The 461,373-nt window shown below is 69.2% G+C and carries 401 protein-coding genes, 6 tRNA genes and 1 pseudogene (2 of these 408 cut by a window edge); 257 read left to right on the top strand and 151 right to left on the bottom strand.

Features of this window, described 5'->3' with window-relative positions:
• The 10 genes from AB7I40_RS05170 to AB7I40_RS05125 all read left to right on the top strand — a co-directional run.
• On the top strand, positions 1-304 hold the 3' portion of the coding sequence (locus AB7I40_RS05170; protein ID WP_428343978.1) for an ABC transporter permease. Its footprint begins 629 nt before the window's first position; the window shows 304 of its 933 coding nt (coding positions 630-933); the start codon falls outside the window, past its left edge; it ends in the stop codon at positions 302-304.
• A gap of 2 nt (positions 305-306) precedes the next feature.
• Complete coding sequence (locus tag AB7I40_RS05165) at positions 307-1,347, top strand: ABC transporter ATP-binding protein (RefSeq protein WP_428343977.1); 1,041 nt, start codon at positions 307-309, stop codon at positions 1,345-1,347.
• Positions 1,338-2,165, top strand: a complete 828-nt coding sequence (locus AB7I40_RS05160; protein ID WP_428343976.1) for an ATP-binding cassette domain-containing protein — start codon at positions 1,338-1,340, stop codon at positions 2,163-2,165. The genes AB7I40_RS05165 and AB7I40_RS05160 overlap by 10 nt, the downstream gene beginning before the upstream one ends.
• A gap of 141 nt (positions 2,166-2,306) precedes the next feature.
• Entirely contained in the window at positions 2,307-3,086 is a 780-nt protein-coding gene (locus AB7I40_RS05155; RefSeq protein ID WP_428343975.1) for a hypothetical protein, read from the top strand.
• Positions 3,083-4,021 (top strand): MBL fold metallo-hydrolase, encoded by a 939-nt coding sequence (locus tag AB7I40_RS05150; RefSeq protein ID WP_428343974.1) that lies wholly within the window; start codon positions 3,083-3,085, stop codon positions 4,019-4,021. The genes AB7I40_RS05155 and AB7I40_RS05150 overlap by 4 nt, the downstream gene beginning before the upstream one ends.
• A 2-nt stretch (positions 4,022-4,023) precedes the next feature.
• Positions 4,024-5,919, top strand: a complete 1,896-nt coding sequence (locus tag AB7I40_RS05145) for a flavin-containing monooxygenase (protein ID WP_428343973.1) — start codon at positions 4,024-4,026, stop codon at positions 5,917-5,919.
• Between the two features lie 43 nt (positions 5,920-5,962).
• Complete coding sequence (locus tag AB7I40_RS05140; protein ID WP_428343972.1) at positions 5,963-6,358, top strand: carboxymuconolactone decarboxylase family protein; 396 nt, start codon at positions 5,963-5,965, stop codon at positions 6,356-6,358.
• A gap of 65 nt (positions 6,359-6,423) precedes the next feature.
• Positions 6,424-6,858 carry an SRPBCC family protein gene (locus AB7I40_RS05135; protein WP_428343971.1) on the top strand — a complete coding sequence of 145 codons (435 nt, stop codon included), beginning with the start codon at positions 6,424-6,426 and terminating at the stop codon, positions 6,856-6,858.
• The gene (locus tag AB7I40_RS05130) at positions 6,858-7,424 is read left to right on the top strand and encodes a nuclear transport factor 2 family protein (RefSeq protein WP_428343970.1); all 567 of its coding nucleotides are present in this window, start codon (positions 6,858-6,860) and stop codon (positions 7,422-7,424) included. The genes AB7I40_RS05135 and AB7I40_RS05130 overlap by 1 nt, the downstream gene beginning before the upstream one ends.
• A gap of 130 nt (positions 7,425-7,554) precedes the next feature.
• A complete protein-coding gene (locus tag AB7I40_RS05125; RefSeq protein ID WP_428343969.1) occupies positions 7,555-8,283 on the top strand; it encodes a GntR family transcriptional regulator in 729 nt (242 codons plus the stop codon).
• A gap of 18 nt (positions 8,284-8,301) precedes the next feature.
• On the opposite strand, the gene AB7I40_RS05120 is transcribed toward AB7I40_RS05125, so the two are convergent.
• Together AB7I40_RS05120 and AB7I40_RS05115 are read right to left on the bottom strand one after the other, a co-directional pair.
• The gene (locus AB7I40_RS05120) at positions 8,302-8,820 is read right to left on the bottom strand and encodes a carboxymuconolactone decarboxylase family protein (protein ID WP_428343968.1); all 519 of its coding nucleotides are present in this window, start codon (positions 8,818-8,820) and stop codon (positions 8,302-8,304) included.
• Positions 8,821-8,894: 74 nt separating this feature from the next.
• Positions 8,895-9,416 (bottom strand): gamma carbonic anhydrase family protein, encoded by a 522-nt coding sequence (locus AB7I40_RS05115; protein WP_428343967.1) that lies wholly within the window; start codon positions 9,414-9,416, stop codon positions 8,895-8,897.
• Between the two features lie 129 nt (positions 9,417-9,545).
• Between AB7I40_RS05115 and AB7I40_RS05110 the strand changes: the two genes are divergently transcribed.
• From AB7I40_RS05110 to AB7I40_RS05100, 3 genes are all read left to right on the top strand, one after another.
• Complete coding sequence (locus AB7I40_RS05110) at positions 9,546-11,879, top strand: CoA transferase (protein WP_428343966.1); 2,334 nt, start codon at positions 9,546-9,548, stop codon at positions 11,877-11,879.
• 7 nt (positions 11,880-11,886) lie between these two features.
• Positions 11,887-12,798: an SDR family oxidoreductase gene (locus AB7I40_RS05105; RefSeq protein ID WP_428343965.1), complete on the top strand. Its 912-nt coding sequence runs from the start codon at positions 11,887-11,889 to the stop codon at positions 12,796-12,798.
• Positions 12,799-12,895: 97 nt separating this feature from the next.
• Complete coding sequence (locus tag AB7I40_RS05100) at positions 12,896-14,119, top strand: acyl-CoA dehydrogenase family protein (RefSeq protein ID WP_428343964.1); 1,224 nt, start codon at positions 12,896-12,898, stop codon at positions 14,117-14,119.
• Here AB7I40_RS05100 and AB7I40_RS05095 read toward each other — a convergent pair.
• From AB7I40_RS05095 to AB7I40_RS05085, 3 genes are all read right to left on the bottom strand, one after another.
• Entirely contained in the window at positions 14,104-15,051 is a 948-nt protein-coding gene (locus AB7I40_RS05095; RefSeq protein ID WP_428343963.1) for an alpha/beta hydrolase, read from the bottom strand. The genes AB7I40_RS05100 and AB7I40_RS05095 overlap by 16 nt on opposite strands.
• Before the next feature lie 67 nt (positions 15,052-15,118).
• Entirely contained in the window at positions 15,119-17,140 is a 2,022-nt protein-coding gene (locus tag AB7I40_RS05090) for an FAD-dependent oxidoreductase (RefSeq protein WP_428343962.1), read from the bottom strand.
• A 110-nt stretch (positions 17,141-17,250) separates the two neighbouring features.
• Positions 17,251-18,750 (bottom strand): ABC transporter substrate-binding protein, encoded by a 1,500-nt coding sequence (locus AB7I40_RS05085; RefSeq protein WP_428347927.1) that lies wholly within the window; start codon positions 18,748-18,750, stop codon positions 17,251-17,253.
• Positions 18,751-18,955: 205 nt separating this feature from the next.
• Here AB7I40_RS05085 and AB7I40_RS05080 point away from each other — a divergent pair, with 205 nt between their 5' ends.
• The 5 genes from AB7I40_RS05080 (at position 18,956) to AB7I40_RS05060 (ending at position 25,106) form a co-directional block, all read left to right on the top strand.
• Positions 18,956-19,774: a flavin reductase family protein gene (locus tag AB7I40_RS05080; RefSeq protein WP_428343960.1), complete on the top strand. Its 819-nt coding sequence runs from the start codon at positions 18,956-18,958 to the stop codon at positions 19,772-19,774.
• A 17-nt stretch (positions 19,775-19,791) separates the two neighbouring features.
• Positions 19,792-20,727 carry a fumarylacetoacetate hydrolase family protein gene (locus AB7I40_RS05075; protein WP_428343959.1) on the top strand — a complete coding sequence of 312 codons (936 nt, stop codon included), beginning with the start codon at positions 19,792-19,794 and terminating at the stop codon, positions 20,725-20,727.
• A 123-nt stretch (positions 20,728-20,850) separates the two neighbouring features.
• Positions 20,851-21,507, top strand: a complete 657-nt coding sequence (locus AB7I40_RS05070) for a hypothetical protein (protein ID WP_428343958.1) — start codon at positions 20,851-20,853, stop codon at positions 21,505-21,507.
• 27 nt (positions 21,508-21,534) lie between these two features.
• Positions 21,535-22,860, top strand: a complete 1,326-nt coding sequence (locus tag AB7I40_RS05065) for an FAD-binding oxidoreductase (RefSeq protein ID WP_428343957.1) — start codon at positions 21,535-21,537, stop codon at positions 22,858-22,860.
• A 101-nt stretch (positions 22,861-22,961) separates the two neighbouring features.
• The gene (locus AB7I40_RS05060) at positions 22,962-25,106 is read left to right on the top strand and encodes a septum formation family protein (RefSeq protein ID WP_428343956.1); all 2,145 of its coding nucleotides are present in this window, start codon (positions 22,962-22,964) and stop codon (positions 25,104-25,106) included.
• A 63-nt stretch (positions 25,107-25,169) separates the two neighbouring features.
• Here the strand turns inward: AB7I40_RS05060 and AB7I40_RS05055 are convergent, their stop codons facing one another.
• Positions 25,170-25,307 (bottom strand): hypothetical protein, encoded by a 138-nt coding sequence (locus AB7I40_RS05055; RefSeq protein WP_428343955.1) that lies wholly within the window; start codon positions 25,305-25,307, stop codon positions 25,170-25,172.
• A 253-nt stretch (positions 25,308-25,560) separates the two neighbouring features.
• Here AB7I40_RS05055 and AB7I40_RS05050 point away from each other — a divergent pair, with 253 nt between their 5' ends.
• A complete protein-coding gene (locus AB7I40_RS05050) occupies positions 25,561-27,096 on the top strand; it encodes a Re/Si-specific NAD(P)(+) transhydrogenase subunit alpha (RefSeq protein WP_428343954.1) in 1,536 nt (511 codons plus the stop codon).
• Between the two features lie 28 nt (positions 27,097-27,124).
• On the top strand, positions 27,125-28,543 hold the full coding sequence (pntB, locus tag AB7I40_RS05045; protein ID WP_428343953.1) for a Re/Si-specific NAD(P)(+) transhydrogenase subunit beta: 1,419 nt from the start codon (positions 27,125-27,127) through the stop codon (positions 28,541-28,543).
• A 35-nt stretch (positions 28,544-28,578) separates the two neighbouring features.
• Here the strand turns inward: pntB and AB7I40_RS05040 are convergent, their stop codons facing one another.
• The 5 genes from AB7I40_RS05040 to AB7I40_RS05020 are packed head-to-tail and all read right to left on the bottom strand — an operon-like array spanning position 28,579 to position 33,181.
• Positions 28,579-28,977, bottom strand: a complete 399-nt coding sequence (locus AB7I40_RS05040) for a hypothetical protein (RefSeq protein ID WP_428343952.1) — start codon at positions 28,975-28,977, stop codon at positions 28,579-28,581.
• A gap of 26 nt (positions 28,978-29,003) precedes the next feature.
• The gene (locus AB7I40_RS05035) at positions 29,004-29,510 is read right to left on the bottom strand and encodes a hypothetical protein (protein WP_428343951.1); all 507 of its coding nucleotides are present in this window, start codon (positions 29,508-29,510) and stop codon (positions 29,004-29,006) included.
• Between the two features lie 7 nt (positions 29,511-29,517).
• On the bottom strand, positions 29,518-30,807 hold the full coding sequence (locus AB7I40_RS05030; RefSeq protein ID WP_428343950.1) for an ABC transporter permease: 1,290 nt from the start codon (positions 30,805-30,807) through the stop codon (positions 29,518-29,520).
• Positions 30,804-31,583: an ABC transporter ATP-binding protein gene (locus tag AB7I40_RS05025; protein ID WP_428343949.1), complete on the bottom strand. Its 780-nt coding sequence runs from the start codon at positions 31,581-31,583 to the stop codon at positions 30,804-30,806. The genes AB7I40_RS05030 and AB7I40_RS05025 overlap by 4 nt, the downstream gene beginning before the upstream one ends.
• Positions 31,580-33,181, bottom strand: a complete 1,602-nt coding sequence (locus tag AB7I40_RS05020; protein WP_428343948.1) for an efflux RND transporter periplasmic adaptor subunit — start codon at positions 33,179-33,181, stop codon at positions 31,580-31,582. The genes AB7I40_RS05025 and AB7I40_RS05020 overlap by 4 nt, the downstream gene beginning before the upstream one ends.
• A 182-nt stretch (positions 33,182-33,363) precedes the next feature.
• Here AB7I40_RS05020 and AB7I40_RS05015 point away from each other — a divergent pair, with 182 nt between their 5' ends.
• The 6 genes from AB7I40_RS05015 (at position 33,364) to AB7I40_RS04990 (ending at position 43,058) form a co-directional block, all read left to right on the top strand.
• Positions 33,364-34,083 (top strand): response regulator transcription factor, encoded by a 720-nt coding sequence (locus tag AB7I40_RS05015; protein WP_428343947.1) that lies wholly within the window; start codon positions 33,364-33,366, stop codon positions 34,081-34,083.
• The gene (locus AB7I40_RS05010) at positions 34,083-35,495 is read left to right on the top strand and encodes a sensor histidine kinase (protein WP_428343946.1); all 1,413 of its coding nucleotides are present in this window, start codon (positions 34,083-34,085) and stop codon (positions 35,493-35,495) included. The genes AB7I40_RS05015 and AB7I40_RS05010 overlap by 1 nt, the downstream gene beginning before the upstream one ends.
• A gap of 65 nt (positions 35,496-35,560) precedes the next feature.
• Positions 35,561-36,484 carry an ATP-binding cassette domain-containing protein gene (locus tag AB7I40_RS05005; protein WP_428343945.1) on the top strand — a complete coding sequence of 308 codons (924 nt, stop codon included), beginning with the start codon at positions 35,561-35,563 and terminating at the stop codon, positions 36,482-36,484.
• Positions 36,481-37,161, top strand: coding sequence for an ABC transporter ATP-binding protein (locus AB7I40_RS05000; protein WP_428343944.1), 681 nt, complete (start codon positions 36,481-36,483; stop codon positions 37,159-37,161). Before AB7I40_RS05005 ends, AB7I40_RS05000 begins: the two co-directional genes overlap by 4 nt.
• 12 nt (positions 37,162-37,173) lie before the next feature.
• Positions 37,174-40,380: an FtsX-like permease family protein gene (locus tag AB7I40_RS04995; protein WP_428343943.1), complete on the top strand. Its 3,207-nt coding sequence runs from the start codon at positions 37,174-37,176 to the stop codon at positions 40,378-40,380.
• Complete coding sequence (locus AB7I40_RS04990; protein WP_428343942.1) at positions 40,380-43,058, top strand: ABC transporter permease; 2,679 nt, start codon at positions 40,380-40,382, stop codon at positions 43,056-43,058. Before AB7I40_RS04995 ends, AB7I40_RS04990 begins: the two co-directional genes overlap by 1 nt.
• Positions 43,059-43,099: 41 nt before the next feature.
• Here AB7I40_RS04990 and AB7I40_RS04985 read toward each other — a convergent pair whose 3' ends face one another.
• The 5 genes from AB7I40_RS04985 to AB7I40_RS04965 are packed head-to-tail and all read right to left on the bottom strand — an operon-like array spanning position 43,100 to position 48,930.
• Complete coding sequence (locus AB7I40_RS04985) at positions 43,100-44,011, bottom strand: alpha/beta fold hydrolase (RefSeq protein WP_428343941.1); 912 nt, start codon at positions 44,009-44,011, stop codon at positions 43,100-43,102.
• Between the two features lie 10 nt (positions 44,012-44,021).
• A complete protein-coding gene (locus tag AB7I40_RS04980; protein WP_428343940.1) occupies positions 44,022-45,206 on the bottom strand; it encodes an aromatic ring-hydroxylating oxygenase subunit alpha in 1,185 nt (394 codons plus the stop codon).
• Positions 45,178-47,106, bottom strand: a complete 1,929-nt coding sequence (locus AB7I40_RS04975) for a dipeptide ABC transporter ATP-binding protein (RefSeq protein WP_428343939.1) — start codon at positions 47,104-47,106, stop codon at positions 45,178-45,180. The genes AB7I40_RS04980 and AB7I40_RS04975 overlap by 29 nt, the downstream gene beginning before the upstream one ends.
• Entirely contained in the window at positions 47,103-47,972 is an 870-nt protein-coding gene (locus tag AB7I40_RS04970; protein WP_428343938.1) for an ABC transporter permease, read from the bottom strand. The genes AB7I40_RS04975 and AB7I40_RS04970 overlap by 4 nt, the downstream gene beginning before the upstream one ends.
• 4 nt (positions 47,973-47,976) lie before the next feature.
• A complete protein-coding gene (locus AB7I40_RS04965) occupies positions 47,977-48,930 on the bottom strand; it encodes an ABC transporter permease (protein ID WP_428347926.1) in 954 nt (317 codons plus the stop codon).
• Between the two features lie 273 nt (positions 48,931-49,203).
• Between AB7I40_RS04965 and AB7I40_RS04960 the strand changes: the two genes are divergently transcribed.
• On the top strand, positions 49,204-50,517 hold the full coding sequence (locus AB7I40_RS04960) for an NAD(P)/FAD-dependent oxidoreductase (RefSeq protein WP_428343936.1): 1,314 nt from the start codon (positions 49,204-49,206) through the stop codon (positions 50,515-50,517).
• Here the strand turns inward: AB7I40_RS04960 and AB7I40_RS04955 are convergent.
• The 5 genes from AB7I40_RS04955 to AB7I40_RS04935 are packed head-to-tail and all read right to left on the bottom strand — an operon-like array spanning position 50,473 to position 57,249.
• Positions 50,473-51,753, bottom strand: a complete 1,281-nt coding sequence (locus AB7I40_RS04955) for a PucR family transcriptional regulator (RefSeq protein WP_428343935.1) — start codon at positions 51,751-51,753, stop codon at positions 50,473-50,475. The genes AB7I40_RS04960 and AB7I40_RS04955 overlap by 45 nt on opposite strands.
• 52 nt (positions 51,754-51,805) lie before the next feature.
• Positions 51,806-53,098: an NAD(P)/FAD-dependent oxidoreductase gene (locus AB7I40_RS04950; protein WP_428343934.1), complete on the bottom strand. Its 1,293-nt coding sequence runs from the start codon at positions 53,096-53,098 to the stop codon at positions 51,806-51,808.
• Positions 53,099-53,124: 26 nt separating this feature from the next.
• Positions 53,125-55,074: a S9 family peptidase gene (locus tag AB7I40_RS04945; RefSeq protein WP_428343933.1), complete on the bottom strand. Its 1,950-nt coding sequence runs from the start codon at positions 55,072-55,074 to the stop codon at positions 53,125-53,127.
• A complete protein-coding gene (locus AB7I40_RS04940) occupies positions 55,071-56,000 on the bottom strand; it encodes an alpha/beta fold hydrolase (protein ID WP_428343932.1) in 930 nt (309 codons plus the stop codon). The genes AB7I40_RS04945 and AB7I40_RS04940 overlap by 4 nt, the downstream gene beginning before the upstream one ends.
• Entirely contained in the window at positions 55,993-57,249 is a 1,257-nt protein-coding gene (locus AB7I40_RS04935) for a M24 family metallopeptidase (RefSeq protein WP_428343931.1), read from the bottom strand. Before AB7I40_RS04935 ends, AB7I40_RS04940 begins: the two co-directional genes overlap by 8 nt.
• A 181-nt stretch (positions 57,250-57,430) precedes the next feature.
• On the opposite strand from AB7I40_RS04935, the gene AB7I40_RS04930 reads away from it, so the two are divergent.
• The 3 genes from AB7I40_RS04930 (at position 57,431) to AB7I40_RS04920 (ending at position 61,157) form a co-directional block, all read left to right on the top strand.
• Positions 57,431-59,113: an ABC transporter substrate-binding protein gene (locus AB7I40_RS04930; RefSeq protein ID WP_428347925.1), complete on the top strand. Its 1,683-nt coding sequence runs from the start codon at positions 57,431-57,433 to the stop codon at positions 59,111-59,113.
• 14 nt (positions 59,114-59,127) lie between these two features.
• Positions 59,128-60,114, top strand: a complete 987-nt coding sequence (locus AB7I40_RS04925) for a PDR/VanB family oxidoreductase (RefSeq protein ID WP_428343929.1) — start codon at positions 59,128-59,130, stop codon at positions 60,112-60,114.
• A 164-nt stretch (positions 60,115-60,278) separates the two neighbouring features.
• The gene (locus tag AB7I40_RS04920) at positions 60,279-61,157 is read left to right on the top strand and encodes an aldo/keto reductase (protein WP_428343928.1); all 879 of its coding nucleotides are present in this window, start codon (positions 60,279-60,281) and stop codon (positions 61,155-61,157) included.
• Positions 61,158-61,182: 25 nt separating this feature from the next.
• Here the strand turns inward: AB7I40_RS04920 and AB7I40_RS04915 are convergent, their stop codons facing one another.
• Positions 61,183-61,557 (bottom strand): cupin domain-containing protein, encoded by a 375-nt coding sequence (locus tag AB7I40_RS04915; protein WP_428343927.1) that lies wholly within the window; start codon positions 61,555-61,557, stop codon positions 61,183-61,185.
• Positions 61,554-63,863 (bottom strand): prealbumin-like fold domain-containing protein, encoded by a 2,310-nt coding sequence (locus tag AB7I40_RS04910; RefSeq protein WP_428343926.1) that lies wholly within the window; start codon positions 63,861-63,863, stop codon positions 61,554-61,556. Before AB7I40_RS04910 ends, AB7I40_RS04915 begins: the two co-directional genes overlap by 4 nt.
• Before the next feature lie 78 nt (positions 63,864-63,941).
• On the opposite strand from AB7I40_RS04910, the gene AB7I40_RS04905 reads away from it, so the two are divergent.
• Entirely contained in the window at positions 63,942-65,438 is a 1,497-nt protein-coding gene (locus AB7I40_RS04905; protein WP_428343925.1) for a cryptochrome/photolyase family protein, read from the top strand.
• Here AB7I40_RS04905 and AB7I40_RS04900 read toward each other — a convergent pair whose 3' ends face one another.
• From AB7I40_RS04900 to AB7I40_RS04890, 3 genes are read right to left on the bottom strand one after another with little or no spacing between them, the layout of a single operon-like run.
• Positions 65,439-66,209, bottom strand: a complete 771-nt coding sequence (locus AB7I40_RS04900) for an enoyl-CoA hydratase-related protein (protein WP_428343924.1) — start codon at positions 66,207-66,209, stop codon at positions 65,439-65,441.
• On the bottom strand, positions 66,209-66,937 hold the full coding sequence (locus tag AB7I40_RS04895) for an SDR family oxidoreductase (protein ID WP_428343923.1): 729 nt from the start codon (positions 66,935-66,937) through the stop codon (positions 66,209-66,211). Before AB7I40_RS04895 ends, AB7I40_RS04900 begins: the two co-directional genes overlap by 1 nt.
• A 5-nt stretch (positions 66,938-66,942) precedes the next feature.
• Positions 66,943-67,869 carry an enoyl-CoA hydratase-related protein gene (locus tag AB7I40_RS04890; protein WP_428343922.1) on the bottom strand — a complete coding sequence of 309 codons (927 nt, stop codon included), beginning with the start codon at positions 67,867-67,869 and terminating at the stop codon, positions 66,943-66,945.
• A 226-nt stretch (positions 67,870-68,095) separates the two neighbouring features.
• Between AB7I40_RS04890 and AB7I40_RS04885 the strand changes: the two genes are divergently transcribed.
• The 6 genes from AB7I40_RS04885 (at position 68,096) to AB7I40_RS04860 (ending at position 76,778) form a co-directional block, all read left to right on the top strand.
• Positions 68,096-68,860, top strand: a complete 765-nt coding sequence (locus tag AB7I40_RS04885) for a 2-keto-4-pentenoate hydratase (RefSeq protein ID WP_428343921.1) — start codon at positions 68,096-68,098, stop codon at positions 68,858-68,860.
• 136 nt (positions 68,861-68,996) lie between these two features.
• The gene (locus AB7I40_RS04880) at positions 68,997-69,638 is read left to right on the top strand and encodes a TetR/AcrR family transcriptional regulator (protein WP_428343920.1); all 642 of its coding nucleotides are present in this window, start codon (positions 68,997-68,999) and stop codon (positions 69,636-69,638) included.
• An 86-nt stretch (positions 69,639-69,724) separates the two neighbouring features.
• Complete coding sequence (locus AB7I40_RS04875; protein WP_428343919.1) at positions 69,725-70,393, top strand: TetR/AcrR family transcriptional regulator; 669 nt, start codon at positions 69,725-69,727, stop codon at positions 70,391-70,393.
• A gap of 113 nt (positions 70,394-70,506) precedes the next feature.
• Positions 70,507-74,025, top strand: coding sequence for an indolepyruvate ferredoxin oxidoreductase family protein (locus AB7I40_RS04870; RefSeq protein WP_428343918.1), 3,519 nt, complete (start codon positions 70,507-70,509; stop codon positions 74,023-74,025).
• Entirely contained in the window at positions 74,022-74,780 is a 759-nt protein-coding gene (locus tag AB7I40_RS04865) for an SDR family NAD(P)-dependent oxidoreductase (RefSeq protein WP_428343917.1), read from the top strand. Before AB7I40_RS04870 ends, AB7I40_RS04865 begins: the two co-directional genes overlap by 4 nt.
• Before the next feature lie 129 nt (positions 74,781-74,909).
• Positions 74,910-76,778 carry a GAF domain-containing protein gene (locus tag AB7I40_RS04860; protein ID WP_428343916.1) on the top strand — a complete coding sequence of 623 codons (1,869 nt, stop codon included), beginning with the start codon at positions 74,910-74,912 and terminating at the stop codon, positions 76,776-76,778.
• 42 nt (positions 76,779-76,820) lie between these two features.
• Here AB7I40_RS04860 and AB7I40_RS04855 read toward each other — a convergent pair whose 3' ends face one another.
• The 4 genes from AB7I40_RS04855 to AB7I40_RS04840 all read right to left on the bottom strand — a co-directional run bounded on the left by AB7I40_RS04855 (position 76,821) and on the right by AB7I40_RS04840 (position 81,445).
• Entirely contained in the window at positions 76,821-78,080 is a 1,260-nt protein-coding gene (locus AB7I40_RS04855; protein ID WP_428343915.1) for an acyl-CoA dehydrogenase family protein, read from the bottom strand.
• The gene (locus AB7I40_RS04850) at positions 78,080-79,246 is read right to left on the bottom strand and encodes a thiolase family protein (protein WP_428343914.1); all 1,167 of its coding nucleotides are present in this window, start codon (positions 79,244-79,246) and stop codon (positions 78,080-78,082) included. Before AB7I40_RS04850 ends, AB7I40_RS04855 begins: the two co-directional genes overlap by 1 nt.
• Positions 79,247-79,304: 58 nt before the next feature.
• Positions 79,305-80,357: a phosphotransferase family protein gene (locus AB7I40_RS04845; protein WP_428343913.1), complete on the bottom strand. Its 1,053-nt coding sequence runs from the start codon at positions 80,355-80,357 to the stop codon at positions 79,305-79,307.
• Between the two features lie 269 nt (positions 80,358-80,626).
• Positions 80,627-81,445, bottom strand: coding sequence for an SDR family oxidoreductase (locus tag AB7I40_RS04840; protein ID WP_428343912.1), 819 nt, complete (start codon positions 81,443-81,445; stop codon positions 80,627-80,629).
• 203 nt (positions 81,446-81,648) lie between these two features.
• Here AB7I40_RS04840 and AB7I40_RS04835 point away from each other — a divergent pair, with 203 nt between their 5' ends.
• From AB7I40_RS04835 to AB7I40_RS04765, 15 genes are all read left to right on the top strand, one after another.
• On the top strand, positions 81,649-83,121 hold the full coding sequence (locus tag AB7I40_RS04835) for an aldehyde dehydrogenase family protein (protein ID WP_428343911.1): 1,473 nt from the start codon (positions 81,649-81,651) through the stop codon (positions 83,119-83,121).
• A 79-nt stretch (positions 83,122-83,200) separates the two neighbouring features.
• Positions 83,201-85,216 carry an ABC transporter permease gene (locus tag AB7I40_RS04830; RefSeq protein WP_428343910.1) on the top strand — a complete coding sequence of 672 codons (2,016 nt, stop codon included), beginning with the start codon at positions 83,201-83,203 and terminating at the stop codon, positions 85,214-85,216.
• Positions 85,200-86,018 carry an ABC transporter ATP-binding protein gene (locus tag AB7I40_RS04825; RefSeq protein ID WP_428343909.1) on the top strand — a complete coding sequence of 273 codons (819 nt, stop codon included), beginning with the start codon at positions 85,200-85,202 and terminating at the stop codon, positions 86,016-86,018. Before AB7I40_RS04830 ends, AB7I40_RS04825 begins: the two co-directional genes overlap by 17 nt.
• Positions 86,015-86,722 carry an ABC transporter ATP-binding protein gene (locus AB7I40_RS04820; RefSeq protein WP_428343908.1) on the top strand — a complete coding sequence of 236 codons (708 nt, stop codon included), beginning with the start codon at positions 86,015-86,017 and terminating at the stop codon, positions 86,720-86,722. Before AB7I40_RS04825 ends, AB7I40_RS04820 begins: the two co-directional genes overlap by 4 nt.
• Positions 86,723-86,774: 52 nt before the next feature.
• On the top strand, positions 86,775-87,716 hold the full coding sequence (locus tag AB7I40_RS04815; RefSeq protein ID WP_428343907.1) for a zinc-dependent alcohol dehydrogenase: 942 nt from the start codon (positions 86,775-86,777) through the stop codon (positions 87,714-87,716).
• A 283-nt stretch (positions 87,717-87,999) separates the two neighbouring features.
• Positions 88,000-89,247 carry an ABC transporter substrate-binding protein gene (locus tag AB7I40_RS04810; RefSeq protein WP_428343906.1) on the top strand — a complete coding sequence of 416 codons (1,248 nt, stop codon included), beginning with the start codon at positions 88,000-88,002 and terminating at the stop codon, positions 89,245-89,247.
• An 82-nt stretch (positions 89,248-89,329) separates the two neighbouring features.
• The gene (locus tag AB7I40_RS04805; RefSeq protein WP_428343905.1) at positions 89,330-89,728 is read left to right on the top strand and encodes an SRPBCC family protein; all 399 of its coding nucleotides are present in this window, start codon (positions 89,330-89,332) and stop codon (positions 89,726-89,728) included.
• A 9-nt stretch (positions 89,729-89,737) separates the two neighbouring features.
• The gene (locus tag AB7I40_RS04800; RefSeq protein WP_428343904.1) at positions 89,738-90,571 is read left to right on the top strand and encodes an SDR family NAD(P)-dependent oxidoreductase; all 834 of its coding nucleotides are present in this window, start codon (positions 89,738-89,740) and stop codon (positions 90,569-90,571) included.
• An 85-nt stretch (positions 90,572-90,656) separates the two neighbouring features.
• The gene (locus tag AB7I40_RS04795; protein WP_428343903.1) at positions 90,657-91,775 is read left to right on the top strand and encodes an enolase C-terminal domain-like protein; all 1,119 of its coding nucleotides are present in this window, start codon (positions 90,657-90,659) and stop codon (positions 91,773-91,775) included.
• 32 nt (positions 91,776-91,807) lie between these two features.
• Complete coding sequence (locus AB7I40_RS04790; protein WP_428343902.1) at positions 91,808-93,277, top strand: aldehyde dehydrogenase family protein; 1,470 nt, start codon at positions 91,808-91,810, stop codon at positions 93,275-93,277.
• Positions 93,278-93,350: 73 nt separating this feature from the next.
• The gene (locus tag AB7I40_RS04785; protein ID WP_428343901.1) at positions 93,351-94,463 is read left to right on the top strand and encodes an enolase C-terminal domain-like protein; all 1,113 of its coding nucleotides are present in this window, start codon (positions 93,351-93,353) and stop codon (positions 94,461-94,463) included.
• Positions 94,464-94,597: 134 nt separating this feature from the next.
• The gene (locus AB7I40_RS04780) at positions 94,598-95,716 is read left to right on the top strand and encodes a Zn-dependent alcohol dehydrogenase (RefSeq protein WP_428343900.1); all 1,119 of its coding nucleotides are present in this window, start codon (positions 94,598-94,600) and stop codon (positions 95,714-95,716) included.
• 38 nt (positions 95,717-95,754) lie between these two features.
• The gene (locus AB7I40_RS04775) at positions 95,755-96,381 is read left to right on the top strand and encodes a TetR/AcrR family transcriptional regulator (protein ID WP_428343899.1); all 627 of its coding nucleotides are present in this window, start codon (positions 95,755-95,757) and stop codon (positions 96,379-96,381) included.
• Between the two features lie 71 nt (positions 96,382-96,452).
• Positions 96,453-97,220: an SDR family NAD(P)-dependent oxidoreductase gene (locus tag AB7I40_RS04770; protein WP_428343898.1), complete on the top strand. Its 768-nt coding sequence runs from the start codon at positions 96,453-96,455 to the stop codon at positions 97,218-97,220.
• Between the two features lie 19 nt (positions 97,221-97,239).
• Positions 97,240-98,394, top strand: a complete 1,155-nt coding sequence (locus AB7I40_RS04765; RefSeq protein WP_428343897.1) for an acyl-CoA dehydrogenase family protein — start codon at positions 97,240-97,242, stop codon at positions 98,392-98,394.
• Between the two features lie 3 nt (positions 98,395-98,397).
• Here the strand turns inward: AB7I40_RS04765 and AB7I40_RS04760 are convergent, their stop codons facing one another.
• Complete coding sequence (locus AB7I40_RS04760) at positions 98,398-99,201, bottom strand: enoyl-CoA hydratase/isomerase family protein (protein ID WP_428343896.1); 804 nt, start codon at positions 99,199-99,201, stop codon at positions 98,398-98,400.
• A gap of 50 nt (positions 99,202-99,251) precedes the next feature.
• On the opposite strand from AB7I40_RS04760, the gene AB7I40_RS04755 reads away from it, so the two are divergent.
• On the top strand, positions 99,252-100,019 hold the full coding sequence (locus AB7I40_RS04755) for an enoyl-CoA hydratase/isomerase family protein (RefSeq protein WP_428347924.1): 768 nt from the start codon (positions 99,252-99,254) through the stop codon (positions 100,017-100,019).
• A gap of 38 nt (positions 100,020-100,057) precedes the next feature.
• On the opposite strand, the gene AB7I40_RS04750 is transcribed toward AB7I40_RS04755, so the two are convergent.
• Both AB7I40_RS04750 and AB7I40_RS04745 read right to left on the bottom strand, forming a co-directional pair.
• Positions 100,058-101,053 (bottom strand): aldo/keto reductase, encoded by a 996-nt coding sequence (locus AB7I40_RS04750; protein WP_428343894.1) that lies wholly within the window; start codon positions 101,051-101,053, stop codon positions 100,058-100,060.
• A gap of 89 nt (positions 101,054-101,142) precedes the next feature.
• Positions 101,143-101,427: a MerR family transcriptional regulator gene (locus AB7I40_RS04745; RefSeq protein WP_428343893.1), complete on the bottom strand. Its 285-nt coding sequence runs from the start codon at positions 101,425-101,427 to the stop codon at positions 101,143-101,145.
• A gap of 126 nt (positions 101,428-101,553) precedes the next feature.
• Between AB7I40_RS04745 and AB7I40_RS04740 the strand changes: the two genes are divergently transcribed.
• Positions 101,554-101,982, top strand: a complete 429-nt coding sequence (locus AB7I40_RS04740) for an Hsp20/alpha crystallin family protein (RefSeq protein WP_428344292.1) — start codon at positions 101,554-101,556, stop codon at positions 101,980-101,982.
• An 89-nt stretch (positions 101,983-102,071) separates the two neighbouring features.
• Here AB7I40_RS04740 and AB7I40_RS04735 read toward each other — a convergent pair whose 3' ends face one another.
• Positions 102,072-102,266, bottom strand: coding sequence for a hypothetical protein (locus tag AB7I40_RS04735; protein WP_428343892.1), 195 nt, complete (start codon positions 102,264-102,266; stop codon positions 102,072-102,074).
• A 127-nt stretch (positions 102,267-102,393) separates the two neighbouring features.
• On the opposite strand from AB7I40_RS04735, the gene AB7I40_RS04730 reads away from it, so the two are divergent.
• A complete protein-coding gene (locus AB7I40_RS04730; protein WP_428343891.1) occupies positions 102,394-102,762 on the top strand; it encodes a DUF4267 domain-containing protein in 369 nt (122 codons plus the stop codon).
• Positions 102,763-102,802: 40 nt separating this feature from the next.
• Here the strand turns inward: AB7I40_RS04730 and AB7I40_RS04725 are convergent, their stop codons facing one another.
• On the bottom strand, positions 102,803-105,103 hold the full coding sequence (locus tag AB7I40_RS04725; protein ID WP_428343890.1) for a catalase: 2,301 nt from the start codon (positions 105,101-105,103) through the stop codon (positions 102,803-102,805).
• 319 nt (positions 105,104-105,422) lie between these two features.
• Positions 105,423-107,501: an amylo-alpha-1,6-glucosidase gene (locus AB7I40_RS04720; protein ID WP_428343889.1), complete on the bottom strand. Its 2,079-nt coding sequence runs from the start codon at positions 107,499-107,501 to the stop codon at positions 105,423-105,425.
• 179 nt (positions 107,502-107,680) lie between these two features.
• On the opposite strand from AB7I40_RS04720, the gene AB7I40_RS04715 reads away from it, so the two are divergent.
• Genes AB7I40_RS04715 through AB7I40_RS04700 form a run of 4 tightly spaced genes read left to right on the top strand, consistent with a single transcriptional unit; the run spans position 107,681 to position 112,039 of the window.
• Positions 107,681-108,709, top strand: a complete 1,029-nt coding sequence (locus AB7I40_RS04715; RefSeq protein WP_428343888.1) for a LacI family DNA-binding transcriptional regulator — start codon at positions 107,681-107,683, stop codon at positions 108,707-108,709.
• Positions 108,710-108,759: 50 nt separating this feature from the next.
• The gene (locus AB7I40_RS04710) at positions 108,760-110,016 is read left to right on the top strand and encodes a sugar ABC transporter substrate-binding protein (protein ID WP_428343887.1); all 1,257 of its coding nucleotides are present in this window, start codon (positions 108,760-108,762) and stop codon (positions 110,014-110,016) included.
• Positions 110,013-111,158, top strand: a complete 1,146-nt coding sequence (locus AB7I40_RS04705) for a carbohydrate ABC transporter permease (RefSeq protein ID WP_428343886.1) — start codon at positions 110,013-110,015, stop codon at positions 111,156-111,158. Before AB7I40_RS04710 ends, AB7I40_RS04705 begins: the two co-directional genes overlap by 4 nt.
• Positions 111,155-112,039, top strand: coding sequence for a carbohydrate ABC transporter permease (locus tag AB7I40_RS04700; RefSeq protein WP_428343885.1), 885 nt, complete (start codon positions 111,155-111,157; stop codon positions 112,037-112,039). The genes AB7I40_RS04705 and AB7I40_RS04700 overlap by 4 nt, the downstream gene beginning before the upstream one ends.
• Before the next feature lie 7 nt (positions 112,040-112,046).
• On the opposite strand, the gene AB7I40_RS04695 is transcribed toward AB7I40_RS04700, so the two are convergent.
• The 3 genes from AB7I40_RS04695 to AB7I40_RS04685 all read right to left on the bottom strand — a co-directional run bounded on the left by AB7I40_RS04695 (position 112,047) and on the right by AB7I40_RS04685 (position 114,790).
• Complete coding sequence (locus AB7I40_RS04695; RefSeq protein ID WP_428343884.1) at positions 112,047-112,223, bottom strand: hypothetical protein; 177 nt, start codon at positions 112,221-112,223, stop codon at positions 112,047-112,049.
• Positions 112,224-112,310: 87 nt separating this feature from the next.
• Complete coding sequence (locus AB7I40_RS04690) at positions 112,311-112,865, bottom strand: DUF4143 domain-containing protein (RefSeq protein WP_428343883.1); 555 nt, start codon at positions 112,863-112,865, stop codon at positions 112,311-112,313.
• Between the two features lie 86 nt (positions 112,866-112,951).
• Positions 112,952-114,790, bottom strand: a complete 1,839-nt coding sequence (locus AB7I40_RS04685; protein ID WP_428343882.1) for a phosphoenolpyruvate carboxykinase (GTP) — start codon at positions 114,788-114,790, stop codon at positions 112,952-112,954.
• A 159-nt stretch (positions 114,791-114,949) separates the two neighbouring features.
• Here AB7I40_RS04685 and AB7I40_RS04680 point away from each other — a divergent pair, with 159 nt between their 5' ends.
• Positions 114,950-115,285 (top strand): ArsR/SmtB family transcription factor, encoded by a 336-nt coding sequence (locus tag AB7I40_RS04680; protein ID WP_428343881.1) that lies wholly within the window; start codon positions 114,950-114,952, stop codon positions 115,283-115,285.
• Positions 115,282-116,970: a SulP family inorganic anion transporter gene (locus tag AB7I40_RS04675; protein WP_428343880.1), complete on the top strand. Its 1,689-nt coding sequence runs from the start codon at positions 115,282-115,284 to the stop codon at positions 116,968-116,970. Before AB7I40_RS04680 ends, AB7I40_RS04675 begins: the two co-directional genes overlap by 4 nt.
• A gap of 4 nt (positions 116,971-116,974) precedes the next feature.
• Here AB7I40_RS04675 and AB7I40_RS04670 read toward each other — a convergent pair whose 3' ends face one another.
• Positions 116,975-117,808, bottom strand: coding sequence for a DNA/RNA non-specific endonuclease (locus AB7I40_RS04670; RefSeq protein ID WP_428343879.1), 834 nt, complete (start codon positions 117,806-117,808; stop codon positions 116,975-116,977).
• Between the two features lie 151 nt (positions 117,809-117,959).
• Between AB7I40_RS04670 and AB7I40_RS04665 the strand changes: the two genes are divergently transcribed.
• The 3 genes from AB7I40_RS04665 to AB7I40_RS04655 are packed head-to-tail and all read left to right on the top strand — an operon-like array spanning position 117,960 to position 119,270.
• Positions 117,960-118,271 carry an ArsR/SmtB family transcription factor gene (locus AB7I40_RS04665; RefSeq protein WP_428343878.1) on the top strand — a complete coding sequence of 104 codons (312 nt, stop codon included), beginning with the start codon at positions 117,960-117,962 and terminating at the stop codon, positions 118,269-118,271.
• A complete protein-coding gene (locus tag AB7I40_RS04660) occupies positions 118,268-118,765 on the top strand; it encodes an SRPBCC family protein (RefSeq protein ID WP_428343877.1) in 498 nt (165 codons plus the stop codon). The genes AB7I40_RS04665 and AB7I40_RS04660 overlap by 4 nt, the downstream gene beginning before the upstream one ends.
• A gap of 40 nt (positions 118,766-118,805) precedes the next feature.
• Positions 118,806-119,270 carry a GNAT family N-acetyltransferase gene (locus AB7I40_RS04655; RefSeq protein WP_428343876.1) on the top strand — a complete coding sequence of 155 codons (465 nt, stop codon included), beginning with the start codon at positions 118,806-118,808 and terminating at the stop codon, positions 119,268-119,270.
• Between the two features lie 9 nt (positions 119,271-119,279).
• On the opposite strand, the gene AB7I40_RS04650 is transcribed toward AB7I40_RS04655, so the two are convergent.
• Positions 119,280-120,668 carry a glutamate decarboxylase gene (locus tag AB7I40_RS04650; protein WP_428343875.1) on the bottom strand — a complete coding sequence of 463 codons (1,389 nt, stop codon included), beginning with the start codon at positions 120,666-120,668 and terminating at the stop codon, positions 119,280-119,282.
• A gap of 41 nt (positions 120,669-120,709) precedes the next feature.
• Between AB7I40_RS04650 and AB7I40_RS04645 the strand changes: the two genes are divergently transcribed.
• Complete coding sequence (locus AB7I40_RS04645; protein ID WP_428343874.1) at positions 120,710-121,045, top strand: hypothetical protein; 336 nt, start codon at positions 120,710-120,712, stop codon at positions 121,043-121,045.
• 7 nt (positions 121,046-121,052) lie between these two features.
• On the opposite strand, the gene AB7I40_RS04640 is transcribed toward AB7I40_RS04645, so the two are convergent.
• The 3 genes from AB7I40_RS04640 to AB7I40_RS04630 all read right to left on the bottom strand — a co-directional run bounded on the left by AB7I40_RS04640 (position 121,053) and on the right by AB7I40_RS04630 (position 124,046).
• Positions 121,053-122,546 carry a hypothetical protein gene (locus tag AB7I40_RS04640; protein WP_428343873.1) on the bottom strand — a complete coding sequence of 498 codons (1,494 nt, stop codon included), beginning with the start codon at positions 122,544-122,546 and terminating at the stop codon, positions 121,053-121,055.
• A gap of 64 nt (positions 122,547-122,610) precedes the next feature.
• A complete protein-coding gene (locus tag AB7I40_RS04635) occupies positions 122,611-122,910 on the bottom strand; it encodes a hypothetical protein (protein WP_428343872.1) in 300 nt (99 codons plus the stop codon).
• Positions 122,911-122,942: 32 nt separating this feature from the next.
• Positions 122,943-124,046 (bottom strand): DNA glycosylase AlkZ-like family protein, encoded by a 1,104-nt coding sequence (locus tag AB7I40_RS04630; protein WP_428344291.1) that lies wholly within the window; start codon positions 124,044-124,046, stop codon positions 122,943-122,945.
• A 76-nt stretch (positions 124,047-124,122) separates the two neighbouring features.
• Between AB7I40_RS04630 and AB7I40_RS04625 the strand changes: the two genes are divergently transcribed.
• From AB7I40_RS04625 to AB7I40_RS04605, 5 genes are read left to right on the top strand one after another with little or no spacing between them, the layout of a single operon-like run.
• Positions 124,123-125,805 carry an alpha/beta hydrolase gene (locus AB7I40_RS04625; RefSeq protein WP_428343871.1) on the top strand — a complete coding sequence of 561 codons (1,683 nt, stop codon included), beginning with the start codon at positions 124,123-124,125 and terminating at the stop codon, positions 125,803-125,805.
• Between the two features lie 59 nt (positions 125,806-125,864).
• The gene (locus AB7I40_RS04620; RefSeq protein WP_428343870.1) at positions 125,865-127,085 is read left to right on the top strand and encodes a hypothetical protein; all 1,221 of its coding nucleotides are present in this window, start codon (positions 125,865-125,867) and stop codon (positions 127,083-127,085) included.
• 50 nt (positions 127,086-127,135) lie between these two features.
• Positions 127,136-127,762: a DUF4203 domain-containing protein gene (locus AB7I40_RS04615; RefSeq protein WP_428343869.1), complete on the top strand. Its 627-nt coding sequence runs from the start codon at positions 127,136-127,138 to the stop codon at positions 127,760-127,762.
• Between the two features lie 14 nt (positions 127,763-127,776).
• Positions 127,777-129,276, top strand: coding sequence for a leucyl aminopeptidase (locus AB7I40_RS04610; RefSeq protein WP_428343868.1), 1,500 nt, complete (start codon positions 127,777-127,779; stop codon positions 129,274-129,276).
• Positions 129,273-131,024 (top strand): SLC13 family permease, encoded by a 1,752-nt coding sequence (locus AB7I40_RS04605; RefSeq protein WP_428343867.1) that lies wholly within the window; start codon positions 129,273-129,275, stop codon positions 131,022-131,024. The genes AB7I40_RS04610 and AB7I40_RS04605 overlap by 4 nt, the downstream gene beginning before the upstream one ends.
• Before the next feature lie 27 nt (positions 131,025-131,051).
• On the opposite strand, the gene AB7I40_RS04600 is transcribed toward AB7I40_RS04605, so the two are convergent.
• The 3 genes from AB7I40_RS04600 to AB7I40_RS04590 form a co-directional block, all read right to left on the bottom strand.
• A complete protein-coding gene (locus tag AB7I40_RS04600; protein ID WP_428343866.1) occupies positions 131,052-131,549 on the bottom strand; it encodes a hypothetical protein in 498 nt (165 codons plus the stop codon).
• Positions 131,550-131,619: 70 nt separating this feature from the next.
• A complete protein-coding gene (locus AB7I40_RS04595) occupies positions 131,620-131,889 on the bottom strand; it encodes an SHOCT domain-containing protein (RefSeq protein ID WP_428343865.1) in 270 nt (89 codons plus the stop codon).
• A 165-nt stretch (positions 131,890-132,054) separates the two neighbouring features.
• A complete protein-coding gene (locus tag AB7I40_RS04590) occupies positions 132,055-137,607 on the bottom strand; it encodes a carboxyl transferase domain-containing protein (RefSeq protein ID WP_428343864.1) in 5,553 nt (1,850 codons plus the stop codon).
• Between the two features lie 148 nt (positions 137,608-137,755).
• Here AB7I40_RS04590 and AB7I40_RS04585 point away from each other — a divergent pair, with 148 nt between their 5' ends.
• From AB7I40_RS04585 to AB7I40_RS04530, 12 genes are all read left to right on the top strand, one after another.
• Positions 137,756-139,009, top strand: coding sequence for a hydroxyacid-oxoacid transhydrogenase (locus AB7I40_RS04585; protein WP_428343863.1), 1,254 nt, complete (start codon positions 137,756-137,758; stop codon positions 139,007-139,009).
• A 78-nt stretch (positions 139,010-139,087) separates the two neighbouring features.
• A complete protein-coding gene (locus tag AB7I40_RS04580) occupies positions 139,088-140,131 on the top strand; it encodes a 2Fe-2S iron-sulfur cluster-binding protein (protein WP_428343862.1) in 1,044 nt (347 codons plus the stop codon).
• A gap of 44 nt (positions 140,132-140,175) precedes the next feature.
• Positions 140,176-141,516 (top strand): MFS transporter, encoded by a 1,341-nt coding sequence (locus AB7I40_RS04575; RefSeq protein WP_428343861.1) that lies wholly within the window; start codon positions 140,176-140,178, stop codon positions 141,514-141,516.
• A gap of 107 nt (positions 141,517-141,623) precedes the next feature.
• The gene (locus AB7I40_RS04570) at positions 141,624-142,292 is read left to right on the top strand and encodes a response regulator transcription factor (protein WP_428343860.1); all 669 of its coding nucleotides are present in this window, start codon (positions 141,624-141,626) and stop codon (positions 142,290-142,292) included.
• Positions 142,273-143,391, top strand: coding sequence for a sensor histidine kinase (locus AB7I40_RS04565; RefSeq protein ID WP_428343859.1), 1,119 nt, complete (start codon positions 142,273-142,275; stop codon positions 143,389-143,391). Before AB7I40_RS04570 ends, AB7I40_RS04565 begins: the two co-directional genes overlap by 20 nt.
• Before the next feature lie 141 nt (positions 143,392-143,532).
• Positions 143,533-150,279, top strand: a complete 6,747-nt coding sequence (locus AB7I40_RS04560; RefSeq protein ID WP_428343858.1) for an SdrD B-like domain-containing protein — start codon at positions 143,533-143,535, stop codon at positions 150,277-150,279.
• A 31-nt stretch (positions 150,280-150,310) separates the two neighbouring features.
• Entirely contained in the window at positions 150,311-151,687 is a 1,377-nt protein-coding gene (locus AB7I40_RS04555) for a multicopper oxidase domain-containing protein (protein ID WP_428343857.1), read from the top strand.
• A gap of 5 nt (positions 151,688-151,692) precedes the next feature.
• The gene (locus AB7I40_RS04550) at positions 151,693-153,024 is read left to right on the top strand and encodes a multicopper oxidase domain-containing protein (protein WP_428343856.1); all 1,332 of its coding nucleotides are present in this window, start codon (positions 151,693-151,695) and stop codon (positions 153,022-153,024) included.
• A gap of 16 nt (positions 153,025-153,040) precedes the next feature.
• Entirely contained in the window at positions 153,041-156,040 is a 3,000-nt protein-coding gene (locus tag AB7I40_RS04545; RefSeq protein ID WP_428343855.1) for a multicopper oxidase domain-containing protein, read from the top strand.
• Between the two features lie 28 nt (positions 156,041-156,068).
• A complete protein-coding gene (locus tag AB7I40_RS04540) occupies positions 156,069-156,569 on the top strand; it encodes a hypothetical protein (RefSeq protein ID WP_428343854.1) in 501 nt (166 codons plus the stop codon).
• A gap of 4 nt (positions 156,570-156,573) precedes the next feature.
• Positions 156,574-158,442 (top strand): copper resistance CopC/CopD family protein, encoded by a 1,869-nt coding sequence (locus AB7I40_RS04535; RefSeq protein WP_428343853.1) that lies wholly within the window; start codon positions 156,574-156,576, stop codon positions 158,440-158,442.
• On the top strand, positions 158,439-161,114 hold the full coding sequence (locus AB7I40_RS04530) for a S8 family serine peptidase (RefSeq protein WP_428343852.1): 2,676 nt from the start codon (positions 158,439-158,441) through the stop codon (positions 161,112-161,114). The genes AB7I40_RS04535 and AB7I40_RS04530 overlap by 4 nt, the downstream gene beginning before the upstream one ends.
• A 3-nt stretch (positions 161,115-161,117) precedes the next feature.
• On the opposite strand, the gene AB7I40_RS04525 is transcribed toward AB7I40_RS04530, so the two are convergent.
• The 7 genes from AB7I40_RS04525 to AB7I40_RS04495 form a co-directional block, all read right to left on the bottom strand.
• Positions 161,118-163,646 (bottom strand): PKD domain-containing protein, encoded by a 2,529-nt coding sequence (locus AB7I40_RS04525; RefSeq protein WP_428343851.1) that lies wholly within the window; start codon positions 163,644-163,646, stop codon positions 161,118-161,120.
• Between the two features lie 128 nt (positions 163,647-163,774).
• Entirely contained in the window at positions 163,775-165,283 is a 1,509-nt protein-coding gene (locus AB7I40_RS04520; RefSeq protein WP_428343850.1) for a M1 family metallopeptidase, read from the bottom strand.
• Positions 165,284-165,366: 83 nt separating this feature from the next.
• Positions 165,367-166,512, bottom strand: coding sequence for a fumarylacetoacetase (gene fahA / locus AB7I40_RS04515; protein WP_428343849.1), 1,146 nt, complete (start codon positions 166,510-166,512; stop codon positions 165,367-165,369).
• A complete protein-coding gene (locus AB7I40_RS04510) occupies positions 166,509-167,357 on the bottom strand; it encodes a hypothetical protein (RefSeq protein WP_428343848.1) in 849 nt (282 codons plus the stop codon). The genes fahA and AB7I40_RS04510 overlap by 4 nt, the downstream gene beginning before the upstream one ends.
• Positions 167,358-167,371: 14 nt before the next feature.
• Positions 167,372-168,154, bottom strand: a complete 783-nt coding sequence (locus AB7I40_RS04505; protein ID WP_428343847.1) for a hypothetical protein — start codon at positions 168,152-168,154, stop codon at positions 167,372-167,374.
• A 4-nt stretch (positions 168,155-168,158) separates the two neighbouring features.
• Positions 168,159-168,875 carry a hypothetical protein gene (locus AB7I40_RS04500; protein WP_428343846.1) on the bottom strand — a complete coding sequence of 239 codons (717 nt, stop codon included), beginning with the start codon at positions 168,873-168,875 and terminating at the stop codon, positions 168,159-168,161.
• 585 nt (positions 168,876-169,460) lie between these two features.
• Complete coding sequence (locus AB7I40_RS04495; protein ID WP_428343845.1) at positions 169,461-170,627, bottom strand: acyl-CoA dehydrogenase family protein; 1,167 nt, start codon at positions 170,625-170,627, stop codon at positions 169,461-169,463.
• Positions 170,628-170,686: 59 nt separating this feature from the next.
• On the opposite strand from AB7I40_RS04495, the gene AB7I40_RS04490 reads away from it, so the two are divergent.
• Positions 170,687-171,889, top strand: a complete 1,203-nt coding sequence (locus AB7I40_RS04490) for an NAD(P)/FAD-dependent oxidoreductase (RefSeq protein ID WP_428343844.1) — start codon at positions 170,687-170,689, stop codon at positions 171,887-171,889.
• Between the two features lie 77 nt (positions 171,890-171,966).
• Here AB7I40_RS04490 and AB7I40_RS04485 read toward each other — a convergent pair whose 3' ends face one another.
• A complete protein-coding gene (locus AB7I40_RS04485) occupies positions 171,967-173,982 on the bottom strand; it encodes an acetate--CoA ligase family protein (RefSeq protein ID WP_428343843.1) in 2,016 nt (671 codons plus the stop codon).
• A 29-nt stretch (positions 173,983-174,011) separates the two neighbouring features.
• Complete coding sequence (locus AB7I40_RS04480; protein WP_428343842.1) at positions 174,012-175,655, bottom strand: phytoene desaturase family protein; 1,644 nt, start codon at positions 175,653-175,655, stop codon at positions 174,012-174,014.
• A gap of 101 nt (positions 175,656-175,756) precedes the next feature.
• Between AB7I40_RS04480 and AB7I40_RS04475 the strand changes: the two genes are divergently transcribed.
• The 3 genes from AB7I40_RS04475 to AB7I40_RS04465 are packed head-to-tail and all read left to right on the top strand — an operon-like array spanning position 175,757 to position 177,447.
• Positions 175,757-176,368, top strand: a complete 612-nt coding sequence (locus AB7I40_RS04475; RefSeq protein ID WP_428343841.1) for a TetR/AcrR family transcriptional regulator — start codon at positions 175,757-175,759, stop codon at positions 176,366-176,368.
• A gap of 57 nt (positions 176,369-176,425) precedes the next feature.
• On the top strand, positions 176,426-176,635 hold the full coding sequence (locus tag AB7I40_RS04470) for an RNA polymerase subunit sigma-70 (protein WP_428343840.1): 210 nt from the start codon (positions 176,426-176,428) through the stop codon (positions 176,633-176,635).
• A 29-nt stretch (positions 176,636-176,664) separates the two neighbouring features.
• Entirely contained in the window at positions 176,665-177,447 is a 783-nt protein-coding gene (locus tag AB7I40_RS04465) for a Clp protease N-terminal domain-containing protein (protein ID WP_428343839.1), read from the top strand.
• A 158-nt stretch (positions 177,448-177,605) separates the two neighbouring features.
• Here the strand turns inward: AB7I40_RS04465 and AB7I40_RS04460 are convergent, their stop codons facing one another.
• On the bottom strand, positions 177,606-178,697 hold the full coding sequence (locus tag AB7I40_RS04460; RefSeq protein WP_428343838.1) for an ABC transporter ATP-binding protein: 1,092 nt from the start codon (positions 178,695-178,697) through the stop codon (positions 177,606-177,608).
• Positions 178,694-180,127, bottom strand: a complete 1,434-nt coding sequence (locus tag AB7I40_RS04455; protein ID WP_428343837.1) for an aspartate aminotransferase family protein — start codon at positions 180,125-180,127, stop codon at positions 178,694-178,696. The genes AB7I40_RS04460 and AB7I40_RS04455 overlap by 4 nt, the downstream gene beginning before the upstream one ends.
• Positions 180,128-180,225: 98 nt before the next feature.
• Here AB7I40_RS04455 and AB7I40_RS04450 point away from each other — a divergent pair, with 98 nt between their 5' ends.
• The 6 genes from AB7I40_RS04450 to AB7I40_RS04425 all read left to right on the top strand — a co-directional run bounded on the left by AB7I40_RS04450 (position 180,226) and on the right by AB7I40_RS04425 (position 186,078).
• Positions 180,226-181,449 carry a polyamine ABC transporter substrate-binding protein gene (locus AB7I40_RS04450; protein WP_428343836.1) on the top strand — a complete coding sequence of 408 codons (1,224 nt, stop codon included), beginning with the start codon at positions 180,226-180,228 and terminating at the stop codon, positions 181,447-181,449.
• On the top strand, positions 181,442-182,374 hold the full coding sequence (locus AB7I40_RS04445) for an ABC transporter permease (RefSeq protein ID WP_428343835.1): 933 nt from the start codon (positions 181,442-181,444) through the stop codon (positions 182,372-182,374). Before AB7I40_RS04450 ends, AB7I40_RS04445 begins: the two co-directional genes overlap by 8 nt.
• Before the next feature lie 43 nt (positions 182,375-182,417).
• Positions 182,418-183,293, top strand: a complete 876-nt coding sequence (locus AB7I40_RS04440; RefSeq protein ID WP_428343834.1) for an ABC transporter permease — start codon at positions 182,418-182,420, stop codon at positions 183,291-183,293.
• Between the two features lie 36 nt (positions 183,294-183,329).
• Positions 183,330-184,475, top strand: coding sequence for an aromatic ring-hydroxylating oxygenase subunit alpha (locus tag AB7I40_RS04435; protein WP_428343833.1), 1,146 nt, complete (start codon positions 183,330-183,332; stop codon positions 184,473-184,475).
• A gap of 62 nt (positions 184,476-184,537) precedes the next feature.
• Positions 184,538-185,764, top strand: coding sequence for a homogentisate 1,2-dioxygenase (locus tag AB7I40_RS04430; protein ID WP_428343832.1), 1,227 nt, complete (start codon positions 184,538-184,540; stop codon positions 185,762-185,764).
• Positions 185,761-186,078, top strand: coding sequence for a YidH family protein (locus AB7I40_RS04425; protein WP_428343831.1), 318 nt, complete (start codon positions 185,761-185,763; stop codon positions 186,076-186,078). Before AB7I40_RS04430 ends, AB7I40_RS04425 begins: the two co-directional genes overlap by 4 nt.
• A 10-nt stretch (positions 186,079-186,088) precedes the next feature.
• On the opposite strand, the gene nemA is transcribed toward AB7I40_RS04425, so the two are convergent.
• Positions 186,089-187,207: an N-ethylmaleimide reductase gene (nemA, locus tag AB7I40_RS04420; RefSeq protein ID WP_428343830.1), complete on the bottom strand. Its 1,119-nt coding sequence runs from the start codon at positions 187,205-187,207 to the stop codon at positions 186,089-186,091.
• Between the two features lie 56 nt (positions 187,208-187,263).
• Here nemA and AB7I40_RS04415 point away from each other — a divergent pair, with 56 nt between their 5' ends.
• From AB7I40_RS04415 to AB7I40_RS04395, 5 genes are all read left to right on the top strand, one after another.
• Complete coding sequence (locus tag AB7I40_RS04415) at positions 187,264-189,633, top strand: FdhF/YdeP family oxidoreductase (RefSeq protein ID WP_428343829.1); 2,370 nt, start codon at positions 187,264-187,266, stop codon at positions 189,631-189,633.
• Positions 189,634-189,643: 10 nt separating this feature from the next.
• Positions 189,644-189,898, top strand: coding sequence for a DUF1272 domain-containing protein (locus tag AB7I40_RS04410; protein ID WP_428343828.1), 255 nt, complete (start codon positions 189,644-189,646; stop codon positions 189,896-189,898).
• Positions 189,899-190,834 carry a pirin family protein gene (locus AB7I40_RS04405; RefSeq protein ID WP_428343827.1) on the top strand — a complete coding sequence of 312 codons (936 nt, stop codon included), beginning with the start codon at positions 189,899-189,901 and terminating at the stop codon, positions 190,832-190,834.
• Between the two features lie 145 nt (positions 190,835-190,979).
• Complete coding sequence (locus AB7I40_RS04400; RefSeq protein ID WP_428343826.1) at positions 190,980-191,690, top strand: flavodoxin family protein; 711 nt, start codon at positions 190,980-190,982, stop codon at positions 191,688-191,690.
• A gap of 78 nt (positions 191,691-191,768) precedes the next feature.
• A complete protein-coding gene (locus AB7I40_RS04395) occupies positions 191,769-192,335 on the top strand; it encodes a DNA-3-methyladenine glycosylase I (RefSeq protein WP_428343825.1) in 567 nt (188 codons plus the stop codon).
• A gap of 51 nt (positions 192,336-192,386) precedes the next feature.
• On the opposite strand, the gene eda is transcribed toward AB7I40_RS04395, so the two are convergent.
• Genes eda through zwf form a run of 3 tightly spaced genes read right to left on the bottom strand, consistent with a single transcriptional unit; the run spans position 192,387 to position 196,361 of the window.
• Positions 192,387-193,016, bottom strand: coding sequence for a bifunctional 4-hydroxy-2-oxoglutarate aldolase/2-dehydro-3-deoxy-phosphogluconate aldolase (eda, locus tag AB7I40_RS04390; RefSeq protein ID WP_428343824.1), 630 nt, complete (start codon positions 193,014-193,016; stop codon positions 192,387-192,389).
• Positions 193,000-194,868: a phosphogluconate dehydratase gene (gene edd / locus AB7I40_RS04385; protein ID WP_428343823.1), complete on the bottom strand. Its 1,869-nt coding sequence runs from the start codon at positions 194,866-194,868 to the stop codon at positions 193,000-193,002. Before edd ends, eda begins: the two co-directional genes overlap by 17 nt.
• Positions 194,865-196,361 carry a glucose-6-phosphate dehydrogenase gene (gene zwf / locus AB7I40_RS04380; protein WP_428343822.1) on the bottom strand — a complete coding sequence of 499 codons (1,497 nt, stop codon included), beginning with the start codon at positions 196,359-196,361 and terminating at the stop codon, positions 194,865-194,867. Before zwf ends, edd begins: the two co-directional genes overlap by 4 nt.
• Positions 196,362-196,474: 113 nt before the next feature.
• Here zwf and AB7I40_RS04375 point away from each other — a divergent pair, with 113 nt between their 5' ends.
• The 10 genes from AB7I40_RS04375 (at position 196,475) to AB7I40_RS04330 (ending at position 203,287) form a co-directional block, all read left to right on the top strand.
• Positions 196,475-197,668 carry an ROK family protein gene (locus AB7I40_RS04375; RefSeq protein ID WP_428343821.1) on the top strand — a complete coding sequence of 398 codons (1,194 nt, stop codon included), beginning with the start codon at positions 196,475-196,477 and terminating at the stop codon, positions 197,666-197,668.
• An 84-nt stretch (positions 197,669-197,752) separates the two neighbouring features.
• Entirely contained in the window at positions 197,753-198,757 is a 1,005-nt protein-coding gene (locus tag AB7I40_RS04370) for a beta-ketoacyl-ACP synthase III (protein ID WP_428343820.1), read from the top strand.
• Positions 198,758-198,766: 9 nt separating this feature from the next.
• Positions 198,767-199,234, top strand: coding sequence for a ribonuclease HI (rnhA, locus tag AB7I40_RS04365; RefSeq protein WP_428343819.1), 468 nt, complete (start codon positions 198,767-198,769; stop codon positions 199,232-199,234).
• A 9-nt stretch (positions 199,235-199,243) separates the two neighbouring features.
• A complete protein-coding gene (locus tag AB7I40_RS04360) occupies positions 199,244-200,659 on the top strand; it encodes an amidase (RefSeq protein ID WP_428343818.1) in 1,416 nt (471 codons plus the stop codon).
• A gap of 121 nt (positions 200,660-200,780) precedes the next feature.
• Positions 200,781-200,853: transfer RNA gene (locus AB7I40_RS04355), tRNA-Thr, on the top strand.
• 51 nt (positions 200,854-200,904) lie between these two features.
• Positions 200,905-200,978, top strand: a tRNA-Met gene (locus AB7I40_RS04350).
• 50 nt (positions 200,979-201,028) lie between these two features.
• Positions 201,029-201,199: a 50S ribosomal protein L33 gene (gene rpmG, locus AB7I40_RS04345; RefSeq protein ID WP_428343817.1), complete on the top strand. Its 171-nt coding sequence runs from the start codon at positions 201,029-201,031 to the stop codon at positions 201,197-201,199.
• Positions 201,200-201,445: 246 nt separating this feature from the next.
• Entirely contained in the window at positions 201,446-201,850 is a 405-nt protein-coding gene (locus AB7I40_RS04340) for an FAS1-like dehydratase domain-containing protein (RefSeq protein ID WP_428343816.1), read from the top strand.
• Positions 201,847-202,251, top strand: coding sequence for a MaoC/PaaZ C-terminal domain-containing protein (locus AB7I40_RS04335; RefSeq protein WP_428343815.1), 405 nt, complete (start codon positions 201,847-201,849; stop codon positions 202,249-202,251). Before AB7I40_RS04340 ends, AB7I40_RS04335 begins: the two co-directional genes overlap by 4 nt.
• Entirely contained in the window at positions 202,244-203,287 is a 1,044-nt protein-coding gene (locus AB7I40_RS04330; protein WP_428343814.1) for a UDP-N-acetylmuramate dehydrogenase, read from the top strand. The genes AB7I40_RS04335 and AB7I40_RS04330 overlap by 8 nt, the downstream gene beginning before the upstream one ends.
• Positions 203,288-203,293: 6 nt before the next feature.
• Here AB7I40_RS04330 and AB7I40_RS04325 read toward each other — a convergent pair whose 3' ends face one another.
• Together AB7I40_RS04325 and AB7I40_RS04320 are read right to left on the bottom strand one after the other, a co-directional pair.
• Entirely contained in the window at positions 203,294-204,313 is a 1,020-nt protein-coding gene (locus AB7I40_RS04325; RefSeq protein WP_428343813.1) for an adenosine deaminase, read from the bottom strand.
• Positions 204,314-205,540: a pyridoxal phosphate-dependent aminotransferase gene (locus AB7I40_RS04320; RefSeq protein WP_428343812.1), complete on the bottom strand. Its 1,227-nt coding sequence runs from the start codon at positions 205,538-205,540 to the stop codon at positions 204,314-204,316.
• A gap of 126 nt (positions 205,541-205,666) precedes the next feature.
• Here AB7I40_RS04320 and AB7I40_RS04315 point away from each other — a divergent pair.
• The 5 genes from AB7I40_RS04315 (at position 205,667) to rplA (ending at position 208,244) form a co-directional block, all read left to right on the top strand.
• Positions 205,667-205,739: transfer RNA gene (locus tag AB7I40_RS04315), tRNA-Trp, on the top strand.
• 48 nt (positions 205,740-205,787) lie between these two features.
• Positions 205,788-206,009: a preprotein translocase subunit SecE gene (secE, locus tag AB7I40_RS04310; protein ID WP_428343811.1), complete on the top strand. Its 222-nt coding sequence runs from the start codon at positions 205,788-205,790 to the stop codon at positions 206,007-206,009.
• An 81-nt stretch (positions 206,010-206,090) separates the two neighbouring features.
• On the top strand, positions 206,091-206,927 hold the full coding sequence (gene nusG / locus AB7I40_RS04305) for a transcription termination/antitermination protein NusG (protein WP_428343810.1): 837 nt from the start codon (positions 206,091-206,093) through the stop codon (positions 206,925-206,927).
• Between the two features lie 95 nt (positions 206,928-207,022).
• On the top strand, positions 207,023-207,451 hold the full coding sequence (gene rplK / locus AB7I40_RS04300) for a 50S ribosomal protein L11 (RefSeq protein ID WP_428343809.1): 429 nt from the start codon (positions 207,023-207,025) through the stop codon (positions 207,449-207,451).
• Between the two features lie 73 nt (positions 207,452-207,524).
• Positions 207,525-208,244 (top strand): 50S ribosomal protein L1, encoded by a 720-nt coding sequence (gene rplA, locus AB7I40_RS04295; protein WP_428343808.1) that lies wholly within the window; start codon positions 207,525-207,527, stop codon positions 208,242-208,244.
• An 89-nt stretch (positions 208,245-208,333) separates the two neighbouring features.
• On the opposite strand, the gene AB7I40_RS04290 is transcribed toward rplA, so the two are convergent.
• Positions 208,334-209,332 (bottom strand): DnaB-like helicase C-terminal domain-containing protein, encoded by a 999-nt coding sequence (locus AB7I40_RS04290; RefSeq protein WP_428343807.1) that lies wholly within the window; start codon positions 209,330-209,332, stop codon positions 208,334-208,336.
• A gap of 307 nt (positions 209,333-209,639) precedes the next feature.
• Between AB7I40_RS04290 and rplJ the strand changes: the two genes are divergently transcribed.
• The 5 genes from rplJ (at position 209,640) to AB7I40_RS04265 (ending at position 219,478) form a co-directional block, all read left to right on the top strand.
• The gene (gene rplJ, locus AB7I40_RS04285) at positions 209,640-210,305 is read left to right on the top strand and encodes a 50S ribosomal protein L10 (protein WP_428343806.1); all 666 of its coding nucleotides are present in this window, start codon (positions 209,640-209,642) and stop codon (positions 210,303-210,305) included.
• Between the two features lie 83 nt (positions 210,306-210,388).
• Positions 210,389-210,778 (top strand): 50S ribosomal protein L7/L12, encoded by a 390-nt coding sequence (gene rplL / locus AB7I40_RS04280; protein WP_428343805.1) that lies wholly within the window; start codon positions 210,389-210,391, stop codon positions 210,776-210,778.
• 289 nt (positions 210,779-211,067) lie between these two features.
• Positions 211,068-214,568: a DNA-directed RNA polymerase subunit beta gene (gene rpoB, locus AB7I40_RS04275; RefSeq protein WP_428343804.1), complete on the top strand. Its 3,501-nt coding sequence runs from the start codon at positions 211,068-211,070 to the stop codon at positions 214,566-214,568.
• 94 nt (positions 214,569-214,662) lie between these two features.
• Positions 214,663-218,538: a DNA-directed RNA polymerase subunit beta' gene (locus tag AB7I40_RS04270; RefSeq protein WP_428343803.1), complete on the top strand. Its 3,876-nt coding sequence runs from the start codon at positions 214,663-214,665 to the stop codon at positions 218,536-218,538.
• 112 nt (positions 218,539-218,650) lie between these two features.
• Positions 218,651-219,478 carry a lysophospholipid acyltransferase family protein gene (locus tag AB7I40_RS04265; protein ID WP_428343802.1) on the top strand — a complete coding sequence of 276 codons (828 nt, stop codon included), beginning with the start codon at positions 218,651-218,653 and terminating at the stop codon, positions 219,476-219,478.
• Here AB7I40_RS04265 and AB7I40_RS04260 read toward each other — a convergent pair.
• A complete protein-coding gene (locus AB7I40_RS04260; RefSeq protein WP_428343801.1) occupies positions 219,392-220,471 on the bottom strand; it encodes an acyltransferase family protein in 1,080 nt (359 codons plus the stop codon). The genes AB7I40_RS04265 and AB7I40_RS04260 overlap by 87 nt on opposite strands.
• 75 nt (positions 220,472-220,546) lie before the next feature.
• On the opposite strand from AB7I40_RS04260, the gene AB7I40_RS04255 reads away from it, so the two are divergent.
• The 5 genes from AB7I40_RS04255 to AB7I40_RS04235 all read left to right on the top strand — a co-directional run bounded on the left by AB7I40_RS04255 (position 220,547) and on the right by AB7I40_RS04235 (position 227,085).
• A complete protein-coding gene (locus AB7I40_RS04255; protein ID WP_428343800.1) occupies positions 220,547-221,422 on the top strand; it encodes an NUDIX hydrolase in 876 nt (291 codons plus the stop codon).
• Between the two features lie 10 nt (positions 221,423-221,432).
• Positions 221,433-224,300 (top strand): FAD-binding and (Fe-S)-binding domain-containing protein, encoded by a 2,868-nt coding sequence (locus AB7I40_RS04250; RefSeq protein WP_428343799.1) that lies wholly within the window; start codon positions 221,433-221,435, stop codon positions 224,298-224,300.
• Between the two features lie 79 nt (positions 224,301-224,379).
• Positions 224,380-225,606, top strand: a complete 1,227-nt coding sequence (locus AB7I40_RS04245; protein ID WP_428343798.1) for a class I SAM-dependent methyltransferase — start codon at positions 224,380-224,382, stop codon at positions 225,604-225,606.
• Positions 225,603-226,568 carry a hypothetical protein gene (locus AB7I40_RS04240; RefSeq protein ID WP_428343797.1) on the top strand — a complete coding sequence of 322 codons (966 nt, stop codon included), beginning with the start codon at positions 225,603-225,605 and terminating at the stop codon, positions 226,566-226,568. Before AB7I40_RS04245 ends, AB7I40_RS04240 begins: the two co-directional genes overlap by 4 nt.
• 7 nt (positions 226,569-226,575) lie before the next feature.
• Positions 226,576-227,085, top strand: coding sequence for an O-acetyl-ADP-ribose deacetylase (locus AB7I40_RS04235; protein ID WP_428344290.1), 510 nt, complete (start codon positions 226,576-226,578; stop codon positions 227,083-227,085).
• Between the two features lie 104 nt (positions 227,086-227,189).
• Here AB7I40_RS04235 and serC read toward each other — a convergent pair whose 3' ends face one another.
• On the bottom strand, positions 227,190-228,305 hold the full coding sequence (gene serC, locus AB7I40_RS04230) for a phosphoserine transaminase (protein ID WP_428343796.1): 1,116 nt from the start codon (positions 228,303-228,305) through the stop codon (positions 227,190-227,192).
• Between the two features lie 132 nt (positions 228,306-228,437).
• Between serC and AB7I40_RS04225 the strand changes: the two genes are divergently transcribed.
• Together AB7I40_RS04225 and AB7I40_RS04220 are read left to right on the top strand one after the other, a co-directional pair.
• A complete protein-coding gene (locus tag AB7I40_RS04225; protein WP_428343795.1) occupies positions 228,438-228,815 on the top strand; it encodes a VOC family protein in 378 nt (125 codons plus the stop codon).
• A 4-nt stretch (positions 228,816-228,819) separates the two neighbouring features.
• Positions 228,820-229,305 (top strand): GNAT family N-acetyltransferase, encoded by a 486-nt coding sequence (locus tag AB7I40_RS04220; protein ID WP_428343794.1) that lies wholly within the window; start codon positions 228,820-228,822, stop codon positions 229,303-229,305.
• Here the strand turns inward: AB7I40_RS04220 and AB7I40_RS04215 are convergent.
• Positions 229,272-230,279: a TerC family protein gene (locus tag AB7I40_RS04215; RefSeq protein ID WP_428343793.1), complete on the bottom strand. Its 1,008-nt coding sequence runs from the start codon at positions 230,277-230,279 to the stop codon at positions 229,272-229,274. The two genes, AB7I40_RS04220 and AB7I40_RS04215, sit on opposite strands and share 34 nt — an antisense overlap.
• A gap of 182 nt (positions 230,280-230,461) precedes the next feature.
• On the opposite strand from AB7I40_RS04215, the gene AB7I40_RS04210 reads away from it, so the two are divergent.
• Together AB7I40_RS04210 and AB7I40_RS04205 are read left to right on the top strand one after the other, a co-directional pair.
• A complete protein-coding gene (locus tag AB7I40_RS04210; RefSeq protein ID WP_428343792.1) occupies positions 230,462-231,034 on the top strand; it encodes a class I SAM-dependent methyltransferase in 573 nt (190 codons plus the stop codon).
• Between the two features lie 58 nt (positions 231,035-231,092).
• On the top strand, positions 231,093-231,659 hold the full coding sequence (locus AB7I40_RS04205) for a hypothetical protein (protein WP_428343791.1): 567 nt from the start codon (positions 231,093-231,095) through the stop codon (positions 231,657-231,659).
• Here the strand turns inward: AB7I40_RS04205 and AB7I40_RS04200 are convergent, their stop codons facing one another.
• A complete protein-coding gene (locus AB7I40_RS04200; RefSeq protein WP_428343790.1) occupies positions 231,660-232,775 on the bottom strand; it encodes a citrate synthase 2 in 1,116 nt (371 codons plus the stop codon).
• A 104-nt stretch (positions 232,776-232,879) separates the two neighbouring features.
• On the opposite strand from AB7I40_RS04200, the gene pdxH reads away from it, so the two are divergent.
• From pdxH to AB7I40_RS04160, 8 genes are all read left to right on the top strand, one after another.
• The gene (gene pdxH, locus AB7I40_RS04195) at positions 232,880-233,533 is read left to right on the top strand and encodes a pyridoxamine 5'-phosphate oxidase (protein ID WP_428343789.1); all 654 of its coding nucleotides are present in this window, start codon (positions 232,880-232,882) and stop codon (positions 233,531-233,533) included.
• A 30-nt stretch (positions 233,534-233,563) separates the two neighbouring features.
• Complete coding sequence (locus tag AB7I40_RS04190) at positions 233,564-234,001, top strand: NUDIX hydrolase (RefSeq protein ID WP_428343788.1); 438 nt, start codon at positions 233,564-233,566, stop codon at positions 233,999-234,001.
• Positions 233,998-234,966 (top strand): cation diffusion facilitator family transporter, encoded by a 969-nt coding sequence (locus tag AB7I40_RS04185; protein ID WP_428343787.1) that lies wholly within the window; start codon positions 233,998-234,000, stop codon positions 234,964-234,966. Before AB7I40_RS04190 ends, AB7I40_RS04185 begins: the two co-directional genes overlap by 4 nt.
• Before the next feature lie 29 nt (positions 234,967-234,995).
• Positions 234,996-235,583 (top strand): TetR/AcrR family transcriptional regulator, encoded by a 588-nt coding sequence (locus AB7I40_RS04180; RefSeq protein ID WP_428343786.1) that lies wholly within the window; start codon positions 234,996-234,998, stop codon positions 235,581-235,583.
• On the top strand, positions 235,577-237,310 hold the full coding sequence (locus AB7I40_RS04175) for an ABC transporter ATP-binding protein (RefSeq protein WP_428343785.1): 1,734 nt from the start codon (positions 235,577-235,579) through the stop codon (positions 237,308-237,310). The genes AB7I40_RS04180 and AB7I40_RS04175 overlap by 7 nt, the downstream gene beginning before the upstream one ends.
• Complete coding sequence (locus AB7I40_RS04170) at positions 237,307-239,292, top strand: ABC transporter ATP-binding protein (RefSeq protein WP_428343784.1); 1,986 nt, start codon at positions 237,307-237,309, stop codon at positions 239,290-239,292. Before AB7I40_RS04175 ends, AB7I40_RS04170 begins: the two co-directional genes overlap by 4 nt.
• A 464-nt stretch (positions 239,293-239,756) precedes the next feature.
• Entirely contained in the window at positions 239,757-241,373 is a 1,617-nt protein-coding gene (locus AB7I40_RS04165) for an MDR family MFS transporter (protein ID WP_428343783.1), read from the top strand.
• Complete coding sequence (locus AB7I40_RS04160) at positions 241,370-241,819, top strand: MarR family winged helix-turn-helix transcriptional regulator (RefSeq protein ID WP_428343782.1); 450 nt, start codon at positions 241,370-241,372, stop codon at positions 241,817-241,819. The genes AB7I40_RS04165 and AB7I40_RS04160 overlap by 4 nt, the downstream gene beginning before the upstream one ends.
• 3 nt (positions 241,820-241,822) lie before the next feature.
• On the opposite strand, the gene AB7I40_RS04155 is transcribed toward AB7I40_RS04160, so the two are convergent.
• From AB7I40_RS04155 to AB7I40_RS04145, 3 genes are read right to left on the bottom strand one after another with little or no spacing between them, the layout of a single operon-like run.
• Complete coding sequence (locus tag AB7I40_RS04155; RefSeq protein ID WP_428343781.1) at positions 241,823-243,394, bottom strand: glycoside hydrolase family 13 protein; 1,572 nt, start codon at positions 243,392-243,394, stop codon at positions 241,823-241,825.
• 24 nt (positions 243,395-243,418) lie between these two features.
• A complete protein-coding gene (locus AB7I40_RS04150; RefSeq protein ID WP_428343780.1) occupies positions 243,419-244,192 on the bottom strand; it encodes a hypothetical protein in 774 nt (257 codons plus the stop codon).
• Positions 244,189-245,538 carry a cryptochrome/photolyase family protein gene (locus AB7I40_RS04145; RefSeq protein ID WP_428343779.1) on the bottom strand — a complete coding sequence of 450 codons (1,350 nt, stop codon included), beginning with the start codon at positions 245,536-245,538 and terminating at the stop codon, positions 244,189-244,191. The genes AB7I40_RS04150 and AB7I40_RS04145 overlap by 4 nt, the downstream gene beginning before the upstream one ends.
• A gap of 47 nt (positions 245,539-245,585) precedes the next feature.
• Here AB7I40_RS04145 and AB7I40_RS04140 point away from each other — a divergent pair, with 47 nt between their 5' ends.
• On the top strand, positions 245,586-246,272 hold the full coding sequence (locus AB7I40_RS04140; protein WP_428343778.1) for a metal-dependent transcriptional regulator: 687 nt from the start codon (positions 245,586-245,588) through the stop codon (positions 246,270-246,272).
• Positions 246,273-246,323: 51 nt separating this feature from the next.
• Positions 246,324-246,752, top strand: coding sequence for a hypothetical protein (locus AB7I40_RS04135; protein ID WP_428343777.1), 429 nt, complete (start codon positions 246,324-246,326; stop codon positions 246,750-246,752).
• Here the strand turns inward: AB7I40_RS04135 and AB7I40_RS04130 are convergent.
• Positions 246,749-247,591: a Sir2 family NAD-dependent protein deacetylase gene (locus AB7I40_RS04130; RefSeq protein ID WP_428343776.1), complete on the bottom strand. Its 843-nt coding sequence runs from the start codon at positions 247,589-247,591 to the stop codon at positions 246,749-246,751. The two genes, AB7I40_RS04135 and AB7I40_RS04130, sit on opposite strands and share 4 nt — an antisense overlap.
• Complete coding sequence (locus AB7I40_RS04125) at positions 247,591-247,857, bottom strand: DUF2277 domain-containing protein (protein ID WP_428343775.1); 267 nt, start codon at positions 247,855-247,857, stop codon at positions 247,591-247,593. Before AB7I40_RS04125 ends, AB7I40_RS04130 begins: the two co-directional genes overlap by 1 nt.
• Before the next feature lie 40 nt (positions 247,858-247,897).
• Here AB7I40_RS04125 and AB7I40_RS04120 point away from each other — a divergent pair, with 40 nt between their 5' ends.
• Entirely contained in the window at positions 247,898-249,070 is a 1,173-nt protein-coding gene (locus AB7I40_RS04120; RefSeq protein WP_428343774.1) for a saccharopine dehydrogenase family protein, read from the top strand.
• 4 nt (positions 249,071-249,074) lie between these two features.
• Here the strand turns inward: AB7I40_RS04120 and efeB are convergent, their stop codons facing one another.
• The 5 genes from efeB to AB7I40_RS04095 all read right to left on the bottom strand — a co-directional run bounded on the left by efeB (position 249,075) and on the right by AB7I40_RS04095 (position 253,365).
• Positions 249,075-250,346: an iron uptake transporter deferrochelatase/peroxidase subunit gene (efeB, locus tag AB7I40_RS04115; RefSeq protein WP_428343773.1), complete on the bottom strand. Its 1,272-nt coding sequence runs from the start codon at positions 250,344-250,346 to the stop codon at positions 249,075-249,077.
• Positions 250,343-251,506, bottom strand: a complete 1,164-nt coding sequence (gene efeO / locus AB7I40_RS04110) for an iron uptake system protein EfeO (protein ID WP_428343772.1) — start codon at positions 251,504-251,506, stop codon at positions 250,343-250,345. Before efeO ends, efeB begins: the two co-directional genes overlap by 4 nt.
• Positions 251,507-251,535: 29 nt before the next feature.
• Complete coding sequence (efeU, locus tag AB7I40_RS04105) at positions 251,536-252,396, bottom strand: iron uptake transporter permease EfeU (protein ID WP_428343771.1); 861 nt, start codon at positions 252,394-252,396, stop codon at positions 251,536-251,538.
• 130 nt (positions 252,397-252,526) lie between these two features.
• Positions 252,527-252,733 (bottom strand): hypothetical protein, encoded by a 207-nt coding sequence (locus tag AB7I40_RS04100; protein ID WP_428347923.1) that lies wholly within the window; start codon positions 252,731-252,733, stop codon positions 252,527-252,529.
• Positions 252,734-252,807: 74 nt separating this feature from the next.
• A complete protein-coding gene (locus AB7I40_RS04095; protein ID WP_428343770.1) occupies positions 252,808-253,365 on the bottom strand; it encodes a DUF4188 domain-containing protein in 558 nt (185 codons plus the stop codon).
• An 82-nt stretch (positions 253,366-253,447) separates the two neighbouring features.
• Between AB7I40_RS04095 and AB7I40_RS04090 the strand changes: the two genes are divergently transcribed.
• Entirely contained in the window at positions 253,448-254,131 is a 684-nt protein-coding gene (locus tag AB7I40_RS04090; RefSeq protein WP_428343769.1) for a MerR family transcriptional regulator, read from the top strand.
• Between the two features lie 17 nt (positions 254,132-254,148).
• Here AB7I40_RS04090 and AB7I40_RS04085 read toward each other — a convergent pair whose 3' ends face one another.
• Entirely contained in the window at positions 254,149-255,207 is a 1,059-nt protein-coding gene (locus AB7I40_RS04085; protein ID WP_428343768.1) for a helix-turn-helix transcriptional regulator, read from the bottom strand.
• A 105-nt stretch (positions 255,208-255,312) separates the two neighbouring features.
• Here AB7I40_RS04085 and AB7I40_RS04080 point away from each other — a divergent pair, with 105 nt between their 5' ends.
• Positions 255,313-255,618 carry a hypothetical protein gene (locus AB7I40_RS04080; RefSeq protein ID WP_428343767.1) on the top strand — a complete coding sequence of 102 codons (306 nt, stop codon included), beginning with the start codon at positions 255,313-255,315 and terminating at the stop codon, positions 255,616-255,618.
• A gap of 22 nt (positions 255,619-255,640) precedes the next feature.
• On the opposite strand, the gene AB7I40_RS04075 is transcribed toward AB7I40_RS04080, so the two are convergent.
• The 4 genes from AB7I40_RS04075 to AB7I40_RS04060 form a co-directional block, all read right to left on the bottom strand.
• Positions 255,641-256,990 (bottom strand): wax ester/triacylglycerol synthase family O-acyltransferase, encoded by a 1,350-nt coding sequence (locus tag AB7I40_RS04075; RefSeq protein WP_428343766.1) that lies wholly within the window; start codon positions 256,988-256,990, stop codon positions 255,641-255,643.
• On the bottom strand, positions 256,987-258,402 hold the full coding sequence (locus AB7I40_RS04070; RefSeq protein WP_428343765.1) for a wax ester/triacylglycerol synthase family O-acyltransferase: 1,416 nt from the start codon (positions 258,400-258,402) through the stop codon (positions 256,987-256,989). Before AB7I40_RS04070 ends, AB7I40_RS04075 begins: the two co-directional genes overlap by 4 nt.
• A gap of 178 nt (positions 258,403-258,580) precedes the next feature.
• Positions 258,581-259,813 carry an IS481 family transposase gene (locus AB7I40_RS04065; protein WP_428343764.1) on the bottom strand — a complete coding sequence of 411 codons (1,233 nt, stop codon included), beginning with the start codon at positions 259,811-259,813 and terminating at the stop codon, positions 258,581-258,583.
• Positions 259,814-259,925: 112 nt separating this feature from the next.
• Positions 259,926-260,000, bottom strand: a tRNA-Arg gene (locus tag AB7I40_RS04060).
• A gap of 426 nt (positions 260,001-260,426) precedes the next feature.
• Here AB7I40_RS04060 and AB7I40_RS04055 point away from each other — a divergent pair.
• The 16 genes from AB7I40_RS04055 to AB7I40_RS03980 all read left to right on the top strand — a co-directional run bounded on the left by AB7I40_RS04055 (position 260,427) and on the right by AB7I40_RS03980 (position 268,913).
• On the top strand, positions 260,427-260,648 hold the full coding sequence (locus AB7I40_RS04055; RefSeq protein WP_428343763.1) for a helix-turn-helix domain-containing protein: 222 nt from the start codon (positions 260,427-260,429) through the stop codon (positions 260,646-260,648).
• A gap of 116 nt (positions 260,649-260,764) precedes the next feature.
• A complete protein-coding gene (locus AB7I40_RS04050; RefSeq protein ID WP_428347922.1) occupies positions 260,765-260,944 on the top strand; it encodes a hypothetical protein in 180 nt (59 codons plus the stop codon).
• Positions 260,945-261,039: 95 nt separating this feature from the next.
• The gene (locus AB7I40_RS04045) at positions 261,040-261,252 is read left to right on the top strand and encodes a hypothetical protein (protein ID WP_428343761.1); all 213 of its coding nucleotides are present in this window, start codon (positions 261,040-261,042) and stop codon (positions 261,250-261,252) included.
• Complete coding sequence (locus AB7I40_RS04040) at positions 261,252-261,716, top strand: hypothetical protein (protein ID WP_428343760.1); 465 nt, start codon at positions 261,252-261,254, stop codon at positions 261,714-261,716. Before AB7I40_RS04045 ends, AB7I40_RS04040 begins: the two co-directional genes overlap by 1 nt.
• A gap of 71 nt (positions 261,717-261,787) precedes the next feature.
• A complete protein-coding gene (locus tag AB7I40_RS04035) occupies positions 261,788-262,201 on the top strand; it encodes a hypothetical protein (RefSeq protein ID WP_428343759.1) in 414 nt (137 codons plus the stop codon).
• A gap of 1 nt (position 262,202) precedes the next feature.
• The gene (locus AB7I40_RS04030; RefSeq protein ID WP_428343758.1) at positions 262,203-262,841 is read left to right on the top strand and encodes a hypothetical protein; all 639 of its coding nucleotides are present in this window, start codon (positions 262,203-262,205) and stop codon (positions 262,839-262,841) included.
• Positions 262,842-262,935: 94 nt separating this feature from the next.
• Complete coding sequence (locus tag AB7I40_RS04025) at positions 262,936-263,394, top strand: AAA family ATPase (protein WP_428343757.1); 459 nt, start codon at positions 262,936-262,938, stop codon at positions 263,392-263,394.
• Entirely contained in the window at positions 263,367-264,050 is a 684-nt protein-coding gene (locus tag AB7I40_RS04020) for a hypothetical protein (protein ID WP_428343756.1), read from the top strand. The genes AB7I40_RS04025 and AB7I40_RS04020 overlap by 28 nt, the downstream gene beginning before the upstream one ends.
• A gap of 500 nt (positions 264,051-264,550) precedes the next feature.
• Positions 264,551-265,099: a hypothetical protein gene (locus AB7I40_RS04015; protein ID WP_428343755.1), complete on the top strand. Its 549-nt coding sequence runs from the start codon at positions 264,551-264,553 to the stop codon at positions 265,097-265,099.
• Between the two features lie 187 nt (positions 265,100-265,286).
• A complete protein-coding gene (locus AB7I40_RS04010) occupies positions 265,287-265,583 on the top strand; it encodes a hypothetical protein (protein WP_428343754.1) in 297 nt (98 codons plus the stop codon).
• The gene (locus tag AB7I40_RS04005; RefSeq protein WP_428343753.1) at positions 265,580-266,248 is read left to right on the top strand and encodes a recombinase family protein; all 669 of its coding nucleotides are present in this window, start codon (positions 265,580-265,582) and stop codon (positions 266,246-266,248) included. Before AB7I40_RS04010 ends, AB7I40_RS04005 begins: the two co-directional genes overlap by 4 nt.
• Positions 266,245-266,568 carry a hypothetical protein gene (locus AB7I40_RS04000; RefSeq protein WP_428343752.1) on the top strand — a complete coding sequence of 108 codons (324 nt, stop codon included), beginning with the start codon at positions 266,245-266,247 and terminating at the stop codon, positions 266,566-266,568. Before AB7I40_RS04005 ends, AB7I40_RS04000 begins: the two co-directional genes overlap by 4 nt.
• Complete coding sequence (locus AB7I40_RS03995; RefSeq protein WP_428343751.1) at positions 266,565-267,863, top strand: tyrosine-type recombinase/integrase; 1,299 nt, start codon at positions 266,565-266,567, stop codon at positions 267,861-267,863. Before AB7I40_RS04000 ends, AB7I40_RS03995 begins: the two co-directional genes overlap by 4 nt.
• 118 nt (positions 267,864-267,981) lie before the next feature.
• Positions 267,982-268,383, top strand: coding sequence for a hypothetical protein (locus AB7I40_RS03990; protein ID WP_428343750.1), 402 nt, complete (start codon positions 267,982-267,984; stop codon positions 268,381-268,383).
• 204 nt (positions 268,384-268,587) lie between these two features.
• Positions 268,588-268,773 carry a YegP family protein gene (locus AB7I40_RS03985; protein WP_428343749.1) on the top strand — a complete coding sequence of 62 codons (186 nt, stop codon included), beginning with the start codon at positions 268,588-268,590 and terminating at the stop codon, positions 268,771-268,773.
• Between the two features lie 2 nt (positions 268,774-268,775).
• Complete coding sequence (locus AB7I40_RS03980) at positions 268,776-268,913, top strand: hypothetical protein (RefSeq protein ID WP_428343748.1); 138 nt, start codon at positions 268,776-268,778, stop codon at positions 268,911-268,913.
• Between the two features lie 183 nt (positions 268,914-269,096).
• On the opposite strand, the gene AB7I40_RS03975 is transcribed toward AB7I40_RS03980, so the two are convergent.
• The 3 genes from AB7I40_RS03975 to AB7I40_RS03965 form a co-directional block, all read right to left on the bottom strand.
• Entirely contained in the window at positions 269,097-270,263 is a 1,167-nt protein-coding gene (locus AB7I40_RS03975; RefSeq protein WP_428343747.1) for an HNH endonuclease family protein, read from the bottom strand.
• Positions 270,263-271,465, bottom strand: coding sequence for an adenine-specific methyltransferase EcoRI family protein (locus AB7I40_RS03970; RefSeq protein ID WP_428343746.1), 1,203 nt, complete (start codon positions 271,463-271,465; stop codon positions 270,263-270,265). Before AB7I40_RS03970 ends, AB7I40_RS03975 begins: the two co-directional genes overlap by 1 nt.
• Positions 271,466-271,828: 363 nt before the next feature.
• Positions 271,829-271,901: transfer RNA gene (locus tag AB7I40_RS03965), tRNA-Arg, on the bottom strand.
• Between the two features lie 230 nt (positions 271,902-272,131).
• Here AB7I40_RS03965 and AB7I40_RS03960 point away from each other — a divergent pair.
• Together AB7I40_RS03960 and AB7I40_RS03955 are read left to right on the top strand one after the other, a co-directional pair.
• On the top strand, positions 272,132-273,289 hold the full coding sequence (locus AB7I40_RS03960; RefSeq protein WP_428343745.1) for an LCP family protein: 1,158 nt from the start codon (positions 272,132-272,134) through the stop codon (positions 273,287-273,289).
• Positions 273,286-273,480 (top strand): hypothetical protein, encoded by a 195-nt coding sequence (locus AB7I40_RS03955; RefSeq protein ID WP_428343744.1) that lies wholly within the window; start codon positions 273,286-273,288, stop codon positions 273,478-273,480. Before AB7I40_RS03960 ends, AB7I40_RS03955 begins: the two co-directional genes overlap by 4 nt.
• A 147-nt stretch (positions 273,481-273,627) precedes the next feature.
• On the opposite strand, the gene AB7I40_RS03950 is transcribed toward AB7I40_RS03955, so the two are convergent.
• Together AB7I40_RS03950 and AB7I40_RS03945 are read right to left on the bottom strand one after the other, a co-directional pair.
• On the bottom strand, positions 273,628-273,990 hold the full coding sequence (locus AB7I40_RS03950; RefSeq protein WP_428343743.1) for an MscL family protein: 363 nt from the start codon (positions 273,988-273,990) through the stop codon (positions 273,628-273,630).
• A gap of 59 nt (positions 273,991-274,049) precedes the next feature.
• Positions 274,050-274,715: an SAF domain-containing protein gene (locus AB7I40_RS03945; protein WP_428343742.1), complete on the bottom strand. Its 666-nt coding sequence runs from the start codon at positions 274,713-274,715 to the stop codon at positions 274,050-274,052.
• 39 nt (positions 274,716-274,754) lie between these two features.
• Between AB7I40_RS03945 and AB7I40_RS03940 the strand changes: the two genes are divergently transcribed.
• Complete coding sequence (locus AB7I40_RS03940; protein WP_428344300.1) at positions 274,755-274,973, top strand: hypothetical protein; 219 nt, start codon at positions 274,755-274,757, stop codon at positions 274,971-274,973.
• Between the two features lie 62 nt (positions 274,974-275,035).
• On the opposite strand, the pseudogene AB7I40_RS03935 reads toward AB7I40_RS03940, so the two are convergent.
• Positions 275,036-275,128 (bottom strand): annotated as a pseudogene (locus tag AB7I40_RS03935) (FmdB family zinc ribbon protein); the annotation flags it as partial.
• A gap of 52 nt (positions 275,129-275,180) precedes the next feature.
• On the opposite strand from AB7I40_RS03935, the gene AB7I40_RS03930 reads away from it, so the two are divergent.
• The gene (locus tag AB7I40_RS03930; RefSeq protein WP_428343741.1) at positions 275,181-277,784 is read left to right on the top strand and encodes a penicillin acylase family protein; all 2,604 of its coding nucleotides are present in this window, start codon (positions 275,181-275,183) and stop codon (positions 277,782-277,784) included.
• Here the strand turns inward: AB7I40_RS03930 and AB7I40_RS03925 are convergent.
• Positions 277,774-278,358, bottom strand: coding sequence for a 5-formyltetrahydrofolate cyclo-ligase (locus AB7I40_RS03925; protein WP_428343740.1), 585 nt, complete (start codon positions 278,356-278,358; stop codon positions 277,774-277,776). The genes AB7I40_RS03930 and AB7I40_RS03925 overlap by 11 nt on opposite strands.
• A gap of 23 nt (positions 278,359-278,381) precedes the next feature.
• Between AB7I40_RS03925 and AB7I40_RS03920 the strand changes: the two genes are divergently transcribed.
• The 11 genes from AB7I40_RS03920 to AB7I40_RS03870 all read left to right on the top strand — a co-directional run bounded on the left by AB7I40_RS03920 (position 278,382) and on the right by AB7I40_RS03870 (position 289,229).
• A complete protein-coding gene (locus tag AB7I40_RS03920) occupies positions 278,382-279,764 on the top strand; it encodes a UTP--glucose-1-phosphate uridylyltransferase (RefSeq protein ID WP_428343739.1) in 1,383 nt (460 codons plus the stop codon).
• The gene (gene glp / locus AB7I40_RS03915) at positions 279,757-280,992 is read left to right on the top strand and encodes a molybdotransferase-like divisome protein Glp (protein ID WP_428343738.1); all 1,236 of its coding nucleotides are present in this window, start codon (positions 279,757-279,759) and stop codon (positions 280,990-280,992) included. The genes AB7I40_RS03920 and glp overlap by 8 nt, the downstream gene beginning before the upstream one ends.
• The gene (gene moaC / locus AB7I40_RS03910) at positions 280,992-281,459 is read left to right on the top strand and encodes a cyclic pyranopterin monophosphate synthase MoaC (RefSeq protein WP_428343737.1); all 468 of its coding nucleotides are present in this window, start codon (positions 280,992-280,994) and stop codon (positions 281,457-281,459) included. The genes glp and moaC overlap by 1 nt, the downstream gene beginning before the upstream one ends.
• 2 nt (positions 281,460-281,461) lie before the next feature.
• Positions 281,462-281,932, top strand: coding sequence for a MogA/MoaB family molybdenum cofactor biosynthesis protein (locus tag AB7I40_RS03905; RefSeq protein WP_428344289.1), 471 nt, complete (start codon positions 281,462-281,464; stop codon positions 281,930-281,932).
• 32 nt (positions 281,933-281,964) lie between these two features.
• Complete coding sequence (locus tag AB7I40_RS03900) at positions 281,965-282,543, top strand: GNAT family N-acetyltransferase (RefSeq protein WP_428343736.1); 579 nt, start codon at positions 281,965-281,967, stop codon at positions 282,541-282,543.
• Between the two features lie 130 nt (positions 282,544-282,673).
• Positions 282,674-283,537 (top strand): divisome protein SepX/GlpR, encoded by an 864-nt coding sequence (gene sepX, locus AB7I40_RS03895; RefSeq protein WP_428343735.1) that lies wholly within the window; start codon positions 282,674-282,676, stop codon positions 283,535-283,537.
• A 58-nt stretch (positions 283,538-283,595) separates the two neighbouring features.
• Positions 283,596-283,671, top strand: a tRNA-Ala gene (locus tag AB7I40_RS03890).
• Positions 283,672-284,009: 338 nt separating this feature from the next.
• Positions 284,010-284,981, top strand: a complete 972-nt coding sequence (locus tag AB7I40_RS03885; protein WP_428343734.1) for an SDR family NAD(P)-dependent oxidoreductase — start codon at positions 284,010-284,012, stop codon at positions 284,979-284,981.
• Positions 284,968-286,587 carry a class I adenylate-forming enzyme family protein gene (locus AB7I40_RS03880; RefSeq protein ID WP_428343733.1) on the top strand — a complete coding sequence of 540 codons (1,620 nt, stop codon included), beginning with the start codon at positions 284,968-284,970 and terminating at the stop codon, positions 286,585-286,587. Before AB7I40_RS03885 ends, AB7I40_RS03880 begins: the two co-directional genes overlap by 14 nt.
• A gap of 180 nt (positions 286,588-286,767) precedes the next feature.
• A complete protein-coding gene (locus AB7I40_RS03875) occupies positions 286,768-287,952 on the top strand; it encodes an acyl-CoA dehydrogenase family protein (RefSeq protein ID WP_428343732.1) in 1,185 nt (394 codons plus the stop codon).
• Positions 287,953-287,981: 29 nt separating this feature from the next.
• Positions 287,982-289,229, top strand: coding sequence for a M24 family metallopeptidase (locus AB7I40_RS03870; protein ID WP_428343731.1), 1,248 nt, complete (start codon positions 287,982-287,984; stop codon positions 289,227-289,229).
• Positions 289,230-289,254: 25 nt separating this feature from the next.
• Here the strand turns inward: AB7I40_RS03870 and AB7I40_RS03865 are convergent, their stop codons facing one another.
• Both AB7I40_RS03865 and AB7I40_RS03860 read right to left on the bottom strand, forming a co-directional pair.
• The gene (locus tag AB7I40_RS03865) at positions 289,255-290,496 is read right to left on the bottom strand and encodes an alpha-hydroxy acid oxidase (RefSeq protein WP_428343730.1); all 1,242 of its coding nucleotides are present in this window, start codon (positions 290,494-290,496) and stop codon (positions 289,255-289,257) included.
• A 108-nt stretch (positions 290,497-290,604) separates the two neighbouring features.
• Positions 290,605-291,468, bottom strand: a complete 864-nt coding sequence (locus tag AB7I40_RS03860) for a mycofactocin-coupled SDR family oxidoreductase (RefSeq protein WP_428343729.1) — start codon at positions 291,466-291,468, stop codon at positions 290,605-290,607.
• A 314-nt stretch (positions 291,469-291,782) separates the two neighbouring features.
• Here AB7I40_RS03860 and AB7I40_RS03855 point away from each other — a divergent pair, with 314 nt between their 5' ends.
• From AB7I40_RS03855 to AB7I40_RS03845, 3 genes are read left to right on the top strand one after another with little or no spacing between them, the layout of a single operon-like run.
• Positions 291,783-292,148, top strand: a complete 366-nt coding sequence (locus AB7I40_RS03855) for a putative quinol monooxygenase (RefSeq protein ID WP_428343728.1) — start codon at positions 291,783-291,785, stop codon at positions 292,146-292,148.
• Positions 292,149-292,152: 4 nt separating this feature from the next.
• Complete coding sequence (locus tag AB7I40_RS03850) at positions 292,153-293,340, top strand: acyl-CoA dehydrogenase family protein (protein WP_428343727.1); 1,188 nt, start codon at positions 292,153-292,155, stop codon at positions 293,338-293,340.
• Positions 293,337-294,365: a phosphotransferase family protein gene (locus tag AB7I40_RS03845; protein ID WP_428343726.1), complete on the top strand. Its 1,029-nt coding sequence runs from the start codon at positions 293,337-293,339 to the stop codon at positions 294,363-294,365. Before AB7I40_RS03850 ends, AB7I40_RS03845 begins: the two co-directional genes overlap by 4 nt.
• A 15-nt stretch (positions 294,366-294,380) precedes the next feature.
• On the opposite strand, the gene AB7I40_RS03840 is transcribed toward AB7I40_RS03845, so the two are convergent.
• From AB7I40_RS03840 to AB7I40_RS03830, 3 genes are all read right to left on the bottom strand, one after another.
• On the bottom strand, positions 294,381-295,313 hold the full coding sequence (locus AB7I40_RS03840) for a 3-keto-5-aminohexanoate cleavage protein (protein WP_428343725.1): 933 nt from the start codon (positions 295,311-295,313) through the stop codon (positions 294,381-294,383).
• Between the two features lie 110 nt (positions 295,314-295,423).
• Positions 295,424-296,776 (bottom strand): FAD-binding oxidoreductase, encoded by a 1,353-nt coding sequence (locus tag AB7I40_RS03835; RefSeq protein WP_428343724.1) that lies wholly within the window; start codon positions 296,774-296,776, stop codon positions 295,424-295,426.
• An 84-nt stretch (positions 296,777-296,860) separates the two neighbouring features.
• Entirely contained in the window at positions 296,861-298,642 is a 1,782-nt protein-coding gene (locus AB7I40_RS03830) for a helix-turn-helix domain-containing protein (protein WP_428343723.1), read from the bottom strand.
• A 150-nt stretch (positions 298,643-298,792) separates the two neighbouring features.
• On the opposite strand from AB7I40_RS03830, the gene AB7I40_RS03825 reads away from it, so the two are divergent.
• From AB7I40_RS03825 to AB7I40_RS03705, 25 genes are all read left to right on the top strand, one after another.
• On the top strand, positions 298,793-299,932 hold the full coding sequence (locus AB7I40_RS03825) for a sugar ABC transporter substrate-binding protein (RefSeq protein ID WP_428347921.1): 1,140 nt from the start codon (positions 298,793-298,795) through the stop codon (positions 299,930-299,932).
• An 80-nt stretch (positions 299,933-300,012) separates the two neighbouring features.
• Positions 300,013-301,533: a sugar ABC transporter ATP-binding protein gene (locus AB7I40_RS03820; protein ID WP_428343721.1), complete on the top strand. Its 1,521-nt coding sequence runs from the start codon at positions 300,013-300,015 to the stop codon at positions 301,531-301,533.
• A gap of 14 nt (positions 301,534-301,547) precedes the next feature.
• The gene (locus AB7I40_RS03815) at positions 301,548-302,612 is read left to right on the top strand and encodes an ABC transporter permease (protein WP_428343720.1); all 1,065 of its coding nucleotides are present in this window, start codon (positions 301,548-301,550) and stop codon (positions 302,610-302,612) included.
• 171 nt (positions 302,613-302,783) lie between these two features.
• The gene (locus AB7I40_RS03810; RefSeq protein WP_428343719.1) at positions 302,784-304,001 is read left to right on the top strand and encodes an acyl-CoA dehydrogenase family protein; all 1,218 of its coding nucleotides are present in this window, start codon (positions 302,784-302,786) and stop codon (positions 303,999-304,001) included.
• A 73-nt stretch (positions 304,002-304,074) separates the two neighbouring features.
• The gene (locus AB7I40_RS03805) at positions 304,075-305,322 is read left to right on the top strand and encodes a M24 family metallopeptidase (protein ID WP_428347920.1); all 1,248 of its coding nucleotides are present in this window, start codon (positions 304,075-304,077) and stop codon (positions 305,320-305,322) included.
• Positions 305,323-305,371: 49 nt separating this feature from the next.
• Positions 305,372-306,286 (top strand): NADP-dependent oxidoreductase, encoded by a 915-nt coding sequence (locus tag AB7I40_RS03800; RefSeq protein WP_428343717.1) that lies wholly within the window; start codon positions 305,372-305,374, stop codon positions 306,284-306,286.
• A 250-nt stretch (positions 306,287-306,536) separates the two neighbouring features.
• Positions 306,537-307,535, top strand: coding sequence for a cyclase family protein (locus AB7I40_RS03795; RefSeq protein ID WP_428343716.1), 999 nt, complete (start codon positions 306,537-306,539; stop codon positions 307,533-307,535).
• Positions 307,535-308,521 carry an MBL fold metallo-hydrolase gene (locus AB7I40_RS03790; RefSeq protein ID WP_428343715.1) on the top strand — a complete coding sequence of 329 codons (987 nt, stop codon included), beginning with the start codon at positions 307,535-307,537 and terminating at the stop codon, positions 308,519-308,521. The genes AB7I40_RS03795 and AB7I40_RS03790 overlap by 1 nt, the downstream gene beginning before the upstream one ends.
• Positions 308,518-309,681, top strand: coding sequence for a CaiB/BaiF CoA transferase family protein (locus AB7I40_RS03785; protein WP_428343714.1), 1,164 nt, complete (start codon positions 308,518-308,520; stop codon positions 309,679-309,681). The genes AB7I40_RS03790 and AB7I40_RS03785 overlap by 4 nt, the downstream gene beginning before the upstream one ends.
• A 5-nt stretch (positions 309,682-309,686) precedes the next feature.
• Positions 309,687-309,971: a muconolactone Delta-isomerase gene (locus AB7I40_RS03780; RefSeq protein ID WP_428343713.1), complete on the top strand. Its 285-nt coding sequence runs from the start codon at positions 309,687-309,689 to the stop codon at positions 309,969-309,971.
• 12 nt (positions 309,972-309,983) lie between these two features.
• On the top strand, positions 309,984-310,814 hold the full coding sequence (locus tag AB7I40_RS03775; protein WP_428343712.1) for an HpcH/HpaI aldolase/citrate lyase family protein: 831 nt from the start codon (positions 309,984-309,986) through the stop codon (positions 310,812-310,814).
• Between the two features lie 70 nt (positions 310,815-310,884).
• A complete protein-coding gene (locus AB7I40_RS03770) occupies positions 310,885-311,544 on the top strand; it encodes a TetR/AcrR family transcriptional regulator (RefSeq protein ID WP_428343711.1) in 660 nt (219 codons plus the stop codon).
• 214 nt (positions 311,545-311,758) lie between these two features.
• The gene (locus AB7I40_RS03765; RefSeq protein ID WP_428343710.1) at positions 311,759-312,784 is read left to right on the top strand and encodes a Gfo/Idh/MocA family protein; all 1,026 of its coding nucleotides are present in this window, start codon (positions 311,759-311,761) and stop codon (positions 312,782-312,784) included.
• Positions 312,785-312,878: 94 nt separating this feature from the next.
• Positions 312,879-314,495, top strand: coding sequence for a thiamine pyrophosphate-binding protein (locus AB7I40_RS03760; protein WP_428343709.1), 1,617 nt, complete (start codon positions 312,879-312,881; stop codon positions 314,493-314,495).
• Between the two features lie 34 nt (positions 314,496-314,529).
• Positions 314,530-316,113, top strand: coding sequence for an acyl--CoA ligase family protein (locus AB7I40_RS03755; RefSeq protein ID WP_428343708.1), 1,584 nt, complete (start codon positions 314,530-314,532; stop codon positions 316,111-316,113).
• The gene (locus AB7I40_RS03750; protein WP_428343707.1) at positions 316,110-316,844 is read left to right on the top strand and encodes an SDR family NAD(P)-dependent oxidoreductase; all 735 of its coding nucleotides are present in this window, start codon (positions 316,110-316,112) and stop codon (positions 316,842-316,844) included. The genes AB7I40_RS03755 and AB7I40_RS03750 overlap by 4 nt, the downstream gene beginning before the upstream one ends.
• A gap of 285 nt (positions 316,845-317,129) precedes the next feature.
• A complete protein-coding gene (locus AB7I40_RS03745; protein ID WP_428343706.1) occupies positions 317,130-318,176 on the top strand; it encodes an amidohydrolase family protein in 1,047 nt (348 codons plus the stop codon).
• Positions 318,173-318,547 carry a NifU family protein gene (locus AB7I40_RS03740; protein WP_428343705.1) on the top strand — a complete coding sequence of 125 codons (375 nt, stop codon included), beginning with the start codon at positions 318,173-318,175 and terminating at the stop codon, positions 318,545-318,547. Before AB7I40_RS03745 ends, AB7I40_RS03740 begins: the two co-directional genes overlap by 4 nt.
• A 98-nt stretch (positions 318,548-318,645) precedes the next feature.
• Complete coding sequence (locus AB7I40_RS03735; RefSeq protein WP_428343704.1) at positions 318,646-319,428, top strand: enoyl-CoA hydratase/isomerase family protein; 783 nt, start codon at positions 318,646-318,648, stop codon at positions 319,426-319,428.
• Positions 319,429-319,459: 31 nt separating this feature from the next.
• Positions 319,460-320,419: an SDR family NAD(P)-dependent oxidoreductase gene (locus AB7I40_RS03730; protein WP_428343703.1), complete on the top strand. Its 960-nt coding sequence runs from the start codon at positions 319,460-319,462 to the stop codon at positions 320,417-320,419.
• A gap of 10 nt (positions 320,420-320,429) precedes the next feature.
• Entirely contained in the window at positions 320,430-321,287 is an 858-nt protein-coding gene (locus tag AB7I40_RS03725) for a mycofactocin-coupled SDR family oxidoreductase (RefSeq protein ID WP_428343702.1), read from the top strand.
• Between the two features lie 88 nt (positions 321,288-321,375).
• A complete protein-coding gene (locus AB7I40_RS03720) occupies positions 321,376-321,930 on the top strand; it encodes a gamma carbonic anhydrase family protein (RefSeq protein WP_428343701.1) in 555 nt (184 codons plus the stop codon).
• A gap of 274 nt (positions 321,931-322,204) precedes the next feature.
• Positions 322,205-322,798 (top strand): TetR/AcrR family transcriptional regulator, encoded by a 594-nt coding sequence (locus tag AB7I40_RS03715; RefSeq protein ID WP_428343700.1) that lies wholly within the window; start codon positions 322,205-322,207, stop codon positions 322,796-322,798.
• Positions 322,795-323,973, top strand: coding sequence for a GDSL-type esterase/lipase family protein (locus tag AB7I40_RS03710; protein WP_428343699.1), 1,179 nt, complete (start codon positions 322,795-322,797; stop codon positions 323,971-323,973). Before AB7I40_RS03715 ends, AB7I40_RS03710 begins: the two co-directional genes overlap by 4 nt.
• A 271-nt stretch (positions 323,974-324,244) precedes the next feature.
• Positions 324,245-325,111, top strand: a complete 867-nt coding sequence (locus AB7I40_RS03705) for a hypothetical protein (RefSeq protein WP_428343698.1) — start codon at positions 324,245-324,247, stop codon at positions 325,109-325,111.
• Between the two features lie 66 nt (positions 325,112-325,177).
• On the opposite strand, the gene AB7I40_RS03700 is transcribed toward AB7I40_RS03705, so the two are convergent.
• The 7 genes from AB7I40_RS03700 to AB7I40_RS03670 form a co-directional block, all read right to left on the bottom strand.
• Positions 325,178-326,026, bottom strand: a complete 849-nt coding sequence (locus AB7I40_RS03700; RefSeq protein WP_428347919.1) for a vWA domain-containing protein — start codon at positions 326,024-326,026, stop codon at positions 325,178-325,180.
• 129 nt (positions 326,027-326,155) lie between these two features.
• Positions 326,156-327,121, bottom strand: coding sequence for an AAA family ATPase (locus AB7I40_RS03695; protein WP_428343696.1), 966 nt, complete (start codon positions 327,119-327,121; stop codon positions 326,156-326,158).
• A 5-nt stretch (positions 327,122-327,126) separates the two neighbouring features.
• The gene (locus tag AB7I40_RS03690) at positions 327,127-328,287 is read right to left on the bottom strand and encodes an acyl-CoA dehydrogenase family protein (protein ID WP_428343695.1); all 1,161 of its coding nucleotides are present in this window, start codon (positions 328,285-328,287) and stop codon (positions 327,127-327,129) included.
• A 31-nt stretch (positions 328,288-328,318) separates the two neighbouring features.
• Entirely contained in the window at positions 328,319-329,605 is a 1,287-nt protein-coding gene (locus tag AB7I40_RS03685; RefSeq protein WP_428343694.1) for a CaiB/BaiF CoA transferase family protein, read from the bottom strand.
• Positions 329,602-330,465, bottom strand: coding sequence for a FadR/GntR family transcriptional regulator (locus AB7I40_RS03680; protein ID WP_428347918.1), 864 nt, complete (start codon positions 330,463-330,465; stop codon positions 329,602-329,604). The genes AB7I40_RS03685 and AB7I40_RS03680 overlap by 4 nt, the downstream gene beginning before the upstream one ends.
• 164 nt (positions 330,466-330,629) lie before the next feature.
• A complete protein-coding gene (locus AB7I40_RS03675) occupies positions 330,630-331,490 on the bottom strand; it encodes a mycofactocin-coupled SDR family oxidoreductase (protein WP_428343692.1) in 861 nt (286 codons plus the stop codon).
• The gene (locus AB7I40_RS03670; protein WP_428343691.1) at positions 331,487-332,041 is read right to left on the bottom strand and encodes a MaoC family dehydratase; all 555 of its coding nucleotides are present in this window, start codon (positions 332,039-332,041) and stop codon (positions 331,487-331,489) included. Before AB7I40_RS03670 ends, AB7I40_RS03675 begins: the two co-directional genes overlap by 4 nt.
• Positions 332,042-332,393: 352 nt before the next feature.
• On the opposite strand from AB7I40_RS03670, the gene AB7I40_RS03665 reads away from it, so the two are divergent.
• From AB7I40_RS03665 to AB7I40_RS03610, 12 genes are all read left to right on the top strand, one after another.
• Positions 332,394-333,533 (top strand): sugar ABC transporter substrate-binding protein, encoded by a 1,140-nt coding sequence (locus AB7I40_RS03665; RefSeq protein WP_428343690.1) that lies wholly within the window; start codon positions 332,394-332,396, stop codon positions 333,531-333,533.
• Positions 333,530-335,032, top strand: a complete 1,503-nt coding sequence (locus AB7I40_RS03660) for a sugar ABC transporter ATP-binding protein (protein ID WP_428343689.1) — start codon at positions 333,530-333,532, stop codon at positions 335,030-335,032. Before AB7I40_RS03665 ends, AB7I40_RS03660 begins: the two co-directional genes overlap by 4 nt.
• Before the next feature lie 44 nt (positions 335,033-335,076).
• Positions 335,077-336,186, top strand: coding sequence for an ABC transporter permease (locus AB7I40_RS03655; RefSeq protein WP_428343688.1), 1,110 nt, complete (start codon positions 335,077-335,079; stop codon positions 336,184-336,186).
• Between the two features lie 28 nt (positions 336,187-336,214).
• Positions 336,215-336,694, top strand: a complete 480-nt coding sequence (locus tag AB7I40_RS03650; protein WP_428347917.1) for a gluconate 2-dehydrogenase subunit 3 family protein — start codon at positions 336,215-336,217, stop codon at positions 336,692-336,694.
• A complete protein-coding gene (locus tag AB7I40_RS03645; protein ID WP_428343686.1) occupies positions 336,687-338,282 on the top strand; it encodes a GMC family oxidoreductase in 1,596 nt (531 codons plus the stop codon). The genes AB7I40_RS03650 and AB7I40_RS03645 overlap by 8 nt, the downstream gene beginning before the upstream one ends.
• A gap of 56 nt (positions 338,283-338,338) precedes the next feature.
• Positions 338,339-339,196, top strand: coding sequence for a polysaccharide deacetylase family protein (locus AB7I40_RS03640; RefSeq protein ID WP_428343685.1), 858 nt, complete (start codon positions 338,339-338,341; stop codon positions 339,194-339,196).
• Between the two features lie 45 nt (positions 339,197-339,241).
• Positions 339,242-340,072 (top strand): mycofactocin-coupled SDR family oxidoreductase, encoded by an 831-nt coding sequence (locus AB7I40_RS03635; protein ID WP_428343684.1) that lies wholly within the window; start codon positions 339,242-339,244, stop codon positions 340,070-340,072.
• Positions 340,069-342,030 (top strand): FAD-dependent oxidoreductase, encoded by a 1,962-nt coding sequence (locus AB7I40_RS03630; RefSeq protein WP_428343683.1) that lies wholly within the window; start codon positions 340,069-340,071, stop codon positions 342,028-342,030. Before AB7I40_RS03635 ends, AB7I40_RS03630 begins: the two co-directional genes overlap by 4 nt.
• Positions 342,020-343,033, top strand: a complete 1,014-nt coding sequence (locus tag AB7I40_RS03625; protein ID WP_428343682.1) for a phosphoglycerate dehydrogenase — start codon at positions 342,020-342,022, stop codon at positions 343,031-343,033. The genes AB7I40_RS03630 and AB7I40_RS03625 overlap by 11 nt, the downstream gene beginning before the upstream one ends.
• Positions 343,030-344,223 (top strand): MFS transporter, encoded by a 1,194-nt coding sequence (locus AB7I40_RS03620; protein ID WP_428343681.1) that lies wholly within the window; start codon positions 343,030-343,032, stop codon positions 344,221-344,223. Before AB7I40_RS03625 ends, AB7I40_RS03620 begins: the two co-directional genes overlap by 4 nt.
• A complete protein-coding gene (locus AB7I40_RS03615; protein WP_428343680.1) occupies positions 344,216-345,037 on the top strand; it encodes an HpcH/HpaI aldolase/citrate lyase family protein in 822 nt (273 codons plus the stop codon). The genes AB7I40_RS03620 and AB7I40_RS03615 overlap by 8 nt, the downstream gene beginning before the upstream one ends.
• A 79-nt stretch (positions 345,038-345,116) precedes the next feature.
• Positions 345,117-345,914, top strand: coding sequence for an IclR family transcriptional regulator (locus tag AB7I40_RS03610; RefSeq protein WP_428343679.1), 798 nt, complete (start codon positions 345,117-345,119; stop codon positions 345,912-345,914).
• A 39-nt stretch (positions 345,915-345,953) separates the two neighbouring features.
• Here the strand turns inward: AB7I40_RS03610 and AB7I40_RS03605 are convergent, their stop codons facing one another.
• Positions 345,954-346,574, bottom strand: a complete 621-nt coding sequence (locus AB7I40_RS03605) for a TetR/AcrR family transcriptional regulator (protein WP_428343678.1) — start codon at positions 346,572-346,574, stop codon at positions 345,954-345,956.
• Positions 346,575-346,638: 64 nt separating this feature from the next.
• Between AB7I40_RS03605 and AB7I40_RS03600 the strand changes: the two genes are divergently transcribed.
• The 11 genes from AB7I40_RS03600 (at position 346,639) to AB7I40_RS03550 (ending at position 363,110) form a co-directional block, all read left to right on the top strand.
• Complete coding sequence (locus AB7I40_RS03600) at positions 346,639-348,021, top strand: serine hydrolase domain-containing protein (RefSeq protein ID WP_428343677.1); 1,383 nt, start codon at positions 346,639-346,641, stop codon at positions 348,019-348,021.
• A 107-nt stretch (positions 348,022-348,128) separates the two neighbouring features.
• Positions 348,129-349,517: a serine hydrolase domain-containing protein gene (locus AB7I40_RS03595; protein WP_428343676.1), complete on the top strand. Its 1,389-nt coding sequence runs from the start codon at positions 348,129-348,131 to the stop codon at positions 349,515-349,517.
• A 32-nt stretch (positions 349,518-349,549) separates the two neighbouring features.
• Positions 349,550-351,145 (top strand): ABC transporter substrate-binding protein, encoded by a 1,596-nt coding sequence (locus AB7I40_RS03590; protein ID WP_428343675.1) that lies wholly within the window; start codon positions 349,550-349,552, stop codon positions 351,143-351,145.
• Between the two features lie 10 nt (positions 351,146-351,155).
• Positions 351,156-352,166, top strand: coding sequence for an ABC transporter permease (locus AB7I40_RS03585; RefSeq protein ID WP_428343674.1), 1,011 nt, complete (start codon positions 351,156-351,158; stop codon positions 352,164-352,166).
• A 1-nt stretch (position 352,167) separates the two neighbouring features.
• A complete protein-coding gene (locus AB7I40_RS03580; RefSeq protein WP_428343673.1) occupies positions 352,168-354,108 on the top strand; it encodes a dipeptide/oligopeptide/nickel ABC transporter permease/ATP-binding protein in 1,941 nt (646 codons plus the stop codon).
• Complete coding sequence (locus AB7I40_RS03575; protein ID WP_428343672.1) at positions 354,105-354,884, top strand: ABC transporter ATP-binding protein; 780 nt, start codon at positions 354,105-354,107, stop codon at positions 354,882-354,884. The genes AB7I40_RS03580 and AB7I40_RS03575 overlap by 4 nt, the downstream gene beginning before the upstream one ends.
• The gene (locus AB7I40_RS03570) at positions 354,881-358,192 is read left to right on the top strand and encodes a serine hydrolase (protein ID WP_428343671.1); all 3,312 of its coding nucleotides are present in this window, start codon (positions 354,881-354,883) and stop codon (positions 358,190-358,192) included. The genes AB7I40_RS03575 and AB7I40_RS03570 overlap by 4 nt, the downstream gene beginning before the upstream one ends.
• The gene (locus AB7I40_RS03565; protein WP_428343670.1) at positions 358,189-359,334 is read left to right on the top strand and encodes a M20 family metallopeptidase; all 1,146 of its coding nucleotides are present in this window, start codon (positions 358,189-358,191) and stop codon (positions 359,332-359,334) included. Before AB7I40_RS03570 ends, AB7I40_RS03565 begins: the two co-directional genes overlap by 4 nt.
• 23 nt (positions 359,335-359,357) lie before the next feature.
• Positions 359,358-360,260 (top strand): GNAT family N-acetyltransferase, encoded by a 903-nt coding sequence (locus AB7I40_RS03560; protein WP_428344288.1) that lies wholly within the window; start codon positions 359,358-359,360, stop codon positions 360,258-360,260.
• Complete coding sequence (menC, locus tag AB7I40_RS03555) at positions 360,257-361,363, top strand: o-succinylbenzoate synthase (RefSeq protein ID WP_428343669.1); 1,107 nt, start codon at positions 360,257-360,259, stop codon at positions 361,361-361,363. The genes AB7I40_RS03560 and menC overlap by 4 nt, the downstream gene beginning before the upstream one ends.
• An 85-nt stretch (positions 361,364-361,448) precedes the next feature.
• Positions 361,449-363,110: a PucR family transcriptional regulator gene (locus AB7I40_RS03550; protein ID WP_428343668.1), complete on the top strand. Its 1,662-nt coding sequence runs from the start codon at positions 361,449-361,451 to the stop codon at positions 363,108-363,110.
• A 28-nt stretch (positions 363,111-363,138) separates the two neighbouring features.
• Here AB7I40_RS03550 and AB7I40_RS03545 read toward each other — a convergent pair whose 3' ends face one another.
• The 4 genes from AB7I40_RS03545 to AB7I40_RS03530 all read right to left on the bottom strand — a co-directional run bounded on the left by AB7I40_RS03545 (position 363,139) and on the right by AB7I40_RS03530 (position 367,239).
• The gene (locus AB7I40_RS03545) at positions 363,139-364,503 is read right to left on the bottom strand and encodes a hypothetical protein (RefSeq protein WP_428343667.1); all 1,365 of its coding nucleotides are present in this window, start codon (positions 364,501-364,503) and stop codon (positions 363,139-363,141) included.
• Positions 364,500-364,883 carry a hypothetical protein gene (locus tag AB7I40_RS03540; RefSeq protein ID WP_428343666.1) on the bottom strand — a complete coding sequence of 128 codons (384 nt, stop codon included), beginning with the start codon at positions 364,881-364,883 and terminating at the stop codon, positions 364,500-364,502. Before AB7I40_RS03540 ends, AB7I40_RS03545 begins: the two co-directional genes overlap by 4 nt.
• Before the next feature lie 32 nt (positions 364,884-364,915).
• Positions 364,916-366,355 (bottom strand): PepSY-associated TM helix domain-containing protein, encoded by a 1,440-nt coding sequence (locus AB7I40_RS03535; RefSeq protein WP_428343665.1) that lies wholly within the window; start codon positions 366,353-366,355, stop codon positions 364,916-364,918.
• A 119-nt stretch (positions 366,356-366,474) separates the two neighbouring features.
• Entirely contained in the window at positions 366,475-367,239 is a 765-nt protein-coding gene (locus AB7I40_RS03530; RefSeq protein ID WP_428343664.1) for a hypothetical protein, read from the bottom strand.
• A 121-nt stretch (positions 367,240-367,360) separates the two neighbouring features.
• On the opposite strand from AB7I40_RS03530, the gene AB7I40_RS03525 reads away from it, so the two are divergent.
• Positions 367,361-367,879 (top strand): DUF2231 domain-containing protein, encoded by a 519-nt coding sequence (locus tag AB7I40_RS03525; protein WP_428343663.1) that lies wholly within the window; start codon positions 367,361-367,363, stop codon positions 367,877-367,879.
• A gap of 61 nt (positions 367,880-367,940) precedes the next feature.
• Positions 367,941-369,650 carry a metallophosphoesterase family protein gene (locus tag AB7I40_RS03520; RefSeq protein WP_428343662.1) on the top strand — a complete coding sequence of 570 codons (1,710 nt, stop codon included), beginning with the start codon at positions 367,941-367,943 and terminating at the stop codon, positions 369,648-369,650.
• Here the strand turns inward: AB7I40_RS03520 and AB7I40_RS03515 are convergent.
• The 4 genes from AB7I40_RS03515 to AB7I40_RS03500 are packed head-to-tail and all read right to left on the bottom strand — an operon-like array spanning position 369,575 to position 373,610.
• Entirely contained in the window at positions 369,575-370,447 is an 873-nt protein-coding gene (locus tag AB7I40_RS03515; RefSeq protein WP_428343661.1) for an ABC transporter ATP-binding protein, read from the bottom strand. The genes AB7I40_RS03520 and AB7I40_RS03515 overlap by 76 nt on opposite strands.
• On the bottom strand, positions 370,444-371,475 hold the full coding sequence (locus AB7I40_RS03510; protein WP_428343660.1) for a FecCD family ABC transporter permease: 1,032 nt from the start codon (positions 371,473-371,475) through the stop codon (positions 370,444-370,446). The genes AB7I40_RS03515 and AB7I40_RS03510 overlap by 4 nt, the downstream gene beginning before the upstream one ends.
• Positions 371,472-372,533, bottom strand: a complete 1,062-nt coding sequence (locus AB7I40_RS03505) for a FecCD family ABC transporter permease (RefSeq protein WP_428343659.1) — start codon at positions 372,531-372,533, stop codon at positions 371,472-371,474. Before AB7I40_RS03505 ends, AB7I40_RS03510 begins: the two co-directional genes overlap by 4 nt.
• 27 nt (positions 372,534-372,560) lie before the next feature.
• Positions 372,561-373,610 (bottom strand): iron-siderophore ABC transporter substrate-binding protein, encoded by a 1,050-nt coding sequence (locus tag AB7I40_RS03500; RefSeq protein WP_428343658.1) that lies wholly within the window; start codon positions 373,608-373,610, stop codon positions 372,561-372,563.
• A gap of 210 nt (positions 373,611-373,820) precedes the next feature.
• On the opposite strand from AB7I40_RS03500, the gene AB7I40_RS03495 reads away from it, so the two are divergent.
• Positions 373,821-374,081 (top strand): GlsB/YeaQ/YmgE family stress response membrane protein, encoded by a 261-nt coding sequence (locus AB7I40_RS03495; protein WP_428347916.1) that lies wholly within the window; start codon positions 373,821-373,823, stop codon positions 374,079-374,081.
• Positions 374,082-374,099: 18 nt separating this feature from the next.
• On the opposite strand, the gene AB7I40_RS03490 is transcribed toward AB7I40_RS03495, so the two are convergent.
• A complete protein-coding gene (locus tag AB7I40_RS03490) occupies positions 374,100-375,725 on the bottom strand; it encodes a dolichyl-phosphate-mannose--protein mannosyltransferase (RefSeq protein WP_428344287.1) in 1,626 nt (541 codons plus the stop codon).
• A gap of 47 nt (positions 375,726-375,772) precedes the next feature.
• Between AB7I40_RS03490 and rsmI the strand changes: the two genes are divergently transcribed.
• From rsmI to AB7I40_RS03460, 6 genes are all read left to right on the top strand, one after another.
• A complete protein-coding gene (gene rsmI / locus AB7I40_RS03485; protein WP_428343656.1) occupies positions 375,773-376,636 on the top strand; it encodes a 16S rRNA (cytidine(1402)-2'-O)-methyltransferase in 864 nt (287 codons plus the stop codon).
• Positions 376,623-377,450: a TatD family hydrolase gene (locus tag AB7I40_RS03480; RefSeq protein ID WP_428343655.1), complete on the top strand. Its 828-nt coding sequence runs from the start codon at positions 376,623-376,625 to the stop codon at positions 377,448-377,450. The genes rsmI and AB7I40_RS03480 overlap by 14 nt, the downstream gene beginning before the upstream one ends.
• Before the next feature lie 178 nt (positions 377,451-377,628).
• Positions 377,629-378,759, top strand: a complete 1,131-nt coding sequence (locus AB7I40_RS03475; protein WP_428343654.1) for a transglycosylase family protein — start codon at positions 377,629-377,631, stop codon at positions 378,757-378,759.
• A gap of 91 nt (positions 378,760-378,850) precedes the next feature.
• Positions 378,851-379,720 (top strand): 16S rRNA (adenine(1518)-N(6)/adenine(1519)-N(6))-dimethyltransferase RsmA, encoded by an 870-nt coding sequence (gene rsmA, locus AB7I40_RS03470; protein ID WP_428343653.1) that lies wholly within the window; start codon positions 378,851-378,853, stop codon positions 379,718-379,720.
• Positions 379,717-380,634, top strand: a complete 918-nt coding sequence (locus AB7I40_RS03465) for a 4-(cytidine 5'-diphospho)-2-C-methyl-D-erythritol kinase (protein ID WP_428343652.1) — start codon at positions 379,717-379,719, stop codon at positions 380,632-380,634. The genes rsmA and AB7I40_RS03465 overlap by 4 nt, the downstream gene beginning before the upstream one ends.
• Entirely contained in the window at positions 380,634-382,421 is a 1,788-nt protein-coding gene (locus tag AB7I40_RS03460; protein WP_428343651.1) for an ABC-F family ATP-binding cassette domain-containing protein, read from the top strand. Before AB7I40_RS03465 ends, AB7I40_RS03460 begins: the two co-directional genes overlap by 1 nt.
• Here AB7I40_RS03460 and AB7I40_RS03455 read toward each other — a convergent pair whose 3' ends face one another.
• From AB7I40_RS03455 to AB7I40_RS03445, 3 genes are all read right to left on the bottom strand, one after another.
• Positions 382,422-383,798 (bottom strand): pyridoxal phosphate-dependent decarboxylase family protein, encoded by a 1,377-nt coding sequence (locus AB7I40_RS03455; RefSeq protein WP_428343650.1) that lies wholly within the window; start codon positions 383,796-383,798, stop codon positions 382,422-382,424.
• 33 nt (positions 383,799-383,831) lie between these two features.
• Positions 383,832-384,593 carry a hypothetical protein gene (locus AB7I40_RS03450; protein ID WP_428343649.1) on the bottom strand — a complete coding sequence of 254 codons (762 nt, stop codon included), beginning with the start codon at positions 384,591-384,593 and terminating at the stop codon, positions 383,832-383,834.
• Positions 384,594-384,692: 99 nt separating this feature from the next.
• Positions 384,693-385,430, bottom strand: a complete 738-nt coding sequence (locus AB7I40_RS03445) for a hypothetical protein (protein WP_428343648.1) — start codon at positions 385,428-385,430, stop codon at positions 384,693-384,695.
• Positions 385,431-385,493: 63 nt separating this feature from the next.
• On the opposite strand from AB7I40_RS03445, the gene AB7I40_RS03440 reads away from it, so the two are divergent.
• Together AB7I40_RS03440 and AB7I40_RS03435 are read left to right on the top strand one after the other, a co-directional pair.
• The gene (locus tag AB7I40_RS03440) at positions 385,494-386,987 is read left to right on the top strand and encodes a serine/threonine-protein kinase (RefSeq protein ID WP_428343647.1); all 1,494 of its coding nucleotides are present in this window, start codon (positions 385,494-385,496) and stop codon (positions 386,985-386,987) included.
• Between the two features lie 30 nt (positions 386,988-387,017).
• A complete protein-coding gene (locus tag AB7I40_RS03435; protein ID WP_428343646.1) occupies positions 387,018-387,515 on the top strand; it encodes a hotdog fold domain-containing protein in 498 nt (165 codons plus the stop codon).
• Here the strand turns inward: AB7I40_RS03435 and AB7I40_RS03430 are convergent.
• Positions 387,495-387,980 carry a MarR family winged helix-turn-helix transcriptional regulator gene (locus tag AB7I40_RS03430; protein WP_428343645.1) on the bottom strand — a complete coding sequence of 162 codons (486 nt, stop codon included), beginning with the start codon at positions 387,978-387,980 and terminating at the stop codon, positions 387,495-387,497. The two genes, AB7I40_RS03435 and AB7I40_RS03430, sit on opposite strands and share 21 nt — an antisense overlap.
• 85 nt (positions 387,981-388,065) lie before the next feature.
• Here AB7I40_RS03430 and AB7I40_RS03425 point away from each other — a divergent pair, with 85 nt between their 5' ends.
• The 3 genes from AB7I40_RS03425 (at position 388,066) to AB7I40_RS03415 (ending at position 403,398) form a co-directional block, all read left to right on the top strand.
• Entirely contained in the window at positions 388,066-388,824 is a 759-nt protein-coding gene (locus AB7I40_RS03425) for a methyltransferase domain-containing protein (RefSeq protein WP_428343644.1), read from the top strand.
• Positions 388,821-389,204, top strand: a complete 384-nt coding sequence (locus AB7I40_RS03420; RefSeq protein ID WP_428343643.1) for a VOC family protein — start codon at positions 388,821-388,823, stop codon at positions 389,202-389,204. The genes AB7I40_RS03425 and AB7I40_RS03420 overlap by 4 nt, the downstream gene beginning before the upstream one ends.
• 253 nt (positions 389,205-389,457) lie before the next feature.
• The gene (locus tag AB7I40_RS03415; RefSeq protein ID WP_428343642.1) at positions 389,458-403,398 is read left to right on the top strand and encodes an Ig-like domain-containing protein; all 13,941 of its coding nucleotides are present in this window, start codon (positions 389,458-389,460) and stop codon (positions 403,396-403,398) included.
• A gap of 59 nt (positions 403,399-403,457) precedes the next feature.
• Here the strand turns inward: AB7I40_RS03415 and AB7I40_RS03410 are convergent, their stop codons facing one another.
• From AB7I40_RS03410 to AB7I40_RS03395, 4 genes are all read right to left on the bottom strand, one after another.
• A complete protein-coding gene (locus AB7I40_RS03410; RefSeq protein WP_428343641.1) occupies positions 403,458-404,297 on the bottom strand; it encodes an amino acid ABC transporter permease in 840 nt (279 codons plus the stop codon).
• Entirely contained in the window at positions 404,294-404,983 is a 690-nt protein-coding gene (locus AB7I40_RS03405; protein WP_428343640.1) for an amino acid ABC transporter permease, read from the bottom strand. The genes AB7I40_RS03410 and AB7I40_RS03405 overlap by 4 nt, the downstream gene beginning before the upstream one ends.
• A gap of 89 nt (positions 404,984-405,072) precedes the next feature.
• Entirely contained in the window at positions 405,073-405,960 is an 888-nt protein-coding gene (locus AB7I40_RS03400; protein ID WP_428343639.1) for a glutamate ABC transporter substrate-binding protein, read from the bottom strand.
• A gap of 76 nt (positions 405,961-406,036) precedes the next feature.
• Entirely contained in the window at positions 406,037-406,813 is a 777-nt protein-coding gene (locus AB7I40_RS03395; RefSeq protein ID WP_428343638.1) for an amino acid ABC transporter ATP-binding protein, read from the bottom strand.
• Between the two features lie 57 nt (positions 406,814-406,870).
• Between AB7I40_RS03395 and miaB the strand changes: the two genes are divergently transcribed.
• Together miaB and AB7I40_RS03385 are read left to right on the top strand one after the other, a co-directional pair.
• The gene (gene miaB, locus AB7I40_RS03390; protein WP_428343637.1) at positions 406,871-408,337 is read left to right on the top strand and encodes a tRNA (N6-isopentenyl adenosine(37)-C2)-methylthiotransferase MiaB; all 1,467 of its coding nucleotides are present in this window, start codon (positions 406,871-406,873) and stop codon (positions 408,335-408,337) included.
• Positions 408,338-408,448: 111 nt separating this feature from the next.
• Entirely contained in the window at positions 408,449-409,387 is a 939-nt protein-coding gene (locus AB7I40_RS03385; protein ID WP_428343636.1) for a type IV toxin-antitoxin system AbiEi family antitoxin domain-containing protein, read from the top strand.
• Positions 409,388-409,420: 33 nt separating this feature from the next.
• On the opposite strand, the gene AB7I40_RS03380 is transcribed toward AB7I40_RS03385, so the two are convergent.
• Genes AB7I40_RS03380 through AB7I40_RS03360 form a run of 5 tightly spaced genes read right to left on the bottom strand, consistent with a single transcriptional unit; the run spans position 409,421 to position 411,855 of the window.
• Positions 409,421-409,669: a hypothetical protein gene (locus tag AB7I40_RS03380; protein WP_428343635.1), complete on the bottom strand. Its 249-nt coding sequence runs from the start codon at positions 409,667-409,669 to the stop codon at positions 409,421-409,423.
• A gap of 10 nt (positions 409,670-409,679) precedes the next feature.
• Positions 409,680-410,141 (bottom strand): NUDIX domain-containing protein, encoded by a 462-nt coding sequence (locus tag AB7I40_RS03375; protein ID WP_428343634.1) that lies wholly within the window; start codon positions 410,139-410,141, stop codon positions 409,680-409,682.
• A gap of 9 nt (positions 410,142-410,150) precedes the next feature.
• Positions 410,151-410,816 (bottom strand): class I SAM-dependent methyltransferase, encoded by a 666-nt coding sequence (locus AB7I40_RS03370; protein WP_428343633.1) that lies wholly within the window; start codon positions 410,814-410,816, stop codon positions 410,151-410,153.
• Between the two features lie 3 nt (positions 410,817-410,819).
• On the bottom strand, positions 410,820-411,644 hold the full coding sequence (locus tag AB7I40_RS03365; protein WP_428347915.1) for a TylF/MycF/NovP-related O-methyltransferase: 825 nt from the start codon (positions 411,642-411,644) through the stop codon (positions 410,820-410,822).
• Between the two features lie 7 nt (positions 411,645-411,651).
• Complete coding sequence (locus tag AB7I40_RS03360) at positions 411,652-411,855, bottom strand: antitoxin (RefSeq protein WP_428343631.1); 204 nt, start codon at positions 411,853-411,855, stop codon at positions 411,652-411,654.
• Between the two features lie 69 nt (positions 411,856-411,924).
• On the opposite strand from AB7I40_RS03360, the gene miaA reads away from it, so the two are divergent.
• The 5 genes from miaA to AB7I40_RS03335 are packed head-to-tail and all read left to right on the top strand — an operon-like array spanning position 411,925 to position 415,628.
• Positions 411,925-412,833 carry a tRNA (adenosine(37)-N6)-dimethylallyltransferase MiaA gene (gene miaA, locus AB7I40_RS03355; protein ID WP_428343630.1) on the top strand — a complete coding sequence of 303 codons (909 nt, stop codon included), beginning with the start codon at positions 411,925-411,927 and terminating at the stop codon, positions 412,831-412,833.
• Positions 412,830-413,351: a dihydrofolate reductase family protein gene (locus tag AB7I40_RS03350; protein WP_428343629.1), complete on the top strand. Its 522-nt coding sequence runs from the start codon at positions 412,830-412,832 to the stop codon at positions 413,349-413,351. Before miaA ends, AB7I40_RS03350 begins: the two co-directional genes overlap by 4 nt.
• 25 nt (positions 413,352-413,376) lie before the next feature.
• Complete coding sequence (locus AB7I40_RS03345; protein ID WP_428343628.1) at positions 413,377-414,006, top strand: pyridoxamine 5'-phosphate oxidase family protein; 630 nt, start codon at positions 413,377-413,379, stop codon at positions 414,004-414,006.
• Positions 414,007-414,022: 16 nt separating this feature from the next.
• Positions 414,023-414,829 (top strand): diaminopimelate epimerase, encoded by an 807-nt coding sequence (gene dapF, locus AB7I40_RS03340; protein ID WP_428343627.1) that lies wholly within the window; start codon positions 414,023-414,025, stop codon positions 414,827-414,829.
• Positions 414,830-414,851: 22 nt separating this feature from the next.
• Positions 414,852-415,628, top strand: coding sequence for an SDR family NAD(P)-dependent oxidoreductase (locus AB7I40_RS03335; RefSeq protein ID WP_428343626.1), 777 nt, complete (start codon positions 414,852-414,854; stop codon positions 415,626-415,628).
• 17 nt (positions 415,629-415,645) lie between these two features.
• Here the strand turns inward: AB7I40_RS03335 and AB7I40_RS03330 are convergent, their stop codons facing one another.
• Together AB7I40_RS03330 and AB7I40_RS03325 are read right to left on the bottom strand one after the other, a co-directional pair.
• On the bottom strand, positions 415,646-416,272 hold the full coding sequence (locus AB7I40_RS03330; protein WP_428343625.1) for a nucleoside/nucleotide kinase family protein: 627 nt from the start codon (positions 416,270-416,272) through the stop codon (positions 415,646-415,648).
• 3 nt (positions 416,273-416,275) lie between these two features.
• Positions 416,276-418,834, bottom strand: a complete 2,559-nt coding sequence (locus AB7I40_RS03325; protein ID WP_428343624.1) for a GcvT family protein — start codon at positions 418,832-418,834, stop codon at positions 416,276-416,278.
• Positions 418,835-418,928: 94 nt separating this feature from the next.
• Between AB7I40_RS03325 and hflX the strand changes: the two genes are divergently transcribed.
• Positions 418,929-420,404: a GTPase HflX gene (gene hflX, locus AB7I40_RS03320; RefSeq protein ID WP_428343623.1), complete on the top strand. Its 1,476-nt coding sequence runs from the start codon at positions 418,929-418,931 to the stop codon at positions 420,402-420,404.
• A gap of 44 nt (positions 420,405-420,448) precedes the next feature.
• Here the strand turns inward: hflX and AB7I40_RS03315 are convergent, their stop codons facing one another.
• From AB7I40_RS03315 to AB7I40_RS03280, 8 genes are all read right to left on the bottom strand, one after another.
• Entirely contained in the window at positions 420,449-421,099 is a 651-nt protein-coding gene (locus AB7I40_RS03315) for a hypothetical protein (RefSeq protein ID WP_428343622.1), read from the bottom strand.
• Between the two features lie 208 nt (positions 421,100-421,307).
• On the bottom strand, positions 421,308-422,075 hold the full coding sequence (locus AB7I40_RS03310; protein WP_428343621.1) for a hypothetical protein: 768 nt from the start codon (positions 422,073-422,075) through the stop codon (positions 421,308-421,310).
• A gap of 121 nt (positions 422,076-422,196) precedes the next feature.
• The gene (locus AB7I40_RS03305) at positions 422,197-423,129 is read right to left on the bottom strand and encodes a hypothetical protein (protein WP_428343620.1); all 933 of its coding nucleotides are present in this window, start codon (positions 423,127-423,129) and stop codon (positions 422,197-422,199) included.
• A 155-nt stretch (positions 423,130-423,284) separates the two neighbouring features.
• On the bottom strand, positions 423,285-424,091 hold the full coding sequence (locus AB7I40_RS03300; protein WP_428343619.1) for an ABC transporter permease: 807 nt from the start codon (positions 424,089-424,091) through the stop codon (positions 423,285-423,287).
• On the bottom strand, positions 424,088-424,939 hold the full coding sequence (locus tag AB7I40_RS03295) for an ABC transporter permease (RefSeq protein WP_428343618.1): 852 nt from the start codon (positions 424,937-424,939) through the stop codon (positions 424,088-424,090). Before AB7I40_RS03295 ends, AB7I40_RS03300 begins: the two co-directional genes overlap by 4 nt.
• Positions 424,940-426,154 (bottom strand): ABC transporter substrate-binding protein, encoded by a 1,215-nt coding sequence (locus AB7I40_RS03290; protein ID WP_428343617.1) that lies wholly within the window; start codon positions 426,152-426,154, stop codon positions 424,940-424,942.
• Positions 426,151-427,200 (bottom strand): ABC transporter ATP-binding protein, encoded by a 1,050-nt coding sequence (locus tag AB7I40_RS03285; RefSeq protein WP_428343616.1) that lies wholly within the window; start codon positions 427,198-427,200, stop codon positions 426,151-426,153. Before AB7I40_RS03285 ends, AB7I40_RS03290 begins: the two co-directional genes overlap by 4 nt.
• 138 nt (positions 427,201-427,338) lie before the next feature.
• Positions 427,339-428,844: an APC family permease gene (locus tag AB7I40_RS03280; protein WP_428343615.1), complete on the bottom strand. Its 1,506-nt coding sequence runs from the start codon at positions 428,842-428,844 to the stop codon at positions 427,339-427,341.
• A 201-nt stretch (positions 428,845-429,045) separates the two neighbouring features.
• Here AB7I40_RS03280 and AB7I40_RS03275 point away from each other — a divergent pair, with 201 nt between their 5' ends.
• Genes AB7I40_RS03275 through AB7I40_RS03260 form a run of 4 tightly spaced genes read left to right on the top strand, consistent with a single transcriptional unit; the run spans position 429,046 to position 433,106 of the window.
• A complete protein-coding gene (locus AB7I40_RS03275; protein WP_428343614.1) occupies positions 429,046-430,530 on the top strand; it encodes an aldehyde dehydrogenase in 1,485 nt (494 codons plus the stop codon).
• On the top strand, positions 430,523-431,476 hold the full coding sequence (locus AB7I40_RS03270; RefSeq protein WP_428343613.1) for a catechol 1,2-dioxygenase: 954 nt from the start codon (positions 430,523-430,525) through the stop codon (positions 431,474-431,476). Before AB7I40_RS03275 ends, AB7I40_RS03270 begins: the two co-directional genes overlap by 8 nt.
• A 32-nt stretch (positions 431,477-431,508) precedes the next feature.
• Positions 431,509-432,369: a fumarylacetoacetate hydrolase family protein gene (locus AB7I40_RS03265; protein ID WP_428343612.1), complete on the top strand. Its 861-nt coding sequence runs from the start codon at positions 431,509-431,511 to the stop codon at positions 432,367-432,369.
• Positions 432,366-433,106: a gamma-glutamyl-gamma-aminobutyrate hydrolase family protein gene (locus AB7I40_RS03260; RefSeq protein ID WP_428343611.1), complete on the top strand. Its 741-nt coding sequence runs from the start codon at positions 432,366-432,368 to the stop codon at positions 433,104-433,106. The genes AB7I40_RS03265 and AB7I40_RS03260 overlap by 4 nt, the downstream gene beginning before the upstream one ends.
• On the opposite strand, the gene AB7I40_RS03255 is transcribed toward AB7I40_RS03260, so the two are convergent.
• Together AB7I40_RS03255 and AB7I40_RS03250 are read right to left on the bottom strand one after the other, a co-directional pair.
• Positions 433,043-433,573 carry a MarR family winged helix-turn-helix transcriptional regulator gene (locus tag AB7I40_RS03255; protein WP_428343610.1) on the bottom strand — a complete coding sequence of 177 codons (531 nt, stop codon included), beginning with the start codon at positions 433,571-433,573 and terminating at the stop codon, positions 433,043-433,045. The two genes, AB7I40_RS03260 and AB7I40_RS03255, sit on opposite strands and share 64 nt — an antisense overlap.
• A 24-nt stretch (positions 433,574-433,597) precedes the next feature.
• Positions 433,598-434,392: an acetoacetate decarboxylase family protein gene (locus tag AB7I40_RS03250; protein WP_428343609.1), complete on the bottom strand. Its 795-nt coding sequence runs from the start codon at positions 434,390-434,392 to the stop codon at positions 433,598-433,600.
• A gap of 136 nt (positions 434,393-434,528) precedes the next feature.
• Between AB7I40_RS03250 and AB7I40_RS03245 the strand changes: the two genes are divergently transcribed.
• The 3 genes from AB7I40_RS03245 to AB7I40_RS03235 are packed head-to-tail and all read left to right on the top strand — an operon-like array spanning position 434,529 to position 437,435.
• Positions 434,529-435,881 (top strand): glutamine synthetase family protein, encoded by a 1,353-nt coding sequence (locus AB7I40_RS03245; RefSeq protein ID WP_428343608.1) that lies wholly within the window; start codon positions 434,529-434,531, stop codon positions 435,879-435,881.
• A gap of 28 nt (positions 435,882-435,909) precedes the next feature.
• Positions 435,910-437,175 carry a cytochrome P450 gene (locus AB7I40_RS03240; protein ID WP_428343607.1) on the top strand — a complete coding sequence of 422 codons (1,266 nt, stop codon included), beginning with the start codon at positions 435,910-435,912 and terminating at the stop codon, positions 437,173-437,175.
• Between the two features lie 29 nt (positions 437,176-437,204).
• Positions 437,205-437,435: a hypothetical protein gene (locus AB7I40_RS03235; RefSeq protein ID WP_428343606.1), complete on the top strand. Its 231-nt coding sequence runs from the start codon at positions 437,205-437,207 to the stop codon at positions 437,433-437,435.
• A gap of 19 nt (positions 437,436-437,454) precedes the next feature.
• Here AB7I40_RS03235 and AB7I40_RS03230 read toward each other — a convergent pair whose 3' ends face one another.
• Positions 437,455-438,480, bottom strand: a complete 1,026-nt coding sequence (locus AB7I40_RS03230; protein WP_428343605.1) for an aromatic ring-hydroxylating dioxygenase subunit alpha — start codon at positions 438,478-438,480, stop codon at positions 437,455-437,457.
• Positions 438,477-439,445 carry a PDR/VanB family oxidoreductase gene (locus AB7I40_RS03225; RefSeq protein WP_428343604.1) on the bottom strand — a complete coding sequence of 323 codons (969 nt, stop codon included), beginning with the start codon at positions 439,443-439,445 and terminating at the stop codon, positions 438,477-438,479. The genes AB7I40_RS03230 and AB7I40_RS03225 overlap by 4 nt, the downstream gene beginning before the upstream one ends.
• 94 nt (positions 439,446-439,539) lie before the next feature.
• Here AB7I40_RS03225 and AB7I40_RS03220 point away from each other — a divergent pair, with 94 nt between their 5' ends.
• A complete protein-coding gene (locus AB7I40_RS03220) occupies positions 439,540-440,259 on the top strand; it encodes a type 1 glutamine amidotransferase (RefSeq protein ID WP_428343603.1) in 720 nt (239 codons plus the stop codon).
• A 4-nt stretch (positions 440,260-440,263) separates the two neighbouring features.
• On the opposite strand, the gene AB7I40_RS03215 is transcribed toward AB7I40_RS03220, so the two are convergent.
• From AB7I40_RS03215 to AB7I40_RS03195, 5 genes are read right to left on the bottom strand one after another with little or no spacing between them, the layout of a single operon-like run.
• Complete coding sequence (locus tag AB7I40_RS03215; RefSeq protein WP_428343602.1) at positions 440,264-440,458, bottom strand: ferredoxin; 195 nt, start codon at positions 440,456-440,458, stop codon at positions 440,264-440,266.
• A complete protein-coding gene (locus AB7I40_RS03210; RefSeq protein WP_428343601.1) occupies positions 440,455-441,714 on the bottom strand; it encodes an NADH-ubiquinone oxidoreductase-F iron-sulfur binding region domain-containing protein in 1,260 nt (419 codons plus the stop codon). Before AB7I40_RS03210 ends, AB7I40_RS03215 begins: the two co-directional genes overlap by 4 nt.
• Positions 441,711-442,283, bottom strand: a complete 573-nt coding sequence (locus AB7I40_RS03205) for a ferric reductase-like transmembrane domain-containing protein (RefSeq protein ID WP_428343600.1) — start codon at positions 442,281-442,283, stop codon at positions 441,711-441,713. The genes AB7I40_RS03210 and AB7I40_RS03205 overlap by 4 nt, the downstream gene beginning before the upstream one ends.
• A gap of 5 nt (positions 442,284-442,288) precedes the next feature.
• A complete protein-coding gene (locus AB7I40_RS03200; RefSeq protein WP_428343599.1) occupies positions 442,289-443,257 on the bottom strand; it encodes an FAD:protein FMN transferase in 969 nt (322 codons plus the stop codon).
• Positions 443,258-443,270: 13 nt separating this feature from the next.
• Positions 443,271-443,735: a hypothetical protein gene (locus AB7I40_RS03195; RefSeq protein ID WP_428343598.1), complete on the bottom strand. Its 465-nt coding sequence runs from the start codon at positions 443,733-443,735 to the stop codon at positions 443,271-443,273.
• A 138-nt stretch (positions 443,736-443,873) separates the two neighbouring features.
• Here AB7I40_RS03195 and AB7I40_RS03190 point away from each other — a divergent pair, with 138 nt between their 5' ends.
• Positions 443,874-444,341: a hypothetical protein gene (locus AB7I40_RS03190; RefSeq protein WP_428343597.1), complete on the top strand. Its 468-nt coding sequence runs from the start codon at positions 443,874-443,876 to the stop codon at positions 444,339-444,341.
• A 7-nt stretch (positions 444,342-444,348) separates the two neighbouring features.
• Here the strand turns inward: AB7I40_RS03190 and AB7I40_RS03185 are convergent, their stop codons facing one another.
• Together AB7I40_RS03185 and AB7I40_RS03180 are read right to left on the bottom strand one after the other, a co-directional pair.
• Positions 444,349-445,629, bottom strand: coding sequence for a sensor histidine kinase (locus AB7I40_RS03185; protein ID WP_428343596.1), 1,281 nt, complete (start codon positions 445,627-445,629; stop codon positions 444,349-444,351).
• On the bottom strand, positions 445,629-446,318 hold the full coding sequence (locus tag AB7I40_RS03180; protein ID WP_428343595.1) for a response regulator transcription factor: 690 nt from the start codon (positions 446,316-446,318) through the stop codon (positions 445,629-445,631). Before AB7I40_RS03180 ends, AB7I40_RS03185 begins: the two co-directional genes overlap by 1 nt.
• Positions 446,319-446,368: 50 nt before the next feature.
• Between AB7I40_RS03180 and AB7I40_RS03175 the strand changes: the two genes are divergently transcribed.
• The 5 genes from AB7I40_RS03175 to AB7I40_RS03155 all read left to right on the top strand — a co-directional run bounded on the left by AB7I40_RS03175 (position 446,369) and on the right by AB7I40_RS03155 (position 451,591).
• A complete protein-coding gene (locus tag AB7I40_RS03175) occupies positions 446,369-447,007 on the top strand; it encodes a hypothetical protein (RefSeq protein WP_428343594.1) in 639 nt (212 codons plus the stop codon).
• Positions 447,008-447,153: 146 nt separating this feature from the next.
• Positions 447,154-448,998, top strand: a complete 1,845-nt coding sequence (locus tag AB7I40_RS03170) for an ATP-dependent DNA helicase (protein ID WP_428344286.1) — start codon at positions 447,154-447,156, stop codon at positions 448,996-448,998.
• Positions 448,999-449,046: 48 nt separating this feature from the next.
• Complete coding sequence (locus AB7I40_RS03165) at positions 449,047-450,861, top strand: DUF2207 domain-containing protein (protein ID WP_428343593.1); 1,815 nt, start codon at positions 449,047-449,049, stop codon at positions 450,859-450,861.
• Positions 450,858-451,040, top strand: a complete 183-nt coding sequence (locus tag AB7I40_RS03160) for a hypothetical protein (protein ID WP_428343592.1) — start codon at positions 450,858-450,860, stop codon at positions 451,038-451,040. The genes AB7I40_RS03165 and AB7I40_RS03160 overlap by 4 nt, the downstream gene beginning before the upstream one ends.
• Positions 451,037-451,591: a LemA family protein gene (locus AB7I40_RS03155; protein WP_428343591.1), complete on the top strand. Its 555-nt coding sequence runs from the start codon at positions 451,037-451,039 to the stop codon at positions 451,589-451,591. The genes AB7I40_RS03160 and AB7I40_RS03155 overlap by 4 nt, the downstream gene beginning before the upstream one ends.
• A 7-nt stretch (positions 451,592-451,598) precedes the next feature.
• Here AB7I40_RS03155 and AB7I40_RS03150 read toward each other — a convergent pair whose 3' ends face one another.
• From AB7I40_RS03150 to AB7I40_RS03135, 4 genes are all read right to left on the bottom strand, one after another.
• Positions 451,599-454,736 (bottom strand): hypothetical protein, encoded by a 3,138-nt coding sequence (locus AB7I40_RS03150; protein ID WP_428343590.1) that lies wholly within the window; start codon positions 454,734-454,736, stop codon positions 451,599-451,601.
• Between the two features lie 108 nt (positions 454,737-454,844).
• Positions 454,845-456,782, bottom strand: a complete 1,938-nt coding sequence (locus tag AB7I40_RS03145; protein ID WP_428347914.1) for a hypothetical protein — start codon at positions 456,780-456,782, stop codon at positions 454,845-454,847.
• 164 nt (positions 456,783-456,946) lie between these two features.
• The gene (locus AB7I40_RS03140) at positions 456,947-460,312 is read right to left on the bottom strand and encodes a PKD domain-containing protein (protein WP_428343588.1); all 3,366 of its coding nucleotides are present in this window, start codon (positions 460,310-460,312) and stop codon (positions 456,947-456,949) included.
• A gap of 157 nt (positions 460,313-460,469) precedes the next feature.
• Positions 460,470-461,373, bottom strand: the end of a protein-coding gene (locus AB7I40_RS03135) for a hypothetical protein (protein WP_428343587.1). 1,037 nt of this gene lie beyond the right edge of the window; only the last 904 of its 1,941 coding nucleotides appear in the window; the start codon falls outside the window, past its right edge; its stop codon occupies positions 460,470-460,472.

The raw sequence follows: 461,373 nt of genomic DNA, 5'->3' as shown, positions 1-461,373 counted from the left end.
TTGCAGCACTGCGCGACTCTTGTTCGGCCACGTCATTCCGAATGCGAGCGGACCTTTGCTCGTGCTGACGTCGCAGACTGCGGGCATCGTCGTCACGGTGCAGGCAGGGCTCGCACTGCTGGGGCTGGGACCTGAGCCTCCCAAGCCGAGTTGGGGCGGGATGTTGAGTGACGCGTTCAGCCAATTCTCCGACGAGATCTTCCCGATGGTTCCTCCCGCGTTCATGATCGTGGTGCTCATCCTGTGCTTCTTCACACTGGGTGACACCATCCGCGACGCCTTCGGCCGATCGAAGAAGCACTAGAGATGACAGTGATGAGGAAGCCGGTCAACCAGTCGGCGTCTGTGAAGGGCGACACGTTGCTGGACGTGCAGAACCTCTCGATCGAGGTGCAGGGCCCGGGTGGCTGGACCAAGCTCACCGAGGACGTGTCACTCAGCGTGCGAGCGGGCGAGACGGTCGGTCTGGTGGGTGAGTCGGGCTCGGGAAAGACCATCACCGGGCTTGCTGTGCTCGGCGTACTCCCGCCCACGGTGAAGGCGACGTCGGGGCGCATCATGTTCGGGGGGGAGGACCTGCTGGCTCTTCCTGAGAAGGAACTGCGGCGAGTCCGTGGTGGCCAGATCGGCATGGTCTTCCAGGAGCCGCGACGCAGCCTGGACCCGTCGTTCACGGTGGGAGAGCAAGTCGCCGAGACGATCAGGGCCCATGAGAATGTCTCGCGACGGGTGGCCCGCACCAAGGCGATCGAGATGCTCGAACGGGTGCACATCCCGCACCCCGAGGTGCGCGCCCGGCAGTACCCCCACCAGTTCAGCGGCGGGATGTGCCAACGCGTCATGCTGGCCATCGCCTTGGCCTGTGGGCCGAAGGTGCTGATCGCCGACGAACCCACCACGGCCCTCGATGTGACCGTCCAGGCAGCGATGCTGCGCCTGATCAAGGACCTCCAGAACGAGCTGGATCTCGGCGTCCTGCTGATCACGCACGACATGGGTGTCGTGGCCGAGGTCTGCGATTCCGTGGTTGTCATGTACGCCGGGCAGACCGTCGAGGTGGCCCCGGTCAACGAGATCTTCCATGCACCGTCACACCCCTACACGGCGGCGATCCGCGACGCGACTCCCGATGTCCGTGACAAGAACGACCTGATGCGAGCCATCCCGGGGCAGGTGCCTGCCCCCGACCAGTGGCCCACCGGGTGCAGGTTCGCCCCGCGGTGCGCGCACGCGCAGGACGAGTGCCGCGACGCTGCGGGCCTGCAGATGAGGCAGCTGGGCCTCGCCCAGGTGCGTTGTGTTCGGGCCGGGGACCTGAACCTGGGAGTAGAGGGGTCATGCGAGTAGTCGAGCTCGAGAACATCCGCAAGACGTTCGGCAAGAAGCCGACTGGTCTGCGCAGGCGGAGGGCATCGGAGGTGGTGAACGCCCTATGCGACGTGAGCCTGCACGTCGACCGGGGCGAGACGCTTGCGCTCGTCGGTGAGTCCGGCTCCGGGAAGTCCACGCTCGGGCGCATCGCTCTGCGCCTGATCGAGCCGGATTCCGGCACGATCAACGTCCTCGGACGGTCGGTCAGCGACCTGTCGCGTTCCGACCTGCGCGCCGCGCGCAGGGACATGCAGATGATCTTCCAGGATCCCTTCAGCTCCCTGGACCCGCGGATGGTGATCGGTGACCTCGTGGCGGAGCCGATGGTCGTCCACCGCATCGAGCCGAAGGCCGACGCCCGCCGGCGCCGGGTGGCGGAGCTGATCGAACGGGTGGGACTGTCGGTGCGCCATCTCGACCGCTACCCCTATGAGTTCTCCGGGGGGCAGCTCCAGCGGGTGGCCATCGCGCGGGCCCTGGCCACTGACCCGAAGTTCATCGTCTGCGACGAGCCGGTGGCGGCACTCGACGTCTCGGTGCGGGCCCAGGTGCTCAACCTGCTCATCGAGCTCCAGCGGGAGCGTGGACTGGCCTACCTCTTCATCTCCCACGACCTCTCGCTGGTGCGCGTCCTGGCCGATCGGGTTGCGGTGATCCAGCGCGGCGTGATCGTCGAGCACGGCGACACCAACGACGTGTACGACCGGCCTGCGCACGACTACACCAAGACGCTCCTCTCAGCCGTGCCCGGGCGCGACCCTCGCCGACGGAAGCTCCTCACCAGCACGGCCTGACTGCAAGGGCCTGGAGGGCGGCTCGCGGAGCGCCGGTAGGGCCGGAGCAAGACAGCAACACGAAGGACAGATGGACAGTCGAGAAGTGCAATCACATAAACGGAATAATATTCCACTACATGGAATCACGAGGAACTAGACATGTCTTCAGGACTCGAGGGCGCGGCCTTCGCCGCGGACTACATGTACTGGGTCGGCATCGACACGGACCCAGCGGCCACTGACGACGAGCTCGCCGAGTTCAACGAGTTCTATGCCAGCGTGCACTTCCCGGAGGTGTTGCAAGCCAACCCTGGATTCGTCAGCGCGACCCGCTATCGGCTCGAGGCACCCGATCCGCGCGGGGACTTCGGCCCCCAGTGGCTCGCTGTCTACGCCATTCGCGACCTGGCCGGCGCCGAACGGTACGCCGTACGGGAGAAGGACCCAGCGGCGCAACGGCCCGCCTACACGCCCGGCCCGGCCTTGTGGAAGTCCATGTCCCCGCGGTGGAGGGTGATGTGGAGGCAGCTGATCGCTGTCGGGCAGCGTGCGGCCGCGCCGGAGAGCATCTTCCTGGTGGGGATGGATACACCGGCCGGCGCGAGCATGCGCGACGTCGAGGAGTTCAACGCCTACTACAGCGACACGCATCTTCCTGAGGTCCTGCTCAACGGCAACTACGAGGCCGGCACCCGCCTGGAGCGGTACGAAGCGTTCCTGCACCGACAGCCCGACGGCTGTCCGGAGTTCTGCGCCGTCTACGAAGGTGAGGGTTCCGCCCCAGCGGGCCCGCCGCCGGGCGCGCCCACCCCGGGCCCCGATTCCTGGGAGCGCCGCGAAACCGCGTGGCGACTGCGCTATCGACGCGTCACCGACCAGGTCGTGAGGCCTGAAGCCAGTGCATCCGCACGACCGACCACCCAGGGGGAGAAGTCATGACGAACCAGCCGACAGCGTCGGGGTTGCCGAGCCCGCTCGACCAGCCGACCGACCTGAACGACTACAGCCTGAGCGGTGCGTTCCCGGTCGGTGGGCTCACCGTCCACCACATCAGCGACGGCCTTGCCTTTGGCCCAAGGCGATCCTGGTTCACGGGGATCGATCCAGAGGACTGGATGCCCACACTCGGCCTCACCGACCCAGACACCCCCTTCCCCCTGAACTTCGGAGTCTTCGTGATCGAGGGGAGCGAGGGGATCACCCTGGTCGACAGCGGCTTCGGTCCGGCGGCTGAAGGCATTCCGGGCATCCGGGGTGGCAACGAGCTGATGGCCCGTCTGTCCGAGATCGGAGTGCAACCTTCTGACGTCGTCCACATCGTCCAGTCGCACTGTCACGGGGACCACTGCGGCCAGCTCCTCACCCAGACTGCTTCAGGGGCGCGGCTGACCTTCCCGGAGGCGGTGGTCCACATCCACCAGGCCGAGGTCGAACACTGGACCGGCCCGGCCACGGACGGCCACCCGATGGCTCCGAAGATCAGAGAGACTCTCGAGGTGGTCGGGGCCGCAGGCAAGCTGTCGACCTTCACCGCAATCTCCTCGATCACTCCCGGGGTCGTCGCCCTTCCGATGCCCGGTCACACCCCCGGTCACACCTGCGTGCTGGTCAGCGACGGCGGCGAGTCCTGCATCCTCGTGGGCGACCTGGCCCATCACCCGGTCCACTTCGAGAACCATGGGTGGGTCCACGAGCTCGAGCACGACCTCGACCAGAGCCTCGTCTCCCGAGCCGCGCTGTGCGAGATGGCGATCGGGCTCGATGCCATCGTGACTGCGCCGCATATGCCGGTCCTGACCTTGGGCAAGCTGCATCGCGACGAGTCCGGCCACGTGCGGTGGGCGGCCGTCCCATCGACCCGAACGGACGGTTGAGCATGGCAATTCCAGACGAGCTGCACGATCCGGCCTTCCTCGGATTCAGACCCGAGGAGATCGTTGCGAAGTACCGTGCCGAGCGAGACAAGCGGGTGCGCACCGAGGGCGAGCGGCAGTACGTGTCGGTCGACACCTCGGGTTCGTTGAGCGGCTACCTCACCGACGATCCGTACAGCGAGGTCCAGGATCGCGCACCCCTCGACGAGGAGTCCGAGTGCGTTGTCATCGGCGCCGGTTGGGCGGGGATGACCAGTGCGGTACGCCTGCTCGAGAGTGGTGTCGAGTCACTGCGCATCATCGATGCCGGCGGCGGATTCGGGGGCACGTGGTACTGGAACCGCTACCCGGGCTGCGCCTGCGACGTCCCCTCTTACCTCTACCTGCCCCTGCTGGAGGAGATGGGCTACATGCCCGAGGAGCGGTTCAGCAGCGCCACGGAGATCTACGCCTACGCCAACCTGATCGCGGAGCGCTACGAGCTGGCGGACCGGACCGTGTTTCATACCTGGGTCTCCGACCTACGGTGGGACGAGGGCGACAGCCGCTGGCAGGTCACCACCAACCGCGGAGACACGATCCGGGCGCGCTTCGTCGTCCTGGGCACCGGCCCTGCATCCCGTCCGCGGCTGCCTGGCATCCCGGGGATCGAGGACTTCGAGGGCGTCTCCTTCCACAGCAGCCGCTGGGACTACGGCTACACGGGAGGCGGTCCGGACGGCGGACTCGACGGGCTGGCGGACAAGCGGGTGGCGATCATCGGCACGGGCGCGACGGGGGTCCAGATCGTCCCCCACCTGGCCAGGTCGGCGAAGCAGGTCTACGTCGTGCAGCGCACGCCGTCGCCCATCCTGTGGCGCGACAACCGCAAGACCGATCCGGACTGGTTCGCCGAGGTGAGCCGCGAGCCCGGGTGGCAGGCCCGGTTGTGGGGTTCGTTCAACGCCGCCATCGATGGCGGCAACCCTGACCCGGGAGTTCTTGACGAGCGGGGGATGGCGATCATCGCGTTCCAGCTCAAGCACCTCAAGGACAAGGTGGACCTCGATCCGTCGCAGCTGACACCGGAGGAGTGGGGGCGGCTCTACGAGCTCGCCGACCATGCCGCGATGGAGGCCGTCAGGAGCCGCGTCGACCTCGCCGTCCGCGATGAGACCAAGGCCGAGGCGCTGAAGCCCTGGTACCGGCTGTTCTGCAAGCGGCCGACGCCCTCCGACGACTACCTCCAGGCCTTCGATCAGGACAACGTCGCCCTGCTCGACGTCAGTGGCTCCAAGGGTCTCGATCGGATCACCCGGACCGGGATCGTCGCCAATGGCGTGGAGTACGACGTCGACTGCATCGTCTATGCGAGTGGGTTCGAGATCACCAGCTCGTATGAGAAGCGCATCGGGATCCCCGTGACTGGCCAGGACGGCCAGTCCATCTACGACCACTGGTCGGACGGTATGCGGTCGATGTACCAGCTGATGTACGCCGGCTTCCCGAACCTGTTCACCGTGGGTGGCCTGTTCGGACTGACGCTCAGTCTCAACTACTGCACCTCCATCGAGGACCAGGCTCGGATGATCGTGCGCGTCGTGGGTGAGCTGGATGCCCGAAGTGCTGCGTCTGCCCAACCGACGCGCGAGGCCGAGGACGCCTGGCGCCACCTGCAGGTGACTCTCCCGCCCGCCGGACCCTATGCCTCCCTCTTCGGCGGATCCGCGGAGTCCTGCACCCCGGGCTACTACAACCAGGAGGGCATCGAGGTCAGTGCCCGACGGGACTACCGCCTCGATTCCTTCCCACTCGGGGCGAACGGGTACGCCGCGCTCGTGCACACGTGGCAGGAGGCCGATGAGCTGGAGGGCCTCGAGCTGCGCACCAGCGGTACGCCGACGGCAGGCACACCATGACCGCGGGCGGCAAGAACGCGGGCGGCTCGCCGAGGTGCAAGGCATGAGCTCCGCAGAGGACGTCGCGCGCTCGATCCTCGGCGATGCCCAGGTCGAGGAGACGAAGGCGTCGGTCACGGAGTTCAACGCCGACTGGGAGGACTACCTGAGTCGCACCGCCGGGTCCATCTGGTCGCGTGAGGGCCTCGACCGGCGCACCAAGAGCGCTGTCACACTGGCCCTGCTCACGGCTCTCGGCCGCGAGGAGGAGCTGGCGGTGCACGTGCGGGTCGGGCTTCGAAACGGGCTGACCCCGCACGAGATCTCCGAGATCCTCATCCACACCTCGCTGTATGCCGGGGTTCCCTTCGTCCGGGCGGCCTTCGCGATCGCTGGGGGAGTGGTCGGGCAGGAGCCGGCGGCTCCGCCCGAGGAGAGCAGCTCACCGCCCGCTGGCTGATCCGGAGGCCAGCACGGAGCACCATGACCGATTCACCGAAACCCGATCCACACAAGGAGAACACCGTGGGCACCATCGCAGTCGCCAAGTCCATCTCGCTTCCCGTCGACGCCGCCACCGCGTGGGCCTTCGTGAGCGACTACCCCCGCTTCGACGTCTGGCAGTCGCACATCCGATCGATCGAGATGCTCCCCAACGGTGACCGCAAGGTCTTCTTCTCCGACGGGGACGTCAAGGTTGACCGCATCGTCAGCAGCGACGACGAGACGATGACCCTGACCTACGAGATGGTCCCTGACCAGGAACCCGCCCCGGGTGCGCCGGTTCTGCAGATCATCGCGAAGTTCGTGGTGCAAGCCAGCGACTCGGGCTGTGAGGTGGAGTACGGGATCGTCGGCGGCGTGCCCGATGGTGCGGAGGAGATGGCGACGAGGGGAGTGACCTCCAATATCGAGGGCGCGCTCGCCGGCCTGCGCGACCACCTCGCGGCGGCCGAGTGATGCTGCCTCGCACTGACGAGACCTTCCCCCCGAGATACTGGGCCAGTCGCGGGGGACTGATCGACGTGAAACCGCTCGGGTCCGTCGCCGGCGACCCGGCGCACGTGCTCGACCGACTCCTCATCCACGAGGCCTTCGACCGCTGGGCGATCGGCCACGATGAGTGCAGGGTGGACGTCGTCCTGTCGGTTCTCACCGACGACGTTGTCCTTGAGTACGGGATCGGCAGCGCGGAGCCGGACTTCGCGATCCGAGGAAGGGACGAGGTCGAGAACCGTCTCGGCCGGAACTTCCCCAACATGACGGGTCAACGCCGGCACTGCGTCACGAACGTGCTGATCGAGTCGCTGACACCGGCGACGGCGACGGCCATCGCCTACGGCATCGTCACCCGCGCTGCTGACGGCTACGACCTCCATGCCACCGTGCTCTACCGTGGCGAGCTGCGCAAGGAGGCGGACGGGTTCTGGCGCTTCAGCCGCTATTTCGTGGGTTGCGACGACCTCAGGCAGGATGCCGGTCCCCGCCTGGAGGACCAGGCGGACCCGCAGGAGGGAAATGGCTGAAATCAGATTCCATTGCGGGTGGCGAAGGCGGTGTCTGGGCCGCGCCCAGTGGTAATCTCTAGGCCCGCCGGGGTGGCGTTCTCCCCGCTTGATAGGTCTGGTTCGGGCTCTGCGAGGAAGGTCGAGTGTGGTGGATCGTTCCTCCTCGCTGGTGCGCACGATCGATGCGGTGTCGGTGGTTGATCAGGTCACTGTCGAGATTCGCCGTTCGATCATGTCCGGAGGGCTGGCGCCCGGGCAGGAGTTCTCCTTGCGCGGCCTGGCCGAGCAACTGGGGGTCAGTCTGATCCCCGTGCGAGAGTCGCTTCGTCGCCTCGAGACCGAGGGACTTGTGATCACACGCCGGGCCAGGAGCGCGATCGTCGCCCCTCTGGAGCTGAGCGAGCTGCACGACATCTATCGGCTGCGTCGGCAGATCGAGCCGGAGATCGTAGCCCGTTCGTGCCTTCTCATGGGGGCCTCCGCCCTGGAGGACCTGAAGGCGCTCCAACGTGAGCATGCCTCTGCCGTGGACCGAGATGTGCGCCATGAGGCTCACTACGCCTTGCACCTCGCGATGCTGGCGCCTGCCGCGACGGCGTGGGACCTCCGGGTGATCGAGATGCTGTGGAACTCCGCGGAGCGATACGTGCGGTTCGCTTTCCGGACCCTGGAGAAGAACCCGGCCGAGCCCAAACGCAGGGGCAGGGCACACGCAGACCTGGTGAGTGCCTTCGGCAAGCGGGATCCCGTGGTCATGGCGGAAGCCATGCGTGAGCACCTCGACAACACCGAGAACTTCGCCGTGATGGCCATCGGCCGTCGCACGGCTCTCGACTCGACCAGCAACAGGCTCGTCGAGGAGCCTGAGGTTCGCTGAGCGTGCTGGACATCCCAGCTAGGGGAGTCCCTGGCGTCCGTCCTCGAGTTGCACACCCACGCAGTTCAACATGGTGGAGACCATCCAGTAGCGGCCCACGAGCACGATGAAGTCCATGAGCTGCTCTTCCGACCACGAAGCAGACAGTGCCGACCACGTCCCGTCCGAGATGAAGGCGTCATCGTGCATCTCGTCGACCGCCCGCAGCAGGGCGGCGTCGGCCTCGGACCAGCCCTGTGCGTACGGACCCTCCACGACTCGAAGCACCTCGTCCTCGGACAGGACACCGTCCTCGAGGTTGAATGCGCGATGCTGGGCGAACTCGTAGTCGCAGTGCCGCAGTACGCCGATCCGGAGGATCGCGAGCTCTCGCTCACGGCGTGACAGCGTGGACTCGGGGCCCATGAGATGTCGGCCCACGACGTGATGAGCGTCCATCAGTCGGGGATAGCGCAACCACATCCTGGCGATGTTCACCGGACTGGACTCAAGGGGTCGCGGTGGGCCCGGTGGGGTGTGGCTGAGGTAGACCTCCATGCTCACAGGTTCGATGCGGGGATGGGAGAGTCTCACGTCGGTCCTCACGGTGGGTGGTTCGGATCTGCGGGCGGTTACTCGATCAGGGTGCAACCGTCAGCGAAACGGCGGGCGAGAGTCCGGTAGACCCCCGGGTTGTCCTGCACCCACTGTCGGTTGCCCTCGGAGAGGGGACCTTGCACCCGTGCCGGGCGCCCCAGGGCAAGCACGTCCTGGGGGATGACCGTATTCGGTGAGACCAGGGAACCGGCTGCGATGAGTGAGCCGTCGCCGATCACGGCATCGTCGAGGATGATGGCGCCGTTCGCGACGAGCACGTGGTTGCCCACGGTCGCCCCGTGGATGATGCAGCCGTGGCCGATGGTCGTGTCGGCACCGATCAGCACATCGGACCGACCGCAGTGCACGACCGAGCCGTCCTGCACGTTGGAGCCGGCTCCCACCGTGATCCCGGTCGTGTCGGCGCGCAGAACGACGTTGAACCAGATCGAGGCGTGCTCCTCCACCACGACGTTGCCGATCAGGACAGCAGAGGGTGCCACCCAGGCGGTTTCGGCGACCTTGGGTGACTGGCCTTCGAAGGAGTACAGCGGCATCGTTATATTTTATCCATTTCGTGAGTCGTGCTTACGGGAGACGTTCCAGTCGCGGGCATGTCATGAAATCGAATTCCGTTGTACGGTATGACGCCGATCACCTATTCGTCCAGCCGCAGAGGAGCGTTCGTGACGCCAACGCATGGCAATGCCCTGGGCTCGGTGCGCGTCGTCGAGCTGGGAACGGGCGTCGCCGCCGCCGTCGCCGGCATGATCTTCGGCGACTACGGGGCAGACGTCGTCCTCGTCGAGCCGCCGGGTGGCGACGGGCTCCGCGCGAATCCTGGGACGGCTGTGTGGCACCGGAACAAGGGCAGTGCGGTCGTCGACCTCGATGGCCTCGACGGCGAGCGCAGCTTGGGGGAGTTGCTGTCGTCAGCAGACGTGTGCATCTGCGGTGGCGGGCAGGTCGGTCGCCGCGACGATCTCGTGGCTGCGGCCCGGGCAGCCAACCCACGCCTCATCGTGCTGCACCTAGACCCTTACAGCCCACACACGCCCTGGTTCGGCCGCGAGGAGTCGAGCGAACTGGTGTCGGCGGTGACCGGCCTTGCGCTGCGCCAGTCCTCCGTCGAGGACGTTCCGGTCGACCCGGTCTACCCCCACGTGCTGTACGTGCAAGGGGTGTGGGGGGCCACCTGTGCCATTGCCGCGCTCATCGAGCGCGAGACCTCGGGAGTCGGTCAGGTCGTGACCGTCGACTCTCTTCAGGCCGCTCTGATCTCCGGTTCGGTGACCTCCGTGGTCAACCCCGCCGAAGCCACCCGACCGGTTGTGCCCGCCGGGCCTGGCGGGCCCTCGCCCTGCTACTCGCGCTATGTCTGCGCGGACGGGCGCTGGCTGTTCCTGGGTGCGCTGTCCGCGAAGTTCCAGCACCGGGCGCTGGAGCTGCTCGACCTCGAGGACCTGCTGCAAGACCTGCGCATCGGTGGCGACCTGGACCGACTGCTGGCGCCCGACAACAATCGCTGGGTCCGTGCGGCCCTCGCAGAACGATTTCGGACGAGGCCGCGCGACGAATGGCTGGACCTGCTCGACGCCGCCGACTGTCCTGCTGGTCCTCTCCTCGCCCGCGAGGAATGGCTCGACCACCCACAGATCCGGGCGATCGGCATGCGGGTGGAGATCGAGGATCCAGAGCGCGGCAGCGTCGTGATGCCTGGTGTCCCGCTCGTCCTGTCCGCAACTCCGGGGGCCGTGCACTCACCGTCGCCACGACTCGGTGAGCTGCGTCAGGACTGGGTGGGATGGTCGCCTCGCCCCGAGCACGAACGAGTTGACGCCGCTGACCCTGCAGTCGGCAGAGGGCCCCTGTGCGGCGTACGCGTTCTCAACCTCGGCACGGTCCTCGCCGGCCCTTTCGCAGGGCAGCTGCTGAGCGATCTGGGCGCGGACGTCGTGAAGGTCGAGCCGGTGGGGGGCGATCCGTTCCGGGTGCGTGGCTTCGCGTTCAATCGTGGCGCGCGCAGCCTGGCCGTCGATCTGCGCAGCGATCGCGGTCGCGACCTCTTCTACGACCTGGTGGCGACGGCCGACGTCGTGCTGGACAACTATCGACCAGGCGTGCTCGCCCGGCTGCGCATCGACTACCCCGAGCTGGTGAAGGCCAACCACAGGATCGTCACGATGTCCCTGACCGGGTTCGGCGAGGGGGGACCGCTCTCGGCGCGGCCGGGATTCGACCCAGTGCTCCAGGCGATGAGCGGGATGATGTCCGCTCAGGGGGGTGATGGGGAACCGGTCTTCCTGACCACGGCCGTGAATGATGTCGCAGCTGCGTGCTTCGCCGCGCTCGGCGCGTGCTTGGGCATCTTCCACCGCACTTGCACCGGCGAAGGGCAAGCGATCTCCGGCTCCCTGGCCGCCTTCTCCGCGTTCATGCAGTCTGGAGAGCTCGTCCGGTTCTCCGGGCGCGTTCCGGCTCGACGCGGTGGCACCGACTTCCAGGGTCCCAGTGCGCTCGATCGCTACTACCGGGCCAGCAATGGTTGGGTCCGGCTGCAGGCAAGTCCCGATCAGGTGCCCGAGTTGGCCCGGGCAGGGTGGTTGCCCGCGCCCGGGACAGGCGCTCTCGCGGATGAAGAGCTGCACGCGGCATTGATGCGGAGCTTCGCGGACCGGGACGCCAACGAGGCGGTGGCTCAGCTGGCCGAGTTGTCGATCCCGGCAGCGATCGCGATCAGACCCGTCGACCTGTTGGCCAACCCGTCGGTGCGTGGTTCCGAGACCTTCCACGAGTATCCGCTTGCGGGGGGCGGTTCCTGCTTCGCGCCAGGCCGGTCCTCGCGGTTCAGCCGTACTCAGCAAGCCGGCGTCCTGGTCTCGCCCGGCCTCGGTGAGCACTCTCGAGAGCTCCTGCGCGATCTGGGCCGCTCCGGGCAGGACGTGAAGCGCCTCCTCGACGATCGGATCGTGGTCGAGCAAGGCCCGCTACAGCTGCCCATTCTCGAGTCCTACCGCTAGGAGCGCTATGAACGACATCTGCACAGGTCGAGTGGCCATCGTCACCGGCGGTGGCCGCGGCTTGGGCCGAGCCCATGCCCTGGAGCTTGCCAGGCAGGGAGCGAAGGTCGTGGTCAACGACCTCGGCTCGGAGCTGGACGGGACCGGGGTCTCGAGTGGCCCAGCCCGCGAAGTCGTCGAGACGATCCGGGCGTCGGGGGGCGAGGCCGTCGTCAACGGCGATGACATCTCGGACTGGGACGGCGCCGGTCGTGTGGTCAACACAGCGATCGAGACCTTCGGCGGGCTCGACATCCTGGTCAACAATGCGGGCATCGTCCGAGACCGGATGCTGTTCAACATGAGCATCGACGAGTGGGACGCAGTGATCCGGGTGCACATGCGCGGCACCTTCGCACCGACCCGCTGGGCGGCGGAGTATTGGCGCACGAGGGCCAAGGAGGGCAAGTCGAACGACGCGCGGGTCATCAACACCAGTGCGCCGGCGGGTCTGTTCGGGGGGGTCGGGCAGAGCAACTACGGATCCGCCAAGGCAGCGATCGCCGCGTTCACGCTCATTGCCGCGAAAGAGCTCGCCCGGTACGGCGTGACCGCGAACGCGATCTCTCCCGGCGCGCAGACCCGCATGACCGGCCCGGGCCTCCCGCCGGCTGCCGTGGGTGCTGGCGGCTTCGACGACATGGCGGCTGAGAACGTGTCTCCGCTCGTTGCCTGGCTGGCCAGTTCCGAGTCTGCGGGTGTCACCGGTCGGGTATTCAACGTGAGCGGCGGGATGATCAACGTCGCCGAAGGGTGGCGGCCGGGGCCCCGCGTCGACAAGGGTGCCCGCTGGGATGCTGCCGAGCTGGGGGGAGTCCTCACCGAGCTCGTGGCGCGCGCGGCTCCGCCCGTCGACATCGCCGAGGTGCTTGCTCACTGACCTGCTCCGGCAGCGTGATGGGCGGCTCGGCAACCCTTGCCGAGCGCTCAAGATTGGAATAGTATTCCAACTGACGGAATACTATGGAGGTCGTTCGGTGTCTACTGCAACAGATCTGTCTCTTACCTCGCTGCCGACAGCCGACGGCTTCCAGGGCTTGCTGGCCACGGTTCGCGACCTCAGGCCCCGCCTCCTCGAGGAGCAGGATGCGACCGAACGTCGCGGGACCTTCGCTCCTGAGATGCACGCCATGCTGGCCAGCACCGGGTTGTACAAAGCGCAGCAGCCGCGCCGATACGGCGGCCACGAGCTCGACATCCCCTCGTTCCTCACCCTTGTCCGAGAGTTGGCGCGTGGTTGTCCGGGGACAGCCTGGTGCTTCTGCCTGTCGGCTGGCCACCACATCCAGATGGCTGGCATGTTCGATGCCTCGGTGCAGGACGAGGTCTATGGCAGTGTGAGCGACTTCCTCGCCCCAGGGCGGCCGGTGCCGATGGGTACGGCCGAATGGGTCGAGGGTGGTTGGCGAGTGAACGGGCTGTGGGACTACTGCTCCGGCTCGCCCTACTCGACCCATGCCCTGGTCGCCGTACGCATCGTGGGTGGGCCTCACCAGCAGCCGATCGGCCTGGTCGTTGTGCCCCGTGACCAGTGGAGCATGTTGGACGACTGGGCGGGCTCCGTGATCGGCATGGCCGGTAGCGGCTCGAACAGCATCAAGATGGTGGACGCCCTCGTGCCCGAGGGCTACCTCATCCCGGGCGGCATGATGGGGGTCGCAGGCGGCGCGGACGCCCCTGGCTACCGGCTGCACGGCAATCCGATGTACTGCGGACAGTCGGCCGGCTACGCCCAGCTCGAGATCGCATCGATCCTGGTGGGCACCGCGCGCGCTGCCACCGACGAGTACGAGCGGCTGCTCCGGGTCAAGAAGACGCCGGGCCCCAACCCGCAGCCTCGCTACACCGCGGGCGAGCACCAGCGCGCGTTCGCGTCGGCGACTGCCCTCGCAGACGCGGCACAGGACGTCCTGGACAACGCGGCGCAGCGGTACTCCGGCTTCTGTGTAGACGCGGTGAACTCCCCGCAAGGGTTCTCTCCGGCCGCCGCAGGTCGCACGGCCATGGCTGCCAACCAAGCCGTCGATCTGGCCTGGCAGGCGGTGGACCTGTGTTTCAAGATGTCGGGCAGCAGCGAGGGCGCTCGTAACGGGGCGCGTATGCAGCGCTACTACCGCGACTTCTCGATGGCTCGGACCAACATCGTGCCCAAGTTCGACATGGAGGCCGAGCGGTTCGCCGAGGCCTACTTCGCGGGCTGACCGAGCCGACCGGCCAGCCATTCCAGGGCGTCTCGCCGCGCGCGAACCGCGACCGAGGCTTCGCAGCCGGGCAGGTCGAAGGCATGCGGGGCGCCGGCGTAGACGTGCAGGTCGGTGCTGACGCCGGCCCGCACGAGTCGTTGGGCGAACTCGACGTCCTCGTCGTGAAAGCCGTCCAGGGAGCCGACCGCAACATAGGTCGCAGGAAGTCCACTGAGGTCGGTCGCTCGGCTCGGTGCGGCGTACGGAGAGACCCAGGCGGTCCCGTACGCATCGCCGAGATAGGCCTGCCACCCGAAGGCGTTCGACTCCGGCCCCCACACCGGCACGTCGTCCCACTGACTGGACTCGGTGACCTGGCGATCGTCCAGCATCGGTGCCTGCAGCATCAGGAAGGCGGGTCGCGCCCCCGCGCGGTCGCGAAGCCGCAGGGCCGTCCCCGCCGCGAGCCCGCCGCCTGCACTGACCCCGAGCAGGCCGACCCTGGTCGGGTCGATGCCCAGCTCGGAGGCATGGGCGAACAGCCACTCGATGCCCGCGTAGCAGTCCTCGAGGGGCCCGGGGTAGGCCGTCTCCGGCGCGAGCCGATACTCGACCGAGACACCGACGCACTCCAGACGCTGACACCAGTCGTCGAACCGGAGGTCGTCGCTGCGGGCGCTGCCGTTGACGAATCCTCCCCCGTGGATCGAGTAGATGCACGCAAGCGGCTCCGGTCCGACCCGGGGCCGGCTGATGCGAAGGGTCACTGGCGGGTCGCCCGGGACCGTGGCGGTCGTCCGGACAACCCGGTCGGACAAGGCCGGAAGGGGAGCCGCTGCCCGAGCCGCGCGGATGCCGGGGAGGCTCTCTCGGCTGAGCGCCGGCGATGCCGGCAGAGTGGCCAAGAAGGCGCCCACCTCCGGGTCCAGCGTCTGTGGACTCCTACCCATGACGATCCCTTCCGTCGGCTTCGTGCGGTGGTTCCCTGAGTGATTCCTGGCGCTTGCGCACGTAGAGCTAGTGGAGCTGGAGGTCCTCGCCGAAGTAGGGGTGAAGCAGGTCCCGGTTCTTCATCACCTCCACCTCGTCGGAGTGGATGGGTGCCGCCGCTTCCGGCTGCCTGGGGTCGCGAAGCCACGCCCACAACAGGCGAGCGTCGAACGCCCCGTTGGTGGCCGACCGCCCGAATTCGTTGGTGAAGTAGCTGTGCGCGCGTGGGTCCATCCAGGCCTTGGTGGCCGCCACCCGGTCCAGCTCGTCGTTGTAGCGCCAGTAGGCCTCCTCGGTCACTTCGACGCTCTTCTTGTCGCGAGTGATCAGGGCCTCGGTGCACTCCAGGGCGAACCTGGTGATGAGCTCCTGCAGGTGGATCGCGGAGAAGCCGACATTCGCGTTGGTGTTGGGCCCGTAGAGCATGAAGAAGTTGGGGAAGCCGGGGATCATGCCCCCGAGGTAGGCGCGTCCCCCGTCCTTGGCCCACAGGTCCTGTGGCGTCATGCCGTTGTGACCACGCACCTCCATGGGCATCAGGAACTCGTTGGCCCGGAATCCTGTGGCCAAGGCGATGGCATCGACGGGGTACTCGGTGCCGTCCTGACTGATGACCCCGTGCTCGCTGACCTGGCTGATGCCCTCCGGCACCAGCGTCACGTTGTCGCGGAGCAGCGCATCGTAGATGTTGTCGTCAGCGTCGACGAGGACCGGTCGGTGCGACAGCGCCGGCTGCTTGGGAAGCATCATGTCGAACAGGTCCGGACGGTCTGCGAACTTGTTGCGCAGGTAGTCGACGCGCAGGTCGCGCACCTCCTTGTTGGCCGCACTGACCGAGTAGGGGTCCTCGAAGGTGGGGTCGATCTCCATCGGGTGCGCCGTCAGGCTGGGACGCTGGGCCCACGCAGTGGCGAATCGGGCGAAGTTCACCAAGTAGGGGAAGTTGCGATCCAGCCAGGTGACCTGCTCGGGATAGGGCGAGAGGTAGCCGGGCACCTCGAAGATCCAGTTGGGGGTGCGTTGGAACAGGTAGAGGTGGTCGACCTGCTTGGACAGCTCGGCGACCAACTGGTAGCCCGTGCACCCGCTGCCGGCGACGGCGATGCGCTTGCCCTTCATGTCGCCGGCCTCTCCGGCGGGCCAGCGTGCGGTGTGGAAGGCCGGTCCCTCGAAGCGCTCGATCCCCGCGATCGCGGGAACGTTGGGTCGCGAGAGAAGCCCCACCGCGGTGATGACGACCTGGGCGCGCCAGGACCTCGCCCCGTCCGGACCATTCGCGGAGATCTGCCACGTCGAGTCGTCCTCGTCCCAGATCACCGAGGTCACTTCGGTGTTGTGGACCATGTGCTCGCGCAGCTCGAAGTTGTCAGCCACCCAGTTGACGTACTTCTCGTTCTCCTCCTGCGGACAGAACGGGCTGGGATAGGGGAAGTTGGCTCCGAAGATGTGGGTATAGCCGCGACTGGGCGTGTCGACGCGGCAGCCTGGGTAGCGGTTCTCGAACCAGGTCCCGCCGACTTGCGGGTTCTTGTCGATCACGATGAACGGGATCCCGGCATGGCGCAGCTGGACGGCGGCGTTCAGTCCAGCCATGCCGGCGCCGATCACCACCACGAGGAAGCTCCCGAGACGTTCGGGGCTGGGCTCGGCGGACCATTCCAGTCCTCGTGCATACGGATCGACGGCGAGCTGTTCCTGCCACATCTCGAACTCCGCCTCGGGCACCTCCGTCCCGGCCGACAGGCTCAGGCTGTGGCGCAGCCGCTCCACCGGACCGATGGACAGGTCAGGAGCCCCTGCGTCGCGGTGGGCTTTGAGGAAGGTGGCGGCCTTCTCGCGGATCGTCGCGATCGCGTCGGGATCGGCGACGGTCTTCGTCATTCCGGCCAGTGGCGCGCGCACCTCGTCGACGGGGATGTCGGAGGCGAGCATCTCATCCCCGGTCAACTGGTAGAGCAGACCACGCAGCACCATTGCGTCGGCATACCCGACCGCGTCCTCGATGGTCTCGTCGCTCGCCTCGAGAAGCTCGTGCCGGTCCGCCGTCATGGAAACTCCTGCGCTTTCAGGGGCTGTACGCCCGGTTTTCGTGTGTCCATCAGTGAGTCGGAAACCCAAAGCCGGGACCGCCTGGTGAGGCGATCCCGGCTCTGGAGGTGCTACTTGGTGAGCCCGAGCCTGCGGGTCTCGAACGGCGGTGCGTAACCCAGGTAGCGGACGTTCTCGAGTCCGGTGACCTGCGAGCTGCCGATGAGCCCGAGACCGACGTTGCACAAGGGGATGTTGACCGGCTGCTCGGTCAGCACCTTGTTCAGCTCCTTGAAGGCGGCATCGCGCTCTGCCCCGGGCGGAGTCGTGTTGGCCTTGTCGTAGGCGGCCTTCGCATAGTCCGGGACGCCTCCGCTGATCGGGTCCGTCTCGATGTTCTGGCGGACGATGGAGCTTGCGTCACCCACGGCGAACGCGAAGGTGCTGACGTCGTACTTGCCGGTCAGCCAGGCGCCGATCACGGCGGGGTAGGTCGCCTGCTGTTCGATCTTGACCGTGACTCCGGCATCCGCCAGCTGCTGCTGGGGCACCTCGGCGATCGTCACCATGGTGGCGAACGAGAGGAAGGTCAGGTCGAGGTCGCTCTCGCCCGCATCCGCCAGGAGCGACGTGGTCTTGTCAGTCTGCGCGGCGAGCGAAGCTTCGTCGTCCAGGGACTTGTCGAAAGCCGGATCGACCGGGGCGACGAGCTGACGCGTCGGCGTGCTCATGTCCGGGAAGGCCGTGCTGCAGAACTGGGTGCGGTCGATGCCGACGCTGATCGCCTCACGGACTGCCGGGTCGGACATCGGTGAGCCGGGGGTTCCGTTGACTCGCAGGCCGAAGGTCTGCACCTGTGGCTCGTAGAAGGACTGGAACTTGCCGGAGTCGGTGAGCTGCTTCGCGTCGTCGAACTGGCCGGTGTTGATGTAGGTGACGTCGAGCTGTCCGGCCTTGACTGCGTTGAATCGCGAGTTCTGGTCGGGGATGCCGCTCAGCTCGATCGTCTTGGCGAGACCCGAGGTCTCGTCCCAGTGATCGGCGACCCGGTTGAAGACGACCTTCGACTGGGTGGCGTCGCCGAGGGTGTACGGGCCCGAGCCGGCGGGATCCGTTGCCAGATTGTCCATGTGGGCCGGGTCAACCACGGATGACAGGCGGGGGTCGTTGGCGAGGTCGGACACGAAGGAGAACGCCGGACCGGCGAAGGAGAACTTGACGGTGGTGTCGTCGACCGCTGTCACGCTGGTGAGGTTCGCCAGCAGCGGCGCGACAAGGGAGGCCTTGTCGGTCTTGGCCCGCTCCATGCTGGCCTTGACAGCGTCCGCGTTGACGGGCGCGCCGTCTGTGTTGAAGACGGCGTCGTCACGAAGGGTCATGGTCAGCTCGGTGCCGTCGGCGTTGTACTCCCACTTGGTGGCGAGCATGGCCTCGGGCTGGAAGTTCTCGTCGAGCTGCACGAGCTGGTCGTAGAGCTCGGGCAGCGTGTAGTTGCCTTGGTTGCCCGGATTCTGAATCGGGTCGAAGGTCATCGGGACGCTGTCGATGCCCACGCGCAGCGTGGCGTCCCGGTCGATCTCCCCGCTGGCTGTCGAGGCGCCCCCGTCGCCCGAATCCGAGCTGCAACCCACAAGTGACAGGGTCAGCGCACACGCAACCGCGACGGCTGCCAGTGCCTTTCGGCGCACTGAGCTCCGAGACTCAAAGGTACGGTTCACAAGGTCCTCCAGTTGTACGTCTCGACAGGGAAGTGGTGACGGCCCGGCAGTTGCCTACGGACGACCCCAAACGCTGTATTGCAAATTGATTCCGCTGTACGGAATTGCCTGAAACGGTATGGGTGTGACGTGGGTCATGTCAACAGTAGTGGCGGGGATCAGGAAGTCGGGGCGGGAGCGGCCACCCAGACCCGTCGTGTCGCCATTGGTAGGAGAGCTCCTCGGCCAGGGCGGTGACGGAGCCGCGAGCAATAATGTGATCACATATGACGGGAGGTCCGCGTTCGCCCCCCGATTCCTGCTGCTGGCGGCGAGTTTCAGGGTCTGGAGGTCCGCCTGGACGGCTCCCTTGACGTATGACGAGGGACACACTAGTTTTACGGAATCAGTTTCCGACAGGTGGAATGACATGACTATTGCCCCAGAGCGGCGAGTTGCTTTTGAGTCTGACCGCGACCCCGTTGCAAGCCAAGACTTCCGGCGTGTGCTGGGCCATCTCCCGACCGGGGTCGTGGTCGTATCCAGCCGGACTGCCAGCGGAGTGGTCGGCATGGCGGTCAACTCGATCACCTCGGTGTCGCTCAACCCCCGCCTCGTCTCGATCTGCGCAGCGACCTCGTCCAGCACCTGGCCGCAGATCCGCCGCGCGGGCCGCTACTGCATCAGCATCCTGGCGGACCATCACGAGAGCGCCAGCCGCCAGTTCTCGAAGCCCGGCGACCGGTTCGCGGGCCTCACCTGGCACGAACGCAAGGGCGGTCCCGCCCTCGACGACGCGGTGGCATGGCTCGATTGCGAGCTGTACGCCGAGTACGCCGCCGGCGACCACACCATCGCCGTCGGTTCCGTGATCGATCTGGGCGCGGTGGACGACCGCCGCGCCCTGGTTCTGTTTCGTGGCACGTACGGGCAGTTCGTGCCCAACGGCCAGTCCTGAGAGAGGAAACACACAAAGTGAAGCTGCTGTTCTTCGATGACTTCCGGCTCGGCGCACTCCGCGGAGAGGAGGTCGTCGACCTCACGCCAGCCGTCGAGGAGTTCGCCGACCGCTCACCCCAAGACTTGATGAGGGCCGTGATCGAGGGCTGGGACGCCCTGAGCGACCGCCTCCAAGCGGCCCTGGAGGCGGGGACCGGAGTGCCGCTGAGCTCGGTGCGCGTGCGACCGCCGGTGCCGCAACCTCTGAACATCGACTGCATGGCCCGCAACTACATGGAGAACGGGACACTCCCTGAGCCGCCTCCCATCAACGGGTTCCCCAAGACCCCGAACTCGATCATCGGACACGGGGACACGATGGTTCTGCAGGACATCCCCGCGAGTGTCTTCGAGGGCGAGGCCGAGTTGGCGATCGTCATCGGAAAGCGGGCGCAGAACGTGCCGGCCTCCGAGGCCTACGACTACATCTTCGGATACATGAACCTCATCGACGGCTCGGCGCGAGGGATCGGGCCGCGGCAGAACGCGTTCTATCAGATGAAGTCGCGCGAGACCTTCTGCCCGATCGGCCCCTACCTGGTCACCGCCGATGAGGTCGAGGACCCCCAGAACCTCTCGGTGAAGCTGTGGACCAACGGCGAGCTGATGCAGGACTTCAACACCAACGACATGGCCTATGACATCGCCAAGAGCATCGAGTTCGTCACCTCGTTGCACACCCTCGAGCCGGGAGATGTGATTGCCACCGGCACCAACCACCGCGGGCTCCACCCCTTCATGGATGGCGATCTCGTCGAGCTTGAGGTGGAAGGCCTGGGCCGCCTGGGGATCGATATCCGCGACGACCTCAAGCGCACCTGGAAGCGCGAGACTCGCCACGACCGTGCGGAAGCCGGCCTGGAAGGTGTCTCACCGCAACTGACTGGCAAGTACGCCCCCGGCGAAGCCTGAGCTGTGCGCGTACTTCGAGTTCTGGAAGGCCGGAGCGGGGTTGAGTTCGGAGACGGCTTCCTGCCACATCGAGACGCCCGCGACAAGGGCCCGAGCGACGTCATACCGTCGACGGCCTTCTGGATGACGCGGGCGGCTCGGGCCGAGATCCCGAGCCCGAGCACGCTGGGTGCACACATGGTCCTGGTGCTGTCGGGTGAGGTGCGAGTCTCGGCTGCCGGTCACGATGCCGCGGTCCTCGGACCCGGCGACGTGATCTGTGCCGAGGTGAGCTCCCCAGGGGCTCTGGACCTGGCATGGGACGGACACGCGTGGCTGTGCTTCGTGCTCACCCCGGGGTGGTCTCCCGAGCCGGGGGACAACGAGGCACGACCAGACCCGGTACGACGCACCGGGCGTCCGTTGCTCACCTGGATCTACGACGATGGCGGCTCCTCCCGATCCGAACCGTTCACGTGGCCAGCAGCTCTGGCGCCGGTGCCACCGACCGAGGCCTGGCCGAAGTCGCGTGGCTCCTTCGTCACCCGGCGCGACTATGGCGAAGACGGCTACTCCTCAGGCGTCTGGCACAACGGACCCCGCTCGCAACTGGGCTTCACGCTCAACGGCAGAGCGGAGAACGAGACGGGGGACGGAACTGTGACGCGTCCCGTCGCCGGCGACATGGCCTACATCGACGACGTCACAGGCCGCGGCCACGTGACGCGGGGGCTGGGCGATCGGTGGATGTTGTTCGTGACGGTCGCGCCCGAACACCTGCGGTTCACCCCTGAGAGCTGACCGATGGAACCTGAAGGAAGTGGGCCGATGACACCGCAGTGCGAGACGTTCCGGCGCGGCGACTCTGGCTACGAGAGCGCCCGCCGAGCCACGTGCCGCAATCTGCACCTCCCGGATCGTTACCCGGACCTGATCGTGAGAGCCACCAGCGAGGCAGACGTGGTCGAGGCTGTGCGCATGGCCAAGGCCAACGACTGGAAGATCGGCATCCGCTCCGGGGGGCACAGCTGGACGTGCAACCACGTGCGTGACGGCGGTCTGTTGCTGGACCTGTCCCAGCTGGACACGGTCACCCTCGACACTGAATCCATGACCGCTGTCGTTGGGCCGGGGGTCCGCAGCAACGAGCTCGACGGACTCCTTGCCCAGCACGACGTCTTCTTCCCGGTGGGGCACTGCGAAGGCGTCGGACTGGGGGGATATCTCCTGCAGGGCGGCTTCGGCTGGAACTCACGCGCAGTCGGGATGGCCTGCGAGAGCGTGCTGGCCATCGACTACGTGGACGGAGATGGGGTCGTGCGACACGCAAGCCCCGGCGAGAACGCGGACGTCTACTGGGCAGCACGCGGCGCCGGTCCCGGCTTTCCCGGCATCGTCACTCGCTTCCACCTCCGGCTCCACCGCCGTCCACCTGTGATCGGCGGACGCCTGGCCATCTATCCACTCGAGAGCCTCGAGGAGATCCTGCACTGGGCTCACACGGTCGGGCCCGACGTCGCGACCTCGGTGGAACTGATGTTCGTGGTGTCGCGCCGACTTCCGTTCACTGGCGCCCCAGGCATCGTGGTCATCTCAGCAGCGTTCGCCGACACCCTGGAGCAGGTGGAGGTTGATCTGTCCTTCCTGGAGACGAGGCCTCCCGGAGCGGGCGATGTCCCGCCCTTCCGGGTGATGTCGCTGGCGGCCCTGACTCAGGAGACCATGGCCTTCCTGCCCGAGGAGCACTTCCACGTCGTGGACAACGTGTGGACGCATGCGTCGGCTGAACAGCTTCTGCCGGTCCTGCAAGGCATCGTCGACAAGCTTCCACCGGCTCCGGCTCACCTCATCTGGATGAACTGGTGGCCCAAGTTGGCCCGCGCCGACATGGCCTACTCACTGGAGGACCAGACCTATGTCGCGCAGTACGGCCTGTGGAGTGACCCGAGCGATGAGGCGGCTGTCACGAGCTGGGTGATGGATGGGATGGCCGAGCTGGCGCCGTACTCCACCGGCATCCAGCTCGCCGACGAGAATCTCGCCCGGCGCGATGCTCCCTTCATGGCGGCGGCGAACCGAGAACGCCTTGAGCGCATCCGCACCGAGGTCGACCCGGGGCTGAGGTTCCACTCCTACGGCCACGCTGACGCGTAGCGGGACTTCGAGCCTGCCCGACGCCTGGGCGAACATCCGCGCCGGTGATAACGTCGCGGCTAACTCGGTGGATCTCATCGCGGAATGCCGGGGGGACGACAGTGAACCGTCAAGCAGGCACACGACGCCCGTCTCGGGTGTCCATCGCGCTGCTCGTGTCCGTCGCGCTGGTGGCCGCAGTGCTGTCGTTGCTGGGTGCCGAGTCGGCATACGCGGGGGCGAACTACCAGCAGCCCAAGGTCGGGCAGTGTCGCCAGCTCACCGGGGCGCAGTCGCGCGCGGCCACCAATTCAACCAGGCCGATCAGGTGCTCGGCTTCGCACACCGCCCAGACGGTGGGCGTGGGAATGCTGTCGGCCAGGACGGCGAGGTCGTCGAAGTCGAAGATCAGGCTGGTCCAGCAGCGCACGTGTCAGCGGCTCTTCAACGGCTACGTCGGGCGCAGTACGGCGGCCCGCGCCATGTCAGCTTTCACGCTGCGGGTCTTCTCACCGACACCGGCCCAGAAGCGACATGGCGCACGATGGTTCCGCTGCGACGCAGTGCTGCCGCGCTCGGGCTCCCTGACGCCGATCCGCACGACCCGACGCCCGCTTCTGTCCAGTCCCACCCCGACGAACCAGGCGCTGTGCCAGACCTCGGCGGGTGCGGCCACCACGTGCGATGCCAAGCACACCTACAAGGCCACCAGGGCCTGGTCGATCCGGGCCACGGCGTACCCCGGAGCGGTGGCCGTTCGGCAGGCCGCGCGGAGCGGTTGCGACTCCAGGGTCAGCACGACCCGTTTCCGCTACGACGCCCCGACGGCTGCCGAGTGGCAGGTGGGCAGGCGCTACGTCGTCTGCTTCTCGGTGCACCCCGTGCCACCGACCCCGACCCCCGATCCGCTTCCCCCCACCACCACCCTCGTGGTTCCGCCGGGGAACGTGCCGGTCGGTACGGTGGTCGACCTCACCGGCCTGGCCACCGACGACCAGGCGGTCGCGGCTGTCACGCTGACGGTGCGCAACGCCAGCGGTCTCTACCTCCAAGATGACCTGGTCACCTTCGCGGCCACCGCGAACACGTTGCCCGCTCCGGTGGTCACCGCGGGTGGGCTGGGGACTGCCTCGATGAGTTGGCGGATGAGGCTCGGCGGCAGCCTTCCGGTGGGCACCTATGCCGTTGCGGTGACGGTGCGTGACTCCGAGGACCTGTCCGTGACGGTCAGTGACACCCTCGTCATGGTGGCTGCCCCCGACACCACCAGGCCGACCGTCTCGTTGAGCAGCCCACCCGCCAACCTCACGACGACGGCGAGCCTGGTGATCAGTGGCGCGGCTGCCGACAACGTTCAGGTCAGCCAGGTCGTTGTCCAGGTGCGCAACTCCGGTGGGCAGTACCTCCAGGACAACCTGGCCACCTTCGGGGCGTCCAATCCTGACGGACTCCCGGTGAACCCCACCGGTCTGGGCACCTCGAGTGTCAGCTTCGGCCTCGACGCCGGGACCCGAGCCGTTGGCAGCTACACCGTGCAGGTGACGGCGACCGATGGCGCAGGCAACGTGAGCACCGTGCTGACGAGAGCGGTGACGGTGTCCGCCGTCACCGGTGCCTCGGAGGTCTACTTCGCGATGAACGAAGCACCGAACGCGGTCACCATGACAGACACTGGCTCGAGCAATCTCAACCTCGCTGGTGTGATCGACCAGGATGGCCTCGACACCGGGGTCGAGGTCGACGGCGCGACCGGCTACGCGTGGCTCTTCACCTCCCCCGAGGCCCCGCCGGCCAAACCTGAGCGAGTGATCCAGGTCCCGGACAATGCCGCGCTGGATGCGGGCAGCGACACGTTCACCGTCGAACTCCGCTACCGCACGTCGAACAGCTTCGGCAACGTGATCCAGAAGGGACAGTCAGGCTCGGTCGGTGGCCAGTGGAAGATCCAGCAGCCCGGCGGCTACCCGTCCTGCCTGTTCAAGCGTCGGACCGACAACGTGGACTACCAGATCTCCACGCAGTCGACCGTCGACTTCAGTGTCGGCAGTTGGCACACACTGAAGTGTGTGCGGTCAGGCAACAACGTGACCATGTTCGTCGACGGTGTCTACAACTCCCAGAAGAACGCGGCAGCGGGGGTCACCATCGGGACCATCGCCAACAACGTGCCGCTGACGATCGGTGGCAAGATCAACTGCGACCAGATCACCACGACCTGCGACTACTTCACCGGCAACATCGACTACGTGCGACTGACCCACGGCTGAAATGGCAACTGCCGGACCAGCAGGTGCGGGTCCGGCAGCATCTTCTTCAAGAGTGCTGAGTGCTCAGGAGTCCCAGCCGCGTTGGGCGGCACGGTACTCCCGGCGCAGGCTGGGACTGGCCGACTCCAACTCCTTGTCGAACTTCCGCTGCGAACGGTGCTTCTCCAACCGACGGAGCAACGACTCCACCTTGCGCGACACTGGCTTTCTCCACTTCGACGTAACTTGACGAGGCCCCTTTGCCTCTTACCCAAGAGTAGGAGGTCGGCGACTGGAACCCCAATCCAGGAGGCCTCGCGGCGGGTGATCTCACGCACACCTTGCGGGGGTCAAATGTCACGGGAGATTGCGCAGGGGCGATGATCCGTGGTGTGTTGCCGATCACAGACTGATCGGTAACCTGCGAAGCGCCGGGATCATCAGGCAACCGCCGCCACGAGAATCGGAGTCAGCGTTGATCATCGGGATCCTGAAGGAAGCCCGTCCGGGCGAGACCCGGGTGGCTGCGACGCCTGCGACCGTGACCCAGTTGGTGGGTCTGGGCTATGAGGTGGTGATCGATGCTGGTGCGGGTGCGGCGTCGAGCTTCACTGATGAGGCGTTTGTGGCGGTCGGCGCGACGGTCGGTACGGCGACGGATGCGGAGGTCGTGTTCGGGGTGAATGCTCCCTCGAGCGCCCAGTTGGATGCGCTGCGGCCCGGTGCGACCCTGGTGAGCCTGTTGTCGCCTGGGCTCGATCCGGAGCTGGTGGCGGATCTGGCACGGCGTCCGATCACGGCGTTGGCGATGGATGCGGTGCCGCGGATCTCGCGGGCGCAGTCGTTGGATGTGCTCTCCAGCATGGCGAACATCGCGGGCTATCGCGCGGTGGTGGAGGCTGCCCATGTCTTCGGACGGTTCTTCACCGGTCAGGTGACCGCGGCCGGCAAGGTGCCGCCGGCCAAGGTCCTGGTGTGTGGCGCCGGTGTCGCTGGGCTGGCCGCGATCGGGTCGGCCGGCAGCATGGGCGCGATCGTGCGCGCGACCGATCCGCGCCCGGAGGTGGCCGACCAGGTCCGGTCGCTGGGTGGGGAGTACCTCTCGGTCGAGGCGGCCGATGTCGAGGTCTCGGCGACGGGGTATGCGAAGGAGATGTCTCAGGACTACAACGCCCGGGCGGCGGCGTTGTACGCCGAGCAGGCACCTGACGTCGACATCATCATCACCACCGCGCTGATCCCGGGGCGCCCGGCGCCCACGTTGATCACCGCGGAGATGGTGGCCTCGATGAAGGCCGGCAGCGTGATCGTGGACATGGCGGCCGCCAACGGTGGCAACGTCGAGGGAACGGTGAAGGATGAGGCGGTGGTGACCGAGAACGGGGTCACCATCATCGGCTACACCGATCTCGCAGGTCGGTTGCCCGCGCAGGCCTCGCAGCTCTACGGCACCAACCTGGTCAACTTGATGAAGCTGATGACGCCGGGCAAGGACGGCGAGCTGGTCCTGGACTTCGACGATGTCGTCCAGCGCACCATCGCGGTGGTCCGCGACGGCGAGCTGACCTGGCCACCGCCCCCGGTGGAGGTCTCGGCAGCACCGCCTGCGGCCGCCGCGCCCGTCGCGCCGGCCGCCCCGGTCAAGGCGCCGCTCTCGACGGGTCGTCGGGTCGGCACCGCTGGGGTGGCCGGGGCGCTGCTGTTCCTCCTGGCCGCGTTCTCGCCGGCCGCGTTGTTGGGTCACCTGACGGTGTTCGTGCTGGCCATCGTGATCGGCTACTACGTGATCGGGCACGTGCATCACGCGTTGCACACCCCGTTGATGTCGGTGACCAATGCGATCTCGGGGATCATCGTGGTCGGCGCGCTGCTGCAGATCGGGCACACCGAGTCGGACGGGGGCACGACCATCACGGTGCTGGCCTTCGTCGCGATCCTGCTGGCGAGCATCAATGTCTTCGGCGGGTTCGCGGTGACCCGCCGCATGCTCGCGATGTTCTCCCGATCCTGACGACCGGTCCTGAAGAGAGTGTGAAGAGATGACTGTCGAGACCGCTGCGCAGGCCGCCTACATCGTGGCTGCGCTGCTGTTCATCCTGGCCTTGGCCGGGTTGTCGAAGCACGAGACGGCCCGGTTGGGCAACGCGTTCGGGATGGCGGGCATGGGGCTGGCCCTGGTCGCGACCATCGCGTTGGCGATCGAACGAGACCTGTCCAACACGGGACTGGTGCTGTTGGTGGTCGCGATGCTGGTCGGTGCCGCGATCGGGCTGCAACGCGCCCGGGTCGTGGAGATGACCGGGATGCCCGAGCTGATCGCGCTGCTGCACTCCTTCGTGGGTCTGGCTGCGGTCCTGGTGGGCTGGAACGGCTACCTGCTGGTCGAGGGTGACCCGGGCGGCCTCGAGGCCAGTGTCCTGGACTCCCTCGACACCCTCGGGATCCACCACGCCGAGGTCATGATCGGGGTCTTCATCGGCGCGGTCACCTTCACCGGCTCGATCGTGGCGTTCCTCAAGCTGTCCGCGCGGATCAAGTCCAGCCCCCTGGTGCTACCCGGCAAGAACCTGCTCAACCTCGGCGCCCTCGCGTTGTTCGCGGTGCTGACCGTGTGGTTCGTCATCGATCCCCAGCTGTGGCTGCTGATCGCGGTCACCGTCATCGCGCTGCTGCTCGGGGTGCACCTGGTCGCCTCGATCGGCGGCGGCGACATGCCGGTGGTCGTCAGCATGCTGAACAGCTATTCCGGGTGGGCGGCGGCCGCGTCGGGGTTCCTGCTCGAGAACGACCTGCTCATCATCACCGGCGCCCTCGTGGGATCGTCCGGTGCCTACCTGTCCTACATCATGTGCAAGGCGATGAACCGCTCCTTCATCTCCGTCATCGCCGGCGGGTTCGGGATCGAGGCCGGGCCCGGTGATGACAAGGACTACGGCGAGCACCACGAGATCACCGCCGAAGGCGCAGCCGAGCTCCTCGCCGCCGCCGACAGCGTGATCATCACCCCCGGCTACGGGATGGCGGTGGCCCAGGCCCAGCACGGTGTCGCCGAGCTGACCCGCAAGCTCCGCGAACGCGGCACCACGGTCCGCTTCGGGATCCACCCCGTCGCCGGACGCCTCCCGGGACACATGAACGTGCTCCTCGCCGAGGCCAAGGTGCCCTACGACATCGTGCTCGAGCTCGACGAGATCAACGACGACTTCGCCGACACCGCGGTCGTCCTGGTCATCGGCGCCAACGACACCGTCAACCCCGCCGCCACCGAAGACCCCACCAGCCCCATCGCAGGCATGCCCGTCCTGACCGTCTGGGAGGCCCACGACGTCATCGTCTTCAAACGCTCCATGGCCTCGGGGTACGCCGGCGTCCAGAACCCACTCTTCTACCGCGACAACACCGCCATGCTCTTCGGCGACGCCAAAGACCGCGTCGAAGACATCCTCCGCGCCCTCTGAGCGCGGCTGCCCTTGGTGGCGTCCCGGCAGAACCTCTAGTTCTGGCCGGGGGGCTGCGGCATCTCGAGGCCGCACGCCTCGAGGGCTTCCTGCACCTCAGGGTCCTGGAGCGCTCCGAGATTGCCCCCGGCAGCGTCAGAGGGCAGGTCCGTGGGCACGTCGCTGGGCAGATCGCTGGGCAGATCGCTGGGCAGATCACTGGGCAGATCACTGGGCCGGCCGGTAGGCAGGACGTCGTCCAGCCCGGCAGCGTCGAGACACGCCTGGATCTTCTCGATCTCAGCGGTGTCGAATCCACCGGGACCGCCGGTGGGGGAGCTGGCGTTCTCGGTCGGGGACTCGGTGCTGCCATCGGGCTCGTCGCCACCGCACCCGGCGAGGGCCAGCAAGGCGGCCAGTCCGAGTGCAGCGATCGCGTTGCGTGTCGTGTTCACTGACGGTTGATCCTTTCGGTTGACGGTCATCGCAGGGTGACCTCGTCGGCCACCAGTCGACCGCTGTCGAGGTTTCCGGAGACATCCACGCGATCGCCTTCTCGCACGCGGGTGATGTCGGTCCGGCTTTCGCGTATGGCTCTCGTGTCCTGGCTGACGTCGACACGGTGCCGCTCGCCGCCCAGGTCCTCCACGGTCCAGACGGTGCCGCGAACCTTCACGACCGTGCCGATGACGGAGTCGGTCTCGGCCGCGTCGGACGGACCGTCGGTGGTGGGGGCTGAGCCACCCAACGCGGGAAGGCCCCCCTCAGGCAGCCCGGCCGGGAGTTGGGCACCGGGAAGACCGGCGGGACCGGTAGCCGAGGCAGTCTCGGAGCCGGTGCCGAACTGCTTCTGCACCACGGCTCCCCCGAGGAAGCACAGGGCGCCGGCCAGGATGACGACCAGGACGGTCCGCAGTCGCGATCGGCGTACGGGGGTGGCCAGCCATTCTTCGTCCAGCATCGAGTTGTTGACGGCGGTGTTCGTCATGGGTTCCTCACTCATAGCGCAGGGCTTCGATGGGGCGTAGTGCCGCCGCCCGGTTGGCCGGGTAGAGGCCGAAGAAGAGGCCGATCAGGATGGCGACACCGAAGGCAAGGACCACGGAGTACGGCGCGACCACTGGTTGTACGCCGACGATCGTGAAGCGCGAGCCGATCAGGCCGGCGGCCACGCCCACCACCCCGCCGAAGAGGGAAAGCAGCACAGCCTCGGCCAGGAACTGGCCGATGATGTCGGATCTGCTGGCGCCGACCGCCTTGCGGATGCCGATCTCGCGGGTCCGCTCGGTCACCGTGACAAGCATGATGTTCATGACCCCGATCCCGCCGACCAACAGCGAGATCGCGGCCACGGCACCGAGCAGGACGGTGAACGTCTCGTTGGAGGACGTGGCGGCCTCGAGGATCGACGACGCGCTGGTGACGCTGTAGTCGCGATTCGCGGAGCTCACGTCGTGGCGGGCGTCGAGCAGCGCCTGGACCTCGTTCTGCGCAGCGCTCACGTCCTCGGCGGAGGTGGCCTTGACGGAGATCGAGCTCAACGCTCCATAGCCCGACAGGGTGTCCTGGACCGAGGTCGCCGGTGCAATGACCCGGTCGTCGGAGTCCTGGGGCCCGGTGCTGCCCTTCTCGGCGAGCACGCCGACGACTTCGAACTGGAAGCCGTTGAAGGACACCATCTTCCCGACGATGCTGCTCACGTCGGAGCCGGCGAGCTCTTCGGCGACGGTCTGGCCGAGCAGCGCAACGCGACGATGGGCGGTGTAGTCCTCGTCGGTGAACGCGGAGCCGTACCGGACCTCGGTGTTGTCGATGGCCAGATAGGCGGGGGTCGTGCCCGTGAAGGTGTTGACGTCGTGAGCGGCACCCTCGAAGGTCGCGGTGACCGAGGTGGCGTTGACCACTGGCGCCAAGCCGAGCACGTGGTCGGCCTCGTCGCTGGTAGCCAGGGCCTCCGCGTCGGCCATGGTCAGCTCGGCGGCCCGGCTCGAGGTGGCGTTCTGGCTGGTGGTGGTGTCCGCACCTGCGAACGGCCCTCCCGGAAAGCCCCCACCGCCGCCGCCCGGGAAACCTCCGGAGCCGCTGGCGCTCGCGGTGATGGTCAGGGTGTTGCTGCCCAGGGCACCGATCGAATCCTGGACGGCTCTGCTCGAGCCGGTGCCCACCGCGACCAGGATGATGACGGCGGCGACCCCGATCAGCACGCCGAGCGTGGTCAGCGCAGACCGGGTCTTGTTGGCGGTGACGCCCTGCCAGGCGAAACGGCCGGTCTCAGTGAGGTTCATCGCACGTCGGCCTCCGCCCGGTGCTGGGCGTCGGTCTGGGCCGCCTGCCACCGCGGAGGTGGTTGGTCGACGTCGACCTGACGGGTGTCGGACACGATCCGGCCATCGGACATCCGAATGATGCGCTTGGCGTGGTGGGCCACCTCGTCCTCGTGCGTGATGACCACGAGGGTGCGGCCACTCATGGCGAGGTCGTCGAACAGGGCCAGCACGTACGCCGTGCTGTGGCTGTCGAGAGCGCCGGTGGGTTCGTCGGCCAGGAGGAGCACCGGGTCGGTCACGATGGCGCGGGCGACGGCGACCCTCTGCTGCTGTCCACCTGACAGTTCGGAAGGCACGTGCGTGGCGCGCTCGGCAAGGTCGACCCGGGCGAGGGCCGCGGAAGCACGTCGGGCCCGTTCCGCGGCTCGGACGCCGGCGTAGGCCAACGGGAGCTCGACGTTGCGTTGCGCAGTGGTCCTTGCGATGAGGTTGAAGCTCTGGAAGACGAAGCCGATCTTCCGGTTGCGGACCAGCGACAGCTGCCGCTCCTCGAGGCGTCGTACGTCGATGCCGTCGAGCAGGTAGCGGCCCGAGGTGGCGACGTCGAGGCAGCCGATGATGTTCATCAACGTCGACTTGCCCGACCCGGACGCGCCCATGATCGCGACGTAGTCACCGTGCTCGACGCGCAGGTCGACCCCGTCCAGGGCACGAACCTCGGCCTCGCCGTGCCCGTAGACCTTGTGTACGGCGGTCAGGTCGAGGACCGGACGTCGAGGGACGAGGTGGTTCATCCCAGCCCCCCGAGTCCGCCGCCGCCGGGGAACGTGAAGTCGGCCGGGGCCTCGGACTGCGCCGGGAGGACCACCTCGTCGCCGTCGGCGAGACCGCTCAGGATCTCGGTGTACGTGTCACCCTCCAAGCCCGTGACGACCACAGCGGTGCTGCTCTCGCCGTCGCTGCTCAGCACAGTCGCGGTGGTGCGGTCGCCGACCGTGGTCAAGGCGCTCGCCGACACTCGTACGACGCCCTGCTTGGTGCCGGTGGTGATGACGACCTGGGTGCTCTGACCGAGCTTGACGCCCGAGGCGTCGTCGAGGGTGACCGTCACGCCGTACTCCACGACGTTGTTGGTCACGGTCTCGATCGTGTCCACCGCCGACACCGAGCCGGCGACCTCCTTGCCCGATGCCGACAGAGTAACGACCGCAGCCTGCCCGAGGTGGACGTCGGCGATGTCAGCCTCGGCCACATCGGCCGTCACCTGCAGCGCGTCCGTGCCGGTCAGGGTGACGAACCCGGTCGTCGTCGTGGTGGCCGCCGCGGTGCTCGTCCCGGTCGTCGAGGAGCTGGCGGAGCTCGACGTGCTCGAGGACGGTTCACCGACAGTGCCGTTGACGTGAGCGACCGTGCCGGCCACGGGTGCCCGCAGCACGGTCTGGTCGAGCGTGGTCTGCGCCTGGGCGACGGAGACCTGAGCGCTGTCGATCTGTGCCTGGGCTGCGTCGATGGCGCTGGCGCGAGGTGCCTGTCGGTTCACTGCGACGCCAGCCTTGGTGGCAGCCAGGCTCGCCTGAGCGGCAGCGACCTGGTCGTGGGCCGAGGCGACCTGCTGCCGGGCCTGAAGCAGTGCCGAGTCGCGGCTGGTGCGTGCGGTGATCAGTGCCGAGCGTGCCGTGTCCACGGCTGCCTGGGCGGAGACGACCGCCTGGCGGTTCTCCGGAGTCGGCGCGGCCTGATAGGCAGCCCGGGCGGCGCGCAGCGTGGTGAGCGCTTCGGCGAGGCCGTCCTCGGCGCGCGAGACGGCCGCGTTCTGCTGGCGCCGGGTCAGGTCCAGGGTCTGCTGAGCCGCACGAAGGCTGGTCCGGGCGCTGTCGACCGAGACCTCAGCCTGGTCGACCGTGCTGCCGTCACGGGCCTGTTCCTGGGCGGTCTGCCCCTGCGTGGCGCTCTCGTAGGCAGCCTGGGCAGAGGCGAGCTGGGTGCGAGCCTGCTCGAGGGACTGTCGAGCGGCCGTCGGGTCGACCCGGGCAAGGACCTGCCCCTTGCGCACCTTGCCACCTGGCTTGACCAGGATCGCGGTGACGATGCCGCCGGTGCCCTGGAAGTCCACGTTGACGGTGGTGCCCGCGGCGATGTTCCCGTTCGCCGACACGGTGGCCGTCACCTCGCCGGTGTCCACCGTCGAGGTCTGGGTGGCGGTCGTCGGGTCACTCCCGTTGCCGCGGAGGGTCCACGCGATGAGCGCGATCACGAGCAGGACGGCGGCGGCGATGACGAGATTGACGATCAGACCGGCGCGGCCGGCGAAGCGGCGCCGCCTCGGCGGCGCCGGCTCATCGTCCTCGGACCTCGAGCCGGGAAGGACGCTGGTTGAGTCCAGGTTGGTCATGCGGGGAATCTTGGCCCGGCAATCTCCGAACCCCCTGCGACGAGGCTGGGAGTTCGCTGGGAACCGGGTTGCCGCGGTCGGAGGTTCACAGGAAACTGCCAGCGAGTTCCCAGCCTGGTGCCAGCGGCGTGCGCCATCCTCGAATGCGGTTGGTCGCGCGGTGCGAGTGAGTGGGGGAGTGCATGGCAGTCATCACCCCGAACTCGGTGGTGCCGGGGACCAGGCTCCTGGTGGTCGAGGACGAGCCGGCAATCCAGGACATGTTGGCGATGAGCCTGGCCTTCGTGGGGTACGACGTCGTCCGCGCCGGCACCGGCTCCCAGGCGGTGGCACATGCAGATGCGGGCAGGATCGACCTGGCCCTCGTGGACGTCATGCTGCCCGACACCGACGGGTTCGCCCTGCTGCGGCGGCTGCGCCAGACGCACCCGGACATGGCCGCGGTGTTCGTGACCGCTCGTGACGCACTGGAGGATCGGCTCACTGGGCTCACCCTCGGCGGCGACGACTACATCACCAAGCCCTTCTCCCTCGAAGAGGTCGTCGCCCGGGTCGGTGTGGTGCTCCGTCGTACCCAGCCCGCGGCGGAGTCCGAGCCGAACCGGCTCACCCACGCCGACCTCGTCCTCGACGAGGACCGCCACCAGGTCCACCGAGGCGACCGGTTGATCGCCCTGTCGCCGACCGAGTTCTCGTTGCTGCGGTTCCTGATGCGCAACGCCGGGCGAGTGATGAGTCGGGCGCAGATCCTGGACCACGTCTGGCACTACGACTTCAACGGGAACTCCGGGGTCGTGGAGTCCTACATCAGCTATCTGCGCCGCAAGGTCGACGTCGTCGACCCCCCACTCATCCACACCATTCGCGGCGTGGGCTACGTGCTGCGCGCCCCAGGTGCCTGATGGGTCAGCCGATGCGCGGACTGTCGATCCGCGCCCGGCTCGTGCTCGGCATGGTGCTGCTGGTCTCGATGGGACTGGCGGTGACCAACGTCTCGGGCATCGTGTTGATCAGGTCCTACCTGATCGAGCGGGTCGATAGCCAAGTCGGTGCGATCGCACCGAACCTCGACCGGAACCCGCCGCCCGACGCACCGAAGGACCTGTGCGCCAACCCTCGCGATCCACAAGGTCTGCGCAGTGACTTCCTCCTGCTGGTCCTGGACGCTGACGGAGCCGTGGCCTGCTCGCTGGGTCCGGATCTCGCAGGGACCGCCCCATCGTTCGACGGGGTCGACCTGGCCGGGAACGATGAGGTCGTCACCGTGCGCTCGCTCGACGGCGACACCCGGTGGCGGGTGCGGGCCACCGTCGACGACGCCACCCAGCAGACCGTCGTCCTGGCAGTGTCGCTCGCCGACGCGGACGCCACCGTCGCCCGGCTGACCCGGCTTTCCCTGCTCATCAGCAGCCTCGTCCTGATGCTCACCGCTGTCGCTGCCTGGGTCATCGCCCGCATCGGGCTACGGCCGCTGGAACGCATCGAGGAGACCGCGGAGCGCATCGCCGCCGGCGACCTCACCGAACGCGTGCCGACCTACCGCCAGCGCACCGAGGTCGGGAGGCTCGCCCACGCACTCAACGGGATGCTGGGCCAGATCGAGCGGGCATTCTCGGCCAGCACCGAGTCCGAGACCCGACTTCGACGCTTCGTCTCGGACGCGAGCCACGAGCTGCGCACGCCGGTCGCCGCGATTCGCGGGCATGCCGAGATGTGGCGCACCGGGATCAGCGACGACCTCGACACCATCATGGGACGCATCGAGTCAGAGTCCCTGCGCATGGGTGATCTCGTCGACGACCTGCTGTTGCTCGCGCGCTTGGACCAGTCCCGCCCCCTCGAGCAGGAACCGGTCGACGTCCTCACGCTGGCCACAGATGCCGTCATCGACACCCAGGCCCTGCAGCCGGACCGCCTGGTCACCCTGAAGGCCGACCCCGGCGACACTGCGCCGGTCGTGATCGGCGACCAGTCGCGGTTGCGCCAGATCCTGGCCAACCTCCTCACCAACGCGCTCGCACACACTCCGGTCACCTCGCCGATCGAGGTCACCGTTCGGTCGCGTGGCCAGCACGTCGAGGTCTCGGTCCGCGACAGCGGCCCCGGGATGCCGCCCGACGTCATGGCCAAGGTGTTCGACAGGTTCTATCGGGTTGATCCTGGGCGAACTCGCGCCCACGGCGGCACCGGGCTCGGTCTGGCCATCGTCAAGGCCCTCACCGAGGCACACGACGGCACCGTGCGCTGCACCAGCACCGTCCAAGCAGGCACGACCTTCACGATCACGCTGCCCCTGGCCCCGAGTATCTCCTGAGGAACCCCCCGAGCGACGGTTAGCATCACCGGTGGGCGCACGAGCGATGCGGGGGAGGGATGCGGGTGGACCGACCAGGGCTGACACTGCCGACGGCCGCCCCGCGGGAGCCGGAGTTCGGGCACGACGCTCTGGTCGTGTGCGACAACGTGGTGCGGATCTTCCAGACCGAGAGCGTCGAGGTCCAGGCCCTGCAGGGTCTCGACCTCCTGGTGCACGAGGGCGAGATGGTCGCGATCGTCGGCGCCTCGGGGTCGGGCAAGTCGACCCTGCTGCACGTGCTCGCCGGTGTCGATGCCCCGACAGCGGGTCGGGCGCGGGTGGCCGGCCACGACCTCGCAGACATGGGACGCGCTGAGCGGGTGCACTACCGGCGCACCATCGTGGGGTTCGTCCGTCAACAGTCCTCCCAGAACCTGGTGCCCTACCTGACGGCAAGCCAGGTGGTGGACCTGCCCATGACGATCGCCGGGCTTGCCCGCAAGGTACGTCGTGCCCGCACGCAGGAGCTGCTCGAGACACTCGGGGTGAGCGACTGCGCCGATCGCCGACCCGACCAGATGTCGGGCGGCGAGCAGCAGCGGGTCGCGATCGCGGTCGCCCTGGCCAACCAGCCTCGTCTCCTGCTGGCCGACGAGCCGACCGGCGAGCTCGACAGCGACACGGCGGTGGAGGTGTTCGCCGCACTTCGCACGGCGAACCGCGAACTCGGTGCGACCGTCGTGATCGTGACCCACGACGCAGCGGTGAGTGGGCAGGTCGCGCGCACCGTGGCGATCCGGGACGGGCGCACCAGCAGCGAGGTGGTGCGCAGCGGCGGATCGGTCGGCACGCCGGGTGGGGCTGAGGAGTACGCCGTGATGGATCGGGCCGGCCGCGTGCAGGTCCCTCGGGAGTTCCGCGAGGCGCTCGCCCTCACCCGGCGGGTCCGCCTGACACTCGCGGAGAACCGCGTCGAGATCCGCTCGGACCGCGGCGAGGGAGCGTGAGCGTCGAGCCGATGATCGAGGTGCGTGGGTTGACCCGCACCTATGGTTCCGGACCCGCCACGGTCCATGCGCTGCGCGGGGTCTCCTTCGACGTCGCACCGGGCGAGATGGTGGCGGTGGTGGGACGGTCGGGGTCGGGCAAGACCACGCTGCTCAACCTGGTGGGCGGGCTCGACCGACCGGACGAGGGAACCGTGCGGGTCGGTGGCCTCGAGGTCACCGACCTGGATGAGCAGGGCCTGAGCAGGCTCCGGCGCGAGACGGTCTCCTTCGTCTTCCAGACCTTCGGGCTGATCCCGGCGTTGACGGCCGCCGAGAACGTCGGGATTCCGCTCCGCCTGCGTCGTACGCCGGTCGCCGAACGCGACCGGCGGGTCTCCCTGTTGCTCGACCTGGTGGGTCTGGGCGACCACGCGCTGCAGCGCCCGACCGAGCTGTCCGGTGGGCAGCAGCAACGGGTCGGGATCGCCCGCGCCCTGGCCGGCTCGCCGCGGCTGCTCCTCGCCGACGAACCGACCGGGCAGCTCGACGCGGAGACGGGACTCGCCGTGATGGCCCTGCTGCGCGCGGTCGTCGAGTCGGAGGGCATCACGGCGGTGGTGGCGACCCATGACGCAGTCTTGATGTCGCTCGCCGACCGGGTGCTGAGGATCGCCGACGGCCGGGTCGAGGGCTGACATGGTGCCCGTGTGCTGACTCTGGTCCTTCGGCGCGCGTTCGTGCAGCGCGGGCTGCTCGCGGCCGTCGTGCTGCTCCTCACCGCAGCCGCGAGCCTTGTCGGGGTCTGCTCGTTGCTGCTGGGGGTCACCCACGACCGCGCCTTCCACGAGGAGGCCCAACGGTTGCAGCCGCGGGACGTGGATGTGACGGCGTACCTCCTCGACCTCCGTGCCGGCGACCTCGAGCAGGGGCGCGACCAGGCGCAGGGGGTGGTGCGCACGGTCCTCGCCCCGACGCACCCTGACGTCACCACCATCACCACGGCGCCGATGCGTCGCATCGACGGGCTCGACGGCACCGACCGTCTGGGCTACCTGGTGAGCGACGACGCTCTTGCCGAGCACGCCGTCCTCACCTCGGGGCGCTGGCCGGCAGAGACCGGCGTGGGGCCGGTGTCGGCTGCGGTACCGCAGAGGACCGCCCGTCTCCTGGGCCTGGACCTCGGCGACCGTGTCACCCTGGGGTCAGAGGTCGGTCCTGGGGGAGTCGGCAACTCGATCACCGTCGTGGTCGTCGGCACCTTCCGTCCACGCTCCACGACGGGCTGGGAGACCGACCCGTTGTCCGGTGCCGGTTTCGACCCGACGTACAGCAACGGCACGGTGGCGGCGCCGGCTTTCGGTCCGTTCGCGGTCGCTGACGCCTCGTTCCTGGCGACCGGGTCGTCGGCCTCCGCGCTTCGGGTCACCGCCCACCCCGACCTCTCGCTCGTGGACGAACCCGCCCTGCGTGCCGCGGTGGACTCGCTCGAGGATGCCTCCGCGCTGCTGTCCTCACGGGTCAGCGGGCTGGCGGGGAGCACCCGGGTCGGTTCAGACCTCCCGCAGACCCTCGACCGGGTCCGTACCCAGCAGAGTGCGACCCGGGCGACGGTGCTCGTGGTCCTGCTGCTGGCCACCGGCCTTTCTGTTGCTGCGGCGCTGCTGGCCGGCCGGCTGGTCGCCTCGGTGAGGGAGGACGAGCGAGAGCTGCTGATCTCCCTCGGGCTCAGCCGCAGGCAGCAGGTGGTCACGGCGCTGCTGGAGGCAGTGCTGCTCGCGACGGTGGCGGGCCTGCTGGCCGTGCCCCTTGCAGCCGTGACCCACTCCCGCCTCACGCACCTGCCGGGGATGAGGGCGGCACAGCTCACCCAGTCACCCTCGTTCACGTGGGGGCTGGTGCTCGCGGCGCTGGCGGGTGCTCTGCTGCTCACGGTCGTCCTGGTCGTCACGGCCCAGACCGCGCTCACTGCCGCGGACCCGACCGCCCGGCGCTGGACGCTCGTGCGCTCCGGCCTCGACCTGCTGCTGGTGGCCGTGGCCGTGGTCGGCTGGTGGCAACTGCGCTCTCCGCCGTCCACCGGGGTGGTCCGCATCGACGCGATGCTGACCGTCGCACCGGTGCTCTGCCTCGCGGCAGCCACGGTCGTGGCGGTGCGCCTGGTGCCGTCCCTGCTCGGGACTGCTGCCAGCGCGACGGTCCGCTCGCCGGCACTGATAATCCCGCTGGCCGTCCAGCAGGCAGCACGACGGCCGCGCGCCGGGACCGCGATGGTGCTGCTCGCAGCCGCGGTCGCGACCGCCGTCTTCGGGCTGGCCCTTCAGGAGACCTGGGCGCAGTCCCAGGACGACCAGGCGGCGCTGCGGGTGGGCACCGACCTCTCCCTGACCCTCTCCGCTCCCCCCGGAGCGCAGGAGGCCGCCGCGATCGCCTCCGTGGCCGCAGCCGAGCCCGCAGACCGATCGCCCGCACCCGTGTTCTCGGTGGCCGTAGACCGCCCGCTCGCGCTAGGGCGCTTCGTCGGCGACGCCGACACCCGTCCGGTGCTCGTAGCAGTCGACACCGGGCACGCGGGGGCCCTGCTTCGAGGACGCCTCGAGGCGGGCACCACCTGGGCCGCGGTGGGTGCCGAGCTGGCTCCGGACGAGCCCGTGCACGGTCTGCGGCTTCCTGATGACGGCACCGGGATCGAGCTGCGAGGGACGGCGCCGGCCGGGGCAGTGCTCACGGTGACGCCGACCGCGGTGGTGCAGGACACGGTCGGGTTCCGACGCTCGGTGCTCGCCGGCCCGTTGCCATTGGACGGGCGCTCGCACCCCGTGGAGTGGCTGGAGCCGATCGGAGCAGGGCAGCGACTGCTCGGTCTTCGCCTCGACGTGGCCGGCACCCCGCCCGGCGATCCCAACGCGGACCCGGGCATCCAGCCGCCTGCCCGAGTGGGGGTGACGCTACGGCTCCCGGGTCGGGAGGTGTCGGATCGGGGCTCGTGGCAGGCGCACCCGCTGGAGAGCCAGAGCCCGGTGAGCCGTACGACGGTCTCGGTGGACGACACAGAGGACGGCATCGAACTGCGGACCACCGCCCGCATCGACCTCACCTACCTCCTCTACTCAGGTGCCTCGTGGCTGACGACCGAGTTCGCGACGCCATCGGAGGTCCCCGTCGCCGTGTCGCAGGAACTCGCGGACGCCATCGGCGCGAAGGTCGGCGGCACCCTCGCTGCGGTCGTCGAGGGCTCAGCCCTCCGGCTCGTGGTCACAGCGATCGTGCCGACGGTGCCGTCGGCCCCCGGTCAGGTGGCCGTGCTGGCCGACGCCGACACCGTCTCGCGCGCTCTCATCGGCGGCGGCTCGCTCGACCCGGTCGTCGACGGTTGGTGGGTGGGTCACCCCACTGCGGAGCTGACCGACGAGCTGCGCGCCCTGGACCTGGGCAACGTGACGACCAGGGACCACGTCAGCGACCAGCTCTCCCAGGGACCGTTGCGAGCCACGGTGCCGGCCGCCCTGCTGACGCTCGTGCTCGCCGCAGCCACGATGCTGCTCGCCGGCGTGGTCCTCGTGCTCAGCGCCGAACGGCAGGCTCGCTCAGCCGAGGTGGCGCGGCTGCGGGCACTCGGGTTCACCCGACGGGACGCCCGGCGACTGCTCCTGGCCGAGTACGGCGCGTTCCTGGTACCGCTGGTCCTGGTGGGGACGGTGGTGGGTGCGGTCGCAGCGGTTCTGCTGGGACCCCACCTGATTCGATCCGACCTGGGTGCCACCCCCATCCCTGGCGCGCTCGTCGCCTGGCCCCGGGTGGCCCTGGGACTTCTCCTCGGGGGACTGCTGCTCGGGTCGGTTGTCGTGACGAGTGTCATGACGGCCCACCTGGTCCGTCGCTCGGACCCGGCCGACCTGCGAGCCGGTGACCTGTGATGCCCAGATCCCGACTGCACACCGCGACGATCAGGGGGCGGGCGGCCAGCGCGCCTGGCCTCCTGGTCCTGATGGGACTGGTCGTGGCCCTGACGACTGCCTTGACGTCGGCCGTCGCGCCGCTCACCGACCGCACGGCGGACCGTGCCATCGCCGAGAACGTGCGTGCCGCCGGCCTCCACGGGGCCGTTGTCGCGACGCTGCCCGAGGGGTACGACGACCCGCGCGGCAAGACCCGCGATCCGCGCTCGGTTCCCGAGACGCGCCTGGCCGCGGACCAGGCGCAACAGACGCTGCCGGCGCCGCTGGCCGCCGTACTCCGCCCTGGGGTGGCGACGATCACGACGCCTGCACTTCAGCTGCTCGACGAAGGCCCCGGACGGTATCTGCGCCTGGCCTACATCGACACGCCCGGCGGGGCGCCCTCGGTGACTTACACGGCGGGTGGTCCACCTCGGGCGAGCACGGCGGCGTCCGGTGCCGGGCTGTGGCCGGTCCAGGTCGCCCTGTCGCAGGCCGCGGCGCGGGCACTCGGGGTCGGGCCGGGCGATCGCCTCTCGGCCGAGGACGAGCAGCATCGCCCGGTCGAGGTGCGGGTCAGCGGCGTGTACGCCGCGACCGAGCCCGGTGACCTCGCGTGGCAGGTGGAGCCTGAGCTCCTGAATCCGACTCGGGGCCTGTCTCAAGGGGTCCCGCACACGTCGGCGGCGGCCCTGGTCTCGCCGAGGTCGCTCCCGGACCTGCGACTCGCCGTCGCCGCTGACGCCCTGGACCACCGCGTCCTCTTCGTCCCAGAGCCCACGCGGGTGACGTGGAGCGACACGGCTGAGCTGGTGCGGGCGGTGGCGTCGCTGGAGGCGTCCGCGGGCCTGGCCGACGGTGAGATCTCCTGGGACAGCCTGCTCGGACGAGTGCTGCAGGACGCCCGCTCCCAGGTGGTGGCGGCCCGCGGCCAGGCACAGGTGCTCCTCGTGGGGCTGCTCGCCTGCGCGCTCCTGGTGCTCGTGCAGGCCGCGCAGTTGTTGGTGCGCCGCCGGATCGACTCGATCACGATGTCGCGAGAGCGCGGTGCCTCACTGTTCGGTGTCGGGCGCGAGCTCCTGGTCGAGGCAGTGGTCGTCGCGGTGGTCGGAGCGGCCCTCGGCCTGGCAACGACCTGGCTGCTCGTCGGGGCTCCTGGCTGGTCCACCGGCTGGGCCTGGGCCGTGCCGGTGGTCGTGGTCGCCGCACTGGCGGCTCCCGTGATGGGTGGCGCTGTCGCCGGCAGCGCAGCCGATGCCCGACGGGTGCCGGCCAACCGCTCTGCACGGCGTACGGCGGCCCGGGGACGGCGTCTGCTCAGGCTGGCCCTGGAGGTTTGCGTCGTGTCGGTAGCCGCGCTGTCGTTCGTGGCGCTTCGACAACGTGGCGTCACCGGCGCGGGTGACCAGGGCGCTGACCTGATGGTGACCGGGGTCAGCGTCTGGTGGGCGGTGGTAGGCGCCGTGCTGGTGCTTCGCCTGTTCCCGCCGGCCGTGCGGTTGGCGCTCCGAGTGACCCGCCGCACGACGGGGAGCGTTCGGTTCCTGGTCGCCGCCAGGCTCACCGCTACCGGCTCCAGGGCGCTTGCGCTGGTCGTGGTCTCGGTCGCGCTCGCGCAGCTCACCCTCGGTGTGGCTCTGGCAGCCACCGAAGAGCGAGGGCAGGAGGCCGGAGCACTCCTGGCGGTGGGAGGCGAGGCACGGCTCACCACGGCTCCGGACCCGGCGCTCGACGCAATCGCTCGCCAGATCGCCGGTCGGCCGGGGGTGGAGGTCGCAGCCGCGGGCCGCGTCGCCGAGGGTGTGCGAGCCTCCGCGAGACGGAGCGCGGACACCGTTCGCCTGGTCGTCGTCGACGCGACCGCCTACCGTGACCTGCTGGCCGCAAGTGCCCTTCCCGACACGCCACAGCTCGCGCTCCTGGACTCGGGAGGCGGTCCTCGGGTGCCAGCCCTGCTGCTGGGGGGTGACGCCGACCTGCGTGGCGACCTCTCCATCCGCTGGGAGGACAGCAGCGTGCCGCTGGAGGTCGTCGGGAGGGCGCCCCAGGTGAACGCATCCGTGGACCCCGTGATCGTGGTGGACGCCCAGGCCTTCGCCGACACGGGTGCCCTCGCTGTTCCGGACACCGTCTGGGCCGTCGGCCCGGGGGCCGCCTCGGCGATCCAGGAGGTCGCGCCGTCGTCGGGGTCGGTCGTGCTGTACAGCGACGTGCTCGCGGAGCGTCGGGATGCGCCGCTCGCCTCCGGACTCGTCCGGTTGGCTGCCGCATCGGCCGCGCTGTTGCTCCTGCTTGCGATCGTGGCAGTGGTGCTCGCGGCCGCCGTCGAGGCTCCCGGGCGGGCGGCCTCGCTGGGGCGACTGCGCGCGCTCGGGCTGCGCGACCGCGACCTGCGCCGGGTCCTGGTCGGCGAGCTTCTCGCCCCCGTGCTGGTCGCCTCGCTGACCGGCCTTGCTCTGGGGGTCGGATGCGCTGGTGCCATCTTCGGATCACTGTCCCTTCAGCAGATCACGGGTCAGGTGGACCCTCCCGGCCTGGTCGTCCCGTGGTGGACCGCCCTCGCCGGACTGATCCTCGTCGTCGTCGTCCTGACGGTGGCCGCCGTCGAATGGCGCCGCCTGCGCCGACGGGCCCTGGCTCAGCTGCTGCGCAGTTGAACGCTCCTCAGGTCCGGGGGCCGGTCCGAGGCGGGCGGGTCTCAGTGGCTGATGCTCGCTGGCCCGTCGTCGGGTGCTGCCAGCCAGCGGAGCACGTCGGTCTCGTAGTCGCGCAGCCAGTGGCCGGCGTCGGCGAGCTTGACCAGCTGCCCATGCCCTAGGGCTAGCGCCCAGGCGTCTCCATGGGCCGACGGAACCAGGACGTCATCGAGGCCATGGAGCAACAGCGTGCGGGCGGTCACCTCAGCCAGGTCCACGCCCCAGGGGTGGTGGAACAGGGCGAGGTCGTCGTCGACCCACCCGTCCGTGCCGGCACCCATCGACTCGGCGTACGTCGCCGCGTCCTCCACCTGCACCTCCCGGCGACCGAGGATCTCGACGTCGGAGCGGGGGAGGTGTCGCAGCCACGGCTCCATCGGGTCGATCTGGGTGATCAGAGGGGAGATGAAGTGCCTCAGGTCGGACTCGCCCGCGCGGGCACAGGCGATCTCGTGTCGTGTCTCAGGCAGCATCCCCGACGCCGGATCGAACCCGGGGAGCTCGTCGGGGCCGAGCCCGTTGAGTACAGCCAGCTTGTGCACCCGGGGACCCATGGCGGCTGCCGCGGCGAGGGCGAACGGCGCCCCCGCGGCCGTGCCCGAGAGGGAGAGCTCGGTGATGGCCAGTGCGTCGGCGATCCTCGACGTCCACTCCGCGGCGTCGCTGACGCGACGGTCCCGACGGGCGCCGGATCGGCCGTATCCGGGCCGATCGAACGTGATGACCCGGACTCCGGCCTCCTGCGGGGCGTCCCACCCGCCAGGGACGGCGAGGCTGCTCGAGGGCATGCCGTGGTGGTGGATCACGGGAAGGCCGTCCAGCGGACCCCAGTCACGCACGAACAGGGACCCTCCACCCGACAACGCGACCTCGTGGACGCGGGGCGCGGGCGTCGCCACCGGCTCGGCGGTCACCGGATGCCCGTCACAGACCGGCTGCCGCCATCATCGTGGCGTACGAGTGGTAGAACCCCGCGACGGACTGCTCATCGAGGCTGAGCGGCCCTGGTTCGAAGTCCGGCGAGGCGACGCCGCGTTGCACCGATTGGCAGAGCGCCCAGTCCTGCCGGTTGGTCTGGTCCCAGACCCGCTTCAGGTTCTCGACGTCGTAGTCGACCCCGGCCTCGGCCCCCGGCGCGACCAGCCACTGCACGCGCACCTCGGTGCGGTCGAACGACTTCGGCACGTCCATGAACACGATGCCGTAGTCGGGAGAGAACACTGACGCGAAGCCAGGCTTGAGATGCGCCGCTGCGGTGTACGGCGCCAGCCCGGAGCCGAAACGTCCCAGCAGCTGGCGCGATGCTGGCTGCCCGGTCATCGTCAAGGACACCGCGCCGGACCTGAGGGGGAAGGTGGCGCACTGCATCCGGCGGTCACCGGAGAACGTGAGCGAGAAGGAGTCGTCGTCGGCGACGAACGCCTTCATGTCGAAGGTCTTGATGAACTCCGGATGGTTGGCGTTGCAGTGATAGCACTCCTGCGAGTTCTCCCACACCAGCTTCCAGTTCGCTGCCACCTCGTAGACCTCCGTGTGGGCCACGCGGGCCGACGCGATGTCGAACGGCGCCATGAGCTCGTCGGGGGCCTCGAGCAGCGCACCAAGGTCGTCGACCTCGCCGGGGCTGTGGTTGACGAAGACCAGGCCGTTCCAGACGCCGGTGTGCACGCGCTTGAGGGGGTACTGCTCGCGGTCGAACCCCGCGGGCATCCGCGGTGCGCCTCGCAGTGTCCCGTCGGGTGCGTAGGCCCACTGGTGGTAGGGGCAGACGAAGTTGCGGACGTTGCCGCAGGGGGTGTCGACGATCAGCGTGCCGCGATGCCGGCAGACGTTGACCAGCCCGTGGAGCTCGCCTGCTCGGTCGCGGGAGACGATCACGCTCTGCCCGCCGACGTCGACGGTCAGAAAGTCTCCGGCGTTCGCCAGCTGCGAGACGTGCCCGGCGTACACCCACTGACGCTGGAAGACCGCGCGCATCTCCTCGGCGAACAACGCCGGGTCGGTGTAGAGGTCGCCGGGGAGGGCGAGTCCACGCTCCAGGTGGGCCAGCACCCGTTCGCTGACCCGCTCGGCGTTGAGGCTAGACGCTGCGATCGGCGTGACGCTCATCGGACTTCCTTTCAGGGGGAGGGACGGGCGCAGGGTCGACTGCGCCGTGGGTGTCGCTGCACGGCACCGGTGTCGGATGGCTGCTCCGATGGCCGGGAATGGCGGCGATCAACTGCCGCGTGTAGGAGTGCTGGGGGTCGTCGAGTACGTCGTCGGTGCAGCCGTGCTCGACCACGACTCCCCGGTCGAGCACGAGGACGCGCTCGGTCATCTGCCGTACGACGGCGAGGTCGTGGGTGATGAAGAGCATCGCCATGCCCAGCTCCTCGCGCAGGGAGCGCAGCAGTTCCAGCACCTGCGCCTGCACCGACACGTCGAGGGCGGCGACCGGCTCGTCGCAGATGAGCAACCGAGGGGCGAGGCAGACGGCTCGTGCGATGGAGACCCGCTGTCGTTCTCCCCCGGACAACCCCGCGGGAAGCCTCCCCGCGTAGTCCTCGGGCAGGTTCACCCGACGCAGGGCCTCAGCGACCTGGGCCTTGATGTCTCCGGTGCCGCCGCGCGCCTGCACCGCCTCGCTCAGGGCCCGACCGATGGTCAACGACGGGTTCAGTGAGGCATAGGGGTTCTGGAAGACCGGCTGGACCAGTCGGCGTACCTTGCGGGAGTCCTTGCGCGACAACGTGGCGAAGTCGCTGATGTCGGTGCCGGCAAGGGTGATGCGGCCGCCCGACGGGGTCGAGAGCCCCAGGATCGAGCGGGCGATGGTGGTCTTGCCGGATCCGGACTCGCCGACGAGACCGACAGCTTCACCCTGCCCGATGTAGAGGTCGACTCCCCGCAGGGCCTGGTGCGACTCGCGACGTCCCACGAGCGAAGCCGAGTGGTAGGTCTTGGTCAGGCCCTGGATCTCGAGCAGTCCATCGGCCACCGGTGCGCCGGGCAGCGACGGTCGGGTGTCGATCACCGGTTCCTCGACCAGCCGCACCAGCTCTGCTCCGATGTCGTGCACGCGCCGACAACGGCTGAGGTGGCCGTCCGCGACGAGAGCCAGCGCAGGGACGCCGCTCGTGCAGCCGTCCTGCGCCCAGTCGCAGCGGGCCGCGAACGCGCACTGGTCCTGGACGCTGTCGGGATCGGGCACCGAGCCGGGAAGCACATGGAGGTCTCGAGTCCACCGGTCGACCGACGGCTCAGCAGCCATCAACCGCGAGGTGTAGGGGTGCAGGGGCGTGGCCCGCACCACCGTGGCCGGGGCGTGCTCCATGACCTCGCCGGCGTACAGCACCATCACCTGGTCGCACACGTCGAAGGCGACGCGCAGGTCGTGGGTGATCAGGACGAGCCCCATCCGTCGGCTGGCCCTCAGTGAGCTCAGCAGCCGCAACACCTCGTCCTGCGTGCTCACGTCGAGCGCGGTGGTGGGCTCGTCGGCGATGAGCAGGTCGGGGTCGCCGGCCAGGGCGGCCGCGATCGCCACCCGTTGGAGCATGCCGCCGGAGAGCTGGAAGGGGCGCTTGCCCGCCACGAGCGGATCGAGCCCGACCTCGGTCAGCCGTCGAGCCACCTCGGTCTTGAGCTCCGCACGGGATCGACGACGGTCCTCGCGAAGGGTCTCCGCGATGGTCGCACCGACCGTCTGCACCGGATTGAGCATCGTGAAGGGGTCCTGCAGCAGGAGGCTGAGTCGGCGACCCCGAAGCCTGCGCATCGCGCGCTCGTCCAGGGCGTCGATGCGCTGCCCGTCGAACGTCACCTCACCCGTGCTCGACACGTTGTGGGGCAGCAGGGCGAGCACGGCCTTGACGAGCATCGACTTGCCGCTGCCCGACTCACCCACGACGCCGAGGGTCTCGCCGGCGCGCACGGTGAGGTCGACCTCCTTGACCAAGGTACGACGGCCCGAGCTGCCGTCGGCGAACACGCTGAGTCGCGCGACTTCGAGCAGCGGCGCGCTCACTGCTCGCCTCGCGAGGAGTAGCGATCGAACAGCCAGTCGCCCACGATCGTCGCGCTGGCCGTGACGGCGATGAGCAGAACGGCGGGGGCCATCGACATCGCCGGGTTGACCAGCAGCAGGGACTGGCCGTCGGCGACCATGGTGCCCCAGTCAGCGCTGCCGGGGGCGACACCCAGCCCGAGGAACGCCAGGGCCGAGAAGCCCACCAGGGCGCTGGCGAAGTCGAGGAGGAAGCTGGACACCACGGTCGGCATGATGTTGGGGAGCACATGCCGGCGCAGGATCCGCGGTCCGGACAGCCCCAGGGTGCGGGCCGCGTCGACGTACGGCTGCCGCACCTCGACCATCGTCACGCTGCGGATGATGCGCACGTCGCCAGGGAACGTCAGGAACGCCAGCACCAGGATCATCACCACGTAGCTCGGGCTGACCAGCCCCACCACCACGATCGCGATGAGGAGGGCGGGCAGGCTGTAGAGGAGATCGGCCGTCCGGGCGATGGTCGCGTCGATCCAGCCCCCGCGGTAGCCGGCCCACATGCCGAGCACCACCCCGGTCAGCGTGGTGAGGATCGCGACGATGAGTGGTCCCACCACCGCTGCCCGAGCTCCGGCCACGAGCATCGAGGTGACGTCACGACCGAGCTGGTCGGTGCCCAACGAGTGACCCGAACCAGGCGGCTGGGAGCTGAGGAGGGCGTTCTGTGCAGCAGGGTCGTGCGGTGCGAACAGGTCGCCGGTGATCGCGATGACCACCACGGCCGACAGGATCGTGGTCGAGACCAGCAGCAGGATCGGTGGGACGCGGCCGAACCTACCGGTGCGCACCGGAGCCAGCGTGGCCGAGTCGCCGAGCTGCACACTCATCTGCTCACCCCTGTGCCGGATACATGGTGCGAGGGTCGATCCACATCGTCAGGAGATCGACCGCCAGGGTGACCAGGACGACGAACACCGCGAAGACGAGGGTGATGCCCTGGACGACGGGGATGTCGGTGGTCTCGACCGCGCTGACCATCAACTTGCCCAGGCCCTCGATGGAGAACACCTGCTCGACGAGGATCGTGCCGCCGATCAGGTAGATCAGGAGCAGCCCTGTCACCGTCACCACGGGGACGGCGACGTTGCGCAGCGCGTAGTGGACCAGGACCCGTCGGCGACCGAGTCCGCGGGCGCGGGCGAAGGTGACGAAGTCCTGCCGCATGATGTCGAGCGTGACGGCCCGGGTCTGGCGCGCGACGATGGCGACCATCGTGGCGGCGAGAGCGACCGCAGGCAGGAACAGGTGTCGCAGTCGGTCGAGTCCGCCGTCCCCCGCGCCGAAGGCGGGGAACCACCCGAGATAGACGCCGAAGACGTACAGCAGGAAGATCCCCGTCGCGAACACGGGCGCGCTGAGTCCGATGACCGAGGTGGTGGTGAAGAAACGGTCCAGGAAGGATCCGCGCCTGATGCCGGAGATCAGCCCGAGCGGGACACCGACCAGCACCACGATGACGATGGTGAGCACGGTCAGCTCCAGCGTGACCGGGAGGCGTTCGGCGATCGCACTGGTCACCGAGGTGTCGGACTTGATCGAGCGACCGAAGTCGAAACGGGCGGCGTCGTGCAGCCACATCCCGTAGCGCACGAGCAGCGGGTCGTCGAGGTGAAACTCGTCGCGGACCTGCTGCACCTGCTCCGGCGAGGCCGGGCGACCACCGAGCACGGTCGCCACGAACGATCCCTTCGACAGGGACTGCAGGCTGAAGACGATGAAGCTGACGACCAGGAGCAGGAAGATCGCGAACACCAGTCGCTTCGCCACGAACGCCGTCGCCCGCACGCTCGCCACCTTCTCTCCGGTCGCTCTTTGGGCCAGTGAGGCCTGTTCCATCCTAGGAACAGCGGCCCCCGGTGGGGCCGGACGAAAGTCCAGAACGCCGCGTCCTGGCTGCTACATCTGTTCAACCCCTCCCACATCGGTGACGGGTGATGAAACGAATGACGGAAACAGGTGCCCGGGATCCCCTTCCTTGTCGATGGTGGCTCCAGCGGCGGTGCGGCAGCGTGGTCGCGGTCAGGATTCTCCGGACCACCGCAACGGGAGAGAGACCGTATGTCACGCCACTCCACCGACGCCGTCGTCATCGGCGCCGGCGTGATCGGGTCCTCGATCGCGCTCGAGTTGGCGCGCAACGGCCGCGAGGTGATCGTCCTCGACAGAGCCGGCGGCATCGGCCACGGATCGACCGGCGCTTCGAGTGGCATCGTGCGGTTCCACTACTCCTCCCATGCGGGAGTGGCATTGGCGTGGGAGTCCGTGCACGCCTGGAGCGACTGGGCAGGACACCTCGGACACCTCGACCCGGCCGGGCTCGCGAGCTTCGTGCGCACCGGCATCCTGGTCCTGGACCCGGCTCGAGGCGCGCCCGACGCGATCTCGACGCTGTTCGACCTCGTGGGGGTGCCGTGGGAGTTCTGGGACTCCGAGACCATCTCGCGCCGGCTCCCGCACCTGGACGTCGGGCGCTTCGGGCCCCCGGCGCCGATCGACTCCGAGGCCTTCTTCGCCGACCCCCACGGCCGCGTCAGCGGCACCTTCACCCCGGATGCGGGTCACGTGGGCGATCCTCAGCTTGCCGCGCACAACCTCGCCGCCGCCGCGGAGCGCCTCGGGGCCAGGTTCCTGCTGCGACGGGAGGTGCTGAGCGTCGAGGCGAGAGGGGTGCGGCGCTGGCAGCTGACCACGACCGACGGCGAGACGTTCGCGGCTGACGTGGTGGTGAACGCCGGCGGGCCGTGGTCCTCGGCACTGAACCGGTTGGCTGGCCTCGACGGCGACTTCGCAGTCAGCGCTCGACCACTGCGACAAGAGGTCCACGAGGTGAGCGCACCGTCGGGGTTCGATGGACCCGACGGCCGGGCCGGGGTGTCGATCGCCGACCTGGATCTCGGGATCTACGTACGCAGCACCGGGACCGGCCGCGTCCTGATCGGCGGCATGGAGCCCGAGTGCGATCCGCTGGAGTGGCTCGCCGATCCAGATACCGCCTCACCCCACGCCACCCCTTCGGTGTTCGAGGCGCAGGTGATGAGGGCGGCTCGCAGGTTCCCCGGCCTGGTGGTGCCCAATCGGCCCAGCGGCCTCGCCGGCGTGTACGACGCCACCGGAGACTGGACCCCGATCTATGACCGCACCCGGGCCGACGGCTTCTACGTCGCGATGGGCACCAGCGGCAACCAGTTCAAGAACGCGCCGGTGGTCGGCCTGCTCATGAGCCATCTCGTTGACAGGATCGAGGCCGGTCAGGACCACGACCGCGACCCGGTTCGGCTCACGCTTCCACGCACCGGATCGGTCGTGGACCTCTCTGCCTATTCCCGGCTACGCACCATCGACGCCGGTGCCCCTGCCACCGTGATGGGGTGAGTCACCAGCCGTGTTGGCGGGGTCGATGGCCCCGGTGAGACGGCCGACCTTGACGCCGAGGTGCAGCGCAAGCCGGTCCTGGCCGTCGGCCAGTGACATGCCGGTGAGCTGCTCGATGCGGGCGAGTCGGTAGTAGAGGGTGGCGCGGTGGATGTGGAGCCGCTTCGCGCTCTCCTGAACGTTGCCGGCCGAGTCCAGGTAGGTGTCCAGGGTCTCGACGAGCCACTGGTCGGCCTCGGCCTCGAGTAGGGCGCGCAGGCCCGGAGGGATGGCGACATCGGTGAGGTCGGTCAACGGCAGCTGTTGCAGCAGGCGGTAGATGCCGAGGTCCTCCCACGCCGAGACCGGTGCGAACTCCGGCACGAAACCGCAGACCTCGACCACCCCGCCGGCTCGCTGGAAGCTTTCCCGGGCGCCCTGGATCGTCGCCATCGCGGGACCGATGCCCACCGTGGCCGCGGTTGCCCCTGGGAGGTTCTGTCGCAGCTCAGCGCAGATGTCCTGCCCGACTTCACGCACGTGGGCCAGGGGATCCTCGTAGCGCCGGAAGGCGACCAGGACGTAGCCCTTCCCGCCGCTACGGGTGGCCACGAGGGTGCGTGCGTGGTCGAGGCGCCTGAAGCTGCGTCGCAGCACCGCTTCGAAGGAGAGTTCACCGGCCTCGGTGTCGAGGTGGTCCTCAGCGAAGGGAGCATCCACCACCACCACGCGGCAGCCGAGCTGCTCGGTCAGCCCGACGGCGTCCAGGTCGGCCTGCGACACGCGCTCCTCGCCCTGCTGGTCTCCGTTGAACAGGTCGAGGAGAAGCCGTCGTTCACGCTCTCGGTTGAGGTCGTCGAGGAGTCGGGCGCGGAACAGTATCTCCCCAGCCGCCTCTGCGGCCGCGACGCTGACGGCGATGTCGTCCTTGGTGAGGGTCTGGTCGTCGTCGATCAGCCAGAGATACCCCAGCAGGATGCCCTGGCAGCGAACCGGCACACAGAGCCGACCCATCACCTTGAGGTCGGCCCGACCCGGGATCCGCACCGGCTTCGTGGAGGTCTTGATGCCGAGGCCGAAGACGTAGTCGGCGATCTCAGCGCCGGCCCGCAGCGTCATGATCGACTGGATGCGGTGCTCGTCGACCTTCTCGTCGTGGGCCGTGTGCGCCAGCAGCCGGATCGACGGGTCGTCGATCGCGACCGCTCGATGCAGCCGCTCGGCAAGGGCCTCGATCACCGCCTGCAGTTCGCGCACTGTCACAACTCCCGGTTTCGCTGTGGGGCCGTGCCACCGAGCGTAGACGTCGTCACGCCGACGAGAACGGCTGGCCCATGGCTTCGGCGATGAACCCTCCAGCACCACGTACGAATTCCTGACCGACCGCCTCGGCGTCGGGGAAGTCGGTGGGTGCGAACCGGTCGAGGCGGTAGCCGGTGGCGTCGCACAGCGGCGTCTCGGACCCGGTGATCAGGTCGGCGAGCAGCCGACCGAGTCCAGGTCCGTGCGAGACACCGCTCTCGTTGTCGCCACCGACCGCCCACAAGCCCACGCACCCGGGCACCTCGCCGGCGAAGAACTGCCGGTCGACGGTGTAGACGGGCATGCCTTGGATGACCGCCGTGGTCCTTGCTCCGGACAGCGCCGGGAACGTGCCCGCCACGCGTTCGATGTCGGCAGTCATCGCCGCGACGAGATCATCACGGCGACGACGAGCAGGCTGATAGGCCTCCCAGTCGCCACCGAGTCGGTGCGCGGGTGCGCACCCGCGGGTGCTGCCCCAGGTGAAACCCCCCTCGGACTCCCGGATCCAGAGCGGGAAGTCCTTGGCTTGGATGGTGGGCATGGTGGGCGCGAGGCCGACGTCCTCGGTCACGAAGCGCGTCGCGACGAACGGCAGCAGCGGGAGCCTCCAACCGACCTGCTCGAGCAGGGGGTTGAGCCAGGCGCCCACCGCGAGCACGACGACGTCGCTCTGCAGGGACACCGGGCTCTCGTCCGCGGCGAGGCGCAGCTCCACTCCCTCGATCCGCCCGTCGGCGGTGCGGAGGGCGGCCACCTCCGTGTGCGGCCGGATCTCGATCCCCGCCTCGACCGCGAGCCGGGCCAGGTGCGCGAGCAGCAGTCCGGTCTCGAGCTGAATGCCACCAGGCATGAAGATGCCTCCGACGACACGGGCGGCGTCGACGGCACCTGAGGTGAGCTCCGACACCTCGCCGGCGTTGATCACCCGGGTGACCTCGGAGCGGACCGGGTTCGCCATGACCGCGCCCACGGTGGCATCCATGGAGTCCTGGTGGTTGAACAGCACGATGTTGCCGTTGCCGCGGAAGCGGAGCTCGACACCCGAGGCGGCGAGCGCGCGATAGAGGTCGAGGGAGTGCTCGGCGAGGGCCAGGCCGGCCGGCCCGAGATGTGGCAGCACGGTCGCCCACGGGGCGACGAACCCGGCCCCGGCCGGCGTGGTGCCGTCACCGACAGCACCGGCCTCGATCACGACGATCGGGCGCTCCGGCATCGCCTCACGCAGGTGCAGGGCCGTGGACAGGCCGATGACCCCGGCGCCGACCACGATGATCGGTCCTGTTTCGGTGGATCTCACATGCTCTCCTTCGGTGTTCGTCGAGCTCAGAGATAGGTCTCGAACCACTGGATCATCCGGGCCAGCTGGTCGGTGAGGGCGTCGGGAGCGCGCACGCCATGGCCTTCGAGGGGATAGATGGCCAGCCGGGTCGGAACTCCTGTCGTGAGCAGGGCCCGATGCAGCTGAAGTGCTTGCGACGCGGGCGTGGCCAAGTCATGTTGGCCGGCCGTGAGCAGCATCGGGGTCCTGATCCGCCGGAAATGGGTCAGTGGGCTGCGAGTGGCGTACTGCGAGGCCGGGTCGAAAGGATCACCGTCGACGAAGGCCTCGTCGAACTCGGCCAGGTTGCCGGTCAGGTGTTGGGAGCGCCAGTCAGTGACGGGGGAGCGCGCCACCGACGCGGAGAACACCTCCGAGCAGCAAGGCACCCAGGCCGCCAGGTATCCCCCGTAGCTGTTGCCCGTGATGCCGACGCGACCAGGTGTGGTGACGCCGTCAGCCAGCATCGCCTGGACCCCGGAGACGACATCATCGACGTCGGCACCGCCCATGTCGCCGATGACACCTTCGACGAACGCTTTCCCTCGGCCGACGCTGCCGCGCGGGTTGGGGCGGAGTACGGCGAACCCGCGTGCCGCCAGGAGCATCGCGTAGGGGTCCTTGCCGATCCAGCCATCGTGCCAGGCGGCGACCGGGCCACCGTGGATGTTGACGATGAGCGGGTGCGGACCGGGGCTCTCAGGGACAGTGAGCAGCCCCTCGATGGCGAGGCCGTCGCTCGAGGTCCACGTGCACGGTCTGGTCGAACCCGTGCGCGCCAGCACGTGGTCGGTGCCTGGCCCGGCGGACGACAGCACGGTGCGCGGACCGTGAGGCGTGACCAGGCTCAACACGGGAGGCTGGTCATGACGTTCGAGCGCGACGACGAGGTCCCCCTCGACCGACAGCCCACCCAGCTCCGGCTGGTGCAGACCGTTGGTGTCCTCGCCGGCCAACAGCTCGTCGTACGAGCCTGTCTCGACGTCGACGACGCCGAACACGGTCGTCAGGCCGCGCAGACCCACGTAGAGGATCCGGCGCTCGTCCAACCAGGCCTGGTCGCTGACGTCGACGCCTCCGAGGGCCAGCTCGAGGACCCCCGCGGGACTCGAGACGAACAGGGCACCGGCGAGCAGGCCACGGTCGCTGGCCGGACCTGCGATCACCGACCACCGGGCGCCGGACGGGTCGCCTCGCGGCTTCGCCAACTGGGCATCGGGGCGGTGCACCGCGACCGCCTCGCCGGTCTCGGTGCCGAGGGTGTGCAGGCCGGCGGCGTACCAGGCTCCTTCGCCGGCTGCGCGGCTGGCCAGCACGACCAGGCGGTCGGTGCCGAGCCAGCAGTGCTCCCACACGTTGAGGTCCGGGCAGATGCCGGTCACCGAGCCTGAGCCTGGTGCCCACAGGTGCAGGATCCGCCGGCCCCGCTCCGGGCTGGGTGAGACGAGTGGTCGCCAGGGCGCCGCCGCGGTCGGGGCCGCGACCACTCCCGAGCCGTAGACATCGGAGACCTCGGCACCGAACTGGGCCACCAGCACACCGAGGCGGGTTCCGTCAGGCGACCACGACACCGCTTCGACCGAGCCATCGACCCCCGGCAAGCGATGCACGACGTCCGGTGCGGCCGTGTCGCCGCCGATGTCGACGATCAGCGCCGTCGTGATCACCGACTCGACGGCGAGCAGGGCCAGCTGCTCGCCGTCGGGCGACCAGGCGGGCGAGTACGACGCCGCCAGCCCGAGCTCCAGAACCCGGCAGGTGCTGGAGACGAGGTCGACGACGGCGACATGCTGGGTGGTGCCGACCTCGTCGGAGACTCGCACGCTGACCGTGCACGCCACGATCGAGCGGTGCGGATGCGGGGCCACCTCGCCGAGGTCGACCACGCCCGGTTGGCGGGCGGCGGCGAACTCCGCCCGCACCCATTCCTCGATGTCTGCGAAGTCCTCGGTCATCGCCTGCCCGGCCCCGTCGAGCGCTCGTCGAGGACGAACGGTCGGTCGTCGCCGGCGGTCAGCCAGCGCAGCACCGCGGGCTCGACGTCGCGCATCCAGTGCCCGGCACCGGGCACCTTGACCACGACGCCGTGGCCGATGGCCGTGCGCATGGCGTCGCCGTGAGCAGCCGGCACCAGTACGTCGGCTGCGCCGTAGAGCAGCAGGGTCTCGGCGGTGGTGTCGGCGAGATCGACGCCCCACGCGCGGTGGAAGAAGGCCAGGTCGTCCTCGAGCCAGCCTTCCCAGCCGCCGCCCAGGGCGCGCTCGGTGTTGGCCTCCTCCTCGGGCACGACCTCGGGTCGGCCGAGGATCTCCTGGTCGGAGGGCGGGAGCTGTTCCATCCACTCGGCGAGCGGATCGTCACGGCCCATCAGCTCCTCGATGAACGGACGCAACGAGCTCTCGCCTGTCCTCGCCCGGCGCATCTCGTCCACGGTCTCCGCCGGCATCCCGGGCTCCCAGTCGAAGCCGGGCAGGCCGGCCGGGCCGAGACCGACCGAGACGCACGAACGAGTGATCCGGTCGCCGAGCGTGGCCGCCGCCGCGGCGACGTGCGGACCGCCGCCCGACGTACCCATCACCGCGAAGCGGTCGATGCCCAGCGCATCGGCGATCGCCGCGCTCCAGGCGCCGGCATCTCCCACCAGCCGCCCCGGGCGGTTGGGGGAGTCGCCGTATCCGGGACGGTCGAACGTCACGAGTCGCACGCCCGGCGGGACCCCACCCCAGCCGCCGGGGATCTCCAGGCTGCTGCTGGGTGTGCCGTGGTGATAGATCACCGCGGGGGCATCGGGCGGCCCGAAGTCGCGCACGAAGAGGGTGTCGCCCGTGCTCACCTCGACCACCAGCTCGGTGTGGCGGGGCAGGGTGGATATGTCAGTCATCGATCACCATCAGTGTGTGAGGCACCCGGGACAAGGTGCGCGGACCGTCTGCTTCCCAGACGACGAGGTCGACGAGAGCCAGCATGTTCCAGCTCTCGAAGTTGGTGACGGAGTTCTCCTGGATGACGCCGGTGACCGTCTCGTCCTCAGGGAACCAGAGGAACTCGTTGACCCAGTCGGCCGGAGGTGTGGTGATGCCCATCTCGTAGCCGGCTGCCGAGCCCTCGACCCCGGTGCCCGCGTAGTAGTCCTTCAGCGCGGCGAACAGGGTCTGCCAGGGGGTGCCGGCCCGTCCCACCCGACGCGCCACGTCGAAGGCCCCGGCGGCGATGGCGGTCAGCTCGTGCAGCTCGGGTGGCGGTTCCCCGATGAAGTAGGGCCGGGTCGCCCGGGCGTGGTAGCCGCCGTACGACGTCGATGCGTCGGCGTGGAAGATGCGACCGCGCTGGATGGGCTGACGAGAGCTGATGCGGTGGAGGTTGGGCATCGTCGAACCGACGGCGACGGTCTCGTGCAGAGCGGCCGGCTCGCCACCGGCAGCGACCGCGGCCGAGCTGTAGACGGCCCAGGCCTCGAGCTCCGTCATCCCCGGGCGAACCTGGTCCCGCAGAGCCAGCAGCCCGGCGTCGCAGGCGGACTGGGCTCGCTCCAGCATGCCGATCTCGGCGGCGGACTTGATCAGGCGGGCGTGCCGGGCCGCCAGCGTGACGTCGATGATGCGGTGTCCGGCGTCGGTCAACGCCCCTTCGATCGCCCGCGACACCGCGGGGCTGGGCAGACAGCTCCACAGCTCCAGGCCGATCGTCAGGGGACGGCTGGAGATGGAGCCGATCTGGTCGAGCAGGAAGGCGACGTAGGCCGACAGGTCCTCCTCGTGTTCCATGTCGCTGGCCAGGCACCTGACATCGGTGATGACGGAGGTGGCATGCACCAGGTCGAGGTGGTAGCCCGCCTCGATCATGAACAGGGTCTCGGATCCGGAGTCGATCACGGTGCACTGCGCGGGCGGCAGCTTGGTGGAGGTGTGCTGGCGGTACCAGCGCGAGCGGAAGCCATGCAGCCAGGCCATGGTGTCCGGTGCGGTCACGATGGTGATGTCCGCACCGGCCGCTGCCATCGCCGCACGGAAGCGGCGTTGGCGCTCGTCGTACTCGGCGGGCTCGAACCAGCGTTCGACGTAGGGGGGACCGAACAGGTCCTCGGACCGCTCGTCGATGAACCGTTGAAGATCCGCCGCTGACCTCGCCATCGCTCACCTCCTGTGTGTGGTGCCGGGCATCGGATCCCGTCGCTGATCATCCTGCGCGCCGTACGGGCGGATCGACACGGGCGATCGTCGCAACCGGTCCGCGGCGGCACTGAACATCTGGCGAGTATCCAACGTTCGCCTGCCACGGTCGGCTCGTCAGATGTTCAGAGGAAGGCTCCGGGTGTTGCGACGATCGCCGCTGACCCTGGCCGCCCGGGGCGCGGCAGGATACGTGGATCAGCTTGATCGACTGGGCGAAGGGACCGCCATGCAACGCTCGCTGCGCCTCAGGAGTGCTCTCCTGCTGTCAGGGGTCCTCGTCGGGCTCGCTGCCTGCTCGTCGGCAGGCAAGACCGACGACGGCGGGTCCAAGCAGGCCACCGACGCGACCATCCCGACCCTGACCTACGGGCTCGAGGCGATCCCGCCGACGCTCGACGTCGCCAACAACTACAGCTCCGCCGACATGGCCGTCATGGGACTGGTGACGCAGCCGTTGGAGATCGCGAACCTCGACGGCACCTTCACGCCGGTGCTCGCCGAGAAGGTGAGCGAGCCCGACCGCACGACGCTCGTGTACGACCTCCGCAAGGACGCCACCTTCTCCGACGGCTCGCCCCTGACCGCCGACGACGTGGTCTGGACCGTCGAGCACCTCCGCGGCGCGACGACCCAGACCGTCAGCGAGCTGACGAACTTCGACACAGTCCGGGCGACCGGCGAGCACCAGGTCACCATCACCCTGAAGCGACCCAACAACGCGATGCGCGGCTCGTTCGCCATCATCTCGTTCGTCCAGGAGGCCACCAGTGCAGAGGCTGCCGGCGACGACCTGGGCACGCCGCAGGCTCCCCCGATCGGCACCGGCCCCTACGTCGTCGACTCCTTCGACGCCAGTGGCGTCACCCTCAAGCGCAATGACGAGTACGTCGGTGAGAAGCCTGCGCCCGACGAGGTGAGGTTCACCGCCATCACCGACGACACCGCGGCGCAGCTCGCGATGCGGTCGGGGGAGCTCGACCTCTACCCGCTGATCGACGTGAAGACGACCAAGACCTGGGGCTCCGTGCCCGGCGCAGAGACCTACTCCACCCAGACGCTGTACGTCGACTACGTCACGATGAACATGTCGGTCAAACCGTTCGACGACATCCATGTCCGCAGGGCGGTCGCCTACGCGACGGACGTCACCGGGCTCATCCAGGCCAACTACGGCGGAGAGGCCGATGAGCCGGTCGCCATCACGCCCGTGCAGATCATCGACAGGCTGGCGCCGGACGCTGCGGCCGTCTCCGACCTCACCGCGCCCTTCGACCAGGTGGCCTACGACATGGACAAGGCCGAAGCGGAGCTGGCCCAGTCAGCCTACCCCGACGGCTTCACCGCGGAGTACGAGTACTACTCGCCTCAGGGCAAGATCGTGGGCCTCAGCCTCGCCGAGAACCTGAAGCAGATCGGCATCACCCTCGAGCTGAAGTCACGCCGGATCAATGACTTCATCGGTGACCTGTTCGTCAACAAGGTCCCGGACATCGGGTTCTTCAGCATCGCGGCGGTCGTGCCGGACCCGGCCTCCTGGTACGTCTACCTCGTCGGCAAGGACAACCCCTACAACGCCGCGCGCTACTCGACCGCGCAGACAGAGGCCGCGCTCGCCGTCATCAACGAGAGTGACGACGATGCCGCTCGCTGGGAGGCGATGAAGACGATCACCACGGCCTTCGCCGACGACATCCCCTACGTCGGACTGGCCCAGTCGAACTTCGTCGTGGCAGCCGCCGACGGCGTAACCTTCACCGAAGACCCTGACTTCATGGAGATGTCGACTGGTGACTGGGTCAACAACATCAAGTCGACGAAGTGACACAGGAGTGAGGCTTGACCCACACCGAGCGCACCCTCGACGCCACGGCGGTGCCCCACGAGCTGGAGACTCGGGTGCGGGTCTCGAGCAAGACCGAAGCTGCTGAGGGCGTCCTCGCGCTGAGGCTCGTCGCCGCGGAGGCAGGCACCCTGCCCGGCTGGGAGCCTGGTGCTCACGTCGACCTGGTGATCGAAGGGGTGGCGACCCGGCAGTACTCCTTGTGCGGTGATCCCGCCGACCGCACTGCCTACCGGCTCGGCGTACTGCTCGACCCGGCAGGACGGGGGAGTTCGCGCTACGTCCACGAGAGCCTGCGCGTGGGGGACGTGGTCACCCTCCGGGGGCCTCGCAACAACTTCGCGCTGGCTGGGGCGCCCGGCTATCTGTTCATCGCGGGGGGCATCGGCATCACGCCCATCCTGCCGATGATCCGCGCGGCCGACGCCGCCGGCGCGTCGTGGCGCCTGGTCTACGGCGGTCGGCATCGCGCGTCCATGGCGTTCGTCGAGGAGCTGGTCGGCTACGGCGACCGCGTCCAGGTCGCACCCCAGGACGAGGTCGGCCTGCTCGACCTCGCCGGGCTGCTCGGCGCACCGGCCGACGACACGCTCGTGTACTGCTGTGGACCCGAACCGCTGCTGGCCGCCGTCGAGGCGGCCTGTACGGCGTGGCCGGCTCGCTCGCTGCACGTGGAGCGCTTCAACCCCAAGCCGCAGGGCGAGCCGGTGAGTCACGACTCGTTCGAGGTCGTGCTGCACAGGTCGGGGAGGTCGCTCATGGTCGGCCCGGACACCTCGATCCTCGCCGCCGTCCGCGAAGCCGGGGTCTCGGTGCTCTCCTCGTGTGAGGAGGGGACCTGCGGGACCTGCGAGACGGCCCTGCTCGAGGGCGAGGCAGACCACCGCGACTCACTCCTCGACGACGACGAGCGCGCCGAGAACACCTGCATGATGATCTGCGTGTCCCGTGCCCTCAGCGCCCGGCTCGTGCTCGATCTCTAGCAGCCCGCGGCCGCCCGACCATAGACCCGACATGTCTCGATAGTCCCGAACGTTTCGGTCCGCGACACGCCGCCGCGAGGTGCCGAACGTTCGGGACTATCGCAGCAAGAGCGCGGGGAGCGAGGTCGCCGGGGTGATCATGACCCTCGTCGTACGTTGGACCCATGGAGACCTTCACCCTGAACAACGGCGTCACGATCCCTGCGCTGGGGCTGGGCGTGTTCCAGACCCCTCCCGACGAGACCCGGGCAGCGGTCACTGCGGCCCTGGAAGCGGGCTACCGCCACATCGACACCGCTGCGGCGTACGGCAACGAGCGTGAGGTCGGCGAGGCGGTGCACGCCTCTGAGGTCGACCGTGCGGACGTCTTCCTGGAGACCAAGGTCTGGATCAGCGACTACGGGTACGACGAGACGCTGCACGCCTTCGACAAGAGCGCCCGCAAACTCGGCGTGGAGCAGATCGACCTGCTCATCCTGCACCAGGCACTGCCGTCGGAGTTCCAAAGGACACTCGACGCCTACCGGGCTCTCGAGACCCTGCTGGCGGACGGGAGGGTACGGGCGATCGGCGTCAGCAACTTCATGGTCGAGCACCTGACCACGCTGCTGGACACGACGAGCGTGGTGCCGGCGGTCAACCAGATCGAAGTCCACCCCTACTTCGCGCAGGCCGAGGTGCAGGCGTTCGGCGTCGACCACGACATCCTCACGCAGGCCTGGGCACCGATCGGCGGCATCACCTTCTACCGTGACAGCGGCCACCGCAGCACGCTGGAGGATCCGGTGATCGCCGAGATCGCGAGCAGGCACGACAAGACCCCGGCCCAGGTCATGCTGCGCTGGCACCTGCAGCAGGGCAGGCAGGTGATCCCCAAGTCGACCAGAGCCAGCCGGATCCAGGAGAACATCGACGTCTTCGACTTCGACCTGACCCCCGCCGAGCTCGGCTCGATCGACAGTCTCGACACGGGGCGACGCGGTGGACCGGACCCCAGCACCGTCACGCTTGAGACCTGGGGGCGGCCGATCCCGGAGGCCTGAGCCCGAGGCCGCCTGTGGATGCCAGTCAGCCGGCCGTCGGGGGGACCGGCTCGGGCCCGGTCGCGGACGACGCGACTCCGTCCGGGTTGTGATCGTAGATCGCCAGCATCCGGGCGTGGCCGGGGGCGAAGTAGCGGCCCTGCGAATGCGCCAGCACCCGAACCATGTCACCGGGTCGGGCGACGACCGTCTCACCGTCGCACTCCACGTGCAGTTCGCCCTCGAGCACCACATTGAATTCGTCGTGGGGATGGCGGTCGGTCCACTGGGCCCCGGTGAGCTCCCACTCCATGATGACGGGACGGGTCCAGGCCTCGGACGAGTCGCCGAAGATCGTCCGGCTCGTCATGCCGTCGCCTACCGGCTCCCGGGCACCTGCGCGATGCAACTCGACGCTCATCTCGTCCTCTCCCGCTCCCTCGGTCCGCGACGGAGCACGAGCAGGACACCGACGCAGCACAGCACCAGTCCCGCGATGAGCGCCGTCACGAGCCCGGAGGAGGCGCCGGTGTCGGGCAGGTCGTCGGTGTTGCCGGTGCTCGGACCGTCCGGCTGGTCGGTGGAGGGGCCCGTCGTGGCAGGGGCCGCCTCATAGGTGTTGGTGACCGTGACGCGCACGTCGTCGCCGGAGGTGAGGACGACGTCGGCTGATGGCCCTGAGGTGACCACGGGAGGCCCGGTCTGGCGATCCACCGTCACCGAGACCTGGGCAGGAGTGGTGTCCGGAGCCCCGTCGGAGCTCTCGCGCACCCGGCAGGTCACGTCGTCGAGGAAGGTGAGTGGCGCGAGGGCACCGGCGTCCGCGCCTCGGTTCACGCTCAACACCTGCCGGGTCCCGTCGTCACAGGTCAGTTCGACGTGCACGGGCCCCGTACGGACGGCGTCGGGGTCGTCGACGACCTTGGTGAGGACCAGGCGTGAGGAGGGGACGAAGACGTTCTCGAATGTGCAGTCGATCTGCGGCTGCTGGGGGTTGACCCGAACGATCGCGGCGATCCGGCGCAACAGGGTCGTGCGGACGGCTGGACCACAGTCGATGCTCACCGCCCGCCAGGATCCAGCCGTGGTGTCGGGCGGAAGCAGCTCACGGATCACATAGCGGTCGCCGGGGTCGGTGACGGGCAAACCGTCCAGTGCGTCACCGGTCGCCACCACCGTGACATCGGGGTCCACCGTCGTTGCCGCTTGGCGGAACTGGGCACCCTCGGGCAGCCGGGGGCTGGGCAGTCGGGTCACCACGTAACCGAAGGTGCCGACGCCACCGCGGGTCACCTTGCGGATGGTGATGGAGCCCGCGGGGGTGTAGCGGTTGGTGAACAGGCAGTCCACGCTCTCGTCGGCCGCGATCGCCCGGGAGGCGGTGACCTCCTGCCCCGTCCGGACGAACGGCTGCTCGACGCCGTCGCAGGTCACCTCATCGATGTCCCACGATCCCGCGACCGTGTCGGCCGGGAGGGTCTCGGTGGCCGTGAAGGTGCCGGGCGGTGCCCCGTCGGTCGTGGCCACCTCGACCGCGTCCCCGTCGGTCTGGGTGGTGACCTCAGTGTCGACGTCGTTGCCCGGAGTGTCGATCCGGAACGGGAAGGTCCCGGTCCCACCGAGGGTCACCTTGCTCAGGGCGAGGGGGGCCGTGGTCTGACGGCGATTGAGGTAGGTGCAGGTCACCACGTCGCCGGCGGCCAGGTCCACGCTCACCCGGGCGCCGGTGACGGTGACGGTTGATGCCCCGGGGTGCTGGCAGGTGGGTTCGCCGCCCACCAGGTCCCACCCGTCGGTCGGCAGTTCCTGGAAGTCCCACGGAGGCACCCCGGGCGTGGTCTCCCCGCGGATGAAGCTCACCGACCCAGGGGCCGCGTTGTTCGCCGTGAGGCTGAACGCGCCACCCGGGTTGTAGGACACGTTCCCGGTGAAGTCGAAGGACTCAGGGCCACTGCTGTCGGCGGTGATCGCCTTGCGCACGACGATGGTGCCCGCTTCGGGGGGCGGCTGGACGCTGTAGTAGTAGCAGAAGACGTGTCGTGCGGCAGACGGGAAGCCGATCCACTCCACGTTGTCGCCATTGAGGTTGTCGACCGCACATCTCAGCGCCCCGAAGCCGTACTGCTCCTCCAGACCGTTGAGCGGCTGGGACGGCGTACCGCCCTGCACCCACAGGCTGCTGCCGCGCTGTGCTCGCTCCGCCTGGGCCTCGGTGAGCGGCACGGTGACGGCGCCTTCGACCTGACCGCCTACCGGGGCGCCGCTCGGACCGAGCAGCGGCGTCGATGAGCGGGTCGTGATCGTGGTGCCGTAGGCGCCCGTGATGGTGCTGAGGTTCTGGGTGCTCGGCGACTTGCCGGTGATGCCGGTGCCGAGCGTGAGCCTCCAGTCCACCATGGGCCGGCAGCCCAGCTGGGAGGCCACCTGACTCTCGACGTCGTAGGACACCGCCTCGGTCGAGCTGTAGACGGTGTCGCCACCGAGGTCTCGCAGGCTCTCCTGGATGTTGTTCCGGGCCCGATTGGCCATGATGTCGGTGTACTCGTCGCACACCCGAGCCACATAGGTGACCGTGTAGGGCTGGTCTGCGCGAACCGAGGCCGACAGGCCCGCAGCCGCCGGCCTCTCGCCAGGCTCGGCGGTAGCCGGGAACAGGGTGACGAGGAGCAGCAGACCGGCCAAGGTCCCCACCACGACGGCGGAGAGAGTGCGGGCCGATGAGAGCACAGGGACGATCCTGACATATCGATGCATCGGCGTCTGCAGGCTTCGCAGCCTCTGCGTGCCACCCGTACGATCGCCAGGATGACCGGCTCGGGAGGCGACGTGCGGCTGGTGCTTCCGCACCAGCTCTTCGAAGCACACCTCGAGGTCGCGCCGGGCACCGTGTTCGTGATGATCGAGCACGACCTGCTCTTTCGGCAGTACCCGTTCCACGCCCAGAAGCTGGTCCTGCACCGCGCCTCGATGACCCGCTTCCGAGACCGCCTGGAGGAGGCCGGTCACCAGGTCCGCTATCTCGCCACCTGTCGCGACAGTGCCAGCCGGGAGCAGCTCGCCGAGGTCGTGCGCGAGCTGCGGCCGCGGCGGGTCACCGTGTACGACGTCGTGGACGACTGGCTCTCACGAGACCTCACGGCCGCCCTGGGCGATGGTGGCTACGAGCTCGGTCCCGGTGACGTCCTGGAGTCCCCGGGCTTCCTGACGAGCCGGGCGGCGATCGCCGAGTTCTTCGACACGGTCGCCGGCGGGACCGACGGTAGCCGGGCCAGGATGCAGCACTTCTACACCTGGCAGCGGCGTCGGCTCGACGTACTCGTCGAGGACGGGCAACCCGTCGGCGGCACGTGGTCCTTCGACGAGGCCAACCGCAAGAAGCTGCCCCGTGGTCACGTCGTGCCACCCGTGCCCCCGCTCGATCGTCATCCGGCCGTCGAGGAGGCGATCGCGTGGGTCGGCACCGAGTTCCCCGACGCCCCCGGCCGGGCCGACACCTTCAGCTGGCCCACCAGCCACGACGAGGCCGAGGCGGCGTACGAGGCGTTCCTCAGCGACCGCTTCGCCGAGTTCGGACCCTACGAGGACGCGATCTCGGCCCAGCACCCGTTCCTGTTCCACTCGCTGCTGACTCCCAGCCTGAACTGCGGGCTGATCACCGCGCACCACGTCCTCGAGCGCGCACTGGCCGCAGGGCAGGCAGTGCCGTTGGAGTCGCTCGAGGGGTTCGTCCGGCAAGTGATCGGTTGGCGTGAGTACATGCGCGCGACGTACGTCCGGTGGGGCCGCCGGATGCGTTCGGGCAACCACTTGGGCCACACCCGCCCGTTGGCCGAGGGCTGGTGGACGGCACAGACCGGGCTGGGACCGGTGGACCACGTCATCGGTCAGGTCCTGGAGAACGGCTACGCGCACCACATCGAGCGGTTGATGGTGTTGGGCAACGCGATGACCCTGCTGCGCACGGACCCCGACGAGGCCTACGAGTGGTTCATGGGCATGTTCATCGACGCCTACGACTGGGTGATGGTCCCCAACGTCTACGCGATGAGTCAGTTCGCCGCGGGAGCCGCCATCACGACCAAGCCGTACGTGTCGGGCAGCAACTACCTGCGCCGGATGTCCGACCTGCCGGCCGCGGACTGGAAGGAGGACTGGGACGCCCTCTACTGGACGTTCGTGCGCGATCACCACGACGTCTTCGCCGGCAACCCGCGCAGCCGGATGATCGCCACGCTGTACGACGGCCTCGAGCCGAGCACCAAGGCTGCTCACACCCGCCGGGCAGGTCCCTGGCTCAGTTGATCAAGGTTTGGTCCCACCCCACGTGGGCTCGCGACGCTCGAAGAAGGCCGTGATGCCTTCCTGTCGATCGGGCGAGGTGCTCGCGGCTTCCGAGGCAGCCTCGGTGAGGGGCCAGAGAGCCGCTTCCTGCTGCTCGCGCGCCCGGAGCACGGCGGTGATGGTCTCGCGCACAGCGACCGGGCTGTTCGCCGCCACCGATCGTGCGAGCTGCAATGCTGTTCCAAGCGCCTGCCCTGGGGCTGCCAGTCGGTTGACCAGGCCAACGGAGTGCGCGCGCTCCGCGCCGATCGGTTCACCGGTGAGCAGCAGCTCCATCGCGATGGTTGGCGGCAGGCGATCCGGCGCGCGGAAGAGGGCTCCACAATTGGCGACCAGACCACGCTTGACCTCGGGCAGCCCGAATCGCGCGTCACTGGCAGCCACCACCAGGTCGCAGGCCAGAACGATCTCGAATCCTCCTCCTAGGGCGAACCCTTCCACCGCCGCGATCAGGGGCTTGCGCCGCGCTCGCCGGATCACGCCGTACTCGCTGCCGTCCGCGGAGCGCGGGCTGGCCTCGAGGCTGAGATCGGTGCCGGCGCAGAACCCGGGTGGTTCGCCGGTGACTACTCCGACGCGCAGGGCTGGGTCCTGGTCGAGCCGAGCCAGGGCAAGGCACAGCTGGTCCGCGAGGTCCTGATCGATCGCGTTGCGTTTCGCCCCGCGCCTGATCGTGAGCACGAGGACGCTTCCTTCGACCGACTGCTCCAGACTCCCGACGCCGCCGGACATCAGAGCAGCGCTCCTGCATCCACCGACAGCTCCGCGCCCGTAACGGATCGCGCCTCGTCGCTCGCCAGCCAACTCACGGCAGCAGTGACGGCCGCCGACTCGACCCAGGGCACCGGGAGCACATGACGACGCGCGTGGAGGTCTCGGGCGTCCTCGAGCCGAGGGTCGGGGAGGTCGAGCCGAAGCCTTCGCCGGAGGGCAGGGAAAGCGAGCATGGGCGAGAGCCCCCGGGTGGGGAGCACGGCGTTGACGCGGATCCCGTCGACACCGAACTCCGGCGCGACCGACTTCGCCAGTCCCGCGACGCCGTGCTTGCTGGCGGAGTAGTGGGCGAGCTCCGCCATCCCGCGGCTGCTCGCGATCGAGCCGATCAGCACGATCACGCCGCACGCTCGTTCCCGCATCGCGGGCAACACCGCCCGTGGGGTGTTCCAGGTGCCTGTCAGGTTGACCGCCACCATCCGGTTCCAGTCCTGCTCGGAGATCTCCAGGAAGGGGGCTCGCTGACTGATGGCTGCGTTGGCCACGACGACGTTCACGAGACCCACCTTGGTCTCGGCATCCACGACCGCCTCGCGCAGCGCGCCATCAACGATGTCGACGTGCCGGACGACGGCTCGCCGGCCCAGCTCTGCGATCGCGGCTGCCACGGTGACGAGCGGGTCGGAGCCGTCCGATGCCAGAAGGTCCACTGCATCGGGGCTCTCGAGGAACGACGACGGCATCATCGCGCTCAGCTGTTCGGTGGTAGCGACGCCGGTGGGGAGTACGTCGCTCGGGCAGCGTCGAACACCTCGGGGACCTCCGAGAGCCTGTCGGTGAACTCGGGTGGGCGCCGGGCCAGGAATGCCGCCACGCCCTCGCTCGCGTCGGCGCTGACACCGCGCAGGTTCAGGGCCTGGGTCTCCAGTTGGTGCGCGGCCATCGGGTGGGTGGCCGTCTGCATCTGCCAGAGCAACCGACGGGTCACCGACGTCGAGACCGGCGCGGCATCCTGGCTGATCCTCCGGGCGAGTGCCATGGCCACGTCGAGGACCTCGTCGGCCGGATGCACGCTGAGCACCAGGCCGGCCTCGAGCACCTCCGATGATGTCAGGGTGCGACCGGTGAGCATCCACTCCATCGCGCGCTGCATGGGCACGACGCGGGGCAGGAACCACGATGAGCAGGACTCCGGGACGAAGCCTCGGCGGACGAAGGGAAAGGCCACCTTGGCCTCGGCGGCCATGATCCTGAGATCACACGGCAGCGTCATGGTGATGCCGACGCCGACCGCGTGGCCGTTGATGGCGGCGATGACGGGCTTGGTCGAATCGAAGATGCGCAGGACCACACGGCCTCCACCATCGCGCCGGACGGGCAGAGCCTGCCCCGCAACCTCGAACTGGGTGCCGGCCGGCGCGGTCGTGCTGGCCCGCCATTCCTCGAACGGTTCGAGCCCCGAGGGCGACGGTGTCAGATCCATCCCTGCGCAGAACGCTTTGCCCGCCCCGGTCAGGACGACGACGCGTACCTCGTCATCGGCGTCAGTGCGCTTGAAGCACTCGATCAGGGCCTGCTCCATGGCATCGGTGAACGCGTTGAGTGCCTCGGGGCGGTCGAGGGTGAGGAGCGCGACGTTCCCCAACTTCTCGTACCGGACCGGATTGCCGTCGCTCACCGTTCATCCACCGTCCTCGCTGTAGAGCTCAATGAATTGACACACATGTCAACAATGGCATTGTTCGACCCATGGCGCCAGAGGGAGGCACTTTCATTAGGATCCGCAACGTGCTCCAGACCCACATCATGGACCCCCTGGTCGCGACCCGGTCGAACCGCGGGGCATCGACGTGACGGCCTCCGGGTCTGACTCGCCACCCGCCGAGACGGGGCGGCCGGCAAGCGTGCTCGCCGCTGTCGTGGACCAACTGGTCTCGGCGTACGACGCGGGCTCACCAGGACTGGACACACTCGAAGGGCTCGGGTCGCTCGACCCCTATCTCGTCCAGGCTGCCTTCGTCGATCGACTGTGCGCTCGCGAGCAGACCACGATCGCCGGCTACAAGCTCAGCTTCACGGTGCAAGACCCGCCAGCCGAGGGCCCGGCCAGCTCGCCGGCCTACGGTCGGCTCATCGGCGCCCAGATCCACGACTCCGGAACTCGCCTGGGGCTTGCCGGAGAGCCGCTGGTCGAGACGGAGCTCCTGCTTCGGCCGAGGACGACCGTCACCGCGGGTACTCCGTTGCGAGACCTGATCGCCGCGCTCGAGGTCCGGCCCGCGCTCGAGGTCCCCGTCTCCAGGTTCCGCGCGTGGCTGCCGCCGTCGGGACCGCCGCGCCTGACGCGCGCCGAGTTCATCGCCGACAACTGCCTGGCCCGGGCGCTCGTGGTGGGTGGCTTCTGGGTCTCCGCCGAGAGTCTGGACCTCGGCGAGGTCGAAACCTGCCTGACGGGCCCGGGCAACCTCGTTGCTCGCGCGACCTCGGCCGTGGTCATGGGGAGTCCGCTGGTGGCCTTCTCCTGGCTGCTGGAGACCGTGGGCAGCGTTGCCGCGGGAGAGGTGGTTGCCACCGGCACGATCACGACTCCGGTTCGCGCCGAGTCGGGGACCTATCGAGCCGACTTCGGTGCATCGCTGGGATCGGTGTTTGTCGGCTTCTCCGAATGACGACCCTCGGGCCCGGCTCTCCGGGCAGGGCTGTGAATAGACTGCGCGAGAGTTGGTCCATCAGCAGCCCGGCACGTGCCGGGGCAGTCGGATGGAGCCACCGGACGGGACGTGTGCCCGAGGGGAGTGAGAGGCGATGCCGGGACCGACCGAGGTGCAACAGGCGCGACGCGACCAGGGGCCGGTCACCGACCGCGGAGCCCTTCGCAAGGAAGGTCTTCTCGTCGCGGCCCGCCGTGTGTTCGAGACCAAGGGCTTCGTCGACACCCGCGTCAGCGACATCGTCAAGGAGGCGAAGGTGTCCCACGGCACCTTCTACACCTACTTCGACACCAAGGAGGCGGTCTTCACGGCCGTGGCGCACCGCGTCATCGAGGAGATGCTCGCCTCGATGGCCATCACGATTCCCAGTGCTGACTTCCATCTACGTGTGCGTGACTCGGTGCGCCGATTCGTCCTCGCCTACCGCCCGCACGCGACGATGATCGGGCTGATGGAACAGGTCGGCCTCTTCTCGCCCGAGCTCCGCCAGCTGCGACTCGACGTTCGTGAGACGTTCGTACGGCGCACCGAGCGCGGACTCACCCGGATGAAGGATCAGGGTCTGACCGACCCTGACCTCGATGTCGAGTACACGGCCGAGTCGCTCGGAGCGATGCTCGAGTACGTCTGCTACGTGTGGTTCTCCCTGAAGCGTGAGTTCGAGGAAGAGCGTCTGATCGACGCCTTGACGGCGATCTGGGAACGGGCCCTCGGACAGGGTGCCGCCAACTCCTAACGGGCCGGCCCTTGACTGCGGACACCTGAGTGGCGCACAGTCGGTCACTGACAAGGTGTCAACCGACGAGGAGCCGCGCGACTTCGATGACGACCGGGCAAAGCGGTAGTAGGGCTTCCAAGCGGCAGGGCATCCGCTCTGAGTACAAGGCGCTGACCCGCCAACGCCTGACTGACGCCGCCCTGCGCGAGTTCGAGGATCGGGGTTACAGCCAGTGCACCGTGGATGACGTGGCGCGGCGGGCGGGGACCAGCCGGGCCACCTTCTACGTGCACTTCTCCGGCAAGGCGGAGCTTGCCGAGGGGATGTGGGACGTCATCCGGCACAAGCTGATGCGGCTCTATCGGGATCTGGCCCGGGCGCCGGTGCGGGACCGATCCATGATCGAGGCCTGGCTTGAGCGAACCTTCGCCTTCTACGCCGAGAATCGGCAGCGTCTGATCGCGATCCACGAGGCCATCGCGCTCGAGCCGCTGCTGGCCGAGGTGTACTTCGAGCGAACCGAAGAGGTCGCTGACTTCATCGCCCCGCTCATCGAGGACGCCCGCGGGGTGACTGCGGAAACTGCTCGGTTCCGTGCGGCGCTGCTGACGATCCAGCACGAGCGCTTCTGCTACTTCTGGATCCTGCGGGGGATGCCTTTCGACCATGCACAGGCCGTCTGCGGGCTCGCGGAGATCTGGTGCGACCAGATCGGGGTGCAAGAACGCGAGGTTCCGGTGAACGCCTCCCCGCCACGGGCAGGCACCTCTTGACATGGGTTGTGCTCGTGGTCACACTTGACAGTAGTATCAAGTTGGGGTGGTGCAACCGGGTGACCCGTGGGATCTCAGCCACCTGGACCGGCACCACTCTGTGAGAGGAACACATGTCCATCGCGGATACGCCGCCCATCAGTAGCCCACCCGGCTCGTTCGACCTGTCAAGCCGCTTCACCCAGGTGACCGGTGAGGTCTACCTGACCGCGACGCAGGCCCTCGTCCGAGTCCTTCTGGATCAGCGGCGTCGCGACCAGGCCGCCGGCCTTGACACCGGCGGATTGGTCTCCGGCTACCCGGGGTCACCCCTAGGTGGGCTGGACATCGAGATGAACCGCCAGCTCAAGCGCCTGACCGAGCATCGCGTCGTGCACCAGCCGGGACTCAACGAGGAACTGGCGGCTACGGCGCTCTGGGGGGCGCAGACCGTCAACGAACTCGAGGGCGCCACGGTCGACGGCGTGTTCGGCATGTGGTTCGGCAAGGCACCAGGCGTTGATCGGGCCGCAGACGCCCTGCGCACGAACAACATCAAGGGTGCAGCTCGGCACGGCGGCGTACTCGTCGTGGCCGGAGATGACCCCGACGCATCCTCCACGAACTTCCCGACCGACAGCAACGGCATGTTCATTGACTGGGGCATGCCCCTGCTGTTCCCGGGTGACGTCCAGGACATCCTGGACCTCGCCGCTCACGGCTACGAGCTGTCCCGCGTCAGTGGACTGTGGGTCGGCTTCAAGATGGTGCCCGCCACCGCTGAGTCCTCCGGCTCGGCCGACGTGACACCGTCCCGACTGACCTTCGTCCATCCCGAGGCCGACTTCACCCCGACGCTTCGTGTGAACACCCCGGGCCCACCCATGCGCGAAGCCGAGCGCGACCTGGTGCAGGAGCGGCGTCGGCTGGCCGAGCAGTACATCCTCCTCAACAAGCTGAACCCCATCACCGTCGAGCCCCCGACCCCGCGCATCGGGCTGGTCGCGCCCGGTGCGGCGTACTACGACCTGCGCAAGGCGTTGTCGATCCTGGGCATGGACGACGACGTCCTGCGTCAGAACGGCGTGCGTCTCAAGCGCATGGGCGCTCTGTGGCCGGTCGCTCGGGAGGAGTGGGTGGAATTCGCTGACGGGCTGACCCACATCGTCGTTGTCGAGGAGAAGCGACCCCTGATCGAGCGACTGATCAAGGAAGCACTGTACGGACGCCCCGGCGCCCCCGTGGTGCTCGGCAAGTCCAACGCTGAGGGTGAGCCGCTGCTGCCGGAGAGCGGGGCCCTGTCTCCGGACCTGATCGCCAGCGTCATGGGACCTGCGCTCGCGGCGATCCTCGGGGACGTCGTCCGGGTGCCGGCTCCCAAGCGGGCGCTGACCCTGCTGCCTCTGCTGACAGCACGCAAGCCGTTCTTCTGCTCCGGATGCCCGCACAACAGCTCGCTCCTGGTTCCCGAGGGGGCGACGGTTGCCGCCGGTATCGGCTGCCACATCATGGAGTTGGTCGTCCCGCGCGAGGAGTACGGGATCATGGCCGGCTACACGCAGATGGGTGGCGAGGGTGCCCAGTGGATCGGCATGTCGCCCTTCACCACGACCTCCCACATCTTCCAGAACGTCGGGGACGGCACCTTCCACCACTCGGCGAGCCTCGCCCTTCGCGCCGCCGTCGCGTCGGGTGTGAACGTGACCTACAAGCTGCTGTACAACAGCGCGGTGGGGATGACCGGCGGCCAACACGTCGAGGGTGGCATGAGCGTCGCCAGCCTCACCCGACTGATGGCGGCCGAAGGCGTCGCCCGCACGATCGTGACCACCGACGACACCAAGAAGTATCGACGGATCGCCCTGCAACGTGGCGTCGAGGTCTGGCACCGCGACCGGCTCATCGACGCGCAGGAGACGCTAGCCCGAACGCCAGGGGTGACGGTGCTGATCCACGATCAGTACTGCGCCGCTGAGAAGCGACGGCTTCGCAAGCGCAAGAAGATGGTCGAGCCGACCCAGCGCATCATGGTCAACGACCGAGTCTGTGAAGGGTGCGGGGACTGCAACTCCAAGTCGCAGTGCCTGAGCGTCCAGCCCGTCGAGACCGAGTTCGGCCGCAAGACCCAGATTCACCAGTCCTCCTGCAATCTGGACTACAGCTGCGTGAAAGGTGACTGCCCCTCGTTCCTGTCGGTGGAGACGAAGAACGCCACCCGGGAGAGGAAGGCCGTGCGAGCGGCTCCGGCATCGCCGAGGCCGACAACCGTCGCCAGCAGTGACTCCTTCAACGTCGCCATGACGGGAATCGGCGGGACCGGTGTGGTGACCATGAGTCAGGTGCTCGCCACCGCGGCCGTCATCGACGGCAAGCTTGTCCGGAACGCAGACCTCACGGGCTCCAGCCAGAAGGCGGGCCCGGTCGTGTCCCAACTGCAGGTGTACTCCTCGCCCGGGCAGGAGCCGGCTGGCGGCATCGCCGAGGGCGACGCCGACCTGCTGTTGTCGTTCGACCTGCTCGCCGGCTTCACCACCAAGGTGGTGGGATTGCTCTCGCCGACGCGTTCTGTCGTCGTCGGTTCGCTGAGCCCGACGCCGACGGCTGACCAGGCCGTCGACCCGTCCATCGCCTATCCGGACCTGACCGCGATCAGGGGACAGCTCGACTCGGCATCCCTCGCCGAGCACAACGTGTACGTCGACCCCAACGCCGTCGCCGAGGCGGTGTTCGGCAACCACCTGATGACCAACACCGTGCTGGTGGGTGCGGCCTTCCAGAGTGGGGCCCTTCCGCTCTCCGCCAACGCGATCGAGGAGGCGATCAGGCTCAATGGAGCCGCGGTGGACGCCAATCTCGAAGCGTTCCGATGGGGGCGCGCGGCCGTCGCACACCCGGACACGGTGGCCGCTTTGGTCTCACGCACGCCCCAAGGTGCCGACCTCGACGCCGAACTGCAGACGCTTGTCGACGCCATCACCCTCGAGCCGGGGCTGCGCCGGACGTTGGAGATCCGTGCTGCCGAACTAGTGAAGTTCCAGAACCGTTCCGTCGCCCGTGAGTACCTGGCGAGGATCCACGGCGTGGCCTCGGCGGAATCCCGGGTGGCCGGTGCGCCGGGCGAGGTGACCGAGGAGGCGGTCCGTCAACTGTTCCACCTCACGGCGTACAAGGATGAGTATGAAGTGGCCAGGCTCCACCTCCTGCAATCCGCGAAGTCCGCGGTCGAGCGCGAGTTCGGCACGGGCGCGAAGGTGTCCTGGTACCTGCACCCACCGTTCCTGCGAGCACTCGGAATGCAACGCAAGCTGAAGCTCGGGCCCTGGTTCCGGCCGGTGTTCGCGCTCCTCGGGGCGATGAAGTTCGTGAGGGGGACCGCGTTCGACGTCTTCGGCTATGCGGGCGTCCGCAAGGTCGAACGCGATCTTGTGACGCACTACGCCGCCTTTCTCCACGAGATCTCCGAGGGGCTCGACGCGGAGAACCTGCGAGTATCCCGGGACGCTCTGGCGCTTGCTGACGACATCCGCGGCTACGAGCACGTCAAGCTGGCCAACGTCGAGCGCTACGCGGACGCGGTCACGTCGGCGGCCACCCGACTCGGTGTCCGGCACCAGCTCACTCCGAGACTCCTCGCCCACCGCGCCGGGTCGTGACTGACGCTCGGCCGTTGGAGGGGCAGGTCGCCCTGGTCACCGGTGCTTCCTCTGGTCTGGGGCGACACTTCGCCGTGGTGCTGGCCCGAGCCGGAGCGAAGGTCGCGGTGTGCGCGCGCCGGGTCGAACGACTCGAGACACTCGTAGCGGAGATCCACGCGTCCGGTGGAGAGGCCCTCGCGGTCGCACTCGACGTGTCGGACCCCGAGCAGGTCACAGCGGGCGTTGAGCGGTGCGTGAGGACCGTGGGGCTCCCGAGCATCCTGGTGAACAACGCCGGCATCCCCGACGCGCGACGGGCGCACCGGATGCCCCTGGACCTCGTCAACGCCGTCCTGGACACCAACGTGCGCGGACCCTGGCTCATGTCCACGGAGGTGGCGCGCAAGCTGATCGAAGCCGGGGTCCCCGGTCGGATCATCAACATTTCCTCGATGTCGGCGTACCACTACGCGGGGGAGGGCGCGGCGCTCTACGCGGTGAGCAAGGCGGCGGTCAGTCGCATGACCGAGGTCCTCGCCGTCGAATGGGCCGAGTACCAGGTCAACGTCAATGCGATCGCGCCCGGAGCGTTCGAGTCGGAGATGATGGACGGAATGCTGGAGCGGGTCGGGGACTTCCGCGACACCCTGCCCCGCAAGCGGTTGGGTACGCCGTTACAGCTCGACAGCACGTTGTTGTTCCTTGCCTCACCGGACTCGGAGGCAGTCACGGGGACCGTGATCCGGGTCGACGACGGACAGACGCACCGCTAGCCCGACGGTGGCCCGATGCCAGGTCACAGTTGGGTGTGGAATCCCCGGCAATGAACTTGACATGTATGTCATATTCGGGTGTGATGTGCGTTACACGCCTCGGGACCCTTCGAGCATTGGGCTGAGTTTATGTCGATCGCACAGCTGGACACCGGCCTGGACGCCGTGCACCTCTCCACGAACTACGTGAGGGTCGTGCAGGCGTTCGAAGAGGTGGCGCTCCTCGCGGCCAACGCGGCTGCTCCGCTGGACGATGTCCTCGGCCTGGTCGGGAGGTCGATGTGCGACCTGATCGGCGTCAGCCGGTGCTCGGTCTACCTGCGCCGCAAGGACGGGTTGTTCCAAGGCCAGGCAGGGCACAGCACCCACCACGACATCGATGCGCGGGTCAAGAAGCTCGTGGCCGGGGGAGTGGGGGACCGGTTCACCGAGGAGATCGTCAAGACGGCCGCGCCGGTGATCGTGCGCGACGCCACCGAGGACCCCCGGACCCTGCGGGCGACCATGCTGCGCTGGGGCGTGTGCGACATGTTGGGCGTGCCCCTCGTCCTGAAGGGTGACGTCATCGGGATCATCTACCTCGACAACGAGGTGGAGCCGCACGACTACGGGGACGAGGACGTCGCCCTCGCGCAGGCGTTCGCCGGACTCTCCGCCCTGGTGGTTCATCAGGCCTGGACCTACCGCCGCCTCCAACAGCGAGCCGATCTCATCGAGAGCCAGCGCCGGTTGCTCGACGAGTCGTCGTTGGTGCACCAGCAGGTGATGCAGGCGATGGTCAACGGAGCCGAGATCGACGAGATCCTGGGCATCATCGTGCAGCTCCTGGGCAAGCCCGCCGTCTTCTACGGACCCGATGTCTCGGCCGTCGCCTTCGTCGCCCCAGCGGATCTCAGGCACCAGGGTTCGCCCGGCCTGACCGAGGACCTGGCGAACCTGCCCTGGGTCAGGCAGGCGCTCGACGGCCTGACCGGTGACCAGCCCAGTGTGATGCTGCGGGCCACTCCTGAGACCAAGTGCCGACGGCTGTTCACGGCGATGATCGTCGACGGTGAGTGCGCGGGGTACCTCGAGCTGTGCGAGATGGCGACGCCCTTCCAACCCCAGGACCGCAAGGCCCTCGAGCAGGTCTCGATGGTGATGGCGCTCAAGCTGGCCTCGTCACGGCGAAGCGAGGAGGTGGAGCGCCAGGAGCGGGAGTCGTTCTTCGCAGACCTGATCTATCGCAGGCGAGATGTGTCGCTGTTGCTGAAGAGGGCGGACCGGTTCAAGTTCGACTTCGCCCGGCCGCATGTTCTGCTGCGTCTGCAATACGCGCGCAACCTGGATGACGCCACGCCCAGCAGCGCGCTCCAGCACACCGAGGCGTTGAGCTTCGTCACCAGTGCCCTCGCCCCGCAGGCGGCCTGTGTCGCGTCGATCAGCGTTCCTGGCGCGAGCCTGCTCCTACTCGAGCTGTCGGCCCGTGAAGGCGCGTCGGAAACGAGCTTGCGGGGGGTGTTGGACGAAGAGTTCGACGAGTTGGCCTCACGGTTCGGGGTCCGCTACCTGGTGGCCTCGGAGACTTGCCGGTCGATCGAGCGGATCGCTGCCGAGGCTGAGAGCGTGAAGCAGACCTCGATGGTGCTGCTGGACGCCGACGCGTCCGCGCGCAGCGTCCTGTCGAGCGAGCTGGACTTCGTGCGACTCGTGACGATGTCGGGTGGGTTTGCCGATGCGGTCAAGCAGGTCAGCTCATGGCTGAGTCCCCTGCAGCGGCACGACGAGGCGAACGGCGGGCAGTTGGTCGAGACCCTGCGCCAGTTCGTGCTCCACGATGCGCAGATCCGTGGAGCGGCCGCAGCGTTGACCGTGCACGAGAACACCGTTCGGTATCGCCTCGGCAAGATCAAGGAGATGTCGATGTTCGCGCCCGAGGCACTTGACGGTGCGCTGCGCGCTTCCCTGGCCTTCCAGATTCTCGACTTCGCCGAGGACACCCGGTTCGGTCGCTGTTGAGCGCGCCCGAGCCCTTCGGCCCGGCAGCGCGGCACCGGTCGGTCACGGCCGGGACGACAGTGACCCGAATGCCGCGGGGTCGAACAGCGGCGTCGCCCTGGTCTCGCGCCGTGCTACCGCGCGCAGGTGCACCTCATCGGGACCGTCGAAGATGCGCATCGCCCGATGCCATCCCCACATCGCCGCGAGCGGTACGTCGTCGCTGACTCCTGCACCGCCGTACACCTGGATCGCCCGATCAATGACCCGCGAGGCAACCCGTGGAACCACGACCTTGGCCATGGAGACCATCGACGAGGCGGCCTTGTTGCCGTGATCGTCGATGGTCTTCGCGGTCGCGAGGCACAGCAGGCGAGCCTGCTCGATGGCGATGCGGGACTCGGCGATGTCGGCCTGGACCAGCTCCCGCTCGAGCAGGGGGCCGCCGAAGGCGACTCGCTGACCAGCGCGGTCGATGAGCATGGCTAGCGCCCGCTCGGCCGCGCCGAGGGCCCGCATGCAGTGGTGGATCCGCCCGGGCCCCAGACGAGCCTGTGCCATCGCGAACCCGTCGCCCTCGGCGCCGAGCCGGTTCGAGACGGGAACCCGTACCCCGTTGAGCGTGACCTCGCCGTGGCCGTGCTGGTCGTGACGCCCGAACACGGGCACATCTCGCTCCACGGTGACCCCGGGGGTGCTGACCGGCACCAGCAGCATCGACTGCTGCCGGTGGGCCGCAGCATCCGGGTCTGTCTTGCCCATCACGATCATCACCTGGCACCGAGGATCCAGGATCCCGCTGGCCCACCACTTCCGGCCGTCCACGACGTACTCGTCGCCCTCGCGACGGATCGAGGTGGTGATGTTCGTGGCGTCGCTGCTGGCCACGTCAGGCTCGGTCATCGCGAAGCACGATCGGATCGTGCCAGCGAGCAGGGGACTCAGCCACTGATCATTTTGCGCCTCGGTGCCGAAGAGGTGCAGCAGCTCCATGTTGCCCGTGTCCGGCGCCTGACCGTTGATCGCCTCGGGGGCCAGTTCCAGGGACCAGCCGGACAGTTCTGCGATCGCGGCGTAGTCCAACTGGGAAATGCCCGACTCGGACGGAAGGAACAGGTTCCACAGTCCTCTGGCGCGAGCCTCGCCCTTCAAGGTCTCGACCACGTCGGGCACCCGGTGGTCCTCGGGGCCGCGGGCATGGCGCTGTCGGTGGTAGTCAGCCTCTGCAGGCAGGACCTCGTCGCGCATGAACTCCACCATGGCGGCGTACAGCTCCTGCCCGCGCGCCGACGGCCGGAGGTCGCTGCCAGTCGAGCGCGACATCAGCCCAGCACCTCGATGATGGTGGCGTTGGCCATGCCGCCGCCTTCACACATGGTCTGGAGACCCAGACTGCCGTTGGTGTCCTCGAGGTGGTGCACCATGGTGGTGAGCAGTCGGATTCCCGATGCTCCGAGTGGGTGCCCGAGGGCAATGGCGCCTCCGCGGGGGTTCACTCGCGCCTCGTCCACGTCGAACTCACGCGCCCAGGTCAGGGGCACGGGCGCGAAGGCCTCGTTGACCTCGAAGGCATCGATCTTCTCGATCGAGAGCCCAGCGCGGCGCAGTGCCATCTGGGTCGCCGGGATCACGCCGGTGAGCATCAGGAACGGATCGCTGCCCGTCACGGCGAAGGATCTGAACCTGGCGCGCGGCCGTAGGCCCAGCGCCACGGCGCGCTCAGCACTCATGATCAGGGCTGCGGAGGCCCCGTCGGTGAGTGGTGAGGAGTTGCCGGGCGTGATGGCCCACTCGATCTCGGGGAAGCGCTCGGCCAGGTCCTCGGACCTGAAGGCGGCGCGCAGCGCGGAGAGTCCCTCGGGGGTCGTGTTGCCGCGAATGGTCTCGTCGTGCCGATGCGGTCCCACGGGCACGATCTCGCGGTCGAACCAGCCTGCTGCGGCCGCAGTCGCGGCCCTTTGGTGGGATCGTGCCGAGTACTCGTCCAGGTCCTCACGGCTCCACTTCCACCGGGCCGCTATCAGTTCGGCGGACACACCCTGGTTGACCAGGCCCTCGGGGTAGCGCGGCACGAGAGGCTGGAGCGGATCGCCTCCGGAGTTGGCCGCACCCATCTGCACCCGGCTCATGCTCTCGACGCCGCAGGCGATGACGACCTCGTAGGCGCCGGCCATCACTCCTTGGGCGGCGAAATGCACGGCCTGCTGGCTGGAACCGCACTGCCGGTCCACTGTCGTGCCCGGCACCGTCTCGGGTAGCCCGGCGGCCAGGGCCGCGGTGCGAGCGATGTTCAGGGCTTGGTCGCCGACCTGGCTCACGCAGCCGGCGATCACGTCGTCCACCTCGTGGCCATCCAGGCTGTTGCGCTCGAGCAGTGCTCCGAGCACGGTGGCCAGGAGCTCGCCGGGGTGAGTGTCCGCGAGGGCGCCACCCCCCTTCCCGCGCCCCGAGCCGGTCCGTACGACGTCCACGATCACTGCTTCATGCATGGGTCTTCCTCCACTTGGTTGACGCTCGACGACGAGCCCCTCGAGTTCGATGCCCGGGTCACGGGGTCGCGTGAGCAACGCCTGGGCTCGGTGGGACGCACTCGCCGAGCAGCTGGTCGACCATGAGATCGATGCCTTCGAATCCTGCGCCAAGGGTCTGTCCGGACGCGTGCCGCACGTGGATCTGCTCGAGGATCACGGCCAGCTTGAACTTCGAGAAGGCGAGGTACCAGTCGAGGCTGTCCACGTCCCGCTGATCCAGGCTGCGGCGCTCGGCGTAGGCCTGCACGACCTCGTCCACCGAGAGGAAGCCGGGGAAGGCGGTGAGGCCGCCGGTGATTGGGTTGAACGGCCGACCCACCTCGTCCCAGAACATCACCAAGGTGGCCAGGTCTGCCAGCGGGTCACCAAGGGTGGCCATCTCCCAGTCGAGGACCGCAGCCACGACACCTCGATCCGAGCTGTTCACGATCACGTTGTCGATGCGGAAGTCGCCGTGCACGATGGACACCGTCTCGCTGACTGGCATCGCCGCACTCAGGGCCGCCACGACGTCGTGCACCCGATCTGTGTGCCGCGTCGACACCGCGTGGTACTGCTTCTGCCAGCGGGCCAGTTGGCGCTCCAGGTAGCCCTGTGGCTTGCCGAGCCTGCTCAGGCCGACGGCTTCCACGTCCACCTCGTGGAGATCGGCCAACGTATCGACTAGAGACTCCGACAAAGCGAGCGCGGTCTCGGGGGTCAACTCAGCCACCATCTCCCGTGATCTGAGGACGACGCCGGCCACTTCCTGCATCAGGTAGAAGGGCGCCCCGATCACCGAAGGGTCCTCGCAGTTCGCGATCATGACTGGGACCGGGACCGAGGAGTCCTGTAAGGCGGCCATCACCCGGTACTCGCGTCCAACGTCGTGGGCACCGCGATGGTAGGCGCCCAGCGGGGGGCGGCGCAGGATCCAGCGATGGTGATCATCGGTCACGCTGAAGGTGAGGTTCGACCGTCCGCCACCGATCAGTTCGAGCCTGAGGTCGCCGTCCACGCTGACCTCCTGGCTGACCAGCCAAGCGCTCAGTGCCGCGAGATCCACTGCACCCTCGATGTCGCTACTCACTCGTGCCTCCGTTGGGCGCCTGTTGCTCGCGGGGTCGTGGACACGGCACGGTGGGATGCGCGGGCGAGACCTGCGAACAGGGAGATCGAGGTCCTGCAAGAGACTCCCCACCGTGCCGGGCCCTCAGCGTCGGATTCCTTGACATCAACGTCAAGTTCTGGGTGAGGTCCTCAGCGGAGCGGTGCACAGCGTGTGCCAATCGCCCACTTGACGGGGGGACGCGGCACCACCTATGGCGCGGTCGGGCGCCACGACGCTGCGCGTCCGCCTCAGTCTGACGGGGTGGCGGCGCTGAGGACGGCCTGGTTGAAGGCCGACGAGCCGGACAGTGACATCCCGCCGTCCACGACGATCTGGGCTCCGTTGACGAATGCCGCCAAGGGGGACATCAGGATCGCGGCGATGGTCCCGATCTCCTCCAGGCGGGCGAAGCGCCCCAGAGGCACCATGCCGGCCCAGACGTCGGCATCCGCGGTCTCGGCGAGGCGTCTCATGCCCTCGGTCCCGCTGACCGGGCCCGGGATGATCGAGTTCGACCTGATGCCCAGAGGTCCCCACTCGAGGGCGAGGGTGCGCATCAACTGGTCCACCCCGGCCTTCGCCGCCGAGACGTGCGCCTGGTGGACGAAGGGCATCTGGGACTGGCCGCCCGACACGAACAGCAGGTTGCCCGCGGTCGTCCGCAACTGCTCGAACGACGCCTTGGCGACGTGGAAGCTACCCAGCAGGTCGATGTCCATGACGGCCCGGAACCCGTTGCTGCTGATGCGCTCGGCGGGGGCCAGGAAGTTCCCGGCGGCGCCACACACGACCGCATCCATCGGGCCCAGGTGACGCGCTGCCACTTCGAGTGCCGAGTCGACTGCGACCGCGTCCCGGACGTCAGCGACCGCGTACACAGCCTCGACGCCGAGCGCCTCGAGGGCGGCCGTGGCCAGCTTGAGCTTGGCCTCGGTACGTCCGCACAGTGCCACGTTGGCGCCGAGCTCGGCGCATGCTTGGGCGATCGCCAGGTTGACGCCGCTGCCGCCTCCGCTCACGAACACGTTGCGACCGCGCAGAAGATCCTTCGACAAGAGGTCGCGCATGAGTCGGCTCCGTCCAGATGGCCGCCGGGGACGGCGATGCCTGCGCCAATACTTGACATGTTTGTCAATTCACGTCAAGCCCTGGGGGGTTCGAGGGGGCTGTGGAGATGTACAAAGCCTCGACGGGGGGACGGTCGTCTGTTCGGCGACGGGAGGGTTAGGTGGTAGCAGCAACACCCATCGCGTCGAATCTAGGAGTAGTTGTGACCATCACGAAGTCTTCGACAGCCGAGATGCAGGAGATCGCCGACCGGCCCATCGGTTACGGCGGGTCGTGGTACGACGGCGAGGCCGCCGCGATCCCGGTGCTGAACCCGAGCACCGAGGAGGTCCTGGCCAACGTTCCCAGTGCCTCCGTCGCACAGGTCGAGGCTGCCCTGCAGTCCGCCAAGGACGCTCAGTACGCGTGGGCCCGCTGCGGCCCCTCGACCCGAGCGGCGCTGCTCCACGACATGGCCGCAGTGCTGCGTGCGAACGCCGAGCAGTTGAGTCTTGTGGTGATGGCCGAGTCGGGCAAGACGTTGGCGATGTCCCAGGCCGACGTCGAGGTCGCCGCCATCATGCTCGACCTCAACGCGGAATGGGCTCTGCGGATCGAGGGCGAGATCCTGCCGAGTGACAACCCGGACGAGTCGATACTCATCCAGCGCGAGCCGCTCGGGGTCGTGGTGGCGATCTGTCCCTGGAACTGGGCCTTGACCATCGCTGCTCGGAAGATCGCCCCAGCGCTCGTCGCCGGGAACACCGTGGTGGTGAAGCCCAGCGAGGTCCCTCCCCTCTCGACGATCCTGGCCATCAAGCTCATCCAGGAGCAGACCGACGTTCCTCCTGGAGTCCTCAACATCGTCACCGGGGGCGGAGAGGTCGGCAAAGCCCTGGTCGCCAGTCTGAACTCCGACATGGTGTCCTTCACCGGGCATCGTGACACCGGTAAGCGAATCATGGCCAGCGCCTCCGACACCCTCACCCGGGTCGCGCTCGAGCTCGGCAGCAAGGCGCCCGCGATCGTCCTCAAGGACGCCGACCTGGACAAGGCCATTCCCAACCTCGTGCAGTCGCGATTCTGGTGCGCGGGAGAGTTCTGCAACGCGACCGAGCGAATCCTGGTCGAGCGGCCCATCCTGAACGACTTCATCGAGCGCTACACCGAAGCCGTGCGAAACCTGAAGGTGGGCAACCCTGCCGACAACCCGGACTTCGGTCCCCTGGCCAACGGTGCGCACTTCGACAAGGTGGACGGCGCCGTTCAGAAGGCCGTGAGTCAGGGGGCCACGATCGCCACCGGTGGCGGGCGTCCCGCGGGTGCGCAGTTCGAGAAGGGCTACTGGTACGAGCCCACCGTGATCACCGGAGTGACGGCTGACATGTCCATCGCGGTCGACGAGACCTTCGGCCCCGTAGTCCCGGTGCTGGCATTCGACTCGTTCGAGGAAGCCATCGAGATCGCGAACAGCTCGCGCTACGGCCTCGCTGCCTACCTGTGGACCAGCTCGTATGCCAACGCCATGATCGGCACCCGCGACCTTCAGGTCGGCGAGGTGTTCGTGAACCGCGGCAGCGGTGAAGCGCTCCATGCCCACCACGGTGGACACAAGGAGTCCGGCTATGGCGGCGAGGACGGCAAGCACGGGTTGCTGAAGTACACGCAGCTCAAGGTCGTCTACCACAACTGGTAGTCCGCCGGTTCCGCCGTCATCCCCGGAGACATTCCATCCACCCGATCAGACCACCCGGTCGGAACGTTGAGAGGCAGCAATGAGTGTCGTCGTCACTCTGATCATCCTTGGCCTGGCGCTCGGTGCGGTGTTCGCGGTGTTCGCCAATTGCCTCGTCGCGGTCTACCGAGCCACCGGCATCATCAACTTCGCGCAGGGCGCTATGGCGATGTGGGGTGCCTATGTCATGTCGCAGCTGAACAAGGACGGCGTCCTGGTCCTGCCGATCGGACGGATCACGCTCAGTGAGGAGCCGCTGGGGTTGTGGCCGTCAGCGATCATCGGGCTGGTGTGCGGGGTCGTCCTGACGCTGCTGTGTCACTTCCTGGTCTTCCGGCCACTCCGCAAGGCGCCGGCCCTCTCGCAGGTCGTTGCCTCGGTCGGGCTGCTGTTGTTCCTCCAGTCCCTGGTCTCCATCAGGTTCGGGAACTTCAACGTGAGAATGGCGCCGCTGGTGCCCAACGAGAGCTTCACCCTGGGCTCCGTCCAGGTCTCGAGGGTGTCCCTGGTGTCGGTGATCGTGGCGTTCGTCGTCTGCTTGCTGCTGTGGTCCTACTTCCGCTTCACCCGGTGGGGAATCGCCACGAGGGCGGGCTCTGAAGGTGAGTTCGGGCTGCGGTTGATGGGCTACTCGCCTGATCGTCTCTCAGCCATCGTGTGGGGCTTCACCGGCTTCTTCAGCACCGCGATCGTGATGGTGGCCGGTTCGCTCGTGGGTCTGGACACCACCATCTACACGTTCGCGGTCATCTCGGCCCTGGCTGTCGCGCTCGTCGGGCTTCTCAAGTCGTTCTGGGGCGCCTTCGTCGCCGGCGTGGCTCTCGGGGGCTTCCAGGCCTGGATGACCTACGAGTCGGCCCAGCCATGGTGGCCTTCGTGGGCCAAGGTCGGCCTCACCGACGCGGTTCCGTTCCTGGTCATCATCCTGGTGCTGGTGCTGTTCGGCCACGGGATCCCCGCCAGGGGGCGGATCGCCGAGCCCCGGCTCCCCGCGGTCACCATCCCGCGGATCCGGCCCGTGCTGGCCACGCTCTGCACCCTGGTGACGGTGCTCGCGCTAGTCATGACGTCGGGCAACTACCGCTATGCGATCTTCAGCTCGATCATCCTCACCATCCTGTTTCTCTCCTTCACGGTGCTCACCGGCTACCTCGGACAGATCTCGCTGGCTCAGATGGCCTTCGCCGGAACCGCCGGCTTCGCGCTGTCCAAGATTCAGGAGAACGTCGGGATCCCCTTCCCCGTCTCCGTGGTGATGGCCACCGCGATAGCGACGGTGATGGGAGTGGTCATCGGAGCGCCAGCACTTCGGATCCGCGGTGCCCAGCTGGCGGTCATCACCCTGGCCGCCGCGATCGTTGTCCAGAAGTTCATCTTCCAGAACAACGTGTTCACGCCGCTCACCGGAAACCCGCTCGACGAGCCGACGCTGTTCGGCATCAATCTGGCGGTTCGCGAGGGGACGAACGTGGCCCGGCTCCAGTTCGGGCTGTTCTGCCTCGCCGTGCTCATCGTCGTGATGATCGTCCTGGCGCTTCTCCTTGGGGGACGGACCGGTCAGGCGTTCCTGGCGGTTCGTGCCAACGAGCGGGCCGCCGCCTCGATAGGCATCGACGTCTCGCGCACCAAGCTGCTCGGTTTCGCGATCTCGTCCGCGGTGGCAGGTCTCGCAGGTTGCCTCATCTCCTACAGCCAGGGCCAGGTCGTCGCAGCGGCGTTCCTGGTCATCGTGGGACTCTCGATGCTCGCCACGGTTTACCTCGGGGGGATCGGGAGTTTCGCCGGTGCCGTGGTGGCCGGCATTATCGGTCCTGCCGGCATCGTCTACCTGTTCCTCAATCAAACCGTCGACCTGGGTGTCTACTACCCCCTGATCGCCGCCCTGCTGCTGATTGTCACCGCCATCTTCAACCCGATCGGGATCGCGGGTGGAACCCGCGTGCTGTGGGACCTGGTGATGTCTCGGCAGCGAGGCGGTAGGCCCACCCAAACCGACACGACCGGCAACGGTCAGTCGCCCGTCCGGACGGAGAGTGCTCATGCAGAAGTCAGTTGAGCAGATGAGGGGTCGCGGCGCCGACGCGACGGTGGTTCCCGCCCTGCGCACCGAGGACGTCACGGTCCGCTACGGAGGCGTGGTGGCGAACAGCAATGTCTCGATCCAGGTCCACGCCGGAGAGGTGGTCGGACTGATCGGACCCAACGGCGCGGGGAAGACCAGCTTCGTCGACGCCGTAACGGGGTTCGCCTCCTACTCCGGTCATGTGCACCTAGGTGGCCAGACGGTCGACAAGCTGCCGTCCCATGCGCGCCGGCGCGCGGGCCTGGCTCGCACGTGGCAGGCCGGCGAGCTCTTCGACGAGCTGACGGTGGCCCAGAACCTGGAGCTGGTGATCCAACCGGGTGGATTGATGACCGCCGTACACGACGTCTTCAGTGGCAAGCGCAATCGTGCGCGGGTCGAGCAGAAGGTGGCCGACCTCCTGACCCTGACCGAGCTCACCGAGGTCGCTCACCTAACGCCGTCCAAGCTGTCGCTCGGCATGCAGAAGCTGGTCGGGGTGGCGCGGGCGGTGGCAGCGGACGCGAAGGTCGTCCTCCTCGACGAGCCGGCGGCCGGCCTCTCCTCATCGGAGAGCCAGGACTTCGGTCGGGACCTCCAGAAGTTCGTCGACCATGGTGTGGCGATTCTGATGATCGACCACGACATGGACTTGATGATGAACTACAGCGACCACATCTACGTGCTCAACTTCGGCAGGATCGTGGCCGAGGGTCACCCTGCCCAGGTGAGCGAGGACCCCGAGGTCATCGCGGCCTATCTCGGCGCCAAGCAGGAAGAAGGGTCGGCATCATGAGCGCAGGACTGAGTGTGCGTGGACTGAGCGCGGGCTACAACGGGCTCGTAGTTGTCCGCGAGGCCAGCCTGGACGTGGCGCCCGGCGAGGTCGTCACCATGCTCGGGCCCAACGGCGCCGGCAAGACGACCACGCTGTTGAGCATTGTGGGTGCCCTTCGGCCGATGGCTGGGTCCATCACGTTCGATGGTGAGGACATCACCAAGAAGGGGACCGACGCCATCAGTCGACTGGGGCTGGTGCTCGTTCCGGACAGTCGCGGCATCTTCTTCGACCTGACGGTCAAGGAGCACTTCCGGCTCGCGGTCGCCAAGGGTGACAAGGATGGCCTGGATGCGATCCTCGACCGGTTCTCAGCCCTCAGGCCGCTCCTGAACCGGCGCGCCGGGTTGCTGTCGGGGGGCGAGCAGCAGATGCTCGCACTCGGGAAAGCCTTGGTGATGAAGCCCAAGGTGCTGATGATCGACGAGATGAGCCTGGGGCTCGCGCCGTTGATCGTCCAGTCCTTGATGCCCATCATTCGTCAGGCCGCGGAGGAGGACGGCATGGGCGTGCTGCTCGTCGAGCAGCACATCGAGATGGCGCTGCGGTTCGCGGACCGAGGTGTGGTTCTCAACCGTGGCGAGATCAGGTTCGAAGGCCCCGCCTCTGAGTTACTGGCCAACCGTGACGAGGTCGAGGCGTCCTACCTCGCCCGCACCTAAATCCACCCGGGCGCCTCGTGCCCGCAGGCAATCAGAGTTGAGGAGTGAGTCCATGCTGGCAGTGCGTTTCGACACCGAGGGTGCCTCAGTGCTGGATTCTCCCCCGCCTTCGGGCGATGGCGTCCTCGTCAACGTCAAAGGCGTGGGCATCTGCGGCAGCGACCTGTCCATGCTTGCCAGCGGGGGAGCTCCGCTGGTGCCGGGTCACGAGATCGCCGGGGTGACCGAGGACGGAGTCGCCGTCGCGGTACAACCCAATCTCCCCTGCGGTGCCTGTGCACTGTGCGCTGCCGGGCGTTCCCATCTGTGTCCGGAGTCCATGCAGCACTTCCTGGGAGTCAACGGCTTGGACGGCGGGTTCGCCGAGCAGGTTCTGGTCCACCCCCGACAGTTGCGGCCGGTACCCGCGGGCCTCGCCGTCGAGCTGGCCGCGCTGGCCGAACCCGTGGCCGTCGCCGCGCACGCCGCCACTCGCCTCAAGGCCGCGAACGGCGCACCCGTTCTGGTCGTCGGCGCCGGCACCATCGGATTGTTCGCGGCGGCCATCCTCACCCAGCTCGGTCACCAGGTCTCGGTGGTTGCTCGCCACTCCCATCAGCAGGTTCTGGCGGAAGCTGCGGGTGCGCACGTGGTGACCTCCACGGAGTCGGCCACGAGATCTTTCGACAGCATCCTCGACACGGCAGGATCACAGTCGGCGATGGACCTGGCCTATGAGGCGTCCGCTCCCGGGGGCCGCATCGTGTCCGTCGGGTGCGGTGGTTGGAGTGTCACCACCTCGGTCACGAGTCTGGTGAAGGAGTTGTCGCTCGTCGCCTCGGTCATCTACACCGAGGAGGAGTTCGAGGACGCCGTGTTGTGGCTGACCGCGAACTCTGACTTCTCCGCCCAGCTCGTGACTCACCGCTTCTCCTTGGCGGATGCTCCGGAGGCCTTCAGGCTCGCGGCTGGGCGTGCTGACAGCGGCAGCGTCAAGGTCCTGATCCAGCCCTGACAGCTCCAGCACCTGCCCGGGAACACGCAACGACCTTGGTGCTCCCACCAAGTCGGGTCATCACGAGAAGGTAACGAGACCCCCTCTGTGACCGGGGTCCGTCAGGCTGCGCCCCGGTGATGAGGCGGGCACATGGTCGCCGACCGGGCCACCTCGAACCATGCCTTCGCAGCCGATATGTAGAGCGCCACAAAGCCTCGGATCCGGCAGGTTCCCGGGTGCTCATCGAAATGGTCCTCTGGCTCCGCATGCGCGATCCGGCGCTACTTCAAGGAGAAGGTTCATGAATCGACCCATCAAGCTCATCGCTGTGGCGTCCACCCTGGCAGTGACTTCGGTCCTCCTGGCGGCCTGCGGTGATTCAGGCGACTCCAGCGGCTCGGACACCGCGAATGCGCCCAAGGGCGACCCCATTGTCATCGGCTACCTGATCCCCGACAGCGGTCCCGAGGCGAACCCACAGGTGGCGCCGGGCCTGAAGGCGGGTCTCGACTACATCAACGGCGAGATGGGCGGGATCAACGGCCGGCCGCTCGAGGTGATCGAGTGTCACACCGACAGCTCCCCTGCCAAGGAGACGTCCTGCGCCAACGACTTCGTCGAGAAGAAGGTCGTCGCTGTCCTCGACGGTTTCGACCGTGGCACCGAGTACAGCCTTCCTGTGTACAAGTCGGCCAAGATCCCCGTCATCGGCAACGTCGCCCAGAACGCCGTTGCGGACACCGACACCAGCGGCACTTACTGGGCCCTCGGCCCGGCCAACGCCGTGTACGCGATCGGTCCCCTGGTGGCCTTCAAGGAGGCCGGTATGACCAACATCAGCTACGGCCTCAACGACGTTCCGGCCCAACACACCTACGCGGACAAGTTCCTCGTCCCGGTCGCCAAGGAACTCGGCCTCGAGTTCAACGCGATCTACTACGACGACGCGACGCCCAACTTCTCGGTGGTGGCGGCGACGGCCGAATCGAACGGCTCTGATCTGCTCGGGGTGGTCAAGCTGGTCAACCCGGCCCAGTGCAAGCAGTTCATCGACCAGTCCCGGCAGGCAGGCTTCGAGGGCGACCTCCTGGCCGGCAACTGCGTCGGCATCGAGCAGCTGGGATCCGACTCCGAAGGTGTCTACGCCTACTCGAACAACTACTTCCCGGCGATGCGGGACCACGCTCCTGAGGCGGTCCAGGAGGACCTCGACACGATGGAGAAGGTCATGTCCGACATCCCTGAGGACGAGCGCGGCTTCTTCACCTACCAGGACTTCGCGACGCTGATGGACTTCACGCGGATCGTCGAGCCCTTGGACACCATCGACGCGGCGTCGGTGACTGAAGCCCTCAAGGGACTCAAGGACTACCAGGCCTTTGCAGGGACCACGCTCACGTGTGACGGGACCCAGTTCCCCGGCACCTCGGCGTGCAGCAACAGGTTGCTCCTCTCCGAGTCGTTGGGCGATGGGACGCTGAAGCCCACCGGCTCGGACGAGCTGGGTGGATTCGTGGAGGTCGACCCGGGTCTGGTTCCCGGATCCTGAACGACGATGGTGCCGGGGCCGTCTGGGCGACCAGCCGGTCCCGGCACCACCGACCATCGATGAGCGAAGGGAAAGTACGGGCATGCACGAGATCAGACACGAAGTCGACATCGCCGCTCCGGCCGATGTGACGTGGCGCGTGGTCGGCGACCCGGGAGCGATCGCCGCATGGCTGCCCGCGCTCGCCGAGTCGCGCCTGGAGGGGACGACCAGGTTCGCCACCCTCCCGGACGGAAGTCATTCGGTAGAAGAGGTGATTCGACACTCCGACGCCGAGCGCAGCTACTCCTACGTGATCGTCGAGGCGCCACTGGCACTCGAAGGCTACGAGTCCACTCTGGCCGTCCACGACGCGCCGGGCGGCTCGCGGGTGGTCTGGAGTGCCCACTTCGAGGCGGATGACGACCTGCGCTCCGCCATCGACGGCATGTACCAGAACGGCTTGGAAAGCCTCGCGCGTTTCATCGAGACCACGGTCTAGGAGACTGTCATGTTGCAGAATTTGGAAGGCAAAGTCGTGCTCGTCACCGGAGTCACCTCCGGCAACGGACGGACGCTGGCCCGGAACTTCCTGCGCCGCGGCGCCATGGTCGTCGGCTCCGGGCGACGCGCCGAGCTAGGTGAGGCGGTGGCCGGTGATCTCGGCGCGCTCGCCGACAATTACCACTTCGTCCAGGGCGACGTCACCTCGGTGGCCAGTTGCGAGGACATGGTCTCCGCGGCCGTGCAGCGCTTCGGACGGCTGGACATCCTGGTGAACAATGCCGGAATCCTGGGTTCTCCAGGACTCGTGGACTCGCATGAGGCCTCGGAGGAGTGGTGGGACTCCATCATTGACACCAACCTCAAGGGCGCCTTCTTCTGTTCGAAGTACGCCTTGCGCCAGATGGTGCAACAGCAGAGCGGCGTCATCATCAACATCGCATCCATCAACGGCGCGACCAGCCCGATCGCGCGCATGACGCCGTACAACGCCGCGAAGGCGGGCATGCTTCAGATGTCCAAGACGCAGGCCATCGAGTACGCCGACCGGGGCATCCGTTCACTGTCGGTCATCCTCGGCGGAGTCGACGGCGACACCGGCACGCAGGCACGCGAAGCGTTGACCAGGCACGTCCTCGGAGACGACGCCGTGATGAAACAGGAGGACAGCAAGGACATCGTCATGCCGAGTGAGGCCGTTGCCAACGCTATTGCCACCCTGGCCAGCGACGACTGTGCGCAGATCACGGGCACGGAGGTAGCGATCGACCGTGGTATCACCGCCGGCGCCCTCAACTCGACGTTCATCTACATGACCGCCTCCGGGGCCTGGAAGCTCTAGCCTGCACATGCCCTCTGGGACTCGGCCCCTTCGTCTGTCACCTTCACACCACCACCAGGCCTCGCGGCCTCCGTACCTGGATCGGATGAGCACGTTGATTATCGAGGATGTCAAACTCACCGTCTTCCGGCGGCCTGAGCCCGGTCATGCGCGTTCCGCGATGATCAAGGGTCAGTCCACCATGAAGCTGCTGACCGAGATCGTGGCCGTGCAGATCACGACCGATGAGGGAGTCACCGGCGAGACGTTCAGTCTCGGCGGGGGCATGGGCATGGCGCACTACCTGGCCTCGACGATGAAGCCGGCCCTGATCGGCCGCAACCCCGCCGACCGAGAAGCCATCTGGCAGGACCTGTGGGACCTCAGCCGCCTCTGGTTCCCGCCCCTCTTCGCGTTGGGCACCGTCGACGTTGCGCTCTGGGACCTGTACGCCAAGTCGGTGAACTCGCCGATCCACGAGGTCCTGGGCACCTACCGCCGCAAGATCCCGGCGTACGCGAGCTCGATGACGAAGGAGAACGTGGGCGAGTTCGTGGAGGAGGCACTGAAGTACAAGGAGCGCGGCTACCAGGGGTACAAGCTCCACGTCTGGGCCGAGCCGGACCGGGACATCGAGGCCTGCATCGCGGTTCGCGAGGCGGTCGGGGACAGCTACCCGCTGATGATCGACGTGGTCGCCGGCTACAACCAGCAGGACGCCCTGCGCGTGGGGCGTGTCCTGGACGAGCTCAAGTTCCTCTGGTACGAGGAGCCGTTGCGTGACTACGACCTGCACGGCTATCGCATGCTCTCCGAGAAGCTCAACGTGGCAGTGTGTGGCGGCGAGACGAACGAGGGTGGCCTCTACTCGCGGGCCGAGCTCGTCTCCTCGCGTGCCGTTGACATCGTGCGGGGCGACCCGTCGTTCACCTACGGCATCGGGCACACCCGCAAGATCGCTGCTCTGGCCGAGGCCTTCGGGATCAACTTCGAGGTCCACACCAATCCGAACCCGATGATGGACGCGGCAGGTCTCCAGGTGGCCCTGTCGGTGAAGAACACCTCGTTCTTCGAGCAGCTCGTTCCCGAGTCTCTCTACAACTTCGGCGTCGAGGAGCCCGTGTTCATCGACGACGAGGGCTTCGCCCACGCTCCGGACGGCCCCGGGCTCGGTCTCAAGATCGACTGGGACTTCGTCAACAGGTACAAGATCGCCGAGCTCTGAGTCGGCGCACCACAGCCCAAGGAGAACCACAGATGAGCACGAGCGATCCTGAATCCGTCTTCACGGCGGCCAGCCAGAAATCCATCAGTGTCGGCGGTGTCTTCCACGTCGGCGACGCGGCGGGCATCGACGTGGTGAACTGCGCCAACGAGGAGGTAGTGGCGACCGTTCCCAGCGCGAGCGCCGAGCAGGTCAACGCCGCCCTGGAGGCGGCCAAGGCCGCGCAGTACGGCTGGTGGCGTTCGGGCCCCTCCGCTCGGGCCACTCTGATGCGCGCGATGGCCGGGGTGCTGCGCGCGAACGCCGCCGTCCTCAGCGAGGCCCTCACCCTCGAGTCCGGCAAGACCCGGGCGATCACGGGGATCGAGGTCGAGTTCGCTGCGATGTACCTCGAGTGGAACGCCGCGTGGGCCCTGAGGCTCGAAGGCGAGATCCTTCCTAGTGACTCCCCTGACGAGCAGATCCACATCCAGCGAGAGCCCATGGGGGTCGTCGCCGCGATCACTGCCTGGAACTGGCCACTGGCACTCCTGTGCCGCAAGCTCGGTCCGGCGCTGGTGACCGGCAACGCGGTCGTGGTCAAGCCGAGCGAGGTCACCCCGCTGGCCACCATCCTGGCGATTCAGCTCTGGGAGGAACACCTGGAGATGCCGCCCGGCTTGGTCGGCCTCGTCACGGGAGACGGATCGGTCGGACGGGCCTTGGTAAGCAACCCGATCACCAACCTGGTGACCTTCACCGGCCACCGCGACACCGGCAAGGCGATCATGCGCGACGCCTCCGCCAACCTGACCCGAGTCGCACTCGAGCTCGGCGGCAAGGCTCCCGCCATCGTCCTGGCCGATGCCGACCTCGAACTCGCGGTCGCGGGGATCATCGCCGCACGATTCAACTTCGCCGGCGAGACCTGTGGGGCGGCCGAACGCATCCTCGTCGAGCGCCCCGTGGTGGAGGAGTTCACGAGACTCTTCGCCGAGAGGGCCGCACAGCTGCGGATCGGCGATCCTCAGGGCGACGTGGACTTCGGGCCCCTGGTGAATGCCGCCCAGCTGGAAAAGGTCAGTGCAGCCGTGTCGGCTGCTGTTGCTGAGGGTGCCTCGGTCGTCCTGGGAGGCTCGAGCCCCGCAGGAGCCGAGTTCGAGACGGGCTACTGGTACTCACCGACCGTCCTGACCGACGTGACCCCCGACATGGCGGTGGCCCGGGAGGAGGTCTTCGGTCCGGTCATCCCGATCATGACCATCGACTCCTTCGAGGAGGGATTGGCGATCGCGAACGACACGCGCTATGGGCTCGCGAGCTACGTCTACACCTCGACGTACGCCTCGGCGATGACAGCCGCGCGTGAGCTCAACTTCGGCGAGATGTTCATCAACCGCGGCCCCGGCGAGGCGATGCACGCCCACCACACCGGGTGGAAGGAATCCGGTCTGGGTGGCGAGGACGGCAAGCACGGCCTGCTGCACTACACCCAGCTCAAGGTCGTCTACCACAACTGGTGACGCCCGCCCCGCCCACACAGCAACCATGTCGAATCGGTGGAGTCTTCCACCGACGAAGAGGAGTCACGAGAACATGAAGATCACCGACGTCCGTCTGGTGTCCTACCGCGCCCAGTTGCCGAAGGGTTACGAAGCGCCGACGCTGTACGGCGGCCAGTCGATCGCGGCGTACATCACGGACTTCCTGGCGGTCCAGATCCAGACCGACGAGGGGCTCACCGGCGAGGTCGTCAGCGCCTACGGAGGGATGAGCCTTGCGCACTCGATCGCCGACCGGCTCCGTCCGCTGCTCATCGGCAAGGATCCGGCCTACCGTGAGCAGATCTGGCAGGACATGTGGCGCAAGGACCGGCTCAACTACACGACCCAGTTCGCGATCGGGACCGTTGACGTCGCCCTGTGGGATCTGTATGCCAAGAGCCTGAACGAGCCGCTGTACAAGGTGCTCGGCGCGGTGCGGGACAAGGTCCCGGTCTACGCCAGCTCGATGGAGCACCCGACGATCGAGGACTTCGTCCGCGAGGCTCTGCACTACAAGGACATCGGCTACCAGGGATACAAGCTGCACGTCTGGGGTGACGCGAAGCGTGATCCGGCGCTGTGCACCGCTGTCCGTGAGGCGGTGGGCGACGACTTCCCGCTCATGGTCGACGTGGCCGGCAATTACAGCCAGATCGAGGCACTCAAGGTGGGTCGAGTGCTGGAGAAGCTCGACTACCTGTGGTTCGAGGAGCCGCTGCGTGAGTACGACCTGCACGGGCAGCGCATGTTGGCCGACAAGCTCGACATTCCGATCTGTGGATTGGAGATCGCCCCCGGGGCGATGATCTCGGCTCCGGAGTACATCACCACGCGCGCGGTCGACATCGTGCGTGGCGACGTGTCGTTCAAGGGCGGGGTCGGGCCGCTGAAGAAGATGGCGGGTCTCGCGGAGTCGTTCGGCATGGACATCGAGGTGCACACCAATGCGAGCACCCTGATCGATGCCGCGAACCTGCACGTGATCGCGTCGATCCCCAACACGACCTATTTCGAGCAGCTGGTTCCCGAGCAGCTATTCACCCTGGGTGGCGTCGAGAAGATCCACATCGACGACGAAGGCTTCGCGCACGTCCCGGCGGGCCCCGGCATCGGCGCCCAGATCGACTGGGAGATGGTCGAGCGCTACAAGGTCGCCGAGCTCTAGCCCGGCCATCGGGCGCAGGGTGGTTCTTTGTGGGTTTCCACATCGAATCTTGAGGTGGCGTTGGACAGCCTCCGGGCTGGTCACCAGAGTGGGTCTCCCGTACCGCCGACAAATCTCGAAAGGACGCCCTGCTGATGAAGACTCGCGCGGCCGTTTTGTATGACTTCAATCAGCCCCTCAGGGTCGAGGAGCTCGAACTCGACGAGCCTCAGGCGAATGAGGTGTTGATTCGACTCAAGGCGAATGGAATCTGCGGGTCCGATCTGCACGCCATCAAGGGCGAGCTTCCGGTCTCGCTGCCGATGGCGCTGGGTCACGAGGGCGCCGGGATCGTGGAGAAGGTCGGGCCCGGCGTCACCAACGTCAAGCCCGGGGACCACGTCGTCACCGTCTACAACCCCTTCTGCAACGCGTGTGAGTACTGCCTGAAGGGTCTGCCCTTCATGTGCGCGAAGTGGGGGGCCGGCACGCTCGAGGGGATTCTTCCCGAGGGCGGCTCGCGTTTGCACAACCAGGACGGCCAGGACATTCGCCAGTGGTGCTACCTGGGGACGATCAGCGAGTACGCCGTCCTCTCCTCGATGTCGGTGATCAAGGTCGACGACGACCTGCCCTTCGCGCCCATCTCCTTGATGGCGTGCGGCGGAAGCACCGGCTTCGGGGCCCCGTTCAACCGGGCCAAGGTCCAGCCCGGTGAATCGGTGCTGGTGCTCGGTTGCGGTGGCGTCGGCTCGTTCGCCCTCCAAGGGGCGCGCGTGGCCGGAGCGACCACGATCATCGCCGCGGACACCAACGACTTCAAGCTGGAGATGGCCAAGCAGCACTTCGGTGCCACCCACACCATCAACACGACCAGGGAAGACGTTGTGCAGCGGTGCAAGGAGCTGACGAAGGACGGGCAAGGTGTGAACCACGCCTTCGAGGTCATCTCCACCCCCGAGACCATCGGTCAGGCCATCGAGGCCACCGCCAAGGCGGGGTCGACGACGATCATCGGCATGATGCAGATGGACCACGTCGGCGTCCCGATGAACCCGACCATGTTCGTGGCCCTGCACAAGACGCTCTACGGATCCCTGTACGGCGCCAGCGTCCCGTTGGCCGACTTCGACAGGTATTTCCGGATGTATCGCAGTGGCCAGCTCAAGCTCGATGAGGCGATCACCAAGGAGTACAGCATCGACCAGGTCAACGACGCCCTCGACGACATGGTCAACGGCAAGAACATCCGTGGGGTCATCCGTTTCGACTGACCGGAGCCAGGGGTCGGCTCGTGACTAGAGTTCCCGACATGAGCGAGCCGACCCGCCACCTTTCCGCGGCCATGCGCGATGCGGCATCGGAGTCGGTGACTCTGACACCGATCCTGTCGGCGGCCCTCGACGCGTTCTACGAGAGCGGCTATCACGGCTCCACGGTGCGCGACATCGCGAAGCGAGTGGGAGTGACCGTGCCCGCGCTTTACTACCACCACGAGAACAAGGAGGCCTTGCTGTTCGCGTTGTTGGACGGATCGATCAACCGCCTCCTCGGCCTCTGTGAGGAGGTGCGCGACTCGATCTCGGATCCGCGAAGCCGCTTCCTGGCTCTGGTGGAGCTGCTGATCCGCTACACCGCAGCGAGCCGCCGGCTGAACTACCTCGATGCCGAGATCCGGTCCTTGAGTCCTGAGCACTACCAGGCCCAGAGCAGCAAGCGGGCCGGTGTGCAGGACGTCGTGGTCTCGGCGGTGGAGCAGGGCGCCCTGGCTGGTCAGTTCGATGTCGACCACCCGAGGGACACGGTGCGCGCTTTGCTCGGCATGATCCAGGCCATCGCCACCTGGTACCGACCCTCCGGCCCCCTGACGGTCGACGAGCTGGTCGAGCGTTACCTCACGCTCGCCCTGCGGATGGTTGGCGCGCACGACTTCTCGTGAGCGCGGCCCGTTGACGCGGCAGGAACCCTTTCGTACAGTTGCACTGAGCGAGCGCTAAGTAAGTTGAGGAGATGCACGTGGAGATCAGCAGCAAGGCAGCCCTGGTAAGTGGCGGGGCTTCGGGGCTCGGACTCGCCACCGTGCGTGGCCTGGTGGCCGGCGGCGCTCACGTCGTCGTCATGGATCTGCCCTCGTCAAACGGTGCAGCGCTCGCCGACGAGCTTGGCCCAACGGCAACCTTCGCACCCACCGACGTCCGTGACGAGGATCAGGTCCAGAGGGCTGTCGACCGCGCCAGCGAGGCAGGCGAGCTCGCCATGGTGGTGAACTGCGCGGGAGTCGGTGAGGCGGTCCGCGTGGTCGGCAAGGGGGGAGTGCACTCCCTTGAGGTGTTCCGTCGCACCCTGGAGATCAACCTCCTGGGCACCTTCAACGTCATCCGGCTTGCTGCGGCCCGGATGATCGAGACCCAGACCACCGAGCCCGAGCGAGGTGTGATCGTCAACACCGCATCGGTTGCCGCCTACGACGGCCAGGTAGGTCAAGCCGCGTACTCGGCGTCCAAGGGCGGCATCGTTGGGATGACCCTGCCGATCGCGCGAGACCTGGCACAGCACCGGATCCGCGTGGTGACGGTGGCTCCGGGTCTGTTCATGACCCCGCTGTTCGAGTCGCTGCCGGAGGCGGCCATCGCCTCCCTCGGTGCGCAGACGCCGCATCCGCAGCGCCTCGGCGACCCGGACGAGTTCGCACTGATGGTGACCCAGATCATCGCCAATCCCATGCTGAACGGCGAGACCATCCGCCTTGACGGAGCGATCCGGATGGCACCGCGATGACGACAGAGAGGCAACACCGGTGAAGCGTCACCTGTATTCCGATGACCATGAGTCCTTCCGCCAGGTAGTGCGGGCCTTCGTGGATCGCGAGGTGGTGGGCAACGTCGAGCGCTGGGATGACCAGCGCCTGATCGATCGTGAGATCTACGTCAAGGCCGGCAGGCAGGGGATCATCGGCCTGTCCACTCCCGAGGAGTACGGCGGAGCCGGGCAGGAGCGGGACTATCGCTTCCGCAACGTGGTGCACGAGGAGTTCGCCAAGGTCTTCGCCACGTCGCTGTCCTCGAGCTTCTCCCTGCACGACGACATCGTCCTGCCCTACTTCGCGGCTCTCGGGACCGCTGAGCAGAAGCAGCGCTGGTTGCCGTCATTGGCCTCGGGGGAGTCCATCGGGGCCATCGCCATGACCGAGCCCGAGACGGGCAGTGACCTGCGCGGGATCAAGACCTCCGGTGAACGGGTCGAGGGTGGCTGGGTCGTCAACGGCTCCAAGACGTTCATCAGCAGTGGGCAGCAGGCGGACCTGGTCATCGTCGTCGTACGCACCGATCCCGGTGGGGGCTCTCGAGCGTTCAGCCTGTTGGTGGTTGAGCGGGGCATGGAGGGCTTCACCCGGGGACGCAAGCTGGCGAAGGTCGGCCTCCACGGTCAGGACACCTCTGAACTTGCGTTCGAGGACGTCTTCGTGCCCGATGGCAACCTGCTGGGTGCGGCTGGTGGTGGCTTCGGCCAGCTCGTCACCAAGCTGCCCATCGAGCGGCTGTCGATCGGCGCGCAGGCGATCGCCATCGCGGAGGGGATCTTCGCCTCCACGCTCGAGTACGTCCAGCAGCGGCACGCGTTCGGCAAGCCCATCTCGGACTTCCAGAACACCCGGTTCGAACTGGCCTCGATGTCGGCCGAGCTCGACGTGACCCGGGCCTTCATCGATCGCTGCATCGTGGCGCACGGCCTGGACGAGCTGAGCGCGGTCGATGCGGCCAAGGCGAAGTTGTGGGCGACGGAGGTGCAGGTGCGGACCGTGGACCGCTGCGTGCAGTTGCACGGCGGTTACGGCTTCATGCTGGAGTACCCGGTCGGCCGCGCGTACCAGGACGCCCGGGTCCAGCGGATCCACGGCGGCACCAGCGAGATCATGAAAGAGATCATCAGCCGCGACCTCGTCGGCCGCTGACCTTCAGCGCCAGCGGTACTGCGGTGGGCGCTTCTCGAGGAACGCCTGCGTCGCCTCGACGGCGTCCTCGGTCATCGCGGCCACCATCTGCTGCCGGTTCTCGAACTCCACGGTGGCCGCGAAGGACGGCGACTCCAGGGCGGCCCACATGCCGACCTTGGTGAGCTCCACTGAGGCGGGCGCGTTGCGCAGGATCTCATCGGCCTTCGCCATCGCGGTCTGCAGGAGGATCTCCGGCTCCACAACGTCTGCGAGAAGCCCGTAGGCAAGCGCCTCGTGGTGCGTGAACCGACGGCCGGTGAGCATGAGCTCGTGGGCGCGACCTGCCCCGACCAGCCGGGGCAGCAGCCATGAGATGCCGATGTCACAGGCGGAGTAGCCCGCCCGGATGAAGGAGACCGCATACACGCTGGTGGTCGATGCGATGCGTATGTCACTCGCGCAGACGAGCGCCAGGCCGCCGCCCGCAGCGGGGCCGTTCACGGCTGCGATGACGGGTTGGCGAAGCGAATGGATGCGTTGCGCCAGGCCCGCGATCTCCTGCTGACGCTCGAAGGTGGAGAGCATGAGTCCTCGAGCGTCGACGCGGTCGTCGTCGCCGTACCCTCGGAGATCGAGGCCGGCACAGAACCCGCGACCGGCTCCCGTGAGGATCACGACACGACAGCCGGGATCGGCCTCGATGTCCTCGAGCGCCTCGACCAGCTCTCGCACCATCGGGTGGTTCAGCGCGTTGAGGGCGTCAGGCCGGTTGAGGCGGACAGTGGTCACCTGGGGCGTGGTCTTCTCAACGAGGACGGAACTCATGGCTGCCACTATACTGAGCGAACGCTAACTATGATCGAAGGAGCCGGGACGTGGAACCAGATTCCGTCGTGGTCACGCTGGGTGACGACCGGGTCGCTCGGATCGAGTTGAACCGGCCGGCCGTGGCCAACTCCTTTGATCTGGGCGTTGCGCGCGAGTTGGCAGCGACGATCCGCCGCATCTCGCTCGACGATCAGATCGCTGCGGTCCTGGTGACCGGGCGCGGCCCGCGGTTCTGTGCCGGTGGCGATCTGGGCTCGATGATGGGCGCCCCGGACCCCCAGGAGTTCGTCGAGGAGCTGGCACTGGTGTTGGATGATGCGCTCCAGCAACTGGCCGCATTGGGGCTGCCCGTCGTCGCGGCCGTGCATGGCGCGGTGGCTGGGGCCGGCCTTGCCCTCATGTTGAGCTGCGACCTCGTGGTGGCTGCGGAGTCCACCCGATTTGTCTCGGCCTACCTGGGTGTCGGGCTCACTCCGGACTGCGGACTGTCCTATCTGCTACCGCGTGCCGTGGGCCAGCAGCGCGCGCTCGAGCTCGCGCTCACGCGTCGTTCCCTCACGGCGGCCGAGGCTCAGCAATGGGGCATGGTGAGCGAGGTCGTGCCCGATGGTGCGGTCCACGAACGGGGGCTGGAGCTGGCCCGGCAGCTGACGACCGAGTCAGGCATGGCCGTGGCCGCCGCGAAACGGTTGATGCGGGACACATGGACGCGAACCCGGGGTGAAACGGGTGCCGTGGAGGCGAAAACGATCGCCGAGGCGTTGGACACGGATACGGCTCGCGCGTTGATTGTAAGGCGACTCGGCCAGAGTTGAGGCGGAGGCCCACTCGGGCCGGCCACTGTCGGTGCCCGTCACCAGCGAGGGTGGATGGCCGCCCGCAGGTGCTCGTCGTAGATGCGGTGGATGGCGGCGTCGATGTCGGACCCCAGCGGCGACACGTCGCCCGCTGCTGCGTTGGCGCGGGCCTGCTCGGTGTTGCGGGCGCCGGGGATGACGGTGGAGACCGCCGGGTGCTGCCACAGCCAGGCGATGGCCGCCTGGGCGGGCGTGACGCCCTCGGGGCCGTGGGTGCGAACCAGCTCGGTGAACTCGCCCGCAGCGACCAGCCCGGTCTCGTAGTCGACTCCAGAGAACGTCTCACCGACGTCGAAGGCGCTGCCGTCGCGGTTGTAGGTGCGGTGGTCGTCGGGGGCGAAGGTGGTCGCGGTGTCGTACTTGCCCGAGAGCAGGCCGGATGCCAGGGGGACCCGCGCGATGATCCCGACTCCCGCCTCGGCCGCGGCTGGCAGGACGGCGTCGAACGGCTTGAGCCGGAAGGCGTTGACGATGATCTGCACGGTCGCGAGATGGGGGCGTGCGATCGCCGCGAGAGCCTGGTCGGCGGTCTCAACGCTGACGCCGTACGCCGCGATCGCCCCCTCGGCGACCAGGGTGTCGAGGGCGTCGTACGTCGCGTCGGCCTCGATCGTGGCGCTGGGTGGGCAGTGCAGTTGGACCAGGTCGAGCCGGTCGACGCCCAGGTTGTGCCGGGAGCGGTCGGTCCAGGCCCGGAAGTTCTCCAGCGTGTAGTTCTCGGGGACCTGGTCGAGGCGGCGGCCCATCTTGGTGGCCACGGTGATGCCGGACGCCGGGTGCTCGCGCAGGAACCGGCCGATCACCTGCTCGCTGCGCCCGTCGCCGTACACGTCGGCGGTGTCGAAGAAGGTGATGCCGGCCGCCGCGGACTCCTCGAGCACGTGCAGGGCGTCGTCTTCTGACACCTCGCCCCAGTCCGCCCCGAGCTGCCAGGTGCCGAGACCGACGACCGAGACCTCACGTCCGGTCCTGCCCAGGGTGCGCTTCTCCACGAGATCTCCTACGTCCTGGCGAGACCGGCTGGCCCACCTGTTTCAGCCTAGTGAGGAGCCCCAGCCCGGCCGAAACCGGCGGCGGTTGCTCAGCGTGCCGAGCGCGTGCGGGCCAGCCGACCTTCAAGCATCGCGATGCGCTCCTCCAGCACGAGGACTTTCGCGATGCCGGCGAGGTTGAGCCCCTCGCCGAGCAGCTCGCGGATGCGGTGCAGGGTGTCGATGTCGTCGAGGCTGTAGAGCCGGCTGCCGCCACTGGTCCGTCTGGGTTCGAGGAGTCCGTGGCGTTCGTAGACGCGCAGGTTCTGGATCCCCATGGAGACCATGTCGGCTGCCACGGAGATGGCGAAGACGCCCTGCTTCCGCTCGGCCATCGCCCACCACCTTCGTTGACCTGGGGACTTGATTTGTCCTGGATTGATGACTATAACAAACCTATATCCACCAATACAGGTTGTGGCTTGACCACAGGCCACCGGAGTGAACCAGGAGGACAAGTGATGCTGCTTCGAAACACCGACCCGTTCCGTGACCTCGACCGCCTGGCCCAGCAGATGCTCGGCACCACCAACCGTCCCGCGGTGATGCCGATGGATGCCTGGCGCGAGGGTGACCGGTTCGTCATCGAGTTCGACCTGCCGGGCGTGAACAAGGAGAGCGTCGACCTGGATGTCGAACGCAACGTGCTGACGGTGCGCGCGGAACGAGTCGGGCGCAACGGCGACTGGGAGTCGCTGGCCGCCGAGCGTCCGCGCGGGGTCTTCAGCCGCCAGCTCGTGCTGGGCGACAACCTCGACCTGGACCGGATCGAGGCCACCTACGCCGATGGCGTCCTACGCCTGACCATCCCGGTTGCCGAGAAGGCCAAGCCCCGCAAGATCCAGATCAGCGCCGACGGCTCGAGCGAGCCGGCAGCGATCAACGCCTGAGCTGTCACCCGACAGCTGCACCGGGTGCGGGGGCCGGCCCTCACGCAGCGTGCCTGGCTCTCGCACCCGCGGGTCGGCGGCTCGACGGATCAGGCGACGTCGCTGAGAGGGTCGGAGGCGCGCGCGACCCGCAACGCCAGGTCGCGGTCCTCATGGGTGGTGGCGTTCTTGATCCAGACGACGCTGCCACTGGGCCGGCTGGCCGCGATCGCGGTGAAACCGGCCTCGCCGAGGGCGTTGACCAGCGCCTGCGCGTTGCGCTGGGAGGAGGCCTTCAACAACATGCACCAAGGCTAGGTCGCGATCCTTGTGCCGTCCGGCCAATTGTCTGGTTCTCAGGTGAACGTTGAGTAAAACCATGATCGCGAGTAGCCGAGGTTGTCGCATCACCTGGCTGGGTACGGTGACAGCATGACCATCAGCTATCCAGCCAGCCGGGCGATGTCGGCAGCCACGGCGGCGTACGGCGTCTATGCGCTGGTGAAGCCGTCCCATCTCGCCGACGCCATGGAGGCCGAGCCGGACGACCGCTCCGGCTTCGACACCCTCGCCAAGATCTACGGGGCCCGGGACCTGGCCATCAGCGCGCTGGGAGTGTTCGGCCCCGGTAGCGCCGTGGCCTGGGCGATGCGCACCCGCATGGTGGGCGACGTCGCCGACTGCGTCACGTTGGTGACGCGGACCGAGGAGTCCAAGGTGCGCGGCAAGGTCGTCGCCGTCACCCTCGGCTGGGCCGCCCTGAACTACCTCGCCTACCGGCGCGACCGCTCCCGGAGCTGAGCCTCGGACGGCGCCGAGACCCGACGCCGCCCGAGCACTCTCAGCGCAGCACCGGCTCGAAGCGGTCCCACACGCGGTGCGCGGCCAGCAGGCCGTGCAGCTGGCCGAAGAGCTCGCCCGCGTCGTCGCCCACCAGGACGCCTACGGCGCCCGCGTCGATCCCGGCGCTGGACAGTGCCTGCGCCCCGGCGCCCCAGGCCCCGATGACCTTGGCGTGCCGGAAGCACTCCTGGAGCAGCAGCACGACCCGTGGGTCCGTGCCGGGTTGGTCCGTCTCGGCGGCCTTGGCGTCGCGGGCCGCGATCGCGTCGGCGCCCGGTGCGGGGTTGCCGGCCACGACGACGGCGTCGAACTCGATGGACCGGGTGGCGCCGAAGGTCCGCTGGATGGCCATCCCGTTCGGCAGGGTGCCGCCGTGCGGGGCGACGACCAGGGGCAGCATGCCGGCGGCCCGGACCGTGTCGGCCAGGTCCTCGACCTGCCCCAGGTCGCCCGCCGGGTCCACCACGATCGCGATGAGGCGCCCGTCGGTGGGCCAGGTGCCGCCCACCTGGGACAGCGCTGGGCTCGGCGGGAGGTCGAGGAGCGGTTCGCTCGCCGCGGGTGCCTCCAGGCCCAGCCCGGCTGCCACCTGGGCGCACAGGTCCGGATCCACGTTGGCCAGCGCCAGCAGCTGGCGCTCCTTGACGGTCTGCTCGTAGCACTTCGACAGCTCGAAGGTGTAGGCCAGCACGATGTGCTCCTTCTCCGGCGGCGACATGCTGAGCCAGAACTGGCGGGCCTGGCTGAAGTGGTCGTCGTACGACGCGGGGTTCTCGCGGACCTTGACCCCCTCCGGGATCAGCGCGGCCACGTCGATGAACCCGCCGTCCTTGGCCCCGGCCGCGTGGAAGGGGCAGCCGCCGTCCAAGGAGTTGGGCCGGTACGGCGCCACCCCGCCGTGCACGGCGTCCTGGTGGAACCCGTCGCGCAACATGTCGTTGACCGGCGCATGAGGACGGTTGATCGGGATCTGGTGGAAGTTCGGACCGCCCAGGCGGGTGAGCTGGGTGTCGACGTAGGAGAACAGCCGGGCCTGCAGCAGCGGGTCGTTGGTGACGTCGATGCCCGGCACTAGGTTGCCGACATGGAAGGCGACCTGCTCGGTCTCGGCGAAGTAGTTCGTCGGGTTGGCGGTCAGGGTCAGCAGGCCGATGGCCTGCACCGGAGCGTCCTCCTCGGGCACCATCTTGGTCGGATCGAGCAGGTCGATGCCGTTGAACAGCTCCTCGGGGGTGTCCTCGAAGACCTGGACGCCGAGCTCCCACTGCGGGAAGGCGCCGGACTCGATGGCGTCGGCCAGGTCGCGCCGGTGGAAGTCGGGGTCCATCCCCGCCAGCATCTGGGCCTCCTCCCAGGTGAGGGAGTGGACGCCCAGGACCGGCTTCCAGTGGAACTTGACCAGCGAGGTCTCGCCGGCAGCGTTGACGAGGCGGAACGTGTGGACGCCGAAGCCCTCCATCGTCCGGTAGGACCGCGGGATACCGCGGTCGGACATGTTCCAGATGGTGTGGTGCTGCGCCTCGGTGTGCAGGGAGGCGAAGTCCCAGAAGGTGTCGTGCGCGCTCTGGGCCTGGGGGATCTCGCGGTCCGGGTGCGGCTTGCCCGCGTGGATGACGTCGGGGAACTTGATGCCGTCCTGGATGAAGAACACCGGGATGTTGTTGCCGACGAGGTCGAAGGTGCCTTCGTCGGTGTAGAACTTGGTGGCGAAGCCCCGGGTGTCTCGCACGGTGTCGGCGGACCCGCGCGAGCCCAGCACCGTCGAGAAGCGCACGAAGACCGGCGTCTGGGCGTTCTTGGCCAGGAAGCCCGCCCGGGTGATGGGCTTGGCGTTGCCGTAGCCCACGAAGATGCCGTGCGCGCCGGCGCCTCGGGCGTGCACCACACGCTCGGGGATGCGCTCGTGGTCGAAGTGGGTGATCTTCTCGCGTAGGTGGTGGTCCTGCAGCAGCGTCGGACCGCGGGTCCCGGCCTTGAGCGAGTGGTCGGTGTCGCGCAGGCGTGCCCCTTGGGAGGTGGTGAGGAACGAGCCCTGCTGTCCCACGTCGGTGGCCGCGGTGTCGGTCGGCGTCCCGGTCGCGGTACGGCGCTGGGGACCGTCCTGGTCCGGCTTGGGAGCCAGGGGCCCACGCGGCTTCGTCGGCTCGGTCAGCGACGGCGCCTCGGGCGCAGGCACTCCGGGCACCGGCGCACTCGCTGGCTTGGATGCGACCGCTGCCAGCGCCGCCTCGGCAGCCTGGGCGACCACGCTTCGGGTCGCCTTCTTGACGGATCTCGTGGCCTTCTCGGCTGCAGACATGGGGACTCCTCCTCGACGATTGCACGCGATGAGCGCGTCCCGAGCCCGTACCCGAACACCCACGAAGCACACGCCCCGTCTGGTGTTCCGCTGAGGCTCGAGCCTGCTACCCCGAAGGGTGTGGCAGCGGTTCTGTGAGCCCCGGAGAATGGCCGGACAGCACCTACCGGGATCCTTTACGCAAGGCAGGCAGGTCGCTGTAGGCACCTGGCGACGTGTCCGGCCAACGGGTACTCCGGTCGCGATCGAGGTGTCGGACCGTCCGCGGGGGAGTCAAGCCTCGTGGGCGGTTCCACGTGTGGCCACCGCGGATCGAGACTCAGTCGTTGACCGTGACGTCGAGCCAGGACGGTGCCTTGAGCTCGGTCACTGCTCCACTCGCGTCGAGCCGCACCTCGCACGGTTCGCCGCCCACCGTCAGCCCGGTCACCGACAGCTCCCCGAAAGGCCCGGGGCGCAGCGGGTTGAGCGTGAGGGTACGGCCGGGCACGTCCGCGCGGATGCCCAGGACGCCGGACACGATCGCCGCTGCCGAGGCTGCAGACCAGGCCTGGGGCCGGCACGATGCCGGGTAGGGGACTGGTCGTCCCAGGCCGACCTCCCCGCCGTACAGCTCGGGGAGCCGGAACTCGAAGTGTGAGGCTGCGTCGACCAGGCTGCGCAGCACCCGGGCGGCGACCTCGCGGTGACCGTCGTGCACCAGGCCGAGGGCGCAGATCGCGGTGTCGTGGGTCCAGACGGAGCCGGTGTGGTAGCCGATCGGGTTGTACGCCGGGTTGGAGCGACTGAGGGTGCCGATCCCGAAGGGCCCCAGCAGATCCGGGTCGGCGAGCCGCCGCGCGACCAGGGCGCTCTCGTCCGCGGTCAGCATGCCCGTGCCCAGGACGTGGCCCATGTTGCTGCCGACGCCGTCGACGGGCCGGCCGGCTCCGTCCAGCGCCATGGCCAGGTAGGGCCCCCCGCCGTCGCTCACCCAGAACTGCTCGCGGACCCGGTGGGCCAGCGCGGTGGCCCAGGTGCGCAGCTCGTCGCCGCTGTCGCCGGAGACCTGCTCGAGGAGGTCGGCGGCGTTGAAGGCGGCCTGCACGGCGTAGGCCTGGGTCTCGACCAGGGCGATGGGTGCACCGGCGATGCTGCCGTCGCGGTGCCGCATGGCGTCACCGGAGTCCTTCCAGCCCTGGTTGGCCAGCCCCGAGCCGGTGACGTCGACATAGCGGAGGAAGCCGTCGGCGCTGGTGTCGACCGATCGGCGCATCCAGCCGAGGGCGCCGTCCAGGCTGGGGCGCAGCTCGCTGACCGTGGCGCTCGGCATGCCCCAGCGCCAGGCGTCGTGCAGCAGGCTGATCCACAGGGGTGTGGCATCCACGGTGCCGAAGTAGATGGGGGGCAGCCGCAGATGGCTGGACGGGTCGGCGTAGGTCCCACGGCGGACCTCGTGCAGGATCTTCCCGGGCTCCTCGGCATTGGCAAGGTTGTCGACACGGCCCTGCCGGCGGGCCAGGGTGCGCAGGGTTCCGGCCGCGAGGTCGGTGCCGAACGGCAGGGCGAGGCGCGCGGTCCACAGGGCGTCGCGACCGAAGAGGGTGAGGTACCACGGCGTCCCGGCCGCGGCGAAGACGTCCTGTGGCGACTCGGGGTCGGACAGGGCGAGCCCGCGCAGATCGGCGAACGAGGCGTCGCAGGTGAGGTCGAGTCGGCGGTCCTGGGCTCGGACCGACAACGCCGCCCAGTTCAGGAGGTGGGCGCCGGGGTCGGCGTCGAAGGGGGTGGTCGAGGTGCGTGCGACCTCCACGACCAGGTTCACGACCTGGTGGGTGCCGGGCTCCAGGCTCACCTCCCAGCTCAGCTCGCCGCAGCCGTCAGCCGCGACGGTCGCCGCGCCGTGCGACGAGGTCACGACGGTGCGGTGTCGCCCGTCCTCCCAGGTGACCCGGCTGTCCGCACCGGCGCTCACCTTCAGTGGTCCTGCAGGTGCTCCGCCGCCCTTGACGACGGCCAGGTCGGCGCCGTCCCCGGCGACGCGCACGGTGATCGTGCCGGTCACCAACGAGTCGGCCCGGGATCGCACCGTGACCGTCTCCACCAGGCCGCCGAGGCGCAGCACGCGGTCGCGGTGGATCTCCACGGTCGGGTCCGGGCCAGGCGTGCCGAGGTGGCGCGCCACCGCCAGGATGCTGGTCCGGCCGCCGCTGCTGCTGGCGGCCACGGTTGCCGGCGCCACACCGTCGCAGGTCAGGTCGAGCACGCTGAGCACCCGGCGGTCGTCGCAGTAGAACCCGGTGCCCGGGGCGCCGATCGTCCCGTCGCCGTCGCTCAGGCAGGTCTCGTTGCCGAGCACCGCGATCTCGAGGTCGTGCAGCCAGGGCTGCTGGTGATCGTTCACCGCCGTGGAGGTCATGTGGGCTCCCCGGACGGGCTCACGCCGTACGGCGCTGGAGGGATCGGGAGGTCGGAAGCGACCTCTTGACAGTCGAGTGTGATGAGGGGCACAGTTGCCGACCATACCGATTTGAACCTTCAAATTCCACCGAAACGAGTGTTTGAACGTTCAACATGACCAGGATGAGGTGAGGACACGTGACGCAAGGCGACGTCAGCCAGCGGGTCACCATCGAGACCGTGGCCGCCGCAGCACAGGTCTCTCGGCAGACCGTCACCAACGCCCTGCGCCACCCCGAACGGGTGCGGCCCGACACGCTGACCCGCGTCCGGGCCGAGATCCAGCGGCTGGGCTACCGGCCCTCGCTGGCCGCGCAGTCGCTGCAGTCGCAGCGCTCCGGCGCCATCGGCATCGAGCTCAACGCCCTGGGCCCCAGCTACCACAACGCGACCATGACCCCGTTCCTGGCGGCCCTGAGCGTGGAGTCGGTGCGACACCACATGCACATGGTCACCTTCGGCTCCGCCGGTGACACCCCCACGCTCGACGCCTACGAGCAGATGCGCCAGAGCCAGGTCGTCGATGCGTTCGTGATCGCCGACACGCACCGTGGCGATCCCCGACCCGACTGGCTCAGCGCGCGTGGGATCCCGTTCGCGTCGTTCGGGCGGGTCTGGGACGACCCGACCTTCACCCGCTGGGTCGACGTCGACGGTCACGACGGGACCGCCCTGGCCGTCGAGCACTGCCGCGCAGCCGGCTACCAGCGCATCGGCTACCTGGGCTGGCCCGAGGGCGACTCCGCCGTGGCTGACGGTCGTCGCGAGGGCTGGCTGCACGCCTCGCGGCGCAACCGCGGCTACCTGCTCGGCCCTCAGGCCTCCACTCCCGACGAGCTGGCCTCGGCCACAGCGGCCGCCGAGCCGATCGTGGCCGAACTGGGCCGCTCCGGCGCCATCGTGTGCGCCTCCGACGTGCTGGCCGTTGGCGCCCTCCACGCGGCCCAACGGGCCGGCCTCCGCCCGGGCACCGACATCGGCATCGTCGGCTTCGACGACTCCGAGCTGGCCCGGATGCACGGCCTGAGCAGCATCGCTCAGCCGATGTCCGCGATCAGCAGCCACATCCTGCGACTCGTCCACGAGTCGCTGTCCGGGCAGCAGCCCGGCGCTGAAGGCGTCCTGCTCAGGCCCGATCTGACGATCCGGGCCAGCAGCACCCCCTGAAACACCGCACCACCCCGGTAGTGACCACACCCCGCCCCAAGGAGATCGACGTGACCAGCAGGACAACCCACACGCACCGCCTCATCGCGGTCGGCCTCGTCGCCGGCCTCGCCCTCTCGGCCTGTGGCGGCGGTGGTTTCGACGACGAGGAGGGCTCCACGAGCCAGTCGTCAGGGGACGGGCCGGTGAAGCTCAAGATGCTGATCGCCTCCTCGGGAGACGCCGAGACCGCAGCGGTCGAGGCCGCGACGAAGAAGTGGGCCGACGAGACGGGCAACACCGTCACCGTCACGGTCGCCAGCGACATGCCCCAGCAGCTGGCCCAGGGCTTCGCCAGTGGCAGCCCGGCCGACGTCTTCTACCTCGATGCGGCGGCGTTCCCCAACTACGCGCAGAACGGCAGCCTCTACGCCTACGGAGACGAGATGGCCGACTCCAGTGACTTCTACGAGCCGCTGAAGGAGACCTTCACCTACGACGACACCTTCTACTGCGCACCGAAGGACTTCAGCACCCTCGCCCTCGAGATCAACACCGCGGCCTGGTCGAAGGCCGGTCTGACCGACGCCGACCTCCCGACCACGTGGGACGAGCTGGCCGCGGTGTCGAAGAAGCTCACCACCGGCGACCAGGTCGGGCTGGGACTCTCGACCGGGATCGACCGCGTCGGGGCCTTCGTGGTCCAGAACGGCGGATGGTGGCTCAACGACGACAACACCGAGGCCACGGCGAGCGACCCGGCCGTCGAGGAGGCACTCACCTACGTCCAGGACAACGTGAAGGCCGGCAACTTCGCCTTCGCCAACCAGCTCGACGCCGGTTGGGGTGGCGAGGCCTTCGGGACGGGCAAGGCGGCGATGACCATCGAGGGCAACTGGATCAAGGGCGCCATGCTCAACGACTACCCGGACGTGAAGTACACGACGGTTCCGCTCCCGGAGGGCTCCGCAGGTGAGGGCACGCTCGCCTTCACCCAGTGCTGGGGTGTGGCCGCCGACTCCTCGGCCCAGGCTCAGGCCGTCGACCTCATCGACGCCCTGACCGACGTCGAACAGCAGATGGCCTTCGCCGACGCCTTCGGAGTGATGCCGAGCCGGACGAGCGCCGCGGCCACCTACGAGGAGAAGTACCCCGAGGATGCAGCGTTCATCGCAGGCGGGGACTTCGGTCACGGTCCGATCAGCGCCCCCGGGATGGAGCAGGTCGTCGCCGACATCAACTCCAAGCTCGAGAGCCTGGGCAGCGCCGATCTGCCCTCCGTCCTCGAGGACTTCGACACCAACGCCAACGCGGTCCTCGGCAAATGAGCGGCGCGGCAGTCACCACCGAGCGGGGGACCCGTCATGCCGGGTCCCCCCGCGGAGGGGACAGGGGTGAGTCGGCGCGCAGGTCCCTGGCCGGCTGGGTGTTCATCACCCCGATGGTCGTGGTCCTCGGACTGTTCCTGGTGCTGCCGATCGTGATGGCCCTGTGGGTCTCGGTGAGCGACTGGAGCGGCAAGGGCAGCCCGTTCTCCTCCCAGGTGGGATACGTCGGGCTGGACAACTACAAGCCCCTGCTGACCCAGGAGGGGCTCAGTCGACAGGACTTCATGCTGTCGCTGCGCAACACGTTCTACTACGTCGTGGGCGTGGTGCCGCTCCAGACGGTGCTGGCACTGGGCCTGGCCGTCATCGTCAACCAGAAGTTCCTCAAGGGGAAGACGTTCTTCCGCACCGCCTTCTACTTCCCCTCGGTGGTCTCCTCGGTGGCCATCTCCCTGGTGTTCATCTTCCTGTTCACCGGCACCGGTGCCATCAACCAGGCATTGAGCGCGGTGGGGATCGACGGCCCCGTGTGGTTCTCGGACTCCCGGGGCCTGGTCCACCTGATCGGCAACGGGCTGGGACTGTGGAACGCCGACAGTCCACCGGGAGCGCTGGCCGACCACGACGTCATGGGGCTCTCGCTCTGGGACTGGCTGGCCGGGCCGAGCGTGGCCATGTCGGCCATCATGATCCAGGTCATCTGGACCACGGCCGGCACCTTCATGCTCCTTTTCCTGGCCTCGCTCCAGGATCTCTCCACCGAGGTCCAGGAGGCCGCCATGGTCGACGGGGCCACCAAGTGGGGAGTGTTCCGCAACGTCACCCTCCCGCACCTGCGCCCGGCCCTCCTGCTGGTGGTCACCCTCGGGGTCATCGGCACCTGGCAGGTCTTCGACCAGATGTACATCATCACCAAGGGCGGGCCGTCGAAGACGACCCTGACACCGGCGTACCTCTCCTATCAGGCGGCGCTCGAGCAGAACCACTGGGGACAGGGGGCCGCGATCGCCTTCCTGCTGTTCGCCCTGATCATCGTGCTGACCTCGCTCCAGCGCTACTTCCTGCGTGACCGGGACGAGGCGGCGGAGAAGAAGGCCCGCCGGGCGCAACGGCGCACCGCGCGCAAGGGAGCATCCGCATGAGCTCGACGAACACCCCGATCGCTGCCGGCAAGAAGAACGACAGTCCCCTCGAACGATCAGGCACCGGTCGCAAGGTCGTGGTCTACAGCCTGCTGACCTTCTTCGCGCTGATCTACATCTACCCGTTCGTCATCCAGGTCGTCACCTCGTTCAAGACGAACGCCGATGCCGTCGCCCGGCCGCTGGGTCTGGTCCCGGACCCGTGGACCACGGCGGCGTTCCACCGGCTGGCCGACACGGACTTCAACATCTGGTTCATGAACTCCGTGATCGTCGCGGTGATGGTCACGCTCGGGCGGGTGCTCTTCGACTCGATGGCCGGCTACGCGCTGGCCCGGATCGACTTCCGGGGCCGTGCACTGGTGTTCAACGCGGTGCTGGCCGTGATGGCGGTGCCGGCGATCGTGCTCCTGATCCCCAAGTTCCTGGTGCTCAACTACCTCGGGATCTACAACACCTACCCGGCGCTCTTCGTGCCGCTGATGATCGACGCCGCGGGCGTCTTCATCATGCGACAGTTCTTCGTGTCGATCCCGGTCTCGGTGGAGGAGGCAGCCCGCATCGACGGAGCGGGCCCCTTCCGCACCTTCTGGTCCATCGCCCTGCCGATGTCCAAGCCGGCGCTGATCACCCTCACGATCCTGTCGTTCCAGGGCTCCTGGAACGAGCTCGGTCACTTCATCATCGCGACCGACGACCCGAAGTTCTTCACCCTGACCCGGGGCATCGCCCAGCTCACGTCCGGTGGACTGGGCTCAGGCCAGCAGTTCCCGATCTCGATGGCGGCCGCGCTGCTCATGACGATCCCGACGGCCATGGTGTTCATCGTCTTCCAGCGGTTCTTCACCCAGGGTGCGAACGCGGGCGCCGACAAGGGCTGAGGTCGTCCTACTGGCCTTCGCCCACCCAGGCGTCCCACTTGTCGGGCTCCTGGTCGTCGGTCAGCTCCTTGACCGCATCCGCACGCTGCGAGTCGCCCTGGGGCGCACGCTCGTCGGACTGGGTGGCGGGGGCCGGGCCGTCCGGCTCTTCGGTGTCGGGCGCTGGTGACTCCTCGGTGCTCATGTGCACGCCGTACCCGGGCAGCGGGTAGGTATGTCCGCGCGCAGTGGCACAGCCCATGTCAGGTCGAATGCTCGCCCGCTCGTGAGACTAAGGGCCGAGGGCTCCGATGGGGATGATGATGATGCCGAGCAAGGCCGGCTCCCCGACCTTGCTCGTGTCGACCTTCTGGGCGAACTTGAGAAGCCCCGCTGCGGCATCCTCAAGGGCTCGTTCACCACCGAGCTTGACCTCGAAGGCTGCCCAGTGGCCGGCTCGGGCCTGGATGATGACGTCGACCTCGAGTCCGTCGCTGTCTCGGTAGTGGTGGACGGTCGCGTCCAAGGGGGTGGCATAGACGCGGCAGTCTCTGATCACGAGGGACTCGAAGAGCAGTCCAAGGTAGTTCAAGTCGGTGAGTAGCCGCTTCGGTCCTGCCGCGACAGCAGCGGCTGCCAGCGAGGGGTCGACGAAGTGGGTGCGTGGGCCGTTGCGCAGGGTGGCACGGGAGCGCAGGTGCGTGCTCCACGGCGGTTGCTCTTCAATCACCATCAGGCGGCGTAGGGCGTCGAGGAAGCCGTAGACGGTGTCGAGGTACACCTGGCTGGCGGTGAACTGCTCTGCGGCGAACGTCGTGCCGCATGCCTTGGGACCTTCCAGCAGCACGGCGCCAGTACGGGAGATCTGTCGGACCAGCTCTCGGCCACACCTATGCGGCGAGGGTGGTGCAACGAGGGGTGCCCTTGAAGGGGTCAGTCCGCGGCCTCGTCGAGAGCCTTGGCCACGCGACGGTGTGCCTCCCAGATCTCCTCCGGCAGGTTGTCGAACTGCTCGAGGTGGGTCTCGCGGAAGCCCATCTCCTGACGCCAGCGGTCCACGTCGATGGACAGCACTGTCGCGAGGTCCTCAGGGCTGATCTCGACGCCCTCGAGGTTCAGTTCCTCGGCGGTGGGCAGGATGCCGACGGGCGTCTCCCGACCGGTGACCTCACCGTTCTTCAGCTGCAGGAGCCACAACAGCGGGCGCAGGTTGTCGCGGTAGCCGGGCCACAGGAAACGCCCGTCGTCGCCACGCTGGAACCAGTTGACGTGCGCGAAGATCGGCTGCTCGGTGGCCGCGCCGACGATCTTCAGGTAGTGGGCGGCGTAGTCACCTTCGCCGTAGGCCATGAACGGGCGGTTCGACATCGGGTCGTAGCGCAGCATGCCCTCGACCCCCTCGGCGGCGAACGTGGCTTCAGCGCCGAGCGTCAGGCCGTCGTACACGCCCTCGGCGAGGTCGGTGATGGCGCGGATCAGCGGTTCACGGTCCCGGGTGCGGCCGCCGAAGATGATCGCGTCGATGGGTACGCCGGGCGCAGCGTCGTAGTCGTCGGCGATGTTGGGCACATTGGCCAGGGTCGTGGTGAACCGGCTGTTCGGGTGCGCCCACGGGGCGGTGTCGCCCGGCTCGCGATCCGCGATCGGTGCGCCCTTCCAGTCGAGCCAGCCTGCGGTGTCGGCGGGCGGCTCGGGGGTCCGGCCCTCCCACCAGACCTCCTGGGTGTCCTGGTTGTAGGCGACGTTCGTGAAGATGGCTCCGGTGCCGGGGCCGACGGACTGGAGGGCCACCGGGTTGGTGCCCTCGTTGGTGTCCTTGGCGACCCCGAAGACGCCGTACTCCGGGTTCATGCCGAAGAGCCGGCCGCTCGCCTCGTCGACCCACAACCAGGCGATGTCGTCGCCGTAGAAGGAGACGTGGTAGCGCTCGCCGAGGGCGTCGGGAGCCAGCATCATGGCCAGGTTGGTCTTGCCCGAGGCGCTCGGGAAGCCGCCACAGATGTGGTAGTCCGTGCCGGTCTGCTTGTCGTGGATGCCGATCAGCATGTACTGCTCGCCGAGGAAGGTGTCCGAGGTCCACCCGTCGTACGCCGCCTGACGCAGGCCGTGGGCGATCTTGCCGAGCAGCGCGTTGCCGCCGTACGACGACCCGAAGTGCAGGATGGTGCGCTCGTCGGCGACGGTCACGAAGTAGCGCTGGTCCTCAGGGGTGCCCTGCCCCAGGTTCTCCAGATCCCCGGTGACGTGCACCGCGCGCACGAAGTGGCGCGGGTCCTCGAGGTTCTCCACGTGCTCCACGCCCACGCGAGACATCCGGATCATGTGGAGCACGACGGTGCGGGCGTCGGTGAGCTGCACGCCGGTGGCCCAGGCGGCGAGCGCGTTGCCGGGCGGAGCCATCAGGTAGGGGATGACATACATGGTCTTGCCGGCGGACGCGCCGCGCATGCGCTCGGTGAGCAGGGGTGTCATCTCGGCCGAGTGCCGCCAGTTGTTGTAGACGCCGCGATCCTCGGCCTTGCTGCTGGCCACGATGGTCCGCTCCTCGGAGCGGGCGGTGTCCAGGTGATAGCTGCGGGAGTAGTAGCGGCCCTCTCCGGCAGGCAGCAACTCGCCGCTGTCCAGTGCCTCCGCGACGAGGCGGGCGTCGTCGGCAGCGCTCACGACCTCGACGCGCGCTGCGCCGGTCAGCTCGGCCCAGTAGCGCACGTAGTCGCGCACGTGGGGGTTCGTCACGCCTGCCTGGTCCAGAACCTGCTCCACGTCAGCCATTCGCCGTCCTTGTCCTCGAGGCACTTGTGGCCAGACGCTACCGTAATTGAAGATGTTTGCAAGTCGTGTAGTCTTCATATGCGGGTGACGTGACCCGAAACACACCCGAATCCGCGCGAGGAGCGAACCCGAGAAGATGAACCGGAAGCCGATGCCGTCATGACAGTGCCCCTCTACCAGGCGAAGGCTGAGTTCTTCCGTACGCTCGGTCATCCTGCGCGGATCCGCATCCTCGAACTGCTGTCCGAGCGCGATCACGCGGTGCATGAACTGCTCGAGAAGATCGCGATCGAGCCGAGCAACCTCTCCCAGCAGCTGGCGGTGCTGCGGCGTACGTCGCTGGTCGTCTCACACCGCCAGGGCGGCGAGGTGGTCTACTCCGTGAGCGTGCCCGAGGTGCGCGACCTGCTCCTGGCAGCGCGCAGCATCCTGTCGGGGATCATCGCGGTGCGGGGCGAACTCGAGGCCGAGCTGACCCCCTCGCAGCAGCCGTGAGTACGGCGTCGCACACCCTGACCGTCGCCTTCTCCCGGACCGCGCAACTGCTGCCCCGACGCTCAGACTGGGCTCACGGGCGGCCCCGGCGCGACCTGACCGCCGGGCTCATGGTCGGGCTGGTCGCCCTGCCCCTGGCGCTCGGCTTCGGGGTGAGCTCCGGGATGGGCGCCTCCGCCGGACTGGTGACCGCGATCGTGGCCGGTGCCGTGGCGGCGATCTTCGGCGGCAGCCGGTTCCAGGTCAGCGGCCCCACCGGCGCGATGACCGTCGTGCTCGTGCCGATCATCGGCACCTACGGACGAGACGGGGTCCTGGTCGTCGGCCTGCTCGCCGGACTGATCCTCATCGGTCTTGCCTACGCCGGCGCGGGTCGGTTCATCCGCTACGTTCCCGTCCCGGTCGTGGAGGGGTTCACCGTCGGCATCGCGGTCATCATCGCCCTTCAGCAACTGCCTGGCGCCCTGGGTGTCGACGCGCACGCCGAGAAGGTCGTGCCCCTCGCGGTCGAGGCGGTGCGTGCCTGGGTGGCCACTCCGCACGGGGTGCCACTCGCGATCACCGTCGCCGTTGCCGTCCTCGTCCTGGCCCTGTCCCGGGTCGTCCCCCTGCTGCCCGGCTCCCTGATCGCCGTGACCGCGGCGACCCTCGCGAACTCCGTGCTGGGCTGGGGCGCCGCCTCGATCGGCCAGATCCCGCACAACCTGCCACGTCCCTCACTGCCCGACGTCCCGTGGGCCGAGCTGGACGCACTGCTGCTGCCGGCAGTCGCCGTCGCGGCCCTGGCCGCGCTCGAGAGCCTGCTGTCGGCGACCGTCGCCGACGGCATGAGCGTGGGGCAACGGCACGACTCCAACCGCGAGCTGGCCGGGCAGGGACTGGCGAACCTGGTCGCTCCACTGTTCGGCGGCATCCCTGCGACGGCGGCGATCGCCCGCACCGCGGTGAACGTCCGGTCCGGCGCCACCTCACGCCTTGCCGCGCTCACCCATGCGGTCGTGCTGCTGCTCATCGTCCTGGTGGCCGCCCGCTGGGTCGGCGAGATCCCGCGTGCCGCCCTGGCCGGCGTCCTGATCGCCACCGCCGTGCAGATGGTGCGGGTCTCCGCACTCGCCGCACTGATGCGCTCGACCCGGGGCGATGCCGCGGTGCTGGCGATCACCGCCGTCGCCACGATCGCGGTCGACCTGGTCACCGCGGTGATCGTCGGGCTGGTCGTCGCCGGGTTCTTCGCCCTGCGGGAGACCGCGCGCTCTGCCCGTCTCGAGGAGATCCTGCTCGACGACGCCGACCACGTCGACGAGGAGCAGGCGCTGCTCGACCAGCACATCGTGGCCTACCGATTGGACGGCCCGCTCTTCTTCGCGGCCGCCCACGACTTCCTCCTCGAGCTCGCCGACGTGACCCGGGTCCGGGTCGTCATCCTCCGGATGTCCCGCGTCACCGCGATCGACGCCACCGGAGCCCAGGTCCTGGCCGACACCATCACGCGACTCGAGAACCGCCACGTCACCGTCCTGCTCTCCGGCGTCCGTCCCGAGCACGAGAAGGTGCTGCGCGAGCTCGGGGTCTACGGCGGGCTCGCCCACGAGCGCCACCTGTTCACCAGCACCCCCGACGCCATCGAGCACGCCCGGGTTCATGCCTCGCGCATCGCCCACACCGCCCAGGAGAGCGCGAAGTAGCAGCTCACCAGTCGATGTCGCCGAGCCCCGAGATCAGCCGGGGAGGGCCGGCGCGACGCGCGCCCTGGTCGGTCTGGACGGCTCCGCGGTGCACGTCGTCGCCGAAGCCGAGCTGCACGAGGTCGGCCAGGTCGGACAGCGACAGCTCGAAGGTGTGGAACGCGTCCAGCGGTGAGATGGACCTGAGTCGATCGAGTGACTGGGTCAGCACGAACGCGCGCGAACGTGGTTGGCCCTCGACGACGTACGAGACGACCTTCCAGTAGGAGCGCGGGATCCGGAAGTCGTCGAAGGCATGGTCGTCCGGGGCCAGGACCGGCCCTCCGAAGACGGTCAGGCGCTGCTGCACCTTCAGCTCGGCGAGTACGGCGTCCTCGAGCAGGCCCCACACCCCGCTGAGGTTGGGGCGGTTGAAGTCGTCGAGCTGCGGACAGATGTTGGTGAAGTGGAACGAGTCGACGTTGCTCGCCTTCGCCTCCTCGATCGTGGCGCCCCACAGCAGGTCGGCGCGCCTGGCGATGTGGCCCTGGTCGATGGGGTTGGCGGCGTAGTGCTCGGCGCCGATCTGGGCATCGGGTGGCACTCGACGGTCGAGGCGGAAGGCCACCCGTTTGAGCTGGTCGTCACCGTCGCCACTGCGCAGCGTGGTCTTGTCGATGTTCCAGGCCACCCATCGGCACAGTCTCCGCGAGCTGCTCAGGACCAGCGAGAAGTGGGTGTAGTCGATCACCGGGGAGCCGTCGACCAGCACCAGGTCGTCGTCCCAGGCGCTCGAGTCCGGGGGCGGCAGGGCGACTCCCAGGAACTCCTGGTCATAGCCCGTGCCGATGCCGTCCACGCCGCCGCCTCGATGTCGCGGTCCCGAGAGGGTCGGATTCAGTCTCTTCCGCGACCGGCTGGACCACAACGGTCAAAGGGGATCAATCATGAGAAATCCGGATCCAGCTCGACCGTTGACATGTGACCAAATGGTCACCTATTGTCGAGGGGTGGATGCGGTGTTCAAGGCTCTGGCGGACGCGACTAGGCGCGACCTCCTCGATGCCCTGTTCGCGCAGGACGGCCAGACCCTGTCGGCTCTCGAGGAGCGGGTGCCGATGACCCGGTTCGGGGTCATGAAGCACCTCAAGGTGCTGGAGGAGGCCGGCCTCGTGGTGACCCGCAAGCGTGGGCGCGAGAAGTTGCACTTCCTCAACCCCGTCCCGATCCAGCTCATCCAGGACCGCTGGGTGAGCAAGTACGCCGAGCCGTGGGCCGCTGCGCTCACTCAGCTCAAGACTCAGTTGGAGGACAACTCATGACCAGCAACGTCACGACTGTCTCGTTCGCCCGGGGGACCGCCCCGGTGGGGGACACGGCGGTCTTCGAGATCTTCATCCGAGCCACCCCCGAGCGCATCTGGGAGGCCATCACCGACCCGGCCCAGCGAGCGGTCTACAGCTTCGGGCTGGAGACGCACTCGGACTGGACGACCGGGTCGTCGTACCGTGCGGTGGCGCCCGGGTTCGGCACCATGGCCGAGGGCGAGAACCTGGTCGTGGATCCGCCACACCTGCTCGTGCAGTCGTTCAGGGCCCTGTGGAGCGAGGACGTGGCGGGCCAGGGGACCACGCGCGTCACCTGGGAGATCGAACCGGTGGGGGACTCCTGCCGGCTCACGGTCGTGCACGACCAGCTGCCCGACAGTGCCAACGCCGAGCTGTACGGCGGCTGGCCGATGATCCTCTCCGGGCTCAAGACGCTGCTGGAGACCGGTGACCGACTGACGACGCCGGGCTCCTTGATGTACACCTGAGGCGGTGGTGGGCTCGGGCACATCGGCGCACACTGGTGTCATGGTCGAACTCGTCGGTCCCGACGGTGCGTCAGTCGCAGCCGCGGCCCAGTTGCTGCACGACTTCAACCTCGAGTACGACGAGCCCTCACCGCCGCCGGCGCAGCTCGCCGACCGGCTCGCACAGCTGATCAGCGGCGACCAGGTCAGCGTGCTGCTGGCCCGCGACCCTCACGAGGTGCCCGTCGGGGTCGCCGTGTTCCGCCTGCAGCCGTCGATCTGGAGCCAGGCGCAGGAGGCCTACCTGGCCGAGTTGTACGTCGTACCGGCTCGGCGCGGGCAGGGCTACGGCCGCGAGCTCATCACCGAGACCATCCGGGTCTGTCGCGACCGTGGAGCCGACTACGTCCTCGTGGTGACCAGTGAGGAGGACCGGCTCGCCCAACGCCTCTACGAGGCGGCCGGGTTCCGGCGGACCGAGGGAGACGGGGGACCGGACATGATGGCCTACGAGCTCGAGCTGTGAACCGCACCGTCAGTGGTGGAACCCGGTAGGGCCGCTGGCGAGCTGGCTCGAGGAGTCCTCGAGCTGCCGAACCGCCGCCCCCAGGTGCTCCAGGAAGGTCTCGGCCATGTCGTGGCCGAAGCCGTTGCGGCACACGATACGCAGCACCGCCAGGTCCTGCCGATCCGCCGGGAACCGGTAGGCGGGGACCTGCCAGCCGCGCTCGCGCAGGGTCCGCGACAGCGCGAAGGCGTCCCACCCCTCCACGGTGTCGCTGGTGGTGAAGGCGAAGACCGGCAGCTCGTCTCCACGCGAGATGAGCCTGAACTGGGGCAGGTCGCCGACGGCCGCCGACAGGTAGGTGGCCACGTCGCGGCTGGCCTGTTGGACCGCTCGGAAGCCTTCGTGGCCGAGTCGGAAGAACGTGTAGTACTGCGCGACCACCTCGGCCCCCGGGCGGGAGAAGTTCAGGGCGAAGGTGGGCATGTCCCCACCGAGGTAGTCGACGTCGAAGACGAGCTCACGCGGCAGTGCGTCGGCGTCGCGCCACAACACCCAGCCCACGCCCGGGTACACCAGGCCGTACTTGTGCCCGGAGGTGTTGATGGAGGCGACCCGCGGCAGGCGGAAGTCCCACATCAGGTCGGGGTCCAGGAACGGCGCGATCATCGCGCCCGAGGCGCCGTCCACGTGGATCGGGACGTCGGGTCCGTCGCTGGCCAGCTCGTCCAGCGCAGCGGCGACCTCGGCCACCGGTTCGTAGCTGCCGTCGAAGGTCGAGCCGAGGATTACCACGACCCCGATGGTGTCCTCGTCGCACAGCGCCACCGCCTCCTCGGCCCCGAGGTGGAACCGGTCCCCGCTCATCGGCACGATGCGCGGCTCGACGTCCCAGTAGCGGCAGAACTTCTCCCAGCAGACCTGGACGTTCGCGCCCATCACCAGGTTGGGACGACGCTGGGAGTCATCGACGCGGGCCGCCCAGCGCTTCTTGAGCGCCAACCCGGCCAGCATGCAGGCCTCACTCGAACCGGTGGTCGAGCACCCGGTGGCCCGTTCGGGATCGGGGGCGTGCCACAGGTCGGCGAGGATCGCGACACAGCGCCGCTCCAGCTCGGCGGTTTGCGGGTACTCGTCCTTGTCGATGATGTTCTTGTCCACGCACTCGCTCATCAGCTGCCGGGCCTGCGGTTCCATCCACGTGGTCACGAAGGTCGCCAGGTTCAGCCGCGCGCTGCCGTCGAGGGTCAGCTCACTGTGGATCAGCTCGTAGGCCACGTCTGCCGGCACCGGCGCAGCCGCCAGCCGGCTCTTGGGCGGCTCGAGCCGCTCACCCAGCGCTGGATTCGCCTCCGTGACCACCGGGTTCGAACTGCGCTGATCGGAACCGGACGACATCGAACCTCGGTGCAGGGCCATGGGACCACTATGCCGCGCCGGGTGGGTCTAGGCTCAGCAACGTGTGGTCGCTCTGGTCGGAGAACTCCATCCTCTCGATCTGCTCGCAGGACTCGGTCCTGTCGATCGGCAGTGCCGCGTCCGTGGCCTCGTTCGCCAGCGTCGGGTCGTTCGCGTCGGCCGCATCCATCGGCTCGGCGATGTCGGTCACCTCGCTGTTGTCCTACCAGAGCGCAGGGTCGGCGCTGTCACACCAGAGCAACGGAGCCGTCCTCTCCAGCCAGTCCACCCACGGCGTCCTGACCCGCCGGGCCAGCGGACCGGTCCCGCCAGGCGTCGTCGGCGCCGGGGTCGCACTGGTCCTGGCGGCGATCGCCGTCCACCGGGCCCTGCGCTGAGCGCGCGTCAGCCGCAGGAACGCACGATGTCCTGAGTCCGAGCCTCGGCGGCGGGATCCTCCAGCAGGAACTTCGGGTCCTGCAGCTGCTCGACCCGGAAGACGTCGATCATGCGCCCGGCCACACACCGCGCCTGGTCGTGGCTGAAGCCGTTGTTGAGCATGCCCACGCCCAGGTAGGTCCGGGTCACGGCGCGGGTGACGGCCTTCTGCGAGACGTCCTTGCCGATCGTGCTCTTCTCGCCCGGGTCGCACGACTGGAAGCGCAGCCGGTTGCCTGTCCGGCTCACCTTGGCGTCCGCGCGGGACCCGGCCCCGGCCCATCGGTCCAGAGCGTCGTACATCCGCGCGGTGTCGCGACGGGTCGCTCCGACGTAGGTCATCCGGGCACACGACGTACCGTCCACCTCGTAGGAGAGGTAGGCGTCGCCTCCCCAGCCGTCGGCGGCGGCGAGGGCCTCGTCGAGGGGCAGCCGCTCGGCAAGCATGAGGTACCAGGTCACGACGCCCAGCTGGCCGGAGTCGAACTCCTTCTCGCCGTCCTCGAGCTTCGGGATCGCCACCTCGACCGCGTCCGGCTGCTCGATCAGCACCGAGAACGGGTCCAGCAACGACGTCTCCTGGGTCGGCGTGTCGCGGAACAGGTCGTTGACCGCTCGCGTGCCGTCGTCCGCGGCGGCGGTCTCGACGAGTGCCTGTCCGAGCGTGTACGGCGAGGTCATCATCGTCACGATGACCTGGGGGACCTTCGTGATCCGTTTGCCGGCCCGGGCGGCCTCGCCCTGGCTGCTGGCATCCAGGGCCTTGCGCTGCTTCTTCGTCAGGGAGGCTCGGTAGAGGCCCTCCACGCGCCTGGCGTCACCTTCGATCAGCGCGTCCAGGACCGACTCGCTGGCATCGAGGCTCGGTTCGTCCTCAGATGCATCGCGGAACTTCTCCATCCGGTCGCCGACGTCGAAGTGCTGGTCCTGCAGGGCGTGGGTGAGTTCGTGGACCAGGGTGGAGCGCACTCCCGGGGTGATCTTCTTGCCGCGCACCGTGATCCGCTGGTCGTCGAAGGAGTAGTAGGCCAGGGTCCCGGCGCCACTGAAGTCGTTGACGGCCTCGAACAGGTCCAGCTTCCCGGTGACCAGGCCCAGGGCCCGCACCATCCCGGTCACCTGCTCGATCTCGGCACGGTCGTCGTCGCTGAGGTCCTCCTCGTCGGTGCGCAGGTCCTTCTCGAAGGCGGTCGGCGCGAGGAAGCGCACCTCGACCGGGTGCAGGAAGAGCAGCCCCCGCTCCCGCTCGGTGGCCTTCACCAGGGGCAGGATCCGGCTGTCCCAGTGGTCGGGGTAGGCAGGCTTCGCCTGCGTCGCATCGCCGCGGGTGAGCATGAAGCCCGTCGCCGCGACGAGGACCAGCATCACCGCGACGGCGATGAGGAGCAGGCCGAGCGGAACCTCCGGTTCAGCGCGGTCGTCGGGCGGCGTGGGTGCAGAGGGGACCCCGAGATTGGTCATGGCGGCACGCTAATCGTCGGGCGACGATGGGCAGGCGCGATTGTGGAAAGTGCAACCGATCGGACTAGTTATCTCGGCGCTGCTGCAACCTCTCCTGGGCAGCAGCCAGGTAGGCCAGGCACGGGGCGTCGGTGTCCGGGTGCTTCTCGGTGAGGTGGAACGTCCACCGGTCCATGGCCGCCAGGTAGCCGTTGTCGGCGCCGGGGCGGTAGGCCGACCAGCGGAGCCGGTCGCGGACGACGCAGCTGGTGCAGCTGATCTTGTAGACGAACCGGTTGGTGGCGTCGAGCTCGATCTTCACCCGTGCCAACGGGCCGGCTTCCGTGGCGGCCTTCTTCTCACGAGCAGAGCGGCTCGCCGTCATGTCGCACCCCTGATGTCTGTGGATCTGGCAGCCTACGTGAGCTGCAGACCCTCCAACTCGAGACCCAGCCAGCGTGCCAGGTCCCTGATCTCGAGCCCGACGTCCGCCGACATGGCCTCGGTGAACGGCTCGTCCTGATGGACCGCGCGGACCCGGAGTACGCCGTCAGCCCGGTCGGCGGCGGCATCGAGCTTCCCGACCAGGCGCTCGTCGTACAGGATCGGTAAGGCGTAGTAGCCCCACCTGCGCTGGGCCACCGGCTTGAACATCTCGAGCTGGTAGTCGAAATCGAACAGCTGATCCATCCTCCTGCGGTCCGCCACGAGCCGGTCGAACGGGGACAGCAGCGCTGCCCGACCGGCGAAATCCCTGTCCAACTGCGACGGGTCGACACGCCAGGTGCCCCTGACCCCCTCGACCACCGCCGGTTCACCGGCCCCACCCACGCCGTTCGGCTCACCCTGGGTCTGCGGTCCGCCGACCCTGGCGATCCCCAAGGAGCGCAGTCGTCGCTGGTCGCGCAGCGCCCGGGCCTCGTCGGCCGGCACCACGGGGTCGTCGGGATGGACCCGCGAGGCCAGGTCCCAGAGCCGCTCCCGGCCGGAGCCACCGGCCGCTGCGACCTCGCCGCGGCGCACCATCAGCGAGAGCAGCATCCGGGTGCTGCGGTGGTTGTTCCACCCGCTGGAGCGCCACGGCACCACACAGGTGTCGGGCAGCTCGCTGCCCGGCAGCGGGCCGTCCGAGCGCAGCCGGTCCAGGATGTCGAGCCGGCAGGCGTTGTTGGCCCGCACCCAGTCGCGGAGCTCGCGCTGCCAGGACTGCAGTGGCTCAGGACCGGGCCAGGCGTCCATGTCGGCGCGGAACAGGGCCAGGTCCTCGGCCGGCCGGGCCAGGCCCTCCAGGTCGATCAGCGCCTGGGAGTCCAGGGCGTCGCGCAGCTCGTCGGGGGAGTACGCCGAGCCGAGCCGGCTCCACGCCACCAGATCGGCGCTCGGGGCGATGGGTGCCGCGGGGTCGAGCTGCAGCAGGCCAAGGTGGCGCACCAGGTCGAGCAGGTCCGTCGGTCGATCGGCGTCGAGCAGCTGGGCACGCACCGCGATCCTGCGAGCCTCGACCCGGGACAGCTGGTGCATGCTCACGTTGTCGACGGTATCGGTAGAGTACGCCGGCGAACCACACCTCTGGCCGCACCCACCCCAAGGACACCGCGTGGACCGATCGGCCGTCGAGACCGTCCGCCGCACCCGGGACCGTCTGGTCAGCTCGGTGCTGCGCCGCTGCCGCTACGACCTTCCCGGCCTGTGGGTCGCGCTCGTCCTCGCGCTCCTCTCGTTCACCCCCTCCCTGTTGCCCCGCCCACCCGAGTTCCAGGGCTTCCTGGTCGGTGTGAACGCTGCCATCGGCTACGGGATCGGGGTGATCGGGGCGTGGATGTGGCGCGAGTTCGCCGACCGCACCCGACTGCCCAGCCGTGCGCTGTCCTGGCGGATCCTCGCCGGGACCTCCGTCGCGGCCGGGCTGCTCGCCATCGTGGTGGGGGAGCGGTGGCAGCGCGAGCTGCGTGACCTCGTCGGCGTGGCCGAGGTGAGCTGGTGGCGGCTCCTGCTGATCGTGCCGATCGCCGCCGTGGTCTTCGTGCTGCTGGTCGCGATCGGCCGCACCTTCCGCGCGGCCTACCGTCGCCTGGCCTCCCGGCTCCAACGCCGGATGGGTGATCGCGCCGCCCGGGCGCTCGGCCTGGTGGTCCTGGTGCTCGGCACCGCCCTGATCTTCAGCGGGGTGCTGTGGGACGCGGCCATCCGGCTGGCGGACCAGACCTATGCCCTCAACGACCTGACCACCCCCTCGGAGATCGACCAGCCCACCAGCGAGCTGCGCTCCGGCGGCCCCGGCTCCCTGCTCGACTGGGACACCATGGGCCGCGAGGGCCGCATCTTCGCCGCCAGCGGCCCGGACGCCGCGAGCATCACCGACTTCAGCGGGCAGCCGGCCCAGGAACCGATCCGGACGTACGCCGGCCTCGCGTCGGCCGCGACCACCGAGGCCCGCGCCGAGCTCGCGGTCGACGATCTCGAGCGGGCCGGTGGCTTCGAGCGGACCAACCTGCTGGTGGTCACCACGACCGGGACCGGCTGGGTCGAACCGAGCTCGGTGGCCAGCTTCGAGTACCTCACCGGAGGTGACTCCGCCACGGTGTCGATGCAGTACTCGCACCTTCCCAGCTGGCTGTCGTTCCTGGTGGACCAGAGCCGGGCCCGGGATGCGGGTCGCCAGCTCTTCGATGCGGTCTACGAACGCTGGTCGGCGCTGCCCGCAGGCGACCGGCCGCGACTCTACGTCTTCGGCGAGAGCCTGGGCTCCTTCGGCGGGGAGACCGCGTTCAGCGGCGAGTCCGACCTGCGCAACCGCATCGACGGGGCACTGTTCGTCGGCCCGCCCAACTTCAACCCGATGTACCGCGAGTTCGTCGACCAGCGCGACGCCGGCAGCCCCGAGGTCGAGCCGATCTTCCGCGACGGGCGCACCATCCGATTCACCAACCGCCCACGAGACTCCATCCCCCCGGACACCCCGTGGCCCGGCACCCGCGTGCTCTACATGCAGCACCCCTCCGACCCGGTGACCTGGTGGAGCCCCGACCTGATCCTGCACCGGCCGGACTGGCTGGAGGAGCCCCGCGGCCGCGACATCCTGCCCGAGATGCGCTGGGCACCGTTCGTCACGTTCTGGCAGGTCACCGCCGACCTGCCGCTGAGCTTCACCATGCCGCCCGAGCACGGTCACACCTTCACCGGCGAGCACGTCGACGGCTGGGCCGCCGTCCTCCAACCGCCCGGGTGGACTGCGCAGCAGGCGTCGCGGCTGCGGGCCATCATCCGAAATGGGACCTGAACCAGTCCTGCCCGGCTTTCTGCTTAGATGAGCCACCGTCGGCGTACCTGGAGACCTTCATGAATGACCCCACGAATCCCGTTGTCGCGTTCGTCGTCGTCATGCTCGTGTGGACGATCAGCGACTTCGTGGCCAAGAAGACGCAGTCGCTGCTGTCGTCGCTCTTCGTGGCCTCGATCATCTTCCTCGTCGGGTTCCTGAGCGGGATCTTCCCCGAGGACCTCTTGGCGCAGTCGTCCCTGCTGGCCCTGGCCGGCGTCGTCGTGGGCTTCATCATCGTCCACCTCGGGACCATGATCAGCCTCGACGACTTCAAGAAGCAGTGGAAGACCCTGCTCGTCGGCATCGCCACCGTCCTGGGCATCGGCGTGGCGCTGCTCATCGCCAGCCTGATCTTCGGCAATGACGTCAGCGGCAGCGCTGCGGACGGCTACGCCCAGAGCATCGACTTCGTGGTGGCCGGGACCGGTGCGCTGAGCGGCGGCACGATCTCGGTCCTCATCGTCCAGGAGGCCGCCCTCGGGGTGGGGCTGACCAGCATCGCGGTCTTCCCGGTGTTGATCGCAGCGCTCCAGGGACTCATCGGCTTCCCGCTCACCTCGCTCATCCTGCGCAAGGAGGCGGCTCGCCTGCGCGACGAGTACCGCGCCGGCAACCTGGCCCCGGTGGTCGTGGACACCGAGGAGGACGCCGCGACCTCCCTGTTGCCCGATGCCCTGCGCACGACGGCCGGCACGCTGTTCGTCACCGGGCTCGTGGTGCTGGCCAGCCTGGGCATCAACAACCTCACCAACGGCGTGCTCAACACCTTCGTGGTCGCCCTGGTCTTCGGCATCGCGTTGCGCACCCTGGGGGTCTTCAAGCCCTCCGTCCTCGGCGGCATCGACTCCTTCGGGCTCATGATGATCGCGATCATGATCCTGGTGTTCGGTCCCCTGGCCACGGTGGAGCCCTCCGACGTCAAGGCACTGGCCTGGCCCCTGCTGCTGGCCTTCGTCTTCGGGGTGGCCGGGATCGCCGGCTTCTCCGCCCTGGTCGGCAAGCTGCTCGGCTACAGCGTCCCGATGTCCGTGGCGATCGGGCTGACCTCGCTCTACGGTTTCCCCGGGACGATGATCCTGTCCCAGGAGGCCGCCAAGGGTGCGGGGGAGACCCCCGAGGAGGTCGCTGCCATCGAGGGGCAGATCCTGCCCAAGATGATCGTTGCCGGGTTCTCCACGGTGACCATCACCTCGGTCATCCTCACGAGCATCATCGCCGGCCGGATCGGCACCGGGTGATGTTTCGATACAGGTGTCCGGCCGACGATCTTTGCCGCTAGGTTGACCCCATGCAGGACATTGCGCTCGGCATCCTGGCGATTCTCGCCGGTGCCTTCTTCTGTTTCCGCGGCCAGCTGGTCCTCCGCTTCGTGATCCCGATCTGGGGCGCCTTCGCAGGCTTCAGCCTCGGGGCCGGACTGGTGGCCAGCATCACCGGCGACCACTTCCTCGGCACGGTCCTGGGATGGTCGCTCGGCCTCGTCTTCGCGCTCGTCTTCGCGATCTTCGCCTATCTCTACTACGCCGTCGGGGTGGTCATCGCGATGGCCTCGATCGGCTTCGCACTGGGGGCGACCCTCATCGTCGCCCTCGGGGTGGACTGGAACTGGGTGATCATCCTGGTCGGCATCGTCGTGGGTGCCCTGCTCGCGATCCTGGCCATTGTGACCAACCTGCCGATGCTGCTCCTGATCCTCCTGAGCGCCTTCGGTGGCGCCAGCGTCGCGGTCACCGGCCTCATGCTCCTGTTCGGTGTCGTGGACTCGGCCGACTTCAACGACGAGGCCTTCACCAGCCGGATCCACGATGACTGGTGGTGGTACCTCCTCTTCCTGGTGCTGGCGATCGCCGGTGCCCTGTCGCAGTCCCGCGATGCTGCTGCCCTGCGCCGCAGCATGCGGGAGAGCTGGTCCTAGAAAGGAACGCCGAGATGACCTTGGCCCAGGGGTTCGATCCCCTTCCCTCACTGCAGCGCACCACCCGGGTCTCGGTCGTCGGCCCCGACGACGACGTCCCGAGCGGAGCGGTCCTCGGGATCCCGGTCCCCGCCGACGGGGACGTCCCCTCAGGCCTGGGTGTCGAACGGTCCGGACTGGTGGCCAACGGGTTCACCGGCGCCGTCGGCCAGGCGCTCGTCGTACCCTCGGCCAACGGACTGCCCGTCGTCGCCGTGGGCGTCGGTGACCCCGCGACGCTCGACACCACCGGCCTGCGCGACGCCGCCGCGGCGTTCGCCCGCAGCGTCTCTGCCCACGCTGCGCTGGCCACGACCCTCGCCGACGGCACCGGTCTCGCGGCAGACGCCGCCGCCCAGGCCGTCGTCGAAGGCATCCTGCTGTCGCGCTACGAGTACGCCGCGCTCAAGAACAAGCCGTCCGTCGAGCCCCTGGCCGACCTCACGCTGATCACCTCCGACGCCGCCGGGGCGAGCGCCGGCGCAGCCCGGGGCACGACGTACTCCCGGGTGACCTCGATGGCCCGCGACCTGGCCAACAGCCCGCCCGCGCACCTGACCGCCACCCGCATGGCGCAGGCCGCCGAGACCGTGGCCGCCGACACCGGCCTGGGAGTCGAGATCTTCGACAAGGACGCCCTCGTCGAGCTCGGCTGCGGCGGCCTGCTCGGCGTCAACAAGGGCAGCAGCGAGCCGCCCCGGATGATCAAGCTGACCTACCGCCCCGCCTCGGCCGCACCGGACGCGCCGCGGCTGACGTTCGTGGGCAAGGGCATCATGTACGACTCCGGCGGCATCAGCCTCAAGCCGGCGGACGGCACCCACGCCACCATGAAGAACGACATGACCGGCGCCGGCGACGTGCTGTCCGCGATGAGCGCGCTGGCCGAGCTCGACTGCCCCACGGTGGTCACGGGCTACCTGATGTGCACCGACAACATGCCCTCCGGCACCGCCCTGGGGATGGGCGACGTGCTCACCATCCGGGGCGGTACGACGGTCGAGGTGCTCAACACCGACGCCGAGGGACGCCTGGTCATGTCCGATGCACTGGTCCTGGCCACCGAGGAGGGCGCCGACGCGATCGTCGACATCGCCACCCTCACCGGTGCGTCGATGCGGGCGCTCGGCACCGAGATCGCCACGGTCAACGGCAATCACCAGGGCCTCATCGAGCAGGTGAAGACTGCCGCTGAGCACACCGACGAGCCCGTGTGGCAGCTGCCGCTCGCCAAGCGCTACCGCCCCCAGATCGACTCCGACATCGCCGACCTCAACAACCTCGGCGGGCCCAACGCCGGTGCGATCACCGCCGCGCTCTTCCTGGCCGAGTTCGTCGGTGACACCCCCTGGGCGCACATCGACATCGCCGGCACCGCCCAGACCGACGCGGCGCAGTCGTGGCGCCCGAAGGGCTGCACCGGCTTCGGCGCCCGGCTGCTCCTCGACCTGGCGCTGTCCTTCACCAAGCCGTGAGCGACCCCGCCATTGCCTTCACCGTCCTCGGTGCGGTCATCGCACTGTTCGTGTGGAACCGCCTCCCGGTGGAGGTGGTGGCGCTGGGCTCGGCGATCGCGCTCTTCGCCACCGGCATCCTGGACCTGCAGCAGGTGTTCGCCGGGTTCGGCGACCCCACGGTCATCTTCATCGCCTCGCTCTTCGTGGTCAGTGAGGGCCTCGACGCGGCGGGGGTGCCTGCCTGGGCCGGCCAGCGCCTGATCGAGCTGGCCGGCACCGACCGCACCCGGTTGCTGGTGTTCACGATGGTGATGGTCGCCCTGCTCACGGCCCTGATCAGCGTCAACGGCGCCGTGGCCGCGCTGCTGTCGATGGTCGTGGTCGTGGCGATCCGGCTCAACCACGCCCCGTCCCAGCTGCTGCTGCCGCTGGCCTTCGCTGCCCACGCCGGTTCGATGCTGGCGCTGACCGGCACCCCCATCAACGTGATCGCCTCCGATGCGCTCTCCGATGCCACGGGCCAGACGTTCGGCTACTTCGAGTTCGCCCTCGTCGGGGTGCCGCTGCTGATCGGCACCATGCTGATCGCGGTGTTCCTGGGCCCGCGGCTGCTGCCGAACCGGACCGCGCGCACCGTGCCGACGGACCTGAGCCAGCACGCGCGCACGCTCATCAAGCAGTACCAGCTCGACGAGGGCGCCTTCCGGCTCAGCGTCCCGCCCGGGTCCACCCCGCCCACCGACCTGGCGGGCTACCCGGGGCTCACCATCGTGGGCCGCCAGCCGGACGCGCTGGTGATCCGGGCCGATCCGGAGGTGGCCCTGCGCTTCGCCGAGGAGCACGGGTTCGCGTTCCTGACCGAGCCCGTGGCCGAGCACGTCGCCGGGGCCCTGATGACCCCGGACATGGGTGTCGCCGAGGTCGTCGTCAGCCCTCGCTCCGAGCTCGTCGGCCAACACGTCTTCCCCGGGATGGTCACCCCCAGCGGGGATCTCGTCATCCTCGCGGTCCAGCGCAAGGGACACGACACCGGCCCCTCCGGCAGCACCCTGGCAGCCGGCGACACCCTGCTGGTGCAGGGCAGCTGGGAGGCGCTCTCCCGCAACGTCGACCACGACCCCGGCGTACTCGCGGTCGATTCGCTGGAGACCGTACGCCGCCAGGCCGTCCCGCTGGGCCGCAAGGCCAAGCCCGCGATCGCCGTCCTGGTGGGCATGGTGCTGATGCTGGCGCTGGGGGTCACCGCGCCCGCCGTGGTGGGGATCCTGGCTGCCGGGGCGATGATCCTGCTGCGGGTGTTGAGCGTCGAGCAGGCCTACCGCGGCATCTCGTGGACGACCGTCATCATTGTGGGCGCGATGCTGCCGCTGTCGGTGGCCCTGCAGGAGACCGGGGCGGCGGACACGATGGCCAACGGGCTGGTCAACGTCGTCGGGGACGCGGGTCCCTACGCGCTGCTCCTCGGGCTGTTCGTGATGACCGCGACGCTCGGCCAGCTGATCAGCAACACCGCGACCGCCCTGATCGTGATCCCGATCGGGATCTCGGCTGCCGCCGAGCTCGACGTCTCGGTGCAGCCCGTGCTGATGGCGGTCAGCGTCGCGGCCGCCGCTGCCTTCCTGACGCCGGTGGCCACTCCCGCGAACATGATGGTGATGGGCCCGGGTGGCTATCAGTTCGGGGACTACTGGAAGTTCGGGCTGCCCATGCTGCTGTGGTTCGGCGTGGTGTCGGTGCTTGTCGTCCCGATCTTCTGGTCGTTCTGACCCCCGCCACCCCCGCGACGAGCGTTGTCAGCGAGCGTCGCGCTTGGCCTGCCGCCGAGCCCCCTGGGCCCGGGAGGAGGCCACGTTCTTCTTCTCCACCGGCGTCCGAGGAGCCCGCTTGGTCCGTGGGGTCGGGGTGCTGTCAGCGTCGTCCGGTGCACCCGCGGGGCCGCCGCCGCCCGCGCGCGCGGCCTCGAGGCGCTCGGTCTTGAGGGCGGCGGCGCTGCGTCGCGCAGCCGCGGCGAGCGAGGTGCTGACCCGGGCCAGAGCCTCCTCGAAGACCTCTGCCTTGTCGGCGGCCCGACGGTTCCTCGGTGCGGCCTTCCCGCGGCCACCGGAGCTGGCCACCGAGGCGCTGGCACCGCGACGGTACTGCTTGACGTATTTCGTGCGGGCCCGTCTGATCCGGTCGTGCAGCTCCACCAGCTGGTCCTCGTCCAACCCGGCCAGGGCGTCCTTCTCGGTCTCCAGGAGCAGCACCGTCTCCTGCTCGGTCAGTGAGTTGAGCAACGCCTTGCTGGTCATAGGAGGCCTCCGGGTGACGTCGGTGTCCCGATAATCGTCGCAGTAGGAGACCCCGATCGCCACCAGTTGGTCAGCGCCGTTTGCTCGTGGAGGTCAGCGCGTCCATCCGCGCGGCGTACTCGGCTGGATCGATCTCGCCGTGCGCGAGCCGTTCGGCCAGCACCTGCTCGGCAACCAGCGTGTTGCTCAACGCGTGCGGGTGCGACGGCAACGGCCGGCCGCGAACCACGAGGACCGCAGCCACCACCGCGACCCCGACCACCACCACGAACAGGAGCATCATCACCAGCATCGCGGCGACGCCCCAGCCCGAACTCATGTGACCCTCGTCGAAGTACATGGCCTCACCCTCATCTGCTCTGCGCACCGGAAGACACCGGCACTGAGATGAGCGTGCGCCAGCGGCCGACCAGGACCTAGGGCACAACGGTCCAGGTCCTTGGGACGTCCTGCCCACCGGCAACGTCATAAGGTCTGGTCGTCAGGGCGACCGAGAGCTATGACGTCAGCGAGAGGCAGCGAGCCCGCGCTCGATCACCGCGATGACCTCGGGCCGCAACCGGGACGCCTCGATCACAGCATCGACCGAACCCACCTCGACGGCGCGATGAATGTTGTGGATGCCGTCGAACTCGGCGGCGACCTCGCTGATCTTCTCCGCGCGCAGCGAGGCCCTCAGGTCGGCGAGCTCGACGAGCAGCGTGGCCCGCTCCCGGCCGGAGGCGTCGGCGATCCGGGCCTCCAGCTCCTTGATGAGCGGACTCGCCGCGGCCCGCTTGTCGACCTCGCCGGAGAACACCACGGCCGCCGCCGGGGCGCCACCGAGCACCGAGGCGAAGGACCCCTCGATCGCCAGCACGGTCATCTGCGGGTTGAGCTGCTTGGAGAACACCACGAACGCGCCCCCGTGGTAGCGCGAGATCACGCAGAACACGATCGGCCCGCGGAAGTTGACGATGGCCCGGCCGATCTCGGCGCCGTACTCCAGCTGGAGGTTGCGCATCGAGTCCGGTGACCCGTCGAAGCCCGACAGGTTGGCCAGGACCACCAGCGGCCGGTTGTTGCTCGCCGCGTTGATCGCCCGCGCCGCCTTCTTCGACGACTTCGGGAACAGCGTGCCGGCCGTGTAGACGTCCGGACCGTCGGTGGGCGGGAAGCCACGCCTGGGCACGGTGCGTGACTCGATGCCCAGCAGCAGCACCGGGTGACCGCCGAGGTGGGCATCCTGTACGACGGCGGTGTCGGCGTCGGCCATGGAGGCCCAACGCTCCAGCGTCGGGTGGTCCTGGTCGGACAGCGCCCTCATGACCGTGCGGATGTCGAAGGCCTTCTTGCGGTCCTTGTTGGTCTCGGGGGAGAAGATGTCGCCCACGGTCGTGAAGTCGCTGCCCTCGAACTGGTGGGGGAACGTGGTCACGTCGCGATCCGACGGGTCCGTGGTCGGCATCCGGCGGGGACCGGCCTCCCCGGGGGCGATGTAGGTGTGCTCGTAGTGCGCCATCAGGATCCCGAAGGCGCCGGCCAGGTCGCGCGACCAGTACTGCGCCTGCCCGTTGGGGCCCATCACGCGGTCGTAGCCGCCGATGCCGAAGTTGTCCTCGGCCGAGACGCCGCCGGAGAAGTCCAACGACTGCTTGCCGGTGAGCACCATCGCGCTGTCCGGGGTCATCACCAGGATGCCCTTGGTGTGCATCAGCATGGTCGCTTCGGCGTTCCAATAGGGCTGGGCCCCGACGTTGATGCCAGCCACCACGACGTTGATCTCGCCGCCGTCCTGGGTGAACTCGACGATCCGGCGCAGGGCCGCGGCCACCCAGTCCATGTTCTCGGTGCCCGAGCCCATCGAGATGCGGGCACCGGCCGAGAGCGCGAACCACTCCACCGGCACCTTCAGCTCCTCGGCCAGGTCGATGGCCGCGATGATGCGCGAGCACTCGGGCTCCGAGACCGCGCCGAGCGCCATGGTCGGGTCGCCGCAGAGGATCACCCGCTTGACGCCCTCGGGGTGCAGGTCGGTCGGGGTGGTGACCACGCCGACGAGGATGCCGGCCTTGTTGAGCCCGGGGGCACGGTCGACGGGGACCAGCCTCCCGGTGTCGTCGAGGTCGTGCTCGACCAGGGAGCCACCGGCGCCGGTGAGCACGTCGGCGAGCTCGTAGGGGTAGACGAGACCACGGCGCCGGGCCCGCAGGACCTTCGCGGCGTAGTCGTCCAGCGGCTTGAGCCGCTCGGTGGGCGGCTCCTCGATCGTGGCCACCACGCCGGCACCCGGGCGGGCGGAGAAGCGCACCATGATCGGGACGGGCACGCCGTCCGGGCCGGCGACCCGGCCCTGGGCGGTGACCTCCTCGATGCCGGCGCCGTCACTCAGCGGGGTGATCTTGCTCTGCAGGGCGGTGAGCTGGTCGATGTCGGCATCGACCAGCGGCCAGATCTGGATCCAGACATGGTTCGTGTCGAGCTTGGTGCCCGCCGAGCCACGGGCGGTGCGGGTGCGGCGGATCGCCTCGAGACAGTTCTCCACGGCCCGCTCCGCGTGGGGCAGGGCGATGACCTTGCCCTCGTCGTTGCGCACGACGGCCAGCTGTCGCACCTGCGCCAGGGCGACCAGCCGGCGGTCGGCCGGGTTCTCGCGAGCCACGCACTCGTAGAGCAGGACGTCTTCGGGCGCCTCGATCCGGGTGACCTCGAAGCCGCGCAGGCGCCAGAGGTTCAGGCGGCGACCGACCATCGGGTGTACGCCGCGCACGAGGGTGTCCTCGAGGACCCCGACCTGGTCGGTGCCGGTGGCGGGACGGAAGGTGAAGTAGTTGACCGGGCGGTCGCCGCCGGGGCAGACGGCGATGGCGATGCGCCGCACGTCCTGGGCGAAGCCGAGCCCGCCCACCACCTTGGCGAGGGCTGCACTCTCGGCCTCGGGGGCCTCAGGCGCCTCGGGCCAGTGCAGGTAGAGGTCGACGACCGCTTCGTGCCCGGCACTGCGCGCGGCCACCTCGGCGCTCAGGCCGGCCTCGAGCTCACTCGAGCCTGCCTCCAGCTCGGCCACCGTGCCGATGGTGGAGATCAGGTGGCTGGGCCGGTCGTCCAGGGTGTAGTCGGCGATCACGAACGGCCGCGCTGCCACGCGGGTGGAGCGCAGTTCGTGGAGGTCGAACTCCCGGTAGTGGCGCTTGACCAGCACCTCCAACATCGGCTCCTGCTCCGGGATGCCGGCCTCCAGGCGCTCGGCGAGGAAGGCCACGATCTGCTCGGGGATGGCGGCCAGCGCCTCGATCCGCTCAGCGTGGTCGGGGGTGTCGGGGTTCGCGGCGAGGTCGGTCACCTCGGCCCGGACCCCGGCCACGACGCTCAGCCGCTCGGCGTCGACCAGCGGCTGGTCGAACCAGCGGAAGCGCACGCTGCGCGCCAGGTCACCGATGACCGGGAAGCGGAGCTGCGTGGCGCGCACCAGTCGGTCCAGAAGCTGGCGTACGGCGCGGGCCAGCTCAGCCGGAGGCGCGGGCTCGTCACTCCAGCGCTGCAGCAGCGTGATGACCACTTGGGCGTCGGCCGCCGAGCGCTGGGCCAGGAAGATCCGGAAGACCGCGTCCTGCAATGCCGGAGTGGGCTCCAGGTCGGTCACCCCGTAGTGGCCCAGCACCGTGCTCAGGCGGGTGCTGAACGACTCCGGGAGGCCGCCGCGCTCGACGTCGAGGCTCTGCAGGTAGGTGTGGAAGTGCTCGCGCGAGCTGTGCACCCGCAGCTCGGTGTGCTGCTCCTCCGCAGCCGGCCGGTTGCGGCTCAGCTCGGCCAGGTCGGCGAAGACACCGAGCAGCTCGATCTCGTCGGGCACCACCGGGGTGCCCTCGGCGCGCAGCACCTCGCGGGCGCTGAGGTAGTCGGCCAACGTCGCGCCGGCGTTGCTCTCGTCGATGTCGAACCCGAGCATGGTCGCCATCAGGTGGGCGCGACCCAGCTCGGCCCGCTCGGTCGCCGAGCGCTCCGCAGCCGGGGCGGGCAGGTCCAGCCCCGGACCCGAGGACTCGACCTCGGCGACTGCCCCGGCGCCCTCGTCGGCCTCGACCGGTTCGAGCCGGACCAGCGGCGCGCCCGTCTCGACCTGGCTGCCCGTCATCACCAGCAGTTCCTTGACCCGGGCGGGGAAGGGGGCGTGCAGGACCGTCTCCATCTTCATGGACTCCAGCACCAGCACCGGCGCACCCTGGGCCAGGATCTCGCCGACAGCAGCCGGCGTGGCCACCACCAGAGCCGGGGACGGCGAGCGCATCACGCCGCCCTCGTCACGGCTGACGTGGTGGGTGACCCCGTTGACCTCGACCAGGTGGGTCGGGCCGTACGTCGCGGTCACGACCCGGTAGCGGACCCCGTTGACGACCAGCCGCCCGTGGAACTCGTCGATGCGCTCGACCTCGACGTCGACGACCTCCTCGGCCTCACCTTCGGCGACCGTGACCCGGAACCGGTCCTGGCCGGTCTGCAGCGCGGTGACGCGATAGGTGGTGCCGCGCAGCTTCAGGTCGACCGGGCGCCCGATCTCGTGCTGCACCTGCGGTCGCCCGCCATGAGCGGTCTCGAGCAGCCGGGCGATCTCCACGGTCAGCTGGTCGTCGTACGCCTCGATCGCGGCAGCGACCAGGGCGACGCCGGAGTGGGCGTGGGCGACCAGCCGGCCCTCAGCGCGCACCCGGTCGATCCAGCCGGTGTCGGCCCAGACCTTGGTGGTCGGGCCTGTCGAAACCCCTGTGGTGACCTCGGGCTGGTCGAGCAGCTCGAGGATGAAGCTCTTGTTGGTGGCGCCACCCTCGATCACGACGGTGGTGTCGCCCATCGCCCGGCGCAGGCGGCCGAGCGCCTCGTCCCGGGTGCGGCCGTAGGCGATGATCTTGGCGATCATCGAGTCGAAGTCGGCCGGGATCGTGTCGCCCTCGCCGACCCCGGTGTCGACGCGGATCCCCGGGCCGGCCGGGAGCTCCAGCAGCGCGATGCGGCCCGGTGCGGGCGCGAAGTCGCGGTCGGGGTCCTCGGCGTTGAGCCGGGCCTCCACGGAGTGCCCCTTCTCGGCCGGCTTCTCGCCCTCGAGGCGGCCGCCGGCAGCGACGTGGATCTGGGCCTTGACCAGGTCGAGGTCGGTGGTGACCTCGGTGATGGTGTGCTCCACCTGGAGGCGGGTGTTGACCTCGAGGAAGGCGAACACCTGCGACTCGGGGTGGTAGAGGAACTCGACGGTGCCCGCGCCTGCGTAGTCGACCGCCAGCGCCAGCCGTTCGGCCGACTCCTTGAGGTGGGCGGTCTGCTCCGGTGAGAGCAGGGGAGAGGCGGACTCCTCGATCACCTTCTGGTTGCGGCGCTGCACCGAGCAGTCGCGTACGCCGACCGCCCACGCGGTGCCCTGCCCGTCGGCGATGACCTGGACCTCCACGTGGCGGGCGCCGGTGACCAGGCTCTCCAGGAAGACGGCCCCGTTGCCGAAGGCGCGCTGCGCCTCGTCGCGGGTGCGCTGGTAGACGTCCTCGAGCTCGGCGGCGTCCTCCACCTTGCGGATGCCCCGACCGCCGCCACCCGCGGTCGCCTTGAGCATCAGTGGGTAGCCGACCCGGTCGGCCGTGGCGAGTGCGTCCTCCAGGGTGTCCAGGGCGCCCCGGCTCCACGGAGCCACGGGGACGCCGACCTCCTCGGCGATCAGCTTGGAGCCGATCTTGTCGCCGAGTTGGCGCATCGCGGCTGCGCTCGGTCCGATGAAGGTGATGCCCAACCGGTCACACAGGTCCACGAACGTCGGGTCCTCCGCGACGAAGCCCCAGCCCACCCAGACGGCGTCGGCACGGGTCTCCACCAGGGCCTTCTCGAGCTTGGCCAGGTCGAGATAGGGACGCGATGCGGCCGGACCGAGCGGATAGGCGATGTCGGACTCGCGCACGAACATGGCGCTGCGCTCGGCGTCGGTGTAGAGCGCGATCGTCTGGATCTGCGCGCCACCCTCGGCGTTGATGTCGCGCACCGAGTGGATCAGCCGCATTGCGGCCTCGCCACGGTTCACGATCGCGATTCGCGAGAACATGCCTACCTCCGGTGTCCGGTCGGCCCCGATGAGGATTTCACTCGCTGCCGACGCTGCCGACGTTCCCACGTATCGGACGTTACGGGCTAGTCACAAGCCCGCAGACACGCCTGCGAGACCAGAAAAGTGGGTTCAGTAGGTTGGGGTCATGTCAGCCGAGACAGTGTTCACGTACGGCGCGCCCCAGCTGAAGTTCGGCCCGGGCGCCTCCGCCGAGGTCGGGCACGACCTGGCGGCCCTCGGGGCGGCTCGGGTCCTGGTCGTCACCGATGCCCGGGTCGCGGCCACCGGGCTGCCGCAGCGCGTGGCCGAGCAGATGCACCCGTTCGGCATCGAGACCGTGCTCTTCGACGGCAGCCGGGTCGAGCCCACGGACGAGAGCATGCGCCTGGCGATCGACTTCGCGCGGCAGTCCGGCCCCTTCGACGCCTACGTCGCGGTCGGGGGTGGCTCCAGCATCGACACCGCCAAGGCCGTCAACCTGATGACCACGAACCCCGGGGACTTGATGGACTACGTCAACGCCCCGGTGGGTGGCGGCCTCGCCCCCGCGCACCCGCTCAAGCCCCTGGTCGCCGTACCCACTACTGCCGGCACCGGCAGCGAGAGCACGACGGTGTGCGTGCTGGACATCCTGGCCCTCAAGGTCAAGACCGGCATCAGCCACCCGCGACTGCGCCCGAGCATCGCCGTCATCGACCCCGACCTGACCGTGACCGCACCGCCGGCGGTGACCGCGGCCAGCGGGATGGACATCCTGTGCCACGCCCTGGAGAGCTACACCGCCCGCGCCTACACCTCCTACGAGGCCAAGACCCCCGAGCAGCGGGTGCCCTACTGCGGAGCCAACCCGATCGCGGACATGTTCTCGGAGAAGGCGATGGCGTTGCTGGGTCGCTCGTTCCGGCGCGCGGTCCAGGACGGCGCCGACCTCGGGGCCCGCCACGACATGGCCCTGGCAGCGACGTTCGCGGGGATGGGGTTCGGCAACGCGGGGGTCCACATCCCGCATGCCAACGGCTACCCGATCGCCGGGCGGGTGCGTGCCTTCCGGCCCCCGGACTATCCCGCGGCCGAGCCGATGGTGCCGCACGGGATGTCGGTCGCCCTGACCGCGCCGGCAGCGTTCCGGTTCACCCACCCCAGCGATCCCGACCGGCACCAGCGAGCTGCCCGGCTGCTCGACCCGAGCGGCAGCGAACCGCTGTCGAGCGTGCTGATCGACCTGATGCGCGACGTCGCCATCCCCAACGGGCTCGCCGGCGTCGGCTACCTCGCCTCGGACATCGACGACCTGGTCCAGGGTGCCCTGCAGCAGCAACGGCTGCTGTCCACCTGCCCGCGTGAGGTGACCGGCGAGGACCTGGCCGCGATCTTCCACGACTCACTCGAGCTGTGGTGACCTGATGCCCGTTGAGCAGGCCCTGACGGGAGGGACCATAAGGTCGAGGGTGAGACAGGAGAGGGCAAGGGAGGGCAGATGTCGCATGCCGTGTTCCACGCGCTCACTGTCGCTGCCGTCGAGCCCCTGACCGAGGACAGCGTGCTGGTCACGTTCGAGGTTCCCGACGAGCTGCGGGCCGACTACGCCTTCACCCAGGGCCAGCACGTGGCGATCCGGTGGCACGGCGCACGTCGCAACTACTCGATCTGCTCCCCGGTCGGCGGCCCGTTGCGGATCGGCGTCAAGAGCATCCCCGACGGCGAGTTCTCCGCCTATGCCCTCGAACGGATGCGGCCCGGAGCCGTCCTGGAGGTGATGACCCCGAGCGGGCGGTTCACCACCGACCTCGACCCCCAGCACGCCACGAGCTACGCGATGATCGCAGCCGGCTCGGGGATCACACCGATCTACTCGATCCTCGCCACCATCCTCGACGTCGAGCCGGGCAGCAGGGTGACCCTGCTCTACGGCAACCGGACGCTGGGCTCGGCCATGCTCCTCGCGGAGCTGGAGGCCCTCCAGCATCAGCACCCCGATCGACTGCGCATCTCGCACTTCCTGTCCCGCGAGCCCCGCCTCCCCGAGTTGTACGCCGGGCGTCTCGACGACGCTCGCATCAGGCGCGTCGTCGTCGAGGAGGGGCTGGTCGGGAGCATCGAGGAGTGGTTCCTGTGCGGGCCGTTCGAGATGGTCACCGGGGGCCGCCAGGTCCTGATCGAGGAGGGCGTCTCCTCCGAGCACGTCCACGTGGAGCTCTTCCACGCCCAGGCGCTCGCTCGCGCCCCCGAGGTCACGGCCGGCGTGGGCTCCAAGGTCACTGCCACGCTGGACGGCCGGGCCAGCCAGCTCGACGTGAGTCGCGACCAGAGTGTCCTCGATGCCATGCTCAAGGTCCGCGCCGACGCGCCGTACGCCTGCAAGGGCGGGATGTGCGGCACCTGTCGGGCCAAGGTCCTGAGCGGCCGCGTCGAGATGGCCACCAACTTCGCCCTCGAGCCCCACCAGCTCGCCGAGGGCTATGTGCTGACCTGTCAGGCCCATCCGACCACCGACGGGGTCGTGCTCGACTACGACCGGTGAGCGTGGATTCGCTCCCGACCGGCAGCGACGTTCATGATCGACTGGTGACCGAACAGATCCACACCATCGGCAGCCGCCGCGCGTGGATGATCTGGTCGGTGGGCCTGGCCGTCTACGTGCTGGCCATCTTCCACCGCAGCTCCCTGGGCGTGGCTGGCCTGATCGCCGCCGACCGGTTCGGGGTCACCGCCACCCAGCTGGCGTTCTTCACCGTGCTGCAGCTCCTGGTGTACGCCTCCTTGCAGATACCGGTCGGCGTCCTGCTGGACCGCTATGGCTCGCGCGCGATCCTGCTCACGGGTCTCGTGCTGATGACCGTCGGCCAGCTCCTCTTCGCGTTCGCCACCACCTTCGCCGCGGCCGTCGTCGCGAGGGCGATCCTGGGAGCCGGGGACGCGATGATCTTCGTGAGCGTCATCCGGCTGGTCACGCTCTGGTTCCTGGTCCGGCAGGCACCGCTTGTCACCCAGCTCACCGGCCAGGTCGGACAGCTCGGGGCGATCATCGCCGCCGCGCCGCTGTCACTGGCCCTGGCCGACCTGGGCTGGACGCGCACCTTCGCGTGGGCCTCGGCAATCGGGGTGCCGCTGATGGTGGCGGTCGCGCTGCTGGTGAAGGACTCGCCCTACCGGCGCGGGGCGGTGGTCAAGATCAAGGCTCGAGCGTTGGCCCGGTCCCTGCGTTCGGTGTGGGGCAACCCTGGCACCCGGCTGGGCATGTGGTCACACTTCACGGCGCAGTTCTCGGTCACCGTGTTCGCGATGCTGTGGGGCTTCCCGTTCCTGGTCCGCGGCCAGGGCCTGAGTACGTCGAGCGCCAGCACGCTGCTGATGGTGATGACCGGGTGGGTCGTCGTCAGTGGCCTGGTCATGGGGACCCTCGTGGCCCGCTACCCGTTCTACCGCTCCTACCTGGTGCTGGGCGTGGTCTGCTCGATGGCTGCCTGCTGGGGTGTGGTGCTGGCCCGCTCGACGCCGTCGCCGATGTGGCTGTTGGTCGTGCTGGTCTGCCTGATGGGCACCGGGGGCCCGGCCTCGATGGTCGGTTTCGACCTGGCCCGCTCGTTCAGCCCGGTGGAGACCTCCGGGCGGGCCAACGGGTTCGTCAACGTCGGGGGCTTCTCGGCCTCGCTGCTGACGATGGCGCTCATCGGCGTGGTCCTGGACTGGAGGGAGCCACGGGGCACGGGCTCCTACGACCTGGGTGACTTCCGGGTGGCGATGTCGGTGCAGTACCTCTTCTGGACCTTCGGTGCCGTCCAGATCCTGCGCTACCGACGCAAGGCCATCGCGCACCTGCACCGGGTGCACCCGGGAGCCGTGGAGAGCCTGAAGCGGGGAGAGCCCTTCGTGCACCCCGGCTTCGCGGACCGTGAAGGGGTCTAGTCAGGTGCTCCCCTAGGTCCGTATGGGTCATTGACCCGTCTCTCTGCCGCAGACTAAATGGTTATGGCCTGCTCGGGGGGCATCGGGGACCAACTGATGGAGCGGGCATGGCGCACATCCTGGTGATTGACGACGAGCCGGATCTTGTCCGGTTCGTGGCACGCGCTCTCGACGCCGACGGGCATCAGGTGACGACGGCGCTGGACGGCGCGGAGGGGCTGCAGAAGGCGATCGGCACGTCGCCGGACATGGTCGTGCTCGACCTGGTGATGCCGGGGATCGAGGGCCGGGCCGTGCTGTCCGGGCTGCTCGCCGTACGCCCTGACGCCCGGGTGCTGGTGCTGTCGGCAGATGCCGGGGTCCGAGCCCGGATCGAGGTGCTGGAGGCCGGCGCGGTGGACTTCCTCGCCAAGCCGTTCGCCACCCGAGAGCTCATCGCCAGGGTGCGGTGCCGCCTCCATCAGCAGGCGAACACCGAGCACGACCCCCAGACCCTGACAGTCGGGGGCATGTCCCTGGACCTGCGTGCGCGGCGGCTGAGGATCGACGACCGGCTGGTGGACCTGTCGCAACGGGAGTTCCTGCTGATGCAGCACCTGATGCGCCGCTCCAACCAGGTGTGCTCGCGCGAGGAGCTGCTCTCCGAGGTGTGGGGCTACTCCTTCGACCCGGCGACCAACGTCGTCGACGTCTGTGTCGGGCGGCTGCGGCAGAAGTTGCGCAGCAACCGGATCCACACCGTCCGAAACGTCGGCTATGAGCTCCAGATCGGGTGAGATCTGGTCGCGCTGGCGTGCGTGGGGGGAGACCCACACCACCCGTCAGGGACTGATCCTCGACCTCGGGCTGGCCGTGTTCGGCGCCGCCATGGTGTGGAGCATGATCGTGAGCCCCGGCCTGGAGACCGTCCCGTACCACCTGCTGTTCTTGATGTTGACGATCATCTACGGCTTCCGGGTCTGGCCGGTGCTGCCCACCACGGTGGTGGCCACCCTGGTGACGCTGGCGACCGGCGGCGTGCTCTACCTGCACTACCGGCAGGGGTTCATCGACCGGGCCGAGCTGGCCGAGGTCCTGTTGATGCCCGCCCTTCTGATGGCGATGGTGTGGCATGCTCGCCGGCGCGTGGCCGCCCAGACAGCGCTGCAGGAGATGACGGTCCAGCAACAGGCGATGATCGAGCGCGAGCATGACTTCTTCCGTGACACCGCGCACGCGATCCGGACCCCCGTCACCATCGCGCGGGGGCATCTGGAGCTGTCCGAGGAGGCCATCGAGGAGCCCCAGGCGCAGGAGGACGTGCGGGTCGCGCTGCGCCAGCTCGAACGGATGGCGGTGCTGTCCAACCGGCTGCTGGCCATCGCGCAGCTCGATGCGGGGACCAGCTTCCCGGTGGAGCAGGTGTCGTTGCGGGACTTCATCCTGGACGTCGGCGGCAACTGGGCGGCCCACACCAATCGGTCGTGGACCGTGGTGTGCCCCGACGACGCGGTCATCCTGGCGGCCCCGGACATGCTCGGGCTCGCGCTCGACGCCGTGATCGAGAACGCGGTCCACTTCACCGGGGACGGGGGCACGATCGCGCTGACCGGGAAGGTGTGGGCGAGGTACTGCACGGTCCGGGTCGCCGACGACGGCCCCGGGATCCCCCCCGAGGACCTGGGGCGCGTCTTCGAGCGCTTCTGGCACCGCCGCCCGCCCAACGGCTCGATGGGCAGCGGGCTTGGCCTTCCCATGGCGATCGCCACGGCGAGGGCGTGCGGCGGTTCCCTGCGTGCATTCAACCAGGAGGGCGGTGGGGCGGCGTTCGAGTTCGTGCTGCCCATCGCGAGCGCCACCCTGGGCGATCCGGTCCCGGCCTCCGTCTCGGCCTGAGGCCTTTCCCGCCACTGCGACCCGGGCGGTCCGGTGACGCTTGCATGACAGGACCGACATCTTTCTCGCCACCGGGCGGTTTCGGGTGGACGTTGTGCGTGACCAGCCAGCATTCCTGGGACTGCCGAGAAGGTGAATCAGATGCGTGGACTCAGCGATCGTTCGGTGAGCGTGGACCGACGACGGACGCCGAAGAACCCCCGACGGGCGCACACTGGCCGCGGGCGCCCAGGCCCCTCGGGAGCGCTCCGGCGACGGTTCCTCTGCCTGCTGGCTTCGGTCGCCCTCGCCGTCGGGGTGCTCGTCTCGATCACGGTCCCCCCAGCCGTGGCGGCGACGAGCACCCTGACCCTCGATGTGGTCAGTGCCCGGACCGAACCCCGCGCCTTCGCAGGGGCTGGGGTCGCGGCTGGTGACCCGGTCGACACCTACAAGTTCCTCATCAACCGCGACAACACCGGTTCCACCTCGGTGCGCAGTGCCACCGGGGTCTGCTCGCCGACCGACCCCGGCTATCCGAACAACTGCCCGTGGACGTCGATCAACGCCGCACCCGATGCCTCCCCGATCGTGGCCCAAGGCGATCAGGGCGACCTGGTCAACGGCCTGGACCTGCCCGACGGGGACTACCTGATCTCGGTCCTGGCCGATGGCTACAAGCTGGACGGCGCCCACTTCAGCGTCCCCCTGAGCGACGGACAGGTGACCGTCGAACTGCAGCCGATGCCGCTGCCCGACTCGACCGTCAAAGGCCAGGTCTTCGCGGACATGGCGCCGACGAACGGCGCGTACGACGCAGGCGACCAGCCCCTGCAGGGCTTCACCGGTCACCTCAACGACCTGCTCGGCGAGGTCACGACCGACGTCTACGGCAACCCGGTCTGCACGACGTACGTCGGCGAGGACCCGGTCAGCCACGAGATCCCGATGGCCGACCTCGACGCCGACATGCTGCCGGTGGTCGACCAGGTCGGGGGAGAGTGCCTCAGCGACGCGGATGGCATCGTCACGTTCCCGCACATGGGCACCAACCGCTACACGCAGTTCGTCACCCCGCCCGATGGTTCGCGTTGGATCCAGACCACGACCCTCGAGGGCAACCACGACTGGGACACCTGGGTGATGGAGGGAGCCACCGGTTTCGACACCGAGTTCACCCTGGCCGGCGAGGCCGTCCCGACCCCGCTCTTCGGTTTCGCGGCCCCGTTGAAGAACGGCCAGCCCCTGAGTGCTGCCGCTTCTGGACATGTCACCGGCCGAGTGATGCGCACGCTGCACTACGTGCCCCCGAAGGGCGGCATCTACGACCTGTACAACGGCTTCACCGGCTCGAAGGTGCAGCGCCCGATCCCCGACGCGTGGCTGTCCCTGGCCGACCTTGACAGCGGAGACCAGGCGGTCTGGGTGGGTCAGGCCGACACCGATGGACGCTTCGACATCTCCGGCGTCCCGGACGGCGACTACTCGCTGACCTGGTGGGACGAGGCCCAGAACAACCTGCTCGCCCTGCAGAACGTCACCGTCAACAACGGCGAGACCGAGGCCCTCGGCACCGTGCCCATGAACGGGTGGTGGACCGAGTACTCGGGCTACGTGTTCAACGACAAGAACCGCAACGGCGTCAGGGAGGCCGGTGAGAACGGCATCTCCAACTTCACCCTGACGATGCGCAAGCGCGACAACTCGCTGATGGACCGCGGCCAGACCACGGCCACGACCGACGCGAACGGCTACTACAGCTTCGAGGGCGCCTACCCGCTCGGTGAGTTCGGCTACACGGTGATGGAGGCCTACAACGACTCCTTCTACACCACCGGAGTGACCTACCAGGCCGACAACCAGCCCACGCCGACCACGATCAAGGGCGCTGGTGTCGACGTGAGCACCCTCAACATCATCGGCCTGGGCGGCACCTTCGACTGGGGCGTGCACGGCTACGACCCGACGGGGGCCAACGGCATCGACCCGCGCAACGGGGGCATCGTCGGATCACTCAGCTACGACACGACGCGCAACGAGCTCGACCCGCTCTACGCCGCCGCCGAGGACTGGCAGCCGGGAATCCCCGACGTCCCGGTCAAGCTCTACGCCACCGTCGACTGCGGCACCAACGCCGGTGCGCCGTGCGACGCCAACGGTGACTACGAGGTCGACGCAGACGGTGCGTACACCAAGGGTCACCTGCTCAACACCTACCTGTCGGAGAACTGGGAACGTCCCCGTGGCTGCACGGCCCGTGACCTGGACGGCGTACCCCTCGTCCACGGGGTCGACGAGGACCACCTCGCGCTCGATCAGGAGGCGAACGGGGTGTGCATCCCGGCGTTCTCGCAGAGCGTGCAGTTCGGGACCTACGCCGCCGACCAGGGGACCGCCGACGCCAGCTTCGGTGCCACCGTCAACGGCAACTACGGCTTCGGCGACGGGTGTTTCACCGGCACCATCGACGACTCGGCGACCGACTTCGACCCTGCGGCGCCGGTGTGCGAGGGCGGTGACTTCACGGCGCTGCCCGCCGGGGACTACCTGGTCAGCCTGGACATCCCCGACGACGCCGTCACCGGGCACCCGAAGTACAAGGTGACCGGCGAGGAGGACATCAACATCGCCCACGGCAACCAGGTGATCCCGCAGGTGCCTCCGCCGTCGTGCGCCGGGTCGCTGCACACCGTCGACGTTCTCGGGGACGGCACCGACAACTACCCGGCAGCGGACGGTGACGGTGTGGAGGTGCCCCTCGGAGTGACGGTCCCGGCCTCGGACCCGGTGGACAACGCCACCTTCCTCGACATCGGCGGGTCGCCGTACGAGGGCAAGGCGCGTCCGCTCTGCGGCACCAAGCTCGTCTCGCTCAACAACGGCAAGTCGATCGTCCCCATGTTCAACCTGTTCACCGACGTCCCGCTGCCCAGCCGGCTGCGCGGCCTGATGATCGACGACATCAGCTTCTCCAGCAACCCCAAGCACACGGCCTACGGCGAGAAGGCCCCCGCGCCCTTCATGCCGGTCGGGATCTACGACTTCACCAACCGGCTGGTCACCACGGTGGAGACCGACTACAACGGCTTCTACGACGTGCTGCTGCCCTCGACCGACCACATCAGCTGCCCGACGCCGTCCGGTGTCTGCGCCGGCATGTACCGCTTCGTGGGCAACGACCCGGGCGTCCCTGGCCATGTGAACCCCAACTACAACCCGCTGTTCCGCACCATCGGCACCGAGTTCGAGGCGATGCCCGGCGTCACGATCCCGACGGACCTGGCCCCGACCCAGGTCGGCGTGATGATCTCGCGGCCCGGCACCGGTCAACTCACGCCGGCCAGCTGCCCCATCGCCGCGACTGCTCCGCAGCTGTTCACGGTCAGCCAGCCCTACGTCAACGGGAGCGGCTCGATCACCATCCAGGGCACCGGGTTCGGTGCCACCAAGGGCACGGGCTCGGTCACCCTCGACGGGGTCGACATCGCGACGACGGCATGGAGCGACACCCAGATCGCCGCGGCCATCCCCGCTGGGTCGGCCACCGGTGCACACCAGCTCCTGATCACGGCGGACAACGGGTTGAAGACGGTCAACGCCCTGACGTTCCACGTCCTCGGTGGCTCCTACACGCCGACGGTGCGCGAGGTCGGTCCCGGTCGTCAGTTCGGCACCATCCAGGCCGCCCTGAACGCCGCGTTCAGCAGCACCGCCAACGACCTGGTCGTGGTCTACCCCAACACCGCGACCCAGCAGAACCCACGCGGGGCGTACTTCGAGAACCTGATCATGGCCTCGCCGGTCAAGCTCCAGGGCGTCGGCCCCGGCGGCTTCCAGGGCCAGGACTACGTCGGCGGCACGATCCTCGATGCCAGCGCCTTCGGTGGTGACACCCAAGTGGCCACCGACTGGTACACCCTGCTCGACTCGCTGACCTGGGACGGCAACCAGGCCCCGAACGACGGCGAGGGCATCTACGTCCTGGCGTCCGAGAACGCCACGACCGCCGCCGGTCGGGCTCGCCAGTTCACCAGCGCGTTCCCCGCGGCCATCGACGGCTTCGAGATCCGTGGCGGCAACCAGCAGGGCTTCCCGGGGAACATCGACCAGATCACCGGCCTGCCGACCGGGCTGCCGGCCAACATCCAGACCCAGGGTGGCGCGATCTTCGCCAACGCCTACGCCCGCAACCTGCAGATCACCAACAACCTGGTCGACGGCAACGGCGGCGGCTACGGCGCGATCCGGATCGGCACGCCCGACCTCCAGGGCGCCGACACGAACCAGCACAACGAGAACGTGCGGATCGCCCGCAACCGGATCGTGGCCAACGGCGGCAGCAACCTCGCCGGCGCCATCGGCATCTTCGCCGGTGCGGACGGGTACGACGTGAGCGGCAACGACATCTGCGGCAACTTCACCCTGGAGTACGGCGCTGGGGTCAGTGTCTACGGCCGCAGCCCCAACGGGCAGATCCACCACAACCGGATCACGTTCAACTACGCCAACGACGAGGGCGGCGGCATCATGATCGCCGGGGCGCTCCCGGCGAACCCGGACGACCTGTCCGCGGGTGCCGGATCGGTCTCGATCCTGGCCAACCAGATCCAAGCCAACCTGTCCAACGACGACGGTGGCGGCATCCGGTTCCTGATGGCCGGAGCGGACCAGATGACGGTGGCAAACAACATCATCGTCAACAACGTCTCGACCCACGAGGGTGGTGGGGTCAGCCTGAACGACGCCCCCAACGTGCGGGTCATGAACAACACGGTGATGAAGAACATCACCACCGGGACCGCCGTCACCTCCAACGGTCAGCCCGCTCCGGCGGGTCTGTCGACCTCGCCGAACAGCGACCAGCTCCAGGCGACCCTGCCCGGCGGCTCTCCCACCTTCAGCGACCCGGTGCTGTTCAACAACATCTTCTGGGACAACCGGGCGGGCACTCGCGCAGGGACCACGGTCACGGGGATCGGCCTGACCGGTGACGCGACCCCGGTCGACCACTGGGACGTGGGCCTGTTCGAGAGCTCTGCCCAGCTGTCGCCGACGAACTCGGTCCTGCAGCAGAACGCCGGTGAGCACCCCTACGCGACCAGTGCGACGAACAGCGCCGCGGATCCCGGCATCGTCCAGGGCTACGACGTGTCGGTGTCGTTCGCGACCTGGCGGCAGAACCCCGCCTTCGTGGACGCGACCCTCACCGCGGTGGAGGCTCCGGCCGACCAGCTCGGTGACTACCACCTGGGCACGTGCTCGGGCGCCTCCCCGTCGCCCGCGTGCAACCTCGGCGCGTCGACCAAGGGCACGGTCGCAGCGCCCGCCACCGACATCGACGACGAGACTCGCCCGGCCCTGGGTGGCTACGACGCCGGTGCTGACGAGTTCGGTGCCGGGGCACCGCCGCCCCCACCCCCGACCTCGGACCTGTACTTCTCCACCAGTGGGTTCAGCAACCCGCCGGGAGTGAGCGGGACCCCGAGCAACGGAGACATCCTCCAGTGGGACGGGACGGCGTTCAGCCGGGCGATCGACGTCTCGGCGGCGCCGTACAACCTCCCGGCCTTCCTGGCCAACGTCGACGGCTACAGCCGGGTGGATGCCACCCACTTCTACCTGTCCTTCGCGAACGCCACGTCCGTGCCGGGCATCCCCGGGCTGGTGCAGAACGAGGACGTCGTCTACTACGACAACGGGACCTGGTCCCTGTGGTTCGACGGAACGACGCACGGGCTGGCCGCCGGTTTCGAGATCGGCACCATCAGCGTGGTCGGCACCACGCTCTACTTCACCACCCCGGACGCCCAGGTCCCTGCCGGGGCGGGTGGCACCGGTGACAACGCCGACATCTACCGGTGGAACTCCGCCGGTGCCGGCAACACCTACACCCGGGTGGTGGACGCGAGCGCGGCGCCGTACGGCCTGCCGAACTCCGGCGGCGCCACGTCCAACACCAACCCCAACGTGGACGGACTGGTGTACGTCGACGCGACGCACTTCTCGCTGTCGTTCAGCAACGACAACACCAACGTGCCCGGGCTTCCGGCCAACGGGGTGCAGGACGAGGACGTGGTGGCCTACAACGCCGGCACCTGGTCGGTCTACTTCGACGGCACCGCAGCCGGCCTGACCGCATCCGCGCAGGACCTGGACGCCATCTCGATCGGCACCGGGGCGACGCCTCCGCCGCCACCTCCGCCGCCGCCGAGCGATCCGCTGTTCTACTCCACCACCGGCAACGTCAACCCGCCGGGAGCCGGCGGGACCGCGGATGACGCCGACCTCTACAGCTGGAGCACGACCAGTCACTCCCGGGTGTTCGACGCCTCGGTGGCAGGCCTTCCGGCCACCGCCAACATCGACGGACTCGACCGCGTCGACGCTACGCACTTCTACGTGTCGTTCGCCGACAACACCGCACTGCCCGGACTCGGGACGGTCCAGGACGAGGACGTCGCGTACTACAACGCGGGCCTGTGGTCGGTCTACTTCGACGGTACGGCGCGAGGCCTGACCGCAGCGGGCCACGATCTCGATGCGATCAGCGTCGTGGGCGGCACCCTGTACTTCTCCACCCGCGGGGTGGTGAACCTGCCCGGGGTCTCCGGCAGCTCGGACGACTCCGACATCTACCGCTGGAACGGCACGTCGCTGGCTCGGGTGTTCGACGCCTCGACGGCGGGCGTGCCCGGGAGCGCCAACGTCGACGGGCTGGTCTGGCAGGACGCCACCCATCTGTACCTGTCGTTCGCGAATGCGACGACTGCCCTGAGCGGCCTCGGCACCGCCCAGGACGAGGACGTCGTCCACCTGGTGGGCACGGCCTGGTCGACGTACTTCGACGGCACCCTGCATGGCCTCGGCGCCGCCGCCGGACTCGATGTCGACGCGTTCGACCTTCCCTAACCCAGCCGCAGCGAAGGATCAGGTGACTCCCATGAACGCTTCGTCACACGACAGGCACCCGCAGATCGCGGGCGGTGCTGCGCTGCCAGATCCGAGGATGGGCCGCCGTGGCCTGTTCCGGGTGATCGGTGGGGCTGCAGCGGTGGGTGGTGTGGCGTGGGCCGGCAAGTTCCTCGAGCCGGAGACGGCAGTGGGCGCGGCCGGCCCGCCGGACCTCTACCTGGCGGGCACGGACGGTTGGATCTCCCTGCCGAGGACACCGGCCATCGCGCCGTTCCACCCCGACGTCCTGGCGCCCGATCCGTTCACGACCTACATCTTCGGGTTCCGCAACGTCACCGGGATGACCGACACCCAGCGGCTGGCGCAGAAGAACAAGGCGCAGCACTCCGCACCGCTGTTCTGGGTGGACCAGTTCGACCCGGCGAACCCGCAGGACTTCGCAGTGCAGCTCACCAACCTCGGACTGGCGCTCCGACCGGATCTGTTCGACGCCCACACCCTGCACTGGCACGGCTTCCGCAACGTGATCCCCTTCTTCGACGGGGAGCCGAGCGGGTCGGTGTCGGTGCCCTCGGGTCGTCAGTTCACCTACATCTACCGCCCTCGGGATCCGGGGACCTACATGTACCACTGCCACGTCGAGGACGTGGAGCACGTGCACATGGGCATGACCGGCCTGGTGTTCGTGCGGCCGCTGCAGGACGGCCAGAGCCTGGGTGGCTTCACCCGCTTCATGTACAACGACGGGGACGGGTCCACGGGCTACGACCGTGAGTTCGCGATGTTCCTCTCCGAGGTCTGGGCCGAGGCGCACTGGGCTGACGCGCACATCCAGCTTCCGGAGTGGAGCGACTACCGCGCCGACTTCAGCCTGTTGAACGGCCGGGTCTATCCCGACACCCTCGCCCCGAACGGCTCGATCGACCCGTTCCACCCGGTCCGTGACGCAGGCGGCGACCTGATCGCGCCGACCGGCCACCCGGAGTTGCAGTACCAGCCGCACTCGTCGCTGGTGCGCTGCAACGAGGGTGACCGGGTCGCGTTGCGGTTCGCCAACCTGGGCTTCCGGGAGCAGGCGATGTCGCTGAGCGGGCTGAGGATGCGGGTGGTCGGGCGGGACGCGACCCCGATGCGCGGTCGCGACGGCACGGACACGTCGTACGAGACCGACACCCTCAACATCGGGCCGGGTGAGAGCTACGACGCGCTGTTCACCGCGCCCACCTTCAGCGGCGGGTCCGGGTCGAGCGGTGACGGCTACGACACCTACCTGTTGTTCAACCGCAGCTACCAGCGTGCGAACAACCTCGCGCCCGGCGGCTTCGGAGGCCAGGCCACCGAGGTCAGGGTCTTCCCACCGGGCACGGTGGGGCCGCAGCAATATCCCAACGACTGGGGAGTCTGAGCGCCATGTGGAGAGCACGCACACCCAGGACGTCCCGCCGCCGGGCGATGGTGGCCGTCGCCGCCGTGGCGGGGGCCGCGGCCCTGGTGGCCACCGGTGCCACCTCGCCCAGCGCCACCTCCGCACCGCCGCCGAGCACCCCATCGGTCGGCATCGTGTGCACCCCCGGCGTCGGGGGAGACGCCACGCACCCGATCTTCGACCTCACCACGAAGACCGGCTACATCAGCCTGCCCGACGGCAACACGGCCTTCATGTGGGGCTACTCCGCGGGCTTCGACGACTTCCAGCACCCGGGCCCGGTCCTCTGCGTCAACGAGGGCGACACCGTGACGGTGATCCTGCACAACACGCTCGCCGAGCCGGTGTCGGTCGCGTTCCCGGGCCAGAACGACGTGCTCGCGGACGGCGAGCCAGCCGGACCCGAGGTCGACGGTCAGGGACACGTCACGTCCCTGACCGACACGGCCGCGGCCAGTGGCGGGACGATCACCTACACGTTCGAGGCCGACCACCCGGGCACCTTCCTCTACGAGTCGGGCACCAACCCGGAGAAGCAGGTCCGGATGGGCCTGTTCGGGGCACTCATCGTGCGGCCGGCCATGGGTGCCGACCATGCCTACAACCGGGCCGACAGCCAGTTCACCGCTAGCGAGGAGTTCCTGGTCCTGCTCTCGGAGATCGATCCCTTCCAGCACCAGCGGGTCGAACAGGGCAAGACCTTCAACATCAACAACTACCACCCGCGCTACTGGCTCATCAACGGCCGCGGCTTCCCCGACAGCATCGCCGACAACGGGGCGAGCTGGCTGCCGTCGCAGCCGTACGGGGCGCTGGCGCAGATCCACGAGTTCGACAACTCGACCCATCCGCTGCCCGGCATGGCGCGCTACCTCAACGTCGGGACCGAGGACTATCCCTTCCACCCGCACGGCAACAACGGCCTGGTGATCGGTCGTGACGGCAACCCGCTCGAGGGTGCGGCGGCCGAGGACCTGTCGTTCGAGAAGTTCGCCATCAACATCGGGCCCGGCCAGACCTGGGACGTGCTGTTCCGGTGGTACGACGCGGAGGACTACGACCCGGTCGGCAACCCGGTGCCGGTGACGGTCCCCAGCCTGGCCAACTCGGTGATCGGCACGTTCTACAGCGGCAGTCCCTATCTGGGCAGCAAGGAGACGCTGCCGGTCGGCACGCCGACGCTCAACCAGTGCGGGGAGTTCTACATCATCTCGCACAACCACGCGCTGTTCCAGATCACCTCCTGGGGAGCGAACATGACCGGGCCCATCACGTACATGCGGATCGATCCGCCCGAACCCAACAACTGCGGCTGAGAGGGCGGTGACGACGATGACGCACACGACGAGGACCCGACGATCTGCGGCCCTGGTGCTGGGCACCGCTGTGCTGACCGTGGCTGGACTGCTGTTCGGACCGGCCTCACCGGCAGCGGCGGCCACGGTGTCGCTCGACCTGTACGCCGTGACCGGGTCCACCACGTTGCCGGGCGGCCAGGTGGTGCCCGTCTGGGGCTACTGCACGCGGCCCCCGGCGGACCCCGCGCCGAACTGCAATGCGGCCGGGACGGCCGTGACTGCCCCCGGCGGCCCGGTGATCGAGGCGAGTGTCGGTGACACGGTGGAGGTCACCGTGCACAACGAGCTCGGGGTCGGCAGTGCGCTGCACCTCCAGGGCCAGCCCGTCCCACCCGACCTCACCCTCGTGGCCAACGGCGCTCAGCGGCTCTACTCGTTCGTCGCGAGCCGCCCGGGCACCTACCTCTACGAGGCCGGTCTCTCCGCCGGCACGCAGTACCAGACAGCCCTCGGACTGCACGGTGCGCTCGTGGTGCGTCCTGCCGCCGCCGGTCAGGCCTACGCCGACGCCTCGACGGCGTACGACGACGAGGCGGTCCTGGTGATGAGCGAGATCGACCCGGTGCTGAACACCAGCGCCGACCCGGCGGCGTTCGACCTGCGCAAGTTCGCCCCGCGCTACACCCTGCTCAACGGCCGAGCGCACCCCGACACCGACCCGGTCGCCACGACCGGTGGCAGCAAGGTCCTGCTGCGCTACGTCAACGCGGGCCTGCAGTACCACTCCATGGGCGTCCTCGGCGCCAGCCAGAGCTTCATCGCCCTGGACGGCAACGCGCTCGGCGACGCACGGCGCTACGCCGCGGAGACGATCGGTCCCGGACAGACGGCCGACGCGATCGTGACGGCCCCGGGCGCCGCCCAGGCCCCGCAGGCCCTCTCCGTGTACGACGCCAGCATGTTGTTGCACAACAGCAACGTGGGCGGTCCCGGTGGCATGTACACCTCGATCGACGTGCCCTCTGACGGCTCGACCGACGATGCGACCGGACCGGTCTCGCGGGCGGTCGCCTTCGACGGCACCACACTCAGCGCCATCGCCGACGACACCGATCATGGCAACGGCGACGTCAGCGCGGCGGAGTACTCCGTCGACGTCGTCGGTGCGGCCGGCACGGGCACCCCCCTGCCCGGTGTGTTCGGTTCGCCCACGGCGGACCTGAGCGCCACCGGCATCGCCGGGGTGGGCACCGGCCAGCACGTCATCTATGTCCGCTCCCAGGACGCTGCTGGCAACTGGGGCCCGATCAGTTCGGTGCTGGTGACCGGCGCCGACGCCGGTGGCCCGACCACCTTGTCACCGCTGGTGACTCCACGGGTGAGCAACGGCACCGCGGGTGTCGCGTTGTCAGCGACCGGGGACGACTCTGCGTCCGGCAACACCAACGTGCAGGGCGGTGAGTACTTCATCGACGCCGAGCCGCTGATCACCGACCAGGGCACGGGCATCGCGATGACGGTGAACCAGGCCGCACCGGTGGCCAGCCTGTCGGCCACGATCCCCGCCGCCACGGTGAACGGGCTCACCGAGGGTGTGCACATCATCTGGATCGAGGCCCAGGACGCCCAGGGCAACTGGGGTACGCCGATCTCGGTCGAGCTCACCGTGGACAAGACCGGGCCCGCCACCTCCGGGGTGTCGGTCGCACCCAACCCGAACAACGGGTCGCTTCCGCTCAGCGCGAGCATCCCTGCGGTCAGGGTCTCGGTGACCACCATGGTCGACGCGGGCAGCACCATCGAGAGGGCCGAGGCGTTCATCGACACCGTGGGCGCGAACGGGTCCGGGATTCCCCTGATCGCCAGCGACGGCCTCTTCAACGACCTCAACGAGGGTGGGTACGCCGACCTCCCGTTGGCCACCATCAAGGCGCTGAGCACCGGCAACCACATCATCCATGTCCACGCCAAGGATGCCGCGGGCAACTGGGGATCGACCTCCAGCAGCGTGCTGCTGGTGGACAAGACGGCGCCGGTCGCCAGCGGCTTCAGTCTCACGCCGAACCCCACGCAGGGTGCGACCGTGCTGACGCTGTCGGCGAGTGTGAGCGATGCGTGGACGCCACCGGTGGCCGCGGAATGGTTCACCGGCACCGACCCGGGCACAGGCAACGCCAGCGCCCTCACCGCGGTCAGCGTCACGGGCGCGGGGCCCTACGCCCTCACCGGGTCGGTCAACGTGAGCAGTCTCAGCGAGGGCACCACCACGCTACGGATGCGGGTCCGCGACCAGGCTGGGAACTGGAGCGCGCTGACCAACGTCCCGGTCACCGTCACCGGACCGCTGTTCTTCTCCACAGCCGGCAACACCAACCCACCAGGAGTGGCGGGGACGGCGGATGACGCGGACGTCTACGGCTGGTCCGGGTCGGCCTACAGCCGGGACATCGACCTCAGCACCCACGGGGTCCCCGCCGGTGCCAATGTCGACGGCTACGACCGTGTGGATGCCACGCACTTCTACCTGTCCTTCGCCGGGAACGTCACCATCGCCGGGTTCGGGACGGTGCAGGACGAGGACATCGTCTACTACGACAACGGTGCCTGGTCGACGTACTTCGACGGCACGGCACGAGGCCTGACGGCGAACAACCAGGATCTCGACGCGATCAGCATCGTGGGCGCGACGATCTACTTCTCGACCGTCGGCAACACCAACCCACCGGGAGTCACCGGTGCCGCGGATGACGCCGACATCTACAGCTGGAACGGCACGGCGTTCGCCCGAGTCGTCGACGCGACGGCGATCGGGCTGCCGGCAGCCACGAACGTGGACGGGCTGGTGTGGCAGGACAGCACCCATCAGTACCTCTCCTTCGCACCCGACACCACGGTGGTGCCCGGCTTGGGCGCCACCCAGGACGAGGACGTCGTACACCGGGGCGGCACGGCGTGGTCGACGTACTTCAACGGCACCGCCCATGGCCTGGGGACCTCCGGGAACCTCGACCTCGATGCCTTCGACCTCCCGTGACCGACCGCGACTCGCAGAGGAGAGCACCGTGACCACTGATGTCCTGGCCCCGGCCCCGCCCGAGGATGCCCCGGCACCCCGGCGGCGTCGCCGCCGCTGGATGGCAATCCTCGCCGCAATCCTCGCGCTCGGCCTCAGCCTGATGTGGTGGACCAGCCGGGCCGAGGACGTGCGCGACGGGACGGAGCTGCAGACGATGCAGGGGCTGTCCGCGACGCAGGGGATCGTGGTCGACCTGATCGCGGTCACTGCGGCGAACGGTCTGGTGGAGTTCCGCTTCCAGGTGGTCGATCCGGACAAGGCGACCCGCATCCTGCACGAGACCGACCTCGCGCCCACCTTGGTGGACGAGGCGACCGGGGCCACGCTGCGCATGAGTTCGCCTCCGCACAAGCACGGCGGCGAGCTCCGGCTGGGTGGGACCTACTTCTTCCTGATGGCGAACTCGCACAACACCCTCCACCAGGGATCGCTGGTCACCCTGGTGATGGGCGACTCGCGGGTCGAGCACCTCGCGGTGCAGGGGTAGGCACATGACCGGGGGGTTGCTGGGTCGGCTCGGTGCGGCTCTGGGCGCCTGCGCAGCGGTCGTCCTCCTGGCCTCCGGCCCGGCCTCGGCGCACTCGGAGACGGTGCGCTCAGACCCGCCGAACGGCGGCATGGTGGCGGAGGGCCGGACCTCGCTCACGCTGTGGTTCGACGAAGGGATCGGTGCCGCGGCCAGCACCTTCCAACTGCGCACCCTGGACGGGCTGGAAGTGCCCAGCAGTGCGGTCTTTGAGAACGGTGACGTCAAGATCGTCATCGATACCGAACCCCTCGCCCGCGGGCAGTATGTCCTGGACTGGCATGCGCTCTCACTCGAGGACGGTCATGCCTCCTCCGGATCTGTCGTCTTCGGTGCCGGACTGCGCCCGGACACGGTCGCCTCCGACGGGGTCGGGGCCCCGTCGCCGACGTTGGTGGGCATGCGCTGGGTCGACCTGACCGCACTGCTGATGGCGGTGGGAGCCCTCGCCGTGGGAGGCCGGGTGCTCGCCGCCGGTGGAGGACCCGTCCGGGTGACCCAACGGGTCCGTCTGGTCGGGACGCTTGCCGCCTGGGTCGCGGTGTACGCCGGATTGGCCGAACCGTTCCTGCGACTGCGCGGCTCGACGACGGCACCGTCGGCGTGGTTGGGCCAGACGTGGTTGACCCTGACCGGCACGGACGTCGGTCGACTGTGGATCCTGCGCGAGGTGGCGCTCGTGGTCGCGGGTGTGGCGATGCTGCGCTGGTACCGAACCCACGGCCGCTCGGCCCCGGCTCCGCGGATCGCCCTCGGTGCGCTGGTGGTCGCGGCCCTCCTGGCTTCGGGCGCCGGGCACGCCTCGTCGTTGCCGGTCGGTTCTGGTCTCGACATGGTGATGGGCGCCGGTCATGTGCTCGCCGCAGGGGTGTGGGTCGGCGGACTCGCGGTGCTCGCGGTCACGGTGCTCCCATTGCGCGGGTCGGCGAGGTCGGCCGACCTCTCGCGCCTGGCCATGTGGCGGGCGTTCAGCCCGCGCGCTGCCGTGTCCTGTGTGGTCCTGATCGCCACCGGGCTCTTCCAGGCCGGCCATCACCTACCGGATCTCAGCAGCGTTCCCACCACGGTGTACGGCGCCGCCGTGGCCGGGAAGGTGCTCCTGGTGGCGGTGGCTCTCGCGCTGGCGGGCATCAACACGCTGCTGGTCAACCCGGCCGCCGCCGACCGGGTTGCCGCGGTGCTCGGGCTGCGGCTGCGTCCGACGACGCCGCGCGGACTGGCCCGCACGGTCACCGCCGAGGCCATGGTGCTCATCCTCGCGGTCGCGCTGGCTGCTGTCCTGACCTCGGTGCCGACCGCGCGAGAGATCGCGGTCGCGACCCGACCCGCGGCACCCCAGGCAGCCAATGTGGACGGTCTCTTCCTGACCTTCGAGGCGGTCTCGGACGGCCCGAGGCGCAATCGGCTGATCCTGCGCATGCGTTCCACGATCCAGCCGGAGCCTGCCCCCGTGCTGGGCGTCGACGTCGACCTGACCGGACCTGGTGGCGAGGAACGGACGGTGGCTCTGCCCGCGGTGGAGCCCGGCCGCTACGAGGCATCGACGGCGGCCCTCGAGCCCGGGGCGTGGACGGCAACGGTGCGCACCCACCGCTCAGGGCTCCCCGACAGCGTGATGACCGCGGCCTGGGCCGTGCCGGAACCTGCCGCCGCGCTCGCCCATCCCCTCGGGAGGGTGACCAGCATCCTCGCGACCCTCCTGCTGCTTGCTCTCGGGCTGGTGGTGGGGTTCCGCCGCCGCCGTTCCCGGCCGCCTCATAGCGATGGTCCGGGCGGCATGGGCCCCGGTGCAGCTGCGGAATCGCCGCTGGTGCTGGTCCGGAGCTCGCGATGAGCCAGCAGCTGAGGCTCGCGCTCGCCGCGCTCCTGTTGGTGGCCTGCGCACAGGTCATCTGGCCCTCGCCCGGCACCGCCGTACCAGCGCCCTCGGGCGACCTGGAGACGGTCGTGGTCACGCTGCGCGGCCGGGTGAACCCTGCCACGATCTCCGGAAGCACCCGGGCGGTCCGGCTCAGCCGCCTGGTCCGCGCGCTGCAGTCGCGCGCCGACACCGACCAGGTGTCGCTGCGCCGCTGGCTGCGGACCCGCGTCGCGCAAGGCCTCGTCACCCAGGTCACCCCCTTATGGATCGTCAACGCGGTGTCGGTGACGGCGACCAGTGACGTGATCGCGGAGCTGGCGACCCGGCGGGACGTCCTCCGGGTCGAGAGCGATGTGGCCCGGCTGGCGCCCGCGGCAGCGCCGGCGGAGCCGAACGTGGAAGCCGTGCAGGCTCCTGCTGTGTGGGGGCTGGGGGACTCCGGACAGGGGGTGGTGGTCGCCACGCTCGACAGTGGGGTGGATGTGTCGCACCCAGACCTGGCGGGCCGCTGGCGTGGAGGCACCAACAGCTGGTTCGACCCGTACGGCGAACACCCGACCACGCCGACGGACCTGACGGGGCACGGCACCGGGACGATGGGCGTCATCCTGGGCGGGGACGACGGAGGTTCCTCGATCGGGGTGGCTCCTGGTGCCAGCTGGATCGCCGCCAAGATCTTCAACGACCACGGCAGCGCCACGGACACAGCCGTTCACCAGGCGTTCCAATGGGTGCTGGATCCCGACCACGACCCGAGCACGGCGGACGCCCCGCAGGTGGTCAACGGCTCGTGGTCGCTCGGCACGGGACCCGGCTGCGACCTGACCTACCAGCCTGACGTGCAGGCGTTGCGTGCGGCCGGGATCCTGCCGGTGTTCGCCGCCGGCAACTTCGGTCCCGGCGACAGCTCCAGTGTCAGCCCGGCAAACTATCCCGAGAGCCTGTCGGTCGGAGCAGTGAACGACACCGGGACGATCTGGTCGGCAAGCAGCAGAGGTGCCTCCGACTGCGGTGGTCGCACTCGCCCGTTCCCTGATCTGCTGGCTCCCGGCGTGGGCGTCCGGACCGCCGATCGATTCGGCTTCTACCAGACGCTGTCGGGGACCTCGATCGCTGCGCCGCATGCCGCGGGAGCCCTGGCCCTGCTGCTGGGAGGTGCCCCGGCACTGACGCCCGAGCAGCAGTGGGATGCCCTCACGCGGAGCGCCGTCGACCTGGGCGTGCCGGGTCCGGACGACGTCTACGGACACGGACGCCTCGACGTGCTCGCGGCCCGCACATCGCTGCAGGACGCGCCCGACACGGCTGGCCCCACGGTCAGCTCGATGGCCGTGAACCCGGAGGTGGCGGCCGCCAGCCTCCCGATCTCGGTCGGCGCCCAAGCCAGCGACGTCCTCAGCGGTGGCTCGGACGTGAGCGCTGGTGAGTACTTCGTCGACGCACTCGGCGCTGACGGCACCGGGACCCCGATCGAGGTCGCGGCGCCGGCGGCAGCGGTGTCGATGAGCGCTGAGCTGCCGTCGAGCCTGCTCGCCACTCTCGCGGACGGGCCGCACACCGTCTGGTTGCACGCCCAGGACGCAACCGGCAACTGGGGGCCGGCCGTGAACTCCGGCTTCGTCCTCGACACGCTCGCACCGGCTCTGAGCTCGGCCGCTGTCGCGCCCGCGACAACCCAGGGCGCGACCCTGGTGAGTCTGAGCGCCGAGGCACTCGAGGCAGGCTCCGGCTTGGCCGGTGCCGAGTGGTTCGCGGGCAATGATCCCGGCGCCGGGAACGGGACGCCGATGACGATCTCCGGCCCTGGCCCCTACACCCTTTCTGCGGCCGTCGACGTGAGTGGCTGGCCACTCGGATCGGCGACCCTCGCGCTGCGCGCGCGGGACGCCGCAGGCAACTGGAGCATCGCTGTGCCCGTGACCGTCACGGTGACTGCTGCCGCCCCCCAGGCCCAGCTCTGGTTCTCCACCCTCGGCAACGCGAAGCCGCCGGGAGTGCCTGGCGCGGCGGACGACGCCGACGTCTACCGGTGGACCGGGAGCGCGTTCGCCCGGGACTGGGACGCCTCCGCGGTCTGGCTCCCAGGGGTGGCGAACGTGGATGGCTACGACCGGGTGGACGCCACCCACTTCTACCTCTCCTTTGCCGCGGCCAGCACCGCTGTCCCGGGGCTGGGCAACGTCGGTGACGAGGATGTCGTCTACTTCGACAACGGGATCTGGTCGCTGTGGTTCGACGGGAGTGCCCATGGCTTGAGTCCGGCCGGGCTGGACCTGGATGCGATCAGTGTCAGCGGCACGGTGCTCTTCTTCTCGACCGTGGGCAACACCAAGGTGCCCGGCGTCGTCGGGGCCGCCGACGATGCGGACCTCTACAACTGGAGCGGGACCGGCTTCGCACGGATCTGGGACGCCTCGGCCTTCGGGGTCCCGGGCGCGGCCAACGTCGACGGCTACGTGCGGGTCGACGCGAACCGCTTCTACCTGTCGTTCAGCCCCACCTCGACGATGGTCCCCGGCCTCGGGACGGTCCAGGACGAGGACGTGATCCAGCGCAGCGGGGGCACCTGGTCGACGTACTTCGACGGGACGGCGCGAGGACTGACCAGCGATGCCCTCGACCTGGACGCCTTCGACGTGGGCTGAGCGCTAGGCGGGCGGCAGCACGATCGACCAGGTGGTGGCCTTGCTGCTGGCCACGTCGGTGCTGGCCGTGACGCCGCCGGCAGGTCCGGACGGGACGACGCCGCCGGAGTCGGCGAACGCACTGCAGATCCGGCCGGTGTCGGCGCCACAGGCGCTCTGGCGAGCCGTCACTTCCGCTGGCGTCGTCCACGCCGTGGTGGCGCTCGACTTGTCGGCCCAGTAGGAGATCAACCAGGCACCCTGCGGTGCGGTCAGGGTCGGCGTGGTTCGGGCGGTGTGGTTGACGGTGTCGGCGGCGGAGGCGAAGACGAGCGGGGTGCTCACTCCGGCGTAGGCCGCGATCGTGGCGGTGTACTTGGCGGCGCCGTTCAGCGGCACCGAGACCGAGGTCCCCGCGTCACCGACCTGCACCTCCTTGGTCCACACGACCGTGCGCATATCTCCGGCCACCACGTTGTCCAGCAGCGTCCACCCGGCGCCACTGGGTCCGGTGAACGTCCGGGCGGTGCTGTTCAGGCTCAGCGCCAGGACCAGCCGGTCCCCGGGGTTGGCTGCGGGCGGGACGACGACCGCCGGTGCGGCGTTGCTCGCCACCGAGATCGCGGAGCCGACGTAGGCCACCGCGCTGGGCACCGGCGCCTCCTGCACGACCACGCTGTGGGTGACGGTGGCGCTCGACCCGTCGTCGTCGGTGACGACCAGGGTCACCGGGTAGGTCCCGGCCAGCGCGTAGGAATGGGTCGGGTCGGCGCTCGTGGACGTCGTACCGTCACCGAAGTCCCAGGCGTACGCCGCGAGCGTCCCGTCGCTGTCGCCGGAGCCCGAGGAGTCGAAGACGCAGTCGAGGTAGGTGCACGACGACGAGAAGGCGGACGTCGGGGGCTGGTTGGGCGGCGGTCCGGCTGCCGCCGGGAGCACGAAGGTCCACATGGTCGCTGCGTCGGAGGCCGCGTTGGTGCTGGCCGCGATGTTGCCGTACGTCGACGCGGGCAGCGCGGTCGCCGAGTCGGCGAACAGGCTGCAGATGCGGCCACCGTCGGCGTTGCAGGCGGACTGCCGGGTGGTCACCGAGGGGGCCGGGGTCCATGCCGTCGTGGTGCCGGAGCGGTCGGCCCAGTAGGAGACGGCCCAGGCGCCGGCCGGGGTCGTCACGGTGGGCGTCACCCGGGTCGCGGTGCTCGTCACGTCGGTCGAGCGCGCGAAGACGAGGCCGGGGCTCGGGTCCACCCCGGTGTAGGCGGCCAGGGTCAGGTTGTACTTGGCGGTGCCGCTGAGTGGCGTGACCACCGCCTTGCCCGCGTCACCGGCCTCGACGACCTTGGTCCAGGCGGCGCTGGCCATGGTGCTGGCGGTGCCGCTGTCGAGCAGGGTCCAGCCGGTCACTCCGGTGGGGGCCGACACCGTGCGGCTGACGCTGTTGTAGCTCAGCACCATCAGCAGTCGGTCGCCGACCTTGGCCGCTGCCGGCACCGTCACCGTGGGTGCGCTGTTGTTGGCCGCGGAGACCGCGGAGCCGACCAGGCTCACCTGCGGTGCCGGAGCGCTGGTGTCGACGACGACCGTGGTGGTCGAGGTCGAGGTGGCCGCCTGGTTGTCGGTGACGACGAGCCGCACCTGGTAGGTGCCACCACTCGCGTAGGTGTGCGACGGGTTGGCCGCGGTCGAGGTGGTGCCGTCGCCGAAGTCCCAGGCGTAGCGGGTCAGGCTGCCGTCGGGGTCGGCGGCCGTGCTGGAGTCGAAGGAGCACAACTGGCCGAAGCAGGAGCTGGTGTAGGCCGCCGCGGGCGCGAGGTTGGCGGCCTTGGTGAGTTTCAGGTAGTCGATCTGGCCGGAGAAGTAGTCGCAGGTCACGGTGATCTGGTCGCAGTTGATCTTGCCGCCGATGGTCATCGGGATGTTGTTGTCGATGGTGCCGGCGCTGCCGAGCTTGCGGCTGCGGTAGACCCCGTCGACGTACATCGTGACGCCGGCCGAGGAGTAGGCGCAGGTCAGGTTGTGCCACTGCTCGTCGTTGAGGGGGGTGATCGCCCCGGTGGCGACCTGTCCCGCTGAGCCCTTGAAGAGGCACGAGGGGATCCCGCCGGGAGCCTGGATCTTCCACTGGCCACCGACGGAGGCCGACTGACCCTTCTGGGTGATGTTGCCGAAATTCTCCTTGGTCCGGTAGCGCAGCTCGATGGTCAGGGGACCGCTGCCGGGCTCCAGGGCGGGGTTGTCGGGGATCTGGATGATCCGCTCCGGCGAGGCGGGGGCCTGCTCGGGATCGCGGTGCACCCACGTGTAGCCGGTGGCTCCGTCGAACGGCACCCCGGCCGTGATCCCGGTGGGGTCGACCGCGGCATCGAGCCCATGGGGCCCGCTGTCGTGCATCACCGTCGTGCCGTCGGCCTCGTTCATCTCGTAGTACGCCGCGACCCCGGGCGCGAGCGGCGCTGGTGCGGCGCTCGCGCTCGGGGTCAGCAGGATCGGGGCGGCCAGGATCGGTGCCACCAGGGTCATCGGTAGCAGAGCCAACAGACGACTGAACTTCATGTGGATCCCCCGACGACACCCGCGAACCGGTCAATGTGGACAAATCGTCGCACGAGATCGGCAAGCCGACTACTGGGGCCGACCACTGGGGTCCGACCACTGGGGTCCGACCACTGGGGTCCGTCAGGTCACCGTCGTTCGGCTCCCGACATCAGCCGCTGCACGGCCGCGATCTTGGCCAGCGACGGGATCGCCGCGGGTCGAGCACCCGTGCGTCCGGCCGGGAATCCGTTGGCCGGGGTCGCTGCGGGCTTCACGCCACGATAGAGCCAGGCACGGAAGAAGCCGTCGAGCTGCTTGCCCGAGACGCGCTCGGCGAGGGAAGCGAACTGCGAGATCTGCGCGTTCTCGTATTTGTGGATCCGCGCCCACGTCCGCATCACGGTGAAGAAGTCGCCGTCCCCGATGCGGTTGCGCAGTGCCTGGAGCGTCATGGCGCCCCGCTCGTAGACCGCGCCGTTGAACTCGTTGCCCTTGCCTGGGTTGCCGATCTTCACCGTCCAGAACGAGTCGTTCTGCGGGTAGCTGCTGTAGGCGGCGTCGAAGATCTGCTGAGCGGTGCCCTCGGCGTGCTGCTCGGACCAGAGCCACTCGGTGAAGCTGGCGAAGCCCTCGTTGAGCCAGATGTCGCGCCAGTTGCGCACCGAGACCGAGTCGCCGAACCACTGGTGGGCCAGCTCGTGGACCACGACGTAGATGTTGGAGCCGCCGGTCCAGAACAGCCGTGAGTAGACCGGTCGCGTCTGGTTCTCCAGGGCGAAGCCGAAGCTGGCGGCCGGCGCCACGCCGCCCATGGCGTCGAACGGGTAGGGGCCCCAGGCAGCGGTGTGCCAGTCGACCACCTCCGGGGTGCGGGCCAGGTCTTGCGCGGCGAACCGGGCGGCCGCGCCGCCGTTGCTGGCCACGGCGGTGAGCACGGGGATGCCGTCAGCGGTCCTCGAGCGGGTGATGTCGAACTGTCCGGCCACGAAGAAGGCCAGGTAGGAAGCCATCTGCTTGTGCTCGCGCCAGTGCCACGTGCGCTGCTTGCCCGACACCGCCCGCGAGACGAGGATCCCGTTGCCGAGGGCCTCCACGTTGCGCGGCACCGTGACGCGGACGTCGTACTTCGCCTTGTCGCGCGGGTGGTCGTTGGCCGGGAACCACCATGGCGCGATCTCGGGCTCGCCGACGGCGGCGGCCCCGTCCTTCGTGGTGATCCACGGGGAGATGCCGTGGGCGGAGTAGTTGGCGGGCTTGCCGGCGTAGCGCACCCACACCTTCATCGTGCGGCCCTTGCCGATCGCCCGGCGCGGGGTCACGACCAGCTCGTGCGCGCCCTGGCTGAACCGGGCGGGACGTCCGTTGACCCGCACGGCGGAGGCCGGCAGGACCAGGTCGAGGTTGAAGCGGGTCAGGCGCTTCTTGGTCGTGGCCGTGATCATCGTGCGCCCCACGACCCGGTCGGTGGCTGGGCGGTAGTTGACCTTGATGCCGTAGTGGGTGACGTCGTAGCCCCCGTTGCCGTAGTCGGGGTAGTAGGGGTCCCCGATCCCCTTGGCGCCGATGCCGCCGCCGGCCTGCGCCGCGCCTGCCGGAATCGTCAGCGCGACGGCCACCACGGCCGCGATGCGCGCAGTGAGTCTGCGTCGAGTCATTGCGTTCCTCCCTCATGCGGCGGCCCGAGTAGCGCGCCGCGGACACCCACACAACCACATGGTTCGGACAGGGCGCAGGGTCCTCAGTCCTTCGCCGGGGCGATCCGCCCCGTCACCTCGCCCAACGTGATCCGGCCCCCCGTCGTACTGGGGGCGTGGTAGCGCAGCGTCACCTCGTCGCCGTCGCGCAGGAAGGTGTGACCGTCGCCGAACGGCTCCTGCCCACCCCAGCTGAGCTCGAGGAACGAGCCGCGCTGCTCGCGCTCGGGACCGCTGATCGTGCCCGAACCGAACAGGTCGCCGGCCCGGGTGGAGGCTCCGTTGACCGTGAGGTGGGCCAGCATCTGCGCGGGTGACCAGTACATCGAGGAGTACGACGGGCGGCTGACGACCGACCCGTTCAGCTCGACCTCCACCTCGATGTCCAGGCCGATCTGGCCCGAGGAGCCGTCGACCACGCGCAGGTAGGGCAACGGCTCCGGGTCCTGACCCGGCAGGTTCGTCCAGGCACCGGCGAGTGCGGCCAGCGGGGTGACCCAGGCCGAGACCGTGGTGGCGAACGACTTGCCGAGGAACGGACCCAGCGGCACGTACTCCCAGGCCTGGATGTCGCGTGCGGACCAGTCGTTGAGCCCGACGACGCCGAAGACGTGGTCGGCGAAGTCAGCGGTGGCGATCCGGGTGCCCATGGCGCTGCGGCTGCCGACCACGAAGCCCAGTTCGGCCTCGATGTCGAGGCGCTGGGAGCGACCGTACGTCGGAGCAGGGTCGGTGGGCGCCTTGCGCTGCCCGCACGGCCGCACGATCGGCGTACCGCTCACCACCACGGTGCCCGAGCGCCCGTGGTAGCCGATCGGGAGGTGGCGCCAGTTCGGCGGCAGGGCCGGCGAGTCGGGCCGGAAGATCCGACCGACGTTGGTCGCGTGGTCCAGTGAGCAGTAGAAGTCGACGTAGTCGCCCACCTCGAAGGGCAGGTGCAGCTCGACCTCCGCGAGCGGGAGACGCACGGGATCCTCGCTCGTCAGCAGCTCGACGATGTCGGACCTGGTGGAGTCCCAGACCTCGCGGCCGAGCTCCAGGAAGGCGTTGAGGCTGCCGGTGCCGAGCTCGGGGCGCCCGAGCGTCGACAGGTCGACCACGGTGTCCTCCAGTCGGACCCCGACCTGGCGCGGGCCGCCCGGTCGCGAGAAGACCCCGAAGGGCAGGTGGTCGATCCCGAATCCGCTCATGCCACGCCTGCTTCGAGGAGGCCGAGGCCTACCAGGTCGTCGTAGGGGTCGGCGACGCTGCAGGTGCCGAAGGAGGTGAACCAGCGTCGGGTGCGTGTCATCGCGTCCTCACCGTGCGCTGCGAACAGGTCCAGCAGGGCGGCGCTGTCGCGTTCGGCGAGTACGGCGGCCGCGTCGTCGCCCTCCAGGGATGCCCGGGTGGCGAGCAGCACGTTGAGGAAGCCGTGGTGGTCGAACCCGGTGGCCCCGTCGGTGTGGGCCACGGCGTGATGCAGCCCGGCCGTGCAGGTGAACGGAGTCTCGCGGTCGAGGGCGGCCTCGATCCAGCTGGCGAGCGTGGTCGGGGAGGGGAACGCGGGCCGTTCGAGTCCGCCGGTGCGGAACTTGAGCCTCAGCTCCGACTCGGCGACGACGTCGGCGGCCGCGAGCCAGCCGGCGGTGGTGGGGGAGTGTGGCAGTTCGACGAGCACCTCGGTGTCGTCGGTCAGGACGCCCTCGTCACGCGCGGCGTCGACCGCGGCCACGACGCGTCGGGCGTTGCCGGGCAGGTCGTCGGGGTCCTGCAAGGCGACAGCCACAGCGCCGGCGTCGAGCCCGAGGCGCCGGCACAGCCCGAAGGGGCCGGCGACTTGGCCCGCTCCGCCGGTGAGGATCACGGTGAGTCGGGCGTGCGCGCCCCGAGCCAGCGGCAGGTCGGTGTCCTTGAGGACGAAACTACCGACCAGGCCGTCGTCGGGCCGTGTGTGATGCGCCGCGAGGGCGTCGTGGAAACCGAGGTTGCCGGGCGGGAAGATCGCGGCGTCGTCCACGATGCCGGCCCACACCGGACGCACTGAGCTGGACACGTCGCCCACCCTAGTCAGTCGGGTCTGCTCGGGCGCTTGGGCAGGGGTGGTGGTTCGGGCCAGCCGAACTTGGTCATGCCCCAGACGTAGGTGTCGCGGATGGCTTCGACCATGCAGACGTCGGGGTCGTCGTTGTCGAGGAACCAGTGGGTCGGCAGGTCGAGGCTGACGTTGATCTCGCCGTTGGGCTTGCGCCGGCCGGAACGCCGTGGCTTGTCGCGATCAAGGATGCAGATCACCAGGCTGAGAGTGTCGCTCTCGACGACCGCGAGGTAGTCCTGCCAGGCGGCGTCCTGAACGAACCACTCGCCGGGATCCACGCGCGGGGTGCGGAAACCCTTGCGTTCGCTGAGGAAGGCGATCCCTGCATAGGAGCCATGGCGAAACCACTCCGACGGGAGATCCTGCTCAGGTGGTGGGGGCGGCGGGAGCGACCATCCGCATGCTTTCGAGAGATCGGTGAAGAACCGGTGCTTGATGGAGGTGTGAATCGGGCGGTTCTCAAAGTCCGTGGCACCCGTGAACCAGTTGGCTGGGACGGTGGCACGGGCGATGACCTTGCCCTTCTTCGTCCGGCCACCCTTGAAGGAGTAGTCCTGCGCGTCGTCGCTGATGGTCAGGACGAGCAGGTCTCCGCGCCGGCGATCGATGTGCTCGACGATGTAGCTCCGCCAGCGTCTCGAGGCGTCGAAGTCGAACTCAGACAGATCGCCTACGCGAGCCGCCACCAAGACCTTCGACCTCAGTGTGATGCCGTCGTACGTCGGCATCGGGTTGTCTCGCCAGGTCATCGCCATGGCGTCATCCCCGATCCGTAGGAGGAGGGGGCCGCTTCGGCAGGGGTGGTGGTTCGGGCCAGCCGAACTTGGTCATGCCCCAGACGTAGGTGTCGCGGATCGCCTCGACCACGGTCAGGTCGGGGTCGTCGTTGTCGACGAACCAGTCGATGGGGAGGTCCACGGTCGCGTCGATCTCGCCGTTCGGCTTGGCGCGCCCGTAGCGCCGTGGCTTCTCGCGGTCGACGATGCCGACCATGAGGCTGAGCGTGTCTCCCTCGGTGAGTGCGAGGTAGTCCTGCCAGAGCGGGTCGGCTTTGAACCAGTCTGCAGCATGGAACTCGGGGCGGCGGAAACCCTTCCTGCGAGCCTCCCAGAAGGTGCTGGTGTAGCCGCCGTAGGCAGAGCGCTCGTACGGCTGCTCCACGGGAGGTGGAGGTGGAGGGGGTAACGCGCAGGCGACCGCCAGATCCGTGAAGAACCGCTGCTTGATCATGCGGTGGACGGGCCTGTTCTCGATGCTGCTGGCGCCCGTGAACCACGATGCAGGCACCGTCGCGCGCGCAACGATCTTGCCGGTCTTCATGCGACGGCCTGAGAAGGTGTAGTCGTCTACGTCATCTCGGATGATGAGCTCGAGGAAATCTCCGCGGCGTCTGCTGAGGTGCTCGACGATGTAGTCCTGCCACGATTCTGATGCCTGATGGTCAAACTCCGACAGGTCGCCAACGCGGCTACTCACCAAGACCGAGGACCTCAATGACACCCAGTCGTAGGTCGGCTTCGGGTTGTCTGGCCAAGTCACAGACATCTCTTCATGCCCAAGGGACGGTGGTCCTTGCGGGCCACGTATCGAGCACAATAGGTGGCCTCCCAGCCCCGGGCGCGGTACCAGCCCCTGATGTGGACCCGCACCCAGCGCCACTGACACGACTTGAGGCGAACAGCGTCGTCTCGGTTGCACGTGCCGATTTGAGATTCAGGCCGCGTCTTGCCCAAACGGGATTGGGTGATGCCGTACCCGATCCGGAACCCCGCACGGGCACTCCGATCGACATCCCGAAGGTCGCCACGGTGGAGCCGCCGCACCACTCAGGGAGCGACTTGGCCGTTCCTCGCATGAGCCAACAATGAGCCGAGGACGGTGACGTCGTCACGATGCTGAACGTGGCGGTGAGCAGGGCGAGCAGCAGTAGTCGAATCCCGAGTTTCATGCCGCGAACGATCGCTTGGCAACCGACGGTTTCCCAGCACTTTCAGCGACGATTTCAGGCAGTCACGACCAGTCACGAACAGTCATCACCAGTCATCACTGGTTGCGAAACTTTTACACGAGAGCGGAGCGACCTCGCTTGTCGAGCTGCCCGGCGATGATCAGTCGTTGCACCTCGCTGGCACCCTCCCAGATGCGCTCGACGCGCAGCTCGCGGAAGAACCGCTCGGCCACGTTCTCGCGCATGTAGCCGCGTCCGCCGAAGATCTGCACCGCCCGGTCCGCCACCCGGCCCGACAGCTCCGAGGCGAACAGCTTGGCCATCGAGCACTGGGCGTGGAGCACCTTCACGTCGGCACCCTCGTCCACGGCACGCGCCAGGGTGTAGAGCATGGTGCGCCCGGCGTACAGCTCGGTCAGGCTGTCGGCGAGCATCGCCTGCACCAGCTGCTTGTCGAACAGCATCTCCTGGCCCATCTTCCGCTGCTGGGCGAACGCGGTCGCCTCGTCGATCAGCCGCTCGGTGGCGCCCAGGCAGCGGGCGGCGATCATCATGCGCTCGAAGCGGAACCAGTCGTAGACGAACGTCATCCCGGCGTCCTCGCTGCCCACCAGGTGACTGGCCGGCACCCGCACGCCGTCGAACGCGACGATCGGGTGCTCGTGGCCGAGCGTGTGCGTGTACGCCGGGGTGCGGACCACGCGCACGCCGGGCGTCTCCTTGTCCAGCACGAAGAGGGCCTGGTCGCCGGCGTGCGGTCCTTCGGTGAGGACGCCCTGGAAGAAGATGTAGTCGGCCTCGTTGTAGGAGGTGACGTGCCACTTCACCCCGTCGAGGATGTAGTCGTCGCCGTCGCGCCTCGCGGTCGCCTGGAGGTCGGACACGTCGGAGCCGGCGTACTCCTCGGTGATCGCGTAGCACTCCTGCTTCTCGCCGCGCACGGTCGGCAGCAGCCAGGTCTCGAGCTGGTGCTGGTTGGCCACACCGGGCCACCATGCCGGCGGTGTGTGCAGGCACCAGGCCAGTCCGTTGGTGACCCGCCCGCCCTGTTCCTGGACCAGGACCTGCTGCAGGGTGCTGCACCCCTGGCCGCCGACCGAGGTGGGCATGTTGGTGGCGTAGAGACCCTGGTCGATGGCCTTGGCGTGCTGCTCGGCGGCGACGCCGTCAGGCAGGGCGCCGTCGTGGGCTTCGGCGTACTCCTCGTAGGGGATCAGGGCGTCCGCGAATGCCCGCGCCCGGGCCTGGAGATCGAGGTCGGCAGCAGTCAGGCCATACATGGTCGTCCTTCGGGCTGGGTGCATTGACTGACCGTTCAGTCTATGTCAGCCTCGGAACTGTGACCAGTGCCGTGCCGCGGAGTGCAGACGCTGTCGTCGTGGGTGGCGGCACGATCGGTGCCTGGTGCGCCTGGCAGCTCAGGCAGGCCGGCCTGGACGAGGTGGTGCTCCTGGAGAAGGGCACGCTGGGATCCGGAGCGAGCTCGCGGGCCGCCGGGATGGTGCGGGCCCAGGGTGGCACCGAGGTCGCGGTCCGCCTCGGCATGTTCAGCCGCGACTTCTACCTCGACCAGCACGAACGACTGGGCATCGACTCGGGTTTCGTCGAGCAGGGCTACTTCATGCCCTGCTTCTCCGACGACGAGGTCACGCTGGCGCGCGCCCGGATCGCGATGCAGCAGGCCGTCGGGCTCGACGTGCGCTGGGTCGACCCCGACGAGCTCGACCACCTCAATCCGTCGATGGCGCCGGGCCAGACCCTCGGAGGTTCGTACGCCGCCGGTGACGGTTACCTCGACCCGCCGCGCAACGTCCTGGCCTACACCGCGGCGCTGTTCACCGCCGGCGTCGACGTGCGCGAACGTACGGCGTTCGAGGGCCTGCAGGTCTCCGGGGGGCGGGTCACGGGCGTGGAGACCACCTCTGGTCCGATCGCCACCACGCGTGTGGTGCTCACCGGTGGTCCGACCCTGGGCGCGGTCGGCCGCGCGGTGGGCGCCGACATCCCGTCCGGCGGCGTACGCCATCAGGTGGTCGTCACCGAGCCCCACCCCGATCTCGCCCCCGACCGGCTGCCGATGATGTTCGACGTCACCTCGGGGATCTACTGGCGTCCCGAGGAGGGCGGGGTGATGTGGGGGATGAGCAACCCCGACGAAGCTCCGGGCGAATCCACCTCGTTCGACTGGGATTACTACGACACGATGCGTTCGCGGATCGCCACCCTGCTCCCGGTGACCGCCTCACTCGGCCTGCGCCGGACCTGGGCTGCCACGATCGACTTCACCCCTGATCACCTGCCGATCCTCGGTCCGCTCCTGACCGCTGACGGACCGGTCGACGGCACCGTCGTGGCGGCCGCCGGCGGTCACGGGATGATGTGGGGGCCGGGCGTGGCCAGGGCGGCTGCCGACCTCGCGCTCACCGGGACCACCGACCTGGTGGACGTCACCGACCTCGGCCTCGACCGCTTCGACGCCGATGGTAACAGCAGACTCGCACCCGACCCGATCGCGCTGCCGTTCCCCACGAGCACTCGATAGTCCCGAACGTTCGGCACCGCGACACGCCGACTGAAGGTGCCAAACGTTCGGGACTATCGCAGCAAGAAACGTGAGATCTAGCCTGGCCGGCGAGGCAGCACCAGGGCATCGACGGCGACCGCGCCGGCGGCGGTCACGATGAGCGGGTTGACGTCGAGGGCGTCCAGCTGGTCCCCGAGCTCGTGGGCGAGGTCGGAGACGGCGACGATCGTGTCGACCACGGCCTCGAGGTCGCCAGGCAGGGTCCCTCGATGTCCTGCGAGCAGGCGGGCCACCTTGAGGCGGGCGACGAGGTCGCGCGCGGTGTCGGCGGTCACCGGGGCCAGCGCGACGACCCGATCATCGAGCAGTTCCACGAGGGTGCCGCCGGCGGCCACGACCAGGAGCGGACCCAGCAGGGGGTCGCGCCAGATGCCGATCGCCAGCTCGACGCCTGCCGGGACGTGCCGTTGCACCTCCACCTGCGCTCCGAGGCGGCCCAGGGCGGCGTACGCCGTGCGCACCGCGGCGTCGTCGGCGAGGCCGAGCCACACGCCGTCGACGTCCACCTTGTGGCTGACCTCCGGGTTGGCGGTCTTGAGGACGACGGGGTGGCCGAGGCGGCGCGCCACGGCGACGGCAGCCTCCTCGGACGCGGCCAGCTCGGAGTGCACCACGCTGACCCCGTAGTCCATCAGCAGCGCGAGCGCCTCCACCTCGCCGGTGACGAGCCGCTCGGTCCACTGCCGTTGGCGGTCCAGGTCGATCGGCGTGGTTCCCAGGAGTGCGGGCGCGGCCTGCTCACGCAGGTGGCGCAGTGCGATGAGTCCGGACCGGGTGCCTTCGAGGACAGGAATGCCCTGGGCGCGCAGGGTGGCAGCGAGTGGCTGGTCGATCGCCGAGGCCAGGTTGGACAGCACCACGACCGGTTTGTCGGTGGCGGCCTGGACCCGGGTGAGGGCGCGGGGGAAGGCATCGTCGCCGTCGTACTCGGTCACCAGGTCGACGGCCAGCGCGACGACCTCGACCGCGGCATCGTCCGCGAGCGCAGTGAGGCAGTTCGTGAAGAGGTCCTCGGTCGAGGCTCCGCCACCCCAGACATCGAGCGGGTTCGTGGCCTGCAGCCCGGGGTCGAGGAGCTCGGTCAACCGCTGGGTGGTCGCGGGCGCGAGCGGCGCGAAGGGGACGCCGGTGCGCTCCGCGACGTCCGCGACCAGGACCCGCTCGGCGCCGGAGTCGTGGACGGTCGCGATCCCGGCACCCGGGTGCCGGATCCGGCGCCCGACCGCGAACAGCTCCAGGCTGTCGGTGAAGGTGGCCAGGTCGTCGCAGCGATGCACGCCGTAGGCGGCGAACAGGGCTTCCCAGGCGGCGTCCGAGCCGGCCAGCGCACCCGAGTGGGCATCGACCAGGGCGGTGCCGACCACCGACGACCCCACGGTGAGCGCCACGACAGGGATGTCGCGCTCGGCGGCGGCAGCGAGGCCGGCGCGCAGGGCTGGTACGTCGCGCAGGGTCTCCAGCACGAGGCCGATGACCTGGGTCTCGGGCATCGAGAGGGCCTGGGCGAGGTAGTCGGCGGTGGTGGTGACCAGCTCCTGTCCGCTGGAGACGACCAGGGAGTAGTGCAGGCGCCGGTGGGTGCGCAGCATCGCGGAGAACACCGACCCGGAGTGTGTGACGAGGGCGATCGGACCTGGCGGCAGCGGGTCGCGCTCCAGGTAGCCGATCGCTCGCACGCCGCGGGTCACGTTGATGAAGCCCATGCACCCGGCCCCGCAGAGCTCGAGGCCGGCAGCAGCCGACACGAGGTCATCGCGCACCCCGTGGGCGCTGCCGAAGACCACGGCCCCGGCGTCTCCGCGAGCTGAGGCCAACCGGACCTGGTCGACCAGGGCGGCATCGGGTACGCCGAGCAGCACCAGGTCGACCGGGTTGGGGACGTCGGCGAGGGACGGCAGGCAGGGCTCACCGAGCACGGTGCTGCGGCCGGGGTTGATGAGGTGCACCCGCGTGAAGCCCGGGCTGCGCAGCACCTCGGTGGTCATCCGCCACCCGAAGGAGTCCGGCCGGTCGCTGGCCCCGACGACCGCGACGGTGCGCGCCTCCAGCATCGAGTGGACGCCTGCGCGAAGCGGTGGGGTCACTGGCGTCGCAGCAGCCGTCGGGGTGACCGCCGCGCCGACTTGGCATCCTTGAGTGCGGCCCGGGCGGCCTGGAGGCCGGGGATGCCGCAGACCCCGCCGCCGGCGTGGGTGGCGGAGCTGGCGTTGTAGAGGCCGGCGATCGGCGTGCGGTAGTCGGCGTAGCCCGGGGCTGGTCGCATGTGGAACAGCTGCTCCACGGCCAGCTCGCCGTGGAAGATGTTGCCGCCGATGAGCCCGTACTCGCTCTCCATCTCGTGCGGTCCGACGATGTCGCGGGCGATGATCGAGTCCCGGAAGCCGGGTGCCACGTCGTCGTACAGGGTGATGAGGCGCTCGGCGTAGGCCTCCAGTTCCTCGGTGTGCGGCTCGGTGTTCCAGTCGTGGGGGACCCACTGGGTGAACAGCGAGAAGACGTGGGTGCCATCGGGGTTGAGCGTCTTGTCCAGGGTGGTCGGGATGACGCCGTCGGAGAACGGGGCCGTGGCCGGCTTGCCCTCGCGGGCCTCGATGAACGCCTTCTCGATGAAGTCCATGGTGGGGGCCATCTCGACCGAGCCGGTGTGGTGCTCGGCCTGGCCTTCGCTGGGGTCGGCGGTGAAGCTGGGCAGCCGGTCGATGGCCAGGTTGATCTTCACCACGCCGCTGCGCGAGCGCCAGTGCTCGATGTCGCGGACGAAGTCGGTCGGCAGGTGCTGGGCGCCGACCTGTTCGAGGAAGGCGCGCTTGGGGTGCAGGCTCGTGACGACCAGTGGTGCGCTCAGCTCGTCGCCGGAGGCCAGTACGGCGCCCTCGACCCGACCGCCCTTCACCAGCAGGGACGCCACGGGGGCGTTGGTGCGGATCTCGGCACCGAACGATTCCGCGCTGCGGCGGATGGCGTCGGAGACGGCCCCCATGCCGCCCTCGGGGTAGCCCCAGCTGCCCAGTTGGCCGTCACCCACGTCGCCGATGGAGTGATGGGCCATCACGTAGGCGGTGCCCGGTTCGTAGGGGCCGGCCCACGTGCCGATCACTCCGTTGACGGCCAGGGCGCCCTTGATCTGGGGCGACTCGAACCAGTCGTCGAGGAGATCGGCGATGCTCATCGTCATCAGGCGGGTGACGTCGGCGACGGTGCGGGCGTCGATGCCCCGGTTGCGCCAGGCCAGCTTGGCGAGCGCGGCGAGCTCGGCCGGCTCGTGGGAACCGATCGACGGCGGGACGGTCATCAGCAGGGGCGCGAGCACGTCGGCGAGTCCGGCGAGCCAGTCGTTCCACTCGTCCCAGGCACGCGCGTCCTTCGAGGACCACTTCGCGATCTGCTCTCTGGTGCGCTTCGGGTCGTCCTCGTAGATCGTGAGCGACCCTCCTTCGGGGAAGGCCTGGTAGTAGGGGCCCATCGGGTGCACCCGGTAGCCGTGCCGTTCCAGTTGGAGATCCTGCAGGATGGTCGGCGGCATCAGGCTCATCACGTAGGAGAGCCGGGTGACCGCGAGGTGCGGGTGCTCGGGCCAGGGACGCTCGGTGGTGGCCGCGCCACCAGTCGTCGCGCGGGCCTCGAGCACCACCGTGCGCAGTCCCGCTCGGGCTAGGTAGGCCGCCGAGACGAGGCCGTTGTGACCCCCGCCCACCACGATGGCGTCGTACTGGTTCGAGGTCATGTTGGCACCCGTCTCGTGGTGAAATCCTGACTGACTGTTCAGTCTATTCGCGTGCTACGGTGCGCCACAAGCAAGCGGACACGATTCGGGTGGTTGGGATCATGGCGAAGGCGCCGAACGAAGCAGTCGCAGACGTACGACGTGACCAGATGGTGGCCGCGGCTGCCCAACTCATCGCCGAGCGGGGCTTCGCCGAGACTCGGATCGCCGACGTGGCCAGTCGGGTCGGCGCCAGTCCGGCCCTGGTCATCTACTACTTCGGCACCAAGGACAGTCTGCTCACCGAGGCCCTGCGCTGGTCCGAGCGGGAGTTCTACGCGAGCGCTGAGGCGATGCTGCGCGAGACGCCCGCGATGATGACCCGCCTCGAGACCCTCGTGACGATGTGCATCCCGCTGATCGAGGACGGCCAGGTGCCGGCCGACTGGGGGCTGTGGTTCGACCTGTGGGCCCAGGCCTTCCGCAACCCGCAGGTGAAGCAGGACCGGGTGCTGCTCGACGAGCAGTGGCGCGCGGTGATCTCGCGGATCGTCCAGGACGGTGTCGCGGCGGGGGAGATCGGCGATGTCGACGTGGAGTGGTTCACGATCATGTGGTCGTCCCTGCTCGACGGGCTTGTGGTGCAGGTGGCCCTCGATGATCCGCTGGTGACCGGCGACCGGGCGCAGCGTGTGGCGCTGGACGTGGCCCGCAAGGAGCTCGGCATCTCGTAAGGCACGAGTTTGTCAGGAAAAGTTGACAGATCATGGTCTGTCAGGTTTACTTGACGTATGAACGACGCCACGAACCTGGACAAGGACGCCGCGAGCATGGACCCCGAGCAGGGACTCATCGCCGTGCGGGCCCTCAGGGTCCTGGCCGACCGGCTCGAAGAGGTCCATGTCCGCAATGCGCGGACCCAGGGCTGGAGCTGGCAAGCCATTGCCGACGTCCTCAAGGTCAGTCGGCAGGCCGTTCACCAAAAACACTTCCGCGACTGACGCGGACCACCCTTCTTGAGGAGAACCACATGTACAGCCGACTCAACCCAGAAGCCCGCATCGCTGTGATGCAGGCAACCGATGAGGCTCGCGAACTCGGACACTCCGAGGTCGGAGCCGACCACGTCCTGCTCGGCCTGCTCGCCAACGTCCGCGGCGAGACCTACGCACTGCTGACCCAGCACGGACTCACCTTCGACCAGGCGCGGAGCATCGTCATCGAGCGTCACGTCGAGACACCGCGCGATCAGGATGCCGATCCCGAAGCCTCCAGCGCCGAGCTCGACGAGGACCGCGCAGCACTGCGTGCCATCGGCATCGATCTCGACAAGGTGCGCGAGGCCGTCCGCTCCACCTTCGGTGACGACATCACCGAGGGGTGGGGTGAGCGAGGGCGCGGCCGAGGTCGCGGCCGCCGGGGCGGACCTGGTGGCCATCACGGCAGGCACCACCACGGGAGGCCGGACCGCCGCGCAACAGGCCCCGACTCCGCGGAGGTGGAAGACCCTCGGATCGAGGGTCGCCGCGGCGGCGGTCGCGGTCGACGCGGCCCCCGCAGCGAGCGCTTCGGCGATCGCCTCCCGTTCTCACCCGCCCTCGTGGAGGCCCTGCGCGGCGTACGCCGTGTTGCCGGAGCCGACGACCGTGAGCGTCGCCGCGGCCCCGGCGGGCCGGGCATGACCGCCCCCCGCCTGCTCCTGGCGATCGCGCGGTCGGGGGACCCAGCGGTCGAGGCCGTCCTCGGCTGGGCCGACGACTCGGCCGCGCTGCGCGCCGCCATCGAGGAGTACGCCGGTCAGCCGACCGCCTGATCAACTGTCACCGGACCCGCCACCCCAACTATCCGGGGTGGCGGGTTTGCGGCCGTGTGGCCTGCTGCAGGTTTCCCCGGCTGACCGGGGATTCCCTCGGTTGTCAGCCTTTGCAGAGGCTGACAACCGCGAGTTTCACCGGTCAGCCGGGGATCCCGTCAGCCGGTCGGCAGCAGCCGTAGGGCAGAGGGCGAGACCCGCACGCACACCGGCGAGCCGACCGTGAGCCAGGGGGGCGGCTCGCCGTGCACGTTGGCGACCTCGGCCTCCAACGTGAGCTGACCGATGTCGACGAGTACGGCGGTGTGCGCGCCACGGAAGGTCAGGGTGGTCACGGAGCCGGTGAGCAGGTTGGTGTCGGTGCCGGTCTCGAGGGCGGTGGGAGACACCTCGACCCGCTCGGGGCGCACCATCAGGCTCAGGGCCTCGCCGACGGCGGCGGGGTGGGACCCCACGTCCACCTGGAGGACGGATCCGCCCGCCGTGCAGGTGACCCGCTCCGGCCCGACCGCGGTCACGGTCGCGTCGTACAGGTTGGTGGTGCCCAGGAACGTCGCGACGTGGGTGTTGGCCGGCTGGGAGTAGACCTCGCTGGGGGTGCCGACCTGCATCACGTGACCCTCGTGCAGGACCGCCAGGCGATCCGACATCGTCAGGGCCTCGTCCTGGTCGTGGGTCACGTAGACGAACGTGGTGCCCACCAGCCTCTGCAGTGAGCGCAGCTCGAGCTGCAGCTGCTTGCGCAGCTTCGCGTCGAGCGCACCCATCGGCTCGTCGAGCAGCAGCACCGTCGGCTCGAGGACGAGTGCCCGGGCCAGCGCGACCCGCTGCTGCTGGCCCCCGGACAGCTGGTGCGGCTTGCGCTTGGCCAGCTTGCCCATCTGGACGAGGTCCAGGGCCGCGTCCACACGGCGGCGTACGTCGGCCGGGGTCGCGGACTGGTACTTCAGCCCGAACGCGACGTTGTCGGAGACACTCAGGAACGGGAAGAGGGCATAGGACTGAAACACGGTGTTGACGGGACGCTTGTGCGGCGCCACCGAGGACAGGTCCTGGCCGTCGAGGTGGATCGACCCGGCATCCGGCTGCTCGAACCCCGCGATCATGCGGAGCGTCGTGGTCTTGCCGCAGCCGGAGGAGCCGAGCAGGGAGAAGAACTCACCCTCGCCGATCTCGAGGTCGATGCCGTCGACCGCGACCTCGTCACCGAACCGCTTCACCAGGCCCGAGAGTGACAGCGCGCCGCTCATCGGGTCTCGACAGGCTCGACCGACGACGAGGCAGGCTCGACCGACGACGAGGCGGGCTCGGCCAGCGCGCGGGCCAGGACCTCGCAGTTGGCCACGAAGCGGTCGACGTCCTCGTCGGTGTGCTGCACCGACAACAGCCACTGCTCGACCTTGCCCCAGGGAGGAAGGAACGCTCCGCGGTTGTGCTGCACCAGCCAGTGCGCGTGTCCGTAGCGACCGTCGAGCTCGGTGAAGTCGCGGTAGTTGTGGATCGGCTGCGGCAGGAAGGAGACGCAGCCCTTCGCGCCCGCGGTGACGACCCGCCACGGCATCTGGTGGCGGTCGATCACGTCCTGGAGTCCCGCGGCCATCCGGTCGCGCAACTTGTCGAGATGCTCGTAGGCAGCCGGGGTGAGGACCTCGGTGAGCATGGCCCGGGCTGATGCCATGGCCAGCGGGTTGCCGTTGAAGGTGCCGACCTGCTCGTAACCCCCGTCGGCGATCAGGGACATCACCTCCGTGGTGCCACCGATCGCGGAGGTGGAGATTCCGCCGCCGAGGGCCTTGGCCAGACAGATCAGGTCAGGCGTCACGCCGACCACCCGTGAGGCCCCGCCCGGGCCGACGGTGAGACCGGTCTTCACCTCGTCGAAGGCCAGGAGCGCACCGTGTCGGTGCAGCAGTTCCTTCAAGGACGCCAGGTAGCCCTCGTCGGGATGGATGATGCCTGCGTTCATCATGATCGGCTCGAGGATCATCCCCGCGATCTGGTCGGGGAAGGCGAGCAGTGCTCGCTCGACGGCGGCGAGGTCGTTGAAGGGGACGACGCTGACCAGGTCGAGGATCGCTCCGGGGATCCCGGTGTTGTCCGGTACGCCGATGGGCGCGTCCGGTGGGCCGATCGCGTCATCGGGCTCGGGCAGCACCGAGACCAGCACGGAGTCGTGATGCCCGTGGTAGCAACCCTCGACCTTGAGGATCCGGTCGCGTCCGGTGGCGGCGCGCATCAGGTGGACGGCGTCCATGGTGGCCTCGGTGCCGGAGTTGCCGAAGCGCCACAGGGGGAGGCCGAAGCGCTCCGACAGGTTGTCGGAGACCACGATCGCGTCCTCGGTGGGCTGGGCGAAGTGGGTCCCCTCGGTGACGCGTCGCTGCACGGCCGCGACGATCGCCGGGTGGGCGTGGCCGGCGAGCGAGACGCCGTACCCGCCGTGGAAGTCGGAGTATTCGCAGCCGTCGACGTCGTAGATCTTCGAGCCACTCCCATGGCTCATCCAGATCGCCTGTGGCTCGGCGATCTGCCAGTTCGACGTACAACCACCGGCCAGGTGGGTGGCGCGGGCCGAGTACTCACGGCTGCGAGGTTCGCGCTCGACGAAGGCCTGGGTCTCAGCCTCGATCAGGGCGTCGAGCCGATCGGAGAGAAGGGGTGCACTTTCGATGATGGTCATGGGTTCCCTCGAGTCATTGACTGATCGTTCAGTCTATGCGACGGTTTCGGGAGGGAACAAGGTTCAGCACCAGCCACTCTGACTGCTGAGGGGACTCGATGGTAGGCAGGCCCGTCGCGCGCCGCACCGTCCTGCGGGGCGCGCTCGCGGCTGGCGTCGCCAGTCCGTTCTTGGCCGCCTGCGGCGGTGGAGACGGCTCCTCCGCCGGCGCCGGGCCCGAGAAGCTCCCCGCGCCCGACAACCCGGTGACCTGGTCGGTGAGCAAGGCCAACCCGGCGATCGAGTCCGGTCTGGTGCCCGAGGCAGGCAGCACGCTGCGGATCTACAACTACGCCGACTACCTCTCGCCCAAGATGCTGAAGGACTTCGAGAAGAAGTACAGCGTCGACATCCGGCTCTCGACCTTCAACGACGCCGACGAGGCACTGACCAAGATCGCCTCGAAGAACCTCAAGTTCGACCTCTACTTCCCCAGCTACGACTCCGTCGGGCGGCTGATCCAGGGCGACCTGCTGCGCCCGCTCAACCACGACTATCTGCCCAACACCGCCAACCTGTGGACGAGCATGCAGGACCCCTGGTGGGACAAGGGTGCGCAGTACACGATCCCCTACACCGTCTACAGCACCGGCATCGCCTGGCGCACCGACCAGGTGCCCACCGACATCGAAGGCTTGGACAACCCCTACGACGTGCTCTGGGACCCCACCTACAAGGGGAAGATGGCGATCCTCGACGACTGGCACGCCGCGATGGCGATGGTGCTGCTGCGCAACGGTGTGACCGACATCAACACCACCGACGAGAAGGACATCGCGATGGTCCGAGAGCAGCTGCTCGACCTGCGCAAGACGATGGACCCTCGGGTGACGATCTCGATGTACACCGATCTGCCGGCCGGCCAGTACGGGCTCTGCCAGGCCTGGAGCGGCGACGCGATCAACATGCCCTACTACCTGCCTGACGGGACCTCGCCGGACCTGCTGCGCTACTGGTTCCCCGAGGACGGCGTCGGCGAGGTCGACAACGACCTGGTGGTCTGCCTGGCCCAAGGGGAGAACCCGGTGGCCGCCCACGTGTTCATGAACGAGCTGCTCGATCCCGACGCGGCAGGCACCAACTTCGGCTTCACCGGCTACCAGCCCCCGCTGACCGCGTTCACGCCCGACACCCTGGTGAAGGACGGTTACGTCCCGGAGAACCTGGCCCGGGCCGTCGTCCGCGAGTCCGACTTCGACACCGGCGTCCCACTCCTGCAGCTGCCGGCGGCCACGGACGCGGCGTACCACCAGGTGTGGCAGGAGTTCAAGGCCGGTGGCTGACCGGTCGGCCGACGCGTCGACCCATCAGGGCCCCGTCGGCACCCGTCGTCTCTGGCCGGCCCTGGCCATGCCAGGCATCGCGTGGCTCGCCGTCTTCTTCGTCGCTCCGTTCTACGTCGTCCTGGCCATCCTGTTCGGGGCCACCGATCCGGTGCTGCGCCAGCCGGTGCCGGTGTGGAACCCGCTGGACTGGGACTTCACGCAGTTCCGCTACGTCATCGATCACATCGTCGGACCGGACGCGTTCTTCCGGCCCGCGCTCGTGCGCACGGTCGTGTACGTCGCGTTGGCGAGCCTGCTCTGCCTGCTGATCGCCTACCCGGTGGCCTACTACACGGCCCGGTTCGCGGGGCGGTGGAAGGGGCTGCTGCTCGCCTGCCTGATCGCGCCGTTCTGGATCAGCTACATGATGCGGATGCTGGCCTGGGTCAACCTGCTGCAGACCGATGGCCTGGTCAACAAAGGCCTCAGTCTCGGCGGGCTGTTCGACGTGCGCGTCGACTGGCTCGGTGGTCAGCCGACCACGGTGATCCTCGGGCTGGTCTACGGCTACGTGCCCTACATGATCCTTCCGCTCTTCGCGGGTCTGGACCGGGCTCCGGCCTCGATCCTGGAAGCCGCGCGGGACCTGGGCGCCAACAGGTGGGAGACCTTCCGGCGGGTCACCTGGCCGCTGAGTCGACAGGCGGTGGTGGTCAGCCTGCTGTTGACCACCCTGCCGATGCTGGGCGACTACTTCACCAACGACCTGCTCTCCGGGTCCCCGGAGACGAGCATGATCGGCAACCTGATCAACAACTCGGTCCTCACGCCCGGGCAGACGGGACAGGCCGGTGCGTTCGTGCTGCTGATCCTGCTGGTCTCCATCGTGCCGATGGTGATCTACGTGCGCTCCACCCGCTCCGGAGCGGACATCGCGTCATGAGCGGCTGCGGGTCGCAAGCGTGTCGAGACCAGGACGTGGCGTCGTGAGAGGCCCGGTCGCCTGGTGGCGCGACCCCTGGCGCAAGCCGCGCATCCTGCTGGCGGTCACCCTGTGCTACCTGCTCTGGTCCCTGTTGCCGGTGCTGGTCGCGGTGCTCTTCTCGTTCAACGCCGGGCGGTCGCGCACCACGTGGCAGGGCTTCTCGATGCGCTGGTACTACGGTGATCCGTTGCGCTCGGTGTGGCACGACGCCAGCCTGCACACCGCCCTGACGCACACGTTGTGGCTCGGGGTGCTGGCCACGGCGGTGACGGTGCCGCTCGGAGTGCTCTTGGCGCTCGGTCTGGACCGCTGGCGGGGACGGATCCCCTCGGGGGCCAACCTGACCGTGATCATCTCCTTCGTGCTGCCCGAGATCCTGATCGCAGTGTCCCTGCTGTTCGTGGCCACCGTGCTCAGCACCCCGCTGCAGCTCGGCACCAGCGGTCAGGTGATGGCCCTGGTGACCTATCAGCTGTCCTATCCCGTGGTGATCGTGCGCAGCAGGCTGCTCACCATCGGCCGGGACTATGAGGAGGCCGCGATCGACCTGGGTGCCTCACCGCTCGGCGCCGTACGGCGGGTGCTGCTGAAGATGCTGCTCCCGGCCATCTTCGCCAGCGCGGTGCTGGTCTTCGCCGATGTCATCGACGACTTCATCATCGTGCGCTACCTGTCCGGGGACTCCTCGACCGAGCCGGTGTCGGTGAAGGTCTACAACACCGCTCGGGCCGCGCCGACGCCGGCGCTCAACGCGCTCACCACGTTGCTGCTGCTGGCCTCGCTGCTGGCGGTCGTGCTCGGGTTCGTTGCCTACCGCTGGTTCACCCGTGGCGAGCGAGGCGGCCGGGGTCTCGACGTGTTCGCCGGCGAGGCGTAGGCTTGAATGGTCGTTCAGTCCGAAAGGTAGTCCGTCATGACCGTCGTTCCTCCCGCCCCCCTCGACCCGGACCAGGTGGCCCTCTCCCTGGCCCCCTTCGGCCACAGTCGGATGCTGCCGCGAGACGCCTATCTCAGTGATGCCGTGCTCGCCTGGGAGCAGGAGCACCTGTTCGGCGGCTGGGTCTGTGTCGGTCGCTCCAGTGAGATCTCCACGAGCGGCATGACCGCCCAGTCGCTCGGCGACTACGGCGTCCTGCTGACCCGCGACAAGTCCGGGGTGCTGCGCGGCTTCGAGAACGCCTGCCGCCACCGCGGCCACGAGCTGCTTCCCTGTGGTGGGACCAGCGAGGACCTGCGCGCGATCGTCTGCCCCTACCACGCGTGGTCCTATCGCCTCGACGGCTCGCTGATCGGTGCGCCCGGACACAAGGACGCCGTGGACTTCGACAAGTCCGCCTTCAGTCTGAAGCCGGTCGGTGTCCAGGAGTGGCACGGGTGGGTCTTCGTGGATCGCAAGAACCAGGGCCTGCCGTTCGCCGAGCACATCGGCGAGCTCGAGGGAATCGTGGCCGACTACGACGCCGAGACGCTGGTGACCCCGGTCGTGCACGAGTACGACGTCGCCTCCAACTGGAAGGTGATCATCGAGAACTACCAGGAGTGCTACCACTGCTCCTCGATCCACCCGGAGCTGTGCGCGGTCAGCCCGCCGACCTCGGGGGAGAACCTCGAGATGGAGGGCAACTGGGTCGGCGGCTGGATGGACCTGCGCGAGCACGCCGACACGATGTCCTTCGACGGCCGCAGCGGCGGTGTGGCGATGGCCCGGCTCGACGAGGTGGAGCGGCGCACGGTCATGTATGTCGCGGTGATGCCGAACCTGCTGATCAGCCTGCACCCGGACTACATCATGACCCACCTGCTCACCCCGATCTCGCCCGACGTGACCCGGGTGCGCTGCTCGTGGGCGTTCCCGGCCGAGGTCGCCGGCGCGGAGGGCTTCGACCCGGCGTACGCCGTGGACTTCTGGGACCTCACCAACCGGCAGGACTTCTCGGCCTGTGAGTCGGTGCAGCGTGGCATGAAGGCTCCGAACTACCAGGCCGGGCCGCTGGCGCCGGACGAGGACGGGGTCTACCAGTTCGTCACGCGGATCGCGCAGGCCTACCAGGGCAGTTGATCTGTCGCTAGGCTTGGACCGATGAACGGACAGAGTTGTCCGATTATCGGAAAGGGTCTGGCATGCCTCACTACCGCGTCGTCGGCTCGGTGCCGCCCAAGCGGCACACGCAGCACCGCGACTCGTCGGGACAGCTCTACTACGAGGAGCTGATGGGGGAGGAGGGCTTCTCCTCGGACTCCTCCCTGCTCTACCACCGCGGCGTACCGTCCGCGCTCGTCGCCTCCGAGATCTGGGAGCTGCCCGACCAGTCGCGCACGCCCAACCATCCGCTCAAGGCACGCCACCTCAGGCTGCACTCGCTGTTCTCCGGGCCGGCGGACGCCGTCACGGGTCGCCGTCTGATCCTGGGCAACAACGACGTCCGGATCGCCTACGTGGTCACCGGCACGGAAGCCTCGCCGCTCTACCGCAACGCCGTGGGCGATGAGTGCGTGTACGTCGAGTCCGGGACCGGGTCCGTCGAGACGGTCTTCGGGGTGGTCACCTACCGGAGCGGCGACTACGTCCTGATCCCGCGCGCGACCACCCACCGCTGGGTCCCCAGCGAGTCGAGCCAGCTCTACGCGATCGAGGCCAACAGCCACATCGCACCGCCCAAGCGCTACCTGTCGCGCTACGGCCAGCTGCTCGAGCACGCGCCGTACTGCGAGCGCGACCTGCACGGGCCGCACTCGTCGACCGAGCTGCTGGAGGCACACGCCGGTGAGGTCGATGTCGACGTGCTGGTCAAGCACCGGGTCAGCGGCACGATCGGGGGCACCCGGATGACCTACGCGACCCATCCCTTCGACGTCGTCGGCTGGGACGGCTGCCTCTACCCCTACACGTTCAACATCGAGGACTACATGCCGATCACCGGCAAGGTGCACCAGCCGCCGCCGGTGCACCAGGTCTTCGAGGGGTGGAACTTCGTGATCTGCAACTTCCTGCCGCGCAAGGTCGACTACCACCCGCTCGCGGTGCCGGTGCCCTACTACCACTCCAACGTCGACAGCGACGAGGTGATGTTCTACGTGGGCGGCGACTACGAGGCACGCAAGGGATCCGGGATCAACCTCGGCTCCGTCTCCCTGCATCCCGGCGGCTATGCCCATGGACCACAGCCGGCCGCGATCGAGGCGTCCCTGGGGGCGGACTACTTCGACGAGTCTGCCGTCATGGTCGACACCTTCGCGCCGCTGGAGCTCGGCGAGGGCGGACTGGCCGTCGAGGACCCGGCCTATGCCTGGACGTGGGCGGGGCGTGGGCCCGGCGACGGTGATCCAGCCGTATTCTCCAACTCGTGATCCCCGACCCCCGTTACGAACTGGCCAACGAGCGCACCTATCTCGCCTGGGTTCGGACCTCGCTCGGGCTCATCGCGGGGGCCGCCGGCCTTCATGCGATCGACACCGGGTGGCCCCAGTGGGCCGAGTCGACCATCTCTGCCGTCCTGGCGGGCACCGCTGTCGCCTGCACCCTGCTGGCGTGGTGGCGCTGGCGCGGCGCCAAGGCCGCGATGAAGGCCGGCGAGGAACTGCCCGAGGACTACGGGCACGTCATCCTGACCGTCGTGATCGCGGCCGTCGCCCTCGCTGTCCTGTTGCTCGTGGTGCTCTGACGCCACTGTCTTAGGCCTTCGTCACGGTGCGGGTCCTCGGCGCGTCGTACGCCGGGTAGTCTGTGTAGCCACGGGCGCCGCCGCCGTAGAAGGTCGCCAGGTCAGGGTCGTTGAGGACCAGGCCGGAGCGCAGTCGATGCGGCAGGTCGGGGTTGGCCAGGAAGGTCCGCCCGAACGCCGCTGCGTCGATGAACCCGGCCTCCACCAGCCGCGTCGCCTTGGCCAGGTCATAGTTCCCTGCGCCGATCAGGGGCCCCGGGAAGGCGGCTCGCAGGGAGGCACGGAAGTCGTCGTCGAGCTGCGCGCCACCGGCCCAGTCGGGCTCGGACAGGTGCAGGAAGGCGATCCCCCGCTCGGCGAAGGCAGCAGCCAGATGCAGCCCCATGGGCCGTCCCGAGGTGTCGTCCAGCCCGTTGAAGATGCCGAGCGGTGAGATGCGGATCCCGACGTGGTCCGCGTCCCAGGCGCTCACCACTGCGTCGAGGACCTCCAGCGGCAGGCGGGCCCGGTTCTCCAGCGAGCCGCCGTACCCATCGGTGCGGTGGTTGCTCTGCGCCGACATGAACTGGTGGAGCAGGTAGCCGTGAGCCCCATGGATCTCCACCAGGTCGAAGCCGGCCTCCCGGGCCCGGAGGGTCGCGTCCCGGAAGTCCTCCAGCAGGCGAGGGATCTCCGCGGTCTCCAACGCCCTGGGCGTCGGACAGTTGACCCGGGTCGGCAGGCCGTCCTCGCCCCGCACGCTCGTGCGGTTGCGGTAGGGCAGCGCACTCGCCGAGACCGGCAGCTCGCCCTGGTGGAACGACTCGTGCGAGACCCGTCCGACGTGCCACAACTGGCAGGCGATCCGCCCGCCGGCCGCGTGCACGGCATCGGTGATCCGTCGCCAGCCGGCCACCTGCTCCGCGCTGTGGATCCCCGGGGTGTCCATGTAGCCCTTGCCCTCGGGCGAGATCTGGGCGCCCTCGGAGATGATCAGGCCGGCACTCGCGCGCTGCACGTAGTAGTCCAGCATCAGGTCGTTCGGTACGTCGCCCGGCTGGGTCGAGCGCATGCGGGTCAGGGGAGCCATGAAGATCCGATGGGGCACCGAGACGGCACCCAGGGTCAACGGCTCGAAGAGGCTGGACATGCCCATCATTCTCCCCGGACGTGTAGCCGTCAGGAGCGCCGGGTAAGGATGGAGGTATGAGCAGGCGACCCCCCGAGGCGGACATCGACGAGGCCGACGTCCAGATCGGCGGCGAGGCCCACGCAGCAGCCGGCCCGACCGCGGTGGCGGTGTCGATGAAGCGGGCCGTCGAGCAGATGGGTCCCGTTCGCACGGCGCAGACGCTGCTGAAGCTCAACCAGACTGACGGCTTCGACTGCCAGGGCTGCGCCTGGCCCGACCCGGACCCCGCCCACCGGCACACTGCCGAGTTCTGCGAGAACGGTGCCAAGGCGGTGACCGAGGAGGCCACCAAGCGGATGATCGGGCGATCGTTCTTCGCTGAGCACACGGTCGCGGAGCTCCGTGGGCGCACCGACTACTGGCTGGGCCAACAGGGCCGCCTCACCGAGCCCATGGTCCTCCGCGCCGGCGGCACCCACTACGAACCGATCTCCTGGGCGGACGCCTACGCCCTCATCGCCGGGCACCTCACTGCCCTGGACTCTGCGGACCAGGCCGTCTTCTACACCTCGGGCAAGACCTCCAACGAGGCGGCGTTCGCCTACCAGTTGTTCGCGCGCGCCTTCGGCACCAACAACCTGCCCGACTGCTCCAACATGTGCCACGAGTCGACGTCGGTCGGCCTGGCCGAGGCGATCGGGATCGGCAAGGGATCGGTCAGCCTCGCCGACGTGGAGAACGCCGAGCTGATCGTCGTGGCGGGCCAGAATCCCGGCACCAACCATCCGCGGATGCTGTCGGCGTTGGAGAAGGCCAAGCACAACGGCGTCAGAATCATCTCGGTCAACCCGCTCCAGGAAGCCGGCCTGGTGCGGTTCAAGAACCCTCAGAAGGTCAGTGGCTGGCTCGGCAACGGCACGGGCCTGGCCGACCTGCACCTGCCGGTGCGGATCAACGGGGACCTCGCGCTCTTCCAGGGGATCGCCGCCCACCTCCTGGAGTGGGACGCGCTCGACCACGACTTCATCAGCCGCCACACCCACGGCTTCGAGGAGTACGCCGCTCACCTGCGGACGCTCGACTGGGCAGCCGTGGAGCGGTCCACCGGGCTACCGCGCGCCGAGATCGAGAAGGCGGCCCAGCTGTTCCGCGAGTCCAGTGCCACGGTGATCTGTTGGGCCATGGGCATCACCCAGCACCAGAACGGGGTCGCCTGCGTCAAGGAGATCACCAACGTGGCGCTCCTGCAGGGCAACATCGGCAAGCCCGGGGCCGGGCTGTGCCCGGTGCGTGGGCACTCCAACGTGCAGGGCGACCGGACCATGGGGATCTGGGAGCGCGTGCCGGGCCATTTCCTCGACGCCCTGCGCGACGAGTTCGGCTTCGAGCCGCCCCGCGAACACGGCCTCGACACGGTGGCTGCCATCCGGGCCCTGCGTGACGGTGCCGCCAAGGTGTTCATCGCGATGGGCGGCAACTTCGTGGCCGCGGCCCCCGACACCGAGGTCACCGAGGCGGCGTTCGACTCGGCGGAGCTGACGGTGCACGTCTCCACCAAGCTCAACCGGTCCCATGTCGTCCACGGGCGCGAGGCGCTGATCCTGCCCGCACTCGGCCGATCCGAGAAGGACCTCACCGGTGGTCGCGTCCAACGCGTCACCGTCGAGGACTCGATGTCCGCGGTGCACGCCTCGAAGGGGCCGTTGCCGCCGGCGTCGCCGTTGCTGCGATCCGAGGTCGACATCATCTGCTCGATCGCGGAGACCACGCTGCCGGGGTCCACGATCCCGTGGTCGGCGTTCCGCTCGGACTACACCGAGATCCGGCGTCGGATCGCCCGCGTCGTGCCCGGCTGCACGGCGTACGACTCCAAGGTCGACCAGCCTGGTGGCTTCGTCCTGCCCCACCCGCCACGCGACAGCAGGACCTTCGAGACGGAGGTCGGGCTGGCGATGTTCACGGTCAGCCCCACCGACGTGCTGGAGGTTCCGCAGGGGCGTCTGCTGTTGCAGACGATGCGGTCGCACGACCAGTTCAACACCACGATCTACGGGCTCGACGACCGCTACCGCGGCATCAAGGGTGGTCGCCGGGTCGTGCTCGTGCATGCCGACGACATCGCCCGTCTGGGGTTCAGCGACGGCGACCGGGTGGATCTGGTGAGCGAGTGGAGCGACGGTGTCGAACGACGGGCGCACGACTTCCGGATCGTGACCTACGACCAGCCGCGCGGCTGTGCGGCGGCGTACTATCCGGAGACGAATCCGTTGATCCCTCTCGACTCGACCGCGAAGGGCAGCAACCAGCCGACCTCGAAGTCGGTGGTCGTGCGGCTGGTGCCGGTCTCGGCGGCGCACAGCGCTCCCGCGCCGGCGGGCGCAGAGGCGGGTGGGGGGCACGGAAGCGGCGACAAGCGAGCCACCCACCCGACCCACCTGAGCTGAGGATCTGTCCATGTTGGAGCTGAGGCCGAACTGCGAGTGCTGTGACCGGGACCTCCCGCCGGACTCCTCCGACGCGTTGATCTGCACCTTCGAGTGCACCTGGTGTCGTGACTGCGCCGACCGCGTGCTGCACGGCGTGTGCCCCAACTGCGGCGGCAACCTGGCAGCACGGCCGATCCGCACCGCCGAGGCCCTCACGCGCCACCCCGCCTCGACGCGCCGCGTGGTCCGGGCCGGCTGCGGCGTCGATGGCCTGGTGGGCTGAGTGAACGCCCGCTCCTCGATCGAGATCCTGACCCCGCGCGAGGTGCCGCTGGGTGGGCTGCGCGCGATGACGGTACGCCGCACCCTTCCTCAGCGCGAGCGGTCCTTCATCGGGGGCTGGTGCTTCCTGGACCATTACGGCCCCGATCCGGTCGCCGAGACCGGCGGGATGATGGTGACGCCGCATCCGCACACCGGGCTGCAGACGGTGAGCTGGCTGTTCACCGGGGAGATCGACCACGTGGACAGTGCCGGCAACGCCGCGACCGTGCGCCCCGGCGAGCTCAACCTGATGACCGCTGGGCGGGGGATCAGCCACACCGAGGTCTCCACGGCCGGCACCACGATCCTGCACGGGGCGCAGCTGTGGGTCGCGCTGCCCTCGGCATCGAGGTTCATCGAACCCGGCTTCGAGCACTACGCCCCGCCGGCGATCACCGGTCACCGGTGGCAGGCTCGGGTGTTCCTGGGCTCACTGTTCGGGTCGACGTCGCCGGTGTCGACGTACTCGGCGCTGCTCGGTGTGGAGATCGTGCTCGCCCCTCAGGCTCGCCTCGTCCTGCCGCTCGACGCGTCCTACGAGCACGGCATCCTGCTCGACAGCGGCGACCTGGTGGTGGACGACGTGACGGTGCTCGAGTCCGAGTTGGCCTACGCCGACCTCGGGGCCACCTCGCTCACGCTGACCTCCCGCGCCGGTGCCCGGCTGCTGCTCCTGGGCGGAGTGCCCCTGGGGGAGGAGATCGTGATGTGGTGGAACTTCGTGGGTCGAAGCGACGAGGAGATCCGGTCGTTCCGGGCGGCCTGGCAGGCCCAGCTGGTGGCGCGGGAATCGGGACCGGAGCTCGTGGACGGGGACTTCGGCGTACCTGCCGGCGCTCTGCCGCCGATCCCGGCTCCGGAGCTGCCGAGCGTGCGCCTCAAGCCCCGCCGCTGACCTGTCGCAGATGTACGCGGGAATCGCGCTGACCTGTCGCAGATGTGCGCGGGAATCGCGCTGACCTGTCGCAGATGTACACGTCAGCGTTTCGTCATCACTTTCCCATTGCGGGAGTTCTCGCGACGGCAGCAGAGTCGGGTGCATGAATGAATGGGACTTCAGCGGCCTGAAGGCCACCTTCCTCAACTGCACGCTCAAGAAGAGCCCCGAACCGAGCCACACCCAGGGTCTGGTCGACGCCAGTGCAGCGATCATGCGGGAGCACGGCGTGACGGTCGACCTCATCCGTGTGATCGACCATGATCTGGCCACCGGCGTCTACCCCGACATGCGCGAGCACGGCTGGGCCTACGACGCCTGGCCGGAGCTGTACCCGGGCATCCTGGCCAGTGACATCCTGGTGATCGCCGGCCCCATCTGGCTGGGGGACAACTCGAGCGTCACCAAGCAGGTGATCGAGCGGATCTATGCCCTGAGCGGTCTGCTGAACGACAAGGGGCAGTACCTCTTCTACGGGCGCGTCGCCGGCTGCCTCATCACCGGCAACGAGGACGGCATCAAGCACTGTGCCCAGAACATCCTGTACAGCCTTCAACACGTGGGCTACACGATTCCACCCAACGCGGACGCAGGCTGGATCGGGGAGGCCGGTCCGGGGCCGTCGTACCTCGATCCCGGCAGCGGTGGTCCGGAGAATGACTTCACCAACCGCAACACGACCTTCATGACCTGGAACCTGATGCATCTCGCGAGGATGCTCAAGGAGGCGGGCGGGGTGCCGGCGCAGGGCAATCAGCGTGCCGCGTGGAACAGCGGCGAGCACTTCGGTTGGCACAATCCGGAATATCGCTGAGCTCTGCGACATGTGCATCTGCGACAGGTCGGCGGGGTTCGGCGTGTACATCTGCGACAGGTCGGCGAGGATGGGCGCATGACGGTGCTCGGCGAGGACGGCGTACGGCGCTGCGGCTGGGCAGCCCGGCCCGGCGTGATGCGTGACTACCACGACACCGAGTGGGGGATGGCGGTGCACGGGGAGTCCGCGGTGTTCGAACGGCTGACCTTGGAGGCGTTCCAGTCGGGGTTGTCGTGGTCGACGATCCTCAACAAGCGCGAGAACTTCCGGAGGGCGTTCGACCACTTCGACGCCGAGAGGATTGCGGCCTACGACGAGGTGAAGTACGCCGAACTGATGGCCGACACAGGCATCGTCCGCAACCGCTTGAAGATCCGGGCCACGATCGCCAACGCGCGCGCCCTGCTCGCGCTCGAGGGCACGACGCTGGAGCAGATCGTCTGGTCCTACCAGCCCGAGGTCCAGCCCCGACCCCGCACGCCGGCGGAGGTGCCCGCCACCTCGGCGGAGTCCAAGGCGTTGGCCAAGGGCCTCAAGCAGCACGGCTTCGTGTTCGTCGGCCCGACGACCGCACACGCGCTGATGGAGGCCATCGGCATCGTCGACACCCATCTGGTCGACTGCCACCGCCGCCGTCTCTGAGACGTACGTCTGCGACAGGTCGACGCGGCTGAGACGTACATCTGCGACAGGTCAGCCGAGGGTGGCGGCGTCCCGGGCCAACGACTCGATCCGGGGCCAGTCCTCAGTGGCCAGCGCATCGGCCGGCGTCAGCCACGAGCCACCGACACAGCCCACGTTGGGCAGGGCGAGGTACGCCGGGGCGGTGGCCGCGGTGATGCCGCCGGTCGGGCAGAACCGGGCAGCGGGCACGGGTGAGGCGATCGACTTCAGGAACGCGGCCCCACCGGAGGCTTCGGCCGGGAAGAACTTCAGCTCCGAGATCCCCTTCTCCAGGGCTGCGAGCACCTCCGAGACCGTGGCGGTGCCTGGCAGGAACGGCAGCCCGGTGGCCGTCATCGCTGCGAGGAGTGACGCGGTGGCGCCGGGGGAGACCAGGAACTGGGCCCCGGCGTCCTGGGCCGCGGCGGCCTGGGCGGGAGTCACGATGGTGCCTGCCCCGATCAGGATCTCGGGCACCTCGTCGGCGATGGCCCGGATCGCGTCGAGCGCGACCGGCGTGCGCAACGTCAGCTCGATCACCGGCAACCCGCCGGCCACCAGGGCGCGCGCCACCGGGACGGCGTGGGCCAGCTCGTCGATCACCACGACCGGGACGACCGGGACGACCGAGAGCAGCGACTGCTCAGGCGTGCTGGACAACGGGCACCTCCAGGTGGGGGACGGGGACGGCTGGGAACACACTGGCACCGGTGTCGGCGGTTCCGACAGTGGCCCGGAAGGCGGCGAAGAGGTCGCGCCCCGTGCCGGCCCACTCGTCACCCTGGGGTGCGTGGCCGGTCGGTGCCCGGTGGGCGAACTCGTCGTGGTCGACGAGCAGGTCGAGCACGCCGGTGGTGGCGTCGACCGAGATCAGGTCTCCGTCGCGGACCCGGCTCAGGGGACCGCCGAGGGCGGCCTCCGGGGTGACGTGGATGGCGGCCGGGACCTTGCCCGAAGCGCCGGACATGCGGCCGTCGGTGACGATGGCGACGCGCTGCCCGCGGTCCTGGAGTACGCCGAGCGCGGGCGTGAGCTTGTGCAGCTCGGGCATCCCGTTGGCTGCCGGCCCCTGGTAGCGGATCACGGCGACGAAGTCCCGATCGGCGAGCTCGTCGTCCCCGAAGGCCCGCAGGAAGTGGTCCTGGTGGTCGAAGACGATCGCCGGTGCGGTGACGACGCGGTGTTCGGGCTTGACCGCGGAGGTCTTGATGACCGCGCGGCCCAGGGGGCCGGACAGCATCCGCAGGCCGCCGTCGGGTGCGAAGGGCGCCGACGCCGGTCGCAGGACCTCGGTGTCGAGCGACTCGGTGGGTCCGTCCGCCCAGATCACCGTGTCGCCCGAGAGCTTCGGCTCGGCGGTGTAGCGCGAGAGCCCGTGGCCCATGATGGTGTTGACGTCCTCGTGCAGCAGCCCCGCCTCGAGCAGGGTGTGCACCAGGTAGGCGATGCCACCGGCGGCGTGGAAGTGGTTCACGTCGGCAGCCCCGTTGGGGTAGATCTTCGTGATCGACGGAACGATCGCCGACAGGTCCGACAGGTCGTCCCAGGTGAGGTCCACGCCGGCAGCTCGCGCGATCGCCACGAGGTGCATCGTGTGGTTGGTCGAGCCGCCGCTGGCGAGCAGCGCGACGCAGGCGTTGACCATGGCCTTCTCGTCGACGATCCGGCCGATCGCCAGCGACTGGCCGGCCACGGAGAGGTCGGTCAGCTCGGTCACCCGCGCGCCGGCCGCCTTGGTCAGGGCCTCGCGCAGCGGGGTGCCCGGGTTGACGAAGGAGGACCCGGGCAGGTGCAGTCCGAGCACCTCCATGATGAGCTGGTTGGAGTTGGCGGTGCCGTAGAAGGTGCACGTGCCGGCGGAGTGGTAGGAGGCTGCCTCGGCCTCGAGCAGCTCCTCACGACCGGCCTTGCCCTCGGCGTACAGCTGGCGGACCCGAGCCTTCTCGCCGTTGGGCAGCCCGGAGGTCATCGGACCGGCGGGCACGAAGACGGTGGGCAGGTGTCCGAAGGACAGGGCACCGATCAGCAGGCCGGGCACGATCTTGTCGCACACGCCGAGCATCAGCGCACCGTCGAACATGTCGTGCGACAGGGCGATGGCGGTGGACATGGCGATCACGTCACGGCTGTAGAGCGAGAGCTGCATGCCGTCGCGGCCCTGTGTGATGCCGTCGCACATGGCGGGGACGCCGCCGGCGAACTGGGCGATCCCTCCCGCGCGGATGACCGCCTGCTTGAGCACCTTGGGGTAGGACTCGAAGGGCTGGTGCGCTGAGAGCATGTCGTTGTAGGCCGACACCAGGGCGATGTTGGGCTTGGTGCGCCCGCGCAGCTCGGCCTTCTCGGTCGGCTCGGACGCGGCGAAGCCGTGGGCCAGGTTGGCGCAGGCGAGCTTGCCGCGGGCCGGGCCCTTGTCGGAGGCGGCCTGGAGGCGGGCCAGGTACGCCGCCCGGGTGGGTGCGCTGCGGTCGATGACGCGTTGGGTGATGGCGGTGAGCTCGGGATGGGTCATGAGTCTGACTCCTGCCAGGAACGGCCGTCGCGGTCGAGCAGGGTTGCGGCGGCGGTGGGCCCGCTGGTGCCGGCCGGGTAGCGCTTCGGCCGGTTGGGCGACGCTGCCCAACGGGTGAGGATCGGTTCCACCCACCGCCACGCCGCCTCGACCTCGTCGCGGCGCATGAACAGGGTGGGGTTGCCCTTGATGACGTCCATCAGCAGCCGTTCGTAGGCATCGGGGCAACGCTGGTCGAAGGTGGTGGCATAGCTCAGGTTGAGAGACACCGGCCGGAGCCGGATCCCGCCGGGACCCGGCTCCTTGGCGGTCATGTGCAACCGCATCCCTTCCTCGGGCTGGACCGAGATGTGCAGCCGGTTGGGCTCGGTGCTGCCCTCCGCGTGCGGGAACATCGCCTTGGCTGGTCGCTTGAAGACGATCACGATCTCCGAGGCCCGCCGGTCCATGCGCTTGCCGGTGCGCAGGTAGAACGGCACCCCGGACCAGCGCCAGTTCTGCACCTCGGCCCGCAGGGCCACGAACGTCTCGGTCGAACTGCCGGTGGCGCCGAGGTCCGAGGAGTACGACGGCACCGCGACGCCGTCGATCAGTCCCTCGGTGTAGCGGCCCCGCACGGTGTCACGATCGACGAGCTCGGGGGTCATCGGCTTGAGGGCCTGGAGCACCTTGAGCTTCTCGTCGCGCACGGTCTCGCGCCCGATGTAGGTGGGCGGCTCCATGGCCACCAGGCAGAGCAGTTGGAGCAGGTGGTTCTGCACCATGTCGCGCAGCGCGCCGGACTCGTCGTACGACGCCCCGCGGTCGGCGACGCCGAGTGACTCGGCCACGGTGATCTGCACGTGGTCGACCCAGTGTGAGTTCCACAGCGGCTCGAGGAAGGTGTTGGCGAAGCGCGTGACCAGGAGGTTCTGCACGCTCTCCTTGCCCAGGTAGTGATCGATCCGGAAGATCTGCGACTCCGCGAAGACCTTGCCGACCACGTCGTTGATGAGGCGGGCGGAGGCCAGGTCGTGTCCGATCGGCTTCTCCAGGACGACCCGGGCCCGTTCGTCGACGGCTCCGATCGCCTCGAGCTGCTCGCAGATCGGGCCGAACAGGGACGGGTCGACGGCCAGGTAGAAGACCCGTGCGGCATCGTCGGGACGGCTGCGGTCCTTGAGCAGGCCGTGCAGGACGTGCCAGCCCTGGGGGCTCTCGATGTCGAGGGTCACGTGGTGCAGGCGGGCCAGGAGGCGGTCCACGGCACCGTCGTACAGGTCGGAGGCCTCGATGTGCTGGTGCAGGGCTGCACGCACCTCGGTGCGGTAGGCGGCATCGTCGAAGTCGGAGCGCGAGACGCCGATGATGCGGGTGTCATCGGGCAGCTGGCCCTCGAGGTCGCGCAGGTAGAGGGCGGGCAGGAGTTTGCGCAGCGCGAGTTCTCCGGTACCTCCGAAGACGGTGAAGTCGCACGCGTCAGGCACCACGGAGGTCGATGCGAGTTGTTCCATGTGTTCCACGGTAAGGCATCTTGGGGCTTCTGCAAGTCCTACTTGGGCTTTACTAAGGCAAAAGTAGGTGAACTTATGCGGTTCATTGTGCCGGTCGTGCTTGAATACTGGCGATGTCAGACCTGCTGCAACCCCGTGAGACCGCAGCCCCCGCCTCCGCCGGGGAGCTGCTCGAACTCGTGCGCACCGGCCGCGCCCACACCCGTTCGGACCTGCGTCGGCTCACCGGCCTGTCGCGTACGGCGGTGACGGCCCGGGTCGCAGCCCTCACCTCGGCCGGGCTGTTGCTGGCGGGCGAGGAGCTCGCCTCGACCGGTGGCCGACCGCCCGGCGGGCTGGTCTTCAACCGCAACGCCGGGGTCGTGCTCGCGGTGGCGGTCGGGCGCTCCCGCAGCCAGCTGGCCGTCTTCGATCTCGATGGCCAGGAGCTGGCCTCGCGCTCGGACGACCACCAGGTCGGCGTCGGCCCCGACCGGCTGATGCCCGAGATCGCCGCCCGCCTGGCCGGGTTGCTCGCCGACTCCGGGGCACGCGCCGCGGTCGTGGGGATCGGGCTCAGCCTGCCCGGCACGGTCGACCAGGTGCGAGGTGCCAGCCTCGACTCTCCCGTGATGGGAGGCTGGGACGGCGTCGAGCTGGCGCCGTACCTGAAAGGCGTCGCAGACGCCCCCCTCTTCGTCGCCAACGACGCCGACGTCCTGGCCCGTTCCGAGCGGATGGGGAGCACGGGCATGCTGAGCGACGTCCTGGTCGTCAAGGCGTCGACGGGTCTCGGGCTCGGGATCATCGCCTCCGGCCAGGTGGTGTCGGGCCACGTCGGCGCGGCCGGCGAGATCGGCCACTCCAAGGTCGAGAGCGCTGAGGGCCTGGCCTGCCGCTGCGGCGCCACCGGCTGCCTGGAGACCGTCGCCGGCGGGTGGGCACTGGTGGCCCGCCTGGCCGAGTCGGGCCGGGAGGTCGGCCACGTCAGGGACCTGGTCGAGCTCGCTGCACAGGGCGACCCCGAGGCCCGGGGCCTGCTGAGGGAGAGCGGCCGTCGGCTGGGCGAGGTCCTGGCGGTGGCGATCAACCTGCTGAACCCGCAGGCCGTCGTGATCGGCGGAGACATGGCAGCAGGCTTCGACACCTACGCGGCCGGGGTCCGGGAGAGTGTCTACGCGCGGGCCACCGCCCTGGCCACCCGCGACCTGCAGATCGTGCCGGCGACGTACGGCGACCGGGCCGGCGTCGTCGGCTGTGCGGCCCTGGCACTGGACCACGTGCTCAGCCCCGGTGCGGTCGACGCTCTGCTGGCCGCCGGGGCCTGAGGGCCCTGCCGCGCGCTCGGCGGTCAGGCTAACGTGGCCTCGGCCACCACGGCTGGAACGAGCGAATCGAGCGGAGTGCATCCGGTGAAGACCATCAAGCAGAACCAACCCGTCGTCGCGACGGCGCTCCTCGGCCTCGGCGTCCATCGTGCGAGCCGCCTGGTGACCAACGAGGAGATCTGCGAGACCCTCGACTCCAGCGACGAGTGGATCCAGTCCCGCTCGGGGATCAAGACCCGCCGGTTCGCCGCGGACGACGAGTCGCTGCTCGACATGGCCACCGCGGCGGGCGCCAAGGCACTGAGTGCTGCCGGGGTCTCCGCCGACCAGCTCGGCTGCGTGATCGTGGCCACCTCGACGTACTCCCAGCACACCCCAGCGGCCGCACCCCAGGTCGCCGACCGCCTGGGCTCCACCGCGGCCTCCTTCGACGTCTCCGCAGGCTGCGCCGGCTTCTGCCACGCGGTGGGCGTGGCCTCGGACCTGGTCCGCGGCGGTACGGCGAGCCATGTGCTCGTCATCGGCGTCGAGCAGCTCAGCCGGTTCATGGACCCGACGGATCGATCCACGGCCTTCATCTTCGCCGACGGCGCCGGCGCGGTCGTCGTGGGACCCTCCGACGTGCCCGGGATCGGTCCGGTCGCCTGGGGCTCGGACGGTTCCCAGGCCCACGTCATCACCCAGACCCCCGACTGCCGCGCGGTGACCGCCGGCCACGGCCCCGTCGTCCAGATGGAGGGCACGGCGGTCTTCCGGTGGGCGCCGTTCGCCATGGCGAAGGTGGCCCGCGAAGCGGTCGATCGGGCCGGACTCGAGATGGAGGACCTCGATGCCTTCGTCCCGCACCAGGCCAACCTGCGGATCACCGACACCCTGAGCCGCAACCTCAAGCTGCCCGAGGGGGTGGCCGTCGCGCGCGACGTCGTGGACGCCGGCAACACCTCAGCGGCCTCCGTCCCGCTCGCGATCGAGGCGATGCTTCGCGGTGGGGAGGTCAAGGCCGGCGACCACGCCCTGCTCATCGCGTTCGGTGCCGGCCTGAGCTACGCCGCGCAGGTGGTGGCGCTGCCGCCGCTGGCCGAGGCCTGAGGCTCCGAGGTGACGGGTCCGAGCTCCCTGGAGGTCGTGGAGGTCTTCACCGACGGTGCCTGCATCCCGAACCCGGGACCGGGAGGCTGGGGTGCGTTGCTCCGCCAGGGCAGGCACGAGCTCGAGCTCTGCGGCGGGGAGCCAGGAGAGACCACCAACAACCGGATGGAGCTCACCGCCCCGATCAAGGCGCTCGAGGCACTGCAGCGATCGGTGTCGGTGCACATCTACACCGACAGCACCTACGTCCGCAACGGCATCACCAAGTGGGTCCTCGGGTGGTCGCGCAACGGGTGGCGGACCACGGCCAAGCAGCCGGTGAAGAACGTGGACCTGTGGCAGCAGCTCCAGGATGCGGTCACCCGGCATCAGGTCGAGTGGCACTGGGTCAAGGGCCACGCGGGACATCCGGAGAACGAACGGGCCGACCGGCTCGCCGCCCGTGGCCTGCAGGAGGCTGTCGAGGCGGCTCGGTAGTTTGAGCGCATGACCCGCGTTCACGCCTTCTCCGACGATGCCCTGGCAGCCCACGATGCGGTGGGGCTGGTGGCCGAGCTCAGAGCCGGCCGGATCTCCATCGAGGAGCTCGTCGACGCGGCGATCGCTCGGGCCGGCCGGGTCGATCCGGCCCTCAACGCCATCGCCTACGCAGCCTTCGACCGGGCGCGCGGCCTGGCCCGGGCGCCGCGGGGCGGGTTCTTCGCGGGCATCCCGACCTTCCTGAAGGACAACGTCGACCTGGCCGGGATTCCGACGGCGCACGGCTCCGACGCATTCGTGGCCCGCCCAGCGCGACGCGACGGGGACTTCGCCCGGATGTATGTGGCAACCGGACTGCTCCCGCTGGGCAAGACCCAGCTGTCCGAGTTCGGGTTCAGCGCGGCAGCCGAGCACCCCCGCATCGGGCCGGTGCGCGGGCCGTGGGACACCGAGCACACCGCTGGTGCGAGCTCGTCGGGGTCGGCGGCCCTGGTGGCCGCCGGCGCCGTACCCCTGGCACACGGCAACGACGGCGGCGGGTCGATCCGGATCCCCGCCTCCGTCAACGGCCTGGTCGGGCTCAAGCCGACCCGGGACCGGCTGGCCCAGGACAAGATGATGCGCGAGATGCCGCTGCGCATCGTCAGCGACGGCGTCCTGACCCGCAGCGTCCGCGACACCGCAGCGTTCTACCGCGAGGCCGAGAAGGTCTTCCGCAACGTCAAGCTTGCCCCGGTGGGCGACATCACCCGGCCCGGACGCAAACGGCTCACGATCGCGGTGCTCACCTCCTCGGTGGGCCGCGAGTCCAGTCCGGAGGTCCGCGACCTGACCCTGAAGACGGCGACCTTCCTCGAGGGGCTCGGCCACCGTGTGGAGGAGGTCACCACGCCGCCCATCCCCACCACGTTCCGCGACGACTTCGTCCTCTACTGGTCGATGCTGGCGATGGTGCTGGTCGCCACCGGGCGGCGCACCTACGGGTCGACGTGGGACCCGTCGCGGCTCGACAACCTCACGCTCGGCCTGGCGCGACACTGCCGTCGCAACCTCCACCGGCTTCCGCGGGCGATCGCCCGGCTCAGCCGCACCAAGGGCTACACCGCCCGGTTCCACGAGACCTACGACGTCACGCTCACCCCGACGCTGGCGACGCCGACTCCCCGAGTCGGGCATCTCGATCCCATGGCGAGCTACGAGGGGATCATGGACCGCTTGGAGGAGTGGGTGGCCTTCACCCCGCTGCAGAACGCGACGGGGGACCCCTCGATCTCGTTGCCGTTGGCGCGCACCGCCCACGGCCTGCCCCAGGGCATGATGTTCTCGGGCCCCGCAGGTGCCGAGGCGGCCCTCCTGGAGCTCGCTTTCGAGCTGGAGGAGGCACACCCGTTCGAGCGCATCCAGGATGCCGAATGGGCTTAATGCGGCCGGTGTGAGTACCCTCTCCGAGGACGTGGAAGGGTCGCGACCATGCGCGTGATCAGGGGTGGTTCCGGCCGATTTCCTGTTCGCCGTCGGCCGTGTGTATCCTTTCTCGTCGCTTGCCCCTTTAGCTCAGTCGGCAGAGCGTCTCCATGGTAAGGAGAAGGTCTACGGTTCGATTCCGTAAAGGGGCTCTGGGTTGGGGTTCCGTCGAGCAGCAGCTCGCCGGGACGCCCCCGTCCAGTGGCGGGGTAGCTCAGGTGGTTAGAGCACACGACTCATAATCGTGGTGTCGCGGGTTCGAGTCCCGCTCCCGCTACACAGTTTCACCGGCTCCACCAGCTTCACCACATCTACGAAGGACTTCCCGTGGCCAGCAAGAGTTCAGACGTTCGCCCCAAGATCACGCTCGCATGCGTCGAGTGCAAGGAGCGCAACTACATCACCAAGAAGAACCGTCGCAACGATCCCGACCGGCTTGAGCTGAAGAAGTTCTGCCCCCGCTGTCGCGAGCACACCGCGCACCGCGAGACCCGCTGAGGTCTGCGACACCAGCAATCCGCCGGAGGCGGCCCCCGATTTCGCGTCGGGTGCCGCCTCCGACCCATTTCGCTCCCGGGACCCGCTGGTTCATCAAGGTATGCAGGTCAACCTCCGCTGTCCGTGGTGAATTGGACGCGGACAGCGCAGGTTCGTCTGCATACCTTGATGAACCAACCCTCGCCCCCGCCAGCCCACGCGCCGGCCGAGCCCCGTCAGGTGCGCGGCGCTGCTAGCGTTTCGGACATGCCAGTCGATGAGTCGCTCGTGGGACGTGTGTTTCCGCCCACCAGCCCGTACGCCGTGACCGCGGGCAAGATCCGCGAGTTCCTCAGCACCACCGGCAGTGAGTACGACGGGGTCGGGCCGGCCCCGGCGACCTTCCCGATCGTGCTCGCCTTCGACGCCATGAACGCGTTCCTGGCGGCCGAGGAGATGGATCTGTTCCGGATCGTCCACGGCGAGCAACGGTTCGCCTACGAGCGCCCCGTCGTGCCCGGCGACGTACTCACCGCGACCCTGACGGTGGCCAGCCTGCGCCAGATCGGTGGCGCCGACATCATCGGCACGGTCAGCGAGATCCTCGACGCCGCCGGGGCCTTGGTCTGCTCCACCAAGGCGACCCTGGTCTACACGGCAGGTGCCTCATGAGCATCACTCTGCAGGCCGGCGAGGTCCTGGAGCCGCAGACCTACGCGATCCGCCGCTCCGACCTGGTCCGCTACGCCGGTGCGAGCGGCGACTTCAACTCGATCCACTGGTCCGACCGGGTGGCGACCAGCGTCGGCCTGCCCGGCGTGATCGCGCACGGCATGTACACGATGGCGCTGGCCGCGAAGGCCGTCGACCTGTGGTCGGGTGGCGCCGAGGTCGTGGAGTTCGGCTGCAAGTTCACCAATCCGGTGGTCGTCCCCGATGACGACCGCGGGGTCGACCTGGTCGTCGCAGGCACCGTCAAGAGCGTCGCCGACGGGCTGGTGACGATCGCCCTGGAGGTCACGTGTGGTGGCCAGAAGGTGCTCGGCATGCCGAAGGCCGTCCTGCGTGCCTGAACTGCTCGCCGACCACACCACCCTGAGGCTCGGCGGTCCTGCGGGGTCGTTCGTCGAGGCCACGACCGAGGACGAGCTGATCGCTGCGATCCGGGAGGCCGACACCGGGGGGACCCCGGTGCTCGTGCTGTCCGGAGGGAGCAACCTGGTGGTGGCCGATGCCGGCTTCCCCGGCCTCGTCGTCAAGGTCGCCACGCAGGGCATCGAGCCGGACGTCGACGAGACCGACGCGGCCCTCTGCGGGGGCGTCGTGGTCCGGGTGGCGGCCGGTGAGTCCTGGGACCGGCTCGTGGCCCGGGCTGTGGAGAGCCACTGGGTGGGGATCGAGGCCCTCGCCGGCATCCCCGGCGCGGTCGGCTCCACCCCCATCCAGAACGTCGGCGCCTATGGCCAGGAGGTGGCGCAGACGCTTGCCTCCGTGCGGGTCTGGGACCGTCGGCTCCAGGGGGTGCGCACCTTCGCCAATGCCGAGTGCGCCTTCGGCTACCGCCACAGCCGCTTCAAGGCCGACCCCCAGCGCTTCGTGGTGCTGAGCGTCGACTTCCAGTTCCGCGTCGGTGACCTCGGCGCCCCGGTCGCGTACGCCGAGCTGGCCCGCACGCTGGGCGTCGAGCAGGGCGCCCGCGCCCCCCTCGCCGAGGTACGCCGCGCCGTGCTCGGCCTGCGCGCCGCCAAGGGCATGGTGCTCGACCCTTCCGACCACGACACGTGGAGCGCCGGGTCGTTCTTCACCAACCCGATGCTGACCGCTGAGCAGGCAGCTGGGCTGCCGCAGGAGGCACCGCGCTGGGTCCAGCCGGACGGTTCCACCAAGACCAGCGCGGCGTGGCTGATCGAGCACGCTGGCTTCGCCCGGGGTCACGGCAACGACAGGGTGAGCCTGTCGACCAAGCACACCCTGGCGCTCACCAACCGGGGTTCGGCCACGACCGCGGACCTGTTGCGGCTGGCGCTGGAGGTCCGCGACGGCGTGGAGCTGCGCTTCGGCGTACGCCTGGTCAACGAGCCGGTGCTCGTCGGCTGCCGGCTCGACTGAACGCCCTCAGCCGGGTGGCGCGGCCAACCATCGGTCGATGTCGGCGCTCACCTCCGCCTTGACGGCGTCGGGCGCCCGGGAGGCCCGGATCGACATGGACGCCAGGTCGGCCAGCTGCCGGTCGGTGAGATCGTGGGCGGCACGCATGGTGGCGTACTGCCCCGCCAGCTGGGACCCGAACAGCAGTGGGTCGTCGGCACCCAGGGCGATGGTCGCCCCGGCTGCCATCAGCTGGGGCAAGGGCACCGAGGTCAGGTCGCTGTAGACCCCCAGGGCCACGTTGGAGACCGGGCAGACCTCCAGCGCCACACCAGCGGCCACCACCCGGTCCAGCAGCGCCGGATCCTCGACGACCCGAACCCCGTGGCCGAGCCGATCCGCGTGCAGGTGGTCGAGACAGGCGCGCACGTGCTCGGCCCCTCGCAGCTCGCCGCCGTGCGGGGTGAGCAGCAACCCGGCTCGCTCGGCGATGTGGAAGGCGGGCGCGAACTCCTCGGTGGATCCGCGGCGCTCGTCGTTGGAGATGCCGAAGCCGACCACCCCGCGGTCGACGTACTGCGCGGCCAGGCGGGCCAGGGCGCGGGCGTCGAGTGGGTGCCGGGTCCGGTTGGCGGCGATGACCACGGCGATGCCCAGCCCGGTGCGAGCACTGGCGTCCCGGACGGCGTCGAGCACCAGGTCGGTGAAGGCGGTCATCCCCCCGAACCGGGCCGCGTAGCCGCTCGGGTCGACCTGGATCTCGAGCCAGCGACCGCCGTCGCGGACGTCGTCCTCGGCGGCCTCGAGCACCAGGCGGCGTACGTCGGCCTCGGTGCGCAGCACTGAACGGGCGACGTCGTAGAGCCGCTGGAAACGGAACCAGCCCTTCTCGTCGGCCCCGGACAGCTGGGGCGGCCATCGGCTCACCAGCGCGTCGGGCAGCACGATCCCGTCACGCTCAGCCAGCTCGAGCAGGGTCCGATGTCGCATGGACCCCGTGAAGTGCAGGTGCAGGTGGGCCTTCGGGAGCGCGTCGAGATCGCGCACTCAGGCGAAGAGCTTCTGCAACCGGGTGATCCCCTCGACGATGTCGTCGTCGCCCAGGGCGTAGGAGAAGCGCAGGTAACCGGGGGAGCCGAAGGCCTCACCGGGGACCGCCGCCACCTCGACCTTGTCGAGGATGATCTCGGAGAGCTCCGCCGAGGTCGTTGCCACCGAGCCGTCGGGGCCGCCGATCGGCTTGCCGAGCAGCCCCTTGACCGAGGGGTAGGCGTAGAAGGCGCCGGTCGGCATGGGGCAGTAGACGCCGTCGATCTCGTTGAGCATCGCGACGATCGTCTTGCGGCGCCGGTCGAAGGCCACCTTCATCTCGTCGACCGCGGACAGGTCACCGGAGATGGCGGCGAGGGCTGCGCGCTGGGAGACGTTGGCGACGTTGGAGGTGGCGTGCGACTGGAGGTTGGCGGCGGCCTTGATCAGGTCGGTCGGGGCGATCATCCAGCCCACCCGCCAACCCGTCATCGCGTAGGTCTTGGCCACCCCGTTGACGATCACGCAGTTGTCGGCCAGGTAGGGGCACAGGACGGGCAGGGAGCCGGTCTCGACGCCGTCGTAGACCAGGTGCTCGTAGATCTCGTCGGTGAGCACCCAGAGGTTGTTGTCCTCGACCCAGCGACCGATGGCGCGGATCTCGTCGGCGGTGTAGACGGCTCCGGTGGGGTTCGACGGGGACACGAACAACAGCACCTTGGTGCGCTCGGTCCGGGCTGCCTCGAGCTGCTCGACGGTGACCTTGTAGTCCTGCGTCTCGTCGGCGAGGACGGCGACCGCGACTCCGCCGGCGAGCTGGATGCTCTCGGGATAGGTCGTCCAGTACGGCGCCGGCACGATGACCTCGTCACCGGGGTCCAGCATCGCCGCGAAGGCCTCGTAGATGGCCTGCTTCCCGCCGTTGGTGACCAGCACCTGGCTGGGCTCCACCGCGTAGCCGCTGTCGCGCAGCGTCTTCGCAGCGATCGCCTTCTTCAGCTCGGGCAGGCCACCGGCTGGGGTGTAGCGGTGGTTCTTGGGGTCCCGGCATGCGGCGACGGCGGCCTCGACGATGTAGTCGGGCGTCGGGAAGTCCGGCTCGCCGGCACCGAACCCGATCACGGGGCGGCCCTCGGCCTTGAGGGCCTTCGCCTTCGCATCGACCTTGAGCGTGGCGGATTCGGCGATGCTGCCGATCCTGGTGGAGACGCGGCGGTCACGGGGCGAGGAGGTGGAAGCGCTCATGGCACCATCGTAGTGCGAGGCATTTGGACGCGCCGTGACCTCTCCCCGTACACTTCATTCTTGGTGGTTCTCCACATGCTTCGGCCTGCCCGCAATGCAGGTCGCGGATGGGTCGGGAGGCATCGGAGGGCACTAGCTCAACTGGCAGAGCATCGGTCTCCAAAACCGAAGGTTGGGGGTTCAAGTCCCTCGTGCCCTGCAAGACAACCGGTCAGCGATCAACGACGAAGGATGAGGTGGGTCAGTAGTGTCAGAGCTTTCCAGCTCGAAACGCACGAGTCCGGCCACGTTCTACCGCCAGGTCGTTGCCGAGTTGCGCAAGGTCGTGTGGCCCACGCAGGAGCAGCTCATCACCTACTTCATCGTGGTGGTGGTCTTCGTGGTCTTCATGATGGCGCTGGTCTCGGCGCTCGACCTGGGCTTCGGCAAGCTGGTCTTCGCGGTGTTCGCCGGCGGAAACAAGCAGTAGCGCCAACGGCCCGGTCCCCGAGCGCGGCTCGCGGACCTCGGGCAGGTCGCCAGAGACAACTCGCAGACAACAGGCAATCAAGTGACGGAGCAACACGTGTCGGAGCAGTACGACGAAGCAACCGAGGCCATCACGGCCGACGACGCCGATTCGGTGGTCGACGCCGAGGTGGCGCTCGAGCCTGACTCGGTGGAGTCCGATTCGGTGCTCGAGCCTGCGGAGGACGAGTCGGAGGCCGCGGCCGACGAGGACGCGCCGGCCGACGAGGTCGACGAGGACGCGCCGGCCGGTGACCCCCTCGAGGAGTTCCGCGCCGCACTCTGGGCCAAGCCGGGCGACTGGTTCGTCATCCACACCTACTCCGGCATGGAGAACAGGGTGAAGGCCAACCTCGAGAACCGGATCATCTCCTTGAACATGGAGGACTACATCCACGAGATCGTGGTCCCCACCGAAGAGGTCGCCGAGATCAAGAACGGCCAGCGCAAGTTGGTCAAGCGCACCGTGCTCCCCGGCTACGTCCTGGTCCGCATGGACCTCACCGACGAGTCCTGGGCGGCCGTGCGCCACACCCCCTCGGTCACCGGGTTCGTCGGCCACAGCCACCAGCCGGTCCCGCTGTCGATGGATGAGGTCGAGAACATGCTCGCCCCCGCCGTCGTCGCCGCGGCCGAGGCCGAGGCTGCTGCGGCGGGCAACGCGTCCGGTGGCGGCACCTCCACCACGGTCCGCCGGCCGGTCGAGGTCGCCGACTTCGACGTGTCCGACTCGGTGATGGTGGTCGACGGACCGTTCGCCACGCTGCACGCGACGATCACCGAGATCAACGCAGAAGCACAGAGGGTCAAGGCCCTCGTCGAGATCTTCGGCCGGGAGACCCCGGTCGAGTTGAGCTTCAACCAGATCCAGAAGGTCTGAGGCTCACCGCAACAACCAGGTGGCAGAGCGCGGCTCGATCCGTCGGCGCCGTACTCGTCGGACCACGACGTACCAACACTTAAGGACCCTGAGAAATGCCTCCCAAGAAGAAGATCGCTGCGCTCGTCAAGGTGCAGCTCCAGGCTGGGGCAGCCACTCCCGCTCCGCCGGTCGGAACCGCCCTCGGTCCGCACGGCGTGAACATCATGGAGTTCTGCAAGGCCTACAACGCGCAGACCGAGTCGATGCGCGGCAACGTCATCCCCGTCGAGATCACCATCTTCGAGGACCGTTCGTTCACGTTCATCACCAAGACCCCGCCGGCCTCCGAGCTGATCAAGAAGGCTGCCGGCCTGACCAAGGGTTCCGGTGTCCCGCACAAGGACAAGGTCGGCAAGCTGACCAAGGACCAGGTGCGCGAGATCGCGACCACGAAGCTTCCCGACCTCAACGCCAACGACGTCGAGGCCGCCATGAAGATCGTTGAGGGCACCGCTCGTTCCATGGGCGTCACCACCAACTGATCCACCCGAGAAATCTGTGGCAGGGCCGCGTTGGCCCACTACTGACCACACCTGGAAGAGAGAAGAACCAGTCATGCAGCGCAGCAAGAGTTACCGCGCGGTCGCGGAGACGTTCGACAAGGACGAGCTCCACGCCCCCCTGGCCGCGATCAAGATCGCCAAGGCCGGCAGCCGCAAGAAGTTCGACGAGACCGTCGACGTCGTCATGCGTCTCGGTGTCGACCCCCGCAAGGCCGACCAGATGGTCCGCGGCACGGTCAACCTCCCGCACGGCACCGGCAAGACCGCCAGGGTCCTGGTCTTCGCCAACGCTGAGAAGGCGGAGGCCGCCCGTGAGGCCGGTGCCGACTTCGTCGGTGGCGACGAGCTCATCGAGAAGGTCAACGGCGGATGGCTCGACTTCGACGCCGTCGTCGCGACTCCCGACATGATGGGCAAGGTCGGCCGGCTCGGTCGCGTACTCGGACCGCGTGGTCTGATGCCCAACCCGAAGACCGGCACCGTCACCCCCGACGTGGCCAAGGCCGTGACGGACATCAAGGGCGGCAAGATCGAGTTCCGCGTCGACCGCCACGCCAACCTGCACTTCATCATCGGCAAGGCGTCGTTCGAGCAGGCCTCCCTGGCCGAGAACTACGCGGCTGCCCTCGAAGAGGTGCTGCGGCTCAAGCCGGCCAGCTCCAAGGGCCGCTACATCCGCAAGGTCACCGTGTCGACGACGATGGGCCCCGGTGTCCAGGTCGACCCGAACCGCACCAAGAACGTCACCCTCGAGGACGACGCCCAGGCCTGACCTCTCGCCGACCTGTCGCAGATGTACACGGCCTCACGTACATCTGCGACAGGTCGATGCGATTTCGGCGTCCATCTGCGACAGGTCGATCACTCGGTGAAGACGCGGTCGTCGACCAGCTGCTCCATCACGCGGTTGCCGTTGGTCTCGAAGCGGCTCTGCTCGAACCGCTTCTTGAACTCGAGGTCGATGCCGTCGAAGCCGTGCCGGTTCTTCTCGATGCTCACCACAGCCATCTGCTTGAACTTGTCCACGTTGCCCATGGCGAACACCAGGTGGTGGCGCGAGACGAGGTCGAACTTGTTGTTCAGGATGAGCAGGATGTCGGCCTCGTAGGCCAGCGCCGTCGAGCCGCGCAGGTGCTGGGCCCGCATCCGCTTGCCGGTCTGGAGCCCGTCCTTGTCCGCCGCCACGATCGACACGACCGGCACGTTGGCGGCGATGGCCAGGTCCTTGAGACCCTCGACGATCGCGGTCACCCGCTCGTCCTCGACGGCCAGGTTGTTGTCGGCCTTGACCTTCTGCAGGTAGTCCACGACGACCATGGGCGCCTCACCGGTCTCCTCCCAGACCTGCTCGACGGCGGCGCTGATGACCTCCATGGAGGTGGTCGAGCCCGTGGACCGGTGGATGTGCATGCGGTTGCCGTAGGACTCCACGTTCTTGACCGCCTCGGCACCCACCGAGGTGTCTGACAGCCGGTCGGCGAGGCCACCGAGGCGCGGGTCGTCGGCCTCGAACGCCTCACGCACCCGGTTGAGGCCGGGGGCACTCATGTCCCCGAGCAGACCGGCCTCCATGGCGATCAGCCGCTCGAGCATCGACTCGGCATCGTGCTCGTAGGTGAAGTAGGCGACCGTGTGACCGGCCGCAGCCGCGTTGCGGGCCATCTGGAGCGCGAACGTGGTCTTGCCCGCGCCCTGGGCACCGGCAAGGAGCATCAGGCTCCCCGAGCGCAGGCCGCCGCTCAGGGCGTCGTCGAGCGGCGGGAACCCGGTCGGCCAGATGTTCGGGTGGTCCGCTCCGGAGCGCAGGCGCTCGTCGGTCCGTTCGAGTACGACGTTCAGCGCGGTCAGCTGTGGATCCATGCAAAGAATTGGACCAGAGCGCTCGACTGCTCGCAGGCGATTGGGACAATCGGCACCGCACCCGTGATCACCCGATTTGGCGGGGGCGGCGCGGACGTCGTACAGTTCCTCCTGAATCCAGAGACCGCCGGTTGTCGTGCTGTGCCCTGCGCAGTGTGACCGAAGGCTCCGCTCACGCGGGACGCCAGCGCAGGTGACAGAGCAGGATCGCAGGCTTCACAGCCGGATCCATTCAACGCCCTGGCCCTGTGCCGGGGCGTTTTTCCGTTTGCGCGGGTCTCGAAACACGTAGTTCGGAAGGAGACCCATGGCGCGGCCAGACAAGACAGCAGCCGTGGCGGAGATCGTTGAGTCCTTCAACGGTTCTGCTGGTGCTGTGCTGACCGAGTACCGCGGTCTCACCGTGAAGCAGCTGCAGGACCTGCGGCGCTCCCTCGGCGAGAACGCTGATTACGCCGTGGTCAAGAACACGCTCGCCAAGATCGCTGCCGGGGAGGTGGGCATCGATGGTTTCGATGACCTGCTCGTCGGTCCGACCGCCATCGCCTTCATCAACGGCGATGTGGTCGAGGCGGCCAAGGGCCTGCGTGACTTTGCCAAGGCCAACCCCGCCCTTGTGATCAAGGGCGGTGTCCTGGACGGCAACATCCTCGACGCGAAGGAGGTCGCCAAGCTGGCCGACCTCGAGTCGCGCGAGGTGCTGATGGGCAAGCTCGCGGGCGCCATGCTCGCGTCGCTCTCCCAGGCCGTCTACCTGCTCAACGCCCCGCTCGCACAGGCTGCCCGGCTCGCCGGCGCCCTGCAGGCGAAGGCGGAGCAGGACCCCTCGATCCTCGCAGGTGGTGCTGGTACGCCGGCTCCGGCGCAAGCTGCTGCTGAGGACGCCCCGGTCGCCGCCGAGGAAGTCCCGGAGGAGGCCCCCGAGGCCGCCGCCGAGGTGACCGAAGAGGCAGCCGAGACCACCGAAGCCTGATCCCGGGCGACGGCAACACCACCTGAAATCCGGTTCGTCCCACTCACACCCGGGGCGGACCACAAACGGAAGGAAACGCCATCATGGCGAAGCTCAGCACTGACGAGCTGCTCGACGCGTTCAAGGAAATGACCCTCATCGAGCTCTCCGAGTTCGTGAAGCAGTTCGAGGAGACCTTCGGCGTGACCGCCGCGGCTCCCGTGGCCGTTGCTGCGGCCGCTCCCGGTGGCGGCGCTGCTGCTGCTGAGGAAGAGGTTGCTCAGGACTCCTTCGACGTCGTCCTCGAAGCGGCCGGCGAGAAGAAGATCAACGTCATCAAGGAGGTGCGCGCCCTGACCTCCCTCGGCCTGAAGGAGGCCAAGGACCTCGTCGAGGCCGCCCCCAAGGCTGTCCTCGAGGGCGTCGACAAGGCTGCGGCCGACAAGGCGAAGGAGGCCCTCGAGGCCGCCGGCGCCAGCGTCTCGCTCAAGTGACCTGTCACTGACTGATCACGGCGGCCGCCCCGGTTTCGGGGTGGCCGCCGTGTGTCATTTCCGGGATCCAGAAGCACTCGAGACCCGTTTGTGCTTGACCTGAGCGGCTTGCCGGTTCATGATCATCGGGCAGCGACAGGCCTTCGGCCCAGGCGCAGGTTGTTTAGCGCCTGCATTTGCGTTACTCTGAGCGTTCGCGTCCTCCCTCAAATACTTCCTGCCTGCCCGGTGGCTGGTTTGTGGTGGGTGGACAGTCGTACCGACGCGAACCCATAAGAAGGACGCTCTCTTGGCCGCGCGCAGCACCGCTGGAAACGCTCACCGTATTTCTTTCGCAAAGATCAGTGAACCTCTCGAGGTTCCGCAACTCCTGGCTCTGCAGACTGACAGCTTCGACTGGTTGGTCGGAAACGCCAACTGGGAGAAGCAGGTCCAGGCCCGCGTCGACGCGGGTGAGGACGTCAGCCCCAAGTCGGGCCTCCAGGAGATCTTCGAGGAGATCTCCCCGATCGAAGACTTCTCCGAGACGATGTCGCTCTCGTTCGAGAACCCCGTCTTCTACGACCCGAAGTACACGGTCGAGGAGTGCAAGGAGAAGGACTTCACCTACTCCGCACCGCTCTACGTGTCCGCGGAGTTCACCAACAACGACACCGGTGAGATCAAGGGCCAGACGGTCTTCATGGGCGACTTCCCGCTCATGACCGACAAGGGCACCTTCATCATCAACGGCACCGAGCGCGTCGTCGTGTCGCAGCTCGTCCGGTCGCCGGGTGTCTACTTCGAGCGGACCGCCGACAAGACGTCCGACAAGGACATCTACACCGCCAAGGTGATCCCGTCGCGCGGTGCCTGGCTGGAGTTCGAGATCGACAAGCGCGACATGGTCGGGGTCCGCCTCGACCGCAAGCGCAAGCAGAACGTCACCGTCCTGCTCAAGGCCCTCGGGTGGACCAACGAGCAGATCCGTGAAGAGTTCGGCGAGTACGAGTCGATGATGCTCACCCTGGAGAAGGACCACACCCAGGCCCAGGACGACGCGCTGCTCGACATCTACCGCAAGCTGCGTCCGGGCGAACCGCCCACCCGGGAGGCTGCTCAGACGCTGCTGAACAACTACTACTTCAACCCGAAGCGCTACGACCTGGCGAAGGTCGGTCGCTACAAGATCAACAAGAAGCTCGGGTTGCTCGAGGCGTTCGACCAGCAGACGCAGACCATCGACGACATCGTCGCCGCGATCCGCTACATCGTGGCCCTGCACGACGGCCGCACCGAGCTGGAGACGCCCCAGGGCACCCTGGCGATCTCTGCCGACGACATCGACCACTTCGGCAACCGCCGGATGCGGACGGTCGGCGAGCTCATCCAGAACCAGCTGCGCACCGGCCTTGCTCGCATGGAGCGCGTCGTGCGCGAGCGGATGACGACCCAGGACGTCGAGGCCATCACGCCGCAGTCCCTGATCAACATCCGTCCCGTGGTCGCTGCGCTGAAGGAGTTCTTCGGCACCTCGCAGCTCTCGCAGTTCATGGACCAGACCAACCCGATCGCCGGACTGACGCACAAGCGTCGGCTCTCGGCCCTCGGCCCCGGTGGTCTCTCCCGTGACCGCGCCGGCATGGAGGTCCGTGACGTCCACCCGTCGCACTACGGCCGCATGTGCCCCATCGAGACCCCTGAAGGCCCGAACATCGGCCTGATCGGTTCCCTCGCGTCGTACGGTCGGATCAACCCGTTCGGCTTCGTCGAGACCCCCTACCGGGTGGTCACCGACGGCGTCGTCACCGACGAGATCCACTACCTGACCGCCGACGACGAGGACCGCGCGGTCATCGCGCAGGCCAACGCCGGGCTGGACAAGAACAACAAGCTGACCAGCGAGCGCGTGCTGGTGCGCCAGCGTGACGGTGAGGTCTCCGAGATCCTCGCCGCCGAGGTCGACTACATGGACGTGTCGCCGCGCCAGATGGTGTCGGTGGCCACGGCCCTGATCCCGTTCCTCGAGCACGACGACGCCAACCGCGCACTCATGGGTGCCAACATGCAGCGTCAGGCCGTTCCCCTGATCCGCAGCGACTCGCCGCTCGTCGGCACCGGCATGGAGTTCCGTGCCGCGGTCGACGCCGGGGACGTGGTCACCGCGAAGAACTCCGGTGTTGTCAAGGAGGTGTCGGCCGACGTCGTCGAGGTGATGAACGACGACGGCACCTACGAGACCTACAAGCTGGCCAAGTTCCGTCGCTCCAACCAGGGCACCTGCATCAACCAGCGTCCGCTGGTCAGCGAGGGTGACCGGGTCGAGGGGCCGCAGAACGGTCGCGCCGGTTCGCCGATCGCCGACGGCCCGTGCACCGACAAGGCGGAGATGGCGCTGGGCACCAACCTGCTCGTCGCCTTCATGCCGTGGCAGGGCCACAACTACGAAGACGCGATCATCCTGAGCCAGCGACTGGTCCAGGAGGACATGCTCACCTCGATCCACATCGAGGAGCACGAGGTCGACGCCCGCGACACCAAGCTCGGCCCGGAGGAGATCACCCGCGACATCCCCAACGTCTCCGAGGAGATGCTGGCCGACCTCGACGAGCGCGGGATCATCCGCATCGGCGCCGAGGTCACCACGGGTGACATCCTGGTCGGCAAGGTGACGCCGAAGGGCGAGACCGAGCTGACCCCTGAGGAGCGCCTGCTCCGCGCGATCTTCGGCGAGAAGGCGCGCGAGGTGCGCGACACCTCCATGAAGGTCCCGCACGGTGAGTCCGGCACGGTCATCGGCGTTCGCGTCTTCGACCGCGAAGAGGGCGACGAGCTGCCCCCGGGTGTCAACCAGCTGGTCCGCGTCTACGTCGCCCAGAAGCGCAAGATCTCGGTGGGTGACAAGCTCGCCGGTCGTCACGGCAACAAGGGCGTCATCGCCAAGATCCTGCCGATCGAGGACATGCCGTTCATGGAGGACGGCACCCCGGTCGACGTGATCCTCAACCCGCTCGGTGTGCCGCGCCGGATGAACATCGGCCAGATCCTCGAGCTGCACCTCGGCTGGTTGGCCAAGCAGGGCTGGGACCTCGATCTCCACGAGACCAAGGGTGCCAAGTCCGACTCCGACCCCGATGGCTGGAAGCAGCGCCTGATCTCCATCCACGCGGAGAAGGCCGAGGCCAACACCAAGGTCGCGACCCCCGTGTTCGACGGTGCTCGTGAGGACGAGATCACCGGTCTGCTGGGTGCCACCCTGCCGACCCGTGACGGTCAGCGACTGATCGGCGACAACGGCAAGGCCAGCCTCTTCGACGGTCGCTCCGGCGAGCCGTTCCCGGAGCCGGTCTCGGTGGGCTACATGTACATCCTCAAGCTCCACCACCTCGTCGACGACAAGATCCACGCACGCTCGACCGGCCCCTACTCGATGATCACGCAGCAGCCCCTGGGCGGCAAGGCCCAGTTCGGTGGCCAGCGGTTCGGCGAGATGGAGGTCTGGGCGATGGAGGCGTACGGCGCCGCCTACGCCCTGCAGGAGCTGCTGACGATCAAGTCCGACGACGTGCCCGGCCGTGTGAAGGTCTACGAAGCCATCGTCAAGGGCGAGAACATCCCCGACTCCGGGATCCCCGAGTCGTTCAAGGTGCTCGTCAAGGAGATGCAGTCCCTGTGTCTCAACGTCGAGGTGCTCAGCCAGGACGGATCGACCATCGAGATGAAGGACGCCGAGGAAGATGTCTTCCGGGCGGCCGAGGAACTCGGGATCGACCTGTCCCGCCGCGAGCCCAGCTCCGTCGAAGAAGTCTGAGAGCAGTGGCAGTACGCCGGCCAGCCCGGCGTACTGCCCTCCCTCAGTCCTAGCCACTCAGCAACATTTCGCATAACGAAGGAAAGCAGCCAACGTGCTCGACGTTAACTTCTTCGACCAGCTTCAGATCGGCCTGGCCACCGCGGAGGACATCCGCACCTGGAGCCACGGTGAGGTCAAGAAGCCGGAAACCATCAACTACCGCACCCTCAAGCCGGAGCGCGACGGACTCTTCTGCGAGAAGATCTTCGGCCCCACCCGGGACTGGGAGTGCTACTGCGGCAAGTACAAGCGCGTCCGCTTCAAGGGCATCATCTGCGAGCGCTGCGGCGTCGAGGTGACCCGTTCCAAGGTGCGTCGTGAGCGGATGGGCCACATCGAGCTCGCCGCCCCGGTCACCCACATCTGGTACTTCAAGGGCGTCCCGAGCCGGTTGGGCTACCTGCTCGACCTGGCCCCGAAGGACCTCGAGAAGGTCATCTACTTCGCGGCCTACATGATCACCGCCGTCGACGAGGACGCCCGCCACCAGGACCTGTCCTCCTTGGAGAACAAGGTCGGCCTGGAGCGCGAGCGCCTCGAGAAGCGCCGTGACTCCGCGCTCGAGGACCGCACCAAGAAGCTCGAGGAGGACCTCGCGACCCTCGAGGCCGAGGGCGCCAAGGCCGACGCGCGCCGCAAGGTCCGCGACGGTGCCGAGCGTGAGATGAAGCAGTTGCGCGAGCGCGCCCAGCGCGAGCTCGACCGCCTCGACGAGGTGTGGAACCAGTTCAAGAGCCTGAAGGTCCAGGACCTCATGGGCGACGAGCTGCTCTACCGCGAGATGAAGAACTGGTTCGGCAAGTACTTCGAGGGCCACATGGGCGCCATGGCGATCCAGAAGCGCCTCGAGGACTTCGACACCGAGGCCGAGGTCGAGAGCCTGCGCGAGACTATCGCCACCGGCAAGGGCCAGCGCAAGGTCCGCGCCCTCAAGCGCCTCAAGGTCGTCGACGCGTTCCGCAAGACCGGCAACAAGCCCCAGGGCATGGTGCTGGACGCCGTACCGGTCATCCCGCCGGACCTGCGTCCGATGGTGCAGCTCGACGGCGGCCGCTTCGCGACCTCAGACCTCAACGACCTCTACCGTCGAGTCATCAACCGGAACAACCGCCTCAAGCGGCTGCTCGACCTCGGTGCTCCCGAGATCATCGTCAACAACGAGAAGCGGATGCTCCAGGAGGCCGTCGACTCGCTGTTCGACAACGGTCGTCGTGGGCGTCCGGTCACCGGCCCGGGCAACCGGCCGCTCAAGTCGCTGTCCGACATGCTCAAGGGCAAGCAGGGTCGTTTCCGTCAGAACCTGCTCGGCAAGCGCGTGGACTACTCGGGCCGTTCGGTCATCGTGTCGGGTCCGCAGCTGAAGCTGCACCAGTGTGGTCTGCCCAAGCAGATGGCACTCGAGCTCTTCAAGCCGTTCGTGATGAAGCGCCTGGTCGACCTGTCGCACGCGCAGAACATCAAGTCCGCCAAGCGGATGGTGGAGCGCGCCCGCCCGGTCGTGTGGGACGTCCTCGAAGAGGTCATCACCGAGCACCCGGTGCTGCTCAACCGCGCACCCACGCTGCACCGTCTCGGCATCCAGGCCTTCGAGCCCCAGCTGATCGAGGGCAAGGCCATCCAGATCCACCCGCTCGTCTGCTCGGCCTTCAACGCCGACTTCGACGGTGACCAGATGGCGGTGCACCTGCCGCTGTCGGCCGAGGCCCAGGCCGAGGCACGGATCCTGATGCTGTCGACCAACAACATCCTCAAGCCGTCCGACGGCCGCCCGGTGACGATGCCGACCCAGGACATGATCGTGGGTCTGTTCTTCCTCACCACCGACCGCGAAGGGGAGCCCGGCGAAGGCCGTCAGTTCTCCTCGATGGCCGAGGCGATCATGGCGCTGGACCACAGTGAGATCTCGCTGCAGAGCAAGATCCGCCTGCGTCTCGGCGTCGCGGTGCCGCCGCTGGGTGTCGAGGGCGAGTCGGTCAACCAGGGTGGCGAGCTCACACTCGACACCACGCTGGGTCGCGCGATCTTCAACGAGGCGCTGCCGGCCGACTACCCGTTCGTGAACTACGAGGTGGGCAAGAAGGCCCTCGGTGCGATCGTCAACGACCTCGCCGAGCGCTACACCAAGGTCCAGGTGGCCGCGTCGCTCGACGCCCTCAAGGACACCGGCTTCCACTGGGCGACCCGCTCGGGTGTCACCGTCTCCATCGAGGACGTCGTCACGCCGGCCAACAAGGCCCAGATCCTCGAGGGCTACGAAGCCCAGGCGGCCAAGGTCCAGAAGCAGTTCGAGCGTGGTCTCGTGACTGACGACGAGCGCCGTCAGGAGCTCATCGAGATCTGGACCCAGGCCTCCAACGAGGTCGCCAAGGCGATGGAGAAGAACTTCGACCGGTCCAACCCCATCTTCATGATGGTGGACTCCGGTGCCTCGGGGAACATGATGCAGATCCGTCAGGTGGCGGCCATGCGTGGTCTGGTGGCCAACCCGAAGGGTGACATCATCCCGCGGCCGATCAAGTCGAACTTCCGTGAGGGCCTGTCGGTGCTGGAGTACTTCATCTCCACCCACGGTGCCCGCAAGGGACTCGCCGACACCGCTCTGCGCACCGCAGACTCGGGCTACCTGACCCGTCGTCTGGTCGACGTGTCGCAGGACGTCATCATCCGTGAGGAGGACTGTGGCACCGAGCGCGGTCTGCCCAAGCGGATCGGTGAGCGTCGCGACAACGGCCTCGTCACCAAGCACGAGCACGCCGAGACCGCGGCCTACGCCCGGTCCTCGGCCGTGGAGGTCACCCACCCGGAGACCGGCGACGTACTCGTCGGTGCCGGTGACGACCTCGGTGACGTCAAGATCGGCGAGCTGATCGCTGCCGGCATCGAGGAGATCAAGGTCCGCTCCGTGCTGACCTGCGATGCCAAGACCGGCACCTGCGCCAAGTGCTACGGCCGCTCGTTGGCCACCGGCAAGATGGTGGACATCGGCGAGGCCGTCGGCATCATCGCGGCCCAGTCGATCGGTGAGCCCGGCACGCAGTTGACGATGCGTACCTTCCACACCGGTGGTGTGGCGTCGGCCGACGACATCACGCAGGGTCTGCCCCGCGTGGTCGAGCTGTTCGAGGCGCGTCAGCCCAAGGGTCTGTCCCCGATCTCCGAGGCCGCTGGCCGAGTGGAGATCGAGGAGACCGACAAGGCTCGCAAGGTGCTCATCACGCCGGACGACGGTTCCGAGGTCATGGAATACCCGGTCAGCCGGCGCTCGCGCCTGCTGGTCGCTGACGGTGACCACATCGAGGTCGGCGACATGCTGACCGTCGGCACGCCCGACCCGAAGGAGGTGCTCCGCATCCTGGGTGTTCGCCAGGCGCAGCAGCACCTCGTCGACGAGGTCCAGTCGGTCTACCGCAGCCAGGGTGTGTCGATCCACGACAAGCACATCGAGATCATCGTGCGCCAGATGCTGCGTCGGGTGACGGTCATCGAGTCCGGTGACACCAACCTGCTGCCCTCCGACCTGGTCGACCGGGCACGCTTCGAGGTGGAGAACCGCCGCGTCCTCTCCGAGGGCGGTACGCCGGCCTCGGGTCGTCCCGAGCTCATGGGCATCACGAAGGCGTCGTTGGCGACCGAGTCGTGGCTCTCGGCGGCCTCCTTCCAGGAGACCACCCGGGTGCTCACCGACGCGGCCATCCACGGTCGCAGCGACTCCTTGCGCGGCTTGAAGGAGAACGTGATCATCGGGAAGCTGATCCCGGCGGGCACCGGCCTCGAGCGCTACCGCAACATCCGGGTGGAGCCCACCGAGGAGGCCCGCGCCGCGGCGTACTCCGTGGCGGACTACGGCTCCTACGACTACGAGTTCGGCAACGGCACCGGTCAGGCCGTCGCTCTGGACGACTTCGACTTCGGGTCGTACCAGAACTGATTCGCATGTCACCGCACAGGACCCCGGCCGTCACGGCCGGGGTCCTGTGCTGTCTCTGCCCCGCGCATCTCGATAGTCCCGAACGTTTGGCACCGTCGAGCCGGCGTTTCGGGTGCCGAACGTTCGGGACTATCGAGAAGGGGTGGAGGTGGTGGGGCAGGTGACCTACCGGCTGGCGAACCTCCTGGGCCGCCTCCTGCTGGCACTGTGGGGGATCCGGGTGCGCAGCACCGGGACGGCTCACCTACCGCGCTCGGGGCCGGTGATCCTGGCGATGACCCACGTCGGCTACCTCGACTTCGTGCTGGTCGAGAAGGTCGCCATCCGTCGTGGACGCTTCGTGCGGTTCCTGTGTCGCAGCGACATCTGGCGGCCCGGACCACTGGCGTGGGCGATGAACCGCATGCAGCATGTCCCGGTGGACCGGATGGCGCCGGCCCACGCCTACCTGATCGCACGTCGGGGACTGCGCGCCGGCGAGGCCGTGGGGATCTTCCCGGAGGCGGGGATCTCCTACTCCTTCACCGTGCGAGCCCTGATGCCCGGCGCTGTGGCCCTGGCCCGGGACACCGGTGCGGCCATCGTGCCGGTGGCGATCTGGGGCTCCCAGCGGATCTGGAGCGTCCGGCGTCCGGTCGCGGGCAGGCAACCCCGCCCCGAGCTTCGCCGCGGTCACCTGGTGGACATCAGCTTCGGTACGCCGTTCACGGTGGCGCCCGATGCGGACCTGAACGACTCCACCGCCTTCCTCGGTCGACGCCTCACCGAGCTGCTGGACAGCCTCCAGCGACTACCCGAGCACCAGCCCGCTCCCGGAGACCGCGCTGCGTGGCAACCCGCCCACTTGGGTGGTTCAGCGCCCGACCGGGTCGAGGCTGCGGGCCTCGACTCCGTCCCCCGCTCGGCCGTGCGCCCCACCTGGGGCCCGCCCGTCTCCTGAGGGCATGCGGCGACGCGACCAGGCACCGATCGGATCCACCACCCGGCCCAGCACCTGGGTCACCGGTGGGCTGGCGAGCCCCAGTGCCAGTGCCACCGCGAGCGCCGTGGTGATCAGGAACCAGAGCATCTGGTGTCCCGGGTCGAGGTCGCCCCAACCGGCATGGTCGGCTGCGGTGATGACGAACGTGTGGAACAGGTACACCACCAAGGACCCTGCCCCCAGCGAGGTCAGCGCGCTGCGACCCCGGGGCACCAGCACCAGCACGGCGGCCGTGCCCAGGAGCCCGACCGCCATCACGGTGAGCCGCACCTGCATCCCTGTGGCCACTGACCAACCGAGGCCGGCGTATCCGTCGTCGTAGAGCAGGAACAGCGACCGGCCCCAGTCGTCCATGCTGCCGGCGACCACCCAGATCCACGCGAGCGTGGCCACCGCGACCGGCTTGAGGAAGGGCTGGGACAGGGCGTCGAGCGCCCGGCGATCGAGGTGGAGCCCGATCACGAAGAACGGCAGCAGGCCCAGTGCCCGCTGGAGGGCAAGCTCCTGGCCGGGGACCATGCCCGCGAGCAGGCTGATCAGCACCGACGCCGGGATCCAGCCCGCATGCCGCTTGAGCACCGGAGTGGCCAGCCGCCAGAGCAGCAGCACGCAGAGATACCACATCGCCCAGTGCGGGACGAGCCAGATGGGGCCCTCGAGATCCTCACCCAGTCGCGATCTGAGGGCGTAGAGGGCTGCCTCGAAGATGACGTAAGGCACCACGCAGGTCGTGAGGAGAGCACGGAACCCGCGCCGGCTCCAGGTGAAGCTGCGCGACAGGTGCCCGGTCACCAGCACGAAGGCCGGGACGTGCCAGAAGTAGAGGAAGTCGTAGGCCTGTCGCTGGAGATCGGTCAACTCCAGGAGGGTCCAGGCATGGCCCACGACGACGAGTGCCACCAGGGTGAGCTTGACGTTGTCGAGCCAGGGATCGCGACCGGGAGTAGCCATCGATCCACGCTAACTACGCCCCGGCGCCGCGGGCCAATCGTCGGACAACCCGACGCTGGCCCTAGGCTCTGAGACATGGCCAGGCTTCCCCGACGACAGCGCGTGGCGGCGTACGCCGTCATCCTGCGCGAGGACGAGATCCTCCTCAGTCGGCTCGCTCCACGTGTTTCGCGCGAAGAACTGTGGACCCTGCCTGGGGGCGGACTCGACCATGGTGAGGATCCCCACGACGCTGTCGTCCGGGAGATCCACGAGGAGACCGGCCTGGACGCCACGGTGAGCGAGACCGCACGGCTCTACTCCGCCCACATGCCCGGTGCCTGGCGCGACGGCGTCCAGGTGGACGCCCATGCGCTGCGCATCGTCTACGAGGGCTGGGTGCGACCCGACGCCCCGCAGCCCCGGGTCGTGGAGGTGGACGGGTCCACCGTGGAGGCCGCCTGGATCCCGATCGCCGACGTGCTGTCCGGTGCCCGCCCGGTGGTGCCGATGGTGGTGGAGGCACTGGCCGACCACCAGACGTTCAAGCTGCAGCGGGTCGCGGCCTACGCGCTGATCCGTAGGCCGGGCGACGTGCTCCTGACCCGGATCTCCGCCCTGGGCGCCCACGCGGGACAGTGGACGCTGCCCGGCGGCGGCATCGCCCACGGTGAGGCCCCCGCGGACGCCGTGGCCCGTGAGGTCAAGGAGGAGTGCGGCCTGGACTGTGTGGTAGGCGGGGTCGTCGCGGTGCACGACCACCACTTCAGCGGTACGGCGCCGAGCGGCCGGTTCGAGGACTACCACGGGGTCCACCTGATCTACGCCGCCAGCGTCGACCCGACGGCCGTTCCCGAGGTGATCGAGCAGGGCGGCACCACCGACGCGGCGGCCTGGATCTCCGTAGCCGACATCGAGTCCGGGGCGGTCCCAGTGCTGGACGTGGTCCGGCACGCTGTGAGCGGCCAGTAGATTTGGCCCCGTGACCACCCCCACTGCGCAGCTGGTCGACGCCCTGCGACGTGCGGGCGTGAGTGACGTCGACGACTCGACGGTGACCCGGGCGGCGTACTCCTCGGATGCCTCGATCTATCGCGTCGTGCCGCGTGCGGTCGTCCGTCCCCGGGCCACTGACGAGATCCTGGCCACCTTGGCGGTGGCCCGCGACCTGGGTGTGCCGCTGACCATGCGCGGCGCCGGCACCTCGATCGCCGGCAACGCGGTCGGCCCGGGCCTGGTCGTGGACACCTCGAGGTATCTGAACCGGGTGCTCTCGGTGGATCCTGAGGCCCGCGCGGCCGTGGTCGAACCCGGAGTCGTCCACGCCGTCCTGCAGAAGGCTGCTGCGGTTCACGGGCTGCGGTTCGGCCCCGACCCGTCCACGCACACCCGCTGCACGATCGGCGGCATGATCGGCAACAACGCCTGCGGGTCGCGGGCGCTGGGCTACGGCCGGACCTCTGACAACGTGATCGCGATGACCTCCGTGCTCGGGACCGGAGAGGTGGTCTCGACAGGCTCGAGCACCGTCGGGGTGGGGCCAGTTGCCCTGGGGGCCCTGGTGGACACCGAGCTGGCCCACATCCGCACCTCGTTCGGCCAGTTCGGCCGCCAGGTCAGCGGCTATGCGCTCGAACAGCTGCTGCCGGAGAACGGCCGCCGGTTCGACCGGTTCCTGGTCGGCTCCGAAGGCACCCTCGCGCTGGTCCTGGAGGCGACCATGCGGCTCGTCGAGGACGCCCCGGCGCGCGCTCTGGCCGTCCTGGGCTACGCCTCGATGGCGGACGCAGCCGATGACGTGCCCGCCTTGCTGCGCCACCCCTTGGTCGCCTGCGAGGGCCTGGACTCCCGGATCGTCGACGTGGTGCGCGCCCACGGCGGCGTCGTGCCCGAGCTGCCCAAGGGCGAGGGGTGGCTGTTCGCGGAGGTCACCGCCGCCAGCCGGGCCGAGGCTGAGTTCCTGGCCGCTGCCGTGATGACCGATGCCGGGGCCCTGGCCGGCCGGGTGGTGGCCGACCCGGGGGAGATGGCGGCTCTGTGGCGCATCCGGGAGGACGGCGCCGGGCTGGCTGCCCGCTCGCTGAGCCGCCCGGCGTACTCCGGCTGGGAGGATGCCGCGGTGCCGCCGGCCCGGCTGGGGGACTACCTGCGCGAGTTCGAAGCACTCATGCGGGAGCACCGACTCGACGGTGTGCCTTACGGTCACTTCGGTGACGGCTGCGTGCACGTGCGGATCGACTTCGAGTTCGCCGACCAGGGCAGGGCGTTCCGGGCCTTCCTGCTCGACTCCGCCCGCCTGCTCGCCAGCTACGGAGGGTCACTGTCAGGGGAGCACGGGGACGGCCGGGCGCGCTCGGAACTACTGCCCTTCATGTACGACGAGCAGTCGATCGGGCTCTTCGGTGCCGCCAAGGCGATCTGCGACCCCGACAACCTCCTCAATCCCGGAGTGCTGGTCGACCCGGCGCCCCTCGACGCCGACCTCAGGCCCGCCCGCCCGGTGCACGGCCCACGCCCGCTGCTGCGGCTGACCCACGACGCCGGTTCGCTCGGGGCCGCCGTGCATCGGTGCACGGGAGTCGGCAAGTGCCGTGCCGACACGACCGCCTCGGGCGGGGTCATGTGCCCGTCGTACCTGGCCACCCGGGACGAGAAGGACTCCACCCGTGGCCGCGCCCGCGTGCTGCAGGAGGCACTGGACGGGACGCTCGTCGCAGGCCTCGCGGATCCGGCCGTCGGCGAGGCGCTCGACCTGTGCCTGTCCTGCAAGGGCTGTGCGCGCGACTGCCCGACGGGCATCGACATGGCGACCTACAAGTCCGAGGCCCTGCATCAGAAGTACGCCGGACGACTCCGGCCCCTCACCCACTACACGCTGGGGCGCCTGCCCACCTGGGCGAAGCTGGCCGGCCCGATCGCGCGCCCCCTCAACCGGGCACTCAAGTTCAAGCCGCTGGCAGCCCTGGCGAAGGCGAGCGCGGGCATCGACCAGCGTCGCTCGCTGCCATCGTTCGCGGAGACGTCGCTGCGTGGTCTCGACAGGCTCGACCACCGAGAGCGGCTCGACCACCGAGAGCGGCTCGACCACCGAGAGCGGCTCGACCACCGAGAGGGGCTCGACCACCGAGAGGGGCTCGACCGAGCGTCTGCCCCGGACGTGTGGATCTGGGCGGACTCCTTCACCGACGCGTTCCTGCCCGAGAGTGGGCGGGCGGCCATCCGCCTGCTGGCGCACGCCGGACTCACGGCTCGCGTGATCGACGAGGACGCCTGCTGCGGGCTGACCTGGATCACCACCGGCCAGCTCACCCAAGCCCAGCGGATCGTGGCGAGGACGGTCGCCACGCTGCACCCCTACGTGACCAGCGGGGTGCCGGTGATCGGGCTCGAGCCCAGCTGCCTGGCTGCGATCCGGTCCGATGCCGTCGAGCTCACCGACGACCCGCGCGCCGTCGAGGTGGCAGCCGGGATGCAGACCCTGGCCGAGTACCTCACCGCCATCGACTGGACCCCGCCGGACCTGACCGGGGTCGAGGTCGTCGCCCAGCCGCACTGCCACCAGGCCAGCATCCTGGGATGGGAGGCCGACGCGGCCCTCCTGCGCCGCGCCGGCGCCACGCTCACCCGCGTCGGCGGTTGCTGCGGCCTGGCCGGCAACTTCGGCGTCGAGAAGGGCCACTACGAGGTGTCGGTGGCGGTGGCCGAGACCAGCCTGCTGCCCGCCGTACGTGCCCACCCGGACGCGGTCGTGCTGGCCGACGGCATGTCGTGCCGGATCCAACTCGATGACCTCGCCGGGGTGCGCGCGATGCATCTGGCCGAGCTGTTCGCCGATAAAGTCGAGGCATGAACCCCCGCCATCGTCGCCTGATCATCCCGGTGGCTCTCGTGGGGCTCTTCGTGATCGTCGTGATCGCGGCGGTGCTCAAATGAGTGAGCCACTGCTGCGGGCGCTGGCCCGGATGCGGGCGTTGATCCTCGATGACACCGTCCTGGTCCGAGCGGTCGCCTCGGGGCGCCAGCGCGGCCAGGAGACGCCCTGGAAGCGGGCCGAGTTCCGCTACGTCGACCTCAAGGCCGGCCGGCATCTCCAGGTGACGACGTACGACGCCACCCAGGCCCACACCGCGAACTTCGCGGTCGGTGCGCCGGCCCGCGACGCGGTCGACGACCTCCTGGACCAACCCTTCGCCAACTGGAACGTGGAGACGACGACCCAGCAGCACCAGGTGCGGGTCACCAAGAAGCTCGAGGCCCTCGTCCACACCACCGACCGGGACGCCGAGGTGGCCGCGGATCGTGGTCACGACCAGGCCAAGAGCCGCCTGCTCGCCGAGGACGACCCGGTGCTGGTCGCGCTCGGCATCTCCTCGGCCGACGGGAGGATCAAGCCGACCCGGCAGGCGAAGTACCGCCAGGTCGAGGAGTTCCTGCGGCTGCTCGATGCCACCCTCACCGACGCACTGGCGACCGGCCACCTGCGCAAGCCCACCGCGGCGGATCCCCTGCGGATCGTCGACCTGGGCTGTGGCAACGCCTATCTGACCTTCGCAGCGCAGCGCTACCTGTCCCACGTGCGGGGGTTGCCGGTCGCTCTCACCGGAGTCGACGTCAAGGAACAGTCCCGCTCGCACAACTCGGCGGTCGCCGAGGGGCTGGGCATCGAAGCAGAGTTCGTCGTGGGCACCATCGCCGGCGCCACCCTGGCGCGCCCCCCGGAGGTCGTCCTGGCTCTGCACGCGTGCGACACCGCGACCGACGACGCCCTGGCGCGGGCGATCGCATGGGGATCCGCGCTGGTCCTGGCCGCACCCTGCTGCCACCACGACATCGCAGCACAGCTGCGGCGCAGCCCCACGCCGACGCCGTACTCCCTGCTCACCCGGCACGGCATCCTCCGCGAGCGCTTCGCCGACACCGTCACCGATGGCCTGCGGGCCTCCATCCTGCGGTTGCAGGGCTATCGCGTCGACGTCGTGGAGTTCGTCGGGTCGGAGCACACGCCACGCAACACCCTGCTGAGGGCCGTGCGGACCGGGTCGCCAGTCAAGGGCGGCAGCGTCCGCAAGGAGTACGACGAGCTCGTGACCACGTGGTCGATCACCCCCAGGCTGGCGGTGCTGACCGGGCTGGCCGAGCCGGGACCCGTTTCGTGAGGTGGCTGTTCGTCGGGGTGGCGCTGGCGGCGTCGCTCTGTGTGCCGGCCCCGATCGCGACGGCCGCCCGCAGCGGCCCCGAGGTGGTCCGGATCAAGGACCCCGCCATCACCGAGTCCAGCGGCCTGGTCGCCCGGGACGGGACCTTCTTCACCATCAACGACTCCGGCGGTGAGGGGGTCGTCTACGTCATCGACGGGGACACAGGACGAACGGTCCGCACGATCGACTTCTCAGCGAGCCCGCGCGATGTCGAGGCCCTTGCCCCGGGTGTCTCGTCCTCGGAGCTGTGGGTCGGCGACATCGGCGACAACGACGCCGTGCGCGGGCGCGTCAGCGTCACTTCGGTGGGGCGCTTCGAACAGCCGCGCCGCTACCGGTTGAGCTATCCGCGGGGTCCGGTCGATGCCGAGGCGCTGCTGGTCAACCCGGTCACCGGCCGGGTCTACCTCGCCAGCAAGGAGATCTTCGGCGGGACCCTCTACGCCGCCCCGGTCGAGCTGCGCCGCAACCGGGTCAATGAGCTGACCGACATCGGTGACGTCGGTTCCGTCGTGACCGACGGCGCGTTCTTCCCCGACGGCAGGCACCTGATCCTGCGCGGCTACCTGCGGGCCACCGTCTACGCCTTTCCCTCCCTGAAGTCGGTGGGCTCGTTCGCGCTGCCCCGGGAGCCTCAGGGCGAGGGCATCGCGGTGTCACCGGCAGGAAAGGTGTTCGTCTCCTCGGAAGGTGCGAACGAACCCATCCTCTCGGTGACACTGCCGTCGCGGGTGCGGGTCGCGCTTGCGAACGAGCCTGCGCCCGGCGGCGTCAAGGGGACCGTGACCAGAGCCCGCGACAAGGCCCTCGATGACACGTCCTGGCTGCCCGGTGGGCTCTGGACCGCCGGCGGCGCCGTCCTGGTCGTGGTGGGGGTCGGTGGCTGGGTCCTGGTGCGCCGCCGCCGTCCCGGGCGGTGATGTCGAGGTGCTGATCACCGTGGTCGAGGGCGACATCACCGTCCAGGACGTCGACGCCGTCGTCAACGCCGCCAACCGTGCGATGCGCGGTGGTGGGGGAGTCGACGGCGCGATCCACCGCGCCGGGGGCCCCCAGGTCCTCGCCGACTGCGTGGCCCGCTTCCCCCACGGCCTCCCGACGGGAGCAGCCGGCTGGACGACCGCGGGCGCGATGAAGGCCACCTGGGTCATCCATGTCGTCGGCCCCAACTTCCGGGCCGGCGAGACCGACCGCTCACTGCTCACCTCGTGCTACGCGGGCGCGCTCCGTGTCGCCGACGAGCTCGGCGCCCGCTCCGTGGCCTTCCCGCTCGTCTCGGCCGGCATCTACGGGTGGCCGAAGGCAGATGCCATCGCGGCTGCCGTCGAGACCCTGCGCTCCACGCCCACGCAGGTGCAGGAGGCCAGGCTGGTCGCGTTCGGGCAGGCGGCGTACGAGGAGATCAGGCGTGGTCTCGACAAGCTCGACCACCGATAGGGCAGCTCGACCACCGGTGAGGCAGCTCGACCACCGGTGAGGCAGCTCGAGCACCGGTAGGGCAGCTCGACCACCGATAAGGCAGCTCGGCCGCCGGTGACGTCTCAGAGGTGCTCGACCACGTAGTCGATGCTGGCGGTCAGTGCCTCGACGTCAGCTGGGTCGATCGCCGGGTACATGGCGATCCGCAGCTGGTTGCGACCGAGCTTGCGGTAGGGCTCGGTGTCGACGATGCCGTTGGCCCGCAGGGTGGCCGCCACGGCGTCGGCGTCGATCGACTCGTCGAAGTCGATCGTGCCGATCACCAGGGAGCGCGCCGCCGGGTCGACGACGTACGGCGTCGTGTACGACGTCTTCTCCGCCCACCCGTAGAGCGCCTCGGAGGAGGCCGTCGTCCGAGCGACCATGCCGGCCAATCCGCCGTTCGCGTTCATCCAGTCCAGCTGCTCGGCCATCAGGAAGAGGGTGGCCACCGAGGGGGTGTTGTAGGTCTGGTTCTTCGCCGAGTTGTCGATCGCGGTCGGTAGGTCGAAGAACGCCGGGATCCACCGACCCGAGGCAGCGATCTGCGCCGCGCGCTCCAGCGCTGCGGGAGACATCAGGGCGATCCAGAGCCCCCCGTCGGAGGCGAACGACTTCTGCGGCGCGAAGTAGTAGCAGTCGGCCTCGCTCAGCTCGACCGGCAGGCCACCGGCTCCCGAGGTGGCGTCGATGAGCACCAGCCCGTCGGCGCCCTCGGGGCGTACGACGGGGGCCATCACGGCGGTGGAGGTCTCGTTGTGCGCCCAGGCGTAGGCGTCGACCCCGTCCTCGGCGACCGCGACGGATCGCGAGCCCGGGTCGGCCTTGATGACGGTGGGGTCGGCCAGGAAGGGGGCGGCCGCTGCTGCGGCGGCGAACTTCGAGGTGAACTCGCCGAAGACCAGGTGCTGGCTCTTCTCCCGGATCAGTCCGAAGGTGGCGATGTCCCAGAAGGCGGTGGCACCACCGTTGCCGAGCACCACCTGGTAGCCGTCAGGGAGGCTGAACAGGTCGGCGAGCCCGGTCCGCACCCGAGCGACCGTGGAGCGCACCGGCGCCTGGCGGTGTGAGGTGCCCATCAACGACGCACCGGTCGCGGCCAGCGCGTCGAGGTGCGAGGTCTGGATCTTCGAGGGACCGGCCCCGAACCTGCCGTCGGCGGGCTTGAGGGAGGCGGGGATCGCAAGGGCGTCGCTCATGGAGGCAACCTTCGTCGTGGTTCACGTGGTCCGACTGACGACGCTGTCAGCACCGCCCATTCTGTCACTCGCCCCGGAACTCACCGTCGGGGAGTCCAGGGCCGTGATCGCCAACGACGCTAGGGTCGGCGCATGATCACCGCACTCCACACCCTGGTCTACGCAGAGGATCCCGAGGCGGCGCGCGCGTTCTTCCGTGACGTCGTGCAGTGGCCGGCCGTCGACACCGGTGGCGGGTGGCTGATCTTCAAGACCGGGCCGAGCGAGCTCGGCGTCCACCCCGCTGCCTGGGAGCATGAAGGTGCCTCCGGCGGCACCGACCAGCAGTTCGACGTCTCGCTCATCTGCGACGACCTGAGCGCAACGATGGCGGAGTTGTCGGGACGCGGTGCCGAGTTCGTCGGCGAGGTCGCCCACGAGCAGTGGGGTGACACCGTGCAGCTGCGGGTGCCCGGGGCCGGCACGATGATGCTCTACCAGCCGCGCTACGACCCGCCCGCGACCTCCTGATCCGGTGCGGATCGAACCTCTCCCCATCACCCATCCCGACGCGGCCAGGCTGGTCGAGGAGGTCCAGGAGGAGTACGTCGTGCGCTACGGCAGTCGCGACGCCACCCCGCTGGACGACGAGGAGTTCACGCCCGGACGGGGGCGGTTCCTCGTCGGCTACCTCGACCTCGAGCCGGTCTCGATCGGCGGCTGGCGCTGGCACGCCGACGTCGACGGCGCCGGACCGGGGCCGACCGCGGAGATCAAGCGGATGTACGTCGCCGCCGGGCACCGAGGTGCCGGCCACGCGCGGCGCATGCTGCGCCACCTGGAGCTCAGTGCGGCGGCGGACGGCGCGCGCGTCCTGATCCTGGAGACCGGGATCCGGCAGCCCGAGGCCATCGCGTTGTACGAGTCCTCGGGCTACCGGCCCGTGCCGGGGTTCGGCCACTACCGCAACGACGGGCTGTCGCGCTGCTACGCCAAGGTGCTCGGCTCGTCCTCGGACTGACCTCGGGTCGCCACCAGGCTGGTGACGGTGACGGTGACCAGGATCGCGACGATGACCGCGAGTGAGGCCAGGGTCGGGATCTCGGGGACCGACGGCCAGATCAGGTGGGCCCAGTGCAGCACGAGCTTGACCCCGATGAAGCCGAGGATCGCAGCCAGCCCGAAGCCGAGGTGGACCAGCTTGCTGAGGGCCGCCTCGAGCACGAAGTAGAGCGCCCGGAGGCCGAGCAGCGCGAACGCGTTGGTGGCGAAGACGAGGTAGGGGTCGCCGGTGATGCCGTAGACGGCCGGCACGGAGTCGATGGCGAAGACGATGTCGGTGGCGAAGACGGCCACCACGACGAGGGCGAACGGGGTGAGTGCCCGACGACCGGCCTGCTTCACCGTCATCCGCGGGCCGTCGTACTCGTCGGTGACGGGCATGAACCGCTTGATCAGACGTACGGCGCGGAGCTTGGAGATGTCCATCTCGTGGTCCTCACCGGAGATGGCGTCGCGCAGGACCTTGATGCCGGTGACCAGCAGGACGAGACCGAAGACCAGGAAGACCCAGTCGAAGCGGGCGAGAGCGGCCGCGCCGAGGGCGATGAAGATGCCGCGCAGCACCAGGGCGCCGATGATCCCGTAGAGCAGCACGCGTTGCTGGAGGGCCTTGGGCACCGCGAAGGCGCCCAGCAGCAGCATGAACACGAACAGGTTGTCGACGCTGAGCGACTTCTCGACCAGGTAGCCGGTGTAGTACTCCAGGCCCCGCTCGCCGCCGAACTGGGTCCAGATGTAGACGCCGAACGCGAGTGGCAGCGCGATGTAGAAGGCCGACCACGCGACGGCCTCCTTCATGGAGACCTCGTGCGGCTTGCGGGTGGCCAGGAAGTCGATCGCGAGCAGCACCACGACAGCGCCGATGGTGACGGCCCACAGAGTGGGCGTGCCGATCGAGTCGATCGCGCTGGTGGTGGCCAGTGGGGTGAGCATGGGTCTCCTCAGACTGCAGCGTCTGAAGTCTCCCTCGCACTGACCATTTCGACCAGGCGTCCACCCGGGGCACCTGTGGAGATGCCGTACTGACCGGAATGGAACTTGTGAGGTACTCCCCTCGGGGGTGAGTCTAACGGGTACGCCAAAGGCAACCAAGTCGAGCGCTAGGGTCGCCTTCGATGATTGAGATCTGGAACGCCGAAGCTGCCACCTACGACCAGGAGCCCGATCACGGGCTGGCCGACCCGGTCACCCGCCACGCGTGGCGTGACCTCCTGTGCGGCGTACTCCCGGCGCCGCCGGCACGGGTCGCGGACCTCGGCTGCGGAACCGGCACCCTGAGCCGGCTGCTCGTCGACCAGGGGTACGCCGTGACCGGGTTGGACTTCGCTCCCGAGATGCTGGTGCGCGCCGCGGCCAAGGTGCCCGAGGCCACGTTCGTGCTCGGTGACGCCGCTCGCCCGCCGCTCGAGCGGTCAGCGTACGACGTGGTGCTGAGCCGGCACGTGCTCTGGGCGATGCCCGATCCGGTCGCCGCGTTGTCGAACTGGCTGGGTCTCCTCCGGCCCGGTGGCAGTGCGGTGCTCGTGGAGGGCAACTGGTCCACCGGGGCCGGGCTGAGCGCCGAGCAGGCGCTGTCGATCGCGACTCACGCGGGCGCCGCAGGCGTGGTGACGCCGTTGCCGGAGGCCGTCTACTGGGGCAAGGAGATCACCGACGAGCGCTACCTGCTGATCGCGGCAAAGACCTGACATCGAGCGCGAGGCCCTCTAGCCTCGAACGCGTTGCCCGTCTCGGAAGGGAAATGTCGTGCTCGCTCGTCTCACCATCGCCGCCCTCGTCCTCAGTGTCGCTGCGCCGGTCACGTCCGCCGTCGCCGCCCCACGACCCATCGAGGACTACGCGCCCTACCAGCCGCAGACCCGGTGCGTAGCCGTGACCAAGCCTGGCACCAAGGTGCTCGGTCGCTGGATCGTCCACCACTTCGGTGGTGGCTTCGGGCCGACCAAACGAGCCTGCACCGGCAGCTCCACGTCCGAGCACAAGGAGGGTCGAGCCTTCGACTGGGTGCTCGATGCCCGGCGCCCGGCTGACCGCAAGCGCGCGCGCACCTTCCTGACCCGCGCCTTCGCTACCGATGGCCAGGGCAACGAGCATGCCCGGGCCCGCCGGATGGGCATCATGTACGTGATCTGGAACGACCACATGTACGCCGCCTACGACCGGTTCGAGCCCAAGCCCTACCTCAGCTCCAGCTGCCCGAGCCGGAAGAAGTGCTCGGCGACGCTGCGGCACCGCAACCACCTGCACATCTCGCTCACCCGCGGCGGCGGCAACGGCTACACGAGCTGGTACGACGGGCGGCTGCCCGACTGATCAGTTGCCCCACTCGGGGTTCCAGCCCTCGACGTCGCTGGCCGGGCGCGCCGACGGGCCGGCGTAGATGGCCGACGGGCGGATCAGGCGCCCGGTGCGTTTCTGCTCCAGGATGTGCGCGGACCAGCCGGCCGTGCGGGCGCAGGTGAACATCGAGGTGAACATCGGCGGCGGGACCTGTGCGAAGTCCAGGACGATCGCTGCCCAGAACTCCACGTTGGTCTCCAGGACCCGGTCCGGTCGGCGTTCGCGCAGCTCGGCGAGGGCGGCCTTCTCCAGGGACTCGGCCACCTCGTAGCGCGGAGCATCCAGCTCGCGCGCCGTGCGTCGCAGCACCCGGGCACGGGGGTCCTCGGCCCGGTAGACCCGGTGCCCGAAGCCCATCAACCGCTCGCCGTTGTCGAGCAGCTCCTTGACGTAGGACGCGGCGTCACCACGCTTCTCGACCTCCTCGATCATGCCGAGCACACGCGAGGGGGCGCCGCCGTGCAAGGGGCCGCTCATCGCGCCGATCGCACCGGAGAAGGCCGCTGCGACATCGGCGCCGGTCGAGGTGATCACGCGGGCCGTGAAGGTGGAGGCGTTCATGCCGTGCTCGGCCGCCGAGCTCCAGTAGGCGTCGATCGCCTTGACGTGCTTGGGGTCCGGCTCGCCCTTCCAGCGGATCATGAACCGCTCCGCGAGGGTGTGACCCTGGTCGACCTCCCGCTGCGGCACCACGGGCTTGTCCAGCCCCCGGGCCGCCTGCGCGGCGTAGGAGAGCACCATCACCGCGACCCGGCTGAGGTCCTCGCGCGCGGCCTCGTCGGTGATGTCGTAGGTCTGGCCCATCCCGAAGGCGGGGGCCAGCATCGCGACCGCGGCCTGGACGTCGACACGGATGTCACCGGTGTGCACCGGGATGTTGTAGGGCTCGGCCGGCGGCAGCCCCGGCTCGTAGGCCCCGTCGATGAGCAGCCCCCACACCTTCTCGAACGGCACCCGGCCGACGATGTCCTCGATGTCCACCCCGCGGTAGCGGAGCGCCGAGCCCTCCTTGTCAGGTTCGGCGATCTCGGTCTGGAAGGCGATGACGCCCTCAAGGCCTTCATGGACGACTACATCGGACGAACTCATGCTGACTCCTCGACAAGGGTGTGCGGGCTGGGCTTGGCACCCGGCCCGCCGTCGCATTCTGCCGCATGTCCCGGATGAGTGGGACGCCGAACTAGATTGTGGGCATGGACGCGATCACCGATTCCCGCAAGCTGGCCGACGCCCGAGAGGACTACACGCGCGGGGGACTGGTGGAGGCCGACCTGCTCGAGGACCCCTACGCGATGTTCTCGCGGTGGTACGACGACGCGGCGGCAGCGGGCATCTACGAACCCAACTCCATGGTCGTGGCCACCGCGTCTGCCGACGGTGCGCCTTCGGCCCGGTTCGTGCTGCTCAAGGGGATCTCGTCGGACGGTTTCGTCTTCTTCACCAACCTCGACTCCGCGAAGGGCCGTGACCTGGCCGAGAACCCGCGCTGCTCCCTGCTCTTCCCCTGGCACCCACTGGAGCGCCAGGTGCGGGTCGAGGGCGCGGTCAGCCTGCTGCCCCGCTCGGACGTGGATGCCTACTTCGCCTCCCGCCCCCGCCGCTCCCGGGTCGGTGCCTGGGCAAGTCGCCAGTCGCGTGTGGTCGCCTCGCGCGACGAGCTCGATGCGGCCGCGGCCGCGATCGAGGAACGCTTCCCCGACGAGGTGCCGGTGCCCGACTTCTGGGGCGGCTACCTGGTGGCTGCCTCGAAGCTCGAGTTCTGGCAGGGTCGACCGGGGCGCATGCACGACCGGCTGGTCTACGAGCGCACCGGTGAGGGCTGGTCGACGTACCGTCTGGCGCCGTAGCTGTCGGCCCTGCCCGCTAGGTTCGCCGTCATGGACTTCGACACCCGACTCGCGGCGTACGCCGTCATCGTGGACACCCACGACCGCGTGCTCCTGGTCCTGGGCAACGACACCGACCCGCCCCAGTGGGCCCTGCCCGGGGGAGGCATCGATCTCGCGGAGGACGTGCCTGACGGCCTGGTGCGCGAGCTGCGCGAGGAGACCGGCTACGACGTCCAGCCCGGGGTGCTCCTCGGCGTGGACACCGAGGTCGTGGCGGCGGCGGAGCGGCTGCATGACCGAAGCCGTCCGCTCAAGCACGTCAGGATCGTGCACGAGGCCAGCATCGTCGGCGGTGACCTCACCCATGAGGTGGACGGCAGCACCGACGAGGCGCGCTGGATCCCGTTGGGCCAGGTCGAGGCACTCCCGCGCCTCGGACACGTGGACCTGGCCCTGGACTGGTGGCGTGAATACTGGGGCACATGAGCGCGCCGGCACCGAAGGAGCAGGCCAGCGAGAGCCTGGTGACGGTCGTCGTGGCGCTCGTGGCCAACGCTCTCATCGCGGTGGCCAAGACGGTGGCCGCCGTCTTCACGGGGTCAGCCTCGATGGTGGCCGAGGCGGCGCACTCGTGGGCTGATGCCGGCAACGAGATCTTCCTGCTCATCGCCGAGCGGCAGGGCCGCCGGCCGCGTGACGAGTCACATCCGCGCGGCTACGGTCGCGACACCTACATCTGGTCGCTGTTCGCAGCGGTCGGGCTGTTCACCGCCGGGTCCGTGGTGTCGCTGTGGCACGGCGCCTCCCAACTGACCTCGACGAGTGCTCACGAGAACTATGTGGTCAACTACGTCGTCCTCGCGATCGCCTTCGTGCTGGAGGGGATCTCCTTCCGGCAGGCCGTGGGCCAGACGCGAGGTGAAGCCGCCACCTTCGGGCTGCGCCCGCTCTCCTTCATCAACCGCACGTCCAACCCGACCCTGCGCGCGGTGTTCCTGGAGGACTTCGTGGCCCTCATCGGGATCGCCTTCGCCACGATCGGCATCGGTCTGCACCAGCTCACCGGCAACGCGGTCTGGGATGCGCTCGGCTCCATCGCCATCGGGGTGCTGCTCGGGGCGGCGGCGATCTTCCTGATCAACCGCAACCGGCAGTTCCTGGTCGGCCAGACCGTGTCGCCGGAGCTGTGGGACCGAGCCTTGACGGCGTTGTTGGAACGCGAGGCGGTCGAGCGGGTGACCTACCTGCACCTGGAGTACGTCGGCGCCTCGCGCTGCTTCCTGGTCGCTGCCGTCGATCTGACCGGTGACGACGCCGAGCCGCTGCTCGCCGTCCGGCTGCGGAGGCTGGAGGCCGAGATCGAGGAGCGTGAGTTCGTCGAGGACGCGGTCCTCACGCTGTCCACCCCGGACGAGGCTGCTCTGGTCCCCGCGGTGCACAAGCATTTGTGAGTGAGTGCTCACTCATCTAAGATCGTCGGGTGCGTACCCGAGCGACCCCGATGCCTCCCGGCGAGCGCAAGCAGGCGATCGTCGAGGCCGCCCTGCCGCTGCTGCGCGAGCATGGGCGGGAGACGACGACGCGCCAGATCGCCGAGGCGGCCGGGATCGCCGAAGGCACGATCTTCCGGGTCTTCGCGACCAAGGACGACCTCTTCGCCGCCGCGCTGGCCCACGCCTTCGACCCTGCGGACTTCCTGGCCGAGCTGGAGTCGGTCGACGCGACCCTGCCGCTGCGGGAGCGACTCGTCGCCCTGACCGAGGCCATGCAGCAGCGCTTCGTCGGGATCTTCGACCTCATGACCGTGATGGCCATGCAGGGCCCGCCTCGTCATCACAAGGGCGAGGAGGCCGACGAGTGGCGTCGACGCTCCCACCTGCGCATGGTGCGTCTCATCGAGCCTGACGCGGCAGCCTTCAGGGTGCCGGTCGAGGACGTCGTCCGGGCGCTGCGCCTGCTCACCTTCTCCGGCAGCCACCCCCACATCTCCGAACAGCGCCTGATGACCCCCGACGAGATCGTCGACGTGGTCCTGCACGGCACCTGCACGAAGGACTCCTCATGTTGATCACGTTGCTCCGCGCCTCGCTGGCGCCGTACAAGGCCTGGCTCGCCGCCGTCGTCGCCCTCCAGTTCGTGGGCACCGCGGCGGTGCTTTACCTACCCAGCCTCAACGCCGACATCATCGACAACGGGGTGGCCCAGGGAGACACCGGCGAGATCATCCGGCTCGGTGCGATCATGCTCGCCATCTCCCTGGTCCAGATCGGGTGCTCGGTGGCTGCTGTGTGGTTCGGTGCCCGCACGGCGATGGCGTTCGGCCGCGACGTACGCCGAGACCTGTTCCACCGCGTCGGCTCCTTCTCCCAACGCGAGCTCCAGCAGTTCGGCGCGCCCAGCCTGATCACCCGCAACACCAACGACGTCCAGCAGGTGCAGATGCTGGTGCTGATGACCTGCACCATGATGATCGCGGCACCGATCATGATGATCGGCGGCATCGTCATGGCCATGCGTGAGGACCTGGGCCTGTCGTGGCTGCTGGCCGTGTTGGTCCCGGTGCTCTTCCTGGTCGTGGGGCTCATCGTGCGCCAGATGGTGCCCGGCTTCCGTCTGATGCAGACCCGGGTCGACGAGGTCAACCGGGTGCTGCGCGAGCAGATCACCGGCATCCGGGTCGTGCGGGCCTTCGTCCGTGAACCGCACGAGACCGCCCGCTTCGCGACTGCCAACGACGACCTCACCGTGGTCGCGACCAGGACCGGTCGCTGGCTGGCCACCATGTTCCCCGCGGTGATGCTGGTGGTGAACGTGGCCGGCATCGCGGTGCTCTGGTTCGGCGGCCACCGGGTCGACAGCGGCCAGATGCAGGTCGGGGCCCTCACGGCGTTCCTGTCCTACCTGATGCAGATCATGATGGCCGTGATGATGTCGACCTTCATGTTGATGATGATCCCGCGGTCGGCCGTCAGCGCCGATCGGATCATGGAGGTCCTCCAGACGGAGTCGTCGGTCCCCCCGCCGCTGGAGCCGGTGACCGAGCTCAGGAGCCACGGCACCCTGGAGCTCGACGAGGTCGACTACGCCTACCCCGGCGCCGAGGCCCCCGTGCTCCACCAGATCAGCTTCCAGGCCACCCCGGGACAGACGGTGGCGGTCATCGGTTCCACCGGCTCAGGAAAGTCCACCCTGGTCAACCTGGTGCCCCGGCTGTTCGACGCGACCAGCGGCGTGGTGAGGGTGGGCGGGGTCGATGTGCGCGCCCTGGACCCGGATGTCCTGTGGGGCAGCATCGGGCTGGTGCCTCAGCGGGCGTTCCTGTTCAGCGGGACGATCCGCAGCAACCTGGCCTACGGCAAGCCACACGCCAGCGAACAGGAGATGTGGGAGGCCCTCGAAGTGGCCCAGGCCAAGGACTTCGTGGCCACCCTCGCCGAAGGGCTCGACGCACCGGTCGCGCAGGGCGGGACCAACTTCTCGGGAGGTCAGCGCCAGCGCCTGGCCATCGCCCGGGCGCTGATCCGCAAGCCGGGGATCTACCTCTTCGACGACTCGTTCTCGGCGCTCGACCTGGCCACCGACTCGCGGCTGCGGGCAGCCTTGAAACCGGTCACCCGGGACTCGACGGTCGTGATCGTGGCGCAGCGAGTGTCCACCATCCGCGACGCCGACCTGATCCTGGTCCTGGAGGACGGCGTCGTTGTCGGGCGCGGCACGCATGACGATCTCCTGGCCGGCAATCCGACGTACCAGGAGATCGTGGCGTCCCAGCAGAGTGCGGAGGCCGCGGCATGAGCTCGACCAGCGGACAGCTCAAGCAGACCGAGCGCATCCAGAGCGGCCCCGGGCCCGGGCGAGGTCCGTTCGGCGGCGGCATGGTCGCGCAGAAGGCGATGAGCTTCGGGCCCTCGGCCAAGCGGCTCGTCGCCCGGATGGCGCCGGAGCGTTACAAAGCCATGGCCGTCGTGGCCCTCGCCATCGTCTCGGTCGTGCTGACGTCGTTCGGACCGAAGATCCTGGGGCACGCCACCAACCTCATCTTCGCCGGCTTCATCGGCTCCAACATCCCTGACGGGGTCTCCAAGGAGCAGGCCATCGCCGGGCTACGCGCCGACGGTGACGACTCCCGGGCCGACCTGCTGTCCAACATCGACTTCGTGCCGGGTCAGGGGGTGGACTTCGGGGCGCTCGGGTCGGTCCTGCTTCTGGTGCTGGCGGTCTACGTGGTGGCCTCGCTCCTGGCGTGGCTGCAGGGCTACCTGCTCAACGACGTCGTGCAGGGCACGGTGTTCCGGATGCGCTCAGAGGTCGAGGACAAGATCAACCGGCTGCCCCTGGGCTACTTCGACCGTCAGCCGCGTGGTGAGCTGCTCTCGCGGGTCACCAACGACATCGACAACATCAGCCAGTCCCTGCAGCAGACCATGAGCCAGTTGCTCACCTCACTGCTGACCGTGGTCGCGGTGCTGGGCATGATGATCTGGATCAGCCCCACGCTGGCGCTCGTCGCCCTCGTGTCGGTGCCGATCACCATGGTTGTGGCGAGCCAGGTGATGAAGCGGTCCCAGGGCCTGTTCGTCTCCCAGTGGCGCCGCACCGGCACGCTCAACGGCCACATCGAGGAGTCGTTCTCCGGCCACAGCCTGGTCAAGGTGTTCGGACGCCAGCGCGAGGTCGAGGAGGTCTTCGCGACGGAGAACGACGAGCTCTACCAGGCGTCCTTCGGTGCCCAGTTCGTGTCCGGGCTGATCATGCCGATCATGATGTTCATCGGGAACCTCAACTACGTCGTGATCGCCGTCCTCGGCGGGCTGCGCGTGGCCAGCGGCACGATGAGCCTCGGCGACGTCCAGGCCTTCATCCAGTACACCCGACAGTTCACCCAGCCGCTGACCCAGGTGGCGTCGATGGCCAACCTGCTCCAGTCGGGGGTCGCCTCCGCCGAGCGCGTCTTCGAGCTGCTCGACGCCGAGGAGGAGGTCGGCTCGGTGGTCACCGAGCGTGCTCCGGTGTCCATGACGAAACCTGCGCGGCGCGAGGGGCGGGTGGCGTTCGAGCATGTCGCCTTCAGCTACGAGCCCGACGTACCCCTGATCCAGGACCTGTCGCTGGTGGCCAGCCCTGGCCAGACCGTGGCGATCGTCGGACCGACCGGGGCGGGCAAGACCACCTTGGTCAACCTGGTCATGCGCTTCTACGAGCTCGATGGCGGGCGGATCACGCTCGACGGGACGGACATCTCGGCGATGCCCCGCTCGGAGCTGCGCGGCCAGATCGGCATGGTGCTGCAGGACACCTGGCTGTTCGAGGGCACCATTCGCGACAACATCGCGTATGGCGCGCCAGGGGCGAGCGAGGAGCAGATCATGGAGGCTGCCCGGGCGACCTTCGTGGACCGGTTCGTGCACTCGCTGCCCGAGGGCTACGACACGGTGATCGATGAGGAGGGCGGCAACATCAGTGCGGGGGAGCGGCAGCTGATCACGATCGCACGCGCCTTCCTCAGCGACCCCGCGCTGCTGATCCTCGATGAGGCGACGTCCTCGGTGGACACCCGCACCGAGTTGCTGTTGCAGCATGCGATGGCGGCACTGCGCACCGACCGGACGTCCTTCGTCATCGCTCACCGGCTCTCGACCATCCGCGACGCGGACCTGATCCTGGTCATGGAGTCCGGGGCCATCGTGGAGCAGGGCACCCACGACTCGCTGCTGGCTGCGGGAGGCGCCTACGCCCGCTTGTACAACGCGCAGTTCACCGCTGCCGCTGTCGCCTGACCCCGGCCGCCGTGCTGCGCGCAGTCACAGCGTGGTTGATCGCAGTCACCAGGTGACTGCGATCAACCACGATGACTCCGCCGCCTGGCAGCCGGGGTCGGCGGGGCACGACTCAACGGGAAATGCGAGCGACCCGCAGGCGGATGCGCGGTTTCCTCCTCGGGGAGGACCTGCGCACGCATCCGGCGGACTGACTCCGGATCGCCTGCGGGTCGGGTGACTGCCTGGAATTCGCTGAGCGGCTAACGAACGCTGCGCAGGGAACCTGTCGGCAGTGGAGCTGCTTAGCGGGCAGCCACCTCACGAGTCCACAACGAAATCATTGAACGGACCACCTCCTCTCACGTGTCCTTCGAGAGTACGACGCTTCCCGGTCGCGGGCAACGGAATATTCAGGCGAACCAAGAAGTTGCAACTAACAACTAATAAGTTCTACTCTCGTGGCACCACCTGATTGGAGTTCCGTGACCACCACCGTGCCCACACCTGGGCCCACCTCCCGAGCCGGCGTCGCCCAGACACCACCGAGCCTCGGGGCGCCGATGTCCCACCGCGAGATCCTCGAGGCCCTCTCGGGGCTGCTGCTCGCCCTCTTCGTCGCCATGCTGTCGAGCACCGTCGTGTCCAACGCGCTGCCCAGCATCGTCGCCGATCTCCACGGCAGCCAGACCGGCTACACCTGGGTGATCGTCGCCACCCTGCTGACCATGACCGCCACCACGCCCATCTGGGGCAAGCTCGCGGACCTCTTCAGCAAGAAGCTCCTGGTGCAGACGGCCCTCGCGATCTATGTCGTCGGCTCTCTCATCGCCGGCTTCGCCAGCTCGATGGGCGTGCTGATCGGCGCCCGAGCCATCCAGGGCCTCGGCGTCGGCGGCCTCACCGCCCTGGTCCAGGTCGTCATCGCCAGCATGGTGACACCGCGCGAGCGAGGCCGCTACTCCGGCTACCTCGGCGCGGTCTTCGCTCTGGCCACCGTCAGCGGACCGCTCATCGGCGGCCTGATCGTGGACACCCCGGGCCTCGGCTGGCGCTGGTGCTTCTTCGTGGGCATCCCTGTCGCCGTACTAGCCTTCGGGGTGCTCCAGAAGACCCTGCACCTCCCGGTGATCCGGCGTGAGGTGCACATCGACTACCTGGGCGCCACCCTGCTGATGAGTGGCGTCTCGATCCTGCTCATCTGGGTCTCGCTGGCCGGCAACGACTTCGCGTGGGTCTCACCCGTCAGTGCTGCACTGGTCGGGCTCGGGATCGTGCTCCTCGCCGCCACCGTGTACGTCGAGGGCTACGTGGCCCGCGAGCCGATCATCCCGCTGCGCCTCTTCAAGGACCGTACGACGAGCCTGGCGACCGCCGCGTCGATCATGATCGGGCTGTCGATGTTCGGCTCCACGGTCTACCTGAGCCAGTACTTCCAGCTCGCCCGCGGCATGAGCCCGACCCACGCCGGCCTGATGTCGATCGCCATGGTCGGCGGCCTGCTGGTCTCCAGCATCGTCACCGGGCGGATCATCTCCGACACCGGCCGATGGAAGAAGTTCCTGGTCAGCGGCATGGTGCTGGTGATCGTCGGCATGGTGCTGCTGAGCACCATCGACGCCCACACCAACCTGGCCGTCGTCGGGCTGTTCATGGCCGTGCTCGGACTGGGGCTGGGGGCCACGATGCAGAACCTGGTCCTGGCGGTGCAGAACAACGCGGCCCAGGCAGACATGGGGTCAGCCAGTGCCCTGGTCGCCTTCTTCCGATCGATGGGTGGCGCCCTCGGTGTGTCCGCGCTCGGTGCGGTGCTGAGCCACCAGGTCGCAGCGAAGGTGTCGAGCGGCCTGGCCGCCCTCGGGGTGCCGGTCGACAGCCAGAGCAGCCACTCGATCCCCGATCTCAGCACGCTGCCGGGCCCGGTCCGCGCGGTCTTCGAGGAAGCCTTCGGGGTCGCCACCGGCCACGTGTTCCTGGTGGTGACACCCTTCGCCCTGGTCGCCCTGGTCTGCGTCCTGCTGATCAAGGAGGTGCCGTTGCGCACCACCCTGCTCAGTGACCAGGAGCTGGCCGAGGCCGCGACGCAGGGGCAGGTCCGGTGAACACCTCCGTCAGTCACAAGGTCGAGACCCTGCAGGCCCTCGAGCAGGAGATGGGCGTCATGGTCCGGCGCATCCGGCGGGTCATCGTCGAGCGCGCCCGGGCCGTCGACCCCGAGCTCCAGATCGCCGGCTTCCTCGTGTTGAGCTACCTCGGGGACGCCGGGCCGGCCCGCTCCGCCGACGTCGTGGACTCCCTGGGGATCGACAAGGGCGCGATCAGTCGCCACGTCCAGCACCTGGTCGACCTCGGCCTCATCGGTCGCGAGCCCGACCCCGAGGACGGACGGGCGAGCCTGCTGCAGGTCACGACGCACGGGCGGGACCGGCTGGCCGTGATGGCCGAGCAGCGGCGCAGCAACCTCGAAGAGAAGCTGGCCGACTGGGACGACGACGAGCTCGAGGCGTTCGTCGCCGCCCTGTCGCGCTACAACCGCAGCCTGGACTGAGCCTCAGCGCAGCCAGGTGGCCGTGTCGGGTGCTCCTGGGATGTCGCCGCTGCACAGCAGCACCTCACCGGCCGGCACGGTGACCGGGGTGGAGCCGCAGTTGACATGGCACACCAGGTCGCCGCGGCTGAAGACCAGGACATCGTCGTCGCTCGAGATGATCGTGACCTCGTCACCGGCCCGCAAGGCGGCTTCGCGGCGTACGGCGAGCGCGCGTCGATAGAACGACAGGGTCGAGCTCGGGTCGGCTGCCTGCGCCTCCACGGTGAGCTCGTCCCAGTGCGGCGGCTGTGGAAGCCACGGCTGGCCGCTGCCGGGGCCGAACCCGAAGGGAGGCACCTGGCCGCTCCACGGGATCGGCACCCGGCAGCCGTCGCGGCCCTCGACGCCTGTGGTCAGGGCACTGGGATCCTGCCAGAACTCCTGCGGAACCTCGACCTGCTCCAGGCCGAGCTCCTCGCCCTGGTAGAGGTACGCCGAGCCGGGCAGGGCGAGCATCGCCATGGTCGCGGCGCGGGCGCGCGCGACCCCGACCGGCCCGCCGCCGTAGCGAGTGGCGTGCCGTACGACGTCGTGGTTGCTGAGCACCCAGGTCGGGGTGGCCCCGACGATCGCCACGTGGGACAGCGTGTCGGTGATGACCTCGGCGAACGACTCCGCCGACCAGGGCGCCAGCAGCCAGTTGAAGTTGAAGGTCTGCTGCAGCTCGTCGGGTCGGATGAAGCGGGCCATGGAGGCGGCGGTGGAGGTCCAGGCCTCGGCGACGGCCATCCGGTCACCCGGGTAGGACTCCAGGATCTTGTGCCAGCGACGGTAGACGTCGTGCACCTCGGGTTGGTCCCACATCGGCTCGTCGGCCTGCTGGCGCTCGACCATCGCCGAGTCGGCGCTGTGCTCGGGCACCTCGGTGATGACCTGGTCGCGCAGCGTGGCCTCCTTGAACAGGCCGTGCGCCACGTCGATCCGGAACCCGTCGACGCCACGGTCGAGCCAGAAGCGCAGGACGTCCTCGAACATGTCGCCGACCTCGGGGTTGCGCCAGTCGAAGTCGGGCTGGGTCCGGTCGAAGAGGTGCAGGTACCACTGTCCGTCCGGCACCCGGGTCCACGCCGGGCCGCCGAAGATGGACTGCCAGTTGTTGGGAGGCAGCTCTCCGTCGGTCCCACGGCCGTCGCGGAAGAGGTAGCGGGCGCGCTCGGCGCTGCCTGGTGCTGCCTCAAGGGCGGCTTGGAACCAGACGTGCTCGTCGGAGCTGTGGTTGGGCACGATGTCCACGATGACTCTGATGCCCAGGTCGTGGGCGGCACCCAGCATGGTGTCGAAGTCGTCCAGGGTGCCGAATCGCGGATCCACGTCGAGGTAGTCGGCCACGTCGTAGCCGTGGTCGTGCTGCGGCGAGGTGTAGAACGGCGTGAGCCAGATCGCGTCGACGCCCAGCTCCGCCAGGTGGGGAAGCCGCGCGGTGATGCCGGCCATGTCGCCCAGGCCCTGGCCGTCGCCGTCGGCGAAGGAGCGGATGTAGATCTGGTAGACGACCGCTTGGCGCCACCACTTTGGATCGTTAAAATTCGACATGGCGTTCATGATTCCACAGGTCCCTCAGCCATTGAAAGCGGCGGGGTCCACCGCGATCCAGGTGTGCTCGGCGCGTGCCACGATCCGCTCGTCGGCGTCGTACAACGTGGCCGCCGTGAACGTCTTGCGCCCCTCGCTGCCGAGGCGCTGACCCACCACGACGTGGGTCTCGCCGATCGCGGGCAGGGCATCGACCAGGGCGGTCATGCGGCCCAGGACCATGAGCCGATCCGTGAGGTCGCCGGCCCAGCCGCCCACGCAGTCCAGCGCCGCCCAGGTCACCGGCAGCGAGGCCCGCGGCACGGCGTCGACGTACTCGTGGAAGTCCTCCTCGACACTCGGGTCCGGCGTCCAGGTCGCTGCCACCCGCTGACTGCCGTCCGGGGCATCGGCGACCCGGCCGGGGAAGATCCGCAGCCCGTCGCCCGGCTCACGCCCGGTGCCGCAGGCGAAACAGGTGGGGAACGGATGGGAGGTGAGTCCCGGGTACGTCGCCTGCGCCGCCCTTGCGTCCGCCTCGCTGACTCCATCCACGATGTGCGGTTCGCGGTCGACCACCACGGCCTCCCCGACCTCCGAGCTGGCGCTGGTGGCCGTGCTGGTCACCGGGAGCTCGACATCGAGTGGCGGTGGTTTGCGCAGCGTCACCTGGACCACCGGCCAGTTGTCACCATGGTCACTGGGGCACCCCTGGATCAGGGCGGCCAGCGACCCCGCGGTCCAGCCACCGTTGCCGGATCTTGCGGGTCCCCGGAACCGGCTCGGCACCAGCAACCGGCCCGTCACCTCTGCGCTCATCGGATCTGCTCCCATCTGGCCAGTGCCTCCAGCCGCTCCTCGGCGTGTACGACGATCGGGGCCGGGTAGTCGCCCACGGGACCGGGCTCGTGCGGGTCCTGTACGTCGGCCAACTCCGGAACCCAGCGTCGGACGTAGGTGCCCTGCGGGTCGAACTTGCGGCCCTGCGAGGTCGGGTTGAAGACGCGGAAGTACGGCGCCGCGTCGGTGCCGCACCCGGCCGTCCACTGCCAGCCGTGCTGGTTGGACGCCAGGTCACCGTCGACCAGCCACCCCATGAAGTGGCGGGCGCCGTGCTGCCACTCCAGGTGGAGGTCCTTGACCAGGAAGCTCGCCACGATCATCCGGACCCGGTTGTGCATCCAGCCGGTGGCTCGCAGCTGGCGCATCCCGGCGTCGACGATCGGGTAGCCGGTGCGGCCCTCCCGCCAGGCGTCGAGCGCCGCGCCCGGCTCGTCGTACGTCATGGCCGCGAACTCGGGTCGCAGGTACTCCCTCGCGCTCTGGGGGTGGTGGAACAGCACGTCGGCGTAGAACTCGCGCCAGGCCAGCTCCTTGCGGTAGGTCGCGGCCGCCCTGCTCCGCCTCGAGGCCAGATCGGCCAGCATCGTGCGGGGGTGGATCTCACCCCACTTCAGATGCACCGACATCCGCGAGGTGCGGTCCTGGTCGGGGCGGTCGCGCCCGGTGTCGTGGTCGTCGAGACCGTCGGTCAGGTAGGCCTCCCAGCGGGCCCGGGCGCTTGCCTCGCCGGCATCGGGGAGCTCGAGTCCGTCGGGGACCTCGACGACCGGGATCGCGACGGTCTCGTCGAGGGAGAGCCAATGGGCTCCTGCGGGTGGGTCGACGGGCGCCCGCCAGCCGTGCTCCATCCAGGCCTTGGAGAACGGGGTGTAGACCTTGTAGGGCTGCCCGGAACCGTTGAACACCCGCCCCGGGGCCACGGCGTAGGGGGATCCGGTCCGCACCAGGTCGATGCCGTGCTCGCCCAGCGCCTCCTCGACGGCCGCGTCGCGTCGGTGGCCGTAGGGGCCGTAGTCGGCCGCGATGTGCACCTGCCCGGCGCCGACGGTGCGGGCGGCTCGGACGACCATCTCCACAGGATCGCCGTGGAGCACCGACAGTGAGGCGTGGTGGCGGTGCAGCGAGGTGTCCAGGGCGTGGAGGGAGGCAGCGAGGTAGGCCCGGCGGGGCGCCCCGGCGGGATCCCACAGGGCCGGATCCAGCACGAACAACGGCAGCACCCCGTCGGCCGAGCAGGCCTCGAGCAGAGCCGGGTTGTCCCCGAGGCGGAGGTCGCGGCGAAACCACATGACGGCGTTGCCAGGAGCGTTGTGTGAAGGCATCACCCTCCACTCTGCCAGCGTGACCCTCGATAGGTAAGAATGGGCCGGTGAGCGATCTCATCGACACCACCGAGATGTACCTGCGCACCATCTACGAGCTGGTGGAGGAGGGCATCACGCCGCTGCGCGCCCGCATCGCCGAGCGGCTGCACCAGAGCGGACCCACCGTGAGCCAGACCGTGGCGCGGATGGAGCGCGATGGTCTGCTGACCGTCGAAGGTGATCGCCACCTGCAGCTCACCGAGGAGGGCCATCGGCTCGCGACCCGGGTGATGCGCAAGCACCGGCTCGCCGAACGGTTGCTCATCGACGTGATCGGCCTGGACTGGGAGCTGGTGCACGAGGAGGCCTGCCGCTGGGAGCACGTGATGTCCGAGACCGTGGAGCGGCGACTCCTCGAGCTCCTGGACCACCCCACCGAGTCGCCCTACGGCAACCCCATCCCGGGCCTCGACGAGCTCGGTGCCCATGAGGTCGGCGAACGCTTCATGGACGGGGTCGAGTCGCTCGCCTCCGCTGCCACGGGCGAGCAGTCGCGGGTCCTGGTGCGCCGCATCTCCGAGGAGATGCAGAAGGACGAGCCCCTGATGAGTGCGTTGCGACGGGTCGGTGCGACGCCCGACAAGACCGTCACGATCGCGCGCACGGCCGAGGGGGTCCTGATCGGTTCGGGCGGCGAGACCGCCGAGATCGACACCGAGGCCGCTGAGCACATCTTCGTACGCCGCCTCTGAGGCGCGACCGCGTCCGGGCGACCCGGCGCGGTTCCCTGCGATGATGGCGTCGTGAAGCTGGCCGTCGCCCTGCTCGTCCTCCTGCTGACCGGCTGCTCCTCCACGCCGCCGCCTCCTGACGAGCCGGGCCGGACCTGGCTGGGCATGGTGCCCGGCGACGCGATCCCCTTCGACGGTCCGGGTGGGGAGCTGGTCCTGATCTACGTCGACGAGACCTATTCCATGGACGGCACCAACGCCTCCGCGTTGACCTGGAGGCTGGGCGGGGACTACACGACGGACTACTTCGTGGAGGACGACGACGCGACCCTCTGGTGGTACGGCCGGAGGGGCTCGTGGCGGGCCGGCCGGCACGGGGAGGAGCCTCGCAGGGTCGACATCGTCGAGCATCGCGTCCGGTTCGGGGACCGGACCATCACGCTGTCCGACGACGGCGGCCCGGTCGAGCTGGAGACGCCCGAAGGTGTCTACACGCGCTAGATCGCGGCGGGTGCGGTGATCGACCGGCTCGCGGTCAGCACGGTGAGGAACTCGCTGCAGCCCACCTCCAGCTTGATGGCGGCCAGCTCGTCGCCGCGGGTGGCTCCCCGATTCACGATCACCACCGGAGTGCCGTTGCGAGCGGCCCGTCTGGGGAACCGCAGCCCGCTCATCACGGTGAGCGAGGACCCCACCACCAGCAGGACGCCGTCGCGGGCGGCCAGCGCGTCGACGGCTGCATAGCAGCGCTCGACGCGGGGCGCGGGGACGTTCTCCCCGAAGAACACCAGATCAGGCTTCAGGATGCCCCCGCAGGCCGAGCAGTCGGCGACGACGAAGTCGGCGGTGTCGTCGAGCTCCACGTCGCCGTCGGGGCGCTCGGCGACCTCGGGGTGCCGCTCGGCGTACGACGGGTTGAGCTCGGCCAGGCGATGCTCGAGGGCGGCGCGCGTCGTGCTCGTGCGACACGTCATGCAGATGACGTCGGCGATGCGCCCGTGCAGCGCCACGAGCTCGGGCTGGCCGGCCTGCTCGTGCAGGCCGTCGACGTTCTGGGTGATGAGGAGGTCGATGCCGCTGAGCTCCGCGAGCGAGCGGTGGCCGGCGTTCGGGTCGGCACGCCGCATCCGACCCCAGCCGAGGTGGCTGCGCGCCCAGTAGCGCTGCCGCGGCAGCGGACCCGACATGAACTCCTGGTAGGTCATGGGACGGCGCGATGGCGCGTTGGGTCCGCGATAGTCCGGGATGCCGGAGTCCGTGGAGAGCCCGGCGCCCGTGAGGACGACCAGCGGTCGGTCCGCGATGAGGGCGAGGGCGTCCTCGATGCTCGCCTGGACCACTACGCGTATCTCGCCTGGGCTCGGGCTCGAGCCTTCGCGGCCTCGACGGCGCGGTCCTTGGGCGGGGCCGTCGTGACGAGGTCGTCGAGCAGGTGTGCGGTGACATGGGCGATCTCGGCCACCGCCCGGTCGAAGGCGGCCTGGTTGGCCTGGGACGGCTTGGCGGTCCCACTGACCTTGCGCACATATTGCAGTGCAGCGGCCGTGACCTCGTCACCGGTGGCTGGCGGCTCGAAGTTGTTCAGCGGTCGGATGTTGCGGCACATGGCAACAAGCCTACGTCGGTGCATGGGGGAGACTCAGGTCATGAGCAAGCAACGTGACTTCGACCTGGTCGTCTTCGGGGCGACCGGCTTCACCGGCGCCCTGACCGCGGCGTACCTCGCCCGCCATGCCCCGGCCAACCTCCGCTGGGCCCTCGCGGGCCGCACGCCGAGCAAGCTCGAGGCGGTTCGCAACTCCCTGGCGGCCATCGATCCGCGGCTGGAGGTCATGGAGCTGCTGCACGCCGACACCACCGACCCGGCAACCCTGGACGCCGTGGCGGCGCGATCCCGGGTGGTGATCACGACGGTCGGGCCCTACCTGCAGTACGGCGAACCGCTGGTCGCCGCCTGTGCGGCCCACGGCACGGACTACGTCGACCTGACCGGGGAGCCGGAGTTCGTGGACCGGATGTACCTGGCCCATCACGCCACCGCGGTGTCCTCGGGGGCCCGGCTGGTGCACGCCTGCGGGTTCGACTCCATCCCACACGACCTCGGCGCCCTGCACGCCATCACCCACCTCGCCCCCACCGGGCCGGTCACCCTGCGTGGTGTGGTCCGGGCCAGCGGCACGTTCTCGGGCGGCACCTTCCACTCCGCGCTCGGGGCCTTCTCGAGGGTCAAGCAGGGACAGCAGACCTTCCGCCAACGGCTGAAGGTCGAGCCGCGCCCCGAAGGGCGGTCCTCACGAGCGGTCTCCGGCAAGCCGCACAAGGACCCGGACCTGGGGCTCTGGCTGCTGCCGCTGCCGACCATCGACCCGCAGGTCGTGGCGCGCTCCGGCGCCGCGCTGGCGGCGTACGGTCCGTCGTTCCGCTACTCCCACTTCGCCGGCGTACGCCGGTTGCCCGTCGCCGCGGGCGCGGTCGTCTCGGTCGCCGGGCTGTTCGCCGCTGCGCAGGTGCCACCGCTGCGGCGGGCACTGCTCAAGCGGGTCCCCCAGGGGGAGGGGCCCGATGAGGCACGACGCAAGAAGTCCTGGTTCTCGGTCGACTTCATCGGGGAGTCCGAGGGACGCACCGTGCACACCAAGGTCTCCGGGGGAGACCCGGGCTACACCGAGACGGCCAAGATGCTGGCCGAGTCGGCTCTGTGCCTGGCCTACGACACCAATCCCGTGACCTCCGGGCAGGTGACCACGGCGGTGGCGATGGGGGAGAACCTCACCGCCCGGCTCCAGGCGACCGGAATCCGGTTCGAGACGATCACCTGAACGTTCAGGCGAACAGGGCCTCGCCGATCCAGGATCCCTCGGCGATGCCGGGCGGCACCGCGAACAGGCCGGAGCCGGTGTGCTGCAGATACTCCATCAGCCCGTCCTGGGAGGACAGCTGGTTCTGCATCGGGATGTAGTGGGTGTCGGGGTCGCGGACGAACGCGATGAAGAACAGCCCTGCATCCAGGCGGCCCAGCGCGTCGCTGCCGTCGGTGAAGTTGTAGCCGCGTCGGAACAGCCGGGTGCCGTTGTTGGTGCTCGGGTGCGCCAGCCGGACGTGGGAGTCGACGGCCATCAGCGGGCCGTCGCTGCCCTGCAGATCGAAGTCCGGTTCGGTGAACTCGGTGCCACCGGACAGCGGGGCGCCCTCGGGCCGGTCCCGGCCGACCAGGTTCTCCTGCTCGCGCAGGCTCGTGCGGTCCCAGGTCTCGATGTGCATGTTGATGCGTCGCGCGACCAGGTAGGAGCCGCCGCTCAGCCACGTCGCCCGGGGGTCGTCGTCTTCACCGACCCACACGAACGAGTCGAGGTCGTCGGTCTCCTCCGCCTTGACGTTGGCGGTGCCGTCCTTGAAGCCGAGGAGGTTGCGCGGGGTGCTCTGGCTGGTCGTGGTCGAGGAGGTCCGTCCGAAGCCGAGTTGTGCCCAGCGCATCGAGACCGTGCCGAAGCCCAACCGGGCCAGGTTGCGGATGGCGTGGACGGCCACCTGCGGGTCGTGCGCGCAGGCCTGCACGCACAGGTCCCCGTTGCTGCGCGCCGGGTCGAGGTTGTCGGCAGGGAAGTGCGGCAGCTCGCGCAACGCCTTCGGCTGGCGTTCCTTGAGCCCGAAGCGGTCCTGGCCGCCCTTCTCGAACAGCGTCGGACCGAAGCCGAAGGTGAGCGTCAGGCCGGACGCATTCAGGCCGAGGGCCTCGCCGGTGTCTGCTGGAGGACTGTCGTAGGAGCGGGCTGCTTCCTCGCCCCCGACCGGCGTACCGGCGGTCATCTCCGCGGCGGCCTGGGTCCAGGCCTGCAGCAGCGCGACGAGATCTTCGCGGGAGTCGGTGATGACGTCGAAGCTGGCGAAGTGCAGGCGATCCTGGGCGGGCGTGACGATGCCGGCCTGGTGGGTGCCGTAGAAGTCGTACGACGGGTCGCCGGCCTCGGACTTCCCCGCGTCGGCGGTGGTGAGCTTGAAGCCGCCGACCCCGACACCTGCGGTGAGCGCGCCGGCGCCGGCGACTCCCAGGAGTCGCCGGCGTGAGATCCCGGACTTCGGTGACGCTGTGCTCACAGGGTGATGGCTCCAGTCAGCTGCGAGAGGGGTTCGGACAGGGCGTTGACCGCGTCGGAGAGCTTCTTGCGCTCCGCCTCGGAGACGGTGTCGTAGAAGACGAACTTCTCGGCACCGACACGGTATTGGTCGAGCAGGACCTGCAGGGCGGCGAACCGCTCCTCGATCTGCTTCGAGAGCTCGGGGTCCTTGATGTCGAGCAGCGGCTTGAGGCCCTCATAGGCCACCCGGGCACCGTCGACGTTGGCCTGGAAGTCGTAGAGGTCGGTGTGCGACCAGATGTCCTCCTCGCCGGTGATCTTGCCGGTGGCGACCTCGTCGAGCAGGCCCTTGGAGCCGTTGCCGATCTGGTCGATCGTGTAGGTGAGGTCCTGGACGCGCTCGTCGAGGGTGGCGATGTTGCCCTGGAGGTCGTCGGCGTAGGTGACGCGCTCCTTGGGGGTCAGCGGGGTGTAGCCCTTCGCCGGCGGCCACAGGTCCTTCTCGATCCGGTGCCAGCCGGTCCACTTCTGACCGGGCTCGAGGTCGGCCTCCCGGGCGTCGGTCAGCGGGTCGAGGTCGCCGAAGGACTCCGCGACCGTCTCGATGCGCTCCCAGTGCACCCGGGCCAGGGGGAACAGCTCGCGGGCCTTGTCGTCGTCCCCGGCCTTGTAGGCCGCCAGGAACTGCGCGGTCATGTCGACCAGCTGGGAGGACTGGTCCTTCACGTAGGCGGCGTACTGCGCGGTGGCCTGGTCGATGGTCGCCTGGTCCACGCCTTCGATGGCGTCGTCGTCGCCGGAGTCGGTGACGGTGAAGTCGCTGCGGATCCCCTCGCCGGTCATGCCCGGGCGGCAGGAGGTGATGTACTTGCCGGGCGCCGCCTTCACCACGAGGTCGCGAGTCAGCCCGGGGCCGACGTTCTCGACCTCGCCGACGATCCGCAGGCCGTCCTCGCCGTAGAAGTAGAACTCGGTGACCTGGTCGCCGGCGTTCTTCACCTTGAACACCACGTTGCCGGAGCCGACCTCGGTGGTGGACACCTCGCAGCCGTCGGCGGTGGAGGTCACGGTGATCGGCCCGTCCGCGCCGGTCTTCGGGTCGTTGGACTCAGTCAGACCACACGAGCTCAGCGTCAGCACCGCGGTGGTGCAGGCGACAGTGGCAAGGGCAATACGCACGGGTGGAGCCTTTCGGTTCTGTGAACGAGTCAGTGGGAGGCGGAGACCGGCGACGCAGCGGCAGGTCGGGGTGCGGTGTTGCCTCTGATCTTGCGCAGGAACAGGGTCATGGTCGGGACGACGTACGCCACCCATGCGATGGCCTCGAGCCACGTCGTCGCCGGTGAGAAGTTGAGGGTGCCCTTGAGGAGCGTGCCCACGAACGAGTCGGGCGGGATCTGGGCGCTGACGTCGAAGGCGAGGTTGTTGAGGCCGGGGAGGATGCCGGCCTCCTGCAGGTCGTGGACGCCGTAGGCGAGGACGCCGCCGGCCACGACGATCAGGATCGCTCCGGTCCAGGCGAAGAACTTCGAGAGGTTGATCTTCAGCACGCCCTTGTAGAACGCGAAACCCATGGCCACCGCGGTGAGCAGGCCGAGCAGCGCGCCGAGGAGCGGTTGCAGCGTGGAGCCGTCCGAGCTGGCGGCGGCCTGGGTGGCGGCCCACAGGAACAGTGCCGTCTCGAGGCCCTCGCGACCCACGGCGAGGAAGGCGACGAGCACCAGGCTGAAGCGGCCGGCGTCGGCGGCGGTGTCGATCTTGCCGCGCAGCTCACCCGACAGCCCGCGCGCGTGACTGGCCATCCAGAAGACCATCCAGGTGACGAACCCGACGGCGACGATCGAGAGCGTCCCGCCGAGCGCCTCCTGGGCCTCGAAGGTGAGGTTGCGGGGGCCGAAGGTGAGCAGGGCACCGAAGCCGAGGGAGACCAGGATCGCTGCCCCGACGCCGACCCAGAGACGCGGGATGAGGTGACGTCGGTCCGTCTTCACGAGGTAGGCGATCAGGATCACGACGATGAGGCTGGCCTCCAGCCCCTCACGCAGTCCGATCAGGTAGTTCGCTAACACCGACCGCTCCTTTAGGTAAGGCTTGCCTAAGAGAGTATCAGCGGTTCGGGTCGTCCGTGCAAATCTGTCTCGTTGTCGTGTGCGGGAGGTGGTGCAGGAATCCCCGGTCGGCCGGGGATTCTCGCGGTTGTCAGCCTTGGCAACGGCTGACAACCGAGGGTCTACCCGGTCGACCGGGGATTCCTGCCCGGGACAAATAGGACACGGGGAGGAAGAACCAGTGCTGGCTGGTGCAGCGGATCTGGGCGTGCTCGACGGGCCCGTCGGTGCTCTCGAGGACGTGGCGCCACTGCACCTCGGCCACGGCGCCGCATTCGGGGCAGCTGGTCAGGTCCATGTCGCGCTCCTTCTCGCCTCGCTACTGCTTGATCGATGTGGTGAGGAGGCACGAGGAGCGCGGTCAGATACCTGTCAGTCCTCGACGTAGTCCGGCTCGGTGGTCGCCAGTCGCTGGTGCGCGATGGTGGCGGTACGCCGGGCGCCGCGCAGCCGGCCGCCGTGGGCGGCGGCCAGCCCGAACGGCGTCATGTTCGCGTAGACCGACTCGATCCGGTCGTGGGGGACCACGTAGGTCTCGTGGAAGATCCCGACGTCTCCGGTGTCGGCCGAGGTGCGGTTGAACTCGCCCCAGGCCCGCGCGTGGATGAAGCTCGGGTCGCGGGCGTAGGTGCCCAGTTCCTCCGCGCTGCGCCAGTGCTGCACGACCAGGAAGGTGCGCCCGCTCCAGAAGCTCCGGGCATCCAGCAGGCCGGCATCGCGGCTGCGCAGCTCGGCCAGCATCCGGGGCATGCCGGTGAAGACGGGCCACCAGCTGCGCACGCGGCGCCACCGATTGATCCGCATGCCGATCAGGAACACGACGGCGTCCTCGCTGGTGACGTCGGCGACGTACTGCCCGCCGCGCACGCCGCCGGGTGCGGCGTCGGCGGCACCACGGTAGGCGCGGGGGACTCGCGGTGTGTCGGTCATGGGAACGCTCCAGGATAGTGCTAATCTCTAGTAAGAGAGTTGCACTATCGTCCCACCGTGTCAAGACCGAAGAAGGAGCCTCATGCGGATCTCCGAACTGGCGTCCGTCTCAGGAGTGCCGGTCGCCACGATCAAGTTCTATCTGCGTGAGGGGGTGCTCCATCCCGGGCAGAAGCTCACCCCGCGCCTGACCGAGTACGACGATTCCCACCGCCTGCGGCTGGGACTGATCCGGGTCCTGCGCGAGGTCGGCGACGTTCCCGTGGATCGGCTGGGCCAACTGGTCAACACCGCGCAGTCGCCGCACGCCACCGTGCACGAGATGCTGGCCGCCGCTGCGACCGCCCTGGCGCCCGAACCGGCACCGGTGACGGAGCAGCGAAGCCACGTCCGCGCACTCGCCGACGGCATCATCGCCCAAGCCGGCTGGACCAACGTCCGACCCGATTCGATCGGTCGCGACCACTTGGCCTCGGTGCTCGAGGCGATCCTGCGCTACCAGACCCACGAGGCGGACCCCGCCGGTGTACTGCCCTATGTGCGAGCGGCCGACGAGATCGCCCGCTACGAGATCTGGCAGCTGGACGGCACCGGCGACCGGGTCGAGCTGCTCGAGGAGATGGTGGTGGGTCAGGTGGTGTTCGGTGAACTGCTCGCCAACCTGCGCTGGCTCGCCCAGGAGCACTACAGCGCCGTACGTTTCGGAGCGGTCACCGATCCGGCTGAGGCCTCGATCGAGCCGCCGGCCGCGGATCCGCGAGGTTGAGTCCGCATCCAGCGAATTCAAGTCCCCAAGGACCTGGCGAGCAGCTCGCGACGACTCGAGACGCCGGTCTTGGTGAAGATCGACTTGAGATGGTCCTGCACCGTGAGCTCGGTGATGGACATCAACGCGGCCACCGAGCGGGTGTCGATCCCTCCCGAGAGATGTCGAAGCAGCTCGTCCTCACGACCGGTCAGCCCGTGGGCTCGTGAGAAGACTTCCCGGCGTTCGGCCGGGGAGCTGACCTCCATCGTCACCACGAGGTCGCGGGCATCGTTGGCCGGGTCGGCGTGCGCGAGCCGATCGGCACGCAGGGTCAACCACGTGCCTCCACCGAGGTGGAGGGTCGCGCGGGCCGGGTGGTCGTCGACTCCGGCTTCCCGGGCCAGCAGCTGTGCGGCCACGTTGTAAGCGCTGGCCGGCACGGGGCCACGTCCGGCCTGTGCCGGAAGGAGCGCAGCGAGCCAGGCTCGGGTCTGGGGAGTCTGAGCACGGACCTCGAGCCCGGGTGACAGGACGAGTGCACCCGGGCCGGACGGGCCGGACACTGTGGCCGCCACGGAGAAGGAAGCCGCCTGCGCTCGGCGCAGGAGGGCGGTGATGGCGTCGCGAGCGCCGGCGAGCGCTTCCACCTCGTGGACTGTGAACCCGCGTCCGCAGCGCCAGAGATCAAGGAAACCCCACCAACCGAATCGGTCGGCGAACACCAGCGACGCGACGTCGTCGACACCGAGCCCAGCCAGATGCTCACGCCACAGACGGCTTCGCTCAGGTCGACCGTTCGTGGACCCGAGCAGCGTCGCGCAGCCCCGGGTGGCAAGGTCGGTCCACCGGTTCACCGGCGTGAGGTACTTCAGCCGGATCAGGTCCGGCAGTCGAGCGAGATCGGGGACGTCGGCGACCGGGGAACAGCCGACGCTGGTGATGGGATCGGTGCGCAAGAAGGCGTAGGAGTCGAAGGGCACGAAGCGCTCGATGACCCTGAGCACCTCGATCCGAAGCGCTCGGTCGTCAGTCCCGGCATCATCCAACCGCTCAACCGCCCGGCTGAGGCGTGCGGCGTGGTCCGGACCCGTCACCCCGGTGAGCGTACGCCGACACGGCCCCCCAGAACACTGGGATTCTCGCCAGCCCTCGGCACCCCTAGCGTCGGGTCATCAGCCACGGATCGACCAGGAGGAAACATGCCGACGCTGCTGATCGAGCACCCCATCACCGACTTCCCCACCTGGCACGGCGCCTTCAGCCGCTTCGCGGAACGCCGCCGCGACGGTGGAGTCATCGCGGAGCGCGTGCTGCAGCCGGTCGACGACCCGCACTACGTGTTCGTCGACCTCGAGTTCGCCACGGTCGACCAGGCACGGGCCTTCCGACTCTTCCTGGAGAGTCAGGTCTGGTCGGTGCCATCCCGTTCGCCGGCGCTGGCAGGCAGTCCTCGCGCCCGGATCCTGGACACCGCGCCGGTCGGCGGTGCGTCTGACAACTGCTGACAGCCGGGGCGATCTCGCCTCGTCACTCTGCCGGGTGTCGACTCAGCAGTTCCACGAGCTCGAAGAGGATGTCGTCCAACATCGTGCGGGCATCGGGCACGATCCCGGTGTCGACGCAGAGCCCGATCGTCACCGTCCCGGCGTAGCTGAACAGCGCCACGCCGAGAGCGAGGTCGCCGGAGGTCGGGCCCCAGCCGATGGTCCCCGCCATCGGCTGGCCGGCGAGGGTGACCGGGCGACGTGGGCCGGGCACGTTGGTCATCACTCCGGTGCCCTTGGAGGCGAAGACGTCGATCGCGACCTCCTCGACCGCGCCGGGCGACATTCCGACCATTTCGAGCATGGCGTAGGACATCTCGCCCTGTGCGGAGTTCTTGACCGCCGTCGTACGACGGGTCATCTCCCGGAGCCGGTCCTCCCTGCGGGCGGTGGTCAGGGGGAGTGGCAGGTAGACCAGGCCGAACATGTTGCCCAGCTCGACCGGTAGTGCCAGATCGGGTGAACGCAGGCTGAGCGGCACGATGGCCCGGATGTCGTGGACGGGGCTACGGCTTCGCACGAGGTGGGTGCGCAGAGCGCCGGCCACGGCCGCGAGCAGGATGTCGTTGACGGTGGACTGCGCGTGGTGGCCGGCCGTGCGCAACTCGCTGAGCGCAAGCGGTCTCGACCAGACGACCTGCTTGGTGACCCCGACCGTACCCCGCAGCGCGGTCGGCGGGTCGGCGGGTAGCAGGGCAAGCTTCGTCAGCGCGGCGGCATCCATCGCGGCGGTGCGCGCGAGGTCGACGAGGTGACCGGGGTCGGCGTACGCCGCCAGTCGGCCCGGGTGGAGGGCGAGGTCGAGGCCGGCGCGGAGCCCCGCGGTCAGCGACGACCTCGACCGCGTGCCCGGTGCCTCCACCTCAACGGGGTCCTCCTCGGCGTCCTCGGTCAGGGACAGCAGGAGCCGGGCGAGGGCGGTCCCGTCGGCGATCGCGTGATGCATCCGGAACACCATGGCGCACCCGCCCTGGTAGTTGTCGACGAGGTAGAGGTCCCACAGCGGCCGGTTGCGGGGGAGAGGGACCCCGACCAGGGAGCTGGTGAAACCCTCGAGGGACTCCTGGTCCCCGGGTTCGGGGAGGCGGACGGCATGCAGGTGGCTCTCGAGGTCGAAGTCGTCGACGTCCTCCCAGAAGAGTCCGTGCGCCTCGACGGTCCGTTGGGAGAACCGCGGGAAGCGGGCGATCACCCGGGTGGCGACCAGGTCGCGGACCGCGTGCCAGTCGAGCGGCTCGTCGAACCACATGACCGACGTCACGACCATGAGGTTGGTGGGGCGGTCCATGCGCAACCACGCGGCGTCCGCAGCCGACATCCGCGTCCGACTCATGGAGTCACGCCCTTGGGTTGCGAGACCCGGGCCAGGCTCAGCAGTTCCGCGAGGGCAGCGTCCAGGGCGGCGACGAAGACCGCGACATCCGGTGTGGACTGCCGGTCACAGGTGACCCCGAACAGCAGCCTGCCCTGGTACGTCGTCACGGCGACACCGAGGCGCAGCCGATCCGCGATCGGCACGAACGGGTAGGCCGTGAGCATCGGCCGGCCAGCCAGGAAGAGCTGCCTGGTGGGTCCCGGCACATTCGTGGTGACCGTGGTCAGGTTCCGGTGCGGCGTCCTGAAGGCCAGGTGCAGGAAACCGGTCACGGCAGCCGGAGGCAATGCGTCGGCGAACCTGATCAGCCGTTCGCCGGCGTCGGCCTCGTGAGAGGACTTCAGGGCGCGCATCCGGATGGCGACCTCGTTGAGCCGGTCCCGGGCGTCCTCCAACTCGACCGGAAGGGTGGCCAGCAGGGCGGAGACCTGGTTGTCGAGGACACCGCGAGCCCCTTCGCTGCGCACCGAGACCGGCACCAGGCAACGGACCGCGTTCGGTGCCGGCTCTTCTCCGCGGGCAAGGAGCAGAGCGCGGAAGGCGTGGGTCACGACGGCCAGGACCAGGTCGTTCACGGTGCCCCCGAGGCGGCTGTGGGCGCGCAGGACCTCGCCGAGGTCGGCCTCGGTCCAGCGGAAGGACCGGTCGCTGCCCAGAGGGCCGACCAAGGACGACGGAGAGAGCGGGACGCCTGCCTCGGCATAACCCAGCAACCCGCGGCCGGTCTGGACGGCGGTGTCGGCGAGAGTGCGGGGATGCAGCGCACCGCCGATGGATGCCGATGCTGAACGCAGCTCTCGGGCCCGCAGCAGCGCCTGGTCACGCACTGCGCCGGCGAGCAACCTGGTCCGGCCCGGCCGCGGCGGTGGGGACCAGGGGACAGGCTGCGGCATGCGTCGTGGCCGAGGCGTGGTCTCGAGGATCGTGGACAACAGGTCGGTGCCTGCGATCCCGTCGGCCATCGTGTGGTGGACCTTGGTGACCAGGGCCCAGCGGTCATCGGGGAGACCGTCGATCACGACGTCCTCCCAGAGCGGGAGCTCGTGGTCGAGATGCTCGCTGAGGATCGTGTCGACAACGTCGTGCAACTGCTCGTCACCGCCCGGCGCAGGCACCCCGACACGGCGGACGTGACGTCGCAGATCGAAGTCGGGGTCGTCGGCCCAGACCGGGCGGCCGAGCCCGAACGGTACGGCGAGGAGACGTTGCCGGAGCCGAGGTGCCAGAGCCAGCCGACGCCCGATCGCCTCCAGGATCGCCTCCTGGCTGGGTGGGGGACCCTCGAAGATCGCCACGCTCGCGATGTGCAGCGATGAGTGTGCGTCCTCGATCTGGAGGAACGCGGAGTCCAAGGCACTTGCGCGGTCCATGGATCCAGTCCACTCCCGAACTGCCCTTCCGGCCCGGGCCGAAGGTCACCGACCAGGCCACGATGGTCCTGACTTCGGCGAACCCGCGCACCTGGGTTGATCCCTCGTCAACCGAAGGAACACAAAGGAACACGCACATGGGTGCCCCATGAGGGCCTTCGGTTGATGGGTGACAGATTCACTTCGGTTGATGCCGGACACTCGTCTTGACCTTACGGCGCCCGCCGGGCACCTGGACGTTCTTCTGTTTCACCTCCCCGGGCATGGTCCTCTCGGACGTCTTGAGTAGGTGGTCCTTGTCGTAGAACTGCATGGTCTGCTCGCTGACCCACACATCGATCGTGTGGCCGGCCGCCGCGATGCCCAGGCAGACCTGTTGCCGGTTCACACACACCACACCCAAGGGACTCGCCCGGCGTACCACCCAGATGCCCTGGTCCCGATCAGCGTTCGGACGAGAGGTCGCCACGACGCCACGCAGCGCGGTGACCGATGCCGCGACCGGCTGCTCGAAGCGTTGCACCGGGGTCGCCATCTCCAGCGCCTGATGTGGCCGCCGGGTGTTGTAGTCCACGACCCACTCATCCAGCTCAGCCTGCGCCTGCGCCAGATCACGGAACTCACGATCGGTGCGGAACTCAGTGCGGATCGCCCGATGAAACCGCTCCACCTTCCCCGTCGTCGTCGGCGAACGCGGCTGGGTGAGGAGGTGCTCGATCCCGTTCTCGCGACAGACCCGGTCGAACAACACCTCAACCGGCGGCTGGTTGAACCGGCCGGTGAACACCTTGCCGTTGTCAGTCAGGATCTGTGCCGGGATCCCATAGGTCGCCAGCGCCAACGCCAAGGCCTCACACACGCCGCGTGAGGACTCCCGCAGCATCAAGTAAGCGCTGACACAGAACCGGGAATGGTCATCGACACCGGTCAACGCCTTCGCGCGCCGCCCGTCCGCGAGCCGGAAGCCACCCACCACATCCATCTGCCACAACTCCATCGGCAGCCCCCGTTCCCACCGCTTCCACTTCCGATCCCGACGCCGCCGCCGAGTCGGGTCGATCAGGTTCAACCGGACCAGTGCCCGGTACACCGCCGACTCCGACGGCATCGGCGCACAGCCTTGAACTCCCAGCTCATACACGATCCGCCGAGGACCCCACGAAGGATGCGCATGCCGCATCCGCGCGATCGCGACCTCGACATCCGAACCCATCTGGTGCGGACACGACCGCGGCCGATGCGACCGATCACCCAGATTCTCCAGAACACCGGCCTCGTACTTGGCCAGCCAGTCATGCACGGTCTGACGACGCACCCCGAACCGGGCCGCTACATCCGTGACCGTCTCACCGCCGCTGATCACCGCCAGCACGGCCTGATACCGCTGCTCAGCCACACTCAACTCCCTCATCACGGGAGTGTCCGCCATCAACCGAAACAGGTGTCACCCATCAACCGACACACCGTCGTCCATCAACCGGAGACCGAATGTCCCCCATCAACCGAAGGAACACACACATGGGTGCCCCAGGCAGGAGTCGAACCTGCGACCTTTCGCTTAGGAGGCGACGCGAGGGGGTCGCAGCGGTCTACCGGGGTCCACGCCGGTTCAAGCCCATTCCAGCAAGAATGCCCTTCTGTTGAGCGGGATCAGCCTGATTCCCACCCCGACCAGGCGTAACGCGCTCGGCGGGTCCTGATCCGAGCGCCGTAGCGCGCCCGTAGCGCGCGCTAACCATCTTGAACCGTGGCGAACCGTCGCGCGTTGACGCCAGCCGTAGTGGCTCAGCGCCGGGTAAAGTTGCGCCTGAACCCGCTGATTCCTCCGGCCCGATGATGGGCGACCTGATGGATGTGACCGGAGGACGAACAGCGGCTTTGTGATGGTTCCGGCTCCGCTCTCGCGGGTCGAGTTCCCATGAGGCCGAGCAGCACCGACCACGACAAGAACGTCGTGGGCTCCGGTGTCTTGCTCGGCTTTCGTCGTCTCTAGGCATCGGTCCCGCGACGGGAAGGTGCTAGCGATGCCCAGCAAGACCCAGCCCGCCCCCACCAACGAACCGCTCATGTACGACGTGCCCACGGCGGCGCGTCTCTGGGGCGTCTCTCCCCGCCAGGTTCGGCGGTGGATCACCGAAGGCCGCATCGACCGCGTGAAGCCCGCGGGTCCGACCGGCCCTGTCTACATCACTCGCGCCGAGATTGAGCGGCGCATCCGTGAGTGGACCGTCAAGGCCACCGACTGAGCCATTCCTGTCAGAGGACAGCCGCCTGTGCGCTGCACGTTGCCGCACAACTCGCTGGCTAAGGCTTGAAGACGAACCAGACCCGACGGATGGGTCCGGAAAGTCAAGGAGGAGAGATGGCGAGCAAGCAGTTGGGACGGCCACCGGTCGGTGATGCATTCCAGCGAATCGTCATGACCAAAGAGCAGAAGGACGACCTCAAGACGATCGCTGCGTTGCTCGGGATCAGTAGGGCCGAGGCCATCCGTAGAGCGCTGGCGCTAGGCATCCAGCGACTCATGCGGGGTGCGAAATGAACTGGAAGCAGACGGTCAGCGAGCGGGCCCAGGCGCTCCGTGATCAGCACGACCAAGTCCTACGACAGGCACGACAGACCAGAGAGGAAGACACCATGCCCAAGACACCGACTGGCATCAATCGCGCGAAGTTGCGCACCGATGAGGCCAAGACAGCGATTGGTTCGCTGAACCAGAAGTTGGACAGCGCACTCGACGAGGTCCGTGAGGCGATGCTGCGCGAGCGTGACGCCAAGGCCGCTGAGACCGTTGATCGAGCAAGCGAGGCTGGCCGGGCTCCGGCCCTTCGTGGTGGGGGTCGGTCCTGATGGCCGGCTTGGGGCAGTTCAAGAACCGCGATGCTCACGAGTTGGTGGACAACGGCGTGTTCTCCGACCGTCGCAAGCGCGAACTCCAGCGGATTGTGGCGACCGACGACACCAAGTGGTCGCGGATGATGGACGACCATTACGGCACGACGGCCAATGACGTGACCCGTGACCTCGACTCAGTGCTGCGCATCTGCGAGACGGGTTCGCAGACCGTTGACGGGATCGTCGAGGAACTTCGCAACGGCGAGATCACCCCCACCGAGGCAGCCAAGGCAATCGGTGCTGCTCGTCGCGACCTCGACAAGTTGCGCAAGGTCACCAGCGACGCCGCGAACCGTGAGGAGCAGACGTGGTCGGAGGTCGACTGCACGCCCGCCGACTACCAAGAGCGCCTCATGAAGAGAGCACCCCAACTTTTCAGGAACGGTCGCAACCTCGTCGTCCTGCCGATTGACGACTGACCCGCACACAGCAAGAGCCAGGCCGGAACTGGAAGCGGCCTGGCCCTTGCGACTCTCGGAAGGAGAGTTCAGTGAGTACACGAATCGTACCTAGTCGACCGGCTGGCGCATCGTTCAAGCAGGCAACGGCCACGGTCGTGCGGATCAACTCTGACCCGTTCGTCCAGGACTACGACCAGAGCGCAATCGACCTCGCGCTAGTCGAACTCCAAGAGGCGATGTTCGGTCACGACGAGCAGGACATCGAGATGGTCAGGAACTACCTCGACATGCTCGGCAACGGGCGGTTCTGGCTGATCGGGTTGAAGCCGCGCCGACGTACCAAGGGCACGTTCAGCGACTTCGCGCTCGCGGCGGCGATGCTGCACCGCGACAGCCCGTTCGGCATTCAGTACCGCTGGCCGGACGGCACGACGCTCGTCATGTACCGCGGCCACACCTACAGGCGAGACGGCGACACGCTCGTGCTGATCGGCGACGAGTGACATGGCCGGCCGCAACGTGAGGCAGTACCTCTACACGAACCTCGCCGGGAAGCCGTGCGTCCGGAAGATTCGCAAGGAGCCCAAGGCGTTCTTCATGCAGTCGTGGGTGCCGGGCGAGCACGCGTTCTGGGCCAAGGGCATTCGTCCCGAGCAGGAGCACTTCGCAGACAGGGCGATGTACCACCTGCCCGAACTCATGTGGGCGCTCAAGGCTGGGGAGCCGGTCTGGTGGTGCGAGGGCGAGAAGGATGCCGACGCGATCCGTGGGGTGGGAGGGTTTGCGACCTCTCACTGGCAGGGCGCTGGTGCTGCGACCCGTGACCAGGCGAAGTGGTTCCTGCGAGGCAACGGCAGGAGCCTGATCCGGCTCGTCGTTGACGTCGACCAGTCGGGCTGTGGTGCGAACTGCGTCATCGTCCGGAAGCGGCTGCTGCTGTCGGCGGGCGTTGCACGGTCACGCATCCGGATCGTCGCCCCACCCCTCCCACACAAGGACGCCGCTGCGGCTATCGAGGCTGGTCTGCCGCTGTCGAGGTTCCGGAGGCCGGACGAGGCCCGCCTGACTGCTGCCGCCAACGGCTACACGGCCGAGCGCAAGACGCGCCGCGAGTTCTCGGACTGGATGGGTCGTGCGTCATGACTGCCGTCTGGATTGCTCTCGGGTTCCTCGGCGGTCGCGCTGTGCGCTACCTGCTGGACCACAACCCCACTCCCAAGATCGGACGCGGTGCGCGATGACGGCAAAGAAGCGCACGCCCAAGAAGAAGCGACTGCCCGAGGGCGTGAAGTTGGCGTCCGACTACGCCGTTTCTGAACTTCGCTGGCTGTGGTCGGGTCGTCTGCCTCTGGGCAAGGTGTCGATCCTGGAAGGCGACCCGAGCCGAGGCAAGTCGATGCTGACCGCTGACTGGGCGGCGCGTGTGACGTCCGGCGACCCCTGGCCTACAAGCAGCATCCGGGTCAAGCCAAATCGGAAGCGTCGCCGGGAGCCGCGCGGAGTGGTGATGGTGTGCGGCGAGGACGACTGGGGCGACACGATCGTGCCCCGGCTGATCGCCGCTGGTGCCGACCTGGACCGTGTCGCGTCGATCCTGGTCGAACGGGATGAGGACGGTACATCGTTCCGCTCACGATCCCGCGTGACCTGGACCGTCTGGCGGAGGCAGTGCGAGCGGTCAACGCTGAGCTGCTGATCATTGACCCGATCACGGCCTACCTTGACGGACGGACGGACACCCACAACGACGCCAGCACTCGGAAGGCACTTATGCCGCTCCAGATGATGGCTGCTGGTCTCGGCATCTCGGTGCTCCTGGTGCGGCACTTGAACAAGAACACGACCCTGAAGGCGGAGTACAGGGGCGGTGGCTCGATTGCATTCAGTGCTGCGGCGCGGTCGGTCCTCATCGCCGAGCGCCACCCGGGCGAGGAAGGCGTGTTCTGTCTGGCGCAGGCCAAGTCCAACCTCGGTGCGTACGCGCCAACGCTCACCTACAAGATCGAGCAGCGGGACGTTGAGCACGGGGACCTGGAACTGGAGTCGGCGGGCATCAAGTGGCTCGGCTCGACAGACATGTCCCTCGACCAGATCATGCGCGGCCCTGACGCTCGACGTGACGCGCCTCTGCGTGACGAGTGTGCGAAGGAGATTGTCGCGCTCCTCGGCGAGAGGGACCCGCGTCCATCGACGGAGATGAAGCGACTGCTCTCTGCGGCGGGCTACTCGGCGGACACGATCAAGGCCGCCAAGAAGCAGGCAGGTGCCCGGTCGGTCCGTGAGCGCGACCCCAAGACGCGCGAGACGAAGTCGTGGAACTGGACGCTCGGAGGAGGTGCGGACGAGGAATGACCCGCCTCTAGCCCCCTCTGGGCTAGAAGCCGTACCGATAACCACCAACCTCTAGCCCCCTCTAGACCCCTACTCCTCTGACCCAGAAGGGCCCAGAGGCGGTCGATTCGAGGGAGGGCCCCTCTACCTCCATAGGAAGGCGAAGCCATGCCCAAGAACAGCAAGAAGCAGCCCGTGACCAAGCGACCGAAGGTGCTGCCGTGGACATCGCGGAGGTCCAGTGACGCTCCGGGTGTCGTGATGCGGACGCCGAGGATGAACCGGCGGAAGGCGCGCTGATGGCTACCAAGAGGAAGCCTGCTGCCCGGGGTGCCACTAAGGCCCCATCAAGCAAGCGACCTAAGAAGGAGAAGCGGGCTCCCGTCAGCGTGACGTGCAGCGCGACCAAGCGAAACGGCAAGCCGTGTGGCCTCCCTCCGATCCGTGGCGGAACCGTCTGTCATAAGCACGGTGGGTCGGCTCCCCAGGTCCGTGCGGCTGCGAACCGTCGACTGATCGAGATGGTCCTGCCGGCCATGAAGGAACTCCACAAGATCATCAACCGCGAGGACGTCGCAGATGCCGACAAGTTGAAGGCGATCAGCATGGTCCTCAACCGCACCGGCTACTCGGAGCGCCAGTCCATCGATATCGGCCTGCGTGAGGAGACGGCATACGACCGGCTCTCCAAGGGTGAGGGTCTGATCATCCAGCGCGGTGCTGACTTGGCGAAGGAGCTTGGCGGCCTGGCCCATCCCGAACTCCCCACCCCCAACGACGGTCAGCCCTTCGATGGGGTGGGGGAGGACGACCTTGAGGCGTTCCTTGAGCACCGCGCCCGTGCTCGTCAGCAGGAAGCCACGACCCGGATCAACAACGACGGCCATGACGTCGTGACCGGGGAGGTCCGCCAGCGCGGTTCGCTCGACCCGTTCCGGACCGAGGAGAGGGAGCGCGAGGAGTACGCCCGGAGCCGGTCGGAGTTCGGCCCGCGCCCGCCGAAGGAGGACCCCGACCGGGCGTATGAGGACCGGCTCCGGGAGCGGGTCGAGGAGTCCGAGCGGCGATGACGGCTCGTGCAGCGGCCTGTCACGCGTTGCAGGCGCTCGGACGGCTCTCCGGACGCCCGCAGCGCTCTCTGGGGCGCAGATCGGCGCTTCCCGAGGACCCCGTGACGCCTGTAGGAGGCTACGGGCTCCTGGCGTAGGCTCCCGACCGAGTAGTTGAATGTTCAACTACTGGACGAAGGAGGCGGAAATGAACGAGAACTACCCGCTTGGACCGGCGCTGACGTTCGTGCCGGATGAGGACGTGGACGTGGCGTTCGCACCCGCGCCGATCAGCAAGGCCGACGCTCGGAGCATCGGGCTGGCGTTCTGTGAAGCGAGCGACGGCGAGCGAGAGGCGATGCTTGCGGACCTGGACCCGAAGATGGTCCGACGCTCGCTGCTCGTGTTCGCCAACCTCGCCGCTCGGCTGGGCGAGCCGGACGCTGCCGCGTATGCCCGCGACCTGCGTGCGGCGATCACCTTCACCAAGGTGCGTGCGTTGTGAAGGTCGTCGGCTACATCCGGGTCAGTACGACCGAGCAGGCACGCGACGGCTACTCACTCGACGCCCAACGCCAGGCCATCGCCCACGAGTGCGAGCGGCGCGGCTGGGAGTTGGTCGACGTGCTCGCCGACGAGGGCTACAGCGGCAAGCGCGACGACCGACCCGCTCTTCAACAAGCTCTGGCGCTGCTCAAGCGGAGGAAGGCGAGCGCCATCGTGGTCGTGCGGATGGACCGGCTCGCCCGGAGCACCCAGCACCTCTGCGAGTTCATCCTCCTGTCGCGTCGGCAGAAGTGGGGGATCGTCGCGATGGACTTCGGCTTCGACACCACGACCGCCAATGGCCGGCTGATCGCTCGCATCCTCGCCTCCGTCGCTGAGTGGGAGTCCGAGGTCAACGGCGAGCGCGTGCGTGAGGGCATGGCCGAGGCGCGGGCATCTCGCAAGGCGAAGGGTCAGCCGGTCCGGTTCGGATTCCAGCGCAAGACCCCGGACGCCGTCGTCGACAAGATCGTCCGAGCACGCAAGTGCGGCGACTCCTTCAACGTCATCGCCAAGCGCCTCGACAAGCAAGGGGTCCCGACCCCGAACGGCGGACAGCGCTGGTACCCGAGCACGGTCGCTCGCATCTACAACGCCGCGCAGCGAGAGCAGGTGTCCGCATGAGGGGCAGCAACCACAGCGGCAGTCCTCCGCTCCCGTACGTCCGGGTCCAGGGCGACTCACTCGACGGCCACCCTCACGGCGGGCGGGACCTCGCACAACCCGAAGCCGCCAACCGCAGGGTCCAGGTCCGCTCGACCGACCACCCGCGCACGGATCGCTGGGTCTCCCTGGTGACGGTCCGCCTGAGCCCGAGACCTATCTATCGGGTGGGAGTGGTGGACGGGTTCAGCAAGCCGGTTCAGGCAGTCGAGGAGTTCCCGACCCTGCGCCGCGCGACGAACGCGCTGAACCGCCTACTGAACGACTGGAGCAAGTCATGAGCACGAAGCCACGGGCCTGGGTCCGGGAGAACCACCGGAGCAAGGCCGAGAAGCGCCACCCGAGCAAGAAGGTGTGGGAGGTCGTGTACGTCGATCCCACGACCCAGAAGCGACGGACCAAGGGCGGGTTCTCCAACAAGGCCGCTGCGGAGGAGTGGGCCGACGAGTTCACCAGCACGGCGCGCAGGGGCCAATGGATTGACCCCGAGCGAGCGCGAGCGACGTTCGGCCAGGTCGCAGACCAGTGGTTCAACAGTCAGCACTTCGACCGCGAGAAGACCCGCTACAACCACCAGAAGATGTTCGGTGGCGACAACGCGCTGATGAAGGCGTTCCGGGACATGCCCATCGGGGACATCACGCCGACCGGCATCAGCACCTTCGTCAAGGAGACCGCACAGTCTCGAGCAGCACAGACCGTCCGACACCAGTTCTATGCGCTCCGGATGGTGCTGGACTACGCCGTCGACAACGACATGCTGCTGCTGAACCCGGCTCGTCGCGTGAACGTCCGTCGTCTGCCGAAGCCAGCCGACATGGCCGAGCACGAGCGGAAGCGCGACCGCCTCACGACCACAGACGTGGACAAGCTTGTCGCTGCGCTGCCCGAGCCGTACGACGTGTACATCCTGCTCCTGGCCGCGACGGGCATGCGACCGGAGGAGGCCTGTGGTCTCACGGTGGGCGCAGTCGATACGACGACGGACAGCCTCTCCGTTCATGAGGTGGTGGTGGAGGTTCAGGGGCGACTCGTCCGGGAGGCGAACACCAAGACGCCCAAGAGCCGCAGATCCATCGACCTCGACCCGTACGCCGGAGCGGCGCTCAGGGACTACATCACCGAGCACAAGCGCCGTGCGGCCAAGTGGTTCACGGATCACCCGGAGCAGGAGCATCCTGGTGACGCGCTGCCGCTGTTCGTCGGGACGATGACCGGCAGGCTCAATGAGAAGTCCTCACTGGAGCGGCTCGACTACTCCAAGCCCATGCGGCACAGCGGCTTCTACAAGCGGTACTGGCGCAAGGCGACCAAGGCCGCAGGGCTCCCGGACACCGTGCGCGTGTACGACCTCCGCCACTTTCACGCGAGCACGCTGCTGGACGCAGGCATGACGGCGAAGGACGTTCAGGAACGCCTGGGCCACGCGAACCCGACGATGACCCTCGACCGCTACTGGCACAGCCGTACCGACGACGAGGCACGTCGAGCACGGCGCGCTGCGGTGGCTGCGGCGATGGGGCGACCGCCCGCCAACGTCACCCCCATCAACACCAGGCGCAGCGGGACGGGCTGAAGCAGTTCGCTCTCCTCCAAAGAACAAAGTGCTTCAAAGGAGTTGTGTCCTCCTCCATGCTCTGGCAGAGTAGGCAGCGGATCGGCCGCCAGGTCGACCGCATGGAAAGGAAATGGTTATGGCTCCTTCGATCGAGGTGGATGCGGCCACCTACCGAAGCCTGGAGTTGGCTGCGCGGCTAACGGGCGTGAGCGTGGGCGGAGTTGTGTCTCGGCTCGTTGCTCAGGCCGTTGAGGGGCCTGCTCGCGACAGCCCCACGCCGGGAGTGAGGCCCGACAAGGTGTCGATCTATGCCGACTACGCCGGGACGCGAACGCATGGTGAGTTCGAATCAAGCTCGAGTCAGATTCAGATCACGACCGGACCTCTCGCCGGCACCACGTATGGCACGCCCAGTCAGGCCGCGGTTGCGGTGGTGCAGCACTACAAGCCCGACGTTGACCCGAATCGGAATGGATGGACGTTCTGGGTGCTCGACGACGGCTCCGGGGCTCGTATTCAGTCGATCCGCCAGCGGTAGCCGGGAGCATTCACCAGGCGCGCGTCACCAAATGTGCGCACCTGCTTGCACTCGTCCATGGCGCAGGTCACACTGGTGGTAAGCCTGGAAGTTACACCGGTGTAGTTATCCACATCTAGTCCAAAAGCCGGTGTGTCGGAAAGTTTCTTTCTGGGCTTCGCTATGGGTCGGGCGTCACGGCTCACTACTAAGTAAGGAGCTGCGATGCAGTTCGAACTGAGAGAGGCGAGCGGAGTCCAGCCGTGGTACTGGCTGATCCGGGCGTCCAATGGGCAGGTCCTCGCGACCAGCGAGACCTACTACAACCGGGACGACGCCATCAGCGCGGTCAACTCGGTCCAGAAGAACGCGGCCAACGCCCCGTTCTACGACATGACGAAGGCGGCCTAGTGATGGCCGGCAAGTCTGGCGCCAAGTCCAGCGTGGGGAAGCGCGGGCGCAGCGCGGTCACCGGTCGGTTCGTGAAGCAGTCGACGGTTCGGAGTAACCCGAAGTCGACCGTCAACGAGGCGACCAAGCGCAAGAAGTGACACCACGTCGCTGACGGAGGGGAAGCCTCCCAGCGTCTAGCAGAACAAGGGAAGCCCCACGCGGCCCGAAGTGATTCAGACACCTCGGAACGAGTGGGGCTTCTCCCTTATCTAAGCGTGACTGTATGGCCGCGTGACAGGCGGGGTTGGCCGATTGAGAAAACAGGAACCGGGCTGGAACCGCTAGCGGTTGCCCTTGGCCCGGTTGTGCGTCACGCACAACATCTCGCAGTTGGCGAGGTCCGTTGCTCCGCCCTTCGACCAGGCAGCCACATGGTCCGCGTCCATCTCGGCCTGCTTGTAGATCTTTGCCTTGTTGGCGTTGCCACCGACCGCGCACAGCGGGCAGTTGGACACGCCGTCAGCCTTGGCCTTCGCGGTTTGCTGCTGGTACCTCGTCGCCCTGGTCTTCTCGTCGAACATTCGGATCGAGAGCAACTTGTGGTCGGTCTTGCCGCCTAGCACGTACTCATAGATGCCCTTGCGGGACGCCACCGCCGGATCGCCGAGCAGTGCGGTGACATCCGCGTCCACCTGGGCCGCGTTGTAAGCGGTGGAGTGGTACTCCTCGTAAAGCCGCCCCCACTCCAGGCCCCGCATCTCCTTGTCCGGTGGCCGAGTGAAGACGCTGCCGATCCAATCAATGACAGAAGTGAAGTAGGCCTTGAGGCTGTCGATGTCGGCATCTCCGCGATGCCGGGCAAGGTACGCGTCCACGGCGATGCCCTGGGCGGAAGACACCCAGTCGAGGGCCTCGGACAGAATCTCCTGTCGCTTGGGATCGCCCTTAACGTACGACGACCACTTCTGCATGTTGGAGTTGTTGGAGTTGCTGTACTCGGCCTTGGCCTTAGTGATGAACGGGCCGGAGTAGATCGCGTTCAGGAGTTCCTGGTTGTTCAGCGGGACGCCTGCGATGTTGATCGTACGGAACCAGTCCTTGATCTCCGTCTCTGTCCCCTTGCATTCGTACACAAGCAGATCGCTGCCAAGAATCTTCTGCTGGTCATTCTTCGGCAGCGAGGAGAACGTTTGCTCCTTGCCGTTGACCTTGATCGCAAACTTGCCCTTGACGAACCGACCGATGCTGGTGATGCGCTGCTGGCCGTCGAGTACTTCTAGGGCGCTGCCCTCGACGTTGAAGTAGATCAAACCCAGGGGGTAGCCCTTGAGTAGCGAATCAATGACGGCAACGTCCTTCTTGCCATCGTTGTAGATGTAGTGCCGCTGGTACTCCGGCTGAATCACGAGCTTGCCGGCCAACCCGAACAGACCCTTGCCCTCAAGTTCGTTGTAGACGAAGCCCTCAAGGACTTCCTCGACCGTGTACTCCTTGAGGTCCGTCTTCATCATGCGTTGTTGCCCTTCCTACGGATGAGGATGCGCTTATAGACCTTCACGTCGTCGATGACGCCAGACATGTTGAGGGGGATCGTGCCGGTCTTGCCGAATCTGCGGAAGTACGCATCTTTCTGATCCTGCGCGCTGTACCAACGGGTGCGCCCAGGGTTGTCGGGATCGCTCGACTCCAGTGTGCCGACGATCTCGAACTGATCGGGATTGTGCCGGTCCAAGTAACCGATGGGGACGCCCATCACCCCGTCGTGGTCGGACGGAATCGCATCCACGTACGGGACTTCGATGACATCGGCGTAGTTGTCGTAGTGCTGGTAGCCGACTCCCCGGACTTCCTTGTGCTTGCTGTACTTGGTGTTGTCCGCGGCGGTCATCAACTGCAGCGGCTCATGGCGTCGCCCGTGGTCGATGTTCGTGAACCAGCAGGAGTTGCCGAGCCGGGTGTAGGTGGCGGTGTCATCTGACTCGTAGCCCATACGAGCAGCCTTGTCGCGGTCCGCATCCTTCACCGGGAACCCCGAGGGGACCCGGAACACCATGTCGGTGTTGTTGCCGGTGGCACCCTTCCAGAGCCGGTTGCTCTTGATCAGAGGGAAGATCCAGTCATAGGTCACGGCCTGGCTATTGCCGATCACGGAGAACCTCTTGTCCGCCGCCATGATCCATCTGACGATGTCCTTGAACAGGCTGAACGGCGGGTTCGTGATGACTACATCGGCTTCGTCCCTGAGTGCCGTGACCTCTGAACTGCGGAAGTCGCCGTCACCGTCGAGGTACTCCCACTGAAGGTCATCAATGTTGAGGACGCCGTCGCCGTTGACGTCCTCCCGGTCTAGAACGAACTTCTTGCCCCGGACGCGGTCCTTGGAGGCGTCGTATGCGGGGCTCTCGGTCTCGAACAGCGACGGCTGGTAGAACGTCCCAGCGGGGTTGGAGTCAGGCGCGTACGACGTCGAGATCAGCTTCTTGAGCCCGAAGTTCGTGAACTGGAGGGCGAAGAACTTGGTGAAGTTCGACCACTCCGGGTCATCACATGGGAGCAGGACTACCTTGTCGCGGAACACGTCGGGCTCGTACTCCAAGTACGCGTTCATCTCACGTTCGATGTCAGCCCACTGGGTGTAAAACTCGTCGTTCCTCGCGGAACGGGCACTAACCAAGTGGGTGTTCTTGAAGGTCGTCGTCGGCTCTGTCATCGCATCGGCCACGGTAGCCGAGCGCACGGACAGAGGGGGTCGGATCGGGTCGGGTCGGAGTCCCGATTTGCAGGCCGCTGCGGGAGGGCGACGACCGAAGCCACCCGTCGGGGGTCCGGACACGTGACAGCGGCGTTGCAGCGCTTGACACGGCCTCTCCCGGCTCCGGACTCGGCCCGGAGCGCCGCCGAGCCGACCCGCTCCCGGAGGACCGTCCCGGCGGACTCGACCACCGTGGCCCGCTCGTGAACCGGCGTGGCCCGTAGCGGCCTGCGACGACGGAAGTAGCGCGGGAGTAGCGCGCTCAGGGAGCCGGTCAGCCTGGCCGGACGGCGAAACATTCTCCGACCAGGCGCTTCTCGGTGCCCCAGGCCAGAGTCGAACTGGCGACCTTTCGCTTAGGAGGCGGCTGCTCTATCCGCTGAGCTACTGGGGCGAGTCGGCGTACATCCTTGCACGCACGAACCAGCCGTTCCGGCACCGGAGTTGCTGCCCGGCGGCGTCGATGTTTTGGTGTATGAGCGGCTTCCCTTCACAATTTGGGTGGGACCACTCCACCCGAGACGTCCCGCCCTGCCCTCGCACCACCACCCGATCGTTGATGGAGAGTCCCTGACCGTGTCAGAAGAGCTAGCGCAAAGTGATGCCCGCCACCGCGGACGCACCTTGAAGCGGCACAGCGCTCTGCGCGTCCTGCTCGCCAGCACTGTCACGATCACCCTGGTCATCGGGCTCGGTGCGGTCTTCTTCTACCGCCACCTCAACGAGAACCTCACGGTCATCGACATCAGCGACAAGGTCGGCGTACGACCCGACCGGGTGGCTCCGGGCAAGCCGATCAACGTCCTGATCATGGGGTCGGACTCCCGGGCCGGCGATCAGGGCACCAAGCAGCTCGAGAACGGCGGAGCCCGCTCCGACACCACGATCCTGATGCACCTGTCCTCGGACCGGAAGTTCGCCTACGGCGTCAGCCTGCCGCGCGACGCGGTCGTCGATCGACCCATGTGCAAAACCGATGACGGCGAGGTGCCGGCCGAGTCGGCGGCGATGTTCAACACCGCGTTCTACTACGGCGGCGTCGCCTGCACGGTCAAGACTGTTGAGTCCCTCACCGGGGTGCGCATCGACCACTGGGTCGTGGTGAACTTCAACGGCTTCAAGGACATGGTCGACGCCATCGGCGGGGTCAACGTCTGCGTGCCCCACGCCATCGACGACGACCAGTACAAGATGCATCTCAAGGCGGGCAACCAGAAGATCAAGGGACAGGCGGCCCTCGACTACGTGCGGGTCCGCCACGGCTTCGGGGACGGCTCCGACATCGGTCGGATGAAGCGCCAGCAGAGCTTCATCGCCTCGATGGCCGCCCAGGTGGTCTCGGCCGGCACCCTGACCCGCCTCGACCGGATGGTCAAGTTCCTCGACGCCGCGACCAAGTCGCTGGCGCTCGACAACGAGGTCGGCAACGTGGTGAAGCTGGCCAAGCTCGGCCAGGAGTTCCAGAGCATCGGTCTCGACCAGATCCAGTTCATCACCGTGCCGTTCGAGTGGTACGAGCCCGACCCCAACCGGATCGTCTGGAAGCCGAAGGCCTCCGAGAAGCTCTGGGCCAAGATCCGCAACGACGAGCCGCTGTCCAAGCGCCTCTCGGCCGACGCCGTCTCCGCGGCAGCGGCGAAGCCCAGCAAAGGCGCGTCATCGTCGGCCAGCCCATCGTCGGATCCCTCGAGCTCACCGACGTCATCACCGAGCAGCCAGACATCCGCCGATGCCGCAGCCGAGGCGGCGGCCGAAGCCGAAGCCAACGGGCTCTGCGCGTGAGCGACCAGGCGGACGACGCCGCCTCCGACCAGACGCCGGCCGAGCCCGATTGGGTACGCCGTCGGCGACTCGCCGCTGTCTTCGGTGACGTGCTGCCCGAATCGACCTCCGACGACCGGGACCCGAGCGCTCCAGCGGGCGACGCCGGCGAGGAATGGCTCAGGGCGCAGGTTCCACCCCACCACGGGTGAGTCTCGACAAGCTCGACCACCGTTCGACAAGCTCGACCACCGTTCGACAGGCTCGACCACCGTCTCGACAGGCTCGAGCGTCGGTGGCAGGCTCGACATGCTGAAGGGCCCCGCCGGTGCGGCGGGGCCCTTCAGTCTGCGCGAGCCTCAGAGCGTCTTGGACTGGCCACCCTGAGCGGCGAGCAGGTCGCGGATCTCCTCGAGCAGCGCGATGTCCGCAGGTGTGCCGGACTCCTCAGCGGGGAAGAACCGCTCCTTGGCCTTGACGTAGGGCGTAACGACGAAGAAGTAGACGACCGCGGCCAGGATCAGGAAGGCGATCACGGCGTTGAGGAAGGCGCCGAAGCTGTTGTCGACGTTGCTGAAGACCTTCGAAGCGCTGTCCGGCATCTGGGCGGTCAGCCAGTTGGTGAAGGTGGTGACGACCGCACCGAACGAGGTGCCGATGATGACCGCGACAGCCAGGTCCACGAGGTTGCCGCGCAGGATGAAGTTCTTGAATCCAGTCATTGAAGTGTGCTTCCTAGAGTGGGGCTCCCCGGCAGGGGTGGTCTGGTCGGAGAGCCACGCTATCGGGTCAGCGTGACACTCAGGTAACCCTTCACCGCCGCATCTGCCACCAATTCGGACATTTCGGGCGTAGCGCCCACAACCACCAATCGGCCACCTGTCGATCCGCCTGCTGAGGCTGCCCCGAAGGAACCGGACGCGTCGGCGGTCGGCAGTGCGAGCACCGTCAGGCTGACGGCGACCGTGTCGGTCCCACCTCCCCGGGGATCGGTGGACAGCAGGTTGATCCGGTCACCGACGCGGAGCAGGGCGACCGCGTCCGCGTCGGGGATCCGCACCGGCAGCGCCACGAGGCCCGACGCACCGCGTTGGGTGGCCAGCAGGCCCGGGCCCACCAGCCGGACGTCGGTGACCGGCTCACCCCGGCGAAGTGGTGCGGCCAGGGTGCGTCCCACGGCAGCGGCCACGTCGCTGGCGCCGTCGGGGGCCGTCCCGTCAGCGAACGCGGTGGTGGTCAGGTCCTCGGGTCGCAGGACCGTCCCGGCCTCCAGGTCTGCCGCCGCGGTGAGCACCAGGTCCGAGGGCGGCGCGGGAGCCGCCGTCGCCCGGAGGCCGCAGAGCACCGCGACTGCCACGAGCACCGCCGCGAGCAGCCTGCGACGGCGCAGAACCGCGCGGCGCAGCCGCAGACGGAAGGTGCTCAGCCGGGAAAGGATCGGACGCATGCGCCGACCGTAGAACGCTCAGCCGATCCGTGCGCCGGCTTGTCCACAGCCACCGAGCCAGCGGCTCAGTCGGACGACTTCGTCGCCGGCGCCGGCTTCGGGGTGCTGGAGGATTCCGAGGACGAGGACTTCGAGGAGGAGTCAGCGGAGGACGAGGAGCTCGTGTCCGACGAGCTGGATGCCGCCGACTCCTTCGTCGTCGCACCCTTCTCGCCACTCAACGCGCTGCTGCTCGCCGCGCGGCTGTCGTTGCGGTAGAAGCCCGAGCCCTTGAAGACCACGCCTACCGCGTTGAACACCTTGCGCAGTCGCCCGTTGCACACGGGGCAGTGCTCGAGGGAGTCGTCGCTGAAGCTCTGGAACTGCTCGAAGGAGTGGCCGCACTCGGTGCAGGCGTACTGATAGGTCGGCACGTTGGGAGAGTTTACGGGTCGTCGGCCATGGGTGGCTCCCTAGGATGCTCCCGTGGCACAACAGCAGACAACGCGACCGTCCTGGTGGCAGACCGTGCGGGTCTGGCCGCGGCCCGCAAAGTGGCTGCTGGGCATCTCGCTGGCGCTCGTGCTGGTCCTGCTCGCCACCGCCGTCGTGGCCTGGGTCGTCGTACGCCGCCCGCTGCCGCAGACCAGCGGCGAGATCCAGCTGCCCGGCCTGACCAGCTCGGTCGAGGTGGTCCGCGACGGCAACGGCATCCCGCAGATCTACGCCGACACGACCGCCGACCTGATGCGCGCCCAGGGCTACGTGCACGCCCAGGACCGGTTCTACGAGATGGACATCCGGCGCCACATCACCGCCGGTCGGCTCTCCGAGCTCTTCGGCGCCGAGACCCTGGACACCGACAAGGCGATCCGGACGATGGGGTGGCGTCGGGTGGCCGAGCAGGAGCTGGCCCTCATCAGCCCCGACACCCGCGCCGCGCTCGAGGCGTACGCCGACGGGGTGAACGCCTACCTCGACACCCACAGCCTGGGACAGATCTCCGTGGAGTACACCTTGCTGCGGGCCACCGGGCTCGACTACACGCCCGAGCCGTGGACCCCGGTGGACTCGCTGGCCTGGCTCAAGGCGATGGCCTGGGACCTTCGCGGCAACATGGACGACGAGGTCGCGCGAGTGCTGCTGTCGGTGAACCACGACCAGGACCGCATCGACGAGCTCTACCCGGCGTACCCCTACGCCACCCACGCCCCGATCGTGGGGGAGGGCGCCGTTGTGGACGGCGTCTTCGAACAGGGTGCGGATCCCGGGGGCACCCGCAATCCGAAGCGTCCAGCGTTCACCCCCGGCGAGGTCGCCGCCGTACGCGACGTGCACCGAGCCCTGCGCAGCGTGCCGGCCCTGCTGGGCTCGGGCCGCGCCGGAGCGGACGGACTCGGCAGCAACAGTTGGGTGGTGGACGGCGAGCACTCGGCGACCGGCAAGCCACTGCTGGCCAACGATCCGCACCTCGGGGTCAGCATGCCCGGGATCTGGTCCCAGGTCGGTCTGCACTGCCGCACCGTCGACGCCGACTGCCCCTTCGAGGTCAGCGGGTTCTCCTTCTCCGGGGTGCCCGGGGTCGTGATCGGGCACAACGCCTCCATCGCCTGGGGGTTCACCAACCTCGGACCGGACGTCACCGACCTCTACCTGGAGAAGGTGCGTGGCGAGCGGTGGCTCTACGACGGCGCCTATCGTCCGCTCACCATCCGCGAGGAGGTGATCAAGGTCCGCGACGAGGACGACTTCAACCTGACGGTGCGCTCCACCCGGCACGGACCCCTGCTCTCGGACGTCTCCCAGGAGCTCAGCACCGTCGGCGCAAACGCCGACGCCCCTCCCGGGCCCGATCCGGGCAACGGCTTCGCAGTGGCCCTGGAATGGACGGCGCTGCACCCGGCCCCGACGGCCGACGCCATCCTCGGCCTGGCGACGGCCTCGAACTGGAGCGAGTTCCGAGCCGCAGCCAGTGACTTCGCGGTGCCCGCCCAGAACCTCGTGTACGCCGACACGGAGGGTCACATCGGCTACCAGGCGCCGGGCCGGATCCCGGTGCGCAAGTCCGGCAACGACGGGCTGGTCCCGTCGGCGGGGTGGCTGCCGGAGAACGACTGGACCGGGACGTCGGTGCCCTTCGAGGCGTTGCCCAACGTGCTGGACCCCGACGAGGGCTTCATCGCGACGGCGAACCAAGCGGTGATCGGCCCCGACTACCGCTACTTCCTCACCTCCGACTGGGACTACGGCTATCGCTCCCAGCGGATCCGGGACCGGCTGCTCGACGAGGGTGAGCTGTCGATCGCGGAGATGTCCGCGCTGCAGCTCGACACCTACAACGCGATGGCCCCGACCCTCGTGCCCTACCTGCTCGACATCGAGCTCCCAGGCGGCTACGACAGCGACGGCCAGCGGCTGCTGGACGACTGGGACTTCGCCCAACCGGCCGACTCCGCCGCCGCGGCGTACTACAACGTGGTCTGGAAGAACCTCCTCCAGCTGACCTTCCACGACGAGCTGCGTGAGTCCCTGTGGCCCGACGGCGGCGGCCGGTGGTGGCTGGCTGTCACCGGACTGCTCCAGGAGCCGGCCAACCCCTGGTGGGACGACCGCACGACCGACGACGTCGTGGAGACCCGCGACGACATCCTGACCACGGCGTTGATCGATGCCCGCGACGAGCTCACCAGGCGCGAGGCGCTCGACCCGAAGCAGTGGACCTGGGGCCGACTGCACCGGCTCGACCTCCACAACGCGACGCTGGGGGAGTCGGGCATCGGGCTGGTCGAGCGGCTGCTCAACCGCGACGGCTACCAGGTCGGCGGCGGTGGCTCGGCGGTCGACGCGACCGCCTGGGACGCAGGACAGGGGTACGACGTCATCTCGGCCCCGTCGATGCGGATGGTGGTCTCGCTGGCCGACTTCGACGCCTCGCGCTGGATCAACCTGACCGGGGTCTCGGGCCACCCGACGTCGGGGCACTACACCGACCAGACCGACCTCTACGTGGCCGGCGAGACGTTGCCCTGGGTCTTCGGGCGCTCCGCCGTGGAGGACGCCGCCGAGGACACTCTCACGTTCACGCCCTGAGCCGCACCACCCCGGCCGGGGTGGCGACGTGGGTCACCGGGCGGTCGTGCGGTTCGGTGGGCACCTGGTCGACGACCTCACCCTCGTAGAGCAGGACGATCGTGGGGGTCCCGACCGGCACCCGCCCCAGGGCCCGGTCGTAGCAGCCGCCCCCGCGTCCCAGCCGGTATCCGCCACCGTCCACTGCAAGGCCTGGCAGCAGGACGACGTCGGCCCAGCCGATCGCGTCCACCCCGACGGTGGGCCCGGTCGGCTCCAGCAGTCCCATGCGCGCGGTCACGAGGTCGCCGGTGTGGACGGCCCAGTCGAGGTCGAGATCGGGTTGCACGACCGGCAGCAGGATCCGCTTGCCCTGCGCCACCAGGCTCTCGAGCAGCGCGGTGGTCCCAGGCTCGGTGCCGATCGAGACGTAGGCCGCGACCGTCCCGGCCCGTCGTACCTCCGGCACGGCGAGGACAGCCTCGGCGATCGCGGCGGCCTGGGCCCCCACCTCGGCGAGCGGACGCCGATTGCGCGCGGTCATCAATTGGTCCCGTAGGGCGGTCTTGTTCTGGGGGGTCTGCGCAGTCACCACGTTCTCAGCCTACGATCGGGACCATGGGTAGTCCTGGTTTGGAACGGGCGCGCGCCAAGATGGCGGCCGCCGGAGTGGACGAGACCGCGATCGAGGTGTTCGCGCACTACTACCGGTTGCTGGAGCACGGCGAGACCGGCCTGATCCCGGAGTCCAGCATCGATCCCATCGACATGGAGTCCCTGGCCGATGTCGAGGTCGCTGACGAGGTGGCCGCGGAGGCCATCGGCACCACCGTCGTGATCAAGCTCAACGGCGGACTCGGCACGTCCATGGGCATGGACCGGGCCAAGTCCCTGCTGTGCGTGCGCCGGGGGCTCTCGTTCCTCGACATCATCGCCCGGCAGGTGCTGCACGTGCGCGAGAAGTACGGCGTGACCCTGCCGCTGCTGTTCATGGACTCGTTCCGCACCTCGGCCGACACGATGGCGGCTCTGGCGCGCTACGACACCCTGCCGGTCGACGGTCTGCCCCTGGAGTTCCTGCAGAGCAAGGAACCCAAGCTGCTCGAGAAGGACCTGAGCCCGGTCCTCCACGTCAAGAACCCCGACCTCGAGTGGTGTCCACCCGGGCACGGCGACCTCTACCCCTCGCTGCGCTCCACCGGAGTCCTCGACCAGCTGATCGCGGCCGGCTACACCCAGGCCTTCGTGTCCAACTCCGACAACCTCGGCGCCGTGCCGGATCCGCGCGTGGCCGGCTGGTTCGCCCAGAGCGGTGCACCCTTCGCGATCGAGGCCGTGCGCCGTACCGCCTCCGACCGCAAGGGCGGCCACTTCGCGCGCCGCAAGAACGACGGGCGGATCGTGCTGCGCGAGACCGCGCAGACCCCGCCCAAGGACCTGGCCGCGTTGGCCGACCTGGAGCGTCACCGCTACTGCTCCACCAACAACCTGTGGTTCGACCTGCGCGCCATGAAGGAGGCCCTCGACGCCCGCGACGGTGTCCTCGGCCTGCCGATGATCCGCAACGTCAAGAACGTCGACCCTGGCGATCCGAGCACCCCCAAGGTGATCCAGATCGAGACGGCCATGGGTGCCGCGATCGAGGTCTTCGCCGAATCCCGGCTGATCGAGGTGGGTCGCGACCGCTTCGTGCCCGTCAAGACGACCAACGACCTGCTCGTGCTCCGCTCGGACGTCTACGACCTGGGCCAGGACTTCGTGATGGACCAGGCCAGTGACGCCTTGCCCTACGTCGACCTCGACACCTCGCACTACAAGCTGGTCGGCGACTTCGACAAGCGCTTCCCCGAGGGCGCGCCCTCGCTGCGCAAGGCAACGTCGCTCAAGGTCAACGGGGACTGGACCTTCGGAGCAGGGGTCAAGGTGCTCGGCGAGGTCGAGCTGGACAAGGGCCCGACCGCTCAGCGCATCGCCCCCGGCACGGTGCTCTCGGATGACTGACCTGATCAGCGTCGAGGAGTATCTCGAGAAGATCCTCGGAACGGTCCGCCCGCTCAACCACTTCCCGCAGCCGCTGCTGGAGTCGCTCGGCCTGCCGGCCTGCGAGGACGTGCACTCCAGCATCTCGCTGCCGGTCTTCGACAACTCCGCGATGGACGGGTACGCCGTGTGCCACGCCGATGTCGCCGCGGCGACCGCGGATTCCCCGGTCCATCTCCCGGTGGTCGGCGAGATCGGTGCCGGCCAGGCAACCCTGCTCGCGATGTCGCCGGGCACGGCGGTCAAGATCATGACCGGCGCGCCGGTGCCCCAGGGCTGCGACGCCATCGTGCCCTACGAGTGGACCGACCGTGGTGTCGCCAACGTCGTGGTCAGCCAGGCGCCATCACTGGGACAGCACATCCGGCCCGCCGGGCAGGACGTCCAGGTCGGCGACCTGATCGTCGAGGACGGCTCGTTGCTGGGTCCCCGTCAGATCGGGCTGCTGGCTGCCGTGGGGCGCGACCGGATCTCCACGCGGCCCCGCCCCCGGGTCGTGGTGATCTCGACCGGCTCCGAGCTCCGCGAGCCCGGCACCCCGCTGGCCCACGACAGCATCTACGACGCCAACTCCTACCTGCTCGCTGCGGCGGCTCGCCGAGCCGGCGCCATCGTCTACCGGGTCGGGATCGTGCGCGACGACGCCACCACGTTCCGTGACGCACTCGCCGACCAGCTGGTGCGTGCCGACCTGGTGATCACCAGCGGCGGAGTCAGCGAGGGGGACTACGACATCGTCAAGGAGTCGCTCCGCGAGCTCGGCACCGTCTGGTTCGGTGGGGTGGCCATGCAACCTGGCAAACCTCAGGGCTTCGGTCTGGTCGGCGAGGACGAGACACCCATCTTCACGCTCCCGGGCAATCCGGTGTCCTCCTACGTCTCCTTCCAGGTGTTCGTGCTGCCCGCGATCCGCCGGATGATGGGCCTGCTGCCCTACTCCCGTCCGTTCAGTCGCGGACTGCTCACCCACGCCATCTCCTCGCCCCCTGGTCGGCGACAGTTCCTGCGCGCGGCCTACGACGTCGACGCGGGTCGTGCGGTGGCCGCGGTGACCCCCGTGGGAGGAGCCGGATCCCATCTCATCGGCGACCTCGCAGAGTCCAACTGCCTCGTGGTCGTCCCCGAGGACGTCACCTCGATCGCAGCCGGCGAGCAGGTCCAGGTGCTGCGCCTCGACGAGGAGTTCTGATGTCGGGGTTCACGCACCTCGACGACGCCGGCGCGGCGCGGATGGTGGACGTGACCGCGAAGGACGTGACCTCGCGCACCGCGGTGGCCACCGGCCGCGTGCTGGTCTCTGCGCAGGTGATCGAACTGCTGCGGGGAGCCGGGGTGCCCAAGGGCGATGCCCTGGCAGTGGCGCGGGTCGCCGGCATCATGGGGGCCAAGCAGACACCGGCCCTGATCCCCCTGTGTCATCCCCTCGCCTTGTCCGGGGTCACCGTCGATCTGGTGGTGGCCGACGAGGCGGTGGAGATCACCGCGACCGTGCGGACCACCGATCGCACCGGCGTCGAGATGGAAGCCCTCACCGCGGTGTCGGTGGCCGCGCTGACCGTGGTCGACATGGTCAAGGCGGTCGACAAGGCAGCGGTGATAACCGACATCCGGGTGGAGACGAAGACCGGTGGCACGTCAGGGGACTGGTCGCGGTGAGCATGCCGGCCGCGGTCGTCGTCGCCTCCAACCGGGCTGCGGCAGGGGTCTACGAGGACACCACCGGACCGCTCATCGTCGCCGCGTTGCTCGGGTGGGGTTTCGCCGTGGGCGACCCGGCCGTCGTACCCGATGGTGAGCCGGTGGCAGTCGCCATCTCTGCAGCCGTGGCCGCCGGTGCGCGGCTCGTCCTCACGACCGGCGGCACCGGACTGACGCCGACCGACCTGACGCCGGAGGTGACGCGCCCCCTGCTCGACCGGGAGGTGCCGGGGATCGCCGAGGCGATCCGGGCGTACGGCGTGGCCGCGGGCATTCCCACGGCTTCGCTCTCGCGAGGCGTGGCCGGGGTGGTCGGTGACTGCGTCGTGGTGAACCTGCCGGGCTCGCGTGGTGGCGTCAAGGATGGTCTGGCGGTGCTCGCGCCGGTCATCGTCCACGCCGTCGAGCAGGTGCGTGGGAGCGACCATTGAGGGGTTGGCCGGCCGAACTCAGACACGGTGACGTGCTGCTGCGGCCTCTGTCGATGCGCGACGCCGCTGCGTGGCGCGAGGTCCGGGTGCGCAACTCGGACTGGTTGCGCCCGTGGGACGCCACGGTTCCGCCGGGCTCGCGCCAGCGTCCGCGGTCCTTCCGGGGGCTCACCCGACACCTCGGGCGGTTGGCCCGTGAGGGTCAGGCGATGCCGTTCGCCATCGACTACCGCGGACGGTTCGTGGGCCAGGTCACGGTCAACAACATCGTGCGCGGGTCGGCGTTGTTCGCCTCGGTGGGCTATTGGCTCGACGGCGCGGTGGCGGGGGAGGGCATCATGCCGGTGTCGGTCGCCCTGACGATCGACCACTGCTTCGGCCCGGTCGGGCTGCACCGGATCGAGATCGCGATCCGGCCGGAGAACTCCAACTCGTTGCGGGTCGTGGAGAAGCTCCAGATCCGCGAGGTCGGCTATGCACCGAGGTATCTGCACATCGACGGTGACTGGCGCGACCACCGGCTGTTCGCGATCACCGTGGAGGAGTGTCCCGAGGGCGTGCTCACCCGATTGCTGCGCTCCTCCTCCGACTCGTCCCCCGGGACGTCATAGCTTCTGGCTGTCCCGGCGACCAGAAGATATGACGTTGCCGGCCGGGATTCACATGAGTCACATGAGTTGCTTTGCGACACACCTATGGACATCCGCCCCACAGTGCGGTAGCGAACCTAGGCTCTGAGCCGTGGATCTCTCTGGAATCATCTTCGTCGCGCTGGCGGTTGCGTGGGCCGTCTATCTGATTCCCAAGGCCCTGCGGCACCACGACGAGGTCGTGCAGACCCGGTCGGTCGACCGGTTCTCGCACACCATGCGGGTGCTGGCCCGTCGAGAGCCCGTCAACGCCCGCGACGCCCAGTTGGTGGTCACTGCCAAGAGCACCTCCGCTGAGGCCAACGTCTCGCCGGTCGCCCCTCCGGTCACCCGCGCCTCCACCCGCGCCGCCACCCGCAAGGCGACCCAGCGTCGCCGCCGGGTGCTCGGCCTGCTGCTGCTCGTGAACGTCGCCGTCGCCGGTGTCGCCGCGTCGGGGGTGATCAGCTGGTTCTGGTCGGCCGCGCCCGCCGCGCTGGTGCTCGGTTGGCTCGTGGCCTGCCGACTGATGGTCAAGAAGGAACGCGCAGTGCCCGCCACCAGGGTCGCATCGTCCTCGGTGGTCGAGCCACCGTCGGTGGTCGTGCCCTCGTCGGTGGTCGAGCCCTCTTCGGTGGTCGAGCCTGTCGAGACCACGGACGAGCCCGTCGTCGGGGTCGAACGCAACGACCAGGGTTTCGATGAGCTGGACCCGACCAACGTGACGCAGTCGGTGCCCGCCGTACTCCCCGGGGATCCGGAGCTGTGGGACCCGCTGCCGATGACCCTGCCGACCTACGTCACCAAGCCGGCAGCCCAGCGCCGCAGCGTGCGGACCATCGCGCTGGATGACTCCGACGTGTGGACCTCCGGTCGCACCGACGCCGACTCGGCGATCGCGCGCGAGGCCGAGCAGACCGAGAAGGCGGATCGCGAGGCCCGCAAGGCCGACGGCGAGCGCGCGGTCGGCTCCTGACCCACCGACGGGCGATTGGGAGCACCCCGCGGCCGGATGCTATCTTTTGGCTCGCCTAGGGGCTGTGGCGCAGTTGGTAGCGCGTCTCGTTCGCATCGAGAAGGTCAGGGGTTCGAATCCCCTCAGCTCCACCATGTGATGAGTCGCGACATACGTCTCATCTGAGTCGCGACATGTGTCGCGTTCCGTCAAAGAGCTCCGGGCCATCGGCCCGGGGCTCTTTTGTCGGTTGCGCCAGCAGGTCTTGGTGGGCTCGATGAGGTGGGTCGTGGGCGGCTCCGACGCCGACGTGGTGCAGGCGTCCGGCGCGGCGCAGGGTCAGTCTCCCGAACTGGTCGACGTCATCGAGCCGGCATGTGTCACAGCGGACACGGAGTGCCATCGAGATGTGCCTCGTGGCACATTGTCCGCCTCGGAGGCTGAGTGCGACTGTCACTGCACGCGCAAACCGCACGAGGTTGAGGGAGTTCCGATGGCAGAGGTCAGTTTCTCCGGCAAGGTCGCCATCGTGACCGGCGCAGGGCGAGGGCTCGGCCGAGCATATGCCCGGGCACTGGCCGCTCGAGGGGCGAGCGTGGTCGTCAATGACTACAACGTCGCCGTCGACGGAGGACCCGGGGATGCCGAGCACCCGGCCGAAACGGTCACGGCGGAGCTGCGAGACGCGGGAGCCAACGCTGTGTCGAACCCGGACAGCATCGCCGAGCCTGAAGGCGCCGCGCGCATCGTGCAGCAGGCTGTGGACACCTTCGGCCGCCTCGACATCCTGATCAACAATGCCGGGATCGGGATGTGCGACAACATCGAGGACGAGCCCGGCCGGCTCTACGACGTCAACATGAACACCACCCTGCTCGGCACCGTCCTGATGAACCGGGCGGCCTGGCCGCATCTCGCCGAACACGGGGAGGGACGGATCATCAACGTGAGCTCGGGCGCGATCTTCGGGTCGTCCTGGGCCGACGGAGGCGTGCTGGGCTCCTACACGTACGCCAAGGCCGGCGTCTTCGCCGAGACTCGCCAGATCGCCCGGTACGGCGAGCAGTTCGGGATCAAGGCCAACGCGGTGTTCCCGATGGGCCTGGCCCGGACCAACGCCGAAGGGGACGGCGCCATGGCAGACGGCGAGGTCGGCCAGTTCTTCAGGCAGCACCTCCCGGCGGAGGCGGTGGCCAACGGCGCGTTGTTCCTCGTCAGCGGCGACTGCCCGGTCACGGGCCAGGGCTTCAGCATCGGGGGCGGTCGCGTCGCCCGCGTGGTGTTCGCCGAGCCGCCGGGTTTCTTCGCGCGTGACATCACACCTGAGAAGGTCCGCGACAACTGGGCCGCGGTCATGGGCGACGTCGGCGAGGACGACACCCTCAACGGCTTCCTCGAGGTCACGAGCCTGGACCGGGAGTTCCAGCTGGTGGCGGCGTCTGGTGTCGGCAGTGGGCAGCCCTGAGGTGACCGTCGACGGACCGCAGGGCACGGTGCTCGCGGCGTTCGCCGCGCACCGCCGGACAGATCCGGAGGCCGTCGCGGTGCAGTACTACGGCAGGTCGATCAGCCGGGCCGAGCTCGACGAGCTGAGCGACGCGCTGGCCGACTGGTTGGCCGAGTCCGGGGTGAGCCGAGGGGACCGGGTCGCGGTCTCGTTGCAGAACACCCCGATGTTCGCCGTCGCGTTGCTCGCGACCTGGAAGCTCGGAGCTGTGTTCGTCCCGGTCAACCCGATGCTGAGGACGGCGGAGCTGACCGCCCTGCTGGCCGACTGTGAACCGCGGGTCCTGCTCGCACACCCGGACATGGCTGAGGTCGTCGTCGTTGCGGCGAAGGACGTCGCACACCCCCCGACGCTGTTGTGGTCAAGTCCTTCGGACCTCGCCGGCGACCTGGCCGGACCGTGGTCCGCCGAACCCGAGACCCTGCCGGCCGAGGGGACGACGGTGCTCGTGCAGCTCGACCGCCACCGGGGGCGGCCACCGCGCACGCACCTTCCTGCCCCTGAGGACCTGGCGCTGCTGGTCTACACCTCGGGGACCACGGGCCCGTCCAAGGGCGCGATGCTCACTCACGCCAACATCGGCTACCACGCCGTAGTGACACCCGCCTGGCTCGGCCTGGATGGCGCGGACTCCGTCCTGACGATCGCCCCGTTCTTCCACATCACCGGGCTCGGGATGCACCTGGCGCTCGGTCTGGGCAACGGCATGTCGCTGGTCATGACCTGCCGGTTCGAGCCCCGGCAGATCCTGGAGCTGGTCCAGCACTACAGGCCGCGGTTCACCGTCGGGACGATCACCGCCTACATCGCGTTGGCGGAGCACGCGACGTCCGAGCAGGTTCGAGAGGCGTTGAGCGGGATGTCGTCGGCGATCAGCGGTGGCGCCGCCGTGCCGGCGGCCGTGGTAGACCGTTACGAGCACGACCTCGGCGTGTACATCCGCAACGGCTATGGGCTCACCGAGACCGCCTCGGCGTGCGTCATCGTGCCGCCCGGGCAACGCGCGCCGGTCGACGAGGTGAGCGGGGCGACCTCCATCGGTCAGCCTCTGCCCTGGGTGAGCGTGTCGGTCGTCGCCGACGACGGCAGCGAGGCTCTGGCCGGCACGGTCGGCGAGATCGTGCTGCGCGGACCTCAGGTCGGCACGGGCTACTGGCGGCGCCCCGACGAGACGGTGAACGCCTTCCAGCCCGACGGGCTGCACACCGGCGACATCGGCATGGTCGACGGCGACGGCTGGATCTACCTGGTCGATCGCAAGAAGGACCTGATCGTGTCCAGCGGCTACAAGGTGTGGCCCCGTGACGTCGAGGACATCCTCTACCGGCATCCCGCGGTCGCGGAGGCAGCCGTGATCGGCGTCCCGGACGACTACCGTGGTGAGTCGGTGCAGGCGTTCGTCACGGTGCGCCCCGGCCACGCTGTCACCGCGGACGAGCTGAACCGGCACTGTCGGGAGCTCCTCTCCGCGTACAAGTGCCCTCGCCACTACGAGGTCGTGCCCGACCTCCCGAAGTCGGCGAGCGGCAAGATCCTGCGTCGCCTCCTGCGCAGTGGCGAGTGATCGCACCGGCTCTCGCGCCTTGCGAGCTGTCGAAGGAGACATGGTTCTGTCCGCCCTGTGTCCTGGTGGCTATAGCGCAGCGGCCTTCGAACGGCGCAGACTGCTCCTCACGGCTCGTGGTCCGGGCCGCCTGAGTGTAGATCGATCGGCTTGGCAGCTGGTCCCCGGAAGGAACGCTTCGTGGTTGATTTCTCGCTGAGTGAAGAGCAGCTCGGGTATGTGAAGTGGGCCCGTGAGTTCGCCCAGACCCATGTGCGTCCGGCGTCGGCGAAGCTGGACCGGCTCGATGATCCCCAGGACCGCTTTCCGTGGGAGATCCTGGAGAGGGCCCACGAAGCGGGCGTGCTGCAGTTCGGTCTGCCCGAGGCCTTCGGCGGGTCGCCGGTGGACGAGGTCACCTTCTGTCTGGTCATGGAGGAGCTCGGGGCCGCCGACGTCGGTGTGGCCGCTGTTGTCGCGCAGTACTGGAATGCCACCCAGCTGATCGATCGGTGGGGCAACGACTACCACCGTGAGACGTTCATCCAGCCGTATCTCGACAAGCCCCGGACCGTCTACGCGGTAGCGATGACCGAGGCCAATGCGGGCATCGACGCCCACCTCCCCTACGACGTGCCCGGCGCCGGCCCGATGCTCGCCGCCGTCCCCGACGGGGACGAGATCGTCCTCAACGGCGCCAAGTGCAACATCAGCGGAAGCCATGTCGCCGATGTGATCATCGTGTTCGCGCGCACCGACACGACAGTGGGGCTCACCCAGGGGATGACCGCGTTCGTCGTCACCAAGGACACGCCCGGGTTCAGCGTCGCCGAGACCTTCGACCTGGTCGGGCACCGGGTTTCACCCATCGCGGAGATCCACTTCGACGACTGCCGCATCCCGAAGGAGAACCAGCTGACGCCGTGGAACGGAGCGTTCGCCGAGATGGCGCGCCAGACCGTCGGTCGGCACTGGGTCGGCGCGCGGTACCTCGGCGTCGGCCGGGCGGCGTACGAACTGGCTCTCGAGCAGGTCAAGACGCGTGTGCAAGGGGGAAAGCCGATCATCGAGCACCAGATGGTGGCGCGTCAGATCGGGGATATGGCGATGACGCTCGAGGTGGCACGCAACGTGATCTGGCGAGCGGCCTGGGGCTCGCAGAACCCCGAGCAGGCGGATCCCAACGTCATGCGCATGTCGCGTGTCTATGGCTCCGAGGCGGCCATGAAGGTCGCGCTGGAGGCCATGCGGCTGTTCGGTGCCCGGGGCATCCGGACGGACTCGGGCATGGAGAAGCTCGTGCGCGACGCCATGACCGGTCTGCCCCCGGCGCCCCTGGACGTCTCGCTGATGGTCGCCGGGCAGTCCATCGCCGGCCTCCGCTAGACCCACCACCACACCTAGGACGAGCGAACGTGTCCCTCACCCTCAATCAGAACATGGTCGACAACGACTGGCTGCCGCCCTTCTCCGTTCAGGAGTACGAGCGACGGTTCGACCTGGTCCGTGCCGGGATGAGGGAGAGCGGGCTCGACGCGCTGGTCATCTACGGTGCCTACTCCTACGCGGGCCGCGACCTCGGCCACATGAATGCCGTCTACCTCGCGAACTATGCGGCGTTCGGTCACTCCTTCGTCGTCGTCCCCCTCCACGACGAGCCGACGATGCACATCCCGTTCGCGGAGCACGTCCCGAACGCGAAGGACCTGTCCTGCCTGACTGACATCCGCACCCTCGGGTTCACCCGCATCGAGCTCGGGGTCTCCGCGCGACTGAAGGAGCTGGGCCTCGAACGGGGGAGGATCGGCATCGTCGGTCCGCTCAACTCCTGGTACAGCATCTCCATCCCTGCAGAGCACCGGGACCACTTCTACGAGGAGCTGCCAGAAGCGGAGTTTCCCGTGGTCACCGAGCTCTATGAGCGGTGGCGGCTCATCAAGAGCGACGAGGAGCTGGAGCACCAGAGGCGCGGCGCGTCGATCAACGACGCCGCCCAGGAAGCGGTCGTCAACGCCACCAGGCCCGGGGTGTCGCACCACGAGCTGTCGGAGGTGGGGTACGCAACCGCCCAGAGGCTGCGGGGCAACTCGGCCTACATCCACATGAGCTCCAGCCCCATGGCCAGTGGAGAGTCGACCTATCCCGACCCCTACCCGACCCACAAGCCGGTCGGTCCGGACGAGATCGTCATGTCCGAGCACGTGGCCGGCTTCGGTGGCTACTACGGCAAACTCATGACGACGTGGTTCACCGGCGAGCCGACGCGGCAGTACCGCGAGATGTTCGACCTGGCCGCCGAGACCTATCGCGCCGCGCTCGCGGAGCTGAAGCCGGGCATGACGACCGACGACGCCAACAGATTGATCGAGCCTGTGGCAAGGGCCGGATTCACGGTGAGCCTGCCGCTCGTCAGCGGCTGGAGTGCGTACAACTCACCCCCCATGGGAGGCTGGCCGTCGTCGGCCGACGAGGCCGTGAGGAGCCGGATGTCGCGGCCGATGGAGTTCGAGCCAGGCATGGCCGTTCGGCTGAACGTCGCCCCGCGAACCCTCGACCACCGCCGAGGTCTCTGGGTGGCCTCGGCCTGTGTGTTCACCGAGAGCGGCCTGGAGTCCCTCCACGACTACGATCCGGCGGCCCTGCGGATCGTCGCCGGCGACTGAGGCGCCTCCAGCGACACCTCGCCGCTCACGTCGGGCCCGGCCACCTGCCGGGGACCAGCCGTCGGAGCTGGACGACGTGGTCGGGGGTGAGCTCGTCGAGGGTGCGTACGCCGAGCAGCCGCATGGTCCGTTCGACCTGGCCGCGGAGGATCTCGATGGTCCGGTCGACGCCGTCGCGGCCGCCGGCCATCAGACCGTAGAGGTAGGCCCGCCCGATCAGCGTGAAGTGGGCGCCGTGGGCGACCGCGGCCACGATGTCCTGGCCGGACATGATGCCGGTGTCCAGGTGCACCTCGACGTGGGGATGGTGGGCCCCGACCGCCGCGACGACCTCCGGCAGGAGGTGGAACGGGATCGGCGCGCGGTCGAGCTGGCGCCCGCCGTGGTTGGAGAGCAGGACGGCGTCGACCCCGGCGTCGGCCAGCCGGCGGGCGTCGTCGACGGTCTGCACGCCCTTGACCACGACCTTGCCCGGCCACTGGTCCTTGATCCAGGCGAGGTCGTCGTAGGTCACGGTCGGGTCGAACATCGTGTCCAGCAGATCGGCCACCGTGCCCGACCAGGCGTCGAGCGACGCGAACGCCAGGGGCTCGGTGGTGAGGAAGTTGATCCACCAGGTCGGCCGGGGGATCGCGTTCACCACGGTCCGCGGGCTCAGGGTCGGCGGGATCGTCATGCCGTTGCGGACGTCGCGCAGGCGCTCGCCGGCGACCGGCACGTCGACGGTGACCAGCAGTGTGTCGTACCCCGCCTTGGCCGCGCGGTCGACCAGGGCCATCGAGCGGTCGCGGTCCTTCCACATGTAGAGCTGGAAGGAGTTCCGGCCGGCCGGTGCCGCCGCGGCGACGTCCTCGATCGAGGTCGTGCCCATCGTCGAGAGCGAGAACGGGATGCCCGCCGCGGCGGCCGCCGTCGCTCCGGCGACCTCGCCCTCGGCCTGCATCATCCGGGTGAAGCCGGTCGGTGCGATCCCGAACGGGAGCGCCACCCGCTGGCCGAGCACCTCGCGGGAGGTGTCCACGGTCGAGACGTCACGCAAGATCGCCGGACGGAACTCCACGTCGCCGAACGCCTGCCGGGCGCGGGCCAGCGACACCTCGCCGTCGGCGGCTCCGTCGGTGTAGTCGAACGCGGCCTTGGGCGTGCGCCGCTTCGCGATCCGGCGCAGGTCCTCGATCGTCAGCGCCGCCGCAAGCCGCCGTTGCTTCGGCGACATGGTCGGCTTCTTGAACCTCAGCAGGGGCGCCAGGTCGTGACGCTTGGGCACCCTGCGCTTCAGCTGGGGCGGCTTCTGTTCGAGCGATGTCAGGTGGGTCGGCTGCAACCGTGCTCCAGCGTCAGGGGGACGAATGAGGTGCCGGTCGGCGACCTGCGATCAGTGCTGGTGGTTGAGCTGGGTCCCGCCGCCGAGCGGCGGGATGGTGGTCTGACCTGCGTCGACGAAGAGCTCCTGACCGGTGATGTACCGGCCGAGGTCACTCACCAGGAACAGGAACACCTGGCTCGCGTCGACCGGCTGCATCGACTCGACCGGCAGCGCGTTCATCCACGAAGCCATGTACGTCGGGTTCTCATCAACCCACGTGGCGAAGTGGTCGTTCGCAACCATCGGAGTGCTGACACCCGTCGGGTGGAAGGTGTTGACGCGGATGTTGTGCTCGGCGAGCTTGCCGGCGTACGCGGTCATCAGACCACCGAGTGCGTACTTGGCGGCGTTGTAGCCGTCCACGCCGCCGTCGTAGTTCGTGGTGATCCATCGACCGGTGGCCGAGGAGCTCGTGATGACGATCGACCCGCCCTGGCCTTGGTCCACCAGGATGGGGGCCGTCAGCTGAAGCGTGTTCCACGTGCCCGTCAGGTTGATGTCGAGGCTGTCCTTCCAGGCCTGCTCCGACTGGGCGTAAGGCTTCAGGCCGGCCGCGAAGATGCCGGCGTTGGCCAGGACGATGTCCAGGCGGCCGAACTCGGCGAGTCCCTGCTCGAGGGCGCGCTGGATGTCCGCGCGATTGCGGGTGTCGCCCTTGACCCCGACCATCCGGCGTCCGGTCTTCTCGACGAGTGCCACGGTCTCGTCGAGATCGTCCTGCGTCGACATGGGAGGGACGACCGACTCCACTTGTTCGCAGATGTCGAGGCCGATGATGTCGGCACCCTCCTCCGCGAACAGCAGGGCGTGGGAACGGCCCTGCCCGCGTGCTGCGCCAGTGATGAATGCGACCTTGCCGTCCAGCTGACCCATGGTGTCGTCCCTCTGTCGTGGCGGCACGGGAGCGCCGACCAGTCGAAGACCCTGCTGAGGCCGGGCGCACCACCGTGCCGCCGACCTTTCGGTCAACGTAGTGGCCGCGATCACAAGCGTCTATGGCACGGAAAACACACGGGTGGCGTGAGCCATGGTGCTCGATACATTGTGCGCCCCAGTCCGGTGTGCGACCTTTCGAGAGGTCGCTCAGCGTCCGGCTGCCACGTGTCCGCCGGAGGCGTCGGCGATCACGTACACGACCAGCCTGGCGAGGTTCGGGCTCGGTCGACACCAGCCACCGGGAGAGAAGCATGGGCGACCAGGAGATCACCTTCATCATCGAGTGCGAGGTCAAGGCGGACCTCGCGTCCGAGTTCGACGCGTTGGTGCCGCTGCTCGAGTCCGTCGCCAACGACGACCCCGGCACGGTGGAGTACCGCTGGTACAGGGGTCCGACGCCGACGTCCATGTGTCTCTACGAGCGCTACCGTGACTCAGAGGCGACGCTCGCGCACATCGAGGCGTTTGGACACGAGCCGACGAAGCGCTACCTGGACTTGATCGAGCTGACGTCCGTGATCATGATCGGCCCGGCCTCCGAGCAGCTCACCGCCCAGCTCGCGCCGTTCTTCGAGGGCTCCGTCCCGGGGGTCACCGCTGTCTGGTACCGAACGTAGACCCGTGCGCGATCTGGACGAGCTGGTGAAGGCGACCGCCGAGTTCATCGCAGACGAGGTGCTTCCACTCGACGACCGGCACGACGGCGACATCGACGCCGCTGGTGGCGAAGCCGTTCGCGAGCAGCTCCAGGCAAGCGCGCGCGAGCGTGGCCTGTTCGCGCCACATGCTCCCGTCGACTGCGGCGGGCTGGGCCTGGGGATGGTCGACCGCGCGGCGGTCTTCGAGGCGTCGGGGTGGTCGGTGTTCGGCCCGATGGCGATGAACATCAACGCCCCCGACGAAGGCAACGTCCATCTCCTGGACCACGTGGCGACACCGGCGCAACGGGCGCGCTATCTGCTCCCGCTCGTCAGCGGTGCGATGAGGTCGGCGTTCGCGATGACCGAGCCGGCCCCGGGGGCGGGGGCGGATCCCAGCGCGCTGCGGACGCGGGCGGAGCCCGTCGATGGTGGGTGGCTGATCAACGGTCACAAGTGGTTCATCACGGGCGCCGACGGGGCAGGGCTCTTCATCGTGATGGCTCGTACCAGTGGTGAGCCGGGCGAGCAGGTTGCCGGTGGCGGGGCGACGATGTTCCTGGTCCCGGCCGGGCGTGCGGGCGTCGAGGTCATCCGTCACATCGGCACGATGGACCGGTCCATGCTCGGTGGGCACTGCGAGATGCGGTTCACCGATGTCTTCGTGCCGGACGACGACGTACTGGGTGGCGTCGACGAGGGATTCCGGCACGCACAGGTGCGGCTCGGCCCGGCCCGCATGACGCACGTCATGCGCTGGACGGGCGCTGCCCAGCGTGCCCACGAGTTGGCGGTCGAGCACGTCGCCGGCCGGGAGGCGTTCGGGTCGCGGCTGGCCGACCTCGGCATGATGCAGGCGATGATCGCGGACAACGAGATCGACCTGGCCGCGTCGAGAGCGTTGCTGATGGAGGCATGTCGCGAGCTCGACGCGGGCGGTCGTGCGGCGAAGAGCACCTCGATTGCGAAGACCTTCGCCGGTGAGGCACTGCACCGGGTGTGCGACCGGGCGGTCCAGATGTGCGGTGGGTTGGGCGTCTCCCGCGACCTGCCGGTGGCGAAGCTGGCTCGGGAGATCCGCCCGTTCCGCATCTACGACGGCCCGTCGGAGGTGCACCGCTGGTCGATCGCCAAACGCGCCGTGCGCGCTGTCGAAGGGTCTCGGTCATGAGTGAGCATCTCAGTGAGGACGAGCTCGCGTTCGTCGCCGATCTCTTGGGCAGGGCCGGCGCCGTCGTGCACCAGCCACTGACGGCGGAGCTGATCGCAGGCGGTCGGTCGAACCTCACGTTCCGTCTCGCGGACGGCTCCTCCCAATGGGTGCTCCGCACTCCGCCGCGCAACGGCCGCACCCCGTCGGCACACGACGTCGCCCGCGAGCACAAGGTCACCTCGGCGTTGGCCGCCACCGAGGTTCCGGTGGCGCGGCCCGTCGTCCTGTGCGAGTCCGAGACGGTGCTCGGCGGGCCGTTCAGCATCGCGGAGTACGTCGACGGGCGCACGATCCGGACCAGTCGCGACTTGGATGCCGTCGATGATGCGGAGCTCGATCAGCTCGTGTCCTGCCTCGTCGCGACCCTCGCTGCCCTGCACCGGGTCGACCACCTCGAGGTCGGCCTGGATCAGTTCGGTCGTTCCGACGCTTACGCCGAGCGCCAGCTCAATCGGTGGGCGGGGCAGTGGCAGATCGTCGGACCCAGCGCCGCGAGGCCCCTCGCGCTGGAGCTGCGGAACCGGCTGGTTGACGCGCTGCCCCGGCAGCGCGCGGTCTCGATCGTGCACGGGGACTTCCGGATCGACAACGCCATCCTCGGGCTCGGCCGTGAGCCCAACGTCGCGGCGGTCGTCGACTGGGAGCTGTCGACCATCGGCGACCCGGTGGCGGACGTCGCGATGATGTGCGCCTACCGGAACCCCGCGTTGGATCTCGTCCTCGGCGAGCCGAGCGCCTGGACCAGTCCGCGGCTGGCCGCCCCGGAGGGACTGATGGCGGCCTATGAGGACGCCGGGGGAGCCAGACTCGTCGACTGGGGCTTCCACTTCGCGCTCGCCCACTACAAGATCGCCGTCATCGCCGCGGGGATCGACCACCGGCACCGCGCCGGGTCGGGCCAGGGCGCAGGTTTCGAGTCCGCCGGGACCGCGGTCCAGCCGTTCCTCGAGGCCGGACTGGCGGCGTTGAGTGCGGGCTCGTGACGGTCCCGGGGAGCTCTAGAACGCGACGTTGTCCGCGCCCTTGAGTTCGAGTATCTCGCGGGCCTCGGCCGGCGTCGCCACCTCGAGGCCCAGTCCCTCGATCACCTGCCGGATCTTGGTGACCTGCGAGGCGTTGTCGGGCGCGAGCTCACCTGGGCCGAGCCAGAGCGAGTCCTCCAGCCCGACACGCACGTGGCCACCCATGGACGCGGCCTGGGCGGCGATCCTGAGCTGCGACGAACCGGCGCCGAGGACCGACCAACGGTAGGAGTCGCCGAACAACCGGTCAGCGGTGCGCTTCATGTGCAGGACGTCCTCGGGGTGGGTCCCGATCCCGCCGAGGATGCCGAACACGGACTGGACGAAGAGGGGCGGCTTGACGAGCCCCCGGTCCAGGAAGTGCTTGAGGTTGTAGAGGTGGGCGATGTCGTAGCACTCGAATTCGAAGCGCGTTCCGTTCTCGTAGCAGGTCGAGAGGATGTACTCGATGTCCTGGAACGAGTTGCGGAAGACGAGGTCCCTGGTCGCGGCCAGGAACTCGGGCTCCCAGTCGTGCTTGAAGTCCTCGTAGCGGTCCAGGAGGTGGAACAGACCGAAGTTGATCGAGCCCATGTTGAGCGAGGCGACCTCGGGCCTGAAGACGGCGGCCGGCTTGACCCGTTCCTCGACGCGCATGTACGGGCTGCCTCCCGACGTGATGTTGATGGCGGCGTCCGTGCCGGCCTTGATCCGGGGGAGGAAGGGACTGAAGGCCTCGGGCGTCTGGTCGGGCTGACCCGTCTCGGGGTTGCGGGCGTGCAGGTGCAGGATCGACGCACCCGCCTCCGCGGCGCCGAGTGCCTGCTCCGTGATCTCCTCGGGCGTGATGGGGAGGTACTCCGACATCGACGGCGTGTGAATCGCGCCCGTCACCGCACAGGTGATGATCACCTTGTTCCGTTGCGCCATCGTGATCTCCTTCGTTCTTCGTCCTTAATGAAGAACCATTCAATAACCGGAGTTCCGATGTTGTCAAGGACGGAGGCGGTCGGCGCCGTACGTGGTTCTCGCCAGCCGGGTCAGAAGGCCCGACCGGGATTGAGGATCCCGAGCGGGTCGAAGGCGCGTTTGATCCCGTGCATGAGCGCCACCTCGGCAGCGCCGACCTGTCGGGTCACGAAGCTGGTCTTCAGGGAGCCCACGCCGTGTTCGCCGGAGACGGATCCGCCCAGTGCGAGCGTGGCGTCGAGGATGTCGTGGAACGCTGCCATCGCAGCGTCCCTGGCGCGGGACTCGCGCGGGTCGTAGACGATCGTGGGGTGGAGGTTGCCGTCAGCGACGTGCCCGAACGTTCCGATCACCACACCCGTACGTCGCGCGATCGACTCGATGGCTCCGACGAGCTCCGGCAGCCGGTGCGGTGCGACCGCGACGTCGTCGAGCAGCGTCGCGCCCATGGCTTCCAGCGCGGGGTAGGCGGCTCGTCGTGCGGCCATCATCGCCTCCCCGTCGGCCGGATCGTCGCTGGCGTAGGCCTCGCCGCCGTTCGCCGTCGCGATGGACGCGCAGAGCTCCGCTGCGTGCGCCGCGTCAGCGTCGTCGAACTGGGCGAGCACGACGGCCCCGGCGTCGTCGTCCAGTCCGATGCGGGTGAGCCGGTTGACGGCCTGAACCGTCGTCCGGTCCATCAGCTCGACCGCCATCGGCGTGGACACGCTGGTCCAGCTCGCGACGGTGTCCACGGCCGTGCCCACGTCCGGGAAGGTCGCCGCGAGCGTGGCGAAGGCGGTCGGGACCGGGTGCAGCCGCACGAGCGCCTCGACGAAGACGGCCAGCGTTCCCTCGGACCCGACCAGCAGGCGCGTGAGGTCGAGGCCGACCACGTTCTTGCGCGTGGACGCGCCGGTCGTGATGATCTCGCCAGCTCCGGTCACCGCGGTGATGCTCATGACGTGGTCGCCGGTGACGCCGTACTTGGCGCAGCACATCCCGCCCGCGTTGGTGGCGAGGTTTCCTCCGATCGAGCTGATGGCACGGCTCCCCGGGTCCGGGACGTAGCGCAACCCGTGCCGGCGCGCGGCCAGGTCGAGGTCACCGTTGATGACACCCGGCTGCACGCGCGCCGTCCGGGCGATGGGGTCCAGATCGAGGATGTGGTTCATCCGGCCGAGGTCGAGGATGATGCAGCCGTCCACGGCGTTGGCGGCGCCGCTCAGGCCGCTGCCGGAGCCACGCGCGACGACCGGCACGCCGTGGCGGCCGGCGGTGGCGATGGTGGCTGCCACGTCGTCGGTGGAGCGCGCCAGCACCACGGCGGCCGGGACGCCGGCCTCGACGCCCAGGCACTGGTCACGCGAGTACGACGTCGTCGCGCTCGGATCGGTGATGACGGTGGTGGCTGCGGAACGGAGGTCGGTGAGCATCGACGGCATGGCGCCATCATAATGAGTAACCGTTCAATAACGGGTGCCGAGCGTGCTACGACGCTGGTGTCCGTGCCGTGGCGGCGCGTCGATCTACCCGGCCGCGTCGGTGGCGGCGTCGGCGACATCGGTCAGCATGAGTGCCGTCCGGGCGTCGATCACCGACCGTGGCGAGCGCAGGTTCAGACCCGTGAGCGTCTCGACCCGGCGGAGCCTCTGACTGACGGTGTTGGGGTGGAGCACCAGGAACTCGGCAGTCTCGCGGCGGTCGAGATCGCAGTCCAGGTAGGCGCGCAGGGTCTTGAGCAGCTCGGCGCCGTGATCGGCGTCGTACCGGCGAAGCGCTCCGATCGTCCGTTCCGCGTACCGGCGGAGCTCGTCGGGGTCTGCGAACTGCAGCAGGAGCCCGGCCGCACCCAGGTCGTCCAGGGTCACGAGGGGGCGGACCTGTCCGGTGGCGGCGGAGAGGGTGAGTGCGCCCCTCGCACTGCGGTACGCGGCCGGGATCCCGTGGCGGTCGACCCTCGTCACGGCCAGCGCGGCGCTCAGACCACCGGGTGCCGATGCGATGGCCCGGCGGAGCAGCTGCTCGCCGGTCGGCGTCTCGACGCTCTCGGGCCAGAGCGCCACGACGACCCCTCGGGAGGCGGCGATGAGCGGGCGCGGCCTCAGGCGCGACGTCAGGCGGACGGCTGCGATCGCTGCACGCTGAGCGATCTCGACCTCGTCGATGCTGTCGCGGGAGTCCGCGGCTCCTCGTGACCCGGTTCGGGCGGCCGCGACCAGCATGCGGTGCGGCTGGCCGAGGTCGTGGCCCATCAGCCCGGCGCGGTCGCGAATGGGCTTGGACTGGGGATCGGCGCCGGCCAGCAGGTCGGCGAGGAGCTCGCCGCGAAGGGTCTGCTCGACCTCGGCTGCCGTCCGCTGTCGGAAGAGCTCCAGCGAGAGGACGACGGAGGCGTGCTCCATGGCTCGTACGCCGAGCGGGTCGAGGTGCCCGGCTCGGTCCAGCAGCCAGACGGTCGCCACCACCGTGCCGTCGAGCACGACATCGGCAGCGATGTGCTCGCCCACCTCGCGGACGAGGCCGGACTCTCCGGGCGACCTCTCGGGAGACAACGGGAGGCCGTCGATGCGGTCGTCGCCGGCCGTGGTCTGTGGCTCGGCGGCGAGCGTGACGCCCTGTCGATCCCGGACGACGACGTCGCAGCCGAGGAGCTCGTTGAGCGCGGAGGCGATGCCGGGCAGGCCACCCGACCGCACGGCGACGCTCAGCAACCGATCGTGGATCTCCTCAGACCGGGCGATCAGCCGGTGCTGTTGTCGCAGGTCGTCCAGGATGTGCGCCGACGTCAGAGCGATCGTCGCATGCTCGGCGAGCAGCGCCAGCTGCTCGACCTCCTGTGCCGTGAAGACGTGCGGGGTGACTCGGTAGCTGTTCAGCGTGCCGAGCACGCCGCTGCTCGTGAGCAGGGGGACGGCGAGGATCGATCGGTAGCCCTGCTCCGTGGCCACATCCGTCCAGCTCGAGCTCGGCTCCTCGGCCAGGTCACTGACCATCGTCGGGGTGCCGGTCCGGAACGCCCGGCTCGCGGGAGCGCCTCCGTGCGGATCGACCTCGAGGCGCACGGGGCGGTCGCGGTTGATGCGTTCGATGTACTCGTCGGGAAGCCCGCTCGCGCCGGCCACCGTCAGGTATTCGCCTGACTCGTCAGGAAGCATGACGGCGCAGTAGCTCAGGTCCAGGAGGTCAAGTGCCGTCGCCGCCACGAGGTCCAGCAGCGACTTGAGATCGCGATCGGCGTTGACCGCCGCGGTCAGTGTTCCGATCGCCTTGAGCCAGGACCGCAGCTCCCACGTCATCTGATCCTTCACGCCGCGAGTGTCACTCACGACACCTATCCGGGTCAACAAGTGCGTCGGCGCACATTGTGCGCGTCACAAGCGTGGTGCGACGGTCGTCACACGGCTCCGGGGCCTCGTGTCCATCCAGTGGACGTCCGAATAAGCGAGAGGGATGAATTGATGAGTGCCTTGTCGAGGAACCCAAGGTTCCGGCGTCGGGTGGTGGCCGGCGCAATGGCAGCAGGTGTGGTCCTCGTGGCGGGCTGTGGGTCCAGCTCGAGTGACGCGGGATCGGATGGTGGAGGTGCGGCAGCAGACACGGCCGCAGCCGAGGCGATGGTCGCCAAGTACGGCGAGCCACTGACGTCGGTCGACCTGCCACCGCTGGAGAAGACGCCGGAGGCCGGCAAGTCGGTCGTCTTCGTCACGAACAACATTCCGGAGTCGCAGTACCTCGCGGAAGGCTCGATCGCCGCCGCCAAGCTCTTGGGGTGGAACGCGAAGAGCATCGTGTACGACGCCTCATCGCCGACCGGTCTGACCGCAGCCTTCGCGCAGGCCGTGGACGAGGCGCCCGACGGCGTCATGACCAACGCCACCAACACGACCGACTACGCGGCCGCCGCGAAGGAGTTCGCGGCCAAGAACATCCCCGTCGTGACGTCGAACACCACGGACCCGATCGGGGCGCCGATCATCGCGAACGTCGCAGACCCCTCCCAGTACGAGCTGGCCGGCAAGATCGTGGCTTCCTACGTCGTGGCCCAGAAGGGCGACGAGGCGTCCGTTGCCATGTTCAACATCCCGTCCTTCCCGATCCTCAAGGCCTACGAGGACGCTTTCAAGGCGGAGTTCCTCAGGCTGTGCCCTGACTGTCACTACGAGTCGCACGCGGTGCAGCCCGGCGACATCGGTACGAAGATCCCGTCCCAGGTGGTGAGCGCGATCCAGCGCAATCCCTCGATCAACTTCGCGTCCATGGGCTTCGGCGCCGTCGGGACGGGCGTGTCCGGAGCGCTGGCCTCGGCGGGGCTCAACGACACCAAGATCATCGGAATCCAACCGACCACGGAGAACCTCGAGGCCACCTCGAACGGGACCGAGGACATGTGGCTCGCGTCGCCGATCACCGGGATGGGCTGGAAGTCCGTGGACGCGCTGGCACGCTACTTCAACGGTGAGGACGTCGAGGTCGCCACGAAGGCACAGGTGCCATTCGTGATCATCACCAAGGACAACGCCGAGGACTACATGCCGCGGGCCGAGGTCGACGGCGGCGACTACGAAGCCGTCTTCGAGCCGATCTGGAAGCTCAACTGACCGATGGCGGCGCCGGGTCAGCGGAACCGTTCGCTCGCTCGGCGCCGGCCGACCCCCACACGGACGAGGACCCGCGGATCATGCTGACAGACACGACGGCGACTGCCCTGAACGTGGACACCCTTCACGTACGCCACCTCTCGAAGTCGTTCGGCGGGGAGAAGGCGCTCAGCGACGTCGAGTTCGAGGTCCGGCCCGGCGAGGTACACGCCCTCGTCGGATCGAACGGCTCGGGGAAGTCGACGCTCATCAAGGTGCTCGCAGGATTCCACCAACCCGACGAGGGATGGTCGTGCTCGGTGGCCGGCCGGGCCTTCGCGCTCGGCAGCGCATCATCCGCGGAAGAGACCGGCATCCGCTTCGTGCACCAGGAGCTCGGGCTCATCGGCAACATGGACACCGTCGACAACCTGGGCCTGGGGCGCGGCTACCACGTCTCCGGGGGGCGGATCCGGTGGCGTGAGGGTCGCAAGCGGGCGCGGGCGCTGCTCGACGGGCTGGGGGTGGACATCGACGTCACCGTTCCTGTCGAGGAGCTCACGCTCGCCGAGAGGACTCTGATCGCCATCGTCCGCGCCACCGACGTACCGCAGGGTGGTCTTCGGTTCCTCGTCCTCGACGAGCCGACGGCATCGCTCAGCGGACCTGACGCACGACGGCTCTTCGACGTGGTCGAACGCGTTCGCGACAACGGTGTCGGGGTCGTCATCGTCTCCCACCACCTCGACGAGGTACTGGGCATCGCCGACCGTGTCACCGTCCTGCGCGACGGAGTCCGGGTCGGGACGTTCGACAAGGCCCATCTGGATCGTGACAAGCTGATCGAGCTGATGATCGGGCGTCGGCTGTCTGCCGTCCAGGCGTCCGTCTGCGAGCGTCACGGTGGAGACCCGGCACTGGTGGCGAGCGGTCTGAGCGGGCGGGTGCTCCACGACCTGAGCCTGGAGCTGTGGCCGGGCGAGATCCTGGGCGTGGTCGGGCTGACGGGATCCGGCTCCGAGGAGCTCCCCCTGCTCCTCCTGGGTCTGGCCCGCCCGGTGTCGGGGTCCATCCGGCTCGCATCGAGAACCCTGTCGCGGATTGACCCGTCACGCGCCCGCAAGCTCGGAATGTGGCTCGTCTCCGGCGACCGGGCCAAATACGGGCTCGTCCCTGGCTTCTCGGTTTGCGAGAACATCACGATCTCGGAGCTGTCGCCGTTCGTCTCCCGAGGCATCCTCCGAAGCTCCCTGGAGGACGCGCACGCGAGGCAGTGGATCGAGACCCTCGACATCAAGCTGGCGTCCCCGTCGGCCGACATCACGAGCCTGTCCGGTGGGAACCAGCAGAAGGCCGTGTTGGCGAAGGTCCTTCGGACCTCGGTCAAGGTGATGGTGCTCGACGATCCGACCCGCGGGGTCGACGTCGCGGCCAAGGCCGAGATCCACAAGCTCATGGAGGCTGCCGTCGCCGAGGGCATGGCCATCCTCCTCTGCTCATCCGACCACGAGGAGGTGGCTCGGCTGTGCCACCGGACCATCGTGCTGCGGAAGGGCGAGGTCGCTCACGAACTGGGCCGGACCGAGGTCACCAGTGACCTTCTCGACGAGCTCGTTCTCTAATGGAAGGTGCCATCATGAATGAGACCTCGAAGGAGGTCGGCGTCCCAGCCGCCACCGCGCCGCCGCACGCCGAGAGCTCCTTCTCCGAGCGGGACCTGTCGGGCGTGAACGCACCGGTCGAGGAAGCCGGACGGCGACGCCGCCTGAGGTGGGGATTCGACCGGTTCAGCGGTCTGTACGTCCTGGCCGTCATCATCATCACGTTCAGCATCTGGGTTCCCGACACGTTCCTGACCACCCAGACGCTCAAGGCAGTCGCCTCCCAGCAGGCGATCGTCGCAATCCTGGCCCTGGCGCTCCTGGCACCCCTGGCGGCGGGGATCTTCGATCTCTCGGTGGGTGCGATGCTCGGTCTCGCGGTCGTGCTGGTGACGAAGTTCCAGGCCATGGGAATCGACTTCCCGATGGCGATCCTGCTCACGCTGTGCATCGGTGCGGGCGTCGGGCTGGTGAACTCTCTGCTCATCATCGTCCTGCGGATCGACTCGTTCATCGCGACACTGGGAATGTCCTCGATCCTGGGTGCGATGGTGTACTGGGTCACCGGAAATGAGCCGATCGTCGCCGGGATCTCGCCGGACTTCGTGCGTCTCGGTCAAGGCGACCTGTGGGGCATTCCCCTGCCGTTCGTGTATCTCGTGGCCCTGGCGGCCGTTCTTCTCTACGTCATGGAGTACCGCCCGCTCGGACGACAGCTCTACGCCACGGGCGGGAACGAGGTGTCTGCTCGATTGAGCGGGGTGCGAACCGAGCGGATGATCGTCTCGGCCCTGCTGTTCTCGGGCACCATCGCAGCCCTCGCGGGGGTCATCTTCGCGGCCGTCATCGGGTCCGGCTCGCTGACCGCCGGCCCTCCCTTCCTCCTCCCCGCGTTCGCTGCTGTGTTCCTGGGCTCGACGCAGATCAAGAACGGACGCGCCAACGTTCTCGGGACGCTCCTGGCGGTCTACGTCCTGGGACTGGGCGTCAAGGGCCTCCTACTGATCGGGGCCCAGTTCTGGGTCAGCGACCTCTTCAACGGGGTTGCGCTCATCGCCGCCGTTGGCCTCGCGGTGCGGCGCGGCCGCCGGACCGGCTGAGGGCGCAGGTACGACGTCGTCCCGGATGTCGATCCGGACATAACTCCACCGGGACTGTGGGCGGTGGGCTATAGGTAGGGAGACGCCGACGGCGCAGGATGCCAGGGTGGCGATCGCCTCTCAGGTCTTAAGCAGCGGCCCGGCAGCATCGCCGGCCCAGAAGGGTGTGCAGTGGTTGACTTTCGGATCACCGAGGAGCAGCGGGCTCACGTCACGTGGGTGCGCGACTTCATGGACTCGACCGTGCGCCCCATGGCGGCCGAGCTCGACAAGGTCGTCGATCCCAACGAGCGCTTCCCCTGGCAGATGATCGAGAAGGCGCACAGCATCGGGCTGATGCGGTTCGGGCTGCCCGAGGCGTACGGCGGCACGCCGGTCGACGAGGTCACGATGTGCCTCATCATGGAGGAGTTCGGCGCTGGCGACGTCGGCTCCACCGGGATCATCGCGCAGTACTGGAACGCCATCTCGCTCATCGACCGCATGGGCAACGACTTCCACCGCGACACCTTCATCCGCCCCTACCTCGACGATCCCCGATCGGTCTACGCGCTGGCCCTGACCGAGCCCACCGCGGGCACAGACGCCCAGCTGCCGTACGACTCGCCCGAGGCGGGCCCGTTGCTCGAGGCCGTTCCCGATGGGGACGAGGTCGTCCTCAACGGAGTCAAGACCTACATCAGCTACAGCACGGGTGCGAACGTGTTCATCGTGTTCGCCCGCACCGACCTGTCGGTGCCGTTCACGGAGGGCCTCACCGCGTTCATCGTCCCCAAGGACACGCCCGGGTTCAGGCTCGCGCACACGTTCGACCTGATGGGGCACCGGCTCGCGCCCATCGCCAGGCTCGAGTTCGACGACTGCCGCATCCCGAAGGAGAACCAGCTCTCGGCATGGAACTCCGGTTTCGCCGAGCTGTCGCGCTTCACCATCGGCCGCTACTGGGTCGGTGCGCGCTGCCTGGGCGTCGCTCGCGCCGCCTTCGACATGGCGCTCGAGTACGCGAAGAACCGGGTGCAGGGCGGCAAGCCCATCATCGAGCACCAGATGGTGGCCCGGCAGATCGGCGAGATGGCGATGACCATCGAGGCGGCCCGCACCACGATCTGGAAGGCAGCGTGGGCCGCACAGCACCCCGACCAGGCCGACCCGATCGTCCTGCGCATGGCCCGCGTGCTCGGCTCGGAAGCGGCGATGAAGGTGGCTCTCGACGCCGTGCGCATCTTCGGCGGCCCAGGCACGTTCACCGACGTCGGCGTCGAGAAGCTGCTGCGCGACGCCGCGACCGGGCTGCATCCGGCCCCACTCGACGTGCAGTTGATGATCATGGGTCACGTGCTGGCCGGGACCCGTCAGGGCCCGGTCGCCCAGGTGAACGTCGCGTCCTGACGACGTACCCGCGGTGCCGAGCACGGCCCATCCCTTCCAACCCCCGCACCGACTACCCATGGCAAGAGGAACGATGACCCTGACCCTCAACGCGAACATGGTCGACAACGACTGGCTCCCGCCCTTCTCGCTGGCTGAGTACGAGCGCCGCTTCCGTGTCGTCCGCCGGGGCATGGAGGAGCAGGGTCTCGACGCGCTGGTGATCTACGGGGCGCACTCGTTCGCCGGCCGCGACCTGGGCCAGATCAACGCCGTCTACCTGTCGAACTACGCGGCGTTCATCCACACCTACGTCGTCGTCCCGCTGCACGACGAGCCCACCGTGTTCATCCCGATCGCACCGCACCTGCCGAACGCGAAGGACCTCTCCTGCCTTACCGACATCCGCAGTGTCGGGACTCGTTGCGAGCTCGGAGTGACCGACCGGCTGAAGGAGCTGGGTCTCGAGCGCGGCCGGATCGGCGTCGTGGGGCCGCTCAACGCATCCTGGTGGAACATGTCGCTCCCCACCGAGGCGACCGCCCACTTCGCCGAGGCGCTTCCTGAGGCTGAGCTCCGCGTCGTCAGCGAGCTCTACGAGCAGTGGCGCCTGATCAAGAGCGACGAGGAGATCGACCACCAGCGTCGCGCGGCGTCGATCAACGACGCCGCCCAGGAGGCGGTCGTGCAGGCCACGAGGCCCGGGGTTCGCCACCACGACCTGTCCGAGATCGGCTACGCCGCCGCCCAGAAGCTGCGTGGCAACACCGCATACATCCACATGAGCTCGACGTCGATGGCCCATCCCACGATGACCTACCCCGACCCGTACCCCACCCACAAGGAAGTGGGACCTGACGAGGTCGTCCTCTCCGAGCACAGCGTCGGCTTCGGCGGCTACTACGGGAAGCTCATGACGACCTGGTTCACAGGGGAGCCCACGAAGGAGTACCGAGCCCTGTTCGACGTCGCCTCGGAGGTGTACCGGACGGCGCTCGCGGAGCTGAAGCCGGGCATGACGAGCGCAGACGCCGACCGGCTCATGGATCCGGTCGCGAAGGCCGGGTGGACCGTGCCCTTCCCGCTGGTGAGCGGCTGGAGCGCCTACAACTCCCCGCCCATGGTCGGGTGGCCGTCCTCCGGGGACGATCCCGCCGCGAACCGGCCCGGCGCCTCCGCGACGTTCGAGCCCGGCATGGCAGTCCGGATCAGCGTCAACCCGCACACCCAGGACGGCCGGGCGCTGTGGGTCGCCTCCGCGTGCGTGTTCACCGAGACCGGCTTGGAGTCCCTCCACGCCTACGACCCCGCGGCGCTGAGGGTCGTCCCGGCGGATGCCTAGGCGCGGCCCCGCTGTCGGCAGGCCTCCTACCTGAGAGCGAGAAACGGACATGAAGGCTGCAGTGTTCAGCGAGTTCGGCGGTCCGGAGGTGCTGCGGCTGGCGGATCGCCCCGAGCCGGAGCCGCGGGCTGGCGAGGTGCGGATCGCCGTCGAGGCCGCGGTGGTCCACCCGTTCGACCTGCTCACGCGCGCGGGCGCGATCGTGCGAGCCGGGATGGTGCCGGCGCCCGAGCACGGCTTCGAGTGGGGGCTGGGCTGGGACTGCGTCGGAAGGATCGACGCGGTCGGCGACGAGGTCGACCTGCAGGTCGGTCAACGGGTGCTCGGCATGCAGCCCGCGATCGCCGTACCGACGGGGGCACAGGCAGAGCGGGTCGTACTTGCGGCTGGATCGGTCGCGCCGGCACCGGAGGGCGTCGAGCCCACTCGAGCCGCCACGCTCCCGCTCGACGGGCTGACCGCGCTCGCCGCAATCGAAGCGGCCGAGCTCGCGCCGGGCCGCCACCTAGTGGTGTTCGGTGGGACCGGTGGGATCGGCTGGTTCGCCGTGCAGCTCGCGCTCCGTGCGGGCCTGCGGGTCACCGCGACAGCTGGCGAGCCGGATGCCGCGCACGTGCGCGCGCTCGGGGCCGAGGTCGTGGATCGCAACTCACTGCCTCGTGCGGTCGACGCGGTGCTGGACACCCCCGGGATCGGTGCGGCCGCGCTGACGGTGATCCGCGACGGCGGCACTCTGGTCACGGTTGCGGGACCTGTCGCGGGCGATCGCGGCATCCGCTCGGTGCAGGTACGGGTCAGCCAGCTCGACCGACGGGCCGAGCGGCTCGGCGAGCTGTCCTCCCTGGCTGCGACCGGTGATCTGGTCCTTCCCGTCGCGTTGGCGATGCCACTCGCCGACGTCGCGGGAGCGCACCGGCGACTCGCTGCCGGCGGAGTCGGCGGCCGGCTGGTCCTGGTGCCCTGACGGGGCGCGGTCTGCCGACGCGACATGTCCGCAGCGACATCGAACTGGCGTACTTGTGTTGTCGTGGACGTCGATCTTCGCTTCTGCCTCTGACATCGTCGGCATAGCCCGGCGGGCTGCTCCCATCCCATCCCGATTCCCAGCGACGTCCACAGCCCGGACATCCGAGGCGACGGCCGACGGGATCGACGCATCCCGGTGGTCGACCGTCACACACGGCGCGCCAGAGCGCCTCGAGGAAGGGCTCCCCATGACCGACGTGCAATCCACCAACGAGCCGGGAGTCCTGCCCGTCACCGACGACGAATGGATCGCGCTGGTCGACGAGCTCTGCCTCCGCTACCGGAACTGGGGCCGCTGGGGGGCCGACGACCAGCGGGGGACGCTGAACTTCATCACCCCCGAGGTCCTGCGGTACGCCGCGACGATGATCAAGGCCGGACGCGTCGTCTCCTGCGGGCTTCCCTTCGACAGCAACGGTCCGCAGAGCGGGGGTTTCGGCGGTCGGACCAACCCGGTGCACTCCATGCTCCAGGACGGCGGTGACATCGCGCTGGGTGCCCAGGACCACCTCGCGATCCTGCGCTACACCGACGACGCCGTGGCCATGCCCCTGCAGTGCGCGACGCAGTGGGACGCGTTGGCCCACATCTTCTACCGCGGGCAGATGTACAACGGCCACGGGCTCGAGCACGTCACCAGCACCGGCGCCACCGTCAACGGGATCGAGAAGATCGCGGACGGGGTGGTCGGGCGCGGCATCCTGCTCGACATCCCGCGGCACCGGGGCGTGGACTGGCTCGAGCCGGGCGACGCCATCGACGACGTCGAGCTGTCGGCCTGCGCCGAGGCGCAGGCCGTCGAGGTCCGCTCCGGTGACATCGTGCTGGTGCGGACCGGCCAGATCGCCCAGGTGCGCTCGGCGGGGTCGTGGGGGCAGTACGACGGCGGGCCGGCGCCGGGCCTCGGCCACCGGGCCGCGCACTGGCTGGCGGCCCACGAGATCGCGGCGATGGCGACGGACACCTGGGGAACCGAGGTCCTGCCCAACGACACACCGGGGGTCTTCCAGCCGCTCCACCTGATCATGCTGGTCAATGCCGGGCTGACCATCGGAGAGATCTTCGATCTCGAAGGCCTGTCCGTCGCGTGCCAGGAGGAGGGTCGCTACGAGTTCTTCTTCACGGCGCCGCCCCTGCCGATCACCGGGGCGGTCGGATCGCCGATCAACCCCCTCGCGATCTTCTGATGGGGATCTTCCAGGCCGACAGTGTCGAGATCACGGTGCTGGTCGAGAACTGGGTCGACATGCTGCTTCCCGACCTCGACCTCGGCGAGGGCGACCACTGCGTGCGCACCGGGCTGATCGAGCACTTCGACCAGCGTCGGATCCCGCCGCAGGCGGAGAACGGCATCAGCCTCCTCGTCACGGCGCGCCGCGGTCGGTACGAGTCCACCGTGCTGTTCGACGTCGGGCTCACCGGGACGGTGCTCATGCACAACCTCGACGTGCTCGGTGTCGATGCGACCAGGATCGAGCACGTGGTGATCAGCCACGGGCATCCCGACCACTACGGCGGCGTCTACTCGTTCCTCGACGCGTTCGACCGCACGATCCCGGTGGCGACCGCGCCCGATGCCTTCCTCCCGCGGTACGCGGTCATGGGGGACGGGCGGACCTCGCAGTACTACAACCAGGCGTTCACCGTGGACGACATCGAGCGTCACGGCGGACGTCCGGTGCTCACCGAAGGCGCGCTCGACCTCGGCTGCGGCATCTACACGACGGGGTTCATCCCCAGGAACGTGGGCTTCGAGGGCCCTGTCGAACCGCGGGAGCCGCACGCGCCGGGGCTGTACCAGGTTCGGGCGGACGGCACCTACGGGCTGGACGAGGTCCGGGAGGAGCAGGGGCTGGTCATCGACGTCAAGGACAAGGGCCTGGTCGTGCTCACCGGGTGCGCCCACGCCGGTGTCCTGAACACGGTCGACCGGGCGCGTGAGATCTGTGGCCCCAAGCCGGTCTTGGCGGTCCTCGGCGGATTCCACCTGGGCTTCCCGACGACTCCGCAGGACAATGTGGGCCTCACCGTCGACGGGATGCGCGAACGCGACGTGGCGCGCATCATCCCCATGCACTGCAGCGGGATCCGCACGCACGCCGCTTTCCTCGAGTTGATGCCCGACAGGTACCTGCAGCCGGCCGTGGGCACGGTCCTGACGTTCGGATCATGAGCGACGCCGGGGGCCCGCTGGCGGGCCTGCGGGTGGTCGCGCTCGAGCAGGCCGTCGCGGCACCCCTGTGCTCACGGCATCTCGCCGACCTCGGGGCCGACGTCGTGAAGGTGGAGAGACCGGACGGCGGCGACTTCTCCCGCAACTACGACACCTTCGTGCACGGCCTGGCGTCACACTTCGTCTGGCTCAACTACGGCAAGCGGTCGATCGTGCTGGACGTGAAGTCAGCAGAGGGCAACGCGACGCTGCGCCGGCTCCTCGAGACCGCTGACGTGTTCCTCTCCAACCTCAGCCCGGGCGCCGTCGACCGCCTCGTGCCGCGGACGGAGCTGGAGCAGCTGAACCCGCGGCTCGTGACCTGCGAGATCAGCGGGTACGGCCCGTCAGGTCCCTATCGCGAGCGGAAGGCGTTCGACCTGCTGGTGCAGGGCGAAGCCGGCGTCACCGCGAGCACTGGGCTCCCTGGGGAGCCGGCCAAGCCGGGTGTCTCGCTGGCCGACCTCGGCGGCGGCATCTACGCGGTGGCGGCGATCCTCGCGGCGCTGAGGGCCCGCGACGTGACCGGCCTCGGGCGACGCCTCCACATCTCCATGTTCGACGTCCTGGCCGAGTGGATGAGCCCGCTGCTCCTCGCCTACCGCGAGGGTGGCGTGACGATCGACCCGGCGGGGACTCGGCACGCGACGATCACGCCGTACGGCCCGTTCCTGGCCGCTGACGGCACGGTGGTGAACATCGCCGTGCAGAACGACCGGCAGTGGCTGCTCCTGTGCGAGGTGCTCGACCTGGGTGACGCGGCGCAGGACGCACGGTTGTCCACGAACTCGGGACGTCTGCAGCATCGCGAGGAGGTGGAGACGGCGGTGGCCAAGGCCGTCGTGGCGTGGCCGCCCGCAGACCTGGAGGCAGCCCTCGACCGGCAGGGCATTCCGTGGGGACGGCTCAACCACACCCCCGACGTGGCGGCGCACCCCCAGCTCGAGGCGGCCCAGCGGTGGCGGCCGATCGACCTGCCGCACGGCGACACGGTTCGCGTCGTCGCCGATCCGTTCCGGACAGGCGGCGCCGACGGCCCGGGAGGGACGCCGCGCGTGCCAGGGCTGGGAGAGCACACGGACGAGGTCCTCGAGGAGATCTCGGGACGGGACGGAGGCTGACTGTCATGGCGGAATTCCTCGTTCGGATCGTTCTCACCAGGCCCAGCGCCCTGGACGACGACGCCTGGACCTCGCTGCTCGCTGCCGAGCGCGAGGTCGGACTGGGCTACCGCAGGCGCGGTGTCGTGCAGCGGATCTGGCGTCTCCCGGGAACAACCTCGAACGTCGGGATCTGGTCGGCGCCGGACGCCTCCGACCTCGACCGCCTGCTCGCCGGCCTCCCGGCGTTCCGCTACATGTCGATCGAGGTCGAGGCGCTGGCGCTCCACTATCTCGAAGCCACCGAGTAGTGGCTTGGCACCGTGAGCGCGAGGACCCACGTGGTCGATCCACGAATAGCCACGACCTTCCTGTTCGTCCCTGGCGACCGTCCTGAACGGTTCGGCCGGGCGGCGTCGGCAGGGGCCGAGGTCGTCATCATCGATCTCGAGGACGGCGTCAACCCCTCTGCCCGCCCCGCAGCTCGCGACAACGTCGCGTCCTGGCTGCGATCGGGTGAGGCAGCCGTCGTGCGGCTGAACGCGCGCGGCACGCGGGACCACACGCTCGACCTCGAGGCGCTGCGGGGTGTCGCGACCCACGTCATGCTGTCCAAGACCGAGTCGGCCGCCGAGGCCGAGTCGACCGCAGGCGATCTCGGCCTCGGAGTCCAGGTGGTGGCCCTGCTCGAGACGGCACAGGGCATCGCCCGCGCGTCGGCTATCGCGGCCAGTGACGTCGTGATCCGCTTGGCCCTCGGCAACGTTGATCTCGCGACCGAGCTCGGCGTCGACGCCGACGACCAGCAGGCACTGCTGACGGCGCGGTCGCTGCTGGCGATCGCCTCCGCTGCCGCCGGGCTGGCCGGGCCCGTCGATGGGGTCACCACGAACCTCGACGACACAGAGCGGGTCACGGCCGACGCTTCGCACGCGTCCTCCCTGGGCTTTCGCGGGAAGCTGTGCGTCCACCCGCGCCAGATCGGTGCGGCCCGGTTGGGGCTTGCGCCCTCGGCTGCCCAGATCTCCTGGGCGGAGCGGATCCTCGCCACGGCTTCCGGCGGCGAGGCGCGAGCCGTCGACGGCACCATGGTGGACCGACCCGTCGAGGATCGGGCCCGTGACATACTCCGTCGAGCGACGACCGGCGCTTGAACCGCCCAGGTCTGGCAGCATGTGCCAGAGTCCGAGTGTCAGCGTCGAGAGATCGAGGTGCGTGTCGGCCGTGAGCGACGAAGGCCGCGTGCCTGAGGTCCGGAGACGTAGTCCACGGACGAGGCTCTCACCGGAAGCCCGCCAGGCCATGATCCTGGACGCGGCGGTCCAGTTCTTCGCCGAGCGGGGCTTCGCCGCCCAGACCCGGGAGCTGGCGGCTCGCCTCGACATCTCCGAACCGCTCATCTACCGCTACTTCCCCACGAAGGAAGCGCTGATCGAGCGCGTCTACCAGGAGGTGATCGAGTCCCGCTGGGACGACCAGTGGGCGAACGAACTCCAGGACCGCCGCACGCCGTTGCGGACCCGGCTCGTCGACTTCTACCAGCGTTACCTGGATGCCATCGACGACGGCATCTGGATCCGCATCGTGATGTACGCCAGCCTCGACGGGCTCGACATGACGCGTCTCTACATCGCCGGCCACGTGGACCACGTGATGGGCATCATCGCCGCCGAGGCGAAGGCCTCGTTGACGCTCGACCACGACGTCGACCTCGAGCTGGTCTGGCACCTCCAATCGACCCTGATCTACTACCTGGTCCGCAAACACATCCACCGCACGCCGGTCGAGCCGGAACACGAGGCCGTGGTGACGATGGCCGTGGACGCCTTCGTCAGCGGGTTGCCCGGCCACCCGGAGCCCGCAGTCGACGACCCGGGCAGCTGAGCCGACCGCACCTGGGGTGCCCCGCCGGGAGCCAGTGTCGACCGAGACACAACTTGCGCCAGAGATGTGCTCCGGAGTCCGTGTTTCGGGACGCCTCAGCGCGCTAGCCTCGAGCAGTGATTCGCCACGGACTCGCCTCGACGACGAATTCGGCCTGTCGGCTCCAGGCCGCGTTCGAGCGCTGCCCGGCACGGTCGAGGAACGGAGCCTGCGGATGAAGGCTGGATGCACGCGTGTCGGGATCGTCGGGGCGGGCAGCATCGCGCGCGAGGTGAACCTGCCCAACCTGCAGGCCATCCCCGGCGTCGAGCTGGTCGCCGTCTGCAACTCCCGGACCGAGACGGCACGGCAGGTCGCGCGCGAGTTCGCGATCGCCGAGGTCGTGGACGACTGGAGGTCCCTGGTCGGCCGGGACGATGTCGACGCCGTCTGGATCGGGACGCCGCCGGTGCTGCACGCGGCGGTCACGATCGCCGCGCTCGAGCAGGGCAAGCACGTCTTCTGCCAGGCGCGGATGGCCATGGACCTTGCTGAGGCCAGGTCCATGCTGGAGGCCGCGCGGAAACATCCCGAGCTGGTCACGATGCTGTCGGCGCCGCCCATGGGGATGAAGGCAGGCCGGCTCCTCCAGCAACTGCTGGCCGACGACTACGTGGGAGCGCTGCTCCACTTCAGGCTCGTCGCCGACAACGACATGTTCGCCGACCCGAGCGCACCACCCCACTGGCGCCAGCGCCGCGAGCTGAGCGGGCTGAACACGATGGCCGTGGGCATCTACTTCGAGATCCTGCAGCGCTGGCTCGGGTCGCCGGTCAAGCTGCACGCGCAGTCGCGAGTGAGCATCCCCGATCGCGACGGCTACACCGTGCAGGTTCCCGATGTCGTGCAGGTCACCGGGACCTGGGGCACGGAGGTCCTCGGCGTCCTGGAGTGGAGCGCGGTGTCCCTCTTCGCGCCCGACTCGACACTCACGCTGTACGGCCGGGACGGGACGCTGGAGTACAACTTCACGACCGACGTCGTGCGCGGTGCTCGACGGGGAGACGGCGAGCTGAGGACGATCGAGCTGCCTGCGGACCTCGAGACCCCGTGGACGATCGAGCAGGACTTCATCCGGGCGGTGCAGACGGGGGGACGTCCGGAGCCGAGCTTCGAGACAGGAGTCGGTTACATGGAACTCACCGAGGCGGTCGCCCTGAGCGCGCGTACCGGGCGCGAGGTCAAGTTGCCCCTGCCGTGACGAGCCAGATCGTCCTCGTCCCACGGGTGGTCGCCGACTCCCCGAGGTCCAGCCAGCTCCCGTGCGACGACGCGGGCCGATAGAGGAGATACGCATGCTCTTCCAGGATGCGTTGGCCGCCGGTCTCACCGACCACGGCATCGACGCCGTCTTCGGCTTGATCGGGGACGGGAACCTCTTCGTCATGGACAGCTTCCGGCGCCGGGAGGGGACGACCTACGTCGGCGTCGTCCACGAGGCCACCGCGGTGGAGGCGGCGTCCGGGTACGCCCAGGTCACCGGTCGCACCGGCGTCGCGACCGTCACCCACGGTCCGGGTCTGACCAACACGGTCACCGCGTTGACCGATGCCGTGCGAGGTCGCGTCCCGGTGCTGCTGATCGCCGGCGACACCCGGCCGGAGGACCTGCACCACACGCAGAAGCTCGCGCAGCGCGAGGTCGTCCTCGCCGCGGGCGCCGGCTTCGAGCAGCTGCGGTCGCCGGCGACCCTCGCCGAGGACCTGGGCAACGCGCTCCGCCGCGCTCACGTCGAGCAGCGGCCGATCGTGCTCAACACGCCGGTGAACTTCCAGTGGGCCGAGGCGGAGTACGTCCGATCAGCATCTGGTCGGGTCGACGAGGCCGGCATCCGTCCGTCAGAGGAGGCCCTCGACGCCGCGCTCGGCATCATCGCCAGCGCGAAGCGCCCGGTGGTGCTGGCCGGGCGAGGTGCCATCGACCCCGCGGCGCGCGCGGCGCTGCTGCGCCTGGCGTCCCGCATCGGGGCCCCCCTGGCCACGACCTTGAGGGCTCGCGACCTCTTCCGCGGGGAGCCGCACGACCTCGGCATCTGCGGGACCGTCGCGCACGACGTTGCCCTGTCCACGCTCGCGGCGTCGGACTGCATCATCGCGTTCGGGGCGTCGCTCAACCGCTTCACCACCACGGAAGGGTGGCTCGTCGACGGCCGGCGTCTGGTGCAGGTCGATGCGGATCGGCACGCCCTGGGCCGCTATGTCGACCCGGACGTCGGCGTCCTCAGCGACGCCGCGGTGACTGCCGACGAGTTCGTGGCCCTGCTCGACGAGGCGGAGATCCCCCCGTCGGCCTTCGCATCGCCGGAGCTGGCGGCCGAGCTCGCGGGTCGTCAGCGTGAGCAGCCGGATCGCAGCACGGACCGAACGGTCGACATCCACACGGCCGTGTGCCGGGTCGACGCTGCTGTAGCTCCGGATCGGACGGTGGTCACCGACAGCGGGCGCTTCATCCACTCCGCGTGGCCCATGATCGGCGTCGAAGACCCGCGCCACTTCGTCCACACGGCGAGCTTCGGCTCCATCGGGCTCGGCATGGGCACAGCGATCGGAGCAAGCGTCGGTCGACCGGGCCACCCCACGCTGCTGGTGACCGGTGACGGCGGGTTCATGATGGGGGGCCTCAACGAGTTCAGCACGGCCGTCCGTCACGGGCTCGACATGGTCGTGCTCGTCCTCAACGACGGCTCGTACGGCGCCGAGCACATCCAGTTCGTCAGACGGGAGATGGATCCCGTGATGTCGACCTTCCGCTGGCCCGATCTCGGTCCGGTCGCGGACGCCCTCGGCGGTCGCGGCTTCACCGTCCGCAACCTCGCAGAGCTCGAGAGCGCACTGGCCCACCTCCCACAGCGGGACCGGCCGGTGCTCGTCGACGTGCACCTCGACCCCGACCTGGTCCCGGCCGGGCACTAGACGACTCATCCGGCTGAAAGGTGGTGGTGAACCAGTGGCTGAGTTCACGTTCGCGAGCCTGTCACCCATCCATTTCCTGGACCGCGCGGCGCAGGCGTTCCCGCAACGTCTGGCGGTGGTGGACGCCGACGTCCGGCTGACGTATGCCGAGTTCGCGGCTCGCTGTGACCGGCTGGTGACGGCGCTCGCCCGATCGGGAGTCGAGCCTGGTGACCGGGTGGCCGCCCTCTGCGCGAACAGCCACGTCATGCTGGAGCTGCACCAGGCCGTGCCGGCCCGTGGCGCCGTGCTCGTGTCGATCAACGTGCGTCTGGCCGTCGAGGAGATGCGCTACATCGTCGAGCACTCGGGAGCTCGGCTCCTGGTGGCCACGGCCGAGTTCGCCGCGCAGGCCGCGGAGCTCGCAGCCCTGGCTGGGGTGCGCGTGGTGGTCGCGGGGGGCGATGCGGACGACTACGAGTCGTGGCTGCCGGCGTCCGCCTCGGCCACCGACAGGGTCGACGTGGACGAGCGCGGGCTCCTCGCTGTCAACTACACCTCGGGCACCACGGGGCGCCCCAAGGGGGTCATGTACCACCACCGAGGCGCGTACCTCCAAGCGGTGGCCATGGCCTATCACGCTGGGCTGGGACCCTCCACTGCCTACCTGTGGACGCTGCCGATGTTTCACTGCAACGGGTGGTGCTTCACCTGGGCGGTGACGGCGGCCGGGGGCACGCACGTGTGCTTGCGCCGGGTCGACTCAGGGGCGATCTGGGGGCTGCTGCGCGATGCCGGGATCACGAACCTCAGTGCCGCACCGACGGTGCTGACGATGATCGCGGAGGATCCGGGTGCGCGTCCGCTCTCTCGCCGGGTGCACGTCGACACCGGGGGAGCGCCGCCGTCGCCGACACTGCTGGAGCGTTTGGATTCGCTCGGCTTCGACGTCACGCACCTGTATGGGTTGACCGAGACGTTCGGGCCGGTCGCGGTCAATGTGTGGCAACCGGAGTGGGACGAGCTCCCTGGGTCAGAGGCTGCACGGCTGCGCGCACGGCAGGGGATCGGCAACATCATCGCGCGCCCGCTGCGCGTGCTGGACCAGTTCGGGATCGACGTGCCGCCCGACGGGCAGACGATCGGCGAGATCGCGGTCAGTGGCAACGACGTGATGCTGGGCTACTACCGAGACGAGCAGGCCACGGCTGCCGCGACGCGGAGCGGAAGCTTCCTCACCGGTGACCTGGGCGTGCTGCATCCAGACGGGTACGTCGAGATCCGTGACCGTGCCAAGGACATCATCATCTCTGGCGGGGAGAACATCGCCTCGGTGGAGCTCGAGCGGGCCATCGACGCTCATCCGGAGGTCGTCGAGTCGGCGGTGGTGGGCGATCGAGACCCGACCTGGGGTGAGGTGCCGATCGCGTTCGTGACCCGGCGGACAGGTGCGACCGTGACCGAGGCGGAGCTGAAGGCGCACCTTCGCGAGCGCCTCGCCGGGTTCAAGATCCCTCGGACGATCACCTTCACCGACCTTCCGAAGACGTCGACCGGCAAGATCCAGAAGAGTGTCCTGCGCGACGGTCTGCAGCGTGACCAGCCTTGGTCGGCAGCCGCGAGCGGAGACACGGCGTGAGGACCGCGCTCGTCACCGGCGCATCGCGCGGGATCGGGCGGGGCATCGCGTTCGAGCTCGCGCGGCAGGGTTTCGGGCTCACCGTGACCTCCCGTCGCGACGAGGACCTGGGCCGGCTCGCCGCCGAGCTGACCGTTGCCGGCGCGCCCCGCGTCGTGCGTGTTGCAGCCGACCTCAGCGATCGGACATCTCCTGCAGCCATCGTCGAGCACCACCGTCAGGCGTTCGGGGCGATGGACTGCCTCATCCTGTCCGGGGGTGTGGGCACCGGTGGACCTCTGGAGGAGCTGCCTGCGGCCCGGGTGGACAAGACGATCGCAGTCAACCTGACCTCGGCGATCACCCTGGTCCAGGCCGGACTCCCTCTGCTGCGAGCCGCTGCTGTCGCTCGCCGTGAGCACGGGGCGCGCGTGATCGCACTCTCGTCCATCTCCGGGGTTCACGCCGAACCGGGGCTCGCGGTCTATGGGGCCTCGAAGGCCGCCTTGATCTCTCTCATGGAGGCTCTCAACGCAGAGGAGTCCGGCAACGGCGTGATGGCAACCGCCGTCGCACCCGCCTACGTCGCCACTGACATGTCGGCCTGGGTCACCGACGCCCTCCCGGTCGAAGCGATGATCCCCGTGGACGACGTCGTCGCCGTGGTGCGGATGCTGCTCGGGCTCGGCGCCACCACCTCGCTGACGAAGATCGTCCTGTCCCGGAGTGGAACCACAGGTCTCAGCGCCTAGCCGTCGACCGTCGCCCAACGCAACGATCCCCGGACTGCGCGCGAAGGGAGTGTCGGCCGACGCACACCCTGGCGCCGAACTATATGTCGTTCGCCATTGCGAAGCCGCCGGGCTGAGCCGGAGACTCTCGGTATGGCGTAGGTCACGCACGGTCGACGGGTCGGAGGCTCTCGCGCAGATCGCCGGGCGAACGCATGAGCTGCATGATCCGACCCACGTGGGCGCGATCCCTACACCACTGAACACCGGGACTTCCGGAATCGACTGAGCCAAGGAGACCACTTCATGAAAGACGGGATGTTCATCTTCGACGCGGTGATCCACCGTTTCGACTTCCGGGAGTCCAACCAGAAGCTCAACACGCCTGTCGTGGACGGCTACATCGGGTGGGTCAGGGGACTGGTCGACGGGTGGGCCACCGAAGCGAACCCCGGCAACCCCGACGTGTTCGTCGACGGCAAGCTGGACGAGCTCACCGAGGCTGACTTCCTGTTCGACAACTCCGACACCGACATGGCGATGGTCCAGACGGTCCCGCTGCTCGACTACTGGGAGACCGGGTCGGCACCGGCCGATGCGCAGGCGGAGCTCGCTGCCGCGTACCCCGACAAGATCCTGTTCTGTGGCGGCGTCGACCCGCTGATGCAGGGCGTGCGCGGAGCGCAGCGGGAGATGGAGCGCCAGGTCGAGGAGCTCGGGGCGAAGAGCTTCAAGTTCTACCAGGCGCAGTCGCGGCACCTGAAGTGGCGAGCGGACGATCGCGCTCTGGTCTACCCGCTCTACGAGAAGGCCCAGGAGCTCGGGGTCGACTACATCCAGTTCCACAAGGGTGGGGCGATCGGCGACCAGCACGTCGAGGACCTGCGCTCGCTCGACATGCAGAGTCCGGCCCAGGACTTCCCGGACCTGACCTTCGGCCTGCACCACCTCGGCTTCCCCTACCTCGACGAGACGTTCGCCGTCGCCAGCAGGCACGCCAACATCGTCATGGTCCTGCCGCTCTGGTTCAACCAGTACCTGATGCAGCCGCGGCCCATGCTCGAGGTCCTCGGAAAGGCGCTCTACGAGATCGGTCCGGACCGCCTCCTGTACGGCTCCGAGGCCTTCCTGTGGCCCCGCGTGCAGAACTTCATCGACGCGTTCAACGACCTCGAGATGCCGCAGGACCTCCAGGACGGGTGGGGCTACCCCGCGGTCACCCGCGAGATCAAGGAGCAGGTCTTCGGGCTCAACGCGGCCCGAATCCTGGGAATCGACGTCGAGGCGTTCAAGAAGACCGCGCAGGAGACGACCGCGGAGGAAACCGCGGGTGACCCGGTGGGTGCGTTGTGAGCGAGGAATCGACGTCGCAGCAGGCCGACCAGCGCCTGATCGCGGTGGAGGAACTCTTCGACCGGGAGATCCGTCCGCTTCTCGCTTCCCACCTGGGCGGCGCCAACGTGACGGGCATCGACGATCAAGGTGCGGTGCAGATCGAGTTCACCGGCGCGTGCACGGTCTGCGCCTTCCGGCGCAACACGATCGTCGGCTCGATCTACCCTCGGCTGCGCCACGTCGAAGGGGTGAACAGCGTGTCCACCCCGGGTGTCGCGATCACCGTCCAGCAGCAGCACCGGATGGCGGCGATGTACGACAACTTCGAGGCCCGCGCGAAAGAGCGGGCCGAGCAGAGTCCCTCTCACCACGAGTGCCATTCCGCGTGAGGTGAGCGCAGGCTCGTCGGTTCCACCGCCGCGACCGACTGACCAGGCGGAGGGACCGGGCGATCCTGCGCGCCCACGTGACGAGGACAGGAGCAACCATGGGACGACGTGGCCCTGCGTTCGAGGAGTACGCCGACAGGTACCGCCACATCGCGATGGAGCGGGACGACGGCGTGCTGCAGGTGACGCTGCACACCGACGGCCAGAGCCTGGCCTTCGGCATCGCCGTACATGAGGAGCTGGGCTACGCCTTCGCGGACATCGCCGACGATCCGCACAACCAGGTCGTCATCCTCACCGGCACGGGTGACGACTTCTGCAGCGAGTTCGACACCAGCGGCATCGAGAGCGTGACGCCCCGGGTCTTCGACGACCTGATGTACCACGGCCGCCGGTTGATCGACTGCTACCTCGCGGTCGACGTGCCGGTGATCGCGGCTGTCAACGGTCCGGTGAGGTTCCACTCGGAGCTCGCCGTGCTCGCCGACATCGTGCTCGCCTCGGACACGGCGACGTTCCAGGACGGGTCGCACTTCACGAACGGTGTCGTCCCCGGCGACGGGCACCATCCCTTCTGGACGCATGCCCTGGGGTCGAACCGGGGCCGGTACTTCCTCTTGACCGGCCAGGTCCTCGACGCCCGGACCGCGCACGATTACGGCGTGGTCAACGAGGTCGTGCCCCGGGACCAGCTCGTGGACCGGGCGTGGGAGCTGGCGCGCGAGGTGGCGGCGAAGCCGCGGCTGGTGCGGCAGTACACACGCCGACTGTTCACGAACGAGCTCAAGCGACTGTCGCACCAGGATCTCGCGATGGGCTTCGCCCTGGAGGGCCTCGGCCAGCTCGACTCGTGGAACGCGGCCACCCTCGACGGCCACTGATCGAGCCGGCTCCCTCTTCGAAAGGACCAGCATGTCCGAATCGTCCGCGCCAGAACGGCTGAGCGGCAAGGTCGCGATCGTGACCGGCGCCGGAGGCGGGATCGGCCGCGAGCACGCCCTCCTGCTGGCGCAGCAGGGAGCTCACGTGGTGGTGAACGACATCGGCGTCCGCGAGGACGCGAGCGCCGAGAGCGTCGTCGCCGAGATCCGGGCGGCCGGCGGCGAGGCGACGGCGAACGCCGAGTCGGCCACCTGGGACGGGGCTGCGGCGATTGTCGAAGCGGCCGTCGAGAGCTATGGCGGCGTCGACATCCTCATCAACAACGCCACGTTCACGAGGTTCGGTGACACCCGCGAGTACGACGAGGCGAGCTGGGACACCACCTTCGACGTCAACCTCAAGGGCTACTTCGCCATGACGCAGGCGGTGGCTCCTCAGATGATCGCCAGGGGCGGTGGCGTCGTCGTCAACACCAGCTCCGCGTCCGGGTACGGCGCCCCTGCCCATGCCGCCTACGCCAGTGCCAAGGAAGGGGTGCTCGGGCTGACCCGGTCCGTGGCGCGTGAGCTCGGACGGTTCGACGTCCGGTGCAACGCGATCCGGCCAGTCGCGGCGACCAACACCGGGGGGAGCTTCGAGGGTCGAGCCGGGAAGTGGGCGAGGATGTTCGAGCTCACCATGGACCGCCGGGTCTTCTCCGCGGTGCAGGCCATGGCGTCCGATCCCGGTCTCATGGCGCCGCGCAAGGTCGCTCCGCTCGCGGTCTGGCTCTGCACGGACGCGGCCACGGACGTCAACGGTCAGGTCTTCGAGATCCACGGCGACACCGTCAACCGCGTCGACGCCCCTCAGCCTGTCCGCACCGTCTACCGCCAGGGCGGCTGGGACCTTGACAGCTTGGACCAGGTCGCCGCGACGTCCTTGGTCGACGGCTTGCGCAACGAGTTCACACTGAACGACCACCCGGACCTTCGCGACCGGGGCTACTGAAAGGCTGATCATGGTGGGACGGGTCGAGGGAAAGGTCGCGCTCATCACCGGCGCCGCCCGCGGGCAGGGGAGGTCACACGCGGTGCGGCTCGCCGAGGAAGGAGCCGACATCATCGCTGTCGACCTGTGCCGGCAGATCGCGTCGGTCGACTACGCGCTCGCGACGGAGGACGATCTCGCCGAGACCGCCCGGCTGGTGGAGGGCCTCGGTCGACGCGCCATCACCCGGCGGGTCGACGTTCGCGACGGCGAGGCTCTGCAAGCGGCAGTCGCGGACGGGATCGCCGAGATGGGACGCATCGACATCGTGTCCCCGGGTGCCGGCATCCTCAGCTCCGCCCCGACGTGGGAGCTCACTCAGGAGCAGTGGGACGACCTGATCGCGGTGAACCTGACCGGTGTCTGGCAGACCCTGCGGGCCGTCGTCCCGGCGATGCTGGCCCAGGGACAGGGGGGATCCATCGTGCTGACCGGGTCGGCCTCCTCGTTGATCGGGTTTGCCAACCTGGCGCACTACGGTGCGGCGAAGCACGGGGTGCTCGGGCTCATGAAGGTCCTCGCGCTGGAGCTCGCGCCGCACTTCATCCGGGTCAACACGGTCTGTCCCGGCGCCGTCGAGACGCCGATGGTCGCCAACAGCGGCACCTACGAGCTGTTCGCCGGAGGCCGGGCAGGAGCCACCTTCGAGGACGTTGTCGGTGCCATGACGAACATGAACGCGATGCCCATCCCCTGGATCGATCCAGTGGATGTCTCGAATGCCGTGCTCTACCTCGCATCTGACGAGTCGCGTTACGTGACCGGTGTCGCCCTTCCCGTGGACGCCGGCAACATCTGGCCGCACAAGATCCCTCACGCGGCGACCTGATCGCCCGTGGCCGCCACGCCCTGCGCGGTCGTGGACCCGGTGACGAGAGTCATTCCCAACAAAGCGTGCCCGCGAGGAGGTTCCTGCGATGCCCCGACGTGCGGCGCGCGACGTCGTCCAACCGCTGGTCATCACAGTCGACGGCCGGAGCCCGTCGATCGACGTGTCTGCCTGGATCGCGCCGACTGCGGCCGTGTCAGGCTCGGTGACGATCAGGTCCGGTGCCTCCGTCTGGTACGGCGTCAGCGTCCGCGGTGACCTCGAGATCATCGAGATCGGCCGCGACAGCAACCTGCAGGACTGCAGTGCCCTCCACGCCGACAAGGGCATTCCTCTGCGGATCGGAGACTCCGTCTCCGTGGGGCACGGCGCGGTGCTCCACGGGTGCCAGATAGGGAACCGTGTCCTGGTCGGGATGTCCGCGACCGTGATGAACGGTGCCGTGATCGGGTCGGACTCGATCATCGGCGCAGGTGCGCTCGTGACCGAGGGCACGAGGGTCCCCGCCGGGTCGCTCGTGCTCGGCGCCCCGGCCAAGGTCATCAGGGCGGTGACCGACGAGGAGAAGCTTCGGATTGTCAACAACGCCGTTGACTACGTCCGGTTGGCGAAGGCCCATGCTCGGGCACTCGCACCCCCGTAGTCGCCAACCGGGTCGAAGACCATCCACCGCAGAGCGAAGCGCTTCCTCAACCAGCCGGCAATTGCTGAAGCCTCGTGGTGGGAGATCGCAGCAGAGAGCCCGGACCAGGGCAGGTTGCCTGCCTGTCCAGCCTGCGGACGGTGAAGCCGATCTCGGCCTTGGCGACGGCTTTTCGCCAGATCCGGCCGCGGAAGGTGTTGCGGGAGATCGGTCCGCCGCCGCTTCAACCTATAAGGTTTAGGTTGTGGCCTATGGAGATGCGGAAGAAGTCGTGATGCAGCGAGTGAGGCTCAGCCCCGAACGCGTCGCCCGCGGCGGTGCGGAGCTCGCCGATGAGATCGGGTTCGAGCAGGTGACCCTCTCTGAAGTGGCTCGACGCTTCGGCGTCAAGGTCGCGAGCCTGTACTCCCACGTCTCCAGTTCCCACGACCTGCGCACCCGGATCGCTCAGCTGGCCCTGGTCGAGATCGCCGACCGCGGAGCGCAGGCGCTGGCCGGACGATCCGGTCGCGATGCGCTCATCGCCCTCGGCGACACCTACCGTGACTACGCTCGCGAGCACCCGGGCCGGTACGCCGCCACCCGATACCCGCTCGACACCGATGAGGCCTCGGTCAGCGCCGGCCGACGCCATGCCGACCTGATGCGAGCCGTGCTTCGCGGCTACTCCCTCGAGGAGACCGACCAGACGCACGCGGTCCGACTGCTCGGGAGCGTGTTCCAGGGCTTCGTGACCCTGGAGCTCGCGGGCGCCTTCGCCCACAGCGAGCCGGAGCCCCAGGAGAGCTGGTCGCGCGCCCTGGACGCGCTCGACGGCGTGCTGTGCGGCTGGCCCAGTCCCGATCCGACGTCACGGAAGACGACATGACCCAGGACCTGCTCACCACCCCCATCACCGCCGACCTCGTGCAGGGGTGCCTCGAGACCGAGCAGACCGAGGCCGGCCTGCTGCCCCACCGGTTGCCGGCCTGGGCACGCGCTCAGAGCTCCGACCCCCAACTGGCCATGGTCGAGGCCCAACCGTCCGGGGTCCGCCTGGCCTTCGGCACCCGAGCGACGCGTATCGAGCTCGACACGTTGCCCACCAAGCGGGTCTACGCCGGTGCACCGCCCCGCCCCGATGGGGTCTACGACCTCCTGGTCAACGGGCGGTTGGCGGGCCAGGGCAGCGTGGCCGGTGGCAGCACGATGACCCTCGACATGATGACCGGTTCCATGACGATCGAGGCCGGACCGCCCGGGACCGTCTGCTTCGACGGCCTCGAGGGTGATCTCAAGGACGTCGAGATCTGGCTCCCCCATGACGAGACGACCGAGCTCGTGGCCTTGCGCACCGACGCGCCGGTCGAGCCCGCGGCGCCGAACCGTCGCCGTACCTGGCTGCACCACGGCAGCTCGATCAGCCACGGTTCCAACGCCACCTCGCCGACCGGCACCTGGCCTGCCGTCGCAGCCAGGCTCGGCGAGGCGGCGCTGCACAACCTCGGCTTCGGAGGCGGCGCCCTGCTGGACCCGTTCGTCGCCCGGGTGCTGCGCGACACGCCCGCCGACCTGATCAGCGTCAAGCTCGGCATCAACCTGGTCAACACCGACCTGATGCGGCTGCGCGCGTTCGGTCCCGCGGTCCACGGCTACCTCGACACGATCCGAGAGGGACACCCGGAGACGCCGCTGCTGGTCATCTCGCCGATCCTGTGTCCGATCCACGAGAACACCCCCGGCCCGGCCGCACCCGACCTGGCCGCGTTCGCCGAGGGCCGCCTGGCCTTCGTGGCCACCGGCGACCCCGACGAGGTGGCCAGGGGCAAGCTCACGCTGAGTGTCATCCGCGCCGAGCTCGCCCGGATCGTCGAGCAGCGTGCGGTCGAGGACAAGCACCTGTTCTATCTCGACGGTCGCAGGCTCTACGGCGACGCCGACACCGAGGAGCTCCCGTTGCCTGACCGGCTCCACCCCGACCCGGCCACGCATCGACGGATCGGAGAGCGGTTCGCCGCCCTCGCCTTCACCGACGCCGACGCGCCCTTCGGGCTGCACGCATGACGCGCTGACGCCGGCGAGATCCGCAGGGCCTTCGTCACCAGGGCCCGTCCGATCACTGATGCTGTGCGCTACCTGCTAGCAGGAACGCCGGATGGACGCTGGCGGTGATGACCCACACTGCTCCGCCCCGGGATCGTGGGAGACACGAACAAGACGGCGGGTCGGGAGATCCGGGCACCGCGTCGACGCCGCGGCCCGTTCCCAAACTTCCATCGCTCGCCGTGTCACACGTCGCCTTCTCAGGATGAGTGGCGCCAACCGAGGAGTTCACATGCATGACCCCAACGAATCAGCGGCACCCGATCGTCGGCCGGCCACCGGGGCTGTGGCGCGAGCACGTGGCAGGTGGGCGCTGATCGGGGTGCCCGCCGTCCTGGGCGCACTGGTCGTCGCGTCCCAGACGTGGCCGGCCCCCGCCGCTCCCGTGATGGCCCAGCCTTCCTCGGGGAGGCATCTCCGCCTCCCGGCCGCGGTGCCGCCCGCTGGACAGACGTGGATCGAAGGCGTCGTCACCGATCAGGCCGATCACGCTCAGGACAACGTCAACGTCGAGGCGTGGCCCGCCGATCCCGCGGCGACCGCACCAGTTGCCTCAGCCCTGACGTACGGGGGTTCGCCGAGCAACCCGGGGTACACCAACGGCTTCTTCATGCTCCAGGTGCCGAGCGACCAGCCCTACCGCATCGTGTTCTCCGCCGTCAGCGGCAAGGAGGACGGCGACCAGTTCCGCATGAAGCGCTACGGCGGGGGCCGTCCGATCATGGTGCGCAACCTCGCAGCGGCGACGGGGCGGGTCCGCAACCTGGGAGCCGTTGCGCTTGCCCGGCAGGGACGAGTCGCCTCTGCGACCAGGGCGGTCCTGTCCCGGGCCAGGATCACCTCCCCCCAGCGGGCGAAGGTCAGGGTCACCCTCACCAGCCCGTTCGTCACGAACGTCACCGGCAGGGTCGTGGTGCGTGTGGCCGGCAGGCGAGCAGCTGAACGCGTGACCCTGAGGGAGCATGGCAAGGCGGTCGTGACGCTGCCCCGGGTCAAGCGGCCCGGCACCTACCAGGTGAGGGTCTCGTTCACCGGGAGCGGCACAGTCCTCGGATCCAGGGCCAAGCCCGTCAAGCTCGTCATCCACAAGCGTCGATAGGCGACCAACGAGAGCCGCCCTCGACCTTTGGATCGTCTCAGCCAGAGGTCGGGGGCGCCGCAGCAGTCACCTCGCGAAGATGCGCCCGATCGCCGGCGGTACGTCGCGATGCGAGCCGATGGGCAGCAGCATGCCGTGGCCCGCGCGGGCCAGGTCTCGGCCGAGCTCGACGTCCTTCTCGCCGGTGGTGTCGAGCAGGACGTCGAGCCGCGGCAGCCCCGCCGCCCACAGCCGCGGATCCGGGCCGGCGTTGTGCACGCAGTCGGACAGCAGCACGACCCGCTTGTCCAGTGATGAGGCCCGGGCGAGCTGATCGGCGGCCACCTGGAGCGGGAACGCGACATTCGTAAGCCCGCGAGCGGGCATCGCCAGCACCGAGTCGAGCAGGGCCATCGGACGGACGGGTTGGCCGAGTTCGAGCAGTACGGCGGCGTCGGACCAGAACGCGACCACGGCGAGGAGGTCGCGCTGGAGCTCGCTGGCGATCGCGGCCATCGTGGCGGCTGCGGTCGTGACCCGCTCGCCGCGCATGGAGCCCGAGATGTCCAGAGCCAGCACCACCGAGCGCCTGGTGCGGGCCCGGTCCCGGATGACGATGTCGTGAGGCTCAGGGAAGGGTCGTTCGGCGAGCTGCTCCAGGGTGCGGTCCAGGTCGATCTCGGCCGATCCGCCGTCGCGGTAGGGCAGGCTGCGCAGCTCGCCGCTGCCGCGACGAGCACTCGGTGAGCGCGGTGGTCGGGGGATCAGCAGCCGAGCAGCGATGCGGCGGGCGAGGCGCCGCGCCTCAGGGTCTGCCACCAGTCGCTCGATCGGGGCCGGCAGGGCGGTCGCGTCGTCCTCGGTGGGGCCCGGAGCGGAGCCGCCCCGGGGTCTCCCTGGCGGGGGAGGACCCTGGCCCGGCACCAGCAGGGGCACCAGGGATCCGCCGGCCGAGGGTGAGAACAGCTGCGGTGGCTCAGTCAGCTGCTTGGGCTTGCGGCGCAGGGGCCGCTGGGGGGACCGTTCGCGGCGGCGCCGGGTCGGCGTACTCGCCTCGATCGTCCTTCAACCGGGCTCAGCCTCGGCCGGGTCCAGGATGAAGTGGTCCTCCCAGATCTCTCGCAGCACCCGTTCCGGTGTGGTCTCGGCCGCCTCGTCCACGTGGATGCGTCCCGAGAGGGCCACGGTCATCGCGTCGAAGAACGCCGTGCGGTAGGTCTCCTCCGAGGAGGAGTGGGCACGCATCGCCAGGAGGCTGTCGAGCACGAAGAGAAGGTCGATGGCGCCACGAACACTGCTTCCCTGGCGCAGATCCGCGTGCTCGCGGGTGGCCCGGGTGACCGCCACGCAGTCCGCCACCTGTCGGCGGTCCCGCGCTCCCGTGCGTAGCGCCACGACGTCCCGTTCGGCGTCCTCCGGCTGGTAGCCGATGGCGAGTCGGCACATCCGGTCGTGCACGCTGGTGGACAACCGGGTGGTGCCGATGTTGTCGAAGGGGTTCATGGAGGCGATGACCCGGAACGTCGGCCGAGCGCTGACGACGCCGACCCTGGGGATGGAGATCTCGCGGTCGGCCATGGCGGTGAGCAGGGTGTTCACGGTGTCCTCCGGGGCCCTGTTGAACTCCTCGATGTAGAGGAACCCGCCATCCCGCATGGCCTGGACCAGCGGACCGTCCACGAAGTTGTCGGCGCTGTAGTCCTCCTTGAGGACCCGCGCCGGGTTGTGATGGCCCACGAGCTTGGAGGGCGTCAGGTCGGCATTGCCCTCGACGAAATGCAGGTCGATGCCCCACTCGGCCGTGATCGCCTTGAGGATCGTCGTCTTGCTGGTGCCCGGTGGCCCCTCGAGGACCAGGTCACGTCCGGACGAGACAGCGGCCAGCACCAGCTCGAGCTCATGGGTGCGACCCACCAGCTGCTCGGCGATGCGGTTGCGTGCCTCGTCGATACGGACCGACGCATGCGCCGGACCCAGCGGGGCGGAGGTCCGGTCCGTTCGAGCTCCCGGGCGGGGGCCGACTGTCGTCATCAGGGCTACCAGTCTGTGCCCGTGGCCAGGATGCCCTTGGCGATCACGGTGCGCAGGATGTCGCTGGTGCCTTCGCCGATGGCCATGAGCGGAGCGTCGCGGAAGTAGCGCTCGACCTCGAACTCGGTGGAGTAGCCGTAGCCGCCGTGCACGCGCATCGCGGCCAGCGAGGCGCGCAGCGCGACCTCGGAGGCGAAGAGCTTGGCCATGCCGGTCTGCATGTCCGCCCGGCTGTTGTGGTCGAGCTGATCGGCGGCCCACCAGGTCAGCAGCCGGGCAGCCTGGGTCTCGGTGGCCATGTCGGCCAGCGTGAGCTGGATGGCCTGGAAGTTGCCGATCGTCTGGCCGAAGGCCTCACGCTCGTTCGCATACTTCAGCGCCGCGCCGAGGGAGGCCTCGGCCACCCCCACCGCCCGTGCGGCCACGTTGATCCGTCCGGACTCCAGCGCGGACAGGGCTTGCTGGAGGCCGCGTCCCTCGACGCCGCCGAGAAGGTTCCGCGCAGGCACCCGCACGTGGTCCAGGGTGATCTCGCAGGACTCCGGGCCCTTGTAGCCGAGCTTCCCGATGTCGCGCTGCACCTCGAACCCGTCCATGTCCTTGCTCAGCAGCAGGAAGCTCATGCCCCGGTGCCTCGGGGTCGCCGACGGGTCGGTCTTGACCAGCACGGGCAGCGGATCGGCGTACCGCGCGTTGGTGATCCAGGTCTTGGTGCCGGTGACGATGTAGTCGTCGCCGTCCTTCACGGCCGTGGTCGAGATGCCCTGGAGGTCCGAGCCGGCGCCGGGTTCGGTCACTGCGAAGCCGGTACGCCGCTCGCCGGAGGCGAATTGCGGCAGCAACTCGGACTTCTGCTCCTCCGTGCCGCTCTGCGCGATCAACCGGCACGTGACCGAGTGGCTGCCGAGGATGCCGGCCACCCCCATCCAGCCGCGCGCGATCTCCTCGAACACGATGGCCAGCGAGACCTGGTCGAGGCCGAGCCCGCCGTACTCCTCCGGCACGTTCATGCCGAAGAGGTCCATCGCCTTCATGCTCTCGACGATCTTGTGCGGGTAGGTGCCGCTGCGCTCCAGCTCGCCGGCATAGGGCCTGATCTCGGTGTCGACGAAGTCGCGCACCGTCTGCCGGAAGGCCTGCTGGTCAGGTGAGAGTGAGAAGTCCATCGTGTCCTCGGGTGGGTGGGGAGGCGTGCGCTCAGGCGAAGTAGCCCAGGGGTGGATCCTGGGTCGGTTCGGAGGCCGGGGTGGCCCCGAAGGCGCCCTTGTCAGACAGGGAGGTGACATGGTCCTCGTCGTAGCCGAGGACCGATCCGAGCACGTAGTCCGCGTCCTCGTTGCGGCGCGGCGCCCGGCGGAACCGGCCCGCCGTGGGCATCGGTTCGCCGACCCGCACGGCACTCACGATCTGGAGCACGCGCCCGAACGAGGGATGATCGGTCTCGGCGATCAGGTGGCGAGCCGCCACCTGCGGGTCCTGCAACGCCTCCGCGATGGAGTTGACCGGGGCGCTCGGCACTCCCGACAGCGCCAGGAGCGGCAGCCACTCGGCCTTCGTCCGCTGGAGGAACCGCTCCTCCAGGATGGCCAGGACCTCGTCGCGATGGGTGTAGCGCTCGGCCAACGTCGCGTAGTCGTCGTTCTCGGCGAGCTCGGGCAGACCGATCGCCTCGACCAGCTTGGTCCAGAAGTGATCCTTGGCGCAGCCGACGACGATCCAGCCGTCGGAGGTCTGGAAGTTCTGGAACGGCACGATCGAGGGATGGGCCGAGTGCCGGGTGCGCTTGGGCTGGTAGTCCGCGCTCAGGTTCCACGTGGCCAGATAGGTCAGCAGCGAGATGGCGTTGTCGAAGAGGCTCACGTCGCAGTCGCTGCCCTGTCCGTCTCGGCGGGCCACGTGCAGGCCTACGAGGATGGACATGGCCGCCACATAGCCGCCGCTCCAGTCCACCAGTGACAGCCCGGACTTCGAGGGCGGCCCGTCCGGTTCGCCGGTGACATCCATCCACCCGGCCAGGCCCTGGATGATGTAGTCGTAGCCCGGCTCAGCGGCCCGCGGCCCGGTCGTCCCGAAGCCGCTGAGCGAACAGCAGACGATCGTGGGATTCAGGTCTCGCAGGTCCTCGTAGCGGATCCGCATCTTGGCCGGTACGTCGCCGCGCATGTTGGAGAACACCACGTCGGAGCTGCGGACCAGGTCCTCGAAGACGTCACGGCCGGCGGCACTGCTCAGGTCCAGGCTGATCGAGCGCTTGTTGCGGTTGAGCGACTCGAAGAACAGGTTGTCCTCGCCGACCTGGAACGGGGGGACATAGCGGCCGATGTCGCCCTTCGCGGACGGATCCTCGATCTTGATGACCTCTGCGCCGAGGTCGGCCAGGTGCATGGACCCGAAGGGCCCGGCGCCGTACTGCTCGATGGCGATGATGCGGACGTCTGCGAGGGGCAGCGCTCGCGTGGGCTCGCTGCCGTTCAGCGCCGTCATGACCGACTGCGATGGGGGCCGGTGCCATCGTCGCCGCCCGCACCGGTCGACCAGTCGATCGCGACATAGACCTCGAAGAGGTGGTCCAGGTGGGCGTGCATCGCATCGACCGCGGCACCCGCGTCACGCGACTCGATCGCCGAGAAGATGACCTGGTGCTCGGCATTGACCTTGTTCCAGAAGTCCCGCGGCGCGGCACCACGGTTGAGTCGCGTGCGCATCACGTCGAAGATCGGACGCGCCATGACCTCCATCATCCGATTGCCGGAGGCCCGCAGGATCTCCACGTGGAAGTTCGAGTGCTCCATCTTGGCGCCGGGGGTGGTCGTCGGCTGCGCGGTCGCGGCGATGGCTGCGAGGCCCGCTTCGTCGAGGCGCTCGGTGGCCAGCCGCGTCGCCGGCAGCTCGAGGTACTTGCGCGCCTCCAGCAGTTCGGCGATCGACATCCGGTCGGACCCGGCCAGCAGGCCGATGCTGGTCTCGAGGTAGCGGCTCACGGTGTCGGCGTCGGGTGTCACGACGAACGTGCCGCCCTTGGCTCCGCGCGTGGTGGTCAGCAACTGCTGGGAGGCGAGGATGCGCAGCCCCTCGCGGACCGTCGTACGTCCCACGCCGAAGAGCTTGGCGAGGTCCCCCTCGGTCGGCAGCCGTTGACCAGGCTGCAGCTCACCGGAGACCAGCAGGTCGCGCAGCTGCTCGGCGACCTGCTCGTAGACCGGGCGGACCTTGGCGACCGACAGGTTCCGGGTGTTGCGCGTGTCGGACGAGGCGCCCGCAACGGCCTCGCCGGAGTCCTCCGCTGCCCCCGTGGGCACGGGTGCCGGATCGGAGGGCCTCACATCAGTTTCCCTGCTGGCCATCCTGGAGTCTCCCGTCACTGTGCGACCGATGCGGGCAGGGCGACCGGGGCCGCCGTGCCGTGCTTCGTCTACCCGATGTTCGTCGTGGTGCCCGGATGGGCACAGTTGCATGGTGGTGGCGCACCGTCCAGCCAGGGTGCGGCTCCGGAGGGTCGTCATCGCGGTCACTTCAGGCTCATCCCGGCATCGACGGGGATCATGGAGCCGGTGATGTAGCGCGCGTCGTCGCTGGCCAGGAAGGTGACCACCCTGGAGACGTCCGAGGCCTCGACCCAGGGGATCGGCAGCAGGTTGAGACCATAGTAGGAGTCCATCGCGTCGTCCACGGTGGGGGCCTCCAGGTCTGGCCTGAAGAGCTTGAACGTCGACTCGTTGACCAGGAGATCGGTGTTGACGCCCGTCGGATGGACGGTGTTCACCCGGATGGAGTGCTCGCCGAGCTCGACCGCCAGGCTCTTCATCAACCCGACAACGCCGTGCTTGGCGGTCGTGTAGGCGCCGAAGTGGGCCGCCGGGCGCAGCGCCAGGGACGAGGAGATCATCACGATCGATCCCCCGCGGCCGCCGCTCAGGAGGTGGGGGAGGGAGGCGTGCACCACGTTGAAGATCCCGGTCAGGTTCGTGTCGATGACCGAGGTCCAGTCCTCGAAGGTGCTGTCGGCGAGCGTGACGCCGGGACCGTTGATGCCGGCGTTGGCGATGACGATGTCCAAGCGCCCGAGGTCGGCGACCGACTCTTCGAGGAAGCCCGAGACTGCGTCGTGGTCGCGGGCGTCACACTTGGTGGCGATGATCCGGCGGTCCAGCGCCTCCACGAGTCGCACGGTCTCGGCCAGATCTGCCTCGGTGGACGGCGGGGCCCCCTGGGCGTGCACGGGCTCGCAGATGTCGAAGGCGATGATGTCGGCGCCCTCCCTGGCCAGGGACACGGCGTGCGAACGGCCCATGCCGCGGGCGGCGCCGGAGATGAAGGCCACCCGGCCCTCGAGTCGCCGACTCGTGGTGTTCTCCACAGCGTCTGTCATGGGGACTCCATCCTCAGGGGGCCGTCCACGGCCTGGGGGAAGTAGTTCTGCGCGATTCCCGAGGATCTTTTGGGGACCATCACCGAGCGCACCCAGCTGACGATCTCGGCACCGTCCTGGTTGAGGCCCCGGGTCTTCATCGTCACGATGCCCATGTCCGGTCGGGACCGGCTGGCCCTCAGATCGGTGCACAGCGACTCCGCGTAGATGGTGTCGCCGACGAACACCGGATGGGTCAGCCTGATGTCGGTCCACCCGAGGTTGGCGACGGCGTTCTGGCTCATGTCGAGGACCGAGAGCCCCAGCACGACGGCGACGGTGAAGCCCGAGTTCACGATCACCCGGCCCTGGGAGATCGGGTTGCTGGCGGCGAAGTGCGCGTTGAAGTGGTTCTGGTTCGTGTTGCCCGTCAGCAGCGTGAACCAGGTCGAATCGGCTTCGCTGATGGTGCGGCCGAGCGGGTGCTGGAACGTCTCGCCACGGGAGAAGTCCTCGAAGAAGCGCCCCAGCTCAGCCGGGTGTGTGAACTCATCGGAGGTCTTCGTGGTCATGCGGTGACATTAATTGTCTGACGTATGGGCGTCAAGACCAGTGGTTTCAGCATGGCACAGGGATCGGGGATCGTGAAGTGTCAGCGACCGCGAGATTTCCCCGGGTTCTGGGGTAGATCTCAGGCGCACATCTGGGCCAGAGTGTGGCGGGCGCCACAGCATTTCGTGAGGAACTGTTGACAACCGACTGCCCGTCCGTTCAAATGTCTGAGGTATGCAGCCGCCGCCGGTCGGGCGCGGTGAGCACAGACTGCTGGACGGCACCAGGAGCGCCTCGGGTTCGCGTACTGGAGGCAGTGCGACTTGCGGGTGTCGACCCTCGGCACCGCGCTGGACAACGAAGGGAACAGCGATGGACGACAGCGTCGGTGGGACGGAACCCAAGGGCCCGAGCGACTTCGAGCTCGCACGTCGAGATGAGGTCGGCTTCCTCGTCAACAAGGGGATGAGTCGTCGCGGCATCCTCAAGCGCATGGGGATCACCGCGGTGATGACCCCGCCGGTCGTCGCCGCCCTCTCCGCGTGCACGGGTGACAGCAAGAGCGACGTCGCGGCCAAGGCGAGCTCCGGGGCGCTGGCCGGCAACGGCAAGACGATCAAGGCCCTCGAGGTCAGCTTCGGCGACGTGATCCCCTGGTGTGTCCAGATCACCGACTCGATGCGCTTCTGGGGCAACATGTTCGGCGTCGAGCTCACCCACGTCGACGGCGGAGCCACGCCCGACAGTCAGGTCAAGGCCTTCGAGGAGGCCGCCAACCGGGACGACTGGGACCTCATCGCCGTGACCCCCGTCGCGCCCAACTCCCTGGCCGCGATCGCCAAGCAGCAGATCGACAAGGGCGTCCAGGTCATCCAGCAGGCCGTCGACATCGGCAAGCCCGGGGAGGACATCGGCTACCTCACCTTCATCCAGCAGGACTACGAGGAGGTCGGCTACTCCTTGGCCAGCGACCTGTTCACCAAGGCCGGTGGCTCGGGGACCTGCATCGTCACCCAGGGTGTGGCCGGAGCCTCGAACGTCGTCGGTCGCAGCAAGGGCGTGGCCAGGGCGCTCGAGCAGTTCCCGGACATGGAGCTGCTGACCGAGGCCTTCACCGACTACTCCGACGCGGAGAGCAAGCGGTTGTGGGACTCCTACGTGCAGAAGTACCCGGAGATCTCCTGCGCGGTCGAGCTGACCGCCGGCACCGCCGCCCTGAACGGTGCTCTTGCTGCACTGAAGAGCGCCGGGCGCGAGGGGAAGACGCTGATCGGGACGAACAACGCCGAGGACTTCGCCTGCCAGGCCGTCATCGACGGAGACATCTCCGCCACGATCCGTCACTCCTCCAACCTGCTGGGCATGTGGGCGGCCGTGATCGGGGCGCAGTACCTCAACGGCACCAACACCGACATCCCGAAGGACTCGTGGATGCCGTCGCAGCTGGTCAGCAACGTGACCCAGGCCGAGTCGATGCTCGCACTGCAGCAGAACGGGCTGAACCTGGTATGAGCACCACAGCGCCCGCAGTCATGCGCGTCGAGGACATCGAGGTGTCCTACGGCGGCGTGCATGCGCTGCGCGGCGTGACGATGGAGATCCGCGCCGGCGAGATCTGCGCCCTGCTCGGTGGCAACGGCGCAGGCAAGTCGACCCTGATGAAGTGCCTGACCGGCGTCGTCCAACCGGACGCCGGTCAGGTGCTCGTCGACGGCGAGCCCGTGCGGTTCACCGCACCCAGCCAGGCCATCGATGCCGGCGTGCGCGTCGTCTACCAGGAGCTTTCGCTCTTCCCCACCCTCTCGGTCGCCGAGAACATCATGGGGGCGCAGGGAGTGGGGCGATGGGTGAGCTGGAAGCGCGTCACCCGATCGGCCGCCGAGGCGATGCAGTCGGTGGGCGTGCACCTGGACCTCGACCACGAGGTCGGGCAGCTGCCCGTGGGCGAGCAGCAGATCGTGGAGATCGTGCGAGCCGTGCGCTCCGAGGGACGGGTCCTGATCCTCGACGAGCCCACGTCGGCGCTGGGACGTGCCCAGGCCGATCGGCTCTTCGAGCTCATGAACAACCTCGCCGCCGCCGGCAACGCGGTCGTCTTCGTCACCCAGGACTTCGGTGACGCCCAGCGGCACGCCGACGTCATCAGGGTGATGCGCGAGGGTCGGCTCTCGGAGGAGATCCGGCCCGCGGAGACGACCACCATGGAACTGATCCGGGAGGCCTTCGGCGCCGACCGGGACGTGCTGGAGTCGACGTACGAGGCTGGACGCGTCACGCTGCCCGCACGCAACGAGCAGCCGGTGACCCTCGAGGTCTCCGAGGTCGAGTGCCTCCCGATGGTCACCGACATGTCCCTCACCGCCCACCGGGGCGAGGTCGTCGGCGTGTACGGCGGCCTGGACTCCGGGCACCTGGCCTTCGCCGAGGCGCTGGTCGGGGCCAAGCACCGCTCCAACGGGCGGGTCCGGGTCGGTGACACGGTCGTCGCCTCGAACAGCCCCGCTGCGGCGGTGAAGTCCGGGATGGGCTATCTCTCGGCCGATCGCCGCGAGGCTCTCGCGATGAGCCACGACGTCGCCGACAACGTGACGCTCGCCAACCTGGGCCGGATGGCGAGATGGCTGGTGCCCACCCGCAAGGAGGAGGTCGCCACGGTCACCATGATCGAGGCGCTCCAGATCCGCAGCGCCCGGCCCCATGTCGCGGTCGACACCCTCTCGGGGGGCAACCAGCAGAAGGTGCTGTTCGCCCGCTGGATGCTGGTGGATCCCGAGGTCCTCGTCCTCGTCGAGCCGACCCGCGGCATGGACATTGCGGCCAAGAGCGATGTCATCCGGATCATCCGGGAGCGCGCCGCCGAGGGCACCACGGTCGTGGTGGTCTCCGCGGAGGCCGAGATCGTGCTCAGCGTGGCCGACCGCATCCTGGTGGCCCGCGAGGGCGAGATCACCCGCGAGTTCGTCGACGAGGACGTGTCGGTCTCCGAGCTCATCGAGGCCGCGTCCAGCTGAGTCAAGTCCACCACTGCCGCGGAACCATCGCGATCGGAGAAAAGATGTCGAGCCCCACGAGAACCCCCGACGACACGGACCGCCGTGCGCCCCGTGACAGCAGCGCCGGGTCGGTGGCCCGGCGCCTGGGATCGCGAGCGCTGCGCAATGCGACCCTGGTCGGGCCGGTGCTGCTCCTGGTGATCATGGTCATCGCGTTCTCGCTGACCACCGACTCGTTCCTCACCACCCGCAACCTGACCTCGGTGATCCAGAATAACTCCGTCATCGCCATCCTGGGCATCGGGCTCACCCTGGTGATCCTGCTGGGCGAGATCGACCTCGCCTTCTCCGGGATCGTGCTGGTCTCGGCCGCCTCCACGGGCCTGTTCTTCACCGGCACCGCCGTGGGCATCCCGCTCCTGGGCAGCGTCACTGTCGGCGGCGGGCCGATCGTCCAGACCCTGGTGGTGCTCGCCATCGGCCTGATCCTCGGGCTGCTCGTCGGCTGGCTGGTGGGCAAGATCGGCGTACCCAGCCTGATCGCGTCGCTGGCCGTGCTGCTGCTGGCCCAGGGTCTGGCCGTCTACTGGCTCAACGGGCAGGCGGCCTTCGACTTCCCCGACTGGGTGCTCTCGTTGGGGCACGACAAGTCCTTCGGCATCCCCAACATCGCGCTGTGCGCTGCGGGCGTGGCCGTCGTCGTCCACCTCCTGCTGTCCCGCACGATCTTCGGCCGTCATATCTACATGGCCGGCGCCAACCGCAGCGCAGCCCGCCTCAGCGGCATCAACACCCAGCGCCTGCTGTTGATGGTCTTCGCGCTGGCAGGCCTGATCAGCGCCATCGCCGGGATCTGCTACGCCGGCAACTTCGGCTCGGTGAACTCCGAGTCCGCCAAGGAGCTGCTGCTGCCGACCTTCGCGGCCGTGGTGCTGGGCGGGACCTCGCTGCTCGGCGGCTCCGGTGGTGTGAAGAACACCGTGGTCGGGGTGCTCATCTTCGCGGTCCTGGACAACGGGCTGCTGCTGCTCGACATCGACGTCTTCCTCCGTCCCCTGATGCAGGGGCTGCTCCTCGTGGTCGCGGTCATGCTGAACGTCGGCCTGTCCAGGCTCGCCACGTATGCCAACCAACGATCGGCAACAGACCACACCGTCAAGTCACTCGCCTGAGCGCGACCGAGAACAGGAGCTGCAGAACATGATGGACAGGGAATCGGTGTGCTTGACGTTCCAAGCACTCCGCCCGGAGGAAGCCGACCTCTTCCTGAGCGTGATCGAGGCCGTCCTGCCGCACACCCAGCCTGAGCTGGAGTTCCCGCGGCAGGCGTCGGCCCTCGTGCTCGACGCCCAGATGGTGGCCAACCTCGGTCTGCGTCAACTGGTGCTCGACGGCCTGCGCGAGCTCGACCAGGCAAGCATGCGGGCGCACCGGATCGGGTTCAGTGACCTGTCGACCGCGGACCGCACTGCGGCGCTGCGCGAGATCGAGGACACCGCGTTCTTCCAGACCCTGATCCACCTGGTGAAGTCCGACTTCTACAACCGCCACATCGTCTGGAAGGCGCTGGGCTACCCCGACCTCGACCGGGAGGCCGGCTACCTCGACCACGGGTTCGACCAGCTCCCCGTGATCGCGACGATCGGCTCCCCTGCGGACGAGGTGACCCACCGTGGCTAGGCAGCAGCAGTACGCCCTGAACGAGCCCGTCGACGTACTCGTCATCGGGACGGGCGCCGGCGGCGGCAACGTGATCCGCGAGCTGTGCCTCAACGGCGTGCAGGTCGTGGCGCTGGAGGCGGGACCACGATTCGAGCCCGAGCGGGACTTCGTCAACGACGAGCTGACCATGTTCAACAAGCTCAGCTCGACCGACGCGATCATCCCGGCCGGAGACGCCATCGGCGCCTTCCCCGTGTGGGCGGTCAAGGGCGTCGGTGGATCGACGGTGCACTGGACCGGCAACGCGCTGCGGGCCCGCGAGCACGAGCTGCGCGCCCGCACGGTGTACGGCGACATCGAGGGCGCCTCGCTGGCCGACTGGCCGGTCACGCTGGAGGAGCTCAACCCCTTCTACGACATGGCCGAGCGCTACCTCGGCGTGACCGGGCGGGTGCAGCCGCTCCAGACCACGAACGCCAACTTCGCAGCGATCAAGCCGGGCGCCGACAAGCTCGGCCTCAACATGCGCGCCACCCCCATCGGGGTCAACGCGCACGGGAGCTACGACGGGCGCGCGCAGTGCACCCAGCGCGGTCACTGCATGCAGGGCTGCTCCAACGGCGCCATGTGGAGCACCCTGACCGAGGCGATCCCGAAGGCGGAGAAGACCGGCTGGCTCGAGCTGCGCACCGGCTGTCAGGCCCTCACGATCAACCTCGACAGCTCCGGGCGCGCCACCAGCGTCACCTACGCCCGGGCCGACGGCACGATCGAGGAGCAGCGGGCCTCGATCATCGTGGTGGCCGGAAACTCGGTGAACACCCCCCGGCTGCTGCTCAACTCCGCATCGCCGCAGGCGCCCGACGGGCTGGCGAACAGCAGTGGGCAGGTCGGGCGCAACTTCATGTGTCACGTCACCGGGACGTCGTTCGCGCTGATGCCGCACGAGGTGCACGCCTACAAGGGCATCACCACCACCGGCATGATCGACAGCTTCTCCGAGAACCTCCCCGAGGAGGTCGGCTACGTCGGTGGCTTCAACCTCGTGACCGTGTCGATGGGGATGGCCACCCTGTCGATCTTCGGACAGCCCGGTTCCCTGATCTCGAAGCCGGGAAGCCGGGGCAACTGGGGCGGCGAGCTGGTCCACCTCATGGAGAACTACACCCGTCTCGCCGGCCTGCACTTCGTCGGCGAGGACATGCCCAACCCGAGGAACGGCGTCTCACTGCACCCCACGATGAAGGACGCCTTCGGCATGCCGGTGTCGGTGCTGGAGTACAACGACCACCCCAACAACGCCGCGATGCGTCGGCGGGGCTGGGACAAGGCCACCGAGATCTTCCAGGCCGCGGGGGCGGAGTCGGTGATGGAGGTGCCGCCGTTCCCCGACACGCACCTGCTCGGGACCTGCCGGATGGGCTCGGACCCGGAGACGTCGGTGGTCAACGGCTTCGGCCAGGCCCACGACGTGGAGAACCTGTTCATCGCCGACGGCAGCGTCTTCCCGACCTCGACCGCGGAGAACCCGTCCCTCACGATCTCGGCGCTGGCGATCCGCCAGGCCCACCACATCATGAGCGTGATGGCGGGCAACGAGGAGTAGGGGCTCGAAGCGCCCCCGACCAGAGCTGGACCTGACCCGACAAAGGAGTGATGGAAGTGACTGAACAGACCAACCACTGGCCCGACGACACGCGGATGGTGCTCACCTTGTCGCTGATGTTCGAGGCAGGCGCCCAGGTGTGGCCGGACTCGGTCTACCTCGGCCCGCTCGGTCCGATCGAGCCGGGCTACCGCGACATTCCCGGCGAGACGTTCTTCGAGTACGGCTGGGTCGAGGCCATCCCGCGGCTGCTCGACCTCTTCGACCGCCACGACGTCAAGATGACCTGCTTCCCGGTCGCCAGGGCCGCCCAGCGCAACCCGCACCTCATCAAGGACATGGTGGCGCGTGGCCACGAGGTCGCCGCACACGGGCTGACCTGGGTGCCGCAGTGCTACATGGAGGAGGCCGAGGAGCGGGAGTTCATCCGTCAGAGCGTCGAGATCATGACCGAGATCTCAGGCTCCCAGCCCCTGGGGTGGAACTGCTGGGGACTGCGCGGCACCGAGCGCACCCTCGACCTGCTGCAGGAGCACGGCCTGAAATACCACATCGACGAGGTGAACCGGGACGAGCCGTTCGTCCGGGTGCTGTCGAACGGGGAGCCGTTCGCCGTCGTCCCCTACACCCTGCACAACAACGACCTGCTCTGCTTCGAGGCGCTCAGCTACACCCCGCAGATGTACCTCCAGCAGCTCAAGGACGAGTTCGACTGGCTCTACCAGGAGTCGGCCACCAGGCGGCGCATGATGCCGCTCGCCTGCCACGACCGCACCCTCGGTCGACCCGGCCGGGTGAAGGTGATGAACGAGTTCTTCGAGTACGTCCTGAGTCACCCCGGCGTGAAGTTCATGCGCCGCGACGCCATCGCCGACGTCGTCCTCGACGAGTGGCGGGCCGACTCAACACGCTAGCCACCACGACCGCTCAGCCAGCCACACAGACGCAAGGAGTCAGACATGGGAATGCTCGACGGGAAGGTCGCCTTCATCAGCGGCGCCGCTCGGGGCCAGGGCCGTTCGCACGCGACGAGGCTCGCCGAGGAGGGAGCTGACATCGTCGCGATCGACATCGCAGAGCAGATCGACACCGCGATCCACGACATGGGCACCGAGGAGGACCTGGCCGAGACGGTCCGGCAGGTCGAGGCCCTGGACCGGCGCATCGTCGCGGCCAAGGGCGACGTCCGGGTGCAGGCCGACATGGACGCCGCCGTCCAGAGCGCACTGGCCGAGTTCGGGCACATCGACGTCGTGGTGGCCAACGCCGGGATCTTCTCCTACGCCCCGGCGTGGGAGCTCACCGACGAGCAGTGGCAGGACATGATCGACGTGATCCTGACCGGCACGTGGCGCATGGTCAAGGCCGCCGTACCGTCGATGATCGAGAGTGGCCGAGGCGGCTCCATCATCATCACGAGCTCGACCGCCGGCCTCAAGCAGATCCCGAACAGCGCCCACTACGTGGCCGCCAAGACCGGACTGGTCGGGCTGATGAAGGCCCTCGCCGTCGAGCTGGCCCCGCACAACATCCGGGTCAACACCGTGCACCCCACGACCGTGTCCACGCCGATGATCCAGAACAGCCCGACGTACAAGCTGTTCCGCCCCGACCTCGACGACCCGTCCCAGGACGACGCCATCGAGGCGTTCTCCTCGGTCAACCTCATCCCGGTGCCCTGGGTGGAGCCGCGTGACATCAGCAACGCGGTGCTGTGGCTCGCCTCGCAGGAGTCGCGCTTCGTGACCGGGCACACGCTGCCCGTCGATGCGGGGTTCATGATCAAGTGACTGACTCATCGAGCACACCCGCAGCCCTCACCCCGCTGCGCGTGGGCAGCATCGAGCTGCGCAACCGCATCGCGATGTCGGCCACCGTCAACAACCTCGGGTTGAACCGTGAGATCACCGACGCGCAGATCGCCTTCTACACCGAGCGCGCCGCAGGGGGAGTGGGGGCGATCGTCACCGAGGGCATGTCGGTCCACCCGACATCCATCCCCAACCCGACGGTGCCGCTGGCCTACGACGAGGACCTGGTCCCCGGCCTGCGCCGCCTGGCCGACAGTGTGCACGCCGAGGGTGCGGCGCTGATCGGCCAGTTGTGGCACGTGGGTCGACAGGCGCTGTGGAACCCCGGACTGATCCCCTGGGGCGTGTCGGGGCAGCGAGACCACTACAGCGGATCGACCCCGCATGTCATGACCGAGGCGGAGATCATCGAGGTGATCGAGGGCTTCGTGCAGGGAGCACGCAACCTGCGCAGCGCCGGCTTCGACGGGGCCGAGCTGCACGGCGCCCACGGCTACCTCATCAACCAGTTCCTCTCACCGTCCAGCAACCGTCGCGACGACAGGTGGGGAGGGTCCCTGGAGAACCGGGCCCGGTTCGCGGTCGAGCTGATCAACCGCGTCAGGGCCGCGGCCGGCGACGACTTCGTGGTCGGGATCAAGCTGTCGGTCGATGAGTACATCGAGGGCGGCCTGGACCTCGAGGCGACCCAGGCCATCGTCGAGCACCTCGCGCAGGCGGCGCGTCCGGACTACATCGCGACCGGGCAGGGCAACTTCAGCCCCAGCCTGGAGAAGCACGTGCCCGACCTGCACTTCAAGGACCTGGAGTTCGCCCACCTGCCCCGAGGGGTCCGCGAGGTCTCCGACGGCATCCCCGTCATGGCCGTCTCCAAGGTCCCGGGCATCGATGCCGCCTCCACCCTGGTGGGCGACGGGTCCGCCGACCTGGTCGGCATGGTGCGCGCCCTGCTGGCCGACGCGCACCTGGTGCGCAAGGCGATCGAGGGCACCCCCGCCCGGCCGTGCATCTACTGCAACGTCTGCTGGGACTACATCCACACCGGTCGTGCTGTCGCCTGCGTCTACGCGCCCGACTCCGAGCGACCCACCGACCCGGAGCCCGCCACCGCGGGTGCACCACTGACCGTCGACGTCGTGGGCGGGGGACCGGCCGGGCTGGAGTTCGCCCGGGTCGCCCTGCAACGCGGCAAGCAGGTGCACGTGCACGAGGCCTCGGGTGCGGTCGGTGGCCGGATGCGTCGCGAGGCGCAGGTCGAGGGGCGTGAGGTCTACCAGCAGGCGGTCGACTGGCTCGAGGGCGAGGTACGCCGCCTGGGCGGCGAGATCAGCCTCAACGACCCCGTGGACCTCGGTGAGACCGGCAAGCTCGCCGGCGACCTGACCGTGGTCGCCACCGGGGCCGTCCCCATCCTCACCGAGCTGCCCGGCGTGTCCGACGTACGTTCCCTGGAGGATGTCCTGGCCGACCCTGACGCGGTCCGCGGGCCGGTCGTGATCGTCGACGAGGTGGAGGCCGAACCGGTCTACGGCATCGCCGAGGAGCTCGCGCGGCGCGGTCTCGAGGTCACCATCCTCACCCGACGGGCCGCGCTCGGGCGACGGGTGCCCTACATCAACCTGATCGGAGTGCACCGCAGGCTGGACGAGGCCGGCATCGACGTGCACGTGCTGACGGTTCCCCAGCGTGCCGAAGACGGTCAGCTCGTCGTCTCGCACGCGTTCTCCGGGCGCGAGCGCGTCCTGGGGCCGATCGGCACGCTCGTCGAGGCGGGGCCGTACCGCTCGAGCGTCGAGGACCTCGCCGCGGCAGGTCTCGTCGTGGGCGATGCCAGCGCTCCTCGCGACCTCCTGGCCGCCGTACGTGAGGCGAACACGCACGCGAACTCCGCGATCCTCGATGCGGCGCCAGGCAAGGACGCGGATCGTGCCCTCTGACCGCATCACCGCGGCGCGGGGGCGCCCGCTCGCGGTGCTGGTCCACGAGATCCTGGACCCGAGCGGGGACTCCCTCACGTGGTTGGAGGACCGCGGGGTCCGCGTCGACCGAGGCGTGACCACGTGGTCTGCGGAGACCCTGTCGGAGGACGAGCTCATCGAGCGGGGAAAGGGGCACGTCGCGTTGATGGGGGCGAGCACGCACCGCATCACCCGGCGCGTCATCGAGGAGCTGCCCGACCTCGCCTTCATCTCCAAGTACGGCATCGGGGTCGACGCCATCGACGTCGAGGCCGCCACGGAGCACGGCGTCCTGGTCACCAACACGCCGGTGGTCGAGAACGTCGAGGCCGTGGCGGAGTACACCATCGCGGTGATGCTGGCGCTGCGCAAGCAGCTGCTCTTCTACACCACCGACCGGCTGCGCTCCGGAGGCTGGCGGACCCCGGAGGCCTGGGGGGACTTCGTGTGGCGACGCACGATCGGGCTGGTGGGCTACGGCCGCATCGGACGCGCGGTGGCCCGCCGCCTCCAGGGCTGGGACGTCGAGCTCATCGTCTACGACCCCTACCAGGTCATCGACGACCCGGGGGTGCGCCAGGTCGGGCTCGAGGACCTGCTGCGGGCCTCCGACGTGGTCTCGCTGCACGCGCTGGCGACCGCTGAGAACCGACACATGATCGACGAGGCGGCCCTCGCCCTGATGAAGCCCTCGGCGATCCTGGTGAACTCCGCGCGTGGCTCGCTGGTCGATCTCGACGCACTGCACGACGCGCTCAAGGACGACCGGCTCGCGGGCGCGGCCCTCGACGCGTACGACGGCGAGCCGCCCGAGGTCGACCACCCGGTCTTCAGCCTGCCCCGGGTCATCGCGACGCCGCACGCCTCGGCGTGGGTGAAGGAGACCTTCCAGAGGATCTCGCAGCAGGGCGCGGAGAACCTCTACCTCGCCCTCACCGGGCAGGAGCCGGAGTTCAGCGTCAATCCCTCCGTGTTCAGGTGACCGAGCCGAACCGCTGGTCGGTGCTCGCCGTCAGCGTGCTGGCGCAGACGGGGACGAGCTTCTACCAGTTCGGGGTGCCCTACCTGCTGCCGCAGGTGCAGGGCGCGTTCGACGTCTCGCTGTTCATGGGCTCGATGCTGGTGGCCGCACCGACGGCCGGCATGGTGCTCACCCTGCTTCCCTGGGGGTACGCCGCCGACCGGATCGGCGACCGTCCGGTCATGGTCGCCGGCCTGCTGGGTGCGACAGCGTCGCTGCTGTTCGTGGCGCTGGCCGACAGCGTCGTCGGGCTCGGGCTGCTGCTCATGCTCGCCGGCGGCTTCGGTGCCTCGGTGAACGTCACGAGCGGGCGCGTGGTGCTCAGGTCCTTCGACGCCAGCCGACGCGGTCTGGCGATGGGCGTGCGGCAGGTCGCCCCGCTGCTCGGCATGGCTCTCGCAGCGCTCACCCTGCCCTCCCTCGGCGTGCACCACGGCTACGCCGTCGCACTGCTCGTGCCCGCCCTGGTCTGCCTGGTCGCCGCGTGGCGCGCGTTCGCCGTGCTGGAGGCGGCGCCGGCCCGTCAGCCGGCGCCGCTGCAGCGCAGCCGGTCGCCGTACGCCGGGCCCCGGCTGTGGCGGCTGCACGGGGCCAGCGCGCTGCTGGTCGTGCCGCAGATCGCCGTGGCCAGCTTCGCCTTCCTCTACCTCGTCACCGTGCCCGGCTGGACGCCGCTGGCGGCAGGGGCCGCTCTGGCGGTCGGCATGACCGGTGGCGGGGTGCTCAGGCTGCTCGCCGGCGCCTGGTCGGACCAGGTCGGAGACCGCACGGGCCCGATGAGGATCCTCGCCCTGGTCGCCGTGGGGGTGCTGGGCATCGCGGCCGCGCTGATGGGCGCGGACGTCCCGGGTGCCTCGGTGACCCTGATCGCCGCCGCAGCGCTCACCGCCAGCTGGAACGGGCTCGCCTTCACTGCGGTGGCGGAGACCGCGGGGCCGGCCTGGGCTGGCCGGGCGCTCGGCGTCCAGAACTCGGTGCAGTACGTCACCACCGCGGCCACACCACCGGCCATGGCTCTGGTGATCGGACCTGGACGGTACCCAGGCGCCTTCCTCGCCGCCGGCCTGGTCGGCCTGATCGCGGTGTTCCTCGTCCCGGTGGGGACCCGGACGTCGCCGGCAGTGAGCGGTGCGGGGGGTCACGGTGCCTGAGCTGAGCGTCCGTGCCCGCGGTGCCACCAGCTGGCTCTTCGTGCCGGGGGATCGCCCCGAGCGTTTCCGACGTGCGCTGGACACCGGCGCTGACGTCGTCGTGCTGGACCTCGAGGACGGGGTGGCGCCAGATCGCAAGGATGAGGCCCGGACGAACGTCGTGGCCTTCGTGGAGCAGGAACCCGCTGTGTGCGTGCGGATCAATGGCGCCACCACGGCCTGGCACGACGACGACCTGCAGGCCCTGGCCGGTCGCGAGGTGATGGTGATGGTGCCGAAGGCCGCCGACATCGCCACGCTCGACCACGTCGCGGACCACCTGGCCGCGCACGGCGTGCTGATCGCTCTCCTGGAGACCGCCGAGGGGATCCTCCAGGCGAGCAGGGTGGCAACCCACGCCTCCGTGCACCGGCTGGCGTTCGGGTCCCACGACCTGGCAGCGCAGCTCGCCGTCTCCCCGGACGACCAGAGCGCCCTGCTCCGCTCGCGCAGTGAGCTGGTGCTCGCGTCGGCGGCCGCGGGCCTGGGGGCGCCCGTCGACGGAGTCACGCTCGCCGTACGCGATGACGAGGCACTCTCCCGGGACGTGGCAGCCGCGGCCGCGCTCGGCTTCGGCGGCAAGCTCTGCATCCACCCGTCGCAGGTGTCCCGGGTCCGTGCGCTGTTCCGGCCCTCGCCCGAGCAGCTCGCCTGGGCGCAGGGGATCCTGGCGGCTGCCGCGGGATCCCACGGGGTCGTGCTGGTCGACGGCGAGATGGTCGACGGGCCGGTGCTCGCGCGCGCGGAGCGCATCGTCTGGGCGGCGCGTGAGTGACGATGCGCCGATCGTGGGGTGCGATCATGGCGGGACCGGACGATGATGCCGGGCAGCGGGCGACCTGGGAGGACCGAGGATGGCTGGAGCAGCGGGTCAGAGCGACTCGGGGGCCCCGGACCGGCTGCCTGCCAAGTCCCACGTGCAGTCGGTGGACCGCGCTGTCGACCTGCTGCGCGCGGTCGCGGCGGCGGCAGGTGGTCCGAATGCGACGGTGGCGGCCCTCGCCGCCGCCTGCGGGTTGAACAGGTCGACGGCCTGGCGGATGCTCAGCACGCTCGAGGCCCGAGACTTCGTGGTCGGCGATCGACGCAGCGGTCGCTATGCCATCTCGGTGGGGGTGCTCGAGCTGGCGCGGGCGGCCGGTGACGACGCCCTGGTCGGGTATGCGCACGCGACACTGGAGCGGCTGAGCCTGCAGACCGGCGAGTGGGCCGCGTTGGCCATCTACGACGGCAGACAACTGGTCTGCGTGGACGAGGTGCGACCGCCGGTGGACCAGGTGGGGACGTGGCTGGGTCAGCCCATGCACCACGTGCACGCCCTGTCGTGCGGCAAGGCGTTCCTGGCGTTCAGCCCGCCGGAGACCGTGGAGCCCCTGCTGGGCCCTGAGCTGGAGCGCTTCACCGACACCACCATCACCGATCGTTCGGCGCTCGAGTCGGAGTTCGAGCAGATTCGCAAGCAGGGGTTCGCGGTCTGTCGCGGTGAGTTCATCGAGAACGAGTGGGGAGTCGCTGCCCCGGTGCTGGGTGCCGGACGCCGACCCCTCGCGGTCATCGCGCTCTGGGGACCGGGCGACCGCGGCGGGCAGTCGCGCTTCACCGCGTTGGGGGAGCTCGCCCGCGAGGCCGCCCAGCGGCTCAGCTTCCGGTGAGACCCACCGGGGCCGCGCCTGAGCCTGCTGCGCCTGGGGTCAGGCTGGGGCGAGCCGCTGCGCGAGCCCGGCCACCAGCACCTCGGTGAGGGTGGCGACGACATCGATCTCCGCGTCCGCGGCCACCACCTCGTGGAACAGCGGGAAGTCCGCGCGCGGCAGCCGGGCGGCGTCAGTGCTGAGCTCCGCTCCCTCCGCGAGCGTGGCCTGCTCGACGACACAGCCGAGGATCGCCAGCGAGACGCTCTTGACGGCGGTGTAGGACTCGCGGACGTCCAGCCCGGCCCGGTGGAAGGCGGCCATGCCGACCTCGAAGGTCGCCGAGGCCCCCGGGCCCTGCACGGGGCGACGCAGCAGCACCGCTGATGCTCCCGGGTGGGCGCGGGCCATCCGGGCGGTCGCATCGACGAAGCGGCGTACCCACTGTTCCCACTCGACCTCGCCCAGCGGCAGGTCGGCCTGCGCGAACAGCTCCTCGACCACCCCGTCGAGCAGCGCCTCCTTCGTGGGCACGTGGTTGTACAGCGAGGTCACGTGGACCCCCAGCACGGAGGCCACCCGGCGCAGGCTGGTGGCGTCGAGCCCGTCGCGATCGGCGACCTCGACGGCGCAGCGCAGGATCCGATCGCGGCTGAGTGGCAGGGGAGTCGTCGCAGTCACTTGACGAAGTCTAACGCACAGACCTACAGTGTAGACCTACAGTGTAGGTAACCAAGGAGAAGTGATGACTCAACTTCAGGACAAAGTCACCGAGCTCGCCGCGGAGCTCGAGGTGCCCGGCGTCGCCGTCGGCGTGATCCACGAGGGCGTCGAGCACTATGCCTATGCCGGGGTGACCAGTGTGGAGAACCCGCTGCCGGTGGACGACACGACGCTGTTCCAGTTCGGCTCGACCGGCAAGACCTACACCGCGACCGCGATCATGCGGCTGGTCGAGCAGGGCCGGCTCGACCTCGACGCACCGGTGCGCACCTACGTCCCCGAGCTCAGCCTGAAGGACGAGGACGTCGCTGCGCGGGTCACCGTCCTCCAGCTGCTCAACCACACCGCAGGGTGGGAGGGCGACCTGATGGAGGACATGGGCAACGGCGACGACTGCCTGGAGAAGTACGTCGCGCGCATGGCCACGATCGAGCAGGTCACCCCACTCGGCGCCACGGTCTCCTACAACAACGCCTCGCTGTCCCTGGCCGGACGGGTGATCGAGAAGGTCACCGCGACGACCTACGAGCAGGCGATCAGCGACCTCCTGCTCGGTCCACTCGGGATGTCCAGCACCTGGTTCTTCCCCAACGACGTGATGACCCGGAGGTTCGCCGCCGGCCACAACCGGCAGGAGGACGGCAGCATCACCGTCGCCCGGCCCTGGGCCATCCCGCGCAGCAGCACTCCGGCCGGCGGACTCAGCGCGACCGCGCGGGACCAGCTCGCCTGGGCGCGCTTCCACCTCGGCGACGGTACGGCGCCGGACGGGACGCCGGTGCTGAGCCGGGAGAGCCTGCAGCTGATGCAGCAGCCGACCGCGGACATGCGGGGCAGCGCCCTGGGGGATGCGGTCGGGATCAGCTGGCTGCTCGCCGAGGTGGCCGGAGTGCGGACCGTCGGGCACGGTGGGACCACCAACGGTCAGCACTCCGAGTTCACGATGGTCCCCGACCGGGACTTCGGGCTGATCTCGATGACGAACTGCGGCCCCAACGGTCCCCAGCTCAACCAGGCCCTCGTGCGTTGGGCGCACGAGCACTTCCTGGGCCTGGTCGAGGTGGAGCCGGAGCCGATCCGGCTCCCCGATGCCGAGCTGGCGGCCTACACCGGGCGCTTCGAGACGATCGCCGCCGTCGTGGAGATCTCGGGTCGAGACGGCCGGCTGTCCGCCGCGATCAGCATGAAGCCCGAGATGGCCGCGGTCCTGCGTGAGCAGGGGGAGGAGGTGCCCGAGCAGCCGCCCTTCGTGCTGGCGATCCTGGCCCGACACCCGGACCGCTACGTCGTCGACGAGGGACCTGCCAAGGGCATGAAGGGCTACTTCGCGCGGGCCGCGGACGGCTCGGTCGACGGGGTGCACCTCGGGGGCCGTCTGGCCACCCGCGTGCTCGCTTCCCTCTGAGAGGACCCCCACCGTTCGCCGGTTCGTTCGGGCCGACGGACGGTGGGGTTCAGGTTCGTCGCCCGCGATGAACATGGGGCCTGGTGAACGCTCCTACGATCCCAGACATGAGCACGCTGAGCGAGGTCGAGGTCTGGATCGCCGCCAACCTGCCCGCCCTGATCGAGAAGTACGACGTGCCGGGCGCGGCCGTTGCCGTGCTGTGCGACGGTGTGGTCGTCGACCACGCCGCGGGTGTCCTCAGCCGGTCGACCGGGGTGGAGGCCACCCCTGACTCGGTGTTCCAGATCGGCTCCATCACGAAGGTGTGGACCGCCACGCTGGTCCTGCAGCTCGTGGACGCGGGCCTGGTCGACCTCGATGTCCCGATCCGCACCTACCTTCCGGAGTTCCGGATCGCTGACGAGGCCGCGGCGGCCCGGATCACCACCCGCCAGCTGCTCAGCCACACGGCGGGCTTCGAGGGTGACATCTTCACCGACACCGGCCTGGGTGACGACTGCGTCGAGAAATACCTCGGGGTGCTCCACGACGTGCCCCAGCTGTTCCCACCCGGTGAGCAGTTCTCCTACAACAACGCCGGCTACTGCGTGCTCGGCCGCCTCGTCGAGGTGCTGCGCGAGCTGCCCTACGACGAATGCCTCAAGCAGCACCTGTTCGCGCCGCTCGGCCTGACCCACGCCGCGACCAGCCCGTATGACGCCATCCTTTTCCGGGCAGCGGTGGGTCACATCCAGGCCGAGCCCGGAGGCGAACTCGTGCCGGCACCGGTGTGGGCGTTGGCCCGATCGAACGCACCGGCGGGCTCGATGCTCGCCATGCGTCCACGCGACCTGCTCACCTTCGCCGCCCTGCACCTCGACGATGGGCTCGCCGCGGACGGCAGCGTCGTCCTCCAGGCGGCCAAGGTGGCCGCGATGCAGGAGCCCCAGGTCACGCTCCCCGAGCTCGGCCTGATGGGAACCCACTGGGGGCTGGGATGGGAGCTGTTCGAGACGCCGGGCGGCACGGTCGTCGGCCACGACGGCAGCACCATCGGTCAGTCCGCCTTCCTGCGCATCCTCCCCGAGAAGGGCGTGGCGGTGGCGCTGCTGACCAACGGCGGCGACACGTTCTCGCTCTACCGCGAGATCGTCGCCCACGTGCTGTCCGAGCTCGGCGACCTGACCCTGCCGGCGCTGCCCGCGCCCCCGGCCGAGCCGGAGGCCATCGATGCGAGCCGGTACGTCGGCACCTACTCCGCGGAGGTCTTCGACCTCGTCGTCAGCCAGGACGACGACGGCCGGATCTGGCTGGACATGACACCCAAGGGCGTCGCGGTGGAGATGGGCGAGGTCGCCGAACGCAAGGAGCTCGTCCACTACGCCGGTGACAGCCTGATCCCGCTCGAGGCGGATCGCGGGATGCACCTGCCCCATGCCTTCGTCGGCGACGACGGCGCCGGCCATGCCCTCTACCTCCACGTCGGACGCGCCGTACGGCGTGCCGGCGCCTGACCCCCAGCCCACCGATGAACAGGAACCCGTCCATGAAGCTGACCGTGTCTGCCCTCGGGCTGTGTGTCACCACCGCCCTGCTCGCCGGTTGCGGGGGCAACGACGCCCCCGCGTCCTCCTCCGGCGGAGGTGACCTCGTCGACGGCGCCACGTTCACGATGGCGGTCTCCTCCGACCCCGGCAACCTCGACCCGCAGATGGCGGCCGGCAGTGTCCTGTTCACCGTCACTCAGCTCGCCTACGACCCCCTGTTCAGCGTGAACCCCGAGACCGGCGACATCGAGTCAGCCCTGGCCACGGAGTGGGACGCCACGGGCACGACGGTGAACCTCACCCTGGCCGACGCGATCACGTGTGCCGACGGCACCGAGCTCACGGCCAGTGATGTCGCGGACAACCTGAACTTCGTGGCGGACCCGGCGAGCAAGAGCCCGTTCCTGGGCACCTTCCTGCCCGTGGGGGCGAAGGCGACCGCCGACGACGCGGCGCGGACGGTCACCATCAAGCTCACGAGCCCGGCGCCGTTCGTGCTCAACGGACTGGCCAGCCTCCCGATGGTCTGTCCCGGCGGCATGACCGATCGCGCGAGCCTGGCCCGGGCCACGAACGGCACCGGCCCGTACGAGCTCACCGAGGCCGCGCCCGGTGACCACTACACCTACGAGATCCGCGACGGCTACACCTGGGGCCCGGACGGGGCGACGACCGACACCAAGGGCCTGCCTGCCACGGTCGTGATCAAGGTCGTCGAGAACGAGACGACCGCGGCCAACCTCCTGCTCTCCGGGGACCTCAACGCGGCCGCGATCCTGGGGCCGGACGCCACCCGTCTGGAGAAGGCCGGACTGTTCGTCGCCGAGACTCCGGCTCTCGTGGGGGAGCAGTGGTACAACCACGCGGAGGGCCGGGCGACGAGCGACCCCCAGGTGCGGATGGCACTGACCCAGGCCCTCGACCTGGAGAAGATCCAGAGTGTCCTGACCTCCGGCAAGGGCGGTCCGGCCACGGCGCTGGCGGTCAACCAGCCCAGCTCCTGCCCGGGTGACTCGGTGTCCGGCTCCCTGCCGGCCCACGACCCGGATGCTGCTGCGGCGCTGCTCGACGAGGCCGGCTGGACGCTCGGCAGCGACGGGGTCCGCGCCAAGGACGGCGCTCGGCTCGACCTGACCTTCCTCTACCAGAACAACACCGGCTCGGCCGGTGCGGCCGCGGCCGAGCTCGCCGTGCAGGACTGGAAGGACATCGGGGTGAAGGCGACCGCGAAGAGCCAGAACGAGGGAACCCTGACGCAGACCATCTTCGGGGCTGGGGACTGGGACGTCACCTGGATCTCGCTCAACGTCAGCAGCCCCGACCAGGCCGTGCCGTTCCTCTCGGGACCGGCCGCGCCCGACGGGACGAACTTCGCAGCCATCCAGAACGCCGACTACGACGCGCTGGTCAAGAAGGCCATGGCCATGCCGGGCGTGGAGGGCTGCACCACCTGGCTCGAGGCCGAGTCCGGCCTCATCGCCAACGCTGACATCGTCCCGTTCGCGAACAGCACCGTCCAGACGTTCGGTGCCAAGGCGGAGTTCCAGACCCCCGGCCAGCTCATCCCGACCAGCATTCGCATGATGGCGAAGTAGGCCGTCGGAGATGACGACGGCGGACTCGGTCGCCGGGCCGGCACCCGCGGTGGGTGCCCTCTCGGGCCTCACCTCCCACCGCTGGGTGCGCTTCGGCGTACGGCGCCTCGGGCGGCTGCTCGGATCGCTGTGGGTGCTGGTGACGGCGTCCTTCCTGATGATCCACCTGATCCCCGGAGACCCGGTCCGCGGCGCGATGGGACCCACCGCTCCCGCGGCCCTGGTGGCGGCCAGACGGGAGGCGCTGGGGTTGAACGACCCGCTCCTGACGCAGTACTGGCACTACCTGCAGGGACTCTTCACCGGTGACCTCGGCACCTCGCTGATCTCCCAGCTGCCGGTCTCCGACGTGATCGCGCAGCGACTCCCGGCCACCCTCCAGCTCGCTGTGCTCGCCTTCCTGCTCGCCGTCGGCCTGGCGGTCCCGGTCGGCGTCGTCATGGGTGTGCTCACCCGGCGGGGCCATGGGCGCCGCAGCGAGCTGGCCTTCACGACGACCAGTGTGGTGATCGGGACCATCCCCGACTTCCTCGTCGGCGTCGGCCTGGTCTACGTGTTCGGCGTCCATCTCGCCTGGCTGCCCGTGGCCGGCAACGACACCGCGGCTGCCTACGCGCTCCCGGTCATCTCGCTGGCCGTCGGCCCGGCCGCGATCCTCTCGCGGATCATCCGCGTGGAGATGGTGACCGTGCTCCAGGCCGACTTCGTGCGGACCGCCCGGGCCAAACGCCTGCCGTCGCGCACCGTCTACCTGGGCCACGCCCTGCCCAACGCGCTCACCGCAGCCCTCACCCTCAGTGGGCTGCTGCTCAGCTCGATGGTGGCCGGCACCGTCCTGGTGGAGAGCGTCTTCGCCTGGCCCGGTCTCGGGAGCACGATCGTGTCCTCGATCCTGGCCAAGGACTACCCGGTCGTGCAGGCGATCGTCCTGGTCTACGGCGTGGGCGTGCTCCTGGCCAACAACCTCGTCGACGTCGCCCTGGCGCTCCTCGATCCGCGCTCGATGATCGCAGAGGACTGACGTGACCCGCCGCATGCTCCGAGTGCTGCGCACCCCTCTCGGCCTGACCACCAGCGCGCTGCTGGCCGGCGCCCTGCTGTTGGCGGTGCTGGCCCCGATCCTGTGGTCGGACGAGGCGAACGTGGTGGACACCGACCGCATCCTCGCGGGCCCCTCGGCCGAGCACTGGGCCGGCACTGACAACCTCGGCCGGGACATCTTCTTCCGGGTGCTCGTCGCGACCCGCCTGTCGATGGAGCTCGCCCTGATCGCGACCGCCATCGGTGTGGTCGTGGGTCTGCTGCTGGGCAGCGCGCCCCTGCTCCTGGGCCGTCGGCTCGGTCGGCTCGTGACCACCGCGGTCAACATCGCGGTCGCGTTCCCCGGGTTGCTGCTTGCCCTGTTCTTCGCGGTGATCTTCGGCGTGGGCGCCACGGGCGCGGTGCTGGCGATCGGGCTGGCGAGCGCGCCGTCCTTCGCGCGGCTGGTGCAGACCCTCGTCGCCGGGATCGCAGGGCGGGACTTCGTCTCGGCGGCCCGCGTCGCCGGAGTGGGGCGGTTCCGCATCCTGGTGCGCCACGTGCTGCCCAACATCGGCGAGCCGCTGGTCGTCAACGCCACCATCGGGGCTGGCGGGTCGCTGCTCGCCTTCGCCGGTCTCTCCTTCCTGGGCCTCGGTGTCCAGGCCCCGAGCTATGACTGGGGCCGGCTGCTCTACGACGGCATCGGGATGATCTACCTCAACCCGGCCGCGGCGTTCGCGCCCGGCCTCGCCGTGCTCCTCGCGGGACTCGCGTTCAACCTCTTCGGTGAGTCCGTCGCCAAGGGCCTCGGGGTCTCGGTGGTCGGTGGGGTGCCGCTCACGGCCGAAGCTGCGGAGGGCACCTCGATCCAGGACGTGACCCAGTCCGGTGGGATCGCCGACGGCCCGGACGCGGCCGCCACCGAACTGGTCCTCGACGTACGCGACCTGCGGGTCACCTTCCCCGGGCCGAGCGGGCCCATCCGGGCCGTGCGAGGCGTGTCGTTCTCGGTGCGCCGCGGCGAGGCCGTCGGCGTGGTCGGTGAGTCGGGATCGGGCAAGTCCCTGACCGCCCTCGCGGTCTCCCAGCTCGTCGATGACCCGGGACTGGTCGAGGCCAGCCGGCTCGAGCTGCTCGGCACCGACCTGCGACGGGGCCGAGCCAGTGCCCACCGTCACCTGCTCGGTACGTCGCTGGCGATGGTGTTCCAGGACCCGATGACCTCGTTCAACCCCACCCGCCGCATGGGCAACCAGCTCGCCGAGGTCTCTCGCCACCACCAGGGGTTGAGCCGACGCGAGGCGTTCGCCCGGGCCGTGGACCGGCTGGCTGCCGTCCGGGTGCCCGATGCCGAGCGACGAGCCAGGCAGTACCCCCACGAGTTCTCCGGTGGCATGCGTCAGCGGGCCATGATCGGCATGGGCTTGATGGGCAGCCCGTCGCTGATCATCGCCGACGAGCCCACCACTGCCCTGGACGTCACCGTCCAGCAGCAGGTGCTCGACCTGCTCCGCGCCATCCGCGAGGCCGACGACGTCGCGTTGGTGCTCATCAGCCATGACGTCACCGTGGTCGGCGAGGTGTGCGACCGCGTCCTGGTGATGTACGCCGGGCGCATCGTCGAGGACCTGCCGGCTGCCGGCCTCAGGGCGTCCGCCCAGCACCCCTACACGCGGGCGCTGCTCGCCGCCGTACCCGACATGGAGACCGACCTGGACCGCCCGCTCGCGGTCGTCCCCGGCCGGCCCGTCGACCCCTCCGACACCCCAGCTGGATGTGCCTTCGCTCCCCGGTGCCCGCTCGCCGACGACCGCTGCCGGGCCGAGGACCCACCGCTGGCGCCCGCTGCGGACGGCAGCCGCGTGGCGTGCTGGCACGCTGGTGAGCCTCTCGGCCTGACCGAGCACACCGGCGAGCTCATCGAGGTGGACGGCCGATGAGCGAGCTGCGCTTCGAGGACGTGGTCGTCCGCTACGGCACCCCGCGCCGGCCCTTCACGGCCGTCGACGGCGTCAACCTGGTGGTCCCCGACGGGCAGGTGGTGGGCCTGGTCGGCGAGTCGGGCTGCGGGAAGTCCACCCTCGCCCGAGCCGCCGTGGGTCTGGCCCCCCTGCACTCCGGCCGGATCCTGCTGGACGGGCAGCCGGTGCCGCACCGTGGCCGGCGCCGACCACTGCAGATGGTCTTCCAGGACCCCTACTCCTCGCTCGACCCTCGGATGAGCATCGCCGACAGCGTCACCGAGGCGATCCCGCCCGGTTGGTCGCGCGCGGAGCGCCGGGCCGAGGCCGAGCGGTTGCTGGAACTGGTCCAGGTCGACCCCGCGAAGGCCCGGGCACGTCCCTCGGAGCTCTCCGGCGGTCAGCGCCAGCGCGTCGCGCTGGCCAGGGCCCTGGCCGGTCAGCCGAAGGTGGTGATCGCCGACGAGATCACCTCAGCCCTCGACGTCTCGATCCAGGGCGCCGTGCTCAACCTGGTCCGCGAGCTCCAGCGCGAGCTCGGCCTCTCGATGCTCTTCATCTCCCACAACCTGGCCGTCGTGCGCTACGTGGCCAGCCATGTCGCGGTCATGTACGGCGGCCGGATCGTGGAGCAGGGTCCTGCCGAGCAGGTCCTGACCGACCCCCAGCACGACTACACCCGCCAACTGCTGGCCGCCGTGCCCGGCTCGCGGTCCACCCCCACCCCCGCCCCCACCGCAAGGAGCACGTCGTGACCCGACGGATGCGCATCAACGACCTGACCGACCTCGCAGTGCCGTCCCAGCCAGCACTGTCTCCCGACGGGGCCCAGCTGGCCTACGTCCTGCGGACACTGGACGCCGAGGCGGACCGTCCGGTCGACCAGCTCTGGCTCGTGGGTACGGCGGGGGGCAGCCCGCGACGGCTCACCAGCGGCACCTCCGACTGTGCTCCCGCGTGGGCGCCGAACGGATCCCGGCTCGCCTTCCTGCGCGCCCAGGACGGTCCGGCCCAGATCTGGCTCCTGCCGGCAGCAGGCGGCGAACCGACCCGGGCCACGCACCTCGAGCTCGGTGCGGCCACCCCGGTGTGGAGCCCGGACGGCACCCGGATCGCATTCACCGCGCCGGTCGATCCCGCTCCTCGCGGCAGCGGTCCGATCGTCACCGACCGGCTCGACTACCAGGCCGACGGGGCCGGCATGTTCGGTGCGATCCGCAGCCAGGTGCACGTCCTCGACGTGGCCACGGGCGAGTGCCGGCAGCTGACCGAGGGTCCCGAGCATGCCGGTGAGCCCGCGTGGTCACCCGACGGCCACACCCTGGCGTTCACCCGCCGGGTGGGCGCCGACAGCGACCTCACCTTCCGGACCGCGGTGCACCTCCTGGAGGTCGATGCCCCCCGCGCCCGGCCCCGCGTGGTCGGCTTCAACGACGGCATCGCCGCGACCGTGTCCTACCTCGAGGCCGGAGACGCTCTGCTGGTCGTCGGCTGGCCCGGCGACCTGGTCGGCCATGCCCACCTGTTCCGGCTTCCCCTCGACGGGGGCGACCCGGTCGACCTGACCGGCCACCTCGACCGCAACGTCATGCCGGGTGCCACCGCCTACCCCGGGGCCCGCCCGCAGGAGACCCCGGACGGCATCCTGTTCTGCCTGCGTGACCGCGGCTGCACCCACCTGTGGGCGGTGGACGGGGACTCCGCCCGGCCCCTGCTCGACGGCGACGGCCGAGTAGTCTCCGGGCTGTCGGTCGCCGGTGGCAGCGCAGCACTGGCGCTGGCGACCCCCACGTCGTACGGGGAGATGGTCCTGGTCGACCTGGGCACCGGGACCGAGCGCCTGCTGACCGACCACGGCGCCGTGCTCGCCGAGGTCGAGCTGTTCGAGCGCACCGAACGCACGTTCACCATCAGCGACGGCACCGACGTGCAGGCCTGGCTGATCACCGACCCGGCCGGCTCGGGGCCACGCCCCCTCCTCGTCGACATCCACGGTGGTCCGCACAACGCATGGAACTCCGCCGCCGACGAGATCCACCTCTACCACCAGGAGCTGGTGACCCGTGGGTGGAGCGTGCTGCTGGTCAACCCGCGTGGCAGCGACGGCTACGGCGAGGCGTTCTACGACGGCGTCAACGGCGCGTGGGGGGTCGCGGACGCAGCCGACTTCCTCGAGCCCGTCGACGAGCTGGTCGCCGAAGGTCTGGCAGATCCCGACCGACTGGCCGTCGCGGGCTACAGCTACGGCGGATTCATGACCTGTTACCTCACCGCCCACGACGACCGGTTCGCCGCAGCGGTCGCGGGAGGGGTGGTCAGCGACCTGGTCAGCATGTACGGCACGTGCGACGACGGCACCTGCCTCAGCAGCTTCGAGCTCGGCGGCACCCCGTGGGAGCAGCCGGAGGCCTACGCCGCCATGTCGCCGCTCACCCGGGTGGCCGACGTGCGCACCCCCACCCTCGTGATCCACGGCGGTGGCGATCTCACCTGCGCGGTCGGTCAGGCCCAGCAGTGGCACACCTCCCTGCGCGAGCTCGGGGTGACGACCCAGCTGGTGATCTACCCCGACCAGCCGCACGCCTTCATCCTCACCGGCAGCCCGTCGCACCGCACCGACTTCAACCGCCGGGTCCTGGACTGGCTCGAGCAGTACGCCGTCGCCGACGGGAGGCCCCGCATCGACGCCGCGCACTGGCAGCACCGCCTCGCCGAACTGGCGGTCCGGCACCGCGTGCCTGGCGCGCAGCTCGGCCTGCTGCGCTGCTCGGCGCAGGGCGAGGACGAACTCGTGTCGGTGGCGCACGGCGTACTCAACCAGAGCACCGGGGTGCCGGTCACCGCCGAGTCGGTCTTCCAGATCGGCTCCATCACCAAGGTCTGGACCGCGACCGTGGCGATGCAGCTGGTGGACGAGGGGCTGCTGGAGCTGGACACCCCCATCGTGGAGGTGCTGCCGGACCTGCGGCTGTCCGACCCCGACGTGACCAAAGGGGTCACGCTGCGTCACCTGCTGACCCACACCAGTGGGATCGACGGCGACGTCTTCACCGACACCGGTCGCGGTGACGACTGCCTCGAGAAGTACGTCGCGCTGCTCGGCGAGGCCGGCCAGAACCATCCGCTGGGGGCCACCTGGTCCTACTGCAACTCGGGCTACTCGTTGCTCGGCCGGGTCATCGAGCAGGTCACCGGGAGCACCTGGGACCAGGCCCTGCGCGAACGGCTCTTCACCCCGCTGGGGCTCGAGCACACGGTGACGTTGCCCGAGGAGGCACTGCTGCACGGTGCCGCGGTGGGGCACGTGGACCACGAGGGCGAGCAGCTGGTGGCGCCGGTGTGGATGCTGCCCCGGTCGCTCGGGCCGGCGGGCCTCATCACGGCCACCGCACGCGACGTCCTCGGCTTCGCGCGCCTGCACCTCAGCGGCGGACTCGCAGAGGACGGGACGCGTGTCCTGGCCGCTGCGAGCGCCGCTGACATGGCGGCCCACCACGCCGACCTGCCGGACAAGTACATCCTCGGCGACTCGTGGGGCCTGGGCTGGATCCGGTTCGGCTGGGACGGGCACCGGGTCATCGGCCACGACGGGAACACCATCGGCCAGGCGGCGTTCCTGCGCATCCTCCCTGAGGCGGGCCTCGCGGTCACCCTGCTGACCAACGGTGGGAACACCCGCGACCTCTACGAGGACCTCTACCGCGAGATCTTCGCCGAGCTCGCCGGCGTCACTGTCCCCGACCCCCTCACCCCGCCCGCGGTGCCCGTCGAGGTCGACGTCACGCCGTACCTCGGCACCTACGAGCGGGCGTCGGTGGAGATGGAGGTGTTCCTCGGCGAGGGCGGCGAACCCCGGCTGCGGACCACCGTCACCGGCCCGATCGCCGAGATGGTCCCCGACCCGGTGGAGGAATACCCGATGGTCCCGGTCGGCCCCGCGCTCTTCGCGGTCAAGCCGCCCGAGGTGGAGACCTGGGCGCCGGTGACCTTCTACGAGCTGCCCACCGGGGAGCGCTACGTGCACTTCGGTGCCCGCGCGACGCCCCGCGTGGAACGACCATGATCAGCCTGTCCGAGGTCCTCGGCGACCTCCGCGACCTGGTCGAGTGCGAGTCGCCCTCCGACGACCTGGCCGCTGTGGCGCGGTCCGCCGAGGTCCTCGCCCGGGTCGGCACCAGACGCCTCGGCGTCGAGCCGGAGCGGATCGTGATCGAGGGTCGAACACATCTGCGCTGGCGTCTGGGCAGCGGACCGACCGAGGTCCTGCTGCTCGGTCACCACGACACCGTCTGGCCGCTCGGGTCGTTGGCCACCCGACCCTTCTCCGTCGAGGCCGGCATCATCCGGGGACCAGGGTGCTTCGACATGAAGGCAGGAGTGGTGATGGCGTTGCACGCCGCTGCCGAGCTCCCGGACCGCGATGGGGTCACCATCCTGGTCACCGGTGACGAGGAGCTCGGATCGCCGAGCTCGCGTGCGCTCATCGAGCAGGAGGCAGCCGGTGCCTCGGCGGCCCTGGTGCTCGAGGCCTCCGCCGATGACGGTGCCCTGAAGACCGAGCGCAAGGGGGTCTCGGTCTACGACGTCCTGGTCCAGGGCAGATCCGCGCACGCCGGGCTCGAGCCCGAGCTGGGTGTCAACGCCACACTCGAGTTGGCCCACCAGGCACTGGCCGTGAGTCGCCTCGGTGACCCGGAGCTCGGTACGACGGTCACGCCGACCGCCGCCCGCGCCGGCACGACCACCAACACCGTGCCGGCGCAGGGATCGTTCTCGGTGGATGTCAGGGTCATCTCGCGCACCGAGCAGGACCGCGTCGATGCCGCCATGCGCGGGCTGCGGGCCGTGCTGCCCGGGGCCTCGCTCGACCTGGTGGGCGGCGCGAACCGCCCGCCCCTGGAGGCGGCGGCGTCGCAGGCCCTCTTCGAACAGGCCCGCACGACCGCGCGTGCTCTCGGGCTTCCGGACCTGACCTGCGCCTCGGTGGGAGGGGCCTCCGACGGCAACTTCACCGCCGGCGTGGGCACGCCCACCCTCGACGGACTGGGAGCCGTGGGGGGAGGGGCGCATGCCGAGCACGAGCACGTGGTGCTCGATCAGCTCGTGCCCCGGACCACCCTCCTGGCGGCCCTGGTGACCGATCTGCTCGCCCGTCGGTCGGTGGCGACCAACCGGGTCCACGCAACTGGTGGGCCGCGACCATGACAGCCGAGGAGAACGTGACCAGCATGGGTGTCGTGACCAACCTGACAACCTCGCGCGGCGCCGACGTCGTGGACCTCGCCGTCCAGACGGCCGATGCCGCCGCCCTCGGCGCGGGGGTGGCCGTCCGCGAGATCACCGACCTGCGGGAGCTGGAGGAGGTCGTCCACCTCTACGCGACCATCTGGGGCCGCGACTCGAACCCGCCGGTCACCATCGAGCTGCTGCGAGCGTTCACCAAGGCCGGCAACTACGTGAGCGGTGCGTTCGACGAGGGCCGCCTGGTCGGTGCCTGCGTGGGCTTCTTCGCCGCCCCGGCCGAGGACTCCCTGCACAGCCACATCGCCGGGGTGGCCGGGCCGGCGCTGGGCCGCAACATCGGCTTCGCGCTGAAGCTCCACCAACGCTCCTGGGCCCTGTTGCGCGGCGTGTCCGAGATCGCCTGGACCTTCGACCCGCTGGTCAGCCGCAACGCCCACTTCAACCTGGTCAAGCTGGCGGCCGAACCCGTGGAGTACCTCCCGAACTTCTACGGACCCATGCTGGACACGATCAACGGGGTCGACGACTCCGACCGCCTCCTGGTCCGCTGGCGGCTGCGCGACCCCGCGGTGATCGCGGCGTGCGCCGGGAACAGCGTCCCTGCGGTGGTGTCCGACGAGCTCGCGGCCGGCGCCGTGGTCGCCCTCGGCATCTCCGAGAGCGGACGAGCGGTCCCCGGGCGACTCGACGCCCAGACCTCGCTGGTCGCCGTACCGAGCGACATCGGGGCCATGCGGCTCGCCGACCCGGCGGCGGCACAGCAGTGGCGGGTGGCCGCGCGCGACGCGCTGTCGGCCCTGGTCGCCGACGGTGCCCGGATCACCGGTTTCGACCGGGCGGGCTGGTACGTCGTACGCCGCCCGGCCCGAGCAGGGCAGCTGCTGTGAAGCTGACCGGAGTCGAGCTGCGCCGCATCGCGATGCCCCTGGTCTCGCCGTTCCGCACGTCGTTCGGCACGCAGACCACCCGTGAGCTCCTCCTGCTGCGGGTCGTGACCGACGAGGGTGAGGGCTGGGGCGAGTGCGTCGCCATGTCTGATCCTGTCTACTCCCCGGAGTACCTCGACGGCGCCGCCGACGTGCTGCGCCACCACCTGATCCCGGCGCTGGCCGCCGTCGGCCCGCTGGAGGCCCACATCGTGGCCCCCGCCCTGGCGAGGTTCAAGGGGCACCGGATGGCCAAGGGTGCCCTCGAGATGGGGTTCCTCGACGCCGAGCTCCGCGCGACCGGGCGCTCACTGGCCCGTGAGCTCGGTTCGGTCCACGACCGGGTCCCGTGCGGGGTGTCGGTCGGGATCATGGACAGCGTGCCCCAGTTGCTCGACGCCGTCGACGGCTATCTCGACGAGGGCTACGCCCGCATCAAGCTCAAGATCGAGCCCGGCTGGGACGTCGAGCCGGTGCGCGCGGTCCGGGAGCGCTTCGGGGACACCGTCCTGCTCCAGGTGGACGCCAACACGGCGTACACGCTGGGCGACGCCCGGCACCTGGCTCGCCTCGATCCGTTCGACCTGGTGTTGATCGAGCAGCCGCTCGATGAGGAGGACGTGCTCGGCCACGCAGACCTGGCCCGCCAGATCACCACGCCGGTGTGCCTTGATGAGTCGATCACCTCCGCGCAGACGGCCGCCGCGGCCATCCGGCTGGGCGCCTGCCAGATCGTCAACGTGAAGCCCGGTCGGGTCGGTGGCTACCTGGAGGCCCGCAGGATCCATGACCTCTGTGTGGCCCACGGGGTGCCCGTGTGGTGCGGCGGGATGCTCGAGACCGGGCTCGGGCGCGCGGCCAACGTCGCGCTCGCAGCGTTGCCCGGCTTCACCCTCCCCGGGGACACCTCGGCCTCCGGGCGCTACTACGCCACGGACATCACCGAGCCCTTCGTCCTCGAGGACGGCCACCTCCAGGTGCCCACCGGGCCCGGCCTCGGGGTGGAACCTCTGAGGGACGAGCTCGCAGCCGTCACGGTCTCCACCGAGTGGGTCCCCGCCTGAGACCTTGTCCGTCCCGACGATTGTGGAGGCCTTTTCGGTCCGCCACGACGACGTAGGGTGGGGATTCCTCCCCTACCGTCGGATGGTGCTCGAAACGATGAACCTACGTCCGCGTGCGAGCCTCGGTCGTGTCCTCGACGACCTGGGGGCCACCCTGCTGGAGGTCGTCCACGGCGACCCGGAACGTGCCCAGGACATCGGTGGGGTGGTCATCCACGACCCTGTGGACGATCCGATCCCCCCGGCAGGTGCCCTGGTCCTCGGCGTGGGTCTGGTCGACGCCGACGCCATCGTCGAGCTCGTGCGATCCCTCGGACGACACCGCGTCGCCGGTCTCGTGCTCCGTGCGCCGGTCCAGGTGACGCCCGCGATGCGCACGGCCGTGGAGGAGTCAGGGGTGACGCTCCTGGGACTGAGCCGGGGTGCGCCCTGGGCGCACCTGGCTGCGATGCTCAGGGCGGTGCTGGCCGAGGGCGACATCGGCGTCACCGACCATGAGTCGCTGGGCGGGCTGCCCTCCGGCGACCTGTTCGCCGTCGCGAACGCGATCGCTGCCCTGCTGGACGCGCCTATCACGATCGAGGACCGCAGCTCCCGGGTCCTGGCCTTCTCCGGGCGCCAGGACGAGGCCGACCCGTCGAGGGTCGAGACGATCCTGGGCCGACAGGTTCCTGAGCGCTACTCCCGGATCCTGGCCGAGCGTGGCGTGTTCCGTGAGCTCCACCGCAGTGACCGCCCGGTGTTCGTGAGCCCGGGTGCCGAGGGTGAGGATGCGTTCTCGATGCCACGGGTGGCCATGGCGGTGCGGGCCGGGGACGAGCTGCTCGGTTCGATCTGGGCTGCTGTGCCGGGCCCTCTCAACGAGGAACGCACCGAGGCGCTGTGCGACGCCGCCAAGCTGGTCGCCCTGCACCTGCTGCGGGTCCGGGCCGGTGCCGATGTCCAGCGCCGCCTGCGCGCCGACCTGCTGAGTTCCGCCCTCGAGGGCGGGCGGGGCGCCCACGAGGCGCTCGAGCGGCTCGGTCTGTCCGGGAAGCCGCTCATCGTCCTCGGGGTGTCGGTGGACGAGCCGGACCACGACCCCCGTCCCCCCGGCGGCGACGCGGTGCTGGTGCACGAGCGTCAGCGGGTCAGTGACGCGTTCGCCATGCAGCTGAGCGCTGTCCACCCGCGGTCGGCCGCCGCACTGATCGGAGACGTCGCCTACGGCCTCGTGCCGGCTCCGGGCACGGGTCACGACGGCGAGGAGAGCGGGCGGCGGCTGGCCAACGAGTTCCTGGACCGCCTCGGCGACCGGGTCACGGCCGTGGTCGCCGTCGGTCCCATCGCCCGTGACGTCGCCGGCCTCGCCTTCGCGCGCACCTGCGCCGACCGGGCCCTGCGCGTGCTGAGGGAGGCCCGCAGTGGGCGGCGGGTGGCGACGCTCGAGGACATCCAGGTCGAGGCCCTGATGCTGGACCTACGGGACATGGCCGCGGCCCGCGACGACCGCCCGACCGGGCCGTTGGCCAGGCTCATCGACTACGACCGGCAGCACCACAGCACGCTCGTCCAGACGCTGGCGGCGTGGCTGGATGCCTTCGGGGACGTGATCGCCGCCTCCGAGGCTCTCTACGTCCACCCGAACACCTTCCGCTACCGGCTGCGCCGGCTCGCCGAGGTGGGGGAGATCGATCTCGGCGACCCCGAGGCACGCTTCTTCGCCATGCTGCAGCTGCGGGTCCTGGCGCCCCAGCTCACGCATTGACCCCGGCGAGGTCAGCACTCCAGGCGATTCATGATCCGAAGAGCAGGTAGAGGCCGGTTCCGGTGTAGAGCACCATCAGGACCAGGAGCGGCAGCTGGGCGACGAGCTGGTCGCGGGTGGTGAGGAGCTTGGTGGCCCGGTCGTGGGCTGCGATGACGCCGAGCACGTGACCGCCGACCACCGCGAGCACCTTCACGACGGCCAGGGTGGAGGGGTGGTCGGAGAGCCAGTAGTTGACGCCCAGGTTCGCGGTGCCCAGCAGGTTGGCTCCGGTGCCCATCGGGTCGCTGAGGAGGATCATCGTCTGTTGTCCGACCTCCACGAAGTAGGACAGGTAGTGGGCGGTGATGTAGCCGAGAACGATCGGCACGAGTGAGTGGGCGAACTGGCCGGGCATGTCGCGGCGGGTCAGGCCCGTCGCGGCGCGGGGTCGGACCGCCACGGTGGCGGCGGTGAAGCTCACCCCGACGGCGAGGCAGAACCCGAGCAGGCCCAGGGTGTTCACGACCTCGGGTGCGCTGACGTCCTGGATGAACCGGACCCAGGTGGATGAGTCCTTGAAGGTGTCGAAGGCGGTGGACCCGAGGAGTACGGCGAGCACGGCGACCAGCCCGGGTCCGATGGGGACCCCGTCGAGACTGCGCAGCGGGGCACGGAGGACCAGCTGGGTGTGCGGGTGTGCCTTCGGCCCGCCTCGCGTCCGCACGGTACGGCGACCGAACACCGACAGGTGACCGATCAGGGTCGAGTAGACCTCGAACGGGTCGAAGGCGGCCAGCCACCGGTCTCCGAACACCGCGGCCCCGACAAGTCCCAGGACCAGGTAGGTGCCGAACCACACCTGCAGCGTGGCCAGGTAGGTGCCCGAGGGATAGACGAGCTCCAGCCACACGAAGGCGAACAGCGCGAGAGCCCCCGGCCAGAGACCGACCCAGGGCGGCAGGGTGGCCCGCCCCTGGTGCGCGTCGAGTCCGAGGACGCGCACGAGGAGCAGGTGCAGGGTGCGCACCGGGCTGACGGCTCGGTAGAACGGCCCGAACAGCAACGAGGCCGGCACCAGCCCGACCCACAGCAGGACGTAGACGACCCCGAAGACCGGGTTGGTCAGGAGATCGGGCCCTGCCACGGCGGCCCAGGTGACGTAGGCGAAGAACAGCAGGCCGAGCGCGCGCACGACCGGCGCGAACGCCGGGGAGTCGACCAGGTCCGTGAGCCAGCCCGGAGCCGGACGGCCCTGGGTCGCCGCGTCGAAGCGCGGCGTACGCCAGGCCAGCGCGAGCACGATGAAGGACACCGTCAGCGCCGCGGAGGCGCCGGCGATGGCCAGCTCGGGCGGGATCGGCAGGTTCTTCGCGCCGCCCAGCCCGTGTGCCAGGGGGATCTCGAGGATCACGAGACCTCGAGCTGGACGATGACCTTCTCCAGGGAGTGTGACTCGACGTCGATGATGCCGGGCTGGTCGAGGTCGGTGATGGTCAGGGTGGTGGTGCCGGCGTCGTACTCCAGCTCCTGCTCGGGACTGGAGTGCACGTGGATCTCGCCGGCCTCGTCCGCGGTCACCTTCAACGTCACGTCCTGTCCCTTCGGGACCTCGACGCGCTCGCCGTTGGGGGTGACGCTGTCGCCGGTGATGGTGACGTCGATGACCGCTGGGGTGCCCGCGGTGTCGCTGCCACCGCTCGCCGGGGCAGGTGAGTCGTCGGAGCCGCAGCCGGTGAGGCCGAGGCCGACGACGAGCAGGGTGGTGATGAGGATTCCTCGGGGAGTGGACATGGTCAGATCCTTTCGGGTGATGGGTGTCGGTGTCATGCGATGTCGAACCAGGTGCGGAAGGCAGGGACCCGGCGCAGCAGCACCTGGTCGAGGACCAGGACGGCCAGCACGCTGATCCCGAACAGCGGGAGGAACAGGCCGAGGACCACGAGGGCCACGAGCAGAGCGGGCGTCGCCGCCAGGGGGAGGCGTCCTCGCGGAGCCCCGATGCTGGCAGGTACGCCGGCCCGGCGGGCGGGACGTCGGCGCCACCACATCAGCGGCCCGCTGACGCACATGAAGACGACAGCCAGGCAGGCCAGCGCGGCGGCCCAGAAGTTGACCACGCCGAAGCTGCGACCTTCATGCACGCCGATCCCCTGGGAGACCACCTTGGCCAGGGCGGGGTAGTCGTCGTAGCCGTAGGTGGACACCGCCTGCCCACCGAACTGGTCGACATGGACCGTCCGCTCGGCGGTCGGGTCGTGGAAGGCGTATCCGATGACGGAGTAGACGCCCTGCTCGCCATCGGGGATCGCGACGGTCATCGGGTGGCTGAGCCCCTCGTCCGAGGCGACCTCGAGGGCGGTGTCGACATTGGCGACCGAGCGTTCGCCATCGACCGGCGGGGTCGACGTGGGCACGTCGCTGTCGCCGAGCGCCCACGGTACGTCGACCGCGTGGCTGTGCGGCAGGGACTCGTCCAGGGACGAGGTGGGGTCGGACAGGGCTCCGGGGTCGGTGCTCCACAGCGACGAGCCCTGCTGGGTGGCGAGCTCCTGGACCTTGGCGCCCCAGAAGCCGGTCCACGGCAGCCCGGAGACCAGCAGGAACAGCAGGCTGACCCCGACCACGGAGCCGACCAGGGCGTGGCGACTGCGCAGAGTGGCCCCGGCCGCTCCGGACAACCGTCGCCGCAGGCGCGCCGCCCGCCCCTTGACGAACAGGTAGTAGCCGGTGAGCGCCATCACGATCGCCCAACAGGCCCCGAGCTCGATGACGTAGTCGCCGGCCTTGCCGGCCATGAGCTCGCCGTGCAGTCGCACCGCTATCCCGGAGACGGTGGTGTCGGGGTTGAGGTCGCCGAGGACCTCGGCGCCGTAGGGGTTCACGTAGATGTCGCGGGTCGAGCCGTCGGCGTGGACGGTGGCGAAGACGGTGCTCCGGCCGGCATCAGCAGGCTCGGTCATCGACATGATCGAGGCCTCAGGGTAGGCACGCTCCACTGCTGCCTGCTGGGCGGCATAGGGCTGGGCGATCACTCCGTCCGGGGCCTGCACCTTCATCAGGTCGGCGTGCAGGAGCGGTTCGAACTGGAAGCGGAACAGGTAGATCAGGCCGGTCACGGCGAGTAGCAGCAGGACCGGGACGACCAGGAAGCTGGCGTAGAAGTGCCAGCGCCAGAAGGCCCGGAAGAGCCCGCGCGACCTCGCGGGTCGAGACGGTGGGTGGGTGGTGGGTGGCGGCGCTGGATCGTCGAACTGGGTGGTCATGGGCTCTCCTCGAGCACGTCGGGTGGTCCGCACGCGGAAGTGCCCCAGCCTCGGCCGGGGTCGGCTCCGCACCCGAAGGGCGTGCGGGTGTGGTGAGGGTGGCGCCTGGACCGCGAGGGTCAGGCGGCGAGGAGAGGGGGCGGGCCCCGGCGGATCAGCAGGTCGGCGAGCACGTGGAAGCGGGCCGGGCGGCGCAGTCGCCAGGCCGGCGGCCCGTGCCATCGCCTGAGGAGGCGGTCCTGGGTCCGCACGAGCGCGAGCGTCGAGTGCAGCGATCGGGCGGCCACCAGGCACTGGCGAGCCGCCGTACCGACGGCCAGACGGGCCACGTCCGTCCCCGCGGCCAGCAGCACCCACAGGGCGCGCTCGCCGCGAGCGATCCACAACCCCATCACGGCCGCCGCGAGCAGGTGGGCCAGGGCCATCAGGGCATGGGGTCCGGTGAGGTCGGCCAGCAGGTGCTGCACCGGGGTCGGGATGCTCAGCTGCCCGGCTGGGTCGCTCGTCCGGCCGGCGTACAGCTGGTCGTACAGCGACCCGACCCGGCGCTCGGTGGGCAGGGAGGCGGCCGCGGGGTGCAGGTGCGGGACGCTCGGGGCCCTGGTCAACGGCGGGTCGCCCCGGTGGCCGCCCATCGCGGTGAGCGCCCCGTGGAAGAACGTCTGTCCGGCCATGAGCAGCAGGGCGACCCTGAGGTGGGACGCCCGGCGCCCGAGCTGGCTCGCGGAGGCGACCAGACAGGCCAGGAAGATCCACGCCATGGCGGCCGGGCCCGGCAGGTAGCCACCGGCTGAGACGTGCGCGACCGTGCCGGTGAGCATCGCGACGCCGGCCAGGAAGCAGGCGCGCGACCAGCGCAACCCCATCCCGGCGCTCCGATCCATGCCGTCATCATGCCGCACCAGGCGGTCGCTCGGCCTGCCCGGGCAGGACCTTGGCCCCTGACCGCCACCGACGTGGAGGGCGAGGGTGGGAGGACCCCAGCACTCGGACGATCGGACCCTCATGGAGCTCAGCAACATCTTCGGCATCCCCGCGCACCCGCTGATCGTGCACGCGGTCGTGGTGCTCGTGCCGTTGGCCGCGTTGGGCGCCATCGCCGTCGTGGTCTCGCCCTGGGTCCGCTCGCACATCGGCTGGCTCGTGGCCGCCATGGCCGTGGCCAACGTCGTCCTCGTGCCCCTGGCCACCGGCAGCGGGGAGTCGCTCGAGGAGCGGGTCAACGAGACCGCCCTGGTGGAGAAGCACACCGAGATGGGCGAACAGCTGCTGCCCTGGGTCCTGGTCCTGGCCGCAGTGATCGTCGCCTTCATGGTGCTCGGTCTGCTGACTGCTCGGCGCTCGACGGACGCCGCTGCTCCGGTGTGGGCGAACCGGTGGGTGGCCACCGGGATCGCCGCGGTCACCGTCGTCGCCGCCTCCGGGGCGCTGGTCCAGGTGGCCCGCATCGGCCACAGCGGGGCGAAGGCCTCGTGGTCCGATGTCAGCAGCGCCGCCCAGCTCACGCCCGGGCCTACCGGCTGAACGCTGGCGGCCAGCTGGCCGCAACCACCCCGGATATCGGCCCCTGGGATAGCGTCGCCCCATGTCTGGACGAGCTGACTCGTGGAGACAGCGGATCCCCTCGGCGACCCTGAGGTCCGCCGGAGCGTGGACCGCTCGCTTCCTGGTGGCCGCGTTGTGCGTCGCGGTGGTGGCTGCCCCGCTGTCGTTCGCCTGGGCCATCAGCCGGACGACCGTGCACGAGACCATCGGGGTCACACCCGCGACCTTCACCCTGAACACGTCGGGTCACAGCGAGGTCCGGCTGGGGATCGCCGGGACCGCCTACGTGCCGCTCTCGCGCGGCCCGATCGGGGTCGTGGCCACCGTCAACGGGCCGGGCGATCCGGGAGCGGGGGACGGAGACCTGGCCTCCTACGTCACCCCCGAGATGCTGGAGCTCTACACCGGGCTGTTCCACGATCCCGAACGTGCCGTCCAGGGATACGTCGACCTGGTCGTTGCCGAGTTCCGGCACATGTTCCTGGTGACCGAGCTGATCGTGGCGGGGGTCGGCGGGCTGGTCGTGCTGCTGCTGTCGTCCCTGTTCGCCTGGCGGCGCGAGGGAACCCCGCGCGTGAAGGTGCTGCGCTCCACCCTGGTCGTCCTGCTGGTGCTGGCCGTCAGCGCGACCCTGTCCACGGTCCTGTTGCGCACCGGCGCGGCGGGAGCCGGGGAGGGGCCCGGGACCTATGCACTTCCGGCGCTCGACGGGACGGTCGCGGCAGGCAGTACGACGGACAGCCCGATCCTGCGCGCGGTGCTCGGCGGTGTGGTGCCCAAGGTGCAGAGTCTGGTGCAGCGCCAGGAGGACCAGGAGCGGGACTACGCGGCGGTGGCGGCCAGCGGCCTGGAGGCAGCGGCCACGTCGATGCAGGGCCCCCGCCCCGGTGAGCGGGCTGTCCTGATGCAGTCCGACATGCACTGCAACACCACGATGATCCGGCTCCAGTCCCAGGTCGTGTCGATGCTGCGCGACCAGTTCGGGGAGGATGTCCCGGCACTGCTGGCCGTCACCGGCGACCTCACCACGAACGGCACGGCTGCGGAGGGCGGCTGCATCGCCGACGAGGCCGCCATCGCCGACGGTGCTCCCATCGCGGCGGTGACCGGCAACCACGAGTCCGAGGTCAGTGCCGCGCAGATGGAGGAGGCGGGGATGACGGTCCTGTCCGGTGCGGTCCAGGAGCTGGGCGGGGTCCGTGTGCTGGGTGACGGCGACCCGGCGCGTTCGGAGCTGTTCGGCGCGACCCGGTTGCGGGGCGAGGAGACCCAGACCGACCTGGGGACCCGATTGCGGGAGGCGGCCCAGGACGAACGGCCCGACCTGGTCCTCGTGCACGAGGCCTATGCCGCTCAGGCGTTCCTCGGCGTCGACGACATGCGGGCCTTCCTCGACGCGCGGGGCAGTGCGACGATCCCGCAGGAGGACGACATCGACGACGTCCCGGCCGCCGCCGTCTTCTACGGGCACTGGCACCGATCGGTCGAACCGCGAGTGGTCTGGAACTCCGACGGCAGCTGGACCCTGGTCATGGAGCTGGACACCTCCGGTGGAGCCGTCGCGTCGCCGACGATCGGGCGCTTCTCCACGCCGTGGTCACGTCCCCTGCAGGAGGCCTCCTTCCCGGTGGTGTTCCTCGACGAGGAGTCCGGGCTGGTCACCGGCTACCAGGTCTACAGCTTCGCCCCCGACGGTGTCGTGACCGTGCTGCCCCGCGTGGACGTCGGCGGCACCTCGTTGGGCCCCTGACCCGCGTGATGCCGGCCGATGGGCAGCACCATCGGCCTGCCGGACACCGGATCGGGGATGACCTGGCTGTCCATGCCGAACACGTCGCGGACCACCGTGGTGGTGAGGACGTCGGCAGGGTCCCCGGCAGCGTGCACCTGGCCCCGGGCGACGGCGACGAGGTGGTCGGCGTACCTGGCCGCGAGGTTGAGGTCGTGCAGGACCATGACGATCGTGGTGCCGTGGTCGCGGTTGAGGTCGGTGAGCAGGTCGAGCACGTCGATCTGGTGGCTCACGTCCAGGAAGGTCGTGGGCTCATCGAGCAGCAGGATGTCGGTCTGCTGGGCCAGGGCCATGGCGATCCAGACGCGCTGGCGCTGGCCGCCGGAGAGCTCGTCGACCGAGCGGTCGGCGAGTCCCGTGGTGTCGGTGAGGTCGAGGGCGGCCGCGACCGCTGCGTCGTCGGCGCTGCCCCAGCGGGTCAACAGCTGCTGGTGCGGGTGCCGGCCCCGGGCCACCAGGTCGCCCACGACGATGCCCTCGGGGGCGAGGGGCGACTGGGGCAGCAGTCCGAGGGTGCGAGCCACCTCCTTGGTGTTGAGGCGATGCAGGTCCCTGCCGTCGAGCAGCACCTGGCCGTGCCGGGGCCTGAGGAGTCGGGACATGGCCCGCAGCAGCGTGGACTTGCCGCAGGCGTTGGCGCCGACGATCGCGGTGATCGCGCCGGGCGGTACGGCGAGGTCGAGGGCATCGACCACCACGCGGTCGCCGTAGCCGAGGGTGACGTTCTCGACGGTGAGGCAATGAGCATCGGTCACAGGGAGCCCCCGGCTCGGTTGGTGCGGACAAGGAGGTAGACCAGGTAGGGCGCCCCGAGCGCCCCGGTGATGACGCCGACGGGGTAGCGGGTGCCGAAGGCGTACTGGCCCAGGAGGTCGGCTCCGGTGACCAGCAAGGCCCCCACGAGGGCGGCCGGCACCATGAGGGACCCACCGCCGCCCACGATGCGGGCCGCGATCGGCCCCGACAGGAACGCCACGAAGGCGATCGGACCGGCAGCGGCGGTCGCGAACGAGATCAAGGCGACGGCAGCCAGGATCGTGAGGAGCCGGGTGCGCTCCACCCGCACCCCGAGCGCCGTGGCCGAGTCATCACCCTGCTGCATCAAGGTCAGGTTGCCGGCCTGGGCCAACAGCAGGGGCGCGAAGACGGCGCCGGCCAGCGCGAGCGGGGTGACCTGCGCCCAGGTCGCCCCGTTCAGGCTGCCGGTCAGCCATTGCATCGCCGTCTGCAGGTCCCACTGGGCGGCCCGGACGATGACATAGGCCACGATGCTGTCCAGCATGGCCGCGATCCCGATGCCGATGAGGATGAGCCGGGTGCCGACCACGCCGTCCTTGAAGGACAGGACGTAGATCAGCATCGCCGTGGCCAGCGCCGCGAGCACCGCCATGATCGAGATCGTCGTCTCGCTCCAGGACAGGACGACGATCCCGATCACCGCTGCGGCGCTCGCGCCGGAGCTGATGCCGATGATGTCGGGGGAGGCCAACGGGTTGCGGAGCATGGTCTGGAAGGTGACCCCGGACAGGCCGAAGGAGGCACCGGCCAGCACCGCGAGACCGGCCCGGGGCAGGCGCAGCTCACCGACGGTGAAGGAGGCGCCGGGCACGGGCTGGCCCATGATGACCCGGACCACCTCGTCGAGGGAGTAGAAGGTCTGCCCCACCATCAGGCTGACCACGAAGAGCACCCCGAGCAGGGCCAGCAGCCCGAGCGAGATCGACCCGCGGCGGCGGGCCCGGCGGGTCCGGGCCCTGCTGAACGTCAGGGCGCTGGTGCTCACAGGGACCTCAGCTTCTGGTTGCGCACGATGGAGATGAAGACCGGCGCTCCGATGAACGCGGTGACGATGCCGACGTCGACCTCCGACGGGCGAGCCACCACCCGGCCCACGACGTCCGCGCTGGTGAGCAGGGCCGCGCCGACGATCATCGACGCTGGCAGCAGCCATCGGTGGTCGATGCCGATGAGGAGCCGACACAGGTGTGGGACCACCAGTCCCACGAACCCGATGGGCCCGGCCACCGCGGTCACGGCCCCACAGAGCGTCACCGCACCCACGGCCGCCAGCAGCCGGGTGCGGGTCACTTTCTCGCCGAGCCCGGCAGCGACGTCGTCGCCGAGGGCCAGCGAGTTGAGCCCCCGTGCGGCGGCCAGGCTGATCACGGCACCGACCACCAGGAACGGCAGCACCAGGCCCAGCTTGTCGTACGACGCCCCGCCGACACCGCCGATCTGCCAGAACCGGAACTGGTTCATGACGTCGATGCGCGGGAGCAGGATCGCACTGATCAGCGAGCTCAGGGCCGCCGACGTGGCGGCCCCGGCCAGGGTCAGCTTCAGCGGGGTGGCACCGCCCCGGCCGAGCGAGCCCACGGCGTACACGAAGAGCGCAGCGACCGCGCCGCCGCCGATGGCCACCCAGATGTAGGCACTCGGCGAGGCGAGCCCGAAGAACGCGATGCCGACGACCACCGACAGGGCGGCGCCCGTGGTGACACCGAGGATGCCGGGGTCGGCCAGCGGATTGCGGGTGACGCCCTGCATCACCGCCCCGGAGAGGCCGAGGGCGGCGCCGGCGATCAGCGCGAGCAGGGTCCGCGGCACCCTCTTCTCCACCGCGGCCTGCGCGATGCTGTCACCCGAACCGTCGCCGGTCACCACCCCGACCAGGCCGCCGACCAGGTCGTGCGGGCCGACCACCCGGGCCCCGAAGGCCACCGAGGCGAGGGCCGCCAGCACCATCAGGGTGAGCGCGAGTCCCACCCACAGCAGGCGGGTGGTCGCGGGGGCTCGCCGTGCAGCGAGCTCCCGCGACCTCTCCGGGCTGGCCACGACCATGCGGATGCCTTCGACGTCCTCGTCCGGTCAGCCCTGGCCGTTCTCGAGGGCCTCGGACATCAAGGAGAAGTAGTCGTCGATGCCCCACGGGATCGACAACGGGGACGGGTTGGCCATGGCGGCCAGCGGCGTGGAGTCGACCAGGGTGGCCACGGAGCCGCTCTCCACAGCCGAGATCCTGCCGATCAACGGGTCGGCCTGGAGTGCCTTCAGCTGCTTGCCCTCGGCGTCGCCGTAAGTGATGAAGAGGTCGACGTCGTCGAACTCGTCGGCCCGCTCCGAGCTCACGGTCGTGTAGAACTCCTCGGTGCCCGCCGAGGCCTCCGCGACCACCGCAGGAGTGCCCATGCCCACCGACTCCAGGAAGCCCGGGCGGGTGTCGTGCGTGGTGTAGAAGCCGATCTGGCTGAGATCGGCGGGGTCGATATAGGTGAAGACCGCGTTCTTGCCGGCCAGGGCGGGGTGCGCCTCGAAGGACTCGGCGACCTCGGCGTCGAGGTCCTCGATCAGCTGCTCGCCCTCGGCCCCCAGGCCGATGGCCTCGCTGTTCATGCGGATCATGTCCTGCACCGAGGTGCCCCACGCGACCTCGGGGTAGGCGACGACCGGCGCGATCTTGCTGAGCTGGTCGTACTCCTCCTGGGTCAGGCCGGAGTAGGAGGCCAGGATGACGTCAGGCGCCGTGTCGGCGACCGCCTCGAAGTCGATGCCCTCGGTCTCGTCGAAGAGCACCGGGGTGTCGGCGTCCAGGTCCTCCAGCCGCTCCTCCACCCAGGGCAGTACGCCGTCCCCGTCGTCGTCGCCCCACGCTGCCTCGCTCATCCCGACCGGGACGACGCCCAGCGCGAGTGGTACCTCGTGGTTGGACCAGGCGACGGTGGCGATGCGCTCGGGCTTCTCCTCGATCACGGTCTCGCCGTACACGTGCTCGATGGTGATCGGGAACTGCGCCGTACTCTCGTTGGCCGCGCCGTCGGCGCCGGCGTCCGCCTCGTCGTCGCTCGACGATCCGCAGCCGGCAAGGACGAGGAGGGCGGCCGTCGAGGCACCTGCGGCCAGGACACGGTGGAGGCTCATCTGAAGGGCCTTTCGTAGGTTAGGGAAGCCTAACCTAACAAGTCCGGATGCCCGGGGTCTACACGGGGTCCGCGGGTTTCCCCGGTCGACCGGGGAAACTCGCGGTTGTCAGCCGTTGCAATGGCTGACAACCGCCCGAAACCCCGGTCGACCGGGGAAACCCGCAGCCCGCGACTGCCTGACATGTCGGGATTGCCCTAGGCTCCCGGCATGCTCATCATCGCCATCATCTTGTTCGGCATGCTCATCGGAGCCGGCGCACAGCTCATCCTCGGCAAGTCTCCCCAGGGGATCGACTGGGCGATGGCCTTCGCGTCGGGACTGATCGGATCTTTCGTCGGCGGCCTGCTCGTCAGCCTGCTCGCCGGTGACGGGATCGAGATCCGACCCAGCGGCATCATCGGTTCCCTGATCGGCGCGATCATCGTGACCGCCGGCTGGCGTTGGTGGCAGAGCCGCAGCGCGGCCTGACGCCTTCACCTCGCGAGGTCAGATCCAGCGGGAGAACCAGATCCGGGTCATCCACTCGGCGTGGGTCAGCAGTCCGTCGGTCCAGATCGGCCAGAACCACGCGAAGTTCAGCACCACGAGGACGAAGAACGATCCCGCCACGATCGTTCCGGCAGTACGGCGGGGTGACGGGCCCGGTGCTGACAGCAGCCGGCCCATCAGCATCGTCAGGGCCAGGACGGTGAACGGCAGGATGTTGATCGCGTAGAACAGGAAGATCGGCCGGTCGTCGTAGCGGAACCACGGCAACCAGGTCGTGGCCACCCCGACGACGATGACCCCGTAGCGCCAGTCGCGCCTGGCCACCCAGCCGAACACGGCGTAGAGCAGCGCCACCACCCCGCCCCACCACAGCACCGGGGTGCCGATCAGCAGCACCTGGCGCAGGCAGTCGCTGTCAGCCGGGGCGTCGCACCCCTGTTCGCCGGGCTTGATCTTCAGTTGCGCGTCCACCCCGACCGGGCGGTTGAGGAAGAGCCAGCCGAGCGGCTTGGACTGGTAGGTGTGGGTGCTGTCGTTGAGGAAATGGGTGTGGAAGGTCAGCACGTCCTGGTGGTAGAAGTACAGCGACCGCAGCGACTGCCACGTCTCCGCGACCACCCCGTCGGCGTCGGGCTCGGTCGCCGTGGGCCACTGCTTCCCGCCGTCGAACTGGGTGTACTGGGTGTTCGAGAGGTGCTCCTCGAACTGGTGGGCATGCATCAGCCACCCCGTCCAGGTCGCGACGTAGACCACGAAGGCCACCACCACGAGGTGCACGAACGCCACCGGCGCGTCCACCAGGAGCGCCTTGGGCAGCGCCCACCGGACCCCGAAGGAGCGTCGAGCCCCGGCCGCCCAGACCCAGACCAGGACACCGAAGCCGGCCAGCACCGTCGCGGCACCCCACTTGGTGCCACAGGCCAGTCCGAAACTCACCCCCGCGACCAGCAGCCAGGGGCGCAACCACAGCACCGGGCCGAAGGAGTCGGGCTGGAGCGGCACCCGGGACAGCCGGCGTCTCATCCAGTCGCGGTCGTTCACGCAGGCGGCAACGGCACACAGGATGAAGAAGGCCTCGAAGATGTCGAGCAGCGCCAACCGCGACAGCACCAGCTGCAGCCCGTCGAAGCACAGCAGCAGCCCGGCCACACACCCCAGCAGCGTGGACCCGGTGAGCCTGCGCGCCAGGCGGCACATCACCAGGACCATGAGGGATCCGACCACCGCGGCGGCCACCCGCCAGCCGAAGGGGTCCATCCCGAACGCCTTCTCGCCCAGCGCGATCATCCACTTGCCGACCTCGGGGTGCACGGTCATCGACGGGTCGTCCTGCCAGATCCCCGTCGTACGGCCGGCGAGGATCTTGGCGTCGGCACCGTCGACGTACTCCCGCGTGTAGCCGAAGTGCAGCAGCGACCAGGCGTCCTTGGCGTAGTAGGTCTCGTCGAACTGCATCGCGTGAGGGGTCCCGAGCCGCCACAGCCGAAGGAAGAGGGCCAGCAGCGAGATCCCGATCGCACACGCCCACCCCACGAACGGGTCCTCGCGAGGGAGTCGTCCGCGCGCCCGCTCCGGGGCCGGTGGGACGCTGTCGCCGTCTGCGGTGCGCGAGAGCCCCTCCATGACGGTCACGAGCAGAACCTTACGACCGTGGCTGACATGATCGAGGCATGACGAGCACAGGGGAGACGACCGGGGAGCCGGCCGGGCCCGGAGTCCTGGTCCTGGCCGCGACCCCGATCGGGCAGGTGGGCGACGCCCCGCCGCGTCTGGCCCAGGAGCTCCTCGGCGCCGACGTCATCGCCGCCGAGGACACCCGGCGCTTCAAGCGGCTCACCTCAGACCTCGGGCTGAGCCTCACGGCTCGGGTGGTCTCCTACTTCGAGGGCAACGAGACGGCGCGTACGCCGGTCCTGCTGGAGGCGCTGCTCGCCGGCCAGCGGGTGGTGCTCGTGACCGACGCGGGGATGCCGTCGGTGTCCGACCCGGGCTACCGGTTGGTGGCCGCAGCGGTCGAGCACGACGTCACCGTGACGGCCGTCCCCGGGCCGTCCGCGGTGCTGACCGCCCTGGCCGTCTCGGGGTTGCCGGTCGACCGGTTCTGCTTCGAGGGCTTCCTGCCCCGCAAGGCTGGTGAGCGGTCCCGGCGGCTGGGGACCCTGGCCGCCGAGGAGCGCACGATGGTCTTCTTCGAGGCACCGCACCGCACCGAGGCCGCGTTGACCGCGATGGCCGAGGCCTTCGGCGACGACCGGGCGGCTGCGGTGTGCCGTGAGCTGACCAAGACCCATGAGGAGGTACGGCGCGGGCCGCTGGCCGAGCTGGTCGCCTGGGCTGGCGAGGGGGTGCGCGGCGAGGTGACCATCGTGGTGTCCGGTGCGGTCACGGTCCTGTTGCCCGACGACCCGGCGAGCCTCAAGGCGGCGGTGGCCGCCAAGGAGGCGGCCGGGCTCAGTCGCAAGGACGCGATCCTGGCCGCTGCCCGCGAGGCCGGCGTGCCGAAGCGGGAGGTCTACAACCTTGTCCACTCCTGACCGTCCGCCGGCGCCGGAGCCGTTGCCGCACCCGGTGATCGACAACCACTGCCACCTCGACATCCACGTCGGTGACCCGCTCGAGGTCGAGGACGCGATCGCGTCGGCGGCAGCGGTCAACGTGACTCGGATCGTGCAGATCGGCTGTGACCTCCCGACCGCCCGATGGGCCGTCGCGGCCGCCGACAAGCACGACGCCCTGGTGGCCGGCGTCGCGATCCATCCCAACGAGGCCCCACGGCTGGCGGACCTGGATGCCGCCATGGTCGAGATCGAGGCCCTGGCCCGCAGCAGCGAGCGGGTCCGCGCGATCGGCGAGACCGGACTGGACCATTTCCGCACCGGTCCCGAGGGGCGAGACGTGCAGGTGGAGAGTTTTCGCCGCCACATCGACCTGGCCAAGCGCCTGGACAAGACGCTGGTCATCCACGACCGCGACGCCCACGACGACGTGCTGAAGGTCATTGACGAGGAGGGGGCGCCGGAGCGCTGGGTGATGCACTGCTTCTCCGGTGACGCCGACTTCGCGCGTCGTTGCCTGGATCGGGGAGCGCACCTGAGCTTCGCCGGCACCGTGACCTTCAAGAACGCCGATCCTCAACGGGAGGCGCTGAAACTCAGTCCGCGCGACCGCGTCCTGGTCGAGACCGATGCGCCCTTCCTGACGCCGACGCCCTACCGCGGACGGCCCAACGCGTCGTACCTGATCCCGCTCACGATGCGGTTCATGGCACAGGTGCGCGGAGCGGATCTCGCCGAGCTCTGCGTGGAGGTGGAGGCCACCACTGAGGCCGTTTTCGGCGGTGGTTGGTAGATACAGGTGGAGGGAGACCTCCGTCACGGACCCCGAATCAGGGCCTCCGGGGAGTTTGCGATCGCTCCAGACCCCGTTATCGTCTTGTGACTGTTGGCCGGGATCGGGAGAACACGTTGCACCGCAGTGCGTCCGCGCACCGCACCCGAGGCCCGGAGAGTACGACGTCAGGACACATGTGCGCCGCACCATCGCACGGCTCATCAACAGCCGCATCGCCCTCATCGCCCTCGTGGCGACCGTCATCCTTGCCGTGGCCGGCACCACCTTCGGCTACGCGAAGATGAGCAAGAGCGTCACCCTGTCCCTCGACGGACAGGCCCAGCAGGTCAGCGCGCTGGGCAGCACCGTCGGTGACGTGCTGGACGCCGAGGGCATCGACGTGACTGAGCACGACGTGGTGGCTCCCTCGGTGGACGAGGAGGTCGAGGACGGAGACCGGATCACGGTCCGCTTCGGTCGTGAGCTCGAGCTCAACGTCGACGGGCAGCCCCAGACCTACTGGGTCACGGCCACCGACGTGAACAGTGCGCTGGCCCAGATCGGGCGCACCTTCACCGGTGCCGACCTGTCGACCAGCCGTGGTGCCGAGATCAGCCGCGACGGCATGCGTCTGTCGGTGACCACTCCCAAGACGCTCACCATCAAGGTCGGCCGGGGCAAGGTCGTCAGCCGCAGCCTCGCCGTACTCACCGTCCAGGACGCGCTGCGCGAGCTCGGCGTCGACGTCGATCGCGACGACAAGGTCAAGCCCGCCCTCACCACCCCGATCACCGACGGCACCAAGGTCGTGGTCACCCGCATCCGCATCGTCACCAAGTCCGTCAAGGACGAGGCCATCGCCTTCGACACCGTCGAGACCGAGGACTCCTCGGCCTACGAGGGCGACGACAGCGTCGAGCGCGCCGGGGTCGAGGGTCGCCGCGACGTCACCTATCGCCTGGTGTTCCGCAACGGCAAGCTGGCGGTCACCAAGGTGGTCAGCGCCACGGTCACCCGCAAGCCGGTCTCCGAGCTCGTCACCGTCGGCACCAAGGAGCAGTCCAGCACCAACTTCGCCGGCGGCAACACCGTGTGGGACGCGCTGGCGCAGTGCGAGTCCGGCGGCAACTGGGCCATCAACACCGGCAACGGCTACTACGGCGGCCTCCAGTTCAACCTCGGCACCTGGCAGGCCTACGGCGGCTCCGGTCTGCCGAGCAACAACAGCCGGGAGGAACAGATCCGGATCGCCACCAAGCTGCGCGACGCCAGTGGTGGGTACGGCGCCTGGCCGGGCTGTGCCGCCAAGCTCGGGCTGCCCCGCTGAGGGTGGTCCTCCGCGGTTGATCCCAGTCACCAGGTGACTGCGATCCACCACGATCACGTCCGTTGGGTGATCGCCCACTAGGCTCGAAACCATGCCTGCAGAACCGCTCTCCGCCGGGCCGAGACTCCTCGGTCCGGCGGAAGTGCGTTCCCTGGCTGCCGCGCTCGACCTGAGACCGACCAAGCAGAAGGGCCAGAACTTCGTCATCGACGCCAACACGGTGCGCCGCATCGTGCGGGAGTCGGGGATCGGCCCCGATGACGTGGTCCTCGAAGTGGGTCCGGGCCTGGGTTCGCTCACCCTGGCCCTGCTCGCAGTGGCGCGTCACGTGGTCGCCGTGGAGATCGACGACGACCTGGCCAGGACCCTCCCGGACACGATCGCTGCCAACGCCCCGGACCAGCTCGACTCCTTCGAGGTGATCCACGCCGACGCCCTGCGGATCGAGGCGCTGCCGGACCCGCAGCCCACAGCCCTGGTCGCCAACCTGCCCTACAACGTCTCGGTGCCGGTGCTGCTGCACCTGATGTCGCTGCTGCCGACCCTGGAACGAGGGCTGGTGATGGTGCAGGCCGAGGTCGCCGACCGGCTCGCGGCCGGCCCCGGTTCCAAGGTGTACGGCGTCCCGTCGGTCAAGGCCGCCTGGTACGCCGACGTGCGCCGGGCCGGCGCGGTCGGGCGCAACGTCTTCTGGCCCGCACCCAACGTGGACTCCGGGCTGGTGGCCTGGAGTCGCCGCGAACCGCCGCTCACGACTGCAACGAGAGAACAGGTGTTCACCGTCATCGATGCCGCCTTCGCGCACCGACGCAAGATGCTGCGCTCCACGCTCAAGGACGTCGCAGGTTCGGCCGAGGCCGCCGAGGCCGCCTTGCTGCGGGCCGGAGTGGATCCGACCGCCCGCGGCGAGGTGATCGACGTCCACCAGTTCGCGCGCGTCGCCGAGGAGCTGGGCCGATGAGCGCGGGAGTCACCCGGTCGATCTCCGTGCGCACCGCTGCGAAGGTCAACCTGCACCTCGGGGTGGGGGCGCCGCGCGAGGACGGTTTCCACCCGTTGTCGACGGTCTACCAGGCGATCGGTCTCTACGACGACGTCACCGTGCGCCGCTCCCCGACCTGGAACCTCAGCCTCGAGACGGCCGAGCACGTGAACGCCGAGGCGATCCCGTTGATCGACAACATCGTGCACCACGCGGCGCGGGCGCTGGGCGAGCGGCACGGCCGCGACCTGGTGGCTGCTGTCCAGATCGACAAGAACATCCCGGTGGCCGGCGGTCTCGCCGGCGGGTCCGCGGACGCGGCGGGCGCCCTGGTGGCGCTCGATCGTCTCTTCGGCCTGCAGACCAGCGACGAGGATCTGCTCGAGATCGCGGCCGGCCTGGGCAGCGACGTGCCCTTCGCGCTCATGGGCGGCACCGCCATCGGCACCGGGCGAGGCGAGCTGGTCGAGCCGGTGGACGACCCGGGCACCTGGTGGTGGGTGGCCGTGACGTCGCGCGACGGCCTGTCGACCCCTGAGGTCTACCGCCACTTCGACCGGCTCTTCCCCGACGCGGACCCCGAGCCCAAGGGCATCGAGGCGGTCCTCGCGGCGCTGGCGAGCGGCGAGCCCCTGCTGCTGGCGCGGTCGCTGCACAACGACCTGCAGGACGCCGCGCTCGACCTGCGTCCGGACCTGGCCCGGTTGATCGAGGAGGGCGAGGCAGCCGGAGCGCTGCGGGGCATCATCTCGGGGTCCGGCCCGACCGTGGTCTTCCTGGCCGAGGACGCCGACAGTGCCCGCCACCTGGGTGCCGACCTGCTCGGAGCGGGCCACGAGATCGCCCTGGCCGCCCCCGGACCGGTCTCCGGGGCCACCCTGGTGAGTCTCTGATGGCCAATCTGATCAACCTGGAGCGCGTCTCCAAGTCGTACGGCGTCCGCCCGCTGCTCACCGACGTGTCCCTGGGGATCGGGGCGGGGGAGCGGATCGGCATCGTGGGGCGCAACGGTGACGGCAAGACCACGCTGCTGGAGGTGATGAGCGGTCTCGAGGAGGCTGACACGGGGCGGGTGTCGCGGGCCCGCGGCCTGACCATCGGCTACCTGCACCAGGGCGACGAGCTGGTCGACACCCACAGCGTGCGTGAGGCCGTGCTGGCCGGCAAGTCCGACCACGAGTGGGCGGCCGACTCCACCACCCGCGAGGTGGTCGAGGTGCTCCTCGCGGGGGTGAGCCTGGACCGCGCGGTCCTGGGCCTCTCGGGCGGGGAGCGTCGACGCTGCTCGCTGGCGGCGCTGCTGCTCGACCACCACGACCTGATCATCCTCGACGAGCCCACCAACCACCTGGACGTGGAGGCCGTTGCCTGGCTCGCCCAGCATGTCGTGAAGCGCACCTCGGCGCTGGTGGTGGTGACCCACGACCGCTGGTTCCTCGACGAGGTCTGTCAGTCGACGTGGGAGGTCCACGACGGGGTGGTCGACGCCTACGAGGGCGGCTACGCCGCGTTCGTGCTGGCCAAGTCCGAGCGCACCCGGCAGGAGTCGGCCTCGGAGACCCGTCGGGCCAACCTGGCCCGCAAGGAGCTGGCCTGGTTGCGACGCGGGCCGCCGGCGCGCACCTCCAAGCCGAAGTTCCGGATCGAGGCGGCCAACGCCCTCATCGCCGACGTGCCCCCGGCGCGTGATCGGATGGAGCTGCAGAACTTCGCCACCCAGCGACTGGGCAAGGACGTCCTGGACATCGAGGACGTCGACCTGACCCGCGGTCCGCGCCAGCTGCTGTCGCACGCCACGTGGCGGCTCGGGCCCGGCGACCGGGTCGGGATCGTCGGGGTCAACGGGGCCGGGAAGACGTCGGTGCTGTCCCTGCTCGCCGGCACCCTCGCGCCGGACGTCGGCCGGGTGAAGCAGGGCAAGACCGTGGTGCTGCAGCACCTGACCCAGCAGCTCGACGAGATCGATCCCGATGCCCGTGTGCTGCCCTCGATCGAGGCGATCCGGCGGGTGACCAAGACCGTGGACGGTGAGATCACCGCGACGTCGATGCTGGAGCGCTTCGGCTTCGTCGGCGACCGGCTCACCGCTCGGCTGGGCGACCTGTCCGGTGGCGAGCGGCGTCGCTTCCAGCTGCTGCGTCTGTTGCTGACCGAGCCCAACGTGCTGCTGCTCGATGAGCCCACCAACGACCTCGACATCGACACGCTCAACGTCCTGGAGGACTTCCTGGACCGGTGGCCCGGCACGCTGGTGGTGGTCTCGCACGACCGCTACTTCCTCGAACGGGTCTGCGACACGGTCTGGGCCCTGCTCGGCGACGGCCAGATCTCGATGCTGCCGCGCGGGGTGGACGAGTATCTCGAGCGCCGAGCCGCCGACCTGGCGCGACCTGTCGCAGATGTACCTCAGATTCCCGCCGACCTGTCGCAGATGGACACCTCCGGGAAGAGTCTCAAGGCCGGCAGCGCCGAGGAGCGTACGGCGCGCAAGCTGATCGCGAAGCTCGACAAGCAGTTGGCTCGCATCGCCCAGCAGGAGGCGACGATCACCGCGGAGATCGCCGATCATGCGCACGACTACGACCGGATGGCGAAGCTGACGCGGCGGTTGGACGAGCTGCACGCCGAGAAGGAGATCGCGGAGCTCGAGTGGCTCGAGGCGTCCGACGCGCTGGAGTAGTCAGACCGAGGCGGCCGCCGCCAGGATCGCTGCGACCGAGCGGTCGACGTCCTCGGCGGTGGTCGACCAGTTGGACACCGAGACGCGGATCAGCCGCTGTCCGCGCCACGTGGTGCCTCCCACCCAGCAGGTGCCCTCGCGCTGCACGGCGTCGATGATGGCGTCGGTCTTCGCGGGATCACCGAAGCCCACGAGGACCTGGTTGAGCACCACGTCGTTGTGGATGGTGGCGCCGCCCTCCTGCAGCCCCGCTGCGAACTGTCGCGCCAGCGCACAGGTGCGGTCGACGAGGTCGGCCACCCCGCTGCGGCCGAGCTCGCGCAGCGCGGCCCACACCGCGAACCCTCGGGCCCGGCGAGAGGACTCCGGGGTCAGGTCGGCCAGGACGTAGTCGTTGCCGCCCGAGCCGGCCAGGTACGACGCCGAGTAGGACATGGTCGCGGCATGCGCCACCGGGTCGGCGCAGAAGGCCAGCCCGGAGTCGTAGGGCACGTTGAGCCACTTGTGGGCGTCGGTGCCCCACGAGTCGGCCGCGTCGAGTCCGGCCACGAGGTGGGCGGTGCGGGGGCTGGCGGCGGCCCACAGGCCGAACGCGCCGTCGACGTGCACCCAGGCGTCGTACTCGCGCGCCAGCGGGATCGCCGAGGCGAAGTCGTCGCAGGCGCCGGTGTTCACGTTCCCCGCCTGGAGGCAGACGATGGTCGGGGTCTCGGGCTCCGCGGCGAGGACGCCGCCGAGCTCCAGGACGTCGATCGCGCCGTTCTCGTCGGCGCCGACGGGCGCGATGCAGGCCGTGCCGAGCCCCAGGAGCCGCAGGGCCCGGTCGACCGTGGCGTGCCGCTCGACGCTGGTGACCACGCGCAGCCGTGGTGCCCCGATGAGGCCGTCGCGCTCGACGTCCCAGCCGGCTCGTTGCAGGACCTGGTGCCTGCCCACCGCGAGGCCCACGTTGTTGGCGCCCTGCGCTCCGGTCACGAAGCCGGCCGAGGCGGTGCCGGGCAGGCCGAGCAGGTCCGTCAGCCACGCTGCCGCGGCTCGTTCGGCTGCGCCGGCGGCAGGGGACATGACCTCGTTGAAGGCTGGCTGGTCCCAGCCGACGGCGAGCACGTCGGCGGCGGTCGCGGCGGGCAGCGACCCACCGATCACGAAGCCGAAGTAGCGCGGTCCGGTGGTGGCGGTGAGGCCGCCGGCGGCCGCGCCGATCAGGTCCTCGATGACCTGCTCGGGCGGTGTCGGGTCGTCCGCGAGAGGTACGGCGAAAGCCGCCCGGACGTCGTCGGGTCGACCCGGGGCCGCCACCGATCGTTGCTGGACCTCGGTCCGGTGATCGGCGGCGGCCTGGGCCGCGCGGTGCAGGAGCCCCTCGATGTCGGTCATGACCGCCATCCTCGCTGCTTGCGCGGCGGGTCGCTACCAGGTGGTCGCCGCGCCGAACACGTAGGCCCAGGACCGGGCGCCGGTCCCGACCGTTGACTTCACCAGTCGGCCGTTCACCCGCACCTCGAGCCGCCAGGACTTGTCGGTGCCGCGGCAGGGGTCGTTCTGCGGAATGTTGACCGAGATGTAATAGGTCCCGAACGGTGCGTCCGCGCCGGGCCAGTACGCCGTCTCCTGTGCTCCGGGACTGCCGCAGCCGATCGTGCTGTTCGCGCTCATCTGACCACCGGTCTCGGTGGGTCCTGGCGAGGTCTCGGAGATCTCGTCGAAGTTGCTGTCGTAGACGGTGAGGTTGAGGTTGGGGGAGCCGTCCCAGAAGAGGGTGGCCCTGACCCGGCCGTCCCACCGGTCGACGATCACCTTCATCCGGTCCGACACGCCCGCCACGCGGCCCGCGCCGGCCGGCTTGACCACGCGGTACCACCGCGGCTTGCCGGTGGTCGGCCGGTCGGTGAGGGTGAACCTTCCGGCGGAGTCGATGGTGCGGGTGGCGACCTTCCGCCACTTCCCCCGGGGGGAGTACTGCTTCTGCAGGATCACCTTGCTGCCGATCGACAGCGGCCGGACGGTGCCGGTGACCACGACGGTCTGCGAGGAGATGATGCGGTGGCGGTCGACCGACGCGATCACCCGGAACGACGGCTTCTGGGCGGGCGCGGGGGCTGCCTCGACGGTGACTGCCGGAGCCATCGAGAGGCAGAGCACCCCGACGGCCACGGCGATGAGCTTGTGCATGGTGTGCTCCTCTGTCCGATCTGCTGTGTGCTGATGCCCACAGCGTCGGACCGGGCCGCGCCACTGTCGATGGGTCGAGGAACCCATGCGCCCTACGGGTCAGCCGTCGGGCGCCTGCGCCGCGTCCAGGCGCGGGAGGTCGTCCGGTGTGACCAGCCGGCTCGAGACGGCGTACTCGACCAGGTGCCGGCGGCGGTTGGCGGCCGCGCCGTTGCGGTCGGCACGCAGCCCACGGACACCGGCCAGGGAGAGCTTGTCGCACACGTTCTCGAGCTTCTTGTCGAAGCGCTTGGCGCTCCAGCCGAGTCTCCCGGCGGCGGCCTGGGTGCTGGGGATCTCGCCGGACCCGGTGCCCTGGCGCTTGAGGACCGGTTCGGCGAGCGCCAGCACCGCCAGCAGTTGGGACTCGGTGAACTTGCCGGGCGAGATGGTCAGCTGTCCGGTCCCCGCCTCGTGAGTATCCGGCCCGGAGGCGTCGTAGCGCACCGAGGGGACCGTCAGCCGGAGCTCGTAGGTCGTCTCTCCTGCCGCGAACGTCACCAACGTCTGGGGGAAGGTGAGCGGAACCCGCCCGCCGGGAGCGAGAGTGCTGCGCATGAGGTAGCGCTCGTCGGTGAGGTACGCCGCGAGCCGCGCGCCGACGTTGTGGATCCACCACATGTCGTTGGCCCACTCGAACACCAGGAAGTCGCGGTGCAGGAACGGGTTGTCGTCGATTGCGACGTCCCCCGACCTGCCGACCCTCAGCCGCTCGCCCGGTTCGGCTCGGTGGATCTCGCCGGCGAAGTCGAGGGTCAGGAACGGCTCCGCGGCTGGTGTGGGCTCCCCGGATGACACAGGCTCTACTATCGTCGCTGTCGAGCCCAGCGGCCAGTTCGCCACCCGGAGTTCAGGAGAAGCGTGCGGATCCCCCAGGTCGGTGACACCTTCGGCGCCTACGAGGTGCAGCGAGTCCTGGGCCACGGCGGGATGGGCGTGGTCTTCGTCGCCAATCAGGTCGCGCTCGACCGAGCGGTTGCCCTCAAGGTCCTGTTGCCTCAGCTCGCCCAGAGCGTGGACTATCGCACCCGGTTCCGCCGCGAGGCGGCGGCGCTGGCCAGCGCCCAGTCGCCGTACATCGTGCCGATCTACGACTACGGGGAGTTCGAGGGCTCACTGTTCCTCGCGACGCAGCTGGTGCCGGGTGGGGATCTGGGACTGCGGATCATGAACGGGCCAGTGGCGCGCGGCACAGCACTGGAGATCGCCCGCCAGGTGTGCACCGCGCTCGCGGACGCCCACGACGTGGGAGTCCTGCATCGCGACGTGAAGCCCAGCAACGTGCTGTTGTGGGATCGAGCCGAGGGCGCGCACGCCTATCTCTGCGACTTCGGCATCGCCAAGATCGAGGAGTCGCTGGACACCACCACCGAAGGCACCGCCGGCACCTGGGCGTTCCTGGCCCCCGAGCGCTGCCAGGGAGCTCCGGGCTCACGAGCCAGCGACATCTATGCCGCCGGCTGCCTGCTGTGGAACATGCTGACCGGCAGGAGGCCGTACGACGGGTCGGCCGTGGAGGTCGCCCAGGCCCACGTGCACCAGCCGGTTCCCCAGCTGCCCGGAGACGAGACAGCACTCAACGAGATCCTGAGCACGGCCATGGCGAAGGCGCCTGCTGATCGCTACGCCTCCGCTCGTGACCTGGCCAGTGCCCTGGCGCAGCTGATCAGCCGGGACGCCGAGCGCACCCGCACCACCGTGGTGTCACCGTTCGCAGGGCCAGTGAAGGCCCCGGCTCCGAGACGGTGGGGATGGAAGGTCGGCGCAGGCCTGGTCGCGATCTCCCTGATCGCCAGTCTCTCCTGGGCGCTCCTGTCCCGCGACGAACCCTCGACCCGGGCGTCCACCGGGAGCACCCAGAGCGCTGAGCCCGCCACCTCGCGCTGCTGGGACGGCACCCCGGTGGCCGACCTGTCGGCGTGTTCCCAGCCGTCCGGGGCGCAGGGACTGGCTTGGGCGATGCCGTCGCTCGACGTCGACGACCCGCGTTGCGTCGAGGTCGAGGGCGTGGTGTCCGGCAAGGAGATCGTCTTCGAGTGCGGCTACCGCACGAGGGGCGCCCGCGGGGTGGTGCGCTACTCCACGTGGACCTCAGCAGCAGCGTCGCAGGCGCACTACCGCGACCAGTTCTCCTCGACGCCGAGCCGGGTGGCCGGCCCGACCACTGCGCCGCGCCTGGTCTGGACGCGCGGCAGGCGCACCCCCCAGGGCTTCTTCCGGATGGCGTCGGCGTACGTCGACTGGCCGTTCTCGGTCTCGATCGAGGCGAGCAACCGCGCCGCACTCGAGGTGGGCTACCGGACGCTGCGGTTCCGGCCGCAGCGCGAGATGACCGGGATCTCGACCCTCGGGTGACGACGATCTACTGCTCGGTAACATTCGCTCATGGTCAACGTTCACGAGCTCTGGAGGACCACCTCCGCCATCCCGTTCGTCGGGCCCCGGCTCTTCTCGCTCGCCTTCGCCCAGGCGGCGCCGTACTTCGCGACGATCCGGCCCCGGTTCACCGTCGTGGAGCCGAACCACGTCGAGCTGGTGATCCCCAAGCGCCGACGGGTGCACAACCACCTCAAGACGGTGCATGCCATTGCCTTGTGCAACGGGTTGGAGGCGGCGATGGGCGCCCTGGCCGAGGTGAGCCTCCCGCCGGGTAGACGCTGGATCCCGAAGGGGATGGAGGTGACCTACACCGCGAAGGCCGTCTCCGACGTCACCTGCATCGCCGAGACCGATCCTGCGCAGTGGACGGGGTCCGACCCCGACCTCCCGGTGCGGGTCCGAGGGGTCCTGGCCGACGGCACGGTCGTCATCGAGGGGACCATCCGGCTCTGGGTCACCGCGACGCGTGCCGGTGAGCGAGCCTCAGCCGAACGGGGCGAGTAGGGCACGCAGCAGCGTCGCCAACTGGGCGTGCTCGGCTGCCGGTAGGTCGGCGAGCAGCTCGCGCTCGCGCTCGACGAGCGCGCCGAACGCTGCGTCCACGGTGGCCTTGCCCTGCACGGTCAGCCGCACGAGTACGCCGCGCCGGTCGTGGGGGTCGGGCAATCGTTCGACCAGGCCGCGGGCTGCGAGCCGGTCGACGCGGTTGGTCATGGTGCCGCTGGTGACGAGGGTCTCCTTGAGCAGTCGGCCGGGGGAGAGTTCATAGGGTGCGCCGGCCCGGCGCAGGGCGGCGAGGACGTCGAACTCCCAGGACTCGATCTGCTGCTCGGTGAAGGCCTGCTTGCGGGCCAGGTCGAGGTGGCGGGAGAGTCGGGAGATGCGGCTGAAGACCTCGACCGGGGTCAGGTCCAGGTCGGCGCGCTCGCGTCGCCACGCCTCGACCAGCTCGTCGACCTCGTCTCGCATGCGGCCGACTTTAGCGCATCGAGAATCTTGACATCGAGAGATCTAAGAGCAAGTATCTTGACATCAAGAGAGTGGGAGTCGATCGATGAGCTGGGACCCGGAGCACTACCTCACCTTCGCCGACGAACGCGGCCGTCCGTTCGTCGACCTCGTCAACCGGATCGGGGCCGCGGAGCCGGCCACCGTGATGGATCTCGGGTGCGGTCCGGGCAACCTGACGGCAGCGCTCAAGCAGCGATGGCCCGACGCGACGGTGCGCGGGCTGGACTCCAGCGCCGAGATGATCGCCACCGCCAGGGCGGTCGAGGGGATCGAGGTGGCCGTGGGGGACCTGCGGTCCTTCACCGGCCCGGTCGACGTACTCGTCTCCAACGCGACGCTGCAGTGGCTGCCCGACCACCTCGCCCTGCTGCCCAGTCTCGTGGCCCAGGTCAATCCCGGCGGCTGGTTCGCCTTCCAGGTGCCGGGCAACTTCGACGAACCGAGTCACACGATCCGTCGCGACCTGGCCGCCCAGGCGCCGTACGCGGACCACACGGCGGGAGCCCCACGACCTGACAGCCACGATCCGGCCACCTACCTCCGGGTGCTGGCCGGCCTCGGCTGCACCGTCGACGCGTGGGAGACCACCTACCTGCATGTGCTCACCGGGCCGGATCCGGTGTTCGCCTGGGTCAGCAGCACCGGTGCCCGCACGACACTCGAGGCACTCGAGGGCACCGGTCTGCGTCCCGCGTTCGAGGCCGAGTTCAAACGGCGCCTGGCGCAGGCCTACCCCGACGAGGGGTACGGCGTGGTCCTGCCCTTCCGGAGGATCTTCGTGGTCGCCCGGGTCCCGGCATGAGGCTGCACCACGTCCAGGTCGCCTGCGCCCCCGGCGGGGAGGACGCCGCGCGCCGGTTCTACGTGGACGGTCTCGGACTCACCGAGGTGGCGAAGCCCGAGGCTCTCAGGGACCGCGGCGGCGCCTGGTTCCGGCAGTACGACGGGCAGGAGATCGTCGCGGAGCTCCACGTCGGAGTGGAGGACCCTTTCCGGCCAGCCCGCAAGGCGCACCCGGCGTTCATCGTCATCGACCAGCGACGCCTGGCCGATCTCGGCCGGCGTCTGGTGGGGCTGGGCTTCGAGGTCGACTGGTCCGAGCGGGACACCTTCCCCGGCCACGAGCGCTTCCACACCGTCGACGGGTCCGGCAACCGGGTGGAGCTCCTGGCACCGGTCTGAGGGGCCGCAACCCACGACTGAGGGGCCGCAACCCGCGATTCAACGGGGTGCGGATTCCGTTGTCACCTAGTCACTTCGGACTAGATCAGGTCGGCCCCTCGGTTGAAAAGCCAACGACATGCCAAGGAAGTCAAGGAAAAGCAACACACCCGGTCAGGGCGATCCCTAGCCTGAGCTGGTCGGAAGGCTGTTGCCTACCGATCTTGGGGAAGGGCGCGTGGGGCGCCCGAATTGGATGGGGATCCAGAAAATCATGATGCTTCCGCCTGCGCGGACGACGCGCGCGTTCCTGGCAACACTGCTGAGCGTGGTGCTGACCACGCTGTCCTTCTACGTCTTCGTGCCGACCGCCTCGGCCTACGAGGTGCCGACCAGCGCCTTCTCCGGCGGCACCGGCTCCATGCCGGGCAGCGCCCTGCAGCAGACCTGGTCCGCCAGCGGTCAGACCTCCCTCGGCACCAGCGCCACCGTCGGCAGCCGCGGCTACGTCGCCGGCGACTACACGCCCACGATCACCTCGGGCACTCCCGGTGCCACCCTCGGCGTCAGCGCCAACGGTTGCCCGACCACCGGCACCTGCTCCAACCGCGGCACCGTCACCGTGACGTTCTCCCAGCCCGTCCTCAACCCCACCATCCACATCGCCGGTCCCGGCGGCTCGGTCGCCTCCGGCAGCGGAGCCAGCCGCGGTCAGTCCGACTTCCACGCGATCTTCACCCTCACCACCGCCGGCACCAGCCTCAGCAAGCGTTCGGGCAGCAACCTGGCGGTCACCGGCGGCAACACGATCACTGCGCTCAACGACGACACCTCGGCCAACTGCGCCAACCGCGACTCGACCCCCGGCAGCTTCGCCGCCCGCCTGGCCACCTCGCCGTGCGGCTCGGTGCAGGTCAACACCTCCAGCGCCGTGACCTCGCTGACCTTCAACGTCTCCATGATCACCACCACGAACGCCGAGGTCGGCCAGCCCGCCAACAACCTCGACACCGGCAACGACGAGCTCAACATCCTGGCCACCCTGGCCGACGACTACGGCGATGCGCCCTCGTCGTACGACGCCGGCGATGCCGCTCGCCACGCGCTCAGCAACATCACCCTGGGCGCCTCCGCGACCGAGGACAACGCCGGCACCGCCAACGGCACCAGCAGCCCCAACGCCGGCACCGGCGCGACCGGGGATGCCGACAACGGGGTGACCGGCACCCTGTCCATGCTCAGTACCTCGACCACCTACAGCCAGGTCGTCGCCCTCAGCGGGGCCTCCAAGGCCGGCACGCTGGCCGGCTGGATCGACTTCAACGGCAACGGCACGTTCCAGACCGGCGAGCGCGCCACCGCTGCGATCGCCTCGGGCCAGACCTCGGCCACCCTCAACTGGACCGGGATCACCGGGGCCGTCGCCGGGTCGACGTACGCCCGCTTCCGGGTCGGCTACACCAACGCGCAGGTCACCTCGCCCACCGGTGCCGCCGACTCCGGCGAGGTCGAGGACTATCCCTTCACCGTGGTCGCACCACCGAACATCGACCTGGCCAAGAGCTTCGTGAGCGGCACCATCGACCCGGTCACCGGCAACGGCATCGCGACCTACACGGTCACCGTCGCCAACACCGGTGGTCCCGGTGCCTACGGCCCGCTGCTGGACACGCCCGCGTTCGGTCCTGGCCTGACCCGCACCGGCGTCTCCTGGACCACCTCGGGTGCCGGCGCCCCGTCCGGTGGCTCGGCCACCGGCACCGGCCCCTACACGCTGGCCCCGGCCGCCACCGCGATCGCGGCGAACACCACCCACACCTTCACCGTCGTGGTCACCTACAGCGGCACGACGAGCTCCACCACGTGCTCCGGTGCCGGCAGCGCCCTCTACAACTCGGTGTCGGCTGCCGGGGAGAACGGCGGTGCCGCCAACAACTCGGCCTGTGGTGCCCCGGCCACCCCGGTGCGGTCCATGACGCTCAAGAAGACCGGCGCCCTCACCACCGACGCGGACGGCGACGGCAAGGGCGACGTCAGCGACGTCATCACCTACTCCTTCCTGGTCACCAACACCGGCAACATCAACATCACCGGACTGGCGATCAGCGACAACGTGGTCACCGTGTCCTGCCCGAGCACCAACCTCACGGTCGGCTCGCAGGTCACCTGCACCGCGACCTACCCGATCACCCAGGGCGACGTGAACGCCGGCGCGACCAAGGTCAACACGGCCACCGCCACCGGGACCGCCGCCGGTGTGGCCCTCACCTCGCCGCAGGACTCCGCCACCACGTCGCTGGACCGACGCTCCTCGCTGAGCATCGACAAGTCGTCCACGAAGGTCATCACCGACCTCGACGGCAACGGCCCCGACGCGGGCGACACCGTGCCCTTCACCTTCAAGGTGACCAACACCGGCACCGTGCCCCTGACCGGGCTCACCATCGCCGACCCCGAGGTCACGGCGTACTCCTGCCCCACCACGTCGCTGGCACCTGGTGCCTCCACCACCTGCACGGCCACCTACACCCTGACCGCGGCCGACGTCGCTGCCGGCCAGGCCGTCAACACGGCCACCGCGTCCGCCGTCCCGTTCGGGGGTACGACGATCACCTCAGCGCCCGACACCGAGACCGTCCCGGTCCCGCAGCCGCCCACGGCCAACCCGGACACCGCCACCACCGCGCAGAACGTCAACGTGACGCTCTCTCCCTGGCTCAACGACGTCGACGCACCAGGCAACTCGGCCCTCCAGCCGACCTCGATCCGGCTGGTGGACCCGAGCACCGGGTCCACGACCACCAGCGTCACGATCGCCGGACAGGGCACCTACACGGTCAACGCGAGCGGCACGGTCACCTTCGACCCGCTGCCCGGCTTCACCGGCGCAGCGACCCCCGTCGGCTACCAGATCGCCGCGGCCAACGCGGTCACCGCGCGCTCGAGCATCACCGTCACGGTCACCGCCGTCACCCCGAGTGCCGTCAACGACACCCGCACGACGGCCTACGACACCACCATCACGGTGCCCGTGCTCGGCAACGACTCCGCCGGTGCCGCCTCCGCTCCGCTGGTGGCCACCTCGGTCCAGCTGTTCAACCCGGCCACCAGCACCTACGCCAGCACGCTGACCGTGACGGGTCAGGGCACCTACAGCGTCAACACCGACGGCACCATCGCCTTCGACCCGCTGCCGAGCTTCACCGGCACCGCGACCGCGGTCGCCTACCGCGTCGCGGACGCGAACGGCACCACAGCGCAGGCCACGCTGACCGTCACGGTCCGGACGCCGACCTCGGCGATCCCCGACTCCCTCACCACCCCGCAGGACATCACGGTGACCGCCAGCCCGCTGGCGAACGACACCGCATCCGGTGGTGCCACGATCACGGCCTCGACCCTCCAGCTCCGCGACCCCGCCACCAACACGTGGGGCACCACGGTCACCGTCGCCGGGCAGGGCACCTGGACCGTGAACGCCGCCGGCACGGTCGGCTTCGACCCCGTGCCGAGCTTCCGGGGTGTGGCCACCACGCTCGACTACCGCGCCACGGACTCGTCGGGCGCGAGCCTGTCCTCCACCCTGGCCATCACGGTCACCCCGATCGACCCGATCGCGATCTCGGACGAGGCCACGACCGGGTTCAACACCGCGACGACCATGCTCGTGCTGAGCAACGACTCCGCGGGTGATCCCTCAGCACCGCTGCTCACCGGCTCGATCGTCTTCACCGCCGCCGGAGCCACCAACGGCGGCAAGACCCTGGTCGTCGCCGGCCAGGGCACCTTCACGGTGAACGCGGGCGGCTCGGTCACCTTCACCCCGACCAACGGCTTCCGCGGGGACACCACGCCGGTGACCTACCGGATCACCGACGACAACGGGCAGAGCGCGACCGCGACCATCGTCGTCCACGTCGCGACCCCGCAGCCCCCGGTGGCCAACCCCGACGCTCGGACCACCGCGCAGGGGGTCCCGGTCACCGTCGCGGCAGCCACCAACGACGTTCCCGGACCCACGGGTGGTGCGCTCCTGGCCACCTCGCTGCAGCTGTTCAACCCGGCCACCAGCACCTACGGCAACACGCTCACGATCTCCGGCCAGGGTGTCTACACCGTCAACGCAGACGGGACCGTCACCTTCGCGCCGGTCGGCAGCTTCATCGGCACCGCCACCGCGGTCGGCTACCGGATCGCCGACGAGTACGGCGCGACCGCGACCTCCTCGATCACCGTCACGGTCAGCCCGGTGACGCCCACCGCGGTCAACGACACCCGCACCACGCCCTACGAGACGCCGATCGACTCCTCGGTGCTCGGCAACGACAACGCCGGCAACGCCGCGATCGCGCTCGACGCGAGCACCGTCCGGCTCTTCGACCCGATCGCCGGCACCTACGGCACCAGCGTGACGATCCCGGGTCAGGGCACCTACACGGCCAACAGCAGCGGCGTCGTGCGCTTCGTGCCGGTGACCGGCTACCACGGCACCGCCACGGCGGTGACCTACCAGGTCAGGGACACCAACGGCACCGCGACCACCGCGACCCTCACGATCACGGTCTCGCTGCCCTCCGCCCCGGTCGCCAACCCGGACACCGCGACGACGCCCCAGAACGTCGACGTGACGCTCACCCCGCTCGCCAACGACACCACCGGGGCAGCGTCGGTCAGCCTCAGCCCCGGCAGCGTCCGGCTCCTCGACCCGGCCACCGGCACCTACGGCACGAGCCTGACCGTCGCCGGGCAGGGCACCTACACGGTGAACACGGCCTCCGGCACGGTCACCTTCGACCCGCTGCCCGGCTTCACCGGCCCGGCCACCGCAGTGGGCTACCGCGTCACCGACTCCACCGGACAGGCCGTGAGCTCCGCCCTCACCGTCACGGTCACGGCGCTCACCCCGACGGCAGTCGCGGACAGCCGCACGACGCCGTACAACACCGCCCTGTCCTTCGACCCTCTCGCCAACGACACCGCCGGCGCCGCTTCCGCTCCGCTGGCGCCGACCTCCGTCGTCTTCTCCTCGGCCGCCGCCACCAACGCCGCGAAGACGCTGGTCGTGGCCGGTCAGGGCACCTGGAGCATCGACCCGGCCACCGGCCAGGCCTCCTTCAACCCCCTGCCCGGCTTCACCGGGGCCACCACCGCGGTGACCTACCGGGTCGCCGACACCAACGGCACGACCGCGACGGCGACGCTCACCGTGACGGTGGGTACGCCACCCAGCGCGGCACCCGACAGCACCACCACGCAGCAGGACGTGACCGTCTCCCTGAACCCGCTCGGCAACGACGCGGCCGGGATCCACGGCAACGGGACCACGGGCACGCTCGAGGCCACCTCGGTGCGTCTCACCAGCCCTGCCGCCACCAACGCCGGCCGAACCCTCGTGGTCGCCGGTCAGGGCACCTGGAGCGTCAACGCAACCACCGGCGCGGTCACCTTCGACCCGCTGCCCGCCTTCACCGGCACCACGACCCCGGTCGGCTACTCGGTGACCGACTCCTACGGCAACTCCGCCACCTCCACCGTCGCAGTCGCGGTCGCCGCCATCACCCCGACCGCCGTCGACGACGCGAACAGCACGGCGTACCGCACCCCGGTCTCGGTCTCCGTGCTCGGCAACGACGCCGCCGGTGACGCCTCGGCACCGCTGGTGCCCTCGAGCGTGCAGCTGATCCACCCCGTCAACGGCGGTGCCGTCTCCTCCCTCACCGTCGCCGGTGAGGGCACCTGGACGATCAACGCCGGTGGGGTGGTGAGCTTCGCCCCCGCCAACGGCTTCAGCGGCGCCGCCACCCCGATCGGCTACCAGGTCGCCGACGACAACGGCACGCTGGCCACCGCGGTCGTCCGGATCCGGGTCGGCACCGCGCCCAGCGCAGGTCCCGACTCCGCCACCACCGCCCAGAACGTCGACGTCACGCTCGACCCGCTCGGCAACGACGGCCCGGGCGTGCACGGCAACGGCACCGCGGGCACCCTGGACGCCACGTCGGTCGTGTTCACCGCCGCCGGCGCCACCAATGGCGGCCGGACCCTGGTCGTCGCCGGAGAGGGCACCTGGAGCGCGAACGCCACGACCGGTGCCGTCACCTTCGACCCGCTCCCCGCGTTCACCGGCACCACCACGCCCGCGGCGTACTCGGTGACCGACTCCTTCGCCAACACCGCGACCTCGAACCTGCGCGTGAGTGTCACCGCGATCACGCCGACGGCTGCCGACGACACCCGCACCACGCCGTACGCCACCGCGGTCACCGCCGACGTGCTGGCCAACGACACCGCCGGCGCCGCTTCTGCACCGCTGGCGCCGACCTCCGTCGTGTTCACCTCCGGTGCCGCCACCAACGCCGGCAAGACCCTCGTGGTCGCCGGCCAGGGCACCTGGACCATCAACGCCGCCACCGGCGTGGTCACCTTCACTCCCGCCTCCGGCTTCTCGGGGACGAGCACCCCGGTGACCTACCGGGTGGCCGACGCCAACGCCACCACGGCGACCGCGACGCTCACCGTCACCGTCGGCACGGCACCCCTGGCCCTGCCCAACCTCACCTCCACCCCGCAGGACATCACCGTCGTCCTCAACCCGCTGTCGAACGACACCGCCGGGGTGCACGGCAACGGCAGCACCGGCACCCTCGAGGCCAGCTCGGTGGTCTTCACCGCGGGCACGGCCACCAACGGTGGGAAGAGCCTCGTGGTGGCCGGTGAGGGCACCTGGACGATCGACCCGGCCACCGGTGCGGTCACCTTCGACCCGCTGCCCGGCTACACCGGCACCACGACGCCGGCGGCGTACTCGGTGCGTGACTCCTACGGCAACACCGCCGCCTCGACCATCACCGTGACGGTCACCGCGATCACGCCCGTCGCGAGCGACGACACCAACGCGACTCCCTACCTGTTCGCCGTGGACACCGATGTGCTCGCCAACGACCTGTCCGGAGACGCCTCGGCGCCCCTGGTCGCCTCCAGCGTCGTGTTCACCTCGCCAGGCGCGACCAACGCCGGCAAGACCCTCGTGGTCGCCGGCCAGGGCAGCTACTCGATCGACACCAGCGGCGTGATCCGGTTCGCCCCGGAGGCAGGCTTCGTCGGCGTCACCACCCCGGTGCGCTACCGGGTCGCCGACGACAACGGCACCACCGCCTCGGCCCTGCTGACGATCACCGTCGGCAACGCCCCCAGCGCCGAGCCCGACACCACGAGCACGCCTCAGGACCTCGACGTCACCGTGAACGCCCTCACCAACGACGCCGCCGGCACGGGAGCCTCGCTGGTCGTGGGCTCGGTCCGCCTGCTCGACCCGGCCACCGGCACGTACGTCACGTCGGTGAGCCTGCCGGGCGAGGGCACCTACACGGTCGACACGGCCACCGGGCGGGTCACCTTCGACCCGCTGCCCGGCTTCACCGGCCCGTCGTCGGTGACCTACCGGGTCCAGGACTCCCACGGCAACCGAGCGGTGTCCACCATCACCGTGACGGTCATCCCGATCACCCCGACCGCTGCCGACGACGCCCGGACCACGCCGTACCTCACGGCCGTCACCGCGGACGCCCTGGCCAACGACGCGGCCGGCGACGCCACGGCGCCGCTCGTGGCCTCGACCCTCGTGCTCACCAGCCCTGCCGCCACCAACGGGGGCACCCGCCTGGTCGTCGCCGGACAGGGCACCTACACCGTCAACCCGGACGGCACGGTCACGTTCGTGCCGGTCGCCGGGTTCAGCGGTGCCACCACGCCGGTGCAGTACCGCGTCGCCGATGACAACGGCACCACGGCGACCGCGGTGCTCGCAGTCACCGTGGGCACCGCCCCGGCCGCCGAGCCCGACACCGCCACGACCCTGCAGGACGTCGACGTCACGCTCAGCCCGCTGGGCAACGACAGCGCCGGCGTCGGCGGCAACGGTACGCCGGGCACGCTCACCGCCGCGTCGGTCGTGTTCACCGCCGGCGCCGCCACCGACGGCGGCAGGGCCCTCGTGGTCGCCGGACAGGGCACCTGGAGGATCGCCGCCAACGGCACGGTCGGCTTCGACCCGCTCCCGACCTTCACCGGCACCACCGACCCGGTGGACTACCGGGTCACCGACTCCTTCGGCAACCACGCCACTTCCACGCTGCGGGTGAGCGTCACCCCGATCACCCCGTCCGCCGCGAACGACTCCGCCACCACCGCCTTCAACACCACCGTGTCGGTGCCGGTGCTCGGCAACGACTCCGCCGGCGACGTCTCCGCGCCGCTGGTGCCCACGACCGTTCGCCTGCTCGACCCGGCCACCGGCAACCCGGTCGGCTCGGTGGTCGTCGCTGGCCAGGGCACCTGGACCGCCAACGCCAATGGGACGGTCTCCTTCAACCCGGCCACCGGGTTCGTCGGCAGCACGACCCCGGTCGGCTACCAGGTCGCCGACGACAACGGCACCGTGGCCAACGCCACCGTGCGGGTCACCGTCGAGCTGCCCGCCGGGCCCACGGCTCGGCCGGACACCCGTAGCACGCCCCAGGACGTCACGATCACGCTCGACCCGCTGGGCAACGACACAGCAGCCTCGGGGGCCGGCCTGGACCCGACCACGGTCGTGCTCACCGCCGCCGACGCCACCGACGCAGGCAAGACGCTCGCGGTGTCCGGTCAGGGCACCTGGACGGTGAACCCGGCGACCGGCCAGGTCACCTTCGACCCGCTGCCCGACTTCACCGGCCAGGCCAGCCCGGCTGCCTACCGGGTCGCCGACGGCTATGGGCAGACCGCCTCCTCGACGATCACCGTCACGGTCACGCCCATCACACCCGACGCGGTCGACGACACCGCCACCACCCCGGCCAACACCCCGATGGCCGTCGACGTCCTCGACAACGACAGCGCCGGTGCGCCCAGCGCCCCCCTGGTGCCGAGCTCGGTGGTGTTCACCTCGGCTGACGCCACCGACGCCGGCCGCAGCCTCATCGTCGCCGGCGAGGGCCGCTACACCATCCACCCGGTCACCGGAGTCATCACCTTCAGCCCCGAAGCCGGCTTCACCGGCGCGAGCACCCCGGTCGGCTACCGCGTCGCCGACGACAACGGCACCACCGCCACCGCGTCGCTGACGGTCACCGTCGGCTCCGGTCCGGTCGCCCGCGCCGACAGCACCAGCACCGCGCAGAACGTCACCGTCACCCTCAACCCGCTGACCAACGACGCCGCCGGCGTCGACGGCGACGGTACGACGGGCACGCTGATCCGCAGCTCGGTGACCTTCACCGGGCCGGCCGCCACGGACTCCGGGCGCACCCTGGTCGTGGCCGGTCAGGGCACCTGGACGATCGACCCGGTCACGGGCCAGGTCACCTTCGACCCGCTGGCCGGCTTCACCGGCCCCACCACCCCGGCGCCGTACTCGGTGAGCGACTCGTTCGGCAACACCGCGACCTCGACGATCACCGTCACGGTCACCCCGATCACGCCGGTCGCGGCGAACGACACCGCCACCACGCCGTACCGCACCCCGGTCACCGTCGACGTCCTGGACAACGACACCGCCGGGGCGGCCTCCGCGCCGCTGGTCGCCTCCAGCGTGGTCTTCACGAGCGCCGATGCCACCGACGGCGGCACCCGCCTGGTCGTCACCGGCGAGGGCAGCTACGTGGTCACCGCCCAGGGCGCGATCACCTTCAGCCCCGCCGTCGGGTTCACCGGCGACACGAGCCCGGTGACCTACCGGGTGAGCGACGCGAACGGCACCACCGACACCGCCACCGTGAGCATCACGGTGGGCAGCGACGCCGTGGCACTGCCGGACTCGGCCACCACACCGCAGGACATCACGGTCACGCTCGGCGCGCTCACCAACGACACCGCGGGCAGCGACGGGGCCGGTCTGCCCGGGACCCTCGATCCCGCCTCGGTGCGGTTCACCTCCGCAGCAGCCACCGACGCCGGCCGCACCCTTGTGGTGTCCGGTGAGGGCACCTGGACGGTCAACGCCGGTGGAACGGTGAGCTTCAACCCGCTCGCCACGTTCACCGGGACCACCACCCCCGTCGGCTACGCGGTCACCGACAGCTTCGCCAACACCGCCGCGGCCACGCTCACCGTCACGGTCACCGCCATCACGCCGGTGGCAGCCGACGACAGCGCCACGACGCCGTACCGGACCCCGGTCGACGTGGACGTCCTCGACAACGACGCGGCGGGCGCGCCCAGCGCCCCGCTCGACCCGGCCTCGGTCGTGTTCACCTCGGGCGCGGCCACCGACCAGGGCCACACGCTGGTCATCGCCGGCGAAGGCACCTGGACGATCGCTGCCGACGGCACGGTCACCTTCACCCCGGTCGCCGGCTTCTCCGGAGCCACCACGCCGGTCTCCTACCGGGTCGCCGACGACAACGGCACCACCGCGACGGCCACGGTGCGGGTGAGCGTCGCAGCCGCGCCGATCGCCCGCCCTGACACCGCCACCACGCCGCAGAACGTGGACGTCACGGTGCAGCCGTTGACCAACGACACCCCTGGCGCCGACCGCAACGGAGCCGCCGGCGCCTTCCAGCACACCACGGTGCGCTTCACCGCCGGTGCTGCCACCAACGGCGGCCGGACCCTGGTCGTCCCCGGTGAGGGCACCTGGAGCATCGCCCCGGTCACCGGCGCCGTGACCTTCGACCCGATCCCGGCCTTCTCGGGCGTGAGCACCCCGGTCGCGTACGAGGTCACCGACTCCCACGGCAACCCGGCCGACTCGACGATCACGGTCACCGTCACCCCGATCACCCCGACCGCCTCGGCGGACACCGACGCGACGGCCTACGGCACCGCGGTCACCATCGCGGTGCTGGCCAACGACGTGGCCGGCGCCCTGAGTGCGCCGCTCGACCCGACCACCGTGGTCTTCGCCAGCAACGGCTCGAGCGTCCTGGTCACCGGCGAGGGCCGCTTCGTGGCGCACCCTGACGGAACGGTCACGTTCACCCCCGCCGCCGGCTTCACCGGACTCACCACTCCGGTGACCTACCGGGTGGCCGACACCAACGGCACCACGGCCACCGCGACCCTGACGATCACCGTCGGGGACGCCCCGGTCGCGAGCCCGGACGAGACGAGCACCGCCCAGGACCTCGAGGTCACCCTCGACCCGCTCGAGAACGACGCCCCGGGTGCCGGCGCGACGCTCGACGCCTCGTCGGTGCAGCTCTACGACCCGGGCACCGCCACCTGGGTGGACGGCCTGAGCGTCGCGGGTGTCGGCGAGTGGACCGTCCACAGCGACGGCACAGTCACCCTCGACCCCGAGCCGGCCTTCACCGGTGACGCGTCGGTCACCTACGCGGTCACCGACTCCGACGGCAACTCGGCGGTCGCGACGATCATCGTCCACGTCGCGCCGATCACCCCGGTCGCCGACGACGACACGGCTGCCACGCCGGCCAACCGCGCCGTCGACCTCGACGTGCTCGCCAACGACGCGGCCGGCGACGCCTCCGCGCCCCTGGACGAGACCTCGGTCGTGTTCACCTCACCCGAGGCCACCGACAACGACCACACCCTGGTCGTCGACGGCGAGGGCACCTGGCGGATCGCTCCGGAGACCGGTGTGGTGACCTTCACCCCGGCGGCCGGGTTCAGTGGTGACACCACCGGGGTGGGCTACCTCGTCACTGACGGCAACGGCACCACGGCGACGGCCAGCATCCGCGTCACGGTCGGCACCGGTCCGGTGGCCCGCACCGACAGCGCCACCACCGCCCAGAACGTCGCGGTGAGCCTCGAGCCGCTCGGCAACGACGCTGCCGGCGTCCACGGCGACGGTACGACGGGCACCCTGGACCCGGCCTCGATCGTGTTCACCTCGGCCGACGCCACCGCCGCCGGCACTTCGCTGGTCGTCGAGGGTGAGGGCACCTGGTCGATCGCTGACGACGGCACCATCACGTTCGACCCCGAGCCTGGCTTCACCGGGGTCACCACGGCGGTCGGCTACTCGGTGGCAGACACGTGGCTCAACACCGCCACCTCGAGCCTCACGGTCACGGTCACCGCGATCACCCCGTCGGCCACCGACGACACCGCCACCACACCGGCGAACACGCCGGTCACGGTCGCAGTCCTCGACAACGACGACGCTGGGGCACCCTCGGCGCCGCTGGACCCGGCCACGGTGGTGTTCACCTCGCCTGCGGCCACCGACGGCGCCACCTCGCTGGTGGTCCCCGGACAGGGCACCTGGACCGTCACCGCCGCCGGCACGGTCACGTTCGCGCCGGTCCCCGGTTTCGCCGGCCTGGCCACGGCGGTCGACTACCGGGTCGCCGACACCAACGGCACCACGGCGAGCGCCAAGCTCACCGTCACCGTCGGTGACGGCCCGAGCGCCCTGCCGGACAGCGCCACCACGGCCCAGGACACCACGGTCATCGTCGACGCCCTCGACAACGACGCCGCCGGCATCGACGGCGACGGTACGACGGGCACGCTGGTCGCGGCCTCGGTCGTGTTCACCTCGCCCGATGCCACCGACGGCGCTCGGGTGCTCGTGGTCGACGGTGAGGGCACCTGGGCCGTGAACCCCGACGGCACGATCAGCTTCGACCCCGAGCCCGCGTTCACCGGTGTGGCCACCGCGGTGGGCTACCAGGTCACCGACTCGTTCGGCAACAGCGCGAGCACCACGATCACCGTCGAGGTCGTCGCGATCACGCCCACGGCGGAGGACGACTCGGCCACCACCGACTACGGCACCGCCGTCGCCATCGACGTGCTCGACAACGACGCTCCCGGGGACGCCTCGGCTCCGCTGGACCCGGCCTCGGTCGTGTTCACCTCGGCCGATGCCACCGACGGCGGCCACCGACTCGTCGTGGTCGGCGAGGGCACCTGGACCGTCGAGGGCAACGGCACGGTCACGTTCACCCCGGTGGACGGCTTCTCCGGCGAGACCACGCCGGCGACGTACCGGGTCGCCGACGACAACGGCACGACGGCCACCGCGCGGCTCACTGTCACGGTCGGGCGACCGGCCGGACCGACGGCGGCCCCCGACACCGAGACCACCAGGCAGAACGTGGACGTCACCCTCGACCCGCTGACCAACGACACCGCGGGTGCCGGGGCCGGGGTCGCGCTCGACGAGACGACCGTCCGGTTCACGTCGGCCGACGCCACGGACGGCGGCCACACCCTGGTCGTCGAGGGCGAGGGCACGTGGACGATCGACGCGGTCACCGGGCTGGTCACCTTCGACCCGCTGCGCACCTTCACCGGCACCAGCACTCCGGTCGGCTACTCGGTCGAGGACAACTTCGCTCAGGCGGCGACGTCCACGATCACCGTCACGGTCACCCCGGTGATCCCCGAAGCCCAGGACGACCACTCCAGCACCCCGTTCCAGACGCCGGTCATCATCCAGGTGCTGGAGAACGACACCCCCGGTGCAACCGGAGTGTCCCTCGTCGTGGGCACGATCCTGCTCCAGGACCCCGAGTCCGGCGACTGGGCCACCCAGGTCGTCGTACCGGGCGAGGGCACCTGGACGGTGAATGACAACGGGACCGTCACCTTCGCACCCGAGGACGGCTTCACCGGAGAGGTGTCGCCGGCCCACTACCGGGTCACCGACCAGAACGGGACCACGGTCGAGGCCAGCATCACCGTCAAGGTCGGGGCACCCTCCGGGACCGCTCCGAGCGCCGAACCGGACCGCGTGCGGGGCACCGAGCCCGGCGCTCCGGTGACCGTCCCGGTCCTCGACAACGACACCCCAGGCACCGACTGTGCCTGGGACCCCAGCACGGTGGAGTTCACCTCCACCGACGCCACCGACGGCGGCAAGACGCTCGTCGTCGAAGGTGAGGGCACCTGGACCGTCAACGCTGACGGGTCGGTCACCTTCACCCCTGAGGCGGACTTCCACGGCACCGCAACGCCGGTCGACTACCAGGTCACCGACGAGTGCGGCGAGAGCGTCGGCTCGACGGTCACCGTCACCGTGCCGAAGTCGCCCACCACATGCTCAGGTCACGCGCGCTGCCCGGTCGACCCCACTGACCCGGCAGACCCAGCGGACCCGTCCAACCCGTCAGCTCCGCACCACCCCGCGGACGACAACCCGGTCCACCAGCCGGTGCTCCCCAACACCGGTGGACCGCGGATGACACTGCTCGGGTTGGGCCTCCTCCTGGTGCTGGTCGGCGTGCCATTGGTACGTCGCCGTCGCCGCGAGGCCTGAGGGACGGCTCGTGGGCTGGTGGCCATCCGGGTGGGCCACCAGCGTCGTCCCAGACGTGTTCAGAGCTTGGTGTCGCCCACCATGGACACCTCGAGGATCTTCTTCTCGCCGACGAACTTGCGCTGCACCCAGGTCGCCAGTGCGGTGAGCAGCAGGTTGACGATGACGTAGAGCGCGGTGATCACGATGGCGGTCGGGACCTGGTTGCGGAACTCGGTGTAGATCAGCTTGCCGACAGCCGTCAGGCCGGGCGCCACGATCCAGTAGCCGAGGCTGGTGTCCTTCAACGCGACCACGCACTGGCTGATGAGCGCCGGCAGCATGATCTTCACTGCCTGGGGGAGCTGGATGGCGAGCATCACCTGCGACTTGCGCATCCCTACGGCGTACGCCGCCTCCGACTGGCCGCGCGGCACCGCATTGACGCCGGCGCGGAACACCTCGGCGAGCACCGACCCGTTGTAGAGGGTCAGCGCGATCACGACGCACCAGAAGGAGCCGATGCCGTCCCCGATGCCGATCGCGTAGTAGGTGAAGATCATCAGGAGCAGCACCGGGACGGCCCGGAAGAACTCCACCACCAGCCAGCTGGGCCACCGCAGCCAGCGCTGCTCGGAGAGCTTGCCGACTCCCAGGACCAGCCCGAGGACGACGGCGAACAGGATGGAGGCGAAGGCCATCTCGACGGTCTTCAGGAGCCCGTCGGTCAGGATGATCCGGACGTACTCGGGGGTGAGGAAGACCTCCCACTTGTCATATGCCAGCTGCCCGGTGTCCTGGAGCTTGTAGAGGACGAACACCACCAGAGCGACCAGGGCGAGCGCGGATACGGCGGTGTAGATGCGGTGTCGAGCGACCGTGCGGGGACCCGGTGCGTCGAAGAGGACGTTGCCGCTCATGCGGACACCTTCCAGCGGCGTTCGACGGCGTAGGAGGCCATGGCGACGACCTCGACGACGATGATGTAGCCGACCGCGAAGAGTAGGAAGATCTCGACGCGTTGGTCGGCGTTGTCGTTGGTGAACGAGCGCATGGTGGAGGCGGCCTCAGCCATGCCGAAGACGGCAGCGATCGAGGTGTTCTTCACCAGGGCGATCTGCACGTTGGCCAGGGGAGGGACCACGGCCCGCAGCGCCTGCGGGAGCACCACCAGCGACATGCTCTGGCGGAAGGTCAGGCCGATGGCGCGTGCCGCCTCGGCCTGACCGAGGGGCACTGCGTTGACCCCGGAGCGGAAGGCCTCACAGACGAAGGCGGACGTGTAGAGGGTCAACGCCAGGCAGGACCGGAAGAAGAATGCCGACACGTTGGCATCCCCGATCCGCAACGACTCGATGCCCTTGAAGTTGTAGCCGAGCTTCGGCATCGCCACGGCCATGAAGATGAAGATCATCAGCAGCGGTGTGTTGCGGAAGAGGGTGACGTAGACGGTGGCGGCTGAGCGCAGCACCGCCACGGGGCCGACGCGCGCGGCCGCGAGCAGCACCCCGAGGAGCAGCGAGGCGAGGCCGGAGACCACGAACAGGCCGATCGTCAGGCCGAAGGCCTGCAGGTAGGTGCCGAAATCCGAGAACACCGCTTCCATGGGGGACGGGTGCTCCTTTCAGGAGGTGGTGTCCACCCGGCGGCTCCCGCCGCCGGGTGGACAGTGGACCGTGTCGGGTCAGGCCCAGCTCACGCAGGGCACTCGTCGAGGGCCGGGGGCGTCGGCGTGTCGACGCCGGACTGGCCCAGGGTGGCCTCGAACGCGGTCGCCCACGAGCCGTCGTCGTACGCCGCCTGCACGGTGTCGGTGATCCAGCCGCACATCTCCGGGTGCTTGAGGCTGTAGCCGATGCCGTAGCGCTCCTCGGAGAACGGGTCGACGACCACCTTGAGCTCATCGGGGTTCTCGGCGGCGTACCCCAGCAGGATCGCGCCGTCGGTCGTCATCGCGTCGACGGTGCCGTCGAGCACCTGGTCGACACACTCGGAGTAGGTGTCGAAGCCGCGGGGCTTGGCGCCCTCGGCCTTGATGTTCTCCAGGGACGTGGAGCCGGTGACCGAGCAGACCTCGGTGCCGTCCACGTCATCGAGCGTGGCGATGTCGCTGTCGGAGCGCACCAGCAGCTGTTGCCCGGTGACGTAGTAGGGGCCGGCCTGACCGACGACCGCGCGGCGCTCGTCGGTGATGGAGTACGACGCGATGACCAGGTCGACCTCGCCCTCCACCAGGAAGGGCTCGCGGTTGTCGGAGATGGTCTCCTTCCAGTCGATGTCGCCGGCCTCGATGCCGAGCGAGGCAGCCAGGATCTTGCCCATCTCCGGGTCGATCCCCGCTGGTGTGTCGTCCGCGGCGCCCTTGAAGCCGATGCCGGGCTGGTCGAACTTCACGCCGATGGTGATCTCGCCGTCCTCGGCCATCTCCTTCATGCGGGTGCCGTCGTCGAACGCGGCGGCCGCGTCATCGGCGACCTCCACGTCCACCGCATCGGTGTCGTCGTTGCCGGCATCGCCACAGGCGGCCAGCGCGAACGCCAGCCCGACCGTTGCGAACGCCGCCTTGGTTCGGATGAATCTCATCGTTTTCTCCTTCTCCGAGTGAATTCGAGAACAGTGCTGGTGAACCTGGCGCCAAGGGTGCGGGCGCTGCGTGAGATCAGTGTTTGAGGATCTTGCCGAGGAAGTCCTGGGCTCGTTCCGAGCGCGGGTTGGTGAAGAACTCCTCGGGGGAGTTCTCCTCGACGATCTCCCCGTCGGCCATGAAGAGCACCCGGTCAGCTGCGGTGCGGGCGAAGCCCATCTCGTGGGTGACCACGACCATGGTCATGCCGCGCTCGGCGAGGTCGACCATGACGTCGAGGACCTCCTTGATCATCTCGGGGTCCAGCGCCGAGGTCGGCTCGTCGAAGAGCATCACCTTGGGATCCATCGCCAGGGCCCGGGCGATGGCCACGCGCTGCTGCTGGCCGCCGGAGAGCTGCGCGGGGTACTTCTCGGCCTGGTGGGCGATGCCGACCCGGTCGAGCAGCTCTCGCGCGCGCTTCTCGGCTGCCTCCCGGCTCTGCTTGCGGACCTTGATCGGCCCGAGGGTGACGTTCTCGAGGATCGTCTTGTGGGCGAAGAGGTTGAAGCTCTGGAAGACCATGCCGACCTCGGCGCGCAGGTTGGCCAGGGCCTTGCCCTCCTGGGGCAGCGGCTGTCCGTCCAGGGTGATGGTGCCCTGCTCGATCGTCTCGAGCCGGTTGATGGCCCGGCACAGTGTGGACTTGCCGGATCCGGAGGGCCCGATGACGACGACGACTTCGCCGCGCTTGATGGAGACATCGATGTCCTTCAGCACGTGCAGGGCACCGAACCACTTGTTCACACCGTCGAGCACCACGAGGGCATCACCCTGGGCAGCATCGACGGTTTCCTTCCCGAGGACCGTCATGCGGCACGACCCTACCTGTGTCGGTGCGGGTCCGGCCACACGTACCCTTGGACGGCCATGACACGCACCTATCAAGTCCGCACCTACGGGTGCCAGATGAACGTCCACGACTCCGAGCGGCTGACCGGGCTCCTGGAGGACGCTGGCTACGCCTGCGCGCCCGAGGGTGAGCAGGCCGACGTCGTGGTGTTCAACACCTGCGCGGTGCGCGAGAACGCCGACAACAAGCTCTACGGGAACCTCGGTCACCTCGCGTCGGTGAAGGCCAAGCACCCGGGCATGCAGATCGCCGTGGGGGGCTGCCTGGCGCAGAAGGATCGGACCACGATCACCGACCGTGCCCCGTGGGTCGACGTCGTGTTCGGCACCCACAACATCGGCTCCCTGCCGGTCCTGCTGGAGCGGGCCAGGATCGCCGAGGAGGCCCAGGTCGAGATCCTGGAGTCCCTGTCGGTGTTCCCCTCGACGCTGCCGACCAAGCGCGAGTCGGCGTACGCCGCCTGGGTGTCCATCTCGGTGGGCTGCAACAACACCTGCACGTTCTGCATCGTCCCGGCGTTGCGCGGCAAGGAGAAGGACCGCCGTCCCGGCGAGATCCTGGCCGAGATCGAGGCGTTGGTCGCCGAGGGGGTCACCGAGATCACCCTGCTGGGGCAGAACGTCAACGCCTACGGCGTGGAGTTCGGCGACCGCCAGGCGTTCTCCAAGCTGTTGCGGGCCTGTGGCCTGATCGACGGCCTGGAGCGGGTCAGGTTCACCTCGCCCCACCCGGCCGAGTTCACCGACGACGTGATCGCCGCGATGGCTGAGACGCCCAACGTGATGCCCTCCCTGCACATGCCGCTGCAGTCCGGGTCCGACAAGGTGCTGCGCGACATGCGCCGCTCCTACCGCTCGGCCAAGTACCTCGGCATCATCGACCGGGTCCGCGACGCCATCCCCGAGGCGGCGATCACCACCGACATCATCGTGGGGTTCCCCGGCGAGACCGAGGAGGACTTCCTGGCCACCCTGGACGTGGTGCGGCAGGCCCGCTTCTCCAGCGCCTTCACCTTCCAGTACTCCAAGCGCCCCGGCACCCCCGCGGCGACGCTCGAGGACCAGGTCTCGCCCGAGGTCGTCAAGGACCGCTACGAGCGTCTGGTCGAGGTGGTCAACGAGATCGCCTGGTCGGAGAACAAGCGGCTGGTCGGGCAGAGCGTCGAGCTGATGGTCTCCGAGGGCGAGGGTCGCAAGGATGCCGCCACGCATCGACTGTCCGGGCGGGCCCGGGACAACCGGCTGGTGCACTTCGCAGCCCCGAGCGACGTCGTGCTGCGTCCCGGGGACATGGTCCGGGTCGAGATCACCTACGCGGCCCCCCACCACCTGGTGGCCGACGGCGCGATCCTCGACGTACGCCGCACCCGGGCCGGCGATGCCTGGGAGCAGCGCCAGGCCCAGCCAGCCTCGGCCGGGGTCACGCTCGGGATGCCGGCCATCGGCGCCCCTGCCCCGCTGGAGGATGCGCCCTCCTGTCGTTGAGTCTGTGTGGTTGATCGCAGTCACCTGGTGACTGCGATCAACCACCATCGTCTCTCCACAGGGCGGCCACCTCGATGTTTGCCGACTCGCATCTCCGGCCACGATCGGGGGGTGGACCACATCGACCGCCTTCTCGTCGAGCAGTCCGGGGTGATCTCCCGGCGACAAGCCAAGGCGAGGGGACTTGGTGACCATGACCTCCGCCGTCTCGTCCGGCGCAAGGAGTGGTCCCCGGTGCATCCGGGTGTCTACGTGACCCACACCGGTGGCCCGTCGTGGCAGCAGCGTGCGTGGGCAGCCGTGCTGCTCTGCTGGCCAGCGGCTCTGAGTCATGAGTCGGCCCTCCGCGTTGCCGACGGTCCGGGGCGTCGCGACGAGGACTCCTCCCAGATCCACGTGGTCATCGAGCGGGCCCGACACCTCGTGGCGGTCGACGGGGTCCGGGTGCACCGCGCGATGGGCTTTGCCGACCAGGTGCTCTGGAACCTCGCCCCGCCGCGGGTTCGCTACGACCAGGCGCTCTTGGACCTGGCCGCCGACGCCCCCACGGACCTCGACGCACTCGCTGTGCTCGCCGACGCGTGCGGATCGCGGCGTACCACCGCTGCACGGCTCATCACGGCGGTGGCCCAGCGGCCTCGGATCGCCCGGCGCAGGTGGCTGGAACGCGTGCTCGATGACATCGCCGACGGCACGTGCTCGGTGTTGGAGCACGGCTACCTGACCCGGGTCGAGCGTCCGCACGGGCTGCCGCGGGGCCATCGACAGCACGCCGACCTGGTGGGCGGACGGAGGCTCTATCGCGACGTGGAGTACGTCGAGCACGGCCTCATCGTCGAACTCGATGGCCGGGCCCACCACGACTCGGCCAGGGCGCGGGACCGCGACCTCGACCGGGACCTCGATGCGGCGCTCGAGGAGCGCCACACGCTGCGAATCGGCTACGGCCAGGTGTTCGAGCGAGGTTGTGTCACGGCCACGAAGGTGGGTGCCGTGCTGAATCGCCGGGGCTGGCCAGGACGCGTCACCACCTGCGCTCTATGTGGTTGATCGCAGTCACCAGGTGACTGCGATCAACCACGATCACGCAGGAGCGTCGGACTCCGGGTCACTGGCGCCGTCGCTGGACGGCTCGTCGGTGTTCTCGGGCTGCGAGAGCTCCTCCGGCGTCACGTCGGAGACGGCCGGGTTGTCCTTCGGGTTCGCATCGGCCGGGATGGGGGTCTCCGGGGTGGTTCCGTACTTCGGGTCGTCGATCGAGTCCACCCCGCCGGGGTGCAGCTGGGGCTCCTCGGTGGTGGGTTCGGGCATCTTGCCAAGGTCGTCGCTCATCTGGTTCCTCTCACTTGAAGCCATGGGACATGTACGCCGTCAGCCCGCCGTCGCGCAGGCCCTCCAGCACCACGAGCTCATGGGGAACGACAGGGGACGGCAGGGCGGACAACGGGTACCACGCCAGATCGGCGCACTTCTCGGGCTCCACGATCCGCGGCTCACCCTGCCACGTGGTGGCGGTGAAGAAGAAGTCGATCCGCTCGTCGATGGCCTCCCCGCCACGCGTGCGCTGCATGGACGTCACGAAATTCAGGCGAAGGCCGGTCACGTCGAGCTCCTCGGCCGCCTCGCGGTGCGCCGCGTCGTACGCCGTCTCACCCTGCTCGACATGGCCCGCTGCGGCCGCGGCCCAATGGTCGTCCATGTAGCCGGTGTTCTGTCGCAGCTGCAACAGCACCTCGAGCTCGAAGTCACGCTCCCGCAGCAGGAACACGTAGGCAGCGGGCACCACGACGAAGCGATCGACCATGCGCCGACCTTAGATCACTGGCGAATCGTCCGGCTTGCGCAGGATCACCTGGTAGTTCTTGCACATCCCGATGTCGGTGCGTTTGTCGGTGAGGTCGAGCTCCGCGAATTCCCGGGCCATCCGGCGCAACTGCTGGCGACGCTTCGTCATCTCCTCGGGGAGCTGCCGCGAGGCCGTGTCGAAGGTGTAGGCGAGCATCCCGTAGTAGCCCTCCAGGGGCTCGATCTCCACCACCTCGTAGCCGAGCTCGTCGGCGAAGTACCTCCACGCGTAGCGACTGAAGCGGTAGAAGTCCCACGGGACCTCGTGCTCGGCGTAGTAGAACGGTGCCGTCAGCCAGGCCTCACCGCCCGGCTTGAGGATGCGATGGAACTCGCGCAGCGCCGTCATGGGTTCGCGCACGTGCTCCAGGGTCTGCGAGCACCAGACGAGGTCGTAGCGGCCGTCCTCGACCGGGATGTCGACGACGTCGCACACCAGGTCGATGTGGCTGTAATCCTTGCCCGGCGTCAGACACACGTCCGCCATCTCGAGGCTCACGTGGCCGAACAGGTCGGCGTACGGCGCGTTGCCGGCGCCGGCGTCGAGCACCCGGAACGTCTTGTCGGTGCCCTGGGCGGCTGCCCTGCGGGCGAACTCGCGGGCGTAGTGCCGCGACGGATTCACGGTGGCCACCGACTACTCCCGCACGACGTGCGCCTTGGCGCGATGCTCGATCCGGAAGCCGCTGCGGCCGGCGAAGTAGTCGGTGACCGCCGCCCGGCTGCCCTCCCAGAAGTAGTAGTCGTCCAGGACGATCCGGCCCCCGGGCACCAGGTGGGGGGTGACCCGCTCCAGGCAGACCATCGTGGACTCGTACCAGTCCCCGTCGAGGTGCGCCAGCGCCACCGGTTCGTCGATCACGAGGGTGTCGTGGAACAGTCCCTTCACCAGTTCGACGCCGTGCGACTCGATCGGCACGCCCAGGCGGCTGAACGAGGCCGTCACGTCGGCCTTCAGGTCCTCGCGGTAGCCGTAGTACTCATCGCCGCCCAGGCCCTGTGACTCACCCCGGGCGATGGCGGCGTATCGCTCGTGCACCTCGGCCGGGTCGTTGTCGGAGGGTGGCGGGATCAGGCCGAACACGTCGAAGACGCGCATGGGGCGCGCCGGGTCCTTGGCGGCAGCCATCACGATGGCCGAGCCGCCGAGTGCCGTGCCGGCCTCGATGACCAGACCTTCGCGCCCCGAGGTGTCGGCCTCCACGACGAGGCGGGCCAGCGCCCGGAGGTTCTCCTCCTCCAGGTAGGTCAGGCGTTGCGCCATCACCTGGGCGACGACCGTCTCGACCTCGGCGCTCAGCTCGATCCCGGGCCACGGGTCGCGGGTGAAGGCGCGCAGCAGCTCGAGCTCCGAGCGCAGCCGCTGGTTGTTGTGTCGAGCCTGCTTCAGACTCCGCGTCGTCTTCGCGAGCTTCTCGCGCAGGCGGACCGGATCCGGTTGCGCGGCGCGCTGTGCACTCAAGGTCGCCTTACTTGATGTCGTCGTTCTTGCCATCGAGGGAGTCGAGGGCGTCCTTCGCCTTCTGGGCCCCGGCCTCGATCTTGTCGGAGTACTTGCCGCCGGTCTTGTCGTCGGCCAGCGCCGCTGCCTTGTCGACTCCGTCGGCGACCTTGTCACCGTGCTTGTCGACCAGATCGGAGATCTTGCCCTTGGCGTCGTCCAGGAGTCCCATGTCGAGTCCTTCGAAGGCTGTGCGACCCGGTCGGTCCCGGGTCGGCTCGTCGTTTGAAAGACTAGCCGTATGACAGTCCCGGTGGTCGCCGTCGTCGGCGCCACAGCGTCGGGGAAGTCGGAGCTGTCCCTGGATCTGGCCGAGCACCTCGGCGGCGAGATCATCAACACCGACGCCATGCAGGTCTACCGCGGGATGGACATCGGCACCGCGAAGCTCCCCGAAGCCGAACGCCGGGGCATCGCGCACCACCTGCTCGACACCCTCTCGGTGCGTGACCCGGCAACGGTCGCGCAGTTCCAGCAGTGGGCGCGAACGGTGATCGACGATCTCCGCTCGCGTGATCGCGCACCGGTGCTCGTGGGTGGCTCGGCCCTCTACACCCGCGCCGTACTCGACCGCTTCGACTTCCCCGGGACCGATCCGGCCGTACGTCGCGCCCTCGAGGACGAGCTCGACCGTCTGGGCAGCGGAGCCCTGCACCGCCGACTGGCGCAGCTCGATCCGGTCGCGGCGGAGCGGATCATCGCCGGCAACGGCCGCCGGGTGGTCCGCGCGCTGGAGGTCATCGAGATCACGGGGCGCGCGTACTCGGCGAGTCTGCCCACGCTGGACTACCACTACGCCGACGCGCACCAGATCGGGGTCCGCATCGACCGGCCGACCCTTGACGCCCGGATCGCAGCCCGGGTCGAGGCGATGTTCGCCGCCGGGTTCGTCGAGGAGGTCGAGCGGCTGCGTGCCGAAGGGCTGGCCGAGGGACGCACCGCGAGCCGGGCGATCGGCTACCGGGAGGTCGCTGCCCACCTGGACGGGGACCTGACTCTTGCCGAGGCCAAGGAGCAGACCATGACCGCCACCCGCCGGTTCTCCCGCCGCCAGGACGGGTGGTTCACCAAGGACCCCCGCATCCACTGGGTGGACTTCGACGATCCCCACCGACTGACCTCAGCCCTCACCGCGATAGGAGTGTCATGACCACGATCTACTACACCGCCAGCTCGCTCGACGGCTTCATCGCCGATCCCGAGCACTCCCTGTCGTGGCTGCTCACGCGCGACGTGGACCGAGCCGGCCCGATGGGGTACGACGACTTCATCGCCGGCGTGGGTGCCTTGGCCATGGGGGCCTCGACGTACCAGTGGCTGCTCGACAACCTGGAGGAGGAGTGGCCCTACGAGATGCCCGCCTGGGTCTTCACCCACCGCGACTTCCCCCTGGCGAGCGGCGACGTCAGGTTCACGAGCGCCGATGTGCGCGCGGTGCACGCCGAGATGCTGCAGGCGGCCGCAGGGCGGACGCTCTGGTTGGTCGGCGGCGGAGACCTGGCCGGCCAGTTCGCCGACGCGGGACTCCTCGACGAGCTGTGGGTGCAGTACGCGCCGGTGACCCTGGCGGCCGGCGCGCCCCTGTTGCCGCGGCGCCTGGAGCTGCGCCTCGAGGAGCTGGCCCAGAATCGCGACTTCGCCTGCGCGCGGTATGCCGTGGTCGGCTGACCAGCTGCGGGCGTAGCGTTCGACCATGAGTGCGTGGACCGAGATCAGCAGTGTCGAGCAACTGGTCGAGCTCCTGGGTGAGCCGCTGCCGCGGGCGCGGGACAAGGCCAGGCCCAGGCTGCACGCACTCGACCGGGCCTGGCTGGCGGCGGCGCCGTTCTGCGTCATGGCCACCGCCGATGCGGACGGCGCCTGCGATGCCTCGCCCAAGGGCGACCCCGCCGGCGACCTGGTCCACGTCATCGACGACGTCACGATCGCCCTGGCCGAGCGACCGGGCAACCGGCGCGCCGACGGCTACCGCAACATCCTGGCCAACCCGCACGTCGGCCTGGACTTCCTGATCCCCGGCCGTGGCGACACCCTGCGGATCAACGGCCGGGCGCGCCTGGTCAGCCAGGCGCCGTTCTTCGACGACCTCGTCGTCAAGGGACACCGGCCGGTGCTGGTGGTCGTGGTCGACATCGAGGAGATCTTCCACCACTGCTCGAAGGCGTTCCTGCGCTCGCGGTTGTGGGAGCCGGAGACCTGGGACCCCGAGTCGGCCGTGCCGAGCCGGGCGGTCGTGGCCCACACCCTCGACGTACCGGAGTCCTCGGTCGAGGAGCTGCAGGCCTACTACGGGCCGGCGTACGCCGATCGCCTCTACGGCTGAGTGCGAGAATGACCCGGTGACTGACTACCCGTTCGTGAAGGGGCACGGCACCGAGAACGACTTCGTGCTGCTGCCCGACCCCGACGGCTCCGTGCACGGCGAGCTGACGGCCGAGCGGGTGCGGGCCCTGTGTGACCGGCGCGCCGGGATCGGCGGCGACGGGGTGCTGCGGGTCGTCCGCGGTGAGGTGTACGGCGCCGACACCCCGTGGTTCATGGACTACCGCAACTCCGACGGGTCGGTCTCGGAGATGTGTGGCAACGGGATCCGGGTCTTCGCACGCTTCCTGCAGCTGACCGAGGCAGCCACCGGCACCATCGCCGTCGGCACCCGCGACGGCGTCAAGAGCGTCGTCTTCGAGGAGGACGGGCGGATCACGGCCGACCTGGGTGAGCCGGAGGTCCTCGGTGAGTCCACGGTGTCGGTCGGGGACCGGTCCTGGTCGGCCCTGCACGTCTCGACCGGCAACCCGCACGCCGTGGCCTTCGTCGACGCGCTCACCGACGCCGGCTCGCTGGTGGACGAGCCCGACTACGACCCCGCGGTCTACCCCGACGGCGTGAACGTCGAGTTCGTGGTGCGTCGCGGCGAGCGCCATGTCGCGATGCGGGTGCACGAGCGCGGGTCGGGTGCGACGCGGTCCTGCGGCACCGGTGCCTGTGCGGTCATGGTGGCGAGCGCCCTGGCCGACGGCGCCGGACCGGGGTCGACCTACCGGGTGGACGTGCCCGGTGGCGAGCTCGAGGTGACCTGGACCGACGACAACCGGCTGCTGCTGACAGGCCCTGCGGTGCTGGTCGCGACCGGCACGACCGACCTCTGACGCGCCCCCTATGCTCGGCCGCATGGACATCAACGCAGCCAGCGCAGTCGTCACCGGTGGTGCCTCAGGGATCGGCGCGGCGGTCGCCCGTCAGCTCGCCGCCCTCGGGGCCCACGTCGTGGTCGCCGACGTGCAACCGGACAAGGGCGAGGCCCTCGCGGCGGAGATCGGTGGCGTGTTCGCCCAGGTCGACGTCACCGACACCGAGCAGATCGTGGCCGCGGTCGAGCTCGCCGGCACCCTCGGCCCGCTGCGCGTGCTGGTGAACTCAGCCGGCATCGGGCCTGCGCAGCGCACGGTGGGCCGAGACGGCACCTACGAGGCCGCCCACAGCCTGGAGCTCTACAAGCGGGTCATCGCGATCAACCTGATCGGCACCTTCGATGCGATCCGGATCGCCGGCACCGCGATGAGCCGGCTCGAGCCCACCGCCACCGGCGAGCGGGGCGTGATCGTCAACATGGCCTCGGTGGCGGCGTTCGACGGCCAGATCGGGCAGGCGGCGTACTCCTCCTCCAAGGGCGGGGTGGTCGGCATGACGCTGCCGGTGGCCCGCGACCTCGCGGCCATCGCCGTCCGCGTCAACACCGTCGCGCCGGGGCTGATCGACACCCCGATCTACGGCGAGGGCGAGGAGGCCGAGGCCTTCAAGGCCAAGCTGGGCGAGAGCGTGCTCTTCCCCAAGCGGCTGGGCCAGCCGGACGAGCTGGCCAGCATGGTCATCGAGTGCGTGCGCAACTCCTACCTCAACGGTGAGACTGTCCGGGTCGACGGCGGCATCCGGATGCCACCCAAGTGACCTGAGCGCCGTGAGGGTCAGCGCAGCGCCCCCGCCCAGCGGGTGAGGTCGAGCACCACGTCGGCCCGGGCGCTGGCCGCCTCGATGAGGACGGCGTTGGGCTGGTCGACGCGCGTGATCCACGCCGCCGCGGCCTCCGGGGACTTGCCGAACTCCACGTGCCGCGCGTGCAGCCTGCGCAGGCGCAACTGCTCGTCGGTCGTGACGTGCCACACCTGGTCCAGCTGCTCGCGGACGGCGACCCACTCGGGCCGGTCCAGCAACAGGTAGTTGCCCTCGGTGACCACCAGCTCCGAGCGGGGGATCGCGATCGCCCCGGCGATCGGCTGCTCCAGTCCGCGTTCGAAACCGGGAGCCATGATGATGCGGTCCTCACGCTCGCGCAGCCGGGCCAGGAGGGCGGCGTACCCCCACGCGTCGAAGGTCTCCGGCGCGCCCTTGCTCATCCGCAGCCCGCGGCGCTCGAGCTCGACGTCGGCGAGGTGGAAGCCGTCCATGGGGACGACGGGGTCGCCCAGCGCGGCGGCCAGCGTGGTCTTCCCGGATCCGGGTGCTCCGCAGATGCCCACCAGGGCCGGATGACGCACCGTCGCGAGGAGCTCGACGATCTCGCGACCGTCCGGGGACACCTCCAGGTGACGCACGGCTCAGACCTTGATCCGCGCCGATGTCGGGTCGTAGAGCGGTCGCAGCGACACCTCGGCCTCGTGCCGGGTGCCGGCGATGTCGACCTCCCAGTGCCCACCGGCCACCCAGTCCGGCGTGACGGGTCCTCCCTGGCCCTCGACCATCGCCAGGCCGACGGCACCGCCGAGGGTCCAGCCGTAGGAGCCGGCCCGCAGGTAGCCCACCAGGACGCCGTCGCGGTAGAGGGTCTCGGCGTGGAACAGCAACGGCTCCGGGTCACACACGCGGACCTGCACCAGTCGTCGTGACAGGCCACCGGCCGCCGCGTTCGCCTCCTTGCGGGCCAGGACGGCATCACGACCCAGGAAGTCCGGCTTCGCCCAGTCGATCGCGAAGCCCAGCCCTGCCTCCAGGGGGCAGTCGGTGTTGTCGATGTCGTGCCCGTGGTCGCGGTAGGCCTTCTCCATCCGCAGCGAGGACAACGCCTTGAGACCGACCAGCCTGAGGTCGTACGCCGCTCCGGCGTCCATCAGTGCGTCGTACACCTCGAGGGCGGAGGCCGCCGGCACGAAGAGCTCGTAGCCGAGCTCGCCGAGGTAGGTGATGCGTGCGCAGAGGATCTCGACCCCGGCCAGCTCGATCGAGCGGATGGTGCGGAAGCCGAAGGCCTCGTTGCCGAGGTCGGTGTCGGTGAGTGTCGCCAGGAGCTCGCGCGAGCGCGGGCCCTGCACGTTGAGCTGGGCGAGGTCACCGGTGATGTCGGTGACGGTGGCCTCGGCACAGTCGGCTTCGGCGAGGTGGCTGCGCAGCCAGGACAGCGCGTGCCCGTGGGCGGTGTCGGAGGCAACGACCAGGAAACGGTCCTCGCTCAGCTTGGAGACGGTGAGGTCGGCCTCGATCCGGCCGTCGGCATCCAGCCACTGGGTGTAGGTGATCGTCTCCGGGGGTCCGTCGACGGCCCCGGCCGACACCCGGTCGAGCGCCGTGCCGACCCCGGGACCCTTGACCAGGAACTTGGCCATGAAGCTCATGTCCATGAGACCGACGCCTTCGCGAACCGCGCGGTGCTCGGCCTCCCACTGCTCGAACCAGGGAGCGCGGCCCCAGGTCGGCTCGGCGACGGGGGTGACCCCGGGTCCGGCGAACCAGTCGAAGCCCTCCCACCCGGACACCTCGCGCTGGAAGCCGCCCGCGGCCACCAGCCGGTCGTGCAGCGGTGACAGGAGCCGGTTGCGGGCCGTGCGCAGCTGCTTGCCGGGCGTGTGCGGGGCGTACACGGTGCCGAGGATCTCGGTGGTCCGCGCCGCCCGGTAGGAGTCGTCGGCCTGGTCGGGGCGGAAGCGGTCGACGTTGAAACCGGTGACGTCGACGTCCGGCCGTCCGGTGGTGATCCAGTGCGCCATCACCCGGCCGAGTCCGCCGGCCGAGAGGATGCCGACGGAGTTCATGCCTGCGGCGACGAAGTAGTTCCGGATGCCAGGGGCCTCCCCGACCGCCGGCGCCAGGTCGGGGGTGAAGGACTCCGGACCACAGAAGAAAGTGCGTACGCCGGCCTCCAGCGTCACCGGCACCCGGGCCATCGCGGTCTCCAGGAACGGCGCCATCCGGTCCCAGTCCGGAGGCAGGGTGCCGAAGGAGAAGTCCCGCGGGATGCCTTCGACCTGCCACGCGGCGGCGGTCGGCTCGAAGAGGCCGACCATCATCCCGCCGCCCTCCTCGCGGTAGTAGCCGTGCGCAGCCGGGTCCTCGAAGACCGGCGCGTTGGGGTCGAGTCCCTCGATCGTGTCGGTGATCAGGTAGTAGTGCTCGGCTGCCTGGTTGGGGATGACGAGCCCGTTGCGCGCGCCCAGCTCGCGTGCCCACATCCCGGTGCAGTTGACGACGTACTCGCACTCGATCGTCTCCGTGCCCTCGCTGGTGGAGCCGTTCTCGGTGGTCGAGCCGTTCTCGGTGGTCGAGCCGTTCTCGGTGGTCGAGCCTGTCGAGACCACGACCCCGGTCACGCGCTCGACGAGGCCCTGGGCAGTGGTCGTCACGTCGATGACCCGGGCCCCTTCGATGATGCGGACGCCGAGCTGGCGCGCGCCCTTGGCCAGCGACATCGTCACGTCGACCGGGTTGACCCGGCCGTCACCGGGGACGTGGAAGCCGGCCAGCAGGTCGTCGGTCCTTGCCCACGGGAACAGCTCGCTCATCTCGGTGGGGGAGATCTCCTCCACCTCGAGGCCGAGGTGACGCTGGAAGGTCGCGACCCGGCGGTACTCCTCCAGTCGGTCGGCGTCGGCTGCTGCCTCGATCAGCCCGACCGGTCGGAAGCCGGTGGACAACCCGGTCTCCTGCTCCAGGCGGGCGTAGAGCTCACGGCTGTAGAGCCGGATGCCGGTGGAGGTCTCCGAGGTGGACCCGAAGCACGTCATCAGCCCGGCCGCGTGCCAGGTGGTGCCGGAGGTGAGACGGTCCCGCTCGAGCAGGACGACGTCGGTCCAGCCGAGGTGGGCCAGGTGGTAGGCGATCGAGCAGCCGATGACACCGCCGCCGATGATGACGACACGGGCCCGGTCGGGGAGAGGTGCGATCACGGCGTCAACCTACTGCCCAGGATTTGGGTTCCGGGGGACCCGCGCTGATATCTCGCTCGCGCGGCGTTGCAGCGGCGATCTACTCTGGTGGCATATGACGAACGCAAAGGACTTCTCCCTCGACGAGGCACTTGAGGCCACAGACAACTGGGACGACGACGATTTCGAGTCCGGCTACGCCGACGACGCCGATCCCGAGGTCGACCTGACGACCGGGGAACAGGATCTGGCCGAGCGCCACGCCCTGCGACGGGTGGACGGGCTGCGCACCGAGCTCGAGGACATCACCGAGGTCGAGTACCGCCAGCTCCGCCTCGAGCGCGTCATCCTGGTCGGGGTCTGGACCGAGGGCACGGTGGCTGACGCCGAGAACTCGATGGCCGAGCTCGCGCTGCTCGCCGAGACCGCCGGCTCCGAGGTGCTCGACGCGATCTACCAGCGTCGCCAGAAGCCCGACCCCGCGACCTACATCGGGCGCGGCAAGGTCGACGGGCTCCGCGAGATCGTCCAAGCGACCGGTGCCGACACGGTGATCCTCGACGGTGAGCTGGCACCGTCACAGCTGAGGAACCTCGAGGACAAGCTCAAGGTCAAGGCCGTCGACCGTACGGCGCTGATCCTCGACATCTTCGCCCAGCACGCCAAGAGCCGCGAGGGTCAGGCCCAGACCGAGCTGGCGCAGCTGCAGTACATGAAGCAGCGTCTGCGCGGGTGGGGTGGCAACCTGTCGCGCCAGGCCGGTGGCCGCGCGGCCGGCGGCGAGGGCATCGGTGGCCGTGGCCCCGGTGAGACCAAGATCGAGACCGACCGGCGCCGCATCAACGACAAGATCGCCAAGCTGCGCCGCGAGCTCAAGGCGATGAAGGGCACCCGGACCACCAAGCGGGCCGAGCGTCATCGCAACGCGATCCCGTCGGTGGCGATCGCGGGCTACACCAACGCCGGCAAGTCCTCACTGCTCAACCGGCTCACCGATGCCGGGGTGCTGGTCGAGGACTCCCTGTTCGCCACCCTGGACCCGACCACCCGGCGTACGACGACCGCGGACGGCCGGATCTACACGATGTCCGACACCGTCGGGTTCGTCCGGCACCTGCCCCACCAGCTGGTCGAGGCGTTCCGCTCGACGTTGGAGGAGGTGGCGGAGTCCGACCTGATCCTCCACGTCGTCGACGGGTCTCACCCCGACCCCGAGGGGCAGATCTCCGCGGTCCGGGAGGTGCTGGCCGAGATCGATGCCGCCAAGGTCCCCGAGCTGATCGTGATCAACAAGGCCGATGCGGCGGACCCGATGGTGCTGGCGCGCCTGCTGGCGCGCGAACCGCACTCCGTGGTGGTCTCGGCCAAGACCGGTGAGGGCATCGCCGAGGCGCTGGCGACCATCGAGGCGGAGCTGCCGCATCCCAGCATCGAGTTCTCGGCCCTGGTGCCCTACGAGCGCGGTGACCTGATCAACCGCCTGCATCAGAAGGGCGAGATCGACTCCATGGAGCACACGGGAGACGGCACGCTGGTGCGCGGTCGGGTCCACGAGGACCTCGCCGGAGAGCTCGCCGCCTACGCAGTCTGAGGGACGGCGGTGAAGACCGCCGCCCCTCAGTCCGTGCGGGTGCTTCAGGCGACCTGGATCTCTCCGTCGTCGTCGGCGTCCTCGTTCGCGCCGTTGCACAGGTCCCCGGCCACGTCGTCCTCGTCCTCGTCGGCGATGCCGTCGGCGTCAGCGTCGGCGTTGCCGTCGTTCACGCCGTCGCCGTCGGTGTCGTGCTCGTACCACTCGTCGCCGAAGTCGTTCTCGTCCTCGTCACGCAGGCCGTCGCCATCCGCGTCGCCGTCGTCAGCCACGCAGCGCTCATAGGCGTCGTCGGCGTCCTCGTTGGCGATGCCGTCGTCGTTGAAGTCCTCGTCGCCGTCCAGGGCGCCGTCCTTGTCGGTGTCGGCGATCCGCACGTTGGTCGTGCTTGAGCCGTCGTTGACCTCGTCGCCGTCGTCGTCGCCGTCCTTGTCGGTGTCGGCGACCCACGGGTCGGTGCGGTTGCGGTATTCCTGCAGGTTCTTCAGACCGTCGTGGTCCGCGTCGCGCGTGGCGTTGGCCTGGTGGGGGTTGAGGTTGTGCACGATCTCCCACCGGTTCGGCATCCCGTCACGGTCCCAGTCCCTACGCGAGGCGGCGTTGCTGGGGGCGGCGGCGGACAGGCAGAGCATGGTGGTTGCCGACAGGGCAACCAGGACGGTGGCCCCCCGGCGGGCACTGGTGCGTGTGAACATCGGATTCCTCGAAACTGTGCGGGACCCGGCCTCCCTGCCGGATCGATGTGCCCAGAGTCGCCCGACGTGCCGTTGCGCGGGCCGAAATGGCCGATGTCTTTACTTGCAGCGGGCACTGGTCCAGCGCGCGTCTGGAAACGCCGTCACGAAGCCTGCTGAGATGCGTCATATCCGGAGGCCCAGAGTCAGAATCGACGCAATCTCCTGCTCACAGCGACTCCAGGATGGCCCGGACGGCGTCTGCATCCTGCCGCGGATAGTCCCGCCACAGGGGTGCGAGCTCGGCCTCTGCGAACTCGAGCAGGCACCGGCCACACTCGGCTGCCGGCCTGGCCAGTGCCGCCGCGAGCGCGCGGCCGAGCTCCGGGTAGGCCGCCTCGAACCGGCGTAGCCCGTTGTAGGGATCCGGGGCGGATCCTGCTGTAGCGCTGGCGTGACGGCGGAGCACGGCGACCAGCCGGTGCAGGGCGTACCCGCGCAGGAGCTCGCCGGCCACGAGCTCCTCGCCACGAGCCGCGCGCCCGAGTCCGATGACCAGGAGGGCCAGGAAGATCCGGAAGTCGGTCAGGTCATCGGCCGGTGCCGCCGGAGGCCTGGTGACCAGCATCTGCTCGGTCACCGTCGAGCGGTCCAGCGCGACCCGGTAGGGGCTGCCGCCGAACGTCGCGAGGTCGTCGGCGTTGGCGACCGCGAACTCCAACACGGCTCCGGAGCGATAGACGACCTTCAGGCCGTGCTCGGTCTCGCGGGCCGCGAAGGCGATCTGGTCGCGGTCGGGAAGCCAGTCGAGGTGGGTGCGGAAGTGCTCCTCACGCCCTTGCCTGACCACCAGGTAGAAGTCATGGTCGGACCACGCATCGACCCGCTCGGTGGCCGCGGTCGAGCCCAGGAGCACCAGGCCTTCGACGTCGTCGTACGCCGCGACCGAGGCCACCAGGCGGTTGGTGTAGTCCTCGAACCGCTCCCTGATGTCCATCGGTCCAGCCTCCGGTACGCCCGGCGATGACACAACCGTGCAGCCTGCACGCTTCTGACGGCTGAATCGGCTCGTCGGACGTCACAACCGTGCAGTCGGCACCGTTGTGGCCTGTGGTGGGTCATGCCTGGCCGGGAAAGTGCGGCCGCCACGCGTCCGACAGGCGAGCCGGAAGCCCCGGCAGGCGCCGGTCGCGCAGCAGCGTCCAGATCCGGTGCAGGGTCCGTTCCGGGGTCTTGTACAGGCCAGGCGCCACGACGACGAGGAGGCGCCAGCCGTCGTCGTCGATCGCTTCGCGTCGCTCGAGATCTGCTGCCCACTGCCGCTCACGCTCGATGTGGTGTCGCCCGTCGTACTCCACGATGACCTTGACGCCGGGCCAACTCAGGTCGTAGCGCCGAACCGGCTGTCCGTAGACGTCGGTGATCGTGATGTTCACCAGGGGCTCGGGCAGCCCGGCGAGCACGATGAGCATGCGCAGACGCGACTCCATCGGTGAGTCCACCCGCTCTCGGACATAGCCCGCGGCTCGACGGGCCAGTGCTGCCTTCGGAAGACGGCTGGCTCGGCAGTGCTCGACCAACTCCGCCGGAGTGATCAATCCCCTGCGGACGATGTTGTCGCCGACCACGACCAGGTCGACGAGCGAGAGGTACGAGGCCAGCTCGACGAACATCTGGTCGACGGGGGAGACCCGGACGCCGTTCACGACGGTGACCTGCTGGCCCGACCGGACCAGGCACGTGATGCCGTGTCTGGTCCGACGCTGATCGGGGTGGACGACCGTGACCTGCTCCTCGGGAACCACCGGCAGGGGGACGCCGTGCAGCCGCGCGGCGCTCGCATGGCTCGCGAAGGCCATCGGGTGGAAGAGTGTCAGCGCCGCTCGCGCTCGCAGCGCCGGGGAGTCAGGGACGGTGGCATCCACATAGACCCCGCGGAAGATCCGTCGGAATCCCGACCCGCGCAGCAGCTTGGGGTGGACCCCGGCCGCCATCGCGTCGGCCCGGGTGAAGGGCCGCCTCGTGTCGAGGTCGGGTGCTGGGGCGCTCACCCGCTCAGACTGCCTGGGTCCGGGCCGCCGCCGCGCGCGTTGTCCACAGGCTCGGACCACGTGCCTCGCGTCAGAATCATGCCGCCTGCACGGTTGTGACCGTCCGGACAGCGAAATGCCCGTCACAAGCATGCTGCCTGCACGGTTGTGACGGGTCAGCGTGCCGAGGCCACGCTCTCCTCGCTGCCAGCGAGCTTCTGGGCCAGCCAGATCGGGATGATCGAGAGCAGGATGAGGGCTGCGGCGACCACGTTGACCACGGGCGCCTGGTTGGGTCGGAAGAGGTTGCTGTAGATCCAGATCGGCAGGGTCTCGACCGTGCCGGCGGTGAAGGTGGTCACGATGATCTCGTCGAAGCTGAGCGCGAAGGCCAACAGTCCGCCGGCCAGCAGAGCCGAGCGCAGCATCGGCAGGGTCACCAGGCGGAACGTGGTGAAGGTGCCGGCGCCCAGGTCCATCGACGCCTCCTCGAGGTTGCCGCCGAGTCGGCGCAGCCGGGCGACCGCGTTGTTGAAGACCGTCACGATGCAGAACGTGGCGTGCGAGACGACCAGGGTCCCGAAGCCCAGTTTCACCCCGAACATGGTGAGGAAGGCGTTGGCCAGGGCGATGCCGGTCACCACGCCTGGCAGAGCGATCGGCAGGATGATGAGGAGCGAGATCGTGTCCCGCCCGAAGAACGTGAAGCGCTGCAGGGCCAACGCGGCCATCGTGCCCAGCACCAGCGCGATGACCGTGGAGATCGCGGCCACCTCCACCGACACCAGGATCGCGCTGCGCGCACCCGAGGAGGAGAACGCGGCGCGCCACCACTCGGTGGTCAGACCGGTCGGGGGCCACGCGAACGTCTGGGAGGTGTTGAAGGAGTTCAGCAGCACCAGAGCCAGGGGCAGGTAGATGATCACCAGCGCCATGGCCGCGAAGGCGGCGAGCAGTCGACGGGTCAGGGGCGAGAAGCTCATAGGTTGTCCAGCGCTCCACTCCGGCGGGCCGCCGTCAGGTAGACCAGCATGATCACCACCGGGATCGTCGAGACCGCCGCCGCGAAGGGCATGTTGTTGCCGGTCAGGAAGTTGTCGTAGACGACGTTGCCGAGCATCTGGTTGGCGCCGCCCACGATCTTGACCGCGATGTAGTCACCCAGCGTCAGCGAGAAGGTGAAGATCGATCCGGCGATGAACGCCGGGAACAGCACGGGCAGCACGACCCGCCGCATCGTGGTGGCCGTGGTGGCCCCCAGGTCGGCAGAGGCCTCCAGCAGCGAGTTGGGCAGTCGCTCGAGGCCGGCGTACATCGGCAGGATCATGTAGGGCAACCACAGGTAGGCCAGCGTGATCACGGTCGCGGTGAGCCCGTAGCCCGGCGTGTCCAGGCCGAACGGCTGCGCGATCCAGGCGATCGGTCCCGAGGACGACAGCATGCCGCGCCAGGCGTAGGCCTTGACGAGGTACGACGCCCAGAGAGGTGTGAGCACCGCGATGACCAGGATCCTCTGGAGTCGCGGGGACGCCACCTTCGCCATGTAGAGGGCGATCGGGAGCGCGATCACCGCGTCGATCACCGTGACGCCCACGGCCACCAGCAGGGTGCGGATGGTGATGGTGCGGTAGACGTCGACGGTGAAGAGGTCGCGGAAGTTCTGCAGGGTCCACTCGCGGGTGACGGCGCCGGTGAATCCGTCGACGCTCCACACCGACGTGATGAACAGCGCCGCCAGGGCGCCCAGGTAGGCCACCCCCAGCCACAGCATGGGCGGCCCGAGGAGCAGCCCGAGCCGGAGCCGGGGGTGGCGGTGCAGGAGGCCGGACATCTAGCCCTTGATCTCGGTCCAGGCCGTGGTCCAGTCCTGATAGGTCGTGCACTTCACGTCGGTGCGACCGTCGAGGCACTTCTCGATCGGGGTGTTCCAGTAGTGGATCTTCTCCGCGTAGGCCTCGTCGCCGGCGTGGAAGGTCTCGCAGAACCCCTTCGAGGTCAGGTCGCAGGCCTTGGCGTTGGCCGGCGCCTCGCCGAACCACTCGGCCACCGCGGCGTTGGCCTCGGGGCTGATGATGTCGTTGAGCCAGGCGTAGGCACAGTTGGGGTGCTCGGTCTTCGAGCCGATCATCCAGGTGTCCGACCAGCCGGTGGAGCCCTCCTCGGGGAGGATCGCCTCGACCTTCGCCCCGTCGGCCTGCGCGTAGTTCGTGATCACCTGCCAGGTCGTGCCGACCAGGGTGTCTCCGGTGGAGAAGGCCTGGATCGCCTTCAGGTAGTCCGACCAGTACTCACCGACGTTCGGTCGCTGGGTCTTCAACAGGTCGACCGCCGCGGCCAGCTGGTCCTCGTCGAGCGCGTAGGGGTCCTTGATGCCCAGGTCGGGCTGCGTGTTCATGAGGTAGAGCGCAGCGTCGGCGATGTAGATGGGGGAGTCATAGGCGGTGACCTTGCCCTTGTACGGCGAGTCGGCCTCCCACACCACGCTCCAGCTGGTCGGGGCGGGCGTGACCTTCTCGGTGTTCCACATCAGCAGGTTGGCGCCGTAGCCGTGGGGGATGCCGTACATCTGTCCGTCGACGGAGTTCCAGTCGCGGTCCTTGAGGAAGCCCCACACGTCGGCGTAGTTGGGCACCAGGTCGGTGTTGACCGGTGCCACGTCGCCACCGGCGATCAACCGCAGGGAGGCGTCTCCGGAGGCGGACACGACGTCGTACTGCCCGGACTTCATGAGGTTGACGGCCTCGTCGGAGGTGCCGAAATACTTCACGTCGACCTGGCAGCCGGTCTTCTTCTCGAACGGGGTGACCCAGTCGACCGACTTGTCGGTGGAGCCGTCCTCGGCGTAGCCCGGCCAGGCCAGGACGCTCAATGAGTCCTCGTTGTCCCCGAGCTCCTCGGCCATGGGGATGTCGGGCACGTTGAAGGTGCCCCCGGCGCTGGTGCCCGGGTCGTTGCCGCCGCTGCCCGACTCGGTGCCGCAACCAGCAGCGACCAGGGCGAGGACTGCGGTGCCTGCCAGGGCGCGAAGCACGGTGGTGGTTCTCATGGTGTCTCCTTCTGGTGAGATCCCGAGGTGGGGGTCAGGTCGATCACGTGCTCGTCGGCCCAGGTCAGGCCGACGGGCTGGTCGGGTGCCAGCACCTGGTCGGCGGTGCCGTGCTGGTTCTGGCGCAGCACCGTGAGGGTGCCGCCAGCGTCGAGGTCGACGAGGTAGTGGTTGACCGAGCCCAGGTAGACCACGCTCGCCACGCGGCCGCGGGCGCGGGCGCCCGAGTCGGCGATGGTGATCTTCTCCGGGCGGATGCTGAAGGTGCCGTCGCGGCCGAACACCGACCTGGCCGCTGCTCCGGTGAGGAGGTTGGAGGTGCCGACGAAGCCGGCCACGAAGGAGCTGGCGGGGGTTTCGTAGAGTTCGGCGGGGGTGGCGACCTGTTCGATGTGGCCCTCGTTGAAGACCGCGATCCGGTCGCTCATGGTCAGCGCCTCCTCCTGGTCGTGGGTGACGAAGACGAAGGTGATGCCGACCTCGCGCTGGATGTCCTTGAGCTCGATCTGCATCTCGCGGCGCAGTTTGAGGTCGAGGGCGCCGAGGGGTTCGTCGAGGAGCAGCACCTTGGGGCGGTTGACCAGTGCCCGGGCCAGCGCGACGCGTTGGCGTTGACCGCCGGAGAGCTGGTGCGGACTGCGCTCGCCGAACTGACTCAGCTGCACGCTGGCCAGGGCGGCCTCGGCGCGTTCGGCGCGCTCCTTGCGGGGGACCTTCTTGACCCGCAGTCCGTATTCGACGTTCTCCCGGACATTCATGTGCGGGAACAGGGCGTAGTCCTGGAAGACGGTGTTGACGTCGCGGGCGAACGGGGGTCGGCCGGTGACGTCCTGGCCGCCGAGATGGATCCGGCCGGACGTGGGCTCCTCGAACCCCGCGATCATCCGCAGCACCGTGGTCTTGCCCGAGCCGCTGGGCCCCAGCATCGAGAAGAACTCACCGTCGGCGATCTCGAGGTTGACGCCGTCCACGGCCACCACGTCGCCGAAGCGCTTCGTGAGGTCCTCCATGCGGACGGAGGACACCGCGTCGTCGCTCATCGTCATCAACCGCTCCCGCTCGCCCGACCCTCCGAAGGCTGACCCTAGTGACGCGGAATCTGTCGTGCAATTAAAAGGTTGGTACCGATTTCGTTGCGATTTCCCTACGGGACGATTCAGTTCGTCGTCCCGTAGGGCTCGAGGTCACTGCGAGGCGGGCTCGTCCCCGCGGTGGCGACCCATCTGGTCGAACGCCGCCGGTTCCCGCATCCTCAGGAAGTGCGCCGAAACCACCCCGACCACGATCGCGACCAGGATCGTGGCCGGCAGTGTCCACCGCAGCGAGCTGGTCTCGCTGCCGATGAGGAACCCGAACTTCTTCGTGGCGTAGCCGGCGATGAAGAGCAGACCCAGTGCCGCGACCGCGGGAGCGACGGTCGACTTGAGCCGGTTGGTCTCCAGGCCGGCATTGCGGGCGAAGAAGACCACCACGGCCAGTGCGGAGGCGGCCATCAGGTAGGAGATGGCCAAGGTGCCCAGCTGGGTCAGCCACGGGAAGAGCTGCAGGTCGGGGGACTTGTCGGAGAGCACGAAGTAGCCCACGACCAGCGCCGCCAGCAGGCTCTGGCCCAGCGAGCCGGTGTGGGGTGAGAGGTGCACGGGGTGGGTCCGTCCCAGCGCCGAGGGCACGAGGCCTTCGCGACCGAGCGCGAACGTGTAGCGGGCGACCGCGTTGTGGAAGGCAAGGAGCGCGGCGAACAGGGAGCTGGCGAACAGGAACAACATCACCTTGTTGGTCAGGAAGTCGCCGAGGTAGGGCTGGGCCATCGCGAACATGAAGTTGGTCGGGGCGCCCAGCTCGGCGCCACCGATGAAGGCGACCAGGGTCTTGTCGTCGCCGTAGGCGTTGACCATCAGCCACGAGGTCAACATGAAGAACAGCCCGATGGTCAGGACGGCGATGTACGTCGCGCGGGGGACCGTGCGCACCGGCTCGCGGGCCTCCTCGGAGTAGATCGTGGTCGCCTCGAAGCCGACGAAGGACGCCGCGGCGAACAGCAGACCGATGGCCGGCACCCCGGAGGAGAGCGCGTCGAGGGTGAACGAGCTGCCGCTCAGCCCGCCGCCGCCACCGGCGCCGCCCTTGACCAGGACGAGCAGGTCGAAGATGAGGACGATCAGGAACTCACCGGCGACCAGGACACCGAGGACGCGCAGGGACAGGTCGATCTGGCGGTAACCGAGTACGGCGATCACGGCCATGGCCAGGAACGCCAGGACCCACCACTTCACCGTCACCCCGAAGGCGGAGTCCAGGAACCCGGCCGAGGCCACGCCCCACAGTCCGTAGAGCCCGATCTGCATGGCGTTGTAGCCCAGCAGCGCCACCCACGCTGCGGCGCCGCCGGCATAGCCGCCCATGGCGCGGGACACGTAGGCGTAGAAGGCGCCGGCCGAGGTGTGGTGCCGCGCCATGGCGACGTAGCCGACTGCGAACACGAGCATCAGCAGCGTCACCAGGAGATAGGAGAACGGTACGCCGACACCGTTGCCGAGCAGCATGGCGAAGGGCGCTCCACCGGCCATCCCGGTGAGTGGTGCGGCCGCCGAGATCACGAAGAACGCGATGGCGACGGCTCCGAGCCGTCCGGTTCGGAGGTGATGCGAGTCGCGGCGACTGATGGCGTCGGTCTGCTCGGCGTTGCTCATGGGGCTCCTCGTGCGACGGGCGGATGGCCTCCCCGAGGCTGTGGGCTGCATCACACACAGAGGCCGTTAGGATCCGTACGATAGGCCCCCGTGGCGGTCCTGCCAAGGGTTTGCGGGCAATTGGATTCCTCCTTGACCGACCCTGGGTCGGTGGATACGTTAGGACCCTAACGATCGCATGATGCAGGCAAGGAGAAGGTGATGGTGGACGACACCACTGCCCAGGTAGCGGGCGTGTCCGTTGACCTGAGGCACTGGATCGGGGGTCGGCGCGTTGCCTCGACAGGTCGCTTCGTCGACGTGTCCCCCATCGACGAGACCGAGATCGCGAGCCTCCATGCCGGGGGAGCGACCGAGGTCGACCTGGCCGTCCAGGCCGCTCGGGAGGCCTTCCCCGCCTGGGCCGCCCTCCCGGTGGCCGAGCGCTCCGCCATCCTGCGCCGCGTCGCAGACGGCATCGAGGCCAGGGTCGAGGACCTCGCCCAGGTGGAGACCCGCGACAACGGCTCCCTCCTGCGCAGCCACCGGCGGGGGGTGATGCCCCGGGTCGCGATGAACTTCCGGTTCTTCGCCGACTACGCCGAGAAGGAGCTCGGGCATCCCGACCTCGACGTGCGCGGTCACCGCGAGCGCATTTCCTACGACCCCGCCGGGGTCGTCGCGATCATCACGCCGTGGAACGCCCCCCTCATGTTGGCCAGCTGGCGGATCGGGCCCGCGCTGGCCGCCGGCAACACCGTCGTACTCAAGCCCCCGGAGTGGGCACCGCTGACCGCGAGCCTGCTCGCCGACATCATGCACGAGGCCGGTGTGCCGGCCGGGGTGTTCAACGTCGTCCAGGGGACCGGGCTCGAGGCGGGAGCACCGCTGACTGCGCACCCGGGCATCAACCGGCTCGCCTTCACCGGGTCGGTGCCCACCGCGGGGCGGGTGGCCGCCGCGGCCGCCGCCAACATCGTGCCGCTGTCGTTCGAGCTCGGCGGCAAGTCGCCGCTGGTGGTGTTCGCCGATGCCGACCTCGACCTCGCCGTGGACCTGGCCGTGGAGCAGTTCGACAACGCGGGGCAGGTCTGCCTCGGCGCCTTCCGGATCCTGGTGCAGGACACCATCGCCGACGCATTCCTCGAGCGGGTGATCGCGAAGGCACGGAACGTGCGCCAGGGCGACCCTCGCGAGGAGGACACCGACGTGTCCGCGATGGTCAGCCGCACCCACTTCGAACGGGTGTCCGGCTTCGTCGAGCGCGCGCTGGCCGACGGCGCCAGAGCGGTGCTCGGCGGTGGCCCCAACGACGACCTCGGCGGCCTGTTCTTCCGGCCCACGATCCTCGTGGACGCCCCTGCGGGCAGCGAGATCCTCACCGAGGAGGTGTTCGGTCCCGTGCTCACCGTGCAGACCTTCAGCGACGAGGAGCAGGCCGTCGAGCTGGCCAACGACACGCGCTTCGGCCTGGCCGCCACCCTGGTCACCGGCGACCGGGCTCGGGCCGAGCGGGTGAGCCACCGGCTCGAGGCCGGCACGGTGTGGGTCAACTGCTTCTTCGTGCGGGACCTGGGTGCGCCTTTCGGTGGCAACGGCAAGTCCGGCATCGGTCGCGAAGGCGGCATCTGGTCCTTCGACTTCTACACCGACATCAAGAACACAGTCTTTTCTCCCACCGGATGGATGGAGTCAGCTCATGGGTGAGGTGGTCGGGGCCGGACTGGTGGCGCACGTGCCGACCGTCGTACTGCCCGAGGAGGTGCGCCGCGAGCTCAACAACGGCTCGGACTTCACTCTGGTCGCAGGGCTGGAACAGTTGCGTCGCGAGGTCTTCGAGGTCCTCGACTACGACACCGTCGTGGTGCTCGACTCGCACTGGGCGACGACTGTCGAGTTCGTGGTGACCGGCCACGCGCGCCGCCACGGCCTCTTCACCTCCGAGGAGCTGCCTCGCGGGATGAGCCAGCGGCCCTACGACTTCGCCGGGGACCCCGAGCTTGCCCAGCTCATCGCCGGCCGGGCCGAGGCGAACTCGACCTGGATCACCTCGATCCAGGACGACTCACTGCCGATCTTCTACGCCACCACCAACGTGTGGGAGTACCTCGGCCGGGGACTGCCCGACAAGCGCTGGATCTCCATCGGGGTGTGTCAGACCGCAGACGGCGAGGACGCCCTGCGGCTGGGCCGAGCACTCGGCCAGGCGATCGCGGAGTCGGACCGCAAGGTCCTGCTGGTGGCCTCCGGCGCCATGTCGCACACGTTCTGGCCCCTGCGTCAGCTGCGCGATCACGAAGCCGCGGGGGCCGAGCACATCTTCAGTCCTGAGGCCTACGCCGCCGACCAGGAGCGGATCGGCTGGCTCAAGGACGGTGACCATGCCCGGGTCCTCGACACGATGCCCGAGTTCCTGAGATTCCGGCCCGAGGCCAAGTTCATGCACCACCTGATGATGCTGGGCGCCATCGGCGAGGGTGACTGCACTGCCCCCGCCCGGCAGTACGGCGAGTACGAGAACTCCATCGGCACCGGGCAGGTGATCCTGTGGTTCGACCGCCCCGAGGATGGGTTCCCGGCCCCGCGCCCGACCCCGATCGACCCCGACTACGCCCGGCAGACGGCCGGCCCCGATCTGACCGCCGCCGGCTGAGGCCCACCAACCGGAAGTGAGAAGGAACCCGCATGAGAGAGACCCGCCGCATCCTGCTCGACGGCAACCCCGTCGACGTCGTACGCCGGGGTGAGTCGCTGGTGGCCGGGGACGGCCGTGAGGTGGCGATCGCCGACGCGGTCCACCTGCCCCCGGTCACCCCCTCGAAGATCGTCTGCGTCCACCTGAACTACGTGAGCCGGGTCAGGGAGATGCTGCAGACGCTGCCCCCGGCGCCGACGTACTTCCACAAGCCGGTCTCGGCGCTCAACTCACACGACGCCGCCGTCGTGCGCCCGGAGTTGTGCAAGTGGCTCAACTACGAGGGCGAGATCGCCATCGTGATCGGGCGGACCTGCCGCAATGTGTCGCCGGCGGAGGCGGGCGACTACATCCGGGGCTACACGGTGGCCAACGACTACGGGCTGCACGACTTCCGCGAGACCGACTCGGGGTCGATGCTGCGGGTCAAGGGTGCCGACACCCTGTGCCCGGTCGGCCCGGGGGTGGTGGAGGGCTGGGACTTCCGTGGCAAGCAGATCCGGACCCTGGTCAACGGCGAGGTGAAGCAGGACGGCAACACCGACGAGATGGAGTGGGACATGCACTACCTGGTCGCCGACATCGCCCGCACGATCACCCTGCAGCCCGGCGACCTGCTGCTCTCCGGCACCCCGGCGATCTCACGCACGGTCTATCCCGGTGACGTCGTCGAGGTGGAGGTCGAGGGCCTCGGCACCCTGCGCAACCACATCGTCTCCGGCCCGACCCCGATCCGCACCGACGTGGGCGCCCAGCCCACCGAGACCGAGGAGGTCCTGTCGACCGCCCAGGGCGGCGACTGGGAGTTCCGCGGCATTCGCCCGCCGCTGCCCCCGGGCAGCGAGAGATGAACCGACCGCTCATCGCCATCCCGGCGCGCTTCTCGACCACCGCGTCGGCATTGCGGCACCGTGCCGAGGTCGGCTCGCGAAACCTGCTGTCGGCCGTCTTCGCCGCCGGTGGTGACCCTGTCCTGGTGCATCCCAGCGCGCCCGGCGCCGTGGTGGAAGACACCGAGGTCGCCGACCGGGTCTCCTGGGCGGCCGGCATCCTGCTGCCCGGCGGGGGTGACCTGTCCTCGCGCTGGTCCGGTCAGGCACCGCACCCCAGCCTGTACGACGTCGACGAGGAGCAGGACGCCTTCGACCTCGCACTGGCCCGAGTGGCGCTCGAGCGGGGCATCCCGTTGCTCGCGATCTGCCGTGGGATGCAGGTGGTCAACGTGGCTCTCGGTGGCACGCTGGTGCTCGACATGGACAGCGAGCCCGTCGGGGCCGCTCGCAACCACCGCAACCATCGGCACCACATCAGCGTCCAGGCCGGCTCGCAGCTCGCCTCGGTGGTGGGGGAGCGGCTCGACGTGTCCTGCTACCACCACCAGTGCGTGGCGATCCCGGGCGCGGGACTGCGGGTGACGGCCAGGTCGGAGGAAGGCGTCATCGAGGCGCTCGAGCTCGAGCAGTCCCGAGGCTGGTTCCAAGGCATCCAGTGGCATCCCGAGGACACCTGGGAGAGCGACTCGCGTCAGCTCTCGGTGGTGGCGGCACTCGTGTCGGCGTCGCGCTCCTCGACGGTCGACACGATCTGACGAAGGGCCACGGTCAGCTGCTGGACCTGCTCGGCGTCGAGTCCGCTGACGATCCGCGCCTCGGCGCTGTTGAACTCGGGGAACAGGGTCTCCATGAGCTCGTTGCCCTCGGGAGTGAGCTCGAGGCCGACCAGGCGGCGGTCCACGGTGCTCGGCACCCGGCGTACCAGCCCGCGGTTGACCAGGGTGTTGGTGACGCCGGTCAGCGTCGCCTTGGAGATGCCGACGTTCTCGGCCACCCGGCGGGTCTCCATCCGGTCCCAGATCCACAGCAGCCACAGCACCAGGAACCCGGTCCAGGTCAGCTCGTGGCGGCGTAGCACCGTGTTCGTCAGATGGCTGCGCGCGGAGTTGGCGGCCCGGTAGAGGCTCGACACGGCCTGCATCGCCCCGAAGTCGAGCGACAGGTGCCCGACGTGTTCGAGGGTTGCCTGCTCGGTCTCCTCGAGCGTGTGCTGATCTGGCATGGCGACGAGCCTAACCGGCGCGAATCACGTCAAGGTGGCCAGGGAGCGTCCGCCGTTCCAGACCACGCCCACCTGACGGTAGTAGCCGCCGATCACCTCGTCGACGCTGAGGCGGGAGAGCTCCTCGGTGGGTGAGTCGTAGAGGTTGAGCTCGACATCGCCGGACCAGGACTGGCCGCCGGCGAACTCGGCGCCGCCGGACTCGATGAGCTCGGCATAGGCGTCCCCGGGGCCGGCCATGTTCGGGTACACCCGGTGGTGGGCCATCTTGTGGCCGTTGACGAAGCCGTTGGTCTCGGACTCCTCGCGCAGGGTGAGCACGGCGTCCGCCAGACGGCGGTCACCGGCGGCCAGGGTGGCGCCGAACATCCCGCCGGGACCGATCACGGGGGAGGCGTGGGGGAAGGCGTGTGGCCGGGTCTGCCACATCGAGCCCAGCTTCTTGGGGTAGCCCTGGTGCATGCCTCGGGCGATCGCGAAGTCCTTGTCCACCCAGATGTAGACGCACCGTGAGTAGGTCCGGCCCTCGAACGTGCAGCGCACCACGACGAAGGTCTCCTTGTACTGCGAGCGCACCGGGTCGAGCAGTTCCTCGCGCGAGGAGGAGCAGGACTGCCAGTCCGCCCAGATGAGGGCCACCGCTCCGGGGTCCTCCGCGGCGAGGGTCAGGGGAGCAGGCAGCAGCTCGGCCACCCGGGCCGGGTCGGTGCGGTACTCCACAGTGAGCAGGTCGCCGGAGTAGAACCACGGGGGAGACGGGATGAGCGATGCCTGTCCGGTCGCCGTACGCGGGAAGAAGAACCCGTTCATCTGGGTCATGGTGCTCCTCGGTGACTGGTCGTTAGGATCCGTACGATAGCGGTGGACCGAGATGAAGGGAACCCCTTGCCGCCGCCGTGGCCCGCCGCTATTGTTCGGACCCTAACGAGTTTCCGGACAATCCAGGACGGTATCCATGGCTCACTTCGACACCTCAGGACTGCAGCCCGCAGCCGACCGGCTCACCGAGCAGGGGATCGACGTGGTCCGGCTCGGTTATGCCGACCTCATCGGCACCGACCGCGGCCGCGACCTGCTGGTCAACCGCTTCGCGCGTACGGCGGGCAGCGGAGTGGCGTTCTGTCGGTCGGTCTACGGCACCACGCCCCTGGGTGGGGTCGTCGACATGGATGGTGGCCTCTCCGACGGACTGCCCGACCTGGTGGCCTTCCCCGACGTCGACACCTTGCTGCCGGTGCCGTGGGAACCCGGGGTGGCGCACTGCATCGCCGACCTGTTCAACCCGGACGGCTCGCCCTCGCAGGAGAGCCCCCGCACGGTGCTGCGCAACGTCGTGCACCGCTTCGCCGAGCTGGGCATGGAGCCGATGGTCGGTCCCGAGTTGGAGTTCTACGTCCTGGAGGAGGCGCCCGAGTCCCCGTCGGGCTGGCGCCGCTACGGCGAGGGCACCGGCAACGTCTACGTCTCCGGCCTCAAGGGCGACCCGGAGAACGTGCTGCTCAAGAGCCTGCGTCAGCTCGGGGACTACGGCATCGAGGTGGTGGCGGCGAACCACGAGTTCTCCTCCGGCCAGTTCGAGATCAACATGTGGCACGGCGAGGCCCTGGACGCCGCCGACCGCGCCCACCGGTTCAAGGCCGCGATCAAGGAGCTGGCGCGCCAACAGGGCCGGCTCGCCACCTTCATGCCGAAGCCGTTCAACGACGAGGGCGGCTCCGGCTACCACCTGCACTTCTCGACCTGGTCCGAGGACGGACGGCCGCTCTTCGACGACCCCGAGGGCCCGGACGGGCTGTCGGTGGTCGCGCGGCAGATGATCGCCGGGATCCTGGCCCATGCCCCCGCCCTGGCCGCGTTGGCCAACCCGACCGTCAACTCCTACAAGCGCTTCGGCCCCGACACGTTGGCACCGTGGCTCATCGACTGGGGGATGGACAACCGCAGTGCGATGGTGCGCATCCCCCCCGAGCGCGGCAACGCCTCGCGCCTGGAGCTGCGGCTCGGCGACGCGAGCGCGAACTCCTACCTGATCATCGCCGGGATGCTCGCCGCGGCCTACCTCGGTGTCCAGCACGAGCTCGAACCGTCCGAGCCGCTGGTCGGCTACGGCTACGACGTGACCAAGGCCGACAAGCTCCCGACCAGCCTGGGCGCGGCCCTCGACGCCCTCGAGGCCGACACCGACCTGATCGACGTCCTCGGCCTGTCGTTCGTCAAGGCCTTCACCACCTACAAGCGCGACGAGATCGATCGCTTCAACACGTGGATCACGGACTGGGAGTTCCGCGAGTACACCTACCACCTCTGATCCGGACCGCATCCCAAGGAGAATCACTGTGCCCCGACACGAGCCCGTCCCCCTGGACCAGGTCGACCTCGCCGACATCGACAGCTTCGCCGACGGCGGCGGCTACGCCCAGTTCGACACCCTGCGCGCCGAGGCACCGGTGCACTGGAACCCCGAGGCCGAACCCAATTCCGGCTTCTGGTCGGTGACCCGCTACGAGGACATCTGGACGGTGGACAAGGACGACGAGACCTTCACCTCGACGAAGTTCGTCAACCTCGAGGAGGTCGACGACGACCTGATGGACTTCCGGCGCTCGATGCTGGAGACCGACGGGATCCGCCACCAGGCGCTGCGTCGGCTGATCCAGCGCGAGTTCACGCCTCGCAACCTGATGAAGAACTACGAGAGCTTCCTACGTGAGCTGACCCGCAACACCATCGACACTGCACTGGAGCAGGAGGAGTTCGACTTCGTCTCCTCGATCAGTGCCGACTTCCCGATCCAGGTGCTGGCCAGGCTGCTCGACGTACCCAAGGAGGACACCGCGCAGCTCATCGCCTGGGGCAACGAGTTCGTCGGCAACACCGACCCCGACTACACGGCCTACCGGGCCGACCTGCCCGACAGCGACCAGTACAAGCACCTGCCGTTCCGGTCCCCGACGGTTCAGGAGGTGTGGGACTACGGTCAGGACCTGCGCGAACGCCGCGTCGGTGGCGAGGGCACCGACCTGATCTCGATCCTCGCCAACAAGCTGCCCGACGACGGGGTCCCGCTGACGCAGGTCGACTTCAACAACTACTTCACCCTGCTCGTGATCGCCGGCAACGAGACCACCCGCCACGCGATCAGCAACACGATGCTCGGGCTCATCGAGCAGCCCGACCAGTTGCGCACCCTGCAGGAGCGCCCCGAGCTCATGCCGACCGCCGTCGAGGAGATGTTGCGCTGGGCCTCGCCGGTGTTCCACTTCCGTCGTACCGCGACGCGCGATGTGGTGATGCACGACCAGGTCATCAAGGAGGGCGACAAGGTCGTGATGTGGTTCGCGTCGGGGAACCGCGACGAGCGGGCCTTCGAGGACCCCTACTCGATCGACGTGACCCGCACCAACGTCGACCACATGACCTTCGGCAAGGGCAGCCCGCACCTGTGCCTGGGCAACAACCTCGCCCGCATGGAGGTGCGCCTGATGTTCGAGGAGCTGCTGCCCCGGATCAAGGACATCGAGCTGACCGGCGAGGTCCAGCGGGTGCGCAGCAACTTCGTCAACGGGATCAAGAAGTTCCCGGTGCGGCTCACGCCTGCCTGACTCCTCTACTGTGGGTGGGTGATCCCACGATGAGCAAGATGGACGGCCTGCGCGCGATGCGCGAAGCGCGTTACGAGCAGGCGGCCGGTGCTGCGAAGAAGGCAGCTCCCCGGCGTCCTGCACCCGTGGCTCCTGCGCTCACGCCCGAGGTGGACGCGGACTCTCCCGCGACGCAACGGCTGTGCGGCCATCGGGCGATCGGTGGGCGCACCTGCACCCGCGAGCACGGGCACGCAGCCAAGAGCCACCGCTACAGCTGATCCACCCCCGATTCCCCGATCAGCGGATGCCCGTCTCCTCGGCCACCAGGCGGTCCATGATCCGGCTGACCTGGGTGGCGGCGGCGTCGCTGGCGAGGGCGACCTCGGCCCGCGGGCCGTCCTCGTCGAGCATGGCCTGCATGGTCTCGAGCGTGGAGCGGACTGTCAGGTAGTAGCGGCGCATCAGGGCCCGGGCGGTGCCGGTCGCCGCCGGCGAGGTCGCGAAGTTCCGGCTCACCTGCCAGCTGTGCCGCGTGCTGCCCTCGTCCAGGGGCGTCAGGGCGTGGGTGAACACGAAGGTGTGCTCTCCCTCTGACTCGACGGTGACCACCCAGCGATCCACCCAGAGGCCGGGGGAGTGGAACTCGCCCTCCTCGCGCTGGACGTGCCGGGCGTCCTCGGGCAGCCCCAGCAACTGCGCGTGCCACGACGCCACGGGTGAGGCAGGGTAGCTCCGCGAGAACGACATCGTGGTCTCGCTGACCCGGACGTCGAGGGGCGGCGGCGTACCGGCCGTCAGGGCCGGTGGAGCGATCTCCGGATCCACCAGTGGCACGTGGGTGATGTCGGCGAAGTTCTCCTGCATCAGCCGCAGTGACGCGGCCGTCTCCCAGGTCTCGCCGAAGGACACCCAGGCTGGATCCTCCAACCACGGAGTCGTCGGCGGGCGCCGCAGGGCCGCCAGCCGTGGGTCGCCGGCCCACACCCAGACGAAGTGGCCGTCCTCGTGGACCGGGAACGCGCGCACCCGAGCGCCGTACGGCACGTTGTCCTGCGTCGGCACCCGTGTGCACGTCCCGTCGGGGGCGTAACGGAAGCCGGTGTACGCCGCCACGAGGTCGTCACCCACGACGTTCCCGGCACTCAACGGCACCGGCTTGTGCGCGCAGCGGTCCTCGAGGGCGACGACCTGCCCGGTGGTGGTGCGGTACAGCGCGATCCGTTGGCCGAGTGCCCGGCGCGCCAGCGGCGTGCGGCCGACCTCCTCGACTCCGGCGACGACGTACCAGGCGTTGTGCGGCACGTCGCGACAGCGGCGGCTCATGCGTCCAGCACCAGTCGTGCTGAGCGGCACCGCGAGACACAGACCATCATGGCGTCGTTCTCTTCCTGCTCGTCCTCGTCGAGCACCGAGTCACGGTGGTCGACCTCGCCCTCGATCACGCCGGTCTCACAGGTGCCGCAGATGCCCTCGAGGCACGATCCGAGGACGGGTACGCCGGCTGCGCGCATCGCCTCGAACACCGACTGTTCCGGTGGGACGGTCACGGTGAGGCCCGAGCGCTGCAGCACCAGCTCGAAGGAGGTGTCCTCACCCTCGTCCTGACGCGGCTTCGCCGAGAAGCGCTCGAGGTGCAACGCGCCCGGTGGCCACTGTGTGCAGGCCGACTCGACCGCGGCCAGGAGCGGTTCCGGGCCGCAGCAGTAGACGAGCGTCTGGGGGGCCGGGGTGCCCAGGATCGTGGCGAGATCGAGGATGCCCTTCTCGTCCTGCGGGACCAGGTGCACGCGGTCGCCGTACGCGGCGAGGGTGTCGAGATAGGCCATCGACGCCAGGGAGCGGCCGCCGTAGTGCAGCTCCCACGTGGCGCCGGCGGCCTCGGCGGCCTCGATCATCGGCAGCATCGGGGTGATGCCGATGCCGCCGGCGATGAAGACGTAGCGCGGTGAGGCCAGCATCGGGAAGTGGTTGCGCGGCCCGCGGATCCGGAGCTCGTCGCCCGCGGCCAGCTCGTGGACCCGTAGGGAGCCGCCCCGGCTCTGGGGTGCCTTGAGCACCGCCACCTGGTAGCGGACCGGGTCGGCCGGGCTGCCGCAGAGGGAGTACTGCCGGGTGGTGTCGGCGGACAGGAGCAGGTCGATGTGGGCCCCGGGCGTCCAGGGAGGCAGGGGTGAGCCGTTGTGGGCCTCGAAGCTGATCTCGACGACGTCGTCGGCGACGGGTGACACGCTGCTGACACGCACGTCGGCCTCGAACTCGCTGACCAGGGTCTCGGTTGCCTGCGTCATTCTCACCGTCCCGGGTGGGGGTCTCGCCTACTCTCGCGAAAACCGTTAGGCTCCAAACGATAGAGGTGTCGAGGGCGACCGGCAAGGGGTGGACGTGACCAAGAAGGCACTCGTGATCCAGCATGACCACGTCTCGCCGCCCGGCCCGGTAGGAGCCCGCCTGGCTGAGCGCGGGTACGACGTGGAGCTGCTCCAACTCATCGACGAGACGGACTTCCACGACCCCGGGGTGAGCGTCGAGCTGCCCGAGGCCACGGCGTACGACGTCATCGTGCCGATGGGCGCGATCTGGTCGGCGTACGACGAGGAGCTCATCGGCTCGTGGCTGCTTCCGGAGCTGGACCTGCTCAGAGCGGCGGACGCAGCTGGCGTCGCGGTGCTCGGGATCTGCTTCGGCGGTCAGTTGCTCTCGATCGCGCACGGGGGCCGGGTCAGCCCGTCGCCGCGACCCGAGCTCGGCTGGGTGCAGGTCGAGGCCGACGAACCCGACCTGGTGCCCAGCGGCCCCTGGTTCCAGTGGCACAACGACCGGTGGTCGCTGCCGGCCGGCGCCCGCGAGATCGCCCGCAACGACGCGGCATCCCAGGCGTGGGTGCTGCGCCGCAACCTGGCCTTGCAGTTCCACCCCGAGCTGACCGCCGACATGCTCGAGGGCTGGCTGTCCAACGGCGGTGCCGCCGCCGTGGTCGCCCACGGCCAGGACGTGGAGCAGCTGCGCGCGGTGACGGCCGGCGAGGACGCCGCTGCGCGCCGACGCGCGGGCGCCCTGGTGGACGCCTTCCTGGACCGGGTCGCGTCCTCGCCCCTGTCGTGATCGTTCAGCGGGCCAGCCGCAACGCCAGTTGGGGACACGTGCGCACGGCCTCCTTGGCGTCCGCGAGCAGTTCCGGCGTGACGACCCCGTTGATGACCGGGTAGCCCCACTCGTCCAGGTCGATCACCTCGGGCAGGTGCTCGTGGCACAGGCCACGGGCCCGGCACGCGGGCCAGTCGACTCGAAGGTTGCGGGTCATGAGGCCACCGTCCACTCACATCGTTCCGGCCGACCCGACGCATGCGCGGCCACGTCGGCCGGGAACGCCGCCAGCAGGGACCGCACCAGCCGCACGGTGCCATCGGGATGGGCACACGCACCTCGCCGCACCAGCACGGCACTCAGCTGGTCGAGGCGCTCGGTGCCGCCGTATCCGTCATGCACGGCGCGTACGCCGGCAGCCAGGGCCGGCAGCCCGTTGAAGCACGGCCCGCAGCGCCCGGCGCTCTGGCCGGCCAGGTGGTCGACGATCCGGCTGGTCAGGGCCACGGGGCACTCGTGGCCGGCGGTGGAGAGCAACACCCCGGCGCCCAGGGGGATCCCCAGCGCGATCATGCGTTCGACCGAGACCGACGCGTTGGAGACCGTGGGCCAGGTCGCCCACGAGCCGTGGAAGCCTCCGACGAGCAGCGGTCGGCCCTGGCGCTCGAGCGGGAGTACGTCGCGCAGCCGGGTGCCGTACTCCACCTCGATCACCCGGGGCTGGTCGCGGGTGGAGGCCAGCGTGAGCAGGGTGGTGCCCGGCTCGGCCTGCAGGCCGTGGCGCCGATAGGCGGTGGGCCCGCGCAGCACCAGCCGACCCACCTGGGCCCAGGTCTCGGCGTTGGACAGCAGGGTCGGGCGGCCCCGATAGCCCTTGACCGCCTCGGGGGTCCAGGCCGTGACCGGCAGGTTGGGCCGCCCGGACATGAGCTCGATGACCGCACGCGCCTGGCCGGCCACGAACCGAGAGTCGGCTTCGTGCTGGACGACCGCAAGAGCGTCGTCGCGCTCGGCCAGCGCGAGCCGCATCGCCTCGCCCACGAGCCGGCGATCACCGGGCAGCACCACGTGGAGCTCACGAGCGCGCAGGGCACGGGCGGCTGCGACTGCGCCGTCGAGGATCAGGTGCGGGCGGGTCAGGGCCAGGGCGCTGTCCTTGGCGCTGGCCGGTTCCCCCTCCGCCAGGTTGACGACCACCACGGGCCGCCTGCCGGCCGCAGCCGCGCTGAGCTTGCGTGCGAACGGGAAGGCAGCGCCGCCCCGGCCGCGTAGGGCGACCGTCTCGATCATGGCTGAGAGTGCCTCGAGGGTGAAGCGGGGGATCTCGCCGTACTGCCGGCGATGGGCAGCCAGGGTGTGGCCGTCGGCGATGCCTTCCAGCAGTGCCGGGCCGGGGGTGATGTCGACGTCGGTCGGCGTCGGCACCGGCGACGGGGCTGCTGACGCGGACAGGCCCACCTCGACCTTGTTCATGCGGCACTCCGCTGCGCCACGCCGCGACCGAAGGCGAGCCGGGCCAGGCGCCAGCCGCCGGCCAGCAGCACCAGGGCGACGCAGACCGCGGTGACGATGAGCCCCCACGGGTCGTCGCGGGACATGTCGGTGCCGATGCCGACTCCGTGCACGACTGCCACGGCCCAGCACAGGTACGACGACAGGTGGATCAGCTGCCAGGCACGGTAGGACACCCGGGTGCGGAAGATGCTGGTGAGCACGACAGCGGCCATGAGGTCGAGGGCGAAGGTGCCCAACCCGAGCCAGAAGGGCTGGTAGGTCGCGCCGAACGGCACGATGGCCTGCCACCATCGGATGTCGACGAAGGTGTCGATGACGGCGGTCAGCACATGGGCCGCCAGGAGGAGCACCGAGAGCAGCGAGATGTTGCGATGCACGGCCTGCGTCACGAAACGGGGGAGTCCTTGGCCCGCGCGCCCACCGGTGGTTCCCGTCGACATGATCCCGAACAGCACCGAGAGGGTCAGCAGGGCGAGCAGCACGAAACCGGTGCTGCGATTGAGGTACCAGAGCAGTGGTCCGTCCATGCGGATCAACCCCTTCTTCCCGAGAGAGTGGTGGTGGCGTCCTCTGGCCAGTCGCCGACAAGCGTGATGTCGCCGTCGCTGGACACGAGGCGAGCGCTGATGCCCCGGTCGTCCAGCCATCGCGGGGCCGCCTCACCCAGGACGATCGCGACCGTGCTGGCCGTGTTGGCAGCGGTGCAGTTCGGGCCGGTGGCGGTGGCGGTCCGCCACACCTCCGGTGCGGGTAGTCCGGTGCGGGGGTCCAGCAGGTGGTGGCGCCGAACACCACCGCGTCGCCACTGCCGCACCCGCGTGCTGGAGGTGGCCAGTCCGCCGCTGTCGAGTCCGACCACCACCGTGTCGCCGGGTTCGCCGAGCAGGTCCGGGGGCCGCTCCGAGATGGCGATCTCCCAAGGGGTGCCGTCGTTCTCGCTGATGCGGATGTCGCCCCCCAGGCTGATCAACGCCGGGGAGTCCAGCAGGTCGGCGAAGGCGGCTGCGACGAGATCTGCGGCCCAGGCCTTGCCGGTCGAGCCGAGGTCGAGGGCGGTGCCCACCGGGATGATGACGGCACCGCCCGGGTCGAGGCCGATCTGCTGCCAGGCGGCGATGTCAGGGCTCGGCGTGACCTCGGGCACGAGGCTCGACTCCTCCTCGGCGGCGACCAGGAGGTCGAAGTCCCGGTCGTAGCCGAGCGTGACCAGTGGCCGCCCCAGCAACGGATTGACCAGTCCGTCGGTCTTCCTCGCTGCTTCGCATGCCGTGTCGATCGCCGCAATGAGGATCTGGTCGACCTCGACCCACTGGCCGGGATGGTTGTTGACCCGGGTCAGGTCGGAGTCGGTGCGAAACCGGCTGCAGGTCTCGTCGACGTCCGCCAGGATCTGCCGGGCCACCTGGACGGCGAGCGGCAGGTCCGTGCTGCTTCGGGTCCCGATGAAGACGTAGGTCCCCAGGGCCTCGAGGGTGCAGCTGGTGGAGGTGTCGGCGGGCATTGCTGCGTCCCGGTCAGGATCCGCTGCTGGGGGCCGGCGGCGGCGGGGGCGGGGGAGGCGGGGCCGGGTTGGAGGAAGGTGCCTGGTGGCCCTGGTTCGAGCTGGGCGTCGAGGTGCCGGTGGAGGTCGAGGTGGACGTCGAGGTGACGGTGCCGGTGGAGGTGGAGGTCGAGGTCGCCCCCGTGACGTACTGGACGCTCACCCGGTGCTTGACCGGGCGCTGCTTGTAGACGATCCGCGGGCCCTCCGCACGAGACTGCTGACGCGCGACAGCGGCGTCGTACCTCGCCTGGGCCCGCTCGGCCTTGGCGGCCGCGGCTGCCTGCTCGGCGGCGCGCTCGTTCTGTTGCTGGGTGTAGTCGGCAGCGGCGACGCCCCCGAGCCAACCCGTGGCGGTCAGGGCGCCGACCGTCGTGGCTCCCGTGATGGCCGCCGCGGCCAGGCGATAGCGGTCGCGTTTGCGTGGCGTGTAGGTCATGGCCCCAGCCTCCACGGAGTCGTGGCAAGCCCGGGTCATCACTCTGTTAAGTCGACCTCAACCCTGGGATGCACTTCTTGACCCGGACTTGAGGTTCTCGCGAGGTGCGCATAGGGAGCCGGTCGCCACCATCGACCTATGAAGAACCTCTCCCTCATGGTCTCCGCGACTGCGATCGTGGCCGGCGTGGGCGGCGGCGCCGTCGCCTACCAGGCTGTGTCCAGCACGCCCGAGACCGTTGCCGTCGCCACGACCACCGACCACCGCGCACCCGCTCCGCAGGTCACCAGGCCCGGAGTGGAATTCCGCTTCGCACCGTGCAAGGCCCCGGCCACCCGGGAAGGCAAGGCCTGCGTGGTCGACGTCGTCCAGACCGTCGTGATCCCGGCGGCGCCCTCCAGCAACAGCCCCCAGGCCCCGGCCACCGAGGACTCCGACCACGGCCCGCGCCACCACGAGTCCAGCGACGACGACGGCGACGACACCCCCGCCCAGACCCACGAGGACGACGGCGACGACGACCAGGGTGAGGCCGAGGACCACGAGGGCGAGGACCACGGTGAGGACCACGGCAACGACGGCCAGAACGAGCCCGGCGACGACTGAGGCCTGCTCAGTCCGCCTGACTCGGCAGCAACGGCAGGACGACCTGCACGCGTGCTCCGCCGGAGCCCGGGTTGCTGACCCGCAGATCACCGCCGGCCGCGACAGCGGTACGCCGGGCGATGTCGAGCCCCAGACCGGTGCTCCCGGTGCGCTCCGTGCGGTCCCCGGAGAGCCCGGGGCCGTCGTCGTCGACGAGCAGGTGCGCGACCCCCGCCTCGGCGTAGAGGTTGACCCGGAAGGCCGACCCCTCCGGGGTGTGGGCGAAGACGTTGTCGATGAGGACGTCGACCAGGTCGGCGAGGTCGTCCTGGGCCACGGCCACCAACAGTGCCTCGTGGGGCAGGTCCGTCGACAGCCTGCGGCCCTGGTCGTCGGCCAGCGCCGACCAGAACGCCAGCCGGTCCGCGACCGTCGCGGTGGCATCGCACACGGGAGGCAGGGCGGTGCGCACCGGACGACGCGCCTCCTTCACGATGGCGTCGATGGTGCGCTGGAGCGAGGCGATGTGCTCCTGGAGGCGTACCGCGAGCTCGGGCTCCGCGACCGCCTCGGCATCCAGGCGCAGCGCCGTCACCGGGGTGCGGAGCCGGTGCGAGAGGTCGGCGACCGAGGCGCGCTCGGCGACCAACAGCTCGCCGGTGCGTTCGGCCAGCCCGTTGAGCGCCCGCGCGAGCTCCTGGGTCTCCTCGGTGCCCCTGACCTCGGCTCGTGCCGCCAGGTCGCCCTCGCGCAACTGGTGGGCGACCCCCGCGACCTCGCGCAGGGGTTCGCTGACCCGACGCCCCAGCCACAACGCGATCTGCAGCGCCATCAGCATGAGCAGCAGGCCCAGGCCCACGATGCTCAACCAGGCTGCGGTGACACCGCGGTGCAGTTCGGCCGGGGTGACCGTAGATCGCACCACCGCCGTCCCCGCCTCGGTCACCACGGGCTGGTAGACGCGGCCCCCCGCACCGTCGTGGACGCTGAAGGCCTCATTGTCGTCACGCGCCCGTCGTACCTCGGCATCGATGGCCGGCGCTGCCCCCGGCCCGATCCACTGGCCCTCGACGGTGAGCACGTGGGTGACAGGGTCACTGCTGCGGCCCGTGGCATCGACCAGCGCCTCCAGCTGCGGGGAGTCATCCAGGTCGGCCACGAGGATGGCGATGTTCTGGGCCTCCTGGGTGGCAGCCGCCATCGCCCGGTCCTCGGCCAGGATGCGCACGAGCAGACACAGGGGGATCACGAATGAGACCACCACCGTCGACGTCGTGGCGATCACCAGCCACGAGATCCTGCGCCGCATCAGGGGCTGCCGGGATCGACCAGTCGGACGCCGACACCGCGCACGCTCAGCAGGTAGCGGGGTTCAGCCGCGGTCTCCCCGAGCTTGCGCCGCAGCCACGACAGGTGCACGTCCACGGTGCGGTCGGAGCCGCCGTACGCCTGCTGCCACACCTCGGCGAGCAGCTCGCGCTTGGTCACCACCTCGCCCTGGCGGTGGGCCAACGCCAGGAGCAGGTCGAACTCCTTGCGGGCGAGCTCCAGCGGGGCGCCGCGCAAGCTGACGGTGCGGGTGCGTTCGTCGATGACGAGCTCGCCGATGCGCAGCGGCTCGGGCCCGGTGTCGCTCTGTCCGCCACGGCGCAGGACCGCGCGGATCCGCGCAGCGACCTGGTCGGTGCCGAACGGCTTGACGACGTAGTCGTCGGCACCTTCGTCGAGGGCCCGGATCATCGTCGGGTCGTCGTCCTGGGCGGTGATCACGATGATGGGCACAGCGCTGGCGGCCCGGATCATCGCGATCAGCGTGATCCCGTCGATGTCGGGCAGGCCCAGGTCGAGCAGCACGACCTGTGGCTGGTCGCGCAGCACCGCTTCCAGCCCGGCCATGCCGTTGGCGGCCGCAGCGACCGCGTAGCCGCGCTCGGACAGTCCCCGGCGTACGGCGGCACGGATGGCATCGTCGTCCTCGACCACCAGGATGCTGGGCATGGGGGCACGCTATCCCTCCGCCGGATCGCCGCGCCTGTAAGGATGCACTCATGATGAGCCAGCCGGGGAGGCGACCGCGCGCGGTCCGGGCGGTGGTGCTGGCCGCGACCGCCTGGGTCACGGTGGTGGCGCTCGGCTCCACCCTGGTCTGGGCGGTGATCTCGCGCGCCGGGGAAGGCGTGGTCGGCGGCACGGTCGCCGGCGGCGAGCCCGCCTCGACCGGCGGTGGGACCCCCGCGCCGGCCGTGGGCTCACCGTCACTGAGGAGCCCCAGTGCTCATCCATCGCACCCGAGGGCCTCGTCCTCGGCCACCGCGGACGCGAGTGAGTCGAGCGGACCCTCGGACCCGGCGACGACCGGCGACTCCGCGCCCACCCGGCCCGCGGGCGGCCACCACCAGACGTCGTCGTCGCCCAGCGGTCCGGCCGCACCGCCACCGGCCACCCCCGAGCAGCGCACCTGGAGCAACGCCGCAGGCTCGGTGACCGCGCAGTGCACCGGGACCCGGATCAGGTATCGCTCGGCCCTGCCGCAGACCGGCTACAAGGTCGAGTGGGAGTACGAGGGTCCCTCGCAGCTGAAGGTGAAGTTCGAGCGCACCGGTGAGCAGGAGGGTGAGACCGAGGTCCGGGCCACGTGTCGCAACGGGGTGCCCCAGTTCCGCAGCGAGTCCAAGGGCGACGACTGACCACGCCCCCTCGCCCTCGAGTGGGAGCAAGGGGTGTCCGTTGGGGCGGATAGGGTTCTGCGGTGCCCCCTTCCCCCGCTGTTCCCGACGTGTTGGCGACCGCTGTCGCTGCCCTGGGCGGGCAGGAACGGACCGGCCAGATCGAGATGGCCCAGGCGGTGGCCGCTGCGATGGACTCCGGCGAGCACCTGCTGGTGCAGGCGGGCACCGGCACCGGGAAGTCGTTGGCCTACCTGGTGCCCAGCCTGCTGCACGACAAGAGGGTGGTGATCGCGACCGCGACCCTGGCGCTCCAACACCAGCTCGTGGAGCGTGACATCCCGGCACTGGTGGAGGCCCTGCCCGAGGTCGACACAAGCTTCGCGGTGCTCAAGGGCCGCTCCAACTACGCCTGCCTGCACCGGGTCCGCGAGGGTGTGCCCGACGACCAGGGCACCCTGGTGGCGATGCCCGAGGGTTCGATGGGGGCTGACGTGCTCAAGTTGCGCGCCTGGGTGGAGCAGGAGGCCACGGACGGTGGCACCGGCGAACGGGACAATGCCCCACGGCACACCGACCGGCTGTGGCGGCAGGTGAGCGTCAACCACCGCGAGTGCCTCGGCTCGGTCAAGTGCCCCTATGCCCAGGAGTGCTTCGCCGAGCGGGCCAAGGAGAAGGCCGCACACTCCCAGGTGATCGTCACCAACCACAGCCTGCTCGCCATCGACGCCATCGAGGGCGTCCCCATGATCCCCGACTACGACGTCGTGGTCATCGACGAGGCCCACGAACTCGTCTCGCGGGTCACCCAGGCAGCCACCGACGAGCTGAGCGCTGCCGATGTCGAGCGCGCCGGGCGTCGGGCCGGTCGCCACGTGGAGAGCGATGCCGGCAACGACCTCCTCGATGCCGGCGAGGCGCTGACCGCGGCCCTCGCCGAGTGCGCCCCTGGCCGCATCGACTCCGTGCCCGAGGACCTCTCGGACGCGCTCGCCCTGGTCCGGGACACGGCCCGGGCCTGCCTGTCCGCCTTCCCCAAGGACGCCCCCGGCGCCGGTGACGGCGACGCCGCCCGCACCCAGGCCAAGGGGCTGGTCCAGGAGGTGTTCGTCAACGCCGAGCGGATGGCGGCTGCCAAGGAGACCGACGTGCTGTGGCTCTCCGAGGCCCGCGACCGGATCCCGGCCCGGCTCTGCGTGGCACCCCTGGAGGTCTGGGGACCGATGCGCGACAAGCTGCTCTCCGACAAGACGGTCGTGTTCACCAGCGCCACCCTGCGTCTCGGTGGGGACTTCGGTGCAGTGGCCACCAGCTTCGGACTGCGCGCCGACGATCAGGAGCACCCGTGGCGCGGGCTCGACGTCGGCTCGCCGTTCGACTATGGCAGGCAGGGCATCCTCTACGTCGCCCGTCACCTCCCGCCACCGGGACGCGACGGTCTGGGAGCCGCGACGCTCGAGGAGATCTGCGAGCTGGTGGACGCCGCGGACGGGCGCACCCTGGGTCTGTTCTCCTCGCGGCGCGCGGCCGAGGCGGCCGCTGAGGTGGTCCGCGAACGGCTGCCCCACCTCACCACGTTGGCGCAGGGCGACGCCCAGCTGCCTGAGTTGGCCAAGCAGTTCGTCGCCGACCCACACACCTGTCTGTTCGGCACCCTGTCGCTGTGGCAGGGCCTCGACGTGCCCGGAGAGACCTGCCAGCTCGTCATCATCGACCGGATCCCCTTCCCGCGGCCCGATGATCCACTCATGTCGGCGCGCCAACGCGCCGCTGACAAGGCCGGAGGCAACGGCTTCATGCAGGTCGCGGCCACCCATGCGGCTCTGCTGCTGGCGCAGGGCAGTGGGCGCCTGATCCGCACGACCACCGACCGCGGCGTCGTCGCCGTTCTCGATCCCCGACTGGCGACCGCGCGCTACGGGAGCTTCCTGAAGGCCAGCCTCCCCCCGATGTGGACCACGACCGACCCGGCTCTGGTGCGCAACGCCCTCAAGCGGCTCGCCGCAGGTTGATCGGCCCAAAGGGCACCGCAGAGGTCACGAAGTGGTTACGCTCCGACCATGTTCGCGAAGGGGGGTTCCGCGCGCACCGTCGCCGCAGTGGCGTTGGTTGCGCTGTTCCTGCTCGGCGTCGTCCTGGTGCTCCCCCTGGTGCAGTACCTCGCCGGCACCGGCGAGTCGACCGGCCCCGACCCGGTCAGCGTCAGCGACTACAGCGCCGACCTGCAGGTGGACGCCGACGGCACGTTGACCGCCCGCGAGACCCTGACCACGACCTTCCCCTACGGGCGTCACGGCATCTTCCGGTTCTGGGACCTCACTGATCCCAACGACTCCCATGTCCGGCTCGTCCCACGCGACATCGAGGTCACCCTGGACGGCGCTGACGTGCCCGTCGACCTGCTGTGGGAGAACGGCACCCGCTACCGGGTCGCCAAGATCGGCGACCCCGACGACTTCGTCCTCCCGGGCACCCACACCTACGTCATCAGCTACCGCATCGAAGGAGTCCTGTCACCCACCAGCGTGGGCGGCGGCAACCAGACCGCCAGCTGGGCCGGCGACAACGACCAGGCATCCACCTTCTACTGGAACGTCGTGGCCGGTGGCTGGCAGATGGACATCGCGCAGTCGACCGTCGTGGTGCACCTCCCGGCCCGCTCGGGACAGGGCGTCCAGTGCGCCACCGGGTACGGCGCCACGGACGGCTGCCAGGTCGACGGTGCCGGCACCGAGACCGTGACGGTCCGCACCGGCCCCCTGCCGCCGCGCACCCCGGTCACGTTGCGAGCCGACGTCCGTACGCCGCTCCCCGATCGGGTCACCGTGCCGTGGTCGCCGGCCTTCGACGGGGTCCTGGGACGGTGGTGGTGGCTCACCGCGGCGCTGCTGGCGCTGGGGGTGATCGGCTTCCTGGTCGGCGTCGCGATGACCATGCGCAGCCGCGAGCCCCGTCCGGGATTCCCGGTGATGTACGCGCCCCCGGAGGGTCTCGGGCCCGTGCAGACGGCCTTCATGCTCAGCGAGTCGGTCCCGGCCGAGTCGCTCACCGCGACCCTGCTCTACCAGGCCGAGCGGGGCCTCACCCGCCTCGACGACCTGGGCAACGGAGCCTGGACGATCACCGGGGTCGCTCTGCCCGACGCCTGGCAACAGACCGACCCGGTCACCCTTGCCGTGGGGGAGAAGCTCGGCCTGGCCACGCAGGGCACCTTCCACGCCGACAAGTCGGTGGCTGCCGGGAAGGCCCTCAACACCGCCAAGTCGGCGATCGCCAAGGACGCCAAGGCGTGGGCGATCAGCACGGGCCTGTTGGTCACCGCCGGCCGTGAGACCTTCGGCAAGGCGCTGGTGGGGCTCGCCCTGGTGCTGGGTGGACTCCTGGCCTTCTGGCATCCCTTCCACCTCAGCTTCCTGGCCGTCCCGTTCCTGCTGTTCGCGCTCGGTGGTGCCGGGTTGCTCAGCGCAGGTGTCGGCACCCGGCGTACCGCCTCGGGCCGGGAGGCCTGGGCTCGGGCCGGCGGGTTCCGGCGGGTCCTGTCGACCTCGTCGGCAGAGGACCGGTTCGACTTCTCCGCGCACCGCGACCTCTACACCGCCTACATCCCCTACGCGGTCGCCTTCGACTGTGCCGACGCGTGGGCCCGGAAGTACCAGGCCTGGACCGGCGAGCCGGCGCCCACCCCGACCTGGTACCCGGTCTACGTCGGCGGTGGTGGGGGCTGGTTCGGGGGCGGTTCCGGCTTCGACAGCTTCGAGTCCTCGCTGCGATCCTCGATCAGCGCCTACCAGGCCACCCAGTCCTCCTCGTCCTCCGGTGGCGGAGGGTTCAGCGGTGGTGGTGGCGGGGGCGGCGGGGGAGGCGGTTCCTGGTGAACGCAGCCACGGCGGTCAGCCTCGGCACCTCGGTGGTCGAGCCCCGCACCTCGGCGGTCAGCCTCCGCACCTCGGTGGTCGAGCCCCGCACCTCGGTGGTCGAGCCCCGCACCTCGGTGGTCGAGCTTGTCGAGACCACACCACATGTCGAGACCACACCACCCAAGGAGTTCACATGATCTGGATCATTCTCGCTGTCGTCGTGCTGCTCGTGATCTTCGGGGTGATCGGGTTCAACCGGCTGCGCACCCAGGACGTCCGGGCTGACGAGGCACTGGGAGGCATCGATGTCCAGCTCACCCGTCGAGCCGACCTGATCCCCAACCTCGTCAACACCGTCAAGGGGTACGCCGCCCACGAGAAGGGCGTCTTCGAAGCGGTCACGGAGGCTCGTGCGCGCGTGGCCAAGGCCACTGCGGACGGATCGGTTGCGGAGAAGTCGGCTGCCCAGGGTGCTCTCGACCAGGCGCTGGTCAACGTCATGGCGGTGGCCGAGGCCTATCCGGACCTCAAGGCGAGCGCCAACTTCATCCAGTTGCAGCAACAGCTCGCCGAGACCGAGAACCAGTTGTCCTTCGCACGGCAGTACTACAACGACGCGGCCGCGACGCTCAACACTTCGGTGCGCACGATCCCGTGGATGTTCTTCAGCGGTCTGGCCGGCGTGAAGGCCCGCGACTTCTACGACGCACCTGCTGGGCAGGAGACGCCTCCGACCGTCTCGTTCTGAGGCTGGCTCACAGGGGCGGCAGGATCGGCAGCGAGGTCGTCCTGCTGGGGTCCGGCACGAACTCCTCGCCCGTCCAGCCGGCCACGACGAGGCGGTACTCGGGGGTGTGCTGGTAGCCGCTGTGCGTCATGACCCGTGGTCCCGGATCGCCCAGGGCCTCGCGGGGGACCTCGAGCACCGGCAGATCCAGGACGCTGTCCTCGTCGCTGAAGACCCGGTAGCCCAGGGGATCGGTACGCCGGAACAGGTTCACCCACGCTCCGTGGTTCTCCTCGAGGCGACGACGCAGACTGTGCTCGACCGGTTCGGCGGGGCCGTTGCCGCCACTGACCGGGACGTCGGGAGTGGCGTCGCGCAGCGTGGTCGCGCGGGTGGTCCGGTCGTAGCCGACAGCGCTGGCGCCGAAGATGCACGGGAAGACCCGACCGTAGAGCGCCCGGACCTGGCTGCCGTAGGTGATGATGCGCAGGTGCCGGAGCTCGTCGGCCTCCAACCGGCTGGCCGCAGCCACCACGATCAACGATCCCTGACTGTGACCCGACAGGATCACCCGGTTGCGCAGCTCACCGGTCACCGGGTCCGAGCCGAAGGCCCAGCGCGTCCGATCGATGAGCTCGGGGACGACGCGTTCGGCGTAGCAGGGCGGGGCGAGCGGATGAGCGGCCCGCGGCCAGAACGTGGTCAGGTCCCACAGCACGCCGACCGCCTTGCGGGCGTTCTCCGAGCGCCGGATCTGTGAGCCCAGCAGCACGAGTCCGACCGCCATGGCGGTGACGGCGTACAACGACACCGCGGCCAGGCCGCGGGTCCAGGGCAGCCGGGCCCACGGTGCCTCGCCGGTCGAGGAGGCGGCGATGATCAACAGTGCGATCGGTGCGGTGATGACGCCGATCACGTCGAGGATCCGTTCGGCTCGGTGCGCCAGTCCCGCGCGCTCTCGGGCCCGCGCGCACCTCTCCTTCTCCTGCTCGGGCACCGGGAGGGTCTCGGCCGGGGTGGGTCCGCACAGGTAGGCGCGGATGTCGGAGCCGGCCTTGGCTGCGTAGCGCAGGATGCACCACCCGAGAGCCGCGAGCACCAGCATCAGCCACAGGAGCTGGCCCATCGGGGTCCAGATCAGCACCTGCGGCACCACGAGCGGCTGATGGGGTGGGGTGGTGTTGACGAGTCGGACGGGATGGTCGGGGTCGGGATCGATGGTGAGGGTCGTCGAGGTCAATGCCAGGACGCCGCCCGCTGCGAAGTCCTGGCTCTCCGCGGTGCACGGGGTGCCGGGCTCGGCCAACGGGGCCAGGCAGCTGTCCTCGAAGCTGACCTGGTCGGTGTCGAGAAGCACGGTCAGCGCGGCGTCCACCTCGGTCGTGCCCTGGCTGTAGGTGACCGGGTCCTCCGGGTCCGAGGGCGCCAGGCCCAATCCGGCAACGGTGACGCTTCCCTCGCTGACGGTGAGGGAGCCGTCGTCAAGTTCGAGGACTCCCCTGACGGTGACCGGGCCGGTGGCGGTGAAGGACTGTCCGGCGACCGGGTCGGGGACCGTGGGGGTGCCGGTGACCAGGTCGGCCACCGAGTGCTCGGTGCCGTTGAGATAGTCGGCCGCCGTGATGACGACGCTGGTGCTGAACAACAGGGCGATCCAGGTCCCGGCAGCCAGCAGCACCGAGGCACCGGCGCCCTTCCAGGCGGTGTGGCGGTCCTTGCGATAGCTCCAGTGCCAGCTGATGAGGAGCACCCAGGCCACGGTGACTGCCGCGGAGGCGACCCCGAGGTTGAGGGGCCTGCCGGTCTCCTGGGAGCGGACGAACGCCTCGGCGGCCAGCCCGGCGGAGAGGAACACCAGCAGCACCACGAGGACCGCGGGCAATGTGGGCATCCGGCCCCCCACGAACACGGTGAGGTGCAGGGCGGTGAGCAGAATGAAGACCCCGATGAACCAGACGTTGTGGCCCCAGAAGTCGCCGGACTCGAACGGTGCCGCCGGGAGCTCCTTCGACTGCAGCGAGATCGCTGGGGGCTGGGTGAGCCACAGGGCCGCCACGTGCCCGGCGTACACGCCGAGCGTCAGCATCGTGAGTACGCCGAGCCGCGCCTGGACGTGGGCGCGGACCTGGTCGCCCACCCACAGAGCGCGCGACTCCGTCCAGTTCACCCACCGCCACACGAGCCTGGCTACGGGCCCCTCGGGGCTGGCGGTGACCAGGGGGCGGTGTTCGAGGTCGGTCTCGTGGCTGACGGTGATCAGGAAGACCGTCAGCGCGAGGACGGCCGCGGCCAGCCAGACGCTCCAGGCGACCCCAGGGGTGGCGCTGCGCCAAGGCAGGGCCGGGTGTGATCCGCCGTCGGCGTTGAAGATGACGTGCAACCCCGAGAACATCACCACGGTCGCGATCGCGGCACTGAGGTGCAGCCGCTGCAGGGCTTCGGTGCGGTCTCCGCCGCTCCACAGGCCGGGGACGCGCAGGATGGGCTGACCCTCGGTGACGTCACCGGCCTCGTGCGCGGCGGTGACCGCCTCGTAGCGCATCAGGGTCTTGCGCGAGAGCAGCCACAGCACCCCGATGAGGAGCATGGGGGCCACCGAACCGACGGCCAGCCGCTGCAGAGAGGTCAGGGCGGCCATGAAGTCCAGCTGGTCGGGCAGTCGGCCGCAGCGCACGACGCCGTAGCGATAGCACTGCCACCCGACCATGTCGATGGACACGACACAGGCACCGAGGATCAGGAACACCGTCAGGAGCAGGCCGGAGGTGCGGACCGCGCGGGCTCCCCACCGCGCCTTGCCCTCCGCCGTTCCTACGTTGAGCCGAGCCCAGTAGGCGAGGTTGACGAGCGCGAAGGGCAACAGGAGCAGCCACAGGGCCCGTTTCACCCAGCCGAGCAGTCCCTGCACTCCCGAGGTGAGGGCGCCCCACGAGTAGGCCTCGACGCTGATCGGGAGCTTCTCGGGAGGGCCGGGATGGGGGCAGGACGCGTGGCCGGTCCCGGGCTCCTCCAGCCTGCGGTAGGGCAGGTGCACCCCGTCGCGAGCACGGTAGATCCCGGTCAGCTGATCACCCGCGACCTGCCCGACCTCGCTGTCCCCGAGGCCGAGCATGGCCCCCGGGGAGGTGCCGTGGACGCCGTGGATGCGCAGTTCGACGATCTCCATGGCCGCCTCCTTGGCAAGCAGAGCCCTGCTGGCAGGCTTGCAAAGGTGGGCGGATCTGGCCATGACATGTCTAGGCCACTTCGGTGTCCGGGGTCGGCCCGGCCCCGATCAGCCTTGGTAGACGAACAACGCGCTCGCAGTCCACGACTTGCGGTCGATGGTGGGTCCTGACACTGCATGCGAGGTGTGGGCGACGGGGGCACCCGCAACCGCTCGGTCGGCCCAGGTGGCGCGATAGAGCGTCCCCTTGGCGTTGACGAAGTACAGCGTCTGGCCGGCCAGGAACATGCCGCGCACGCCACCGAAGTGCACGCCGGCGACGCTGCCGCTGGCCACGAGCCGGCGAGTGCCGACGACGTCGCTCTGGGGGTTGAAGTAGCGGTAGAACAGGCTGGTGCTGCCACTGCGGGTGAAGTAGATGCGCCCGGAGTCGTAGAACATCCCGGTCATCTTCTTGATGTCGGCAGCCCACGTGGTCAGGGGGCTCAGCTCGTCGGCGGTGTCGACGAGCACCGGAGCGCCATAGCTGGACCCGTTGAAGGTACGCCGGATGAAGGTGCCGTTGGAGCGCGCCAGGTAGACCTTGCCGTTGATCATGAAGGCGCCGCGGACGTTGCTCCACGTCATTCCGCCACGAGGTGCCGAGGCGGTGCCGCCGGCGGTGTTGCCGGTGAAGCTCCGGCGTGCCAGGGTCTTCCACTTGTCGCTGCCGAGGTAGACATTCGCAGGCAGGACGGGCCGCTTGAGGCCCGCGATCACGGTGCCGCCGGCGCTGGGCATCAGGGCGACACGCTGGCGCACGGCGCCGCCGATCCGGGTGGTGTCCGAGCCGACCCACAGCCCCTGGTCGGTGTGGAGGAAGTCGAAGACGCCGACGCCGCGCGTGCGAGTCGGGTTCCAGCTGTAGGGAAGGCCGTTGGAGGGCTCCAACGCGCCGATGCCCTTGCGTGAGACCGCTCCGGGACCCGGCGCGTTGCTCTTGTAGGCATTGTTCTGCCACCGCATGTGGCCCCCCACGTAGACCACCGAGTCGGTGACCTCCACGGCGTACGTCGTGTCACCGCCGGTGCTGTCGACCCACGTGGGCTGGACGGCGGTGCCGCTGGCGCCGGTCTCGAACCGGGCGGTGGTGTCGCACGGCGACGTCGGGCCGCCGTAGCCGCCCGTGGTCGAGACGACGTAGAACGTGCCGTCGGGGGAGATGTCGAGGTCGCGGAGGTAGGTGTCGAAGGCCTTCGCCCGGCACGAGGGGGTGTAGAAGCTCGTGGCGTAGTTGGCCAGGGTGGCCGAGCTGCCGGTCAGGTTGAGCATGAACAGCTGCGAACGGGTGACGCCGCCGATCTTGGCGAAGTTGCCGATCGCGAGCAGCCGGGTGCCGTCCGGGGTGACGTCGATCTTGGCGACGTTGGTGGTGCCGGCGTTGTGCACGCCGGTGATCGTGGACGCGAAGTACGGCAACAGGGCACCTGTGGTGGGGTCCACCGTGGCCAGCGCCGGGCGGGCCTGGCCCGCGACGGTTGCGAAGTTGCCGGCGACCCAGAGGCGTCCACCGGTCAGGCGGAGATCCTTGACCGCGGCCGGGATCTCGCCGGCGTTGAACGCCGCGGTCACGGCGCCGTCGGAGACCCGGACCTTGGCCAGGCGACTGCGCGTCACACCACCGATCGAGGTGAAGTCACCAGCGACGTAGACCGAGGTGCCGTCGCCCGCTGGCAGGACCACCCGGACAGCAGCGTTGGGTGCCGGGTCGAAGGCGTTGCTGATGATCCCGGTGGTGGCGCTGAAGGCCACCAGCCCGTTGCGCGCCACGGTGGCGTGGCCACCGCTGTCGCGGACCTGCGTGAAGCTGCCGCCCAGCACGATGGTGTCGCCGACCTGGACGATCGAGAGCACCCGACCGTTGAGCACCTGCGGCGTCTTCGCCGCAGGGCTCGCGGCAACCAGGTGCCCCGGTTGCGTGTCGGCGGCTGTGGCCGTCGGCACCGCAAGCATCAGGCTGCCGATCCCCACGAGGGCAGCCAGAGTAAGACGTGAAACGCGACGCATGATCCCCCACCGAATCTTCATCGTTCGAGTGCGCGCAGGAGAGAGCGTGTTGTCCCCCCCGGGCACGATTGCTGGCCAGATTAGCCAGGCCATCGAAGGATTTCGATGGCTCGATCACCCTTGGGGACCCCAGCCTTCCCCGGGCTGGGGTCCCTAGGTGGTGTTCAGTTGTCTTGGATCACCACCGAGAACATGGCCGTCTTGCCGGACGCGACGCTGGTGGTCGAGAGCAGCCCCCCACGGGTGCCCACGTTCACCGCGGAGTCCACGAGGATCCCGCTCGTCGAGCTCGAACCGGTCAGTGCGCCGGTGGACCGCAGGGTCTGCCCGGCCGGTGTCGTCCAGGTCTGACCGCCCGCGGACTTGTCACCGAAGTAGGTCACCAGCCAGGATCCTGGCTGGGTCACCGCCACCGAGGGCGATGTGTGCGACGTGGTGCTGGTCGTCTGCACCGCGGCCGTCGAGGCCGAGATGGATGCTCCGCCGCCACCGCGGTAGGCGCCGAGGGTCAGGTTGGACTTGAGTGCGGAGTTGGTCGTGACGGTGACCGTCGACCCGGCGCTGGCCGCGGTGGCCGTGCGGGTCCAGGCCCGGGCCTGCAGGCCTGAGGTGGTGCTGCTCTGCAGCTCGGTCCAGCCAGCCGGCGCCAGGATGGTGGCCGTCGACTTGTTGGCGGTCATGAAGAGCACCAGCGTGTCCCCGGCCTGGACCCCTGCCGGGATCGTCACCGTGTGCGCTGAGCGGGACCCGTCGGTGTGGTTGGCGCCGACGAAGCTCACCGCAGGTGCGGTCGCCTTCGGGTTCACCTCATGACTGATGGTGCCCGTGGTGCCGGCGGTGTCGGTCACGGTGAGCGTCACCGTGCGGGTGCCGGCCCCGTCGTAGGTGTGGCTCGGCGCTGCCCCGCTGCCGGTCGTGGTGTCACCGAAGTCCCAGTCATAGCTGGCGATGCTGCGACCGAACCCGGCCGAGGCCGAGGCGTCGAAGGTGCAGGTCGGTCCCGAGCAGGAGGCGGTGAACGCGGCCGTCGGCGCCGTACCGGCGTTGGTGCGGTTGGCGTCCTGGTAGATGAACAGCGCCTTGGCCGACCAGGAGTTGCCGTCGATGCCGGGACCCGAGACGGCGGTGCTGCTGCCGGGCACGGGAGCTGCGTTGAAGGGTCCGCCGGTCCAGTCGGTGCGGTGCAGGACGCCGTCCTGGGTGGCCCAGTAGAGGGCGTCGCCGGTGGTGAACATGCCGCGCACCGAGCTGAAGTCCAGGCCCGCGACGCTGTCGCTGGCCACGAACCGCTTGGCTCCGATGACGTCGCTCTCGGGAGTGAAGTAGCGGTAGAACAGCTGGCTCGAGCCGCTGCGGGTGAAGTAGATCCGTCCGGAGTCGTAGAACATGCCGGTGGCCGACTGGATGTCGCTGATCCAGTCGGTCAGCGGGGTGATCCTGCTGGAGGTGTCCACCGCGACGGGGGCGCCGTACGCCGTGCCGTCGAAGCTCTGGCGGGTGAACGTGCCGTCGGCCCAAGCGGTGTAGAGCTTGCCGTTGAGCATGAATGCTCCGCGCACGGTGTTCCAGTTCAGGGCACCGCTGGAGACCTGCGTGGTGGAGCCGACAGTGCCGTTGTTGTAGTTGCGGCGCTGGATGGTGGCACCGGAGGCGGGCGGCACGTTGGTCTGGCGGATCTCGACACCGTTCAGCAACGGGTTCTCCACCACGTGGCTCAGGTCGATGTCGACGTTGCCGTCACTGGTGATGGTGAAGCTGCGCACGAACCCGACGTCGTGCCCCTTCTCGGCCACCAGGTCGAGGTTGGTGATCTTGCGGGTTCCGTCGATGTCGACGTTGAAGATCCGCTGGCCGACCCCTGCGGTGCAGGAGCACCGGTTGGCGAAGTAGAGGTTCACCTGGAGCGGGGTGCCGGCTGTGACCGGGAAGTCCCACTGCTCCTCGGGGTCGCCGCCGCCGTCCCACAGCTCGGTGCTGAACACCTCGCGCGGGGTGCCGGCGGGAACGCTGGCGTCCAGGGTCGGGACGGTGCCGTAGCCGGCTCGGTTCATACCGCCGTTGTGGTAGGGGCTCGGCGAGGCATCGGTGTCGGCCGCCCAGTCGATGCCGGTGTCCGCAGGCAGGCTGGGGCCGGCGGCATTGACCCGGTAGAGCACGCTCGGGTCGGTGGCCTGGCCGCCCTGGCCGGCGAGGTAGATGTCGTTGGGCAGGGTCGGGGTGGTGATGGCCGGGATGGTGGTGCCGTTGGCGGGCATCAGGGCGATGCGGGCGCGGGCGGAGCCGCCGATGCCGGAGGTGTCCGAGCCCACCCAGAGGCCCTGCGAGGTGAAGAGGAAGTCGAAGACGCCGACCCCGCGGGTGCGGGTGGGGTTCCAGGAGAGCGGGAGCCCGTTGATCGGGTCGAGGGCTGCGATGCCTTCGCGGGACACGGCGCCGGGGCCGGGGGTGTCACCGGCGAAGGAGTTGTTCTCCCAGCGCATGTGGCCGCCGACGTACACGGCCGACGGGGTGACCTCGACGGCGTACGTCGTGTCGCCACCGGTGGTGTCGACCCACGAGGCGCGCACGTCGGTGCCCGTGGCGTTGGACTCCCAGCGCGACTGGGTGTCGCACGGCGAGTCCTGGCCTCCGTAGGCCCCGGTGGTCGTCAGCACGAAGAAGCTGCCGTCGGGGGAGAAGTCGAGGTCGCGCATGTAGGTGTCGAACGCGCCTGCCGCACACGGCGGGGCGTAGAAGGTGGTGTTCCAGTCGGCGACCGCGGCGCTCGCCCCGGTCAGGTCGAGCATGAAGACCTGCTGGTGGACGACGCCCGCCAGCTCGTTGAAGTTGCCGATCGCGACGAGCTTGGTGCCGTCGGGGCTGATGTCGATCTTGTTCACGCTGGTGACGCCGGAGTTGTGGATCCCGGTCACGGGCAGCGTCATGTAGGTCTGGGCGGCACCGGTGAGCGGGTCGAGGGTCGTGAGCGCGCCCTGGGTGCCCTTGCCGACCTTCGTGAAGGTGCCGGCCACCCACAGGCGGCCGTTGCTCAGCCGGAGGTCCTTGACGGTGGCGGGGATGGTGCCGGCGTTGAAGGTCGTGAGGACCGCGCCGTCGGAGACGCGCACCTTGGCCAGCCGGGTCTTGCTGACTCCGCCGATGGTCGTGAAGCTGCCGCCCACGTAGACCGAGGTCCCGTCGGCGGCGGGCAGCACGACGGTGACCTCACCGTTGGGGGCCGGGTTGAACGTGGAGCTGATCTGGCCGGTGGTGGCGTTGAAGGCCACCAGACGGTTGCGGGTGATCGCGGTCTGGTTGGACCCGCTGGGCTTCACCGAGGTGAACGTGCCGCCCAGGATGATCTGGTCGCCGACCTGCACGATCGAGTTGACCGCCCCGTTCTGCACCCCTGGTGTGAAGGTGGCCGGGGTCGCGCTGACCAGCTTGCCCTCGGGCGAGCTGACCGCGGTGGCTGCCGGGGTGGACACGAACAGCAGCCCGGACAGCGCCATCAATGCGCAGGCGGACAGAGAGAGATACCGACGGATCATGAAACGTCCCCACGTTTGGTGCAGCCGCGAGGACGGACCCCCCGGCCTCACCTTCGAAGGTACGTAAGGCCCTCCACCAAGACCATGACCCACCCTCGCCTGTTCATCGCGCTCAATTGACTAGACGACCCCAGGGCCTCGGTAAGGGACATGAGGACTACGCCCCCTGGAAGAGGAACAGTGCCCGCGCCACCCAGGAGTTCTGGTCGATCCCGGGCCCCGAGACGTTGGTCGCGGTGCCGGCCACCGGCGCGCCGGACTGGGCTCCGGTCACCCAGTTCGCCCGGTGCAGGACACCGTCGGGGGTTGCCCAGTAGAAGGCGGTCCCGGTGGTGAACATGCTGCGCACCTGCGTGAAGTCGACTCCGGCCACCCCGGAGCTGGCCACCAGCCGCTTGGCACCGACCACGTCGCTCTCCGGGGTGAAGTAGCGGTAGAACAGCTGGTTCGAACCGCTGCGGGTGAAGTAGATCCGACCGGAGTCGTAGAACATGCCCGTGGACTGCTGGATGTCGGTGGCCCAGTCAGTCAGTCGCACGATCTCGTCGGAGGTGTCCACCGCCACGGCAGCGCCGTACGAGGTGCCGTTGAAGCTGCGCCGGGTGAAGGAGCCGTCGGACCAGGCGGTGTAGAGATTGCCGTTGAGCATGAAGGCCCCCCGGACGTTGCTCCAGGTCAGGCCGCCGGTGGGAGCGGCGCTGGCGGCCCCGACCGTCGTGCCGTTGTAGCTGCGCCGGGTGAGGCTGGATCCCGTGGTGCCGGCGGCGTAGACGTCGGTGGGCAGGGTCGGGGTGTTGATGGCCGGCACGATGGTCCCGGCCGCGGGCATGAGGGCGATACGGCTGCGGGTGACGCGGCCGATCACCGTGGTGTCGGAGGCGACCCAGAGGCCTTGGGAGGTGAAGAGGAAGTCGAACACGCCGACTCCGCGGGCGCGGGTCGGGTTCCAGGAGTAGGGGAGCCCGTTGATCGGGTCCAGGGCGGCGATGCCGCTGCGCGAGACGGCACCGGCGCCGGCTCGGTCGCCGGCGAACGGGTTGTTCTGCCACCGCTGGTGGCCA

It is taken from the genome of Nocardioides sp. (assembly GCF_050246775.1).
Taxonomy (GTDB): domain Bacteria; phylum Actinomycetota; class Actinomycetes; order Propionibacteriales; family Nocardioidaceae; genus Nocardioides.
Note: the sequence above shows the minus strand (reverse complement) of the source record. Positions and strands in the feature narration are given on the sequence as shown.

Coding starts and splice junctions, on each gene's coding strand:
- AB7I40_RS04395 (WP_428343825.1), top strand. CDS start 191,769: ATGACGGTGCTCGGCGAGGACGGCGTACGGCGCTGCGGCTGGGCAGCC.
- AB7I40_RS05015 (WP_428343947.1), top strand. CDS start 33,364: ATGGCAGTCATCACCCCGAACTCGGTGGTGCCGGGGACCAGGCTCCTG.
- AB7I40_RS04495 (WP_428343845.1), bottom strand. CDS start 170,627: ATGTATGGCCTGACTGCTGCCGACCTCGATCTCCAGGCCCGGGCGCGG.
- AB7I40_RS03715 (WP_428343700.1), top strand. CDS start 322,205: ATGCAGCGAGTGAGGCTCAGCCCCGAACGCGTCGCCCGCGGCGGTGCG.
- AB7I40_RS04185 (WP_428343787.1), top strand. CDS start 233,998: ATGAGCGCGCCGGCACCGAAGGAGCAGGCCAGCGAGAGCCTGGTGACG.
- AB7I40_RS03905 (WP_428344289.1), top strand. CDS start 281,462: ATGCCGGCCGCGGTCGTCGTCGCCTCCAACCGGGCTGCGGCAGGGGTC.
- AB7I40_RS03265 (WP_428343612.1), top strand. CDS start 431,509: ATGAGAGAGACCCGCCGCATCCTGCTCGACGGCAACCCCGTCGACGTC.
- AB7I40_RS04200 (WP_428343790.1), bottom strand. CDS start 232,775: ATGAGTTCGTCCGATGTAGTCGTCCATGAAGGCCTTGAGGGCGTCATC.
- AB7I40_RS03815 (WP_428343720.1), top strand. CDS start 301,548: ATGAATGAGACCTCGAAGGAGGTCGGCGTCCCAGCCGCCACCGCGCCG.
- AB7I40_RS03840 (WP_428343725.1), bottom strand. CDS start 295,313: ATGGCGCAACGGAACAAGGTGATCATCACCTGTGCGGTGACGGGCGCG.
- AB7I40_RS04805 (WP_428343905.1), top strand. CDS start 89,330: ATGCACGAGATCAGACACGAAGTCGACATCGCCGCTCCGGCCGATGTG.
- AB7I40_RS03500 (WP_428343658.1), bottom strand. CDS start 373,610: ATGAGCCTCCACCGTGTCCTGGCCGCAGGTGCCTCGACGGCCGCCCTC.
- AB7I40_RS04090 (WP_428343769.1), top strand. CDS start 253,448: ATGCGGATCTCCGAACTGGCGTCCGTCTCAGGAGTGCCGGTCGCCACG.
- AB7I40_RS03585 (WP_428343674.1), top strand. CDS start 351,156: ATGACGACGGCGGACTCGGTCGCCGGGCCGGCACCCGCGGTGGGTGCC.
- AB7I40_RS04045 (WP_428343761.1), top strand. CDS start 261,040: ATGCCCAAGACACCGACTGGCATCAATCGCGCGAAGTTGCGCACCGAT.
- AB7I40_RS03635 (WP_428343684.1), top strand. CDS start 339,242: ATGGGAATGCTCGACGGGAAGGTCGCCTTCATCAGCGGCGCCGCTCGG.
- miaA (WP_428343630.1), top strand. CDS start 411,925: ATGACAGTCCCGGTGGTCGCCGTCGTCGGCGCCACAGCGTCGGGGAAG.
- AB7I40_RS04705 (WP_428343886.1), top strand. CDS start 110,013: ATGAGCGGCGCGGCAGTCACCACCGAGCGGGGGACCCGTCATGCCGGG.
- nemA (WP_428343830.1), bottom strand. CDS start 187,207: ATGTCCAGCCTCTTCGAGCCGTTGACCCTGGGTGCCGTCTCGGTGCCC.
- AB7I40_RS03535 (WP_428343665.1), bottom strand. CDS start 366,355: ATGACCACCCAGTTCGACGATCCAGCGCCGCCACCCACCACCCACCCA.
- AB7I40_RS04630 (WP_428344291.1), bottom strand. CDS start 124,046: ATGCACCAGCTGTCCCGGGTCGAGGCTCGCAGGATCGCGGTGCGTGCC.
- AB7I40_RS03455 (WP_428343650.1), bottom strand. CDS start 383,798: ATGACCGACATCGAGGGGCTCCTGCACCGCGCGGCCCAGGCCGCCGCC.
- AB7I40_RS04775 (WP_428343899.1), top strand. CDS start 95,755: ATGAGCGAGCCGACCCGCCACCTTTCCGCGGCCATGCGCGATGCGGCA.
- AB7I40_RS04695 (WP_428343884.1), bottom strand. CDS start 112,223: ATGAGCACCGAGGAGTCACCAGCGCCCGACACCGAAGAGCCGGACGGC.
- AB7I40_RS03165 (WP_428343593.1), top strand. CDS start 449,047: ATGTTCGCGAAGGGGGGTTCCGCGCGCACCGTCGCCGCAGTGGCGTTG.
- AB7I40_RS03710 (WP_428343699.1), top strand. CDS start 322,795: ATGACCCAGGACCTGCTCACCACCCCCATCACCGCCGACCTCGTGCAG.
- AB7I40_RS04655 (WP_428343876.1), top strand. CDS start 118,806: ATGGTCGAACTCGTCGGTCCCGACGGTGCGTCAGTCGCAGCCGCGGCC.
- AB7I40_RS05165 (WP_428343977.1), top strand. CDS start 307: ATGACAGTGATGAGGAAGCCGGTCAACCAGTCGGCGTCTGTGAAGGGC.
- AB7I40_RS03300 (WP_428343619.1), bottom strand. CDS start 424,091: ATGAGCTTCTCGCCCCTGACCCGTCGACTGCTCGCCGCCTTCGCGGCC.
- AB7I40_RS04435 (WP_428343833.1), top strand. CDS start 183,330: ATGACCGTCGTTCCTCCCGCCCCCCTCGACCCGGACCAGGTGGCCCTC.
- AB7I40_RS04905 (WP_428343925.1), top strand. CDS start 63,942: ATGACCGGCTCGGGAGGCGACGTGCGGCTGGTGCTTCCGCACCAGCTC.
- AB7I40_RS04780 (WP_428343900.1), top strand. CDS start 94,598: ATGAAGACTCGCGCGGCCGTTTTGTATGACTTCAATCAGCCCCTCAGG.
- serC (WP_428343796.1), bottom strand. CDS start 228,305: ATGAGCGACGCCCTTGCGATCCCCGCCTCCCTCAAGCCCGCCGACGGC.
- AB7I40_RS03520 (WP_428343662.1), top strand. CDS start 367,941: ATGTCTGGACGAGCTGACTCGTGGAGACAGCGGATCCCCTCGGCGACC.
- AB7I40_RS03595 (WP_428343676.1), top strand. CDS start 348,129: ATGAGCACGCTGAGCGAGGTCGAGGTCTGGATCGCCGCCAACCTGCCC.
- AB7I40_RS04525 (WP_428343851.1), bottom strand. CDS start 163,646: ATGAAGTTCAGTCGTCTGTTGGCTCTGCTACCGATGACCCTGGTGGCA.
- AB7I40_RS03155 (WP_428343591.1), top strand. CDS start 451,037: ATGATCTGGATCATTCTCGCTGTCGTCGTGCTGCTCGTGATCTTCGGG.
- AB7I40_RS03195 (WP_428343598.1), bottom strand. CDS start 443,735: ATGACCTACACGCCACGCAAACGCGACCGCTATCGCCTGGCCGCGGCG.
- rplK (WP_428343809.1), top strand. CDS start 207,023: ATGCCTCCCAAGAAGAAGATCGCTGCGCTCGTCAAGGTGCAGCTCCAG.
- AB7I40_RS04700 (WP_428343885.1), top strand. CDS start 111,155: ATGAGCTCGACGAACACCCCGATCGCTGCCGGCAAGAAGAACGACAGT.
- AB7I40_RS04820 (WP_428343908.1), top strand. CDS start 86,015: ATGAGCGCAGGACTGAGTGTGCGTGGACTGAGCGCGGGCTACAACGGG.
- AB7I40_RS05150 (WP_428343974.1), top strand. CDS start 3,083: ATGACGAACCAGCCGACAGCGTCGGGGTTGCCGAGCCCGCTCGACCAG.
- AB7I40_RS03215 (WP_428343602.1), bottom strand. CDS start 440,458: ATGACCCGCAACCTTCGAGTCGACTGGCCCGCGTGCCGGGCCCGTGGC.
- AB7I40_RS03200 (WP_428343599.1), bottom strand. CDS start 443,257: ATGCCCGCCGACACCTCCACCAGCTGCACCCTCGAGGCCCTGGGGACC.
- AB7I40_RS04915 (WP_428343927.1), bottom strand. CDS start 61,557: ATGAGCGTCGAGTTGCATCGCGCAGGTGCCCGGGAGCCGGTAGGCGAC.
- AB7I40_RS04790 (WP_428343902.1), top strand. CDS start 91,808: ATGAGCACGAGCGATCCTGAATCCGTCTTCACGGCGGCCAGCCAGAAA.
- pntB (WP_428343953.1), top strand. CDS start 27,125: ATGACTGTCGAGACCGCTGCGCAGGCCGCCTACATCGTGGCTGCGCTG.
- AB7I40_RS03225 (WP_428343604.1), bottom strand. CDS start 439,445: ATGACGCAGGCAACCGAGACCCTGGTCAGCGAGTTCGAGGCCGACGTG.
- AB7I40_RS04770 (WP_428343898.1), top strand. CDS start 96,453: ATGCACGTGGAGATCAGCAGCAAGGCAGCCCTGGTAAGTGGCGGGGCT.
- AB7I40_RS04505 (WP_428343847.1), bottom strand. CDS start 168,154: ATGGCGATGACCTGGCGAGACAACCCGATGCCGACGTACGACGGCATC.
- AB7I40_RS05035 (WP_428343951.1), bottom strand. CDS start 29,510: ATGACGAACACCGCCGTCAACAACTCGATGCTGGACGAAGAATGGCTG.
- AB7I40_RS04815 (WP_428343907.1), top strand. CDS start 86,775: ATGCTGGCAGTGCGTTTCGACACCGAGGGTGCCTCAGTGCTGGATTCT.
- AB7I40_RS04830 (WP_428343910.1), top strand. CDS start 83,201: ATGAGTGTCGTCGTCACTCTGATCATCCTTGGCCTGGCGCTCGGTGCG.
- AB7I40_RS03145 (WP_428347914.1), bottom strand. CDS start 456,782: ATGCGTCGCGTTTCACGTCTTACTCTGGCTGCCCTCGTGGGGATCGGC.
- AB7I40_RS04055 (WP_428343763.1), top strand. CDS start 260,427: ATGCCCAGCAAGACCCAGCCCGCCCCCACCAACGAACCGCTCATGTAC.
- AB7I40_RS03430 (WP_428343645.1), bottom strand. CDS start 387,980: ATGCGAGACGAGGTCGACGAGCTGGTCGAGGCGTGGCGACGCGAGCGC.
- AB7I40_RS03315 (WP_428343622.1), bottom strand. CDS start 421,099: ATGTTCACACGCACCAGTGCCCGCCGGGGGGCCACCGTCCTGGTTGCC.
- AB7I40_RS05140 (WP_428343972.1), top strand. CDS start 5,963: ATGAGCTCCGCAGAGGACGTCGCGCGCTCGATCCTCGGCGATGCCCAG.
- AB7I40_RS04580 (WP_428343862.1), top strand. CDS start 139,088: ATGTCGCATGCCGTGTTCCACGCGCTCACTGTCGCTGCCGTCGAGCCC.
- AB7I40_RS03540 (WP_428343666.1), bottom strand. CDS start 364,883: ATGTCCACTCCCCGAGGAATCCTCATCACCACCCTGCTCGTCGTCGGC.
- AB7I40_RS05155 (WP_428343975.1), top strand. CDS start 2,307: ATGTCTTCAGGACTCGAGGGCGCGGCCTTCGCCGCGGACTACATGTAC.
- AB7I40_RS03495 (WP_428347916.1), top strand. CDS start 373,821: ATGCTCATCATCGCCATCATCTTGTTCGGCATGCTCATCGGAGCCGGC.
- AB7I40_RS04000 (WP_428343752.1), top strand. CDS start 266,245: ATGAGGGGCAGCAACCACAGCGGCAGTCCTCCGCTCCCGTACGTCCGG.
- AB7I40_RS04980 (WP_428343940.1), bottom strand. CDS start 45,206: ATGAGCGTCACGCCGATCGCAGCGTCTAGCCTCAACGCCGAGCGGGTC.
- AB7I40_RS03360 (WP_428343631.1), bottom strand. CDS start 411,855: ATGGGACTCCTGGACGACGCCAAGGGCAAGATCTCCGATCTGGTCGAC.
- AB7I40_RS03465 (WP_428343652.1), top strand. CDS start 379,717: ATGAGCGCGGGAGTCACCCGGTCGATCTCCGTGCGCACCGCTGCGAAG.
- AB7I40_RS05070 (WP_428343958.1), top strand. CDS start 20,851: ATGACGCGGGCGGCTCGGGCCGAGATCCCGAGCCCGAGCACGCTGGGT.
- AB7I40_RS04590 (WP_428343864.1), bottom strand. CDS start 137,607: ATGTTCTCGCGAATCGCGATCGTGAACCGTGGCGAGGCCGCAATGCGG.
- AB7I40_RS04635 (WP_428343872.1), bottom strand. CDS start 122,910: ATGACGGCGAGCCGCTCTGCTCGTGAGAAGAAGGCCGCCACGGAAGCC.
- hflX (WP_428343623.1), top strand. CDS start 418,929: ATGACGAACGCAAAGGACTTCTCCCTCGACGAGGCACTTGAGGCCACA.
- AB7I40_RS04070 (WP_428343765.1), bottom strand. CDS start 258,402: ATGGACCGCGCAAGTGCCTTGGACTCCGCGTTCCTCCAGATCGAGGAC.
- AB7I40_RS04730 (WP_428343891.1), top strand. CDS start 102,394: ATGACCATCAGCTATCCAGCCAGCCGGGCGATGTCGGCAGCCACGGCG.
- AB7I40_RS04870 (WP_428343918.1), top strand. CDS start 70,507: ATGTCCATCGCGGATACGCCGCCCATCAGTAGCCCACCCGGCTCGTTC.
- AB7I40_RS03845 (WP_428343726.1), top strand. CDS start 293,337: ATGAGTGAGCATCTCAGTGAGGACGAGCTCGCGTTCGTCGCCGATCTC.
- AB7I40_RS03280 (WP_428343615.1), bottom strand. CDS start 428,844: ATGAGCAACGCCGAGCAGACCGACGCCATCAGTCGCCGCGACTCGCAT.
- AB7I40_RS03560 (WP_428344288.1), top strand. CDS start 359,358: ATGGGTGTCGTGACCAACCTGACAACCTCGCGCGGCGCCGACGTCGTG.
- AB7I40_RS05010 (WP_428343946.1), top strand. CDS start 34,083: ATGGGTCAGCCGATGCGCGGACTGTCGATCCGCGCCCGGCTCGTGCTC.
- AB7I40_RS04545 (WP_428343855.1), top strand. CDS start 153,041: ATGACGCACACGACGAGGACCCGACGATCTGCGGCCCTGGTGCTGGGC.
- glp (WP_428343738.1), top strand. CDS start 279,757: ATGACTGACCTGATCAGCGTCGAGGAGTATCTCGAGAAGATCCTCGGA.
- AB7I40_RS03460 (WP_428343651.1), top strand. CDS start 380,634: ATGGCCAATCTGATCAACCTGGAGCGCGTCTCCAAGTCGTACGGCGTC.
- AB7I40_RS04990 (WP_428343942.1), top strand. CDS start 40,380: ATGCCCAGATCCCGACTGCACACCGCGACGATCAGGGGGCGGGCGGCC.
- AB7I40_RS04190 (WP_428343788.1), top strand. CDS start 233,564: ATGGACTTCGACACCCGACTCGCGGCGTACGCCGTCATCGTGGACACC.
- AB7I40_RS03590 (WP_428343675.1), top strand. CDS start 349,550: ATGAAGCTGACCGTGTCTGCCCTCGGGCTGTGTGTCACCACCGCCCTG.
- AB7I40_RS04465 (WP_428343839.1), top strand. CDS start 176,665: ATGTACAGCCGACTCAACCCAGAAGCCCGCATCGCTGTGATGCAGGCA.
- AB7I40_RS04360 (WP_428343818.1), top strand. CDS start 199,244: ATGACCCGCGTTCACGCCTTCTCCGACGATGCCCTGGCAGCCCACGAT.
- AB7I40_RS05025 (WP_428343949.1), bottom strand. CDS start 31,583: ATGAACCACCTCGTCCCTCGACGTCCGGTCCTCGACCTGACCGCCGTA.
- AB7I40_RS03735 (WP_428343704.1), top strand. CDS start 318,646: ATGGGACGACGTGGCCCTGCGTTCGAGGAGTACGCCGACAGGTACCGC.
- AB7I40_RS03860 (WP_428343729.1), bottom strand. CDS start 291,468: ATGGGTCAGCTGGACGGCAAGGTCGCATTCATCACTGGCGCAGCACGC.
- AB7I40_RS03260 (WP_428343611.1), top strand. CDS start 432,366: ATGAACCGACCGCTCATCGCCATCCCGGCGCGCTTCTCGACCACCGCG.
- AB7I40_RS03660 (WP_428343689.1), top strand. CDS start 333,530: ATGAGCACCACAGCGCCCGCAGTCATGCGCGTCGAGGACATCGAGGTG.
- AB7I40_RS04375 (WP_428343821.1), top strand. CDS start 196,475: ATGTCAGACCTGCTGCAACCCCGTGAGACCGCAGCCCCCGCCTCCGCC.
- AB7I40_RS03350 (WP_428343629.1), top strand. CDS start 412,830: ATGACCACGATCTACTACACCGCCAGCTCGCTCGACGGCTTCATCGCC.
- AB7I40_RS03685 (WP_428343694.1), bottom strand. CDS start 329,605: ATGACGGCGCTGAACGGCAGCGAGCCCACGCGAGCGCTGCCCCTCGCA.
- AB7I40_RS03140 (WP_428343588.1), bottom strand. CDS start 460,312: ATGATCCGTCGGTATCTCTCTCTGTCCGCCTGCGCATTGATGGCGCTG.
- AB7I40_RS04860 (WP_428343916.1), top strand. CDS start 74,910: ATGTCGATCGCACAGCTGGACACCGGCCTGGACGCCGTGCACCTCTCC.
- edd (WP_428343823.1), bottom strand. CDS start 194,868: ATGACCCATCCCGAGCTCACCGCCATCACCCAACGCGTCATCGACCGC.
- AB7I40_RS04595 (WP_428343865.1), bottom strand. CDS start 131,889: ATGTACTTCGACGAGGGTCACATGAGTTCGGGCTGGGGCGTCGCCGCG.
- AB7I40_RS04210 (WP_428343792.1), top strand. CDS start 230,462: ATGATTGAGATCTGGAACGCCGAAGCTGCCACCTACGACCAGGAGCCC.
- AB7I40_RS04740 (WP_428344292.1), top strand. CDS start 101,554: ATGCTGCTTCGAAACACCGACCCGTTCCGTGACCTCGACCGCCTGGCC.
- AB7I40_RS03985 (WP_428343749.1), top strand. CDS start 268,588: ATGCAGTTCGAACTGAGAGAGGCGAGCGGAGTCCAGCCGTGGTACTGG.
- AB7I40_RS03610 (WP_428343679.1), top strand. CDS start 345,117: ATGGCTGGAGCAGCGGGTCAGAGCGACTCGGGGGCCCCGGACCGGCTG.
- AB7I40_RS04620 (WP_428343870.1), top strand. CDS start 125,865: ATGAATGACCCCACGAATCCCGTTGTCGCGTTCGTCGTCGTCATGCTC.
- AB7I40_RS03250 (WP_428343609.1), bottom strand. CDS start 434,392: ATGACCCAGATGAACGGGTTCTTCTTCCCGCGTACGGCGACCGGACAG.
- AB7I40_RS03680 (WP_428347918.1), bottom strand. CDS start 330,465: ATGGCCAGCAGGGAAACTGATGTGAGGCCCTCCGATCCGGCACCCGTG.
- AB7I40_RS03950 (WP_428343743.1), bottom strand. CDS start 273,990: ATGACTGGATTCAAGAACTTCATCCTGCGCGGCAACCTCGTGGACCTG.
- AB7I40_RS03345 (WP_428343628.1), top strand. CDS start 413,377: ATGAGTGCGTGGACCGAGATCAGCAGTGTCGAGCAACTGGTCGAGCTC.
- AB7I40_RS04560 (WP_428343858.1), top strand. CDS start 143,533: ATGCGTGGACTCAGCGATCGTTCGGTGAGCGTGGACCGACGACGGACG.
- AB7I40_RS04760 (WP_428343896.1), bottom strand. CDS start 99,201: ATGAGTTCCGTCCTCGTTGAGAAGACCACGCCCCAGGTGACCACTGTC.
- AB7I40_RS04535 (WP_428343853.1), top strand. CDS start 156,574: ATGACCGGGGGGTTGCTGGGTCGGCTCGGTGCGGCTCTGGGCGCCTGC.
- AB7I40_RS04900 (WP_428343924.1), bottom strand. CDS start 66,209: ATGTCCGGCGGCGTCGGGAGTCTGGAGCAGTCGGTCGAAGGAAGCGTC.
- AB7I40_RS03245 (WP_428343608.1), top strand. CDS start 434,529: ATGGCTCACTTCGACACCTCAGGACTGCAGCCCGCAGCCGACCGGCTC.
- AB7I40_RS04855 (WP_428343915.1), bottom strand. CDS start 78,080: ATGTCGCGCTCGACTGGCAGCGACCTCCGGCCGTCGGCGCGCGGGCAG.
- AB7I40_RS04800 (WP_428343904.1), top strand. CDS start 89,738: ATGTTGCAGAATTTGGAAGGCAAAGTCGTGCTCGTCACCGGAGTCACC.
- AB7I40_RS04685 (WP_428343882.1), bottom strand. CDS start 114,790: ATGGCTGACGTGGAGCAGGTTCTGGACCAGGCAGGCGTGACGAACCCC.
- AB7I40_RS03760 (WP_428343709.1), top strand. CDS start 312,879: ATGCTCTTCCAGGATGCGTTGGCCGCCGGTCTCACCGACCACGGCATC.
- zwf (WP_428343822.1), bottom strand. CDS start 196,361: ATGGAACAACTCGCATCGACCTCCGTGGTGCCTGACGCGTGCGACTTC.
- AB7I40_RS04960 (WP_428343936.1), top strand. CDS start 49,204: ATGTCACGCCACTCCACCGACGCCGTCGTCATCGGCGCCGGCGTGATC.
- AB7I40_RS03665 (WP_428343690.1), top strand. CDS start 332,394: ATGGACGACAGCGTCGGTGGGACGGAACCCAAGGGCCCGAGCGACTTC.
- AB7I40_RS03565 (WP_428343670.1), top strand. CDS start 358,189: ATGATCAGCCTGTCCGAGGTCCTCGGCGACCTCCGCGACCTGGTCGAG.
- AB7I40_RS04175 (WP_428343785.1), top strand. CDS start 235,577: ATGTTGATCACGTTGCTCCGCGCCTCGCTGGCGCCGTACAAGGCCTGG.
- AB7I40_RS03575 (WP_428343672.1), top strand. CDS start 354,105: ATGAGCGAGCTGCGCTTCGAGGACGTGGTCGTCCGCTACGGCACCCCG.
- AB7I40_RS04520 (WP_428343850.1), bottom strand. CDS start 165,283: ATGACTCGACGCAGACTCACTGCGCGCATCGCGGCCGTGGTGGCCGTC.
- AB7I40_RS03980 (WP_428343748.1), top strand. CDS start 268,776: ATGGCCGGCAAGTCTGGCGCCAAGTCCAGCGTGGGGAAGCGCGGGCGC.
- AB7I40_RS03820 (WP_428343721.1), top strand. CDS start 300,013: ATGCTGACAGACACGACGGCGACTGCCCTGAACGTGGACACCCTTCAC.
- AB7I40_RS04550 (WP_428343856.1), top strand. CDS start 151,693: ATGTGGAGAGCACGCACACCCAGGACGTCCCGCCGCCGGGCGATGGTG.
- AB7I40_RS03780 (WP_428343713.1), top strand. CDS start 309,687: ATGGCGGAATTCCTCGTTCGGATCGTTCTCACCAGGCCCAGCGCCCTG.
- AB7I40_RS03255 (WP_428343610.1), bottom strand. CDS start 433,573: ATGCCAGATCAGCACACGCTCGAGGAGACCGAGCAGGCAACCCTCGAA.
- AB7I40_RS04075 (WP_428343766.1), bottom strand. CDS start 256,990: ATGAGTCGGACGCGGATGTCGGCTGCGGACGCCGCGTGGTTGCGCATG.
- AB7I40_RS03745 (WP_428343706.1), top strand. CDS start 317,130: ATGAAAGACGGGATGTTCATCTTCGACGCGGTGATCCACCGTTTCGAC.
- rsmA (WP_428343653.1), top strand. CDS start 378,851: ATGCCTGCAGAACCGCTCTCCGCCGGGCCGAGACTCCTCGGTCCGGCG.
- AB7I40_RS04410 (WP_428343828.1), top strand. CDS start 189,644: ATGTTGGAGCTGAGGCCGAACTGCGAGTGCTGTGACCGGGACCTCCCG.
- AB7I40_RS03725 (WP_428343702.1), top strand. CDS start 320,430: ATGGTGGGACGGGTCGAGGGAAAGGTCGCGCTCATCACCGGCGCCGCC.
- AB7I40_RS03855 (WP_428343728.1), top strand. CDS start 291,783: ATGGGCGACCAGGAGATCACCTTCATCATCGAGTGCGAGGTCAAGGCG.
- AB7I40_RS04640 (WP_428343873.1), bottom strand. CDS start 122,546: ATGACCAATCTCGGGGTCCCCTCTGCACCCACGCCGCCCGACGACCGC.
- AB7I40_RS04785 (WP_428343901.1), top strand. CDS start 93,351: ATGAAGATCACCGACGTCCGTCTGGTGTCCTACCGCGCCCAGTTGCCG.
- AB7I40_RS04050 (WP_428347922.1), top strand. CDS start 260,765: ATGGCGAGCAAGCAGTTGGGACGGCCACCGGTCGGTGATGCATTCCAG.
- AB7I40_RS03600 (WP_428343677.1), top strand. CDS start 346,639: ATGACTCAACTTCAGGACAAAGTCACCGAGCTCGCCGCGGAGCTCGAG.
- AB7I40_RS04255 (WP_428343800.1), top strand. CDS start 220,547: ATGGCCAGGCTTCCCCGACGACAGCGCGTGGCGGCGTACGCCGTCATC.
- AB7I40_RS04095 (WP_428343770.1), bottom strand. CDS start 253,365: ATGACCGACACACCGCGAGTCCCCCGCGCCTACCGTGGTGCCGCCGAC.
- AB7I40_RS04150 (WP_428343780.1), bottom strand. CDS start 244,192: ATGAGCGCAGAGGTGACGGGCCGGTTGCTGGTGCCGAGCCGGTTCCGG.
- AB7I40_RS04555 (WP_428343857.1), top strand. CDS start 150,311: ATGAACGCTTCGTCACACGACAGGCACCCGCAGATCGCGGGCGGTGCT.
- AB7I40_RS04030 (WP_428343758.1), top strand. CDS start 262,203: ATGGCCGGCCGCAACGTGAGGCAGTACCTCTACACGAACCTCGCCGGG.
- AB7I40_RS03490 (WP_428344287.1), bottom strand. CDS start 375,725: ATGGAGGGGCTCTCGCGCACCGCAGACGGCGACAGCGTCCCACCGGCC.
- AB7I40_RS05115 (WP_428343967.1), bottom strand. CDS start 9,416: ATGCCGCTGTACTCCTTCGAAGGCCAGTCACCCAAGGTCGCCGAAACC.
- AB7I40_RS03970 (WP_428343746.1), bottom strand. CDS start 271,465: ATGACAGAGCCGACGACGACCTTCAAGAACACCCACTTGGTTAGTGCC.
- AB7I40_RS04260 (WP_428343801.1), bottom strand. CDS start 220,471: ATGGCTACTCCCGGTCGCGATCCCTGGCTCGACAACGTCAAGCTCACC.
- AB7I40_RS04470 (WP_428343840.1), top strand. CDS start 176,426: ATGAACGACGCCACGAACCTGGACAAGGACGCCGCGAGCATGGACCCC.
- AB7I40_RS04795 (WP_428343903.1), top strand. CDS start 90,657: ATGAGCACGTTGATTATCGAGGATGTCAAACTCACCGTCTTCCGGCGG.
- AB7I40_RS03415 (WP_428343642.1), top strand. CDS start 389,458: ATGATGCTTCCGCCTGCGCGGACGACGCGCGCGTTCCTGGCAACACTG.
- AB7I40_RS03795 (WP_428343716.1), top strand. CDS start 306,537: ATGACCGACGTGCAATCCACCAACGAGCCGGGAGTCCTGCCCGTCACC.
- AB7I40_RS03290 (WP_428343617.1), bottom strand. CDS start 426,154: ATGAGAACCACCACCGTGCTTCGCGCCCTGGCAGGCACCGCAGTCCTC.
- miaB (WP_428343637.1), top strand. CDS start 406,871: ATGACACGCACCTATCAAGTCCGCACCTACGGGTGCCAGATGAACGTC.
- AB7I40_RS04585 (WP_428343863.1), top strand. CDS start 137,756: ATGTCAGCCGAGACAGTGTTCACGTACGGCGCGCCCCAGCTGAAGTTC.
- AB7I40_RS04170 (WP_428343784.1), top strand. CDS start 237,307: ATGAGCTCGACCAGCGGACAGCTCAAGCAGACCGAGCGCATCCAGAGC.
- AB7I40_RS03835 (WP_428343724.1), bottom strand. CDS start 296,776: ATGCCGTCGATGCTCACCGACCTCCGTTCCGCAGCCACCACCGTCATC.
- AB7I40_RS03800 (WP_428343717.1), top strand. CDS start 305,372: ATGAAGGCTGCAGTGTTCAGCGAGTTCGGCGGTCCGGAGGTGCTGCGG.
- AB7I40_RS05080 (WP_428343960.1), top strand. CDS start 18,956: ATGGGTGTGACGTGGGTCATGTCAACAGTAGTGGCGGGGATCAGGAAG.
- AB7I40_RS03790 (WP_428343715.1), top strand. CDS start 307,535: ATGGGGATCTTCCAGGCCGACAGTGTCGAGATCACGGTGCTGGTCGAG.
- AB7I40_RS04010 (WP_428343754.1), top strand. CDS start 265,287: ATGAACGAGAACTACCCGCTTGGACCGGCGCTGACGTTCGTGCCGGAT.
- AB7I40_RS03670 (WP_428343691.1), bottom strand. CDS start 332,041: ATGACCACGAAGACCTCCGATGAGTTCACACACCCGGCTGAGCTGGGG.
- AB7I40_RS03695 (WP_428343696.1), bottom strand. CDS start 327,121: ATGACGACAGTCGGCCCCCGCCCGGGAGCTCGAACGGACCGGACCTCC.
- AB7I40_RS04650 (WP_428343875.1), bottom strand. CDS start 120,668: ATGGCCCTGCACCGAGGTTCGATGTCGTCCGGTTCCGATCAGCGCAGT.
- AB7I40_RS03270 (WP_428343613.1), top strand. CDS start 430,523: ATGGGTGAGGTGGTCGGGGCCGGACTGGTGGCGCACGTGCCGACCGTC.
- AB7I40_RS04825 (WP_428343909.1), top strand. CDS start 85,200: ATGCAGAAGTCAGTTGAGCAGATGAGGGGTCGCGGCGCCGACGCGACG.
- AB7I40_RS03230 (WP_428343605.1), bottom strand. CDS start 438,480: ATGAGCCGCCGCTGTCGCGACGTGCCGCACAACGCCTGGTACGTCGTC.
- AB7I40_RS03175 (WP_428343594.1), top strand. CDS start 446,369: ATGATGAGCCAGCCGGGGAGGCGACCGCGCGCGGTCCGGGCGGTGGTG.
- AB7I40_RS03975 (WP_428343747.1), bottom strand. CDS start 270,263: ATGAAGACGGACCTCAAGGAGTACACGGTCGAGGAAGTCCTTGAGGGC.
- AB7I40_RS03435 (WP_428343646.1), top strand. CDS start 387,018: ATGGTCAACGTTCACGAGCTCTGGAGGACCACCTCCGCCATCCCGTTC.
- AB7I40_RS03400 (WP_428343639.1), bottom strand. CDS start 405,960: ATGAGATTCATCCGAACCAAGGCGGCGTTCGCAACGGTCGGGCTGGCG.
- AB7I40_RS03335 (WP_428343626.1), top strand. CDS start 414,852: ATGGACATCAACGCAGCCAGCGCAGTCGTCACCGGTGGTGCCTCAGGG.
- AB7I40_RS04455 (WP_428343837.1), bottom strand. CDS start 180,127: ATGACCATCATCGAAAGTGCACCCCTTCTCTCCGATCGGCTCGACGCC.
- AB7I40_RS04215 (WP_428343793.1), bottom strand. CDS start 230,279: ATGCTCACCCCACTGGCCACCACCAGCGCGATCGACTCGATCGGCACG.
- AB7I40_RS05065 (WP_428343957.1), top strand. CDS start 21,535: ATGACACCGCAGTGCGAGACGTTCCGGCGCGGCGACTCTGGCTACGAG.
- AB7I40_RS04155 (WP_428343781.1), bottom strand. CDS start 243,394: ATGTCGAATTTTAACGATCCAAAGTGGTGGCGCCAAGCGGTCGTCTAC.
- AB7I40_RS03275 (WP_428343614.1), top strand. CDS start 429,046: ATGGTGGACGACACCACTGCCCAGGTAGCGGGCGTGTCCGTTGACCTG.
- AB7I40_RS03705 (WP_428343698.1), top strand. CDS start 324,245: ATGCATGACCCCAACGAATCAGCGGCACCCGATCGTCGGCCGGCCACC.
- AB7I40_RS04850 (WP_428343914.1), bottom strand. CDS start 79,246: ATGCATGAAGCAGTGATCGTGGACGTCGTACGGACCGGCTCGGGGCGC.
- AB7I40_RS04480 (WP_428343842.1), bottom strand. CDS start 175,655: ATGACCTCGAACCAGTACGACGCCATCGTGGTGGGCGGGGGTCACAAC.
- fahA (WP_428343849.1), bottom strand. CDS start 166,512: ATGAGCGGATTCGGGATCGACCACCTGCCCTTCGGGGTCTTCTCGCGA.
- AB7I40_RS03525 (WP_428343663.1), top strand. CDS start 367,361: ATGGAGCTCAGCAACATCTTCGGCATCCCCGCGCACCCGCTGATCGTG.
- AB7I40_RS03295 (WP_428343618.1), bottom strand. CDS start 424,939: ATGTCCGGCCTCCTGCACCGCCACCCCCGGCTCCGGCTCGGGCTGCTC.
- AB7I40_RS03945 (WP_428343742.1), bottom strand. CDS start 274,715: ATGCGTCCGATCCTTTCCCGGCTGAGCACCTTCCGTCTGCGGCTGCGC.
- AB7I40_RS03765 (WP_428343710.1), top strand. CDS start 311,759: ATGAAGGCTGGATGCACGCGTGTCGGGATCGTCGGGGCGGGCAGCATC.
- AB7I40_RS04290 (WP_428343807.1), bottom strand. CDS start 209,332: ATGGATCCACAGCTGACCGCGCTGAACGTCGTACTCGAACGGACCGAC.
- AB7I40_RS04940 (WP_428343932.1), bottom strand. CDS start 56,000: ATGACTGACATATCCACCCTGCCCCGCCACACCGAGCTGGTGGTCGAG.
- AB7I40_RS03995 (WP_428343751.1), top strand. CDS start 266,565: ATGAGCACGAAGCCACGGGCCTGGGTCCGGGAGAACCACCGGAGCAAG.
- AB7I40_RS04025 (WP_428343757.1), top strand. CDS start 262,936: ATGACGGCAAAGAAGCGCACGCCCAAGAAGAAGCGACTGCCCGAGGGC.
- AB7I40_RS04920 (WP_428343928.1), top strand. CDS start 60,279: ATGGAGACCTTCACCCTGAACAACGGCGTCACGATCCCTGCGCTGGGG.
- AB7I40_RS03205 (WP_428343600.1), bottom strand. CDS start 442,283: ATGGACGGACCACTGCTCTGGTACCTCAATCGCAGCACCGGTTTCGTG.
- AB7I40_RS04725 (WP_428343890.1), bottom strand. CDS start 105,103: ATGTCTGCAGCCGAGAAGGCCACGAGATCCGTCAAGAAGGCGACCCGA.
- AB7I40_RS04065 (WP_428343764.1), bottom strand. CDS start 259,813: ATGAGGGAGTTGAGTGTGGCTGAGCAGCGGTATCAGGCCGTGCTGGCG.
- AB7I40_RS04565 (WP_428343859.1), top strand. CDS start 142,273: ATGAGCTCCAGATCGGGTGAGATCTGGTCGCGCTGGCGTGCGTGGGGG.
- AB7I40_RS03180 (WP_428343595.1), bottom strand. CDS start 446,318: ATGCCCAGCATCCTGGTGGTCGAGGACGACGATGCCATCCGTGCCGCC.
- pdxH (WP_428343789.1), top strand. CDS start 232,880: ATGGACGCGATCACCGATTCCCGCAAGCTGGCCGACGCCCGAGAGGAC.
- AB7I40_RS05160 (WP_428343976.1), top strand. CDS start 1,338: ATGCGAGTAGTCGAGCTCGAGAACATCCGCAAGACGTTCGGCAAGAAG.
- AB7I40_RS04660 (WP_428343877.1), top strand. CDS start 118,268: ATGACCAGCAACGTCACGACTGTCTCGTTCGCCCGGGGGACCGCCCCG.
- AB7I40_RS04745 (WP_428343893.1), bottom strand. CDS start 101,427: ATGGCCGAGCGGAAGCAGGGCGTCTTCGCCATCTCCGTGGCAGCCGAC.
- AB7I40_RS04895 (WP_428343923.1), bottom strand. CDS start 66,937: ATGATGCCGTCGTCGTTCCTCGAGAGCCCCGATGCAGTGGACCTTCTG.
- AB7I40_RS04615 (WP_428343869.1), top strand. CDS start 127,136: ATGCAGGACATTGCGCTCGGCATCCTGGCGATTCTCGCCGGTGCCTTC.
- AB7I40_RS03990 (WP_428343750.1), top strand. CDS start 267,982: ATGGCTCCTTCGATCGAGGTGGATGCGGCCACCTACCGAAGCCTGGAG.
- AB7I40_RS03785 (WP_428343714.1), top strand. CDS start 308,518: ATGAGCGACGCCGGGGGCCCGCTGGCGGGCCTGCGGGTGGTCGCGCTC.
- AB7I40_RS04810 (WP_428343906.1), top strand. CDS start 88,000: ATGAATCGACCCATCAAGCTCATCGCTGTGGCGTCCACCCTGGCAGTG.
- AB7I40_RS04475 (WP_428343841.1), top strand. CDS start 175,757: ATGGCGAAGGCGCCGAACGAAGCAGTCGCAGACGTACGACGTGACCAG.
- AB7I40_RS04485 (WP_428343843.1), bottom strand. CDS start 173,982: ATGCTGGAGGCGCGCACCGTCGCGGTCGTCGGGGCCAGCGACCGGCCG.
- AB7I40_RS05020 (WP_428343948.1), bottom strand. CDS start 33,181: ATGACCAACCTGGACTCAACCAGCGTCCTTCCCGGCTCGAGGTCCGAG.
- AB7I40_RS04460 (WP_428343838.1), bottom strand. CDS start 178,697: ATGAGCGGCGCGCTGTCACTCTCGGGCCTGGTGAAGCGGTTCGGTGAC.
- rplJ (WP_428343806.1), top strand. CDS start 209,640: ATGGCGCGGCCAGACAAGACAGCAGCCGTGGCGGAGATCGTTGAGTCC.
- AB7I40_RS04570 (WP_428343860.1), top strand. CDS start 141,624: ATGGCGCACATCCTGGTGATTGACGACGAGCCGGATCTTGTCCGGTTC.
- AB7I40_RS04245 (WP_428343798.1), top strand. CDS start 224,380: ATGAGTGAGCCACTGCTGCGGGCGCTGGCCCGGATGCGGGCGTTGATC.
- AB7I40_RS03395 (WP_428343638.1), bottom strand. CDS start 406,813: ATGACGGTCCTCGGGAAGGAAACCGTCGATGCTGCCCAGGGTGATGCC.
- AB7I40_RS04970 (WP_428343938.1), bottom strand. CDS start 47,972: ATGAGTGTGCAGCTCGGCGACTCGGCCACGCTGGCTCCGGTGCGCACC.
- AB7I40_RS04145 (WP_428343779.1), bottom strand. CDS start 245,538: ATGCCTTCACACAACGCTCCTGGCAACGCCGTCATGTGGTTTCGCCGC.
- AB7I40_RS03310 (WP_428343621.1), bottom strand. CDS start 422,075: ATGGACATCAGGGAGCGGTTCGAGGACTACACCAACCGCCTGGTGGCC.
- AB7I40_RS04875 (WP_428343919.1), top strand. CDS start 69,725: ATGACGACCGGGCAAAGCGGTAGTAGGGCTTCCAAGCGGCAGGGCATC.
- rsmI (WP_428343656.1), top strand. CDS start 375,773: ATGACGAGCACAGGGGAGACGACCGGGGAGCCGGCCGGGCCCGGAGTC.
- rplL (WP_428343805.1), top strand. CDS start 210,389: ATGGCGAAGCTCAGCACTGACGAGCTGCTCGACGCGTTCAAGGAAATG.
- AB7I40_RS03920 (WP_428343739.1), top strand. CDS start 278,382: ATGGGTAGTCCTGGTTTGGAACGGGCGCGCGCCAAGATGGCGGCCGCC.
- AB7I40_RS03805 (WP_428347920.1), top strand. CDS start 304,075: ATGACCCTGACCCTCAACGCGAACATGGTCGACAACGACTGGCTCCCG.
- AB7I40_RS04080 (WP_428343767.1), top strand. CDS start 255,313: ATGCCGACGCTGCTGATCGAGCACCCCATCACCGACTTCCCCACCTGG.
- AB7I40_RS04840 (WP_428343912.1), bottom strand. CDS start 81,445: ATGCGCGACCTCTTGTCGAAGGATCTTCTGCGCGGTCGCAACGTGTTC.
- AB7I40_RS03410 (WP_428343641.1), bottom strand. CDS start 404,297: ATGAGCGGCAACGTCCTCTTCGACGCACCGGGTCCCCGCACGGTCGCT.
- AB7I40_RS04600 (WP_428343866.1), bottom strand. CDS start 131,549: ATGACCAGCAAGGCGTTGCTCAACTCACTGACCGAGCAGGAGACGGTG.
- AB7I40_RS03650 (WP_428347917.1), top strand. CDS start 336,215: ATGATGGACAGGGAATCGGTGTGCTTGACGTTCCAAGCACTCCGCCCG.
- AB7I40_RS05030 (WP_428343950.1), bottom strand. CDS start 30,807: ATGAACCTCACTGAGACCGGCCGTTTCGCCTGGCAGGGCGTCACCGCC.
- moaC (WP_428343737.1), top strand. CDS start 280,992: ATGTCGGGGTTCACGCACCTCGACGACGCCGGCGCGGCGCGGATGGTG.
- AB7I40_RS03150 (WP_428343590.1), bottom strand. CDS start 454,736: ATGGAGATCGTCGAACTGCGCATCCACGGCGTCCACGGCACCTCCCCG.
- AB7I40_RS04530 (WP_428343852.1), top strand. CDS start 158,439: ATGAGCCAGCAGCTGAGGCTCGCGCTCGCCGCGCTCCTGTTGGTGGCC.
- AB7I40_RS03505 (WP_428343659.1), bottom strand. CDS start 372,533: ATGGTCGTGGCCAGCCCGGAGAGGTCGCGGGAGCTCGCTGCACGGCGA.
- AB7I40_RS04340 (WP_428343816.1), top strand. CDS start 201,446: ATGCCAGTCGATGAGTCGCTCGTGGGACGTGTGTTTCCGCCCACCAGC.
- AB7I40_RS05120 (WP_428343968.1), bottom strand. CDS start 8,820: ATGGAGGTCTACCTCAGCCACACCCCACCGGGCCCACCGCGACCCCTT.
- AB7I40_RS03425 (WP_428343644.1), top strand. CDS start 388,066: ATGAGCTGGGACCCGGAGCACTACCTCACCTTCGCCGACGAACGCGGC.
- AB7I40_RS04945 (WP_428343933.1), bottom strand. CDS start 55,074: ATGACCGAGGACTTCGCAGACATCGAGGAATGGGTGCGGGCGGAGTTC.
- AB7I40_RS05095 (WP_428343963.1), bottom strand. CDS start 15,051: ATGGGTAGGAGTCCACAGACGCTGGACCCGGAGGTGGGCGCCTTCTTG.
- AB7I40_RS04320 (WP_428343812.1), bottom strand. CDS start 205,540: ATGAGCGCTTCCACCTCCTCGCCCCGTGACCGCCGCGTCTCCACCAGG.
- AB7I40_RS05145 (WP_428343973.1), top strand. CDS start 4,024: ATGGCAATTCCAGACGAGCTGCACGATCCGGCCTTCCTCGGATTCAGA.
- AB7I40_RS04680 (WP_428343881.1), top strand. CDS start 114,950: ATGACAGTGCCCCTCTACCAGGCGAAGGCTGAGTTCTTCCGTACGCTC.
- AB7I40_RS03170 (WP_428344286.1), top strand. CDS start 447,154: ATGGCCCAGGCGGTGGCCGCTGCGATGGACTCCGGCGAGCACCTGCTG.
- AB7I40_RS03825 (WP_428347921.1), top strand. CDS start 298,793: ATGAGTGCCTTGTCGAGGAACCCAAGGTTCCGGCGTCGGGTGGTGGCC.
- AB7I40_RS03190 (WP_428343597.1), top strand. CDS start 443,874: ATGAAGAACCTCTCCCTCATGGTCTCCGCGACTGCGATCGTGGCCGGC.
- AB7I40_RS03720 (WP_428343701.1), top strand. CDS start 321,376: ATGCCCCGACGTGCGGCGCGCGACGTCGTCCAACCGCTGGTCATCACA.
- AB7I40_RS03450 (WP_428343649.1), bottom strand. CDS start 384,593: ATGCACAAGCTCATCGCCGTGGCCGTCGGGGTGCTCTGCCTCTCGATG.
- AB7I40_RS03185 (WP_428343596.1), bottom strand. CDS start 445,629: ATGCGGCGCAGGATCTCGTGGCTGGTGATCGCCACGACGTCGACGGTG.
- AB7I40_RS03675 (WP_428343692.1), bottom strand. CDS start 331,490: ATGACAGACGCTGTGGAGAACACCACGAGTCGGCGACTCGAGGGCCGG.
- AB7I40_RS04125 (WP_428343775.1), bottom strand. CDS start 247,857: ATGTGCCGCAACATCCGACCGCTGAACAACTTCGAGCCGCCAGCCACC.
- AB7I40_RS03375 (WP_428343634.1), bottom strand. CDS start 410,141: ATGGTCGATCGCTTCGTCGTGGTGCCCGCTGCCTACGTGTTCCTGCTG.
- AB7I40_RS03885 (WP_428343734.1), top strand. CDS start 284,010: ATGGCAGAGGTCAGTTTCTCCGGCAAGGTCGCCATCGTGACCGGCGCA.
- AB7I40_RS04225 (WP_428343795.1), top strand. CDS start 228,438: ATGATCACCGCACTCCACACCCTGGTCTACGCAGAGGATCCCGAGGCG.
- AB7I40_RS03380 (WP_428343635.1), bottom strand. CDS start 409,669: ATGAGCGACGACCTTGGCAAGATGCCCGAACCCACCACCGAGGAGCCC.
- AB7I40_RS05130 (WP_428343970.1), top strand. CDS start 6,858: ATGCTGCCTCGCACTGACGAGACCTTCCCCCCGAGATACTGGGCCAGT.
- AB7I40_RS04400 (WP_428343826.1), top strand. CDS start 190,980: ATGAATGAATGGGACTTCAGCGGCCTGAAGGCCACCTTCCTCAACTGC.
- AB7I40_RS04450 (WP_428343836.1), top strand. CDS start 180,226: ATGGTAGGCAGGCCCGTCGCGCGCCGCACCGTCCTGCGGGGCGCGCTC.
- AB7I40_RS04935 (WP_428343931.1), bottom strand. CDS start 57,249: ATGGCGAGGTCAGCGGCGGATCTTCAACGGTTCATCGACGAGCGGTCC.
- AB7I40_RS04120 (WP_428343774.1), top strand. CDS start 247,898: ATGAGCAAGCAACGTGACTTCGACCTGGTCGTCTTCGGGGCGACCGGC.
- AB7I40_RS04735 (WP_428343892.1), bottom strand. CDS start 102,266: ATGTTGTTGAAGGCCTCCTCCCAGCGCAACGCGCAGGCGCTGGTCAAC.
- rplA (WP_428343808.1), top strand. CDS start 207,525: ATGCAGCGCAGCAAGAGTTACCGCGCGGTCGCGGAGACGTTCGACAAG.
- AB7I40_RS05090 (WP_428343962.1), bottom strand. CDS start 17,140: ATGACGGCGGACCGGCACGAGCTTCTCGAGGCGAGCGACGAGACCATC.
- AB7I40_RS03285 (WP_428343616.1), bottom strand. CDS start 427,200: ATGACGATGAGCGACGACGCGGTGTCCTCCGTCCGCATGGAGGACCTC.
- AB7I40_RS04415 (WP_428343829.1), top strand. CDS start 187,264: ATGAGCAGGCGACCCCCCGAGGCGGACATCGACGAGGCCGACGTCCAG.
- AB7I40_RS03530 (WP_428343664.1), bottom strand. CDS start 367,239: ATGGATCGGAGCGCCGGGATGGGGTTGCGCTGGTCGCGCGCCTGCTTC.
- AB7I40_RS03405 (WP_428343640.1), bottom strand. CDS start 404,983: ATGGAAGCGGTGTTCTCGGATTTCGGCACCTACCTGCAGGCCTTCGGC.
- AB7I40_RS03210 (WP_428343601.1), bottom strand. CDS start 441,714: ATGAACAAGGTCGAGGTGGGCCTGTCCGCGTCAGCAGCCCCGTCGCCG.
- AB7I40_RS03690 (WP_428343695.1), bottom strand. CDS start 328,287: ATGGACTTCTCACTCTCACCTGACCAGCAGGCCTTCCGGCAGACGGTG.
- AB7I40_RS05105 (WP_428343965.1), top strand. CDS start 11,887: ATGAACGACATCTGCACAGGTCGAGTGGCCATCGTCACCGGCGGTGGC.
- AB7I40_RS04040 (WP_428343760.1), top strand. CDS start 261,252: ATGGCCGGCTTGGGGCAGTTCAAGAACCGCGATGCTCACGAGTTGGTG.
- AB7I40_RS03420 (WP_428343643.1), top strand. CDS start 388,821: ATGAGGCTGCACCACGTCCAGGTCGCCTGCGCCCCCGGCGGGGAGGAC.
- AB7I40_RS03730 (WP_428343703.1), top strand. CDS start 319,460: ATGTCCGAATCGTCCGCGCCAGAACGGCTGAGCGGCAAGGTCGCGATC.
- AB7I40_RS04880 (WP_428343920.1), top strand. CDS start 68,997: ATGCCGGGACCGACCGAGGTGCAACAGGCGCGACGCGACCAGGGGCCG.
- AB7I40_RS03235 (WP_428343606.1), top strand. CDS start 437,205: ATGAGCAAGATGGACGGCCTGCGCGCGATGCGCGAAGCGCGTTACGAG.
- AB7I40_RS04720 (WP_428343889.1), bottom strand. CDS start 107,501: ATGACCTCCACGGCGGTGAACGATCACCAGCAGCCCTGGCTGCACGAC.
- AB7I40_RS04610 (WP_428343868.1), top strand. CDS start 127,777: ATGACCTTGGCCCAGGGGTTCGATCCCCTTCCCTCACTGCAGCGCACC.
- AB7I40_RS04430 (WP_428343832.1), top strand. CDS start 184,538: ATGCCTCACTACCGCGTCGTCGGCTCGGTGCCGCCCAAGCGGCACACG.
- AB7I40_RS04015 (WP_428343755.1), top strand. CDS start 264,551: ATGGTCCTGCCGGCCATGAAGGAACTCCACAAGATCATCAACCGCGAG.
- AB7I40_RS03655 (WP_428343688.1), top strand. CDS start 335,077: ATGTCGAGCCCCACGAGAACCCCCGACGACACGGACCGCCGTGCGCCC.
- AB7I40_RS04335 (WP_428343815.1), top strand. CDS start 201,847: ATGAGCATCACTCTGCAGGCCGGCGAGGTCCTGGAGCCGCAGACCTAC.
- AB7I40_RS04100 (WP_428347923.1), bottom strand. CDS start 252,733: ATGGACCTGACCAGCTGCCCCGAATGCGGCGCCGTGGCCGAGGTGCAG.